General features: G+C 38.6%; 327 protein-coding genes, 10 tRNA genes, 10 pseudogenes and 1 riboswitch (1 of these 348 only partly in view). Of the genes and pseudogenes, 216 read left to right on the top strand and 131 right to left on the bottom strand.

From position 1 onward, the window contains the following. On the bottom strand, window positions 1–500 hold a 500-nt coding region (locus tag HII17_RS14780), incomplete at its 3' end, for an acyloxyacyl hydrolase (protein ID WP_169076111.1). A 153-nt stretch (window positions 501–653) separates the two neighbouring features. Between HII17_RS14780 and ylqF the strand changes: the two genes are divergently transcribed. Then, the gene (ylqF, locus tag HII17_RS14775; RefSeq protein ID WP_169076110.1) at window positions 654–1,601 is read left to right on the top strand and encodes a ribosome biogenesis GTPase YlqF; all 948 of its coding nucleotides are present in this window, start codon (window positions 654–656) and stop codon (window positions 1,599–1,601) included. A gap of 2 nt (window positions 1,602–1,603) precedes the next feature. After that, a complete protein-coding gene (locus tag HII17_RS14770) occupies window positions 1,604–2,029 on the top strand; it encodes an HIT domain-containing protein (protein ID WP_169076109.1) in 426 nt (141 codons plus the stop codon). On the opposite strand, the gene megL is transcribed toward HII17_RS14770, so the two are convergent. Continuing rightward, on the bottom strand, window positions 2,026–3,231 hold the full coding sequence (megL, locus tag HII17_RS14765) for a methionine gamma-lyase (RefSeq protein ID WP_169076108.1): 1,206 nt from the start codon (window positions 3,229–3,231) through the stop codon (window positions 2,026–2,028). The two genes, HII17_RS14770 and megL, sit on opposite strands and share 4 nt — an antisense overlap. Before the next feature lie 254 nt (window positions 3,232–3,485). On the opposite strand from megL, the gene HII17_RS14760 reads away from it, so the two are divergent. After that, a complete protein-coding gene (locus HII17_RS14760) occupies window positions 3,486–4,997 on the top strand; it encodes a sigma 54-interacting transcriptional regulator (RefSeq protein ID WP_169076107.1) in 1,512 nt (503 codons plus the stop codon). Window positions 4,998–5,008: 11 nt separating this feature from the next. On the opposite strand, the gene HII17_RS14755 is transcribed toward HII17_RS14760, so the two are convergent. The 4 genes from HII17_RS14755 to HII17_RS14740 all read right to left on the bottom strand — a co-directional run bounded on the left by HII17_RS14755 (window position 5,009) and on the right by HII17_RS14740 (window position 7,932). Next, window positions 5,009–5,806 carry a response regulator gene (locus tag HII17_RS14755; protein WP_169076106.1) on the bottom strand — a complete coding sequence of 266 codons (798 nt, stop codon included), beginning with the start codon at window positions 5,804–5,806 and terminating at the stop codon, window positions 5,009–5,011. 16 nt (window positions 5,807–5,822) lie between these two features. Then, window positions 5,823–6,152, bottom strand: coding sequence for a stress response translation initiation inhibitor YciH (gene yciH, locus HII17_RS14750; protein WP_169076105.1), 330 nt, complete (start codon window positions 6,150–6,152; stop codon window positions 5,823–5,825). Window positions 6,153–6,259: 107 nt separating this feature from the next. Next, window positions 6,260–7,183 (bottom strand): electron transfer flavoprotein subunit alpha/FixB family protein, encoded by a 924-nt coding sequence (locus tag HII17_RS14745; protein WP_169076104.1) that lies wholly within the window; start codon window positions 7,181–7,183, stop codon window positions 6,260–6,262. Continuing rightward, window positions 7,180–7,932 (bottom strand): electron transfer flavoprotein subunit beta/FixA family protein, encoded by a 753-nt coding sequence (locus tag HII17_RS14740; RefSeq protein WP_169076144.1) that lies wholly within the window; start codon window positions 7,930–7,932, stop codon window positions 7,180–7,182. Before HII17_RS14740 ends, HII17_RS14745 begins: the two co-directional genes overlap by 4 nt. A gap of 296 nt (window positions 7,933–8,228) precedes the next feature. Here HII17_RS14740 and HII17_RS14735 point away from each other — a divergent pair, with 296 nt between their 5' ends. Beyond that, a complete protein-coding gene (locus HII17_RS14735; protein ID WP_169076103.1) occupies window positions 8,229–9,878 on the top strand; it encodes an electron transfer flavoprotein-ubiquinone oxidoreductase in 1,650 nt (549 codons plus the stop codon). A gap of 84 nt (window positions 9,879–9,962) precedes the next feature. On the opposite strand, the gene HII17_RS14730 is transcribed toward HII17_RS14735, so the two are convergent. The 3 genes from HII17_RS14730 to HII17_RS14720 all read right to left on the bottom strand — a co-directional run bounded on the left by HII17_RS14730 (window position 9,963) and on the right by HII17_RS14720 (window position 13,833). Next, the gene (locus HII17_RS14730) at window positions 9,963–11,153 is read right to left on the bottom strand and encodes a serine hydrolase domain-containing protein (protein WP_169076102.1); all 1,191 of its coding nucleotides are present in this window, start codon (window positions 11,151–11,153) and stop codon (window positions 9,963–9,965) included. Between the two features lie 116 nt (window positions 11,154–11,269). Continuing rightward, window positions 11,270–11,860, bottom strand: coding sequence for an AAA family ATPase (locus HII17_RS14725; protein ID WP_169076101.1), 591 nt, complete (start codon window positions 11,858–11,860; stop codon window positions 11,270–11,272). Window positions 11,861–11,982: 122 nt separating this feature from the next. Continuing rightward, a complete protein-coding gene (locus tag HII17_RS14720; RefSeq protein ID WP_169076100.1) occupies window positions 11,983–13,833 on the bottom strand; it encodes a DUF885 domain-containing protein in 1,851 nt (616 codons plus the stop codon). Between the two features lie 163 nt (window positions 13,834–13,996). Between HII17_RS14720 and HII17_RS14715 the strand changes: the two genes are divergently transcribed. Next, window positions 13,997–14,446: a GNAT family N-acetyltransferase gene (locus HII17_RS14715; RefSeq protein WP_235938835.1), complete on the top strand. Its 450-nt coding sequence runs from the start codon at window positions 13,997–13,999 to the stop codon at window positions 14,444–14,446. Between the two features lie 56 nt (window positions 14,447–14,502). On the opposite strand, the gene HII17_RS14710 is transcribed toward HII17_RS14715, so the two are convergent. Continuing rightward, window positions 14,503–15,843, bottom strand: coding sequence for a M28 family peptidase (locus HII17_RS14710; protein ID WP_169076098.1), 1,341 nt, complete (start codon window positions 15,841–15,843; stop codon window positions 14,503–14,505). Window positions 15,844–16,043: 200 nt separating this feature from the next. Between HII17_RS14710 and HII17_RS14705 the strand changes: the two genes are divergently transcribed. Then, on the top strand, window positions 16,044–17,174 hold the full coding sequence (locus tag HII17_RS14705; RefSeq protein WP_169076097.1) for a pyridoxal-phosphate-dependent aminotransferase family protein: 1,131 nt from the start codon (window positions 16,044–16,046) through the stop codon (window positions 17,172–17,174). 72 nt (window positions 17,175–17,246) lie between these two features. Here the strand turns inward: HII17_RS14705 and HII17_RS14700 are convergent, their stop codons facing one another. Continuing rightward, on the bottom strand, window positions 17,247–17,663 hold the full coding sequence (locus HII17_RS14700) for a VOC family protein (protein ID WP_169076096.1): 417 nt from the start codon (window positions 17,661–17,663) through the stop codon (window positions 17,247–17,249). 443 nt (window positions 17,664–18,106) lie between these two features. On the opposite strand from HII17_RS14700, the gene HII17_RS14695 reads away from it, so the two are divergent. From HII17_RS14695 to HII17_RS14665, 7 genes are all read left to right on the top strand, one after another. Continuing rightward, window positions 18,107–20,197, top strand: coding sequence for a TonB-dependent siderophore receptor (locus HII17_RS14695; RefSeq protein ID WP_169076143.1), 2,091 nt, complete (start codon window positions 18,107–18,109; stop codon window positions 20,195–20,197). Window positions 20,198–20,244: 47 nt separating this feature from the next. Then, window positions 20,245–21,360: a PepSY-associated TM helix domain-containing protein gene (locus HII17_RS14690; RefSeq protein WP_235938796.1), complete on the top strand. Its 1,116-nt coding sequence runs from the start codon at window positions 20,245–20,247 to the stop codon at window positions 21,358–21,360. Continuing rightward, on the top strand, window positions 21,357–21,656 hold the full coding sequence (locus HII17_RS14685; protein ID WP_328824544.1) for a hypothetical protein: 300 nt from the start codon (window positions 21,357–21,359) through the stop codon (window positions 21,654–21,656). Before HII17_RS14690 ends, HII17_RS14685 begins: the two co-directional genes overlap by 4 nt. An 11-nt stretch (window positions 21,657–21,667) precedes the next feature. Next, complete coding sequence (locus HII17_RS14680; protein ID WP_169076095.1) at window positions 21,668–23,332, top strand: PepSY-associated TM helix domain-containing protein; 1,665 nt, start codon at window positions 21,668–21,670, stop codon at window positions 23,330–23,332. Beyond that, a complete protein-coding gene (locus tag HII17_RS14675) occupies window positions 23,333–23,569 on the top strand; it encodes a hypothetical protein (RefSeq protein WP_169076094.1) in 237 nt (78 codons plus the stop codon). Between the two features lie 73 nt (window positions 23,570–23,642). Then, window positions 23,643–24,026, top strand: a complete 384-nt coding sequence (locus HII17_RS14670; protein WP_169076093.1) for a DUF6746 family protein — start codon at window positions 23,643–23,645, stop codon at window positions 24,024–24,026. A 194-nt stretch (window positions 24,027–24,220) separates the two neighbouring features. After that, complete coding sequence (locus HII17_RS14665; protein ID WP_169076092.1) at window positions 24,221–25,678, top strand: sensor domain-containing diguanylate cyclase; 1,458 nt, start codon at window positions 24,221–24,223, stop codon at window positions 25,676–25,678. 127 nt (window positions 25,679–25,805) lie between these two features. Here the strand turns inward: HII17_RS14665 and HII17_RS14660 are convergent, their stop codons facing one another. From HII17_RS14660 to HII17_RS14650, 3 genes are read right to left on the bottom strand one after another with little or no spacing between them, the layout of a single operon-like run. After that, window positions 25,806–27,020 (bottom strand): serine hydrolase domain-containing protein, encoded by a 1,215-nt coding sequence (locus tag HII17_RS14660; protein WP_169076091.1) that lies wholly within the window; start codon window positions 27,018–27,020, stop codon window positions 25,806–25,808. An 18-nt stretch (window positions 27,021–27,038) separates the two neighbouring features. Then, complete coding sequence (locus tag HII17_RS14655) at window positions 27,039–27,908, bottom strand: TolB family protein (protein ID WP_169076140.1); 870 nt, start codon at window positions 27,906–27,908, stop codon at window positions 27,039–27,041. A 2-nt stretch (window positions 27,909–27,910) separates the two neighbouring features. Further along, complete coding sequence (locus tag HII17_RS14650) at window positions 27,911–28,756, bottom strand: alpha/beta hydrolase (RefSeq protein ID WP_169076090.1); 846 nt, start codon at window positions 28,754–28,756, stop codon at window positions 27,911–27,913. A gap of 212 nt (window positions 28,757–28,968) precedes the next feature. Between HII17_RS14650 and HII17_RS14645 the strand changes: the two genes are divergently transcribed. The 4 genes from HII17_RS14645 (at window position 28,969) to HII17_RS14630 (ending at window position 34,839) form a co-directional block, all read left to right on the top strand. Further along, entirely contained in the window at window positions 28,969–31,158 is a 2,190-nt protein-coding gene (locus HII17_RS14645; RefSeq protein ID WP_169076089.1) for a winged helix-turn-helix domain-containing protein, read from the top strand. Window positions 31,159–31,351: 193 nt separating this feature from the next. Further along, window positions 31,352–32,086: a substrate-binding periplasmic protein gene (locus HII17_RS14640; protein ID WP_169076088.1), complete on the top strand. Its 735-nt coding sequence runs from the start codon at window positions 31,352–31,354 to the stop codon at window positions 32,084–32,086. 311 nt (window positions 32,087–32,397) lie between these two features. Further along, window positions 32,398–32,772 (top strand): hypothetical protein, encoded by a 375-nt coding sequence (locus tag HII17_RS14635; protein ID WP_169076087.1) that lies wholly within the window; start codon window positions 32,398–32,400, stop codon window positions 32,770–32,772. 87 nt (window positions 32,773–32,859) lie between these two features. Further along, entirely contained in the window at window positions 32,860–34,839 is a 1,980-nt protein-coding gene (locus HII17_RS14630; protein ID WP_169076086.1) for a TonB-dependent receptor plug domain-containing protein, read from the top strand. Window positions 34,840–35,276: 437 nt separating this feature from the next. On the opposite strand, the gene HII17_RS14625 is transcribed toward HII17_RS14630, so the two are convergent. From HII17_RS14625 to HII17_RS14615, 3 genes are all read right to left on the bottom strand, one after another. Then, complete coding sequence (locus HII17_RS14625) at window positions 35,277–36,434, bottom strand: helix-turn-helix domain-containing protein (protein WP_169076085.1); 1,158 nt, start codon at window positions 36,432–36,434, stop codon at window positions 35,277–35,279. A 156-nt stretch (window positions 36,435–36,590) separates the two neighbouring features. Further along, complete coding sequence (locus tag HII17_RS14620) at window positions 36,591–37,292, bottom strand: DUF4386 domain-containing protein (protein ID WP_169076084.1); 702 nt, start codon at window positions 37,290–37,292, stop codon at window positions 36,591–36,593. Between the two features lie 204 nt (window positions 37,293–37,496). Continuing rightward, window positions 37,497–38,390, bottom strand: a complete 894-nt coding sequence (locus HII17_RS14615) for a DUF2306 domain-containing protein (RefSeq protein ID WP_169076083.1) — start codon at window positions 38,388–38,390, stop codon at window positions 37,497–37,499. A gap of 432 nt (window positions 38,391–38,822) precedes the next feature. On the opposite strand from HII17_RS14615, the gene HII17_RS14610 reads away from it, so the two are divergent. Together HII17_RS14610 and HII17_RS14605 are read left to right on the top strand one after the other, a co-directional pair. Further along, window positions 38,823–39,851, top strand: a complete 1,029-nt coding sequence (locus HII17_RS14610) for a helix-turn-helix domain-containing protein (RefSeq protein WP_169076082.1) — start codon at window positions 38,823–38,825, stop codon at window positions 39,849–39,851. Window positions 39,852–39,956: 105 nt separating this feature from the next. Next, a complete protein-coding gene (locus HII17_RS14605; protein WP_169076081.1) occupies window positions 39,957–41,069 on the top strand; it encodes a nuclear transport factor 2 family protein in 1,113 nt (370 codons plus the stop codon). 166 nt (window positions 41,070–41,235) lie between these two features. On the opposite strand, the pseudogene HII17_RS19125 reads toward HII17_RS14605, so the two are convergent. The 4 genes and pseudogenes from HII17_RS19125 to HII17_RS14585 form a co-directional block, all read right to left on the bottom strand. After that, a pseudogene (locus tag HII17_RS19125) lies at window positions 41,236–41,459 on the bottom strand (endonuclease III); the annotation flags it as partial. 37 nt (window positions 41,460–41,496) lie between these two features. Continuing rightward, entirely contained in the window at window positions 41,497–42,726 is a 1,230-nt protein-coding gene (locus HII17_RS14595) for a Vgb family protein (protein ID WP_169076079.1), read from the bottom strand. A 223-nt stretch (window positions 42,727–42,949) separates the two neighbouring features. Further along, window positions 42,950–43,186 (bottom strand): annotated as a pseudogene (locus HII17_RS14590) (endonuclease III); the annotation flags it as partial. Between the two features lie 71 nt (window positions 43,187–43,257). After that, window positions 43,258–44,157 (bottom strand): AraC family transcriptional regulator, encoded by a 900-nt coding sequence (locus HII17_RS14585; RefSeq protein ID WP_169076078.1) that lies wholly within the window; start codon window positions 44,155–44,157, stop codon window positions 43,258–43,260. 179 nt (window positions 44,158–44,336) lie between these two features. On the opposite strand from HII17_RS14585, the gene HII17_RS14580 reads away from it, so the two are divergent. The 3 genes from HII17_RS14580 to HII17_RS14570 are packed head-to-tail and all read left to right on the top strand — an operon-like array spanning window position 44,337 to window position 46,818. After that, window positions 44,337–45,287 (top strand): SDR family oxidoreductase, encoded by a 951-nt coding sequence (locus tag HII17_RS14580; protein WP_169076077.1) that lies wholly within the window; start codon window positions 44,337–44,339, stop codon window positions 45,285–45,287. 29 nt (window positions 45,288–45,316) lie between these two features. Further along, window positions 45,317–46,039: a fibrobacter succinogenes major paralogous domain-containing protein gene (locus HII17_RS14575; RefSeq protein ID WP_169076076.1), complete on the top strand. Its 723-nt coding sequence runs from the start codon at window positions 45,317–45,319 to the stop codon at window positions 46,037–46,039. A gap of 8 nt (window positions 46,040–46,047) precedes the next feature. Then, window positions 46,048–46,818, top strand: a complete 771-nt coding sequence (locus HII17_RS14570; RefSeq protein WP_235938793.1) for an alpha/beta fold hydrolase — start codon at window positions 46,048–46,050, stop codon at window positions 46,816–46,818. 18 nt (window positions 46,819–46,836) lie between these two features. On the opposite strand, the pseudogene HII17_RS19120 reads toward HII17_RS14570, so the two are convergent. Continuing rightward, window positions 46,837–47,082 (bottom strand): annotated as a pseudogene (locus tag HII17_RS19120) (endonuclease III); the annotation flags it as partial. A gap of 209 nt (window positions 47,083–47,291) precedes the next feature. On the opposite strand from HII17_RS19120, the gene HII17_RS14560 reads away from it, so the two are divergent. From HII17_RS14560 to HII17_RS14550, 3 genes are all read left to right on the top strand, one after another. Next, window positions 47,292–47,972, top strand: coding sequence for a response regulator transcription factor (locus tag HII17_RS14560; protein ID WP_169076074.1), 681 nt, complete (start codon window positions 47,292–47,294; stop codon window positions 47,970–47,972). Continuing rightward, window positions 47,969–49,351, top strand: a complete 1,383-nt coding sequence (locus HII17_RS14555) for a histidine kinase dimerization/phospho-acceptor domain-containing protein (protein WP_169076073.1) — start codon at window positions 47,969–47,971, stop codon at window positions 49,349–49,351. Before HII17_RS14560 ends, HII17_RS14555 begins: the two co-directional genes overlap by 4 nt. A 174-nt stretch (window positions 49,352–49,525) precedes the next feature. Then, entirely contained in the window at window positions 49,526–52,705 is a 3,180-nt protein-coding gene (locus HII17_RS14550; RefSeq protein ID WP_169076072.1) for an Lcl domain-containing protein, read from the top strand. A gap of 89 nt (window positions 52,706–52,794) precedes the next feature. Here the strand turns inward: HII17_RS14550 and HII17_RS14545 are convergent. Beyond that, a pseudogene (locus HII17_RS14545) lies at window positions 52,795–53,043 on the bottom strand (endonuclease III); the annotation flags it as partial. A 67-nt stretch (window positions 53,044–53,110) separates the two neighbouring features. Further along, a complete protein-coding gene (locus HII17_RS14540; RefSeq protein ID WP_169076071.1) occupies window positions 53,111–54,193 on the bottom strand; it encodes a threonine aldolase family protein in 1,083 nt (360 codons plus the stop codon). Window positions 54,194–54,319: 126 nt separating this feature from the next. Here HII17_RS14540 and HII17_RS14535 point away from each other — a divergent pair, with 126 nt between their 5' ends. Both HII17_RS14535 and HII17_RS14530 read left to right on the top strand, forming a co-directional pair. Continuing rightward, window positions 54,320–54,799 (top strand): helix-turn-helix domain-containing protein, encoded by a 480-nt coding sequence (locus HII17_RS14535; RefSeq protein ID WP_169076070.1) that lies wholly within the window; start codon window positions 54,320–54,322, stop codon window positions 54,797–54,799. Continuing rightward, on the top strand, window positions 54,799–56,118 hold the full coding sequence (locus tag HII17_RS14530; protein ID WP_169076069.1) for a S41 family peptidase: 1,320 nt from the start codon (window positions 54,799–54,801) through the stop codon (window positions 56,116–56,118). Before HII17_RS14535 ends, HII17_RS14530 begins: the two co-directional genes overlap by 1 nt. 27 nt (window positions 56,119–56,145) lie before the next feature. On the opposite strand, the pseudogene HII17_RS14525 reads toward HII17_RS14530, so the two are convergent. The 13 genes and pseudogenes from HII17_RS14525 to HII17_RS14465 form a co-directional block, all read right to left on the bottom strand. Continuing rightward, window positions 56,146–56,393: pseudogene (locus tag HII17_RS14525) on the bottom strand (endonuclease III); the annotation flags it as partial. Window positions 56,394–56,492: 99 nt separating this feature from the next. Continuing rightward, window positions 56,493–57,578, bottom strand: coding sequence for an alpha/beta hydrolase (locus tag HII17_RS14520; protein WP_169076068.1), 1,086 nt, complete (start codon window positions 57,576–57,578; stop codon window positions 56,493–56,495). Between the two features lie 137 nt (window positions 57,579–57,715). Further along, window positions 57,716–57,964 (bottom strand): annotated as a pseudogene (locus HII17_RS14515) (endonuclease III); the annotation flags it as partial. A 143-nt stretch (window positions 57,965–58,107) separates the two neighbouring features. After that, window positions 58,108–59,376, bottom strand: coding sequence for a serine hydrolase domain-containing protein (locus HII17_RS14510; RefSeq protein ID WP_169076067.1), 1,269 nt, complete (start codon window positions 59,374–59,376; stop codon window positions 58,108–58,110). 84 nt (window positions 59,377–59,460) lie between these two features. Beyond that, on the bottom strand, window positions 59,461–60,375 hold the full coding sequence (locus tag HII17_RS14505) for a helix-turn-helix domain-containing protein (protein ID WP_169076066.1): 915 nt from the start codon (window positions 60,373–60,375) through the stop codon (window positions 59,461–59,463). A gap of 338 nt (window positions 60,376–60,713) precedes the next feature. Continuing rightward, window positions 60,714–61,346, bottom strand: a complete 633-nt coding sequence (nth, locus tag HII17_RS14500) for an endonuclease III (RefSeq protein ID WP_169076065.1) — start codon at window positions 61,344–61,346, stop codon at window positions 60,714–60,716. A gap of 20 nt (window positions 61,347–61,366) precedes the next feature. After that, on the bottom strand, window positions 61,367–62,071 hold the full coding sequence (locus tag HII17_RS14495) for an electron transport complex subunit E (RefSeq protein WP_169076064.1): 705 nt from the start codon (window positions 62,069–62,071) through the stop codon (window positions 61,367–61,369). Next, window positions 62,068–62,700, bottom strand: coding sequence for an electron transport complex subunit RsxG (gene rsxG, locus HII17_RS14490; protein ID WP_169076063.1), 633 nt, complete (start codon window positions 62,698–62,700; stop codon window positions 62,068–62,070). The genes HII17_RS14495 and rsxG overlap by 4 nt, the downstream gene beginning before the upstream one ends. Beyond that, the gene (gene rsxD / locus HII17_RS14485) at window positions 62,700–63,761 is read right to left on the bottom strand and encodes an electron transport complex subunit RsxD (protein WP_169076062.1); all 1,062 of its coding nucleotides are present in this window, start codon (window positions 63,759–63,761) and stop codon (window positions 62,700–62,702) included. The genes rsxG and rsxD overlap by 1 nt, the downstream gene beginning before the upstream one ends. Before the next feature lie 4 nt (window positions 63,762–63,765). Then, entirely contained in the window at window positions 63,766–66,183 is a 2,418-nt protein-coding gene (gene rsxC, locus HII17_RS14480) for an electron transport complex subunit RsxC (protein ID WP_169076061.1), read from the bottom strand. A 9-nt stretch (window positions 66,184–66,192) separates the two neighbouring features. Further along, the gene (gene rsxB, locus HII17_RS14475) at window positions 66,193–66,747 is read right to left on the bottom strand and encodes an electron transport complex subunit RsxB (RefSeq protein WP_169076060.1); all 555 of its coding nucleotides are present in this window, start codon (window positions 66,745–66,747) and stop codon (window positions 66,193–66,195) included. Further along, window positions 66,747–67,328 (bottom strand): electron transport complex subunit RsxA, encoded by a 582-nt coding sequence (rsxA, locus tag HII17_RS14470; protein ID WP_169076059.1) that lies wholly within the window; start codon window positions 67,326–67,328, stop codon window positions 66,747–66,749. The genes rsxB and rsxA overlap by 1 nt, the downstream gene beginning before the upstream one ends. A gap of 184 nt (window positions 67,329–67,512) precedes the next feature. Next, entirely contained in the window at window positions 67,513–69,387 is a 1,875-nt protein-coding gene (locus HII17_RS14465; protein ID WP_169076058.1) for an EAL domain-containing protein, read from the bottom strand. Between the two features lie 464 nt (window positions 69,388–69,851). Between HII17_RS14465 and rimP the strand changes: the two genes are divergently transcribed. The 6 genes from rimP to rpsO all read left to right on the top strand — a co-directional run bounded on the left by rimP (window position 69,852) and on the right by rpsO (window position 76,342). After that, a complete protein-coding gene (gene rimP / locus HII17_RS14460) occupies window positions 69,852–70,307 on the top strand; it encodes a ribosome maturation factor RimP (protein WP_169076057.1) in 456 nt (151 codons plus the stop codon). Window positions 70,308–70,335: 28 nt separating this feature from the next. Beyond that, entirely contained in the window at window positions 70,336–71,832 is a 1,497-nt protein-coding gene (gene nusA / locus HII17_RS14455; RefSeq protein WP_169076056.1) for a transcription termination factor NusA, read from the top strand. Window positions 71,833–71,853: 21 nt separating this feature from the next. Next, window positions 71,854–74,523, top strand: coding sequence for a translation initiation factor IF-2 (infB, locus tag HII17_RS14450; protein WP_169076055.1), 2,670 nt, complete (start codon window positions 71,854–71,856; stop codon window positions 74,521–74,523). A gap of 82 nt (window positions 74,524–74,605) precedes the next feature. Next, the gene (gene rbfA, locus HII17_RS14445) at window positions 74,606–75,010 is read left to right on the top strand and encodes a 30S ribosome-binding factor RbfA (protein WP_169076054.1); all 405 of its coding nucleotides are present in this window, start codon (window positions 74,606–74,608) and stop codon (window positions 75,008–75,010) included. 3 nt (window positions 75,011–75,013) lie between these two features. Then, window positions 75,014–75,958: a tRNA pseudouridine(55) synthase TruB gene (truB, locus tag HII17_RS14440; RefSeq protein ID WP_169076053.1), complete on the top strand. Its 945-nt coding sequence runs from the start codon at window positions 75,014–75,016 to the stop codon at window positions 75,956–75,958. Between the two features lie 114 nt (window positions 75,959–76,072). Then, window positions 76,073–76,342 carry a 30S ribosomal protein S15 gene (rpsO, locus tag HII17_RS14435; RefSeq protein ID WP_169076052.1) on the top strand — a complete coding sequence of 90 codons (270 nt, stop codon included), beginning with the start codon at window positions 76,073–76,075 and terminating at the stop codon, window positions 76,340–76,342. 58 nt (window positions 76,343–76,400) lie between these two features. Here rpsO and HII17_RS14430 read toward each other — a convergent pair whose 3' ends face one another. Then, on the bottom strand, window positions 76,401–77,249 hold the full coding sequence (locus tag HII17_RS14430; RefSeq protein WP_169076051.1) for a type 2 periplasmic-binding domain-containing protein: 849 nt from the start codon (window positions 77,247–77,249) through the stop codon (window positions 76,401–76,403). A gap of 239 nt (window positions 77,250–77,488) precedes the next feature. Here HII17_RS14430 and pnp point away from each other — a divergent pair, with 239 nt between their 5' ends. The 3 genes from pnp to HII17_RS14415 all read left to right on the top strand — a co-directional run bounded on the left by pnp (window position 77,489) and on the right by HII17_RS14415 (window position 82,072). After that, window positions 77,489–79,624, top strand: coding sequence for a polyribonucleotide nucleotidyltransferase (pnp, locus tag HII17_RS14425; RefSeq protein ID WP_169076050.1), 2,136 nt, complete (start codon window positions 77,489–77,491; stop codon window positions 79,622–79,624). 100 nt (window positions 79,625–79,724) lie between these two features. Continuing rightward, window positions 79,725–80,600, top strand: coding sequence for a lipoprotein NlpI (gene nlpI, locus HII17_RS14420; RefSeq protein WP_169076049.1), 876 nt, complete (start codon window positions 79,725–79,727; stop codon window positions 80,598–80,600). A gap of 14 nt (window positions 80,601–80,614) precedes the next feature. Beyond that, complete coding sequence (locus HII17_RS14415) at window positions 80,615–82,072, top strand: tetratricopeptide repeat protein (protein ID WP_169076048.1); 1,458 nt, start codon at window positions 80,615–80,617, stop codon at window positions 82,070–82,072. A 12-nt stretch (window positions 82,073–82,084) separates the two neighbouring features. On the opposite strand, the gene HII17_RS14410 is transcribed toward HII17_RS14415, so the two are convergent. Next, complete coding sequence (locus tag HII17_RS14410) at window positions 82,085–82,303, bottom strand: hypothetical protein (RefSeq protein WP_169076047.1); 219 nt, start codon at window positions 82,301–82,303, stop codon at window positions 82,085–82,087. Between the two features lie 143 nt (window positions 82,304–82,446). Between HII17_RS14410 and HII17_RS14405 the strand changes: the two genes are divergently transcribed. Next, complete coding sequence (locus HII17_RS14405) at window positions 82,447–84,096, top strand: SufS family cysteine desulfurase (RefSeq protein WP_169076046.1); 1,650 nt, start codon at window positions 82,447–82,449, stop codon at window positions 84,094–84,096. Here HII17_RS14405 and tcdA read toward each other — a convergent pair. Together tcdA and HII17_RS14395 are read right to left on the bottom strand one after the other, a co-directional pair. Further along, window positions 84,093–84,884 (bottom strand): tRNA cyclic N6-threonylcarbamoyladenosine(37) synthase TcdA, encoded by a 792-nt coding sequence (tcdA, locus tag HII17_RS14400; protein ID WP_169076045.1) that lies wholly within the window; start codon window positions 84,882–84,884, stop codon window positions 84,093–84,095. The genes HII17_RS14405 and tcdA overlap by 4 nt on opposite strands. A 93-nt stretch (window positions 84,885–84,977) precedes the next feature. Then, the gene (locus HII17_RS14395) at window positions 84,978–85,241 is read right to left on the bottom strand and encodes a hypothetical protein (RefSeq protein ID WP_169076044.1); all 264 of its coding nucleotides are present in this window, start codon (window positions 85,239–85,241) and stop codon (window positions 84,978–84,980) included. A 103-nt stretch (window positions 85,242–85,344) separates the two neighbouring features. Between HII17_RS14395 and HII17_RS14390 the strand changes: the two genes are divergently transcribed. Further along, complete coding sequence (locus tag HII17_RS14390; RefSeq protein WP_169076043.1) at window positions 85,345–86,331, top strand: GlxA family transcriptional regulator; 987 nt, start codon at window positions 85,345–85,347, stop codon at window positions 86,329–86,331. A gap of 291 nt (window positions 86,332–86,622) precedes the next feature. Here the strand turns inward: HII17_RS14390 and HII17_RS14385 are convergent, their stop codons facing one another. Further along, a complete protein-coding gene (locus HII17_RS14385; protein ID WP_169076042.1) occupies window positions 86,623–87,909 on the bottom strand; it encodes a citrate synthase in 1,287 nt (428 codons plus the stop codon). Window positions 87,910–88,282: 373 nt separating this feature from the next. Here HII17_RS14385 and sdhC point away from each other — a divergent pair, with 373 nt between their 5' ends. From sdhC to HII17_RS19395, 8 genes and pseudogenes are all read left to right on the top strand, one after another. Further along, window positions 88,283–88,657, top strand: a complete 375-nt coding sequence (sdhC, locus tag HII17_RS14380; RefSeq protein WP_169076041.1) for a succinate dehydrogenase, cytochrome b556 subunit — start codon at window positions 88,283–88,285, stop codon at window positions 88,655–88,657. Beyond that, entirely contained in the window at window positions 88,651–88,998 is a 348-nt protein-coding gene (gene sdhD / locus HII17_RS14375) for a succinate dehydrogenase, hydrophobic membrane anchor protein (RefSeq protein WP_169076040.1), read from the top strand. Before sdhC ends, sdhD begins: the two co-directional genes overlap by 7 nt. Next, window positions 88,999–90,771, top strand: coding sequence for a succinate dehydrogenase flavoprotein subunit (gene sdhA, locus HII17_RS14370; RefSeq protein ID WP_169076039.1), 1,773 nt, complete (start codon window positions 88,999–89,001; stop codon window positions 90,769–90,771). A gap of 11 nt (window positions 90,772–90,782) precedes the next feature. Continuing rightward, window positions 90,783–91,493, top strand: a complete 711-nt coding sequence (locus tag HII17_RS14365) for a succinate dehydrogenase iron-sulfur subunit (RefSeq protein ID WP_169076038.1) — start codon at window positions 90,783–90,785, stop codon at window positions 91,491–91,493. A 77-nt stretch (window positions 91,494–91,570) separates the two neighbouring features. Next, a complete protein-coding gene (locus tag HII17_RS14360) occupies window positions 91,571–94,378 on the top strand; it encodes a 2-oxoglutarate dehydrogenase E1 component (protein WP_169076037.1) in 2,808 nt (935 codons plus the stop codon). A 24-nt stretch (window positions 94,379–94,402) separates the two neighbouring features. Beyond that, window positions 94,403–95,881 (top strand): 2-oxoglutarate dehydrogenase complex dihydrolipoyllysine-residue succinyltransferase, encoded by a 1,479-nt coding sequence (gene odhB, locus HII17_RS14355; protein ID WP_169076036.1) that lies wholly within the window; start codon window positions 94,403–94,405, stop codon window positions 95,879–95,881. A 101-nt stretch (window positions 95,882–95,982) separates the two neighbouring features. Then, a pseudogene (locus HII17_RS19400) lies at window positions 95,983–96,145 on the top strand (2-oxo acid dehydrogenase subunit E2); the annotation flags it as partial. A gap of 101 nt (window positions 96,146–96,246) precedes the next feature. Beyond that, window positions 96,247–96,409, top strand: a pseudogene (locus HII17_RS19395) (2-oxo acid dehydrogenase subunit E2); the annotation flags it as partial. An 11-nt stretch (window positions 96,410–96,420) separates the two neighbouring features. Here the strand turns inward: HII17_RS19395 and HII17_RS19230 are convergent. Then, a complete protein-coding gene (locus tag HII17_RS19230; RefSeq protein WP_268969166.1) occupies window positions 96,421–96,546 on the bottom strand; it encodes a hypothetical protein in 126 nt (41 codons plus the stop codon). 18 nt (window positions 96,547–96,564) lie between these two features. On the opposite strand from HII17_RS19230, the gene HII17_RS14340 reads away from it, so the two are divergent. The 7 genes from HII17_RS14340 (at window position 96,565) to HII17_RS14310 (ending at window position 103,860) form a co-directional block, all read left to right on the top strand. Further along, window positions 96,565–96,804, top strand: coding sequence for a FeoA family protein (locus HII17_RS14340; RefSeq protein WP_169076035.1), 240 nt, complete (start codon window positions 96,565–96,567; stop codon window positions 96,802–96,804). Beyond that, window positions 96,801–98,984: a ferrous iron transport protein B gene (gene feoB / locus HII17_RS14335; RefSeq protein WP_169076034.1), complete on the top strand. Its 2,184-nt coding sequence runs from the start codon at window positions 96,801–96,803 to the stop codon at window positions 98,982–98,984. Before HII17_RS14340 ends, feoB begins: the two co-directional genes overlap by 4 nt. A 289-nt stretch (window positions 98,985–99,273) precedes the next feature. Next, window positions 99,274–100,440, top strand: a complete 1,167-nt coding sequence (gene sucC, locus HII17_RS14330) for an ADP-forming succinate--CoA ligase subunit beta (protein ID WP_169076033.1) — start codon at window positions 99,274–99,276, stop codon at window positions 100,438–100,440. Continuing rightward, window positions 100,440–101,312, top strand: a complete 873-nt coding sequence (gene sucD, locus HII17_RS14325; RefSeq protein ID WP_169076032.1) for a succinate--CoA ligase subunit alpha — start codon at window positions 100,440–100,442, stop codon at window positions 101,310–101,312. Before sucC ends, sucD begins: the two co-directional genes overlap by 1 nt. Before the next feature lie 150 nt (window positions 101,313–101,462). Then, a complete protein-coding gene (locus HII17_RS14320) occupies window positions 101,463–102,284 on the top strand; it encodes a MerR family transcriptional regulator (RefSeq protein WP_169076031.1) in 822 nt (273 codons plus the stop codon). 214 nt (window positions 102,285–102,498) lie between these two features. Next, entirely contained in the window at window positions 102,499–103,290 is a 792-nt protein-coding gene (locus tag HII17_RS14315; RefSeq protein ID WP_169076030.1) for a hypothetical protein, read from the top strand. Between the two features lie 36 nt (window positions 103,291–103,326). Beyond that, window positions 103,327–103,860, top strand: a complete 534-nt coding sequence (locus tag HII17_RS14310; RefSeq protein WP_169076029.1) for a hypothetical protein — start codon at window positions 103,327–103,329, stop codon at window positions 103,858–103,860. Between the two features lie 164 nt (window positions 103,861–104,024). Here the strand turns inward: HII17_RS14310 and HII17_RS14305 are convergent, their stop codons facing one another. Beyond that, window positions 104,025–104,966, bottom strand: a complete 942-nt coding sequence (locus HII17_RS14305; RefSeq protein ID WP_169076028.1) for a hypothetical protein — start codon at window positions 104,964–104,966, stop codon at window positions 104,025–104,027. Window positions 104,967–105,604: 638 nt separating this feature from the next. Between HII17_RS14305 and HII17_RS14300 the strand changes: the two genes are divergently transcribed. Next, window positions 105,605–106,363, top strand: coding sequence for a hypothetical protein (locus tag HII17_RS14300; protein WP_169076027.1), 759 nt, complete (start codon window positions 105,605–105,607; stop codon window positions 106,361–106,363). A gap of 330 nt (window positions 106,364–106,693) precedes the next feature. Here HII17_RS14300 and HII17_RS14295 read toward each other — a convergent pair whose 3' ends face one another. Continuing rightward, window positions 106,694–106,894 carry a DUF4250 domain-containing protein gene (locus tag HII17_RS14295; protein ID WP_169076026.1) on the bottom strand — a complete coding sequence of 67 codons (201 nt, stop codon included), beginning with the start codon at window positions 106,892–106,894 and terminating at the stop codon, window positions 106,694–106,696. Between the two features lie 256 nt (window positions 106,895–107,150). On the opposite strand from HII17_RS14295, the gene HII17_RS14290 reads away from it, so the two are divergent. From HII17_RS14290 to HII17_RS14270, 5 genes are all read left to right on the top strand, one after another. Beyond that, window positions 107,151–107,930, top strand: coding sequence for a substrate-binding periplasmic protein (locus tag HII17_RS14290; protein WP_169076025.1), 780 nt, complete (start codon window positions 107,151–107,153; stop codon window positions 107,928–107,930). Between the two features lie 94 nt (window positions 107,931–108,024). Next, window positions 108,025–108,255 carry a glutaredoxin family protein gene (locus HII17_RS14285; RefSeq protein WP_169076024.1) on the top strand — a complete coding sequence of 77 codons (231 nt, stop codon included), beginning with the start codon at window positions 108,025–108,027 and terminating at the stop codon, window positions 108,253–108,255. Window position 108,256: 1 nt separating this feature from the next. After that, entirely contained in the window at window positions 108,257–109,291 is a 1,035-nt protein-coding gene (locus HII17_RS14280; RefSeq protein ID WP_169076023.1) for a serine hydrolase domain-containing protein, read from the top strand. A 300-nt stretch (window positions 109,292–109,591) separates the two neighbouring features. Beyond that, entirely contained in the window at window positions 109,592–110,386 is a 795-nt protein-coding gene (locus HII17_RS14275) for a substrate-binding periplasmic protein (protein ID WP_169076022.1), read from the top strand. A 208-nt stretch (window positions 110,387–110,594) separates the two neighbouring features. Then, on the top strand, window positions 110,595–110,783 hold the full coding sequence (locus HII17_RS14270; protein ID WP_169076021.1) for a hypothetical protein: 189 nt from the start codon (window positions 110,595–110,597) through the stop codon (window positions 110,781–110,783). 204 nt (window positions 110,784–110,987) lie between these two features. Here HII17_RS14270 and HII17_RS14265 read toward each other — a convergent pair whose 3' ends face one another. Next, on the bottom strand, window positions 110,988–111,785 hold the full coding sequence (locus HII17_RS14265; protein WP_169076139.1) for a hypothetical protein: 798 nt from the start codon (window positions 111,783–111,785) through the stop codon (window positions 110,988–110,990). A 94-nt stretch (window positions 111,786–111,879) separates the two neighbouring features. Next, on the bottom strand, window positions 111,880–112,614 hold the full coding sequence (locus HII17_RS14260; RefSeq protein ID WP_169076020.1) for a sulfite exporter TauE/SafE family protein: 735 nt from the start codon (window positions 112,612–112,614) through the stop codon (window positions 111,880–111,882). 325 nt (window positions 112,615–112,939) lie between these two features. Between HII17_RS14260 and HII17_RS14255 the strand changes: the two genes are divergently transcribed. Beyond that, complete coding sequence (locus HII17_RS14255) at window positions 112,940–113,122, top strand: hypothetical protein (RefSeq protein WP_169076019.1); 183 nt, start codon at window positions 112,940–112,942, stop codon at window positions 113,120–113,122. A gap of 18 nt (window positions 113,123–113,140) precedes the next feature. On the opposite strand, the gene HII17_RS14250 is transcribed toward HII17_RS14255, so the two are convergent. Next, entirely contained in the window at window positions 113,141–113,599 is a 459-nt protein-coding gene (locus HII17_RS14250) for a hypothetical protein (protein WP_169076018.1), read from the bottom strand. A gap of 144 nt (window positions 113,600–113,743) precedes the next feature. Here HII17_RS14250 and HII17_RS14245 point away from each other — a divergent pair, with 144 nt between their 5' ends. Continuing rightward, window positions 113,744–114,985 carry a DUF1800 domain-containing protein gene (locus tag HII17_RS14245; RefSeq protein ID WP_169076017.1) on the top strand — a complete coding sequence of 414 codons (1,242 nt, stop codon included), beginning with the start codon at window positions 113,744–113,746 and terminating at the stop codon, window positions 114,983–114,985. A 10-nt stretch (window positions 114,986–114,995) separates the two neighbouring features. Beyond that, the gene (locus HII17_RS14240) at window positions 114,996–116,129 is read left to right on the top strand and encodes a DUF1501 domain-containing protein (protein ID WP_169076016.1); all 1,134 of its coding nucleotides are present in this window, start codon (window positions 114,996–114,998) and stop codon (window positions 116,127–116,129) included. Window positions 116,130–116,168: 39 nt separating this feature from the next. Here the strand turns inward: HII17_RS14240 and HII17_RS14235 are convergent, their stop codons facing one another. Further along, window positions 116,169–116,720: a helix-turn-helix domain-containing protein gene (locus HII17_RS14235; RefSeq protein WP_169076015.1), complete on the bottom strand. Its 552-nt coding sequence runs from the start codon at window positions 116,718–116,720 to the stop codon at window positions 116,169–116,171. Window positions 116,721–116,914: 194 nt separating this feature from the next. Between HII17_RS14235 and HII17_RS14230 the strand changes: the two genes are divergently transcribed. Next, window positions 116,915–117,487 (top strand): hypothetical protein, encoded by a 573-nt coding sequence (locus HII17_RS14230; protein WP_169076014.1) that lies wholly within the window; start codon window positions 116,915–116,917, stop codon window positions 117,485–117,487. 176 nt (window positions 117,488–117,663) lie between these two features. Beyond that, window positions 117,664–118,398, top strand: coding sequence for a substrate-binding periplasmic protein (locus tag HII17_RS14225; RefSeq protein WP_169076013.1), 735 nt, complete (start codon window positions 117,664–117,666; stop codon window positions 118,396–118,398). Window positions 118,399–118,429: 31 nt separating this feature from the next. On the opposite strand, the gene HII17_RS14220 is transcribed toward HII17_RS14225, so the two are convergent. Both HII17_RS14220 and HII17_RS14215 read right to left on the bottom strand, forming a co-directional pair. Next, entirely contained in the window at window positions 118,430–118,738 is a 309-nt protein-coding gene (locus tag HII17_RS14220; protein WP_169076012.1) for a DUF6172 family protein, read from the bottom strand. A 157-nt stretch (window positions 118,739–118,895) separates the two neighbouring features. Further along, window positions 118,896–119,636 (bottom strand): substrate-binding periplasmic protein, encoded by a 741-nt coding sequence (locus tag HII17_RS14215; RefSeq protein WP_169076011.1) that lies wholly within the window; start codon window positions 119,634–119,636, stop codon window positions 118,896–118,898. Window positions 119,637–119,832: 196 nt separating this feature from the next. Here HII17_RS14215 and HII17_RS14210 point away from each other — a divergent pair, with 196 nt between their 5' ends. From HII17_RS14210 to HII17_RS14200, 3 genes are all read left to right on the top strand, one after another. Next, window positions 119,833–120,543 carry a hypothetical protein gene (locus HII17_RS14210; RefSeq protein ID WP_169076010.1) on the top strand — a complete coding sequence of 237 codons (711 nt, stop codon included), beginning with the start codon at window positions 119,833–119,835 and terminating at the stop codon, window positions 120,541–120,543. A gap of 62 nt (window positions 120,544–120,605) precedes the next feature. Further along, complete coding sequence (locus tag HII17_RS14205) at window positions 120,606–120,860, top strand: DUF2999 family protein (protein WP_169076138.1); 255 nt, start codon at window positions 120,606–120,608, stop codon at window positions 120,858–120,860. A 45-nt stretch (window positions 120,861–120,905) separates the two neighbouring features. After that, window positions 120,906–121,295, top strand: a complete 390-nt coding sequence (locus HII17_RS14200) for a hypothetical protein (RefSeq protein ID WP_169076009.1) — start codon at window positions 120,906–120,908, stop codon at window positions 121,293–121,295. Window positions 121,296–121,619: 324 nt separating this feature from the next. On the opposite strand, the gene HII17_RS14195 is transcribed toward HII17_RS14200, so the two are convergent. Next, on the bottom strand, window positions 121,620–122,189 hold the full coding sequence (locus HII17_RS14195) for an SOS response-associated peptidase (RefSeq protein WP_169076008.1): 570 nt from the start codon (window positions 122,187–122,189) through the stop codon (window positions 121,620–121,622). A 282-nt stretch (window positions 122,190–122,471) separates the two neighbouring features. Between HII17_RS14195 and HII17_RS14190 the strand changes: the two genes are divergently transcribed. Beyond that, entirely contained in the window at window positions 122,472–123,776 is a 1,305-nt protein-coding gene (locus HII17_RS14190; protein ID WP_169076007.1) for an inosine/guanosine kinase, read from the top strand. A 76-nt stretch (window positions 123,777–123,852) separates the two neighbouring features. Here the strand turns inward: HII17_RS14190 and HII17_RS14185 are convergent, their stop codons facing one another. From HII17_RS14185 to HII17_RS14170, 4 genes are all read right to left on the bottom strand, one after another. Then, the gene (locus tag HII17_RS14185) at window positions 123,853–125,157 is read right to left on the bottom strand and encodes a dipeptidase (protein WP_169076006.1); all 1,305 of its coding nucleotides are present in this window, start codon (window positions 125,155–125,157) and stop codon (window positions 123,853–123,855) included. A 98-nt stretch (window positions 125,158–125,255) separates the two neighbouring features. After that, on the bottom strand, window positions 125,256–125,735 hold the full coding sequence (locus tag HII17_RS14180; RefSeq protein ID WP_169076005.1) for a VF530 family protein: 480 nt from the start codon (window positions 125,733–125,735) through the stop codon (window positions 125,256–125,258). A 39-nt stretch (window positions 125,736–125,774) separates the two neighbouring features. After that, a complete protein-coding gene (locus HII17_RS14175) occupies window positions 125,775–126,365 on the bottom strand; it encodes a zf-TFIIB domain-containing protein (protein ID WP_169076004.1) in 591 nt (196 codons plus the stop codon). A 75-nt stretch (window positions 126,366–126,440) separates the two neighbouring features. Further along, entirely contained in the window at window positions 126,441–126,920 is a 480-nt protein-coding gene (locus tag HII17_RS14170) for an aminoacyl-tRNA deacylase (protein ID WP_169076003.1), read from the bottom strand. Between the two features lie 215 nt (window positions 126,921–127,135). On the opposite strand from HII17_RS14170, the gene HII17_RS18965 reads away from it, so the two are divergent. Next, window positions 127,136–128,995, top strand: a complete 1,860-nt coding sequence (locus HII17_RS18965) for an ATP-binding protein (RefSeq protein WP_211185363.1) — start codon at window positions 127,136–127,138, stop codon at window positions 128,993–128,995. Between the two features lie 3 nt (window positions 128,996–128,998). On the opposite strand, the gene HII17_RS14160 is transcribed toward HII17_RS18965, so the two are convergent. From HII17_RS14160 to HII17_RS14150, 3 genes are read right to left on the bottom strand one after another with little or no spacing between them, the layout of a single operon-like run. Continuing rightward, the gene (locus tag HII17_RS14160; RefSeq protein WP_169076002.1) at window positions 128,999–129,658 is read right to left on the bottom strand and encodes an NAD(P)H-binding protein; all 660 of its coding nucleotides are present in this window, start codon (window positions 129,656–129,658) and stop codon (window positions 128,999–129,001) included. Then, a complete protein-coding gene (locus tag HII17_RS14155) occupies window positions 129,651–130,064 on the bottom strand; it encodes a hypothetical protein (RefSeq protein WP_169076001.1) in 414 nt (137 codons plus the stop codon). Before HII17_RS14155 ends, HII17_RS14160 begins: the two co-directional genes overlap by 8 nt. Then, window positions 130,054–130,800 carry a type 2 periplasmic-binding domain-containing protein gene (locus HII17_RS14150; protein WP_169076000.1) on the bottom strand — a complete coding sequence of 249 codons (747 nt, stop codon included), beginning with the start codon at window positions 130,798–130,800 and terminating at the stop codon, window positions 130,054–130,056. Before HII17_RS14150 ends, HII17_RS14155 begins: the two co-directional genes overlap by 11 nt. A gap of 83 nt (window positions 130,801–130,883) precedes the next feature. On the opposite strand from HII17_RS14150, the gene HII17_RS14145 reads away from it, so the two are divergent. Both HII17_RS14145 and glnS read left to right on the top strand, forming a co-directional pair. Continuing rightward, window positions 130,884–131,351 carry a VOC family protein gene (locus HII17_RS14145; protein WP_169075999.1) on the top strand — a complete coding sequence of 156 codons (468 nt, stop codon included), beginning with the start codon at window positions 130,884–130,886 and terminating at the stop codon, window positions 131,349–131,351. A gap of 269 nt (window positions 131,352–131,620) precedes the next feature. Further along, the gene (gene glnS, locus HII17_RS14140) at window positions 131,621–133,285 is read left to right on the top strand and encodes a glutamine--tRNA ligase (protein WP_169075998.1); all 1,665 of its coding nucleotides are present in this window, start codon (window positions 131,621–131,623) and stop codon (window positions 133,283–133,285) included. 76 nt (window positions 133,286–133,361) lie between these two features. Here glnS and fur read toward each other — a convergent pair whose 3' ends face one another. Further along, complete coding sequence (fur, locus tag HII17_RS14135; protein ID WP_169075997.1) at window positions 133,362–133,805, bottom strand: ferric iron uptake transcriptional regulator; 444 nt, start codon at window positions 133,803–133,805, stop codon at window positions 133,362–133,364. 153 nt (window positions 133,806–133,958) lie between these two features. Here fur and HII17_RS14130 point away from each other — a divergent pair, with 153 nt between their 5' ends. Continuing rightward, the gene (locus tag HII17_RS14130; protein ID WP_169075996.1) at window positions 133,959–134,426 is read left to right on the top strand and encodes a DUF4442 domain-containing protein; all 468 of its coding nucleotides are present in this window, start codon (window positions 133,959–133,961) and stop codon (window positions 134,424–134,426) included. Between the two features lie 3 nt (window positions 134,427–134,429). Here the strand turns inward: HII17_RS14130 and HII17_RS14125 are convergent, their stop codons facing one another. The 5 genes from HII17_RS14125 to HII17_RS14105 all read right to left on the bottom strand — a co-directional run bounded on the left by HII17_RS14125 (window position 134,430) and on the right by HII17_RS14105 (window position 137,198). Beyond that, window positions 134,430–135,128, bottom strand: a complete 699-nt coding sequence (locus tag HII17_RS14125; RefSeq protein ID WP_169075995.1) for a DNA alkylation repair protein — start codon at window positions 135,126–135,128, stop codon at window positions 134,430–134,432. Window positions 135,129–135,317: 189 nt separating this feature from the next. Further along, window positions 135,318–135,845 (bottom strand): flavodoxin FldA, encoded by a 528-nt coding sequence (fldA, locus tag HII17_RS14120; protein WP_169075994.1) that lies wholly within the window; start codon window positions 135,843–135,845, stop codon window positions 135,318–135,320. 27 nt (window positions 135,846–135,872) lie between these two features. Next, window positions 135,873–136,154: a LexA regulated protein gene (gene ybfE / locus HII17_RS14115; RefSeq protein WP_169075993.1), complete on the bottom strand. Its 282-nt coding sequence runs from the start codon at window positions 136,152–136,154 to the stop codon at window positions 135,873–135,875. 1 nt (window position 136,155) lies between these two features. Beyond that, window positions 136,156–136,377: a DUF2788 domain-containing protein gene (locus HII17_RS14110; RefSeq protein WP_169075992.1), complete on the bottom strand. Its 222-nt coding sequence runs from the start codon at window positions 136,375–136,377 to the stop codon at window positions 136,156–136,158. Window positions 136,378–136,433: 56 nt separating this feature from the next. After that, a complete protein-coding gene (locus tag HII17_RS14105; protein WP_169075991.1) occupies window positions 136,434–137,198 on the bottom strand; it encodes an alpha/beta fold hydrolase in 765 nt (254 codons plus the stop codon). 159 nt (window positions 137,199–137,357) lie between these two features. Here HII17_RS14105 and seqA point away from each other — a divergent pair, with 159 nt between their 5' ends. The 9 genes from seqA to HII17_RS14060 all read left to right on the top strand — a co-directional run bounded on the left by seqA (window position 137,358) and on the right by HII17_RS14060 (window position 147,727). Beyond that, window positions 137,358–137,885: a replication initiation negative regulator SeqA gene (seqA, locus tag HII17_RS14100; RefSeq protein WP_169075990.1), complete on the top strand. Its 528-nt coding sequence runs from the start codon at window positions 137,358–137,360 to the stop codon at window positions 137,883–137,885. A gap of 31 nt (window positions 137,886–137,916) precedes the next feature. Continuing rightward, on the top strand, window positions 137,917–139,563 hold the full coding sequence (pgm, locus tag HII17_RS14095; RefSeq protein WP_169075989.1) for a phosphoglucomutase (alpha-D-glucose-1,6-bisphosphate-dependent): 1,647 nt from the start codon (window positions 137,917–137,919) through the stop codon (window positions 139,561–139,563). Between the two features lie 3 nt (window positions 139,564–139,566). Continuing rightward, a complete protein-coding gene (locus tag HII17_RS14090; protein WP_169075988.1) occupies window positions 139,567–139,890 on the top strand; it encodes a hypothetical protein in 324 nt (107 codons plus the stop codon). 167 nt (window positions 139,891–140,057) lie between these two features. Continuing rightward, on the top strand, window positions 140,058–141,113 hold the full coding sequence (gene astE / locus HII17_RS14085; RefSeq protein ID WP_169075987.1) for a succinylglutamate desuccinylase: 1,056 nt from the start codon (window positions 140,058–140,060) through the stop codon (window positions 141,111–141,113). Window positions 141,114–141,394: 281 nt separating this feature from the next. Next, a complete protein-coding gene (locus HII17_RS14080; RefSeq protein WP_169075986.1) occupies window positions 141,395–142,576 on the top strand; it encodes a thiamine pyrophosphate-dependent dehydrogenase E1 component subunit alpha in 1,182 nt (393 codons plus the stop codon). Window positions 142,577–142,578: 2 nt separating this feature from the next. Continuing rightward, the gene (locus HII17_RS14075) at window positions 142,579–143,556 is read left to right on the top strand and encodes an alpha-ketoacid dehydrogenase subunit beta (RefSeq protein ID WP_169075985.1); all 978 of its coding nucleotides are present in this window, start codon (window positions 142,579–142,581) and stop codon (window positions 143,554–143,556) included. A 9-nt stretch (window positions 143,557–143,565) separates the two neighbouring features. Then, entirely contained in the window at window positions 143,566–145,140 is a 1,575-nt protein-coding gene (locus HII17_RS14070; RefSeq protein ID WP_169075984.1) for a dihydrolipoyllysine-residue acetyltransferase, read from the top strand. Window positions 145,141–145,501: 361 nt separating this feature from the next. Beyond that, complete coding sequence (locus HII17_RS14065) at window positions 145,502–147,328, top strand: protein kinase domain-containing protein (protein ID WP_169075983.1); 1,827 nt, start codon at window positions 145,502–145,504, stop codon at window positions 147,326–147,328. A gap of 21 nt (window positions 147,329–147,349) precedes the next feature. Continuing rightward, a complete protein-coding gene (locus HII17_RS14060; protein ID WP_169075982.1) occupies window positions 147,350–147,727 on the top strand; it encodes a VOC family protein in 378 nt (125 codons plus the stop codon). Window positions 147,728–147,760: 33 nt separating this feature from the next. Here the strand turns inward: HII17_RS14060 and HII17_RS14055 are convergent, their stop codons facing one another. Continuing rightward, window positions 147,761–148,807: an anti-phage deoxyguanosine triphosphatase gene (locus tag HII17_RS14055; protein WP_169075981.1), complete on the bottom strand. Its 1,047-nt coding sequence runs from the start codon at window positions 148,805–148,807 to the stop codon at window positions 147,761–147,763. A 65-nt stretch (window positions 148,808–148,872) separates the two neighbouring features. On the opposite strand from HII17_RS14055, the gene HII17_RS14050 reads away from it, so the two are divergent. The 34 genes from HII17_RS14050 to HII17_RS13885 all read left to right on the top strand — a co-directional run bounded on the left by HII17_RS14050 (window position 148,873) and on the right by HII17_RS13885 (window position 180,856). Continuing rightward, the gene (locus HII17_RS14050) at window positions 148,873–150,144 is read left to right on the top strand and encodes a site-specific integrase (protein ID WP_169075980.1); all 1,272 of its coding nucleotides are present in this window, start codon (window positions 148,873–148,875) and stop codon (window positions 150,142–150,144) included. Next, entirely contained in the window at window positions 150,137–152,431 is a 2,295-nt protein-coding gene (locus HII17_RS14045; RefSeq protein WP_169075979.1) for a hypothetical protein, read from the top strand. Before HII17_RS14050 ends, HII17_RS14045 begins: the two co-directional genes overlap by 8 nt. Then, window positions 152,432–155,137 (top strand): hypothetical protein, encoded by a 2,706-nt coding sequence (locus tag HII17_RS14040; RefSeq protein ID WP_169075978.1) that lies wholly within the window; start codon window positions 152,432–152,434, stop codon window positions 155,135–155,137. Continuing rightward, window positions 155,137–155,658, top strand: a complete 522-nt coding sequence (locus HII17_RS14035; RefSeq protein ID WP_169075977.1) for a hypothetical protein — start codon at window positions 155,137–155,139, stop codon at window positions 155,656–155,658. The genes HII17_RS14040 and HII17_RS14035 overlap by 1 nt, the downstream gene beginning before the upstream one ends. Before the next feature lie 106 nt (window positions 155,659–155,764). After that, on the top strand, window positions 155,765–157,243 hold the full coding sequence (dgt, locus tag HII17_RS14030; protein ID WP_169075976.1) for a dGTPase: 1,479 nt from the start codon (window positions 155,765–155,767) through the stop codon (window positions 157,241–157,243). Between the two features lie 205 nt (window positions 157,244–157,448). Further along, the gene (locus tag HII17_RS14025) at window positions 157,449–157,811 is read left to right on the top strand and encodes a hypothetical protein (protein WP_169075975.1); all 363 of its coding nucleotides are present in this window, start codon (window positions 157,449–157,451) and stop codon (window positions 157,809–157,811) included. Between the two features lie 208 nt (window positions 157,812–158,019). Further along, window positions 158,020–159,057 carry a hypothetical protein gene (locus tag HII17_RS14020; RefSeq protein ID WP_169075974.1) on the top strand — a complete coding sequence of 346 codons (1,038 nt, stop codon included), beginning with the start codon at window positions 158,020–158,022 and terminating at the stop codon, window positions 159,055–159,057. Continuing rightward, the gene (locus tag HII17_RS14015) at window positions 159,054–159,371 is read left to right on the top strand and encodes a hypothetical protein (protein WP_169075973.1); all 318 of its coding nucleotides are present in this window, start codon (window positions 159,054–159,056) and stop codon (window positions 159,369–159,371) included. The genes HII17_RS14020 and HII17_RS14015 overlap by 4 nt, the downstream gene beginning before the upstream one ends. 12 nt (window positions 159,372–159,383) lie before the next feature. Further along, entirely contained in the window at window positions 159,384–159,731 is a 348-nt protein-coding gene (locus HII17_RS14010; RefSeq protein ID WP_169075629.1) for a hypothetical protein, read from the top strand. A 157-nt stretch (window positions 159,732–159,888) separates the two neighbouring features. Next, window positions 159,889–160,269 carry a hypothetical protein gene (locus HII17_RS14005; protein WP_169075972.1) on the top strand — a complete coding sequence of 127 codons (381 nt, stop codon included), beginning with the start codon at window positions 159,889–159,891 and terminating at the stop codon, window positions 160,267–160,269. Window positions 160,270–160,376: 107 nt separating this feature from the next. Continuing rightward, complete coding sequence (locus HII17_RS14000) at window positions 160,377–160,874, top strand: DUF411 domain-containing protein (protein WP_169075971.1); 498 nt, start codon at window positions 160,377–160,379, stop codon at window positions 160,872–160,874. Then, window positions 160,874–162,301, top strand: coding sequence for a TolC family protein (locus tag HII17_RS13995; protein ID WP_169075970.1), 1,428 nt, complete (start codon window positions 160,874–160,876; stop codon window positions 162,299–162,301). Before HII17_RS14000 ends, HII17_RS13995 begins: the two co-directional genes overlap by 1 nt. After that, a complete protein-coding gene (locus HII17_RS13990) occupies window positions 162,301–164,058 on the top strand; it encodes an efflux RND transporter periplasmic adaptor subunit (RefSeq protein WP_169075969.1) in 1,758 nt (585 codons plus the stop codon). Before HII17_RS13995 ends, HII17_RS13990 begins: the two co-directional genes overlap by 1 nt. 14 nt (window positions 164,059–164,072) lie before the next feature. Continuing rightward, a complete protein-coding gene (locus tag HII17_RS13985) occupies window positions 164,073–167,237 on the top strand; it encodes an efflux RND transporter permease subunit (RefSeq protein WP_169075968.1) in 3,165 nt (1,054 codons plus the stop codon). Then, window positions 167,230–167,937 (top strand): PepSY domain-containing protein, encoded by a 708-nt coding sequence (locus HII17_RS13980; protein WP_169075967.1) that lies wholly within the window; start codon window positions 167,230–167,232, stop codon window positions 167,935–167,937. Before HII17_RS13985 ends, HII17_RS13980 begins: the two co-directional genes overlap by 8 nt. Then, window positions 167,937–169,769, top strand: a complete 1,833-nt coding sequence (locus tag HII17_RS13975; protein WP_169075966.1) for a 2Fe-2S iron-sulfur cluster-binding protein — start codon at window positions 167,937–167,939, stop codon at window positions 169,767–169,769. The genes HII17_RS13980 and HII17_RS13975 overlap by 1 nt, the downstream gene beginning before the upstream one ends. Window positions 169,770–169,793: 24 nt before the next feature. Beyond that, window positions 169,794–170,141: a copper resistance CopC family protein gene (locus HII17_RS13970; protein ID WP_169075965.1), complete on the top strand. Its 348-nt coding sequence runs from the start codon at window positions 169,794–169,796 to the stop codon at window positions 170,139–170,141. A gap of 18 nt (window positions 170,142–170,159) precedes the next feature. Further along, window positions 170,160–171,056, top strand: a complete 897-nt coding sequence (locus tag HII17_RS13965; RefSeq protein WP_169075964.1) for a copper resistance D family protein — start codon at window positions 170,160–170,162, stop codon at window positions 171,054–171,056. A 15-nt stretch (window positions 171,057–171,071) separates the two neighbouring features. Continuing rightward, entirely contained in the window at window positions 171,072–171,542 is a 471-nt protein-coding gene (locus HII17_RS13960) for a YybH family protein (protein WP_169075963.1), read from the top strand. Between the two features lie 29 nt (window positions 171,543–171,571). After that, entirely contained in the window at window positions 171,572–172,045 is a 474-nt protein-coding gene (locus tag HII17_RS13955) for a YybH family protein (protein ID WP_169075962.1), read from the top strand. A 105-nt stretch (window positions 172,046–172,150) separates the two neighbouring features. Next, window positions 172,151–172,573, top strand: a complete 423-nt coding sequence (locus HII17_RS13950; protein ID WP_169075961.1) for a hypothetical protein — start codon at window positions 172,151–172,153, stop codon at window positions 172,571–172,573. A 112-nt stretch (window positions 172,574–172,685) separates the two neighbouring features. Then, window positions 172,686–173,891, top strand: a complete 1,206-nt coding sequence (locus tag HII17_RS13945) for a porin (RefSeq protein ID WP_235938785.1) — start codon at window positions 172,686–172,688, stop codon at window positions 173,889–173,891. Between the two features lie 13 nt (window positions 173,892–173,904). Next, window positions 173,905–174,432 (top strand): c-type cytochrome, encoded by a 528-nt coding sequence (locus HII17_RS13940; RefSeq protein ID WP_169075960.1) that lies wholly within the window; start codon window positions 173,905–173,907, stop codon window positions 174,430–174,432. 82 nt (window positions 174,433–174,514) lie between these two features. Then, window positions 174,515–174,928 carry a MerR family transcriptional regulator gene (locus tag HII17_RS13935; protein ID WP_169075959.1) on the top strand — a complete coding sequence of 138 codons (414 nt, stop codon included), beginning with the start codon at window positions 174,515–174,517 and terminating at the stop codon, window positions 174,926–174,928. Window positions 174,929–175,029: 101 nt separating this feature from the next. After that, window positions 175,030–177,273: a heavy metal translocating P-type ATPase gene (locus HII17_RS13930; protein WP_169076135.1), complete on the top strand. Its 2,244-nt coding sequence runs from the start codon at window positions 175,030–175,032 to the stop codon at window positions 177,271–177,273. A gap of 11 nt (window positions 177,274–177,284) precedes the next feature. Further along, window positions 177,285–177,638 (top strand): cupredoxin domain-containing protein, encoded by a 354-nt coding sequence (locus tag HII17_RS13925; protein ID WP_169075958.1) that lies wholly within the window; start codon window positions 177,285–177,287, stop codon window positions 177,636–177,638. Between the two features lie 8 nt (window positions 177,639–177,646). Next, window positions 177,647–178,000 (top strand): P-II family nitrogen regulator, encoded by a 354-nt coding sequence (locus HII17_RS13920; protein ID WP_169075957.1) that lies wholly within the window; start codon window positions 177,647–177,649, stop codon window positions 177,998–178,000. After that, entirely contained in the window at window positions 177,990–178,325 is a 336-nt protein-coding gene (locus tag HII17_RS13915; RefSeq protein ID WP_169075956.1) for a DUF2933 domain-containing protein, read from the top strand. Before HII17_RS13920 ends, HII17_RS13915 begins: the two co-directional genes overlap by 11 nt. After that, entirely contained in the window at window positions 178,318–178,983 is a 666-nt protein-coding gene (locus tag HII17_RS13910; protein WP_169075955.1) for a methyltransferase family protein, read from the top strand. The genes HII17_RS13915 and HII17_RS13910 overlap by 8 nt, the downstream gene beginning before the upstream one ends. Then, window positions 178,967–179,389 (top strand): hypothetical protein, encoded by a 423-nt coding sequence (locus HII17_RS13905; RefSeq protein WP_169075954.1) that lies wholly within the window; start codon window positions 178,967–178,969, stop codon window positions 179,387–179,389. Before HII17_RS13910 ends, HII17_RS13905 begins: the two co-directional genes overlap by 17 nt. 10 nt (window positions 179,390–179,399) lie before the next feature. Continuing rightward, entirely contained in the window at window positions 179,400–179,771 is a 372-nt protein-coding gene (locus tag HII17_RS13900) for a cation transporter (protein ID WP_169075953.1), read from the top strand. Window positions 179,772–179,815: 44 nt separating this feature from the next. After that, entirely contained in the window at window positions 179,816–180,169 is a 354-nt protein-coding gene (locus tag HII17_RS13895) for a hypothetical protein (protein ID WP_235938782.1), read from the top strand. Between the two features lie 36 nt (window positions 180,170–180,205). After that, a complete protein-coding gene (locus HII17_RS13890; RefSeq protein WP_116001616.1) occupies window positions 180,206–180,463 on the top strand; it encodes a DUF5676 family membrane protein in 258 nt (85 codons plus the stop codon). A gap of 18 nt (window positions 180,464–180,481) precedes the next feature. Next, the gene (locus tag HII17_RS13885) at window positions 180,482–180,856 is read left to right on the top strand and encodes a hypothetical protein (protein WP_116001614.1); all 375 of its coding nucleotides are present in this window, start codon (window positions 180,482–180,484) and stop codon (window positions 180,854–180,856) included. Between the two features lie 105 nt (window positions 180,857–180,961). Here the strand turns inward: HII17_RS13885 and HII17_RS13880 are convergent, their stop codons facing one another. The 7 genes from HII17_RS13880 to HII17_RS13850 all read right to left on the bottom strand — a co-directional run bounded on the left by HII17_RS13880 (window position 180,962) and on the right by HII17_RS13850 (window position 189,140). Then, entirely contained in the window at window positions 180,962–184,072 is a 3,111-nt protein-coding gene (locus tag HII17_RS13880) for an efflux RND transporter permease subunit (RefSeq protein ID WP_116001613.1), read from the bottom strand. 54 nt (window positions 184,073–184,126) lie between these two features. After that, window positions 184,127–185,041 carry an efflux RND transporter periplasmic adaptor subunit gene (locus HII17_RS13875; protein ID WP_116001611.1) on the bottom strand — a complete coding sequence of 305 codons (915 nt, stop codon included), beginning with the start codon at window positions 185,039–185,041 and terminating at the stop codon, window positions 184,127–184,129. Between the two features lie 2 nt (window positions 185,042–185,043). Next, the gene (locus HII17_RS13870; protein WP_211185362.1) at window positions 185,044–186,372 is read right to left on the bottom strand and encodes a TolC family protein; all 1,329 of its coding nucleotides are present in this window, start codon (window positions 186,370–186,372) and stop codon (window positions 185,044–185,046) included. Window positions 186,373–186,442: 70 nt separating this feature from the next. Beyond that, window positions 186,443–186,805, bottom strand: a complete 363-nt coding sequence (locus HII17_RS13865; protein ID WP_116001610.1) for a hypothetical protein — start codon at window positions 186,803–186,805, stop codon at window positions 186,443–186,445. Between the two features lie 45 nt (window positions 186,806–186,850). Then, the gene (locus HII17_RS13860; RefSeq protein WP_116001609.1) at window positions 186,851–187,750 is read right to left on the bottom strand and encodes a cation diffusion facilitator family transporter; all 900 of its coding nucleotides are present in this window, start codon (window positions 187,748–187,750) and stop codon (window positions 186,851–186,853) included. After that, entirely contained in the window at window positions 187,743–188,471 is a 729-nt protein-coding gene (locus HII17_RS13855) for a transglutaminase-like domain-containing protein (RefSeq protein ID WP_169075952.1), read from the bottom strand. Before HII17_RS13855 ends, HII17_RS13860 begins: the two co-directional genes overlap by 8 nt. A gap of 12 nt (window positions 188,472–188,483) precedes the next feature. Continuing rightward, the gene (locus HII17_RS13850) at window positions 188,484–189,140 is read right to left on the bottom strand and encodes a cation transporter (protein WP_116001606.1); all 657 of its coding nucleotides are present in this window, start codon (window positions 189,138–189,140) and stop codon (window positions 188,484–188,486) included. An 82-nt stretch (window positions 189,141–189,222) separates the two neighbouring features. Here HII17_RS13850 and cadR point away from each other — a divergent pair, with 82 nt between their 5' ends. The 7 genes and pseudogenes from cadR to HII17_RS13815 all read left to right on the top strand — a co-directional run bounded on the left by cadR (window position 189,223) and on the right by HII17_RS13815 (window position 195,625). Further along, window positions 189,223–189,612 carry a Cd(II)/Pb(II)-responsive transcriptional regulator gene (gene cadR, locus HII17_RS13845; protein WP_116001604.1) on the top strand — a complete coding sequence of 130 codons (390 nt, stop codon included), beginning with the start codon at window positions 189,223–189,225 and terminating at the stop codon, window positions 189,610–189,612. 129 nt (window positions 189,613–189,741) lie between these two features. After that, complete coding sequence (locus HII17_RS13840) at window positions 189,742–190,311, top strand: recombinase family protein (protein WP_116001602.1); 570 nt, start codon at window positions 189,742–189,744, stop codon at window positions 190,309–190,311. An 18-nt stretch (window positions 190,312–190,329) separates the two neighbouring features. Next, the gene (locus HII17_RS13835; protein ID WP_116001600.1) at window positions 190,330–192,090 is read left to right on the top strand and encodes a KAP family P-loop NTPase fold protein; all 1,761 of its coding nucleotides are present in this window, start codon (window positions 190,330–190,332) and stop codon (window positions 192,088–192,090) included. Window position 192,091: 1 nt separating this feature from the next. Continuing rightward, on the top strand, window positions 192,092–192,979 hold the full coding sequence (locus HII17_RS13830) for a hypothetical protein (protein ID WP_116001598.1): 888 nt from the start codon (window positions 192,092–192,094) through the stop codon (window positions 192,977–192,979). Continuing rightward, on the top strand, window positions 192,972–194,306 hold the full coding sequence (gene qatC / locus HII17_RS13825) for a Qat anti-phage system QueC-like protein QatC (protein WP_116002480.1): 1,335 nt from the start codon (window positions 192,972–192,974) through the stop codon (window positions 194,304–194,306). The genes HII17_RS13830 and qatC overlap by 8 nt, the downstream gene beginning before the upstream one ends. After that, window positions 194,303–195,034, top strand: coding sequence for a Qat anti-phage system TatD family nuclease QatD (qatD, locus tag HII17_RS13820; RefSeq protein WP_116001596.1), 732 nt, complete (start codon window positions 194,303–194,305; stop codon window positions 195,032–195,034). Before qatC ends, qatD begins: the two co-directional genes overlap by 4 nt. Window positions 195,035–195,085: 51 nt before the next feature. Next, window positions 195,086–195,625 (top strand): annotated as a pseudogene (locus HII17_RS13815) (manganese efflux pump MntP). Between the two features lie 22 nt (window positions 195,626–195,647). On the opposite strand, the gene HII17_RS13810 reads toward HII17_RS13815, so the two are convergent. The 5 genes and pseudogenes from HII17_RS13810 to HII17_RS13795 form a co-directional block, all read right to left on the bottom strand. Next, window positions 195,648–195,866 carry a GDCCVxC domain-containing (seleno)protein gene (locus tag HII17_RS13810; protein WP_008109710.1) on the bottom strand — a complete coding sequence of 73 codons (219 nt, stop codon included), beginning with the start codon at window positions 195,864–195,866 and terminating at the stop codon, window positions 195,648–195,650. Further along, window positions 195,854–196,243: an organomercurial transporter MerC gene (gene merC, locus HII17_RS13805; RefSeq protein WP_008109712.1), complete on the bottom strand. Its 390-nt coding sequence runs from the start codon at window positions 196,241–196,243 to the stop codon at window positions 195,854–195,856. The genes HII17_RS13810 and merC overlap by 13 nt, the downstream gene beginning before the upstream one ends. 61 nt (window positions 196,244–196,304) lie before the next feature. Next, entirely contained in the window at window positions 196,305–196,682 is a 378-nt protein-coding gene (locus HII17_RS13800; protein WP_169075951.1) for a MerR family transcriptional regulator, read from the bottom strand. A gap of 153 nt (window positions 196,683–196,835) precedes the next feature. Next, window positions 196,836–196,970, bottom strand: coding sequence for a hypothetical protein (locus HII17_RS19225; protein ID WP_268969164.1), 135 nt, complete (start codon window positions 196,968–196,970; stop codon window positions 196,836–196,838). A 729-nt stretch (window positions 196,971–197,699) separates the two neighbouring features. Next, window positions 197,700–198,029, bottom strand: a pseudogene (locus HII17_RS13795) (HD domain-containing protein); the annotation flags it as partial. A gap of 127 nt (window positions 198,030–198,156) precedes the next feature. Here HII17_RS13795 and HII17_RS13790 point away from each other — a divergent pair. Beyond that, a complete protein-coding gene (locus HII17_RS13790; RefSeq protein ID WP_169075950.1) occupies window positions 198,157–198,894 on the top strand; it encodes a substrate-binding periplasmic protein in 738 nt (245 codons plus the stop codon). A gap of 12 nt (window positions 198,895–198,906) precedes the next feature. Here HII17_RS13790 and cmoB read toward each other — a convergent pair whose 3' ends face one another. Together cmoB and cmoA are read right to left on the bottom strand one after the other, a co-directional pair. Beyond that, on the bottom strand, window positions 198,907–199,872 hold the full coding sequence (gene cmoB / locus HII17_RS13785; RefSeq protein ID WP_169075949.1) for a tRNA 5-methoxyuridine(34)/uridine 5-oxyacetic acid(34) synthase CmoB: 966 nt from the start codon (window positions 199,870–199,872) through the stop codon (window positions 198,907–198,909). Beyond that, complete coding sequence (cmoA, locus tag HII17_RS13780; protein WP_169075948.1) at window positions 199,869–200,603, bottom strand: carboxy-S-adenosyl-L-methionine synthase CmoA; 735 nt, start codon at window positions 200,601–200,603, stop codon at window positions 199,869–199,871. Before cmoA ends, cmoB begins: the two co-directional genes overlap by 4 nt. A gap of 116 nt (window positions 200,604–200,719) precedes the next feature. Here cmoA and HII17_RS13775 point away from each other — a divergent pair, with 116 nt between their 5' ends. The 21 genes from HII17_RS13775 (at window position 200,720) to HII17_RS13675 (ending at window position 220,198) form a co-directional block, all read left to right on the top strand. After that, the gene (locus HII17_RS13775) at window positions 200,720–203,563 is read left to right on the top strand and encodes a transporter substrate-binding domain-containing protein (RefSeq protein ID WP_169075947.1); all 2,844 of its coding nucleotides are present in this window, start codon (window positions 200,720–200,722) and stop codon (window positions 203,561–203,563) included. A 125-nt stretch (window positions 203,564–203,688) separates the two neighbouring features. After that, the gene (gene aspS, locus HII17_RS13770) at window positions 203,689–205,455 is read left to right on the top strand and encodes an aspartate--tRNA ligase (protein WP_169075946.1); all 1,767 of its coding nucleotides are present in this window, start codon (window positions 203,689–203,691) and stop codon (window positions 205,453–205,455) included. A gap of 42 nt (window positions 205,456–205,497) precedes the next feature. Continuing rightward, a complete protein-coding gene (ruvC, locus tag HII17_RS13765; protein WP_169075945.1) occupies window positions 205,498–206,028 on the top strand; it encodes a crossover junction endodeoxyribonuclease RuvC in 531 nt (176 codons plus the stop codon). Window positions 206,029–206,092: 64 nt separating this feature from the next. Then, complete coding sequence (gene ruvA, locus HII17_RS13760; protein ID WP_169075944.1) at window positions 206,093–206,713, top strand: Holliday junction branch migration protein RuvA; 621 nt, start codon at window positions 206,093–206,095, stop codon at window positions 206,711–206,713. A 21-nt stretch (window positions 206,714–206,734) separates the two neighbouring features. Next, the gene (ruvB, locus tag HII17_RS13755) at window positions 206,735–207,739 is read left to right on the top strand and encodes a Holliday junction branch migration DNA helicase RuvB (protein ID WP_169075943.1); all 1,005 of its coding nucleotides are present in this window, start codon (window positions 206,735–206,737) and stop codon (window positions 207,737–207,739) included. Window positions 207,740–208,318: 579 nt separating this feature from the next. After that, on the top strand, window positions 208,319–208,729 hold the full coding sequence (gene ybgC / locus HII17_RS13750; protein ID WP_169075942.1) for a tol-pal system-associated acyl-CoA thioesterase: 411 nt from the start codon (window positions 208,319–208,321) through the stop codon (window positions 208,727–208,729). Further along, window positions 208,719–209,396: a protein TolQ gene (tolQ, locus tag HII17_RS13745; RefSeq protein ID WP_169075941.1), complete on the top strand. Its 678-nt coding sequence runs from the start codon at window positions 208,719–208,721 to the stop codon at window positions 209,394–209,396. Before ybgC ends, tolQ begins: the two co-directional genes overlap by 11 nt. A gap of 14 nt (window positions 209,397–209,410) precedes the next feature. Then, window positions 209,411–209,833, top strand: a complete 423-nt coding sequence (tolR, locus tag HII17_RS13740) for a protein TolR (RefSeq protein ID WP_169075940.1) — start codon at window positions 209,411–209,413, stop codon at window positions 209,831–209,833. Between the two features lie 3 nt (window positions 209,834–209,836). Further along, the gene (tolA, locus tag HII17_RS13735; RefSeq protein ID WP_169075939.1) at window positions 209,837–210,730 is read left to right on the top strand and encodes a cell envelope integrity protein TolA; all 894 of its coding nucleotides are present in this window, start codon (window positions 209,837–209,839) and stop codon (window positions 210,728–210,730) included. An 85-nt stretch (window positions 210,731–210,815) separates the two neighbouring features. Further along, a complete protein-coding gene (gene tolB, locus HII17_RS13730; RefSeq protein ID WP_235938780.1) occupies window positions 210,816–212,141 on the top strand; it encodes a Tol-Pal system beta propeller repeat protein TolB in 1,326 nt (441 codons plus the stop codon). Window positions 212,142–212,192: 51 nt separating this feature from the next. Further along, a complete protein-coding gene (pal, locus tag HII17_RS13725; RefSeq protein WP_169075937.1) occupies window positions 212,193–212,744 on the top strand; it encodes a peptidoglycan-associated lipoprotein Pal in 552 nt (183 codons plus the stop codon). A gap of 23 nt (window positions 212,745–212,767) precedes the next feature. Beyond that, on the top strand, window positions 212,768–213,544 hold the full coding sequence (ybgF, locus tag HII17_RS13720) for a tol-pal system protein YbgF (protein ID WP_169075936.1): 777 nt from the start codon (window positions 212,768–212,770) through the stop codon (window positions 213,542–213,544). Window positions 213,545–213,689: 145 nt separating this feature from the next. Beyond that, window positions 213,690–213,765 (top strand) — tRNA-Lys (locus HII17_RS13715). 52 nt (window positions 213,766–213,817) lie between these two features. After that, window positions 213,818–213,893, top strand: a tRNA-Lys gene (locus HII17_RS13710). A 47-nt stretch (window positions 213,894–213,940) separates the two neighbouring features. After that, window positions 213,941–214,016 (top strand) — tRNA-Lys (locus tag HII17_RS13705). 196 nt (window positions 214,017–214,212) lie between these two features. Next, on the top strand, window positions 214,213–215,253 hold the full coding sequence (nadA, locus tag HII17_RS13700) for a quinolinate synthase NadA (RefSeq protein ID WP_169075935.1): 1,041 nt from the start codon (window positions 214,213–214,215) through the stop codon (window positions 215,251–215,253). Between the two features lie 116 nt (window positions 215,254–215,369). After that, window positions 215,370–215,457, top strand: a tRNA-Ser gene (locus HII17_RS13695). Between the two features lie 95 nt (window positions 215,458–215,552). Continuing rightward, window positions 215,553–217,481: a site-specific integrase gene (locus tag HII17_RS13690; protein ID WP_169075934.1), complete on the top strand. Its 1,929-nt coding sequence runs from the start codon at window positions 215,553–215,555 to the stop codon at window positions 217,479–217,481. A gap of 11 nt (window positions 217,482–217,492) precedes the next feature. Further along, window positions 217,493–218,233, top strand: a complete 741-nt coding sequence (locus HII17_RS13685) for a hypothetical protein (protein ID WP_169075933.1) — start codon at window positions 217,493–217,495, stop codon at window positions 218,231–218,233. A 538-nt stretch (window positions 218,234–218,771) separates the two neighbouring features. Next, the gene (locus HII17_RS13680) at window positions 218,772–219,656 is read left to right on the top strand and encodes a hypothetical protein (RefSeq protein ID WP_169075932.1); all 885 of its coding nucleotides are present in this window, start codon (window positions 218,772–218,774) and stop codon (window positions 219,654–219,656) included. Next, window positions 219,650–220,198 (top strand): hypothetical protein, encoded by a 549-nt coding sequence (locus HII17_RS13675; protein WP_169075931.1) that lies wholly within the window; start codon window positions 219,650–219,652, stop codon window positions 220,196–220,198. The genes HII17_RS13680 and HII17_RS13675 overlap by 7 nt, the downstream gene beginning before the upstream one ends. A gap of 3 nt (window positions 220,199–220,201) precedes the next feature. Here the strand turns inward: HII17_RS13675 and HII17_RS13670 are convergent, their stop codons facing one another. Together HII17_RS13670 and HII17_RS13665 are read right to left on the bottom strand one after the other, a co-directional pair. Continuing rightward, the gene (locus HII17_RS13670) at window positions 220,202–220,759 is read right to left on the bottom strand and encodes a hypothetical protein (protein ID WP_169075930.1); all 558 of its coding nucleotides are present in this window, start codon (window positions 220,757–220,759) and stop codon (window positions 220,202–220,204) included. Beyond that, entirely contained in the window at window positions 220,752–221,816 is a 1,065-nt protein-coding gene (locus HII17_RS13665) for a hypothetical protein (RefSeq protein ID WP_169075929.1), read from the bottom strand. Before HII17_RS13665 ends, HII17_RS13670 begins: the two co-directional genes overlap by 8 nt. A gap of 451 nt (window positions 221,817–222,267) precedes the next feature. Between HII17_RS13665 and HII17_RS13660 the strand changes: the two genes are divergently transcribed. Then, a complete protein-coding gene (locus tag HII17_RS13660) occupies window positions 222,268–222,654 on the top strand; it encodes a hypothetical protein (RefSeq protein ID WP_169075928.1) in 387 nt (128 codons plus the stop codon). 79 nt (window positions 222,655–222,733) lie between these two features. Here the strand turns inward: HII17_RS13660 and HII17_RS13655 are convergent, their stop codons facing one another. The 7 genes from HII17_RS13655 to HII17_RS13625 all read right to left on the bottom strand — a co-directional run bounded on the left by HII17_RS13655 (window position 222,734) and on the right by HII17_RS13625 (window position 233,380). Further along, on the bottom strand, window positions 222,734–223,480 hold the full coding sequence (locus tag HII17_RS13655) for an SDR family NAD(P)-dependent oxidoreductase (protein WP_169075927.1): 747 nt from the start codon (window positions 223,478–223,480) through the stop codon (window positions 222,734–222,736). Window positions 223,481–223,552: 72 nt separating this feature from the next. Continuing rightward, a complete protein-coding gene (locus tag HII17_RS13650) occupies window positions 223,553–226,465 on the bottom strand; it encodes a TonB-dependent receptor (protein WP_169075926.1) in 2,913 nt (970 codons plus the stop codon). A gap of 572 nt (window positions 226,466–227,037) precedes the next feature. Continuing rightward, entirely contained in the window at window positions 227,038–227,760 is a 723-nt protein-coding gene (locus HII17_RS13645; protein ID WP_169075925.1) for a FadR/GntR family transcriptional regulator, read from the bottom strand. Between the two features lie 327 nt (window positions 227,761–228,087). After that, complete coding sequence (locus tag HII17_RS13640) at window positions 228,088–229,131, bottom strand: polysaccharide lyase family 7 protein (RefSeq protein WP_169075924.1); 1,044 nt, start codon at window positions 229,129–229,131, stop codon at window positions 228,088–228,090. A 93-nt stretch (window positions 229,132–229,224) separates the two neighbouring features. Next, on the bottom strand, window positions 229,225–231,237 hold the full coding sequence (locus HII17_RS13635; RefSeq protein ID WP_169075923.1) for a VCBS domain-containing protein: 2,013 nt from the start codon (window positions 231,235–231,237) through the stop codon (window positions 229,225–229,227). Between the two features lie 173 nt (window positions 231,238–231,410). Beyond that, the gene (locus tag HII17_RS13630; protein WP_169075922.1) at window positions 231,411–231,956 is read right to left on the bottom strand and encodes a hypothetical protein; all 546 of its coding nucleotides are present in this window, start codon (window positions 231,954–231,956) and stop codon (window positions 231,411–231,413) included. A 14-nt stretch (window positions 231,957–231,970) separates the two neighbouring features. Next, window positions 231,971–233,380 carry a polysaccharide lyase family 7 protein gene (locus tag HII17_RS13625; RefSeq protein ID WP_169075921.1) on the bottom strand — a complete coding sequence of 470 codons (1,410 nt, stop codon included), beginning with the start codon at window positions 233,378–233,380 and terminating at the stop codon, window positions 231,971–231,973. Window positions 233,381–233,771: 391 nt separating this feature from the next. Here HII17_RS13625 and HII17_RS13620 point away from each other — a divergent pair, with 391 nt between their 5' ends. The 11 genes from HII17_RS13620 to HII17_RS13570 all read left to right on the top strand — a co-directional run bounded on the left by HII17_RS13620 (window position 233,772) and on the right by HII17_RS13570 (window position 252,278). After that, entirely contained in the window at window positions 233,772–236,876 is a 3,105-nt protein-coding gene (locus HII17_RS13620) for a TonB-dependent receptor (protein ID WP_169075920.1), read from the top strand. 178 nt (window positions 236,877–237,054) lie between these two features. Next, complete coding sequence (locus tag HII17_RS13615; RefSeq protein WP_169075919.1) at window positions 237,055–237,936, top strand: NAD(P)-dependent oxidoreductase; 882 nt, start codon at window positions 237,055–237,057, stop codon at window positions 237,934–237,936. 67 nt (window positions 237,937–238,003) lie between these two features. Then, on the top strand, window positions 238,004–240,250 hold the full coding sequence (locus HII17_RS13610; protein WP_169075918.1) for a polysaccharide lyase 6 family protein: 2,247 nt from the start codon (window positions 238,004–238,006) through the stop codon (window positions 240,248–240,250). A gap of 3 nt (window positions 240,251–240,253) precedes the next feature. After that, window positions 240,254–242,470 carry a heparinase II/III domain-containing protein gene (locus HII17_RS13605; protein ID WP_169075917.1) on the top strand — a complete coding sequence of 739 codons (2,217 nt, stop codon included), beginning with the start codon at window positions 240,254–240,256 and terminating at the stop codon, window positions 242,468–242,470. A gap of 14 nt (window positions 242,471–242,484) precedes the next feature. Further along, window positions 242,485–242,826: a cupin domain-containing protein gene (locus HII17_RS13600; protein ID WP_211185361.1), complete on the top strand. Its 342-nt coding sequence runs from the start codon at window positions 242,485–242,487 to the stop codon at window positions 242,824–242,826. A 3-nt stretch (window positions 242,827–242,829) separates the two neighbouring features. After that, window positions 242,830–244,131, top strand: coding sequence for an MFS transporter (locus tag HII17_RS13595; RefSeq protein WP_169075916.1), 1,302 nt, complete (start codon window positions 242,830–242,832; stop codon window positions 244,129–244,131). A gap of 35 nt (window positions 244,132–244,166) precedes the next feature. Next, entirely contained in the window at window positions 244,167–245,093 is a 927-nt protein-coding gene (locus tag HII17_RS13590) for a sugar kinase (RefSeq protein WP_169075915.1), read from the top strand. A gap of 22 nt (window positions 245,094–245,115) precedes the next feature. After that, entirely contained in the window at window positions 245,116–245,733 is a 618-nt protein-coding gene (gene eda / locus HII17_RS13585) for a bifunctional 4-hydroxy-2-oxoglutarate aldolase/2-dehydro-3-deoxy-phosphogluconate aldolase (protein ID WP_169075914.1), read from the top strand. 9 nt (window positions 245,734–245,742) lie between these two features. Continuing rightward, window positions 245,743–246,810, top strand: coding sequence for a class II fructose-bisphosphate aldolase (fbaA, locus tag HII17_RS13580; protein ID WP_169075913.1), 1,068 nt, complete (start codon window positions 245,743–245,745; stop codon window positions 246,808–246,810). A gap of 355 nt (window positions 246,811–247,165) precedes the next feature. After that, window positions 247,166–249,676: a bifunctional diguanylate cyclase/phosphodiesterase gene (locus HII17_RS13575; RefSeq protein ID WP_169075912.1), complete on the top strand. Its 2,511-nt coding sequence runs from the start codon at window positions 247,166–247,168 to the stop codon at window positions 249,674–249,676. A gap of 55 nt (window positions 249,677–249,731) precedes the next feature. Next, the gene (locus HII17_RS13570) at window positions 249,732–252,278 is read left to right on the top strand and encodes a TonB-dependent receptor (protein WP_169075911.1); all 2,547 of its coding nucleotides are present in this window, start codon (window positions 249,732–249,734) and stop codon (window positions 252,276–252,278) included. Between the two features lie 261 nt (window positions 252,279–252,539). Here HII17_RS13570 and HII17_RS13565 read toward each other — a convergent pair whose 3' ends face one another. From HII17_RS13565 to HII17_RS13555, 3 genes are all read right to left on the bottom strand, one after another. Further along, window positions 252,540–253,427, bottom strand: coding sequence for a dienelactone hydrolase family protein (locus HII17_RS13565; RefSeq protein WP_169075910.1), 888 nt, complete (start codon window positions 253,425–253,427; stop codon window positions 252,540–252,542). A gap of 247 nt (window positions 253,428–253,674) precedes the next feature. After that, window positions 253,675–254,520, bottom strand: a complete 846-nt coding sequence (locus HII17_RS13560; RefSeq protein WP_169075909.1) for an alpha/beta fold hydrolase — start codon at window positions 254,518–254,520, stop codon at window positions 253,675–253,677. 47 nt (window positions 254,521–254,567) lie between these two features. Continuing rightward, window positions 254,568–255,524, bottom strand: coding sequence for a response regulator transcription factor (locus HII17_RS13555; RefSeq protein ID WP_169075908.1), 957 nt, complete (start codon window positions 255,522–255,524; stop codon window positions 254,568–254,570). Between the two features lie 90 nt (window positions 255,525–255,614). On the opposite strand from HII17_RS13555, the gene HII17_RS13550 reads away from it, so the two are divergent. Both HII17_RS13550 and HII17_RS13545 read left to right on the top strand, forming a co-directional pair. Beyond that, on the top strand, window positions 255,615–257,234 hold the full coding sequence (locus HII17_RS13550; RefSeq protein ID WP_169075907.1) for an FAD-dependent oxidoreductase: 1,620 nt from the start codon (window positions 255,615–255,617) through the stop codon (window positions 257,232–257,234). 12 nt (window positions 257,235–257,246) lie between these two features. After that, complete coding sequence (locus HII17_RS13545; protein ID WP_169075906.1) at window positions 257,247–258,980, top strand: thiamine pyrophosphate-binding protein; 1,734 nt, start codon at window positions 257,247–257,249, stop codon at window positions 258,978–258,980. Window positions 258,981–259,089: 109 nt separating this feature from the next. Here HII17_RS13545 and HII17_RS13540 read toward each other — a convergent pair whose 3' ends face one another. Together HII17_RS13540 and HII17_RS13535 are read right to left on the bottom strand one after the other, a co-directional pair. Beyond that, entirely contained in the window at window positions 259,090–260,124 is a 1,035-nt protein-coding gene (locus HII17_RS13540; RefSeq protein ID WP_169075905.1) for a M14 family metallopeptidase, read from the bottom strand. Next, window positions 260,124–261,590 carry a hypothetical protein gene (locus HII17_RS13535; RefSeq protein WP_169075904.1) on the bottom strand — a complete coding sequence of 489 codons (1,467 nt, stop codon included), beginning with the start codon at window positions 261,588–261,590 and terminating at the stop codon, window positions 260,124–260,126. Before HII17_RS13535 ends, HII17_RS13540 begins: the two co-directional genes overlap by 1 nt. Before the next feature lie 278 nt (window positions 261,591–261,868). Here HII17_RS13535 and HII17_RS13530 point away from each other — a divergent pair, with 278 nt between their 5' ends. After that, entirely contained in the window at window positions 261,869–262,591 is a 723-nt protein-coding gene (locus HII17_RS13530; RefSeq protein ID WP_169075903.1) for a class I SAM-dependent methyltransferase, read from the top strand. Between the two features lie 93 nt (window positions 262,592–262,684). On the opposite strand, the gene HII17_RS13525 is transcribed toward HII17_RS13530, so the two are convergent. Both HII17_RS13525 and HII17_RS13520 read right to left on the bottom strand, forming a co-directional pair. Next, the gene (locus tag HII17_RS13525) at window positions 262,685–263,218 is read right to left on the bottom strand and encodes a hypothetical protein (RefSeq protein WP_169075902.1); all 534 of its coding nucleotides are present in this window, start codon (window positions 263,216–263,218) and stop codon (window positions 262,685–262,687) included. A gap of 17 nt (window positions 263,219–263,235) precedes the next feature. Then, window positions 263,236–267,102 (bottom strand): ExeM/NucH family extracellular endonuclease, encoded by a 3,867-nt coding sequence (locus tag HII17_RS13520; RefSeq protein ID WP_169075901.1) that lies wholly within the window; start codon window positions 267,100–267,102, stop codon window positions 263,236–263,238. Window positions 267,103–267,640: 538 nt separating this feature from the next. On the opposite strand from HII17_RS13520, the gene HII17_RS13515 reads away from it, so the two are divergent. From HII17_RS13515 to HII17_RS13505, 3 genes are all read left to right on the top strand, one after another. Next, on the top strand, window positions 267,641–270,745 hold the full coding sequence (locus HII17_RS13515) for an efflux RND transporter permease subunit (RefSeq protein ID WP_169075900.1): 3,105 nt from the start codon (window positions 267,641–267,643) through the stop codon (window positions 270,743–270,745). Window positions 270,746–270,754: 9 nt separating this feature from the next. Continuing rightward, window positions 270,755–271,819, top strand: coding sequence for an efflux RND transporter periplasmic adaptor subunit (locus tag HII17_RS13510; protein ID WP_169075899.1), 1,065 nt, complete (start codon window positions 270,755–270,757; stop codon window positions 271,817–271,819). 81 nt (window positions 271,820–271,900) lie between these two features. After that, complete coding sequence (locus tag HII17_RS13505) at window positions 271,901–272,596, top strand: SIR2 family NAD-dependent protein deacylase (protein WP_169075898.1); 696 nt, start codon at window positions 271,901–271,903, stop codon at window positions 272,594–272,596. A 32-nt stretch (window positions 272,597–272,628) separates the two neighbouring features. Here the strand turns inward: HII17_RS13505 and HII17_RS13500 are convergent, their stop codons facing one another. The 4 genes from HII17_RS13500 to HII17_RS13485 all read right to left on the bottom strand — a co-directional run bounded on the left by HII17_RS13500 (window position 272,629) and on the right by HII17_RS13485 (window position 275,699). Then, window positions 272,629–273,063 carry a GNAT family N-acetyltransferase gene (locus tag HII17_RS13500; RefSeq protein WP_169075897.1) on the bottom strand — a complete coding sequence of 145 codons (435 nt, stop codon included), beginning with the start codon at window positions 273,061–273,063 and terminating at the stop codon, window positions 272,629–272,631. 9 nt (window positions 273,064–273,072) lie between these two features. Next, window positions 273,073–273,375 carry a putative signal transducing protein gene (locus HII17_RS13495; protein ID WP_211185360.1) on the bottom strand — a complete coding sequence of 101 codons (303 nt, stop codon included), beginning with the start codon at window positions 273,373–273,375 and terminating at the stop codon, window positions 273,073–273,075. A 102-nt stretch (window positions 273,376–273,477) separates the two neighbouring features. Continuing rightward, window positions 273,478–273,975 carry an acetolactate synthase small subunit gene (gene ilvN, locus HII17_RS13490; protein WP_169075896.1) on the bottom strand — a complete coding sequence of 166 codons (498 nt, stop codon included), beginning with the start codon at window positions 273,973–273,975 and terminating at the stop codon, window positions 273,478–273,480. Continuing rightward, complete coding sequence (locus HII17_RS13485; RefSeq protein WP_169075895.1) at window positions 273,975–275,699, bottom strand: acetolactate synthase 3 large subunit; 1,725 nt, start codon at window positions 275,697–275,699, stop codon at window positions 273,975–273,977. The genes ilvN and HII17_RS13485 overlap by 1 nt, the downstream gene beginning before the upstream one ends. A gap of 556 nt (window positions 275,700–276,255) precedes the next feature. Here HII17_RS13485 and HII17_RS13480 point away from each other — a divergent pair. The 3 genes from HII17_RS13480 to HII17_RS13470 all read left to right on the top strand — a co-directional run bounded on the left by HII17_RS13480 (window position 276,256) and on the right by HII17_RS13470 (window position 279,824). Then, a complete protein-coding gene (locus HII17_RS13480; protein ID WP_169075894.1) occupies window positions 276,256–276,819 on the top strand; it encodes a DUF4136 domain-containing protein in 564 nt (187 codons plus the stop codon). A gap of 142 nt (window positions 276,820–276,961) precedes the next feature. Further along, window positions 276,962–278,500 carry a response regulator gene (locus HII17_RS13475; RefSeq protein WP_169075893.1) on the top strand — a complete coding sequence of 513 codons (1,539 nt, stop codon included), beginning with the start codon at window positions 276,962–276,964 and terminating at the stop codon, window positions 278,498–278,500. A gap of 7 nt (window positions 278,501–278,507) precedes the next feature. After that, a complete protein-coding gene (locus HII17_RS13470; protein WP_169075892.1) occupies window positions 278,508–279,824 on the top strand; it encodes a sensor histidine kinase in 1,317 nt (438 codons plus the stop codon). Window positions 279,825–279,834: 10 nt separating this feature from the next. Here HII17_RS13470 and HII17_RS13465 read toward each other — a convergent pair whose 3' ends face one another. Together HII17_RS13465 and HII17_RS13460 are read right to left on the bottom strand one after the other, a co-directional pair. Next, window positions 279,835–281,922, bottom strand: coding sequence for an amidohydrolase family protein (locus tag HII17_RS13465; RefSeq protein WP_169075891.1), 2,088 nt, complete (start codon window positions 281,920–281,922; stop codon window positions 279,835–279,837). A gap of 189 nt (window positions 281,923–282,111) precedes the next feature. Beyond that, window positions 282,112–282,777: a GAF domain-containing protein gene (locus tag HII17_RS13460; protein WP_169075890.1), complete on the bottom strand. Its 666-nt coding sequence runs from the start codon at window positions 282,775–282,777 to the stop codon at window positions 282,112–282,114. Window positions 282,778–283,083: 306 nt separating this feature from the next. Here HII17_RS13460 and HII17_RS13455 point away from each other — a divergent pair, with 306 nt between their 5' ends. From HII17_RS13455 to HII17_RS13365, 19 genes are all read left to right on the top strand, one after another. After that, complete coding sequence (locus HII17_RS13455) at window positions 283,084–283,257, top strand: hypothetical protein (protein ID WP_169075889.1); 174 nt, start codon at window positions 283,084–283,086, stop codon at window positions 283,255–283,257. A gap of 170 nt (window positions 283,258–283,427) precedes the next feature. Further along, complete coding sequence (locus HII17_RS13450) at window positions 283,428–283,769, top strand: hypothetical protein (protein WP_169075888.1); 342 nt, start codon at window positions 283,428–283,430, stop codon at window positions 283,767–283,769. Window positions 283,770–284,258: 489 nt separating this feature from the next. Then, a complete protein-coding gene (locus HII17_RS13445) occupies window positions 284,259–285,482 on the top strand; it encodes a tyrosine-type recombinase/integrase (RefSeq protein ID WP_169075887.1) in 1,224 nt (407 codons plus the stop codon). Then, entirely contained in the window at window positions 285,469–286,284 is an 816-nt protein-coding gene (locus HII17_RS13440; protein WP_169075886.1) for a hypothetical protein, read from the top strand. The genes HII17_RS13445 and HII17_RS13440 overlap by 14 nt, the downstream gene beginning before the upstream one ends. Window positions 286,285–286,398: 114 nt before the next feature. Next, window positions 286,399–286,599, top strand: coding sequence for a helix-turn-helix transcriptional regulator (locus HII17_RS13435; protein ID WP_169075885.1), 201 nt, complete (start codon window positions 286,399–286,401; stop codon window positions 286,597–286,599). Next, complete coding sequence (locus tag HII17_RS13430) at window positions 286,599–286,931, top strand: hypothetical protein (RefSeq protein ID WP_169075884.1); 333 nt, start codon at window positions 286,599–286,601, stop codon at window positions 286,929–286,931. Before HII17_RS13435 ends, HII17_RS13430 begins: the two co-directional genes overlap by 1 nt. Next, entirely contained in the window at window positions 286,912–288,942 is a 2,031-nt protein-coding gene (locus HII17_RS13425) for a replication endonuclease (protein ID WP_169075883.1), read from the top strand. Before HII17_RS13430 ends, HII17_RS13425 begins: the two co-directional genes overlap by 20 nt. Before the next feature lie 358 nt (window positions 288,943–289,300). Beyond that, entirely contained in the window at window positions 289,301–290,407 is a 1,107-nt protein-coding gene (locus tag HII17_RS13420; protein WP_169075882.1) for a DNA cytosine methyltransferase, read from the top strand. Beyond that, window positions 290,404–291,330: a hypothetical protein gene (locus HII17_RS13415; protein WP_169075881.1), complete on the top strand. Its 927-nt coding sequence runs from the start codon at window positions 290,404–290,406 to the stop codon at window positions 291,328–291,330. Before HII17_RS13420 ends, HII17_RS13415 begins: the two co-directional genes overlap by 4 nt. A 422-nt stretch (window positions 291,331–291,752) precedes the next feature. Then, on the top strand, window positions 291,753–292,187 hold the full coding sequence (locus HII17_RS13410; protein WP_169075880.1) for a hypothetical protein: 435 nt from the start codon (window positions 291,753–291,755) through the stop codon (window positions 292,185–292,187). 574 nt (window positions 292,188–292,761) lie between these two features. Continuing rightward, window positions 292,762–293,103, top strand: coding sequence for a hypothetical protein (locus HII17_RS13405; RefSeq protein WP_169075879.1), 342 nt, complete (start codon window positions 292,762–292,764; stop codon window positions 293,101–293,103). 112 nt (window positions 293,104–293,215) lie between these two features. Beyond that, entirely contained in the window at window positions 293,216–293,494 is a 279-nt protein-coding gene (locus HII17_RS13400) for a hypothetical protein (RefSeq protein ID WP_169075878.1), read from the top strand. A gap of 126 nt (window positions 293,495–293,620) precedes the next feature. Further along, on the top strand, window positions 293,621–293,893 hold the full coding sequence (locus tag HII17_RS13395) for a DUF3144 domain-containing protein (protein WP_268969159.1): 273 nt from the start codon (window positions 293,621–293,623) through the stop codon (window positions 293,891–293,893). A gap of 114 nt (window positions 293,894–294,007) precedes the next feature. After that, window positions 294,008–294,370, top strand: coding sequence for a hypothetical protein (locus HII17_RS13390; RefSeq protein ID WP_169075876.1), 363 nt, complete (start codon window positions 294,008–294,010; stop codon window positions 294,368–294,370). A gap of 119 nt (window positions 294,371–294,489) precedes the next feature. Then, on the top strand, window positions 294,490–294,864 hold the full coding sequence (locus HII17_RS13385; protein WP_169075875.1) for a hypothetical protein: 375 nt from the start codon (window positions 294,490–294,492) through the stop codon (window positions 294,862–294,864). A gap of 109 nt (window positions 294,865–294,973) precedes the next feature. Next, the gene (locus HII17_RS13380; RefSeq protein WP_169075874.1) at window positions 294,974–295,408 is read left to right on the top strand and encodes a hypothetical protein; all 435 of its coding nucleotides are present in this window, start codon (window positions 294,974–294,976) and stop codon (window positions 295,406–295,408) included. A 90-nt stretch (window positions 295,409–295,498) separates the two neighbouring features. Then, on the top strand, window positions 295,499–295,894 hold the full coding sequence (locus HII17_RS13375) for a hypothetical protein (RefSeq protein ID WP_169075873.1): 396 nt from the start codon (window positions 295,499–295,501) through the stop codon (window positions 295,892–295,894). 113 nt (window positions 295,895–296,007) lie between these two features. Beyond that, window positions 296,008–296,388 carry a hypothetical protein gene (locus HII17_RS13370; RefSeq protein ID WP_169075872.1) on the top strand — a complete coding sequence of 127 codons (381 nt, stop codon included), beginning with the start codon at window positions 296,008–296,010 and terminating at the stop codon, window positions 296,386–296,388. 114 nt (window positions 296,389–296,502) lie between these two features. Continuing rightward, the gene (locus tag HII17_RS13365; protein ID WP_169075871.1) at window positions 296,503–296,745 is read left to right on the top strand and encodes an outer membrane protein assembly factor BamD; all 243 of its coding nucleotides are present in this window, start codon (window positions 296,503–296,505) and stop codon (window positions 296,743–296,745) included. A gap of 666 nt (window positions 296,746–297,411) precedes the next feature. Here the strand turns inward: HII17_RS13365 and yfbR are convergent. Both yfbR and HII17_RS13355 read right to left on the bottom strand, forming a co-directional pair. Beyond that, the gene (gene yfbR / locus HII17_RS13360; protein ID WP_169075870.1) at window positions 297,412–298,011 is read right to left on the bottom strand and encodes a 5'-deoxynucleotidase; all 600 of its coding nucleotides are present in this window, start codon (window positions 298,009–298,011) and stop codon (window positions 297,412–297,414) included. 18 nt (window positions 298,012–298,029) lie between these two features. Beyond that, window positions 298,030–299,244, bottom strand: coding sequence for a pyridoxal phosphate-dependent aminotransferase (locus tag HII17_RS13355; RefSeq protein WP_169075869.1), 1,215 nt, complete (start codon window positions 299,242–299,244; stop codon window positions 298,030–298,032). 158 nt (window positions 299,245–299,402) lie between these two features. Between HII17_RS13355 and HII17_RS13350 the strand changes: the two genes are divergently transcribed. Both HII17_RS13350 and HII17_RS13345 read left to right on the top strand, forming a co-directional pair. Further along, the gene (locus tag HII17_RS13350; protein WP_169075868.1) at window positions 299,403–299,993 is read left to right on the top strand and encodes a C40 family peptidase; all 591 of its coding nucleotides are present in this window, start codon (window positions 299,403–299,405) and stop codon (window positions 299,991–299,993) included. Window positions 299,994–300,075: 82 nt separating this feature from the next. Beyond that, the gene (locus HII17_RS13345; RefSeq protein ID WP_169075867.1) at window positions 300,076–301,398 is read left to right on the top strand and encodes a hypothetical protein; all 1,323 of its coding nucleotides are present in this window, start codon (window positions 300,076–300,078) and stop codon (window positions 301,396–301,398) included. An 81-nt stretch (window positions 301,399–301,479) separates the two neighbouring features. On the opposite strand, the gene HII17_RS13340 is transcribed toward HII17_RS13345, so the two are convergent. From HII17_RS13340 to HII17_RS13330, 3 genes are all read right to left on the bottom strand, one after another. After that, window positions 301,480–303,189: a proline--tRNA ligase gene (locus tag HII17_RS13340; RefSeq protein WP_169075866.1), complete on the bottom strand. Its 1,710-nt coding sequence runs from the start codon at window positions 303,187–303,189 to the stop codon at window positions 301,480–301,482. A 116-nt stretch (window positions 303,190–303,305) separates the two neighbouring features. After that, window positions 303,306–304,370: a Kelch repeat-containing protein gene (locus HII17_RS13335; RefSeq protein ID WP_235938778.1), complete on the bottom strand. Its 1,065-nt coding sequence runs from the start codon at window positions 304,368–304,370 to the stop codon at window positions 303,306–303,308. 6 nt (window positions 304,371–304,376) lie between these two features. Continuing rightward, window positions 304,377–305,360, bottom strand: a complete 984-nt coding sequence (locus HII17_RS13330; protein WP_169075865.1) for an ion channel — start codon at window positions 305,358–305,360, stop codon at window positions 304,377–304,379. A gap of 50 nt (window positions 305,361–305,410) precedes the next feature. Between HII17_RS13330 and HII17_RS13325 the strand changes: the two genes are divergently transcribed. Then, window positions 305,411–305,893 carry a GNAT family N-acetyltransferase gene (locus tag HII17_RS13325; protein WP_169075864.1) on the top strand — a complete coding sequence of 161 codons (483 nt, stop codon included), beginning with the start codon at window positions 305,411–305,413 and terminating at the stop codon, window positions 305,891–305,893. A 3-nt stretch (window positions 305,894–305,896) separates the two neighbouring features. Here HII17_RS13325 and HII17_RS13320 read toward each other — a convergent pair whose 3' ends face one another. Further along, complete coding sequence (locus tag HII17_RS13320; protein ID WP_169075863.1) at window positions 305,897–306,268, bottom strand: RNA-binding S4 domain-containing protein; 372 nt, start codon at window positions 306,266–306,268, stop codon at window positions 305,897–305,899. A 187-nt stretch (window positions 306,269–306,455) separates the two neighbouring features. Beyond that, window positions 306,456–306,551, top strand: a riboswitch (cyclic di-GMP riboswitch). 74 nt (window positions 306,552–306,625) lie between these two features. Here HII17_RS13320 and HII17_RS13315 point away from each other — a divergent pair. Then, window positions 306,626–306,973 carry a DUF3718 domain-containing protein gene (locus tag HII17_RS13315; RefSeq protein ID WP_169075862.1) on the top strand — a complete coding sequence of 116 codons (348 nt, stop codon included), beginning with the start codon at window positions 306,626–306,628 and terminating at the stop codon, window positions 306,971–306,973. A gap of 190 nt (window positions 306,974–307,163) precedes the next feature. After that, entirely contained in the window at window positions 307,164–308,993 is a 1,830-nt protein-coding gene (locus HII17_RS13310; RefSeq protein WP_169075861.1) for a tetratricopeptide repeat protein, read from the top strand. Between the two features lie 425 nt (window positions 308,994–309,418). Here the strand turns inward: HII17_RS13310 and HII17_RS13305 are convergent. From HII17_RS13305 to HII17_RS13290, 4 genes are all read right to left on the bottom strand, one after another. After that, window positions 309,419–309,494 (bottom strand) — tRNA-Val (locus HII17_RS13305). A gap of 29 nt (window positions 309,495–309,523) precedes the next feature. Further along, window positions 309,524–309,599: transfer RNA gene (locus HII17_RS13300), tRNA-Val, on the bottom strand. A 36-nt stretch (window positions 309,600–309,635) separates the two neighbouring features. Next, window positions 309,636–309,711, bottom strand: a tRNA-Val gene (locus HII17_RS13295). Between the two features lie 39 nt (window positions 309,712–309,750). Then, a tRNA-Val gene (locus HII17_RS13290) sits at window positions 309,751–309,826 on the bottom strand. A 260-nt stretch (window positions 309,827–310,086) separates the two neighbouring features. Between HII17_RS13290 and gltX the strand changes: the two genes are divergently transcribed. The 4 genes from gltX to HII17_RS13270 all read left to right on the top strand — a co-directional run bounded on the left by gltX (window position 310,087) and on the right by HII17_RS13270 (window position 315,611). Next, window positions 310,087–311,499, top strand: a complete 1,413-nt coding sequence (gltX, locus tag HII17_RS13285; protein ID WP_169075860.1) for a glutamate--tRNA ligase — start codon at window positions 310,087–310,089, stop codon at window positions 311,497–311,499. Between the two features lie 142 nt (window positions 311,500–311,641). Next, window positions 311,642–312,988: a DEAD/DEAH box helicase gene (locus HII17_RS13280; protein WP_169075859.1), complete on the top strand. Its 1,347-nt coding sequence runs from the start codon at window positions 311,642–311,644 to the stop codon at window positions 312,986–312,988. Between the two features lie 112 nt (window positions 312,989–313,100). Next, window positions 313,101–314,948 (top strand): hybrid sensor histidine kinase/response regulator, encoded by a 1,848-nt coding sequence (locus HII17_RS13275; protein WP_169075858.1) that lies wholly within the window; start codon window positions 313,101–313,103, stop codon window positions 314,946–314,948. A gap of 42 nt (window positions 314,949–314,990) precedes the next feature. Then, window positions 314,991–315,611 (top strand): hypothetical protein, encoded by a 621-nt coding sequence (locus HII17_RS13270; RefSeq protein WP_169075857.1) that lies wholly within the window; start codon window positions 314,991–314,993, stop codon window positions 315,609–315,611. On the opposite strand, the gene HII17_RS13265 is transcribed toward HII17_RS13270, so the two are convergent. Further along, complete coding sequence (locus tag HII17_RS13265) at window positions 315,594–316,007, bottom strand: VOC family protein (protein WP_169075856.1); 414 nt, start codon at window positions 316,005–316,007, stop codon at window positions 315,594–315,596. The two genes, HII17_RS13270 and HII17_RS13265, sit on opposite strands and share 18 nt — an antisense overlap. Before the next feature lie 69 nt (window positions 316,008–316,076). On the opposite strand from HII17_RS13265, the gene HII17_RS13260 reads away from it, so the two are divergent. Beyond that, on the top strand, window positions 316,077–316,325 hold the full coding sequence (locus HII17_RS13260) for a hypothetical protein (protein ID WP_169075855.1): 249 nt from the start codon (window positions 316,077–316,079) through the stop codon (window positions 316,323–316,325). A 14-nt stretch (window positions 316,326–316,339) separates the two neighbouring features. On the opposite strand, the gene HII17_RS13255 is transcribed toward HII17_RS13260, so the two are convergent. The 7 genes from HII17_RS13255 to HII17_RS13225 form a co-directional block, all read right to left on the bottom strand. Then, complete coding sequence (locus tag HII17_RS13255) at window positions 316,340–316,717, bottom strand: hypothetical protein (protein ID WP_169075854.1); 378 nt, start codon at window positions 316,715–316,717, stop codon at window positions 316,340–316,342. 114 nt (window positions 316,718–316,831) lie between these two features. Beyond that, a complete protein-coding gene (locus HII17_RS13250) occupies window positions 316,832–317,671 on the bottom strand; it encodes a 23S rRNA (adenine(2030)-N(6))-methyltransferase RlmJ (protein WP_169075853.1) in 840 nt (279 codons plus the stop codon). Between the two features lie 104 nt (window positions 317,672–317,775). Next, window positions 317,776–318,291 carry an RNA methyltransferase gene (locus HII17_RS13245; protein ID WP_169075852.1) on the bottom strand — a complete coding sequence of 172 codons (516 nt, stop codon included), beginning with the start codon at window positions 318,289–318,291 and terminating at the stop codon, window positions 317,776–317,778. An 11-nt stretch (window positions 318,292–318,302) separates the two neighbouring features. After that, window positions 318,303–318,875, bottom strand: coding sequence for a tRNA-(ms[2]io[6]A)-hydroxylase (miaE, locus tag HII17_RS13240; protein WP_169075851.1), 573 nt, complete (start codon window positions 318,873–318,875; stop codon window positions 318,303–318,305). A gap of 55 nt (window positions 318,876–318,930) precedes the next feature. After that, on the bottom strand, window positions 318,931–319,491 hold the full coding sequence (locus tag HII17_RS13235) for a sulfotransferase (RefSeq protein WP_169076131.1): 561 nt from the start codon (window positions 319,489–319,491) through the stop codon (window positions 318,931–318,933). Between the two features lie 55 nt (window positions 319,492–319,546). Next, window positions 319,547–320,107, bottom strand: a complete 561-nt coding sequence (locus HII17_RS19335) for a prepilin-type N-terminal cleavage/methylation domain-containing protein (RefSeq protein ID WP_169075850.1) — start codon at window positions 320,105–320,107, stop codon at window positions 319,547–319,549. 54 nt (window positions 320,108–320,161) lie between these two features. Further along, on the bottom strand, window positions 320,162–320,623 hold the full coding sequence (locus HII17_RS13225) for a methyltransferase family protein (RefSeq protein WP_169075849.1): 462 nt from the start codon (window positions 320,621–320,623) through the stop codon (window positions 320,162–320,164). A gap of 135 nt (window positions 320,624–320,758) precedes the next feature. Here HII17_RS13225 and HII17_RS13220 point away from each other — a divergent pair, with 135 nt between their 5' ends. Beyond that, window positions 320,759–322,384 (top strand): M28 family metallopeptidase, encoded by a 1,626-nt coding sequence (locus tag HII17_RS13220; RefSeq protein WP_169076130.1) that lies wholly within the window; start codon window positions 320,759–320,761, stop codon window positions 322,382–322,384. 121 nt (window positions 322,385–322,505) lie between these two features. After that, complete coding sequence (locus tag HII17_RS13215; protein WP_169075848.1) at window positions 322,506–322,928, top strand: BLUF domain-containing protein; 423 nt, start codon at window positions 322,506–322,508, stop codon at window positions 322,926–322,928. 62 nt (window positions 322,929–322,990) lie between these two features. On the opposite strand, the gene HII17_RS13210 is transcribed toward HII17_RS13215, so the two are convergent. Then, a complete protein-coding gene (locus HII17_RS13210; protein WP_169075847.1) occupies window positions 322,991–324,577 on the bottom strand; it encodes an ABC-F family ATPase in 1,587 nt (528 codons plus the stop codon). A gap of 304 nt (window positions 324,578–324,881) precedes the next feature. On the opposite strand from HII17_RS13210, the gene HII17_RS13205 reads away from it, so the two are divergent. Together HII17_RS13205 and HII17_RS13200 are read left to right on the top strand one after the other, a co-directional pair. Further along, complete coding sequence (locus HII17_RS13205) at window positions 324,882–325,220, top strand: P-II family nitrogen regulator (RefSeq protein ID WP_169075846.1); 339 nt, start codon at window positions 324,882–324,884, stop codon at window positions 325,218–325,220. Between the two features lie 15 nt (window positions 325,221–325,235). Continuing rightward, window positions 325,236–326,528 carry an ammonium transporter gene (locus HII17_RS13200; protein WP_169075845.1) on the top strand — a complete coding sequence of 431 codons (1,293 nt, stop codon included), beginning with the start codon at window positions 325,236–325,238 and terminating at the stop codon, window positions 326,526–326,528. A 53-nt stretch (window positions 326,529–326,581) separates the two neighbouring features. Here the strand turns inward: HII17_RS13200 and HII17_RS13195 are convergent, their stop codons facing one another. Further along, the gene (locus HII17_RS13195; protein WP_169075844.1) at window positions 326,582–328,876 is read right to left on the bottom strand and encodes a YgiQ family radical SAM protein; all 2,295 of its coding nucleotides are present in this window, start codon (window positions 328,874–328,876) and stop codon (window positions 326,582–326,584) included. A gap of 262 nt (window positions 328,877–329,138) precedes the next feature. Here HII17_RS13195 and HII17_RS13190 point away from each other — a divergent pair, with 262 nt between their 5' ends. From HII17_RS13190 to HII17_RS13170, 5 genes are all read left to right on the top strand, one after another. Continuing rightward, entirely contained in the window at window positions 329,139–330,350 is a 1,212-nt protein-coding gene (locus tag HII17_RS13190; RefSeq protein WP_169075843.1) for an EAL and HDOD domain-containing protein, read from the top strand. A 113-nt stretch (window positions 330,351–330,463) separates the two neighbouring features. Continuing rightward, on the top strand, window positions 330,464–332,947 hold the full coding sequence (locus tag HII17_RS13185; protein ID WP_169075842.1) for a S9 family peptidase: 2,484 nt from the start codon (window positions 330,464–330,466) through the stop codon (window positions 332,945–332,947). Between the two features lie 142 nt (window positions 332,948–333,089). After that, window positions 333,090–333,857, top strand: a complete 768-nt coding sequence (locus HII17_RS13180; protein ID WP_169075841.1) for a substrate-binding periplasmic protein — start codon at window positions 333,090–333,092, stop codon at window positions 333,855–333,857. Window positions 333,858–333,955: 98 nt separating this feature from the next. Continuing rightward, window positions 333,956–334,306 (top strand): CidA/LrgA family protein, encoded by a 351-nt coding sequence (locus tag HII17_RS19220; protein ID WP_268969157.1) that lies wholly within the window; start codon window positions 333,956–333,958, stop codon window positions 334,304–334,306. Further along, window positions 334,299–335,018: an LrgB family protein gene (locus HII17_RS13170; RefSeq protein ID WP_169075839.1), complete on the top strand. Its 720-nt coding sequence runs from the start codon at window positions 334,299–334,301 to the stop codon at window positions 335,016–335,018. Before HII17_RS19220 ends, HII17_RS13170 begins: the two co-directional genes overlap by 8 nt. Here HII17_RS13170 and rrtA read toward each other — a convergent pair whose 3' ends face one another. Beyond that, window positions 335,019–335,606 carry a rhombosortase gene (gene rrtA, locus HII17_RS13165; protein ID WP_169075838.1) on the bottom strand — a complete coding sequence of 196 codons (588 nt, stop codon included), beginning with the start codon at window positions 335,604–335,606 and terminating at the stop codon, window positions 335,019–335,021. A gap of 71 nt (window positions 335,607–335,677) precedes the next feature. Between rrtA and HII17_RS13160 the strand changes: the two genes are divergently transcribed. Both HII17_RS13160 and ggt read left to right on the top strand, forming a co-directional pair. Further along, window positions 335,678–336,256, top strand: coding sequence for a tRNA-uridine aminocarboxypropyltransferase (locus HII17_RS13160; RefSeq protein ID WP_169075837.1), 579 nt, complete (start codon window positions 335,678–335,680; stop codon window positions 336,254–336,256). A 21-nt stretch (window positions 336,257–336,277) separates the two neighbouring features. Further along, entirely contained in the window at window positions 336,278–338,053 is a 1,776-nt protein-coding gene (gene ggt / locus HII17_RS13155; protein WP_169075836.1) for a gamma-glutamyltransferase, read from the top strand. Between the two features lie 73 nt (window positions 338,054–338,126). Here ggt and HII17_RS13150 read toward each other — a convergent pair whose 3' ends face one another. Then, complete coding sequence (locus HII17_RS13150; protein WP_235938774.1) at window positions 338,127–338,579, bottom strand: hypothetical protein; 453 nt, start codon at window positions 338,577–338,579, stop codon at window positions 338,127–338,129. Between the two features lie 99 nt (window positions 338,580–338,678). Further along, entirely contained in the window at window positions 338,679–339,647 is a 969-nt protein-coding gene (gene cysK / locus HII17_RS13145; RefSeq protein WP_169075835.1) for a cysteine synthase A, read from the bottom strand. A 161-nt stretch (window positions 339,648–339,808) separates the two neighbouring features. On the opposite strand from cysK, the gene HII17_RS13140 reads away from it, so the two are divergent. The 5 genes from HII17_RS13140 to HII17_RS13120 are packed head-to-tail and all read left to right on the top strand — an operon-like array spanning window position 339,809 to window position 344,029. Next, on the top strand, window positions 339,809–340,654 hold the full coding sequence (locus HII17_RS13140) for an AAA family ATPase (RefSeq protein WP_169076128.1): 846 nt from the start codon (window positions 339,809–339,811) through the stop codon (window positions 340,652–340,654). A gap of 3 nt (window positions 340,655–340,657) precedes the next feature. Then, window positions 340,658–341,830, top strand: a complete 1,173-nt coding sequence (locus HII17_RS13135; protein WP_169075834.1) for a vWA domain-containing protein — start codon at window positions 340,658–340,660, stop codon at window positions 341,828–341,830. Window positions 341,831–341,852: 22 nt separating this feature from the next. Next, window positions 341,853–343,022: an RDD family protein gene (locus HII17_RS13130; protein ID WP_169075833.1), complete on the top strand. Its 1,170-nt coding sequence runs from the start codon at window positions 341,853–341,855 to the stop codon at window positions 343,020–343,022. A gap of 23 nt (window positions 343,023–343,045) precedes the next feature. Next, the gene (locus HII17_RS13125) at window positions 343,046–343,570 is read left to right on the top strand and encodes a hypothetical protein (RefSeq protein WP_169075832.1); all 525 of its coding nucleotides are present in this window, start codon (window positions 343,046–343,048) and stop codon (window positions 343,568–343,570) included. A 15-nt stretch (window positions 343,571–343,585) separates the two neighbouring features. After that, entirely contained in the window at window positions 343,586–344,029 is a 444-nt protein-coding gene (locus HII17_RS13120; RefSeq protein WP_169075831.1) for a c-type cytochrome biogenesis protein CcmI/CycH, read from the top strand. A gap of 29 nt (window positions 344,030–344,058) precedes the next feature. Here the strand turns inward: HII17_RS13120 and HII17_RS13115 are convergent, their stop codons facing one another. The 3 genes from HII17_RS13115 to HII17_RS13105 form a co-directional block, all read right to left on the bottom strand. Continuing rightward, on the bottom strand, window positions 344,059–344,781 hold the full coding sequence (locus HII17_RS13115) for a substrate-binding periplasmic protein (protein ID WP_169075830.1): 723 nt from the start codon (window positions 344,779–344,781) through the stop codon (window positions 344,059–344,061). Window positions 344,782–344,843: 62 nt separating this feature from the next. After that, window positions 344,844–347,159, bottom strand: coding sequence for a DUF5916 domain-containing protein (locus HII17_RS13110; RefSeq protein WP_169075829.1), 2,316 nt, complete (start codon window positions 347,157–347,159; stop codon window positions 344,844–344,846). Window positions 347,160–347,266: 107 nt separating this feature from the next. After that, window positions 347,267–349,627, bottom strand: a complete 2,361-nt coding sequence (locus HII17_RS13105; protein ID WP_169075828.1) for a carbohydrate binding family 9 domain-containing protein — start codon at window positions 349,625–349,627, stop codon at window positions 347,267–347,269. A gap of 241 nt (window positions 349,628–349,868) precedes the next feature. Between HII17_RS13105 and HII17_RS13100 the strand changes: the two genes are divergently transcribed. Together HII17_RS13100 and HII17_RS13095 are read left to right on the top strand one after the other, a co-directional pair. Next, window positions 349,869–350,585, top strand: a complete 717-nt coding sequence (locus HII17_RS13100; RefSeq protein ID WP_169075827.1) for a DUF599 domain-containing protein — start codon at window positions 349,869–349,871, stop codon at window positions 350,583–350,585. Window position 350,586: 1 nt separating this feature from the next. Further along, window positions 350,587–351,075 carry a DUF2919 family protein gene (locus HII17_RS13095; RefSeq protein WP_169075826.1) on the top strand — a complete coding sequence of 163 codons (489 nt, stop codon included), beginning with the start codon at window positions 350,587–350,589 and terminating at the stop codon, window positions 351,073–351,075. An 8-nt stretch (window positions 351,076–351,083) separates the two neighbouring features. On the opposite strand, the gene HII17_RS13090 is transcribed toward HII17_RS13095, so the two are convergent. After that, complete coding sequence (locus HII17_RS13090) at window positions 351,084–351,953, bottom strand: MBL fold metallo-hydrolase (protein WP_169075825.1); 870 nt, start codon at window positions 351,951–351,953, stop codon at window positions 351,084–351,086. A 192-nt stretch (window positions 351,954–352,145) separates the two neighbouring features. After that, window positions 352,146–352,610, bottom strand: coding sequence for a ribonuclease HI (rnhA, locus tag HII17_RS13085; RefSeq protein WP_169075824.1), 465 nt, complete (start codon window positions 352,608–352,610; stop codon window positions 352,146–352,148). 140 nt (window positions 352,611–352,750) lie between these two features. Here rnhA and dnaQ point away from each other — a divergent pair, with 140 nt between their 5' ends. The 4 genes from dnaQ (at window position 352,751) to HII17_RS13065 (ending at window position 355,187) form a co-directional block, all read left to right on the top strand. Continuing rightward, window positions 352,751–353,476 (top strand): DNA polymerase III subunit epsilon, encoded by a 726-nt coding sequence (gene dnaQ / locus HII17_RS13080; RefSeq protein WP_328824539.1) that lies wholly within the window; start codon window positions 352,751–352,753, stop codon window positions 353,474–353,476. Further along, window positions 353,464–354,849: a TIGR03503 family protein gene (locus HII17_RS13075; protein WP_169075823.1), complete on the top strand. Its 1,386-nt coding sequence runs from the start codon at window positions 353,464–353,466 to the stop codon at window positions 354,847–354,849. The genes dnaQ and HII17_RS13075 overlap by 13 nt, the downstream gene beginning before the upstream one ends. A gap of 146 nt (window positions 354,850–354,995) precedes the next feature. Next, window positions 354,996–355,072 (top strand) — tRNA-Asp (locus HII17_RS13070). Window positions 355,073–355,110: 38 nt separating this feature from the next. Next, window positions 355,111–355,187 (top strand) — tRNA-Asp (locus HII17_RS13065). A gap of 426 nt (window positions 355,188–355,613) precedes the next feature. Here the strand turns inward: HII17_RS13065 and HII17_RS13060 are convergent. Further along, a protein-coding gene (locus HII17_RS13060) for an acyltransferase (RefSeq protein WP_169075822.1) crosses the window boundary here: on the bottom strand, window positions 355,614–356,118 show its 3' portion. Its footprint extends 440 nt past the window's final position; only the last 505 of its 945 coding nucleotides appear in the window; its start codon lies off the right edge, out of view; the stop codon is at window positions 355,614–355,616.

The following is a 356,118-nucleotide window of genomic DNA, read 5'->3' as shown; positions in this document are numbered from 1 at the left end:
GCAATACTATACTCCAATGACACGATATTAGTGCCGTCGTTATCCGAGTTAGTCGCTGCATTTGAATAATGAGATAATGAGAGCGCAAGCGCGTGGTTGTTAAGCGGCTGAAAACCGACTGTGAATTTATTTTCAAATATCCAGTTATCACCTAAATCTCTATTTCCCCAACGCGTTTGATTTATATAAGCGAGACCAACTCCAAACCGGACAAACCAGTGTATGCTCTGATTTTTTTTCTGATAGAGCAGCATGGGTACAATTGAGCCTGCTTTTATATCCGGCCCATAAAAGTTTTGCCAAGTTGAATATGAAATATCAACCTGCAAACTTAAGCTGTTTGCGTCTAGCAAATTCAAATCCACTGTTGGCTTTACTATTACTCCTAACCGACGAGTGTTTGATTTGTCTTTGGAAGTCGACTCACCAAGTGAATAATATACTGAGTTTGCATGAGCTTGGCTAATTGCGATAAAAGTTAATAAGGCAAGTGTTCTCATTTTTGTTTGGTTAAATACTAGTTTGCTGTTATTTAGAATAGTACATAGATAACGAAAGTATATAGTCAATACCAATACTTAATACTATGTATAAAATAAGCTTTTTCCACTAATCGATGTTAAAATCGATTTTATTTTTATATTGAAATCTATATGGCTATAAACTGGTTTCCTGGGCATATGCACAAAGCCCAAAAAGAGATAAAAGAAATTCTGCCTACGATAGATGTAGTAATTGAAGTATGTGACGCACGATTACCGTTTAGCAGTGAAAACCCTATGATTACTGAAATTAGAGGGGATAAACCATTAATAAAGATCTTAAACAAGTCAGACCTTGCTGACGCGCAATTAACTAAGGTTTGGTTAGAATATTTAGATGCCCAACACAATGTAAAGGCTATCGCATTAACAACAGAATCACCAAGTATTGCGAAACAAATACCGACCTTAATTAAGAAACTTGTCCCTCATAAAGATCAAGAGGGCAAGCAGATTAATGCTGTGATTATGGGGATACCTAACGTAGGAAAGTCAACATTACTGAATACGCTAGTTGGAAAAGCTAAAGCTAAAGTAGGTAATGAGCCTGCTGTAACAAAAGGGCAGCAGCGTATCCGCTTGGAAGATGGCTTATACCTTTATGATACGCCAGGTATGTTGTGGCCTAAAATCGTTAATGAAAATAGTGGTTATCGATTAGCTGTCACAAGTGCAGTTAAAGATACCGCCTTTGATCATGATGAAATTGCTTGTTTTGCTGCAGAGTACTTATTAGAAGCATATCCAGATCGCCTTAAAGAGCGTTATAAGCTAGAAGAACTTCCTGTAACTGAAGTAGAGCTAATAGAAGCTATAGGGCGAAAACGTGGTTGTGTAAAAAGCGGTGGTTACGTAGATTTTCATAAAGCTTCCGCTATATTAATTAACGAAATTAGAGATAAGACACTGGGTCCGTTAACTTTCGAGTCACCAAATATGGTAGAGAAGGAAGTGGTTTATTTCGACGAGTTAGAAGCAAAAAAAATAGCTGAGCGTGAAGCTAAAAAAGAAGCACGTGGCCGTGGACGTAAAAATAAGCCAAAAAAGAAGAAGAGGTAGTCATGGAACAATTTCAATTAAATGAGTTATTAGTTAAAGATTGCATTGAGTTAGTCGATTTACCCCTGAGCAAGCTTTTGTTAATGAATGATGCTCAGTACCCTTGGTTTGTATTGGTGCCACGAGTAAATGATATCCAAGACATTTACCAAATGGACTGGGAGCAACAGCAACAATTTTTAAATGAATCAAGTATGCTAAGTGAAGTACTTATGGAAGCTTTTCGTGGCGATAAAATGAATGTTGCAGCACTTGGTAATGTATGCCCACAATTACACATACATCATATCGTTCGTTTTAAAGATGATGTTGCTTGGCCCAAGCCTATTTGGGGACTTCATTCGATGAAGGCATATACAGCACAAGAAATTCAAACAATAAAAGAAAAAGTATTGCCGAGTATATCGGCAATACTAGCAAACAGCTAAGCTACTTTAGACGTTAACTGTTTGATTTGGTTTAATGATTGCTCAAGGTCATGAATAAGATCTTGGGCATTTTCTAAGCCTACTGAAATTCTAATTAACGTATCACTTATACCAGCTTCATGTCTTTCTTCTTTGCTATATGGAGAGTGTGTCATAGAAGCAGGATGTTGAATCAATGATTCAGCATCACCTAAGCTCACAGCGATAGAGAAAAGCTGCATTCGATTAATGAATGATTCTCCTTCTGATAAGTCCCCTTTAATTTCAAACGCAATAACACCACCAGCGCCTTTCATTTGAGTGCCAAGGAATTTATTGCCTTGATGGCTTTTAAGCCCAGGGTAATAAACTTGCTGGATCATAGGGTGATCTTCTAGATACTCAGCGATTTGCTGTGCATTGGTGCAATGGCGTTCAATTCGAATTGGAAGCGTTTTTAATCCTCGCATAATTAGCCAAGCGTCATGAGGGCTAATAGTTGCACCAATATCTTTTAATACCGTTAGTTTTATATGGCTGATCATCTCTTTAGAGCCACATATGATTCCGGCAACTACATCACCGTGACCATTCAAATATTTAGTTGCACTATGAATTACAATATCAAAGCCAAACTCTATTGGTCGCTGCAATACAGGCGTTAAAAAAGTATTATCGACAATTGAAATTAGGCTATGTTTATTAGCAATGGCTCCAATGGCTTTTAGGTCCAATACAACTAAGTTTGGATTGATAGGTGACTCTAAGAAAATAACCTTTGTATTAGGTTTAATCGCTGCTTCTATCTCACTTACTATTGTCATATCGACAAAGCTCACTTCAATTCCCCATTTAGTTAGTTGGTGAGCCATCAAAGCATAAGAGCAACCATAAACAGCTTTAGAAGCAATTAAATGATCACCGCACTCAAGGTTTGCAAGAAGAGCTCCAGATACGGCTCCCATGCCTGTAGCTGTTGCTGCTGCATCTTCCATGCCCTCCATTGCTGCAACTCTCATCTCTAATTGTCTTGTTGTTGGATTGCCTAAACGGCTATAAATAAAGCCATCTTCTTCACCGGCAAAGCGATTAGCGCCCTGTTCTGCATTTTCAAAGATGAAAGTAGATGTTTGATATAAAGGGGTAGAAAGTGAACCAAACTGTTCATCATTGATACGACCAGCGTGGATAGCTTGGGTCTCTATATTTTTACTTGAAGTCATTGTTTTCTCGGCTGCTTTTATAATTTTATTTGTTTGAGATAGATAAATTAAATAGCAATTTGCTTACCAAAATTAAAATGCATATAAATCAAAGGTTTAAATTTTTATCATTATGGTTTGTAATAAATTAATTACACGTCTTTTCTCAATAAATATATAAATGTTCTCTTATGTAATATACAGCTTGTATTTATTGGCTCCACCTAGGATAATTTTATGTAATATATTTGTTACAGTGTAATAGGTAGGTGACAGTGCGAGTTGAAATAACATCTAAAGATCGAATTGGTATTAGTCAAGAGATACTAAGTACAATAAGCCAGTTAGGTTTAAATGTTAAAGCAATGGAAGTTGGGAGTGGTTTAACTTCTTTGCATATTAGTCAATGTAAGCTCTCTTTTAATCAAATAAGAGTGCAACTTTTAAAGGTAGTAGGGGTTATTGATTGCTTTCCGATAGAGTTGTTGCCGACCGAATCAAGAGAACAACATTTACAAGCATTACTAAAAAGAATTCCAGATCCGATTTTTGATATAGACACAGAAGGAAAAGTTATTTCTTGTAATTATCAAAGTCACATATATACCAACAAACATATTGAAAGTTTATTTAGCATCCCACTTGAGACGGTCAAACACCGTAAAGCTTCAGCCGTAGAAGTGTCTTTTGAAGATAAAGTCTATCATGCTGAAATCACGCCGCTCTGGGCAGAAGGAGGATTTAATGGCGCAGTAATCATTCTTAAGTCTCTTAATCGAATAGGACACCAAATCGCGATGTTTCAAAGTGGTAATGAAGCAAGTGATCTAAACAATATAATTGGTAAGTCGAAGGCAATTGAAACGTTAAAGCAACAAGTAAAGAAGTTTTCTTCATTGGATTTACCATTACTCATTAATGGGGAGACAGGAACAGGTAAAGAGTTGGTTGCAAGGGCTATTCATCAACAAAGCGAGAGAAATGAAGGGCCATTTCTTGCAATTAATTGCGCTTCTTTACCTGAGCAGTTGTTAGAAAGTGAGTTGTTTGGTTATGTTGCAGGGGCTTTTACCGGAGCAAACGAGCAAGGTAAGCCGGGATTATTTGAACTTGCTAATGGTGGTACCGTATTTCTAGATGAAGTGGCGGAAATGTCGGTTTATTTACAGGCCAAGTTATTACGTTTTTTACAGGATTATAGCTTTAGAAGATTAGGCGGTACTAAAGAATATATCGCTAACATCCGAATTATTTCAGCCAGCCATCAGCCTTTTGAAGTGTTAGTCACAGAAGGGCGCTTTAGAGAAGATTTATACTACCGATTAAATGTGCTTAACCTTTCTTTACCACCATTAAGAGAGAGAAAAGACGATATTGGTTTACTAAGTGAGTATTTTATTGCCAAGGCAGCAGAACAAGTCAATATGCAAAAGCCGTCGATTTCAGTCGAGGCATTAGCACATTTAGCAAGTTACAATTGGCCAGGAAATATTAGGCAACTTCAAAGTGTGATGTTTAGGTTAGTTGCCTTAAGTAATAGCCATCAATTACAGCTAGAAGAAGTTGAAACAATTTTAAAAGAGTTTAATACCGGAAGTTATAGCGAAGAAAACTCATTAACTATGTACGATGTTAAAAGCTGGCAAGAAGCACAAGAAATATTCGAGAGAAGTTTATTAGCCCAGCTCTATCCCAGTTTTCCAAGCACTCGTAAATTGGCGCAACGACTTCGTGTTTCCCATAACAAAATAGCTATGAAGTTGCGCCAATATGGTATTGGACATTAATGTTTTTCCAATTAATGCTCCAATAATTGGAATAGTAGCTTCTTAACAAAGTTAGGTTCAAAAGGCTTATCACAAAGTGCGTTCACGCCGTCTTGTTCAATGTTAGCAAGGTGGGCTTCGCTGCTCTCACTGGTAACCATTAACACAGGAATATGTGATTGCTGGCTTTGTTCGCGAATATATCTTGTTAATTCGCGCCCATCTACCTCTGGCATATTGTAGTCAGTAACCACTAAATCGAACATATCAGATTCAAGCTTTTCAATGGCTTGTTGTCCATCTTCAGCTTCGGTTACTTTTAATAAGCCAAGATTGTTTAATACTCGTCGAATATGGTTTCTTGCAAGTTTACTGTCATCAACAAGCAAGACTCGAATCTCATGAACATCGAAATGATCGAGTTCCATTTCATCTGGTGACAATAAATCAATAGTCGTGTTAATTGCCGCACCTAAATTTTCCGGTGTAAATGGTTTAGGTAATAAGGCAACTACGCCTGATTGTTTGAATTCTTCTAGACTTTCTTTTTTTCGCTCACTAGACACCAACATAAAAGCTATTTCAGCTAACCGCTCATTACTTTTTATATGCTTGAGGAGCTCTAGTGCAGTGCCGTCATCGAAATACATTGCACTAGCAATTAAATCGGGCGGGTGTCGTTCTATTCGCTCTATAGTCTCTTTGATATTATCGGCGGTAGATACCTGAGTAATACCTTCTTTTTGCAACTTGCCTAGAATTATTTTTTTTTGCGTATCTGAGGGCTCGACTAAGAGTATCGATAGATCGCTCGGGGTAATATGTGCCATAACTGCGCCTTATATGTTAACCACCAATGAATTTGACTTTGAAGCCTTCGCTTTCTAATACGTTTTTAATGGCGTCTCGTTTATCTCCTTGAATTTCAATAGTTTCAGCAACAACGCTACCGCCACAACCACAAGTTTTCTTTAATTTACTAGCAAGTTTTTTAAGTTCATTAGCGTTAAGGCCTAGACCGGAAATAACCATTACACCTTTACCTTTTCGACCTTTTGTTTCTCTTCTCACTTTGGCAAAACCATCGCTAGGTGTGACAATTTCTTTTTTCTCTTCAGAGATACGGCCTTTGTCAGTTGAATAAACTAAGGAGGATAATTGATCTTGCCAAGACATGTTAGATAACCATTATTGAAATTAAGTAAATTATAGTTAAGTTTTAGGCATAAAAAAACCAGCTAATTGGAATCAAGTAGCTGGTTTTCGTAAAGAAAAGAAAACTATTATAGCTTGCTTTCTAATTCCGGTAATGCGTCAAATAAATCTGCAACTAAACCGTAATCAGCAACTTGGAAAATAGGTGCTTCAGGGTCTTTGTTAATAGCAACGATTACTTTTGAGTCTTTCATACCAGCTAAATGTTGAATTGCGCCAGAAATACCTACAGCAATGTATAGATCTGGAGCGACTATTTTACCAGTTTGGCCAACTTGCATGTCGTTTGGTACAAAGCCAGCATCAACAGCTGCACGTGATGCACCAATAGCAGCACCTAACTTATCAGCAATACCTTCTAATAGTTTGAAGTTATCACCGTTTTGCATTCCTCGACCGCCAGAAATAACTACTGGAGCAGCACCTAAGTCAGGACGTTCTGATTCCGTTAACTCATCTGATACATGGCTAGAAATACCTGCATCTGTTGCTGTGCCAATAGCAACTACTTCTGCAGCGCCATCTGTCGCAACAGCGTCAAAACCCGTTGCACGAACAGTGATAACTTTTTTAGCATCTAAACTCTGTACGGTTGCAATCGCATTACCTGCATAGATAGGACGAACAAAAGTGTCAGCACTTTCTACAGCAATAATATCTGAAATTTGTGCAACATCTAAAAGAGCAGCAACGCGAGGCATAAAGTTCTTACCTGTTGTCAATGCTGTAGCAATTACCGTATCGTAGTCAGCAGCCAATTCAGTGACTAATAATGAAACGTTTTCTGCCAATTGGTGTTCGTAAGCAGCATTATCTGCTACTAACACTTTAGCAACACTATTAACTTTCGCCGCTTCTTCTGCAACAGCACCACAGTTATGGCCTGCAACTAAAAGGTGAATGTCTCCACCAATAGCTTGCGCAGCAGCAACCGTTTTTAATGTTTCAGCTTTTAAACTACTATTGTCGTGTTCTGCGTAAACTAAAATCATGAGATCACCTTCGCTTCATTTTTTAATTTTTCAACTAACTCATCAATGCTTTCAACAACAACACCTGCACTGCGCTCAGCAGGAGGAGTAACTTTGAGTACATTGGCGCGAGGGCTTAAATCAATACCAAAATCAGCAGCAGATTTAACATCTAAAGGCTTACGCTTAGCCTTCATGATGTCCGGTAATTTAGCGTAACGTGGCTCGTTTAAACGAAGGTCGGTTGTTACGATTGCTGGAAGATTTAACGCGACAGTTTGTAAACCGCCGTCAACTTCACGCGTTACGTTAACTTTATCGCCATCAACTTTTACTTCAGAAGCAAATGTGCCTTGTGGCATACCAGTTAATGCCGCTAACATTTGACCTGTTTGGTTGTTATCTGAATCGATAGATTGCTTACCTAAGATAACTAATTGAGGTGCTTCTTCTTCAACTAACTTTTGTAAAAGCTTAGCGATGTTTAATGAATCTAATGATTCTTCTGTTTCAATGTGAACAGCGCGGTCTGCACCTAATGCTAGCGCAGTTCGAATTTGCTCTTGGCATTTTTTATCACCAATTGAAACTACAACAACTTCAGTTGCTGTACCTGCTTCTTTTAAACGAACTGCTTCTTCTACTGCAATTTCACAGAATGGGTTGATTGCCATTTTTACGTTGGCTAAATCAACGTCTGAGTTATCAGGTTTAACACGTACTTTGACGTTATAGTCAATCACGCGTTTGATGGGTACTAATACTTTCATCATCGCCTCTGCTTGTTTATTGTAATGATTGTTTTTTAATTAACTAATGTGTAAACACATTAATGACATAATTTGAGTAATGGCTCGAAAGACTACTTTTACTTTACGCTAACGTCAATGACATCATAGTCAAACATTGAGTCATATTGAGCAAAATCAATAGCAACTTAGTAAATTGTTATTTACAGGATAGTATTTGTTGCCAAAATATCTATAATGAGTCGATAATATCAAACACATGTTTGAATTTCAAACGGGCGTTTGAAATTCTTTGAGAGTAATTTAAAGGGGGAATTATGGAACGCGAATCGATGGAGTTTGACGTAGTCATCGTTGGAGCCGGTCCATCTGGTCTATCTGCAGCTTGTAAGTTAATGCAACAGGCACAAGAAAAAGATCAGGAGTTGATGGTATGTGTTGTAGAAAAAGGCTCTGAAGTTGGTGCTCATATTTTGTCAGGTGCAGTCCTTGAGCCACGCTCAATGAACGAATTATTCCCTGATTGGAAAGAAAAAGGCGCACCACTGACGACTGAAGTTAAAGGTGACGACATTTATTTATTAAATGGTGAAGATAGTGCAATCAAATTGCCTGGCTTTAGCGTACCTAAGACAATGCATAACGACGGCAACTATATTGTTAGTATGGGTAACGTGTGCCGCTGGCTAGCTGAGCGTGCAGAAGAGCTAGGCGTTGAAATTTTCCCAGGTTTTGCTGCGCAAGAAGTTATTTACAATGAAAATGGCAGTGTTGGCGGAATTATTACTGGTGACATGGGGTTAGATGCAGAAGGTAATGAGAAAGACTCGTTTATGCCAGGTATGGAGCTTCGTGCTAAATACACTGTATTTGCTGAAGGTTGTCGAGGTCATTTAGGTAAAGAGCTTATTAGCCACTTTAAACTAGATGAAGGTAAATCTCCGCAACATTACGGAATTGGTTTTAAAGAAATTTGGGATATTGATCCTGAAAAACATCAAGAAGGTTTAGTGGTTCACACTGCTGGTTGGCCTTTAGATAGTGACACTAATGGTGGTGGCTATTTATACCATGCCGAAAATAATCAAGTATTTGTAGGTCTTATCGTCGATTTAAGTTACGAAAACCCTCATTTGAGTCCGTTTGAAGAATTTCAACGTTATAAGCATCACCCAAAAATTAAACAATATCTAGATGGTGGTAAACGCGTATCTTATGGTGCTCGTGCTATGGCTAAAGGTGGATTTAATTCTTTACCTAAGCAAACTATGCCTGGAGCGTTATTAGTGGGTTGTGATGCTGGTACGATTAACTATGCAAAAATCAAAGGTAATCATACGGCCATGAAGTCAGGCATGCTTGCTGCTGAAGCAATTTTCGATGCGTTGTCGTCAGGTTGTGAAGGTGGTAAGGAGCTTGGGAGTTATGAAACTAAGTATAAAGCGTCTTGGTTATATGATGAGCTTTATAACACGCGTAATTTCGGCCCTGCAATGCATAAATTTGGAACATTCTGGGGTGGTGCATATAACACAGTCGATCAAAACTTCTTTGGTGGTAAATTACCATTTAATTTCAAAGATGACTCGCTTGATCATGCGCAACTTAAATTAGCAAGTGAAGCACCAGTGATTCAATACGCTAAACCAGATGGCGTATTAAGCTTTGATCGCTTATCTTCAGTATTTTTATCGAATACTAACCATGAGGAAGAGCAACCGTGTCATCTAAAATTAGCTGATGCAACGATTCCTATGACGGTTAACTTGGAAAAATATGCTGAACCTGCGCAGCGTTATTGCCCGGCCGGTGTTTATGAAATTCAGGAAACTGAAGAAGGTGAACAGTTTGTGATTAACTCCCAAAACTGTATTCACTGTAAGACGTGTGATATTAAAGATCCAAGTCAGAATATTACTTGGGTAGCGCCGGAAGGTACTGGTGGTCCCAATTACCCTAACATGTAGTTATTGTTAGAACGTATTTAAAAAGCCACTTCAATTGAAGTGGCTTTTTATTTTATGTAATTGAATACGCTTAAGTATTAATTATCATTGCGATGCTACAACTGAACGGAAGAACGCAATAGTTTCTTGCTTTGAATTTCTTTCGTCTTGAAACTTTTTATCTGCGCTGTTTTTTACGATAACAGTATTGGCCGCTTGGTTTACATAAATATACTGCCCGTAGACTCCAACTAAGAAGAACTCACCTTGTTGAGCTTCTGGCGGCAACCAAATTTGGTAGCCGTAACCTAGTTTTTCAGGTCCTGAATGCAAATAGTCTGCACTTGGTGTCGTTGCTGCATTAATCCATTGCTCGGACACTAGTTGCTGCCCCTGCCAATTGCCCTTGTTTAATAATAGCAGACCAAATCGAGCATAATCTCTTGTCGTTACGTTTAAGCCACCTAAAGCAAATGCAACGCCATGAGAGTCAGTAATCCAATTGGCATTGCTCTCCATACCTAATTTGTTCCATATTTCATGTTGGAGAAGTTCTACCAATGACTTACCGGATACACGGCGAATAATCATACCGATAACATGGGTATCCATACTGACATAATGAAATTTTTGTCCGGGTGTAGATTCACTCTGCAACTCAGAGGCCATTTCATCAAGTGACCCTCCGATAGCTAAAACACGTCCCATTTTATTAATGTCAGAATTAAAGTCAGCGTAATCTTCATCCCACTTAACGCCGGAAGACATTTGTAAAACATGTTTTATTTTGACATCGGCATAGCCAGATCCTTTCATTTCGGGTAGATAAAATGATACTGGCTGTTCAATATCAATTTTCCCTGCATCTACTTGCATACCAAATAGGATTGACACAAATGACTTTGCCATTGACCAAGAAATTCGTTTATCTACTTCGGTAGTGCCTAAAAAATAATTTTCATAAGTAATTTTGTCGTCTTTTAGCACTAATAGCGCAGTGGTTGCTCTGCGTGATAGAAATTTATTAACGGCTATTGATTCACCTTTATACAGAAATGTAGATGGTAATGGCTTAGCCAATCGATCAAATGAATAAGTTTTCTTAGTTTTAGTTAAAGGCTTACTGAAAAATGCCTTATCCATATTAGAGAAATTATTAACAATTGAAGCTTCATCAAATAGAAAGATAACGCTGTACAAACGAGTTATTTTATCGACATTTAGGGTAATTATGACGGTAAAAATAATTAACGTGATAAGTAAATAGGGTTTAGTTTTATGTGAAAATAACCGCATTAGGTGCTCTGTAATTTAACTTTATTATTGGCAACCAAGTTAGCTAGTTATGTAACTATAATCAATTGTTTACTAAATTTTTTGATGTTATGAGGTTGGCTTTGCTTAAAGGACAATTACTTATATTGTCCGATAACATTTTCTACCGTCATGATGCCAAACATTACTTTTCGAATAAATGATTCTGAACTGCTTACTAAGTTAAAGTTAGGGTGCTTAGACCATACTTGCTGTAATTTATTATCTAACTCGATAGCCGCATGCTCAGACTCGGTTCTTATGGGGTTGTTACTGCGTATGCTTTCCCCAGATTTAGCTGCCGTTTCAAAAAAGATCACAGCATCATAACGTGCAAACTCTTCTTCTAGACTAGTATTCATTGTCTCGAAAAAATCTTCATCACTGCTTGGCCAATACGTTAATCCATCCAATGTGCCTCTATCGCAGAGAATGACACAGTCAGGGTAGGTTGCGCGTTGAATATCTTCTAAATTCTTTTGTAAGTTAAAAATAGCCGTTTGCTGTGCTTTTAATACTTCATCATTAGCTGCGCGTTCAATACCACCACTAAATATCATGGTTGCTGACTCTGGAACGATTGCAAGTTTGCCCGCAAATTCTCGACGAATTAAGTCTATGGCTGTAGTTTTACCGCCACCAGGACCACCTGTAAGTACAATACGTTTTTTAATATTTAAGTTATTCATGTTTCTAAATTTTTAATTTTAACTTTAATAGTTTAGCTAAATAATGCGTTTATATACATAATAAAAAAGGCCTCTTATGAGGCCTTTGTGTTAGATCGTGTTTAGGTTATCTAATTTTATTATTAGCTATTTTTGGCAATATATTCGTTAACCATTTTTTCTAGCAAGTTTAGTGGTACAGGGCCTTGGCTAAGAACAACATCGTGGAATTGACGTATATCGAACTTGTCACCTAACTTTTGCTTAGCCATTTCACGTAATTCAACGATTTTTAGCATGCCAATTTTGTATGCTGTTGCTTGTGAAGGCATTACTACATGACGCTCAACCATTTTCACTGCATCAGACTTAGCATTTGGTGTATTTGTTACGTAGTACTCAATACCTTGGTCACGTGTCCACTTCTTCGTGTGTATACCTGTATCAACCACTAAGCGACATGCACGCCAAAGTTCCATTGCTAAACGACCAAAGTCTGAATAGGGGTCTTGGTAGAAGCCGATTTCTTTAGGGATCATTTCTGAATATAAGCCCCAGCCTTCAGTATAAGCTGTGTAACGACCAAATTTACGGAATTTAGGAATGCCTTCAAGTTCTTGCTTAAGTGCAATTTGCATATGATGACCTGGAATACCTTCATGGTAAGCTAACGCTTCCATTTGGTAAGTTGGCATTGCTTCCATATCGTAAAGGTTCGCGTAGTAAACACCTGGGCGAGAGCCATCTGGTGTTGGTTGTTGATAGAAGGCTTTACCTGCTGATTTTTCACGGAATGCTTCCACCGCTTTTACAATCATATCTGCTTTAGGCTTAGTAATGAAAAGCTCATCTAAACGAGTCTTCATCGTATCGATCATTGCAGTCGCTTCAGTTAAGTAGCGAGCACGACCTTCTTCATCTCCATTGTAGTAAAATTGCTTATCGTTTCGCATAAATTCGAAGAATGCAGCTAAGTCACCTTCAAAGTTTACTTTCTTCATGATTTCACGCATTTCATTATGAATACGTGCTACTTCACTTAAACCTATTTCATGGATTTGTTCTGAAGTTAAATCAGTAGTAGTGGTACGGTTTAATGCATTATTGAAGAAAGCTTCGCCTTCTGGGAACTTCCACGCACCGTCGCGAGTGTCGGCTTTAGTTTCAAGCTCTGCTAAATATGTAATTAACCCTTCGTATGCTGGTTTTAATTGCTCGTTTAGGGCTTTTTCTACATTCGCCACTAACGATGCTTTTTTCTCATCAGATAATTCTAATTTGGCAACTTTCTTGCGAAAGTCTGCCATGATAGGGCTGTCTTCACCTTCAGCAAACGGCGCGCCGGTAATGATGTTTTTTGAATCACGCAGTACGTGTTCAAATACAAATTTCGGAGCAATAATGCCTTTTTCTTCACGAATCTTTAAGCCATCAATTAATTGGTTAATTAAAGTATTAGCGCCATTAACACGTGAAATATAATCTTGTGCTTCTTTTTCGTCAGCAATGCTGTGCTGATTGATTAAAAATGCCGGTACTTGCGAGTGTAAACCGAACATTTGGTTTACTGGGTAGCTATGGTGGCGCCATTTAAAATCATCAATTTCTTGTTGTAAATTTTGCTCTAATAAAGCGTAACTAACCGCTGTTTGCTTATCTAATTTGCTTACATCTAATGCCTGAATACGTTTTAGATCAGCTTTAGTAATCTCTAGTTCTTTTAAGGCATTTTCTTCAGAAATATCATTCCACTTATCGTAATCTTTTTTGATGCCTAAGTAGGTTTGCATCATAGGGCTGCGATCAATACCTTCATCAAAGATTTGATCAAATAAGATATTGGCTTTTTCTGATTCTGACTGAGCTGTTACTTCTGCTTTTGCTACCGGAGCTTCGTTGCTTGCAGTGTTGTTATTAGTTGCAGAATCGTTACCACAACCAGATAGAATTACGCCTGACATGGCTAATGCTAATAATGATTTTTTAAATTGCATGTTATTTCCTTCAAATTTTAACCTTACGAGTTTGCCTGTATTTCGCTATATATTGCAATGCTCTGTCGATAAAAAGTCGATTAGATAAGATAAATGGTTGTAACAAAAATTGAAATACGCGATATTGTGCCGAAATTTGTAGCAGATGGCTTTTCTATTGTCTATGCAAACTGACAAATCAAAAATTCACTTTAAAAAAGCCAGTTACAGTGATGTTGGGTTTCTGACCTACCTAAGAAAAGTAACAATGGACGAGCATTTATTTAAAGCAGGAATAAAAATGTCGGATGAACAGCACACCTCTCGTGTATTTGAATTCTTCGAAGAATCATTTTTAATACAAGTAAATGGCCATACGGTTGGGGTGATTAAGTTGGGCATCGAAAATGCGGCGCTTCACATTCGGCAGTTTCAAATTCTTCCAAATTACCAAAACCATGGCATAGGAAAGAGTGTTCTCGAAGTTTGTAAGAAAAAAGCTAGGGAAAAAGGTATCTCGTTAACCTTGAATGTATTGTTGGAAAATCCTGCAAAAGATCTCTATTTGAAGAATGGTTTTGAAATTGAAACTACCGATAAACTGCAGCACTTTATGCGTTGTAGTTTATTATAATCTGGTGACAAACTGGCATAGCTGACATTTAAACAGTGCTAGCTATGCCTTATAGATTAATAAATCTTACCGTCAGGTGTTACTTTGCTGGTGTCCACACGGGTAGGTGTTGCTTTACCTGAGACAATCGGCTTTGTTGCTCGTGCAATAGTCTCTAACACTTGTTTTAATGAAGATAACTTTATAGTGCCAAATTCATCCGATACAGAATGGTAATGCTCATCTTGTTTCAATTGAACAGTACTAAAGCTATGAGCAGGTACACCTAAGCGAGCAAGTGTTGCATTATCTGAACGATAAAATAGTTGCTCTTCTGGGTAAGGGTCTTTTTCGATAGGCAATGTTTTACCTCTTAACGCTTTATTCATAATAGTCGCTAAATTTGAACGCTCTATACCTGTCATCCAAAGTCGACCTTCACCAAATTTAGACTCTTTACCAATCATTTCTAAATTAATCATGGCGATCACGTTTTCTGATGGTAAATGACTAGAAAAATACTTAGAACCGTAACCGCCAACTTCTTCTGCGGTAAATGCTGCGAATATTAGCGTGCGAGCATTATTGTTTTGGCGGGTATAATACTGAGCTAGGTTCAATATGCCAGTAACACCAGAGGCGTTGTCGTCAGCGCCATTGTATATAACGTCTTGGTCAAGGGTTTGCTCTTTAGTTAACTTAGTACCTAAGTGGTCATAATGTGCAGAAAAGAGCACCACTTCATGTGGGAGTGTCTTGCCCGGTAACACACCAATTACATTGGTGAGTTTCTTATTGGTAACTGTTGAACCTGACTCAATGTCGAATTTAAATATTTGTGAACTGTTGTTCAGCACTAAAACAAGTGTGCCCGTATTGCTATCATCTAACTTAGTTAATCCACGCTCAAAAAACTTTTTATAACGGTTAAAAAGCTTTTCATGCTTGTGATGAACAACAACCAAGTGTTCACCACCGGCTAAATTTATTTTTGCTAATGCAGCGCTAAGGTCGTCATTTTCACCAATGACATGTTTGTTTACTTCACTTTCTTTATCCCAAATGAAGTTTCTTGCGGTAGTAGCTACGGCAATTTTTTCATCAGGAATATCTACACCGTTAAGCGAAAGCTTTGAAAGCATTGGCGTTATTGAGAAAATGGAAAAATTTTGTTTGTAACTTGTTTTAAAAGTTTTAAGACCTACTTGCTTAAAGCGGCTGGCAATGTAACCGGCAGCTTTATCTATCTCTGGTGTAAACACCTTACGTCCTTTTAATTGATCGCTTGCAAGAAACTCCATGTCTTGCGTAATGGATTGCAATGGCATTGTGGCTGCGGTAGCTGTATTCGTTGTCGCAATGTGCACGTAAAATGCGGACACTACAGAAAATAGAATAGGTAACGTTATATTTTTCATTATTTTTCTTAGCTCAAATAACTGCTTAGCTTGATAGCACTTATTATGCCAGTAACTTAACCATGAGCAAATCGTCAATATTACATAATCGATATAAATAAATTATATGAATGTTATGTATATTTTTGATTGATTTAGGTGATGAGTAGCCAGCATGGTAAAGTGCCTTCAATCGAAATTGCTTTTTTAGAGATATTGGTATGAGTTTTTCTTCTTTTATTCCTCCTCAGCGCACGCTTATGGGACCAGGCCCTTCTGATGTAAGTGCTCGAGTATTATCTGCTTTATCAAGACCAACTATCGGTCACCTTGATCCAAGCTTTGTGGCGATGATGGATGAGGTGAAATTATTACTGCAATACGCTTTTCAAACACAAAATCCTTATACCATTGCTTTATCAGCTCCGGGCTCAGCGGGCATGGAAGCATGTTTTGTAAACTTAGTAACACCTGAAGATACGGTTGTTGTTTGTCGCAACGGTGTATTTGGCGCGCGCATGATTGAAAATGTCCAGCGAATTGGCGCTAAGTTAGTTACTGTTGAGTCTGACTGGGGAAGAGCGGTAGAGCCACAAAAACTTGAAGATGCACTTAAACAACACCCTGAAGCATCAATTGTTGCTTTTGTTCACGCTGAAACATCTACTGGTGCAAGTTCAGATGCTAAAACTTTGTGTGACATAGCGCGCCAATATGACTGTTTAACCATTGTCGATGCCGTGACGTCATTGGGAGGTAGTGAACTTAAGGTGGATGAATGGGGTATTGACGCTATTTATTCAGGTAGCCAAAAGTGTTTATCATGTGTGCCAGGTATATCACCGGTTAGCTTTAGCGAACGTGCAATTGAAAAATTAAAAGCGCGAAATGTGCCGGTGCAAAGTTGGTTTTTAGATCAGTCACTAGTAATGGGCTATTGGTCAGGGGAAGGTAAGCGAGCTTACCACCATACAGCTCCGGTAAACTCTTTGTATGCTATGCATGAATCATTATTAATGCTTAAAGAAGAAGGCTTGGAAAATAGCTGGCAACGTCATAAAAACATGCATCAATTATTGGCGGATGGTTTAGCTGATTTGGACATTGAGTTTATCGTGCCTAAATCTGAACGATTAGCTCAACTTAATACCATTAAAATTCCTCATGGGTTAGATGATGCTCAAGTACGAGGATACTTACTTAACGAGTTTAATTTAGAAATAGGTGCAGGGTTAGGTCAGTTTGCTGGTAATGCTTGGCGAATTGGCTTGATGGGATTCGCGGCTCGAAAAGAAAATGTTGCATTGTGTTTAGCCGCATTAACCGAAGCAATTAATAAATTTCGTAAATAACAGTTCGATTGTTTATAACAAAAAGGAAGCAGACGCTTCCTTTTTTATTGCTAACGTTACTAATATTCAGTATTACCAAGAGCCAGTATTTTCCATGCTTGCCCAAGGCTCTTTCGGATCTAAGTAGCCATCTTGTAACAACTCTATCGAAATACCATCTGGCGAACGAACAAAAGCCATATGACCATCACGAGGAGGGCGGTTAATCACCACGCCAGCATCCATTAATCTTTGACAAATGTCGTAGATATTTTCTACGCGCATAGCGATATGACCGAAATTTCTGCCATCAGAATAGGCCTCTTTCTCGTCCCAGTTCCAAGTAAGCTCAATTTCGTGTTCGCTTTGTGGGGCTTTTAAAAAAATAAGTGAAAACCGACCTTTTTCAAAGTCTCGTCGAGAGGTTTGTTCTAACCCTAATAAATCGCAGTAAAAATGTAATGATGCATCGACATCAAGCACTCGAACCATAGTGTGTAGTAGTTTCATAACTAGACCTAATCCTGATGAATATTTTAGTGGCGACATTATACATAAACTTCCGCTAATAATCGCAGCTGAACACACTTATAAAAGAGAAAAGACTTTTACTTCAAATTGCTAATTAAATAAATTTTAAATCGCTATTTACAATGATAATGCAAATCATTATCATTTGCGTGTTTGTTGTTTGGTTAGTTCATCCAGTGGTTAAAATGCGCGCATTTTAATTGTTGGATAAATACGTCAGAACTGCTTGGATGAAAGCCTTTGGTGCTTCAAAGATGCGCGCAGTGAGCATTGGTTCATTGACAACTCAACAATACAAACAAAGCACAAACGTGAGGGCACACGATTAATAATTAAAAAATATTGGTTAACACGGTTAATCAAACGCACCTATATAAGGGAAAAAAGTGAGTAAATTATCGTATTCGTCTTTGGTATTAGCGATGCTAAGTACCTTAAGTGTTTATGCAGATGACGCCAAATTATCAGACCTTGAAGTTATTGAAGTTAAAGGTACATATCTTGAAGGGTATAACGCACATAGTGCCAGTGGTGCGTCTCGCTTAGAGTTAGACATCAAAGATATTCCTCAATCTGTGTCGGTTATTACTGAAAGTCAGATGAAAGACTTTAAACTTAATGACATTGATTCTGTGCTTGATACAGCAACAGGTATTAATGTCGAACGAATTGAAACTGACCGTACTTACTACACTGCACGCGGTTTCGATGTAACGAATTTCCAAGTGGATGGCGTAGGCCTGCCATTAAGTTCGGGTAACAATCATGCTGATGAAGATACTGCTATTTACGACCGTATTGAAGTTATTCGTGGTGCTAATGGTTTAATGACAGGTGTTGGCAACCCATCGGCGACGGTGAACTTTATTCGTAAACGACCAACAGTAGAAAATTCATTCACATTTTCTGGCACGGTAGGTAGTTGGAGCGATAAACGCTTAGCATTCGATGCTAGCTACAATTTTACTGAAAATACCGCTGCGCGAGCTGTGATTGTTGCTCAAGATTCTGAGTCTTATTTAGATAGGTATGAGCCGCAAAAGAATATTTACTATATATTTTTGCAACATAAACTCACTGGCGCTACAGATGTGTCTTTGAGCTATGCGGTTAATGACAGCGAAGCGACAGGTAATAACTGGGGCGCTAACCCGTTATTTTATACAGATGGCTCTGCGACCGATTATGATGAATCAACTAATACTTCGGCAGATTGGTCTTACTGGGATATCACCAAAGAAAACGCGGTGTTTGAAATTAGTCATGTGTTTGATAATGGCTGGAACTTGCGTGGCACATACTCACGTAAAGAGACTAACGAAGATACTGAACTATTTTATGTTTATGGTACGCCAGATAAAACAACTGAGTTAGGCTTATTAGGTTACGCAAGCGAGTACGACAACGATGACAAACATGATTTAGTAGATGTCTACTTAACGGGTGAGTTTGAATTGTTTGGTCGTGAGCATGAGTTTGTTGTTGGTGCTAACCATTCATCTATGGAAGGTAAAGAGCAATCGCTTTATGACTTCTCTACGGGAGCCGGATTTCCAATAATGCTTCCACTTCCTCAGTGGAACGGCAGCACACCTCGACCAGTATTTGCCGATGGTGAAACTGGTTCTGATTTGGAGCGTGATCAAAATGCTATTTATTTCACTTCAAGATTAAATGTAACTGATGATTTACATGTAACAGTGGGTGGCCGTCAAAACGACTGGGAAGTTAAAGGTGATTCTTATGGTGTAGCTCAAGATGCAAGTGATGATGAGTTTATTCCATATGTTGGTGGTGTTTATCAAATCAATGAAGACACTGTGGCATATGCAGGTTATACAGAGACTTTTATTTCGCAAACCGAACTAGACGTTAATGATAGTGTGCTAGACCCCATTACCGGCAAAAGCCAAGAAGTCGGTATTAAGACCTCAATGTTTGGGAATAACTCTTTAGTATCGGTAACGTATTTTGAAGTTAAGCAGGAAAACTTAGCAAAAGCGATAGCGAATATGGCGCCAGATGAGCAGCGTTACGAAGCTGTTGATGGCGTTGAAAGCGCTGGTTTTGAAATAGACATTGCGGGTGAGATTTTGCCTGGTCTCCAAACCAGTATTGGCTTTACAAGCTTCGATGTTGATGTTGACAGTGATATCGATGCTAATGTTGCTGACTATACGCCAGAAATGCTTGTTAAGTTTGCTGCAACCTACAACGTACCGCAAATTGAAGGGCTGACTTTGGGTATGAATATACGTTGGCAAGATGATATTTCTCGCATGCAAGGTATTGTTGGAGAAGGATTTGAAAATGCTGGCGAAGAAATTATCACTAAGCAAGATGCCTATGCCGTTGTCGGTTTAATGGCTCGTTATCAAGTTACCGAACAGATTTCACTTAGTGTTAATGCTAACAATATAACCGATGAAAAATATTTAACTAGCTTATATTGGGCACAAGGGTTTTATGCCGCTCCAGCTAATTATTCGGCTACTTTTGTTTGGTCACTGTAATTATTTAGTCATCAACACCCATATTTAAGCACTGCATTAGCAGTGCTATGCAGTTTATTAAGAATAGTTTAATGCGTAAAACATTGTTTAAATGGCACTCGTTCAGTGCCGTAATTGCGTTAATTCCATTAATGGTAATTGCCGTTACTGGCAGTATTTTAGTCTATAAAGTAGAACTAGATACGTGGCTAATGCCTGAACAAATGCAAGTTGCTGTTGAGGGGCGTCAGTCACGTATCGATTTAAATGAATTAATCGCCAGCATAGAAACTAAGTATCCCGAATTTTTAATGGGAAGTTGGGAGCTCTTTTATGCTTCTGAGGATGCAAGCCTTTCTAGGGCTGATACTGCATATCTCATAAGTAAAGAAAATGGCAATTGGTACAAAATCTATATTGATCAATATTCTGGACAATTATTATCACAGCCTGTACCCGTAGAGCATGATTTTACGGATTGGCTCTTATCAGTACATTATACTTTTCTGCTTGATTTTACGGGTACTATACTGGGGTCTATTTTTGCAATTATTCTGCTTTTTCTAGCGATAAGCGGCATTGTTTTATATCGAGGGTTTTGGAAAAGATTTTTTACCCTGCGCTTGGGGGCGGCGAAGCGTATATTCTATTCAGATGTACACAAACTGATTGGCATAGTGTCGTCACCAATTCTTCTTATTCTTGCAATTACTGGTGGCTATTACAATATTGCTGCAGTTGTGCACGAGGTTGAAGAACATGTAGAGCCACACCCTAAACTATCTAAAGCACTTTATAGCCCGAATATTGACTTTCAAAAGCTACTTAATGAAACAAGCAACGATCTAAAAGGCTATCGAGCAACATATTTTACCTTCCCATTTGAGCCTGACTTACACATTACTTTCTTTGGTGAAGTGCCAACTGCCAATCCGCTTACTAGCGAATATGCGAGTATGTTGATCTACGACCGTGAGTCTGGCGCGTTAATGTCAACTTATGATATACGCAGTGCCTCCAACTTAAATGTAGTTATTGATACATTTAGAAAGCTGCATTTCGGTTACTTTGGCGGGGTAATTACGAAGTTTATTTGGTGTGTACTAGGACTAACACCGCTCTGGTTGGCGTTAACTGGCTTTTATTTTTATTGGTTTAGGAACCGAAGGAGATTAGGGTTGTGACAGAACTTAAGGAAACAACTCGAAAAAGTGTATTTACCTCTATCAAGAGCCGAAATATTGCCGGTGTATTAATGGCATTTATTACTTGTGTCATTCTCATTCCTGGTATGACGACTTATTTACCTTTCAATATGGCAGATCAAATAGCTGTGCCAATATTGTTGTTTCCATTTATTTGGACAGGTCTTTGTTTATATAGCTATATGGCCGAAAAAGCTTGGCGTCCTTGGGGTGTCATGCTGTTACTGAGCTTAAGTCATGGCGTACTTTCTTACATCGCACTAAGTGGCTCATAAAGGATTAAACCATGAAAAGTAAATCAATTAAGAAGCTATATACACTGCATAGCTGGGTCGGAGTGATAACAGGTATTCTACTGTTTGTTATTGCATTTACGGGAGCGGTATCCGTTTTCGGACGTCCTGAAATTAAGCTGTGGGCAAACCCAGAAATTAGAGCGTTAGCGCCAATAGACACTATAAAAATAGAGCAGCTAATAGAAGAATATTCACATAAAGTGCCAGAGCATTACAAAGAAGAAATATTAGTATTTCTTCCTGCTGTTCGCTCTTCAACCAAGCTCTTTATCATGTTTGAATCTCATCACGGAGAGCTGGTTGATGAGGCCCAAGTTAGCGAAGGTGAAAAACCTAAGCATAATCCACCCGTTGCCGCTGTTTATGAGTTTGATCCTGTAACCTATGAACTGACCGACGAGAAGAGGGGGTTAGTTGAAGAGCTGTTTGCTGACAGCAAGTATGATATGTCAGAGTTTATTGTCGGTTTTCATGCAGACCTTCACATGGGAAGACCAATTGGATTATTAACGACCGGCGTTTTAGGGCTAACCATGATGCTTTCTATTGTGACGGGGATTTTTATTCATAGGAAAATACTAGCACAAATGTTTACATTTAGGCCGCGAAAAAGCTACTCATTGATGCTAAACGATGGCCATAAAGCGATTGGTGTATGGGGATTACTGTTTAACTCGGTCATTGCATTTACCGGTGCATTCTTAGGGTTGGCTATTGTCGTGCTTGTGCCCGCAGCTGCGTTCGTTAGTTTTGGTGGTGATCAAGAAAAGCTCATTGAAACCTTTACTGCAGTGCCAGACCCCATTATTCAAAACGTCCAGCAGCCTACAGCTGTTGCGCAGTCGTTTGATCATATCCTAACACTAGAAGATGGCTTGGAAGTTAACACCTTAACGATTAAAGGTTATGGCGATGCAACTGCCATGATGTATTTTGGCGCTTCTGGCGGCAAAAAGATGGGATATCAAACGATTATTTATAATGGTAAAGGTGAGTTTTTAAAAAAAAATACTACCTATCAAAGGCTTGATGGCTACGCTGGCATTATCTTAGATGTTATGTTTCCACTCCATTTTGGTAATTTTGGTGGCATTTTTGTGAAAATTATTTGGACTGTACTTGGTATTGGAACAGCACTACTTCCACTAACTGGTTTGATGTTATGGTTGGAACGCGGTGTAAATGCAGCGAATCCAAAATACAGCCTGGACACATATCAACGCTTTAATCGTTTAATTGTCGGTGGTTGTGGTGGGATCGTCATTGCAACGTTTCTATTATTCCCTTCACAAATGTTTTTTAAATATTTATACCCAGTAGAAAATATTGGGCGAGCACTTTGGTGGCCATTTTTCGGCAGTTGGTTGTTAGTGTTGTTCGTGGCCAGTATCGCTCCATGTGAAAAGAAGGTTGCGAAACAGTTAGCTAATATAACGGCCTTCATTCTACTGAGTATTTTCCCTATCGACGTTGTCGTTACAGGGCTAAACCTCTTTACCCAATGGAGTCATGGCCAGTTAGTGAGCTTAGGCATTGACGTAACTTGCTTTACCTTAGGTGTATACCTTCTGACTGCTATTAAAAAATTTGACGGTGTTAAAAATGATGTTGAAACACACGATGTCATTGTAAAAACAGCGCAAGAGGGGGCGTAAATGTTAACTTTTCTTGCTACGACGTTATCGTTGATTGGGGTATTTTTACTGCAAGACAATGGTTTGTTGACCCGTCACAAAACAAAGCAGGTAGTGGCAAGCGTAATACTAATTTTCAGCGCCATACTCTTTGGCAGTGAATATGGTGTACTGCGCGGGATATTTATATTCATAGGTATCATTAGCTTGCTTGGTACCTTATTTACGTTACTACGCTATAAGCTAGATAAAGCATAGTGTCTTAATCAATCTAAAAGCGATTAGTACCCAAGTATATGGGCTAATCACCGAGCAATAAATAGGAAATAAAATGAAAATAATAACTACTGTATTCACGTCTTTAACGTTAGTTGTTTCAACTGCACAGGCTGATGAAAAATACAGCCACTTTCCGTCGCTAGAATCGCCAAACACGCCGGTGGCACTGTGTAACTTGTTGAAGTTTAAAGAAAAACTTCAAACAATTGTGAGTAAAAAAACATTAACACCAGAAGATATGGTCAAGGTACATGAACTTACTTATACACTAGAGAATGCCGTTATTCGATTGCGGACAGATTTGGCAACCATTGCAGTTGATTTAGAAAAAGTACATTTAGCTTCGGAGCATTTAGACAAAGAAACAATTAAGGCTTCTGGTGAAAAATACTTAACAGCGACCAATCTCTTATTAGCATCGCCAAAATGTGGATAATACTTCTTCTCTAAAACATATTGGTCGCTTTAAAAGTTTAGCTGTAACATCACTTTTTAGTAATGTTTGATTGAAAGCCAACCTTTTGGAATGACCTGTTAAAATTGATTTAACTTAAATAAAACCGTATTAACCTTAATAATTTGTTTTCAAAGACTATAATGTAAGCGGTATGTCGATTTTAAGGTTAATTATTGAGTTTGGTTAAACAGATATTTGTGCCTATTGAATTAAGTAAGAACTCTTTACTTTTTCAATTAGGTGTTGCCTTGTTATATGTGATTTCTGCATTTATAGGGCAAGCTTTTGCTATTCCTCCTGGCAATATTACCCCTGTTTGGTTGCCATCAGGGTTAATGTTCGCGTTGACCCTTAAATATGGTGCCCGAACTTGGCTGGGTATATTTGTTGGCGCATTTTTCGGCAATGTATGGGCTTATTTTTCACTTGAGTCAATACAGTCCGCCTTCTATTCAATACTTGCAGGGTTACTTAACGGTGTAGGCGACGTACTCGCCATAGTACTGTTCGTTGTGATCATCAAGCGCTTTATAGTTAAGCAATCTCCATTTACTGCAATCAATCATTTTTTCACATTTTTTATTTTGGGTTGCGTTTTAGGCCCTTTAATTAGTGCAATATTTGGAGTAACTGGCTTAACGGTTTTTGGATTCCTTGAATCAAAAAATTATCTGGTAGCACTTTTAAACTGGTGGGTTGGTGATGGGGTTGGTGTATTACTTTTAGCGCCATTTCTATCTGCTTTTTTGTTTAAACCTAGCACAGCTCCAAAATATTTTATTATTGGCACCTTGATATGTAGCCTAGTTTTCCTCCTTTTATCTGCCGTCGCTTTTGAGTTAGTTAATGTTAACCTCATATTCTATAAGGCGTTAGTTTTAGCATTGCCCATAGCATTTGCTGTAGCACTATACTGCGGCAGCAGAGCGGTTTACATTGTACAGCTTTGTGTAGTAACCGTTGCTATATTGGCAACTTACGCTGGAAAGGGAGCATTTGTTCAACATCATTACTTTTCTCCGTTACTAGAGTTGCAGGCTTTTATCGGGGTTTTCTCATTAGTTGTTTTTTCTATTTCATTACTAATTGAGCAAAAGAGGGCGCTTTTTGTAGAACTTGCAGAGAAAAAATCAGAACTAGAAAGTTTGTATCGTCATGACGCGCTTACCGGGCTATGGAATCGTTATCGCATTGAGGAATATTTGCAGTTGGAATTGAGTCGCATTGAGCGTAGTAATGAAGCGTTAACGGTTTATATGATTGATGTGGATGACTTTAAAACAATTAACGATACATATGGTCATATAGTAGGAGATAGAATACTTGTTGAGCTAAGCCAGGTGTTGATTGAAAACACTAGGGCAGGAGATTTAGTTGGACGCTGGGGCGGTGAGGAATTTGTAATCATTGCCGCGCAAAAATCTGACAATAAGCCTCAAGAATTAGCTGAAAAACTAGTGATGCTGGTTGGCAAACATGACTTTAAATTAACTAAACCGGTAACAATAAGCATTGGCTTTACTTCCTATGAATCTGCAGATTCTTCAATTTCTATTATAGAGCGGGCAGATAAGGCGCTTTATGCTGCGAAAAGGCGCGGTAAAAATTGTATGGTATATAAAGGATCTTAGCTATTTAATCTGGCTAGATTCTCCAATGCGAGGAAATTATGTTCCTCGCACTGACTTCACTATAGTTGTTAACTGAGTAGCCTTATTGCATTAACAAAAGTGATTGAGATATTCCATGCCCAAACTCTTAACTTGTGAAAGCAGGCAGAATGACTTTCTCAACTTGAGTCATGATATTGTATTCTCGTTCATGTCCTGTAAATACAATGGTTAGCCCAAGATCTTTAATTGTGACTATGTATTGTCCACCGCCACCCCAAGCAAAGTTGGTATCGTAACTTTTATCTCCGATGATTATGTCCGTTTGGTAGAAATAATAACCATAATAATAGCTATTCGGGATCCAATCTTCGGTAGGTTGAGTTATGGCACTGGTTGCTTTTGCTAAATAGTCTATAGAAATTAGCTGTTCGCCTTGCCATTGCCCTTTATTGAGAACCAAACGACCCCACTTAAGCATGTCGCGAGAAGTCATTCTTGCTCTAGAGCCTGCTTGAGGTAATCCACTCACTGCATTTGTCCATTGGTAATTAGTAATCCCCATTTTGTCGAGCAGCTCATTCTTTATGAAATCCTCTGCACTACCTGGTACCACAGCATCAATTACTTGCATCACCATTGTTGGATTATAGTTACCATAATTATAAGTTTGAGTCGCTGACGTTATTGGTGCGCTTAGTTCTAATAATGACTGGACTAGCGCCTGGCCTTTCGTTTTATTCGATGGTTCTTGTAACGCTTTTCTCTGCTCATCATTGAGACTAAGCCCACCATGCATGGTCAACGCTTTGTGAAGTGTTATTTTTTCTGCGCCATCAACAAATTTAGACGGATCTAAATCTTTTAGAAAACTAACTAACGGCTTGTCTAAGTCAGCCATAGTTAGGTAACCCATTTGAATAGCGCGACCAACTACTATACTTGTTAAACCTTTAGTAGCTGACGCTTGGCCATGATGTAAGTTTATTCGGCCGCGTAAGAAATAGGATTCAAAAATTAATTTGCCATTGCGAGCAATTAACATACTGTCGTAATTACCATGCTTTTGTTCCGCCATTTCACGTGCCAACTGTAAAACTTTAGCTTTATCACCGCCATTGGTTACTAAATTGCCTACAGGTATACCATCATTTCTTTTTGCTGGCGTTGTATCAACAAAGGCTTTTTCCAGAAGAGGTAGATCCCAAAATGATAGTTTGGCTTCGGCGGCTGAAGCTTCTGCGGTCTGGCCACGTTTACCAATACTTTTATCTGGGGAAATAGCGGTATTGGCTGTCGCACTATTTAATGTAACCAATAAAGCGATAGTCATTACGCTTTTTACTTTTATATCAATTTTCATATTTCTTTTTCCACTAGTTTACGATTTTGGTCGAAGTGCATCGATAATTTTTGCATCGACCCAATAAATATCAGTGTTGCCTTTATCATCAATTTGTCTATTGAAGAGAATGTATTTTCCATCTGGTGAGACGCTAGCAAAGTAGTCGGCGTTAGGTGAATTTATCGAGTCGCCCATATTGATTGCCGCGCCCCATGAACCATCGTTTTGTCGAAATCGAATATATAAATCTGTGCCACCGAAGCCACCTTCGCGTTCGCTGTCCCAAATTAAGTAGCTTTCGTCAGGCGCGATAAAAGGGTGAGCTGTCCATTCACCCACATTGACTTCTGAATCCATCTTTATGGGTGATTCACGTTTACCGTTGCTAAGTGTCGATATCCTAATGACGTCACCACTTTTGTAATCGTCAAATACAAATGTGCCCCTAGCTGAAGCAGATAAGCGCATGATGCCCCAATCTTTTCTATCAAACATAGCGCCAAGGCTCTTGCGTTCAGACCACCCTTTACCTTTGCGATCTCTATAGCCTTCAGCCATATACATACGTGAACCATCATTTGAGAATCCTATTTCTCCAATACGTGGAAATTTGGAGAATACCTTCCATTTGTTATTTTCTTGTCGAAAACCTATCACGGTGCGACGAGGATATTCCTTATCCTTTCTTGTGAAGTAAAACTCTTTCATGCCAGGGGCAAATACACCTTCACCATCCCAGCCTTCTTTGGAGATTATATTCGGTGCAAATGGCTCTGCGACTAAACCTGGAAGGCTTTGCCCCATGTATGGTCCTTCAAGGTTTGGAAATTGCTCATAGCTATAGCTATTGCCACTCATTGTTAATCCTGCAAATAGCAGGGCGATCGATTGATAAGTGAGTCTCATCATTAATCCTTTTGCTTAATTAAATTTGATAACCAAGTGATGCTTTTAACACCGGTTAATGGAAATGCTGTTGAGTGATTACCGTCAATAACCATTTGACTGATTGACAGGCTGTCATCGTTTCGTGAATTCAACATACGAATAAGTTCATTAGCGTGTTTGGCTAGATCAGTTTCTAATGAACCGTAAGAAACAAATAGGTTGGCATTTAGTTTTTTTCTGGTCTTGGCAGCAAGCGAAGAAAACTCAGAAACCTCGCCACTAATTTCTGGACTACCGATTATGTAGTTTTTAAAGGTGTCGGGTTTATACAGCAATACAAAAGCCCCAAATTGTCCGCCTAATGAATAGCCAAAATAAGTACGGTTGTCTGGTTGTGTGCGATAGTTTTTCTCAACATAGGTAATCACATCTTTACGAATGAACGTGGTGTGCTGTTTTGCTTGTCCTAATTGATACTTTGCTTGGATGTCTGGTCTATTAGATTCTCTTATTGTGTAATCTCGGTTTCTACTAACATACTCACCGACCTTTTTAAGTTCGTCGCTTATATTTTTTTGCCACGATATGCCTATCAAAATAACGTCTTTCAATTGATATGAAGTTGCGGCTGATAGTATTTCGATTGACCACGCGGCATCGGTAAAGTAAATAACTGGGTATGTCACCTTCTTTTTTTTTGAATAATCTTTCGGCAGTTTGATGTATAGCTCATATTGCGCACCTGTTTCACTGTTCTTAATTGGCACAACTTGAGTGTCTGGCATTTCATATTGATTTAGCTCTTTGGCACATAACCTTGAAAAAATTAGTGACAGTAAAATAAAAAAGATGATTAGGTTTTTCATACTTTTCCTCTGGGCAATAAATAGGAAATAACCGTGTTTAATGAGTAGTTAACCTAAACAAGGGGAGAGTAAGAATCTTGAATTTCCCCTGACTTTTACCTGACTTTTTTATGATTATTTAAAATATCATTACTTATCAATGGTTTGCCTATTTGTATTGCATTGGTTTCAGGTTTATCCTATTGGCGCTATTCTTATAAATCAGGGGACGTATGGCACAGCAATATTGGATTGGTGGTTTTTATATTGATTTATCACGTAATCAAATCACTCAAAATAATGAGTCAAAAAAGCTCGCCCCAAAAGCGTTGTCACTTCTCACTTATCTAGCTCAGCATCAAGGAAGTGTGGTTAGCCAAGATGAACTTTTGGCGAAAGTTTGGCAAGGTTCAGTGGTTTCTCCCAATACATTGCAACGAAGCATTGCTCAACTAAGAAAAGCACTAGGTGATGACGGGAAGGTTCAGGTTTATATTAAAACTCATGCCAAAAAAGGTTATAGCTTAGAGTGTGATGTTCGTTGGAACCAAGAGGTAATAGCGCAAGAAGAAAAGGCACCTGAAACTACTGCAATAGAGAACGCTAAGTTTGAAACAGATGCCGCTTTCAACAACGCAAATAATTCAGTAGCTCATTCAACAAATCAATCTAAAGCCCAATCATCAACATTAAGTGCTCAATTTCGTTTGCTAATTTTAGCCATCGTAATCACATTTTGTGTGTTTATCGTTTTACAATTTCCCACATCAGGACAAACACCTAGTCTGAAAATAGGAGAAATACGAGCACTCACCGCTACCGATAATAAGGAGCTTGCTGGCATTTATTCGCCCGATGGAAAATACATTGTTTTTCACCGCTATTCGAATGAATTTTGTAGTAATAATATATGGGCGAAAGATATTGAGACTCAGCAAGAATTTCAATTGACGCAGAACTTAAATTCTTATGGCGCCCACAGCTTTTCGAAAGACGGTAAGTCATTAGCGTTTGTCCAGTCCGAAACATGTACTGCGCCAGTTACGCAAAAAAAATGCTATTACTTAATGAACTTAGACTTTGAAAAAGCACTTATAGCACCTCAAAAACCAACGGTATTATTGGAATGTAAAAACTCGGAAATAAGAAAACCACAATGGCTGACCAACAATACTATCGCGTTATTGCAAAAAACCACCGATCGTTGGAAGTTGATCAGCTACTCAATAACCGATAATGAAAGTGAAACGCTTTATCAACTTGAGGATGGTGATCTTGTAGACTTCGACTACTCTGCTAAACATGATTTTTTTGCGCTTTTTAGTACGCAAAGTGATGGCAGTTATTATATCAACATACTAAAGCCAGACGGAAAACTCGTATCTAGTAATCAAATAATTTATCCGCCGGAAATAGCACCATTTAAGTATGTATATCCCAATTTTTCACCGTTTGAAAACCAACTTATATTTAGTACTGGGCGTCAGTTGTTTACTTTGTCTTATGACGGACAAGTAAAAAATATTAGCTTACCTATTGATGAAGCAATGAGCTCGCCCGTGTTTCACCCAGATAACAAAAGATTGCTAGCGATTAAGGGGCAATACGATAGTGATGTTATATCTTTGTCATTAAAAACCATAAAAAAGGCAAGTGTAAAGAATGATGACCACTTTGTTATAGCGCGCTCGACATCAGGAGAGGACAACGGAATATTCAAACCAAATAGTGAGAAGATTGCTTTTAAGTCAGACCGCTCCGGTATAGATCAGCTATGGTTAACGGATGGCAGCACACCTCAGCAATTATCCCATTTTCCAATTGATACTTTCTTATATGAAGTGCACTGGTCTTTAGATGGTGAAAGCTTGTTAGCTAATGTTGATAAAGCGTTAGTACAGGTTTTTTTAGATGGCACTCGTAAGACATATGACTTTGAACATCAAATAGACACATTATTCGATTGGGATAGCGAGAAGGAAACGGCATTATCATTAGTAAGAATTAAAGGCGCAATAAAATTTGTGGAATTAAACCTCGCCGATGCAACAATGCGTATTTTGAACGATAAGCAAGTTAACTGGGCACAAAATACCAAAGATGGCGCAATTGTTTTTACCGATCATATGGATAGGTTTTGGCAATCCGGCTCGGTTGAAGATCAACTGATAGAAGAGTTAAAAGCGCAAGGTAGTGATAAGCGTTTTGTTATTCACAACAGCGACGTTGATGGCGACGAGATATATGGTATCAATGAAGACTTTCAGTTGTGGTCATATTCGTTACATGATGAAAGATTTAACGTTATTGGCGATGTACCTAAAAACCTTGATTACTTAACTGATGTAAATGGTACTGAAGTATTAATGACGCTAAGAATGATTGCCAGAAAAGAAGTGGTTGAACTATTGCTTGATGAATAAAGTAGTCGCGGATTTATTATTAGCTAGCAGTTAGCAAATATCAGACTACCAAATCAGAACATTAGGGGTGGGCTAATGACTACCGGGAAAATGGATTAAATAGATTGACTTTGGTGGGTATAAAGTGATGGTATGATGCAAGCGTATATAAAGTAAAGGAGCTGCTTTTCTTTGAAGTTTAAGAGGTACTAAATTGAAAATTGCGATTATATTACTTGCTTTGTGTTCATTTTCATTAGCTGCTGAACAGTTGCAGTTTGTTGCTGAAGACCTTCCTCCTTATCATTTTAAAGATAAGCATGGTCAAACTAAAGGGGCGTTAGTAGACATAGTTAACGCTGTGGCTAAACTAGCTCAAGTTGACTACACCATAGAGCTTTATCCATTTGCACGTGCTTTTCGACTATTAAAAGCTAAACCTAATGTTTTGATGTTTTCACTACTAAAAAGTCCAAGTAGGGAGCCAAACTTTATTTGGTTAGGTAAAATTTTTCACAATAGTGCCTACTTGGTTTCATCAACAGAAAGTACATATCAACTAGCCAATTTATCGGACGCTAAACAATATTCTGTTGGTACCATTCGAGGCTACTTTAGCGAAGGATATCTAAGAAAATCAGGCTTTAACGAAGGAGAAAATTTATCATTAAGCGTAAAATATCAAGATTTATGGCAAATGTTATTTAATGGTCGCATAGACTTTGTTTTAACCAATACGCTTTCTTTAAATAACGAACTAAACAAACTTGGATACAAAACAGGTGACGTTAAACAAGTGCTTGAACTGATAGATTTTCCAAGTGAGCTGCACCTAGCAGCAAACTTATCACTGACTCCTACAACGGCCAAAGCTTTGGAACAAGCATTAAAAACGGTTATCGCTAGTGGAGAATATCAAAGAATATTAACTCAATGGGGATTGCGCTAACCGCTAATTCAATGAAAGTTTTGGCGATAGTGGCATTTGACTAACGATTGATTTATGCCTTCATTTTGTACTTTTAACAGACCTACTTGCTTTAGCTCTCTTAAATCTACAGCAAATTTAATGCGGAATAAGATGTGGCTGAGGTGAGTTCCATTGTTATATTCGGGCAGCTAAATCGATAGAAGATAAATTTGTAGTGCTAACAAATTTGACAGAATAGTAGTTGGTATTATCTGAATTCCTATTTATCTTTCTCTTCATTTGTACTTGAAAAAATCATACAATAACGGCGATTTCGATAAGACTTAACTATGCAAAGACCACTTTCTAAATTGCTGCTTATGATAACTATGCTAATTGCCTTTGTCGGGCAAACTATGGCGTATCATTTTATGGCTTCATATGACAGCAGCTTAGAACAGCATATTGAAATACCGCAGAAAACCATTATTAACGATAATAGTAGCGCTAACCCGTCAGAAAGTATTGATGATTGTTGTGAAGTTGAGTGCTGTGAAAGCGATTGTATTTGCCCTGCGAATGCATGTGCTTCAATCGCGTATTTAGATAGTCGTCTTCTTTTGTCTGATATTATGGTTCTAAGCGAGCCTTTATTGTCTTTAGCAACAAAAGATACGTATTTTATTGCCTCCCCTTTTTATCGGCCACCAATTTTTACCTCTTAAGGCACTTCTGCCTACATTTTAAACTTATTTAATTTTTCTTGTTAATTGTGAAAATATCGCAATTTTTAGCATTGATTGAGGTAAAAAATGCTTGGTAAATATTCTAAAACAGCGCTTGCGGTGCTGTTGGCACCTTCAATTTCTTACGCCAGTGAAGGGGAACATCACGACGACCATCATGAACATGATGAAAATAAGATTGAAAAAATCCAAGTGACAGCATCGCGTCTTGGCCGTATTGTCACTGAGTCAGCAACGCGAACTGAGATTATCAACGGGGAAGAAATTCAAGAGAAAGCGTTAATGCGACCAGGCAATATATCTATGCTAGTTGCTGAAACAGGCGGAGTCCGTGTACAAAATACCTCTCCAGCATTAGGCGGTGCTAACATTCGGTTGCAAAGTTTATATGGCCGCTATACACAATTGCTCAGTGATGGTTTACCGCTTTATGGTGGTCAAACTACCTCTATTGGCTTATTACAAATACCGCCAACTGATCTTGCCAATGTTGAAATTATCAAGGGCTCGGCATCGTCATTATACGGTGGCTCTGCGCTAGGCGGTGTGATTAATTTAATTTCTCGTACACCATCAGATGAACTTGAAGGTGAAGTGCTTTTAAATGCTACTTCAAAAAATGGCCAAGACATCACTTCTTATTTGGCTTCGCCGATAAATGACGCAATCAGTGCATCAGTCACTGCTGGGGTACATAATCAAGAACAACAAGACCTAGATGATGATGGCTGGCTAGACATGGCTGAATACCAACGAGCAACCATTCGTCCACGATTATATTGGGAAAGCGAAAGCGGCGCTAATTTGTATTTAACCTTTGGAGCGATGTTCGAGGAACGAGAAGGTGGCACGGAAGAGGGCGAAACCTTACCTGACGGAAACCCGTTCATACAAAGTCAGGATTCTAAAAGAGTAGATACTGGCTTTATCTTTGATCAACAATTGGGTGATGTGATTAACCTCAATGTTCGTGGTTCTGCTATGCGCCAAGCGCATGATCATATTTACGGTTTGGTAGAAGAAAATGATACGCATGACAGTTATTTACTTGAATCGAGTGTGTCAGGTTACAGCGATGATACCGCTTGGCTTGTTGGGGTAGCTTATCAATCAGACCGATTCGACTCGGAAAGTTATTCAGCATTTAATTATCATTATCAAGTACCAGGTTTATTTTCCCAAGTCGACTATGAAGCCAGTGACGAAATTTCAATGTCAATTAGTGCTCGTACAGATTGGCATAGTGAATATGGTACGCAATTTAGCCCACGTATCTCGGTGTTATTCAAGCCCGAAAGTTGGATTGTCCGGGGCTCCTACGGGCAAGGTTTTTATGCCCCAACCCCGTTCATTGAAGATATAGAAGATGTTGGTCTATCACGTTTAGCACCACTTGATAACCTAAAAGAAGAGCAGGCAACTACGGCATCTATCGATATTAGTTATGTCGTTGATAGTATAGAAGCGAGTGTGACCCTATTTGCATCAGATGTTGATAATGTTACTGAGCTTGAAGTAATTAACCCGCTAGACACGCAGTCAGATAAACAAGTGCGCATCGTAAATGCATCTGATCAAAGTGAAATTAGAGGCGCTGAATTGCTGCTGCGTTATCGCTGGCGCGATATAAAGTTAACCGGCAGTTATTTATTTACAGATGCCACTAAGCAGGGTGACGCAGGTTTTGGACGAGAGCCACTTGCATTGACGCCTAAGCATTCTGCAGGAGCGGTGATAATGTGGGAAGAACATGGAAGTCATTTAGTAGGGTTTGAAGCCTATTACACAGGAACACAACACTTAGAGGGCAACCCATATCGAGAAAGAAGTGAAGCATATTGGCATTTGGGGTTACTTGGCCAAATTACCGTGGGTAGAGTGAGTTATTTCGTAAATGCAGAAAACTTACTTAATGTACGTCAAACCAAAGAAGAGTCTTTGCTGTTACCAATGCAAGACCCAAGTGGACGTTGGACGACAGATATTTGGTCTCGTAATGACGGCTTTACTGTTAATGCGGGCATTCGAATTCAATTTGGACACTAGAGAGTTTTAGTACAACAGGGGAGTATAATGGGAGGCGACACAATGTCGTCTCTCAAAATCCGAATAGAGCTATTGAGTTTTTTGTTGTTCTGCTCTTAACTAAATGGTATTGAGTTAGTTTTCTATATATTAAATTCTTTCAGTTAAGCCATTTCCTGATGAGCAGTTTGATGTGTTTCATGCTGGCAAGTTAATACCTTCAACCCACAGAGATAGTTTTGCAGTTTGGAGCTAAAGAAACTCAAGTAATCAGTTTTATGGCGTCTGTATTTAAACTATTGAGTAGCTACTCTTGATTTTTCACGCCAGTGGAATATTTTGCTTCGTTTTAAAAGCAAAATAGAAATAAGCGATAAGCCTCTGGAGCTTAAGCAATATATAATGACAGAACTGGTTTGATACGCTATACCTCAGCAATCCTACATGTTGGCTTTTATTCAATGGGGATTTCTTTCGAGCAATGACTTCCTATACGCTGATGGCGTATGCCCTACAAGCTTCTTGAAGGTAGTATTGAAGGTAGTCTTGGAATTAAAACCAACATCAAAGGCAATATTAGTGATTAGCTTGTCGCTACTTTGCAAAGCTACCTTTGCTTCTTCTATTCGAAAGCAATTAACAAATTGAAAAAATTTGGTGCCCATAAATTGCGAGAGTGTTTCTGAAATATGATTTTCACTTTCAGAGATAGATTCAGATAGTTTGTTCAACGACAAATTATCTTGCAAAAACAGCTTATCTACTTTCATAGCATGTTCAAGTTTTGATGCGATAAATTGCATTTTCTCAACGCTAAGTAATGCAGATCTAGTCTGAGTTTTATTCGGTTGAATATCATGAGGCAACCCCTTTTCAGAATCAGTAAGCATTTTCTGGTTGAGTGCCTTTTGAACAAAAATCGCTAGCGCAATTACTTCTAAAATAGGCAACAATATACCAGAGCCAAACCAACGCCAGCCTAGAGCACTAAGTGAAAACTCTACCGCATACATTAACCATACAGCTCCCCAAATTAATAGCACGGGTCTAAACCACTCTAATGATCGTTGTTCTATTTCAGAAAAGCGCTCCATAAGTTGCTGACGGTGCCCATTATGAAGTTTTAATGAGGCAACTAGGTATAGCAGTGTGTAAAAAATAAAAACAATGGTGGTGAACAAGCAGGTAAATACGGCAATTTTCCAAAGTTCTGGGTCCCTCGTTGAGGGCATTGCTAAAGCAACTTTTTCGGCAGGGCTGATCATTAAAATAAAAGGCAGCATACCAAGAATTACAATTACAGGCCCTGACAGAGCCAAAATTATCATACGCTTATTGGTGCCTTTATCAGGTGACATAGAAGCATGCGCGTAAAAATAAAGAGCCGCGCCCAGTAAAACCCTAAACGGTATGTGGACACCAACTAAACTAGGTGCATAAACAAATGCGCCTGAATATACATACAACTCCCCAGCCGAGTGTATCAGCAATAGTAACAATAGGCCTTTTAGGCATGCGCTTTGTCTATCGTTTGGCCTTTTAAACACCTCTAGCAATGCAAGTAATGTTATTCCCATAATGCAGGAATAGAGAACTGTAGGTAAAATGTGGACCATGAAACTACCAAACGAAACTTTATAACTTTGAGATTATAAAACTATATTCTAGCTGAATCCACATGTCATCAAACGGCTACTTTAGTGGTCTTCTAGCACAATGGTGAAGTTACTGCGTATCGAGATAAGTTCGTCATTTTCTGGTTTGCTCTCTTACTATGGGGTTACGGAGATACCTTTAAACATAAGCCATAGACCAATAGATAATTCAAATAGTGCGCCGGGCGCCATCGCATAAGCCAACTCTGAAGGCGCATTGTGCACAGCAATATTAATAAAGCCATAAGCGACCATTGTTGCGTATGTAATCATACCCCATACGGACAAAGCTCGTGGAATATAACGAGAAATGTAGAAAAGATAACAATAGGCGATGCCGCCAATTCCCATAATAAACAGCAAAATGTCATAGCTAACGCCATACAAATTAGCAAAAAATCTCGCTAATCCTTGCAATTGAGTTGGCTCAAACGCTTGTAGGTATTCGGCGCCAGTTAAAAACAGTAATACCGTCAATATAAACATAATGGCAACACAGCCTAAAAGTGCTTCACCAAACCTAAAGATTAGTCCGAACAGGGCAAGATTTTTATTCACCGGTTTTAATAGGACGTATAACGCCCAAGAAAGTACCATCACTAAGACAAACATTAGAAATTCGATAGCAATAGCAACCCTAAAGGTACCTTCTTGACCCATAAAGTTTTCAGCAGCATTTGCGTTTTTTAACAATGTCCCAAGGTCAAAAATCATCGTTGGAAACGTCGCGATAATAATAATTAGCGCGTAAGTTACCCCAGCAATTTTTGTATAGTTATTTTTAATGCTTGGCTTTGCAATAGTTGAGGTTTTGGCCATTCCGTTTTTCTTTTAGTTATTCAAGAACTGTCGGTAATTTGCCTTGTTTCACAACAGTTGTCGTTCAAATGGGCCTATTCGTACGTAAATTTTTAGATGTTTTGCAGTTTTCTCAAGCGTCAACATAAAGGCCAATGTGTAATGGTTTACAAAACGTGAACCATCACACATTGGTTTATTAGTTGTACGTTTACAGAATGTTAGCTATAAACTTATAGGCTCGCCTGACACGATGTTTAATAGAAAAGGTGTATAGCCGACCATACCCAGAATCATCAGTATGGTGATAACAAATAACAAGCCACTGGTTATGTATTTAACGCTGTTCACGCGTTTTTCATTCGCGTAAAAATATAGCTGCAATACGATTAACGGTAAAACATAACAGCCGAATGTCCACATATAAAAGAACGGGTCGCCAAAAGCAGGGTTCATGCCCAGCATGTTTCCTGTTACGAGATAGCTAAATGTACCAAGCCTCAAAGTGTATTGAGCATTTGAAACAAAAAATAAGCGCATCGCCCATTTTCTATGGGTAGCAATTTCTCTTTTAATTGCTAGGCGCACGGTTAAATATGCAAAGCTTAATATTAAAAAACCATTAATCGTTGTACCAATTTCAGAAAGACCGATTGGTTCAGGGTTTCTTATCCACACTAAATAAAAACCAGACAAGGCCAGGCAGAAAACTGTTGTGAGATAGGCATAACCATTAAATTTATGAAATTTTGGGAAGTTATTTCGAATTTTGGGAATTAGTTGCAATGCCCCACCAAAAGCCACAATACCGGCGCCAATTGCGTGGGCAGCAAATACAATATTACCTGAAGAGTCTCCTTCGCGGTATGGTGTAACACCAAAGCGCTCGAACACAACATTCCAATATTCCATGTTATCGTTTATCACTGAGACTCCGTAAAATCCCATAATGTAATAAAAGAAAAACCACTGACCTATCAAGGTGGTTACAAACCAAAACGTCGTCGTGTATTTTAATGACTTATTTGCTAATGACTTATTTGTTAGTGATTGCTTAGCAAAGTCGGAATTTTCTCTTTCTAAATCAAATCCAAAATCAGCATTGTGTGTATTGCCCATTTTACTGTCCTATTTTCTATTCCAATGCTGAGCATTATGAAAAAATGATTGATCGAGTTCGCTCAAATGGGCCCATGCGAACGTATTTTTTTGAATAATTGAAATAAATTGGCTTTTTGCGCATTGTCGCTGTGAAGCTTTTTCCTTTTTAACACGCTTTAAACCCATTGCAATTGTCATCACGGAGCGACTAGTAGAATTGGCCAGCTGCAAGATAAGAATAGTAGGTGTCAAACAAGAGGGGAGAAATGTCTGCTTGTTTTTAGCAGAAAGGAGTACCCCCTTATTTCTGCTATGGTCAATGGCACTCGCAGAACTTTAAGTTGTGTACATAGATTAATGATTAATTTGTAAATGCTTTGGCAAATAGACTTTTCTTTTTGCCCAAAGTAGACTGTTTTTATTGGATGATTAGGAATTATAAACGGTAAAATGAATAGTCAGATACTTTTTTTCTTTAGTGCGTTGGGTGCTTTCAACGGACTACTGCTGACAACCTACTTACTTTTTTCCAAACCCGCAACTATTCAGCGTCGTTTACTAGCGATGTTAATGTTGGCAATTAGTTTACGCGTTACCAAATCAATTTGGTTTTACTTTGACCCAGATATAGGTAAACAGTTCTTGCAGTTGGGGCTGTCAGCATGTTTCTTGATTGGTCCATTTCTTTATCTATATATTGTTAGCCAAGTGTCCACATTAGAAAAATTAAGGTTTAACTGGAAGTTACATCTAGGTTTATTGCTCAGTTTGGTTATTGGAATTGGAATTTTGTACCCTTACCAATCGAATGTTGCACTGTGGGGATGGGTATATAAAGTGATTAATATCACTTGGGGTATATATATAATAGTGGCGGCGATTCAATTATTTCCAAAAGCAGCTGCCTGGCGCAGGGAAAACACTAGGTGGTCAAAAGAGCAATTACTGTGCATTAACGTATTTGCAGGTACAACGATTATTTGGCTTGCTTATTTTACTGCATCATATACTTCTTATATCGTAGGTGCTCTGTCATTTTCGCTTATATTGTACGTGTCACTTTCACTTTGGTTTATTTCGCCTAAAAGTCTCAAACTGTCTGAACAGGCATATGGAAATAAAAAAATTAACCAGGAAGTGGCAGTGCAACTCGAAAAACGTTTGAATGAGCTAATGAACAACGAACAGCTATACAAAAATGCCAATTTAACCTTACCGACTTTGGCTAAAAAACTTCAAGTGTCAGTTCCCCAGTTATCGCAATTGTTAAACGATAATTTGAATAAGTCGTTTGCTTTATTTGTTAATGAATTGAGGATCCAAGAAGCGAAAAGGCTATTAGTTGAAAACTCCCACATGACCATGGAATTGATCTCTGAGGCTTCTGGTTATAATTCCCAATCTACTTTTTATTCATCATTTAAACATTTTGAAAATATAACACCAGCACAATATCGCAAACGGCATAGTGCCTTATAAGTACTCTGAAATTATAATTTCGTATTACGGATTTATTCTATCCTAGTGTTTTATAATGTGTTTTTCCTTAATTTATTGGAATGTAAATTGACGGAGAAAAAGCAAATGAAACACTTACTTTTATTTTTTATCATGCTAGTAAGCCTAGTAGCGAATGGGCAAACCCAGAGTCCATACTACCTCGAAATAACACAAACATTGCAAAACTATATCCACGGAACATCGTACAATGATCCTGATTTGATTAAGCGAGCGTTTGCTGAAGACGCTCAGTTATTGCTCAGTAAAAAAAACCAAGAAATGTGGCTTGTCAGTCCTGCTGAATATGCCTCCTGGTTTAAAAAGAGCGGTAAAAATAACGGCAGGGTAGGTGAGGTTCTGTCTATTGATGTCGAAGGGGATATTGCTACAGCCAAGGTTGAAATTTTAATACCTGAAAAGTCGATGCGTTATATTGACATGTTTTTATTAAAAAACTTATCAGGTAATTGGAAAGTAGTGAGTAAAGCAGCGACAAGCCAATTGGCACAACGAAATGGAAAAAGAATATTATTTATTGTTTCCAATGCGCATTTTCACGGCAATTCAACACTGCCTACAGGTGTTAGTTTTTCCGAAATTGTGAAAGCTTACGATACATTTAAAAACGCAGGTTACACGGTCGACTTTGTTAGCCCCAAAGGTGGCGCTATTCCTCTGGCATACATAAATACATCGGAAAAAATACATAAGCGCTACCTTTATGATTCGGACTTTATGCACGCGATTAAACATACTAAGAAACCCAATCAAATTGATCCTGCTAATTACTTAGCCGTTCATTATGTTGGCGGTGGCAATGCTATGTATGGTGTTGCTGATAATATAGAGATACAAAATATAACGATGACTATTTACGAAGAGCACAGTGGTATAGTGTCGTCTGTTTGTCACGGAACAGCAGGTATTGTTAATTTAAAAACGAAAGATGGGGATTATTTGGTCTCAGGGAAGCGTATTTCAGGTTACCCAGACTCATATGAAAACCAGTCACGCGCTTACTTCAAGGAATTTCCTTTTTTAATTCAGAAAACAATCGAAAAAAGAGGTGGTCAATTTCTCTATTCTGATAGAAATACAGCTCATGTAGAAGTTGATGGACGTATAGTTACTGGACAAAATCACCTGTCATCTTCGCTTGTGGCAAAAAAAATGATTGAGGTTTTACAAAATAAATAGGTTTTTTCCTTGGCATATTCAGTTTGAGTGAGTAATCGTAATTAAAATGCCGAAGCGCATTCTACGACAACACTGACTTATGCCAAGGTAACTACTTTTTTGAAAACCCTAGCCAATTATCGTGGCTTAGAAAATACTTTTTTAACTACTCAGTCTTACCCTTAAACTAACACATTTCTTCAGTAAAACAGCTACCACACTTAAGTTTTCTCGCGGTGCAGGTATAGCGCTCGTGCAAGATTAGCCTGTGGTGAACATCAACTTTAAATTCTTTCGGTACTACTTTTAATAACTTGTTTTCCACTTCAACCGCGTTTTACCCATGGCAAATTTAGTACGGTTGGATACGCGGTCGATATGGGTATCGACAGCGATTATCGGCCGATCGAAATATAATTAAACTAGATGCCGACAAGCTACATTTGAGCTATTTAGACCAAGTTATTTCAGCTAATTGATTTGTCGCCGTTTGGTGAATAATTAAGCCTTTATTGCCCATTCTCATATGCCTAATTAGTCCAGCATAAACCCCTTCTTTACTGGGAATTTGCCAGCTCTGCATTGTTTCTGTGGTGAGATCAAACCTGACCAAGGTTTCTGGTCTTTTTGCCGATTCATTAAACCAAATAGCACCATCAGCATATTCAATTGCATAAGGGTGGCTATCGCTGCCGCTTGGGTTATCCCATTCTGTTATTTTGCCAGTTGTTGGGTTGTATCGACCTAATTTACCCATGCCAGAATTAACATAATAGACCATGTCATCAGGTGTTATAGCAAGGCGTCTAGTGTGAGTATTTTCACCCGGCAATTTTATCTCTGTTAATGCCATTGTATTTTTATCGACTTTAACTAAACAATTAGAGCCGTTACAAGAAACCCAAGGTGTTCCAGTAGAATCAACCTTTATACCGTATGGTTTAGATTTTTTGGTTGGTAATGATACTAATCGAATATCACCACTTTTAGGGTCTAATTTACCTATCATATTACTGTGTTGCAGCGTAAACCAAAATATTCCTTTATGGTCGAAGACCCCTGTGTGAGGGTCGCGTGCATTTTCATCCGGCATGTTAAATACTTGGAATTTTTTGGTATCGAGATCCAAATATCCTACCGTGCCATTTTTATTTCCTAAGAACCATGGCGTAAGGTTTTCATCTAATGTGACACTGTGCGGGTAGGTACCAGCTGGCAGCGTATATTCCTTCATTTCTCCACTGATGGGGTCAAGGCGTCCGAGAATATTTCCCCATTGTCCTACCCACCATATAATGCCGTCTTTGCCTTGCACAGGATCACGTGCGCGTTGACCCAGAGTTGGTACTTGCCAGTAGTTAAACTGAAGTTTGAAATCACCGTCGACAACTTGAGAGGCTCGCTTGTTATTAACAGGGTATTTATTGGCTAGAAATTCACCCAATTCAGCTGAGAGCTGAGAGTTAGTATTATTTACCATATAGGAAACAAGCTTTTCCCAATGGGCTTTACTGTAACCAGAGCTGCGCTTGAGGTTGCTTACTCTATGACAAGTTGAGCAAAGTTGCTCTGTAATTTGCTCTTGTTCACTGCTAACAGCTGGCGTTGGTGAGATTGCGACGATTAGTGATAACGCAGCTGGTATAATGTTAATTATGGACAGTTGTTGTTGTTTCATAAGTTCACGTTAATTTGATGGCGTTATAAATGGATTATCAAAAAATATAACTGATTTGATATCGAGAATCAGTCAATTAAATGCTTAATACGCATTTTCCACTTTAAACATATCCCCCTTGAAATGGTCAAGTTATATTTTTAGTGCAGGTATAAGCTTACTTTAAAGTAACATTAAGGGGGTTGGGGCTTTGTATTTATGCACAGTAAGGGACAAATATTTATTACTCAGTCTTCTCTTTAAACTCACACAGGTCTTCAATTAAACAAGCACTACACTTCGGCTTGCGGGCATTACAAACGTAGCGACCATGAAGAATAAGCCAGTGGTGAACATCGACTTTAAATTCTTTTGGGACCACTTTTAAAAGCTTCTGTTCAACTTCTACTACGTTTTTACCCATGGCGAATTTAGTGCGGTTGGATACGTGTTCGATGTGGGTATTGACAGCTATAGTTGGTCAGCCAAAAGATAATAAAGGTAGATGTCAACTGAGCAGTGTGAAATTAGAAAATAATATAGCTAATTGATTTACGATAATGCCGACCTTTCAATTCGTTCTTTTGATTTCGCCCACTGCTTGGGTGATAAGCCATACATTCTTTTAAATTCACGACTGAACTGAGATGAACTTATATAGCCAACATCCATTGCTGCGACATTTACATTAGCGCCTCCGGCAATATTCATTGCAGCGTGATTAAGTCGCATCGACTTTACAAATTGAATGGGAGACATATTAGTGGCTTGTTTAAATTTACGGTGAAACACAGCACGGCTCATGCCTACTTCGTCAGCTAAGTCGTCAATAGTGATTGTTTCGGTTAAATGAGATGATAAAAATTTAATAGAGCGAGCTATTTCATTGCCAATACCAAACGCACGCGTAAACGAGTTACCCGCTTCTCCTGTTAAAATTGCATAATAAAGTTCGCGTAAGCGACTTTTTCCAAGAATGGCTAAGTCCATTGAATGCTCTTCTAGTAATAACAATCGATAAAGTGCATCGGTAAAACTTTCGTCCCAAATTGCGGTTGTCACACCTTGTGGACTTGCCGCACTTGTAATTTTTTGAGAAGAGCCTCTGTTGCTTTCCATTTCTAATGCCACCTCTGTCATCAATCTTGAATCAAGAGAAATATATGCGCCTAGTAGCGGGTTTTCTAGTGAGGTTTCAGGTGTACCAGTTTCAATCGGCATCGACATGGTACAGCATATATATTTGCTGTTGTCGTAACGGTGTTTGTTACCTCCCCATATCGCTTCTTTACCACCTCGAACTATTGCCGTTATGGATGGCTGATAAACTGCGGGGGCACATTGAATTGGTTCGGTTATTTTAAATAATTGCAAACCCTGTATGCGCGTTTCTATCATACCGTTTGTTGTTATTTTCTTGTCAATGATGTGTTCTATGAGCTTTTTATTCATAAACATAACTTATTATCTAACTTGACCATTTTAGCTAAAGTTAACGCTAATAACGGTATGTATCAACTCGGTGATACAAATAGGCATGTTTTAGCGAGTATTCCGCCTATTTAAGTTGTCGGTGTGAGTTTATAGTGCATCTATTATAAACATTCTTGTTAAACCAATAGGGGTAGCCCATGACCCATGAAAATCAATTTGGCCGAAACGGCTGGACGCCTGATCAGTTAAGTTCTTTAAAAGGTAAAACTTACTTAATTACTGGCGCTAATACAGGAGCAGGATTTCAAGCTTCACGCATATTGTTATCTAAAGGTGCGCAGGTGGTGATGTTAAACCGTAACCCTGCTAAATCAAAAGCTGCAATCTCTGAGTTAAAGAAGGAGTTTGGTAGTGAAACGATGGTTAGCTTTATAACTATGGATTTAGCCGAGCTTGCCTCAGTTCGAAAAGCGGCATTAGAAATTTTAGACAAAGTACCGCAAATCGATGTACTCATTTGTAACGGTGCTATTGCACAAATAGCCCAACAGCAACTAACCGTAGACGGTTTTGAAAGTCAGCTAGGCGTAAATCACTACGGCCACTTTTTATTGTCTGGTTTATTGTTTGAAAGACTAGAAGAGTCAAAAGGTCGTATTGTTGTAGTGTCTAGCGAAGGTCATAAAATGGGGCTTAAAAGCATGCAGTTTGATGATATGAACTGGGATAAAAACTATCATCCTAATAAGGTTTATAGCCAAAGTAAGCTAGCGCAAATGATGTTTGCCTATAAGCTACAAGACAAGATCAAACAACATAGTAAAACGGTCGAGGTTTACGTTTGTCACCCAGGGGCATCTAATACGTCACTAATTCGTGAAAGTGCCAATATGGCAACGCGACTGTCTTGGTCAATTATGGTGAAGTTAGGGCTGGTACAATCGGCTGAAAAAGGCGCATATCCAGAAGTGATGTGTGCAACGGCTAATGACCTTGAACAAAGAGCTTATTACGGCCCAACGGGACTATTAAACTTTGGTGGCCCTGTAGGCGAGTGCAAACTTGAACCATTTGTTTTAGACGATGAGGTGTTAACTAAGTTGTGGACGCTGTCTGAAAAAGCAACATCGCATAATTGGCCTATTTAGATCATTGAACTTATTAGAAGGCAAAGGTTATGAAAACACTAATTTATATGATCGGAATAAGTATGATAATGACAACATCACTAGTTCGTAGCTCAACAGAGGAGCTAAATAGCTCGCTTGAAACTCAATTAAAAGATAAATCGTCAGACGGTAAAGTGCTAGATAGTGAAGGGAATGAATATCGCACCGTAATCATAGGCAATCAAACTTGGTTAGCGGAAAACTTAAGAGTAACTAAGTTTCAAGACGGCTCAAAAGTTAGCACTGGTTTTATACCCGATGACGATGAAAGTCTGCTTACTAAATATGGCCGCCTTTATAATTGGAAAGATGTTAGCGATAAACGCAACCTTTGCCCTGACGGCTGGCGGGTAGCCTCTGACGAAGATTGGCAAGAGTTAGAAAAATCCATTGGTATTGAGGAGTTGGAGCTAAATACGCTAGGCTGGCGAGGTAAAGACGACACTGCTATTACATTAAAAGCACATCAGCCAGATACGTTATTTAAGCAATTTGACCAGTCAATGGTCAATAAATACAATTTCTCAGCAACACCAGCTGGAGTAAAACTAGGAAATTGGTACATCACACAAGGAATGTATACCGAATTTTGGACCAGTACAAACGCTAGTGAAAAAGAGGCGCTTGCTAGAACGCTCGCTTATTCTTGGTGGAACTCACATAAAGGAGAAATACGCCGAGCGACATTAAATAAGTCTTATATGTTTTCGGTTCGATGTGTAAAAGATTAGGAAAGTGTATGACCGCCAAGAATGTAATTGTCCAAGTTGTGAGCACCACAATTTCAATAAAAATAGTGCTACTGACACTTTTATTAGTGACAGGTTGTGCTAACTCGGGGGTAAAATCCTCGCCATATCAAAAAGATAAAGAACTCGTTGTGCTTGCTCATGGATTAGGCCGAAGTGACTGGGCCATGTGGCGGCTAGAGCAAAGATTAGAAGGCGCAAACTATCGTGTGTGCACACTAGATTATGCAACCATAGGTGAAAGTATTGACAGAGTTTTAACTGAAACTAGCAAACAAATAGATGCATGTTTGCAAAATGCCAGCAAAGCACATTTTGTTGGACACTCTCTTGGAGGGTTGGTTATTAGAGCTTATTTGCAACAAAACAAAGACATCTTAACGAAACAAAATGTCGGTGAAATCGTATTGATGGGAACTCCCAACAAAGGCAGTGAGCTAGCCGATTATTTAAGTGATTCGTGGTTAATGAAAATAGGTGGAGAAATAAGCAGTGCACTTGTTACTGGTGAAAACAGTTTGGGCCATAATCTAGAAGAACTAGATGTTAATTTAGGTATTATTGCAGGGACCAAACCCTCTAACCTAACCAGGGAATATTTCATCGGACCAAATGACGGGTTGGTCTCTGTAGAGTCTACAAAGTTAAAAAGTATGAGTGACTTTATAAAGATAGAAGTTACTCACACTCAGATGCGATATAACTTGGAAGTCGCAGAACAAACTATTCACTTTTTAAAACATGGTGAATTTAAACATTAGTATATGTTTGTGTAATGCTTACTCTGTCTTATCTTTAAACTCACACAAATCTTCAATTAAACAAGCACTACACTTCGGCTTGTGGGCAGTACAAACGTAGCGACCATGAAGAATAAGCCAATGGTGAACATAGACTTTAAATTCTTTCGGTACTACTTTAAATAACTTGTTTTCCACTTCAACCACATTATTACCCATGGCGAATTTAGTGCGGTTGGATACGCGTTCGATGTGGGTATCGACAGCTATAGTGGCCAGCTGAAAGATAATTAAGGTAGATGGCGAGGTTGATAGTTCAGATATTCCAAATAATAATCACTGTACCTAGTTGCACTATTTAAAAATTGTTGATACACCTTCATCTTCTCCTCATGTTGGCTTGTATATATTTGAAGGTATGTGAGGAAATTTTTAAAGTTAAATACTAGTTGAAAAATTTTATCACTAATCCTTTATCGTTGAAGAGCAGTAAGATGAAATTACTATTGGTTGAAGATTCCGAAGCGCTGTCTAGGGCTGTTATTAAAGCGTTGAAAGCGTCAGGGTTTGCGGTAGACGCAACTGACAATGGCTCTGAAGGTTTATGGATGGCGTTAGAGAATGATTATGACGTTATTATTCTTGATATTATGCTACCTGGGTTAGATGGTCGAGAAGTGCTTAAAAAATTGAGGGAAGCTAACAATGAATCGCCAGTATTATTTTTGACAGCGAAAGACTCTATTGAAGATAGAGTCGCTGGTTTGCGATTAGGCGCTGATGATTATCTAGTTAAATCATTTGCTATCGAAGAACTTATTGCGAGAGTTGAAGCGCTTGCCAGACGAAAGTACCAAGCCCGATCTCCAAAATTAACGGTTGGTGATTTGATCTTAGACCGTTCAGCTAAAACCGTAACGCGTGGAGCGCAAAATGTGTCATTGTCCCCTCAGCTGTTTTCTTTGTTAGAGTACCTTATGTTGCATGAGGGAAGTGTTATTTCTCGTCCCCAGATAGAAGAGCATATTTATGATGAGCAAATATCTCCTATGAGCAATGTGGTTGATACTGCAATATGCGCTTTAAGAAAAGCGATTAATACATCAAAAAGCAACGCTGCACTTATTCATACTCGTAGAGGCATGGGTTACGTAATTAGTGCAATAAAACCATGAATAGTATCCGCTCTCAGCTTTTAATTTGGCTGATCCCTAGCTTTATTATCATCGCGTTTTTAGCAGGGACAACATTGTACTTCTCTGAAAAGCGCAGGCTTAATGATAGCCTTGATAATGAACTCAATAAGCTCGCTCGCGCGGTTCAGCTAGCCAATAAAATGCCAATGCCTCCTCGAAGATTTGGTGGAGTGATGAGGGAGTCAAGCAATATTGCCGAAAACACTGAACGTCTTCTTAACGATGGAGATTTTGTGTTTTATTTGCAAGCTTGGGATGAAACAGGAGCTACATTAAGTAAGTCTGAAAATCTTGGGGAGCATCAGTTTAGCTACTTAAAAGAACCGCATCAGCAAAGACACTACAATAGTCAGTTAACCTCCGGTGAAGATATTCGCATGCATTCTTTTACAATGAGGACTGGGCCCATAAGCGATAAAATAACCGTTTCAGTTGCAATAACTAAAACAGAAGTTAATCAACAATTAGCTATTCTCACTTATAAATTGATAATAGGTGGCGTGTTTTTTTGCTTTTTACTATCATTCGTGCTCGTTTTTACCATCAGAAAAACATTAACGCCGATACAATATTTGTCTGAAAAAGTAGCGGAAGTAGAGGCAGGTACGTTGCATAATAGGTTGGATATTGAAGGTGTGCCCACTGAAATCAATCCTTTAATCAGTAGGCTCAACCAATTGCTTGCAAGGTTAGAAAAAAGTTTTGAAAGAGAGCGCCAATTCAATAATGACTTGGCGCATGAATTACGAACCCCATTAGCAGCAATTCGCACAACCAGTGAAGTAGCAATGAAATGGCCAGAGCAATCATCTGTTGATGATTATCGATACATTGCTGAATCTTCTGCACAACTACAAAATACGATAGATAGCATACTATCTTTAGCTCGAATAGAGAACTCTGGCTCTGAAATACTCATCGAAAGGGTGAATGTCTCTACCATTATTGAAGAATGTATTGCTTTACAATCAACGCTTGTAAAAGAGCGAGGGATAATAATTGCTTTATCTTTGAATGAACAACATGTAATAGAGAGTAATCCTCACCTTTTGCGTATCATCATTTCAAACCTGATAAGTAATGCTGTTGAGTATGCACCTAAAAATAGTGAAGTCGTTTTGACTGGTAAAGAACGTCATTCACTTTTCACGACTACTAATCTTGCTCCTAATCTAGGCAAAAGTGACCTTTCGACTATGTTTGATCGTTTATGGAGAAAGGATAGTTCGCGAACGGGTACTAATCATGTTGGTTTGGGTCTTTCAATAGCGCATTCGGCTGCAACAGCAATATCGTTAAAGTTAACGGTAGAGCTAGATGATAAGCAAATGTTAATAATGAGTTTGACTGACGAATAAAACGAACAGTGGAGCTGTTTTATACTTCCATTAAAAGCCTATTAAATCATTTATTTTTGCATAACGATTCTCCATTTTAATATTAATTTACTATCCTCATCTTCCGCTCATCTTTCTTTAATTATTATCTCGATGTTAATGGCTAAATATTAAAAATATTGGATCAGTATTGTTATGAAAATAAGAGATAAAAAGACGTTTCTCGCGTTTTGTATTGCATCACCCTTACTTTTGCTGTCAGCCTGCGGTGGTGGAAGCGGCAGCAACAGCGTGAGTGAGGATGCTCAAGATAATACACCCGCAAAAACTACACCTACCGTTAATTTGTCGGTAAGCCCTGAAAGCATCTCTGTTGGTGAGAAGACCTTAATTGAATGGGAAACTAGCTCCGCAACAAGTTGTTCGGCTTCTGGTGCTTGGAGTGGTGACAAATCATTAGCAGGTAGTGAGGAAAGTGTGATATTTGAGGCTGCTGGAGCTTATGAATTTAAACTCACTTGCACTGGAGATGGAGGAACCACTGAGGCTGGAATTCAAGCAACAGTAACCGAAGATGATGCAGAGATTTCAGAAAAGTTTAATACGGGCATGGCTTTTCTCAATGATACTGGAATAACTTTTGGCTCAACTGAATCAAATAACGGCACTAACTGTAATACAACTATCACAGGCACCAATGGCTCGCTATTGGAACAAGATTGCGGTCAAGGAAGGAGCGCTACGATTAATTCCGATAGTGATGGTGATGGTGGTTTTGACCTTACCCGTATTAATGCCGATGGCAGTGTTTATAGTGGCAATGGAAACTACGCGTCTGAGCCCTGGGCATGTGTTCGTGATGATAGAACAGGCTTGCTATGGGAAGTAAAAACCAGAGATGGTGGCATCCACGACGCGAGTAATTTTTATCGTTGGGGGGGCTTAACGGCAAAAGACAGGGATAATGAAGATAGAGATGGTGATTACTATGATGACTGGAACAATCTGATTATCGCAACCAATGAGGAGAGCTTCTGCGGTTATAGCGACTGGAGGGTGCCTGATAATGCTCAATTTATGTCTTTAGTCAATTTTGGTAATGGCTTCGGTCCTAACTCATATAAAATTGATCAGGCCTACTTTCCCAATGCAACCGGTGACTTTTACTGGACTGCTTCTCCTTATCGGGGAGCGCATAGTGAATTTTATGCTTGGGCATTTCAATTAGCCTTTGGCAACAATAAAAATGTTCAGCGTTATCAGCCGTCGGCGCTGCGCTTAGTTAGGGTTATGGATCCTTTTGTTGATAGCGTAAAGCAAACACCTGATGAACGTTACAAAGTGCATAACGACGGTACAGTGACAGACTTAGCAACAGACCTTATGTGGGCACAATGTGTGGTCGGCGTTAGTGGTGTTAACTGTGATAATGGTGCTGCAGAGGCCATGGAGTGGGCATTCGCATTAGAGCATGCTCAAACTAGCGAGTTGGCCGGTTATAGTGATTGGCGTCTGCCCAATATTAAAGAATTATACTCATTAGTGGATTTCAACCGTGTTGAGCCAGCTATTAATCTGAGTGTTTTCCCTTCGACAACCGTAGATTACACTTGGAGTTCGTCTCCGATGATAGATTTTGCTCAGGATTCTTGGTTTGTAAACTTTAAAGCTGGCTTGAATTGGTTTAAAGGGCGTAGTTCTGAAATGTTGGTAAGGCTTGTGCGTAGCGGCTCTAGCGACAATGAATTAGCAAATATTGATCTTCAAGATAGTGCAGCGATTGTGATGGATGATGGCTTAGGCTCAATTGAGGGGGATACTTCTCCGGTTGATGTACATGCTCAAGTATTAATTGAAGAGCAAGGTTATACCGGCGACCCAACAACAGGACGTGAATTGCCTAACATTAATGATGATAAAGCTCAGCTTGGTAAAGCTTTATTCTATTCCAAACGCTTAAGTGGCGAGTACGACACCGCTTGTGCTTCATGTCATCACCCGACTTTAGGTGGCGGGGATAATTTGTCTTGGCCTGTAGGTTACGATGCTGTAGATGTATTCCATAACTTTTCTTCTAACACTTTGGGTTCTGGTCGTTATTTTAATGGTAGTGATTCAAATGAGCTAGCAGGGTACCCCGTGATTGGTCGTAATGCGCCAACGATATTTAACATTGGGCTAATGGATCGAGGTTTGTTTTGGGATTCGCGTATTGAAAGCGCAAGTAATAGCCTGGGTACAAGAGGTACCAATGCCGGTATTATTACTCCAGACTCTCCTAACTTTAACACCGTAGACAGTAATATTCCTGAAGGGGCTTCACTGGCCAATGCTCAGTCTCGTTTTCCAACGGTAAATCACAATGAAATGCGGGGTGATGAGCCATTAACAGGTGATGACAACCAAACTTATCGTGCAATGTTGGCAGCTCGCTTTGAAGGAGATGCAGAATGGGAAGCACTCTTTGAAACTGCCTATGGTGATTCGAGTATTAGTTTTGATCGCATTGCCGAAGCACTAGCCGCATTTGAAGAGTCTATGGTGTTTACCAATAACCGTTGGAAAGAATACGTTGCTGCTATAAACGGAGTTTCAGGTACAAACATTGATGTAATGACGCAAGATGAAAAAATTGGTGCGGTGCTGTTTATGACCGCAGGTGATGAGGGGGGCGCTGCATGCAGCCAATGCCACTCTGGTGATGCGTTTACCGATGAGAAATTTCATGCCATTGGGCTAGGGCAAGTAGGCCCTGGCAACGGCGACAGTTCAAGTTTCCCACCGGTGAATAACTCTGACTTTGGTCGTGCCAATATCTCGGGAGACGTGGGAGATACCTATCACTTTCGTACTTCACCATTATTGAATATCACAGAAACAGGACCTTACATGCATAATGGTAGTCTATCTACTTTACGACAGGTAATGGATGTTTATGGAAATCCGGGTGGAGCGATGAATGACTTACTTGGAATAAGCACCATTCTTAACGGCAATGCTACCTTCAATGAAATGGGTAATGCAGATTATTGTGAACTAACCTCAATTATCGATATTATGGATAAAACGGGCGAGACATGTGAGCAGGTTTATAACAATATGAATCCTGATGCATTTGATAATACGCGTATCTTGTTTCGACAAACGTTTGATGAAACCGTATCAAATTCACCTGCACCTGAAATTGATATTAACACCGAGCAATCGGAGAAAGTGATTGAGTTTATGAGGGCGCTAACAGATCCATGTGTAATAGACAGAGAATGTCTACAACCTTGGATTTTTGATTTGAGCAACTGGACAACTCATCCAGACTATAACGATAATCCTAATTGGATACTCATTGGTGAAGATAAAAACGGTAATATGCTCTGAACGAACAAGGTTTAACTGAATAAGAATATTTGAGCGTTAGGGAATTTATAACTTTCTAACGCTCTGTTTAATCCGCTTAAAAATAAACTTTACTCTACTTTGTCCTTAAACTCACACAAGTCTTCAATAATACAAGAACCACATTTAGGTTTACGCGCTGTACAGGTATAACGCCCATGAAGTATTAGCCAATGGTGAACATCAACTTTAAATTCAGCAGGTACTACTTTTAATAACTTGTTTTCCACTTCCAATACGTTTTTACCCATAGCGAATTTAGTGCGGTTGGATACGCGGTCGATATGGGTATCGACCGCTATAGTTGGCCAACCAAAAGATAATCAAAGTAGACGTCAATAAAAATCAGGTAAGGGCAAAAGCTACCTTTTTCATAGTTTGTGGCAATTAACTTATCATGTTATTTATCACTTCAATCAGCTCCTGATCTTGCCAGTCATCTAACGCGTCTCCTATTTGAATTTCAATACGAGAGTTATTGTCGTCTGTTTTAATAATTCTATCGAATAACCAAATCTTGTCACGTTTAGCGAGGGCAAGTGCTTTACGTTCTAATGCATCAGCCTCAATAGCTAGTTCAATTAAGAAACCATTACACTGCACTGGATTAGGAATAGCTTGAGGGCCGAACTTATGCTTAATTAAGTTGCTTAATTTGAGTGCTCGTTGATGAAATTCTGGAATTCTAGGTAAATAATTTTCTATTCCCCATAAAGCGGTCAATATATAAGGAAAAGCAGTAAACAGCTCTCCTCCTAATCGACTTCTCCAAGGCTCTAATTGCTCAATGAAGTCTGAATTTCCTGAAATGATTCCTCCTGCCGCTGCGCCGAGTGTTTTATATAAAGATATGTATACAGAATCTCCAAGTGCTGCAACTTCATCATATGGCCTATCATAATGGCACGCTGATTCAAAAAGTCTGGCTCCATCAATATGCAGTGGAATGTTATTTTCAATTGAGAATTGTTTTAAATAGATGAGCGATTCCCATGTTGGTAGTTTAAACCCAGCTCGCCTGGTCGGTAACTCTACGCATATAGTAGAGAGGTCTTTAGGTAGGTTTTCTATATCTTTGGGGTCAATCGCTTTATCAGGGTGTCCGAACATAACGGCGTCTAACCCTAACAGCTCTTTATAAGCAAATTTTTCGTCAACTTCCATATGAGATTGAGGGTGAATTGCCACTTTCTTGAAGCTAGAAAGTGAAGACCAATGCAGTAAAGCACTATGTTGGCCTATAGTGCCTTTGGGGACAAAAAGTGCACGTTCTTTACCTAGAATAGTTGCTATTTTTTGTTCAAGTAGCTCTATAGTTGGCCCTGTGCCAAATAGATCAATATTTAGATCAAGCCCTGAACTCTGCTCCATTCTTTCAATCCACTGCTTATGACTAAGCGGCTTGTGCCGAGTTAAGAACTTATTGCATTTAGACATCAATGGATGACCTAGTAAAACTCCTTTGTACATTCCGTTTCCTATTCCTATATGTGTAAGTTAGCGCCTAATTATTGGGCTATTTGTTATTACTTTATATTGACATAATACAATAAGTGCAATAAATTGCGCAATATGTTGCGCATGTTTGGATGGTTTATGAGTTTAAAAGTGATAGAAACTACTCGAAGAGGATTTACTCCTAAGTTAGCTTTGGATTTTGCCTCTTTAATTGAGAAGCAAGCAAAGCCAGTATATGAAAGGATGGGATTGATAATTCCCGTGATTACTTCATCAACCGTCATCGTTCTAGTCGAGCATGAAAGTGCGTCTCTACTAGATATTGCAAGAACTCTCGACATCCCTCATCAGTTAGCATCACAACGAGTCAAAGCGCTTTTAAAACGAAATGTGATTTGCGCATATAAAGACACGTCCGACAAGAGAAAGACAAACTACCAGTTAACTGAATTTGGAATAGAACAGAGCAATATCCTCATGGACTATTTAGACAAAGCCGACTTTGTCTTTGAAGAGCTAAATAATGAGTTAGGGTTAGACTTGAAGAGTCTCCTAACCTTATTAAATAAGAGCTTTGAAACAAAGACATTAGAACAAAGGGTATTTAGGGATAAATAATGATGAATAAATCGGTTTTATTGTTGTTTGTTAGCGCGCTGTTTAGTCAAGCCTTTGCAGCGGATAACAAGCAAGCTCTGTTGAAAGCGGCTGATGTAATTGAGTCTCAATTTTATTCAGTAAAAGTAGCTCAAAGCTTATCTAACTATGTGCGAGAAAAGGAGTTTTTGAAAAAATATTCTGAGCTTAGCGATAAGCAAGAGTTCGCAGAAAAGATATCACAAGAGCTTCGAACTTTGTCAGGAGACAACCATATAGGCATTGTTTATTCTGAGAGCGATGTAAAACGATATAAATTACGTGAACAAGCTCAGTCGAATAAGCAAGCGGAACAAGAAAACGCTAAAAATTATCAGCGAAAACTCGCAGAATCTAAAGCTGCAAATTTTGGTATTCAGCAAGTCAGAATGCTCGAAGGAAATATCGGGTATATAGAGTTTAGTTATTTTGATGGTTTTGTTGATGAAAGTACTCCTGTCTATGATGCTGCGATGAATTTTCTTGAAAATTCGGAAGTGGTGATCATTGATCTTAGAAGGAACGGTGGAGGCAATAGTCGCATTTTACCTCTAGTTCTAGGGTATTTTTTGGGGCCAGAGCATATTCATTTCGCTGATAAAATAGAACGTTGGAAAAATAAACATACTAAGTTGTTAACAGCAAGCTCTGAAAATGGAGCAAAGCATTTTGACAAGCCACTGTATATTCTGACAAGTGGTACTACTTTTAGTCTGGCAGAACATTTTACTTACCATTTGAAAGCGTTTTCTCGTGCAACCATTGTTGGTGAAAGAACTTACGGTGGTGGAAAAGCCTTTGACCCAGTAGTGTTAAATGATGAGTTTTATTTAAGACTTCCAAGAATTGAAATGAATAACGCAATTACCGGAAAAATGTTTGAAGAAGGTATAGGTATTTCTCCAGACATCGATATAAGTTCAGAACTCGCATTTGATGTTGCCTATTTAGACGCTTTAAAAACGTTAAAAAATCAAAACTCTAACGAAGAGAGTAAAAGCTATTATAACTGGCTATTAAGGGTTTTAGCTGCGAGAGTTAATAGAAGTACTTTGCAGTTCGACTTACCAAGTTTGGCCAGCAATCATAAGTTTGGTGAATTTGTTTTTGAAGCGAAAGCTGGAGAGTTATGGATGTCTTTTCGCGGTTTACCTAAAGTTAAGTTGATTAATTTAGGAAACGGTTATTTTTATGACGATAGATCGATTCAAAGGCAGTTCTTATTCAAAGAGCATAATGGGCAATTAGAATTGCATATATTCAGGCATGGACATCAACCAAAAATCATCGCCGAAAAATAGCAATGTGAGCGCTAGGAGAAATACCTATTAACCAGTTTTATCCTTAAACTCACACAGATCTTCAATAATACAAGAACCGCATTTAGGCTTACGAGCGGTGCAGGTGTAGCGACCATGTAAAATGAGCCAGTGGTGACATCCACTTTAAATTCTTTCGGCACAACCTTTAATAGCTTGTTTTCAACTTCAACTACGTTTTTACCCATGGCAAATTTAGTGCGGTTGGATACGCGGTCTATGTGCGTGTCTACAGCGATTGTAGGCCAGCCAAAAGATAATTAAAGTAGATTGAAAAAGAAGGGCTAATTGACGCTTTTGAAGCACCAGATTAGCGCTAACAATAAACTTAATAGATCCCAAGTTGATTGACTTGACTATTCAACAGTTAAACTTTGTCTATCAATAATAAAGTCAAATGACATTTCGGGTAAGGCTTTGCCGTCTAACGTTGCCGACCAAGCACCATGACCTTCGCCTTCTAAAGTAATAAGTTTATTGTATATTCCCAAGGAGTCATATATTTCTTGTAACTCCAAAGCCTCTTCATAAGGCGTAACGGGGTCATACTGATCGCCATGTGCCATAAATAGTTCGGGGTCGTTACTATCATATTGATATAACCCATAAACTGCTTCGAATACATCTAACTTTAAATTTGAACCCCAAAAATAAACCATGCTTTGTACGTTATAGGTCTCTTCTAAGTTTGTCGTTGAAAGCGTGGGATCGTCGGCAAGAGAAATTTCATCTCTAAAATCCTCTTGGTTTGAAATACCTAATGCAATTGTTGTAATGGCACCTGCTGAGGCTCCACCAACAGTAATAAAATCCGTGTTGATACCATAGGTTTCTGAGTTAGCTACAACCCAACGAAGAGCTGCTTTTGAGTCTCTTTGTGCCATGTACATAGCAATGCTTTGTTCGAACTGTTTTACCGTTTCTGCACCTTGTAGAGCATGCTCTATCCACTCTTGTGGGGCAATTCCATTATAAAAGGTAAATAACTCTTCTCGAGACATGTCTTCTATCGTAATTAATTCCTCTGTTGTTCTATAATCCACGGAAATAAAAACCCAACCTCTTGAAGCATAGTAGCTAGCCATATCGACAATTTCGGGCTTAGTCTTTGTACCACCAGTAAACCCTCCGCCATGAATAAACATAAAAACGGGTCTATTAGTCGAATCATTGCTAGGGTAATAAACATCTAATTTAAGAGGGGTTGCAATAGGTGTTGTGCTTGAGATATTGTGGCTAAGTCCTTCCGCATATATAATATCCTCATCCACAAACGTCAAATAAGTTGATTGTGACTTAACTATTGGCGTAACTTCAATTGGTTCAGGGTCAGGTAAAGAAGGTGGAGAATTATCAGACTTGCTGCTTCCGCCCCCACATCCTGTTAATAGAAAAAATAGAGTAAATAATACAAATAACTCGCTTGTGTTATATAACTTCATTTAAACCTCAAATCAAAGATAACAGCTATAACTATTATCATATATAACGTTTATCTAGCAATTTGGTTGACATGAAGATGTAAATTATTTTGATATTTTTACGAAGGTTAATGTGCCTTATGCGATATAAAATTGAACTAGTCTGTCTTATCCTTAAACTCACACAAGTCTTCAATAATACAAGCACCACACTTGGGTTTTCTTGCGGTACAAACGTAGCGACCATGAAGAATTAGCCAATGGTGAACATCAACTTTAAATTCTTTCGGGACAACTTTTAAAAGTTTTTGTTCTACTTCTACCACGTTTTTACCCATAGCGAATTTAGTGCGGTTGGATACGCGGTCTATGTGCGTGTCCACCGCTATTGTAGGCCAGCCAAAAGATAATTAAGGTAGATGTAGCGGCTGTTCTAATAAATTTGGCTAATGCAGGTAATTGAAAACCTTCACTACTACCCTTAGTTCTTCGTTATGTATTTCATTTTCCGAATTTGTATAACAGCTTGTTTGATAAACCCGTTAAGTAATCATTGTCTTTGATGGTTTTGTTTTTCTATTTCATCAATGAACAGCCTTGCTATCTCATAACTGACACTAGCAAAGTCGGAGAATACGTCGGTTCTGATATTAGCATTAACCGATAATGACAATTGATACTCAGGAATTATCATCAAAAAGCTTTGTGCTCCAGCGGAGACTCCACCATGATGAATAAAGGTTAATGGTGGATAACCTTCGCCTAGGTTTAGAGCATTGATACGCCAGCCAATACCATATTTTTGAGGATTAACTTCGCCATTGTTCGTTTTTTGTGGAGTCCAAAACATGGTACGAGTTTGTTCAGAAATGAAATCATTATTCATAAACCCTTGCCCTAGTTTTACTAAATCTTTTGAAGTGGATACCCAGCCACCTCCAGCTAAGCGGTGACTCAAGTCGATGTCATACCAAGGCTTTAATCGTGTTAGTTGGGTTTTGTCTTGCCAGTAAAACGCAGCCAGTTTATCACTAGTTTGGTTTGGCGTTTCCGTGAAAGTTGCGTTCATAGCAAGCTGGTCAAATACCGCTTGCTGCATATAAGCTTGATAAGACATTTTTGCTTTGCTTTGCATTAATGTGCTGAGTAGCACTGTGCCTAAACTTGAATAACTAAATTTTTCGCCCGGAGCAAATAGCATGTCACTTTCGTCAAACAATGCGATAGCATCAAGAGGGTCTGGAAAGTGTGTTTGAGCGCTTATCGTTTCTAACATGCCTAGCTTTTCGGTGTTATCACCGTAATGCGGAATACCTGCCATATGGGACGCAAGCTGTCTGGCGGTTATATTTGTCCAATTCGGATTAGGAACGACATCAAAGTAGTCTGATAGAGGGCTATCTAAATTAAGTTTGCCACTATCAACCAGTCGCGCAAGACCTGTTGCTGTCATTGCTTTTGACGTGCTACCAATTCTTAGTTGGGTGTCAGTAGTCATCTTTATTTTATTTCTAATGTCCGCCCAACCAACACTACCTGACCAAAGTAGCTTGCCGTTTCGGGCAACCGCTGCGGTATAGCCCGGTGCTGCAACGTTTTGTTGTTGTATCGTTAGTGCTGTTAAAGCCTGATTAGCGGTTTGATTGAAACGGTCGTCTAATACTTCATTTGATGTGGGTTGTTCACTTGGCCAAGCAATGTAGTTAAAGCCTATCATCGGTAACATGCCACGATAAGCTAATCCCTGATATGCGGGCCAACTTATATATAACAGCGGAAGTAATATAAAACTGAATATAATGAATAGTGTTTTTTTCATAACAACTCCTTGAATTAATTAAGGAGTTATTAGATGTGTTTTTTACGATTACGTCTTATTAAAAATAAAAAATGCTGATCATTTTTAAAACTGATCACGATATTTTTTGGGTGTTTGCCCAGTTTTCACTTTAAAAGCACGATTAAATGGTGCAATTGAACCGTAGCCTGCTTCCAGCGCTAAAGTGAGTATCGGCAGGTGCTTTTTGGAGCCATCTTGAAGTTGTTTACACACCCAAGGGATACGGTAGGTATTTAAATAGTGTGAGAAATTACTAAAGCCAAGTTGCTGATTAATCAATTGGCGAAGTTGATGTGGCGGCATATCTAACATTTCTGACAGCCTGCCAATGGTCAGCGCTTGTTGTAATAAAATACCGTCATCCATTAACTTTTGTAACTGAGTGAGTTGCGCAGATTCTATCGTTTCCTTAGTTCTATTTTGTGCTAGGGGAGGATCCAAAGTACTCTCTATGTCTATAGCGGAGGGTTGGGGAGCTTTTGCTGATATCATCTTTGATAAAATGGTAAATACTAATAAAAAAACAATAAAAGCGTTTACTAAACCAAATGTCGAAGTATCTCGAATGTTTTGATATAAGAATTCAAATGAAACGAGTCCTACCATATAGAAGCAACAAAATGCGGTTATTAACAGTCGAGTATTACGACGACGATTGTCTAGATCATCCATATACTCAGATAAACAGAGATAAATAGTCCAAACCAACAACACAATACCAACAGCATGATTAACGTCATGCAATATACTGCGACCATTCAAAATAAAGAATACGTAAACTAGGGTGATTAGCCATATTGCAAGTGGCATTAATAGCCACTTGGGTTGTTCTATTAATTTAAAATTTTTCTCTAATTTGTCTAAAGTGAACCACAGAGCAGCTAATGGGGTTAAATCGGTGGTTAATAATAAAATATTGCGGAAACTGCCGTAATGGTGATTTTCAATGGGGGCCGTTAAGAGAATATATGATATCAAACAGATGATTAGCCCAATTTGAGACAATGGCAGAGAAGGATATTTTTTTACTAAATAAAAGATGGCCAACCCAAGTTGTCCAACAGCACAAAACCTGAAGAATAATTCAATTATTTGAATAGTTGAAAGTGTTATTTGCAATTTTTATTGTCGTTTTAAAGTTAAGGGCTTATTTGTATCTTGCCTGAGTAAAATTAAGAGTTAAAGCGTATTAGATACATAAATAACATCTACCGACAGGGCTAACAAACATCAGTTAATGTTTGTCACTACAGTTTGATTCCGTGCAATATTAAAGGGACATAATACTTGATAGGAACTTTATTGATAAGATAAGGCTATTCAGTCTTATCTTTATACTCACACAAATCTTCAATAATACAGGCACCGCACTTCGGTTTACGTGCGGTACATACATAACGGCCGTGTAGAATTAACCAGTGGTGCACATCGACTTTAAACTCTTTTGGGACAACTTTTAAAAGTTTTTGTTCTACTTCTACCACGTTTTTACCCATAGCGAATTTAGTGCGGTTGGATACGCGGTCAATGTGGGTATCTACGGCAATAGTAGGCCAGCCGAAAGCGGTATTAAGTACTACGTTTGCTGTTTTTCTACCTACACCTGGAAGTGCTTCTAGCGCTTCGCGACTTTCAGGTACTTTGCCACCATGCAAATCGACTAGCATTTGGCAGGTCTTCATGGTGTTTTCAGCTTTAGTGTTAAATAGACCAATAGTTTTTATATAATCTTTTAGCTTATCTAAACCCAAATCTAAAATAGCTTGCGGAGTATTTGCTGCAGCAAATAGTGGGCCTGTTGCTTTATTTACACCGACATCGGTTGCTTGTGCTGAAAGCAATACCGCAATGAGTAATTCAAACGGATTGGAAAAGTTTAACTCCGTTGTCGGGTTTGGGTTATCATCACGCAGGCGCGTTAATATTTCTAAGCGTTTTTCTTTATTCATTTTACTATTATTCTAATTATTTATGACTCAAAGTTAACACGCACACGTTCGATGCTTTGTTCTTCTACTTGGGGTTGATGCTTTGCCGCACGGTCATCAATGGCATTTTTTACTGCGATCAGTAATCCCATAGCAATAAAAGCGCCTGGCGGTAGTATGGCAAGTAAAAATTGACTATCTAATGTTAATACTTCTATACGAAGCGTTTTAGCCCATTCACCTAATAATAAATGGGCGCCGTCAAATAAAGTGCCTTGTCCTAAAACTTCACGCATTGCACCAAGCACGACTAATACTGCAGCAAAACCTATACCCATCATGAGTCCATCGAAAGATGCCTGCTTAATTGGGTTTTTTGAGGCGTAAGCTTCGGCGCGACCAATAATGGCGCAATTGGTTACAATAAGAGGCAGGAAGATACCGAGTGATTGATAAATTCCGTAAGTGTATGCATTCATCAACAATTGTACACAGGTTACAAATGCCGCGATAATTAGTACAAAAATAGGGATACGAATTTCTTTTGGTACCCACTGTCTGATTGCTGACACGGTTGCATTTGAACATACTAATACTAGCAATGTTGCTAAACCAAGTCCTAAAGCGTTTGCCACTGTAGAAGTAACTGCAAGGAGAGGGCAAAGTCCTAATAGTTGTACAAGACCTGGGTTGTTTTTCCACAATCCTTGCCAAGCGAGTTCTTTGTATTCTTCATTTAGCTTCATTCGTCGGCACCACAAATATTGGTTTGTTCAAATAGCGTTGTTTTGTGCTTATTGAAGTATGCGGCTGTGTTTTTAACTGCCTTGACTACAGCTCGAGGAGTGATAGTCGCGCCAGTAAATTGATCAAACATACCGCCATCTTTTTTTACCGCCCAGCGATTACTCAGTAGTTGCTCTAGCGTTTTACCAGAAAAGTCTTTGATCCAATCTGATTTTCTTAGTTCAATTTTATCACCTAATCCAGGTGTCTCTTTGTGTTTAAGAGTGCGAACACCGCTAATAGAACCGTCAACATTAACCGCAACAATTAAGTGGATTTTACCATTGTACCCATCTGGCGCAATGGTAGTAATCGCTGCTGCAATAGGCTGTTCGTTTTTGGTCGCTAGATAGGCTATTTGCTCTTCATTAGCGCCTAATAAAGGATCGTTGACGCTAATGCAGTGTGCTGACATGTCATTGTCGTGAGCATCATCAGGGACAATTGCATGTAGGGTTGATAAAAGCTCTTGCTGTTCTTGTTGCTTAATGCGGCCTTTAGTGAGCTCATAAGTCAAACCAACTACTGCTGTACATGCTATCGCAAATAACGCGAGTATCTTGGCATTCTTTTCTATTGCGATTCTCATTATTTCATCTCAACATTATGGCCGAATGTGCGAGGTCTGGTGTAGACATCAATTAATGGCGCAGCCATATTGCAAAGTAAAACAGCAAAGGCAACAGCATCTGGGTAACCGCCAAAGTTGCGAATTACAAAAACAAGTAAACCAGCTAAAGCACCAAATACCAAACGTCCTTTTACGCTAGTCGCGCCTGATACCGGATCCGTCAGGATGAAAAATGCCCCTAACATTGTTGCGCCCGACATCCAATAAAACATAGTTGAAGGGTTTAAATCTGGGCTAATAAGGTGGGCAATCAACGAACACACAAAAAGGCTTGCAAGAAAACTAAACGGTGCAGCCCAGTGAATAGCACCTTTAGCCAATAAGAATAGTCCACCAATTAAAAAGCCTAAATTGATCCATTCCCAACCTAAAGCAAAGTAGTTACCAAAAACAGGAGAAGAGATTGACTCTGTAACTGTCAGTCCGGTGGTTATTGACGTTTTTAAGGTATCTAGTGGCGTTGCCATGGTGTAGCCGTCAATGTGCGTACGCAATTGTTCGGCCGAGTATCCTAAGCTAGTACTGTCTGTGAAAATCATCCATAAGGTATCAGCAAACGTATATTCAATACTGACTAGTTGCAAAGGCGGTAGCCACGTAGTCATTTCAACCGGAAATGAAATAAGTAACATGACATAAGCAGCCATTGCTGGATTAAAAGGGTTATGTCCTAATCCACCGTATAATTGTTTGACAATGACAATGGCAAAGATTGCACCTATAACAGTAACCCACCATGGGGCAATGGCAGGCATACAAATACCAAGCAGTATCGCTGTTAATATTGCACTACCGTCAAACAATTCTGTTTTTATTGGCTTATTTCTTAAAGAAAGCACTAAAAATTCGCTAAGTAAGGCGGTTACAACGGCAAGAGAAATATGAATGATATTGCCCCATCCAAAAAAATACCACTGAGCAATAATGCCAGGAATAGTGGCGAGAATAACCAAGCGCATCAATGCGGAGGTTTGACTTTGAATATGATTGTGAGGAGAGCTTGCTATCCAGAATGCCATAAGGTTAATTAGACTCTTGTTGTTTCTTTGCTTTAGCTTTCGCTACCGCTGCAGCTATACGCGCTTTTTTCGCTACTGCTTTGTTGTCTTCTTTAGGCAGCTCTTCTTCGTTTGAACTCGCCATGTCTGCTATTGGTTGTGCTTGTTGTTTCTTCGCTTTCGCCTTAGCGATAGCGTTAGCTATACGTTGTTTTTTGTCATCTGGTTCTACAATTATCTCTGTTGTTGTTTCTATAGTTGTTTCTTCAGATTGTAACTCTTCTACCATTGATTCTTTTTCTACGGCAACTTGGGTAACATTCCTTGCAGTCTTTTTAGCCTTTGCTTTTGCAACAGCTGCCGCAACTTTAGCTTTTTTATCGACTTCAGGTTTAGAGCTAGGTTGCTGTTCGTCGTCGCCAACTTCTTTCTGTTGCTTCTTAGCCTTTGCTTTTGCAACAGCTGCTGCGACGTTAGCTTTTTTATCAACTTCAGGTATCGGAGTCGGTTGTTGTTCTTCGGCGCCAATTTCTTTCTGTAACTTCTTCGCTTTCGCTTTGGCAACTGCCGCTGAGACTTTAGCTGATTTTTTTGAATCGTCAGCCTTATTAGTCTCAGAAGTTTCAACGTCTCTTTTTGTGGAATTTGCCTTTTTTGCCTTAGCCTTAGCTATAGCCGCGGCGACCTTGGCGGACTTTCCTGCATCTGTCGATTTTTTTTCGGCTTCAACTTGTTCATCTGGATGAACGCTATTTTCTTCAGGCGATACCGGTTCATTCTGCTGTGCTTTTGCCTTCTTTGCCTTCGCTCTTGCTATAGCTGCGGCTACTTGCGACTTTTGAGTATCTTTTTCTGGTGCAGCTTCTCGAGGGTCTTCAATTACGTCTTTACCTTGAGCTTTCTTAGCTTTAACGCGAGCTAAAGCAGCTGCTACGGCTGATTTAGCCGTGGAGCCTTCACCACTTTTTTCTTCCATTGCTGCACGCCTTGCTTCAGAGGCTTTTCGTTGTTTTTCGATTCGCTCTTTCTTTTCTCTTTCTAAACGAGCTTTTCTCGCTTCAAAACGTGCTTTGGCTTTTTCTGCTTTTAAGTCGAGTAGTTCCTGTTGGCGAATTTCCGCTTTTGCAACACGATAATACTGCACTAAAGGAATATGGCTTGGGCATACAAAAGCACAAGCGCCACAGTCTATACAGTCGAATAAGTTAAGTTCTTTTAGTTTTGCATGATCTTTTGCTTTCGCAGACCACTGCATTTCTTGAGGAAGTAAACGGCTTGGACAAACATCGGCACATTGACCACAGCGTATGCATTCAACTTCTTTATTCTCTAGCGCTAATTCTTTTTCACTAGGTACCAAAACACAGTTGGTTGTTTTTACAATAGGGACATGATCAGATGGAAGTGTAAAGCCCATCATCGGGCCACCCATGATAATCGCTTTTTTGTCCGCTGCCTGAAGGCTTTTACTGAGTGCTACTAAATCTTTGACTGGTGTGCCTATTGCAGCCCAAATATTTTGAGGCTTTTCTAGCCCTTGTCCAGATACCGTAACCACTCGTTTAATTAAAGGCGTGTCATGAATAACGGCTTCAGCAATGGCAAAGCAAGTAGCGACATTTTGCATTACTATACCTTGATGGATTGGTAGGCTGCCGCTAGTAATTTCTTTACCAGTAAGCGCTCTAATTAACTGTTTTTCACCACCGGTAGGGTATTTGGTTGGTAACACACAAATATGTATATCGTTGTATGACTCAGTCGCCTTTTTGAGTGAGGCTATAGCGTCTGGTTTGTTATCTTCGATGCCAATTAATACCATTCTAGGAATTAATAGATGCTTAAGGATATTTACCCCTTGAACAATAGTCGCGCTATGTTCACGCATTAACAAATCATCAGCTGTAATATAGGGCTCGCATTCCGCAGCATTTATGATCAGAAAGTCGATGTTTGGTTTACTGTCAACTTTGATATGTGTAGGAAAGCCAGCACCGCCCATACCGCTAATGCCAGCTTCAGCAATTTTGTGAACTATTTCATTGCGCGCTAAGGTTTTGTAATCGGCGCAAATGTTGCGTTCTCGCCAAGTATCTTTATGGTCTGGCTTTAAAAAAATACAAAGTTCACTTAACCCTGAAGGGTGCGCAATAACTTGCAGTGCAATTTTTTCTATTGTCCCGCTAGTTGGCGCATGCACAGGGACCGCCATCGGTGAACTAGGAGCTGTTAGTGCCTCTCCTTTTAGCACTTGGTCGCCAATATTTACACAGATATCACCTGCAACACCGATATGCTGTTGAATAGGAATAATCAGCATTTCAGGCAAATGTAGTGAGCGAATGGGCTTATTTGTCGTTAAGAATTTTTGCTCAGGTGGGTGAATACCACCATGAAACTTCCAGAACTGATTATTTTCGATACGATTAATAATTGATTGCACGTTATTTACCTAATCAAGTTCTACAACAGGAATTGAGTTTAAGTCCCACTGCCAGTTTTTTGTTGTTTGTTCAATGGGGCGCATTTCAATACAGTCAACGGGGCATGGGGCCACACATAAGTCGCAACCAGTGCATTCGTCAGCTATTATCGTATGCATCTGTTTTCCGGCACCAATAATTGCGTCAACAGGGCAGGCGGCAATACACTTTGTACAACCAATACAATCTTCTTCGATAATAAATGCTACTTTAGGGCGATTATCTTGTTCGTGCGTAGCATCTAATGGCTCTGGTTCAACCCCCATAAGATCGGCAATTTTTTTGATAGTATCTTCGCCGCCGGGGGCACACTTGTTGATTGACTCGCCGTTGGCGACAGCTTCAGCGTAAGGCTTACAACCTGGGTACCCACACTGCCCACATTGCGTCTGAGGAAGAAGAGCGTCTAACTGTTCAACTAACGGGTCGCCTTCTACTTTAAATTTTACTGACGCAAAGCCTAATAATGCGCCAAAAGCAGCAGCAATTAGACCTAATACAAGAATAGCAATTAATGTAGTCATTAAAGTTTCACCAAACCGGTAAAACCCATAAAGGCGAGAGACATTAATCCTGCAGTAATCATTGCAATTGCAGAGCCTTTAAATGGCCCTGGTACATCGGCGTCTGCTAATTTTTCACGCATGGCAGAAAACATGATTAGTACTAAAGAGAAACCAGCGGCAGCGCCAAAGCCATAAACTATTGACTCAAAGAAGTTATGCTGCTCATAAATGTTAAGTAACGCTACACCAAGTACTGCACAATTTGTTGTGATTAGCGGTAAAAATATACCAAGTAAGCGATAGAGATTCGCACTTGTTTTATGGACGACCATTTCAGTAAATTGCACAACAACTGCAATAACAAGAATAAATGCCATGGTCATTAAATATTCAAGACCTAATGGCGCGAGAATATAAGTATTAACTAGGTAGCTTAACATTGAGGCAAGCGTCATCACGAACGTTGTCGCAAAAGACATACCGATGGCCGTTTCTGTTTTCGAAGATACCCCCATAAAGGGGCATAAGCCGAGAAACTGTACTAAGACAAAATTGTTTACTAATACTGTGCCGATAAGCAGCAGCAAATATTCAGTCATAAAACGAGTAAAATTTAGATAAATTCGTCATATTATCCTCGTTTATAATGAAATTAACAACTTATGGATAGTAAGGTTTTACACTTTTTTTGGAAAAACTCATCAATAGTCATTAAATTAAGCCAGAGTAGTAAAAAGCCCGCATAATAGCGGGCTTTTTTTGAATTATTTAATTATGGGCAACTTAAATGGGCTTGGGTTTGCCAATGTAAAAGCCTTGGCATCCATCGATAAACAACCTTTCCAAGGTATGTTTTTCTTCTTGGCTTTCGACACTTTCAGCTAATACGTTAATACTTAACCGGTGAGCAAGGTCGACCATAAGTCGTAAAAAATACTGATTGTTTTTATCGTCATCAATATCACGAGTATATGTGCTGTCCATTTTGATAAAGTCAGGTTTTAAATCACGGAAGAATTTAAATGACGTTAAACCAACGCCAAATCGCTCAACAGTAATACGAGACCCTGCTCTGTGCACCATATCGATAAAGCGCTTGCTGGTTTTTATGTTTTGCTGAAGACCATACTCAGAAATTTCAAATATTATGCGTGGCGCAACATTGGGCTCTCTAAGCAACTTGCGTTCTAGCCAAATTAAAAAATGTTCATCAGATATTGTTCGGGCACTAATATTAATACCAAAGCTTTGCTCTAATAAGTTTTTAGATACAATTTCATTAATTGCCGTTTCTATAATTAATTTATCAACAGCGGCAATCTTATCGAGTTTTTCAGCCATTGCGATAAAGGATGCCGTTGGCAGCATTTCATCGCTCGAATTTAAAAATCGAGCTAGAATTTCATTGTATACTTTACTATTTCTAGCCGTCGGTTGGATTGGCTGAATTAACAGGCTAATTCGTTGATTTTCAATAACGTTATCTATTTCCTGGCGCCAGTTTTGATTACCTTGATTAAAGTCGTTGTTTTTCAGTGCGTCTGCATCTTTTTGCACATACCAAGCATTAGTATGTTGGGTTTGCGCAATACTTATACCTGTGTCAGCTAAAGCTAACAGCTCCCCAAGCGGTTTTGTTTGGTCAAAATAAACCATGCCGGTGTATGCAACAGAGTCTAAGTCAGCACCATTTTGATATTCATTAAAGCGGTTAGTTAAATCGTTGCTGAAGTTTTCTGCTTCTTTTAACGTGACGTTTGGTAATATTGTTGCGAAATCCGAGCTATTGAGCCTAAAAAGTCTGCCTGATTGATATGAAGAAACGGCACCATGAATAAGGTCTGCGACATTTTTGATATAACTATCGCCTTCTTTATAGCCGTGAATTTGATTAACTGTTTGTAACTCACTACACCGTGTTATAACAAGGACGCCGAATTTAACTGAGCTAGTTTTTTCCATGATCGATTCATAAAATTGTACAAATCGATTTCGATTATCAAGATGAGTTAAATGGTCCGTATAGGCTTCTTTTTCTAATACAGAGGAACTCGCAACTTGACCTTCAATTAATTGCTTAATTTCCTTAATACCTTCTTTTAATTCTGGTATTTCGATAATGTCTTCTTTTCCGTTTGTCTCGTCTTGAGCAACAAGTTCTAAATCTTTTTTAATTTGACTGCTTACTAGCGACATAAAGCGGGCATTATTTTTAACGCTCATAGATGTTGCAATTACTATTAACGCAATAATGACGGCTGAAATAGTTAAGATAAGCTTCAAGACAAAGAATGAGTCATCGCTAACGTCTAGTTGAAATTCAATCGTTAGATTTTCAGACTTTAAAGATATTTTTTTAGCTGCAGGTTGGGTAGTAGGGAATACAAAGCCAAGTTTAGGGTTGGTGTAGCTATAAACGCGCTCACCATCAAAAGTATTAATAGATAGTTTTGTATACTTGGCATTTTTTCTAAGTGTATTTGCTAGCTCCTTATGATTACCAAGCTGTTTAGCAATAGCACTTAGCGCTTGCTGGTGTTGTGCTTGCTTTTCTGAAGTTAGGCCAGATAAAAAAACAACGGACAGCATTGTTATAACAATGATAAAAACAATGCCTAATACGGTATTTCTCGCCAACAATTGAGAGAATGTATACATGTTTTAAACCGTTTCCCAAATAAGTAAAAAAATGTTCGCTTTTTTATTTATAACATGAAAGCTGATGCAATTCTAACCTATTGTAAACAATAATAAACTTTTACCCTAAAATGTGTGAAAATGTAAAAATGTTTGACAGTTTGTCTACTAACTTCGTATAAAACCAATCAAGCGCGTAGTTAATTCCTTGATTATCGTTATTTACTTGAGTTTAAGCTTGCTTATCTTATGGGCTGGCTATATAATTCGGCCCATCTAATGAAGCGGCTTGACTGCACTGAGAAATAAGCAGGTTTGTTTATTTTAGTCATGTGGCTTTTTCATCAAATTTATTTGATGAATACAAAGGGCTCAGTGAATAAAAGCCCCTTGTGTTGGGGCTTTTTTGTTTGTCGAAATTAAGACAAACACAGCAAATATTCGCTGGGCTATATGCCCTTTTTTTATATCTGGAGAATCTGAGATTGGCAAAATTTGAACAAAAACTAACTGAAATGTTACGACCTTCTGTGGAGCAGGTTGGCAAAGAATTACTAGGCATCGAATTTTTAAGTGCTGGTAAGCATTCAGTTTTACGTTTGTTTATTGATCATGAAAACGGCATTAACGTTGATGATTGCGCAGAAGTAAGCCGACAAGTTAGCGCTATTTTGGATGTAGAAGATCCAATCAGTACCGAATATAACTTAGAAGTTTCTTCTCCAGGTTTAGACCGACCTTTGTTCGATTTGGCTCATTTTGAAGCCGTAATTGGTGAAGTAGTCGAAGTTAAGCTAGGTGTGCCATTAAATGGTCGTCGTAAGTTTAAAGGCCAACTTGATGCTATCGAAGGTGAGGCTTTGATCGTAACGGTTGACGGAGAAACTTTTGAATTGCCGCATGGCAATATCGACAAAGCAAACCTAGTACCACAGTTTTAATTATTGAATAAGTAGAAGGCTATAGAACATGAGTAAGGAAGTTTTACTGGTCGTAGATGCCGTTTCAAATGAAAAGGCGGTGCCACGTGAGAGCATTTTCCAAGCGATGGAAACAGCACTAGAGACTGCCACGAAAAAGAAATATGAAGGTGATATCGAAGTACGTGTTTCAATCGATCGCAAAACTGGCGAATTCGATACGTTCCGCCGTTGGTTAATTATTGATGACAATGAACAGGAAATGGAAAATCCATTTGCTGAAATTAGCTTAGCTGCTGCTCAATATGACGATCCAGAATTAAATACTGGTGATTATGTAGAAGAGCAAATTGAATCGGTTAAGTTTGATCGCATTACAACACAAACAGCTAAACAAGTAATTGTACAGAAAGTACGTGAAGCTGAGCGTGCTTTAGTTGTTGATGCATACCAAGAACAAGTTGGTGAACTTATTACCGGCGTTGTTAAAAAAGCAAATCGCGACAGTGTTATTCTTGATTTAGGTAATAACGCAGAAGCTATTGTTTATCGTGATGATATGTTGCCACGAGAAGTTTTCCGTCCGGGTGACCGTATTCGTGGTTTACTATATGCAATTAAACCAGAAGCACGAGGCGCACAATTATTTGTAAGCCGTACAAAGCCTGAGATGCTAATTGAACTTTTCCGCGTAGAAGTGCCAGAAATTGGCGAAGAAATGTTGGAAATCAAGGGTGCAGCTCGCGATCCTGGTTCTCGTGCAAAAATCGCGGTTAAATCAAACGATAAGAGAATTGACCCAGTTGGAGCTTGTGTTGGTATGCGTGGTTCACGTGTGCAAGCAGTATCAGGTGAACTTGGCGGAGAGCGTGTTGATATCGTACTTTTCGATGATAACCCTGCACAATTTGTTATTAATGCAATGGCTCCTGCAGAAGTTGCATCAATTATTGTTGATGAAGATAAAGGCACAATGGATATTGCGGTTGAAGAAGGCAACTTAGCAATGGCTATTGGCCGTAATGGTCAAAATATACGTTTAGCAAGCCAGTTAACAGGCTGGGAGCTTAATGTAATGACTGTTGATGACATGAATGAGAAGCACCAAGCTGAAAATGACAAGGTACTTAATTTATTCACTGAGAAACTTGATATCGATGAAGATTTTGCAACTATTTTGGTTGATGAAGGGTTCGGTTCATTAGAAGAAATTGCCTACGTACCAGTTAATGAGTTACTTGAAATTGACGGTATGAACGAAGAAATAGTTAACGAGCTACGCGAGAGAGCTAAAGCGGCGTTAACGACACAAGCACTAGCAAGTGAAGAGTCATTAGAAGGCGCTGAGCCAGCTGAAGATTTATTGGCACTTGAAGGATTAGAGCGTCACTTGGCGTTTGTGTTAGCAAGTAAAGGTGTTTCAACTTTAGAAAATCTAGCTGAGCAAGGCGTAGATGATTTAATTGAAATAGAAGAATTAGATGAAACCAAAGCAGGTGAGCTGATTATGGCTGCTCGTAACATCTGTTGGTTTAACGAAGAATAAGACGCCGGGAGATAAATATAGATGGCAGATGTAACGATTGAAGAACTCGCCAATGAAGTCGGCACTCCGGTAGACCGCCTTATTAGTCAATTTGCAGAGACTGGTGTAACAAAAAATGCAGCAGATATAGTAACAGAGCAAGAAAAAGAATCTTTGCTTTCTTACTTAAGAAAGCAGCATGGTGATGATTCTGAAGCTAAGCCAAGTAAAATGACGCTAAGCCGCAAGAAGAAAACCACCTTATCTGTAGGTAGTGGTTCAAAAGCTAAGCAAGTTCAAGTAGAAGTACGTAAAAAGCGTACTTATGTTAAACGCAGCGAATTAGAAGAGCAGCAGTTAGCAGAAGCGCAAGAAAAAGCTGAAGAAGAAGCGCGTCTACAAGCTGAAGCGGATGCTAAAGCAGCAGAAGAAGCAGCGGCAAAAGCTAAAGCAGAAGCAGAAGCTAAAGCAAAAGCAGATGCAGAAGCTAAAGCGAAGGCTAAAGCAGAAGCGGATGCTAAAGCAAAAGAAGCGGCAAAAGCAAAAGCGGAAGAAATTGAAGCGGCAAAAGCTGCAATGACGCCTGAGGAAAAAGCTGAAGCTGATGAAGCAGAGCGAATTCGCTTAATTGCAGAGAAAGAAGCTGCTGAGAAAGCGGAAGCAGAAGCGAAAGCCGCAGCGGAAGCTGCGAAAAAACTTGCTGAAGAAAATGAAGCTCGCTGGAAAAAAGAAGAAGAAGAGCGTAAGAAACATGAAAACGATGTTGTTCACGTAACTTCTTCTGTTTATGCGCAGGAAGCTGAAGACAAAGTAGATGCTCAAGATGAAGGTGTTGGGCGTCGCCGTAAGAAGAAAAAGGCTGTCCAAGATAAACCAGTAAGAACAGGTAAAGGTAAGAAGAAAACGTTATCTGCACCACAAAGCTTGAAACATGGCTTCCAAAAGCCTGTTGAAATTAAGAATAAAGAAGTTCGTATTGGTGAAACAATTTCAGTAGCAGAATTAGCAAATAAAATGTCTGTTAAAGGTGCTGAAGTAGTAAAAGTTATGTTCAAAATGGGAGCAATGGCAACCATTAACCAAGTAATCGATCAGGAAACGGCTGCTTTAGTAGCTGAAGAGATGGGTCGTGAGGTTGTGCTAGTTAAAGAAAATGCACTTGAAGAAGCTGTACTGTCTGATCGTGGTGACGCAGGTGATGCAATTACTCGTGCGCCAGTTGTTACTATTATGGGTCACGTTGACCATGGTAAGACATCTTTACTTGATTATATCCGTGAAGCAAAAGTAGCTGCAGGTGAAGCAGGTGGTATTACACAGCATATCGGTGCATATCACGTAGAAACTGGCCATGGCATGGTAACGTTCCTAGATACCCCTGGTCACGCGGCGTTTACGTCTATGCGTTCTCGTGGTGCTAAAGCGACAGATATCGTCATTATTGTTGTTGCAGCAGACGATGGTGTGATGCCGCAAACAATTGAAGCCATTCAACATGCTAAAGCAGCTGATGCGCCAATTATCATTGCTGTTAACAAAATGGATAAAGAAACTGCTGATCCAGATCGCGTAAAAACTGAGCTATCTCAGCACGATGTAATCCCAGAAGATTGGGGTGGTGATGTTCAGTTCGTTCACGTATCAGCTAAGACTGGTTTAGGTATCGATGACTTATTAGATTCAGTGCTACTTCAATCAGAAGTATTAGAGCTAACCGCTGTTGTTGATAAAATGGCAAGCGGTGTTGTTGTTGAATCTAAACTTGATAAAGGCCGTGGCCCAGTAGCGACAGTGCTTGTTCAAGAGGGTACGTTAAACCAAGGTGATATCGTACTTTGTGGTCTTGAATATGGTCGTGTTCGAGCAATGCGTGATGAATTGGGTCGTCAGATTCAATCTGCAGGTCCTTCAATTCCAGTAGAGATTTTAGGTCTTTCTGGTGTTCCTCAATCAGGTGATGAAGCCACAGTTGTTAAAGATGAAAAGAAAGCACGTGAAGTAGCACTATATCGTCAAGGTAAATTCCGAGATGTTAAACTTGCGCGTCAACAGAAAGCTAAACTTGAAAATATGTTCTCTGACATGGCTGAAGGTGATATTTCTGAAGTTAACGTGGTACTTAAGTCTGACGTACAAGGCTCATTAGAAGCAATTTCAGATTCTTTAGTTAAACTATCAACAGAAGAAGTTAAGGTGAAAATCATCGGCTCTGGTGTTGGTGGTATTACTGAGACTGATGCTTCATTGGCTGCAGCTTCAAATGCGATTGTTGTTGGTTTTAACGTTCGTGCTGATGCAGCTGCGCGTAAAGTGATTGAAACTGAAGGTGTAGATTTACGTTATTACAGCGTAATTTATGCGCTTATTGATGAAGTTAAACAAGCGATGAGTGGTTTACTTGCTCCTGAGTTTAAGCAAGAAATCATTGGTCTTGCTGAAGTACGTGACGTGTTCAAGTCTCCAAAAATTGGTGCTATTGCAGGTTGTATGGTTACTGAAGGTAACATCAAGCGTAGCGCGCCAATTCGTGTACTTCGTGAAAACGTTGTAATTTACGAAGGTGAACTTGAATCACTACGCCGCTTTAAAGATGACGTACAAGAAGTTCGTAACGGCACTGAGTGTGGTATTGGTGTTAAGAACTATAATGACGTTAAAGTGGGTGACCAAATCGAAGTATTTGAAACCGTTGAGGTGAAGAGAACGCTTTAAGTTCTTTTTGCTAAGTTATTATTAAATGGGGGCTTAGCCCCCGTTTTTATCTCAGCAATTGCTGAATGTCATAGGAGTTTCTATGAGCAGAGATTTTTCTCGAACAGACCGAGTAGGTCAGCAAATCCAAAAAGAAGTAGCCACTATTATACAGCGCGAAGTTAAAGATCCTCGCTTAGGTATGGTTACGGTTAACGCTGTAGAAGTTACACGAGATCTAGCTTATGCCAAAGTCTTCGTTACCTTCTTTACCCTTGAAGGTCAAAGTGAACAAGAGTCCGTTGTTATTTTAAATGAAGCGGCTGGTTTTATTCGAAGTGTCTTAGCCAAACGTATCAAGGCGCGCATCATGCCTGAATTGCGTTTTGTTTATGACAAATCGCTCGTCGAGGGCGTTAGAATGACAAACTTAGTTAATCAAGCTGTTGCGGAAGATGAACGCAAAGCGGGTGACAATAGTACTGATGAAGGCCATAAGGACAGTTAGTCGATGGCTAGAAGAAGGAAAGGCCGTCCAATCAACGGCATTGTATTACTTGATAAACCGTTAGAGATCTCATCTAACCAAGCTTTACAGCAAGTTAAACGAATTTATTTCGCTCAAAAAGCAGGTCATACTGGGGCATTAGATCCTTTAGCCACCGGAATGTTGCCAATTTGCTTAGGTGAGGGCACGAAGTTTTCACAGTTTTTATTGGATACAGATAAAACTTACATTGTGACGGCAAAGTTAGGCGTTAGAACAACTACCAGTGATGCAGATGGCGATGTGGTAAGTGAAAAGCCTGTAGAGATTTCAAGTGACCAGTTATTGGCAGCGGTAGATAAGTTTCGAGGCAAGTCACAGCAGATACCCTCAATGTATTCTGCATTAAAGTATCAAGGTCAGCCATTATATAAATACGCGCGAGAAGGTATTGAAGTACCTAGAGAGGCTCGTGATATTGAAGTATTTCGCTTAGATGTTTTGCGTTTCGAAGGTGACGAAGTTGATATGGAACTTCATGTATCCAAAGGTACGTATATTCGCACAATTGTCGATGACTTAGGTGAATTACTTGGTTGTGGTGCTCATGTCTCAATGCTTCGAAGAGTTAGCGTGGGAAGTTATCCAAGAGATAAGATGTTAACAATCGAGCAACTTGAAGCCTTATTACAAAAAGCAAAGTCTGAAGAGATACAACCATCTACGTATTTGGACGAAATTTTGCTGCCAATGGAAACCGCGTTGGAAGGTATGCCTAAAGTAGAAGTAGATAATAGTTCAGTAATATATTTACGTCATGGCAATCCGGTACAGGTAGCAAATGCACCATTGTCAGGACTCGTTCAGGTGTTTAGCGAAGAATCTGAGTTTCTTGGTGTTGGCCAAATTAATGATGATGGACTAGTTGCGCCTAAGCGTATAATCGTAGAACATCAAGAGCAAATGTAAGATTACTTGCATTGAGTGTGTAGGCTGTATAGAATACGCGCTCTTTTGAACGTCTTGCTGATTTAGTGTTCGGCTTGACGCGATTTTTAACACTAAACTTAAAAGGTAATTATTATGTCTTTATCTGCAGAGCAAAAAGCAGCAATCGTTGCTGAATATGCAACAAAAGAAGGTGACACTGGTTCTCCAGAGGTTCAAGTAGCTTTATTAACTACTCAAATCAACCACTTACAAGGTCACTTTAAAGCGCACATCCATGATCACCACTCTCGTCGTGGTTTATTACGCATGGTTAGTTCACGTCGTAAGCTTTTAGATTACTTAAAGCGTAAAGACGTTGCACGTTACACTGCATTAATCGGTAAATTAGGCTTACGTCGTTAATCCTAGTTTTTCTAAGAAAAAAGGCGCCTAGGCGCCTTTTTTTGTGCATGAATATTAATTATTGAGCAGTTAAATCTACCCATAGTTCTTTACGTGCTAACGGCGTTTCTTTTGACAAGAATGGATTTCGCAACTTGATCACATGCCGTTTTTCATTTTTTACTCTACTAACTACGTCGCCATAAAATTCATTAAAGAGGCTTTCTAAAGAGCCATCTTTGAACGATAATTCCAAGCCTTTCGATATAGCCTGTGCGAGCTTATAGTTACCATTTCTCACATAAAAGTAATATGCGGTGGGGTAGTGGATTAATGCATGCTTATCGATGGTGATGTTCAGGTGTTCGTGTTCTTTATAATCCCATATCACCTCTAATACTGAACGTGGAAAGTAATCAAACCGGTCTTTATGCAACATATAGTAAAGCCCTTCAGCATCACTTCCTGTAATAACCAAGAGATTATTGCTTTGCAATATACGGGTGTCAGACCACGTATGAAATAGGCCAGCACTAACGGTATTTAATTTTTCTACATCAGTAATGTTTTCAAATAATGATTGATTATCTTTATTAACTAGCGGTATTCGCCAACCATTTAATCCTTTAAGTAATGGAAAACGTATCGGCATATATTTGCTTTCACGCTCTAATGTTGAGCCGCCAAACATTACATCCATACCTTTGTTGCTAGCCATAAGATCAAAGGCACGGCCTTTAGGCATATCTAATCCATATGCCTTTACATGATAATTTTCTGAATTGTATTTATTAGATAAAGCGTGACGTAACACTGAAACGAAATAATCATCGCGTTCGTGACCAGGGTATACCACATCAATTGCATAGACATTGTTGAACACACTAAAAGCAAACCACAAGGTAATAAAACTTTTTGCTAACTTCATTCGTTTCATAAGCGATTTTTTCGTAACAGACGCATTATTTATACGATCATCGATGATTTAATACAAATATCTCGACTTTAAAAATTAGATTGTCGTAATAAATTGTGACATTGGCGTTTTAATTTGCATTCGCCCTAGTAAATACCATTCTTGCCGCTATAATTAGCGGGCAAATTAAACGAAAGAAAACAGAGCTAACTTAAATAGGTAAGTTAGTGTCTTAAATAAGGAAAATATAAATGTTTACTCCGGTAACTAAAACATTTGAATACGGCCAACATACCGTAACGTTAGAAACGGGTGTTATAGCTCGTCAAGCTTCAGCTGCTGTAATGGCATCTATGGATGATACCAGCGTATTGGTAACAGTTGTTGCAAAGAAAGAAGCAGTTGAAGGTCAAGACTTTTTCCCTTTAACGGTTAACTATCAAGAGAAAACATATGCAGCAGGTAAAATACCTGGTGGTTTCTTCAAACGTGAAGGTCGTCCTTCTGAAGAAGAAACATTAACGGCTCGATTAATTGACCGTCCAATTCGTCCATTATTTCCGGAAGGATTTACAAACGAAGTTCAAGTTATTATTACTGTAGTTTCTGCTAATCCAGAAATTGCACCAGATATTATTTCTTTACTTGGTACATCAGCTGCTCTAGCAATTGCTGGCGTTCCTTTTAGTGGCCCAATTGGCGCAGCTCGTGTTGGCTACGCTGAAGATAAATATGTACTTAACCCATTACAGTCAGAATTAGAAACAAGTCAACTTGATTTAGTTGTTGCAGGTACTGACTCTGCAGTATTAATGGTTGAATCTGAAGCTGAAGTACTTTCAGAAGAAGTCATGTTAGGCGCTGTTGTATACGGTCACGAACAGTCTCAAACTGCAATCAATGCGATTAAAGAATTTGCTGCTGAAGTAAATACACCATCGTGGAACTGGGAAGCACCAGTTAAAAATGCAGAATTGATTGCTAAAATCGCTGAGCTTTCTGAAAGCCAAGTAAATGATGCTTACCAAATTACTGAAAAAGCAGCGCGTTATGAACGTGTCGGCGAAATCCGTAATGAAGTAGTAGAAAAGTTACTAGCCGAAGATGCTGAATTAAACGTTCAAGAAGCAAAAGATTTGTTCCACGATCTTGAAAAAACTGTAGTACGTGGCCGTATTACTCAAGGTCACCCTCGTATTGATGGTCGTGATCCAGAAATGGTTCGTGCACTTGACGTAATGACAGGTGTATTGCCGCGCACGCACGGTAGCGCAGTATTTACTCGTGGTGAGACTCAAGCGTTAGTAACTGCGACTTTAGGTACGCAGCGTGATTCTCAGCGTGTTGAAACTATTTTGGGTGAGAAGACTGACAGCTTCATGCTTCACTATAACTTCCCTCCATACTCAGTAGGTGAGACTGGCTTTATTGGTTCTCCAAAGCGTCGTGAAATTGGTCATGGTCGTTTAGCGAAGCGCGGTGTTTTAGCTGTTATGCCTACAGCTGAAGAGTTCCCGTATGCTGTACGTGTTGTATCGGAAATTACAGAATCTAACGGTTCATCTTCGATGGCTTCAGTTTGTGGTACGTCATTAGCATTGATGGATGCAGGTGTTCCAATTAAAGCATCTGTTGCTGGTATTGCTATGGGTCTTGTTAAGGAAGGTGACAGCCATGTTGTTCTTTCTGATATCTTAGGTGATGAAGATCACTTAGGTGATATGGACTTTAAAGTAGCAGGTACTTCTGAAGGTATTACTGCACTGCAAATGGATATCAAGATTGAAGGTATCACTCAAGATATTATGCAAACTGCATTGAACCAAGCTAAAGCGGCTCGTATTCATATCCTAAGTGTTATGGATGAAGCAATTAGCACGGCACGTGATGATATTTCTGACTTTGCTCCTCGTATTCATACGATGAAGATCAACTCTGATAAGATCCGTGACGTTATTGGTAAAGGTGGCGCAACAATCCGTCAACTTACAGAAGAAACAGGCACAACTATCGAAATTGAAGATGATGGTACTGTTAAAATTGCTGCAACAGATGGTAAGCAAGCTGAAGATGCAATCAATCGCATTAAAGCACTAACGGCTGAAATCGAAGTTGGCACAATTTACCAAGGTAAAGTTGTACGTATCGTAGATTTTGGTGCATTTGTTAACGTATTACCTGGAAAAGATGGCTTAGTTCACATTTCACAAATATCAGAAGAGCGTGTAAACGCTGTTACTGATGTTCTAAGTGAAGGCCAGGAAGTAACGGTTAAAGTACTAGAAGTAGATCGTCAAGGTCGTGTTCGTTTAAGTATGAAAGAAGCGGTAGAAAAAGCTGAATCAGCTGAAACTGCTCCTTCAGAAAGTGAAGAATCTCAAGATTAATCACTTATTTAAACAATAAAAAGGGAGCTATCAAGCTCCCTTTTTTATATACTCGAAAAAGTAAATCAATCTCTTTAGACAAGCGTAGGAACTTTCCTAAGTGACAAAATTATCAAGTATTTTCCTTGCTGCCTGTTTTTTGATCATTCAAGGCTGCGCAACAACTCAACCGAATAATTCAGCTTTAGGTAACCTAGTAATAGCTGAACCTATGCCTATTAGCTATAAAAGTGAAGTGGCTTTGGCAAGATTAACAGAAGTTATTCAACGCGCTGAAATTAACGATATGCAGAAAGCACAACTTTATTACGATAGAGGGGTAATATATGACAGCGTTGGGTTGAGAAACCTAGCTAGACTGGACTTTAATCGAGCACTGCGTTTGAAACCTGACTTAGTTGATGCATACAACTTCCTAGGGATTCATTTCACGCAAATGCAAGAATTTAATCAGGCTTATGATCAATTTGATTCAGCTATAGACTTAAACCCTGCACATGAATATGCATTTTTAAACCGTGGGATTGCCTTATATTATGGCGGCAGACCACAATTAGCGGCTGATGACTTTGAAGTGTTTTTAGCGAAACAAAACAATGATCCTTATCGAATATTATGGCTGTATTTGGCGGAGCAGCAAGTTGACAATAAAGTCGCAATAGAAAAATTGAAAGAACGCTCTAGTTTTGTGAGTGAGCAAGTATGGGCCAAACAAGTCATCCAGCTTTATTTAGGTGAAGTTTCTCAAAGCCAGTTTATTCAACAATTAACGGCAAATGTACATTCAAATAAAGCACTAACAGATAGGTTATGTGAAGCATACTTTTACTTAGGTAAATATGCGCAATATAAAGGTGAGGAAAAAGTAGCAATTAACTTTTTTAAACTTGCATTAAGCACTAATGTATATGAGTTTGTTGAGCATCGTTATGCCAAGTTAGAGTTAGATTTGATCCGCCAAAACAATAGCTACTAAATACGACGAGCTATATGCTAGTAAGAGCACTTATATTATTGAGCTTGATGATTACGCTGTCATCAAGCTCATTTTTATTTTCGGGCTACTTCCAATCTCAAATCAAAACTAATCAAGTTTCGGAGGCTACGCTAGCATACGCTTTAGCCTACCAACTTCCAGCAGCTGAGTTATATCAATTCGAACAAAGTGAAAGAGGCAGCCTTGCATGGCTAGCTATAGCTCATCGATTGGTAGAACAGGGAAACCATGATGTTTCTTTTTCATTAGGAGAATATTATCTAACCTCGGGTAAAAAAGAGTTAGGCATTGAGTTGCTTAAACAAGCCGCGAAAAGCAAGCACTTATTGGCAACACAGTATTTAGCAAATTATTACTATGAAAATGGACAATATAAAGAGGCGAATTTTTTAATCGATGATGTGCTAATAGCTAAGAGTCAACCATTAGCGATTCTCAAAATAAAATCGCTAATGGCAATCGGTGAATTAAGTGAACTTAATCGCTTTGTACCCAAATTAAATCATCATGAAAAAAGTCGAAAATTTCTTGAGTTGTTAGATAAGTACAATGTTCTTCAAACAAGTCCCCAAAACACTAAGATTACTAGCTGCCCTTTAAGTATAACGTTGGTTGCTGGCACTTTTGAGGGGTTACAACACTTTGAAACATTAGCTAAACAATATAAACAGGGAGTGCTAAATGACTACCTTTGTATTGAGCGAATAAGGTATTTGCCAAGTTATAGTGAGAGCTGCAGCCGCACAAGTAATGCCAATCAGCCAATTAGCTGTGATGAATCTTTTTGGCAGCAATATGCGAGTGAAATAAAAAGCACATACCTCGGCGTAATGCTTCCCAAAGGTGGAGCAAATGTGAATTACGGTATTCTATATATCGACCGATACGACGACATTAATGTATTTAATCATGAAGTGACACACCTATTGGGTTTTGTTGATGAATACGAATTATCGTCACAACATAAAGTGTGCAATGAAGAAGCATTCGATATTGGTTATAACATTGCCGTAATTGAGCAGCACTTAACAGAACAGCACGAATATTCATATTCAGTGCCGATAAGCAAAGTAAAGCAGTTGCCTTGGTTTCATATGCTCGACGCTTCGCTAGTCTTAGGAAAGCAACAGCTAGTTTTAAATCAGGCTTATGCTAAATCCGGGGTCGGTATATTTTTAGCTGAAACTTGCCAACAAAATACTAAGCATATGGCAATTAAACCGCTAAATAAGCGGACACTGTTGAGAAACCATGACGTAAAACTTCCAACAGAGTACATAGAAATGTTAGAGGCGGTACCTAAAATGTATAGCATGCCATCTTTTCATTTTAATATTTCACTTGAGTACTTACGGCTAAATGATCTCGACAACGCAAATTATTGGCTAAACAAAACTCAGATGCACTATTCAGCCGAAAAAATTGAAAAAATTCTTACTCGAGGTTATTAGAGATTTTGCCGGCTAGTTTCGGTTGATCAGGTCTATTTGCGGAACGTCAAAATAAGTTAAATTTGATGTTTTATTTGGTTTTAAAATGGCTGGTTTGTTTGATTCTAATAAAGAGTCTCTTACTTTTGCCGTTGGCCACATAGCTTGATTTAATTGATGTTTATCATTTCCAATTAGAGGCTTCCGATACACTTTATGATTAGCTTCTTTAAACCAAGAGAATAATGACATAATTACAACCTTATTTAGTGTCTATTAGGTATAGACCATTGACTAGAAAATTAACAGTGAATTAACTAAATAATTCCTCAATTAGCCGCTGATACTAAGGTATAATTGTGCAAGTTTTATTGCTGATTTGTGTCAATTAATTGATGAGTGATTTTTGTCCACAACGTTTTAAAAAAATTTTTCCGTTACTGTGTTTATCCGAGAGTGAGGGTAAACCTCTTATTTATTTCGATAATGCAGCTACCACTCAAAAACCACAAAATGTTATAGATGCGACGTCAAATTATTATTTGAACTGCAATGCCAATGTCCATCGTTCTTCTCATCAACTTAGTCGCTCGGCTACCGCACTTTTTGAAAAGTCACGAGTTGACGCTCAACGTTTTATTAATGCTAGTAGTGAGCAAGAAATTGTCTGGACCAAAGGCACCACAGAGGCTATTAATATTGTTGCTCAATGCTATGGCAGTGTCTTTTTATCGAAAGATGATGAAATTTTATTAAGTCACAGTGAGCATCACGCCAATATAGTGCCATGGCAAGAAGTAGCAAAACGAACTGGCGCAAAAATTAGGGTGTTACCATTAACAAGCGATGGCAAAATCGATACCGATAATTTATCAACATATATCTCACCTAAAACCGCTATTGTTGCCTGTACATTAATTTCTAATACTGTCGGTAAAGTTAATGATATTAACGGTATTGTCAAAGCCGCTCGAAATGTAGGCGCTAAAATTCTTGTTGATGCGGCTCAAGCTGTCGCTCATATTAAGATTGATGTGCAATCGTTAGATTGTGACTTTCTTGTCTATTCTGGACATAAAATGTTTGGCCCAACGGGCATCGGTGTGCTATTTGGCAAACGAGAATTACTAATGAAAATGCCGCCATACCAGTTTGGCGGAGAGATGATAAAAAACGTAAGTTTTTCTGGTACGACCTACGGCGAACTGCCATTTAAATTTGAATCGGGTACACCTAATATCTCAGCTGTATTGGGGCTTTCTGCTGCGATTAAATTTGTTGAAGAATACAGGGAACAGTTTGTCCAATATGAACGAGCATTAACTGAGTATTGTTTTAAACAATTAAACCAAATACCCAATTTAACGCTTTTGTTTACAGACATACCCGATATTCCTGTTTTTTCTTTTATTATTGATGAACACCATAATCAGGACATTGCGAGTTTTCTTGATACCAATAATATTGCGGTTAGAGCAGGGCATCATTGTGCTATGCCGTTAATGGAGTACTTATCACTTGATGGCTGTATTCGTGTTTCATTAGCGCCATATAATACCCGCGCTGAAGTAGACTCCCTCATTAATGTTTTAAACCAGTATTTAACACAAGAATTGAGAACAACTGTTGACGAAACTAGTGCGCTCGAAGATATCAATCATCGTTTTGAAAAAGCTAAAGGCTGGGATGGCCGTCACCGTGAAATAATGATGCTTGGTAAATCCCTATCGAGAATGCCCAAAAGTTTAAGAGGTGAAGACAATTTAATTCAAGGTTGCGAAAGTGATGTTTGGTTGCAAGGTCAAGTCGATGGCGTTAACCATTGGCACTTTCAGACAGATAGTGATGCCAAAGTGATCAGGGGATTACTTGTTATCATATTATCTGCGTTTGAAAATAAGTCGTCTGAGCAAATACTTGATTTCGATATTGAAGGCTATTTTGAACAATTAGGACTGATACAACATTTAAGTCCTTCACGCGGCAGCGGTGTTCGCTCTATTGTTGCACGCATAATACAAATCGTAGCCGAAAGTGAAAGCTAGTGAGCCGATAATTTTTTCTTAATCAGCTTATCAATCGTTTTTCCTACTGCAAAAAAAGCAAAACTTGCTGTTACGTGAGTGGCAGCGCCAAACCCTCCGCTGCAATCTAAGCGCATTGCGCCTTCTTGTGTTTGTTTAGCGTGGCAAACATTACCATCAGCGTCAGGATAGACTAATTGCTGTGTCGAAAATACCGCGTCTATACTGAATTTTCGTTTAGTATTTCGTGGGAAGTTATATTCTCGCCTCAGCTGATTTCTTACTTTTGCCAATAAAGGATCTTGATATGTTTGGCTTAAATCGCAGATTGAAATTTGTGTCGGATCGGTTTGTCCACCAGCACCACCTACAGTGATAATGGGTATTTTATTGCGTTTACAATGAGCAATAATTGCCGATTTAATAGGTACGGAATCTATCGCATCAATAACATAGTCAAATTCTTTGCTGATTAACTCTCTAACATTGTCCAACGTGACGAAGTCTTCAACTTCTTCAACCTGACAGTCCGGGTTGATTTGTTGAATACGTTTCGCCATTTCTTCGACTTTGCTTTCACCAACTGTGTCTGACTTAGCATGAATTTGACGGTTTATATTGGTCACACATATATCATCAAGATCGATTAATGTAATTTTGCCTACACCACTGCGCGCTAATGCTTCGGCTACCCATGAACCAACACCACCAATACCTATTACGCATATCGCTGCTTCTTGAATAATGGCTGCACCTTGCACGCCGTATAATCGAGCAATACCACCAAATCTTAATTGATAATCAGACATAAATTTTAAATGCTAGAAAACAAGGGCGCGCATTATACCAGTAATTTTAATGCCTTGCCTATCGTCGAATACTCCGAAGATAGAGAATACTTGTTAGGCATTATGAAGCCAACAAGCGCTAATCTTGCACTGTGAACGATCTAATTTCTCGTGTTTACGTAGGTAGTCGCGCCATGAAATTAATTTCTGATCGTAATAAATAGAAAACCAAGACATTAACAAAAACATAATTGGCACTGCAGTTAAGGTCATTGTCATTGATAGTTCAAAATAAATAGGAACCATTATGATACTGATCATTATCATTAGGGTTAACAATTGCTGAAAAACAGTAAGTAGACTTAATAAATTTTTCATATATCACCTCCTTTTTGGCATTGAAGCTATGATATTGGTTGATTAAAAGAAAATGAGGTGGCATATTAGCCATCATAAGTGGCAAAAGTGACAGGTGGCTATTGTGAAAGTGGCAGTTTTAGCAACTAACGGGTGTATGGTGTCAGCCGTATACGGCATTTTGGACGTAATATTTGCAGCGAACTATTGTGTGGATAGACGTTACGGTGAAGGTGCAAATAAAAAAATAGATTGTCAGATTGTAACGATAGATAACAAGCCTGTCGTTGGTTATAACGGCGTACAAATTATGCCAACCCAACTTCTAGATCCTGATAATACGCCCGATGTAATCATAGTCTCTGCAACTGTTGAGGTTGTAGTTGACTGTTGTGGCGAAGATATAGAGCTAGAACAGAAAGACGAAATTAAGCAGTGGTTGGTAAGTTGCAAGAATCAAGGGACGCTAATTTCGAGCTTCTGTACAGGTAGCTTCTTATTAGCATCTTCAGGTCTTTTGGCAGGTAAAGTCGCTACGACTCATTGGCGTAGCGCTGATTTATTCAGACGCGTATTTCCATACATTCGACTAAATTCAGACCAATTACTTGTTGATAATGGTGATGTAATTTGTTCGGGTGGATCAATGGCATATATAGATATGGTGCTTTATTTAATTGAGCGCTACATCAGTAAGGAAGTAGCATCAGATTCTGCAAAATTGATTGTTTTTGATCCGGTAAGAGAGAAGCAATCACCTTATGTCACATTTAAAGCGCAGAAAGGACACGACGACCAAGCAATATTGAAAGCTCAAGAATGGTTAGAAGGGCATTTTGATCAGGAGATTTCAATCGATACTCTTGCTGACCAAGTGGGCTTAGGTTCACGCACGTTTAAACGTCGCTTTAAACTAGCTACAGGAGAAACTCCTATTAGTTACTTGCAGCGTATTCGCATCGAAATGGCAAAGCAGCGACTGGAAAACACAACAGATAATATTAATAAAATTATTTGGTCGGTTGGTTATGAAGATATTTCTAGTTTTAGGCAACTGTTTAAGCGTTTCACAGGGTTAACACCAAAGGACTATCGACAAAAATTTGCTTAAGTCTGATAGTATAAAGTATACAAAGCGCATATTTATTCATATTGAATGCTTAAGTTTTGTGCGCTAATTATCATTGTCGCCATTTTCTATATATTACGTACCTAACGCTATTTATTTATGAATTGTTAAAGATAACTATAATAAATAATCCGACTGGCAATATCGTGTATTTATTGTTCGATAAATGCACAGGAAAGTGTTTTAGGTTAACTTAAATTTGGTTAATTGTTTTACTTAGAGCATAAAAAAAGCAGCCTAAAAGGCTGCTTTTTGGGTTATAGGTAATCGAAATTATCTATTTTTTAATGGTGTGAATTCGCGATTGATTTCACCAGTATATTTTTGACGTGGGCGACCGATTTTTTGGCCTGGTTGAGATAACATTTCATCCCAATGAGAAATCCAGCCAACAGTGCGTGACATAGCAAAAATTACCGTGAACATGCTTGTTGGAATACCTATCGCTTTTAAGATGATACCTGAGTAGAAGTCTACGTTAGGGTATAGCTTTTTCTCGATAAAGTATGGGTCTTCCAAAGCAACTTTTTCTAACGCCATAGCAACGTCTAATAGTGGATCGTTAACACCAAGCTCTTCTAGAACTTCATGACAAGTTTCACGCATTACTGTTGCACGAGGGTCAAAGTTTTTATAAACACGATGACCAAAACCCATTAGACGGAACGGATCGTTCTTATCTTTAGCTTTCTTAACAAACTCATCAACGCGAGATACATCGCCAATTTCTTCAAGCATTGTTAAACAAGCTTCATTTGCGCCGCCATGAGCAGGGCCCCAAAGTGAAGCTACGCCAGCAGCGATACAAGCGTATGGGTTTGCACCAGAAGAACCAGCTAAACGTACTGTAGATGTTGAAGCGTTTTGCTCATGATCAGCATGTAAAGTAAAGATACGGTCCATTGCTTTAGCAAGTGTTGGGCTAACGTTATATTCTTCTGCAGGTACAGAGAACATCATATGTAAGAAGTTTTCTGCATAATTTAAGTCATTTCGTGGGTAAACGAAAGGTTGACCCATGCTGTATTTATAAGCCATCGCTGAAATAGTTGGCATTTTAGCCACTAAACGATGTGCACAACGCATGCGCTGTGCAGGGTCTGTAATGTCTAAATCGTCATGATAGAACGATGACATAGCACCAACAATACCACAAAGCATCGCCATAGGATGGGCATCTGCTCTGAAGCCTTGGAAGAAGTTAGCCATCTTCTCATGAACCATCGTATGGTTAGTAATGATGTTTTCAAATTCATCATACTCTGCTTTAGTTGGCGCAGTACCATTTAATAATATGTAGCAAACTTCAAGGTAGTTAGCTTCTTTCGCTAAACTATCAATCGGGTAACCACGGTGTTGTAAAACACCTTTTCCGCCATCGATAAAAGTAATAGCAGATTCACATGAAGCAGTTGCTAGGAAGCCTGGGTCATAGGTGAAGTAGCCAGATGCACCTAAGGTGCGGATATCAATTACGTCGTTGCCTGCAGAACCTTTTAAAATAGGTAATTCAGCAACTTCTTTACCATCAATACTGAGAGAGGCTTTAGAATCAGCCATATGTTTTATCCCCTATATTTTTTAGATACTGACTAAAAAATGACTAGTTAGTCAGTTTTTCTGAATATAAAACTGCGGGTATTCTACTTCAAAGTAACCCTATAAAGTCAATTCAAATGTGCGTTTGAATTGACTAAAGTCTAATAAATTTGATCTATTCGTATAAAAAATAGCCGCAACTCTTTAAAATCGAACGAAAATTGTAATTCCTGAAGTTCAAATATATAATCAATCTGATCTTCGTTTGTTTAACGTTGCATTCGTATGTAATGTTTTTATAAGTGTAGTTCATTTGGGGGGTTGCTCATCATAAATATTTCATGAGTAACAATAAAAAAAGTTGAAGGCTCTAAGAGCTCTTTAGGCATCAATCGTGAAAAAAGAACGTCCTGTAAACCTAGACCTGACTACAATAAAGATGCACCCAGCAGCAAATGCTTCTATTTTGCACCGTATTTCTGGTGTAATAATGATATTTGCTATCGGCATTCTATTGTGGACTCTATCGTTATCCTTATCTTCCGCTGAAGGATTCGCTCAAGTTAAAGCTATGCTTGATGGTGTTTTCTTTAAATTTATCATTTGGGGTATTTCTGTCGCTATTATCTATCACTTGTTAGGTGGCATTCGTCACTTATTGATGGACTTAGGCCATTTTGAAGAAAAAGCATCGGGTAATGCCAGTGCTAAGTTCATCATTGTGTTGTGGATAGTACTTTCTGCTGTAGTGGGAGTTTGGTTATGGTAAATAACGCAGCAACTGTAGGCCGTAGTGGTGTACATGATTTTATTTTATTAAGAGCTAGCGCATTAGTTTTAGCCGCATTTGTGCTATTTCTCGCTGGCTTTTTTGCTTTCACACCTGAAGTTACATTTGACGTGTGGAAAGGTTTGTTCGCTAACCTTTGCATGAAAGTGTTTGCTTTAGTTTCTTTATTTGCATTGTTAATCCATGCGTGGATCGGTATCTGGCAAGTATTGTCAGATTACGTTAAGAAAGCTTTCTTACGTGGTACTTTGCAATTTTTCTTCTCAGTAACCTTGCTATCATATTTCGTAGCAGGCTTCCTTATTGTGTGGGGTGTGTAAGTGAGCGTTTCAGTTCGTGAATTTGACGCCATAGTTATTGGCGCAGGCGGTGCAGGTATGCGTGCCGCACTAGCAATCTCAGAGTCAGGCCAAAGTTGTGCCCTGATTTCAAAAGTATTTCCTACTCGTTCTCATACAGTATCGGCACAAGGTGGCATTACAGTTGCACTTGGTAACGCCCATGAAGATCACTGGGAACAGCATATGTATGACACGGTTAAAGGTTCTGACTTTATCGGTGACCAAGACGCTATCGAATACATGTGTAAAACAGGTCCTGAAGCGATTATTGAGTTAGAGAACATGGGATTACCATTTTCTCGTACCGAAGAAGGTAAAATTTACCAACGCCCATTCGGTGGTCAATCTAAAAACTTCGGTGGTGAACAAGCGGCTCGTACTGCTGCTGCGGCTGACCGTACTGGTCACGCACTACTTCATTGTTTGTACCAACAAAATGTTAAAAACAAAACTAACGTTTTCTCTGAGTGGTATGCATTAGATATTGTCAAGAACAATGACGGTAACGTTGTTGGTTGTACTGCAATTGATATTGAATCAGGCGAAGTTTGCTACTTTAAAGCCCGTGCTACGGTATTAGCTACTGGTGGTGCTGGTCGTATTTACGCGTCAACAACCAATGCACATATTAATACCGGTGACGGTGTTGGTATGTCGTTACGTGCTGGCGTTCAAATGCAAGATATGGAAATGTGGCAGTTCCATCCAACAGGTATCGCCGGTGCAGGTGTGCTTGTTACTGAAGGTTGTCGTGGTGAAGGTGGTTACCTATTAAATAAAGATGGTGAACGCTTCATGGAACGTTACGCACCAAACGCTAAAGATTTAGCTGGTCGTGACGTTGTTGCTCGTTCAATGATGACAGAGATTCGAGAAGGTCGTGGTTGTGACCACCCTCAATATGGACCTCATATCAAATTGAAGTTAGATCATTTAGGTCGTGAAACGCTTATGCAGCGTTTACCAGGTGTTTGTGATTTATCTGAAACATTTGCTCACGTACATCCTGCAAATGAGCCAATTCCAGTAATACCTACCTGTCACTACCAAATGGGTGGTGTACCTTGTAACGTTAATGGTCAAGCAATTAGCTACAACCCAGAAACGGGTGAAGACAAAATTATCGAAGGTTTATTTGCTGTTGGTGAAATTGCTAACGTATCAGTACATGGCGCTAACCGCTTAGGTGGTAACTCGTTACTTGATTTAGTGGTATTTGGCCGAGCAGCTGGTAACTTCTTAGGTGAGTACCTAGCAGGTACTGAAAACGGTAAAGAAGCATCTGATTCTGACCTAGACGCTGCACTTTCTCGTTACAACCGTTGGGAATCTTCAACATCTGGTGAAGATCCAGTTCAAATTCGTAAAGATCTACAGCAGTGTATGCAACTAAACTTCTCGGTATTCCGTGAAGGCGAAGCGATGGCTGAAGGTATGAAAGAGTTAACGGATATTCGTGAACGTCTTAAAAATGCGCATTTAGCTGATAAGTCACGTGAATTCAACACTGACCGAATCGAGTGTCTTGAATTAGACAACCTAATGGAAACTGCATTCAGTACAGCTAAAGCAGCTAACTACCGTACCGAATCACGTGGTGCTCATTCTCGTGAAGATTTCCTAGACCGTGATGATGCAAACTGGTTATGTCACACTATTTACTCTCCTGAGACCGAAGAAATGTCGAAGCGTGATGTAAATATGGAGCCTGTTCACCGCGAAGCTTTCCCTCCGAAAGCACGTACATACTAAGGAGCATTAAAATGATTCAGAAGTTTTCGATTTATCGTTATAACCCAGATGTTGATAATGCACCTTATATGAAGGATTATGAGCTGGAAGTTCGAGAAGGCTCAGATATGATGGTACTTGATGCGTTAATCTTACTTAAAGAGCAAGATTCTACGTTATCTTTCCGTCGTTCATGTCGTGAAGGTGTTTGTGGTTCAGACGGTTTGAACATGAACGGTAAGAATGGTTTGGCATGTATAACACCTTTGTCTGCTGTTAAAGCAAGCAAAATTGTTTTGCGTCCATTACCAGGTTTACCAGTGGTACGTGACTTAATTATTGATATGACTCAGTTCTACAATCAATATGAAAAAATTAAACCGTACTTAATTAACGATGGCAAAGAACAGCCAGCACGTGAACATTTACAATCTATTGAAGAGCGAGAGCACTTAGATGGTTTATATGAATGTATTTTATGTGCATGTTGTTCAACGTCATGTCCATCATTTTGGTGGAACCCAGATAAATTCATCGGCCCAGCGGGCTTGTTACACGCTTATCGTTTCTTAATCGATAGTCGTGATACAGCAACCGACGAGCGTTTAGATGATTTGCAAGATGCTTACAGCGTATTCCGTTGTCATGGCATCATGAACTGTGTTGACGTTTGTCCAAAAGGATTAAACCCAACAAAAGCAATTGGCCATATTAAGTCAATGCTTTTACAAAGAGCCGTTTAATCGTTTAGGGTGGGGCAACAGTCCCACCCTGATTAAACTTTATTATTGGTGGCTTTTACCTTGTAAAGGAACAGCTAATGCCCGAAGGTGTAATGAAGGCTTGGTTAGAGTCTTCCCATTTGAGTGGTGCTAACACTGCTTATATTGAAGAACTGTACGAACACTATTTAGAAAACTCGCAGTCAGTTTCAGATGAATGGCGCGCAGTTTTTGATTCTCTCCCCAAAATTGAAGGTGCTGATGTTGAATATAAACATTCAGCTATTCGTGAAGAATTCAGAGAGCTAGCAAAACAACCCGCTCGCAACGTTATTGTTTCTGGTGGCTCTGATGCAAAACAAGTTAAAGTTTTGCAGCTTATCAATGCTTATCGATTCCGTGGTCATCAAAATGCAAATATTGACCCGTTAGGTTTATGGCAGCGCGATAAAGTACGAGACCTTCAACTTTCTCATCATGATTTATCTGAAAACGATTTTGATAAAGAATTCAATGTAGGTTCGTTTGCTTGTGGTCAAGAGACTATGAAGCTAGGTGACTTATATAAAGCGTTAAGAAAGACATACTGTGGATCTATTGGTGCAGAATATATGCACATGACATCGACAGAAGAAAAACGCTGGATTCAAAGTCGTCTCGAATCTGTGCAATCACAAGGTCAATACTCGACTGAACAGAAAGAAGAAATTCTTAAAGGTTTAATTGCAGCAGATGGCCTAGAGAAATATTTGGGAGCTAAATTCCCAGGTGCTAAGCGCTTCTCACTTGAAGGTGGTGATGCACTTGTACCTATGTTAAAAGAACTTATTACCCGCGCGGGTACTCACGGCACTAAAGAAGTTGTCGTTGGTATGGCTCACCGCGGTCGTTTAAATGTTCTTGTTAACGTTATGGGTAAGAACCCAGCCAAATTATTCGACGAATTTGCAGGCAAAACAGATGAAGCTCTAGGTTCGGGTGACGTAAAGTATCACCAAGGCTATTCATCAGATTTTGTAACGCCAGGTGGTAATGTTCACTTGGCATTAGCATTTAACCCGTCACATTTAGAAATTGTTAACCCTGTTGTTATGGGGTCAGTTCGTGCACGTTTAGACAGACGTGATTGTGACGAGGGTGACTTAGTATTACCAATAACTATTCATGGTGATTCAGCGATCGCTGGACAAGGTGTCGTACAAGAAACTTTTAATATGTCGCAAGCGCGTGCATTTAAAGTTGGCGGTAGTATTCGAATTGTGGTGAATAACCAGGTTGGTTTCACAACGTCGGACCCTAGTGATACTCGTAGTGGTGAATACTGTACTGATATCGCTAAAATGGTAAATGCGCCTATCCTGCACGTAAATTCAGATGACCCTGAAGCGGTTATTTTAGCGACGCAAGTGGCATTAGACTTCCGTAATAAGTTTAAGCGTGATGTTGTTATAGATCTTGTATGTTATCGCCGTCACGGTCATAACGAAGCGGATGAGCCAAATGCGACTCAGCCACTTATGTATCAAGTGATCAAAAAGCACCCAACACCACGTCAGCTTTATGCAGATAGATTAAATGCTGAAAACTCTATTGCTAAAGCCAAATCTGACGACTTAGCGGCATACTACCGAAAGTTATTAGACGAAGGTCAATGTACTGTAGAACAGTGGCGTCCAATGACCGAGCATTCAGTAGATTGGAGCCCGTTCCTAGGTCACGATTGGGATGACGAATATGACCATGAAATTTCAGTAAGTAAGCTGAAAGAGCTGGCATCTTCAATTTCATCATACCCAGAAGATCACCCGGTACATTCTCGTGTTAAGAAAGTGTACGACGATCGTAAAAAAATGGCTGCGGGTGAGAAGTTATTAGATTGGGGTTTTGCTGAAAGTTTAGCTTATGCCGCAATCGTAGATGGTGGTAATCGTGTACGTATTACTGGGCAAGACGCTGGTCGAGGTACATTCTTCCATCGCCATGCCGTACTACACAATCAAACAGATGCTAGCCATTATCTACCACTTAAAAATGTACGTGAAGGCCAAGGTGCTTTCGATGTGCATGACTCAGTATTGTCTGAAGTTTCAGTATTAGCATTTGAATATGGATACACAACTGCTGAACCAAATGGTTTAACTATTTGGGAAGCACAATTTGGTGATTTCGCTAACTGTGCGCAAGTTGTTTTTGACCAGTTTATTTCATCAGGTGAGCAGAAGTGGGGCCGTTTATGTGGCTTAACTATGTTGTTACCACATGGTTATGAAGGTCAAGGTCCAGAGCATTCATCTGCACGTTTAGAACGTTACTTACAATTATGTGCTGATCACAATATGCAAGTATGTGTGCCGTCAACACCTGCGCAAGTATTTAATATGCTACGTCGCCAGGTTGTTCGTCCTATGCGTCGCCCATTGATTGTAATGTCACCTAAATCATTACTACGCCACCCATTGGCTGTTTCCTCATTAGAAGAGCTTTCAAATGGTGCTTATCATAATGTGATTGGTGAAACTGATGAAGACATCAAGCCAGAAAATGTTGAACGTGTTGTATTCTGTAGCGGTAAGGTTTACTACGAGCTACTGGAACAACGTCGTAAGAATGAGCAAAATAATGTTGCAATCATTCGTGTTGAACAATTATACCCATTCCCAGAAACTGAATTACGCGCTGAATTAGAACAATATCAGCATGTAAAACAATTCGTCTGGTGTCAGGAAGAGCCACAAAACCAAGGTGCTTGGTATTGCTCGCAGCACCATTTCCGTGCGTGTATTCCTGAAGGTAATTATTTGACGTATGCCGGTCGCAAAGCATCAGCTGCACCAGCGGTAGGTTATATGTCCGTCCATGTAAAAGAACAACAAGCGCTAGTCCATGACGCGCTAAATGTTGAATAGACTAGTTTTGTAAGGAATAAATGAATGACAACCGAAATTAAGGTTCCTGTATTACCAGAATCAGTTGCTGATGCAACGGTAGCAACATGGCATGTACAAGTAGGCGATACTGTAGCTCGCGACCAAGTGCTTGTTGATATTGAAACAGATAAAGTAGTACTTGAAGTACCTGCTACTTCTGATGGTGTAATTACTGAAATTAGCCAAGAAGAAGGCGCAACAGTATTAGGCGAGCAAGTTATTGCTATTCTATCTGAAGGTGAAGCTGCAGCAGCTCCTAAAGCTGACGCGGCTCCTGCTGCTGCACCAGCAGCAAGTGGCAAAGTAATTGATATTATTGTCCCTGTTTTACCTGAATCTGTAGCAGATGCAACAGTAGCTACTTGGCATGTGGCTGAAGGCGACGCGGTATCGCGCGATCAGCAACTTGTTGATATTGAAACAGACAAAGTAGTGCTTGAAGTTGTAGCGCAAGAAGATGGTGTTATCGGTAAGATTATCCACGCTGAAGGCGAAACTGTATTAGGTGAACAAAAAATTGGTGAATTAAGTGCCGGTGCAACAGCATCAGCGGCACCTGCAGCTCCAGCGGCAGAAGAAGCATCTTCTGGTGACGGTGTTGCATCTCCATCAGTGCGTCGTTTAATGACTGAAAAAGGTTTATCTGAGTCAGACGTTAAGGGCACTGGGAAAGGCGGTCGCATTACTAAAGAAGATGTTGAAGCCGCGGCTAACAAACCAGCAGCAGCTCCTGCACCTGCAGCGGCAGCTGCAAGCGCTGCTGCATCGTCTGCATTAGGTGAGCGTAGCCAAAAACGTGTACCTATGACTCGTTTACGTAAAACAATTGCTAATCGTTTACTTGAAGCGAAAAACTCTACGGCGATGTTAACAACGTTTAACGAAGTTAACATGAAACCAATCATGGATTTACGTAAGCAATATAAAGACGTATTTGAGAAAACTCATGATACTCGCCTAGGCTTTATGTCGTTCTATGTTAAAGCGGTAACAGAAGCGTTAAAACGTTTCCCAGCTGTAAATGCGTCAATCGATGGTGATGATATCGTTTATCACAACTTCTTCGATATCTCGATTGCAGTTTCTACGCCTCGAGGTTTAGTAACACCTGTACTTCGTGATTCAGACCAGCTTTCAATGGCAGGTATCGAGCAAGGTATTCGTGAGTTAGCGATTAAAGGCCGTGACGGCAAGTTAACTATGGATGATATGCAAGGCGGTAACTTCACTATCACTAATGGTGGTGTATTTGGTTCATTGCTTTCAACACCAATCATTAACCTTCCACAAACCGCTATCTTAGGAATGCATAAGATTCAAGATCGTCCAATGGCGGTTGATGGTAAAGTTGAAATTTTACCTATGATGTATCTAGCATTGTCTTATGATCACCGTTTGATCGATGGTAAAGAATCAGTAGGTTTCTTAGTAACAATTAAAGAGTTACTAGAAGATCCAACTCGTTTATTACTAGATATTTAGTTAGACATCTAAAACTAGAAAAATAATAAAATAAAAGCCTCGCTAAATTAGCGGGGCTTTTATTTTGTTTAAGTAAAAATTCCAAGAATGCATTTGATTGGGCTGTCGACGGTAAAGTTGAAATTTTATCTATGATGTATCTAGTATTGTCTTATGATCACCGTTGCTCTTTATTAAAAAACGGACGGTAAAGAATCTGTTGGTTTCTTAGTAACAATTAAAGAGTTACTAGAAGATCCAACTCGTTTATTACTAGATATTTAGTTAGACATCTAAAACTAGAAAAATAATAAATGAAAAGCCTCGCTAAATTAGCGGGGCTTTTATTTTATTTAAGTAAAAATTCCAAGAACGCATTTGATTGGGCTGTCGACGGTAAAGTTGAAATTTTATCTATGATGTATCTAGCATTGTCCTACGACCAACGTTGCTCTTTATTAAAAAACGGACGGTAAAGAATCTGTAGGTTTCTTAGTAACAATTAAAGAGTTACTAGAAGATCCAACTCGTTTATTATTAGACATCTAAGCTAGTCTAAATTAATGATAATAGAAGCCGCTATCTAGCGGCTTTTTTATTGTTGTTATTTGTAAATAATTCTCAATATCATTGTTAATTTGATGTACATCATCACTTTTAATGCCTAAAGCGGTTAGTCTGTTCATTCTCGAATGCTTATGAATATGACTGACAATATGACACTGACCAGTGGGCATACTAAGCAGCGCTATAAAGTGATTGCATTGCCATTTGAACACGAAAAAGAAATACGGTTAATCGAGCAAGACATTTTTGTCGGTTGTGAGCTTAAACTTATCTCAATATTTCCATTTAAGGGGCCTGTAGCAATAGCTGTGCATGGTTCTGCTTATAGCTTGCCATATGAATTAGCTGCTGAAATTCAAGTGGAGCATATTGCATGACTTTATCCACAAATATTGCCATGGTTGGTTTTGCTAATAGTGGTAAAACAACCTTATTTAACAAACTAACTAATAGTCAGCAGAAAACAGGTAATTTTGCAGGTATTACGGTCGCTGCGAAAACAGGCAAGGTTGACCTCGGCAATAAACAATATGACCTAACCGATTTGCCAGGAGTTCCTGCGCTAACAAGTGCAGTTGAATATGGCAAAGATATACGTATTACCATAGATTATTTAGCGCAGACTAAAATAGGCTGTCTAATTAATGTAATTGATGCAACACAAATGCGTCGACAGCTATATTTAACCAGTCAATTGCTTGCGCTTGGCTTACCTATGGTAGTGGTTATTTCCAAAGATGATCGAAAAGAAGCGGCGTCGTTAAATCTTGAAAAACTGAGTAAAGAATTAAAGTGTCCCGTTATTAGTGGTAATTGCAGCAAAATGACTATTTTGTCATTGATTGAGAAAACACTAGCAAGTGGTGATAAGTCGGTAGCCACATTGTTTAACACGCCTATAGGTAAGCTAGTAGACATAACCTCTAATGCAGAGTTACTTAATTTAGAAAAACAAGAATGTATTGATGTATGTAACTGCAAAACTGACAGTGGCGTATTGCAAACAATCAAAAAAGCACGTTATTCAGCAATAGATCAATTGTTGGTGGATATCCAATTTTCAGAAAATCAAACAGCATCCCTTACTCAGCAAATCGACAAATACCTATTATCAATTAAGTTTGGTATTCCCGTATTCTTATTAATGATGTACCTACTTTTTATGTTTGCCATTAATGTAGGTAGTGCATTTATAGACTTCTTCGATGTAATGGCTGGAACGCTATTTGTTGAATATCCAATGTATTGGTTAGCCTCTGCTGGATTACCTGACTGGTTAACCACTATTGTCGAAGGTATAGGAATGGGCCTTCAAACCGTAATGACCTTTATACCTGTTGTTACCTGTTTGTTTATTGGGTTGTCTTTGCTTGAAGCAAGTGGCTATTTATCGCGAGCGGCATTTGTTGTTGAAGCGTTAATGCAGAAAATTGGTCTACCAGGAAAAGCATTTGTGCCACTTATTGTAGGCTTTGGTTGCACAGTGCCAGCAGTAATGGGCGCTCGAATTTTAGATAGTGAACGTGAACGCATTACCACGATTATGATGTCACCATTTATGTCTTGTGGAGCAAGGTTACCTGTATATGCATTGTTTGCGGCCGCGTTCTTTCCTAGTTCGGGACAAAATATTGTATTTTCTCTTTATTTAATTGGTATTGCTGCTGCTATATTTACCGGCTTTTTGCTACGAGCAACAATTCTCCAAGGCAACGCAAAATATACCGTGATGGAGTTACCACTTTATGATTGGCCTGGGATTATCGTATTAGCCAGAAAAGTAACGCAACGTGTTAAATCTTTTGTTACTGGTGCTGGAAAAATAATTGTTGTCGTTGTTTGTCTCCTTAATTTCTTTAACTCTTTTGGTATAGACGGTGAATTTGGCCATCAAGACAGTGAAACGTCGATACTTACGCAAGGAGCACAAGTTATCACACCATTACTTTCACCAATGGGCATCCAAGAAGATAACTGGCAAGCTGGTGTCGGCATTATTACCGGAATTTTTGCCAAAGAAGCATTAGTAGCTACATTTAATAGTTTATATTCGACAACTGGCGGAGAAGCATCAAGTGAACCTTCAATTATTGATGCCTGGAATATAGGTATAGGCTCAATTGCTGAAAACCTATTAGGCATAGCACCTGAAGATCCACTTGGTGTTAAAATAGGAGATGTGTCTGACTTATCTATCGCGGCACAAGAACAAGAAGTAGCGATATCAACATATATTGCTATGCAACAGGCGTTTGATGGACGACTTGGCGCATTTTCTTATCTATTATTTATTCTACTTTATACACCGTGTGCAGCAGCAATGGGTGCCATTAAAAACGAAACGAATACGCGCTGGGCATTGTTTGCCGCGCTATGGAGCTTTGGATTAGCATATATTGTTGCAACAGTGGTTTATCAGTTAGGTAATTTACACCTTACGCCTTTATATTCGAGTGTATCGTTAGCTATTATTGCTGCAATTTTATGCTTAATTTACCTATTGCTGAAAAAACAAGGTGGGAAAATATTAACGATACCTATTCAAGTAGTTTCTTAACGCTACTCGACTAAAGTCGTAGCTAATTTAATTGTGATGTATTTGTAAAGTGATATTGGTATTACCTATTGAAATATATGGCTTTTTATTACTTTTTAATTTCAAGTTGAGAAAATTGGAATAAGTAGCATACTTATTCGTAATGAATCTCCCGGAAAGGGGTTTCACCGCATAGGTTTTATCTATATAATCTGTGCACAATTATAATCGTTTAGTGTAATTGCTCAAATTGGTAAGGCCAAGAGAGCTGCTATGCTAAATCCATTCAAATAGTAAGTGGAAAATCACCATGAATTTGCATGAGTATCAAGCGAAACAATTATTCGCTGAATATGGTTTACCAGTTTCTGAAGGTTTCGCATGCGATACACCTCAAGAAGCTGCTGAAGCTGCTGACAAAATTGGCGGCGATATGTGGGTTGTTAAAGCTCAGGTTCACGCAGGTGGCCGTGGTAAAGCTGGCGGTGTTAAGCTAGTTAAAACCAAAGAAGAGATCAAAGAATTCGCACAACACTGGTTAGGTAAGAACTTAGTTACTTATCAAACAGATGCGAATGGTCAGCCAGTAGCTAAGATTTTAGTTGAAAGCTGTACTGATATCGCTAACGAACTATATTTAGGTGCGGTAGTTGACCGTGGTTCTCGTCGCGTTGTTTTCATGGCATCAACTGAAGGCGGTGTAGACATCGAAACAGTTGCTGAAGAAACTCCACACTTAATTCACAAAGCAGCTATCGACCCATTAGTAGGTCCTCAAGCATACCAAGCTCGTGAATTAGGTTTCAAACTTGACTTAAACCCAACTCAAATGAAGCAGTTCGTTAAGATCTTCATGGGCTTAGGCAACATGTTTACTGATCACGATTTTGATTTACTAGAAATCAACCCGCTAGTAATCACTGAAGAAGGTAACCTTCACTGTTTAGACGGCAAAATTGGTGTTGATTCAAACGCTTTATACCGTCAACCAAAAATCCGTACCTTCCACGATCCATCTCAAGAAGATGAGCGTGAAGCACATGCTGCACAATGGGAATTAAACTACGTAGCATTAGACGGCAACGTTGGTTGTATGGTTAACGGTGCTGGCCTAGCAATGGGTACAATGGACATCGTTAACTTACACGGCGGCAAGCCAGCTAACTTCTTAGATGTTGGTGGCGGCGCTACTAAAGAACGTGTTGCAGAAGCATTCAAAATTATTCTTTCTGACGACAACGTATCTGCAGTATTAGTTAACATTTTCGGTGGTATCGTTCGTTGTGACATGATCGCTGAAGGTATTATCGGTGCTGTTAAAGAAGTAGGCGTAAACGTGCCAGTAGTTGTACGTTTAGAAGGTACTAACGCTGAAGCTGGTCGTGAAGTATTAGCTAACTCTGACGTTGATATCATTGCTGCTGAATCACTAAAAGACGCTGCTGAGAAAGTAGTAGCTGCTGCGGAGGGCAAATAATGTCTGTATTAATTAACAAAGATACTAAAGTTATCTGTCAAGGTTTCACTGGTGGTCAAGGTACTTTCCACTCAGAGCAAGCTATCGCATACGGTACGCAAATGGTTGGTGGTGTATCACCAGGCAAAGGCGGCCAAGAGCACTTAGGTCTTCCAGTATTCAACACAGTTCGTGAAGCAGTAGAAGCAACTGGCGCAACAGCTACAGTTATCTACGTTCCAGCTCCTTTCTGTAAAGATGCAATCTTAGAAGCAATCGATGCTGGTATCGAATTAATCGTAACGATTACTGAAGGTATTCCAACGTTAGACATGCTTGACGTTAAAGTTAAGCTTGAAGAAACTGGCGTTCGTATGATTGGTCCTAACTGTCCTGGTGTTATTACTCCGGGCGAATCTAAGATCGGTATCATGCCAGGTCACATCCACAAGCCAGGTAAAGTAGGTATTGTATCTCGTTCAGGTACATTGACTTATGAAGCCGTTAAGCAAACAACTGATGCTGGTTTCGGTCAGTCTTCATGTGTTGGTATCGGTGGTGACCCAATCCCAGGTACTAACTTTATCGACGTTTTAGAAATGTTCCAAAACGACCCACAAACTGAAGCAATCGTAATGATTGGTGAAATTGGTGGTACTGCAGAAGAAGAAGCTGCTGAGTACATTAAAGCTAACGTAACTAAGCCTGTAGTTTCTTACATTGCAGGTGTTACAGCCCCTGCTGGTAAGCGTATGGGCCATGCTGGTGCTATTATCGCTGGTGGTAAAGGTACTGCCGATGATAAATTTGCAGCGTTAGAAGCGGCTGGTGTTAAAACCGTTCGTTCTTTAGCTGATATCGGTGTAGCGCTTAAAGAGAAAACTGGTTGGTAATCAACCTTTCTTTTTGAAAGTTATTTGAAAAACCCGCCTTATGGCGGGTTTTTTGTTTTCATTACTTTTTATAAACTATTGACTCTGACCTTAGAGGATAGCTCATCATCAACGTGTTGACTTGAGTTAGATAAAGAAAAGGGTAAATCTTTGAACAGTTGTAAATCATATAGCGTCAGTCAGGTGAGTAAACTTGCGGGCGTAAGTGTAAAAACGTTGCATCACTATGACGAGAAAGGATTATTAGTGCCTTTTCGTCAGCAAGCAAATGGTTACAGGGTATATACACAAAATCACTTGGTGAGGTTGCAACAAATCATCATTTATCGCGAACTTGATTTTAGTATTGAAGCGATAAAATCGCTTGTGCAATCAAGCGATGATCAATTACTGGATACATTAAGCCACCAAAAATCTTTGCTTATTCAACGTCAACAAACCTTATCGAAAATGATTAATAGCTTAGAGGTCACGATGGACAGCATAAAAGGTAAAGAAAACTACGATATTTTGTTTGAAGATATTCCTAAAGAAAAAACGGAGCGCTGGGGTAGCTTATCTCAGGAAAGATACAGTAAAGAAGAGTCTGAAAAACAAATGTCAGTGTTGGCAAAGCTTTCTGAACAACAAATGCGAGAATTTAAAGAAGAGAGTGACAAAGTGACATTAGCATTTGCTGAAACGATAGGGATGCCATTTGATTGCACAATAGTGCAACAGCTTACCGATGAACATTATCAAATGACCAATAACTTTAATAAGTTGGTAGCGAGGGAGAATGGTTATAAAGATATTCCTGATCTTGGCTATGAAGAATATGTAGGAATGGCGAATAGTGTCGACCTTACAGAAGTTAATGAACTCTGCGAGCATTTTGGTGAAGGGTATTCTGAGCACGCTAGACAGGCGATGATTTATTATGCTGAACAGCGTTTAATGGATGATAAAATCAAACTAAAAGGACCAGAGTAACTAGTTTAAATGTTGGTGGTAAAGATACTACTGACGATAAACTCAAAGTTCTTGGAGCGGCTGGTGTTAAACCGAAGCGCTTAAAAAGAAAGCAGGTTGGAAATAAACCTTTCTTTTGATTATAAGTTGTTGATAATTTTATGCTAATCCTTTAGATTTATGCTGCAATGTTAAATGTTATTTAACGTTTTTTTTACAAAACTAAGGGAATAAAATGTTTAAGAACTATCATGGACTAGGCAAGTTAATGTTTGTCTTTGCTTTCATTACGACGTTAGCCGCATGTGGAAGCACTCCGAATAACTACTTACCTCAAGCTGCCACGAACGAAATCAATTCAACAGATATATATGTTGTATTACCGCAAAAAGAAATCGTAGCTGAAATTGATCGATCATCAGTAGCAGCTGCTGGAGGCGGTGGTTTATTGTTAGCGCTTATTGATGTCGCTGTAGAAAATAGTCGCGCATCAACAGCCGAAGAGCTTATTCAGCCAATTAAAGATTCACTTATTGAAACGAGTTTTAATAAGTTGTTTCTCGATGCATTAAATGAGGAATTTGATGCTGTGAACTGGATGAAAATACGCGACGTTAAATTAATCTCTGATATTACGGAAACTACTGTTGAAGATCATTACAAAGGCACAGATGCTCAAACAGTAACTTTTATTAATACCAACTATTCATTGTCGCCAGACTTTTCAAGCTTAAAAGCATACGCAAACTTATCTATGCTCCCTAAGAGTGAAGAACTAAAAAAATACTCTGAAAAAGCAACTAGCAAAAAAGCGAAGCAGTATGCTTGGCATAACGACAACAATATCTATAGAGACAGTGTAATTGTAAGTAGCAAGCTTAATAGTACAACTACAGATAAAGAAGAAAACGCTAAAGTTCTAGCAAATAATGCGGACGAATTAAAAGCAGAGTTTTCAAACGTAGCAAGGAAGTTGGCTAAGCAAGTAGTGTCTAGCATGAACACTACTGAAGTAGCGCCTAATTAAGTTAGGTAAGGCAGAGTATAACTCTGCCTTTTTCTTATGAAACAACTAATCATAATATTTCTTATATTCTTTTTTACGGGGTGCTCTGTTAATACCGTAAAACTTCCCACGTCGTATAATCATCACTTTACTGGAAAACAAAAAGCTAAGCGGATAAGCGCTATTAACCAATGCGGCTTTATTCTAAATAGCTATTTGGATGCAAGAGAATCTAAATCATTAGGATTTGTAGCGCTCACTATTGTTGAAAGTGATGTGGAGGCATGGTTGTTGTCTGCTTTAGAAAAAAATAACATTAAAGCGCAAAATAACATGGCCAACGCTCACATCGATGTGACTTTAGTCAAGGCTTACATTCACTCTATGCAAACGTCTATGGCAGCCAATGTCGTGATTAAGGTCGCTTTTGTTAATGGCAAAGATAAGCAAAAACCAAAGTACTATAGAGGCCATGAAGTTTCAGTTAACTGGGCGTCTGGTGAAGGGGAGATAGCAGAAGCGCTTAATAAAGCAATGGGGAATGCAATTGCTAAATTTAGAGAAGAGTCTAAAGAGGTGTACTGTACTTAGTATTGCGAGAAGTTTGGTTTAAAACACTTCGTTTAATAGCTGATATCTGTATAACGCTTAAAGAGAAAACTGGTTGGTAATCGACTAGTCATTCCGTACTAGATACGGAATCTCTAAAGTATTTGAAAAACCCGCCTAAAGGCGGGTTTTTTGTTGGTCTACTCTTATTCTACTGCTTGTTTAATATTTATAGCTTTTCTCTTTAAAGTTAAGTATTTTGCTGCTCCTTCACTTTTTCTTGATTCATGGAGTAACCATTCATTTCTATCCCATATGGACCAATCCACTAGCTCAAGCTTTGAAGCAAGTTCAATAAATGACTTTTTAGTATCCTCGTTGGGCTCAAAAGGTTCGACGTAATTGTTGATAAAGTCGAAAATACAGCAAATAGCGCCATCTGCGATAGTGGTGTTTGGGAATCTAGGTGCCGTATTAGATAGAGAGCTTCTTGAACTCAGGCTAGATGGTCCTTTGTAGCTAAGAATGTACTCTATCAATTCTTTATCCTTATTCTCACTGGAGAGCTCTTTTGATTCTAGTTCCTTGTGGTCCTCTAACCACGATTTTGAACCTGTGAAAAACTGAATGGGTAAGCAATCATCGCTGTTACCAAAACTTCGGTAAAGATGAAGATTTAATCGCTCTAAAAATTCATCACACCTTTCGATATTTTTTGGAATTTTCAGAGTTTTTCTATGTTTGAAGATACAGAGAATATCTTTTGCCGCTCTAATCCACGAGACGTTATCATTTATTGGCGCAAAAACTCTGCTGTTTTTATCTTCTAGTTCAGTTGTTAACTCATTTTTGACGCAATCGACATAGTCAATTATCTGAGAAACAACTATTTCTTCATTTGCGATTTCATTCTCTTTCTCTTTTTGAATTGTCGAATGGATTCGAGCCAGCAGAGCCCCTAAAGGGATAGAAAGCAAAATTATTGAAAACTGTAGCTTACTAAGCTCTGCAAACTTAACTATGCCATTTACACTTGGATCTAGTTCATATTCTGTCATCAAAGGAATAAATAATAACATACCAATAAAGACAGGTGCTGCAACAACACACCAAAAGAGTTTTTGTTTATGAAGGGCTCTATCATCCATATATAAATCCTTGCGCTTTTAGCAATTTATTGAAATCTTAACAAATAAATAAATTGGCCTCCTCTTTTAATTATATGATTAACCTGTAGTTTTAAATTATCGAGGGTGCTCGACGGCACCCAAGGGGACGCTAGCGCCGTCGTCCCCTTGGAACCCCATGGCGCTGCTGCAAAATGTTTTTCTTTCTGATAAATAAATTCGTCGAGCTAACGTTCAGATAGCACTTCCATGTGCTAACTGAACTTTGCTGGCTTTCCGTGCCAGCAATAGCTGAAATTTATTTCTCGTCCAGACATTTTGCCAAGCAGATTAATGCTTCGTTTTAACATCGTGATGAATCTCGTTGTATTTATGGTGATTACTATGAAAAAGAAACGATCCTTGAATTCAACACCATTCCCATTGTATCGGTATCCTCATAAACGCCCAAATTTCACTTGAGTCAATATGCTAAGCAGGGCATCTCATGGTGATGGATAAGTTAATTTTCTCTCAATCTCTCCAACAATATGTTGAATTTTTTTTATGGATTCACACTATAAAATAATTTTATTTCGGGCGATTAAGGCAGTAATATCGATGAAAAGTCGTTTTATGTTTTGAGAATGGCGATGGATTAATTGATAAAGGGATATTAAATGAAAAACGTTATCATCTTCCTACTTGCGATGGTTGTAATATATTTGATATACGAAAACTACCTGACGAATGAAATAGATAATACGGTTTCTGATAGCAAGCTTAATGCTGGATTAAAAGTAATCGTTCAGAAAGAAAAATCACAAAAACCAGAACCGTTGGCAATTAAAAATCGCTCATTTCGAGAGAATAGTAACTTCGCACCTGAACTAAAAGGTACTTCAAGTAATCAGTCAGTCAATTTACTTCCTAAAATTAATAGTAAATTGTGTTTAGATGATAATGGTAATGCTGAACAGGATGGTTGCGAAATTAATCTCGCTTTGAATATTGAGTCGGCAATAATAGACCAGCATTCTGGCTCTGTATCTTCCTCTGACGCGCTATCAATTTTAGAGAGTAGTAATTTTTCCAATGTACTAAATAATTTGGCAAGTAGAAAGGTCGAACATCGCTCGTTTGAAAATGAAATTTTGTTTAACAGTGAATTAAATGGATATTTAAATAATCATGATGAGAGTATTCAAAGTGACGGTATTTTTTGTGGAGATACTATTTGCGCAGCGGAATTCTCATTTGAAGATATCGAACACATGAATGATTTGAGTATGAAGCTATTACAATCCCCTGAAAAAGGACATGTCTTTTTAAATTTTAATATCTCCGCTGATAGGCAAGGTAATAAAATAGCAAGAGTACTATTTTTGCAAAATAATTCTGGTGGTGTTGTATTAAAAGAAAAGGGTCATGGGGAATGAACAGAGCCTAGAATTCAACACCTATCCCTTCTAAGCATCGAAAGTGAAATTTAGAAAGCGATTTGGTGACGCGAGATAGGGCATCGAGCGCTTGCATTAAGGCAGGAAGCCATATAAGAAGGTATCGGCATAGTCGCCTAAATTTTATTTGAGGCAATATGCTGTGCAGGGCAATGAGGGGATTCCAAAGGGGAAACAACTGTCTTTTCCCCTTTGGGTGTAGCGGCCACCGCCGCAATGTGAATAGAGAATTTAATTAATCTAATTAATCTAGAAAGTATTTACCTAGAAAAATACTCAAAGGTTCAACTGTTGATGGTCAAAATTAGACTATTTAATATCTGGCCTAAACTGATTCAAGTCTTCTTCATAATGAAAACCTATCTCAGCCAATCTACTTTCAAGTTGCCGTTCGTTAACATCCATCATTGCCGCCAAACTGTGTAAGCTTCTGCATTCATGGCGTAATTTATCATTAGCAATGCCCAGTAAGATATTGGCGTCCATGTTCATGCATTTTGTCAAATCCATTACACACCTCATTAATCAATTAATTACTCATTTAAGTGTAGCCAACAAGGAACATCGCTGCCAAAGGTATCGCTGCAGACTAACTTATGTGGACATATGTCCTAATGTTGACTAGTTTGAAAGTATGTCCTGCTTAGTTTTTATTTCTGAAAGAGAAATTGTTATCTAGTTTCGGTATAATTTGAATACAGTTATAAACGTTTGAGTAAAAAACAGTAATCGTGTAGCCAGCACAAATTAAGTTAAGGTCTCGTGGATGGTAAGAATTGTTGTAATGCTCAGCTTGCTTTTAGTGCCTTTTTCACTCTTTAGTAAAGAGTTTGTTATTGGGCTTAACGAGCGAGACATTTATCGTCACAAGGATGAAGAAGGTAATTGGGCTGGGAAAGACATAAAGCTAATTGAAGCTGTTTTTCGTCGTACGCCATATCAATATAGAATTGTTTCTATGCCTTGGGCTAGAGTGATAAAAGACCTTAAAAAAGGTGATATTGATATGACTGTGGCGGCAACTGCCTTGCCTGAAAGAAAAGAGTTTGCGTACTTTACCAAAAACAACTTTCGTTATAGCCACCATATGCTGTTTGTGAACAAAGCCAAATTAAACTTATTTGAGTCGGTAAAGCAGTTGTCCGATTTAGCTGAAGTTGATGTGGTCATTGCGGCTTTACGCGGTGCTATTTTTTACGAGTCTTATCCGGTTTTATTACAGAATAAACAGTTTGCGAGAAGAATTACTTATATCAGTGAAGAACAAAATATGTCTTCTTTTGTGCTTAAAGGAAGAGCTGATGGCTATATTGATTCTGAGTTAGAAGGTAAATATTATTTGTTGTCTCAACCTGAGTACAATAAGAAAATCATCCCGCTTTTTCGTATTACATCCGACGAGGATGCAGGCAGCAAACTTATGTTCTCTAAAAAAAGGGTATCAACTGAACAAGTTAAGGTTTTTGATAATGCATTAAAAGCGTTGCATAAAAGCGGTGAATATGAAGAAATATCAAGGCTTTTTGATATCGACAAAAACGAATAAACTTCATTTTCTATAAATACGTATCAAACCTTTTATTAACTTAACTACTTTAAGGGAAATATTCTTCCCTAAATAATTTTTCTATAGGCCATTAATGAAACGCGTAGTTTTATATATTTCAGATAAATGCCCGCATTGCAAAGAGGCGCAAAAGTACTTGGATGACAATGGTATTAAATACCGTTTAACCAATGCGAAAATGCAGCGAGGTAGGAAAGAACTAGACGCCATAGGTGCGCGCTCTGTACCCGTACTTAAAATTGGTAATGAAGTTATGATTGGCTGGAACTTAAAAAACTTTAAAAAGATTTATGGGGCAACATAGCGTGAATTTACTAAGTAAAATCACGCTATTTCTATTTGTTATACTTAGCGCTGGCTGTGGTGGCGGAAGCGATGGCAATAGCAAATCTACTAATGAACCACCAGTTACCAATACACCTACATCTATTCAGCAAATATTAGATGAAGCGATTACAAACGGCGTTGATGGTATTTTTGTTTATATAGACCAACCGGGAAAAGTGAATCAAAGTTTTACTGCTGGTATTCAGGATAGAAACATACAATTGCCAGCTAATGCGGAATCTTTATTCAAGATAGCTAGTATCAGCAAATTGTTTATTGCTGTTACGGCAGTTAAATTGTCTTTTTCAGAACAATTGTCATTAAATGATAGCTTAGCTTATTGGTTACCTGAATTAGCAAACAGAATTGAAAATTCTTCAGTAATTACCGTCAAACATTTAATTCAGCACCGAAGTGGTATTGCTGATTTTGATAGCCAAGTAGGTTTTAGTTGGCAAGATGCTCATGTCGATATTGATCAAACATTGGCATTCGCTCTCGATAAACCAGCAGATTTTACACCTAACTCGGATTACGAGTACTCTAATACGAATTATTTATTGTTGGCTAAAATATTAGATAGGGCACTAGGTTACAGCCATCAAATTTATATTTCAGAGCAGATACTGACACCACTGGTTATGGCTGATACTTATGCGCAATTGAGCGATATTGATAAATCATTACTAGCAAAAGGTTACTGGCAAAATAAAGAGCGCTCTATGCAGGATTACGTTATTCCTGGCGGCTCTATGATTTCAACGGTAAAAGATACTGCAACCTTTATTCGAGCGTTAAATACTGGGGATTTGTTAAGTGTCGATGAGCGCAGTATATATTCATCGGTATATTGGTTTAATCATTCTGGTTGGTTACCGGGATATCAAAGTGTTGCGAATTATTCTTCTGAAATTGATGCAGTAGTGATCCAGTTTATTAATACTACCGGTGGAAATTCAGAACCTGTTGCCGATTCAACTTACAAGAATATTCTTAATTATTTGAGTAGGTAGAACAAAAGTAAATTTGCTGAGTTCAATAGTTTAAAACATAACGTTAAAAGGAATATAAAGTTAATAAATAACACGAATTAAGTCGACATTAATTAAGTATTAGGCAATAGCGCTTCAAGTGCACAGTGCTTATATTCTAACTCCCTAATATTTTTTCTTGAAGAATCCAACTTAAAGAGGAAGGAGCGCCGTGTTGGCTGTTACACTTCCTCTCGCTATTATTTTATTGAACGTGAAATTGGTGCTATTAGTAATTAATGACTAAGTTTAGAGTAACCTAATAACAAAATATGGATGTTCATGTTAACCAGCGTAAAGCTACGTCGCTTTCAATTAACCTTCTTTCTATTTCTAACATTATTGGTTAATTCTAGTTTTGCAAAAACTGAAACATTTAATGTGGGGATAGATCAGTTTCCACCATGGACATTTTTCGAAGATAAGCAATTACAAGGAATTGATATTGAAATTATCAATTCCTTGGCGGATAAACTAGCCTTGCAGTTGAACTATGTTTCTTGTTCTTTCAAACGCTGTTTAGCAATGCTTAAATCAGGAGAGGTAGACTTAGTTCCAGGATTGTTTAAAACACCTGAACGAGAAATGTATGCAACCTTTTTAGAGCCTGCATATTTAACTGACCCTCCTAAAGTATTTTATGTTAATGCGAGCAAATTATATACGATTAACCAATATAGCGACCTATCAAATTTAGTCATTGGCATTAGAGAAGGCGTAAGCTATTTCGAACAATTCGATAATGATAACCAACTAACTAAAGTTGAAGCATCTCATGAAAGTCGCTTAATTAAACTTCTTATTAAAAATCGAATAGATGCGTTTATAAGCACAGAACCCTTAGTTAATTATGTACTATCAAAAACCAGGCCTAATGAAAAAATTGTCAAAGTATCTTATAGCCATCACTACAATAACGTTACCTATCTAGCGCTCTCTAAGAAGTCAAAATACGTTACAAAGATGAAAGAATTTCAAAATGTCATTAAACGTTCATTAGAAAATGGTCAATATAATCAGATCGTCCGAGAATACTATGAAAAGTACTCGGCAAAAGACTTTGTAATTAAAGAATGAAAATTTAGGCTATTTTCAATGAAGCATTCAACCTAAACAATAATTTATTGGCATTGCAAATAGCGAATATTTTCTGCATTTTGCAAAACGTATTCGTAGAACTAAAGTGCATATTTGTAAATTTCAATAAATTCAAAAGAGTAGCTCGCCTCTGTGATTGGTAAGTATTTTGCTACACCTATAGTGATTGTTCTGTAGGAGAAGTAACATGAAAAAAACTTATTGTTTTTTCAATAAAGAGTTTGGACAGCACCCACACTCTATAAATGGCGACAAAGATAATTCGGTTCAACCAGTCGCAATTCAAACGATGTTATTATCACAAGATACGGTGATTAATCATGTCATCGAAGCTCTTGAAAACGATAACAAATCGTATGTATTAGGATATAATTAATAACCGTAAAGGAGTTGGAGTGTATAGGCTCTTCTGGCAACCGGTAGTATCATCAATTTCATATGCTGATACTATTGATTTGCTTGTATATACCTCTATGAGAGTATGCTTTTTGAGCATTCAGTAGACGGCTACAGTATGGTTAACTATTGAAAAGTATTTATGTGTTTGTCGCAACCAATCAGAGCCGCGAGAAAGAAACTCTTAAGCATTGTCCAATAAAGGCAGTTTTTGTTTTTTCCGCTTATCGTCTAATTCTTTATACGCTTTTTTAAACAAACCGCGTAAATGTGACTTTAAGTGAAGTGTAACATGTTTAACTGGAGTGCCTTTGAGCACACAATACAGTGCCAAACAATACACCATTTCATTTTCTGGAAGTGCCACTTCGCGATTAGCATAGCGGTTATAACAACTGCCACAGCCGCCTTTGAATTGATAGGCGGTATTCGCAAACATCACACCAAACCCCATAAAACTTGCTAATAGGTCGATAGCCTGTGAAGTAAATTGCTCTCCACCTGGCGGCAATATGCCTCTTTGAGTTATCAAAATAGCAGCAAATGCTTGTGCATATGAGGCCACTAGATCTTGTGGCTGATTGATTTGGTTTGGGTTAAAACTAACGTATATGGTGCTGCTAGCGCCTTGGCTAAAATCATTGCTAAATACTTCAGCCTTGTCACCACGTATTGCATTGTTAAATTGAAGCTTAGGGATTTTCTGCATTTGAGGGTTTTGTTGATATGTCATTGGTGACACTAACTTTATCGGCCAGTTTTTTAGTCCAGCATAGTGTAGGGTTTTGTCGAATACCGACTGTGCCATTTCCTCGATACTAGATACTTTACCTGGGTAGAAATCACTAGTTGGTAAAATCAATTGAGTGTTTTGATTGAATTCTTCAAGTTCAAAGTGCTCCAACGCCCATTGATAGGTATCTAAAATCCAAAGGGTAGTTGACTCGTCAAGACAAGGTTGTTGTTTGAATAGGGATAACAGCATGTATCGGTTTATTAGTGTGAACTGCAGAGTTTTGTGATGGGTAAAATAGCACTTTATCTTGTGAACGGAAAATAAATTTACGTTCAGTTAGCTAATTAGGCCAATAATCCAGTGCTCTGATAATCGTAATTACAGCTGTAATTGCACTTAACGCGAGTATCCAACGTCTTGCAAGGTGTGCCTTTACAATTCCTTGTGCTTTAGTTGAAATGAATAGACCTAAAACTACGCCAGGTATGGCAACTACGACGACAATCAAGGTATCAGTTGTTATTTGTCCAATGGCAGCAAAAGTCACAATAGCGACGAAATTTAAAAACAAGAAAAATGCAGTTAAATTGGCGACAATGTTTTTTATTGCCCCATTTTGGTAAAGCAGTGCTATTGGCGGACCACCAACAGCCGTAAGTGCCCCCATAAAACCAGAACTAAAACCTGCAATAAGATTAGTTTTTTTGTTGACCTTAGGTTTAAAACCCAACAATGAAATTATGACTGCGCATAAGATTAACAAACCAAAAAATAATTCAAATTGATCTTTTGTTGTCACTTTTAATACTAGCCCAGCCAATACTACACCGATAAACCCGCCTTTCATTGCCCAAGCGATCTGATCAAATTGCAAATGACTTTTGTCTCTAACCATCATTAATATTGTCAGCACAGTAGATATTAAGATGAGAGGTGCAGGTACTAAGCTAGGGTTTATTAAGAATAATAATGGCGCGCAAAACATACCAACGCCATAACCAATAAGCCCTTGAAGCAAGCTTCCTAGGAATACAACGACATTGATCAACAAAATAATGGTAAAGGTTAATTCCACGGTTTATGTTCTTTTTGGTCTGTATATTGAAAGTTTAAAAGTGCAGGCATGTTAATTTACGCTTAACTATAGTCGCTTTGCCGATACTCTCTAAATGCATGGTAATGATAACCCGGCGCAAAGGTAAAACACAGCAGTAGACAATGCAACCTAGGCATAACAATCAGACAAGCTAAACGCCGTTGATTGAATTTTGACGTCATAATCATCAATAAAATTTGCAGAATAACAAGACGTTAAACTCTAGCAATGGCTGTCTATTTATTGGCCAGTTATTTGCTACATAAAAAGGGTAAATGTCGCCAGCACACATTAAGGTAGTCTTATGAAAACTTCAAAGCAAAGCACTCATTGTCAGCCAAATTCGCTGCACAGCGATGATATAGATTTCTACTCCCATCAAGTAATCGCTACGCAAGCGATGTTGTTATCTTTAGAATCGACTTGTGATTTACATTCTCTTCCTGATGAAGAAGAAAGTGATTCTTATATCTTAGGGTACAATTGAAAATGGTATGAGAAGCAATTAACTGGTTTTTGTTGCTTCTAATTTTTTACTCATTAATTGTAAAAGCATCGAGTTTAGTGAAATTAGTTTCGCTTGTAGGGCTTTTCGTTCAGCTTCTGCTTTTTCTGTTTTAATATTCATCAAAGCATTTACTTGTCGTTGAGTTTCTTTAATTTGTTTTTGAATATCTTCAATAATTTCATCTAATGGATCTTTTTTTGTTAATTCATTATGCAGATGTTCAACATCGTCTACTTGCAATGACTCCGATAGCGTTTGCACCACATCTTTTTGTTCGTGAGCTAATTTATCTCTAGCTTGAGTAGATATGTTAATTACCGTATTTGGTTGGCTATTAAAGTAGGAAAATTGCTTATGTACTTGCGTATTGCTTTGCTCGGAGAGAACCGACGTATCAGTATAACTTTGTAAAATATTTATCCGGTTAAGGAAATAGCTAACATTGTCTATTGCCATATTTCATCGGAGCTATGAGTTGCGGGCGACACTATTTTATCGACAAATTTAAGCAAAACTTTAGTTTTTATTGAGTTTCTGTTGTCAACCAATCCAATTGTCGCCCGTTGTACTTTATTAACGTTGTTAAAAGGAGTATTTGTCATGGCATCTGATACAACACTGACACCTGCAGAAAGGGCGCATTTCCTAAGACGAACTTGTTTTAGTGCGTCCGATGATTTAATGCTAGAAACAGAGGCATTGACCAGCAAAGCACTATTAATTGATTGGCTTTTAGCTAAACCTATAGGAAATTATACCTACCCAGATTGGTACCAGTCTCCTCCCAACCTTCAGGATTTGTCCCAAGATGAAAGGAAAACAGTTCGGCGTGACATGTCTAAAGAATTGTTGGCTTGGTGGCAAGCATTACTAATACAAAGTGATACGCCATTTTACGAGCAATTGTCAGTGTTTTGGCATAATCACTTCGTATCTTCTATTCAAAAAGTAAAGCTACCCAATGTCATGCTCAAGCAGAACGACTTATTTCGTCAGCAAGGATTAGGTAACTTTAAGTCTTTGCTTGCAAGTATCTTAAAAGACCCAGCAATGTTGATTTATTTAGATAATGCGAGCAGTAAAAAAGACTCACCAAATGAAAACTTAGCCCGCGAGTTACTCGAGCTTTTTACGCTAGGCGAGGGTAATTACACCGAATTTGATATTAAAGAATTAGCACGCGCTTTAACGGGAGCAAGCGTGAAACGCCGTACAGGGGAGTATATATTTAAGAAAAGGTGGCACGATGATGGTGACAAAACCATTTTTGGTGAAACAGCCAGTTTTTCTGTCGAGAACCTAGCTGAACTCATTGTTAAACAACCGAGTTGTGCCACTTTTATTGTGACTAAGTTCTGGTTGCATTTTGTTGATAGCAACCCCATTGAATCTGAAGTCGACATCATTGCTCAAACGTTTGTCGACTCTGGCTTTGAAATAAAAGCATTATTAGAAGCGCTTTTTCTTAGTGATTTTTTCTGGCAAAGCCAAGGGCAACAAGTTAAATCTCCTGTACAGTTGATCGTAGGTACCTATCGACAATTTAACCTTGCCAGTTTAACGGATAGACAGTGGCGTTCGTTAACCAAAAACATGGGGCAACTCTTGTTCGTTCCACCTAATGTTAAAGGTTGGCCAGGTGGAAAAGCTTGGTATGCATCTGCCGCTATTTTCTATCGAGAAAGTTTTATTGATCAATTTGTGCGCTGGCATCAAAGTTCAGGCCTACAAACTTCTACAACACAGCTGCTAGCTGCACAAAGTGTAGCCTCGTTAGATGAAATTTCTAATTCATCAGAATTAATGCTAGCTATGGCAGACCCTGCCTATCAAGTAATATAAGGAGCTCCTCATGGAACGTCGCAGTTTTCTAAAGGCCTCAGCCGCTCTACCTTTGGTAGCCTTTGCTCCACTTAATTGGGCAAATAGCACGAATCAATTAAGCACAAACACCTTAATCATGGTGCAACTTGGCGGAGGTAACGACGGATTAAACACCTTCATCCCAATTACTGAAGAAGCATATTTTAATGCTCGGCCCAATATTGCTATTTCAAAAGACGTCGCATTAGATTTAAGTGCGCAGTTAGCAATGCACCCAGCGATGTCTTCTTTACTGCCAGCTTGGCAACAAGGCGACATGGCTATAGTACACGGATTGGGCTACACCCAACCAAATCGCTCTCACTTTAGGTCAATTGAAATATGGCAAACTGCATCAGAGGCTGATGAGTATTTGTCTGCTGGCTGGTTAAGTGAGGTTGTTCAGCAAAGTGAAGAGCCGTTGGCAGCTATAACAGTCAGTGGTAGTCCTATGGCAACTTTTGGCGCGGGTAATCAATTTAATTTAGCTGGCCAAACAAATTTAGATCAGTTTTCGCCTGTTTATGTACCAAACGGCTCGTCAGATAATGAATTGTTAAATTTCATTATTGGTAATAGGCAGCAATTTAATAACTCGGTTGAGCAGCTATCGTCATTGCTCGAACAGCAAGTTGAATTTGCAGTCGAGTTTCCAAATTCAGAGTTTGGTCAACAGTGCTTTACGTTAGCCAAACTTATGGCACTAGGTTTTGTACCACCAGTTTGGCATCTTGGGTTAGGAAGTTTCGATACACATAGTAATCAAATAACATCCCATCAAAATTTACTTGATGATATGGCGACCTCGTTAGCAGCGTTGCGTGAAGCACTGATTGAAGTAGGGCAATGGCAACGTACCTGTATTGCCAGCTATTGTGAATTTGGCCGACGTGTAGCTGAAAATGCCAGCTTAGGCACAGATCACGGTACTGCTGCCAGCCACTTTGTGCTTGGTGGAAACGTTAGCGGAGGAGAGTTTGGTGAAATGCCTAGTTTAATTGACTTAGACAACGGCGATTTAAAATACACGACTGATTTTAGAGACTACTATAAGTCATTACTTAGTTTATCTGATTTTAACGTACCCGCATCGCTAGCAGCGTTTGAGTATCTTGGTTTTTAAGCTTAGGTTTAATTGTTTACAGTGTATAAACTCGCAGCCTTAGTCTACCTTCTTTTTTGTACGTATATTCGTTAAAAAGTGAAATAGTGGCTTAGGTTGCGTAGCTTCCAATTTTGACCAAATGTCATATTTATCGCCCAGTCTTATAGATATTGAACAATTGTATGCACCTAAGATGAGCGTAATACAGGCAAGCCCCATCAATTGATCAAAGGTAATAGATAATAAGGTTGCTCCATAGCTGATATAAAAGCCCGTTAACGAAATTAGTCCGGTAAAAAAGGCGAGTATTGCAAAAAATACCTCTATACGCTCAAATTCTTTTCTTGTCGCAGAAAACCAACCACTGCCGATATATAGTCTTAACCAAAACGGGTAATCTTTGTATTCAGTGATGTTATCTATTGAATAAAGTTCTTGTTCAAGTCGGTCAACGTCCTTATTAAAGAAGCCAGCTAGAGAACGTAAAGACGCAAAGCTGATTCGATGGCCTGCTTCTGCACGTTGAATAGTACGTAAACTTAATTTAGTGCTTTCAGCTAGTTGCTCTTGTGACAAATGTGACTGCTTTCTTAATTGCTTTATTATCATAGTGAACCCCGTTTTATATTTATGCAGAAGATACAATAAATTTGATATGGCGGTGACGAATATATGCCGCCATGTTTACGTCAATGGCAATAAATTACATTTGTCAGGTGGAATTTGCATAAATACCTAAAGTGATATTAAATGAATCGCAAATTTATACCACTAACTGATTATCATTGACTTAAGGATTGAGAATGAAAAACTTTCTTTACGCATTAGGCTTATTGTTGCTAAGTACCTCAGCGCTAGCCGAGCAGGCGTTATCAAAAGTACTCATTGAAAAATACATGCAGACAGTGACAGGCATTGAGCCAATTATTGACGCTAATCCTCAGCTTGAGCAAGCAATGGATAATGTTATTAAATTAGGTAAAGATAAAGCAATAGCAAAAGTTAAGTCTTTTGCAGTATATCCTCAAATAGCGCAAAAAATTGAATCGGCTGGTTTTGGCGACTTCGAAGAATTTTTTGATATAGGGATACGAATTATGGGCGGACTGTTCAAATCGCAACTAAGTCAAATGCCAAATGGTATGACGTTTGATGACTATATTGCTCAAATGGAAGGGCAAGTAGCGATGATGAAGCAACAGGGCTTGCCAGAAAATATGGTCGCACCGATGGAGAAACAATACAAAGAGCAGTTAGATAATATGCGCTTTATGCAAAAAGCAGCGGAAAGTGTATCAGCTCAAGATGCAAAGTTTGTTAACGACAACATTGAATGGATAACTCAAATTATGGGTAGTGAAGAAGATAACTTATAGGCCTCTTATTGTATTGGTTGATTAAAAAAGCCGCTTTATAGCGGCTTTTTTAATAGAGATGTGCTTCAATGTAGAAATTCAGGGGTTTGAACGCTGATCAATTAAATTTTTGTGAGCACTTAGTTTGAATATTAGTATAAGCTTAAAGTCAGTGCATGATTAAAGTTAGGCTGTAGATGAAGTATCTTTGCTGTTCGTTGTTGCTACTAGTTTCCAATGTCGCGCTTTCTCAAAAAAGTGACTTGACCACTGACTATGAATTTTCTTCAATTGAATTACTAATTGAACAAGAAGTTGGTCGAATTGTATTACCTCAAATATATCAAAACCTTGGTATCAATATAGCTGTTAGTCCGTTACCTGCCGATAGAGCGCAATATGTCGCTAATTCAGGTTTAAAAGGTGGTGAAATAATGCGTATTTGGTCTTATGGTAAAGAAAACTCAAGTCTGCTTAGAGTTGCCACTCCTTACTATAAACTGGAAACCATGGCCTTTATCTTACGAGGAAGTGGCGTTGAAATTAACAAGAAAGAAGACCTAGAAAAATATCGTATTGCTAAGGTTAGGGGGGTAAAACATACGAACAATATCACTAAGTGGTTGCCTAATGTTTACAATACAACAAGCACTCAAAACATGATGAATTTATTGTTAAAAGGCAAAGTTGATGTAGCGTTAACTAATACGTTGGACGGAGTAACTGTTATTAAACGATTGGGGTTCAGCAATATTGTTCCTATCGAAAAATCTTTAGCAACAGAGCCACTTTATCATTACATTCATAAAAAGCACCGCCACCTTGTACCGTTAGTTGATAATGAAATTAAACGATTAAAGCAAAGTGGAAAATTAGAAATAATGATAAAGAACGCAGAGAAAAAGGTTATTGAACAATATGATCAAGCCTAATAACCTCTACGTTTAAATATTGCTCGAATAACTATTCAGACTTCTCGTCACTCTCAAGGTTCGTTTTTCTAACTTCAGGTTTAGCTAAAATTTCTAAATAGAAGCTTTTTAGTTCTCGTGTTTCAGCATCACTAATTAATTTGTTAATTTCAGACACGTGAATAACATCAGCGAACGCTTCAGTGTCGCCAAAACGACAATCAAAATCCCAATAGTCAGCCCCATCAGGTAATTGCTTATTACGCTCTCTTTTTAGGTACTTTTTAACCTCATGCTTAATAGCATCTACTAGTCGAGGTGTTTTGATTTTTTCATGGGTTAATGAAAATGTTTTTCTCATGGGGAGCCTTGTATGGTTAATCGAGCATAATGCCAAATTTTATTGATGTGAAGTTTACCACATCTTTTACTGGTATTAAGTTGCTTTAACCCCTGCATTGGCTTTTGCTATATTCGTCATTATGGAACATTGCTTATAAGCGCTTCAATTTTGTTGTCTAGTTAGGCAAACCGTATTTTTTCTTAAGTGCTAAATATGCGTTAGTTTTACTATATTCTGCGTAACTTTGATTGAACTGGCTCACAAATGCTTTATTTTTAAACGCCATACGGTATGGGCTAGGTGGAAAAATATAATGGACCTTTATCTGATCAGGGCTATGTTTATCAAGATAATCCTTAAAAAAGAAATTAAAAATATTTATATCCAATACTATAGTGTCGGTTCTACCTTTAAGTAACATTTCAACTTGAACTTTCTGCCTAGCAACTTGTGTGTACATGGAGCTTTCATTCGCTGATTTGGCAAAGGTTTCACCTAAGATCTTGTGGGCGTTTTGGAAGGCTGTAATCGAATAATTCGCTAGATCTTCTACCGTTTCAATGCATAAGTTCCTACTCGCCAGTGAAATCGCAACATTCTGATAGGTTATATACACATCGCTAAGTAAGGCTCTATCAGTAATAATAACGGGATTAGCGGTCAATAATGCGTCTATTCCTTCACTTTTTAGCATTTTTTCTGAGCGCCCAAACGGTACAAAAATATAATTTGGTCGTTTATCCATTTTTGCTAATAGAGTACGAACCAATTCCAGCTCATAGCCTTTTTGTTGATCTTCAAGTACATATGGAGGCTTGGAAAGTCCAACTATTACATCAAGCTTTTCAGCGGCTTGTGCAGAGGTAGAAATAATGACAAATAAGTAACTTATTATTCGCTTTATAAACAAAGGCAATCAACTTCTAAAAAATACGCAACTCCATTAATTGTAACTTAGTGAATAATTTTTGCCTGAAAATATACTTATATGGTGCATGAACATACTTTCAAAGCTTGATTGAATAAATTTGTGCCGCTTTGATCTGGGCTAATACTTAAGAACAAAGACAAGGTTAAAATTTCCCGTAATAAAAGCTAGAAGGACTTTTACCTTGCACAACGATATCAAAACGCAATCGATAAAGAGAAGAGTGGTTAGCTATGGCTTACTGTTTATCGCAACTTTTTTAATATTTGCAATAGCTGAAGGGATAAGAACACTACTAGATAGCTATGACCTGAACGCGATGTTTATTTCATTTTGTGCAGGTTTTATTCTTTTTGTACCTTTAGTAAGTTTGGTATTACATCCCATTATCCTTGTCGATCCTGAAAATAATAAATTGCGTTGTAAAAGCACCTTAATGGCAAATATTGGTTTAGTTTTTGTTGTTCAAGTACTTTTCTTCTTAATATGGATGACTGACGCTATTGCGCTTTATAGTATGTATGTCGACAACTCTTCCTTTCTGGCCAAAGCCTTTAACGTATCCAGTGAAAGTAATAGTGACTTAAGTGTCGAGTTTTTTTGGTTTAATCTATTATTAGCTTGGCTATTTGCTTTGTTATCAATTTCAATTGGCTTGTTACCATGCTTGATAGCGAGGATTAAAAACAGAGGTACTGTCGGTAATTTTGTTGCCAGTATTGGGTATGCTAAAGCCAATAAGCTGTTGTTTTCTTGTTATTCATTGATCATTGCTTTGTCGGTAGTTATCCCACTCCTTTATGCAAAATACCTATTTTTGTTAGCGTTTCCAATCGCGCTTTCTTTATTGATTGTTGCCATTGGTCGAGGGTATCTTAACAGCCAACGCGATTAATACTTTTACCATTTGTTAAAGGCTATATAATGCACTTAATATTAATTAGTGCAGTATTGTTTATGAACCCAATTCTTCAATTGCTTAAAGCAGAAAATATTTCTGATCAAAAAATCACCTCAATTTTTAAAGAGTTAACCCAAAGCCCGTTAACAGCGATGGCAACAATAGGTGGTTTAGGTATTGAGCCTGAAAAGTTGCAACCAGTAATGATGCAAGTAATGACTAATCCTAACTTAATAAAAGAGGCTGTTAAGGAGCTAGGCTTAGATTTATCTGCGGTAGAAAAGGCGAAAGAGCAACTAAAAAACAACTAGTGCCTATAATTTACTTATAATGACAATAAAAATTGGAGCCTGCTGATGCTACCTCATGGTTACGTAAAGCTAAATTGGTTTGACAATTTGCTGGAAGTTCACGTCCATGGCCCGTTTAATCTTGAAGGGGTTAATATGGCGCACGAACAAATAAAGCAATCGGTAAGAGAGCAAGGGTTTGATGTTTGGTATCGTGTAGATTATTTAGATAATGAAACTTTAGGTAGCCCTGAAGTGATGAGCGTAATAGGGAAGAATTATAAATGGTGTGGCCCATATAATAATTGTCAGCAATTAACGGTGTGCTGCAGCTCAACCATACAAGTAGGTATGATGCGCAAGCTTTCAGAGCAAATAGGATTGCCGATCAATTTATTTACTGATGTTGCTCAAACAAAAGATTTTATTAGCGAAAAAGGGTGGGGTAACCATTAAAGTTTGGGTATAAAAAAGGCAGCAAATAACTGCTGCCATAAACGTGAGTCAAACGTTTAAACTTTTACTTACTCTTCATCAGATGTTTCTTTTGATTCCTCAGCTTGTTCTTGTTCTACTTTTTTCTCTTCTTCGTGAGCTTGACCGCCACAATTGCCACAACATCCCATGGGTGATTCCTCGTATATAAAAACTAAGGAAATAGTACTTGATTAGATTACTCAGGTATTGATCCGGATCAATACTTGATTAAACTACTCAAGTATTTGTTGGATTAGTTAAAATTATTGTTTCTAGGAATTGTTATTGGGATAGTTTTAGGGACTATTGGGTTACTTTTTCAATTGCTATATTGGAATTTTCTGTCGCCATCATTAGCGGACTAAGCTGTTCAGGGGAAGCGTTGAACCAAAACGCTATTTCTGATGGTTTGATTAATACAGGCATTCGGTTGTGAATTTCAGCACAATCTTTATTAGGCGTTGTAGTTAACGTTATGACTTGAGGTGATGTCGGATTAAAGAGCACACCAGCCATAAAGAAAGGTTGGTGTTCTTTATGAGTAAATGAATATTTGACTTTACTCCTACCTTGCTTTTTCCATTCATACCAGCCGGTACAAGGTATCAAACACCTACTTCCAATAAATGCCGATTTAAATGTTGGCTTTTCTGCTACGGTTTCTGATTTTGCATTGATAAGTAATTGCTTAGACCAAGAAGGTTGAATACCCCAACTCGCATCTAGTTGGGTATATTTATCAGGCCGAATGATCGTCGCGACATTTTCCGAAGGGCATAAATTGGTATTCGTTTGCGTGTGAAAATCAATGCCAAGCATTTCGCTAACGATTAAGCATAACGTATCATCTATTACATTTAGTCGACCACACATATTAAGTTCTATTAGCCTGTTTCATTCTATTTTAGTTTGATTCTTGTAAATATAAAATTAATTAAAACAATATGATAGAAATTCATATTGTGATCTGTTTTTTAAAGAGCCGCCAAGGTAACAAGATCTTTTATTCGTGTATTAAATTTGGATTTTTAAATTTGTCGCGCTACTAATTCGCTATTTACTGGGTAAGTGTTAATAGTAGCGATTATAAGTATGTTTAATTTGTTGTGAGTTAAGTTATAATCCGCAAGATTTTTAATTAATACCTATCGCTTCATGAAGTTTCCCGGCCGACGTCAACATAAACATTATTTCCCTGTAGATAATAAGAACCCTTTAACCAATCAAATTAATCGCTCATCTCGTTTATTGAGAAATTATATTGTTGGTATTGATCAGGTACTTGTGGATATTGAAGCTAAAATTGATCAAGCGTTTCTAGATGAATTTGATTTACAAAGAGGAATGTCGCAGGTCATTTCCGATGAGGTGACTGAAAAGTTATATCAACGCTTAAAAGATGAAAACCTAATAGACTACGAATTTGCTGGCGGTACTATTGGTAATACGATGCATAACTACTCAGTGTTGGCTGATGATCGCTCTGTATTGCTGGGGGTTATGTCAAAAAATATCCATGTAGGTGATTACGCTTATCGCTTTATTAGTAACACCTCTTCTCGTGTTGATTTAAATTATTTACAACCGGTTGATGGTCCCATAGGCCGTTGCTTTACTTTAATTGATGATAGTGGTGAGCGTACCTTTGGTATCAATGCTGGTTTAATTAATCGACTACATCCAGACTCTATTGATGAGTCGTTGATTGCTCAAGCATCAGCGCTAGTTATTAGTTCTTACCTAATGCGAACTGAACCAGGCGATACGATGACCGAGGCTGCTATCAAAGCGGTTAAATGTGCAAATGCTGCAGGTGTACCGGTTGTCCTGACATTAGGGACAAAACATTTAATAGAAAAAGAACCTGAGTTTTGGCGACAATTTGTTAAAGAGCACGTTAATATTCTTACCATGAATGAAGAAGAAGCATTGGCCATTACAGATTACTCAGATCCATTGCAGGCGGCTGATAAATGTTTAGATTGGGTTGATATGGTTATTTGTACAGCTGGTGCTGAAGGGCTTTACATGGCTGGCTATGTCGATGAGCAATATAAACGTGAAACTGAATATGCACTATTGCCAGGCTTTATTGCTGACTTTAATCAGTATGAATATTCACGTCCTATGTTACTTAAAGATTGTGAACAACCACTACGCATATACACACACATTGCACCTTATATGGGGGGGCCAGATAGTATAAAAAATACTAATGGTGCCGGCGATGCGGCTCTAGCAGCGGTGTTGCATGATTTAAGTGCCAATGTTTACCATAAGCGCAATGTTGGTAAATCAAGCAAGCATGTTCAGCCGGCGTTGAGTTATTCGTCACTTTCGCAAATGAGTAAGTATGCGAATAGGGCAAGTTATGAAGTATTGGTTCAGCACTCACCACGATTATCTCGCGGTTTACCTGAGCGTGAAGATAGCTTAGAACAGGCTTATTGGGCTATTTAATCACTTAAAGATACTGTAAAAATTGAGATTGACTACTTAGCTAAAGTAGCCAATCTCTTATAGTCACTATTAAAAGTTAACTTTTTTGCTGGATAGATTGTGCAATGTTTTGTACTTCGTCTAATACGCGTAGCAAGTTACCACTCCACATTTTTTCAATATCCGTTTCTGTGTAACCACGTTTAACTAACTCAAGGGTGACATTAAAAGTTTCAGATGCGTCATTCCATCCTTTAACACCGCCACCGCCATCAAAGTCAGAGCTAATGCCTACGTGCTCAATACCGATAAGTTTCACCATATAATCAATGTGATCGACAAGGTCGCTTACCGATACTTGTTCAATAGTATCACCGATACGTTTAACTTCTGGTTCTGCAAGTGCCGCGACTTCCATAAATTTAGCCCAGTAAGCTTCAGCTTGCGTTGGTGTAAGTTTTTTTCGTTCATCGCGACTTAGCACCTTATAGCCTTTTTCTTTGGCTATCTTTTTGTAGATAGTCATTTTTGCATCAGCAAATGCTTTGGATTTTTCTCCGTCAATGTATGAACGAAACGCGACAGCCTGCACCACCCCACCATTTTCCTTCAATGCTAACAGTTCTTCGTCATCAAGGTTTCTGCTGTGATCATACATAGCGCGGCTTGCTGAATGCGATGCAATGACAGGGGCTTTAGATAATGCCATCATTTCAAGGTTTGCTGCTTTCGAAGGGTGGGAAATATCGATCATTATTCCCCATTTATTCATTTCTTTAACAGCTTCTCGGCCTAAATCACTTAAGCCGTTATGTAGCCACTTTTTATCTTTATCGCCGGTGTTAGAGTCGCTGAGTTGGCTATGACCATTATGTGCTAATGACATATAGCGTGCACCCAAGTCATAAAACTTTTTCACGTTGCTAATATCTGTACCGATAGGATAGCCATTCTCCACGCCAATCATCGCGACTTTCTTTCCGCTCTCTACAATGCGGCGCACATCATCAGAAGTAAGAGCTAATTCAATTTTATCTGGCGCAATTTCAGTGGTTAATCGGTGAATAGCATCAAACTTTGCCATTGCTTGCTTGTGGGCCGTTGCATAGCCTTGTGCATTCAGTGCACCTTGTCCGGTATAGACAATTAGCCAAGAGACATCTAATCCACCTTCGTCCATTTTGGGAAGGTTGACCTGACTTTTTAAGCGCATTGTGTAGTTCTTTTCCTCAGAAAAGTTGGCAACACTGAAGTCATGATGCGTATCGAGCACGATTACTCGCTCGTGAATGGCTTTTGCTTTATCTATTGTTGATTGTTCGATTTTAACGCCAGCATACGCTGTAGACAGTGCACTACTTACTGCAATAGCTAATAGTGAAGATTTAAGTAAAAATTTCATAAAGGTAAATGGTTTTTATTTTATTTATTTAGTTATAAACCTACCATAAGCGCATTAAAAATTTGAATGCTTTTATTTAAGAATTGCTAATCGTCAAATTACTTAGGTGATTTAGCATAGGGATCGACCGGTCCAGAAGATACTGAAGGTCTATCATTGTGGCGCTTTTCTCCACCGCTTGACTGATTACGATAGTTACCAAAACTTTTAGGCTTGTTTTTATCTCCAGCGCGATCTTTAGGAATTGGTGCTTGCCCAGGTTTTAATATTTTTGGCTCTTTCGGCTTGTGGTGTGAAGGAATAATCCTATCTCTTGGTGGAATTTCAAACTGATCTTCTGGCGCTTTCGGTAAGTTCTTATATTCATATAAATAAAAACGCTCGATTTTTTCTCGCGCCCATTCAGTCTTTTTAAAAAATTTAATACTCGATTCCATGCTTGGGTTGTTTTTAAAACAATTTATACGAGTATATTCCGCCAGTATTTCCCATCCATATTGGTTAATTAGCTGTTCTAATAACGCTTCAAGTTTTAATCCGTGTAATGGGTTGTTGAGATAATCGGGTTGTTCAGTCATATATTTTTGCTCTTACTGTAATTGGCAAACATTATAGCCTTAAAAGCCTCTAAATAAGATGCGCTTTAATTTAAATTTATGAAGCACTTTTTCCATTAGCTCTAAATCAGAGACCCGATCGTCTAAAGCATCTATCGCCATTCCGTGTTTTTCAATTTTTCTGTCTTGTGCTTTATCTAAGCCGCCGCTGGCGATAAAGTTTCTAATTTGTTGAAGTTCATCTCTATCTAACCAAATGCCACAATGAATGCAGCTATCAATTTGGATACCTGATATAGCTTTATAGTTCTGGCGTGACATCACTTTATTGCAGCTTGCACAAGGTAAATAGCTTTCAGCACCCACATGAGCCGGTTTTTGGTATTGTGGACTACTGTTCTCGTCTCTAAATACATCTAACGAAGTTGTTAAGCTCGCGAACTCTTCAGGCTCAAGCCATAAACCTTCACACGCTGGGCACTGATCTAAGTCGTAACCGCGATAATGGTGAATTTCCATTGATATTTGACATCGAGGACATGTCTTATCTTGTTCTGGTCGTTGATGAGACATAGTGCCGCCACATAGTGGGCACTGCCTGACATTGCCATTAATTTGATGCTGGCAGCCGCCGCAAATAGAAATAGCCACGAGTAATACATCCTTTAATTACTTAAGTGGCTAATATTCTAACATTTGTTCACGAGCAGTTTCGAGTAATAAAGCTTAATGAAAGACCTCATGGCTAAAAGTAAGGTGCATACAACGGTCGACTAATTTTGCAAAGTGCTTGTGTGGAATCTTAAGTAAGTGCTCGTGATCTCCTGCTTCTATGTAGACATAGTCAAGTAAATCGAGCTTTTCATCGCAAACACTGGTCATATTGAATGCTTCTGCAATAGCTGGGATTGCGCCGTGTTCGCAGTCTTCGAATAATTGATAGACTTCATGTTCTTTTAACAGGCGATAACTACCCATCAATTGTTCATTTAACGTCGAAATGCTTACTTTCCTACTAGCAGGTAAAATAGCCATGACTTTTCGATCTTCGTGGTTTTGTAAAATGACCGCTTTAGCCAATTGGTGCAAAGGAATATTGGCATTGATAGCGCTGCCAATTGAACTATTCGAATGGTGATGCTTAATGGTTTGATATTGAATTTTACGGTTATCAAGATAACTTAACAACCTTGTAGAAATACTCATAGCCACCTCCACAATGTATTTAACTACAATGAAAAGTATAGTCTTGATTAATGCTTTCAATAATAAATAGATCGATCAACTTTATTCAATTTTGGCAATTTTTTGTGACATAAATAATAAGCGTTTTAAAATAGAATGTTGAAGTTTATTAAAAAACTGGTGAATTTTTAAAACGTTATTATGCTTATTAATATAAGTACATGATTGAAATTGACATGGCAGTTAATAATAAATTTATACATTGGTTAACCCAAAGTGGTGGCGGTATACGAGTCCCACTACTTATTACCTTTAGCGTATTGTGGTTGTTCTCTTTTGCTGTACTGTTTTTTATTAGTTACAACAATGCAAATGAACTAGTTCAACAAAGTATTAGTGAAAAGTTTGAAGAGGTATTTTTATTTTACGACGAGAAAATTGCCGAACAAGCCAAAATCCAAGAGTTAGCATTATTTCATTTGTCTCAAAACGAAGCGATTTTAAGCGCATTACAAGCATCAGACAGAAGCAAATTAATAACATTATCTAAACCAATTTTTAAAGAACTTAATAAAACAAATTTTATTACACATTTTTATTTTATCGCCGTTGATAAAACAGTCATTTATCGTGCCCATGCACCTCAGCGTATGGGAGATATCATTACTAGAGAGACGCTTAAACGAGCTAGTGAAAATAACTATGTCGCATCTGGTATGGAGTTTGGTGTACTGGGCACCTTTACATTACGTTCAGTAAAGCCCGTATTTATTAATGCTAAGTTAATTGGCTATATAGAGCTCGGCATGGAAATAGGTCATGTCATCCGACAAACAGAACACCAATTTAATATCGATATTGTTGAGCTAATTGATATTAATCTCGTTAATAACAATGTTAAAGAGGCGATCTATAAACTAACTGGTCGAGTGTCTGATGAAGCATTAGTCAGTGATTATTTGACCATTCATGCCAGAAACAAAGAATTAGACACGTTTAGGCGCACCAACTTAAATGAAGTGGTAAAAAGCATATTAGTTAGTGGGCTTAAATTTGAATTCGATAACGGTTATGCATTTATGTACCAGCCTATTATTGATTTTGTTGGTAATAATATCGGTAAATTTATTGTTTTTACGGATGTCTCACTGGCTTTGGAAAAAAGAAATAATAGCCTACAGCAGGCCATTGCTTTTCTTTTGCTTATGTTTGTAGTTGGTTTTTTGATATTCAATTTCGTATTGGTTGTTATTGATAATCAGATTAAGAACTACCAAAAGGATTTGTTTGGTCAACGAAGTAATTTAAAAGCAACGATTAAGCAGCTCAAAAGCACACAGGCGCAATTAATTGAAAAGGAAAAGTTCGCTGCACTAGGCAACTTAGTAGCAGGGGTTGCACATGAAGTTAATACGCCAATTGGCATGGGAGTTACTGCGTCAACATTTTTACAGGATAGAATAACTGAGTTGAAATTAGCTTTTGAAAGAGAAGAGTTGACCGCTAAACAGTTAGAAAAATTTGTAAAAGAAGGGCAGGAAACCTCACAGATCATATTTTCAAATTTAGCTAGAGCTGCTGACTTGGTTAGTAGCTTTAAGCAAGTAGCCGTTGATCAATCAAGTGATCAACATAGAAAATTTAATGTAGTTAAATTAATAGATGAAGTTATTTTGTCTTTGCGACCTCATCTAAAGAAAACGAATCATCAAATTCATGTGAATTGTGACAAAAACTTATCAATTGATAGTATCCCAGGTGCATTAAGCCAAATTATTATTAATTTAATTATGAATTCTATTATTCATGGTTTTGAGCAAACCAATGAAGGAGAAGTCACTATAGATATTACCGTAAAAGATAACCATTTTTATTTAAATTACAAAGATAATGGTAAAGGTATTCCAGAAGAATTTATCTCCAGAGTGTTCGAACCTTTTGTAACGACTAAACGAGGCGAAGGAGGAACAGGATTAGGAATGCACTTGGTTTATAATTTAGTTACTCAAGCGTTAGATGGTGACGTTCGTTTATATAGCCAAGTCGATAATGGTGTTTCTTTAGATATCACTTTTCCCATACAAAACACTGGTTAATTGTTATGTTTGTTTTTGAATATTAAATATCTGGTCTAATCTATAAAACTTGATGCCAGAGGTTGGCTTTTTAAAAGTACCTAACATTTTCTCTGCTACTGTTTTTGCCTTTATAGGACGATATTTTTTTAGGCCAGGCAATAAGCATATTAACGGTAATATTTGACTAGATAACCATTCACCTAAGCGAAAATCTACACGTTTTGCTAATAACAATGACGGTTGGAGTATGGTTATTGATTCAAATGGTAATTTGCATATAGCTTCTTCCAACTCTCCTTTCATTGCTAAATAGGGGCTATTAGAGTCGGCATTAGCGCCTGCTGATGAAACTAACTGGTAATGATTGACTTTATTTTTTGCTGCTAACGTTGCAGCGAGTAACTGATATTCAAGATCTACAATACGCTGCTTGGTAATGCTTCCTGCTTGCTTTTTGGTAGTGCCTAAGCAGGAAAAAAATACATCACCACTAATGTGATTGCGGTATTGTTCGAGTTGCTGAAAATCAACCAAGATTTCTTTAAGTTTTTCATGCTTAAGTTTTAATGGACTGCGGGTAAGGGCAATGATTCTGCTAATGGTATCATCTGCTAATAATAATTTTAATAAACAACTACCTACCGCACCGGTAGCCCCAATAATTATAGCTGTACTACCCAATTCGCTTCGCTTCTTTATCTAACCAAACTTTAGCGTCTTGGCTGTTGTTGAAAAATTTGATGTTTTGTTCTTGCCTAGCAGGTAAGTTTTTTATATCGATGGCTTTAAACATATCGCCACTATAAACAACAGCTTTGGCAATCAAGGGCTTTTTATTAAGCCATTGGTTGTATGCATTTGCTAGTTTGAGTGCTTGCGGTGTTGCACCTGTTGCTTTTAATTCATCGACTAAAATAGTAAATGGTTCTGGCGACAATGATGCAATTACTTTTTTCATTTCTTGCACCCAATTGGAGACACCTTGCTCATTAAATGCGCCATTTAATTGCGTATAAATATGGTTTTCCTTAACTTCGATGGAATAACTTCCGTGCCCAGTCTCTATAGATAATTGTTCATAAGTCATAATTGAATTGCATACGTAGAGGAACTTGATTGTCTTGCATCACCTTACTATAAAAACCTTTGCTAACACCATATGAAATAGCGTTATTTACAATAGCTAGGGCATTTAAACTTGATTCATTGTTTTTAGCAAATGCTACATGCAGGCTGCGACGCTCTGATTGATTTGGATCGAATTGTAAAGCTGCACTAATAGATGAGAGTTCATTGGCTAATATATATTCACCGTAACTTTGAGCGACAATGAATCGGTCAACTTTTTGTTTATGCAATAATGTAAGTCCTTTTTGTGCGGTAGTGACATTAAGTAATTTATCAGGAGACAAATAAGAAAGGATTCGATCATGTTGGCCTAAACGGACGGCAGCGATAACACTTTGCGCACCTGCATTTTCTTTATGAAAAAAGCAACCATAAACTTCATAGCCTAAAGGTTTGGAAAGGCTAGCCCATTGGTCTCTTCCTGCGAAGTTGGCGGCCAAAAATAGTCCATGGCTTTGTCCTGATTTTACAGTGTCCTTTGCCCTTGCCCAAGGCATAGAGCGTGCTTCAAGTTTGTAACCTTGTTGCTTAAGGCTAATAGATAAAAATTCCCAGTTTGCTCGGTAAATTGCATAATTATTATCATGCATTTCTTGGTGGTCTGGACCAACAGCCAACACGATAGTATCTGCCCACACATCATGACTAATCAGTGTGCAAAGCAAAAAAAGTAATGAGAATATACGCATATGCATTAACTAATTACCTTAGCAAAAATAACAACGACTTACTCTTATAGACTACACTAAAATCAGGATTCTCACAAAAAGGTGACATCATGAAAGTAAGTGCAATACCAGAAGGTTTTCATTCAATAACGCCTTATCTGGTCGCAAAAAATGCTAAACAAGCATTAGTCTTTTATCAGCAAGCATTTGATGCAACATTAGTTTTAGTGCTTAGCACCCCAGATGACGGCATTGCGCACGCAGAGATGAAAATAGGAGACTCACATTTTATGTTGACGGATGAATATCCTGATATGGGTTTTTTGAGTCCAGAGTCATTAGGAGGGGCAGGTGTTAGCTTGATGATTTACACCGAAGATGTCGACAAAGTATTTGCTCAGGCTAAAGCTGTTGGCGCAAAAGAGCTTAGGCCAGTTGTTGATCAATTCTACGGTGATAGGGCTGGTACATTGCAAGATCCATTTGGTCATGTATGGACAATTGCAACTCATATTGAAGACTTATCTGAGCAAGAAATTAATGAGCGAATGCACGACTATTTTTCGGAAAACGGTTGATTGTACTTTTGTTGTAGGTGCTTTGAATATAACAGCTTGAAACTTGTGATAGATAGACGTTGTAGCATTTGCAAAGAAAATCGTGCGACGAAGCAGGAATGTAAATTTGGTAAGCCTTGTGCAAAAATTCGACGTATTACGCGTACCTGAAAAGTAGTGCAATAGATTTCTTGAAAAATAAGCAGTTTACGGCTATTTAAACGTAAATCCTGTTGTTATAATGCCGACTAATTATCTATTTTATTTTCTTTGTTTAGAGGTCTTATTGGATGTCGGAAGCTGAAAACCGTCCAACTAACTTTATTCGTCAAATTATTGATGCCGATTTGGAAAATGGTAAGCATGACAACGTGCAAACTCGTTTTCCACCAGAACCTAATGGTTTTTTACATATAGGTCATGCTAAGTCTATTTGTTTAAATTTTGGAATTGCACAGGACTACAAAGGCTTGTGTAATCTAAGGTTTGACGATACAAACCCTGAAAAAGAAGATATTGATTACGTTAATTCAATTCAAAAAGACGTAACTTGGTTAGGTTTTGATTGGTCGGGTGATGTTCGTTATTCGTCTAATTATTTTGAACAATTACATGGCTACGCGATTGAGTTAATTGAAAAAGGCCTAGCTTACGTAGACTTCTTATCGCCAGATGAAATTCGTGAGTACCGCGGTACATTGCAAAAGCCGGGTAAGAATAGCCCATATCGAGATACATCTCCTGAAGAAAACCTTGTTCATTTTGAAAAAATGAGAAAAGGTGAATATAAGGAAGGGGAATGTTGCTTGAGAGCAAAAGTTGATATGGCATCTAGTTTTATGTGTATGCGTGACCCGGTAATTTACCGAGTGAAGTTTGCGCATCATCATCAAACTGGAGATAAATGGTGCATCTATCCGATGTATGATTTTACTCACTGTATCTCTGATGCTATTGAAGGAATTACGCATTCACTTTGTACTTTAGAGTTTCAAGATAACCGCCGTATCTACGATTGGATTATCGAAAACATATCTATTGAATGTACACCTCGTCAGTATGAATTCTCTCGCTTGAATCTTGAATATACAGTAATGAGCAAGCGTAAATTAAACGCACTTGTAGAGGAGAACTTAGTTAATGGTTGGGACGATCCTCGTATGCCAACTATTGCCGGTTTCCGTCGCCGTGGTTATACGCCAGCATCAATTCGAGAATTCTGTCAGCGCATTGGCGTAACTAAAATGGACAATACCATAGAAATGGGGGTTCTCGAGTCTGCAATTCGTGACGATTTAAATGAATCTGCACCACGCGCAATGGCAGTATTAGATCCTATTAAATTAGTGATTGAAAATTATGACGATGGCAAAGTTGAAGAACTGAATGTTAAAAATCATCCAAATGATGAATCTCAAGGTTCGCGTATTGTGCCATTTAGCGGTGAGCTATACATTGAAGCTGAAGATTTTCGAGAAGAAGCAAATAAGAAATATAAACGCTTAGTTATTGGTAAAGCAGTACGATTACGTGGTGCTTATGTTGTTACTGCAACTCGCTGTGATAAAGATGCTGACGGCAATATTACTACCGTGTATTGTACTTACGATCCAAATACCTTAGGTAAAAACCCTGAAGATGGCACTAAGCCAAAAGGTGTTATTCATTGGGTAAGTGCAGAGCAGTCGGTAGATGCCGAAATTAGATTGTATGACAGGTTATTTACTGTGCCTAATCCAGCGGCAGAGCCAGATTTTCATAGCGTAATTAACCCTGATTCGTTGGTTGTTATTAATACGGCTAAAGTAGAACCATATTTAGTTAACGCTAAACCTGAAGTGGCTTTTCAGTTTGAACGACAAGGCTATTTCTGTTTAGATAATAAACCGTCAGATAAATTAGTATTTAACCGTACCGTTGGTTTACGTGATACTTGGGCGAAAATTTCGGGCTAACCGCTTAGGAATAATTAACAAGAAAAAGCCAGCTAGAAGCTGGCTTTTTTGTTTCTAGGTAGAAACAACATTAAAATTAAAGATTAGACTTACGGTAATCTTCACAAGCAACTTCATCTTCGCATTCACCGTATAAGTACAAACTATGGTTAGTAAGCTTAATTTTATGATGTTTAGCTATATCAAGTTGTCTTTGTTCAATAGTGTCGTCTTCAAACTCCACTACCTTGCCACATTTCAAGCAAACTAAATGATCGTGATGGCTTTTGTGCGAAAGCTCAAACACAGACTTACCACCTTCAAAATGATGTCGAGTAACAATGCCTGCGTCATCGAATTGGTTTAGAACACGATAAACGGTCGCAAGGCCAATTTCTTCTTGCTGTTCTAGCAAAATCTTATAAACATCTTCGGCACTGATATGTTGATTTTCAGGTTGTTGTAAAATGCTTAAAATCTTTACGCGTGGAAGCGTGATTTTCAGACCTGCACGTTTCAATTCTTCGTTTTGTTCTGACATACAACTTTTTATCTTTAGTTAAGTTGTCAAAAATTATAGAAGTTTATTTGTCGAGATAAAAGCCTTAGTTAATTACTCGGGTAATTTTCTTTGCTTTTTACGCATAATACTTGCGATAATTAACTGGTACGATGAGTTTTTGACGGAAAATCGATGAATTTAATGTTTTCAAAAGCGTGGCTATTCAAACTTTTAATTAATATTTGGCCTCCTTTATTCTTTTACCGAATAAAATTAAAAAAAATCAGCGCAGACTTTCGCGAAGCAAGTGTCGAAATGAAATTGAGTGCTTGGAATCGAAATGGCGTTGGAACTATATTTGGCGGTTCATTATTTGCGATGACTGATCCGTTTTATATGATGATGCTGATGGCTCGACTCCGAGACGAATATATTATTTGGGATAAATGTGCCGACATTGACTTTATCAAGCCTGGTAAGGGTAAAGTTACGGCTGAGTTTATTATCACTGATCAGTTACTCAATGACATTGAAGAAAATACGGCGAGTGGTGAAAAGTTTCTACCGCAAGTCACTACTTATATAAAGGATGAAAGTGGTGATGTAGTTGCCGCGGTTAATCGAACCTTATATATTCGTCGTAAGAAAAAGTATCGTTGATGGCTATTTTATTACTAGCTTTTGTTTGACGTAATCGCTGGTTAGATGCTTTGCAACGTCAAACGGGTCACATTTTCCATCTTTTTCATTAAAATCTATAGGGCCTACTTTATTGGCAATTTTTAATGCGTGTTGATTCAATGCTTTGGTTCGTTTGCCAATGCCCATAATGGCGCCAGCCATCGACATTTTTACCCACGTGCTTTGCGTTAATATTTCATTATCGATACGAGTTAAACATTGCTCAAAAAATTCATCACTGTATTTTTTCGATTTGCTTTTAGAAAATTCGTAAATCAATCCGTAAGCACTGCGCTTCCTTGACTCATTTTCACTGTCTAGCCACTTGTTAGCAAGTTCAAAAGCAAATGGCGCTTTAGGCAGGGTAGCGTCACAAGAAGAAAATATATGAGTCAACATACCAATATTGATATCTTCAACCTGAGCCTCGACTTGCGCTTCAGTCATTGCTTTAGGTTCATCAATAAGTAGCCCGATAACTTTGGCGTCGTAACAGTCTGTTTGCCAGAGAGCTTGAGCAAGTTGGTGATCTCGCCCAATTTTTTTAGCAAGTTTTCTTAACACCGTTAAGCCAATGCCATATGAGCTTAGCCCTCCGGTGCTGCCCATTGCTTGCCAGTGTTTTATGCCTCTATCATTTTGATTGGATTCAAGTAATGTGAATACGTCGCTAATGTTCATAATCGTCGATTAGTTGTTTAATACTCGTGTAATAATAGCAGTTAAAAGACTCAATTTAACGTGTGTGAATAATCTCGATAAACCTCGTTGATTCTTGCCAATTTAATTTTATGCGCCATTGAATAAATTCTGGGCAAAAAAAAGCCCTGTTAATTAACAAGGCTTTTAAGAGTCAGCTTAGATTTAAAATTAGTCTTCTAATTCAGCTAAACACATTTCGTCATAGATTTGGTTGACCCATTTATCTACGCGCTCTTCTGTTAATTCTGGTTGACGATCTTCATCGATACATAGGCCGATAAAGTTATTATCATCGACAAGCGCTTTAGATGCTTCAAACTCATAACCTTCAACAGGCCATTGACCAACTAAAATAGCGCCTTTAGATTCTGCAATTTCTTTTAATGGCAGCATGGCGTCACAAAAGTACTCTGCATAATCTTCTTGATCACCTAAACCGAAAATTGCGACTAACTTATCGTTAAAATCAACTTCTTCTAGTTCTGGTAAAAAATCATCCCAATCACATTGGTTCTCACCGTAATACCATGTAGGGATACCTAGTATAATTAAATCAAATTCAGCGATATCTTCTTTCGTGCTTTTAGCAATATCTTTCACTTCCACCATTTTCTTACCCAGTTTCTTCTGGATCATCTTACTAACAGCTTCTGTGTTACCTGTATCACTACCGAAAAATAAACCTACAATTGCCATTTAAATTTAACCTTTCAATCTCTTAATCTATAATTCTTCATCTGCTAAAGCTTTTACTAGTAGCGCTTCGATAAGTTCACTACGGCTTACGCCTTCATCTTTTGCTTTAGCATCTAATGCTTCGAACAAGCTTGTATGAATCTTAAATTCAACGCGCTTTAGTCCTTTTGTTTTGTCTCTTTTAACTTGATTGCGTTTATTGATTTTGATTTGAACGCTACGAGGGTGAGGGTTAGTTTTTGGCCTCCCCGGGCGTTTCTCATCATTAAACAAATCTATCGTTGTTAAATCTGCTGCTTCTTTTGCCATACTATCCGATACCTTGGCTTTCCCAAATGATCTGGATCACACCTTTAGCAATGAAGCCTGCGCACCCTAAGAACAATACAAAGTACACTACGTATTGTCCCATTTTGGGAACATCATTTTTTTTCATGACATCGTTGATCGATAAGCCTATGAAAATAAAAATAAAAGCAAAGAACAAGTTAAGACCAATTGTCTCAATAAGTTCAAAATGTTCTGCTAGCATAAAATCACCCAAAAAAATCTGGCGGCACTATATCATAAGAGCTAGAGCCAATCGACTTATCTTGCTAAAAAATCTTTAACAATTTTATTAAAAGCGACTGTTTTCTCTGCATGTAGCCAATGGCCAGCACCGGCAATTACTTTTGCACTGCTATTGGGGAAGTGGTTGACAATAATATCGCGGTGTTCACTCGTTATATAATTGGAGCTTCCACCTTTAATAAAAAGCACTTGGCCGTCAAATCTCTTGTTTTTATCAAAGGCTTGCATAATTTGTGTATAGCAGTTTGCAATAAAGTTCACATTACATTTGAAACTCAGTTTTCCTTGTTCAGTTTTTAAATTGCGCAACAAGAACTGCCTAACACCTATTTCATCTACATAATGGCTTAATTGTTCATCGGCAGCCTTTCGGCTACTTATACTAGCCAAATCTAAACTCAGCAGACCTTCGATAATTTTTTGATGGTGTGCGGGGTATAAGACCGGTGCAATATCGGCGACAATTAGGCGGTTCACTTTTTCTGGGTGGTTTAAGGCTATTTGCATGGCAATCTTGCCGCCCATTGAATGACCTAAGAAATCTGCTTGTTTTATATTCAGATGATCGAGTAACGAAATTACATCTGCAGCCAATTCATCGTAGGTCATACTCTCTTCGTGAAATGAACTGCCATGGTTTCTGACGTCGACACTTATCACCTGATAGTTATCAGATAATGGCTTAGCAACCATTCCTAAGTTATCTAAACTGCCAAACAACCCATGTATAAGCACTACAGGTTTTCCATTTCCTCGAATTTGATGATGTAAAAGTGTCATTTTTCCTCCAGTTTAGAAGAACGAATTTTCCTTAACTTATGGGTAGGATGCAAGTGAAATGAATTTGAAAATATTGCAAACTTTCTTTTTTTTGCGCTAGAGAGATCTAATTGAGATGCGTATAATCGCTTGGCTCAAAATAGAATTTTTGGATTGTGAATGAAAAATATCGAAATAGACGAAGAGCTATATCAATTTATTGCTAGTAATACTCAGTTTATTGGTGAAAGTGCTTCCTCAATTTTAAGACGCCTACTGGCATTTGATGCTCGACAAGAAGAAGCACCAAAAGTTTCGAATACTGAGGAAAAGAAGGTAGAGAAGCCTGTTAAGCAAGCTCAACCTGCTAAAGGCTCGGTGTTTGATCATATAAATAAAGAAGAACTTGCAGGACAGCGTGGTGCCGTTGGTCGTTTTCTCTTAATTTTGCAAGCCTTGTATCGTGTGCATCAACAAGATTTCGAAGTGGTGTGCAGTATTCGTGGCCGTGATCGCTTGTACTTTGCAAATAATGAAAATGCTTTAGCAGAAAGTGGTAGTAGCACAAAGCCTAGACAAATTCCTGAGAGCCCATATTGGGTTATAACTAATTCAAATACTACGCGTAAGAAAATGATGTTAACGGAAGTTTCTTTAGCATTAGGTTATGCAGAGCATCAAGCAGAAAAAATTCGCGAACTTTTATAACTATTTTTGTAAGAATAATTAAGGAATTTAAATGACCGTTCATGAGCGTGCAGGGCAGAAGTCATTACCTGAAGACAGGATAAACATTGCAAAAGTGGTCAGCGATTACTTTTTCACACAACCTGATGTAAATATAGCCGCACAAAAAGTAAGTTTCGGTACTTCTGGTCACCGGGGAAGTGCGCTCAAAGCAAGTTTCAATGAATATCATATATTAGCAATTGTTCAGGCGGTTGCAGAATACCGCAAAGCCCAAGGCTTTGATGGACCTTTATATTTAGGAAAAGATACCCACGCACTTTCAGAACCTGCATTTAATACAGCGATTAGTGTGTTAATTGCGAATAGTGTACCTGTCGTTATTCAGCAAGACTTGGGATATACCCCGACTCCTGTTATTTCAAGATTAATTATTGACCACAACAAGTCTCAAGATACAGTTGCTGATGGATTAATTATTACCCCGTCGCATAACCCGCCACAAGACGGAGGGATTAAATACAATCCTCCCCATGGTGGTCCAGCAGAAGGTGACATTACTAAGCTGATTGAGCAGCGCGCTAATGAGATATTAAGGAATGATTTAGAAGAAGTACTTGATTTACCGTTATCAGAAGCAGTGGCCTCTGAATTACTTACAAAGCGAGACTTTATCACTGAGTATGTTGAACAGCTATCGCAAGTAATTGATATGGAAGCGATTGCAAAAGCAGGTGTGAAAATTGGTGTCGACCCTCTTGGTGGCTCAGGAATTGATTACTGGCCAGCAATTGCAAAGCGCTACAGTATTAATATTGATGTCGTTAATCATGAAGTTGACCCTAGCTTTTCGTTTATGCCGTTAGATAAAGATGGCAAGATCCGCATGGATTGCTCGTCAGCTTATGCAATGGCTGGCTTAATCGAATTAAAAGATAAGTTTGATATTGCCGTCGGAAATGACCCTGATTTCGATAGGCACGGTATCGTGACTAAATCCGGCGGTTTGATGAATCCAAATCATTACCTTGCCGTATCTATTCATTACTTAATGACCCATCGAGAATGGCCTGAAACGGCACAAATCGGTAAAACGTTAGTATCGAGCTCGCTTATTGATCGAGTGGCCAATGATCTAAATAAACCGCTAGCAGAAGTACCGGTCGGATTTAAATGGTTTGTAGATGGCCTACAAGATGCAACATTCGCTTTTGGCGGGGAAGAAAGTGCTGGCGCTTCATTTATCGCCAAAGATGGTAGTTGTTGGACGACAGATAAAGACGGCTTCATTATGGCACTATTAGCTGCTGAAATTTTAGCTGTAACAGGAAAAGATCCTTATCAACATTATGTCGAACTTGCAGATAGGCTTGGTCAGCCATGTTATGGTCGTGTTGAAGCGGTAGCTAATGCCAAGCAAAAGCAAGTATTAGCGAGCTTAACGCCTGAAATGGTTACTGCTGAATCTTTAGCCGGTGAAGCTATTACTAAAAAACTGAGTCATGCACCAGGTAACAATGCTGCGATTGGTGGCTTAAAAGTAGAAACCGACAATGGTTGGTTTGCAGCACGTCCATCTGGAACTGAAGAGATTTACAAAATATATGCAGAAAGTTTTGTTAATGAAGAGCACTTACAAAGCATCATTAGTGAAGCACAAGCAATTGTGAGTGATGTTTTTGCTAAAGCAGGTTTGTAGTCGATGACGCCTAAGCTAGAGACTTTTGCCGAAATAGTTGCTCAAGCTAACGACCAGTTTATGGACAAGCATAAACTGGTTAATACGCTGATAGGGATAATGGATAAGGCATTGCGACAGCAGGGAATGGCTGCTGATGCAATTACCATTGATGCGGTAGAGCTAAATAAAAAAATCGTTTTTTTATTGCGAGATTTAGACGATACGTCTGTTGAAGTTGCCTTAGGCAATAAAGCTGGCGATATTCACGATACAACCCAATACCAATTAGCTGATTTAGATATTTCCATGGTGATAAATATCATGGAAGAGAGTTTGATTAGTTAATTGTGTTTTGCCTACTTTCAATATATTTATACAAAAATGGCGCTGTGTAACGAATAGTTGCAAGTGCCAATGTAGTTATTTCAAGCTAGAAGTTTATTGCGAATCACTTTATCCCTACAATTAGGCGAGTGAAAGATTAGCTAACCATCAAAATAAAAGACATTACTGTGAACTTAATACAAAAACTGCAACAAACTGGCGACTTCTTATCGCTAACTAGAGCTAATGAGTGGTCACTGCCTCAAGCGCCTTTTTCTTTTAATGTGACTCATCAAGCTACCAATACGCAATCGCTAGTCTCGGTATTAGATACAGGGGTTATAGTATTTGAACCGGTCGATAGAAAAACGAGCAAGGATATTATTCTTTCTAATGCCGTTCATGGTAATGAAACCGCACCAATAGAAATCTGCGCCGATATTGTCAGTCAACTTATTAAGGGTGAGCTTTATTTAGCAGAACGAGTGCTGTTTTTATTTGGTAACCCAGCCGCGATGAATATAGGCGAACGTTTTGTTGAGGAAAACTTAAATCGTTTATTTTCTGGTGCTCACAGTGAAGGCGGCGTGCACAACAAGGAGCGTACAAGAGCTAAAGCATTAGAAGATGCTGTCGCGAACTTTTTTGAGCAAGGTGGTACCGCGCAGGAACGAGAGCGATTCCATTATGACTTACATACTGCGATTCGTGGCGCTAAATACGATAAGTTTGCTGTATATCCTTTTAGGCATGGTAAACCTTGGAAAAAATCTCAGCTTGCATTCCTTAAAGCTTGCGATGTGAATACTATTTTACTTTCACATTCGCCTACCACAACGTTTAGTTATTATTCATCAAATAACTTTGGTGCTGATGCGTTTACTGTCGAGTTGGGTAAAGTGATGCCATTTGGAGAAAATGACATGACGAAATTTATCAAGGTTCGCCAAACATTAATCAATTTTGTATCAGGCCAAGCGTTAGATATCACCGCCTACCAGGAAGAAGATTTTAATATATTTGAAATCGATCAAACCATAAATAAACACACTGAAAATTTTACGTTAAACTTCGCTGACGATGTTGAAAACTTTACTGATTACCCAATTGGCTATGTTTTAGCGACAGATGGTGACATAGAACATAAAGTGCGCACTCAAGGTGAAGCCATCATATTTCCAAACGCAAATGTAGCGCTAGGGCAACGAGCATTACTAACAGTAAAACCAACAAGTATTGAATAAAATAAATACAATTTACGCTAAATAGAAAGCCCCTCCGTAAAGGGGCTTTTTTGTACAAGTTCTTCTCTTCTGTAAACATATTTTGGCAGTTAACGACGTTATACAAACTAGGCCTCGTGTGCTTGCTTGAATCTCCCTTTACGTAAAGGTAAAGTCTTTGCGCAATACAACAAGCAAAATAAAACCCATAATTTGTCTATAAGCTTAACTATACTTATAGCCATAAATTTTGGAGCCAAGAGCAACGAGCAATGATTCGTTTGCCAGACTAAGAGAACGTTATGAACACTGATATATATAAAGAAGGGCAGGTAGTACACTCGCCGACTTTTATTGACGGTCATTCTGTAGATATTCCAATTCTTAAAGTGCTTAAGCAAGACGGCAGTGTGTACGAAGGTGCGCAACTTCCTGAACTTGAAAAAGAGCACGCACAAAAAGTTTATCGCTCATTTGTTTTTCATCGAGTATTAGATGAACGAATGATTGCAGCGCAACGTCAAGGCCGCATTAGCTTTTATATGACAGCACTAGGTGAAGAAGCGACCACTGTAGGTGGCGCGGCAGCACTCGCTGACCAAGACATGATCATGGCGCAATATCGTGAGCAAGGCTGTTTAATTTATCGTGGTTTCAGTTTAGAAGACTTCATGAATCAAATGTTCTCGAATGAGAAAGATTTAGGTAAAGGTCGTCAAATGCCAATCCATTATGGTTCAAATGAATTGAACTATATGACGATTTCTTCTCCTCTTGGTACACAAATTCCTCAAGCAGCTGGCTATGCATATGGCCAAAAACTTCAAGGTAAAGATGCCATTACTATGTGTTACTTTGGTGAAGGCGCTGCATCTGAAGGTGACTTTCATGCTGGTTTAAATATGGCTGCTGTTCATAAAGCACCGGTGATCTTTTTCTGTCGAAATAATGGTTATGCGATATCGACTCCTTCAGATGAACAATATGTAGGTAATGGTATCGCTTCTCGTGGTGTTGGTTATGGCATTAAAACACTTCGTATCGATGGTAATGATATCTTAGCGGTTATGAATGCGGTACAAACTGCGCGTAAATATGCATTAGAGCAATCAGAGCCAGTTATTATCGAGGCTATGTCATATCGTTTAGGTGCTCACTCTACCTCTGATGATCCTTCGGGATATCGTACAAAAGAAGAAGAAGCAAAATGGGAAGAGCACGATCCAGTTTCTCGCTATAAGGCATGGCTACTTACGCAAAACTGGTGGGATGAAGAACAAGATAAAGCCTTATACGAACAATATCGAGAGCAGGTATTAGCGGCTGTAAAAGTTGCAGAGAAAATAGCTAAACCGCCAGTAGAAGACTTAGTAACCGACGTATATGACGAAGTACCTACACATCTTCAAAAACAACTGGATGAATTAAAAGAGCATATCAATAAGTACCCAGATGCTTATCCATTTACGGCGGGGAGGTTTTAATCATGGCTCAAATGAATTTATTGCAAGCAATTAACAATGCACTTGATATTGCTATGGCAGAAGATGATTCTACGCTTTGTTTTGGTGAAGACGTAGGTCACTTTGGTGGCGTATTTAGAGCAACATCAGGCTTACAAGAAAAATACGGTAAAGCGCGCTGTTTTAATACGCCGTTAGTTGAACAAGGTATTATGGGCTTTGCTAATGGTCTAGCGGCTCAAGGTAGCCGTCCAATTGCGGAAATCCAGTTTGCTGACTACATTTTTCCTGCGTTTGACCAAATAGTGAATGAAACAGCGAAATTCCGCTATCGTAGTGGTAATCAGTTTGATGTTGGTCGTTTAACAATTCGTACACCATATGGCGGTGGTATTGCTGGTGGCTTGTATCACAGTCAGTCTCCTGAGGCTTATTTTGCTCATACGCCAGGCTTAAAGGTTGTTGTACCTCGTAACCCTTATCAAGCGAAAGGGTTGTTATTGGCGTCGATTCGTGACGATAACCCTGTGATTTTCTTTGAACCTAAGCGTCTTTACCGTGCGTCAATTGGTGAAGTGCCAGAAGACGACTATCAATTGCCAATTGGTAAAGCTGAAGTGGTCACTCAAGGTAATGATATTTCATTATTGGCTTGGGGCGCACAAATGGAAATGATAGAGAAAGCGGCTGAAATGGCAGCAGCTGATGGTATCTCATGTGAAATTATCGATCTGAGAAGTATTTTACCTTGGGATGTTGAGACAATTGCTAATTCAGTGATGAAAACAGGTCGACTGTTAATTAGTCATGAAGCGCCACTTACCTCTGGCTTTGCTGGTGAAATTGCTGCAACTATTCAAAACGAATGTTTCTTACACTTAGAATCACCAATAGCACGTGTATGTGGTGCCGATACGCCATATCCATTGTCTTTAGAACGTGAGCATATGGCTGATCACTTAAAAATATATGAAGCAATTAAACGTAGCGTTAATTACTAAGGACCGATTATGAGTATTGATTTTATTTTACCTGATATCGGTGAAGGTATCGTTGAGTGTGAGATTGTCGAGTGGTTGGTTGCTGAAGGCGATATTATTGAAGAAGATCAGCCGGTTTGTGACGTAATGACTGATAAAGCACTCGTTCAAATACCTGCAATGCACGCAGGTGTGGTAGATAAGCTTTATTATGCAAAAGGTGACATTGCTAAAGTACATGCACCATTATTTGCAATGACGCCTAGCGGTGAGGCGGTAGTACCAGAAAATGCAGCTGTTGAACCTGTATCTACAGACGCTGTGACTTCAGGTTCTCAATCAACTAGCTTGATTACAGAAGACTTTATTTTACCTGATATTGGGGAAGGTATCGTTGAATGTGAAATTGTCGAATGGTTAGTCGCTGAAGGTGATGTAATTGAAGAGGATCAGCCTGTAGCTGATGTAATGACTGACAAAGCGCTTGTGCAAATACCAGCAATGCATTCAGGCAAAGTAGTAAAACTACATTACGGCAAGGGTGAAATTGCCAAGGTTCATGCGCCTTTATTTGCTATCGAGCGCGCGGGTGATGCTAATACTCAAGCGGCTTCGGCACGTAAAGCATCTGAAGCGCCAGTTGCGCAATCCCAGACTAAGCACAAAACGGTTGCCCCAACAAATGTTGAGCGTAAGTTAGCTGAAGGCGGTAAAGCGCTAGCAAGTCCCGCTGTTCGTCGTATTGCTAGAGAGTTGAATGTTAATATTCATCAAGTGCCTGGTTCTGGTAAGAAAGGTCGGGTATATAAAGAAGACGTCATTGCATTTAACGAAGGTGGGGCACAGTCAGCGGTGTCTAATACATCAGCAACTTCGCAAATTTCAAGCACTGCTGTTGGCGGTACACGCGTTGAGCCAATTCGTGGTGTTAAAGCAGCAATGGCAAAAGCCATGGTAAATTCAGTTTCGACTATTCCTCACTTTACCTATTGTGAAGAAATTGACATGACTGACTTAATTGCACTTCGTTTACAGCTAAAAGAAAAATATGCTTCAGACGAAATTAAATTAACGATGATGCCTTTCTTTATGAAAGCCATGTCATTAGCGCTAAAAGAGTTCCCTGTGGTTAACTCTCAGCCAAATGATGATTGCAGTGAGTTAACCTATTTCGACGATCATAATATCGGAATGGCAGTTGACTCTAAAGTTGGCCTACTAGTTCCAAATGTTAAGCAAGTACAAACCAAATCAATTTTGGATTTGGCAGTTGATATTACTCGTTTGACTAAAGATGCTCGTTCTGGACGAGTTGCACCGGAAGATTTGAAAGGTGGGACAATATCTATTTCAAATATTGGTGCGCTTGGCGGTACTGTAGCTACGCCAATAATTAACAAACCTGAAGTTGCAATCGTAGCGTTAGGTAAGGTACAAACCTTGCCACGTTTCAATGACAAAGGTGAAGTGGAAGCTCGTTCTATTATGCAGGTAAGCTGGTCTGGCGATCACCGCATTATTGATGGTGGCACTATTGCTCGATTTAGTAACTTGTGGAAATCATATTTAGAAGAGCCAACGAATATGTTGGTATCTATGAGTTAATTGCTTTCGCGTTAAAATTATTATAAAAAAGCTCGCAGGTTGCGGGCTTTTTTTTTGCGTAAATTTATGTCTGATTTGAAAAAAAAAGCCCAACAAAATGTAGGGCTGAATATGTCGGGAACGAAATAAACTAATGTTTATTTATCCTGAGAGAAAAATCATTGTATAAATGAAGAGCTAAAATCGGTTGGGGAGTTGCTCTACATTCAACAAGGACTATGCTAATTGACCTTTATTACAGTGCTATGACATCTGAACAATTTCTTTAAAGTTTACATAAGAAAATAATGATGACAAATTTGTCGCCTCACATTTATTTCAGGTTACAATCAGCTTAATTAAAAGTATTGGCAAAGCGTTCGTGTCGGAAAAAAAACTACAACATTTTTATATCGCAGAAGAACAATCGATTTATCTGTTAAGTCACAAGGATGCAACTAAATTAAAGCAATGGGTTGAATTGTGTCAGCAACAATTAAGCTTGCTTGGTTATGAGCGTATAGCATTAATTGGTAAGGGCGCGTACGGCTTCGTGTTTTCTGGTGACGATAACTTAGGTAACCAGTTCGTTTTCAAGTTTTCTAGAATTACGCTACCACAGCACGTTCAAGATAGGCTTGAAGAAGAAGCTGAAATTCAAGAACAGCTTTGCCATAAACAAATACCTAAAGTCTATGAATACCGTAAGATTAAAAGACAATCGATACTGCAAATGAATCGAGCTCCTGGTATCGATTTAGAGCAATACTCCCATTTACATGGTCCTTTACCACCCGAGCTTATCGTAAAATTTGCTATTCAGCTTATTAAACTTTTAAAGTATTTAAGAGACCCTAGCGTACATGCCAATGGTAAACCTTTTGTTCATGGTGACATTAAACCTTCCAACCTTGTATTTGATGAATCTACTGGCCAGTTGCAGTTAATTGATTGGGGCTCTGCAGTACTCGCTCAAATAGATGCCAAAGGGCAAACCACGTCGAATAATGTCATGGATTTAATGAGCAGTGATTTGCAAAATACCAATGCCCGACTTGGCGATGTTTATTTTATTGGTCCAGAGCAAATTAGTGGTGGTTTATCTTGTCCACGCTTTGATGAGCAAGGTACTGCAGCAACTCTATATGCGCTAGCTTCAGGTCAGTCGTGTCGATACGGTAAAGGTGTTATTCCTGCCAATAGTTTAGGCTTGCCAAAAGTGCTAGCTCAAGTGTTAGATGGCATGTTAAGTGATGAACAGACTGTTCGTGAAAAGGCAGGCGATTACTTTATTAATAACCTAACACTTTTTAACCAAATGGTTCTTGCTGACAAGCCAGCGACTAAAGTGGTTCCGCCGCAGATACCGGTTTGGGTAAAAAGTACCGATGATATTATCGATACGGTTGTCTATGGCTCTCGAAAATCATTCTTACGTGAGCAAAGTACTGATGACGACTTGTCGGCAGTCGATGACGTACAGTTAGAAAAGTATTATAAAAACTACCTTATGGGCATGGGTGATGCAGAAAAGGCATTTGTTGCAGCGGTTAGTCGATTAAGTAACTTTCCTGTGGTAGGGGGCTTAGCGGTTCGTTGGGAAAAAGACGGCGTTTATATCGATTCCAATTTAACTCTGTTTGATCCGACACTTAAAAGCTCTTTTCATAGTGCTGTCAATAATATGATCCATTTAGCACAAGGCATTTTTCGCGTAGGTATGTTCAAAAGCTGCTTGTTTAATGCACGTAACACCTTGCATATTGAACGACTATCTCAATCAGAACCTTTTATTGCGGCAGAAGGCCAGTTTATTCCTTTCGATATTAGTGGTGTACCTGATTTAGATGATGTAACAAAGCTACATTCTTATTTTGAGGACGGCAAAGATCCAGATGAGTACCTTCATTTACCTGACATTGTTATGGAAGAGCTTGCCAAGCTAAATTTAATTCATCATACCGGCTGTATTATTTTTGAAGTATTGCCAACCCACTTGAAAATTCATAGCTACTTGATGTTACTTAACCATGAAAAGGAAGCAGAATTTAAGCAGTGTTTACAAAATATTATCTCGTTGCTGCCAACCATTAAAGGTCTGGGTATTTCTGGTTTCATGAAATTGCCTTATAAAGACACCCGCTTTTTTGAACATATCAATTGTTTACCTGAGCGTTATTACCCGAAGAATCCTAAACTACAACAATAAGACTATAAAAGGAGAGTTACGATGGAAAATGCTCAGTTAGGTGAAATTGCTTGGCTTGATTTAACTGTCGAAAATGCTGGAGAAATTCGAGATTTCTATCAAAGCGTTATTGGTTGGTCTTCACAAGAAGTGTCGATGGGAGACTACGCTGACTATTCTATGATTGCTAAATCTACAGATTCGGCTGCAGGTGGTATTTGCCATGCAAGAGGGGGGAATGCAGACCTTCCTCCAATGTGGTTGCCTTACTTTCTTGTTGACGATGCTAAAGGGGCAGCAGAACAAGTGAAAGCGTTAGGAGGAGAGCTCATAACGCCGGTAAAGTCGATGGGAAGTGATAAATTCGTTGTTATAAAAGACCCCGCGGGAGCAGCGTGTGCGTTATATCAAAAAGGTTAAATCATTAATCTAATTACACAATAATTTTTTCCGCTAGTTATTGGCGTCGTAACTGTCGCCATGGCTGATAGGCAAAAATAGTGTTTGATAGAGTTTAGTGGCGTATCCATCTGTCATACCTGACACATAATCAGCTATAACTCGTTGATGGTTTTCCCCTTTATCTGCTGCTTGTCGCCAACGCTTGGCAGTGCTTGTTGGCAACAATCGTTCTGGATCTGAAGATAATGCTTCAAACAACTCCATAACGACTTGTTGTCCTCGGTACTCTAATCTTTGAATTGCGGGTAGTTTAATTACAAACTTGAAAACGAAATCTTTAAAAATTTGTAATACCGATGCAGGCTCTGCAGGTAATTTCGCGTTATATTTTAATAGTGGCTCTTCAAAAGAATATGAGTTGCTTTCAACAGGTAGCAGTTCAATAGCGGTTATTAAGTAATTGACTAAACCTCCAATTGCATCTTTTTGTTTATGATGTTGCTCTGAAAAAAGGTTTTCAGTTAACGTTGTACTGTATTCACTTAGCCATTTATCACCAATATGATTTAGTGGTTTGATTACATATTCATCAAAATCATTTCGGTTTACGACACCAGTTACAATGGCATCTTCAAGATCGTGTATGCCATAAGCAATATCGTCCGCAAGCTCCATAATGGAACAATCTAAAGATTTGTATAGTGTTTTGCTATGTGTATTATCTCTGCGGCCTATGGCTTGGAAATTATCTCTATCATTATTTGATAAAGGCGACAATATCCAATCTAGGATGTTTTGATCGTCAGCGTACAAACCTTTAGGAGGGTGCCACTCACTTGCTTTTAATTGTCGGTAGTGGATAGGAGCACAGTTAGGCACCTTGTGGATCAAATTTTCGATTAATTGTGGGTATTTTATTAGTCCAAGTAGTGTTCTTCGAGCGAGGTTCATGCCATAGCCTTCGCTAAATGGCTCTAGTCGAGCAACTATTCGAAGTGTTTGTCCATTCCCCTCAAAGCCACCATGCTTTCTCATCATATAATGTAGTGCTACTTCACCACCGTGACCAAAGGAAAACGAACACCCACTAATTAACATGAAAGTGTATCTATTGTTTAAGAGTTAACTTAAGATGATATCAGGTAGAGTGTGAGCAATAAATAATGTATTACTTTAAAAGTGAAAAATATAAAACAATGATGATGTGTGACCACAATGGTACCCCACTGTTGTTGCCAAATTTATATTTACATTCACTTCATAAAAATAAAACAGCATACAAGCTTACTTGGAATGATAACTCTGGAAAGCGACGTATTAAAGGTGCTGAGCTTACTAGGGTAACGTTGTCTGATCGTAAAATTAAAGATTGTTTTTATGAGCTAAGAAAATTTCTTGATTGGTTAGAAGTCTATTCAAAAAACACATCTTCAATTTCATTATCAACTCATCATAATTTGCCTGAAGATATTCTTAACTATTACATAAATGAGGTTTTGATATTAAAACGAAATACCAGCGAGAAAATGGTTGAGAAGGCAGTGTCGGGACTAAAGTATTATTACAACTATCTGGCCTATAATGGCTTTACCAATATAAAAGAGATACGTGTAAAAAACGATAACAAAGCTATAGCAAGGGATAATACAAACAGAAGAAATGTTATTCAGTATTTATCGCCACGTATGCGAGCTGAACTCTACGCTAATGCTAATAGTCTGAGAGTAGAATGTATTTTACGAGCTGGTGGTGAATGTGGTCTTCGTACAAAAGAAAATATGGGATTGCTAGTAAATGACTTTAAAGTTGGCTCTAAGTCATATGTTGGTATGAAGTCATTTTTTAGGGAAATAGATCACGAATCAAAGCTCAAGAAAAGTGAAGTTCAAAAAAGGCAAGAATTTAAATACTGGCTTCAAGGAAAGTATTCTAAGAGCAGACGAGGCGGAATTGGCGGCATTTCAAGATGGATTTATATTCCACGTGATCTCATGTTGCGCTTCAAGCTATATTACGAAACTGAAAGGCCAGAATGCTCAGACGAAAGTTTATTTTTGACAGATCCTCAAAGTCGAGTTGTACATGGAGTAAGGGAAAACCAAGGCACTAGAGATTTTGCAGTAACACGAGATTTAGTGATTGAAAAGCAACAGCAAAAGCTATTACCAGACTACCTTCACTTATTGGAAGATAAACATAGTTATCATATTCTTCGGCATTCTTATGGCACGGATAAGTTTCATGACGCAGTTGAAGATGAAGGTCTTGAGCTTGAAAATGTAACGCACTTATCTCGACCATATTTGTTAGTTGCCGAACTATTAGGGCATGAAACAAAAGGAAAAGATGCTCCTAAAACAACACAGAAATATATTAGATCGGTAAAAGCAAAACTTGATCAAGATGCCTCATTTATGAGGTGCTGTGATGGATAAAATAAACTTAAGCTTGTTAGCGCAACAAGGTGAAATGTTAGCGGAGTTTTATCGCAATAAAAAGGTTAAGGTTGTGGATTTTGAACCATTTAGCGTTGATAGGTTTGTAGTACCTGACTCTGATGGTTCAACTCCACAATTAATATGCATAGAAGATCAGAGTTCGCACGAAAAACGATTGATATTCGCGGCATTGTACACCGCTAATTATGTAACCCATGTTCTCAACGACGGTACAGGCAGTAACCGCCAAACATTATCTTATATCGTTCCTAAGTTTATGAACTTTTTAAATGCTCTGACAATAGAACAAAGCAACCGTGTAAATATTTTCAAATCTTTTGAAACCTATAGGGTTGAAACTGATGATGTTAAAACTCAAAGCACAGGAATGGTTGAATTAATAAGACTTATTAATAAAGCACTGAACCATATTCCTTTTGGAAATGAGCTACTAACAACAGCGGATTATAAATACTTAGATTTATTGTCCAAAAATAAACCTTCAGTAAATGATGATCAAGAGCAAACGACATTGACCGATTACTTTGGTTTTCATTCATGGCTAAGACGTGATGATGTTGGCGTTGGCGCACAGTTATATAACCGGGCGGCTTCACCAAAGCTATTGATGAAATCATTTCAAATTACAATAAGCTGCGCATTAACTGAAATTATTAAGGCAAAGCACGCGCTAATTGATTTATTCATTGAGAAAAAAGTTAAGCCTGATTATTTTCCCAAAAAGTTAATTCGACCTAATCCTGTAAATTATGAAGGTGGCAGAAAATGTAAGCAATTTCGAACGGATGAGGCGGCATTTAAATCAGCCATTTTACAATCAAGCAAAGCGTTTTTTAAACGGCTGAACATACTTTTTGTTGATGGAGAAAGCAATAGTGCCACTCACACTGCTGTGCAGTCATTGGTATTTTCTCAATGTGTAGAAGAGGCGCATCAATATGCGATAGATACTTTTTGGCAAACAGGAGAAATAGCAACGCAAACAACAAAGGTTTCGAATAAGCGCGTTACAGTATTTCGCCAAGCTAGTGAAGGTTCATTTTTATTTACGCCTGAGTTTATTCATAAGTTAGTGCAGTATGCGAATTCGCAATGTAAAAAGGTGCCAATTTCTAAAGGAGAGAATTATTTATTTGCCTTGTTGATGTCATATCAGACTGTGCCATTTAGTGATTTATTTAGACTCAAGCTAGATGATTTAAGGTTTTCAAAGCGACAAACGGGTGAAATAACTCAGATCGAATCAAATTACTTTAAGTCTCGCGCTAATAGTTACCACGATATTGAAACATTAACGGGGTCTTCTTTGATCGGTAAAGCGATTGTTTCGTTTTTAAATGATCGTACGGATAACTTTAAATCGAATGAAAACTTAATTGAAAATGACGGTTCATTGCAATCAAAAATGGGGGCAACAACAAACGTTTCATTGTTTTTTAAATTCATTGGCAAATCTCTCGTTAGAAATGAGATTGATGTGCAACTAGCAAAAGAAAAGTCCTCATCTGTATTTATCGAAAGCATTATTGCTATATGTGATAAAGGTATTCGGAAAGAAGCTTATGAAAGAAAAGGTTCAAATTGGCAGTTAAATTGTCAAACACCAACAGTGACGAGAATTTTTAGCTCGCAAGCAGTAAAAAACTCAAGGGTGCATTCAGAGTCAGATGATTTTGATCCAACTCGGATCACCAATTATAAGTCTCACATTAATGAAACTGAGCGAAAAAACTACCTAACTAAAGAGAACCAAGTTTGGTTAGACAACTGTGGCCGTATTACACGGACGGTAATGAACGATATGGGGTTAAATGTATTGCGACCTAGCAGTAGCCAAGTTTTCGAGTTTAATTCAACACTGGAAGCGGCTTTAAAAACGATTAAACATAGGGCTGATACCACGTTAGCACTATTGAAAGTTGTTACGATAAAAGATGACGGAAAAGTTAATGAGCTAGGTTTTTCATTATCAAATAATAGCAGTGAAGAAAGTTTGCCTGACACTATTGATTTAGTTGAGTCACCAGATACAGTGCTTAAATTGTTGCATTATTTAGCTGAACTAGAACGTTGTCATCAAAAAATATTTGAACGAGCGCCAGATTATTTATTTTTTGAAGCACTGCCAACAGCAGAATGGATAGAAACCGTTTTTGCTAATAGATTATTTGATAGGAAAGTCTTTACTGAAGGCCAAGAGCTTTATCATAAATATAAGAAAGAATTACCTCCTATTTTTACTGCATATTCAGGGAGTTATTAGATGATAAATTTAGATAAATCAGTTAACCATATCGATAATAACCGAGCTAAATTTTTACTTTATTGTAATGACATGTTGCGATTAATTGATCCCGATAAAAATGCTAGTTTCGACTGTGACCAGTGGGTAATTCCATTTACCACTTCAAATAAAAGCAAAAATGAAAAGCTAGTTGCCACCTTGAATTTTTCTGATTTCAACACTGAAACGTTAAAATTTCAACAAAGCTTAAGAATTGAATTCCAAGTTGGTGAATTCATAAATCTGAGTATTGTTGAATTTGCTAAATGGCTTTTTTTACAGCAAAGGCACGATAATACGTTGGATTATCGAAGTGTTTGGTATTTAGGGATGTTAAAAATGCTTTTTGCCTACTTGCGAGAACAAAACGCTGACTCTCTTGAACAATCAACACTAGAAGGTTTCTTTAGCCTTTGTCTTACTCATGATTTTGTTTCAGGTAATTTTATAAAAAGACTATCTTCACCTGCTTATGGCTCTCGATTTAGAACGTTCAATGTAGCGAATATTGCCAGAACGTTACGTCTACACAGTGTTGATAGTGTAGTTACTAATATTCATGAAGATGATTTAAACAAAGCTTTTAATTTTGCTTGCTTAGCACAAATGAATATGACATTGGCAGACTATAAAAAAGGCGGAACATTTGACTTTTTAACGCTAGATGTAGGTAAGCACTATATCGATTACTGCGCAAACTTTTTTGAGCAAAACATCGTTTTTGCGACAGCACTTCGTTGCTCTCTTATGAGCTTAGGAATGGATACTGATGAAGTGGGGAATAGAGACGAATGGAAGTTACTGTTTAATGAAAATTCAGATGGCAGCTTGAAAGAGCTATTTTATCAGTTATTCATTAAAAACTATAACGAACTTGTTGTTAAGTACCATGCTTTCAATATCGAGAAACTTAATAAAGTTATATCATCGTTAAAGCTAGACAGCTCTCGCTTTGATGCTTACGAATTTGTTAGATCACTGTTATACGCTCGATATTATGATGACCAGCTTAAAAAGAGAGAGCACATACTTTCTGAATACGCCGCTAGCTTAAATGGTGACAATGCTGGCTTTTGCATTAACTTCACATTACAAGAATTCGATAATTGCTGTGATAAATTATTAACTAAGGAGCTAATTGATATCGATAAAGCGAAAAATATCTTGTCTCAATATTCTCAGCGATTTAGTACTAATACGCGGGTGAGCATAGGGAGTTACTTTAATGACGTTGAAGCTGCGGGGACAACCGCTTTTGTTGCTTACACAGGTTGGAGAGCGAGTGAATATGGCTTTCCAAATTCGGCGTTAAAATCAGCAGTTAACAAAGATATTTTAGATGCAGTTTACTCTCCATTTCGCTTTTACATTAAATGGTTATCACCTAAGACAAATGGTGATACCTTGCTCGAAAGGGAAATAACCTTATCTTCTACTATTCTTGTCAAACAATTGTCTACATTGAATCAGTTTAAAAATAATGGCTTTGCATTAACTTCAACAGTATTAGGTAATAATACCCAAATTGAGCGCCAAATCTCTAATATGGTGACAAGGCATTGGCAGAGCTTTCCAAAGAACTATACAACGTTTACAGAGCTAGATGAGTTGCAATTACTGACAGCTAAAGACTCTGAATGTGATTTGCTTGAACAGAAAAATAAGCAAAAGCTGGCAAAAAAATACGACTTAGAAAGTAGAGCCGTAAAAGAGCTTATCGAATTAAGGGATAAGCTTAGAAAAGATAACCAAGTACTAGCCTTAGTTGCTCGTAAGTATTTAGTTGATGGTAAAACCCTGAGTTTTGCTGAAACTATTCGACGCTATGTAAATCAAGAAATTGATCTAGCGAGTAAAGAAATATTAGTGCAACGATTATCAACCGAAACATTAGCATATATTAAAGCTAACCCTGACGGCATGGGTAAATCAGATGTTAAAGCCATTATTGATGAGCTTACCGCAGGTATATTTAAAGCTACACCTCACGCATTACGCCATATCTGGGCTGAAGCTGTATTAAGACGTTATAAAGGAGACGTAGGTAAGTTTATTAGAGCGAACTTTAAGCACATTGATGAACGCTTTTTTATGGCATACCTAAAGGGAAAAGAAGCCAGAGCTATTATGCAAGTCGCTAAAAGAACGACCATAAATCATATTGTTCGCTTTCGAATTAAGAGCCTCAGTGATGACGAAAGGCATTACGCTGGTCAGTTTGATCGCTTTGTTAATAAAGCTGCTGTTATTACTAAAGTTCATTCTCAAGCTGACTATGAAAAATTAGCGAACAAAATAGTCAGCGATAGAGTTGTCGATATTAAAGTTAATGCATGGAATACATGTGTGCTACGTAAAGGAACCTATGCTAACGCTATGTGTTCTGAAAATGGCATGCCTCAAAGACACAAAGCTGCGCCTAAACTTTGTTTAGGCTGCATTAATGGAGATATTGAAGAAGGTAATTTCAGTGGTATTGTTGTTTATATCAAGCCAGATATTGAAGCGTGCAGAAACCCGAATTTACCTATGTTTATCAAGAGGCTGCACCTTGTGACGGTTCGCTTGGCATTGAAGCGCATACAAGAGTTGAGTAAAAGCTCCGATGACTCCAGATACCCCAAATTCATTGAATACGTAAAGGAAACCATTGAAATGGTAACTAGGCTTGAAGAGGTTTCATAATGTCTAACGATTATTACGACAACTTTCTAGCAGGTGAAGACCTCAACACTGAACAAGAAGATAATAAAGTTGACAAAGGGCTAGAGTGGATAAATTTACATCTGACAGCCAAAGAGGCGTATCAAGCAATTAACGACCTTAAAAAAGTTAAGTTACGCTACATAAGTGGTCACTCAAGCGAGAAAAGCTATAAAACTAAATCACCTTGGACGATTTCTAAAGCTGAAGTTGCTAGGAGAGTTGGTAAAAGCTCTCAACCATTGTTCAATAGTAATACTTTTTCTAAAGGGTTACTAGGCTATTTTAATGAAACCAATAAAGCTTTGCTTAATGCCAAAACTAAAAAATTAACTAAAGCTAACAAAGGCATGCAGCACAAAACCAAAGAAGAGTTAAAAGAAAGCACTATAAAGCTAACTAAAGAAAATAAGCTATTACTTCAGAATACTTGTGAAGAATTGTATGAAAAGTTATTGAGTGAATTGCCACTCGATGTAAAACGAAAGTTAGGTTTAAATTAACAATTTTAACCTCAAATATATAGATAGAGTCCAAGCATTTTTAATGCTTGGGGGATTAGCGGCTATTGAATTTAACGATAAGTAACATCAGGAAAAGTAAAAAAGCATGGATTACAACAGCAAACTAAAACATGAGCGCTTTCGATCATCAACAGCGCCAAAAGATACATTAGATGAAGAAATGGAATCAGACCGAGGGCGTTCAATTAATTCTGCTGCGGTAAGAAGGCTTCAACAAAAAACTCAAGTATTTCCTCTGGAGTCAAATTCAGCCGTTAGAAGTCGCCTAACACATTCATTAGAAGTTCAGCAAGTTGGAAGATATATCGCTAAGCTTGTATTAAAAAAGATAACTCAAAATGACAAGTTAAAAGAACTAGGTTTAGAAGACAAACAAGACGGTTTTACAAGTGCTATTGAGATCGCGTGCCTGCTCCATGATGTTGGTAATCCACCGTTTGGGCACTTTGGTGAGGAAGCTATTAATATGTGGTCTGAAAAGTCACTATTAAATATTTTTACTCAAAAATTTGGCGAAGTTATTAAGGAAAACTATTTAGTCAAAGATCTACTTTGTTTTGAGGGTAATGCCCAAGCGATCCGTCTCCTCCATAGCTTGCAGGATTTAAACCTTACATACTCACAAGTGGCGTGTTTAATAAAGTATACCAGACCTGCTTATGAACCAAAGCCAAATGATGCTACGGATTCGTTTAAATATAGAAAGAAAAAACCGGGCTATTATTTCTCCGAGGAAGAGTATGTTCATACACTTCAAAACAGCTTGAATATAGCGTCAGGAAATCGATTTCCTTTAACCTATATAATGGAAGCGGCAGATGACATATCTTATTGTATTGCGGATCTTGATGATGCATTAGATAAAGACATTCTAAATGTAGAGCAGCTTCACGATGCCATCAAGGAAATTTGGGAGTCTTATTTAGACGATGAAAGAATTGATAACGCAGTCATTAAAAAGCGTTATTTGCCAAATCTCGCTGACAATGCTTATGAGAGGTGTCAGTTAGAAAATCATAATAAAAATCATAAATATATCCTTACGTTAAGAACTAACTTAGTAAACGATTTGGCAAACTATGCATCAGATCGATATATTGATAACCATGATGAGGTATTCAATGGGACACTTGATGCGTCGCTGCTAGATGGCAATGATGAATTCAATTTAGCTACTGAAGTTCTGAAAAATGTCGCAGCTAAATATGTATTCTCTGCTAAAGAAGTGGAACGATTAGAGTTGCAAGGCCATGCAATAATATCAGGTTTGCTTGATATCTATACACCACTGCTCAATTTGGATTATGAGGATTTTAAAACACTCTCTCAAAATGAATTTTTAAAATCAAGTCCCATCGAAACTAGGTTATACCATGACTTATCAAATAAGCATAAGCGTTGTTATTGCGAATGTGTACAGAGCGTATTTGAAAAAGAAGAGGTATCTGATGCGGATAAAATATTAGAGCTATACTACAGATCGCGGTTATTGATCGATTACGTAAGTGGCATGACAGATCGATATGCGTTCGAAGAATATAAAAGTTTAAAAGCGATAGATTAATATTGCTAATAATAACAGTGGTATTTGCTTTTTTAATCATTACTGCGACAATAACCGCTGCTTTAATGCGGCGGCTTTTCAGAGAAGCCCGTTCCCACGAAAACAGGACGAAATGGATTTACTCTGAACTAAAAAGATTAAGTATTCATATAAAAACTGAGTGACATAGGTGCGTGGCCTAGCGTTGCCGTTTTTTGGTGTATTGATGTCTTTTAATAAAGAAGACCTGCTAGTAAATATAAAAAGGCAGGCAAAACGATTATCTAAATTATTAACTATTCCTCTTGGACAGGCCCAAGAAGGGGTATCTATTTGTCTTTACGGCTGTGACAGTTACAGCGATTTACTAGTAAAAATAAAAGCTGAATCTTTTGACAACCCATTGGTAGCACTGTCTGCTCTCTCACCAAACTCGGAAATATTTTTAGTAAAAATATTAGCTAGTCACCTAGATGGCATCATTGGAAATTTTGCAAAAAAATTTCCCGGCTCCAATATAAATGAAGAAATGGTCGTATCCCTATTTGGGCTTAGCTTTTCAGAGTTCAAACTCAAAATATCTACCTAAAGTTGCACAAATACGTAAGTTGTCATTTTGTTTTTTGGCGATATTATAAGATGAAGGCTGAACGGACAGCCTACGCCTACACATGTTTTTCGCCTTGAAAAACGTGAACAGTGAAGCGGAGCATCCGTAAAAATTTGGTTACTTGAACAATAAATAAAGCAATGTGTTGGTAGGCCATTGTTTATTTGAAAGTTGTTTGGAGAACTAAATGATCTCACTTTATCAATTAAAGAATAAGCTTAACAAACAAGCAAAAGAGTTTGCTGATTTACTAGAGTTTCCTGATCTTTACGCCCAAGGTTTGTGGGCTAGAGGTGTTTATAACAGACCTCACTTTTCTGATGCCCATAATTGTCTCTCTGAGGTATTTGAACAGAAAAAGCTGGACTCAATTCTAAAGCACGATTCCCTGAAATACTTAATGATCAACGAATATGATGATCAAGAAATCATTGAGTCGCTTCATAAAGAAATTGAGTCAATGGCAAACCGTATCGAAAGCCTGATGCTGGTAGATATCGAAATATTAGAGTTAGTTTCAGTGATATACCAAGTTTTAGGGTTACCTGAAGATGCTAAGTTTATTGTTAATACAGGCCCGGATTTTAGGTTAGAGTGGCGACCTTATTTTGATGCCTTTGAAGACCCGCTGATAGTCCAATACGCGGATTTAAAGTTACACGGTTGCTATTACAGGCTCATCGCTTCAAAGTTTCCGTTTGAAAAGCTTTCCTTGGATAACATCAAAAAATACATGTACATCAATCATGTAAACCATGATGGTGAGTTCGAAGGCTGTATTTCTGAAGGAAATACATTTTCTAAGCATGAGCACTGGCTGGTGTTGACACTTGAATTATTCAGTAGCGGCAATGTAAATAAGGCTCAGTTCAATCCAACAACCTTCAAAATCGAAGGTATGCGCTATTTGGTATATGGCTTCCCATTGATTCCTTCCTTTGTATCTGATTGGCACAAACCTGATTTATGTCTACGAGTCAAAAATCTAGATGGCGATCAGAAGTTCATTGTTCGTATTGATCAGCAAGCTCTTGTTTTCCATGCACGCCGTGTCGATACCAATTTTTTTAACACCATCGATTATGAAAAATATATTTCGTTGTATCAGTCTAGCGTTCTGTCACATTTTGATGCTGACAACAATTTACTAAAAGTTAATGGAGTTAAGTACCTTAGTTTTTTCCGCCCGTTTTGCCTAGAAGATAAGAAGGAAGCACAAGCATGAAACCAAGAGTAAAACTAACTAACGCAACACTCATCTCAATTAAATCTGACTCAGAAGATAAGGTTAAACAGGCGCTTTACGCTACTTTTGCTGAGGATAGTAAGAACGGTAAAAAAGGTGAGGCTTTGTTCACTACGAAAGTCATGGAAGTAATCGGTCTTGAATATAGAACCTTTGGTGCTGACTTTTATACCTTAGATGCTGAACCTAAAGACTTTGAAGTAAACGTATTTGAGTTCAATTTAATGCATGAGTGTATGTATTCTCCTGATGATTTATTAGAGTTGCGAGATATGCTCCCAGCTAGTTGTTAGTAGGGGAATACGTTGGAAAGAACATATTTAGAGGATGCCTGCATAGTATCTGTTTACGACTACCAAGAATTTGAAAAACTATTTATCGGCGATTTTCTATCTGGCGTTGTTATTGACGACGAAACATTCAGATTTCGGCCATTTGAGCAAATCGTGACTTCAAAGATTGTTAGCAAATCTGCTGATGGGGATAAGTTAGAAATAAACACACATAGTGGGAGTTGCTATGTGATTGATGCTGACCATAAGTTAATTGATATTTCGTTTGTTGAACTGGTTGTTATGAGAGCAGGAGCTTATTCAGCACATCGAGTTTTAGAAATGAGGGAACAACTTAAGTTTCGAAATAAAAGTCATTGAATAACGAAGATAAGAAGACTGACGAGATTATTATGTGTCACTTATACCGTTGAAAAATTTGACGATAATCAAATATTCATAAATGTTTATACAGCATCAATTGACTTAGTCAAAAATTTGCATTAGTGTTAGAGCCGTATATTTGTAAGAGAATTTTATGTCTAAAGCATTTTCAAAAGTCTTAGTAATGACGCTTATGCTGGTTGCCTTTGTAGGGCAAGCATTTGCGTATTCTGCTATGTCTTGTGAAATGTCATCAGGTTCTCACGAATCACACATGAACATGGATCATTCCAAAATGAGTCATCATGAAGGAATGAATCATGGGGATATGAATAAAAGCAGTAATGGTCAATCAGAAGATTGTTGTGATGTTGAATGTGCTTGTCCTGCAAATGCTTGTTCATCTACTACAGTCCTAAATTCCAGTGTTAACTCGACAGATATTCATTTTTTGAGCGAATCTGTAGCTGTTCTACAATTTAATCAACCTCACTCAATTTCGACTTCCCTTTATCGTCCACCAATTTTTGCCTAATACAGGATTAGTGCGTCCAAATTTCGCACACATGTAATCAATTTTTCTGTTAGTCAATATAGCGTCATAGCGCTATAGATATTTTCCAGCAATGTCTGGGGGCAAAAATGATCAATAAGTATTTAAAAATAGCAGTTGTAATGCTGCTTTCACCTGCGTTTGCAAACGCAGGTGAACATAAACATGCAGACAATCACGACGTAACACCTTTGGAGTTAATCGTTTATAAAACCCCTACTTGTGGGTGTTGTAAAAAATGGATAACTCATATTGAAGACAAAGGGATCGTTGCACATTCCAAAGATTTCCGAAACATCAGCAATATCAAAACTAAGTATGGGATCAAACCTAATTACCGTTCATGTCATACAGCGGTTAGTCGAAATGGCTTTGCCTTTGAAGGACATGTCCCCGCTAAATTTATTCAGCAGTTCTTGACAGAAGAACATCCAAATGCCATTGGGCTTTCAGTTCCAGCAATGCCAGTTGGCTCTCCCGGTATGGAAGTCGGTGACCGCTTTATGCCATACAACGTGTTAATTCTATTTAAAGATGGAACGAGTAAAGTCTATGCAAAAGTTAAGACATACGAGGAGCAATTCTAATGAAATTGAACGCTTCAAACCTTACTTCACTTTCAACTGCACTAATACTCGGCTTATCTGTATTCTCAGCTCAAGCTGAGAAAGTAGTGTCGCTTGAACAAGCTATCACCTTAGCTCAGCAAAATGATCCTTGGCTTCATGGTAGCCGATTGAAACAAAGTGCAGTTGAAAATAGAAGTATTGCTTCAGGTACTTTGCCTGATCCGAAAGTATCGCTAGGGATAATGAATTTACCAACAGATACTTGGGATTTAGATCAGGAAGGAATGACTCAGCTAAAGGTTGGCGTCTCTCAAATGTTTCCGAGAGGCGACAGTCTAAAGATCAAGCAAGACCAGTTACAAATTGAGTCCACGAAATTTCCACTGCTACGAGAGGATCGTAAAGCTAAGTTGAAAAGCCAAGTGTCACAACTTTGGTTAGATGCTTACTTAGCCCAGAAAACTATTAAATTGATTGAAGATAATTGGTCTCTCTTTGAGCAGATGGCGGAAGTGGCTAAAGCTAGCTATTCAAACGTTGTTGGTAAAACTAGACAGCAAGATGTTATTCGTGCTCAATTGGAAATAGTGCAGTTAGATGACAGATTAACTTCGCAAAAGCAGAAACTAGAAACGACAATCGCTCGCCTTAATGAGTGGCTTCATATTTACGATGCTGACCGATTGAATGAATCATTCAACTTTGACGCGCAACCACTAGAGTTTAGCGTCTCAAAAGAATTGCCTTCGATTCAATTGAATAATCCAACAGTCCTAAAAGCATCTAATTACTCAAGAAATCTATTGGCTCAGGCTCTTGCTAATCATCCAGCCATACTTGCAATTGATGTAAAACGCAAATCTTCAGAAAAAGGTGTTGAATTAGCTAAACAGCAATATGAGCCGCAATGGGGTGTTAATGCGAGCTATGCCTATCGTGACAATATGCCTTCTGGTGATAGCCGAGCTGATTTATTTTCTGTTGGGGTAACGTTTGATTTACCGTTGTTTACCGAGAACAGACAAGATAAGCAAGTTGCAGCTTCTATTGCAGATTCAGAGGCTGTTAAAACCGAGAAACTATTGCTGACAAAGCAAATGATCAGTGCGGTGGAAAAGGAGCTTAGACAGCTTAAGCGTTTATCTGATAGACAATCTATCTATCAAGAACAACTCCTTAAACAAACTCATGACCAAGCGGAAGCGTCTTTGACGGCTTACACCAATGATGATGGCGATTTTGCCGAAGTTGTTCGAGCAAGAATTGCCGAATTAAATACCAGAATATCAGCTTTAAGAATTGATGTTGATGCACTTAAAACAGTTACTCGCATCAACTATTTCTTTGCGCATTCTCAATCTAAATCAAATGCTGAACATAAGCCATTGCACACTTCGCACAAAACTAATCAGCACTTATCCAATAAGCAATTTGGAGAAAAATAATGTCAACGAATACGAAAACAATTATTGCCGTCATTATTGGGGCAGCACTAGGTGCAGGAGCATTGAGCTTATATCAAGGTGCAGGCTCAAACAGTGATACTGATGAAGCTACATCAGCAGAGAAACAACCGCTGTATTGGGTTGCACCGATGGATTCTAATTACCGCCGGGACAAGCCCGGTAAGTCGCCTATGGGGATGGATTTAATTCCTGTGTATGAGGAAGGATCATCTGGTGATGACTTTGGCCCCGGAGCAGTAAAAATTGCGCCTCATGTAGTGAATAACCTTGGGGTTCGCACTGCACCTGTTGAACTGAAAAATATGCATACTGAAATCTCAACGGTAGGTTACGTTCAATATGATGAAGATAAGCTAATTCATATCCACCCACGGGTTGATGGCTGGATTGAAAAACTTTACATCAAAGCAGCAGGTAACCCTGTAGAGAAAGGGCAGCCTCTTTATACACTATATTCTCCTCAGTTAGTTAACGCGCAAGAAGAACTGTTAATAGCGTTAAAGCGCGATAATAGTTCCTTAATTTCAGCAGCCAAAGATCGCCTTAAAGCGTTACAGCTTTCTTCAGATTTCATTCAAAAGTTAGAAAAGACAAGAAAGGTTCAGCAAACAATTACCTTTTATTCACCACAAGCAGGTGTCGTCGATGGTTTGAAGGTTAGAGAAGGTTTTTATGTAAAGCCGGGAAACACCTTATTAAGCATTGGCCAGCTAGATCAAGTTTGGGTTGAAGCAGAAGTGTTTGAACGTGACGCAGCCTTAATTAAAAAAGGACTTCCTGTATCAATGACACTGGATTATTTACCCGGTGAGGACTGGGCTGGTGTCGTTGATTATGTTTATCCAACATTGAACAGTAAAACACGCACACTCCGAGTGAGATTGAAATTTGATAACACAGACTATCAATTAAAACCAAATATGTTTGCACAAGTCTCTATTCACGCTAATCAAGCTGATAGCACCATCCTCGTGCCTAAAGAAGCCGTTATTAGAACAGGTAAACAGGACAGAGTAGTACTTGCGTTAGGTGATGGGCAATTTAAATCTATTGAAGTGACTATTGGCCGGGTTGATATCGACAGCATCGAAATATTAGACGGCTTAAATGAAGATGACGTTGTGGTGACATCTGCCCAATTCTTGATTGATTCTGAATCAAGTAAAAGCTCTGACTTTAAACGAATGACTCATGATGAAGTGCCTAACTCTGTTTGGATGCAAGGGGATGTTAATAGTGTTATGGCAGGGCACCGCATGGTTAATATTTCACATGGCCCTGCTGAAGCTTGGGATTGGCCTGAAATGGTTATGGATTTTACTGTGGCTGAAAAAGTCGATATTGACTCATTAAAGTCAGGTCAATCTCTGCACTTTGAAGTGAGTAAAACCGAAGGCGGTGGATATGAAATTACTGGAATTCATATCATGAGTGAGTCTGGTGATATGAGTGAAGAAGTATCTTTTGCAACAGTATCAGGTCTAATTAATTCTATTAATGTTGATACGCGTGTTCTAAATATTAGCCGAGGTCCAATAGATAAATGGGATAGACCTGCTGCGACGATGGATTTTATCGTCGCGGACAATATAGAAATAGTTGATTTCACTGTTGGTGATAACGTCATTTTCACCTTTGAGGTAAGAGATGACTTAGTTATCACTGACATTTCTCTTGAATCAGATGAACAACACGGCAAGGAAAATAAAGCTGCTGTTGATCATTCTAATCATTAAGTGGGAGAAAAATAATGATTGAATCAATTATTAGATGGTCTATCGGCAATCGTTTCTTTGTTTTGTTGATTACCTTAATTATCGCGTTTGGTGGTTTGTATTCATTACAAAAAACGCCAGTAGATGCACTCCCCGATCTTTCTGATGTGCAGGTGATAATTAAGACGAGCTATCCGGGACAGGCACCACAAGTAGTGCAAGATCAAGTGACGTTTCCCCTTACTACAGCCATGTTGTCAGTACCGGGAGCGCAAACTGTTCGTGGTTACTCATTTTTTGGTGATTCCTACGTCTATATCATTTTTGATGATGATACTGATTTGTATTGGGCTAGAAGCAGAGTACTTGAATACTTAAGCCAAGTAGCATCAAGCCTGCCTGATTCGGCAAAACCACAATTAGGACCTGATGCGACAGGAGTGGGTTGGGTATACATCTACGCTTTAACAGATAAGTCAGGAAACCATGATCTAAGCCAATTAAGAAGTATTCAAGACTGGTTTTTAAAGTATGAATTGCAAACTGTTCCGGGCGTGTCTGAGGTTTCCGCCGTTGGCGGTATGGTTAAGCAATATCAGGTACAAGTCGATCCCGACAAGCTCAGAGCTTATAACGTGCCGTTAAGTCATATCCAAATGGCACTTAAACGAGGCAATAAAGAAACTGGCGCATCCGTTGTGGAAATGGCGGAAGCTGAATATATGGTTACTGCTACGGGATATATTCAATCAGTTGGAGACATAGAGAAAATTCCACTTGGTATTAACGAACAAGGCACGCCATTGCGTATTGGTGATGTTGCTACCGTAAATTTAGGGCCTCAAATGCGCCGTGGTATCGCAGAGCTTAATGGTGAAGGCGAAGTTGTTGGTGGTGTTGTCGTTATGCGCTTTGGTGAAAACGCCCAACAAACCATAAACGGTGTAAAAGAAAAACTTGGATCGCTTAAATCTTCTCTACCAGAGGGGGTGGAGATTGTTCCTGTCTATGACAGATCGAAGTTAATAGATCGTGCTGTTGATAATCTTTGGAGCAAGTTGCTAGAGGAGCTTGCAGTCGTTGCTATTGTCTGTGTGGCTTTCCTATTTCATCTTCGCTCATCTATTGTGGCAGTTGTTACTCTACCACTAGGCATTTTGGTGTCGTTCATCATCATGTATATGCAAGGCATCAACGCCAATATTATGTCTTTAGGCGGTATTGCGATTGCGATTGGTGCGATGACTGATGGTGCAATAGTGATGATTGAAAATATGCATAAGCATATGGAGAAAACACCACTTACAGATGAAAACCGCTGGCAAATCGTAGCCAAGGCTGCGAGTGAAGTAGGCCCTGCATTATTTTTTAGCTTACTGATTATTACAGTCTCATTCTTACCTGTATTTATCTTGGAAGCGCAAGAAGGAAGAATGTTCTCTCCGCTCGCTTATACAAAAACCTATGCAATGGCGGCATCAGCAGGCTTGGCGATCACATTGGTGCCTGTATTGATGGGCTACTTTATTCGAGGCAAAGTTGTTTCTGAAAAGAAAAACCCGTTAAACCGATTATTGATTGCTATCTACTTGCCTGTTTTAAAACAAGTTATGAAGTTTCCAAAATCGACAATAGTAGCAGCAGTATTAGTGACTATCATTGGTTTTTGGCCTGTAGATAAAATTGGTAGTGAATTCATTCCGCCATTGGATGAAGGCGATCTCATGTATATGCCTACTACCTATCCCGGTATTTCAATTGGTAAAGCAAGGGAGTTATTGCAGCAAACAGACAAGCTTATTCGCACTGTGCCAGAAGTTGAAACAGTGTTTGGTAAAGTAGGAAGAGCTGAAACTGCAACCGATCCTGCACCTTTAACCATGATTGAAACCTTTATTCAGTTGAAGCCACAAGAAGAGTGGCGTGAGGGAGTTACAACAGAATCGTTAAAAGCTGAGTTTGATAAGTTGGTTAAGTTTCCGGGCTTAACCAATGCTTGGGTTATGCCAATCAAGACTCGAATCGACATGTTAGCTACAGGTATAAAAACACCAGTAGGCATTAAAGTTGCCGGACCAGAGCTTGATGTAATTCAGGAAATCGGCCAACAAATAGAGCAAGTTTTACCCGAAGTTGCAGGCACAGCGTCAGTTTATTCTGAGCGCGTAGCAGGTGGACGATATATTAAGGTTGATATTTCACGAGATAAGGCAAGTCGCTTTGGGTTAAACATCGAAGATGTTCAACAAGTGGTTTCTACAGCTATTGGTGGTATGAACGTTACCCAAACGGTAGAAGGTCAAGAGCGTTACCCTGTTAACTTACGTTATCCGCAGGATTATCGTGATTCTCCAGAGCAGCTTGCAAGGTTGCCAGTTGTAACACCAAATGGACAACGCATTGCACTAGGTGATGTCGCAGATATCCGAGTAGAAAATGGTCCGCCGGGGATTAAGAGTGAAAATGCTCGATTAAATGGCTGGACGTTTATCGACATAGACGGTGTTGACGTAGGTACTTATGTTGAAAGTGCAAAAATACACTTGGCTAATAAACTAAAACTACCAGCAGGTTATTCAATTACTTGGGCTGGGCAATACGAATATATGGAAAGAGCAAAAGAAAAGCTCACCTATGTACTGCCATTAACACTCGCCATTATTGTTATTTTACTTTACCTAAATTTTAGAGCGTTTAGTGAAGTGGCGATCATTATCGTTACCTTGCCGATGGCAATGATTGGTGGCTTATGGTTGATGTATCTGGAAGGGTTTAATTTCTCAGTTGCCGTTGGTGTGGGCTTTATTGCGCTGGCTGGTGTTGCGGTTGAGATTGGCGTGATCATGCTGGTTTACCTCAATCAAGCACTTGCTGAGCTTAAAGAAAAAGCCGAAGAGCGAGCTGAACTTATATCAGATGACGCTTACCAAGAGGCATTATTACACGGTGCTGGCTTACGTGTTCGTCCAGTAATGATGACAGTTGCCACAATCATTATCGGCTTAATGCCTATTTTATATGGTACAGGTACAGGCTCTGAAGTAATGAGTCGTATTGCTGCACCAATGGTAGGAGGCATGACAAGTGCTGTACTGCTCACTCTTATTGTACTTCCTGCGATTTACTCAATCGTTAAAAAGCCTGAAGTAAATGCCTTTAACAAAGGGCTTTCTAACTTGGAGCAAGATAATAATGCTTAGTAGAGTTAGAAAATACCACAAATGGCTAATGGCTTTTGTCGGAATACAATTTCTGTTTTGGTCTATTACTGGTGTGTATATGGTGACTATGGATATTCACTATATACACGGCGAAACCTTGGCTAAGAGTGAGGAAGCCAAAATAGATTTAGCTAGTGTGGATTACTCCATTGCAAAGCTTGCTGCTGATTACTCTGAAGCTAGCCAAGTCACGCTTACCCAAAGCATGGGCGACCCTTTGTATTCTTTTATTAATGGAGAACAGGGGAAAGTAGCAATTGACGCTAAAACTGGGGCTGTTCGTCCGCCCGTTGATGAAGTCAAAGCTAAAGAAATCGCGCAATACCATTACGCAATGAATCATGAAATCAACGGCATAAGGCTGATTCAATCAGTCACAGATATGCCTGCTGAGTTATCTCCAAGACACTTACCCGTTTGGAGAGTAACGTTTGACCAATTCGCCACACCGACATTTTATATAAGTCAACAAACAGGCGCACTTGTTGCCAAGCGTCATGATTACTGGCGTTTGTTCGATTGGATGTGGCGTTTTCACATTATGGATTACGATGATGGAGAAAACGTATCTAACTGGTTTTTGTTCTTAGTTGCAACTCTAGGTCTAATGGGCGCAATTACAGGCGCTGTATTGACTTATTATCGAGTGCTTTCTCCAAATAAAAAGGGAGTCATTTGATGCGACTATTTAAGTTGAATACATCGGTACACAAATGGCTTTCTTTATTTGTTGGTTTGCAACTGCTTATTTGGTTGGGAACGGGCCTTTACTTCAATTTGATGGATCATAATAAAGCCAGTGGTAATGAGCTTAGAGTTCACTCTCATCATGAAGGTAACATTACAGACTTTAGATTTATCCCTATTAAAGACATTACTAGTGAAGCACCTCAAGAAGTAAAACTTATATGGATTTTACATCAGCCTTACTATCACTTTGTGTTCAATAAGGGACAGCATAGCTACCAAGAACGCCACTCAAAGCTATTTGATGCTGTAACAGGAAAGCCATTTAATCTGTCGGATGAACAAGTACTAACTTTGGCAAAAAACTCCTACTCAGGTGAGGGGAAGTTAACTACTCCAGTGTTATCTCAGCCTCCATTTTCTGACCACGTGAGGCAGCAAAATCCTATGTGGCAAGTTGTCGTTGAGGATGAGAATAATACAACTATTTATTTAGATAGTATTACAGGGCAAGTGCTTCGCCATGCCAATGATGATTTCAGATTGAAAGATCTGATGATGAAGCTTCACTTTATGGACTATGGCAACTCTGGAGGGTTTAACCATTGGTTGATCATTGCATTTGCTTTTTCAACGCTATTCCTTTCAGTTACTGGCGTAACTTGGCTGATACAGCAATATCAAAACGGTTTTCTAAAGCCTGTTTGGAGTAGCAACAAGCAAAAAGTGGCTGTGACTTTTTCTAATGAAAATACAATTACTGACATCTCAGCAGTTGGCAGCTCAACGGTATTAGCAGGACTAGAGAGTTCACATGTTTATCTTACGTCAAGTTGTGGTGGAGGCGGTACATGTGGCAAATGCATGTTCTTAAGTTCAACTCAATTACCTATCACACTTTCTGAGCAGGAACATTTATCAGATGAGCAGCTAAAGGAAGGTTATCGGTTAGGGTGTCAGCATCGGTTCTCTGAAATTAGCTCGATTGAAGTTAATACGGATCGCAATATTGAAAATCATGAGCTGGTTGTTGTTGCGACTAACTTCATTACTCCTTTTATCAAGGAAGTGAAATTTAAAGTGAAATCAGGAAAACGATTGGTATTTAAAGCTGGTGCATATATGCAATTTGAAGTGCCAGCAGGGATTAATAGTTTACGCCCAGATGATATGCCAGAGAACTATGAAAAATACTGGGAAAGTTACTCTCATGGAAGGTTTTCTCATGACGGTGTAACTCGTCACTACTCATTAGTTAATTTTGACGAGGAATCAGATGAGATAACGTTTAATATCCGCTGGCAGACTGCTAAGGATGGTTTTAGGGCAGGTATAGGTTCAAGTTACTTAGGTTCACTACAAGTGGGTGAAACTATAGCGGCAAAAGGTCCTTTTTCAGACTTTTACGCTACTTCAAATAATAAGGTTCGTCGCATCTTTATTGGTGCTGGTTCAGGACTTGCCCCACTGAGGTCCATTATTTTTGAACAGTTGAAAAAGCACCATTTTCAAGGTGATATGACACTCATCTATGGTGCTCGAACTGAAGATGATTTGCTGTATCACAACGAGTTGAACTTGTTGAGTGAGCAGCATAAAAATTTTTCTTATATTCCTACACTTTCTAACCCTTCAGAACAATGGGAAGGACACTCAGGCTATGTGCAGCATGTGCTATTGACTCATTTGGTTAAAGGAATAGAAGCCTTTTCAACAGAGTTTTATTTATGTGGTCCTGAAGCAATGATGAATGAGCTAGAAAGGATAATTACTGATGTTGGTATACCCAGCAATCAAATTTTCAAAGACAAATTTAGTCGTTAATTCATAAATTAAACAGAGGTAAATATGAAAACATTAATTAAATTTTTAACCGTAATCAGCGTTGTTTTTAGTAGTGCGGTTTTCGCGCATGTGCATCTTGAAAAAAGCGTGCCTGCTGATAATGCAATGCTAATGAAGACTCCAGAAGAGTTAAGGTTGGCATTTAGTAAAGAGGTTCGTGTAGTCAAAATTACATTGAAAAACAAAAAAGGTGAAAAGGTTAAGTTTGGCTTTAAACCTACTAAAGAAGCCCACACTGAATTTACATGGAAACTACCGAAGCTAACACCTGCGAACTATATAGTTGATGTGACTTTCTTAGGTAAAGATGGGCATAAAATGAAAGATAGCTTTGGCTTTATGGTTCACTAGTCTAATGGAGTGATTGCTATGGAAATGTATATCTGGAATACAGTCATTGTACTGTCAAAAATTGTATTTTACGTCGGCTTTGCCTGTATTGCTGGTTATACATTTTTCAGGCAAATTTTTGAGCACAACGAGTCTCATAACAATTCGGTAGTAGCGAACCTAAAATGGATAAGGGCTTCGATAATCGTCGCTTTGATTGCAAATGCCATTTGGTTCTTCGCTAGTACTGGTGCGATGGCAGAAGAAGGCATTCAAGGTGCTTTTGACCCTGATATCTTAGACATAATGTGGGACTCTTCTATCGGCGATGGAACTTTACTTAGAGGTATAGGATTAGCTCTAGCGATATTCGCGATAACGTCACACATTAAATTCAAATCTGTTGCGCTGAGCAACAGCATAAAAATAAGCATTTTAGGGCTTAGCCTTATAGTACTTTCCTACACCTTTACTTTGTTCGGTCATGTATCTGAACTAGGAGTGCTCGAAAAAGTATTGCTGATGCTCCATGTGCTTGTTATGGCTTGGTGGTTCGGAGCGTTGTTTCCGCTTAAACAAGCTTGCCATGAACAGGACTATGAGCAGCTCTACTCATTGATGGACAAGTTTGGAAGGCAAGCAAGTATCGCGGTGAGCCTATTATTGGTTGCTGGCCTTTGGTTAGCTTTTCAATTAGTCGGAACATTTGCGGCACTGTTTAGTTCAAGTTACGGGCAAACATTGTTGCTTAAATTAGCTCTTGTCGTTTCGATATTAGGCATCGCAGCTAAGCATAAATTAAAACTCGTCCCACAACTTAAAAATAACGATGTCAGAGAAGCACTATCTAAATCTATCTCGATAGAAATGGTAGTAGCTTTTGCCATTTTATCTGTAACGGCTGGGCTTACTAGTGTTGTTGGCCCTGCAAATTAAAACCTATAAGAGAGAATGAAAATGAAAACAATAAATATATTACTCGTTTTATTAATGACGTTTAGTTTCGCAGCAAACGCTCATGGTGATAAGAACAAAGACAAAGGTTTGTTTAAAGGTATAAATACCCCTGCCGCAAAAGTTGTTTTGGCATTTCATCAAGCACTAGAAACGGGTAATAAGGATCTAGCAAGAGCACAGTTGGCTGATGATGTGACCATCTACGAGGGAGGTCGTGTTGAAAGAAGTGCTGATGAATACGCCCATCACCATATGCTGTCGGATATGAAATATCTCGCTTCTATGAAGAGCAAAACACTAGAACACCAAGTAACGGTACTTGGAAACACCGCTATATCTGCCTCACGTAGCCACACTCAAGGTACATACAAAGGCAAAGAGCGTGATTATCAAGGCATGGAAACAATGGTTCTCGAAAAGCAAAACGGTGAATGGAAAATCAAGCACATTCATTGGTCACACTAATTTATTGGTCAAACAACGGAGAACAACAAATGACTAAATATATAGTAATTAGCATTCTGAGTATGCTGGCATTTTTTTCAAATGCGCATGATGAAAGCCACATGAATGACGAAAAGCAAATTACTCACATCATTCATCAAATTAAATATGGTTGGGAAAATGGCGATGGTAAGCCTTTTCTCAAGCACTTTCTTGATTTTAAAGGAGCAAGGTATTTTGAATCGGGCGGTCAAAATGTTGGGCTTAACGATTTGATTGAACACCATGTTGAACCAGAAAAAGACGCGTTGGTTTTCTTGAACTTGGATTTTTCCAATATCCAAATTCATATTGAAGATGGTTTTGCTTGGGCAACTGCCGATACAGAAGTCAAAGGCGAAGTGAAAAAATCAGGAAAAACCTTCGATAAAGCAGGTTTCCAAACGTTTCTATTTAAGAAAGTAGATGGTGATTGGAAAGTGCTTCATACGCATTCTTCTAGCAGAAATCGAGTAAAGAAATAGTTAAGTAGGTCAGTGGAAAAATAGCTATCAGTACAAATATTGACCTGTGTCATGGAAATATTTTCATAAGCTGTTAGTGTTAATAATGCTATAGAAGGAATTAAAATGTTTAGACTTTTCAAGTGGTTTAAAATAGTGGTGATTACCGTGTTGCTTACGCAGCATGGCTTTGCTACTGCTAAACCAATGAATTGTGAAGAACATCATAGGGACTCTTCCGATTCGCATATTATGCAACCAAGCAAAAATATGCATCATCAAACAATGGATAGCAATAGTCACCATCACGCTGAAAATTCACAAGATGCTAAGCACAATCATGCTGATGAGGAGTGTGAAAAATGTAAAGCTGGTGATTGTCTTTGCTGCGAAGGTGGCTTTTGTGCAAGCTTTCATTTAAATGCCTATCTTGTGCAAGAGGAAGAAGAAAGTAGCAGCAATATTAACTTAGACTTAATTATTCAACGGATACCCCCGCCAGCCTCTGGCATCCATCTCTTACCTTATCGTCCCCCAATTATTGGCTAATCACGGGATCAGTGCGTCTTTTTTTCGCCAGTCCCATCAAAAATAGAACGATTTATTCATTGGTTTAAATAACCAACTGTTTTGAACAATTAGCACAATATTTTTGGGAGGCATGATGAACATGCTCAAATTATTGCCATTTGCAATAGCTACCGCTGTTGCGAGTGGGCACCTCTTAGCGAATGAACAACAAAATAATAGTCGCTTCGCGTTAGCGGGGTATGGAGACGTAAAGTACGAAGACAGTGAATTGATGGATACAAGTGCATTCAGTGCGCGATTTGTTCCTATATTTCTATTCAGTCTCAGTGACCAAATGCATATAGAAGCTGAAACTGAAATCTCAGTTGATGAAAACGGGGAAACTGAAATCGAGCTTGAATACGCTGATATTCATTATTTCCTTTCTGATACAACGACTTTTACCGCAGGTAAATTTCTACTCCCATTCGGCCAGTATGGACCGAATCTACATCCTAGCTGGATTAATCGCTCAGCGTTCTCTCCCGGTATTTATGGCGGGTTAGGCGGTCATGGTGGCTATCAACCCATGCAAGGTTTACTGCCTGTGATGAGTGATATTGGTGTTGGCATTCAACACATTATTCCTTTGGGTAAAAATCAGAAGATTTTCTTTGATGTATATATGACCAATGGTCTTGCTACCGAGGCTCCGCATGACGATGAAGAAGATGCCCATGATGAAGAACCTGTGCAGGATGAACACGAAGAAGTGGTTGTCGATGAACATGCGGAAGAGGAAGACGAGCATGAAGAAGTTGATGATCACGCTTTGGAACTTCCTGAACTAGCGTTTGAAGCAACGAGTGCGGATAACAACTCTGACAAAGCATTTGGGGGGCGTATTGCGTATGCCTTTCTTCCGGGCATTGAGGTTGGCGCTTCCTATTACACTGCAAAATATGATGATGATGAAAAGCTAGGATTTACAGCAACGGGCTTTGATATCAACTGGATGGGTAACCATTACATCGTCAGAGGGGAATACATCAAAACAGAAACCGATGCCTTCGAGGAAGATGAACATGAAGAAAACAAAGTGATCACATTTGATCGCAATGGCTGGTATCTCCAAGCAACCTTTATGGCAGGAAAAATGTTCAATGTATTGCAGGGAACAGATTTCGTCGTTGAATATGCTGAGACCAATAAAATTAACGAAGCAGAGCGTTGGGCTTATGGCATTAATTACTGGTTAGACAGCCGAGCTGTCATTAAGGCGACATATGAAGATACCACCGTTCACGATGGTGAAGATGACAAGCGCTTCGCTATTCAATACAGCTATGGCTTTTAAGGGGGATACTTAGATGAGATCAATTATACAAATATTACTGGTTGCCAGCCTATCTCTTTTGTCTGCTTTTAGCTCTTATGCAGCAGAGAAAATTTCCGGTGCAGAAGTGATCAATAACAACTGTGCGAGATGCCATAACGCTCGTGCTGTTCATGAGTTTTCTATTCCTGAATGGAAAGTCATTATGCCGCATATGCGAGAAAAGGCACATTTAACAGGAAAAGAAACGCAAGCTGTTCTTGAATTTTTGGAGCTAACTAGCCAAAGGGCACCTTTGGCAAAAAAAGTAGCGTCAGAAAAGATGATAGCGCCTGATGGAAAGCAATTGTTTGTTCAATTTGGTTGCCAAGGCTGCCATTCATTGAAAGGTGATGGTGGCACTGTTGGCCCAGCGTTAGATGAAACGATTAAAAACAAAGGGATCGGCTTCTTTATTAAGAAGCTCCAAAACCCTCAGTTTAATAACTCATCTTCACCTATGCCTAAAATGCCGCTAAACGAGCAACAGATAAAAGCAATAGCTCAGTACATTAAATCATGAGGAAACGCTTGACCTGTGTCTTAGACACAGGTCTAAGCTGTAGGTGAGAGTACAAACTTAGGTGAAAAACTAAGGAGTAAACATGAAAGTAACAGAGCTGGCAAAAAGCCTTGGAACGACTGCTGATACGGTGCGCTATTACACGCGATTGGAACTGTTAAAACCTGCCAAGTCAGTGAATGGCTACAAGTCATACTCAAATAAAGAAGTATCGAGACTTAAATTCATTTTAAGTGCCAGAAACCTTGGTTTTTCCGTTGCAGATATCAAGCAAATTCTTAATGAATCTGAAGATGGTAAAAGTGCATGTCCATTAGTCAGAAGTCTTATTAAAGAGCGGCTTGAAGAGACAGAAAAACAGTTTCAAGCAATGTTGGCACTTCGAGGAAAAATGTCTTCAGCTCTTTCTCAATGGGAAGAAATGGAAGACAAAGCACCGACTGCAAACATGGTTTGTCATCTCATCGAAAATTTTGAACAAATAAAAAAGGCATAGGAGGAAAAATGGTGACTACTAATACAAATATTGAAACCGAATCAGGCTGTTGCTGTCAGTCAAAAGCTCAATCCTCTTCGTGTAAAAGTAAGGAGAATACGTTGGAGAAAGTATCACATAACCAACAGCTCATCATTGAAGGAGCTGGGTGTGCTAGCTGTGTAGGCAAAATTGAAGGGGCGTTAAAGGCAACTTTTGGTGTAGTCAGTGCGGAAATGAATTTTGCTGATAGGACTGTAATAGTTTCTGGGACAGCAAAAACAGAAGAATTGATCAAAGCTGTTGAGTCTGTGGGGTATAACGCGAAGCCAATTGATGATAGCTCTGCAACAGATGCGCTTGACGAGAAAGAAGCGGCTGATTGGGCATATTATAAAAAGCTAATGCGCGATACATTTATTGCCCTTTCACTCGGTGTTCCTTTGATGATCTACAGTATTGTAGTTGGAGAAATGACGGTTGAAACCAACCTTGAACGCATGTCTTGGCTGCTTGTAGGCATTTTAACTTTTGGTGTTATGTATTTTTCAGGTAAGCATTTTTATGTTGGCGCTTGGAAAAGCTTTAAAAATCACTCCGCTAATATGGACACTCTAATAGCTTTAGGAACAGGTACAGCTTGGGTGTATTCGATGGTTGTCGTGTTTGCACCTGACGCCGTTCCATTGATGGCACGGCATGTTTATTTTGAAGCTACCGCCATGATCATCGGCTTAATTGATCTAGGTCTAGCATTAGAAATAAAAGCCAGAGGAAAAACCTCTGAAGCCATCAAGCGCCTTATCGGCTTGCAGGCTAAAACTGCAACAGTAGTTCGTGATAACAAAGAGGTTCAGATTGGTATTGAGCAGGTTTTGCTGAATGATGTTGTGAAAGTTAAGCCCGGTGAAAAAATCCCCGTCGATGGTGTGGTATTGGAAGGACACACGTCTATTGACGAGTCCATGCTTACGGGCGAACCCATGCCTGTTGAAAAAGCCGAAGAAGATGAGGTTGTTGCTGGTACTTTGAACAAATCAGGCATGATTTTGTTTAAAGCGACACGCGTCGGCAAAGACACCGCACTTGCGCAAATCATCAATATGGTCAAACGAGCGCAAAATTCAAAACCGCCGATTGGGCGCTTGGCCGATGTTATTTCAGCTTATTTCGTTCCTGTTGTCATGATCATCTCTGTGTTAAGTGCGCTAGCATGGCTTAACTTTGGACCTGAGCCTGCAATTGCTTTTGCCATCGTTTCAGCAACTACCGTACTCATTATTGCCTGTCCGTGTGCTTTGGGCTTGGCAACGCCTATGTCTGTTATGGTCGGAGTAGGAAAAGCAGCAGAAGCAGGAGTGCTAATTCGAAACGGTGAAGCACTGCAAACCGCCTCTAAAATCACTGCCATGATTTTAGATAAAACGGGCACTATTACTGAAGGGGCACCTAAGGTAACCGATATTGTTTTAGCAAAAGCTACTGACGAAAAAGACGTACTACAGCTTGCAGCAAGTTTAGAAAGCGGCTCAGAGCACCCTTTAGCGCAAGCGATTGTTGAAAGTGCGCTAGAAAAAAACATCGACTTGCTAAAGATTGAAGCCTTTAACGCCATTACGGGTTTTGGTGTAGAAGCAAGTTGCAACAACAAAGCCCTGCTTTTCGGTAACGATAAGTTAATGAAGTTAAAAGGCATTGACCTCACTGGCTTTGTTGAACAAGCGCAGTCTTTAGCCAAAGAAGCCAAAACACCTATGTACTTTGCTGTAGATGGTGAACTTGCAGCAATCATTGCTGTTGCAGATCCTATTAAGTCAGACTCAATCTCTGCTATCAAACGGCTTCAGGCTAATGGTATACGCGTCATCATGTTAACGGGTGATAACAAGGAAACCGCTGCCGCTGTTGCCAAAAAAGCGGGTATTAGTGAGTTTCTTGCTGAAGTGCTGCCAGAAGATAAAGCCAACAAGGTGAAAGAGCTACAAGAAGGCGGCGAAATTGTTGGTATGACAGGAGATGGCATCAACGATGCTCCTGCGCTAGCGTTAGCCGATGTTGGCTTCGCCATAGGTACAGGGACTGATGTAGCTATCGAAAGTGCTGACATTACTCTAATGCGTGGCTCACTTCATGGCCTTGCTGATGCCATAGCGGTAAGCAAAGCTACTTTACGAAATATAAAACAAAACTTGTTTGGCGCGTTTGTCTATAACGTAGCCGGGATTCCTTTTGCTGCGGGGATTCTATATCCCTTCTTTGGCATTCTGCTTAGCCCTGTAATTGCAGGTGCTGCAATGGCGTTTTCGTCATTGACTGTAGTGTCAAATGCAAATCGACTTCGCTTGTTTAAAGCAAAAGAGCATTAAGGAGAAGCACGATGATGGTAATTAACTTATTAGGCTTAGTGTTAATCGCACTGATTGTTTGGTGGTTTTGGCTATACAAACCCAATAAAACAATTGTTCAAGATAATGAAGTACTCATTGAAGTGAAAGATGGTGTGTATTCACCATCCTCAATCCAAGTGTCTGCTAGTCAACCTGTCACCCTGAAGTTCATGCGCAAAGATCAATCACCCTGTGCTGAAACAATGCTTATTCCATCATTGGAGATAAGCGAGCAGCTTAAATTAAATGAAATTACTCAAATTACCTTATTGAACTTATCACCGGGAGAGCATGAGTTTCATTGTCAGATGCAAATGTATCGCGGTGTCTTAAAGGTTGTTTAGGAGGGTTTATGAACATGAAAAAAGTGACAGCCATTTTCGATGAAATGGTATTAGCGCGAGTAGAAGAGGCACTACTTTCACATGGCTATAAAGGCTTTACTATCCATAAAGCGATGGGAAGAGGTGCATATGCTGATACTTATAACAGAAATCACTTATCAGAACATATAGTGATAACCATTTACGTCGCCTTCGACGATGCAGAACATGTTGCTGAAGTTTTGCTTGATGCAGCGCATACCAACGTTGAAGGAGAAGGATTAGTTAGCGTCTCTCCTGTGGATAATCTCTACTGGATAAATTCTAAGTCTGAAGCATCTGCGGAAGATTTACGGTCAATAGGAGGCCAACATGAAAAATGAGCATCCTAAATTTTGGTCAACACCCACAGGTTGGGCTGCATTGGTGCTTATTGCCGCAGCCACCTATTTTTTAATCTTTGAACATGGACAACATGTTCTGCAATTTCTTCCCTATTTAATTTTGCTGTTATGTCCTTTGATGCACGTATTTATGCACGGCAGTCATGGCAAACATGGTCACGATCATTCACATGCGCCTGATGATAAAAAGGAAGAGAGCTTTCAAGAACTCACGGATAAAAATGCAGCCTATCGCGATGGCTACATACAAGGCTTAGAAGAAGGGCGTAAGGAATCACATAAAAAGGAGAAAAGTGATGAATGAGACATATGATTATGGCTTATGGTCAATGGTGATACTGAACTCTGCAATTTTTATCTTTTTTGCCTTTAGTTTTGTCAAACCAAAAACATCGACTGATTGGCGAAGTTTAGGAGCGTTCTCCGCCTTTATTGTCGCCCTATTTACTGAAATGTATGGCTTTCCTTTAACTATCTATTTTCTATCGGGGTGGCTGACGGAGACCTATCCAGAAGTAAACTTCTTTGCGCATGAAAATGGACACTTATTGCATACTTTCTTTGGTTTTGAAGGTGATGCCCATTGGGACCCATTTCATATAGCGAGTATGGTGTTTATTGTCGCTGGCTTCTTTATGTTGTCTTCAGCATGGAACGTATTGCATCACGCGCAAAAACACCATCAATTGGCTACTACAGGATGGTATGCGAGGTGTCGTCACCCACAGTACGTAGCTTTCATTCTAATCATGTTTGGCTTTTTATTGCAGTGGCCGACCATCCCAACACTTGCGATGTTTCCAATCTTAGTCGTTGTTTACGTCAAGCTAGCGAAACGCGAAGAGACACAAGCTATTGCCGAGTTTGGTTCGGAGTACCACAGATATATGGAATCGACACCAAGTTGGATTCCAAATTTTAATAAGAACATAGAAGGTAAAAATCATGAAAACGTTAGGTAAATCAATTTTATTTGTCAGCTCACTATTGGCGGCCACTAGCTCATTTGCCCAAAACAATGAGCATAAACATGAAGGTGCGAACAAAGCTGATATGCATCAAGGCATGGCAATGTCGCATGAAAACATGGGAAAAATGCATTCAAAAATGATGGAAATGAAAAAGGAAGTCCATGCCATTAAAGCTGAAAAAGATCCTGAAAAGCAAAAGCAGATGATGGCTGAACATCACCGCTCAATGATGAAGATGATGAAATCCATGCACAAAAACATGGAAGCAATGCCAATGCATAAGCAAATCAAGATGGCTGAACATCATCTGGAAATGATGGAAAACATGATGCCACAAATGAAATACAAAATGGCAGAAATGAAAGACAAAAAACAACAACACTCGCACTCACATTAGGAGAAAAATTATGAGCGATTTAGATCATAGAGTTGGCGTTAGAGAGCAGAATTTAGTTGTTCGCAATTTAAGGCTAAGTAATGTCACAGAAGAAAACTGTGACGAGTTAGTAAAAGAAATTGATCAGCTTTTTGGTATAGATGAAGTCAGTTACAACATCAAAGAAGGTGAAATACACCTCGCATATGATGCGGCAAATATAAACCTTGATGGGATTGAGGAAGTTATTCGCAAACATGGTGCCGATGTTCATGATGATTGGTGGACACACACGAAAGAAAGTTACTACAAATTTGTTGATCAGAATGTTAAAGACAATGCTGCACATAAGCCGTGGAGTTGTCACAAAGTTCCTCCGGGTGCAAGCCGGAAAAATAAGTAAGCTTACGAAGAGCTTGCTCTGTTAATAAGTTAGATGAGGAAAAAATGATGAAAACATCCAATATGAAAATTCTTTTGCTTGTTGTATTCGGTATCTTTTTGGCAGGTTGTTCGAATACTGCGTTTTATCACAAAAATATGATGAGGGGCCAAGTGGTTGAGCAGTCTACTGATCGAACTCTGATTTGTATTGGTGCCAAACATGGAGCAGAGGTTGGACAAAAATACAGTGTTATTAGATTCCATGAGGAAATTGCGCCGGGTGAAGGTGATGATCCGTACACCATTGAAAAAGTGGGAACGGTACAAATTACTAAAATTGTGAATGATCACTTCGCGACGGTAAAACTAATATCTGGTGACATCGCGGCGAAAGATATGGTGGAACTTGAAGAGTAATGAAGTGGTGGCGAAAGCCACCACAGGAGAATAACGATGAAACTTAATGAAAAAGCTTTTGCGTTGGCTTGTGCTGCCGCCTTTGCCATTGTTTGGGTTGTGTGTTCAGCTCTGGTTATGGTGATGCCAGATATGATGTCCAGTATGACTGGAAACATGTTACATACGGATTGGAAAAGTATGGGCTGGCATATGTCCTTTATAGGGGTATTTATTGGTGGTGTTTTATGGGCGTTATTGATGGGGATCACTGGCTGGCTGATCGCTAAAATCTATAATATGCAATCAAGTTAGCAGAGAAGGTTAATTTTAGTGGAATTATCTCAAGGTCATTATTTGAAGCAATGGTTGGGCAGTACACTAATTATCGAGTTAATTGGTGAATTAACCGTTACTGGAATAAACCAATATTTGGAAGAGATTACCGATGAGCTATCTTCGGTTAACCAGCCTGTTAATTTTATTTTGGATCTATCTTGTTTTAAAGGTGTAGTTGTTAGTCGTTGCTGTAACGTAGAACCAATATCAATGCAAATACGCTCTACTGGAGTGACTTCAGCGAGAAAAGCTATTGTTGGAAATAAGTCAAAAGTTGTTCAAATAGACATAACTGAGTTTCCGGAATGCTCTATTAATAATACGGAACACTTTAGTGACTTGAGTAGCGCGTTAAAGTGGATTCAATGATGTCTACTATTCGCCTGATTTTAAAAATTGCTGTAAATTGAGTAAAACAGGACAATTAAATTAAAAGGCTTCTCTAAAAAATTACGAGAAGCCTTCAAATTAAAGTTAAGATTTGTATTTACTAAAAACAATTCGATAAAGAACAGGCAATACAACTAAAGTTAGTAAAGTTGAGGAAATAATTCCCCCAATCACCACCGTTGCCAATGGCCTCTGAACTTCAGCTCCAGTTCCAACATTTAACGCCATTGGAATGAATCCTAAACTTGCAACCAAAGCGGTCATTAGTACAGGGCGTAGCCTTATAGTTGCGCCTTCGATAATTGAGTTAATTAATTCTCCCGTTTCAAATAATCGCTGTTTAATGAATGACAGCATGACCAGTCCATTTAATACAGCGATACCTGAAAGGGCAATGAACCCAACAGCAGCAGAGATTGAAAGAGGCATGTCTCTTAACCACAAAGCCAATACACCGCCTGTAAGTGCTAAAGGCACACCACTAAATATGATCAGCGCATCTTTTATTGAACTAAACGCTATGACTAGCAGTGTCAAAATGACAAATAATGTGGCAGGAACTACAATGGATAACCTTTGAGTTGCACTCTCAAGTTGCTCAAATGTTCCGCCGTACTCAAGCCAATAACCAGCAGGCAATTCAACATTTTTTTGAATTTTTTGCTGTGCCTCTTGTACGAATGAGCCTAGATCTCGGTTTCTAACATTTGCTGTAACTACAATTCGTCGCTTACCATTTTCTCGGCTTATTTGACTTGGAACCGTCGTATAATTTAACTCTGCAACTTCGCTTACAGGTACGAACTCACCACTACCTGTTGCGATTGGCAAATTACCTAGCTGATCAAGGTTGGCTCTCAACAGCTCTGGATATCTAACTACAATTTCAAATCGACGATCACCTTCGAATATTAACCCTGCGCCTTCACCTGACACGACTGTTTTTAACCAAGATTGTAAGTCGCTTGCATTTAACCCGTATAGCGCTAGTGCTTCAGGCTTGGGGTTAACGGTAAATATAGGCACGTCATCAACTTGTTCAAGCCGCGCATCAGCAACACCTGAAATGGTATTGAGTGTAGTCAAAATTTCTTGTGCAGAGCTGACAAGTTGGGATAGATCATCACCGTAGAGCTTAATCCCCAAATCAGCTCTTACTCCGCTAATTAATTCGTTAAATCGCATCTGAATTGGTTGAGTAAACTCATAATTATTGCCGGGAATGGAACTGAGATCTTTTTCCAGTCTTTCAACAAAATCCGCTTTTGTTAAATTGGGGTTGGGCCATTGCTCTCTAGGCTTTAATATCAGAAAAGTATCAGTCACATTTGGCGGCATCGCGTCTGTCGCCACTTCTGCTGTGCCCGTTTTTGAAAACACCGTAACAACTTCATCATATTTCACAATTTGTTGTTCAAGTATCTTCTGCATTTCTACAGCTTGGTCAATACCCGTGCCCGGAATACGCATCGCGTGCAGTGCAATGTCACCTTCATTAAGTTGAGGAACAAATTCAGATCCTAATTTACTACCAAGTAATATGCTAAATGTCACAAGTAAAGCAGCGCCGCAAACAACTAGCCAACGTAGTTTTAAAGCCCACTTCAAAACCGGACGATATACTGACTTAGCACCGACAATTATCGGACTTTCTTTTTCGCTGATTTTGCCTTTCAAGAATAAAGCAACCGCAGCGGGGACGAGTGTGAAGGTAAATACCATTGCAGACAATAGAGCGATGATCACCGTTGCGGCCATCGGATGAAACATTTTGCCCTCTACACCCGTCAAGGTAAACAAAGGCACATAGACAATCGTTATGATCAATACGCCAAAAACACTAGGTCGTATTACCTCATTGGTAGCAGAATAAACAATGTCTAGCCGTTCTTTCAGAGAAATGACTGAACCATTTCGTTTTTGGCTTTCTGCTAAGCGCCGAATGCAGTTCTCAACGATGATTACCGCTCCATCGACAATTAATCCAAAATCCAAAGCTCCCAAACTCATTAAATTCGCAGAGACCTTGCTTTGAACCATGCCCGTGATTGTTGCCAACATTGCCAAAGGAATGACTGCGGCAGTAATTAGAGCGGCTCTTATATTACCTAGTAATAGGAACAATACGAAGATAACTAACAACGCGCCTTCAATGAGATTTTTCTGTACGGTGCTAATTGCTTTGTCAACCAGAGTTGTCCTGTCATATAAGGGAACTATTGACACTCCTTGAGGTAAGCTATTTTGAATTTCACTAAGCTTGTCGCCAACAGCCAAAGCCACTGAGCGTGAATTTTCTCCTACCAGCATCATTGCTGTTCCAATCACACTTTCCTTGCCTTTCAGTGATGCGGCACCAGTCCTAAGCTCTTTTCCGATCGCAACCTCGGAGACATCTTTAACTTTTACAAGTGTGCCGTCGTCGCTTTTAATAATGACGTTTTGGATGTCTTGAATAGATTGCAACTGAGCTTGTGAACGAACAAGAATTTGCTGTCCGCTTCTTTCGATGAATCCAGCCCCTTGATTTGCATTATTTCGCATTATTGCATTTGATAGCGCTTCACTGGTAACACCGAAGTGCAACATCTTTAACGGATCAGGATTGATATGGTATTGCTTTTTATAGCCACCAATTGCATTGATTTCCGTAATCCCTTTAACCAATGCAAGTTGTGGTTTCACTACCCAGTCATGGATCTCCCTTAACGCCATCGCATCATAGGGTAGGCCACTATTCTGCTTTGCACTTTCGTCGGCAGTTAAACTGTACATGTATATTTCGCCGAGGCCCGTAGCAATTGGCCCCATTTCTGGTTCAATGCCAAACGGTAGTTGCTCCTTAATTGCGCTAAGTCGCTCATTGATTAGGTTTCTGGCAAAATACAAATCTGTGCCTTCTTCAAATACAACAGTCACTTGCGACAGGCCATATCGAGAAAGTGAACGGGTATAATCCAGCTTAGGTAAACCCGCCAAGCCTGTTTCGACGATAAACGTGATCCGTTGCTCTGTTTCCAACGGTGAATAACCTTGAGCTTGCGTGTTTATTTGTACCTGTACATTGGTTATATCTGGCACAGCATCAATAGGTAGCTTCTGATAGTTCCACATTCCTAAAGCGATGATAAACAACGCCATTAGCAACATAGTGCCACGTCTACGGATAGATAATTCTAGTATCCAAGCGATCATATTTTCACCTCGATAATACTGAAGCCAATATGAAGTGGATAAAAAGGTCGGAGTTTAGTGTTCATGCCCAGCCTCCGATTTTTTTAGATCAGCAACTAGCAGATAACTGTTCTTTACAACCACACTTTCGCCGACGTTCAAACCGTCGATGATAGCAATATTGATAGCGTCTGAAGCGCCAGTTTTTACGGCGCTAGGGTGGTATTCATTGCCTTCTTTAATAAAAACAACATCATTACCTTCAAACTCTTGAATGGCTTCTTTTGGCACAACAACTGGAGCAGAGTGTTGACTGGTCGTAACCGCACCTTTAATTACAGTGCCAAGCGGCCAGTTATTCGTTTTGTTACCTAACTTTACAAATGCCAACGAATAAGGCTTGTTGTTTAGTGATGGTGTTAAATAGCTAATTTGCGCACTTTGATTAAATTCAGTGCTTTGGATTAGCACCTGCTGGTTAGTGTTAATTTTACTAAGCTGAGTAGGAAATACAGATAGCTGTGCCCAAATCACGTCAAAGTTGGCTATTGTCAGCAAGTTTTCACCATTTGTAAGTTCGCCAATATTTGCCTGCCTAGCGACTATACGTCCAGACATTGGTGCTTTTATCGAATATTGATTTAAGCTTTCATTGGATTCAATGACGACCAACGTTTCACCTTTTTTAACCTCTTCTCCGAGATTAACTTTTACTTCCTTAATAACACCATCGAATCTCGCGTTAACATGTGCAAGTGATGCTGGATCGGCAACGATTTTTCCATATACAACTTCTTCGTTACGAATAACACCGCTAGTTGCTGCTACTGTTTCAATGCCATTTTGTTTAGCCATTTCAGCAGACATGGACACAAATTCATCTTCGTGTTCTTCACTGGCTGAAGTCGTGATGGAGGTGAAACCAATTACAGCAACAAGCACTAATTTGAAAAGGCTGATTGGTGAATTTAATATTTTTTTCTTTTTCATGATTAATTCTCAATAAAGCTTGAAAGTTGGCTTTCTGTATTGCCGGAAGAAATTAATGGAATGCCTGATAAGGACTCGATGGAGGCGCTTTGTTTGTGAACCTCACTTGCGGCAAAAATAAGCGCGTATTGCATATCAATAAGCTCTTTTTGAACTGAAACAAGCTCCAAATAACTAAATCGCCCGTCCGAATAGGCTTTTTGAACTAATGACAAAGCACTTTCTTGTGGTGGAATTATATTGGTTTGTAAGGTTTCAACTGTAAGGCGAGCCTCTTCTTGAGCCGCATATAATGTCGCCAATTGGCTGTAAATTGCTCGCTCACTGGCTTTCCTTTGCTGCTCAACTTCATCAAGTTTTGCTTTTTGAGATTGATAATTGCCTCTGTTTCTATCACTCGTAAATAGAGGGACGCTAATTCCTGCAACTAACGCAGTATCATTGCTACCTTCAAGTCTTTTTACACCTGCGCTCCACGTTATATTAGCGCGACTTTGCGTGTTGATTGACTGTAATTGAGCTTGCTGAATTCTCGATTGCTCTGCATAAGCTAATATATGAGGACTTTGAGAAAGTTGAGCCATGATGTAATCGAGCGATATTGTTTTGGGAAATGCAAATAAATCGCCTGATACACGAGAGAATTGCGGTGATTGCTCTCCCCACAGAATAGCTAACTTACGAATACTGGCCTCTAATTGCTTGGCAATGGTTAGTGTCTTTAATCTAGCTGTTGCCAGAGCAGCTTCAGCTCGTTTTTGCTCTGATGACGGTGCTGAACCAACACGAACTTTTTTGGAGACAGTTTGATAGGTTTCTCGTGCTAGCTTTTCTGCATTTTCATTGACAAGCATGACTTGTTGTAAGGTCAAAGCATCGATATAGCGAACTGCTACTTCACCCAAAATATCGAGTGTTTGTATTCTTTTTTCAACAGCTATAGCTTGCTGTTGGGCATTAACATAAAACTTTCTGCTATTTACCTTATCTCCCAATTCCACCACGGAAGATATTGATAAGGTTAATTCAGCGTCGTTGAATCCAGATACATCGCCTGTACCTGCAAAGTTTTCCAATTCAACACTGATGTTATATTCAGGTTTTAATCCTGCGGTAGCTAACTCGCCGTCTAAGCGCTTTTGTTTGTATTCAAAAGCTGTTAGCTGAGGGTTGTTTGCAAGTGTTCGTTGTATCGCGTCTGATAATGAAACTGAATCAACGGATAAGTCATTTGCAACTACGTTATTGGTTGTCACTAAAAATGACAACATAAGCAACCGTTTTACTTTCTTCCAAGCAAGCACGGCAGCCTTAAAATAAGACATATTCATATTTTGTCCTGTTTATTTTTTTGAAACGAGCGTTGGCTTTACCGCCTAACGCGCCAATTAAATAAAAGGACTAACTTTTGGGAGGTCGAAGTAATCTGGAAGGGGGAGCTTCAATGACTACTTTTAAATAATCAAATAGCTGACTTGATTTGAAATCTATGTTTCCACTGATGTAAATATGCGTAGCAAACTGAACATGCGAGCCATTGCAGTGTCCGCAATGATGACAGTCAGCAGGGTTGTGTTGGTCATTATCTGCTGATGAATGTGCTAATTGTTCAGAAGAAATATGGTCATCTAAAGCATGAACATGCTCGGTTTTTATATGCTCGGAATCAACAATATGAACATCCGCAACTTTTGCCACAGCAGAAAATGACTGAAGTAATATCAGCACTATCATGATGTATGCAGGAAATTGTTTAATATTCATTTCGTTTCAACTATCTCTTAGTTATGTCAATGTTAACACTATCGATTAGCTTGCGTCACGACATGGCTCGTTCATAAACTCAATCTCAATTGTTGTATGAGCAAAATCAAACTCTTTAAGCTCATGCTGTAACTCTAGTTTGTACGATTTCAGTTCTTCGTTAGATATTTCAGTGTTTAAAACAATATGAGCGGTCAAAACGTTGTTTTCACCATCAAGTGACCAGATGTGCAAGTGATGTACTTCACCCACAATGGCTTTAGACACTATTTTCGATTTAATACTTTTAATAAGCTCAATATCTGGTGTCGCTTGCAAGAACAGCATAAGTGTCGATTTTAATGTTCTTACAACGTTAAATAAAATAAAAAGAGTAAAACAAATCGATAAAATAGGGTCGAGTATAGGCCACTCAACAAACATCAATACAATTGATACGATAAAAATAGCTATCCAGCCTAAAACGTCTTCAAGTAAGTGCCAGTTTAAAACTCGTTCATTTAGGGTCTTTCCATGACTTAGCTTATAGGCAGCGTAACCGTTAACAACCATGCCAAAAATAGCTAATAAGAGCATTCCTTCGACTTGAGGCATTTCGGGGTTAGCCAATCTTGGTATAGCTTCAATTAGTATAAAAATAGAACCAACAGTTAATACCAAGCCGTTAATCAATGCGCCAAGTAAAGAAAAGCGTTTGTAACCATATGAAAACTGGCTAGAGGCAGGTTTGTTACTAAGCTTATTTAATCCCCATGCGGTGCCTATGGAAATGCTATCTCCTAAATCATGGATTGCATCTGCCATGATTGCCGTACTATTGGTTAACCAACCTCCGATAAATTCGATGATGGTAAACGTGAGGTTGAGAAAAAAAGCCCAGCCAATACGCCTCGAAGCGTCCTCATCATTGTGAGAGTGATTATGACCGTGAGAGTGGCTATGCATGTTGAGCCTCAGCGTTTACATTTTTTCCTCTAAGCCTTTGTACATTCCAATTAATGATATGGCGGATAAAGATTTGGTACGCCCAACGTTTTATACCCGTTAGATTGGTTCCCTGCTCAGCATAGAATGCATCGGGTGAATCATATAGGCCAAAGTCGTCATGTATGCCTTCTTTTTGGATATAAGTATCTTTCCCTGCCCAGTTAGTCTCTGGGTTACTTATGCAGGTAGTAGCGATGCCATAACCACAAAAACTATCTTTAGCTTGACTGAATTTGGATTGAATTGAACTTAGATAAGCTTCGTCGAGAATAAAGCCTTCTAAATTGATCCACTCACCATTAAAGAAAACTTCAACCCAGCTATGGATAATGTATTTAGGGGCAAGCCAAAATACATAAGAGGGAATAGCGCCTTTCTGAAGCTGTTGGTCAATCGTGAAGCCATGAAATCGGCACTGAATACCAAGCGCCCGTAATAGAGCCATTAACAAGTTTCCCTTTGTATTGCACTGTCCATAGCCATCAGCTAAAACTTCACTTGCTGCTATATCATCGCTGCGGTTGTAACCGAACTGAATTTCATCTTTAACAAAGGTGTAAGCAGCTCCAATCTTGTTGTACTCATCCAAAGCTTGCCAATTTCGCTCCGCTATTAACGATTGGATGCAGTGATCATCAAAATCTATTATTTGTGTTTTCTCTAAATAATTAGCACTCATTATTAATCTCCTTTAAGAACATGATTTTGATTTACTTCCACTACAGCTATTGTTTTCGCTTGTTAACTCTGCGTTGCTCAGCTCTTTCTTCGCATCAGTAATAATCAGGTAAGCCCCTCTTAAAATTAGGGTTGCAATCACACTACCTATCACAATGTCAGGCCAGCGTGAATCAATTAGCATCACCAAAACACCAGCAGCAATTACGCCCATGTTTGCGATCACATCGTTGGCTGAAAATATCCAGCTTGCACGCATATGCACTTCACCATTGTTATGCTTTCTGATTAAAACTAAACAAATAACGTTTGCTACTAATGCAATAAAACCAAAGCCGATCATGAACCAAGAGTGAGGCTCACCTGCTCCGATTATTCTTCTTACTATGTCAAAGATTATCAGTAGTCCAAGTGTAAGCTGAAAGTAACCGCTGATAAGGGCTGCATTGGCTTTATGCTTTAAAGATCGACTTACTGCATACAGAGCAATACCATAGACAATTGCATCAGCCAGCATATCCATTGAATCTGCTATCAAAGCCGTTGAATTTGCATATAGGCCCACAGTAATCTCAACGCAGAACATAACCGCATTAATACCGAGCAACCAATACAGCACATATTTTTGTTTCGCATCTTTTAGTTCGACTTCGCAACCACAACCACTCATTACACGGCCTTAGTTATTTGTTTAATAATTCAACTATAAAGTCTATAGTGACTATAGAGTCAAGCTTTAGGACTAAAGTTTTATGAAAATAGGTGAACTTTCAAAAACGACAGGGTGTTCGATACAAACAATTCGGTATTACGAGAAAGAAGGGTTGCTTTCAACTCCTGAACGTACTGAAGGGAATTACAGGTTATACGGTGAACGGGCTTTAAAAGAGTTAGAGTTTATAAAGCATTGCCGAAGTTTGGATATCCCTCTAACAGATGTTAAACGCCTTATAGAACTGAAAAATAAGCCAGAAGAAAGCTGTGCAAGTGTTAATAAGCTCATTGCTCAACAATTGGCCTTAGTTAACAATCGAATGAGAGAACTCAAAGCACTAAAAGCTGAGCTTCAACAAATGGCAAGTTCGTGTACAACTGAAAACACCGTTGAAGCGTGCGGAATAATTAAGTCACTTGATAGTTAGAATTGTCATTTATTTCACTTTTTATGTGAACGAATTTTGGTATTAAGTTTCGTTCATGTACGAATTTCATTTGGTCGACTTTCGTTCACTTGTTTGGTAAGGTGTACGAAAGGTACAGGTTTCGTACATATGAAAGTTGGTTTTGCAAGAGTCTCAACTAAAGAACAAGATTTGAATGTTCAACTGTCCAAGTTGGACGCTTACGGCTGTGAAAAAATATTCCAAGGGAAACAGTCTGGTGCTTCAGTTAGAAATGAAGAAAAGCTAAAGGAACTCATCGATTTTATCAGGGAAGGTGATGAAGTTATTGTTACTCGCCTCGACCGTTTGGGACGGTCGTTAAAATCTATTCTTGAGGCAATTGAAAGCATCCATAAGAAAGGTGCTTGTCTAAATATTATCGACGGTTCTCTTAATACTAAAAATGATAACCCGTTTGCTACCGCCATGATCAACCTATGTGGGGTATTCGCTCAACTTGAGCGGGATCTTATAAAAGCTAGAACGGCAGAAGGTCGTGAAGAAGCGAAAGCTAAAGGCAAGCATATGGGCAGATTGCCTGCACTGTCAGACAAGCAAGCGAAAGAATTATATAAAGATAAATTAAATGGTGAGTCAATCTCAGCATTAGCAAAAAAATATTCTGTTAGCCGACCTACGGTTCACCGTACTTTAGAAAGAATGGAACAAAAGAAATAATAAATAAAAGGAGATGTTATGTGGTCTGATAAAGAATCAAAAATTGATTTCTTAAATTTTAATGAAACGGCTGAGTCGATTAAAGATCTTATAACTGAAAAGGAATTAATGCCTATTAGCATTGGTGTCTTTGGGGATTGGGGCGCAGGAAAATCTACCATTCTTGAACTTACCAAAGCATCTTTGGAAACTGATGAACAAGAATATATCCAAGTGCATTTTGATGCATGGACTTTCCAAGGATACGATGATGCGAAAGCTGCGCTATTAGAAACAATCGCATCGACTTTAGTTAAAAAAGCAGCAGACGATAAAAACCTAAGTGCAAAAGCAAAAGAGTTTGCTGGACGAATAGATAAGATCAGACTAATGGGGCTATTAATGGATGGTGGTGCAGCATTAGCGGGTATACCAACTATGGGTGGTATACAGAAGTTTATGGGATTATTCAGTGGAGGTGATGATGGTGAACTGGATGTTGCTGATGTAAAGGATGCTGTGGACGGTGCTAAAGATGTTGCTAAGAAAAACAAAGGTCTAATCAAAGATAAGAAATCGTTCTCCCCCCCTAAAGAAATTAAAGAATTCCGAAAGGCATATTCAGATCTGCTAAAGGAGTTTGATAAACCACTTATTGTCTATGTCGATAATTTAGATCGCTGTTCTCCATTTAATGCCATTTCAACACTTGAGGCGATCAGATTATTTCTGTTTTTACCAAATACCGCATTTGTTATTGCCGCCGATGAAGACATGATCCGCTTGGCAGTACCTGAATATCACAAAGGTGCATCTCAACGACATCAAACTGATTATTTAGACAAGCTTATTCAAATTCCTGTGCATGTGCCAAGACCCGGAGTTCTTGAAATAAGGGCATATTTAATGATGCTCACCGCCCAAGATCACGGCGTTACCGATGCTCAGTTAGAAGCGATAAGGTGTGCCCTTGAAGAGTCATTAAGGCTGTCGTGGAAACAGCCACAAATTACCGTTGATGAGCTACTTCAAGATCACGCTATCGAAAAGCATTCAGAACTCAGAAGTAAATTTGTAGTTGCTGAACAGTTAGCTCCACTATTAGCCGAATCCACAAACATTAACGGCAACCCTCGCATTGTTAAGCGATTACTTAATCAAGTTAAGATGAGAAAGAAAACCGCTCACCGTCGAGGAATGCAGCTAGATGAAAAAACCATCACTAAGCTGGTGATTTTTGAGAGGTGCTTAGGTACTCAGGCTACCAACAAGCTTTATGAATTAATTGATAAGGAAAACGGATATCCAAAAGTATTAGCAGATCTCGAAAATTCAGAAGTCGAATTTGACGAAATTAAGTTACCTGAAGAGTGGAAACTCGACCTAGCTTTTATTGATAAATGGTCAAAATTACCTCCAATGTTTACTGAGATGGATTTGACTCCGGCGGCGTACCTGAGTCGAGAAAGCATTCCAATGGGCGCTGTTAATGCGGTAATGTCGGGAGCTGCTCAAAAACTCGTAGAAGAATTAATGAAGCAAAAGGTAAGGGTTAGTGGCGTTAACTCTACTGCGATTACCACAACTCCGAAGGAAGAATACATGTCAGTCATGGATGGTTTGATTGAAAACTTTAAGTTGATTGGTGATTGGACTGAAAGACCAACAGGCATCTATGGAGCCGTTCTACTTGCCAAGCAGGATGATAAATGTTGCTTAAGTCTTCTTACATTTTTAAAAAGCTTGCCTCGCCAAAGATGGCTTAATCCAATTTTAAAAGAACTAGAGGGAACTAAGTAATATGGGTACGTCCGCTTCGTCAACAGGACCAAATAACAAAAGTCCACTCATTCCATCTTGGGCAGAGCAAGGAGATACCGTCACAATAGAACCTGCATCAGGTACTGATGGGGATGATCAAACTGGCTCTGACAATAATCAAGCAGATGATCAAAATGACAATAGTAACGATATAGACAATGACAAGGTTCAACAAGAAATCGGTGGTTCACCTACAGCAACGCCGCCTCCAAATAGGTTTGCCAGTGCCAGAAGAGCATTTGGTAAATATGCTCAAACAGGTGGCTCAACCTCAGATCTTAGGCGTTCATTAAAAAGTTATTCTAGAAAAGGCTCTGGCGGAGGTAAAAGCACCAGTCGGAGACTAGCAAGTGGCATAACTGCTGGTTCTGGATTGCTTGGTGTCATGCGTGGCGACACCGTAACGATTAATAATCAAAGCTTATCCTTAGGTGATTTAACGGGGTTATCGACTGACCAAGCAATTGACAAAATTGCTAGTCATTTAGCACCTGATAATGCCGATTCGGATGCTGTTAGAGTTGCATTAGACTATGCGTTAGAAGAAGCATTACCCGATACTGAAGAATTTGACCCAAACAGTTTTACTGACGAAGTTATTCAAGAAGCCATAGGCTGTTATTTAACAGATCTTATTTTTCAGGATGTGGTTGAAGGCATGGGCAGAGCTTGGTTCCATGTTGAGCCTGCAAGCAAGCATCATCAAATGGAAGTTGAATTAAGGGAATTAATAAAAGTGATCACACAAGAGCAGTTAGACAAAGTAACTAATGGCAACCCCAGTACTATTAGCAAAGAAAATATTACTAAAATTCAAGCAGATGCTATTGCCATGACGGTTGATGAATGGGAGAGCTTTGATGACTAATTTTTATTTTAACCATGACCCAGCTAACTTGCCTGATTTTTCTGATGATTGTCATCCTGTCCAGATGTTCCATACGCATCAAAATGACATCACTAAACACAGCTTAGTGTCAAAACAATTACTACAAACAGTTCGTGATTTAGGATTGAATGTAGATGCTGATGCAATAGATCTGATAACAATTGCAACCGCCGTTACCGCCGCTGATACATTTGAATTGAGGGATAATGCAGAAAATGCATGGGCTAGAAAAATGCATTTGCATGTTCCTGTTACAGATGAGGATATGTGGAATACTGTTGAACCTGAACTTAGCTCATTGCTTAACTTTCTTACAGGCGATAAATGGCAATTTACGTTTGAAAAAACAACTATGCCGATGCCTGCTCCTAAAAAAAGTGAGCAAGCAAAAGCAAAGGCAAAATCACTAATAGGACTCAACTCAGTCTGCCTTTTTTCTGGAGGTCTTGATAGCGCAGTTGGTGCAATTGATATTTTAAACGGAAAGTCAGACTTAAAACCGCTTTTGGTTAGTCACGCTTATCGTGGTGATGGCGCTAAACAGGAAGATATTAAGCAATTATTATCCCCGCCATTCGGCGAATTGTCCTATTCAATGTCTCCTCATATTATTAAGCATTTAGAAGGTAAAACTGACATAAGCATGAGGGGAAGAAGCTTCAACTTCCTAGCTATGGCGGTACTTGGTATATCAGCCTTAAGAAATGCTAATTGCGATAGCAGTATTGAAACTATTGTCGTCCCAGAGAATGGCTATATTTCTATAAATCCACCGCTTACCAGAAGACGGATTGGTAGCCATAGTACCAGAACTACACACCCGAATTTTCTAAGCAGATTTGAATCTTTGCTAAAAGATACCGGGTTCCACGTCAAATTTGTTAACCCTTATCAATTCAAAACTAAAGGTGAAATGTTAGCGGAATGTGTTGATCAAGACGCAATTAGAAAAGCCGTTCCCCTGAGTGTTTCATGTAGTCATTGGCACAGAGAGCATAAACAGTGTGGGCATTGTGTGCCTTGCCTTATTCGAAGAGCGTCAGTTTTTCATGCTGGTTTTACACAAGATGCGCCATACAAAACAAAGCGGTTGAAAGGGCTTATCAAAGAAAAAGATACTCGTGATGATCTGCAAGCGGTTCAAACGGCCATTATTAGATTGAAACAGACTGATAATTATCGTTCTTGGTTACGAATGTCGGGGCCGATACCGCAAGCTAAACATATAAGAGAAAAATTAGAATCAACTATTAAGCGAGGATTAGCAGAGGTTGAATTATTTCTCCAAGCGGACAAATCGTCATGATGGATCTTCATTGCCATGTTGATTTATATCCAGATCATCAAGAGGTATTGAACGACATAAAAAGCAGTAATTATTACGTGCTATCAGTAACTACGGTGCCTTCAGCATTTGAAGGTACTGTCCAGTTAACAAGTGGTATAAAACACTGTAAAACGGCTTTGGGGCTGCACCCTCAACTTGCTCATCTAAGAAAAAATGAATTAGCACTATTCGATAAGCTAGTTGATAGAACTAGATATATTGGAGAAATTGGACTCGATGGCTCGAAAGGTTACGCTGATTACTTTGATGATCAATTAGAGGTTTTCACGCATATTCTAAAAAAATGTGAAGGCTTTGATGACAAAATACTAACCATCCATAGCCTTAACGCGGTTGGTGAAGTGCTTGAACAACTTAAGTTACATCCCAATGCTGGTACTTCTATTCTTCATTGGTTTTTAGGTACTAAGAAGCAAGTTATAGAAGCCGTCGAGCTAGGCTGTTTCTTTTCTATTGGGCCAGCCATGCTAACTTCAGCCAGAGCTAAAAAAGTAATATCGTGGATACCTCAGGATAGAGTTCTACTCGAAACTGATGGACCTTTCGCCAAAGTGGCGGGGAATATTCTGTTTCCTTCAAGTGTTGGCACTGTTACTGAATATCTGGCTGAAATTTGGTGTAAAAATAAGGCTTCGATAATTGAAAAATTGTCAGTAAATCTTAGGTGTTTAACATCAGTCAAGTAACTCATTATACGTCACGTAATCTTATAACAATTTTATTCAGGTTTAATCGGTTTGTTTGAAGTATTTGTGTTAGCTATAGCACTCAGTATGGACGCGTTTGCAGTATCCATAGGTTTAGGTTCTAAAAAAGTAGTAAATGCTGAAAAGCTTTTTTTAAAAGCCGCTGCTTACTTTGGTTTTTTCCAAGGCTTCATGCCTATTTTAGGCTATTTCAGCGGTAAAGGATTATCATCTTGGATTGAAGATTATGCACCTTGGATAGCTTTTATTTTGCTATTATTTATCGGTGGCTAAATGATTTATGAGTCCCAATCTGAAGGAATTGAAGAAGATATTGCTAATGTTACTCATCGTGTGCTATTTGTTCTTGCTATTGCCACCAGTATTGATGCAATGGCGGCAGGTTATGCAATCACATTGCTTGAGGTAGATATAGCCGTAGCTTGCTTGATAATAGGCGTCACGACGTTTGCCTTTAGCTGGATTGGTGTGAATATCGGCGAAAGAAGTGGCGTATGGCTGGAATCTAAAGCTGAACTATTTGGTGGTTTAGTGTTAATCGCAATCGCATTTAAGATATTACTTGGTTGACACAGAACCACCGAATACTAGGCTACTTACCTGAGCAACATGCATTGCCTTCTTGAATAGGAGGACACTTAACTGTTCCATAAGAGCAATAAACGCAACAATCACCTTTTAACGGTTTAAGTAGTGCTTTACAGCTTTCGCACTCGTAATACCATTGGCAAGCGTTTGTAGGCATGGTTTCAACTTTGCTAAATCCACATTCAGGGCAAGTGATTTTAGATTCTAGTTCTATACCTTGCATACTGGTTCCTTAATGGGCTTAACAATATCTAAAATAGACATTACGACCATCCAAATGATCCCAAAGTAAAATAAGTAAGTGCTCCAGTCGTATTGCCATAAAGGATAAAGGGTCAGCAATACTGCAATTGGGCCAATGACACTTAAAACGCCTCTCAATGAATCTCGATGTTGATACCAATTATAGAAATTAACTAACAACGCTAGTGAAGCAAATAATGGCAATAAGGTGTTCACCGCTATCCCTTCAAAATGTGAAAGAAAACCTAACCCAAGAGCAGATGCCAATGAGCCGAGCGCAGGAAAACATGCTGTGCAGCTAAGGGCGGCTAGCCAAACGCCACCAGAACCTACTTTATCTAGAATTTTATTGATCATAACTATCTACCTCAATTTTTTAAGGTAGTATAAACTCCGTACATAAGTACGGGGTCAATAGCTATTTAAGTGAATTTATTACCGGGCAGGATTGAGGGTCTTGATTGGCCTTGCAAGAATCTGTCATATCTTGAATTACTTTCTCTAATCGCTGTAAATCAGCAATTTTATTACGAATGAGATTAAGTTTTTGCAACCCCATCGACTCAATATCAGCGCAACTGTCACTTAGTGACATAAGCGATTCAATTTCTTTCAGCGTAAAGCCTAATGCTTTAGCATTCAGAATAAATTTGAGTTGACTGGTAAGGGCATCGCCATACATTCTGTAACCAGACTCTGGTTTTAAAGGTTGCTCTATCAGACCTTGGCGCTCATAGAAACGGATTGTTTCAATGCTAATGTTAAGTTCTTTAGCAAGTTTACCTATGGTTTTCATTTACATACTCTTCAATCAACAAGTGCCATTATAGTAATATTCAAAATTGACCTTAAAGTAGAAGAAATAATTCTCTCAATTATTACGTTATCTATTGGATGTTATCGGTCACGGTTTTGTAATTGCTAACCGTGACGATTAATATTCAGTATACTAACGTACTTCATCAGTACGGTGCGCAGCACGTAATAGGCTTATTATGTCCTCTGTGTCAATGTTCTCATCCACTAATGCTTGTTGCAGAAGTACACTAACTTCAGGAGATGGAGACATGTTTTCGAGCTTCATATTTGCTAAAGCTTGCTTGAGCGTGTGTGGATTTTTTATTTTCACTAATTATGGCCTTAAGCTTGCGTATTCAAAAAAACTCCAAAACTAGAATTGAAATCTACTATAGGTTTTGTTTGCCGCCAAATAATAACCTTTCAACGGTTACTATTTTGTACTCCTATCAAAAGTAACCTCTCATAGGTTACTTTTTCAAAAACTCAATCGTAATCACCACTTCTTAGCATTTGAACTGGAGAGTCTATGACCCTCACTCTATACTATAACTACTCAGGGCGAACTATAGAGGTTTACGATGAATAAGAATCTTGCATTCAAGTACCCAAAACTTAGTGACGTTCTCGACTCATTAGAATCCGATACTACAAGCTTTGACTATGCCGTTTCGAAAGATAACGAGTCCGATGATAAAATATATACATTTGAGACTCATCCTTTTTATTCGCAGGTTGGTGATCTAGGAGATCTTGAGATCCCCGATTCAGATATTTACTAGTTTTATGTCATCAATCCCTATATTTCGTTCGAATAGAACTTACTTAATTAGCGAGTTTCACTCAGGATAAATCGGTTGGTTTTTTAGACTCATATTGGCGAGATTGTTTACTTAATACTTGACTCAATCAATGTGTATGCAATAATATGTATCTATAAACTTGAGCTACATTATTGTTTTTAGTGGGTTTGAGTTTCCTTTATTAAATTTTAGGTACGTTTTGGGTGTTTTCTTCCAAAGGGAGGATGGCCTATATCATGTGCTAAACAAAGTGCTTCTATTAGAGTGTCTTCTTCTGGAAATAGTTTCTCTGCCAGCTCAGGGTATTTTGAGCGCAGTTGTGCTGTTATTCCTGAACCTATTTGCGCTGCTTCAAGTGAATGTGTTAATCGTGTTCGGTAAAAATCACTTTGACCTGAGCTAATGACTTGGGTCTTAGATTGTAGCCGCCTAAACGCCGCGGAGTGCAAAATTCGTGCGCGGTCACGTTGGAAGGGACTTCGATGATCATGCTGACGTTTACTCAATTTTGTCAACCTTCTTTCTAACCACGCAGTGTTCATATTATTCCTTATCAATATTTTTACTTTTAGCTAAAATATTAGCTATGCTAAATAATAGATTTACTCATTTATGTGCGATAATGCAACTTAATGGTTTATTTTCAAGAGGATTGATGTGCGAGGCACTGTGAGTTTTAGAATTTTAGTCTGTATTATATTAACGCTTTCTTTTAAAAGCTTTGCATTGGCGGAAAGTGAAACTATACATATTATCGCTGGCTTAGCTAAACCACCATTTATTGTGGAAGAAGGTAAGTCGGGAATGCAGATGGATATTATTCAAGCTGCTTTATCATCAGAAAATATTTTGGTTAATTTTAGCCATATGCCATTTGGACGTTTGATTACAGGCTTTCAGCAGTGGAATATTGATGGTATTAGTACTTTGCCACCAAATTATAAGTACCCTGGCTTATATACATCAAAACCCTACATTACATACGAAAATGTCGCTATAACGCTTCAAGATAATGATATCAAGTTAGACAGTGTTACTGATTTACAAGGGAGAAGCGTCGTAGCTTTTCAAAACGCTAAGAAGTTTATAACCGGTGATTATAAGCTAATGGTGCCTAATATTATTGATTATCGAGAATTGCCGGAGCAAAACAAACAAGTACAAATGCTTTTCACAGGTCGCACAGAAGTTATTGTATTGGATGTTAATATTTTCAAATATGCGGTGAGAACAAGTGAAGACCCTGCGTATAAGAAAAAATATAAAGTCCATCACATATTTGATTTGAGGCACTATGCAGCGGGCTTTAAAAGTAAGGGATTGAAAGAGAAGTTTGACCGCGGTATTCAGTTAATTAAAGATAACGGTACTTATCAAAATATCTTAGATAAGTACCTGAACAAATAAATTGAAGTTGTTTTATTTTGTTGCGATAAATATAGCACGCTTAGGTGCCGGATAACCTTCAATGGTTTTGGTTGGATCATTAGGGTCAAGGAAGTCACTAAGCGATTCGGTATCAATCCACTCAGTTTTTCGCTGCTCTTCAATGGCGGTTGTGTCGGTATTAACCATTTTTACATTGTTAAATCCGCACCTTTCAAGCCATGCACACATAGCTTTGCCACTTGGTAAAAACCAAACGTTTCGCATTTTCGCATAGCGCTCGCCTGGCACTAAAACCGTATTTTCATCTCCATCTACAATTAGTGTTTCGAGCACTAGCTCACCGCCTTTAACCAATTGTGATTTCAATTGGTATAAAAAGTCGATTGGGGATCGGCGATGGTATAACACTCCCATAGCAAAAACAGTGTCAAAAGCATTTAACTCTGGTAGTTGTTCTACGCCTAAGGGCAGCAAATGTACATTGTTGTTCTGAATAAAATGTTGAATTGCATTGAATTGCATGACAAACAATTGCGTTGGATCGATGCCAACAACAAAATCTGCACCAGCACCTTTCATACGCCATAAATGATAGCCGCTGCCACAACCTATATCTAATACGTAACGTCCTTTTAAGTCGCTTATGTGAGGTACAAGTCGATCCCACTTAAAATCAGAACGCCATTCAGTATCAATATGCAGGCCGTGTACGTGATAAGGCCCTTTACGCCATGGTTTTAATTTCTTTAACATATGTTCCAAGCGTTTCAATTCGCCAGGAGCAATCTCATCAGAACGACCCACACTTACACATGTTTCTATATCAACGTCGTTAGTATTGGTAACAGGGAGTTGCGCTAAAACTTTTTGCCATTGAGCATACTCGCCATGAAGGTGGTGCTTTTGCCATTGTGTTAATTGAGCTGGCAGTGTGTCTAACCAATGACTTAAACGGTTTCCAGCTATCGCTTGATAAAAGGTATTGTATTGATTCATTTAAAGGCCACTAATGAGGTAAAGTTAAAACACTGAAACCAAGGCGTTACGTTTACAAACCCAGTATCTCTAAGTCGTAATTTATGGCACTCAAATGAATCTGGTTTCATGACATTTTCAAGTGCGGTGCGTTTTTGCGCGATTTCTAACTCGCTATAACCGTTCGCTCGCTTAAAATCGTGGTGTAAGTCGATTAACAGCTCATTACAAAACTCAGATTTATGGGCTATTTTTTCTGATAACACTAATATTCCACCCGGCAATAGACCTTGATATATTTTTTTTATTAGCACTTGGCGTTTTTCTTTTTCAATAAATTGAAGCGTAAAATTAAGAACAACCATCGAGGCATTTTGTATATCGATTGACTCGATATTATCTTGGATAATTTCAACAGGGGTATTGCCTTTAAATGCGGCTAAGTGCATTTTACATCGCTCAACCATAGCTGCTGAGTTATCAATACCAAAAATTTTAACGTCATCTGCACTGATAGCACGTCTCATAGCCAGTGTTGCAGCGCCTAGAGAGCACCCTAAGTCGTATACGTTTGAATTAGGGTGTACATATTTTTGACTTAGTTTTCCAATTGTATCAATGATAGTGTTATAGCCAGGCACAGATCGTGAAATCATATCTGGAAAAACTTCGACTACTTGTGCATCAAAGCTAAAATCTTTCACTAGATTATGAGGGTTAGAATAGATTAAGTCAGTATCAGATTGTTTCATGAAATGCATGAATGTTAGGTAAAATTGCTACTATTTTAACTGAACAGATTGATCTTGATAAGATAATATTGCAATGTTGTTTGTTGTACTGCGTCGAAAGTATAGGTAAAAGAGGCTTGATATTAATTAGACAATTAGTGGTTTGTTTGTTTTCTTTGTTTTTTTTAATAGGAACAAGTCACGCAAATAGCCAACAAGACGTTGCCCATTTTGATTTAACCAAACAAAAAACCTATACCATTGCGTTTAGCGAACACTCTTACCCTCAGCAATTTGTCAATGAACAAGGTTTGCCTGATGGCATTATGAAAGATTTCTGGTTGTTATGGGCCAAAAAGCAAAATGTACAAATTGCGTTTGTCCCAATGCAGTGGGAAGAGACAATGCATAGTGTCATTAATGGAAAATCAGATTTTCACGCAGGTCTTACACATATTAAGAAAAGAGATGAGTTTTTTGAGTTTTCATCACAAATCTTTCCACAATACAGTTTTATTTATCTTAATAAAAGCTTACCTCAGTTTGCAGACATACAAGGGTTAACGCCTTATAAAGTTGGTGTAGTAAAAGGCTCTAGTCATATAAACACTGTACTCGAAGCTAATAATAAAATTAAGCTGGAAGTCTTTGAAAGTCGTACAGCAATGTATGATGCCGCATTAAACCAAGAAATTTTAGGCTTTGCAGAACTTGAAGAGTTAAGCGATGAATATACAAGGCTGGCAGATTTAAATGCGCTATTCCCTAAATACCGAAGGGTAAATTATCACATTGGGGACTACTCGGCAGGAGTTAGTAAAGGTCGTAATTCGCTTATAGCTTTTATTAATCAAGGCATTGAACAAATAACGATTGACGAGAGAAATGCCATTGAGTCTAAGTGGTTAAATTTGAAAAAATCTGATAACGCGTTAAATTTGGCCTTTACGGTCGGGTTGCCACCCTATATGGATTACTCAATTACTGGCCAGCCCCAAGGACTTTACATAGATATTTGGCGATTGTGGTCAAAATATAGCGGACTAAAAGTGAAATTCTATGGCGATACTATGGCTCGAGGCATTGAACAAGTTAAACAAGGAAACTTAGATGCGCATCTCGCCTATCCCGCTACGGCTGAATTAGATGGAGAGCTTTCTAGTTCTGCAAAAGTTTACGCTTTACATTCTCAATTTTTTATTTCGTCAAGACTTCCCAATATTCGCCACATTGACCAGTTGTCAGGAAAAACCGTAGGTTTATTTAGAACATCACCCTACATAGAACAGTTACAGTCATCATACCCAGACCTCAACCTTAAGTATTTTACTTCACATCTCGACATGATAAATGCAGCAGAAAAAGGCGAAGTAGATGCGGTTGTTACCGAAGTAGAAAATATGAAGGTAAAGCTGGTAAATACCCACATGCAATCATTGTTTTACTTATTAGATAGCCCGGTGTTCGATATCGATATGTTCTCTCTTGTTGCGACTAAAAATAAAGATTTAGCAAACTTTATTCAACAAGGTTTTGATCAAATACCATTGGAAGAACTTAAAGCTGTTGAAGAATTATGGCTTTCCAATAAAGTTAATGCATATTTTGAAGGCCTAGCAAGCAACTTATCGCTAAACTCTGTTCAGCGAAAATGGGTAAGGGAACAACCAGTATTAACTGTAGGTGTTACATCTGACTGGGCGCCACTTGAATTCGTCGATGAGAAAGGACAAGTGCAAGGTATTAATCGCGATATCATTGAGTTTGTTGCTGACAGCGCCGGTCTAGATATAAAATACCAAGTTTATGAAAACTGGGCGAATTTGATCAATTCATTTCGTCGAGGTGACCTTGATTTAATGCTAGGTGTGTCAACTAACCAAGGAAGAGAAGAGTGGTTTGACTTTACCGACGTGTATTGGAAAATGCCATGGAGCATTGTTCATCAACGTTCAACAGGCATAATTAAAAATATCGACTATTTTTATGGTAAAAACTTAGCAATGGTTAAGGGCTATCAACTAATAGAATGGTTTCGTACTAATCACCCTATGATTAACTTATCGATAGTTGACAGTGTTGAGGAGGGAGTATTAGCGGTACAACATGGTTTGGTTGAAGGCTTTGTTGAAGCGTTACCTGTTGCCTCTAAGTTAACGACTAATGAGCACATTGTGCCTCTTTCTGTATCTGTTCTATCAGAAATACCCACTGAAAATAATCGCATTGCTGTCCGTAAAGGAAACCACGTATTAAAGTCGATTGTAAACGAGGGGCTGAACTTAATTACTGAACGAAAACGTCAAGAAATATTCGAACGATGGTTTAATGTGAATATTCAAACAGGTCTTGATCAGCGATTTGTTACTAAAGTCGCGGCTCAGTTTGGTGCTGTTATTTTATTGATTATCGTTGTTGTTGTTTTCTGGAACCGTAAATTAAGACAAGAAGTTTCAAGACGTAAAGCACTCGAGATTAAAATGAAGCATATGGCAACTCATGACGAGTTAACCGGATTAGCTAACCGAGTACTAATGAAATCACAAATCGATTCAGCTATCGCTTTTCATCAACGTCAACAAGTTAAGCTGGCTATTTTATTTATTGATCTTGATGGTTTTAAAACGGTAAACGATTTATTTGGCCATGATATAGGTGATCACGTATTAACGGAAGTAGCGAGTCGATTGCAGCAGTGCGTTCGAAAGTCAGATACTGTGTGTCGATTTGGTGGCGATGAATTTGTGTTGTTATTAACAGGTATTAATAATAAACAAGAAGCGACATTTATTGCAGAAAAAATAGTAAGCATGGTTTCTCAACCATACCAAGTAGATGATAGAGTCGCCAAACTTGGCTGTAGCATTGGTATTTCAATCTACCCTGAAGATGGTGACAATGAGAAAGATTTACTGAAAATGGCTGACAACTTAATGTATCGCGTAAAGTCGTCCGGCAAAAATAACTATATGCACCGTTAATTTTACTATAAAAACTTTGGTATCTAGCCACACATAAGGTGACTTTGACTGGCTTTTATATATAATATCGCCAGTTTTATGTTTCCCCGCTTTAAAGCGGGTTTTTCATGTCAGGATAACTCTAGATGCGTAGTCTTTATTGTGGTGAGGTTAATGAATCTCACATTGGTCAGGAAATCACTTTATGTGGTTGGGTAAATCGTCGTCGTGACTTAGGTGCGGTGATCTTCTTAGATTTAAGAGATCGTGAAGGAATTGTACAGGTTGTATACGATCCAGATTTACCTGAGGTGCTAGAAAAAGCGAATACTTTACGTAATGAGTTTTGTGTTCAAGTAAAAGGTAAGGTTAGAGCACGCCCTAAAGGACAAGTGAATAAAGACATGGCAACAGGGGCTATTGAAGTATTAGGTTTAGAGCTTAATATTTTAAATAAAGCTGCTCCGCTTCCATTAGATTCAAATCAGGAAAACTCAGAAGAGCAACGTTTAAAGTATCGTTATTTAGACCTGCGTCGCCCTGAAATGACTGAACGTATGCGTTTTCGTGCAAAAGTAACTTCTGCAGTTCGTGAGTCTTTAGAGTCGCAAGACTTTATGGATATTGAGACACCAATTTTAACGGCGGCAACGCCAGAAGGTGCTCGTGATTACTTAGTACCAAGTCGTACCCATAAAGGTAAATTTTTCGCACTGCCTCAATCGCCCCAGTTATTTAAGCAATTGCTAATGATGTCTGGTATGGAGCGATACTATCAAATCGTAAAATGTTTCCGTGATGAAGATTTACGAGCAGATCGTCAACCAGAATTTACTCAAATTGATATCGAAACGTCATTTATGACGGCCGATCAAGTAATGGAAGTGACGGAAAAGATGATCCGTGATCTATTCCTTAAGTTACTGAATGTTGATTTGGGTGATTTTCCTCGTATGCCTTATAGCGAAGCTATGACTCGCTTTGGCTCTGACAAGCCTGATTTACGTAACCCACTAGAAATTACTGACGTTGCCGATATCTTAAAAGATGTAGAGTTTAAAGTATTCTCAGGCCCTGCTAACGATGAAAAGGGTCGTGTTGCTGTTATTTGCGTCCCAGAAGGTGCGGCTAAGTTCTCTCGCAAGAACATTGATGATTTAACAAAATTTGTTGGCATTTATGGCGCCAAAGGTATGCCATGGATGAAAGTAAACGACAAAGCTGCTGGTATGGAAGGCATTCAATCACCAATTCTTAAATTCTTAAATGAAGATGCGGTTAATGCTTTACTTGAAAGAACAGGGGCTGAAAGTGGCGATATTATCTTTTTTGGCTCTGATACCTATAACGTTGTAACTGAATCGTTAGGTGCACTTCGCTTAAAACTAGGTGAGGATTTAGGTATTGTCAGCGACGAATGGAAACCGCTTTGGGTTGTAGATTTCCCAATGTTTGAAGAAATTGATGGTCACATGCACGCGTTACATCACCCGTTTACTGCGCCTACAGATATGTCACCAGAAGAGTTAGAAGCTAACCCAATTGGTGCACTATCTAACGCATACGATATGGTGTTAAATGGTTGTGAATTAGGTGGTGGTTCAGTTCGTATACACGACCAAGCAATGCAAGCCGCGGTATTTAGAATTCTAGGTATTAGTGACGAGGAAGCTCAAGAGAAGTTTGGTTTCTTATTAGAAGCGCTTCAATATGGTGCTCCACCTCATGCTGGCCTAGCGTTTGGTTTGGATAGACTGGTTATGTTGATGACAGGGGCAAGTTCAATTCGTGACGTAATGGCATTCCCGAAAACGACTACAGCGGCCTGTCCACTCACCAATGCACCAGGACAAGCAAACCCGTCGCAACTAGAAGAGTTGAATATAGCAACGCTGACAGCGTCAGAAGAGTAAAAAAAAGCGCGCTAATAAGCGCGCTTTTTTATGAGGAATATTTTGTCGATTATATTAGGCATTGATCCCGGTTCGCGCTATACAGGTTACGGCGTAATCGAACAACAGGGCAGAAAGTTTAACTATCTTGGTAGTGGTTGCATTAAGGCTATTGCCGCTGGCGAAGACTTAGGTGCGCGGCTACAGACAATATTTGCAGGTGTTTCAGAGTTAATCATTCAATTTAAACCAGACATGTTTGCAATAGAACAAGTCTTTATGGCGACTAATCCTGACTCTGCACTGAAACTAGGTCAAGCACGAGGTGCTGCGATAGTAGCGGCGACGAATTCAGGTATGACAATTGCCGAGTATTCAGCTAGGCAAATTAAACAGTCGGTGGTTGGAACAGGCGCCGCAGATAAGACGCAGGTTCAACATATGGTTAAATCTATTTTAAAGCTTCCTGGCACACCTCAGGCTGACGCTGCCGATGCTTTAGCTGTTGCGCTGTGTCATGCACATAGCCATGATTCGTTAACTAAATTGGCTGGACAAGCAAGCAAAACCGTACGTGGTCGCTTAAGAAAGTAAATTTCTATTTACTGTATAAATATCTAGTGTTAAGCTTTTCAAAAATAATTAGTGGAACATTTTTGTGATCGGACGATTACGTGGCACGTTAGTTGAGAAGCTGCCTCCAGAAGTATTAATTGAATGTAATGGTGTAGGTTATGAAGTACATGTACCTATGACTACACTATATGCACTCCCTGAAGTTAATGAAGAAACCATAATATATACGCATTTTGTTGTCCGTGAAGACGCACAATTACTTTATGGTTTTGCTAATAAAGTTGATCGTAAGCTTTTTAGGTTATTGATTAAAGCAAGCGGTGTTGGGCCTAAATTGGCTATTGCTATTTTATCAGGAATGTCTGCAGAGCAGTTTGTTAGTTGTGTTGCTCACGATGATGCGTCAACAATTGTTAAAATACCAGGCATTGGAAAAAAGACTGCTGAGCGTTTGCTTATTGAAATGCGCGATCGCATAAAAGATTGGCAAAGTGAAAGTTTAACGCCTGCAACCGATGCTGCTCCATTAGATTTAAGTATAGAGAGTACACTGATAGTATCTGATGCAAAGGGTGATGCATTAAATGCTTTAGTATCTCTTGGCTATACGCAAGCGCAGGCAGACAAAGCCATTAAAGCAATATATAGCAAAGATAAATCGAGTGAAGAATTGATAAAGCTTGCCTTAAAAGCCATGCTTTAAATTATCGTTAAAGAGAATGTAATGATAGAAGCCGATAGATTAATACAACCAGTAGCAACAGTAGAAGACGAAGGGGTCGATCGTGCTATTCGCCCCAAAATGTTAGGCGACTATACTGGTCAAGATCATGTCAAAGCACAAATGGAAATCTTTATTCCTGCTGCTAAAAAGCGAAATGAACCTCTCGATCATTTGTTAATTTTCGGTCCTCCAGGCCTAGGTAAAACAACGCTAGCTAATATCGTTGCTAATGAAATGGGTGTAAACATTAGAACCACTTCTGGACCTGTTTTAGAAAAGGCAGGGGATTTAGCTGCATTATTAACTAATCTGGAAGAAAACGACGTGTTATTTATAGATGAAATTCATCGTTTAAGTCCTATGGTAGAAGAAGTCTTATATCCTGCAATGGAAGACTATCAACTAGACATTATGATTGGCGAAGGTCCTGCTGCACGTTCAATCAAGTTAGATTTGCCGCCCTTTACATTGATTGGTGCGACAACTCGAGCCGGCGCTTTAACGTCTCCGCTTCGAGATCGCTTTGGTATCGTTCAGCGGCTAGAGTTTTATTCAAGTAAAGATTTAACCGATATTGTGTTACGTTCGGCACACTTTTTAAATTTAACCATAGATCAAGAGGGGGCGTTTGAAGTTGCACGCCGCTCTAGAGGTACGCCACGAATTGCTAACCGCTTATTACGTAGGGTAAGAGACTATGCCGACGTAAAAACTGAAGGAGTAGTAAACCAAGATACAGCAGCGAAAGCTCTTGATATGTTAGAGGTAGACAATGAAGGTTTTGATATTATGGATAGAAAGTTACTCGAAGCCATAATAGAAAAATTTATGGGCGGCCCTGTAGGTTTAGATAATTTAGCTGCCGCTATAGGTGAAGAGCGTGAAACAATTGAAGATGTCTTAGAGCCATTTTTAATTCAACAAGGCTTTTTACAACGTACACCACGTGGACGTATTGTTACAGAGCGAACCTATCGTCATTTTGGTTTAGTTAAACCACAGTAAGACTATATTCACGTCTTAAACTTCAATCAGGTTAGGCTAGCCTGACCTGATTTTTTCAAATCGCCTAATCTACTTTTCTTTAGATAAAAAAAAGCCCGCATCAAGGATGCGGGCCAACTTATTAAAAAGTTGATAGAAGGAAGTTAAAAATTCCAGGAAACATGTCAGAGAGAAGAGATGGTTATCAACCACCTGTTCAAAGTATCTGTGCTGTGTGAGATGACTCACTGCGCTAGCTCAGAAAACAAGTGTATTTTATGCAAGTATCACTTTTGTGACAAACTAATTAAATTTTGCTTTTGCATTAGAAAAACTAATGCGAAATTATGGTGTTGTATATTTCGTGATCTTGTTTATGCATAGCTATGCTGGTGATTGTCTGTGTTTGCGAATAAATATTCACTAAAATTGAATGTGTTTACTTTCCTTAAATTTAATAACACAAATTACATTTGGAATTACATTTGATTAAATTTTTACAAATTTCTAGCGAAATATTCTTGTCTAGCCCTTGTGAGCCGTAGCTAGAGTGATTACTATAAGCGTCATAATAATAAAGCAACCTTGTAAAATCATTTGATGACGCCACCGTCCTATAAATTTCCAATCCGTGTGTACTATGAAGATACTGATGCTGGCGGTATTGTTTATTATGCGAATTACCTGAAGTTTTTTGAGCGAGCTCGTACAGAGTGGTTAAGAGAATTAGGTATAGATCAATCAAAGTTTCTCGAACAATCTGTAGGATTTGTTGTCAGACGAGTTGAAATGGAAAATTTTGCGTCGGCACGTCTTGATGATTTAATTACGGTGAACAGCCAAGTTATTCAATTAAAAAAAGCTAGCATTATTTTCCATCAGTCAATAACCGACCAGAACTTTAAGGAATTGTGTCGAGTTGAAGTTAAAGTCGCGTGCGTCAATTTCGAAAAAAATAAACCGTGTGCTATTCCAGAATTTATATTAGGAGCGTTAAAAAGTGTCAGCTGAGTTATCAATTTTTGATTTATTTTTACAGGCAAGTTTACTCGTTAAATCGGTAATGCTGATTTTATTAGCATTTTCTGTAGCCTGTTGGACGATGATATTTCAACGCAAGAAAGTGCTTGATCAAGCAGCGCTGCAGTTAAAGACATTCGAAGACCGATTTTGGAGTGGGGCAGATCTGACTAAGTTGTACAACGAAATTTCTTCTAGACAACAAATTCATGGTATTGAAAGCTTATTCGTTGCAGGTTTTAAAGAGTTTGCTCGTTTAAGAAAAAGTAATATTCAATCTCCGCAAGCAATTGTCGATGGTACTCACCGAGCAATGCGTGTTGCCTTGTCTCGAGAAGTTGATAGCTTGGAAACACACTTGCCATTTATGGCAACGGTTGGCTCAATAAGTCCTTATATAGGTTTGTTTGGTACGGTCTGGGGGATCATGAACTCATTTATCGCACTTGGTGCTGTTCAACAAGCAACACTTGCAATGGTGGCTCCAGGTATCGCTGAGGCACTTGTGGCGACGGCGATGGGATTATTTGCAGCAATTCCAGCAGTAATGGCGTTTAACCGCTTTAGTCATAAAGTGGAAAAGCTAGAGAATAGTTATGGTAACTTTATGGAAGAGTTCTCTTCAATATTGCATCGCCAAACAGCCGTTGAACACTAAGGGCTGAACCTATTATGTATAACCGTGTAAGAAGAAGAAAAGTAGCCGAGATAAACGTCGTACCTTATATCGATGTTATGTTGGTATTGCTTATCATTTTTATGGTAACAGCACCGCTTATTACACAAGGCGTTAAAGTTGACTTGCCTAAGGCGGACTCTGAACCCTTAGATAAAGACAGTAAAACGCCTTTAGTCGCTTCGGTAGATGCAGAGGGTAATTATTATATTGCCGAAGGCGCGGGTAAAAATAAGCGAGTATCAGCAGAAGAGTTGGCTATCGAAGTTGCCGCTCAGTTACAGCTAGACCCTAAGAAGCCAGTAGTGGTTAATGGTGATGGCGCAGTATCGTATGATGCAGTAATTCAATTAATGGTCTTACTGCAAAAAGCGGGTGTACCTTCGGTTGGCTTGATGACCGATATGCCGGAGAAATAGTAGGTGCTGAGTAAATTAACTTCTCCTATCGGACTAAGTATTAGCTTGCATACAGTGTTAGGTATTGTGTTGTTTTTTGGCAACTTCACTTCTCACCCTCCTAAACCTACGCCTATGCAAGTTAATTTGAACCCTATTCAGGCAGTAGTGGTAGATAAATCGATAATTGAAAATCATGCTAAGAAATTGCGTGAAGAAGAAGCTCGTAAAAAAGCTGCGGAGAGAAAACGTTTAAAAGCTATAGAAGACAAAGCTGCGGCCGCCAAACGCAGAAAGCAAAAAGAAGAAGCAAGAATTAAAAAGCTTGAGAATCAACGAAAGCAAAGAGAAAAAGAAAAACGTATAGCCGATGAAAAAGCGAGAAAAGCTAAGCAAAAAGCAATTGCGCTAGAAAAAGAGCGTAAGCGGAAAGAAGCTGAGCGTAAGAAAAAGGCAGAAAAAGCAGCTGCAGAAGCTAAGAAAAAGCGAGAGCGCGAAGCTGCCGAAAAGAAACGTAAAGAAGCTGAACGCAAACGTAAAGCCAAAGAAGCTAAAGAAAGGGCTCAGCAAGAAAAAATGCTAGCCGAGCAAATGGCACAAGAAATGGCCGCAAGACAAAAAGCGCGAAGTCATCAAATGCAAACCGAAATTAGCCGATATACCGCGTTGATTACTCAGACTATCCAACGTTTTTTGATCACAGATCGAAGCACAATGGAAGGAAAGTCTTGTAAATTAACGATAACTCTTGCACCATCAGGTTTTGTTACCAATGTTCAAACAGGGCAAGGTAGTGCGGTTGTATGTAATGCAGCTAAAAACGCAGTCTATAAAGCAGGCACTTTACCCGTATCAAAAGATCCTGAAGTATTTAGACAAATGCAAAAAATTAGTTTAACCGTAATTCCAGAATTCTAATCAGATATTAATAATTATGATCAGTAAAATTAAAACCTTTTTCCGAATAAACAACAAACCTGTTTCATTAGCTAAGAAGTTGCTAATGACAACGTTATTGTTATTAGCTTCTACTAAATCTTTTGCCACACTAGAAATTGTCATTACCGAAGGCGTGGATAGTGCAAGACCAATTGCAGTATTACCGTTTCAATATAATGGCAGTAGTGCAATGCCAGAAAATATTGCCCAGGTTATTAGCGACGACTTATTAAGAAGTGGTAAGTTTAGCCCTATTGAATCTAGCCGTTTTCCACAACAGCCACAAAACGATAAACAAGTAGATTATACAGCTTGGGCCGCAGAAGGAGTAGAGGCTATTGTGGTAGGGAGCGTTACGGAAACTAGTATTGGACGGTACCAAATAACATATCAGTTAATTGACGTAATACGAGGTCAAATTACTGGTGGTCAATCACAAATGTTAAGTGGCGGTAGACTTATCGCTGACTCAGCACATTTGCTATTAGATAGCGGTGCACAAATCGGTGCTAACCAATTTCGTCGTTTTGCTCATCAAATCAGTAATGCTGTTTATGAAAAGCTAACGGGCGATAAAGGTGCTTTTTTAACCAAAATTGCTTATGTTATTGTTCGAGATCAAGGGAGCTTCCCTTACCAGCTTGTCTTTGCTGATTATGACGGTCACAATGAACAAACTATTTTAAAGTCAAAAGAGCCTTTAATGTCGCCAAGCTGGCACCCTAGTGGTGAACAGTTAGCGTATGTAACGTTTGAAAATAGACAAGCGCAAATTTATATCATCGATATTTATACAGGTAAGAGAACGTTAGTTAGCTCATATAAAGGGATTAATGGCGCGCCACGGTTCTCTCCTGATGGTAAAAAACTTGCAATGGTGCTGTCCAAAGACGGTAATCCAGAGCTATATACGATTGATATTGCAACAAAGCAGCTAAGAAGAGTTACTCGCCATAGAGCGATAGATACTGAGCCAAGTTGGAGCCCAGATGGTAATTCATTGATTTTTAGTTCAGAACGGGGTGGAAAACCTCAGCTTTATCGCGTAAATTTAGTCGATGGTAAAGTTAGAAGGCTAACTTTTGATGGTGAAATGAATTTGGGAGGGAATTTAACTCCTGATGGTCGCCAATTGATAATGGTTAACCGAACACGTGGTCAATATCATTTAGCTAAACAAGAATTAGATACTGGACTATTCCAAGTATTAACAAAAACAAGGTTAGATGAATCGCCAAGTGTTTCACCAAATGGTGGCATGATAATTTATAGTACTATGCATAATAACCGACAGGTGTTGAGCCTAGTATCAGTGGACGGTCGATTTAAAGCAAGATTGCCTGCGCTTGATGGGCAAGTTAAGTCTCCTGCTTGGTCACCGTTTTTATAATAATTAACAGAACATAAATATTTCTATTTACATGAATAAGGAAAAATAAAAATGCGCTTGAATAAAGTTATGAAGAGTTTAGCAGTGGCATTACCATTATTTGTATTAGGTGCTTGTAGCTCAAGTTCAGATACTGATGGCCAATCTCAAGTTGATACAAATGCTGCTGCTGAGGCTGCTGCACAACAAGAAGCAGAAAGAAATGCACAAGCGTTAGCTGCAAAGCGTGAAGCAGAAATTATCGAACAACAAAAACAAGCTGAGATGGACAAGCTACGTTCAGAGCACATTGTATATTTCGACTTTGACGTTTCTACATTATCAGGCCAGTTCTCGGCGATGTTAGATGCACATGCAAAATTCTTAAACGAAAACTCAAGCGTTAAAGTACTAATTGAAGGCCACGCTGATGAGCGTGGTACGCCAGAGTACAACATCGCATTAGGTGAGCGTCGTGCTAAAGCTGTAGTTACTTACTTAGAAAACATGGGTGTTTCACCTTCTCAATTAAGTGTTGTGAGCTACGGTGAAGAAAAGCCTATGGTAAAAGATCGCACAGAAGCAGCGTTCGCTAAAAACCGTCGTGCAGTTTTAGTTTACTAATTCAATCAGTAAATAGGACGGTAATGAAACTCAATAAAGTTTTATTCGGGTTAGGTGTCTCGGCCGGTGCATTTGTTGCACTGGCTCAGCAGCCTGCCCCAGTATTAGATGTAAGCAGTAACTCTTCTGGTGGTGCAATTGATAAATTGACGACGCTTGAACGACAGCTTAACGCACGCAATCGTGCACAAGTGAACATTCAACGTCAGTTAGACGAGTTACAAATGGAAGTGAATGAACTTCGAGGCGTAACAGAACTTCATAGTCATCAGTTAACGCAAGTGCTTGAGCGTCAACGAGAATTATATCAGGAAATTGAACGTCGAGTTTCAGAAGCGTTAAAAACACCTAATCAAGTGCCTACAACGCTTGCTGCTCCGCAGACTGGAAGTGCTAATCCTAATGTTAATTACAGTACGAATCTTTCTGAAAACGAAGCTTATGATCGTGCGGTTAATATGGTATTGAGGGATAAGCAATACGATAAAGCAATTCCTGAGTTTCAAGCATTTAATCAGAATTTCCCTAATTCTTCATATGCGCCTAACGCGCATTATTGGTTAGGCCAACTTTTATTTAATAAAGGTGAATTAGCGCAAGCTGCTGCTGAGTTTTCAGTGGTAGTTGATAAATTCACAACCTCAAATAAGCGTGCAGATGCTATGCTTAAGCTTGGTATGGTTGCACAAAAGCAAGACCAAAAAGCGAAAGCGTTGTCGCTTTATCAGCAATTGATTGAACAATACCCAGATTCAACAGCTGCTCAACTTGCACAGCCAAGGTTACAAAGTCTGCAATAATTTGTCGATAACTTGTTCACTCTGTTGTGTTTTTGCGCAAACAGTCAAGAATTCGAAAAAAACTTCAAAATTGTTGTTGCACTGAAAAAAATTATAAGTATCATATGCGGCGCGTTGAACGAGAGGGAAACGCAAAAACAAATGTCGGTCGTTAGCTCAGTTGGTAGAGCAGTTGGCTTTTAACCAATTTGTCGAAGGTTCAAATCCTTCACGACCGACCACTTTCTTACCAAGGAGAGTGACGTTAAGTGTTTGTTATTACAATTTAGATATCGGTCGTTAGCTCAGTTGGTAGAGCAGTTGGCTTTTAACCAATTTGTCGAAGGTTCAAATCCTTCACGACCGACCACTTTCTTCTTAAGAAAGTGAATTAAATTGTTAAAATTTATTCTGTATCGGTCGTTAGCTCAGTTGGTAGAGCAGTTGGCTTTTAACCAATTTGTCGAAGGTTCAAATCCTTCACGACCGACCACTTTTCTAAGTGTTCAAAATTTCTTTATTCTCCCAGTTAAACCTTATTCAACTATTAATTTTTTACTATTATTCCGCAGGTTTATTGTTCTTATACTTTCTCGCTATGATAATGAGAATAGCGTTAGTACACTTTTATTTGTGTATGGCGTATAATTGCCGCCGTTTTTAATACCAAAAGATGATTAGAGTTAGTAATGTCGCAAGCGAATTTAGCCGTTGATATAGATTTTCAATTTCCCGCAAAACCACAACCTTTAAGTGTTGCTGAAAAAGCACAATATAAGGAAAGCATCAAAAAGCTGCTAAAGGAAAAAAACGCTGTATTGATCGCGCATTATTATACCGACCCTGAAATTCAAGCGTTAGCTGAAGAAACGGGCGGGTGTGTAGCAGACTCTTTGGAAATGGCTCGTTTTGGTAATCAACACGAAGCTGATACGCTTATCATCGCAGGTGTCAAATTTATGGGCGAGACAGCAAAGGTACTTACGCCTGAAAAGACTGTTGTTATGCCGACTCTTGAAGCTACATGTTCATTAGATTTAGGCTGTCCAATTGAACAGTTTGATGCGTTTTGCAATGAACATCCTGATCGCACTGTAGTGGTGTATGCAAATACCTCTACTGCTGTTAAAGCGCGAGCAGATTGGATAGTAACTTCATCCTGTGCACTTGAAATCGTCGAGCACCTAGAAGAGCAGGGTGAAAAAATCTTGTGGGGGCCAGATCGTCATTTAGGAAATTACATTCAAAAGCAGACTGGTGCCGACATGTTAATGTGGCAGGGTGCTTGTATCGTCCATGACGAGTTTAAAACGAAAGCACTAGTGGATATGAAAGCTTTACATGCCGATGCAGCTGTATTGGTTCATCCTGAGTCTCCTGCTGAAATTATTGACTTAGCCGATGCTGTTGGCTCCACAAGTCAACTTATCAAAGCGGCACAAGAGCTACCTAATAAAAAATTTATCGTCGCAACAGATCGCGGTATTTTTTATAAGATGCAGCAACTATGTCCTGAAAAAGAATTTTTCGAAGCGCCAACGGCTGGAGAAGGCGCGACATGTAGAAGTTGTGCACATTGCCCTTGGATGGCAATGAATGGTTTACAAGCAATCGAAGAAGCACTTGTAAATCCTAAAGGTAAAGAAGTGTTTGTGGATATGAATTTACGCAAAGGTGCCCTTCGTTCAACTAATCGTATGCTAGAGTTTTCAGCATCGCTAAAACGATAATTTTAAGTATGTTTGTTTAAACTCTATACAAATAATTAGTTTACGATAATAAAGCCTTGCTAAAACAAGGCTTTTTTTCTAACATAGCGCAGCTTTTTTTAAGCAAATCTATATAAGGTGACGTGTCCGAGTGGCTGAAGGAGCACGCCTGGAAAGTGTGTAAAGGGCAACCTTTCGAGAGTTCGAATCTCTCCGTCACCGCCATAAATTCAAATAATCTTTTAAAAACATATAGTTAAAACTGTGTTTTTTTGAGGTTTTTTAGGTCTGTCACATAACTTAGTCACATAAGGTAAGTTATGAACAGACTGAGTCACTATCTATACAAATATCCTCACTCGAAAAATTTTTATTTTAGAGTTCGCATTCCAAATCAAATAATCAAACATTTTTCTCTTGAAAATCAGTTTTTTATTGGTAGTCTCAATACGTCTGATTTAAATGTAGCTCAACGGTTAGCACTCTTAATTAAACCGTTGTTATTTAGGGAGAGCATTATGTGGGACTATTCAGAAGCTATGGATATGGTGCGTGAAATAAGAGAAGCGCAAGCGAAGGAAGATATGCAGGGCGATAAGTGGGATTTTCGCAATTACCTAAAAGAGCGGTTTAAGCAGTATTTATCTTGGGGTAAACAAGCTATTGCTGCTGAAATGTCTGTAACTGAGTCCTTAGACGAGTTACCTCAGATTACCCCCCAAGATATATCAACATTCCAAGAGTATTTACAAAGTAACATTACACCACAAGGCTTTGATGGCAATACTGAGTTACTGGCTCAAAAAGGCTATTTATTATCGTTTTTAGATGATTACGCAGCCTTCACTCGAACAAATGAATTTAGGCGTGCTAAACAGCCTTCTGACAGTCAATTATCCTTAACTCAGGCAACAGCAGCGGAAAAATTATTTTCTGAATTTGGCTACGGGGAAAGTTATGTAAAAGCCTTTCCTCTTGAAGTTTATACAGACGAACCAGACGGTGAAGCGCTTGCTCGGTTTGTCGCTCGTCATTTGAGTTTAGAGTTCAGCTTTAAGCAATCCTTGGCTAAACAGCTTAAAGAATACAAACAAAGCTTTGATTGTTTTAGTGAAGAAGCATTTGAGCGTGAGTCCTTGTCGCCGACTCAAATGCAATCGTTTAGCGAAATGTTTGAAACGCTGAAAGAAACGCTTTCCACCATTAAAGACTTTAAAGCAGAGCAAGCTGCCAAAAAAGAAGCCGAAGAAGCCGTCCAATTATCAGAAATGGCTAAGTTGTTTATGGTGGAAAAAGCTAAGTCCACACAGGCTGATACGGTAAGACAATATGAAATAGCATTTGAATATCTCTATTCTTTGATTGGTGAAGACTGCAATATTCTTAATTTTGATAGAGAACAGGCAGTTGAGATTAAAGAGAGTTTGCTTTCCAAATACGCCAATGGTGAAAAAGGTAGAAAGCAAGAAACTATTGCCGTAGCTACGCTAAACAAATATTTATCAAATTATGGTGCATTTTTTAATTGGTGTTACCAACATAAAAAAATTAATAAAGGTAATCAGTTCATGAAACTAAGCATTAAAGAAACGGATAAAAACACAGCTTCAAGGCGTTCTTACACACAAAGTGAAATCAATAAAATAATGGCTTATGAGCCACTTAAAAAATCAGAAGCAAAAACAATCCGTGATGACATTTATTGGTTTCCTAAGGTAGCGCTGTACACCGGAATGCGACTTAATGAGATAGCTGCTTTAACAGTTGACGACTTTCAAATAGAAAAGGGCATTCATTTTATTAATTTAACTGACAAAAAGCTAAAAACAGAGTCTTCTCGAAGAGTTGTACCTGTGCATTCAAAGCTAATTGAACTGGGTTTAATCAAGTTTGTAGAGGAAAAGAGAAATAAAGGTGAAGAAATAGTTTTCTCTCAAATAAGGGTAGGGAAGACTGAGAAAAAACGAGATGGTTGGGCTGAACCTATTTCTCGTTGGTTTAACAGAACAGCTCTTCGAAATATGGGAGTCGATAAAGATCAAGAAGCACAACAAGGGATAATGATCGACTTCCACTGTTTTAGAACTACGTTTATATCTCGCTTGAAGTTTAAAGGCTGTGACGGGTATATGGTTAAACAAGTAGTCGGTCATATGAAATCGGACAACGTAACATTTGAGCGCTATGGTAAAAATACCTCTACACATATGGAAGCATTGAAAGAGTTAGTTGAACAGGTTGATTATTAAAAAGGAATTTTATGGATCTGTTATTTAGAATACTCGAAAAAATATTTAATCCAATAAGTGATAAATATAAAGATATTGCAAACGGTGTTTTACTGGCTTTAATGTCGTTAGCTTGGTGGTTTTTAGTTTTAATTACCGTTGAAAGAATAGAGCAATATTCTCCTGAACTGCTAGTTAGAGTATTTAGTTTGATTGGCGTTTCTATTGGTGTTTACGTTGCTATATGGAAATTGGTAAATGATCAACAATGGAGAAGATCTGAGGCATATCTTGAACAAGCAAAAGAATTGTTTGAAAAAGCTTTCAACGCATTAAAGTTAGACCCAGAAACAAACTATCCAGTTAACGATAGGTATGCTTGGTTATCCTCTTCTCGTTTATTGTTAGCAGCTTTGGATTTAGGAAAGAAAATTGAAGATAGAAGCCATAAAGAAACTTTTGAAGAATATATGGAATTTTGGAGAGTTCAATTTGCAGATTTATTAAAACTTGATCAACGTGATATCTTAGAAAACGATTATTTTTATCAAGAAGGTGCTCTAATTGCTTATACACCTGAAGATCGTGCTCCTATTCCAGAGAGAGCGATAGCTGTACTATATCGATTTTTACAATGGCCAGAAGGAAGAGAAGACAGGTTGTCATATGAAGATAATTTTAGTGATGAAGAGTTAAAGCGAATTGAAGTTTTTGGAGCAAGTAGCATTTATCATTATTGCAGAGAGCGTAGGCGAGCTATCCGTGGAGACTAATTCGGTTTGCTTTGAAAGCTAATATTTTTTCTTTTATACCAGCAAACCGAACCCCTACCCAAAACTAACGGGTATAGGACGAAGCTGGTTAAAATCAATCACAATATTTCACATTAATATTGCCTTCTTTTATACCGTGGCTACTGGATTGTGTATTTCAATCTTTTCGCAAAGTGGACTTATCCAGCTAAAAATACATTGCTGGCTCTCGCACCTTCCACTTAACAGATTTAAACAAATTCACTTAACTTTACTTAGCCCTGCATTTTTTTACTTGGTGCTGGTTGGTTTACCCGTATTCCCAAGAAGTTTACTTTAAATAAAGCGCTTATTTGTTGTACTGTTCGTCACAGGTGGGCTTTAACGAAATCCCTTGTAAAGCCTTAGCTGATTGAACTCCAAAACATCTGACCAAAGAACAATCAGGAAGAAATGATTAACAAAGATTAATAACAACAATAATTAGATATGTAGCAAGACACAATTCTTACCAACGTAAAAACGTTACTCATTTATTGTTGTATCATTAAAAAATTTCTTGTCAAATTTTTGCTGTGCAAAAACCAGAAGTAAACCTGAAAACTTGTTTTTATATGGTTTGCCTATCTGGAAGTTAATTAGTTTTGGGGTAGTTTGTGACTTATTACCAAAATTAATTAACACCAGATATTTACAATTTTCATTTTTATGTTTTATTGAAATTAGAACAAACGAGAATGGAATGAAAAATTGGACTGTAATCGCAGAGCCTGTTCGGGACGAACATTCGGGTATCTGCTCTTATTTGAATTATTTAACGGCGAAAAATCATAAAAATCACCGTGGTATAACTCGCATAATACCTATTCACAATAGTGTTGAACGATACATAAATAATTGTATCTCAGAAGTAACACAACGAAATCTTGAACGAGCAAAATCAAAAAAGGGTGGCAGAAATATAACGAGTTACGCCCAAAGTTTCGTATTTACTTTACCACCAGATATTAAGCTTAGTGATATGCAGTGGTATCAAGTATCTAAGCATATTTTTAGCGACCTATCCGATTATTTACTGGTAGACAAAGAATTGCTATTAAAAAGTTGCTTTATCAATTTACACGACCAAAAGAACCAGCATATTAATTTAGTTGTTAATAAAGTGATTAATGGCGAAGTTAAGCGTGAGATACAAAGAAAGGGAGCATTAAAGCTATTAAAAAAAAGCTTTAATGCTGCGGTGCTTAAATATAGCAACATTAACTGTCTGAAATATGTTCCTGAAACGCAGCGAACAAAGCGATATAGCCAGTTTTATTTTAATGAAAATAAGGCTGAAATAAATGAAAAAAGTAGGGCTGTTATAGAGATTGTTTCCGGCGGAGCCGAAAACAATTTTCCTAATAAAACCATAAAGAAAAGAGCAAGGAGGCTCCAATGTTAAAACTACAATTACATATACAAAATCAACTCATAAGAGAGATAGAACAAACAATTATCAATGAACAGTGTCATTGGTTATCAGATAAATACGAAGCTCCAACAAGAGCTGTATGGGCGGTTGATCATAAACTTTTGCTAACTAATAGCCATTTACCTGTTGAGTTAATTAATGAACTTGGTTTTTTGCTACAATATTACGGTAAAGAATTGATTGAACATATAAAAAATCAATGCCCTCCGCTTCCATTAGCTGCTGCAATATCTAAATTTGTTTTTGAGAAAGAAAAAGCTAAATTTCAAGTGCTACAACTCAGGCTTAACCCCAGTAAAGAACCCAAGGATTTAACGAAATTTAAACTCCGTGATTACTTGATTTTAGGGTATTCATTCTATGACGCTCTATTTTTTGTTTATACGCATAATTATGAATTAGATATGGGATATGTTTGGGGGATAGTGTGCCCTGTTTTTGAATTACCAAATAGTCGCAGTAAAAAAATATATGTTAGCGGTAGAAGGGGGAGAATATTAAGGCCAAATTGATACTTATTTTCTCTTGGCCTTAAATGCTTCTTTTAAAGCTACTAAATCATTTTTTAATTCAATTGTGTAATTAACATTTTTTATAACTACCAGATAGATAGCAGAACTTTGTACAAATACTAATCCATACAATATGTATGTACTGATAAACTTAATTATTGGCATTGAAGCGAAATGCGCTAACTCACTGTTTAAAAATGTTGATTTCAAAAACACTCCAATGAGTAGGGCACCTAATACGATTGCAGACAGAGTTAACGCCAATAAAAGTAGAGATAATTCTTTGTACTTATCTTCAAACTCACTAATTAGTGATTTAATGTTTAAATTCTTATCTGGCACTTCCTGTCTAATTAATTCTTTTAGCGTATTGCCCTCTGATTTAGTTTTAGGGTAAGCATAAGCTATCCACAGCCCTAATACTGTGAAAATCATTAGTGAAGTATTTTGCAATAACGTGATCAAATCCTTTTGATTTTCATAACTTACTTTTTCAAAAGTTAAAAACACAATTACTGCGTTGATAACTGCCAGTATTATAGTGAACGCCTTTTTATTCATTTACTGCAACCTTTGGCTGTTGCTTTGTTCTGATAAAAGGTGCTAACAGTCTTCCTCTTTGCTCATTTAAATATGTAAAAATAGTCGAGTGGTTAAAATGAGATTGTTCTTCCTCACCAGGAATTTCTATGACAGATTTTACTACAAACTCGTCTAACCAATAGGTTTGGCTCCCAGTACCTTCTTTTCTAAATCCAAGGTTAGATTTTTTGTTCTTATTTGTACCGTAATCTTGGTGGTATTTTTCCATCATTGCTTTTAGTTGCTTGCCAGTTGGTTTAGCGTCAACAACTATGTTAATTGATCTTGTACTACCTGACTTGGCTTTTGACACATAAGGGAGGTTTTTAAAGTAGCGAGTCCAGTCCTCGTCTTGTTCAGAATGTGTAATAATTTCTTCTTTCTTAACAAAATGAGTAATATCACGGGCTATCAGATCAAGATCCGCATTTTCCGTTATTTTAGTGTATCTTCTACTATCAACACGAAGCCATAATTTACCGTATGGACCATCCCAGTATACTGTTTCGTATTCTTCACCTGCTTTATTCGTTCTTGTTTCTATCGTAGGCGAATTAATATCACTTCTGAATTGGATATAGTCTTTAATGTATTTATTTAAAACGTCAGAGTCGGTAATGCTTTCGTGAAACTTGATAGAAGCAAATACACCTGCTGATGGTATGAACCAATAATAAGCAGGTCTTCCCCAAATGACTTCTTCCTCTGCTTGCTCGTCTGCGTTTATAAGCCTATTGTCATTTGGAGATTCATTAGCTCTTAAACCGTATACATTGCCGTCATTAGCGTTAAGACTTTTCCATAAAGTAATTAAATAGTCACCAGTATCGTCATTCTTAGAAATGTCTTTCAAATAAACTGTTTTTCTTCGTTTACTCTTATATGGTGCAGTTTCAGACAATAGATCTCGCTCATTAAACCAGTCTGTTAGAGAGTTTAATATTTCTTCGATTTCTAATGGTTCGTGGTAGTCAGCACCAATTTGATAAAAGCCTAAATTTGTGTGCTTAAAAAAAGTAACAATTCCTTCGCTCATAATCCCTTCATACAATTACAACTTACTGAGACACATACAAATATACTAATCAATACGAATAATGTCTATCAGATACTTAGTCACATAGCTCTGTCACATAATTTTTAAGGATGGTAGGATAATTAATACATTCAAAAAGTTATGTGACTTTGTGTTTTGTGGCGGAAGATCTCTCCGTCACCGCCATTCTTTAACTAGCCCTTTAATTCTTTAGGGGTCTTTAATATCAGAACGTGTAGCCAATCTAGTAATAAGTTTGGTTAGTACGAAAAAGGTGGTAAAACACCCCCTCAACGACTAGTCCATACAAACATCTTAAGTACAAACCATATAGTGCATTTACTTTGTAAATTCAGGTCCTTAAATATAATTTGGTGTAGTTGTGTGAGCTAGTAATGCTTCAGAAGGTTGGATAAACTGAAATCTGTAAGTAAGTCAGAGAAACTAGTTAATGGTCGAACATGGTGAGTATAAAGTAACAGTAGAAAAGGACATTATAAATGTCACCTTTATTGGTATGTTTAATGAGGTGGCTTCTGCTAATGTATGCTCAATTGTTGAAGATATAATTAATGAAATGAACGGTGCCCGTTTTTGTATGCTTTTTAACATGCTTGAGTATGAGGGAAGTACTCCCGAAGCGCATACAGTTGGAGATAAACACTTTGAGTGGTTAGAAAAGCAGAATTGCCATGGAAGAGCGATAGTTGTGTCTCAAAAAGCATTGATTTATATCGCTAGAAGTGAACAAGCTTCTTTACGTAATTCAAACATTGAGAATAAAATGTTTGAGGCGGTGCAAGACGCTAGAACTTGGTTATTGTCCCTTATGACATAGACTACGGGCTTAATCATTATAAATTCAACGTGTATTTTAAAGAATTCATATTTTATTAGGTTTTGTGTTTCTTAGACCATTACGAAAATAAAAGGCCGCCATTGATATCTATACAATTGCCAGTCATATAGGAAGCGTCTTCACTTACTAAAAAGGTCACAAGTTTAGCTACTTCTGCAGGTTGCCCCTCGCGCTTAATACAAGTAGCGCCAGCTACATTTTTACGTACAGCGTCTTGAGTGAAATTGTTATGAAAGTCGGTATCGATCATACCCGGACACACACTATTGACCCTTATATCTGGTCCTAGTTCTTTTGCTAAACCTCGAGTGAATGTCATTACTGCGCCTTTAGCTGTTGCATAGGCTACTGCCCCTGGGCCACCACCGTCACGTCCTGCTTGAGAAGCGAAAGTAACTATAGTGCTTCCTGACTTCATATGTGGAATGCAGGCTTTAGTGGTCATAAATAACGATTTAAGGTTAACATTAAGAACATTGTCCCAATGCTCATCTGACATCTCAGAAATTTGTACTCGTCCAATCAAGCCACCAGATACGTGAATGAGTGAATCGAGTTGGCCAAATTCATCTATAACGGTGTTTACGACGTTATCGACGTTTTCTTGTCGGGTTAAGTCTGCTTTTATTGCTATAGCTTTTTGACCCAGTTCACTAATCTCTTCAACTAATTGATTGGCAGAGTTACTGCTTGAAAGGTAAGTAACAACAACAGTTGCACCTTGTTTGGCGATATCTAGCGCACAAGCTTTACCGATATCTCTACCGCCACCAGTTATAAGTACAACTTTTCCTTTTAAAGACATAGCTCCTCCGATAATTTTGAGTTAATTTGGCATAAAAAAAAGCCCAAGGTTAATTGCCTTGGGCTTTTATTGCTAGAACCTGTAGCTTGCGCCGAAGGTTATGCGACGGTCTGGTAAGCCGACAAAACATAGTAGCGCGTCTTCAGCTACACAGTATTGATCAATGCTTTCCTCCGTAAGGTTTACAGCTTCTATGCCGATATTGAATTTATCATTAATATCGTAGCTGATACTTGCATTTAATTGACCTCTGTCGTCTGTTACAACAGGGAAACTAAGCGTACTACTACCACTGCTGTTAGCACCACCCGCGTAATCTTGTGTGCGGAATGCTTCACGCCATGTATAGCGCATACGAGCAGATAAGCCATATTTCTCATAGTACAATGTGAAGTTATAGGCATTTTCTGAGAAGTCTAACAAGCCTCGGTCAATACAAAGTTCGCCAAGTACTGTTTCACCGCGTCCAGATGTACAGTCTTCAACTGAACCACCTGAGAAGTCTTGCATAGTATAGTTAGCGATAACACCAAAGCCTGATGCCCATCCTAGCTCATCTTCAAAATCAGCAAGACTGTATTGGAAAGCAAATTCAAAGCCATCAACTTCTGTGGTATCAGGGTCATTACCTGGCATTGTTTGGTCAACACACATACCTGTAATGCTTGGATCACCTAACTGGTTAGCTTCAGCGATTGGGTTCCAAAAACCACCGTCTTCACATACTGGACCTACTTGGTCACGCGCTAAACCACCGGTTGTTGTATCTGATGCATAAAGCTGTGCACCTTCAAAATCAGTACCGAAAATATTGGTACGCTCTTTTTTGAAGTAGCCAACACTAGCAATCGCAGATGGTGCAAAATACCACTCTACAGATAGATCAAATGAATCAACTTCTTCTGGTTCAAGACCTGGATTACCAAGCGATACCGCGGCATTTTCACTAGTATCTAGAGAATAGCCAACGCCTAATTGATCAAAGTCTGGACGTCGAATGTCAGTACCATAACCAACACGCACTAATACGTCATCAGCAGCGTCAATTACTAAGTTTAATCGCGGTAATAGAAAATCATAACTACCACCAGTTGAACCTTTTATACCGTCTTGGAAACCAGTAGAAGTGATGTCTGTTTCAATGTAACGAACACCAATGTTACCGCGTATAAAGTCACCATATTCGAAGTTTGCTTGTGCATAAATTGCGGTAGTTTCTTCTTCTACTTTACGATAGCCTTGGTCGTTTTCAGCTATTTCGCGAATACTTGCGTCAGGGTTCTTAGCAATTGTTGCTGCTTTTAATGTTTCCCATACACCAAGTGCATCAGTGAATGACTTATCAGGGTCGACTAGTAAGAAGTTTCTAATGAATAAACTCCTGTCATCGCCATCACCATAGTTTGAAGGACCTTTAACAAGTAAGTCAGCGAAGTCAGCGCCAGATGCACTATCTGACATTCTACTGAAACCACCTATTTTACCGCTCACATCTCTAAATTCGTGAGACGATTCAGAGTAACGTAATCCCCAATCAACCGAAGTAATAACCGGAACGTCATCTAAGAAGTAGCTGAAATCTACACGTACAGCTTCTTCTGAGTTTTCATTGGTATCACGCCCATAATCTACTTGGTCAAGTACTACATTATTTGGATCTAGTAGTTGATCTGGAGTTGGTGCATAAGGGCCATCGAAGTCGATACCAAATGCGAGCGAACCACCAGATAGGTCGTACTTATAGGGTACACAGTTATCGTTACTAGAAGCATCTAATGGGCAGTTAGGATTAATAAAGTTAACGGTGGTATTTAGTGTCGGGCTACTTGAGTCAGATTGTGATGAAGAAAATTCAGCACTAACAAAAAGTTTATCACCTTGCCATTCACCACCTAAAACAAATACTGAAGTATCTGTAACACGAGAACCTGTTTCAGTAGTAAAACGTAGATTAGGATCGTCATCATCACCATTGATAATATCAGGGTGTAATACACCGACAAGTGCAGCGTTATAAATAGGTAGGCCGAAACCATAGTCTACTTGTTCAGTTTGTGAAGGGATGCTTGTGTCGTAATTTTTTAACGCACTAACACCTGATGCTTGAAGTCGGTATTGGTCACGGCTTCGTTCTTGATCGTTAATAATAATGTCTGCATGAAACTTCATATTTTCCGTTGGCGCCCACTCAAAAGTGGTTGCTAGGTTAAGCGTTTCATAATCATCATTCTCTTGCTCTTGTACTAAGAATTGGATCCCTTGATGGCCAGCGTCTGCGATGTTGTCGCGGTCAGCACGAGGGCGGAATGAAACCGCTTCTTGTTCAGTGTAACTACCACTCATAACGAAACCGACTTTACCGTACTCAGTATCCCAGTTATCACCAAATGCACCAGAAAATCGCGGTTTAATGTCTTCAGTACTTAAACTACTGTCTTCACCTTGAACGCGAATTGATGCTAATGTTTCTGATAACTGAAGAGGGCGGATAGTTCGTAAATTTACAGTACCACCAACAGAACCTTCAATTGTCTTTGCATCAGGTGCTTTTGTAACTTCTACACCAGCGATAATTGATGCATTAACATCTTCAAAGCTAATGCCGTTACGGCCTGAACCTGCACCTACTGTTGAAACACCATTGATTTCGACTCGGTTAGCATTTGAACCACGTATTTGAACGCCCGTACCAATACCAGCAGTTCGAGTAATTTGTACACCAGTAACATTCTCAAGTACTTCAGCTAAATTTTGGTCTGGTAGTTTACCAATATCAATAGCGTTTATAACTTCAACCAGGTTACTTGCAGATTGTTTTTCGGCTAGTGCAGTTGCGAGCGATGCACGAATACCTTTTACTTCAATAATTTCGATGTTTTCGTCATCAACAGCAGCTTCAGCTTCTTGAGCTTGCGCTACAAAAGCCAAGTTTAGCGTTGTTGCCGATAGAATTGCCAAAGTAATTTTGGACAAATTGTTTTTCATTTTTTCTCCCCTTAATTCCGCCATAAATGGTCACTGTTATATTATTGGTATGACCAAAACGGGTGGTTTGTTTTATATAGTGATTAAATTGTAAAACCGTTAACACTAAAACTATTTATAGAGCAAATAGTGACCAATTACAAATCATTTTTTACCAAATCTTTATTATTGGTATTACAAGGTTGGTTGACCTGACCGGTTGGATATAGAGGTTTTTATATAAAGCTTTGTTATTTATGGTAAATATTTATATTAAGTAAGAAGGGTGAAATTCAAATATTTGTACAATAAAAGGACTGAATAGTAGATGTTCCAATTAAAAATACGCTTTAAATAAACATTTAGTAAACATTTCATGTACAAATTTTGATTGATTACGTAACTCAAAATGTTTTGTGGCTGACCAATTTGAATTGGTAGATATTATGTCGCTTACATATCTTGTAGAGGAGAATTTTAACGTAGTTTTAAATATGGGAGAGTTAGAAGTCGTATATTAAAAGTTGCTATAGTATAGAGTAAAGTGAAAGCAACCTAGGCAGTTACTTTCCTTTAGACAATTAAAGTGGTTTTTATCGTTTGATTGAATACAAATCGCGCTTTTCACTACTTCTTTTTTTGATTTCCTCAAGCGCTCTAGCTTCTTCCGCATCAAATAACGTGTTAATTAGGCGATCAAAGTGTTCGTGCATAGCGGTCCGTGCTTTATTCGCATTTCCTAGCTTTAAAGCATTGTAGATTGCACGGTGTTCAGCAATTGTTTTCTTATTATCCTTACTACATACACTGTCATAATCTTTTATAACCTCAATAGACGAAGCTCTTAAGTCCCATAAACTATAAACTAAATTTTTCATGGCTTCGTTACGGGTAGCATTGGCAATAATACGGTGAAATGTTTTATCAGCCGCTTCTATACTTTTACCTTCTTCCATATCGACCAATGTTTGGCCTAATTCTTGAAGTTCTTGCTCGGTAATAAAGGCTGCTGCAAGCGCAGCTACTTCACCTTCTACTAGTGCTCTAGCTTGGGTAACTTCGAAGGCATTAATTTTTTGCAATGATTGAGCTGAATTAGATGATGCGAGTACATACACACCAGAGCTAGTTTTAACCTCTACTCTGCCTCGTACTTCTAGCGCTATTATTGCTTCGCGAATAGTCGGGCGGCTGACGTTAAATCTGCTAGCAAGCTCTCTTTCTGGTGGTAACCTGCTACCAGCAGGATAATCTCCAGAATTAATGGATGCTTCTATTAACTCAACAATTCCCCAGAAGAGCCTTTTCGATGCCATTATCTACCCCAACTAATCAGTGTTTATATTTAAATGCTCTATTGGTTGTGCATATTTAGCACTATACCAATACGTTATATTTAATACTCACATAATAAAGGGTTATATTCAATATGTAAAACCAATAACTTGAAATTTTATCGCAATCTGGTTAGGCCAAATGAATGTTTCTTATATTTTGGGGAGGAAATAACTGAGGTTTTTTTAAATGATTAGTAATCAACTGTTTAGTTGAGTAATTTGTGGTAACTCATTGAAAAATTGAATTGAAAAAGTCCGCTTTGGTTTTACCAAAACCGACTTTTTAGTTTGATAATTTTTTAATAACTAATTATTGCTAGGTCGACTTAGCCTTAACTTTGAAAATGTTACACTTGTATAGTCACCATTAGCTTTATCTATTGCCCAGTTACCAGTCCCAGAACAACCAGCGTACCATATACCATTGGCATCTTTGGTAGAGCATTGGTTATAGGCACCTGCTTTAAAATAATGCCAATCACCACTGTATCCTGCTGGGTTGTCTTTTACATCAACGTTTCCATAAGCATCGACATTATTTGATAGATCTATCTGGTATTTTACAGTGTCTTTGTTATCGGCAATAAAGGTTAAATACATAATATTGTTTACGACATCTATGGTGTAGCTAAACTCTTCACCTAGTGCGATACCTGTTTCTTTTGGATCATCTGAGTTTTCCCAAGTGTTCCCCCATACAGGGTAGGCGATGTCTGTTCTGTTAGGATCTTCTTTAGCCAAGTTACGCTCATAGTTCCAGAAAACTGAACCAGTGTTATGATTTGGCCATTTTTTATAGTAAATTTTGATTGGTTCATTGCCATATCCAAAGCCATTTCCTTCAGCAATTAACTCTTTATCTTTTCCAGCGTGAATTTGACCTACAACAACAGAATAAGCGGGCTTTTTTGCGTGTTTTGCATTTTTAGCAACATGGTTTACTGTTAATGTAGCGTCTAATCTTCCACCTATTTGATCAAAAAGTTTAGCGTCAGGGTGGGATGATAATGCAAAGTTATTTCCATAGGATTTTGTACCTATTGAAGTGTCTATTCCGCGAATCATTTGCCTTAACTCACTTCGTGTATTGGACGAAGTTTGTGTAGTAACTGCTTTATTTGGCGAAGTGAAAACTAAATTCCCTTGGTTATCCAAGTAGAAAAAGTCAGGGTGCTGATATGTTTGTAATTCTTTGGTATTAATGTCATCAGCTTTACCATTACCATCAGCATCTAGCGGTACGGTAATTTTCCAATATGATAAGTCAAATTTATCTGCTGGGGTATTAGCGGTATTAGCACATGCGCTAATTAACATGATGAGAGGGATACATGTGACGACTTTATACATAAAGCTCTCCTAATAAATAAGAAAATAGCGCTTTACTAATAGAGAGATTAGTCTAGCGCTATTTTTATCTTAAAGTTAATTTTAACTTTTCAGTTATCTTGCTTTTACTGCGACTACAGTTTCCGCAGTACTCGAATTGTAGGGCGATGCAGCATTATCAGTATCTAGTGAATCACCTTCACTATAACCTTCAAAGTCATCTTCAAAAACGATTGTTGTACCAGCGGTATCTGAATATAGTTTTACATCGTCAACAAAATAGGCAGCATTAGGTAGTGTTGAACTATTGTCACCTAATTTGAATATAGCGTAGCGTACGCCAGTCATTACATCACTTAGCGATTGAGACGCTGATGAAAATGCTTCTGTAGTAACGCTGGTACCGTTAATAGTTAATGTGACCAATGGTGCTACTGAGGCCGAAGCCGCCGTTGCATCCCACGTCATTTCAACTTCTGTCCACGTATCTGGTACAAACGGTATAGTGACGTCAATATCATCTTTGTTACGAATTACAAATTTGTCTGCTTGAATACGCAAATCAATAATCGCATTGCTAGTGCTAGTAGATTCTCCGTAAAGGCCGATATATGCATCTTTTGCTACACCATCGGCAGTCTCTGCCTTGTCTTCTTTGAAGAAAGCAACCGTTAATTTGCCTTGTGCAATTGCTGCATCTGTTTTGTATCGTAATTCGCCCGCATCATCAGTCATGTTATCAGTGATTTGTGCTACTTTATTGTCAGGGTTTGCTGGTTGCTCACCGCTTCCGACAACTAGTTCAACCACCGCTTCTGCAGTACTTGAATTGTATGGCGATGCACCGTTATCGGTATCTAATGAGTCACCTTCACTATAACCTTCAAAGTCATCTTCAAACGCAATTGTGGTACCGGCAATATCAGAATATAGCTTTATATCATCTACATAATAAGCAGCATCAGGAATTGTGGAGCTGTTATCACCTAACTTGAATATTGCATAACGAACTCCACCCATTACATCACTGAGTGATGAAGACGCTGACGAGAAGGCATCCGTTGTAACACTAGTTCCATTTATCGTTATGGTTACAAGCGGTGCAACAGTAGCAGAAGCTGCAGATGCATCCCAAGTCATTTCTACATCTGTCCAAACTCCAGGAATAAAAGGAACTGATACAGGTATATCGTCTTGATCGCGAATGACGAACTTATCCGCTTGAATTCGCAGATCGACAATAGCATTACTTGTGCTTGTTGATTCACCAAACAAGCCGATGTATGCATCTTTTGCAACACCATCTGCTGTTTCTGCTTTATCTTCTTTTAAGAAAGATACAGTCAATTTACCCTGTGCAACCGCAGAGTCTAGTTTATACCGAAGCTCTCCAGCATCATCGGTCATGCTATCTGTAATTTTAGCAGCTAATGTTGGTTCGCCACCACCAGTAGTTGGTGCGCCAAATATTGTTATTACTAGCTCTGCTGTAGTGCCATCAACTGATGCAATTGCGACAGTATCTGTAACTGAGTCTGTTTCATCAACAAGTGAAGATATCGTAGCGTTAGAAGTGTCTAGGGTATATGTCCATGCGCCACTTGCTTCTATAGAAAACACACCGAATGTCGTTGCAACGCCAGTTTGCACTTCAGCCATGTCTTCACCAGGATCATCATCGTTTATAACGATAACACCCGTTAAGTCTTCGCTAACATTATTAGCAACGCTAGCAGTTAAACCACTGAATGTTGCTGGTACATCTACACCGACAACTGACGATGTGCCTGAAGACTTTATGCGTTCTTCATAGTCATCATTATCAGTATATGAAACGGAAACAGTGATGCTTTCACCAACTTCTGCGTCTGTTAGCGTAAATGTACTTGATGTTGCACCTACAATTGTTTCACTACCTGCCATCCAGCTATAGCTTATCGCTGACGCATCTACTCCGTTAGCATCCGTTACTGTCGCAGTTAACGTTTCCCCAACTAACGGTGTACCAGAAAGTGCAAGCTGACCAAAAGAGTTACCGTTTTTGTCCGGTAAAGTATCTGAATTACAACCAGCTATAGCTAATGCTATTGCTGTCATTGCAATTGTTTTATTCGTTAATGTTCTCATTATTATAATCCTGTCGCTTTAGGTAAAACAATCTGAATGATGATTGGTTTGCTTCATAGTATTTAATTGTATAACCACTTTGTCAACCATGAGTTGTGAATTATTAAAATCATTGGTAAAGATTTCCACAGGTTGTCTCATGTGTAGAAGCTTTTTTTGGTAATCTAGTTACTCTAGGTGTTATTTGTTAGCTGTATACTATCTAGACTTTCTCGTGCCACAGCTAACCATTTGTTTTTGTACTTTTTGTTTGTTGTTTTAAAAGATATAAACGTTAACCGACCTTCTATTGGAAGGGCATAAGTTAAATTGTATTGGTACTTTCCAATACCTTTAACTTCATATTCGTAAACTGCAATTTTTGTCCCTAAACGTGTATATACTTTGTCTTTCTTCCAGCTAGCTTTGTCGCTTGCTTTACGCAACATGTTAGATATGGATTTGTGAATTTTATTCATACTGCTTTTATTGGCAGGAGTGGGGTACTGTGTAAATGTAAATGACACGCTGTTTTCGTTGTCTTCGAATGCATATGTCGGCGGTGTTTGTTGCTTTCCATAACGTTTTTTTATTGAGCTATCGGACAATTGGTTTAACTTTGATGAAAGCTCAATTGCTATCGAGTCATTGAAAAAGCTGTATTGATTGGTTTCATTTGCAAACGCAAATGAAAAGAAAGTGGCGCTAAGTAATATGGCTAAATTAAGAAGTGATTTCATCGTTAGTCTCTAGTTTAATTATTAGATTCATCATAGCCTTCGTGGCTATTTTTTATCTCGTAGAAAGTGGCTTGAACATAGTCGTGAGCATCGCCAGAATTATTTTGGTTATAAACGCCGGCTTTAAAGTACATATATTGACCGCCTTGATCATAACCACTAGCCGACATATCAATCGATTGGCTAAATTCACTGCCGTCAGCTTTGTATATGGTTACTGTTAATTCGTTAGCTTCAACTTCAATTGAGTAGCGGAATTTTTCATTCAGTGGAATACCATTTAATGGATTGCTAGCGCTATTAGAACGGCTACCTATAAGTTCAAAATAAATATCATCTCCACCTAAAATTTCATGAGCAAAATAAAGGCTGCCATTGATATTGTTTGGGAGTTTTCGGTAATAAAGCCTCACAGGTTCATCATCATTAGCATGGATTTGCCCTATAATAACTCGACCAATTTGATAGTCTTCCCCTGTTTTTGTAACCTGATTGACGCTAAGTTCTGCATGCAGCTGTCCGTTGATTCCACCAGCATTATTTTTGTCTATTTGTGGGGCACTAGAAAACACCCAGTTGTTATTGTTCACCCCTTGCGTGCTATAGCTGGTATTGCCTCTTCTTAGCATTTCTCTTAATTCTGAACGCACATATTCAGTGTTTGTTGATGTTTTATAACCTGAAACGGATGTACTAAATCTGATACCACCATCTTCTGATAGACCAAAAAACCTAGCATCGAAATATCCAGCCGCTAAGTTATCTTCTTTAATGCTGTCAGACTTACCATTATTATCTTCGTCTGTAGGAACACTTAGATACCAATCGATCAATTCAACATTATGTTCAACGTCTTCGGCACATCCAAAGATTTCGATTTCATTAATTTTACTGGGTTGTGATAGATCGTCGCCGTTGAATTCTATTTGTAAGTATAGTGCCGTTGATGCACTAAGCTCGGTAAGATCAATCAAATCTGGAATTAACGTGTTCTTACCACTTTGCTCTTGATTTACAATTAGTTGCCAATTGTCTTTATCTTTTGAAGCCGAAACATTAAGCAGATGTGATACATCCAAATTTTCCCAAGTGACTACCATCTCTTTAATTAGGGAAGGTGCTGCAAGTTCAACAATAACAATAGAGTTTAGTGTAGGAGTCTGCCAACTTTCGATATTTGTTTTATCAGTATCGAATAGGCTAGGTAAAGCGAGCTGGTTTGACGCTTGATATATATTTGAAATAGCCAAAGGGTAGGTAACACTACAGCTAATATCTTCAATTTTTGGTGAGGCTGTAGGTGGATTTACAATTTCGTTTTGTTGCTCCTGGGGTTGCGAATTATTTGATGAACCACCGCCACAACCGAATAAACATAGCGATATTGCTAATGCTTCCAGCGCTTTTACTCCACTTTTTTTCATAATTACCTTAATTGAATGTATGTAACGTTAAGTGTCACAAAAAAACATTATCGAGATCTTTACACCAATAAAAGTAGTATGGTCAACCAATAAATCACTATTGGTTTTAAAATCATGAATGGAAATTCGATATGATCATTTAATTTTATCTATAGGCTTAGAGACTATATCTCCCCTGTAACACCCATAAAACCTACGTTGCTCTTACATTACAACTAACTTTGCTAGTACGTTTCAATTAATTGAATTATGTTTTGTAATAATTCATTGGTAATAATGATGTTTAAAAAAATATTGTTATTGTTATACCAAAATGGTTGACAATGTGGTTTGATGTTGCTTGAATAAGGTCAAATCGAAATATAAAAAATATAACTAATCGGATATAACAATGGCGACTACCAACAAGTTAAACAAAGTAAGCTGGGCGCTACGCCGCGGGGGCAGCTATCGCAAACATCTAATGTGTGCGTCGACACTTCTTACGTTAATGGCTTTTCCTGCGACAGCAGAACAAGAAGCTGAACAGAATGCTACGCCTGACGAAGTCGAAGTTATCGAAGTCAGAGGTGCTATACAAAGAACTATGACCCGTTCTTTGAGTGAGAAAAAACACAATACTGCAATTGTTGATGCCGTAGCTGCTGCAGACTTTGGTGAATTGCCAGGTCTTTCATTATCCGATGTTATTGAAAATATTTCTGGCGCTTCAGGCCATCGCTTAAAAGGTAGCCAAAATGAAATATCTATACGTGGTTTAGGTTCTTATTGGGGTTATTCAACCTTTAACGGTCGTACGATTACCAATGCTGGTCCAGGTCGAGCTGTAAACTTCAAAAAGTTCCCATCAGAGTTAGTTGATAAAGTTGTAATTTATAAATCGCAACAAGCTGACTTAGTTGAAGGTGGCACTTCTGGCACCATAGACGTGAATTCACTACGTGCAGTTGAATATGGCGAAGCGCAAACTACAGTGCAAGCGACTGGAGTTTACAATACATATTATGATGATGTAGATGGCGATGTTTCTCCTTGGGGCAGTAAGTTTGTCGTGTCAACAGTTCAGCAATGGGAAACTGAAGATTTCGGCGATATGGGTTTTACGCTAGGCTTCAACCATACGGATTCAGCAAACCCTGAAGAGAATTACGGCGGTAGCTCGCAAATGGGGGTTTGTGCTTTGCGCGCTGCCGACGGAACAAATTTAATTGGCGGTAGTAATTGTGCAACTGGTCAACAAGGTGTAAGTGCTGGCCGAGTAGGTCGTTCACCTGAGATTGGTATTGATAGTAATTTAGAAGATTTTGATCCGAATAGTATTTTCTACGTGCCAAATGATGCTTATTGGCGTACCGGCGAAGATGAAGATATTCGCACAGGTGCGGTATTTACTTTTCAATGGGTACCTAATGACAAATTAAATATCAACGCTGATATTGAGTATTCAGATTTAGAGTATACCGAAAAGCGTATGGAATTAGCGCTAGATACTCGTCGTGATGACTTAGCGGATCATATTATTTCAGACGATCATACGTTGCTTTATGCCACCGGAGAGGCTAGACCAACTCTTCAAGGTGAAAATCGCAGTCAGGTAGACGAGTATCGAGGTGGTGGCCTTGAAATTGAATATGAAGCTACAGATCGTTTAACGCTTGGATTAGATATATCCTACTCAGAATCTTATCGTTATCGACTACGTCAGCGCACTAAATTCCGCTCTACAGAACGTTATAACTACTCACTTGATTTTCGTGATCGCAATGTACCTACGTTAACCTGGTTAGACAGCAACCGATTAGGCCCAGGTGAGGAAGGTTTCTCATCTTGGGAAGCGTTTGATGCAAGTTATATGGGCAACTTTGTACATAATGATCATGCATACGTTGAATACCGTCGTACACATGAAGAGCGTGAAGATAAGATTTGGGCGCTAGATTTTAGTGGAGAGTATCAATTAGATAATGATTATTTTTCTAGTATTAAAGCTGGCGTTCGCTACTCTCAAGAAGACTTAGTTGACTATGTTAACAATGACGTATCGCTGGTAATTGCAACAGGTGAGCAACGAAATGGTGCTAGTGATAATGAAGATAACAGCTGGGATGATTTAAACCCAGATGCAAACTTGGCTTTAATCAACGGCATTATCGATAATTGTCAAAATGATCACAGCAATAACATCCAATTTACCGAAGAGCCAGGCGAGGGTGGTGATGCAACTCGCTACGCAACATACGATCATAAGTGTTTTATTGGTCAAGTATTAGGGCAGTTGCCTGGAGCTACCGGGACTGGGTTTTATGATATTGGTGAACGAGAAGATGGTCGAGATGGTGGTGACCGTGATGTAGAAGAAACCATCACAGCGGCTTATATAATGGGTAATATCGATACCGAAATAGCGGGGACGCCTGTATTTGGTAATGTCGGTGTTCGCGTTGTTAAGACAGAAACGCACTCAGATGGTTGGGGCGACAAAGTTTATATCACTTCCCGTGAAACAGATGATGGAGATATTGTTTGGGACTCAGTTGTCAATCCTACAGGTGAAATTGAGCGTGTAACGCTTGATTCTGAATACACCGAAGTACTCCCAAGTTTAAACCTTACTTTTATGGTGACAGACGAGTTTTATGTGCGAACGGCGGCTTATCGCTCTATGTCGCGTTTTCAAATGAACGCAATGTCTGCAGGTGTAAGTTATCAAACTTGTGAAGATGAAGACGATACTATTTGTGATCCAGGCAGCAATACTGATTATTCCGAAGTCATCCGAAGTGGTGAAGCCAATGGTAACCATTTAGACCCGTATATTGCAGATAATTACGACTTATCTTTCGAATATTACCCATCTGAAGATGCTGCTGTTAGTTTAGCGCTTTATTACAAGTCGTTTACTGGTGGCTATGAAACTGTTACTGAACAGCGCGATATTACGGTAAATCTAGACGGTGTCGATAGCACCTATCCAAATGTTAGTCATATTGTTAAACAAACCTCTGATGATCAGTCAGTAATTAAAGGTTTTGAACTAACAGCACAAAAACACTTTGTTGAATTACCTGAGCCATTTAATGGTTTGGGCGCTAAGTTTGCTTGGAACCATGCCGATTCCGATTTTGTAACTGCCGAACCAGCAAGTCCTGGCATAGTAGCAGATGCTAATCTTTTCGGCTTTTCAGAAGATGTAGCGTCGGCGTCTGTGTATTGGGAAGGTGAAAAAACTACTGTTCGTTTACTTTGGAAATACCGCTCAAAGTATTTACAACCTAATAGTTTACCTTTCCCTGACCGTTCACACCGTTACGTCCAAGATGCGACTTATATGAATATGTCAGCTAAATACAAAATTAATTCTAATGTCAGCTTGTTCCTCAAAGGTCTTAATTTGACTAATGAGCCACAGGTTATGACTCGTGGCAATGACACAACCATTGCAGATTATTCACGTTCAGGAACGAAGTGGGAGTTTGGTGTAAAAGCAAAATTCTAAGAACTTAACGTATTCTATAGGTGGTTTTTCAACTACTTATGAAAGAGATCGTGGCACTTCAATATTGTTAGTTAATTGAAGTGCTTTCAACTAAAAACAAAAATTTAGTGCACTTAATAAGAGATGACTCGCAATTCAAACTTGAACCTGCACTAGCGCAAATATTTAGGAGTTAATTATGTCGAAACCAACTATTGGTTTTATCGGTCTTGGCCTGATGGGCGGCAACATGGTCGAGAACTTACAAAAACGTGGTTACCATGTAAACGTAATGGATTTAAGTCAAGAAGCGGTTGATCGTGTTTTAGCACGAGGCAACGCGACTCAGTTTACCTCGGGAAAAGAGCTTGCTTTGGCTAGTGATATTGTTCAATTTTGTTTAACGACATCAGCCGTTGTAGAGAAAATTGTTTATGGTGACGACGGTGTGCTAGCCGGTATGAAGGAAGGCTCTGTTTTAGTCGACTTTGGGACATCCATTCCTGCATCTACTCGTAAAATTGGCGCTGATTTAGCGGAAAAAGGCGTAGGTATGGTTGATGCTCCTCTTGGTCGCACACCTGCACATGCTAAAGACGGCTTGTTAAATATTATGGCGGCAGGTGACATCGATACTTTCAATAAAGTAAAACCAGTTTTAGAAGAGCAAGGTGAAAATGTATTTCACCTAGGTGCACTTGGCGCGGGCCATACAACTAAGTTGGTTAATAACTTTATGGGTATGACAACCGTTTGTGCTATGTCTCAAGCATTTGCTGTAGCAGATTTAGCAGGAGTCGACCGTCAACAATTATTCGATATTATGTCTACAGGTCCTTCTAATTCACCATTTATGCAATTTTGTAAAAATTATGCGGTAGATGGCGTAAGTGATTTAGGTTTTTCAATTGCTAATGCCAATAAAGATCTAGGCTATTTCCTTCAGATGGTAGAAGACTTAGGCACACAATCAAAAATAGCCGAAGGCTCTTCAGCTAACCTTCAAGCAGCATTTGACGCTGGATTAGGTAATGGCAATGTACCTGAAATTTTTGATTATTTTCTTAAATTAGAAAAATAGTTAGTAGACAGGGCTTTCCATTACACGGAGTTGGGAAAGCCTTTATTTTTGTTCTAGTGAGAAAGCAATGTTGATAATTAAGCAATGTAAAACGGTTTTATTTACTTTATTAGGTTTGTGTTTTGTCGTCTCGGCAAATGCCAAAGAGTATATCGTTGATAGTGAACAAGCGTTTAATGAGACCGTAAAAAAATTAGTTGCCGGCGATACCATTAAGTTAGCTAATGGTACTTATCAAGATTTCGAAATTCTCTTTATTGGTAAAGGAACAAAAGAAAAACCGATAACACTTACTGCTGAGACTAAAGGAAAAGTAGTGTTATCTGGACAATCTAATCTGCGATTGGCTGGTGAATATTTGGTCGCCTCGGGTTTCGTATTTAAAAATGGCTATACACCAAGTAGCGCAGTTATTGAGTTTCGTCGTAATAAAAAGCAGTTAGCCTTTCATTCACGTGTAAGTGAAATGGTTATTGATAATTACAATAACCCAGATAAGCGAGAGTCAGATTATTGGGTGGCTATGTATGGGCAGTATAATCGTTTTGACCACAATCATTTAGTAGGCAAACGAAATAAAGGGGTTACCCTAGCGGTTCGTTTAAATACCGAGCAAAGTCAACAGAACCATCACAAAATAGATCATAACTATTTTGGCTATAGACCAACATTTGGCTCTAATGGCGGTGAAACACTTAGAATTGGTACTAGCCATTATTCGTTAAGTAACTCATATACTTTAGTAGAGAATAACTACTTCGAGCATACAAATGGTGAAGTAGAAATTGTTTCCGTTAAGTCGGGCAGTAATACGCTACGTGGCAATGTGTTTTATGAAGCCCGTGGCACGCTTACAATGCGACACGGCAATGGCAATATAATTGAAGAAAACATCTTTATTGGTAATGGCGTAGAGCATACTGGTGGCATTCGAGTAATTAATAAAGATCAAGTAATCCGTAATAACTACTTGGAAGGGCTTACAGGATATCGCTTTGGTAGTGGCTTTACCGTGATGAATGGTGTACCCAATTCACCTATAAATCGCTACCACCAAGTAGAAAACGCAAAAATTGAGAACAATAGTTTTATCAATGTTCGTCACATTCAGTTGGCTGCTGGCAGTGATGCTGAGCGTAGCGCTGTACCTATTAATAGTACGATGAAAAATAACTTGTTCTTCAATAAAAGTAGCCAGCCATTTACTTTGTTTGATGATGTAAGTGGCATTAAATTTGAAAATAACACATCGAATACTAAGGCTTTGTCTGAACTTGAGAATGGTATTAATTCGCAAGAAGTATCCCTCGTCAGGTTAAGCAATGGACTGCTTTACCCTGCAACTAACTTGCCTGTTGGCGCAAAGCGTGACTTAAAGGTGCTGGCCAAAGAAGATACCGGTGTAAGTTGGTATGAAAAAACATCTGCTAATACAGCGTTTAACTCTGGCGACATACACAGTGTTAAAGCTGGTGCCAATGAATTTCTTACTGCAATTGCACAGGCAAAGTCTGGTGATGTGCTCGAATTGTTACCAGGAAATTACGATATTCCTAAATTAGTTATCATCAATAAGGTATTAACTATTAAGGCCAAAGAAATAGGCAATGCCAAGATTACGTTTGAACGTTCAGCACTATTTGAAATACGTGACGGTGGTAGTTTAATGCTTGATGGTATAGCAATCTCAGGCGAGAACAGCCCTGATTATTCTGGCAATAGTGTCGTGCGCACGCAGAAATGGGGCATGGTAGATAATTACCGATTTATTATGCGTAATTCGAGCGTTGAAGATTTAGATATCAATCACTCGTTTCATTTTTTTGAGACAGGCAAAGTAGCTTTTGCTGATGAAATAGCATTAACAAACAATACATTTAAGAATATCACAGGCGATATTATGCGCTTAGATACTGAGCTTGAAGACTTAGGTATCTATAACGCTGAATATGTCAACGTTAAAGGTAATTCATTTACGGACGTTCAGGGTAGCTTAATCAAGCTATACCGTGGTGGCTCAGATGAGAGTACTTTTGGTCCACACCTGTTAATGATCAATAACCAGTTAAGCAATGTTGGACAAGGTAAACGTAATAAAACTAAGGCTAGCATTTATTTACATGGCGTACAGGTAACAAATATTTCTGATAACGTTGTTGAAAAGTCAGCACCAATTACAGTAGAGCACACGGTAGGCGAACCCGTAACAGCGATCACTAATAATACTTTTAACGCTACAGCAAGCCCTAAGGTCACTGAATTACGAGTGAAAGGGCCACATACAGCTGTAATTGAAAATAATAAGGTTAACTAGTCTATGTGTCGCTATAGCATTTTTCGAAGAAGTATCGATGGATTCTTTTTTACGTTGTTTGCAATCGTTTCTACATTGACGCACGCCGCTCACCCAAACTTAGTAAGTAGCATTGACGATGTTAATAAAATGCGTGCAGCAATCAATGAATCTGGATATTTTTCTAACGCCTACATTGCTCTAAAGGCCAAAGTAGACAAACAGATTAAACAGCCTATTACCGTACCTGTGCCTAAAGATGGTGGTGGCGGTTATACCCATGAACGTCATAAAAAAAATTATCAATTAATGTACAACGCAGGGATGATTTATCAGTTATCTCAAGATAAGCAATACGCTCAATTTGTTCGCGATATGCTGCTTGAGTACGCTAAATTATACCCAAGTTTAGGCTTGCACCCGAAACGCAAGGTAAAATCGCAAAATCCAGGTAAGCTTTTTTGGCAAAGCCTTAATGAAGCGGTTTGGTTGGTTTATACCATTCAAGCGTATGATCTAATTCATGACTCGTTAAATGCAAACGAAATAAAAGAGATAGAGCAAAATCTATTAAAGCCTGTTGCTATCTTCCTCTCTGAAGGTCAACCCTCTACATTTAACAAAGTACATAACCATGGTACTTGGGCTACAGCTGGCGTTGGTATGGCAGGCTTTGTTATGAATGAGCCTGAATGGGTTGAAAAAGCACTATACGACTTAGATAAGTCAGGTAAAGGTGGTTTCCTTAAACAATTAGAGCAATTGTTTTCACCACAAGGTTATTACAACGAAGGGCCTTATTATCAACGTTATGCTTTAATGCCTTTTGTTACGTTTGCAAAAGCGATAGAAAATAATCAACCTGAGCGCAAGATATTTGAATACCGTGATGGCATCGTTTTAAAAGCGATTACCACCACCATTGAACTTAGTTATAACGGACTATTTTTCCCAATTAATGATGCCATTAAATCGAAAGGTATTGATACCATTGAACTTGTTAACGGCGTTACGGTAGCTTACGGTTTAACAAGAGATAGTGGTTTATTAGATATAGCTAACCAGCAAAAGCAAATCATTTTGACGGGTGATGGTCTAAAAGTGGCGAAAGCGCTAGATGCTGGTTTAGCTACTCCTTATCAGTATCAATCGGTTGCGTTTGGTGACGGAGCAGACGGTAATGAAGGCGCACTCGTGGTAATGCGCCAAAATATTAAGAGCGATAAGGTTCAACAAGCGTTACTTTTTAAACCTGCGGCACAAGGACTAGGTCATGGTCACTTTGATAAGTTGACTTGGCAGTTTTACGACAGAGGAAATGAAATTGTTTCAGATTACGGCGCTGCTCGCTTTTTAAATGTTGAAGCGAAATTTGGTGGCCGTTATTTACCTGAAAACAACTCTTATGCAAAGCAAACAATTGCACATAATACTGTCGTTGTTGATGAGCGAAGCCATTTTGATGCTGATGTCAAAGTTGGTAATAAAAACCATCCAGAATTGTTATTTTTTACTACTAATGATCACGGAAGTATAACAAGTGCAAAAATCGATACTGCTTATCAAGGTGTGACACTCAAAAGAACTTTGGCTTTGGTTAACTTACCTGAATTAGAGAAACCACTGGCGTTTGATATATTTTTAGTGAAAAGTGACAAGGCTCATCAAATTGATCTGCCATTGCATTATAAAGGGCAGCTAATTGATACTAGCTTTAAACGGGACGCCTTTACTAAGACACTGAAGCCTTTAGGTGCTAAAAATGGTTATCAACATTTATGGCTCACGGCACAATCTAAGCCCAACGCTGGTCTCGCACAGATAACTTGGCTTAACAACAACGGTAGCTTCTATACTCAATCTTCGATAGTCGACAATGACACGGACGTCTTGTTTACTCGACTAGGTGCTAACGACCCAAATTTTAATTTACGAAATGAATCTGCATTTATCTATCGTAAGAAGGGCGTTAAAAAACATACATTCGTTAGTGTGTTAGAGCCACATGGCCAATATAACCCTGCTAAAGAATTTACCTTATCAGCACAATCAGAACTAAGCTCCATCAATTACTCTCAAAGTAATGGTGTAGAGTTTGTCGAAATATCACTAAATAACGGAAGTCGTTATTTGTTCGCTATTACCAATGATTTAAGTGGTAAAGCAAAATTTAGCTATAACAATGTTGATTATCAAATTGATGATCGATTTAAAATTATTCAATTGAAAAACCAGCAGTAAGACGAGGAATTATCATGAGCGAAAGTGCCCACTTTACCTTTGGCAACGAAGCCGAAATAGAAGATTTAGGTGGCGGTTTAAAACGTCAAATGCTGGGTTATAACCACGAACTGATGGCTGTAAAGATTTGGTTTGACGAAGGCATCACTGCTTATACTCATTCTCACCGGCACTCACAAGTGACTTATGTTGTTGAAGGAGAATTTCACTTTATGATTGACGGAGTTACCAAGATCTTAAAGCCAGGTGATAGTTGTTATATTCCACCGCATGCAGAGCACGGTGCAACATCTCCAACAGGTGGTATTTTAATTGATACCTTTAGTCCGGCACGTGAAGATTTCTTAGAGGAATAAGCTATGCAAGTTAAAGGTTTACGTTGGTGGGTAATTGCGTTGATAGCACTTGCTACCATCATTAATTATATTGATCGTTCAGCACTCAGTGTTTTATGGCCAGATATTCAAGAAGAGCTATTCCCGAATGAAACTCCGTTAGAGCGTAAGCAAATCTATGCGACTATTTCTGTGGTTTTTGTATTTGCTTATGCTTTTGGTCAAGCCATATTCGGTAAGATTTTTGACTGGGTAGGTACGCGAATTGGTTTCGTACTATCTATTGGCGTGTGGTCACTTGCAACAGCTGCGCATGCATTTGCTCAAGGACTACTAAGTTTCAGTATTTTTCGCGCTATTTTGGGTGTTGCAGAAGCCGGTAATTGGCCGGGTGCAGCTAAAGGTAACGCAGAATGGTTTCCAACAAAGGAAAGGGCGTTAGCACAGGGGATATTTAACTCTGGTGCAGCTATCGGTGGCATTGTTGCTATCCCTTTAATCGCATTTTTAACTATTTATTTCAGCTGGCAAATGGTGTTTGTTGTAATTGGTTTGGTCGGTTTACTTTGGTTAATTCCTTGGTTAGTACTAGTAAAGTCGCCGCCTGGCTCACATCCTTGGATCACTGAAGAAGAAAAATCATACATTTTGACGGGTCAAAAACGTAATGACTCGGACGACCCAACGAAAGAGGCAGAAGAGTACAATCCTTCTACAGCTGAACTTCTATCTCGTAAACAAAGTTGGGGAGTGATCATTGCCTCTGCTGCAATCGATCCAATTTGGTGGTTATTTGTTTTCTGGATACCAATTTACTTAAACGAAGTATACGCAATGGATGTTCAATCTATTGGTATATATGGTTGGGTGCCTTATGTAGGTGCTATGTTTGGCGCATGGTTTGGTGGTTTACTAGCACAAAATAGAATTAAAGCAGGTTGGGATACGAACAAAACACGGAAATTTGTGATTACCTTAGGCTGTTTAATTATGTTGCCGTCATTGCTTGCAATGTCTAATCCCGGAGCACCAGTTAATGCGGTACTAATTATGGCGGTTATTCTATTTGGTTTCCAAACTGCTATCGGCAATGTGCAAACGCTTCCAAGTGATTTACTAGGTAAAAAGTCGGTAGGTACGTTAGCGGGTTTTGCTGGTATGGCAGCGAAACTTGGTGCAGTAGGACTTACAACGTTAGTACCTTGGCTAACAGCTGATGGTAATTATTACCCAGCATTTGTGATCGGTGCATCTTTAGCAATTATCGCTATGGTTGCTGTTTGGGTGTTGATCCCAAAGGTCGAACCATTAAAAAAACCTCAGTAAGTTTTGAATAAAAGTAGGAATTAGAGGTTTTAATAATGAAAAACATTTATCTGTTTGGTGAGTGCATGATTGAGTTGATGTCGGCTTCAAAAGAAGCTAACACTTTGAAGCAGTCATTCGCCGGCGATGTTTTTAATACTGCGGTCTATTTAAAGCGTTTGTTTAACGATACGAATGTGAATATGGTGACCGCTGTGGGTAAAGACAGTTTTAGCGAAGATATGATTTCGCTTTTCAATGCTGAAAATTTAAGTTCAACGCAAGTCTTTCGTTCTGAGAATAAAATTCCAGGTTTATACGCGATTGAGTTAGATGAACAAGGCGAACGTAGTTTTACCTACTGGCGTAATGACTCCGCTGCTCGCAGTGTGATGAAGTTTATCGGTGATAGCAATATTGCCGAGATATGCCAAGGAGATGTATTCTTTTTTAGCGGTATTTCACTTGGTGTAGTTTTGCCAGAAGATCGAGAGAAGTTCTGGCATTTCATAGCGCAAATAAAAGCTGCTGGAGTGAAGATTGCGTTCGATTTGAATTACCGCCCAAGGTTATGGTCAAGTAAAGACGAGGCTCAGCAGCAGTTTTTAAAAGCTTTTGAGTCTGCAGATATTATATTGCCTGGTGTGGATGATTTCGCCGCTATTTTCGAACTTGATGATGTAAGCAGTGTCATAGAGTTTTTTAGTCAGTACCAGTATCAAGAGCTAGTGATTAAAAATGGTGAAAAAAATGTTTACTGCCTATCAGTAAATGGTCTAGAAGTAGTTGATGTAACGCCTGTAAAAAATGTTGTTGATACGACTTCTGCCGGAGATTCTTTTAACGGTGGTTATTTAGGCGCGCGTTTAGCAGGGCACTCCATTACCCAATCAGTAGAGTTGGCCAATCAAGTGGCTGGATTCGTAATTCAACATAAAGGTGCGATTGTAGATAAAGCTACTTTTTCATCACGTTTTAATTAGTTAAATTTTAAAGGCTTATACAATGACTTCCTTTTCATCTTTGATGGGAAACCAAACCCTATTGCCAATTATTCAAGCTGATAGTCCAGAGCAAGGAGTAGCGATTGCTAAAGCTATGTCTGACGCTGGCTTAAAATTGGTTGAAGTTGTACTTCGAACTGAAGCGTCATTAGCGGCGTTAACAGCAATAAAATCAGCATTGCCTGAATTAATTGTAGGTGCAGGCACTGTAACGAATGAAACTATTTTAAAGCAAGCAATCGACGCTGGTGCTGATTTTATAATTACACCAGCGGTGTCTGAAAAACTGTTAACCCATCTTGCTGACTGCGGGTTACCTGTTTTACCTGGCGTATCAAATACTGGTGAAATTTTGATGGCGTGCGAGTTTGGCTATAAAGAACTTAAGCTGTTTCCAGCTGCTTTATCTGGTGGCCATAAGTTTTTAGCTGCGGTTTCTTCTATTTTTCAAGGGGTAAAGTTTTGTCCTACCGGTGGTGTAACTGCGGAAAACAAAGTAGATTATTTAACCCTTAATAATGTATTTGCCGTTGGTGGTACTTGGGTAGCCAAGAAAGACTGGGTGGATACAAGTAACTGGCAGGCAATTACTGATGCTTGCATTGCTGGTAATCTATAGGACGGAAAAATGAATTTTATGTCGGGAGTTGTAACTGGAGCTGAAGTGCAAGACTTATTTGCTCACGCAAAATCTGAACAATATGCTTTACCTGCAGTAAATGTCGTGGGTACATCATCGATCAATGCTTGTTTAGAGGCTGCTGCTAATGTGAATTCTCCAATTATTATTCAGTTGTCTCATGGTGGCGCTAGTTTTTTTTCAGGCAAGGGGCTTAAGCTAGAAGGGCACGAGTCAGCAATTCAAGGTGCAATTGCTGCTGCAAAATACGTACACCAAATGGCTGAAATTTATGGTGTCACCGTGATGTTACATACTGACCATGCAGGTCGTGACTTATTACCTTGGGTAGATGGCTTAATTTCGGCATCGGAAAGCTATTTTAAGGAAGCAGGTAAGCCGCTATTTAGTTCACATATGATTGATTTATCGGCCGAACCGCTAGCTGATAATATAGCCACTTGTGCTAAGTATTTAGCGCGTATGAAACCGCTAGATATGACCTTAGAAATTGAACTTGGTTGCACAGGAGGTGAAGAAGATGGCGTTGACAATAGCCATTTAGATAATTCGGCACTTTATACCCAACCAAAAGATGTCGCTTATGCCTATGAACAACTTATCGAAATCAGTGAGCAATTCACCATAGCAGCTTCGTTTGGTAACGTGCATGGCGTTTATAAGCCTGGGAATGTGGTGTTAACACCAGAAATTCTTAAAAACTCGCAAGCGTTCGTCGCAAAGCAGTTTAACTTAACTGATAAGCCACTTCATTTCGTTTTTCATGGAGGCTCAGGCTCTGAGCTGAATGATATTCGAGAAGCGATAAGTTACGGCGTCATTAAAATGAACATTGATACTGATACACAGTGGGCAACATTTGATGGTGTTAAACAATATTACGAATCACATAAGGACTACTTGCAGTCACAAATTGGTAACCCAGATGGTGAAGAAAAGCCAAATAAAAAGTTTTATGACCCTAGAGTTTGGCTAAGAAATGGTGAAACTAGCATGGTCGCTAGACTTGAGCAGTGCTTTGAAGATTTAAATTGTATAAACAGGAAATCAGAATAAAGCATTCTAACTCGTAATGATAATAGTGCTGATAAGAACATGTAACCGCTATTATATCTTTGATAAATTTCATTTTAATCTAAGACCAAATAAACGAGTTAATTTGATTTTATCTACCATATCTTAGCTTACCACCTCATTTGCCTCTTTTAGAATGGCAGTAGTACTTAACGCTATTGTCATTTTATTAATTAAATTTTGCTATCTTCCTAATTTCCTATAAATTTAGTAGTAATATCTTCTCTTATACACTTATAAAGTCAGAATTAGGAACTGTTTTAAATGTGCTGGGATGTAACGTTAGAGTAATACCTGAGTAAATTGATAAAGTTTTAACTTAAATAGTATTTATTAAATGAAAATAGCACATGATGTAAAGCTGTTACGTCTTATTAAAATCATTCCTCCTATGTTGGTAACAGCATTTGCATGCTTAGCTATTTTTATTGTTATTAGTAATAATCAAGAAAAGCTAGAGCGCGATATTCTGGCTCTCCAACAAGACTTTATCTCCTCTCGTAAGGATATGGTTCAAGCGCAAGTTAAACAGTTGGTTGAACAAATTAATTACGAAAAAAGCAGCACAGAGTCCATCTTAAAAAACGACATTAAACAACACATCTACCAAGCTCACGCCATTGCTACTTCAATTTACGAAAACAACAAAAGTAAAACAGAAATTGAAGTAACTAAACTTATTACTGATGCATTAAGAAATATCCGATTCAATAATGGTAGAGGTTACTTTTTTATATATAAAACCAATGGCTTAAGCGTTATGCACCCCATTGTTCCTTCAATGGAAGGAACTTCAAAAATTGATTTGCAAGATATACGAGGAAATTTCATTGTAAAAGATATGGGGGAACTGGCTAAGGAACATGGTGAAACGTTTTACAATTGGTGGTTCGTTAAACCCGATAACCAGGAAAAAGAATTTAGAAAAATAGGATTCGGCAAACATTTTGTGCCATATGATTGGTTTATTGGTACGGGCGAGTATTTAATTGATGTTGAAAACGACATTAAAAATCAGTTAATTCAGCGAATATCGAATATTCGATATGGTGAAAATGGTTATGTATTTCTATATGACCACCAAGGAAATACTTTGTCTCACGTTGTTGAAAGCGTATTGGGATCTAACGTTTTCAATCATCCCGATCCAAATATCAATAAAATAGGTCATAAGGTAATAGAAGCAGGGAAGAAAGGCGAAGCATTTCTTAGCTACTTAAGCCCTGTAATGCCTGCGACCGGTAAGCCAGCTGAAAAAATTAGCTTTGTTCAAGGTATTCCTGAGTGGAATTGGGTACTGGGTACAGGATTCTATGAAAGTGAAACTAAGAGTTACTTAAATAAAAGAAAATTAGAAATTGAAGCACAAAATAAAAAACAACTTATTGAATTACTTAGCCTTAGTTTTGTTGTTACGTTATTTTTTATCATTCTTTCTTTTTTCTTAACAAGGTACCTTTCAAAACGATTTACAGATTATGAAGAAAAAATAAATAGAGACTTTGATGAGTTAAATTCGGTAAAACTAGAGTCTCAATATCAAGCATTACATGATTCACTAACTCAGCTGCCCAATAGAGCATTATTGGATGAACATATTCAGCAAGGCATTGAACTATCCAAGAGAAACAAAAAGATGCTCGCGGTAATGTTTGTAGATCTTGATGATTTTAAGAAAATTAATGATTTACATGGGCACTCGGTTGGCGATAGCTTACTTATATTGCTTGGGAAGATGTTCAACGAAATTATCGAGGGAGGTGATAGTGTTGCCCGATTCGGTGGTGATGAGTTCATATTCTGTTTTCCTGAAATTTCACATTTATCGATAGCAGAACAAAAAGTCGAACAAATTCTGTCGCTTTTCTCAAACGAATTTGATATCGACGGCAAGGCTATTTATTCAAGTTGTAGTATTGGTGTAGCAATGTTTCCTAAAGATGGTGAAAATTCTGAAGAATTAGTGAGTAAAGCTGATACGGCGTTGTATAAGTCAAAGTCGTTACAAAAAGGACAATCGCTGTTTTTTAATCACAGTATAGAGAAGCAAGTAAAACGAGATTTTTTAATCGAAACAGAGCTACGAACAGCGTTAGTTAATGAAGAGCTAAGTGTCTTATATCAACCACAAATTAGTGTTGAAACAGGTGATATTATTGGCGTAGAAGCGCTAGTAAGGTGGCAAAATGATTCTTTGGGTTTCGTCTCACCAGCAGAGTTTATTCCAATCGCAGAAAACACAGGAACTATACACGAGCTAGGTGCTTTTGTAATTGAAAAAACATTGAAGGAAATTAAAGAGTTTAACCTTTGCAACGCATTCTCATTAAATCTATCTATTAATATTTCTCCTAAGCAGCTCTTAGATCCCAAATTTACCGAAAGTGTTGTAAGTATTTGTCGAGAAGTAGCGTTTGACCCACAATTTGTCACACTCGAAATTACAGAAAACGTCTTAATTACCGATTTGTCACTTGTACAGCCGGTATTAAGTAAACTTAGAAGCAGTGGTTTTAAACTTTCATTAGATGACTTTGGTACAGGTTACTCCTCACTAAGCTATTTAAGTAATCTCCCTATGAATGAAATAAAAATTGATCGTTCATTTATAGATAAATTTTTGACCAACAGTCAAAGTGAATCATTGGTTAAAACAATTATCGCGATTGGCCGATTCTGTAATTTGACAGTTGTAGCAGAAGGCGTTGAAACAAAAGCACAATATGAACGCTTGGTTTTGTACCATTGTGACTTAATACAAGGTTACTATTTTGATAAGCCGTTAACTTACAAATCGTTAGTGGAAAGATATCAATCAAGCAATATAGATATGAATTGGACTGGGTAAACTTTAAAATCGTATGCTATAAATTTAGGTGTGGGGAAATAAAATGAATTACTGCATGCCAAAATTTACACTATGTTCGTCTATTGTTGTTTTTAGTATATCGTCAGTTAACTTGGCTATTGCTCAAGATAACCCTTCCAAAATTGAAATAATCGAAGTAACTGCGCAAAAGCGCCATCAATCTATAAACGAGATACCGATGGCAATATCAGCGTTTAATAGTGGTCAACTTGAAGAGTTAGGTATTGAAGACTCCACTGATTTGGCAACTATTGTTCCAGGCTTTAATTATAGTGATACCGCCTTTGGTCCACCTGTTTATACGCTACGCGGCGTCGGCTTTAATGAGTCGAGTGCACAGGCTACATCTACTGTTGGTATATATGTAGATGAAATCACCATTCCGTTTCCTATTATGACAAAAGCCGCAAATTTGGATTTAGAACGAGTTGAGATACTCAAAGGACCACAAGGCACTTTATTCGGCCGTAACTCTACGGCAGGCGCTGTTAATTATATTGCAGCCAAACCAAGTGAAGATTTTGAAGCTGGTATTAAGGCGAGTTTAGGCAACTTTGAGACAATTAGTGGCGAAGCGTTTGTCACAGGGGCGTTGTCAGACGATGTAAATGGACGGCTTGCTATTAAATTTATTAATTCAAATGAAGGTTGGCAAGAAAGTGTTTCAAGAGACGATGAATTAGGGCAGAAAGATAAATTTGCATTGAGAGCTAGTTTTGATTTTGATGTAAGCAATAAAACTAGTGCACTGTTAAGTATTAACTACCATCGAGATCGATCTGAAACGTTAGCCCCGCAAGCTATTGAGTATGTAGCTGCTAAAGCTGGTGGTGCGTTAAATGCGTCATTCCCAGTCTTTGGACCAATACTAGATGATACCGTTAACCCACAGCTATTTCCTGGAAACGGAAATGATATTACTAAAGCAGACTGGACTGCAGATAGAACACCAAGCTTAGCGCATGATATGCAGTCTATTTCACTGAATGTGACACACGATTATTCAGAGACATTAACATTTGTCTCGTTAACAGCATTTCATAAATTCGAAGATGATGGCTCAGAATATGAACGAGGTGGCACAGCTGGTGTTACAGCAGGTTATATAAGGGGATTGACTGGCGGCCCTCTAGATACGCTCTTGGGCGGTTCGTTAAAAGATTATTATGAAGGCCATTTACATGGTGATTATGCAACGATACCTGATGATGAGTTCGTTCCTTCTGATTATGTATTTCAGCATGGCGAGATAAAATCTTTTTCACAAGAGTTGAGATTAACTAAAACGCTTCCGGAATCCGTATGGATAGCAGGGCTTTATTACAGTAAAAGTAATGTTGACTACCATACAACCCAAGACTGGGGACTAGCGACTAATGTCAATATACTGCCAACCTCTGGTTTTGGTTTTAACAAACTGAGAAACGCTATTGAACAAGACACCAATACCGTGGCCGTTTTTGCTAGCGCTGATTGGTACCTTAGTGACAAATTAACACTGACGACAGGTATTCGTTACTCAGAAGACGAAGCAAATTATGATGGCTGTACCGAAGATATAGGAGGGCCAGGGTTAGCATTATTTAATCAGTTCTTCTTTGGCGGTAATGACTCTGGCGGCGAAGTAAATGGCTGTGTTACCGTATTAGACTTTGCCGGTGAAAACCAGCGACTAGGAAAAATTAAAGATACTTTAGATGAGGATTCATTGTCATGGCGGTTAGCGTCACATTATCAATGGTCCCCTTCAACGTCAGTTTATGCATCATATAGCAGAGGCTACAAAGCCGGTAGTTATCCTTCATTAGCCGCAATCGAAGAAAACCAATTGGATCCGGTAGTGCAAGAGCGTCTAGATGCTTATGAAATAGGTATTAAGTCATTACTAAATGATGGTAAAGCCCAACTAAATGTTAGTGCTTTTTATTATGACTACAAAGACAAGCAGTTATTAACTAAGAAAACGATACCTGTGTTTAGAACCGCATTTACACTAGGTAATATAGATGACTCTTACGTCAAAGGCATTGAACTGGACCTACAATGGCTTCCATTAGAAGGTTTAACGCTCAATGCATCTGCGAGCTTTATCGATTCTGAAGTGAAAAGTGGTGATGGGTTTAATCAGTTAGGGCAATCACTTGACTTGTCTGGTTCGCCTTTGCCTTTTACTTCTGACTTTCAAGCGAACTTATTAGCCAAATACGAATGGCATTTGTCTGACGACTTTACCGCATTTACTGCGATAGATGGTGCATATACCAGTGAATATAATGCTGATTTTAAAGCCAATGTAGAGATGACAACCTTAGTCGCTGACTTTATAGGTAGCCCTGTAGAAGTATTCATCCCGCCGCAGCCTTATCAATACGACAAGCGATTTACACAAGACGGTTATTTTATTGCCAATGCGCGATTCGGTATTGAAAGCATAAAAAATAATTGGAAACTTTTCTTTTGGGTACGTAATTTGAACGACGAGTATTTTGTTTCAACTATGGTAAAAAACAACGAAATGATTGCGGCCTATCCAGGGATGACTCGTACGTACGGAGTTACGTTGGAGAAAAGTTTTTATTAATTAGCTAACCTTGATATAAGAACAAAGGCAAAAAGAAGGATATTTTGAGTCAAATTAATGTTCAAAGGTACACGTAAGCAACTTATCTTTAATACTTATTGTATTGCCTAATGGATAAAAGCAACACTTCCTTTAAATCAAAGGAGTGTTGCTTGTAAACTTCAAATTAGGGGGGGTATAGCGGAATACACCCACAAGCCTTATTGCCTTATTTTCATGTATTTAAAGGTCAATAGAATATTTAAATTCGATATTCAATGGCTAACTTAGCTTTTCATTAAAAAATGATAATGTTCTTTGCCATGCAAGCTCTGCGCTCTCTTTGTCGAAACGGCCTGTAGAGTCATTATGAAAGCCATGCTTGGCATTCTTGTACATGTGCATTTGATATTCTACGCCTGCAGCTTTTAAGTCTTGTTCATATTCAGGCCAAGACTTATTGACTCTTGCATCTAGTTCACCAAGTTGGATCATTAAAGGTGCCTTTATATTAGCTCTAAGCGTTTTAGCAGCAGGTGTTCCATAAAAAGGTACACCTGCAGACAATAGCTTACTGTCTACAGCCGCTAAATAGTTCACCATATAACCGCCAAAACAAAAGCCAACCGCACCTAATTTTCCATTACTTAAGGGATGGGACTTCAAATAATTGGCCGCCGCGACAAAATCATGTTGAATCTTGCTTCTATCTAACGTGCGCTGTAGTGCTCTACCTTCATCATCATTCCCCGGATAACCGCCAAGTGGATAAAGGGCATCTGGCGCAAAAGCAACAAAGCCTGCTTTTGCTAATCTTCTAGCGACGTCTTTTACGTAAGGATTTAAGCCACGATTTTCATGTATAACTAACACCACTGGGTAGCTTGCTTTTTCGGTAGTGGGTTTTACTAGATAACCTTGTCCTTCACCATGACCATCGGGTGAGCTGAACTTTTCGTATGACGCTAAAATGTCAGAATCATTGAATGATACTTGCTCTGCTAATGCATAATTGGGAAGTAGCGCTGAAGTTAGTACCGTCATTGAATAACCAAGTGCGACTAAGCCACCGAGTTTAGCCATAAAGGTACGACGGTCCATTCCACCATGCGCATATTCGTCATACCAATCAAATGCTTCTTGTGGAATGTGGTTATTAGTATCTGGCATTTCTTCCTCTCGCTATTTTAATATTTGAAATTAAAGTGGAAACATAGAAAACAGTATGGTATTTCGACTTCACCTTTATCTTGACTACAGAATAGTCGAATTTAATCATTAGAAACAATTAGTTTGCATCTTCTATGAATCAAATTTAAATACAATGCAGTGATTGCGGCTTTATTTAAACATTGCAGAGTTATAGCTCGCAACATTGAGAAAAGCCAAAATCAATTTAACAGCATTCGAAGCATATTTATTTGTTTTTAAGAAGCGTAAGCCCATTATCGATTAGTGCAGCGCACTTTTGAGGTGATTCTAATGGAAATAAATGGCCAAAATTAAGATCTTCTTGAAATATGGTATTGGTAGCTATTTGTTGCCATTTCTCCCAGCTTTTATTTGAAAAGTAAGCAGAAGGTTTTCCTCTAATGGCTACTACGGGAAGAGTGTTTTTTGCAAATTGTTTATATATATTGGGAGCTGAAGCGTAGTTACGTGCTTCCCATATTTTGGGGAATTTAAGCGTATTAAGTTGCTCAAGCTCTTGATACAAACTGTGTTTCGCTAATACCGCTAAATTTTCATCTGAAATACGTTTAAATACTCTTCTTTGTCGACAGTCATTATAAAACTCTTGTTCCGAACGCCACTGCGCAGGCTTTTTAACAGTATATTTAATTGGTTGAATTCGCTTGGCTAATTGAAACGGGATTAGTGGCAACAGCTTTGACACAACGGGCGATGACATTGCCGGTTCGATTAATACTAGTTTGCAAAACAAATCAGGTCGTTTGATAGCAGCTAAAAGAGTGGTTGTTGCTCCCATAGAATGGCCAATGCCGATAACGGGGTGCTTAATATACGAATCCAAATAGCGAATTAAGTCATCTGCATAAATTGACCAATTCAGCTTCTTTGGAGGATGTTGGTTTGGCCAAGTTGCTCTGTTGTGCAAACTGCTTACCGTATAATTTTCAGCGAGTAAATTTATAAAGCTACGATAAACCTTTGTCGGGAAACCATTGGCCCCGTAAAAATGCACGTGTTCTCCATGCCTGCTAAATTTATCGAAATGTATACCTTCAATGAGGTGCGTCATTGTCTTCCTTGCTACTTAAACTAACATTAAAATACGACCGAAAAACCTTATTGAACATATTCTTTATTTAAGTCGACTAGTTCACTACGAGTATGAATACCTAGCTTTAAATATATTCGATATAAGTGATTCGATACTGTTGAAGGGGAGAGTGATAATTCTCGCGCAATATGTTTAAAAGTACGGCCTTGACAAATACCTTCAATAACTTGTCGTTCTCGCGCGGTTAATTCATCAAATTTGTTCTTAACATGGGCTGTAATCTTGTATAGCTCGCCATATTTTTTTACATCGAATTTAAGTTTACCTTCGATAAAACTCTCACCTTTATCAATAAAATCAATAGGAAACTGTTGAGCAGTTAAATTGGCAGAGTGGCTTTCGAGTAAGTCTAAAAACTGCAAGGTTACCGCATGGTAAATTCCTTGAGCATCGCACAGCGCGCTGATGTCTTGCCTTTCTTGGCCATTTGACAAGCCTTTTATTTCGATAAGTTGGCGGTGTGATGCGCAATTAAGTAGATGGTATAACAGCCTGTTTTGTATTTCTTTTTCTTCTGAGGTGAACTTGTGGTCTCTGTCGAATCTATATAAAGACAACACGGTAAAAATGCCACTGCGCTCATCTAAATGAATAGAGCTTAAAATACGTTCAATGCCAAAAGGCCTAAAGCATTTATGATACAAAGTAGAATTAAAAAACTGTTCATCTTCAAAGACGTCCCGCATACGTATTGCGCTGCCTCTGTTTTCTTCTAGCACTTCTACTATTGGGTTAATATCAGAATAGTTAATTAACTTGCTAAAAATGTCTGGTGGAATATCTAAGGCCGTTTGCGTATGAAACGTTCTTGTCGATATGTGGCCAGTTCCCCAAATTGCACCGTCAAAATTAATGGTGTAACGCAATAAATCGAGTGCCCAATTAGCAAATTCATTAAGCGGGATCAGTGGTGCTTTTCGGTAAAGCTGGCTGATAAATTCGTCGGGCGATAATGTGTTCATATTTAGATATTAGGTAATTTTTACTATTGTTTTACTAGCGGTAAAAATAACAAGATAACAGTATGCGGTAAGATATCGAAGAACAATAACATGAATGAAAACTCATTAAAATGTGATACGGCAATAGCTGGCGGTGGCGTTGCAGGCCTAGCTTGTGCATTAGAGCTGTTAAAAAAAGGCCAGCAAGTAACCATTGTTGATAGAGATACACCAGAGCGATTAGGCGGCTTGGCCCGCTGGGCATTCGGTGGTATGGCTCTTTGTTCAACTGCGCAGCAAAAGCGTATGAAGATTCCTGATAATCCAACGCGACTATTAGAAGATTGGCAAAGCTTTGCAGAATTTTCTTCAAATGATAAGTGGCCAGAACTCTGGGCCAAGGAGTATGCCGAGAAAAACCATGAGCAGGTTTACCTTTGGTTAGCTAGTTTAGGACTGAAGTTTTTACCGGCAGTTAATTGGGTTGAGCGCGGTTTGTATAAGCCAGGCAATTCATTACCAAGATATCATGTACTTTGGGGAACGGGTTGGGAGTTGGTAGAAGTAATTATTGCTCACCTAAAACCTTATATTGAAAGTGGCCAATTAACTATTTTGCATCAACATAAAGTTATCGCGCCAATTTACCAAGATGACAAAGTTGTAGGCTTAACTGCAACAAATGAACTTGAAGTTAACTCAACAGAATTTGCTATAAGTGCTACTAATGTAGTGATCGCCTGTGGCGGTATTAATGGTAGTGCCGAACAAGTTAAAAAGCATTGTGTTGAAGGTGAAACTATGGTGCCAGAACAATTTTTAAATGGTGCTAATCCTATTTCCGACGGCACGCTTCATAATGCGGTGGCTTCTATCGGTGCTGATATAACTAGACAAGACCATATGTGGAATTACGCTGCTGGTGTCCCTCATCCCCAAGCAGAATTTGATGGCCATGGTTTAAGCTTAATTCCTTGTAAATCGGCATTGTGGTTAAATCATACCGGCACTCGTATCGGCCCGCAGCCACTTATAACAGGTTTCGATACCAATGATTTATGTCAGCAAGTGACTAAGCAAGAAAAGCCGTGGACTTGGCAAGTGCTTAACTACGATATAGCGGCAAAAGAATTGGCAGTTTCGGGGTCATTACATAATCCATCGATAAAGAATAAAAAGCTATTTAGCTTTTTAAAAGAAATTCTTTTTGGTAACCATCGTCTCGTTAATCAAATGCTTGAAGAGAGCGAAGATTTCGTTTGTGCTGACTCCATAGAAGCATTGACAGAGAAAATGAATGCGTTGACAGGAGAAGCGTATATCGATGTTGCTCACCTCAAACAGCAGGTAGCGAGCTATGATAAAAAATTACTGTCTGGTGAAGCACTAGAGAATGACGATCAGGTTAGGCGAATTCGTCATGCTCGCCAATGGCGCCCTGATAAATTACGAACATGTAAACCAGCGCCTATAGCCCATGGAAAAACGAAGTTAATTGCCATTAAATTGCAATTGATTACGCGAAAAAGTTTGGGTGGTATTAAAACCAACTTACAAAGCCAAGTACTTGATGAATATGACAAACCAATTTTAGGCCTTTATAGCATAGGTGAAGCGGCTGGTTTCGGTGGTGGTGGTGCAAGCGGCAAGCGCTCATTAGAAGGCACATTTTTATCCGGCTGTATTTTAACAGCGAGAAACGCAGCAAACAAAATTACAAAAATTAACTAGAACGAGAATAACATGAAAAAAACAGCAGCATGGTTAGTACGGTATGCCTTAGAGCAATTAAACGTAAAATTTACTTTTGGTATCCCTGGTGTACATAACACTGAAATTTATGATGAATTAGAACAATCTAACAATATTACGCCAGTATTGGTAACCCATGAAGGTTATGGTGCTTTTATGGCAGATGCAGTTAGTCGAAGTAGCGATAGTATTGGTACCTTGGTTATCGTTCCTGCCGCTGGAGCAACTCATTCAGCAAGTGGTATTGGTGAAGCATACTTAGATGGGATTCCGATGCTGGTTATTAGTGGTGGTGTAAGGACCGATTCTGAATTTGAATACCAACTTCACGATATGGACCAACACAAAATGCTTGAGCCCATTACTAAAAAGTGCTTTAAAGTGCTTAGTCATGAAGAGGTAGTTCCTACGTTATTTGAAGCATTTAAGGTTGCCAATGAAGGCGAACCAGGTCCTGTTTTTGTCGAAATTCCAGTAAACCTTCAATTAGATAAAGGTGAAGTGAGCGAATTGCCTAGCTTTAGGCCAATAACTACCAATGTTAGTGATATTGATGAGCAGTTAAGTCAAGCGGCTAATTTGTTAGCACAAGCAAAGAACCCAGGCATCTTTGTTGGCTGGGGGGGAGTAGAAGCAACTAAATATACTGAAGAAATTGCAGACCTTATTGGTTCTCCTGTGTCTACGACATTACAAGGTGTCAGCGCGTTCTCTGCTAAACACCCACTGCACACAGGTATGAGTTTTGGGCCTGCAGCAGTACCTGCCGCAACTAATGCATTTAAAGATTGTGATTGCTTATTAGCAATAGGTACTCGTTTTGCTGAAATAGCCACAGGTAGTTTCGGCGTAACTGTGCCAGAAAATTTAATTCATATCGATATCAATAAAAAAGTCTTCAATGCGAATTATCCAGCAAAAGTCACTATTGAAGGTGATGCTACGCAAGTATTATCGAAACTAGTGACTGTGCTTAAACAACAAGTGACTTCGCAGAAAGATGCTAGTGCGATGAAAGCGGCGATAGCAAGCGATAAAAAGTCGTATAACGACGAATGGCTGGCACATGATAGTAAAGACAGAGTTAACCCTGCCTCATTTTTTAATGAACTCAGAGCAGCAATTGATGATGACGCTTACGTGATCACCGATGATGGTAATCATACCTTCTTAACGGCAGAGCTAATGCCATGTTATAGAGCTAAGCACTTTTTTAGCCCAACTGACTTTAATTGCATGGGCTATGCGATTCCGGCTTTAGTAGGTGCTAAATTAGCAAATCCTGAAAATCAGGTGGTAGGTATTATTGGTGATGGTGCATTTTTAATGAGTCAAACTGAATTGTTTACTGCTGCTAATCTGAATTTAGGAGCAGTATTTACTGTATTTAATGACGGTGAGTTGGCTCAAATTTCTCAGGCTCAAAATGTACCTTATAATAAAAAAACCTGCACAGTACTGCCAAACCTTCGCTTACAGGCATTATCAGAAGCGGCCGGTTGTAGATATATTCGTTTAGAAAATAATGCTGAAATTTCCGAGAAAATTGCTGAAGCATTGGCGATCGCTAGTGAAAATATACCGGTAGTACTGGATGTAAATATTGATTACTCTAAAAAGACAAGATTTACTCAAGGCATTATCGGTACTAATTTAAAGCGCATGAAAACACCAACTAAAGTTAGGATGGTGTCAAGGGCACTTTGGCGTAGGGTAACTGCTTAGAATATTTTGAGCCAATTTACTTAACAAAACCGACAGAAAAGGTTAGCTCGTCAGCTAACCTTTTTTATTGAGTTTGCAATCAAGCAATCGTGAGTAAACGTATCAAATTTTAAATTGCTTGGTGTTTGGCGATGTAAAACAAACAGTCATTTAATGCAATGTCGGTACGACTTGTTGCCATAAAAATTCGTAAATCTGCATCGCCTACTAATTTACCATCTTGTACTGCAAAGTAATCACTAATCTTGCCGTGTAATTGTGGCTCTTCCAATTCAAGGTTACTTAGACCATTGGCGTCTACCCAGCCAATATGCATACCGTTAATATTATTTATAAAGTTAACTTCTTCTATATCGGCTCTAAGCGTTACACTTGCATAGCTTGCTGCTTCATTGGCAAAGGCTAAACTAGTATTGCCAACAACACGAACTCGCATTGGGTGGTAAATAACTTCTACTTGGAAGGCAAGTTCTTCATTGCTTTTATCTTCACAATTTAAGTACCTCACAATGCCTTTATAAGTTAAATGGTGTGAAGAATCTTTAGTAGCGCCACCACACTCAATAGTAACGACGGGACAACCAAAGTCTTGTTCCATTAAAGCACCAAGGCGTATATGAGAAATAATCATTGATTGGCAAAATAAGCCGGTTAACGATAAATGCTGATGACTTTGATGGCAGCTCACGCCAAAGGCAGGACTGTCGCCAGAGGTGTTATGCAAATCGACGATAGCTTCAGGTTCAACCTGTCTAATACTGCTGGCTAGCATTTGAGCACGCAAATAATACTGCGATAAGCTATTAGAGCCGAAGCAACGATTAATATCCATACCGTCAGTTAGGTATCGTTGCGTAAATTCGGGCTTGTATTGCGCCGCTTCTATTGAGCCTAAGACAATTCTCACATTTACCGACAGTTCGCTAAAAGCACTTTCTTTTATCAATTTATGAATCGCGTAAAAGCCTGAAGGTTCGTTGCCATGGAGTAATGTCGTGATTACGCGCCAAGGTAAGTCATCAGACTGAACAAAATCAATGACAGTTGATGCCGATAACGAGTGTAACCATGCTACCGGCGTGTCTGGAATATCTTCGGCGGTTAAGTTTTTAAAATATTCTAATTTGGTGTAATTAATAGTCATTATTGCTCCCACTTGGCAACAGGGGTATCTAACCGACTTTGGCTATAATATTGTTTAACGAGATGTTGGCAGGCGATAAGGTTGCTGTACTTGCTTTCTAACTTATCTAATTGACTTCTTTGCCAATGCGCGCCGTTTTGTTTAGTGCTTAATCGTTGCTCGATAACTTGTAAATAAGTATCGCGCTCACTTTTACTTATTCCTAATGCGGCTAATCCTTTATCTGCGACAGGTAGTAAACTACTGATCACCTCAGTGATCGCAATTTCATTAGGTTGGTATTTATTCTTGTGCGGCCATAAAATTTTGGCATCTAAGCCAAACTGAGCAGCACGATAGAAATTATATTCAGCAAATCTAAAAGGTATTTGGCTAATAAGACGTTCTATATCGTCGGATAAACCATTAGCTAATCCAATGGCAAATGCGGCGTTGGCGACCATGTCAATAGCTGTCGGGCCGGCTGGAATGGCTCTAAATTCTATTCGGATATGCCCGTTACCTTTATTGCAATATACTGGACGGTGCCAAGGCCATAATGTACCCATATGCACAGATAATTCATGCAAATCAGGCAGTCCCACCTCGCTTTCTTCAGTCGCCATTGATGGGAGTATGGTTGGGTAAAGCGCTACTGCTTCTGCAAACAATTCCCATGGGTCATTTCTTACCCACCCAAAACCAAAGTTTACGCGCGTAGGTTCTTGCCAATTAACTTTGTTTCGTAACCGAATGTCGAGCGATTGTTTAAATAAAGCAACTCTTGTTTCATGCCATAAGCGCTTACCTAAAAAAATTGGTGAATTGGCACCAATTGCTGCTACTAATGGTGACGTGAGTTGAGCGGCATTAAACACGTTCGCAAAGCGAGTAGGCGGTATCATCATATGCACTTGAAAAGACGTATTTGCACCTTCAGCACATATATCGTTAAAAGATATTGATAACTGTTCATCACCTTTAATATTTATTTCAAATGCTTCGCCTCGTTCCTGGTACAAATGTTTAGCTAAGTTATGATAACGCGCGATATTTGTCATATGTTCAATATGCAAATGCTGTTGTTTAAGTGTTGGCAAAATACCTATGGCAATGGGGTAGATGTCATTTTCTAAACTCACTTTATGTAAGTACTCGGTTTTATCTATCATTTCTTTGTGAAGTTGAGCGAAGGGTTGCTCCTGTTGAAGAAATGCTGATAAGTTTAACTCGAGGTTATATTTGTTAAGCTCTGGCTGAAATTGCGAATCATTTAACTTATCAAGTAATAGTTGGTTAGAAAAACTGACATTGCCGTCAATATCGGTAAGGTACATCTCTAGTTCTGCACCAATTTTGAGTGGCGTCAGGCCAAAGGTAGGACGTCGGATGAGTTCTTTTAAGGTTTCTAATTGGCAGTATAAGCGCTGTTGAAATTCGCTATATTCTTGCGCTGTAAACGACCATTTTTTAACTGCCGTACCCATATTAAGCTCACGTCCTTAATAATTGAACTTAATATCAATGTGTCATGAATCCGAATTGCTTGATTTGATTGAGGTCAAAGTTTAACCATAAATTAACTGCCTATATTTTAACGTTATTCTTTAGGGATTAATGAAAGTGTTTAGTGATTACCGGGACATCGAAGCATATCGTTATTGGGTCAAATACTATTTGCGTTACATAATTTGCAACAACTTTCATCAGACCAAGATGGTAATTTTGTCTACTATTTATTTGGTAAATTAAAATAAGAAAAGGGATGAATATGTTGCATCGAAAAGTACTCGTCGCATTAGCTAGTGTCACAATAGCGATGAATGCGTTTGCAGGTATGCCTAAGCGTTTAAGTTCAGATCTTGAACGAGATAAGGCGAGTAAAGGGCCTGAAATCGTCGAGTTGGCTGAAATATCGACAGGTATGAAAGTATTAGATTTATTAGGTGGCGCTGGTTATTACAGCGAAATTATCGCGGCTAAAGTAGGTAAGTCAGGCAAAGTTCTCCTGCATAACAATAAGGCTTATATGCCATATGTAGAAAAGGGATTAAATGAACGTTTTGCTAATAATAGACTGAGCACCGTTAAACGTTTTGATCGCGAACTTGAAGAGTTAGCGCTTAAGCCTAAAAGTTTAGATGCGATTTTTTTCGTTTTAGGTTATCACGATATTTATCATACTGCCGATGGCTGGAAGGTTGATAGAAGTCATTTGCTCGACCAAATAGCAACTGGTTTAAAAAGCGGTGGAAAGTTAGTAGTAATTGACCATGCCGCAAAAGCAGGTTCTGGTATCGAATCATCACAAGATTTACATAGAATTGATAAAGAATATGTTGTGGATGAACTTTCACAACTTGGTTTTAAAGTAGTGCATGATAGTAACGTGCTACATAACCCTAAGGATGATCATACGATATCGCCATTTAAGCCGGAAATGAGAAGAAAGACCGATAGGTTTGTATTAGTGTTTATAAAAGAGTAGTTTTTCAATTTTACATACTAATTAAAAAGGCTGTTCATTTTGAACAGCCTTTGCTTTTAAATTTATAGCGTATTGCTCATCGCTATCGCAGCGCTATTTTAGTTTTCTTGCCCCCAATAGCAGTATAGGCATCAAAATAAGTAACCAACTTGATGGCTCTGGTACAGACGTTGCTGCCTCGACACTGTTGGTTGTGCTGGTATCAACAATAAGTAAACCAGATGACCCAAAAAATGACGAATCAGCTAAATAGAAGTCACTTTTGCCAGGGGCCTGTGCAATTAACTCAAATTTTGCCAAGAGAAAATCACCACCTGGAAATGGTGTAAAACCAAAGAATGACATTGCTAAATGGTCACTTAATGCTGAAACAAGTAAGCCTAATCCAAACCCACTGTCATCCAGTGGTAAGTCACTTTGTAACGATAATGGATCGTAAGTAAATAGGCTGTCATCGAAATTAAAATCAAAGTCGAATAAATCGAATTCTTCAAAGCTAGTGGCAATTAGGCTCACCGTTACAGCTGAACCTACTTCAACGTCAGCTTCATCGACTGTCATAGTGATTAAGCCTGCATTGGCATTAAAGCCAATCATAAAAATGAGTATTGTTAATATTTTTTTCATTGTTTTATCTTAGTGCGCTACTTAGGCGCACATCCCTTGTTTGTGCATATTGTTCTTAACACTCGAACATCTAACATATTGATGATGCCGTCGCTGTTTAAGTCGAAAGACATATCAATTTCTTTATGGTGCTGAATGGCCAAAATAAGCGCTCTCATGTCAAATACATCGACATCATCATCACCATCCATATCACCACGTAATGCCATATCTAAACTAATCACGATAGGATCGTGATCTGATGTACGATAAACATTATTTGCATAGAAATTAGATAGTTGATATTCCGATTTGTATTCCATGTTGTAGTCAAGAGCATTAGGTTCGTCAGCGTTAATATGCCAGTCGGTGATAGCTTTCACTTTTTTACGCATAGATGGTGAAGCGAAAGCGTGATCTAAACTGCCTGACTCTCCTTGGTAAATATAAGAATGCGTGTGGTTGCCATGTAGTTCTTGCATTATGTGAGAAAGGCCAGCAGCTTTTATCGCTGATATTGGGTCTTCCATGCCGTATGCATTCATATCACCTAACAGGATATAATCACTTTCTGTAATACCAGTTGGACTAGAACTTAACCAGTTGAATAGCGCGTTTACAGCATTGACTCTAGTCGCATTCCAACAACCTTGACCATCGTTAAGGTCGACATCAGCACCTGTAGCACTTCCGCAGCTTCCTTTTGAACGCAGGTGAGTTACCACTAAAGTGAATTTATCGTTGTTAGCTAAATCATTAAATGTTTGAACTACCGGCGGACGGTTGCCGTAATGAAATGGCTCTGCCGTGGTAAAGCTTGCGGTACCTACTTCGGCGACTCTATCCGAACGATAAATAATACCTGACGTTATTTTGTCCGTACCAATTTGTTCGGCATTTAGGTTTACAAATGCCCATTGGCCGTCAGAAGTATTGTCATTTAAACCGCTAACTAGATCAGAGATGGCACTGAATTCTCCAAATCCATCATTTTCTAGTTCCATTAGACCAACTACATCAGCATCCATCGCTAACAAAGCGGTAATCAGCTTGTCACGTTGACGAACGAATTCTTCGAAAGAGTCAGCACCTCGAGAGGTCGGGAAACCTGCACCTTTGCCATCACCATTGAAGAAGTTTAAAACATTAAAACTAGCGACTTTTAAATCTCCAGCTTCATCTAGCTGAGGAGTCTCTGTACGAGGGTTTGAATCAACAAAACTCGGTGATACTGTCGGGTGTAAACGATACTTGCTAAAAGAGTAATTTATTACACCTTGTAGGTTTGATACTGTGCTGCCTACACGTAAACTGTTTTGTGCGCTTAACTCTGGGGCAGGATAAGGTACAGAATCAGCATTTTGTATCGTACTGCCATCATCGATTAGTAGCTTCTTAAGCGCATTTTCAGTTTTCACTTGGTTAGCTGCTTCACCAGGTGTCGCAACCTGAGTTGGATTGTATAAACGCTCTGTTGCAACGGTAAACTCACCATACCTACTTAAACTATAATTGTCGGTAACAGTTAATGTTTGATTAATGTTAACTAACATCCCCTCAACTGACTCTAAAGCATCTTCAGAAGCAAGTGGGAAAGATAATTCAGTTGGTGTAACACTGTCTGTACCACAAACTAGAATGTCTTCATTGGCACTTAATTGTGTATTGCCGTAATGCTCTTTTATCGTACCTAGCACGCGAACAACATCACCTACGCTTGGCGTAACAGTGTTTTTATCATTATAAATAAACACACCTTCAGAGGTTGTTTCATTAGCGTCTTGATCTACTAACTCTTCTTGTAAGTAAAAACCTTGTAAATTAGGAAATACCCCCGTGACAATCGCCTCTATAACGCGATTTTCGCCAGCCAAAGGTGAACTTGCAGCATCACCTTGGACAGCACTAATTAGTGTAGCGTCGTCAAAACATTGGCCAAGTTGACTAATTGGCTCTTCAGGCTCTACGTCTGATGTAGTATGTGAACCTAGACTTTCTGTAGCGTTATTTCCTAAGCCTTGCCATTCAATTGATGGTTCAAAAGCATCATCAATTTCAATATCGCCTATGCTTACAGAAGGTTTTCTAACTAACGTATTATCTTTGGTTTTCGATGTGTCAGAACCCCACTGTGAACCAGGGTCTTCTCCAACTCGGCCAAAAGAGTCGATGATTTCGCCATTCTTATATAACACATAAGCATCATCGCCATTGTGCGAAAGTGAACCACTCGTCTGTGTTGCCTGATCTAAAATATCTTGTGACGCACTAGGATTAGCGATAACAAAAGTACCTTTCGGTGCAATTGTGCCCGTAAGCATTATGTCGGTTCCAGACGATGAACCATTGCTATAGCGAGTTAATATATAATTAGCCCCAGATAAATCAACACTGCCAGAACTAGGGTTATAAATCTCAATAGCTTTATTGTAACTACTTCCCTCGATATATTCTGAAATGAATACCTCTGGAGAGTCGATAGTATGACTTCCTAAATTAGAAAAATCGTTATTACTGGTTCCTGACCACTGTTGAGCAGGATCAAATGCATCAGCAGCATTACTGTCGCCAACTAGAATAGATGCTTTTCGAATTAGGGTGTTATCTTTCGTTTTAGTGGCGTCTGAACCCCATTGAGAACCAGGATCTTCGCCGACACGACCGAATGAATCAACGGTTACACCGTCTTTCAATAGCACATAGGCATCGTCGCCATTATGAGAAAGGGAGCCTGTTATTTGTGAAGCGTTATCTAGAACATCTTGAACAGCTTGAGGGTTAGCAATGACAAAAGTGCCATTGGCAGAAATAACACCTTCTAGAGCAATGTTAGTACCAGATGTTGAGCCATTACTATAACGCACCAGTACGTAGTTTAAATCTGCTAAGTTAATAGCATCACTGCTTGGGTTATAAAGCTCTATAGCTTTGTTGTAACTGCTGCCTTCAATATACTCAGAAATAAATACTGAGCCAGCTGACGGAGTGGGCTCTGGGTTTGGATCTGGTTCTGGTTCTGGATCTGGATCTGGCGTAGGCGGTTCTGTATTAGCGCAGGTATCAGCCGAAAATAATAAATCGACCCATTCTGGGTGGTCGATGAACGGGTTTCTATTGCCTTGAAACTCATAAATTCGATTGTTGCGACTAATTTCAACTTCATCTATAGGGTCATTTTTATGCCATTCAATTAAACGACATAGGGTTCCTAACTTTGCTTCACCGACTGACGTCACTCTATCTACTAGTTCAAGATCGGGTGTTATATCTTGTCCTTCGTAGCGTGTATCCATATAAAATAGCATTCTCGCAACGTCACCTTTTACCTGGTTTCTAGGTTCAAAAGAGTCGCTGTCAACGCGGTTTTCAGGTGCCTCACTTAATGGGGAGTCACTATTATCAAAATCTAAGTTTCCTCTTGAGGAGTTCACCGAAATATCTGTCGGTCTTAAATGATGAATATCCGAATATGCTTCTGTTGAAGAAGACGGGAAACCATGGCTTTTTGCCCAAACATGTTCCCTGTTCCAATTGTCGGGATTTGAGCTTTGAGAGCCACTGCCATTTGAAAACTTTGCAATAGAAGTGCCTTTGTATAGCAATAAGACATTTTCTGAATTGTTTGGATCTTCATCTGTTTCAGTTAATGCTGTCCATGCTTCAGAATAGGTTAGGTTTTTGTGGTTGTTTTTAATGGCTAACATCAAGCGTTCTTTAATTTCAGCTTGCGAATAGCTATTGGTTATTGCCGAAAATACTTCAGCGTAATAGCTGCTGTCGTCAAAACTGGCAGCATCAGCAATCGTACTTAATTCTGGGCAGTTAAAACATGCATCCGTTATTGTTTCTGCTTCAGTTATTCCCGCAAAAACAGATAGTGTGAGTAGCGCGTACCTGAATTTCATTTTTTTACCTTTATGGTTTTTATGATTTTTTAATAGTTGCGTTAGTATCATTTCACGAAAATGTTACAAAAAATTAACATTTTCGTGACGTAACATAACCAAGTGGTCAAAAAATGTCTAATCAATAATGATTAATTAAGGTATGTATTGCATGAATGTTAGGTTTTAGTCGTCTAATATTTTTCTGTTAGTTGACTATATGGTTGAAAAGTTACGTAAATATTAAGGTACTTAAATTACAAATATCTAATCATTAATTGCAATAGAAATTAATGCCTATTCTTTATGCATAAATCGATAATTTAATGGCTATTCAACACGAAGAGATATCGTATTTCTAAAGATATTGCTGGATATTTCGACAACTATGTCAAAGTGTGTCCAGTATTTTCAAAGCATGTCCGTAAAGTTACTTATCGTATTTTACCCGTCGCTCAACTGAATGCGACTGGCGATATATAACATTGTTGTTACGTTTGAGTCATACATAAACACTGCACGTTAAGAAGTAGTCACGTGACAGAGTAGGGAGACTTTAATGAAACTCACTTCAACCGCGCTACGAAGCCCAGCCGCTGTATCGGTAGCCGTTGCACTTATTTTACTCGTTGGCTTAATTAGCTTAGTTAAGTTACCGATTCAACTGTTCCCAGACATTGAACGCCCACGTATTGCGATTCAAACGTTTTGGCGAGCTGCTTCTCCACAAGAAATAGAGTCAGAGATAATCGAACCTCAAGAGCGAGTATTGCGAGGTATACCAGGGCTCCATTCGATGAATGCCTTCGCTAACCGCGGGGCTGCATTTATTAATCTAGAGTTTGGTGTTGAAACTGACATGGATCAGACGCTCATCGAAGTGATTAGCCGAATGACGCGTGTTCAAAGCCAGCCAAGAGATGCCTTACCACCAAGGGTAATGCTCGGTGGATTTGGTGGTAATACTCCCGCATTGACTTGGTTTTTCTTGCAAGCACTTCCTGGGAATGATCAACCTGTAGAAAGTTTTATTGAATTTGCTGATGACGTTATTAAACCCAGAATTGAATCAGTGCCAGGTGTTGCCGCGGTACAAACATTTTCAGATCAAAATAGAGAAGAGTTACAAATACGCTTTGACCCGATTAAGGTTGCAGAGTTCGGTATACAAATCCCACAGCTTATTTCTCTAGTTAACGCTAGCAATGATATATCAGGCGGTTTCGTAGATGTAGGTCGTCGCCAATATACCTTGAGATTTAACGGCAAATATAAGGTCGATGAACTATCAGATCTAATTTTAGAGTCGAGAAATGGCAGCAATATACGATTAGGTGATGTCGCAAAGGTTGAAATTCAGCGACCTGATCGCGCTCAAATGGCAATCCAAAATGGTAACCCCGCGTTTTCAATGCGAATAGACAGAGCTAATGGCGCGAATGTGTTAGAAACATTAAATCGCGTAAAAACAGAAGTCGAGTTAATTAATCAAGACTTGTTAGCTGAAAGACAACTAACAATGGTTCAGTCATTTGATGCATCGGTTTTCATTTATCGCGCTATAAACTTAGTACGTAATAACTTGTTTGCTGGCGTAGTCTTGTCATTGTCTATTTTGTGGCTATTCATCAGAAGAATGCGCGCGACATTAATCATAGCTACAGCAATCCCTATTAGTTTGTTTACTACCTTTATCGTGTTGCACCTAACAGGACGAAGCTTAAATGTAATTTCATTAGCCGGGTTAGCGTTTGCTGTTGGCATGGTGCTGGATGCGGCGATAGTTGTACTTGAAAATATATTAAGGCTACGCGATCAAGGAAAAGGCACCCATGAAGCTTCTGAAGTTGGTGCTCAACAAGTTTGGGGGGCATTGTTAGCATCAACAGCCACTACGGTAGCGATTTTCCTTCCTGTGTTTTTCTTAAAAGATATAGAAGGTCAATTGTTTGGTGATCTAGCGTTGACCATTGCGATTGCTGTATCGGTATCATTGTTAGTCGCGGCAGTCTTGTTACCTGTCTTAGCCAAGTACTTTTTGACACATGAAAAAATTGAAGATCCTAACCAAAAACTCTGGCATAAAACGACAGAGCAAGTAATGAAAGTTACAAGCAGTGGCAAGAAACGCTTGGCCGTGGCGACTGTATTGCTTTCACTACCCCTAGTCATATCTTATTTGGCTATGCCTAAACTAGACTATCTTCCACCGGTAAAAAGAGATGCCGTAGATGCTAACCTTCAATATCCTCCAGGCGCTAATATAGCAACAACTGAACGAGAAGTTGTTGCTAAAATAGTCGAGCGCTTAAAGCCATACATGGATGGAGATAAAGAGCCAGCATTAAAGAACTACTACATATTTAGTGGGCCATTTGGTGGCAACATTGGCGTTCGCGCCAAAGATCAATCGCGTGTCGATGAACTTTTAGACATAGTACGTAACGAAGTTTTAGTTGATTTGCCCGATACTCGAGCATTTGCCTTCCAAGGCAACTTGTTCGGTGGCTTTGGTGGCGGTAGACAAGTTCAAATGCAGTTGCAGTCTAAAGATACTCGAGCATTACAAGAAGCAGCTAAGCAAGGTTTGTTATTAGTTCAAGGTGCTATTGAAGGAGTTAGCGTACAGGCAAATCCAGGCGTTGAAATGGCAGAGCCAGAACTTCGTTTAACACCTGATGATCGCATGATATTAGAACAAGGTTGGGATCGCCGACATTTAGGTAACGTTGTTCGAACATTGGGTGACGGGTTATATGTTGGTGAGTATTTTAACGGTACGAAACGCATCAATATGATTTTGCGAGCTGATGGTTGGGACGATCCTGATAACTTAGGTGATGTACCGGTAGTAACGGGTAATGGCAATATTACTCAGTTATCTGAATTAGTTCGCATAGATCGCACGGTAGGACCAACTCGTTTAACGCGAATCGATGGCAATCGTACGATTACTTTAAATATTAATCCACCACAAGGTTGGTCACTTGAAGAAACTATTGACGCTTTAAAATCGAAAGTAGAGCCTGAATTAAAGCAATACATGCCTGCTGATGGCAATATTTTCTATGGTGGCAGTGCTGATCAGCTTGAAAAAGCGATTGGCGTAATGAGTGAGAATTTTGCCTTTGCACTAGTCATTTTATTTTTGCTAATGGCTGCGTTATTCCGTTCTGTAAAAGACAGTATGTTGGTGGTCATTACCATTCCATTAGCAACAGTTGGCGGAATTCTAGCATTACAAATCCTCAACCTTTTTGTATTCCAACCGCTTGATTTACTGACCATGATTGGTTTCGTAATTTTACTGGGCTTAGTGGTTAATAATGCCATTTTGTTAGTACATCAAACCCGTCAAGCACAACTTACCGGCTTAAGCAGAGATGAATCTGTTAAACAAGCTTTGTTACTTAGATTACGTCCAATATTCATGAGTACAGCAACGAGCTTTTTTGGCATGTTGCCGTTACTGCTTATGCCTGGCACCGGTAGTGTTATATACCGCGGTCTAGCTTCAGTGATTGTTGGAGGTTTAGCAGTAAGTACAATTTTTACCATTGTATTGTTGCCATGTTTACTACGGTTTACACGAAAAGATTTTTATCAAAAGACAATTAAAAATGAGCAACTAGCAACGCCAGTTAAAGCTCAACACAATATTTAGGAACGGATTATGAAAAAGTCATTGTTAGCTATTATCACTGCAGTTTCTATTACTTCAACCTCTGTTTACGCTCAACAAGATGCGCCAGCTCAGCTTGTCAGTGTAGATTATGCAAAAACTGAACAAGTTAGCCCGACGATGTGGTTGCCGGGTAATGTTATTAGTCGACGAAACTCTCCGCTATCGGCAGAACAAACGGGTCAGCTTCTATGGATAGAAGAAGTTGGCGCGACAGTAGAAAAAGGACAACTGCTCGCTCGCTTAGACAACCGACATTTAAAACTGAGGTTGGCCCAGCAAAAAGCAGAGTTAAAGCAACATAAAGCTAATGTTGTTTACCTTGAAAAGCAAAAAGGTCGTATGTCTAAACTTAATAAAATGAATAACACTGCATTAAGCGAGTTAGAACGTATTGAAAAAGACTTAGCTATCGCAGTAAACGAAGTCGATGCGTTAAAGCTGTCATTAGAACAAACCTTATTAGCGATTGAAAAGTCAGAAATCACTGCACCATTTGCAGGTAGTATTAGCCAGCGTTTTGTTAGCGAAGGCGAATTGATCACTAGCGGCAGACCTGTTATTCAACTTGTTGATACTCATCACTTGGACGTGAAAATATCTGCACCATTGTCGATTGCTAAGCACTTACAAGCGAATAAAAATGTCTTAGTTAAATGGCAAGGCAATTTACTTGAATTACCTGTTAGAACATGGAGCCAAGCAGGCGATCAGGCATCGAGAACTTTCGATGTTAGATTAGTTGCTGATGGCTCGAATATGATGGCGGGTACAGCGGTAACAGTATCGCTACCTAAAAGTGCAACGGCGCAAGCGACTTTAGTACCAAGAGACGCGTTAGTTTTACGTGAGCAAGAAACGTTTATCATGACCATAGGCCAAGATGATATTGCTAATAAAGTCAACGTCTTGGTAGGACAGGGCATAGGTAAATGGGTGTCGGTATCAGGTAAAATTAGTGCTGGCGATGAAGTTATAATACGTGGTGGTGAGCGACTTCAAGTTGGACAAAAAATACGCCGAGACGACCAAGTTACAGAAGTCGCTAAGCGCTAATGTGAATAAAATGCTTTAGACATACTTGGCGTTGAATGTTTTACTTAACCAGAAAGGTATAACGTCAAGTTTGTGAAGGGTATGAAAAAGTTAGTTGTTTTGTCTGGTGCTGGCATGAGTGCTGAAAGTGGCCTAAAAACTTTCCGAGATGAAGACGGTCTATGGGAAGGTCACGATGTAATGGAAGTTGCGAGTGTTGAAGGGTGGCAGAAAAACCCGAGATTGGTGTTAGATTTTTATAATCAGCGACGCAGGCAGTTATTAACTACCGTGCCTAATGATGGACATAAAATACTGGCACAATTGGAAGACAACTTTGATGTATCTATTGTTACGCAAAATGTTGATGACTTACATGAACGAGCAGGCAGTAGTAAAGTCATTCATTTACATGGTGAGCTACTAAAATCAAAGAGTAGTGCAGATGAATCATTAATTTACCAATGCTTGGAAGATATAAACTGGGGCGATAAATGCGAGCTGGGTAGTCAAATAAGGCCCTTTATCGTATGGTTTGGTGAGATGGTGCCAATGCTTGACGCGGCAGTTCCATTGGTTGAAGAAGCTGATGTCATTATTATTGTTGGTACCTCTATGCAGGTTTACCCAGCAGCCAGTCTGGCAGGTTTTGCTAAGCCAGAAGCTGATATTTACTATATTGACCCTAAACCTGCAGTAAATAGTGCGGTAAATCATTTAATAAACTTAGCAGTAATTGCTGACAAGGCCTCTACTGGCTTGTCGAATCTACTACCTAAGTTATTAAAAGTTAAGTAGCGGCGCTCATTAGTTGCTAATCGAACTAACCACTACGTTAGTGAGCGGCGAAATACAGCTAACTCTGGTTGTTTACTTTGATAAGCCTTGAAACGTGAATCTAAGGTATTTATCAATTCATTGCATTTTGCTTCAACAAAATGTGACTTAAGGTACAAGTGCTTTAGCTTTACATGACTAAAGCAAACCAGTTGAACCACTTGTCGAGGTAGTTGATTGGCTGCAAAGTTAATTAGCTTAGTTGCAATATTTTGGCGTAGATAGTTTTTATCAACGACTACACCGTGAAGTAGCGCTTGTGTTGAATTTGACTCAATTAAGCTGACAATTGCACATGCAATCACTTGCTGATTATCCATAACTACAAATAAATGGTCATAGCCTTTTAACCCTGCAGAATACCCTTGTGCCTTGTAGAATGCTTTTACTTGCTTTTTATCGTGTGTTTTTACGTAGTTAAATTGCATAAATGTCTATCAATTTGCCACTTCATCACAATTCCAACAGACTTCAAATGCAGCACCATTCGCTTCTTTACATTTGGGACAAAACCAGTCAGGCGCATTTTCTTTATTTGTCACTGACTTTATAATCATTAATGCTTTTGCTTCATCTTTATCATTTATCAGCCATACTTCTTGCCACGTATCGAAAGCTGAAAGTTCACCAGCGCCGCCACTGGCAAATTCATTTTTAATTAATACATCGATACGTTCAGACTCGAGAATGTTCTTTATGTTGGTAACTAGCACTGGGTTTTCATGACTAAAAATTAGCATTATCGGTTTTTACTCAAACGTTCAATAACTTAAATTATGCGATAGATAAGAAAAAGGAGCAATTCATGCTCCTTTAATTACAACGGGTTTTAGTAAAAAGTACTATATACGAAGTGCTTTCTCGCCTCGTGCTATTCCAACGCAACCTGAACGTACGGCTTCAATGATTTCAGTTTCATTAGACATAGCATCGATAAACGCATTGAGCTTATCGGCATCGCCAGTTACCTGAACGGTGTAGACTTGTTTGCCTATATCGATAATCGAGCCTCTAAAAATGTCAGTGATACGTTTTACTTCTGTACGAGACTTATCATTCATTGCTAATAGTTTAATGAGTAATAATTCTCTTTCTACATGTTTTCGCTCGGTTAAGTCGGTAATTTTAATGACATCAATGAGTTTATTTACTTGTTTGATGATTTGTTCAAGTACGCGGTCATCACCAACAGTTGCAATAGTAATCCGAGATAGGCTTGGATCTTCGGTAGGTGCAACTGTTAGGCTTTCAATATTAAACGCTCGTTGAGAGAAAAGGCCGACGATGCGCGATAAACTTCCTGGCTCATTTTCTAATAAAATAGCTAAAATACGGCGCATTATGCTTTTACTCCTTTTCTTGTCCACATTTCGTCAACTGCACCATGGCGCACTTGCATTGGATAAACATGCTCGGTTTCATCTACTAATACATCAACAAAAACTAATCGTTTTTTGATAGAAAAAGCTTCGGTTAGTTTGTCTTGTAACTCATCTGCATGATTAATTTGAATACCAACATGCCCATAAGACTCAGCAAGCTTTACAAAATCTGGCAGAGACTCCATATACGATGATGAATGACGGCCATCGTAAATCATATCTTGCCATTGTCTTACCATACCTAATGAGCGGTTATTAAGAGAAACAATAACAACAGGTAGATTGTATTGGAGGCAAGTAGATAGCTCCTGAATATTCATTTGTATTGAACCATCGCCAGTTATGCAGATAACGTGACTATCTGGAAACGCTATTTTAGCGCCCATGGCTGCTGGCAAACCAAATCCCATGGTTCCTAAACCACCTGAATTTATCCACTGTCTAGGTTTAGCAAACGGATAGTATTGCGCTGCAAACATCTGATGCTGCCCAACATCTGAACACACATAAGCTTCGCCATTGGTGATCTCATACATAGCTTCAACTACTTGCTGTGGTTTTATTTTGTCACCATCAGCTTCATAACTAATACTTTTCAGACTTCTCCATTGATCAATTTGTTGCCACCAGTTATCAAGTGCTTCTTTATTCGGTGTAAAGTCGATTGCATCTAATTCATCCATTAATTGTTGAATGACTTTATCTACCAAGCCTACGACTGGGATATGGGCATTGATTGTTTTAGAAATTGACGTTGGGTCAATATCGACGTGAATAATCGTGGCATTAGGGCAGAATTTTTTAACATTATTGGTAACGCGATCATCAAATCGAGCACCTAATGCTAGGATTACGTCGGCATTAGCCATCGACCGATTCGCTTCTAAACTACCGTGCATCCCTAACATGCCAATAAAGTTTGGATGTGTTCCGGAAATACCTCCTAACCCCATTAAGGTATTAGTTATCGGCGCATTCAAGCGTTCAACTAGCTCTGTTAATTGTTCTGAAGCGTCCGCTAGGACAATGCCGCCACCGGTGTAAACTACTAACCTTTCAGCTTGAACAATCGTTTTGACTGCCTTTTTAATCTGCTTTGGATGTCCCTTTACTGTTGGGTTGTACGAGCGCATTTTTACGTCAGTTTCAATATGAAATTCACCTTTATTTTGCGGAATAAGCATATCTTTTGGTAGTTCAACTACAACAGGGCCAGGTCTACCCGTATTAGCAATATAAAATGCTTTTGCAATGATATTTGGAATGTCTTCTAATTTTCTACAGTTAAAGCTGTGTTTTACAATAGGGCGAGAACAGCCAACTATATCGGTTTCTTGAAAAGCATCATCACCAATCATATTGGTGGCTACTTGCCCCGAAAGCACGACCATTGGAATAGAATCCATGTATGCAGTGGCTATGCCGGTAACACAGTTTGTAGCGCCAGGGCCTGAAGTAGCAAGAACAACACCTACCTCGCCAGTCGCTCGAGTATAGCCATCAGCCATGTGAGTAGCTGCTTGTTCATGACGGACTAAAATATGCTCGATTTCATTTTGATTAAAAATCGCGTCATAGATATCAAGCACTGAACCGCCGGGATAGCCAAAGATGTACTTCACCTTTAACGCAGATAAGGCTTTTACTACCATTTCCGCGCCGGTATATAGTTCCTTTGTCATAATTATTGCCCTTAAAAACTTATAAAAATAAAAAACCCCCGGTCTTTGCAGAGCGAGGGTTATTGGTGAACTTTTACTTACTTTTTAATCAACACAATCAACCTCGCAATGATTTGACAATCACCACGACCACGAGCACTAGGTTGAGTTTTAAAAGTGTGTTCATTAATTTGTTTCTTAAATAAAGTATATGCTCCATTTTTAAGGGCTTTACTTGCGCTTGTCAACCAAAAATTACAATATTTGCCAAATAAAAAATATTAGGCTGCTTGATACTGTTGACATTTATAAGAAATTTGAAGTTTCACTTATTTAACATTATCGCTATTTAAGAGTATTTGTTAATGCAATGTATACCTGCGAGGGAGTTTTATTTATCATTCTGCGTTTTCTTTATAAAATAAGTAACTGATTTTTCATATATAATAAAAACTCTGTTAGATTTTATATTTATTAACATTTTTGTAAATTTCTACATTTTTTAACAGACATTTTTTTCAAAACGAATTAATCTAAATGTTAATAAACAACGTATTACTTTTTGAAGGTAAGTGCTATGAAACTTGTTAAACAGTTATCGCTTTTTGCGATTTTTACTCTGGTTGTTGGTTGTGCAACAACACATAAAGCTAAAGTTAATTTTGATAAAAATGAACAAGTTAATACAAGTAGCTATAAAACGTTTGCTTGGCTTAAAGAATCTAAGATTTTAGCAGCTCCAGCTGATTTGAACCCTGTTATGAAAGTTAGAGTGGATAAAGCTATAGAAAACGCTTTTGCGGCGAAAGGGTATAAGTTAGTAAATTCTCCAGTAGAAGCCGACTTTGCTATTTCGTATACCGTAGGTAGTCGCGATAAGATTAAAGTGGACAGTTTTCCCGCGACATACCGAGCTGGATTTGGCTGGGGGCGTAGCTATTACGGTGGTTTAGCTGTAGGCAATGAAACTCACGTTCGAAGCTACTCTGAAGGCAAGCTAGCCATTGACGTTTTTGACGTTAAGACTAAGCAGCCTACATGGCATGGTTGGGGCGTTAAACGAATTACCTCTGCAGATAAAAATGATCCAGCTACGACGATTAAAACAATTGTTGATCAGGTTGTTGCTCAGTTTAACTGATCAGGTAACGGTTTAAAAAATAAAAAAGGTGTACTTTTACGTGCACCTTTTTTATCTACTACCTTAATTTTAATGTATTTTTACGCAAAATATGCAAGTGTATATTACACTGAAAGTAATTTCTTAACGGTATTTGGAATCAATGAATAAGTTTATTTTTAAGGAAGAAACAGAAGAGTCTTCAGTTAAGCAAAAGCATGTCCCCAAATTTTGGCGCATTTTGATTATTGATGACGATGAAGCTGTGCATCAAGTTACTCGTTTAGTGTTGGCTGATACGCGCATAGAGGGAAGAAAGTTAGACCTTGTATCTGTATACTCCTCTGAAGAAGCACGTGAACTTCTTCAGAAAGATGCTACGTTTGCTATGGCGTTCGTGGATGTAGTTATGGAAACTGATCATGCAGGCCTAGAGTTGGTTCATTGGATTCGAAATGAACTGAAAAACCAAGCGATAAGGCTAGTATTGCGAACAGGGCAAGCGGGAACTGCACCGGAAGCTACTGTAATCAAAGAATACGACATTAACGACTACAAAGAAAAAACTGATTTTACTTCCGGTAAAATGGTCACTACCGTCTATGCAGGTATCCGAGCCTATCGTGACATTATGACGATTCAGCGCAGCTTGGATGCCTTTAAGAAACTGATCACTGCTACTCATGACTTACTTCAAATTAATCATATTCGCTCATTTGGCTCTGCGGCATTAAACCATTTGTTATCGTTAATGAATGTAGAAAGCTCGGCGCTTTATATAGCGCGGAATCAAGTAGACTTTGATCATGAAACTACCAATATGATCATTGCTTGCACTGGTAAATATGTCTCTGAATCTGACAGCTTAGATAATTCGGATATATCCAGAGAAGTTAAGAAATTAATTACGGAAACATTTGAGCGAAAAACCCATCACTCAGATGAAACCTGTTTTATTGGTTATTACGAAACGGCAAGCAATTCGGCTAGTGTTCTTTATATAGAGTTTGAAAACGATGTAGAACATTTTAGAGCTAATTTAGCTGAGTTATATGCCACCAATGTCGCGTTAATTTTAGAAGGGTTAACAAAGCAGCACGAGATAGAAAGAACGCAAAAAGAATTACTTTATATTGTCGGCGAAGCTATTGAAGCTAAGAGCAAGGAAACAGGGGCCCATGTTCAGCGCGTTGCATTAATTTGTGAGCTATTCGGTAAGAAGCTTGGTTTAAGTGAACAATATATTGATGCATTAAAACTTGCTGCACCATTGCATGATATTGGGAAAATAGCGATCCCTGAACGAATTTTAAATAAACCGGGCAAACTTGATGAAGAAGAGTGGGAAGTGATGAAGACCCACGCTGAAGTAGGTAGTGAGTTATTAGCAAAATCTACAGCTAGCATCTCTAAGTTGGGTTCTCGTTTAGCACATTACCATCATGAAAACTGGGACGGCACTGGCTATCCTGATGGGTTAGCTGGTGAAGAAATACCGCTAGAAGCCCGAATCATGGCAATTGCAGACGTGTTTGATGCACTAGGCTCTAAACGATGTTATAAGGAAAAATGGCAAGAGCAGGACATTAAAGACTTTATCAGCGCTCAACGTGGTATTAAATTCGAACCTAGATTAGTGGATGTTTTATTTGAACATTATAGTGAATTTACTGAAATAAGAGCGCAATACCCAGACGAGTAGAGCGGCCATGCAAGCGATTATCCAAGATATTATTAGAGGTATATCTAATAGTTACGGTGAAGACTTTTTTGAATGCGTAACCCTTTGCTTAGATAAAGTTATTCAATCAAATTATACGTTTATCGCTAGGCTTAACCTTGAACGCAATGTGTCAAATACCATCTGCTTAGTTGGCAATGGTAAGGTGTTAGATAACTTTGAATATGCACTAAAAGATACGCCATGCGCTAATGTAGCAGACGACTCTGTTTGTATTTACCCTGACCATGTAACCGACAGCTTTCCAGATGACCAACTTCTCATTGATATGGGGATAGAAGGCTACTTAGGCACACCTTTATATAACTCACAAGGTAAGGTGATGGGGTTAGTGGTCGCTTTATATGAAAACCCAATTACCGATCAAGAATTAACCCTTTCCCTATTTGAACTATTCTCGGGCCGAATCGCAGGTGAAATTGAGCGATTTGACCATGAAAACAACCTTATAGCATTGAATAAAAGCTTGGATGAAAAAGTAGCAGATCGCACGATTAAATTAGCAGAAACCATTGAGCAGCTAAAAGGCGCCCATGAACAATTAATTGAATCTGAAAAAATGGCTGCCCTAGGTGGATTAGTCTCGGGAGTAGCTCATGAAGTGAATACTCCTCTTGGTGTCGCAATTACAGCACAAAGCTTATTACAAGAAAAATACCTAGCCTTTAAAACAAAACTTGAAGGTGGCGGCATATCACATAAGGATATGAACTGCTTTATGGAGCAGCTTTCACAGTCTTTACCATTAATAGAAAACAACTTATTTCGCGCAAAAGAGTTAATTGAAGATTTCAAACGAACAGCGAAAGAGCAGGCTGATATTCAAGAAGAAAATATTGAATTAAACCATTACTTTCAGCGTGTCGTTTCAACGCTAACCCCTATTTTAAAACGTAAAAAAGCACAGGTTAAATTACATTGTCCCAATGTGCATGTAACTAGTTACCCTGGGTACCATGCACAGGTTTTGACTAATTTAATCACCAATAGTGTTCAGCATGGTTTTGATATTGCAAACGAGAATCGAATTGAAATAACAGTAGAGCAAGTGCAAGAAAATACTTTTAAAGTTACCTATCGAGACAATGGTAAAGGCATACCCACTAACATGACCCATAAAGTTGTAGAACCATTTTATACTACGGATAGGATCAGTGGTTCTACAGGTTTAGGACTATCTATCTGTCACAATCTGGCGACTAATGCGTTAAACGGTAGTTTTGCAGTACACACAAGTGAGCAAGGAACCCACATTGTGTATACATTTAGTGCTATTCATTTGTAGGGCCGTTGTATTAATTACTTGCCATCACTACCGGGCTTGGGGTGAAAGGTTTAATGCCAAACTCTGGGTAAATCTCACTAGGGAAATAAATCACACCATCTTTTGAAACCATTGAAACTGTCTTAATTGCCCGAAGATCTGCAATTGGGTTGCCTGGCACTAAAAAGAAGTCTGCGAGTTTACCAACCTCTATGCTACCAAGTTTTTCGCCATAGCCTAAGTACTGGGCCATGTCGTAAGAACCTCTACGTAAAGCCTCTGCGTTCGACATGCCTATTTTCGTAAATAGCTCTAACTCTCTATGGAGTTCAAATGCGCCGCCTAAATCGGTACCAGGCACAAGAAAAATGCCTTTCTTATGCATTAACGCGAGCGTTTCGATGATTTTATCAAACGCCTTCTTGTAAGCTTTATCTTCTGCTTCATCGGCAACGTTAAGCAACGCGACTTTAGCTTGTCGTTGCACGCCAACTGGCATATTGTCGATATAGTCTTTAGTGCCAATACGAGTTTCACCATTTCGAGCTGTTAAACCAAACTCGTGTATAACCATGGTAGGGTCGACAGCGATGTTTTTCTCGGCCATCGTATTTAAGGTGTGTTGAACTTTTTCATCGTTTAGGTCTAAATCAACAAAGCGTTTCATCCCAGTAATACGATAAAGGGTGCGTGTATCTTCTTCTCTGTTGAGTACCCAACTCAACATACCTTGATTGATATGAGTGATCTCGTTATATCCCGCAGCGATCATTTCATCAACTGTCGAGAAAGCGGGAATATGCCCGGTGATTCGCATGCCGTGTTCTTGAGCAGCTTTTGCCATAGCAGGAACCCAATCACCATTAACCGAACTATATATTTTTATTTGGAAGTAGCCGCCTTTTTCACCGTACATATTAACCAAGTCAACTGCTTCTTGTTCAGTTGATGCTAATTCGCCCGTAGCATTTGAAAACTCGCTCTTGCCTTCGATAAAACCACTTTTCGTGATGCGAGGGCCGATAATTTGTTTGTGTTCAATTTTGTCAACTAACGCATCGAGTATTTCTATTTCATTACCCATATCTCTGACAGACGTTACACCAGCGATAACGTTTAGTAGCGCATCGTTATCACTCATGTGACCATGCATTTCATAAAGGCCAGGAATTAATGTGCCGCCATTACCGTCAATTAATACTTCGCCCCTTACTGGCGATTTAACTAGTGGTTCAATCGCTATAATCATGTTTTCTTTGATTAAAACAGACTGAGCAGCGGTAAGTTGCATGCTTACTGGGTCAAATATTTTGACATTATTGATACGGACAGGTTTGTTATATTGATGTGTAGCTTTTTTCGCAATCTTTTCAAAACGGCTCGCGTTTAAATTCGCTGCTAAATTACTTAAGGTTTTATTATTCTCTTCTAAGCCTTCACGAATGATAACTGCGCGTGGTGATAAATAACCAAGCATTTGCTGACTTTCATCAAGCGCAATATAACTAGGGTCAAGTTCAATACCGTTAATAGCATAAATAGTCGCTGCAATAGCTTTTCCGTTAACATCTTTGAGTACTACACTATCGACTTGGGCGATTGAAACCTCTCCGGAAGGTAAGGTAGCTAGAGGTTTTCCTTGGTTTTTCAATAATGCATTTGCATAGAGATAAAGCGCGTAAGGGCTAGCGTTTTGGGCTATGTATAAAGCATTATCATCAAATGGCTTATAGCCGCTTTCTGAAGAACTTTTCCAATGGGCGGTATTGTCTTTAAGGTAAAATTGTTCATCGACCTCATTACCGAAAACTGTTTTACCGGTAATTCGCCAATCTATAGGAAGCCCAATATTAGATAACTGCAAGGTTTCTTTGCTGCTTGCTCCTCGACCATTATTACTAAATGAATAATCGATATTAATGTTGCTACCATTATGATTTACGACTAATCCGCCGACATCGGTACCACCAAAAATTAATCTAAAATTTTCCTGACTGGATTCTTGTTTTTTAACTGAGGGTTCTTGTTTTTTTTCTGGTTGAGAACACCCCGTAACAGCCACTAAGGTGATGACGCAAAAAATTGAAAAAATAGCTTTTATTGGCCTTGGATAGCTCATAAGTTTGCCTTTGTTATTATAGCTTTAAGAATATGAAGAATAGACACTATAAAAGCGCTATGCAATTGGCTAGGAAAACAAAATTCCCTTGGGCGGCAGTCAATGACTAAAGCAGCTCAGTATTAGCGTTCTGAGAGGGTAAACACCAAGCTACTTTATTTAACTATTGAATTTATATTGATAGTACTATCAAGCAGTAGGATTATAGGCGTCAGGATTAAAGTGGCTATAACCCATATAAGTAATATAAGGGTGATCTTCGAGAAAAATTTCTATCGCTTTTTTGACTTTAGTACGAATAAAGTCGATTTTCTCATCAAAAAAGTTTTCACGATAATCTTCACAATCAAAAATACCGATGACGTCGCCTTCAGGGTCGAATATTGGGCAGCACAGTTCAGATTTAACTTTGGCATCACAGCGATAGTATGGACCGTCATGCTTAGTGACATCTGGAATATAATAATGCTGTTTTTCCATGATGACTCGGGTGTTTATCGATTTATCTAGATATTCAGGTGCAATTGGAAATTCTGCCTTTGACATTTCACCGTTATACACATATTTCACTAATTTATTACCGTGAGACAAGTAGATACCAAACCACATTACATCGGTTTTTAAATGTATCCAACGGACCAGTCGGTTAAGTCGGGTGACTAAATCAAGCAGGTTCTCATACTGCTCTGGTGAGTCAGCATATTGCCGCAAGTCATATTCATCACCAGCTTCTTTTAAAATAGGGCAGGTACCATCTTCATTCAGCTTAGGCTGAACATATGACAATAAATGCTCATGATTATCCAGCGAGTTAACTGGCTCATATAGCACTGACAAAATATCAAATAAACGCATAAATCTTAGTGTCCGAAATTGTGTTTCTATATAGCAGTAATAGCTACTGCTACTCCATAAATGGCTGGCTGATATTAACTTAATTTTTAACAATTGTGTTATAGCATTTGGCTCTAATACAAATAAAGTAGTTATGTAACAATTGTTTAATGTATTGGTTCGCGTTTAGTTACTTTGCATAAATTTGACGCTTATTCGACAAATTGAACTGGGCAGTATGATTTTACAATAATATCGACTTACAAATCTCTGTTTGTTCATTTTGTAAGTTTTGTTTAAGTTGTCTGTTTAAACAAGGAGTTACGTATGCAAAGTGATATCGATGAATTAAAGAAGGAAGTCCAAGCAAAATTTGCGTATTGGCACAATTTAAAAAGTAAAAAATTAAAAGCACTGTTAATCATATTATTTATTGGGTTAGTCAGCTTAAAAATATTTACCACAGTATTAACTTTTGATTGGCTTACTGGGTTAGTGTGACTGGTGTAGAATTTCTTTACTTTATGAAACATTTAAAATGTATGCATGTTAAAAACAATTACTAGCTGGCAATAATAAGCATATGATTGCAGTTAAAGTAGGCTTATAATACAGCTAAAATGGTGCAAAGGCTTTGACACCAAAGACTAACCTTAAGGAAGAATTGGGGCATGGGCAATTTAAATGACAGTGAAGAAGGTTTATCAGCATCAAGTGGTAACCTGTTTGTCATTCAACACTCAATTATGAAAAGTGTCGTTAAATTCGTTTCTACTAATCAATCACCTGAAAAGTATGTAACCGAACTTGTAAATAATACAAGAATGCCAGGCAGTTATGCTATTTTGTATAACACCTATTGTAATCAACCTAACGATGCAAAAGATCGTATTATGCATGCGTTGAGAACTAGTGCTTGCCCTAATGATTTCTATGAGGTGGATACTCAAATAGCAATAAACATGATCAAAAGAGAGTCGATGAGAATTCCAGTTATATATGATGCGGAATAATCATATATTTTCTATAAACTAAAAGGGGAATGCTCTGCTAAAGCTCCCCTTCTAGATACGTAAATGTACCAGCCCTAAAAAGTTCGAAACAAACCCTTTAAACAATGCTCATGATGTTATAGCGCAAGAATACACATTTATAATTCTTTATATGATAACTGTTTATTTATACAGCTTTGTGGTCGTTAACAAAAATGCAGGATACAAGGCAAATTGCCCCCTTTCCACAACGGAGAAAGGAGGCAAAATAAAATTAAGCTAGAGAATTTATAGGCTTAGTGCATAATAAGTATTAATAATTTTGTAGAAAGGAGGCAAAATGCACTGTTTAAACAAGGCAATTTGCCTTCTAATAAGCTGTTTTATTTATAGTTGTTTCAATGCTTTTTAATAAACACGACCCACCCTTAAAGCCCTTATTTTAATTGACTTTTAACCTTTATCTTGTTTTAAATAGCTCACCACTCTTTTAAATATCATGACTACACTATGTCTACATGCAAAATAACCAAGTCTTTTGTAGACAAGGTTGAACTGCCCGAATCAGGACAAGCTTTTTACCGTGATAATCTGCTAAAAGGTTTTGCTGTTCGCGTCACTGTAGGAGGCAGTAAAGCGTTTGTATTAGAAAAGCGCATTAACCGAAAGCTCAAACGAATAACACTTGGTCGCTATCCAGAGATCACCGTAGAAACTGCACGAAAAGAAGCTCAGAAATACTTAGGCGAAATTGCAACGGGTATTGATCCCATAGCGAAAAGGCAGCAAGCCGAAGCGGAGCAAATGACGTTATGGCAAGTGTGGCAGGATTACCGTCGGGTGAAGTCTAACTTAAAAGAAAAGACCTATGTGCAGTACGAGATGTATCTAAACGGTAAGTTAGCGGATTGGAAGAATAAACGGCTAGTTGATATCTCTAAAGATATGGTGGCAAAGCGCCATGCACAATTATTATCGAGCCATAGTCCTTCATATGCGAATACTGCTATGCGAGTTTTAAGTGCTATCTATAAGTTTGCTAAAGGGCAATATGAAGATAATAGCGGTAACAGCCTGTTTCCACATAACCCTGTAGAGCGATTAGGACAACTTAATGCTTGGGCTAGGGAGCCAAGACGGCAAAACGTCATTAAACCACATCAACTGCAAGCGTGGTACGAAGCGCTGCAAGATATGAAATTCAATACAGGCGCAGAGTCGCATCATGTTGCGGCAGATTACCTTTTATTTTTATTACTGACAGGGTTACGGAAAAATGAAGCGGCTACCTTAACCTGGGACAATGTTGATTTGGAAGAAGGCTCTATTCATATACCCGACACCAAAAACAAGGAACCGTTAACGCTACCATTATCTGATGTACTGATTTCAATATTGAATTATCGATTACGCTTTAGAACGAATGACTATGTATTTTCATCAAGGAAAGCAAAATTCCTCGCATACCCCGAAAAAGCACTAAGATACCTAACAGAATCATCAGGCATTAAATTCACCTTTCATGACTTACGAAGGACATTTATAACCGTCGCTGAATCGTTAGATATATCAGCGTATGCTATCAAGCGACTTGTTAACCATAAAAACGGCTCAGATGTGACCGAAGGATATATTATTGCTAACCATGACCGGCTACGTGCACCAATGCAACGTATAACCGACTTTTTCAAAGAGCAATGCAACATTAATTTGGATGATTATGTATCAAGATAAAATAAAGCAAGAAGCTAAAGAAGCAATAAGCATAGAAAATGTGCGAGCACGACATAGCAATATTTTTGAAAGGTCTGATCTTTTACCAATGAGTTTCGAGCCAGATGAAGACGTATGTGATGCTACTCATATTGCACGAGATATTTTGATAAAGCGATCAGATAAGCAAATAATTGAGCTATCAAAAGCAGTTACTTCTATGCTGAGGATCGGTGAAAACCTTCTACAAAGTTTATCGATGAAGCTACTTGATACATCAAGTACGAGAAAGTCAGTGGTATTATCGGAAGGAAGGTCACTCTATTTATTATTGGATTATTTTGACCTAAATGAACTACAGATAAAAAGCATCCAATGGGGTGAGCTATTCGCCACATTAACGTTAATGCAATCAGCAGAAATCCTCCATGCACCTTCAGAAATTGATAATTACGAGGAACCACTAAAGGCGTATTTCAAACAAACGGTACAAAGTAATATTGCACAGTTAAAAGAAGAAGTTATTGATAGTGTTGCACGTGCCGAATGTCTATTTGATAAAAATAATAACAATGCAAAATTAGGAAGTGCGGGAGGCAATGCTAAAGCAAAGCATATGGAGCCTTTGAAAGTTGAAGTTATTAAGCGTTATTTGAAAAACTATACTGAATTCTCCGCCAGAAAAGCAGGCATGATAATTGAGGCTGAACTCGAAACTGAGAAAAGTGAATTATTACTTTTATCTGAGGCAGAAGAAAAAAATCATCAATTTAGCAAGTGGATTGGCGACTTTAAAAATGGAAAGTGGAAAATGCCAATATAGTTACGAATATACCGCTACCCCCTAGCGGTATACCTGTACCCCCTAGCGTCATTCAAACCAATTAATACATGATCAAAACTTTACTCGTTCCTTTTAAACAACGAGTAAATATTGATGAAAATTAAACTATTAAACACAAAAGAAACTGCTGAAATTTTATGTGTCAGCGAAGCCTTCCTTGAACGAGACAGGTGGGCTGGCGCGAGAATTCCCTTTATCAAAGTGGGAGCAAGAGCTATTCGATATCGGTTGCAAGATATCGAGAAGTACCTTGAAGATAACTTATGTTATTCAACGAGTGAAGGAGTGGCGTAATGGATATGAACTTTGACCACCAACTCATTGATGAAGGTAATAAAATCCTTTCAGGAAAGTTAACTAATAATAATTACGCACATTTAAGGATATTCAATGATGGATTGCAGTTGGATTTATGTGTAGAGCCATGTGCTAAGTTTGGAAAATTACTACCATCGAAACCGTTAGGACAAATAATTAAGTTGGGCTCTATTCGAGACTTGAAAGCAAAAGGTTTAATTGTTGGAGAACCTTACTTTCGACAAGGCGTCGAATACAAGCGCTTTACTATTAGTGAACTAGGTCAATCAGTGTTTGAGAATTACAAAAATGAATGCTCAAACGGATAGCTTACAGCTAAAACTTAATAAACTGGCTCCTGTGTTTAAAGACAACCCGTTTTTAGCACAGGAGGTTCATAAATGTCCTGCTGACAGGGCTGATGTCGAATTTATGTTTTGGGAGCTTAATAAAGTTCCCGACTCTATTAAACAGCTCGTATTAAGTAATGCTTTTAAACTGAAGGCTAGACGAGAAAGGAATCTATATGTTCTCAATACGATAAAAAAGATTGTCAGCTTACTTCCTGAAAAGCTTCGCCACTCCATGACGGTCGATGACAATGAAATCAGAACAATTTCGAGTGATTGTGCAGATCGGTGTAGACGAATAGCACTCTATCACAACAAAAAAACACTTGATTTGAGTAAAAGCACTAATACTTCCAATAATTTGGGATATATAACCGATCAAATTGAATTGGTTTTGAAAAGTAGCATTCCAAATTTGGCTCAATTTTCGGATGTCCTATTTGAACTCAAAAAAACGATAGAAAATTCCGCTAACGAACCGACAAAACGAGTCGAGTTTGAAATCCAAATTCAATCGCTTTTTCGAAAGCTAAAACCATTTATTCAAAACACTGACCCAAATTCAAAAGCAATCCAGCGAATTCTGTCGAAAATTGAAAACACATTTCCAAATTTGGGCGATTCACCCAATAAAAGAAATGCCCGTAACGATCCGTTCCGTAACGTAACGAAGCGCTTTGAACCGTTAACGCAAATTTGCGAGTCAAATTCAGTCGAAATTTACCGAATACTCTCGGATTATTGCCAAACGTTTCGAATTAAGGCGCCAATTGTTTCGGAAAAAGGCGTAACGGAGTTGGGCGCAATAAAGCGAATGATTGACAAAAATTGGTGGAATCGACGATTACGGAAAATTTTTAACCAAGCGTATGAGCAAGCCGCAATAGAATTGAATCTTGTTCATAAAAACAACCAAATTTATGCCAGCGATTTGACTGTTACCAAAAGAAAACAGCAACGTTTGCGTAACGAACAAATGCTCAGCTCTATGTATGTGATTAATGATATCGGTCAGCAATTTTCATTAAAGGAATTATCTGATTTAAATGTATCAAATCCAGCCGTCAGGAAAGCAGAATTAATGGTACGAATGCGAGGTTTTGAAGAACTATCAAAAACACATGGTCATCAGGGCATATTTATTACCATAACGTGTCCTTCAAAATATCACGCGGCATATGCCAAATCAGGGCAGCGCAACACTAAATATCAAAGCTTAACTCCTTACATGGGGAATCAATACTTATGTACGTTATGGTCAAGAATAAGAGCGCATTGGAATAGAAAAGATATTAAGCCTTATGGCTTTAGAGTGGCAGAGCCTCAGCATGATGGTACGCCCCATTGGCATATCCTGTTGTTTGTTGAGCCTCAACATATTAATGAGGTAAAGCAAACAATCAGCCATTACTCACTAGAAGAAGATGGTGATGAAAAAGGTGCTTTAGAAAATCGTTGTGACTTTAAAATGATAGACCCTAAAAAAGGGAGTGCCACAGGTTATATTGCCAAGTATGTTTCAAAGAATATTGATGGTGAAGGACTAGACAAAGGCGTTTATGGTGAAGATCCAATCACCGCAGCACAACGTGTTGATGCGTGGGCGTCTTGTTGGTGTATACGTCAGTTTCAGCAAATTGGTGGTGCGAGTGTTTCTGTATGGCGTGAGCTAAGACGATTAAAGCAGTCACTTGGACTAGATGAAATTATTGAAAAAGCCAGAAAAGCCGCAGATGAAAGTAAATGGCACGAATATATTAATGCAATGGGTGGGGTATTTTCTAAGCGAAAAGACCAGCCGATTAAGCTTGCCTATGATGCTTCATTTGATAGTGAAACGGGTGAATGCAAACTAGGCTTTTATGATGGAAACATTATTCAAACTATTAAGGGACTAATGTTTAAAGGTCATCGAATATTAACTCGATTCTTCAGTTGGCGTTTAGAAAGAGCAAACGTAGTTTGTGATAACTTGGAGTTCTGTAAATAACTGTACTATGTGACTCTTTCAGCCTAAAAAGAATGTACTGTTGATTATCATTACAAACATTAATAAGACATTAGCTCTTTTATTCTCTAATACAGCTGAAGCAAACTAAAAGAAATGTTCGCATCTGATTTAGTGAGTGACCTATAGGCATTTTTTCTATACGTATATTGTCACTAATGACGAAGTCTATGAAAGACTGTAACGGATAAATATTTACTAAAAAACTTAAAATGGATACTTAATAATCTATCTTCTGAAAAATTCAGATATATATTCAACGACTTTACTTTTTAAGTATTTATTGTGGTATAAATCTCCCTGAAAAAATTATTTCGCTATTAACTATTCAGAGGTTTCTTTGAGCAAAATTACGACTGTTGATTTGTTTTGCGGAGCAGGTGGCTTTACAGAAGGCTTTAAAAAGGCTGGTGGGTTTGAAACTGTTTTAGCTGTTGACTTCGATAAGCAAGCAATTGACACATTTAAACATAATCATCCAAATACTCCTGCAATTTGTTCTGATGTAAGCGATATTGAAGAAAATCAACTATTAGCATTGACTGATAATACTAATATTCAAGTTGTAATTGGTGGTCCACCATGTCAAGGATTTAGCCTCGCAGGTAGAAGGCTTGTTGATGATCCTAAAAACCTTTTGTTTAAAGAATATGTACGTATTGTTGATATACTGAAACCTGATATCTTCGTATTCGAAAATGTTGTTGGTTTAGTATCAATGCAAGGAGGACTAGTTCTTGAAGCAATCTGCTCAGAGTTTTCTCGAATTGGATATGAAATATCCCACGGTATACTGAATTCAGCTGATTATGGGGTTCCTCAAGCTAGGCCAAGGTTTATATTAATAGGATCTCGTCATAAACAAAGAATTGGTTTGCCACTACCTACTCATGACTCACTAAATTCAAAAAGCATGGAGTTATTTAAAGGCATTTTGAAGCCTCATATAACAGTTGGGGAAGCCTTGTCTAATTTACCTAAAATAGGACAAGGTGAAGGTGAAGAAGAAGCAAAGAATCAACTTTTTAAAAATGATTTTCAAGAATTAATTAGAGGCGATAGAAAGCCAGGTTATCTTTTTAATCAAAGAGCCACTCGTCATAGTGAAAAAATTGTAGAAAGATACTCCCATATGCCTCAAGGAGGCGATATTAGATCATTGCCTGAGCACCTAAGAACGAAAAAGAACAATGTTTTTCGGTTAAACGAAACAACTCCATCGAGAACTATAACTTGTAATTTTAGGACTGACATTATACATCCTTGGGAACCAAGAGGGCTTACGACTCGAGAAGCTGCAAGACTACAAAGTTTCGATGATGATTATCAATTTTTTGGAAATTTGACTAGAAAAGCTAAGTATCTTACACAAGATGATCAGGTAGGAAATGCTGTTCCACCTTTATTAGCAAAAGCTATAGCAAATCATATTAAGGACTACTTATGAGTAAAAATTTGGCTTCAAGTGGACATAAAATAGGTCAATTAATCGGTGATTGGTTTGAGGAAGAATTAGCAACATATTTATTAAGCAGAGTTGCTAAAGACTTAAATTTGTACCTTGATCATAGGTTTAAAAATAGAAAATGCAGACAAGGGAAAATAATATGGAAAGCTTTAGATGGTTCCGAAGTAGATTATGATTTTGTTTTGGAGTTAGGTGGTACTGATGATGAAAAAGGTATCCCTTTAGCCTTTTTTGAAACATTTTGGAGAAGAAGAGCTGGACACTCTAGAGATAAAGCTAGAGATGATTCGGGGAAATTGCTCCCTATGGGAGAGACTTATCCGACTGCTAGGATTCTTGGGATTCTTGCTGCTGGCGATTTCACAGCTCCCGCTCAAGAATTTATTAAGGGGAGAGGAATTGACTTGTTTTACATACCTAAGACATTTATATACGCATCATGGGCTAAAGCAGGTATACCTATGGAACATGGCGAAAAAGCATCAGAGGAAGAAAAATCTAAAATCGCAGAGTTTGCTGTAAGCAAAATAAATAAAGCATCTAAAAAAGTAATATTTGATAACCTGATTTCTACAATAGGGCAATCAGTATTTAACTCTTATATTGATAAAATTAAGGCTGGAATCGCTGCTATTCCTATTGAATATAAGATTACGAGTATATTTGTAGGTAAAACAGTGGCATTTACTGAGTTTCAAGATGTTGTTGATTACATAAAAAATTCGGCGGTATATAAGGATAAAGATATCGCAGAGCAATTATATCGTTATGAAGCTGTGTTTAGTGATGGAAAAATATTCGAAAGATTAGATCTGACGACAGATGAAGCTCTACTTTTACATAGCTCTGTAGGCAAAGTTTCAGATTTTTTTGATAAATATCATAAGATTGTGAAAGCATAAATGTATTCAGAATTTAAACTGTTACAGGGTCGATATTTCTAATTGACAATATGGTTTATTAAATTCTTATAATATTTGACTACTTTTTCCAGCAGAAGCTATATACCAACTTATACTAATTGTTATTGAAGTTAACTTATCCGTCACGTTTCGCTATTCAATATCAATTTTTAACGCTCCTTTCTGACACTGTACAGATGATAGGGAGTAACTTACATGTGGAAACTAACCATTAATAGACCTTGTGTTTTAACCACCTAGCTAGCTACAACAATCAAACATCCTACAAAATAGTTTGAGATAATATGACTACACCGTGTCTACATGATTAATTAATCATACATCTAACTTGTTGTTTTAATATAAAATTTAAAAAAATTAAGACCTAATAAGCTGTTATGTGGCTTTGAAGGAATCAAGCATTGGAAATCAAATTAGGTTATGGAGTTGACTCAATTCTGTTTGGTCATACAGAACAACAAGTAATTGCCTTACTAGGTAACCCTGATAAAACGTTCTTTACCGATGAAGAAAATAAACGACTACAGTTCAACGAGCTTCTAGTCGAGTTATCCTTTGAAATTGAAAATGATCATCGCCTTAGCTGGATCGAAGTTCACAATAAAAACGTGACAATATTGGGGCACCAACTTATTGGTAAGTCTATGCCTGAAGTTTTATCAATTTTACGCATGGAATTAGATACAGAACCGACAATTGATGACTATGGCTCTTTTGTATCTGTAACTTTTGAAAAAGAATGGCTAGAACTTCAATTCAGTTTTAATAAACTAACAAATATTAATTTTGGCGTGTTGTATGGTGAAAATGAAGAGCCGAAGTGGCCAGCCACATAACAAGCTGTTTAAGGTAAGGACGTCTAAAGCATGGCTGGCGTTCGTTCCTCACGATTGTAGCCATGCATTATCCGCCCCTTAACAGGGCGTTAGGTAACTATTCAAGCTCATGAGAAAATCTGAAATTCGTGAAATAGGTAACAGAGTTAGTATGAAAAGCAGAAAATTGCTAAGTCTAGCTGTGATTTTTTCTGTGTTACTAATTGTCTCGTCAATCATTGTATTTAAGCTTGAACTACTGTCAGAGTCAGCCAATAGCAATTTGATGATTTTCCTTATCATTGGCATGGCTTTACCGCCATTTTTAGTATCTAGGAAGCTGAAAAAACTAACAAAGGACTTAGATATAGTTTGCACAAATTGCATGAGTGACATAGATAAAAATGCTCTGAATGAAATCAACGAGAATAGTATATGTCCAAACTGCGGTGAAGAAATATTCAGCGATTAAGTTACCTAACAAGCAATTAAAGGAAGGGACGTCTAATGCTTGGCTGACGCTCGTTCCTCGCAAATTATAGCCAAGCATTATCCGCCCCTTAATGTGGGCGTTATGTGCTTCAAGGAATTAGCGATGGCTTCACCGGAAGAAGAATTAATCGAGCAATTAAATAATCACAAAATTCTAGCTCTTGATTGTGCCGATGGGAAATTAGATTTTTGGCAATTCGTAAAATTATACGATAACTTCTATCACAGCTATGCTTTAGATGGTCATGAAGCTAATGGTGTTAATCATAAATTGCTTCAAAAACACTCTAGAGAAATTGAGTTTCATAAAGCTATTTATGATCAAGTGCTTTCAATAGTATGCTCAGATTCAGATGCTAATAATTTGGCATATATTAAAGCAGGTCGCATTAGCTCTACAGAAGCACAAAAAATAGTAAAACAGCTATGTGAATCAAGCACATAACAAGCTGTTCAAGCGGGACTGCTAAAGTTTGGCTCGGTTTCGCTTCGCTACACATTTTAGCCAAACATTAATCAGCCCCTTAACAGGGCGTTATGTGTTTCTGGAGTTGTGAGTGTCTAAAAAGTTAGATGTAATATCAAAAACTGACTTGGAAGAGATGCATACTGGCACTTTGATGAGTCGAAGAAATGCTTTATTAAAATGTGAAGAGTCGTTTGAATTATCAGATCAACATCAAACGGCTAAGCATAATGGAATTGAGTTTAAAAATACTCCGCAGTGGAAGAAAGCATATCAAGATATAAAGTCCGTTCTTTCTACTCGTGAAAATATTCCAAGTAAGCAAGAACGCAAGGCTTTACGTCAGGCAAAAGCAAAGCAGTCAAGATAAGTGTAAAAAACACATAACAAGCTGTTCAAGCGGGACTCCTAACAGTTGGCTTGGGTTCCACTTCGTTCCACATTTTAAGCCAACTATTATCCGCCCCTTAACAGGGCGTTATGAGTTTTTAAAAGTATGGATATTGACGATGATTTGGAAGATAAATTCTACGAAATTGTAGAGGAGTTTATGCAGAGTGCAATTGCTAAGGAAAGCGAAATATCAATTCCTCAGGTTAACTCATCATTTATGTACACTATGGCATGTTACGCCGCTAGATATTATGCGATTAAGTCGGAAAAAGAACCTGTGGATTTAGAGTCTTTTATTAAGGAACACACTGAGTTCTTTGAATCATCTATTCGTTCAAGTATCGACTATTACACTACGGATGATGAAAACACATAACAAGAATTTAAAGCGGGACTGCTAACAGTTTGCTCGGTTTCGCTTCGCGTCACAATTTTAGCAAACTATTATCAGCCCCTTAAATGGGCGTTATAAATACCTAAAGGATTGAGTTTGGACGTAACATTCTTCGCAGCAATTAGTGATTGCGATTACAGTAGCTTTGAAGAAATATCTGAGTCCTCAATTTTGGGTGGAGGTTTCTTTACCAAGAACCAAATAAGCGACTTATTAGGCTGCTTTAATTGCACCAGTTCTGCTCTAAGTGATTGTCTTTGGTTATTACCGTTAAATTTCACTGAAGCAATCACAACAATTGACGATGAAGTATTGAAAGATGTTGCTGTAAACTGGTCTGACGAAGTTTCTTGGGAGAATACGGATGTTAATTCTATGGATCTAGCAGGTCATTTATTAGAGTTAAAATACGCATATTTACAACATTCAGATAAAAGAATTTTTGTGCTATTTGAGTAAGTATTTATAACAAGCTGTTTAAGTGCGGGACTGCTAAAGTTTGGCTCAGTTTCGCTTCGCTACACATTTTAGCCAAACATTATCAGCCCCTTAACAGGGCGTTATATGCAAGGATAGCTATGAGTACTTGGCGAAGAGTCGCGATTGATTTATTTCCTGTAATTAAACAAGACATTGAAGAGTCAGGCGGTCCGGGTGAGGCTTGGTGCTATATTGAATATCGGTTATTAGATGCGCTTAAGAGTGGCGATAATGAATACATTAAGCACGTAAAGCAATACTTCTCATGGTGCATAAGCACAAAATATGAAGATACTCCACATCAAGCTGTGCTTTGTGGTTTTCTCGAAGATATAGGGCGCAACAAACAATATTGGCCATATTTACCTAAACTATTAACCAAACAACAGTTTGAGTTTTACAAACCTTCTTTAGGTTATGCTATGTCTGAAAAGTTCATAAAAGAAATGGAAGCTGCTTTTTATAATAGATGAATATGCATATAACAAGTCACTCAAAAGGACAAATAACAGTTGGTTTTTGCTCCTTCGTCGCTTATTTTAACCAACTATTATTTGCCTCTTAGTAAGGCGTTAGGTTTACATGTATTTTTCCAAGACTGAATTAGCAATCATACAAATTGAGCGAGCCATAGATCTTTTTATAGATGAACGTGACTTTGTTAGCACTCTAACACTAGCTGGAGCTGCCGAGGAAATGCTAGGAAATATACTTCATGCCAATGGAATGGAAAATATACTGGCTGAACTTCATCCGTGGTTTCAGGAAAAATATGATTCTGATGCTTCATTCGGGCAATTTGCTCGAAAAGCTAATGAAATTAGAAATGAACTTAAGCATGGGCATTCTTTCCCTGATTTAGAACATAAAGTCGAAGTATCTGAACCTTTAGCTGCACAGATGTTAATGCGGGCATTGGTAAATTATAAAAACTTTGATTTAGAACCAACAGTAAAAATGTGGAAATTTGTATCTTGGTTGAAAGAACGAGAAGAAGAAATTTTCTCGAATTGGTAAACCTAACAAAGCTTGGCTTGGTTCGCTGCGCTCACTAGTTTAGCCAAGCATTATTAGCCCGTTATTTGGGCGTTATATACCTAGGTAAACATGGAAGTAGACTACACAAAATATTCTTTATCTGAGCTAAGGGATTGCAGAGAAAATATTGACGAAAATGCTTACCCTGAGCGGGTCAAAATAATCGAAGAGCAAATTGCTATTCGTATAAAAAATGGTGATATTAAAATATCACCTAAAAAAATGACCAAAAAAGAATCGGAAGCTTTTCAATGGGCATGGGGTAATCTATTTCTTTCATTAGTTTTTGCATTCTTGGCAATCTCAGGAATAGTAAAAGGCTCTATTGGTAATGCTGCAAAAATGGGAAATTATAATATCTCCGAAGATCCTATTGGTTTTTGGGTTGTGATATTGATTTTAGCTCTCCTTTCAGGGCATAGACTTTATAAATCAATAAAGGGTTTTGGTGGTAAAGGTATATAACAAGCCAATTAAGTGCGGGACTGCTAAAGCTTGGCTCGGTTCCGCTTCGCTACACAAGTTTAGCCAAGCATTTATCAGCCCCTTATTGGGGCGTTATATTCTCGGAGAGTACGGTGCATTCAAAAGGATTTTATATTTGCGGAACAATTGTAACTTTGCTTTCTTTTTTAATTATCTTCTTTGAACAAATTCCCTACATAAAATATCAAGATGAATATATATCTGTAAGCTATGTTAAAAACACTCACAACGACACTTTAGAGCTTGAAAAGAAAGCATATGAATTAGCAATTGAAAAACAAGACTTGGATGTTTTGAAAGCAATTTATTATCAACGCCTATCAGCAGAGCAAGAATCAAATGAGTTATCAATTAAAGGTTTAGATGTTGCAAAATCAATAGCTCAACTAATTATCATTGTTATGGTTAGTTTTATGGCGACTGCCTTTGCAAAGCACAAAGAATATAACAAGCTGCTAAATCAGGACAAATAACAGTTGGCTGTTTGCTCCTTCGTCGCTTATTTTAGCCAACAACAATTTGCCCATTATTGTGGGCGTTATGTGTATAAGTAAATAGAGTGTTGAACTCAGGGAAGAAGTATTATTATGATAAAAAGTAAAATAATTTTGTTAGTTTTTATTTTATTAATGACAGGTTGCGCTTCTAGTACAAGTCTTAAAAAGCAAGCGGAAAATAACGTTAAAGCGGCTGAATATTATAAATCTATAGGTCAGCCTCAGGTAGCAGAAGAAGAGTATAAAGAAGCCAATAAAAACAGAGACTCAGCAAGCCAATTATCTTCTATTTTAGTAGACTTATTTAACCTATTTACTGGGAAAGGTAAGTAGTAAATACACATAACAAGCAATTTAACAGGGACAAAAAATCGCGGGCTGATTTTGCTTCGCAAAAATTTTAACCCACAATTTTTAGCCCCTGAATGGGCCGTTATGTGAATAGTTTCATCACATAGTATTTAATAATTTTCATATGTTAGCTGTTATCTCTACGTAGTTTTAACAACCACGAAGACTTACTTTTCTCCGCATCGTAAAATATTGCCATTGTGAAAAAAAACATCAGTAGCAGTATCGCATGGGCTGCTAAGTTAACTCCGAAGTAAATTATACTTCCAAAATAAATAGCAAAAGAAAAACTCCACATACTAGCTAAAATTGTCATTATGTAAAATCGACTGACAGGGTCAGGAATATGTCTAAGTGGGTTTTTCTTTGAATCAAAAATATATTTGTAGTATTCATATAGTCGAAATGAAAAATTGTTCATAACATGCTCACTTTCTCAAATATTTCTCATAATAGAATACGGTTGAAGTTCGTATTTAGATCTTAATCTTTTAACATATTTAGGTACTATGCCTTTAATATTCACATAATAAGCTGTTTAACAAGGACAATAGTCTTTCACCGTTTTAGTGGACACCTTCTCAAAATGTTAAAATTGAATGCCTTTAGCTACTTCATCAAGCAAAGTGTATTGGGGGCACGTTAAAGTTAGTGATCGTCACTTGCTAGTTTGTCAACGCTAACAAAACAATGCTCTTCAAATGTGTCGAGGAAAAAAGCCACTTCAGGTAATTGTTCGCGGTATTCATCTAGCATGCCGTTAAGTCGAGTTTTTACATGGCAAAACTCTTTATTGCCAAAATCTAGCTCATCGCTGGCTTTTAAGTAGGCTGAAATTAAATCCGCTGCTTTCACAATCTTTTTGTATTCTACTTCCACTTGAGATTGCACTAATAGCGGTTTGAATTCATCTCGTAATGCTTCAGGCAAGCTATGTAAACATTCTAATTCGGCTAATTCTTCAAGCTTCTTAAATTCTGTAGTTAATGCCGCGTTATGATATTTTGTGACGTGATTAATGTCTTGTAACTTGGTTTCAGACACTTCGTGATAAAGTGCGATTGTCGCAGCGCGCTCTGGGCTGATGTTACCGTCAAAATATTTGTTTCGAATCACCGCTAGTAAATGAGCAATTACCGCCACTTGGTGTGAGTGTTCAGCAATATTTTCTGACTTAATTGAATGCATTAGCGCCCAGCGCTTTATTAGGGGCATCCGTAATATCCATGCTAAAAAGGTACTTTTCATCTTTTGCTCCTTAAAGCATTATTGACGGTATGAATGAAAGAAGTGGCCTAAGCGTTCAATTGCAGGCTCTAACTCGTCAACATGCGGTAAAAATACTAAACGGAAATAGTTGTGCTCTTTAATGTTAAAGGCTCTACCATGTACCAACAGAATTTTTTCTTGTTTTAGCAAGTCTAAAATCATTTTCTCGTCGTCAGTGATATTAAACTTCTTCATATCTACTTTGACGAATAGGTATAAAGCGCCCATGGCTGGTTTACATGACAAACCATCAATTTCATTTATCATTTTGTGGGCAAGATTTCGCTGTTTTAATAGCCTGCCGTCGCCATTAATCAATTCATTTATGCTTTGGTAACCACCTAACGCCGTTTGAATGGCGTGCTGACATGGAACATTTGCACATAAGCGCATAGATGAGAGCATATTAAGCCCTTCAATATAATCTTCTGCTGCTAATTTAGGGCCAGTAATTACCATCCATCCTGCTCTAAAACCAGCAATACGGTAGTTCTTTGAAAGGCCCCCCATGGTCATAATCAATACGTCTTCAGCGAGTCGCGCTGTTGGCGTATGAATTGCGCCGTCGTATAAAATTTTGTCATAAATTTCATCGCTAAATACAATCAAACCATGTTTACGTGCTAATTCTAGAATACCGTTGAGTACTTCTTCGGAGTAAACCGCACCTGTCGGGTTATTAGGGTTAATTAAAACAATGGCACGCGTTTTCTTGGTTATTTTCTTTTCCATATCTTCAAGATCAGGAAACCAATTGTCTTCTTCATTACAACGATAATGAACTGGTTTGCCACCTGATAGCGATACAGCCGCAGTCCACAAAGGGTAGTCAGGCGCTGGGATTAATACTTCGTCATGATCTTCCAGTAATGCCTGCATTGCCATCACAATAAGTTCACTTACACCATTGCCGATAAATATGTCATCAACACTGACACCTAAAATACCTTGCTGCTGAAAATATTGCATTACAGCAACTCGAGCAGAGTAAATGCCTTTAGAGTCGCTATAACCTTGAGCTGTTGGAAGATTGTGAATAACGTCTTTTAAAATGTCGTCAGGCGCTTCAAAACCAAATGGCGCTGGGTTTCCAATGTTTAATTTCAGAATTTTATGACCTTCATCTTCAAGCCTACGGGCTTCGGCGGCGATTTGTCCTCTGATCTCATAACAAACATTATTGAGTTTTGAGGATTTGGTCACAGTCTTCATTGTTTTTTGCCGCCTTTTTGGTAATTAATGTCAATTAGAATAAAAATTCTAATGTACCAGTATTTCAGGCTATTGAAACAGTTACTTGCAATTATTTTGTTCAAAAATAAACAATTTAGAATATTCTTAAACTATAGAAGTAAATATTAGAGGTCTTTATGCCGTTACCGTTATTTTGGCTTGGCGCAGCAGCCGTTTCTGCTTTAGCTGTTAAAGAGTTAGCTGATGATCGTAAAAAACAGCAAAAAAATAGAGATCGTTCGTACCGACCAACATCGCTTAGTGAGCTGGACAAGCATGAATCTCCTGTTGGCATTTATCCTTCTGAAATATTTAATACCGAGCAAAAAGTAAAACCTACTGTAGGCAGTATTGTATGCTGTGGAATAGGGGGCATACTTGATCATACTGGGATTTGGGTTGGTGACGATACAATTATCGAACTTGACGGTAATGGCTTGATTAAACCAATTTCACCTAGTCGCTTTACCAAAGAGCGTTCAGGCAACAAAATATTTGTTGCTTGCGACTCAAAGGCGAATCCGCTGAGTTCAGAATTAGCGGCGCAAAGAGCGATTGAACAAATTTACCAATACCTTGATTATCATTTAATTGAAAATAACTGCCATCAGTTTATTTGGCACTGTATTGCGCCTAATGATACTGGCCTAACAACGTTTAAGCAGCTTAATCAACGTTTAGCTAAGTTACATAATAAGAAAGTATATTGGGATTTATGCGATGTATAGTGGAAAAGCACTGTACTCTGATTTAACTAGGCGTTATAAATAAACTTCCTAATTACGAAATAGCTACTAAGTATATTTGTCTTTGAAATCGCTGTTAAAACTTCTTTCACTGTTACTTGCAACTTTTATCGTTGCAGTTTTTATTCTTGTTTATATGCTAGTAGACGGCCAGCCGTTGACTATTCAGCAACACCAAGTTTCTCCTGCTCATGCCGATAATAGTAAGCGACTCGCTAAACGACTGTATCGAACGTTGCAACAACCTAATCAACAATCAAAAATTGTACTAACGCAAAATGAAATTGATGGTCTTGGCGCGATTATGCACAGAGCTCTACCTCAAGCGACACTTGATGTCACTTTGTCTGAACATGGTACTGTTTTACTGGCAAGCATCGAATTACCAAAGCCTTTAAGTGGTCAATTTATTAATATTACTGCTACCTTGTTACCGTCAAATAGCGGTATTGAATTGTCGAAAGTTAAGGTTGGCGAGATAGTGCTTAGCGGCGAAACTAGTTTAGGTATTGTACGTTTTCTCGTTGATAAGTATGTTGGAAATGGCGCTACAGACAAACTTCTTTCAACGATTACTTCGGTGTCTATGTCACCGTCACAGTTGGTAGTATCTCTTAATATAGATAGTAGTTTGTTAGATAAAGATAATGACGGCTCATTATTTAACAAGCTACGTGACGAATTGGCACTATTTGGCGATAAGAAACTGATTAAATATTATTACAGTGAACTACTTAGTTTTGCAGGTAGAGCGCCAAACAATATGCCGCTACATCACTTTATTCGTCATCTATTTCATCGGACAATAGTTGACAATCAAACTCGTCAACCAACCTCTTATGTGGAACAAAACAAAGCACTCTTAGTCGCCTTGACGTTATATTTTGGTCATGACCGACTAACTATGTTGGTAGGTGACATTGAGCCATTGAATAGGCAGCAAAAACGGTTGCAATATATACATAGGCGTAATGTTCGGTTGGCTGGACGAAATGACTTGCAGCAGCACTTTATTTATTCAATAGCGTTGCAGTTGCTTAGTAATGTTCAAGCGAGTGATGCCCTTGGGGAGTTTAAGGAGTTGCTAGATACTAATAAAGGTGGCAGTGGCTTTAGTTTTGCAGATTTAATGGCTGATAGAGCCGGTACTCGTTTGGCAATGATTGCTACTTATTCTGAACAGCAAGCTAAAGACATTCAAATATTACTTGCGTCTATTGACGATAAAACGTTACTACCAACGATTGAAAATTTGGCGGAAGGTATAAATGAATCTGAGTTTAATCGTCAATTTGAGGGTGTAGGCTCTAAAAGCTATCAACAAATGTTAGGTTTGATTGATGATAGGTTAAAAACATTGCCACTGTATCAGTTTAATTGGCGTTAATACTTGCCAAGCAATAGCCATGATAGAAAGTAAAAAGCCAGCGATATTTACGCTGGCTTTTTAATAGATAAAGTCACTTGATTAGCTAAATAGACTCATCACATCATCAATGGCTAACATTGATTTTTCACCGGTAATACGGTTTTTAACTTCAATTTCTTTATTGTCCAAGTTACGTTCGCCAATGATTAGCAATAAAGGTGTACCCATTAACTCGTGATCTGCAAACATAACACCAGGGCGCTCTTTACGGTCGTCAAATAACACTTCAATGCCGGCTTGTTGTAATTGGCTATACATCATATCAGCAGTTTCTTTTACACGGGCTGACTTGTGCATATTCATGGGTACAATTGCTGCTTGGAACGGTGCAATCGCTTTTGGCCATTTAATCCCGTACTTGTCGTGATTTTGCTCAATAGCCGCTGCAACAATTCGTGATACACCAATACCGTAGCAACCCATAGTGAGCGTTTCGTGCTTACCACTTTCCATCAATACACCGCAGTTCATTGCATCAGCATACTTGCGACCTAGTTGGAAAATGTGACCCACTTCGATACCACGTTTAATTACTATGTTACCTTTACCACAAGGACTAGGGTCGCCTTCAACAACGTTTCGAATATCTTCTACTGTGTAGTTTTGTGCATCGCGATCCCAGTTGGCACCAATAAAATGGTAACCGTCTTCGTTTGCACCACAAACAAAATCAGCTAAATGAGCAGCGCTGCGATCAGCAATTACTGGGATAGTCATATTTACTGGGCCAATAGAGCCAGCATTACAGCCTACAGCAGCTAAAATTTGTTCGTCTGTTGCAAAGGTTAACGGTGCTGCAATTTGCGGTAAGTTTTCTGCCTTAACTTCGTTTAACTCATGATCACCACGAAGCACTAACGCAATAACTGGCGCTTGTTCACCTTCTTCGGCATTACCTAAAACTAATAACGTTTTAACGGTTGAGGTTGCTGGTACTTTTAAAAGCTCTGCAACGGCGGCAATAGTTTTTGCATTAGGAGTTTCAACCTTGGTTAGTGCTGCATTGGCTGCTGGTCGTTCACCTTGAGGTGCTAATGCTTCAGCTTTTTCAACATTTGCTGCAAATTCACTGCCGTCACTAAAAGCAATATCATCTTCACCACTGTCGGCAAGGACATGGAATTCATGCGAACCTTCGCCACCGATAGAGCCGTTGTCTGCGATAACAGGGCGGAACTCTAAGCCTAAGCGTTCGAATATACGACAATATGCGTCGAACATAACTTGGTATGTTTCTTTTAGGCATTCATCACTTGTGTGGAATGAGTAGGCGTCTTTCATTAAGAATTCACGGCCACGCATTACGCCAAAACGAGGGCGAATTTCGTCTCGGAATTTTGTTTGAATCTGGAATAAATTTAGTGGTAACTGCTTATAGCTAGCGATTTCATTGCTAACTAACTTAGTGATCACTTCTTCATGCGTTGGTCCAAGTACAAACGGACGGTTATGACGATCGCTTAAACGTAATAGTTCTGGGCCATAATCTTCCCAACGACCAGACTCTTCCCATAAATCAGCAGGCTGAACCATTGGCATTAAGGTTTCAATTGCACCAGCACGCTCCATTTCTTCTCGAACAATTTGTTCTACTTTGCGTAATACCTTTAACCCTGTCGGTAGCCAAGTATATAGACCAGACGCTACGTTACGCACTAAACCTGCTCTTAACATTAATTGGTGGCTAATAACCTCAGCACTAGCTGGGGTTTCTTTTAAGGTAGAAACTAAATATTGACTGGTACGCATTGAAAATTATCCGAAAAGCGTGAGTGAAAAAAATTGGCGTTATTCTAGCAGGGCGACAAGGGAAAAAAAATGCCAATAAGGTGATTTATCGGCATTTATAAAGAAAGAGTTCACAACTAGGGGGTAATCGTTGTTTGAGCTATGACTTTGTCCGTCACTTCTTGCGCTTTTAACATGCCCCCTACGGTGTATAACGTATTATTCAATTCAATTAAAGAGCGATGATCCATAGTCGCTGTAGCGCTTGTTAAAAGTTGCCATTTATTTGAGTTAAAATCGAACTTCCATATTTTGCTATCTGGCTCACTTGGAGCGCCATTATAGCCAATGCCGCTGTAATTATAGGGATTGTCACTGCCGCCGATGAAATATGCTGAATTAGCGCTATATACACCGGTGGCGGCCATGCGGTATCTGGCGACACCTGTTGGGTGCGCTACTTTATGCCAATTGATTTTATTTGGCTGCTTTAAGCTAATACTACCCAAGTAACACGCAGGTTCAGCTGCATAGCTTCGTCGCTTATCTAGGTGGACATCAACTCGTACGCCATCACAAATAAGCATTTTGTTGTTAACAATCGCACCTGCCTGCCCAAATACTGGTTTACCTGGAAATGGGCTCGCTTGTTGCCAAGTATTAGTTTTTGTGTCGTAGATTTGGACTAAATTAACATTGCCATCGTTATGCCAGCCACTAACCAAATAGATGAAACGATCTTGATAAGTCAGTGCAATGCTATCGTCAACCGGCACTGGCATTGGAGCGAGTAATGTATATTTTTGGGTCTTTACATTGAAAGAATATACATCTGGTACAGACACTTCACTGTGATCTTTGGCGACGGTGTAACCACCAAAAATATAGGCGTTATCTTTAATTGAGGTCGCAACCGATGCTAATCGACCAGTTAAACCATTAATTGGTTGGTGAATTGGCACATTATTAATGCCTTGCCAACTCTTGTCACCAACTCTAAGCATAAAGGCTTTATTTGATACGCTTTTATGGTCTTTACCTTTAAGTAAGCCGTTAAAACTTAACAAGTAGTTGCGATTTTCACTATTGACTATGGTAATTGCATTGTTAGTTATTGGCTCTGGTAGCGAGGGCAGTGAAATAGGGGGATTGGCTAAGCAAGTAAATGAAGCAGCCATTGCCACTAATAAATAGGGTTTCATGTTTTATTATCGTGTCATTTTTTTAACGAACACTACCACGAATAACGCTATGGTAAAACTGCCGGTAAACGCCTCAAATGCCGCAATTGCCCTTGAAATACCTATCGGTGTAAAGTCGCCGTAACCTAAAGTGGTAAAGGTGACGACGGAATAATATAAACATGAAAAAAATAAACTTATGTTGTCTTTGAAGCTGGCATCGCTACTAATAACTTGCACTTGGCCTTGATAATTAAGCCCGGTAAATGAATACAGAACAGCGCAACAAATTATCATGCAAATAGATATACCAACAATTCGAAGCGGCGCTTCACCATAACCACAAAATAAATCGACAATTTTAGAGGTGATTCGTTTTGCACTGTATTTAGGTAACTGCATTCGGCGCATGGTTAACTCTTTTTGAATAAAAGCACCTGCAAGCGTAAATATACCTTCGTGTTCAGCATGTTTACGTAGATCTCGGTATATTTCTTCTGCTTGCTCAAAGTAATCTATTGCCTGCTCTCGTTGTTTATTTTTCTGTGCTTTAAACCCTTCAAGTTCTTGCTTTAGCTTTCTGCCAATTTTTATGTTTTCTATTTTGCTGTCTGCCCATCGGGCGCCCAGCAAATTGGTATGTTTTAATGTCGCGCAGTTTAAACTGGCAAACCTTAGGTCGGCTTTCATAACGCTAGCGTGACTTAAGTTGATATTAAATAAATGCGCGCCATTTAAATTAGCTTTGTATAAGTCAGCGAATGAAAAATCATAGCCTTGTTTTTGGTGGTGGTTGACTAAATCAATATTGGCAAGATCGGCTCGTTTTAAGCAGATCCCTCGTAGTAAGCCTCCTGATTTTGCATAGGCCTCTAGCTTCGTTTTGACATCACTCCCTGTTTTATCAATTGTCTTGTCATGCCAATAACATAGGCCATTGCCAGCATCTACTTCGTTACACTGGCATCCCGATCTATCAGTATATTGACATAAGTGGTTATTTTCGCTCATGGTTTAAGTATAGTTGTCACAAATGAATTTGCGAAAATAGGAAATAGCTAATGTCGGTTGAAATTATTGAGGTCGATTATCATGACGAACAACAAGTACAAGATTTAATTGTGCTACTTGATTCTTATGCAAAAGATCCCATGGGTGGTGGCGAACCATTATCAAATGAAATAAAGAAAAATTTACCTGATGCATTAAAAGCGAGAAGTTTTGTATTTAGTTTTATTGCTTATGTAGATGGAAAACCCGCTGCACTGGCAAACTGTATAGAAAGCTTCTCTACATTTGCCTGTAAGCCCATCATTAATATTCATGATATGGCTGTGAGTAGAGATTTTCGAGGCAAAGGTTTGAGTCAAAAGTTGTTAGCTAAGGTTGAAGAAACGGCCATTGAAAAGGGTTGTGCAAAAATAACATTAGAAGTCCTTACTGGTAATTTGGTTGCACTAAATGCTTACAAAAAATTTGGTTTTTCTGGGTACGAACTTGACCCTGAAGCAGGGAAAGCAGAATTTTGGGAGAAAAAGCTTTAATAATTAAAATGAAATAGCGCGTCGCTTGCCTTTATCCTTGTTGGTATCTTTAGCCGTTTGAGGTTTAGGTTTATTTTTCTTCTTATTTTGAGTTGATTTTTTCTTGCTAGGCGAGGGCGCACTTTTTACTGGTGGTTGTTCGGTATAATCTTTTTCGACAAATTTAACTTCAATTATATTGTCACCAAATTGAATATAATCGCCATCATATACTTTTTTACGTTTTTGAAACTCTACTTCGTTATTTAATAAAACATAACCCTCACTAATGACAATCTTAGCTTCCCCACCACCAGAGACTAAATCAGCAATTTTGAGCAGTTTATATAGCTCTATTGGTTGTTGGTCTATTTCAACTAAATATACGTCAGTCATTAAATAAGCATAAAAAACAAAAATAATTTAAAAAATTTTATCATGAAATGAAAATAACTGCATGCCCAATAAAAATAACGGGTTGAGTAATATTTGAACGCTAATGTGAATACAGTGTTTACATAAACGTAACATAGTTACCAAAAAATATGCTTGTGTATCAATATGTAAAATGTATAATGCGCCCCGCAAGAAACGGCAAGGTACCTGAAAAGGTATTACGCAAAGCAACCGGTCTAAGGGTTTATAACTTAATATAAACTACGATAGCGGGGCTACCTAATGCAGCAGGAACCTTATGCGCGTTTCACAATTAACGTATTTTAATTTGAATGGTTTATAAGGGTTTTAACTAATATGAAAAAATATCTTCTTGTTCCTGCAGTCGCTTTAATTTCAACTTTCTCAGTAGCTCCTACAGCTAACGCTTCTAACTTAGCAGCAAGCTTATGTGAGTATGTTTCTGCAGACGACAAAAAGCGTTTACGTTCTTTCCTTAAAAGCAACAATTTAAAAATTCGTAAAGTTTTCGATGGCGTGCAATGTAATGGCCAAAACTTATTAGAATTTGCTTCTTCTAAAAATGCAGTTAAAACTGGTTCTTTGATGATTAACAAATTACCTAAATCTAAAGTTGAATCAACTATTGCATCACTTACTTCAACAGAATTAGTTGCGGTAGCAAACAAGCGCGTTAATGGCTAATTAGCTGTAAACCAAATTCGAAGAAAGCGAGCACTAGGCTCGCTTTTTTTATGCGTATTTTTTTGTTTAATTAACCTAACTCACCATCTATAGCTTTTACGATAAAGAGTTAATCTATATCAATAGCTAGCTTTTCAATAATTGATATTTTTGTGTTTGTATTCATATCAACAATAGCAAATTTTTAGTTATGGTAAATATTCAACAAGCCTTAAACCTCGGGTTGCAAGCGTTAAATCAAGGAAATTTGTCGTTAGCAGAACAAAATTTTAATACTGTGCTTAATGTTATTCCAGATGAACCTAATACGTTATTTTTGTATGGTGCATTACGACAAAGGCAAGGGCGTTTAAGTGATGCAAAAACACTAATGCAAAAGTGTTTGAATAAGCATCCCAATAAAGCTGATGTACTAAATACATTGGGCAATTTAATGGGGAAAATGTCACAGCCTTTGAATGCCGTTGAATATTACCTCAAAGCCATAGAAACAAAGAATGACTTTGGTCTTGCCTATTTAAATTTAGGTTTGACTTATAGCGGACTTAAGGAAAATGAAAAAGCTGCTATTGCGTTACAAAAAGCAAGTCAATTGCTACCCAGTAGTGCCGCAGCTTGGTCTGCGCTTGGCAGCGCATATAAAGAGTTAGCGCTATTTAACGATTCATTAGCCGCTTACGATAAGGCTTTAGCCATTGATCCAAATAGAGTCGTCACGTTAAACAATAAAGGCACATTGTTACGAGTATTACAGCGGCCAGAAGAAGCAAAAAATTGTTATAAACAAGCATTGCTAGTTGCTAAAGACGTACCTGAATTACATTTCAATATGGCTTGTGCCTCGTATGACGCTGGGCACTATGAAGATACAGATACTTGTCTTCATCAAACCATTGCGCTTGATCCTGGTTATGTCGAAGCGCATGAAACGTTGAATAAAATGTATTGGGAACATGGGAGAACCGATGAATTCACCCAATCATTTCATAAAGCTATTTTGGAAAAACCAGATAGCCCAGAATTGAGAGTAGCACTCGCTAATCAGTTAAAACTGGCGAATAGAACAGAAGAATCTTTATCTGTGCTTTCACAAGCATTGTCAGATTTAGGGGCAATACCCCAAATATCACATGCACTGGGGCTATTGCTTGGCCAAACAGGAAACCCTGAACTAGCTGTCGAGCATTTGAGTAATGCCGTAATAAAGTCACCAGATAGTGAACGCTTTCGTATTGATGCGGCGAACTTTCTAATACGAACGTACCAATATCAAGAGGCAATGACACATTTGGATGTCGTTCAGCAAATTAATCCGTATGAACAGGAAATGTGGGCATTTAAAGGACTATGTTGGCGGTTTACAGGGGATGAAAGAGAGTCTTGGCTTAATAATTATGATTTGTTTGTGCAAGCGAAGAAACTAGAAACACCTATCGGTTATGACAACTTTGAACATTTTATTCATGACTTAAAGAATGCATTAATTTCTATGCATAACACGGTAAAAACACCGCTTGATCAAAGCGTTCGTCACGGCACTCAAACACCGGGTAGGCTGCTGTATCAACCTGTTAAAGAAATTGTTGCCTATAGGCAAGTACTTGAAAAGCGTATTAGGGAATACTTAGCAAGTCTACCTGACGATCCAACTCATCCATTTCTTAGTCGTAAAGCACAAAACTTTAGGTTCTCAGGGAGTTGGTCCGTTCGATTAAAGAGTGAAGGATTCCATGTAAACCATGTTCATCCTGACGGTTGGTTCTCTGGGCCAACTTATATCGAAGTGCCTAAGGAAATTCGAGCCGATGACCCTAATAAAGCTGGCTGGGTTACGTTTGGCGAGACAGGTATGAACTTAGGCGAGGATAGAGAGAAAATTGCCGTTTCTGTTTGTCCACAAGAGGGGTTATGCGCATTTTTCCCATCTTATGTTTGGCATGGAACCAATCCGTTTACTAGTGACGAGCACAGAATGACGACTCCATGTGATGTATTGCCAGTCATACCATTTAATCGTTAAGACTGCTGAAAACTAAAGATTAGCGCTATAAGTTAAAAATCCTTTAGTTTGTCCTTACTTAACTAGAAATAAATATTTGAAATAAGTGGTGATTGATATTGTGCCTGAACCAGTGACTTGGCGTGGGGTGTAAAGAGTAGAAGATGCTCTCCCAACTGAGCTAATCGTCCAATTTGAATGTATGTTTAAGTAGATGACGTGGTGATTGATATTGTGCCTGAACCAGTGACTTGGCGTGGGGTGTAAAGAGTAGAAGATGCTTTCCCAACTGAGCTAATCGTTCAATTTGAATGCTTGTTTAAGTAGATGAAGTGGTGATTGATATTGTACCTGAACCAGTGACTTGGCGTGGGGTGTAAAAAGTAGAAGATGCTTTCCTAACTTAACTAATCGTTCAATTTGAATGCTTGTTTAAGTAGATGAAGTGGTGGACGATACTGGGCTTGAACCAGTGACCCCCGCCTTGTAAGGGCGGTGCTCTCCCAACTGAGCTAATCGTCCAATTTGAATGTATGTTTAAGTAGATGACGTGGTGGACGATACTGGGCTTGAACCAGTGACCCCCGCCTTGTAAGGGCGGTGCTCTCCCAACTGAGCTAATCGTCCGCATCAACGAAAACAACAGATATAACTTAAAGAAAGTGGTGGACGATACTGGGCTTGAACCAGTGACCCCCGCCTTGTAAGGGCGGTGCTCTCCCAACTGAGCTAATCGTCCGAATTATACCTGACAGAAAAATACACTTCTAAACAGAAGTGGTGGACGATACTGGGCTTGAACCAGTGACCCCCGCCTTGTAAGGGCGGTGCTCTCCCAACTGAGCTAATCGTCCGTCTCTGTGGTGGCGTATTATAGGTTTCTTTGAATTACTGTCAACACAAAAAATACGATTTTTAGCAAAATATAGTGCTTTCGAGTTTAAGTGAAGACTTTTTCAACAATATGTTGGTTTTGCGCACTTTTCTTTAAGACAATCGAACAAATGTTTAAGACAAAAGCTGTAATCGCCCACATACCCTGATAAAATAGCGCGCAATTTTTTGAAGACAAATTTAGCGCATATCGCTCAATAATAGTTTTGGTGAACATTTTATGACTTTAACAACTCGCTTTGCTCCAAGCCCAACTGGTTACTTACATGTTGGTGGTGCACGTACTGCTTTATATAGCTGGTTATATGCTAAGAAGAATGGCGGCGACTTTATCTTACGTATTGAAGATACTGATTTAGAGCGCTCTACGCAAGAATCTGTTGATGCCATTATGGATGGTATGAACTGGTTAAACCTTGAATGGACTCAAGGACCATTTTACCAAACTAAGCGTTTTGATCGTTATAAAGAGGTTATTGCGCAGCTTATTGAGTCGGGAAATGCATATCGTTGTTACTGTACTCCAGAAGAAGTAGAAACAATGCGTGAAGAAGCGCGAGCTAAAGGTGAAAAAGAAAAGTATAACGGCATGTGGCGTGAGCGCACAGATTGGCCTGAAGATAAGCCATTCGTTATTCGCTTTAAAAACCCTCTAGACGGCGATGTCGTAATCAGTGACCAAGTTAAAGGCGAAATCGTTATTTCAAACCAAGAACTTGATGATTTAATTATCGCCCGTTCTGATGGCTCTCCGACATACAACTTAACGGTAGTGGTTGATGATTGGGACATGGGCGTAACACACGTTGTTCGTGGCGATGACCATGTTAACAATACGCCTCGTCAAATTAACATTTTAAAAGCACTTGGTGCGCCATTGCCTGAATATGCACATATTCCGATGATTTTAGGTGATGATGGTAAACGTTTGTCCAAGCGCCATGGTGCGGTAAGTGTCATGCAATATCGTGATGATGGTTATTTACCAGAAGCGTTATTAAACTACTTAGTGCGTCTAGGTTGGTCACATGGTGATCAAGAAATCTTCTCAAGAGATGAAATGATCGAATTGTTCGACTTAACAGGTTGTAACCGTGCGCCTTCAGCATTTAATACGGACAAGCTAATTTGGGTAAATCAACATTATATGAAGACGTTAGCGCCAGAGTATGTTGCTGAACACTTAGCTTGGCATATGCAAGATCAAGGTATTGATACTGAAACTGGACCTGCATTAGCTGACATTGTAAAAGTACAAGCTGATCGAGTTAAAACGTTAAAAGAAATGGCATCAATTTCTAGCTACTTTTATCAAGACTTCACTGAATTTGATGAAAAAGCGGCGAAAAAGCATTTGCGACCTGTTGCACAGCAACCATTAGAAGTTGTTAAGGCTAAATTAACAGCATTGGAAAACTGGGTTGCTGAAGATATTCATAGTGCAATTAATGCCACTGCAGAAGAGTTAGAGCTAGGCATGGGTAAAGTGGGTATGCCACTTCGTGTAGCAGCGACTGGTGCAGGTAATTCACCATCTTTAGATGTAACACTTGAACTTTTACCAAGAGAAAAAGTGATTGCACGTATCGATATGGCCTTGGCGGTAATTGCAGAGCGCATAGCAAATAGCTAAGAACATTACATCATCACTATAAAGCCAGCGTTTTAAACGCTGGTTTTTTATTTTCAATAATGCTTATTACGCCGAGCTTTAAATAACGGTTATAATTAGCGCAGTACATAGTAGATTTCAGAATCTTAATGAGGAACTTAGCTTGAACTTTAAAAATTTTGGTTTAGATAAACGCTTAAATGAAACGATTGAACATAAGGGTTTTACTGAACCAACAGAAATTCAGGCAAAAGCAATACCTGTTGCTATGGCTGGGCATGATCTTATCGCTTCGTCAAAAACAGGGTCGGGTAAAACGTTGGCGTTTATTTTACCTGCAATTCAGCGATTAAGTACTCAACGAGCACTATCTAAAAAAGATCCTCGCGTGCTAATTTTAGCGCCGACACGAGAGCTTGCTAAACAGGTTTATGGTCAACTCAGGTTATTTACCGCTAATACTCAGTTTAAAGCGGTGCTTATTTTAGGCGGTGAAAACTTTAATGATCAGGTGAAAACCTTAGCGAAAGACCCTCATTTTATTGTCGCTACACCAGGGCGTTTAGCAGACCATTTAGATCAAGGACACTTTTACCTGCAAGGATTAGAGTTACTTATCTTAGATGAAGCTGATCGCATGCTAGATTTAGGCTTTGCTGATCAGTTAGCCAAGATTAATAGTGCTGCGGATCATCGTAAACGCCAAACGTTATTATTCTCGGCTACGTTAGATCATGCGCAAGTAAATGAATTCGCTAGCGACTTATTAAAATCTCCTAAACGTATTGCAATTGAACATGGGCATAGTGAGCATAAAGATATCTCTAAGCGTTTCTACTTAGTAGATAACTTAACGCACAAAGAGCAGTTACTTGAGCACTTTATTGGCAAAGAAACTATTCAGCAAATGATTATTTTTACCGCCACTCGCAGTGATACGGAACGGCTAGCTACGAAATTGACTGAGCAAGGACTGTCAGCAATAGCATTGTCGGGAGAGCTCAACCAAAGTCAACGTAATCAAATAATGGATAGCTTTTCAAAAGGGCGAGAAAAGATATTAATTACCACTGATTTGGCTTCACGTGGTTTAGATTTGATAAATGTATCTCATGTCATTAATTTTGATATGCCAAAACATACCGAAGAATTTGTTCATCGTATTGGTCGTACAGGCCGAGCGGGAAACAAAGGAGAAGCAATTTCATTTGTCGGTCCTAAAGATTGGTTAAGTTTTAAAAATGTTGAAGGTTTTTTACAGCAGCAAATTTCGTTTGATGAAGTAGAGGGGTTAACGGCCAAATTTAAAGGTTTGAAACCGAAAAAGACTAAACCACCACAAAAAGCTAAGGTAAAAAATGTGCCAAAGGCGCAAGACACAAAAGCCAAAGCTAAGCGTATTAACAAGAAGACTATGTTTACTCTGCAAGACGCTGGTGACATGCCAATTGTGCGTAAAGGACCAAAACTTTCTGCAGAAGAAATCGATAAACAAGACGAAGAAAATTAACACTCTTTAAAAAATACGACTCTTTCTTTTCTGAGTTAAAGTTAGCGTAATTGTACTGATATTCTATAGTATCAATTAGGGCTAACAGAATGGTCTTATCAGAGATAGTTAAATGGTGAGTCGTAATATCCCCACAAGCTTATTAGAGAGCATATCAGGGCTGATCTGTACAGCCAATGCAAGTGGGTTCTTCGAATACTTAAATCCTTACTGGCAGGAGGCTCTTGGTTGGAGTCTAGAAGAACTCCGTGCTAAGCCATTTATTGAGTTTATTCACCACGAAGATAGAGAATCAGCTATTCTAGCAACAACGTTGTTATTTGGCAGCAGCGAAGCTCTAGAACCTTATTCTTGTCGTATGATCACTAAAAGTGGCTATTACCTTAATTTAGAATGGCAGTGGCAAAGTATAAATCATGAAATAGTAGCAGCAGTGCGAGAAGTTAGCTCTATGAGTGAAAAATACAAAGAGCAAAACTTGCTTTCTCAGATTGTAAGGAACGCCTCATCAGGGGTTGTTATTACAGACAAAAATAAACAGGTGATGTGGGTTAATGGTGCTTTTACTGAAATTTCTGGCTATTCATTGCCTGAAGTGAAAGGGAAGACCTTAGGTCAGTTTCTGCAAGGAAAACATACAGATGAAAAAGCGATAAATGAAATTAAAAATAGCCTAGAAAAAGGACTGCCAATAAATATTGAAATATTGAATTACCATAAAAATGGTAAACCATATTGGAATAACCTTATTGTCTCTCCCATAAAGAATAATGGTGTAATTGAACGATTTGTCGGTATACAGCATGATATTACTGAGCGTGTTGAACAAGCCAATATGATGGCAAAAGTACAGCATATGGACTCAATTGGTGAACTTGCTGCTGGTATTTCTCATGACTTCAATAACATTCTTGCAATTATTGATGGCAATAGAGAGTTGTTATCGTTAAATGTAAGAGATGACCAGCGAGCATATCTCGAGAACATTGCAAGTGCAGTAGAGCGAGCTAAAAATCTAACGAAGAAAATACTTAAAACCTCTAAGAAATCGGGAATTAAATCGGTAAATATCTGTATTAAAGATTGCATGCTGGAACTCAAAAAACTCACCGATCAAATTGTCCCGAAAAATATAAGCCTGACGTGGGAAGTAGAAACCGCACCTATTGTATCTATTGATGTTGATGACTTTGAAGATGCCGTAATCAATATGATTGCTAATGCTCAAAATGCGATTAATCATCATGGACAGATATTGATTAAGACTGAAATATGTGAAAACTTTGAGAAAGAGTCAATCGACTACCTATTTAGAGAACCTCCAATAGCTGAACAGTATTTAAAGGTATCAATCAAAGATACAGGCTCAGGTATCGACCATGTCATGTTAGCTAAAATATTTGAGCCTTTTTATACAAGCCGCCCTAATGAACAAGGAACCGGCTTAGGCTTAGCAATGGTTGCTGGTTTTGTTACACGCCAAAACCTAGGTTTAACGGTGAAAAGTGAAAGAGGCATCGGAAGTGAGTTTACGCTGTGGCTGCCGATTTGTGAAGAGAGTGTCGCTAGAACTAAAGGAGTAGAAGCGGCTATATTAAACGTGCCTAAATGCAAACGACTAGTTGTTATGATTGATGACGAAGAGTCTATTACCGAAATCTATGGCGAATTGCTTGTAAATTTAGGTTATAACGTCGAATGTTTTAGCGATCCTAGCGAGGCATGTGCTTGGCTAGATAAATATATTGATAAAGTTGATATCATTGTCTCTGATGAAGTAATGCCAGGCCCTATTCAAGGGAGAGATATTTTAGAAAAATATGGAGATAAGCTTCCTGTACTTATTGCTAGCGGGTTTATTGAAGGAGCACACTATTTTCCAGACGATTTCAAATACTTGAAAAAGCCGTACACTCTTTCGATGTTATCTGATTCAATAGGGGAATTACTAAATAAATAGTTTTCCCATCAATATGGGCGGAAAAGAAATGGTGAGAAGTAAGTGAATTATTTAATTGCTAGTGATATTTTTGGTCAAACATCTGAATTGAATGATTTTATTGAACAATTAGCGTTACCTTTTCCGGTTAAAGTTGTAAATCCTTATCAATCGATAGATCCTTTAATAGCAATTCCTGAATTCACGGGTGAAAGTCAGGCATACCAATACTTTACTGAGCATGTTGGGTTAGATCGTTATACAGATTTAGTAAAAAATTCAATTGATGCTATAGATGGGCCTGTGACACTTATCGGGTTTAGTGTCGGTGCGTCAGCTATTTGGCGACTTAGCCAAATCTATGGCGCTGATAAAGTCGTAGGTGCTCTAGGTTTTTATAGCTCTCAAATTAGGCACTATTTGTCTATAGTCTCGAATTTTCCCTTTCATTTGATCTTTCCTAACCACGAAGCAAGTTTTGATGTGCAGCAAGTAATGAACTTGTTAAGTAAAAACAATAACGTAACGTGCGGTCAATTACCTTATTTACATGGGTTTATGAATAAACGGTCAGCTAACTTTAACAAAAAAGGCTATGACCAGACATTAGCGAAATTAAAACAATTACTCGTTGGCAAAACTATTGAACAAAACGCTTTTAGTAGACTATGCTCCTGGGCCTAGAGGTTGGCCATAGCTAAATTCGACGAAGTTTCCATCAGGATCTTTTATGCCACAATAGTAACCAACGGGAAAAGGTTCTTGCTTACAGGGCCAAACCAAAATTCCCTCGCGAGCTGCTATTTTTGCAATATCATCAACTGCTTTTTTACTTTCTAAGGCAAAACCTAAGTGGGAAAAATCATTTTCTGCTTGTTGTTTATTAGGACCATTAGGAAGAATGACTATGATAAACTCCTGCTCTTTACCCGTTTCGGCTAACCAAACAATACGTTTTCCATCTGCACCATGAGGCCGCCGGTCACGAATTAAGCTGAGGTTTGCGTATCGAGTGTAAAAATCGAGGCAAGCTTCCAAATCGGCAACATGTAAGGCAATATGAGTTAAGGAAACACGCATAAAGTAACTCCTGTACTTGCAATCGTTCTACTTATTATAGGAAGAATCTTAGGAAATTAAGGGAATATTATGACATTTCAATTTGAGATCATTGAGCGTGATTGGTACAAAAGGCGCAGCCCAAAAGAAGCTATTATTAAACCTGTGTCAGTAACAATACCTGATTATACGTCTACGCATAATCATATGTGTAAAATGCATGTAGTGTATAGCGACAAGAGCGAAAAGTCGCTGATTGGCCGAGTGATTTATAACAAGTTGAATGACCGCTGGACGGTTGATGGAATGGAGTTAGCGGTAAATGTTGTCGAAGCGTGATCATATATGATGAATCAAATCTTGGTTGTTCGTTTTATTAACCACCATGCAGATACGAAAGCCAAGGTTACACACATAGTATTAAATGCCGCATTACTTATATTTAATTGATCATAAAACAATAGAGCAATGCCGTTAGGCCACCAATAACCGGCACCACCAACCTGAGATGGCGTCACTATAATCGCGATAGAGAAAATTCTTAGAGAAAATTTGAGCCAATAGTTCTCTATAGCAGTTGTTAGCGCATAACTTACTGCAAAACTTCCGACAACCAGAAAAACTAATCCAGGAATAAAGATAACCATTAAGCCACTTGGGTCTGATGCCATGGCATATGGAGTCAATAGTAGATTAAGGCTAATAAGTGATAAAAACTGTTTTTTGCGCATAAGTTGAATTAATTATTGAACTGGGCAAAGAATAATCAATAAAATTCGAATATGGCGTAACAAGTTGTAAGTTTATTTGTCTGTGCTGCTATCTACGCTTGTTTGTTTAAATTTTTATTCAGCGACGAGTTGCGTCACAATCGACTGAGTACTGCTGTTGCCTATATGCTGCTTTAACACAGGCATTGATTCTTCTAATAGTGATTTTAGTTTCCATGGCGGGTTAATGATAAATAAGCCGGTGCCAGTCATACCGTATTTTTCGGCATCTGGGTTTAGGCAAAATTCTACTTGTAAAATATTCCTTATTTTACTATCAATAAAGTCTTCAGCCATCTTATCTATATAGCTGCGCGTTACTACGGGATACCACAAAATATAGGTACCAGTGGCAAATTTCTTTACTCCGTTAATTATAGTCTCGACTGCATGTTGATAATCGGACTTAATTTCATAGGGAGGATCGATTAATACAACACCTCGTCGAGATGGCGGAGGTAATTGCCTAAGTAAGCCTTTGTAACCGTCTTTGTTTTGTATATTGGCTTGTCGCCACTGACTGCAGAATTGACTGAGTAAATCGAAATCAGTTTTATGCAGCTCAAATAGTTGCGCAGTATCTTGTTTACGCATTGATTGTTTGGCAATTGCAGGTGAGCCAGGGTAGATAGTTAGCTTTTGTTCTTCTTGAAGCTCATTAATTAGCGACACATAGTCTGCTAGCAACTGCGGCAAATTTTTGATTTTTATTAACTTATCTATGCCTTCTTTATATTCGCCAGTTTTTTGGGCGTATTGTCCTAACAATTGATACATGCCAGCACCTGAGTGGCTATCTATATAACTAAACGCTTTATCTTTTTCAGTCATATAACCAATTACATAATGCAAAACGCTATGTTTTAAAACATCCGCAAAGTTTCCTGCATGAAAGGCGTGTCTATAACTTAACAAACGTAAGTGCTCCTATTAAATTGGGTGATTGATAACTACTCTGAGGATTAACTTGTGGGTGTTGAAACAAAGAACACCAATAATACTGTCGATTATAGTCAGTTTTAATTGCTTATGATATCAGTATGTTTACGGGTTTTATTGTTGGTATCCCTGCTATTTATGATCAATGAATCAGAAGCCTCAATACAAGCCAATTTAGCTTGCCTGTCATAAAGTACAATGTTGACTGATGCAGCTAAATTTAGGCAGCTTAAAGTGGGAATATAGACCACTTCATCTGCGCTATTTATTACTTGCTGGCTGATGCTGCCATCTTCAGGGCCAAATATATAGAAGGCATTTTCAGGGTGGCTGAATTCAGGTAACGGTGTTGCACCTTCGATTAAATCTACACAAATTACTTTACAACCTGGCGGAACAACGTCATGTAGGTTTTCGCAAGCTATTGGTTTTAATGTGCTGTGCACGTTATGGGTGTCAGTATTAAATTTTGCGGCTCTTGTATAGCGTGTACCTGAATAGTAAACACCAGCAGCATTGAAGCAACCGGCTGCACGAAGCACAGAGCCAACATTTGTTGGCCCTTTAGGGTTTGTTAAACCGATATACGAAGACATTTAAATACTTATTAGTGCAGGGCTGCGCGAAATGGTAATTTTTTGCATATTTCAGCTTCAGCAACCAAAATTTCTTCTAAGCGATTATCTACGGTGCCTTTGTCGAAGTATTCATAAGCTAATTCGACAAATAAGTTTTTATGCTTCTCTTCAGACTTTGCAATAGCAACGTAAAAGTCTTTATCTTTTCCTTCAGGTAGCGCTTGTGCCACTAATGAAAAACGCTCGTGGCCACGTGCTTCAATCACGCCTGCAACCAGAAGGCGGTCCATTAAAAACTCGTCGCGACCATGGCGGAAGACTTTCCGAATATTTTTAATGTAGTCATCTTTTTTGTCATCTGCTAACAAAACACCACGAGCCGTTAATAGCTTAAGTACTTGTTTAAAATGAATTAGCTCTTCTAAAGCAAGATCTGTCATTGCTTTTACTAGCTTTACGCGATCTTGGTAATGTGACAGCATAGACATCGCCATTCCTGATGCCTTTTTCTCTGCCGCGGCATGATCCTGTAAAAACGCATCAAAATCGGCAAGTACCGCTTCAGTCCATTCAAATGGGGTATGATATTTTAGATCGAACATATAAAAACTCGGTCACTGCAAAAAATTGCCGCGATTTTACCAGCCAAATGCGCAGTTACAAAGCATTATCTATACGACCGTTACGTGTAGATTCAATTTTAAGCGGGTGTTTAATTTTGTTCCATGCGGTAACCTTGCCACCTTTATTAATCACTTCAAAGTTTTTATCGTGATCTTCGGGTAAATTTAAAAAGGCCAAAAGTTTTTGATAACTGCCAGACTCACCAATATTAATCGACAATAGGTCTGATTTTCGCTGTTTAAAATGATTTAATATTGCTCGTTGGTGACGTTGATAACAGTCAATTAAAAAGTCATCGCTAGCAATGTTTTCCTGTGTAAGTGGCTTGAATACTTCATTAAAGCATCTTTTTATGTGCGGATTAAAGCCTCCATCATTTCGCTGAAGGTTGACATACATTCGCTCAAGCAATTGTCTAATAGATGGCAGCCAGTCATCGGTTTTCCGAGTTAGATTGATAAATTTACTATTAGGGTATTGCTGATCAAGTTTTATAAAGTCACAAAAAATTGGCGTGTCTGCAATGACTTGTGCCTTTTTAAAACACTCTTTGGTGTATGCGGTATGTGCAGTCTTAAAACCAAGCTCTAACATCGCCACACAGATACTTGTTGTCGCAGTACGGGGGAGGCCAATGATCCATATTTTATTAGCAATCACTGGTGTCTATACCAACAATCGAGGGATTAACATTAGCAGGGCTTGCCGAATCATTTTGATTCATATAATAAATGTAACAACGGTCGTTATTAAGGTTATTGCCATTAGGAAAGATAACAAAGCCTCTTCCTTGGCCTAGCGATGAATAACCTCGAGAATTAAACCAGCCTTGGCCTCTTTGTCTTACACACCATTTTAAATTGGCATCGTTACAATTATTAGAGTTTACTTGAGCGGTTTCATCAAAATTTAGTAAATGGGCAAAGGTAACGTTCCAACGGCCGTCAGGGAGTCGACCTCGCATTCTAATTTGTTGGCCACTGTCTAAGGTATATCTATTTTCGCTACCATTAAACTCATTTGGAGCAATGAGTACCTGAGCATTTATAAGTTCTAAAGATGATTCAATAGCCCCTTTCATTGCTTTTAAGTTAGCAATCTGGGCATCAGTTTTTAGGTTGATAAATTTGGGTAAAGCAACTGCCGATATTACGCCAAGGATGACAATAACGACAACTAATTCAATTAAGGTAAAACCTTTAAACTTCATGATTAAACCATTTGTAGGCTAGTAGCACGGATTGTAAACAGAATACTAATGAAATTAAAGCCATCGCCTTACACTTCGACAGTACATTTCATAGTCTTCACCAAACAGTGTCGCCAGCATATGTTCTTCAGGTTTAATTTGAAAAGCATTCATATAAAGTACGAATATGAAGGCTAGGCCAAAAGCCAATATATGACTTAGATAAATCGCATATGCAATCAATAATAACAAGAAACCTAGATACATTGGGTTACGTGTAACCTTGTAAATGCCTGTATTTACAAGAGAAGATGATTTTTCAGGTGTTCTTGGGTCGACAGTCGTTTGTGCTTTTCTAAAGGCAATAACTCCTGCAATCGCCACGATAATTCCTAAGATTAAGACTACAGTGGCGAAGCTAGCTGCGTAAGGAATTGACACAGCAAGTGAAAAAAAGGTCTTAGAAGATAACCACATTGCTAATGCAAAAATGGCAACTAAAACAACGGGTGGAATTTTTAATTGTAAAAAAGACATAAGGTGTATTTCTCGCTTCAATTGTTAGTTATCTTCAATCAAATTGTGTGTATGCGTCAATCGCAAAATTACTGGTCAGTTTCGTTATGAGGTTTTATACTGCCGGTTCCCATTTTTTCAAAAATTATAATAGTGATGAAAAAAGCAAACTCTTTGGTAATCGCAGGCGTTACTGCGATCATGGCTGCAACATCTAGTGTGGCAGCGGCGAATTCATTTGATTCAAGTTACAACAGTATAAATGGCGAGCAATTGGCTGAACACGTCAAAGTGATGGCGTCTGACAAGTTCGGTGGTCGAGCGCCGTCTAGCGAAGGTGAAAAGCTAACGCTTGAATATCTTACGAAACAATTTAAAGCGATTGGTTTCCAGCCAGGAAACGGCGATAGTTTTCTGCAGCAAGTGCCTTTAGTTTCAATTGAAGCATCATCTGACATGGTTTTGTCAATTGGTGGTAAAGATTATCAATATAAAAAAGACATGGTAATGGGCAGTAGCCGTATTACTAAAATGTCTAAATTGAAAGATTCAGATTTGGTTTTTGTTGGATACGGTATTAACGCACCTGAATATAATTGGAATGATTATGAAGGTGTTGACGTAAAGGGTAAAACAGTTGTTATTTTAGTTAATGACCCTGGCTATGCGACGAAAAACCCAGAGCTGTTTACTGGTAATGCCATGACTTATTACGGTCGTTGGACATATAAATATGAAGAGGCAAGCCGTCAAGGCGCAGAAGGCGCTATTATTATTCACGAAACGGCTCCAGCTTCTTACGGTTGGAATGTTGTTAAAAACTCTTGGTCTGGCCCACAATTTGGTTTCCAACGCGAAGATAACAACATGGGACGTGTCGCGGTAGAAGGTTGGGTAACTACTGAAGTAGCTAATGAGTTGTTTAGTAAAGCAGGTTTAGACTTTGCTAAAGCGAAAGAGCAAGCAGCAAAAGGTGGTTATAGCGTAGCGATGGGTGATTTAAAGGCATCGGTTACAGTAAACAACACGATCAAAAAATCTATTTCAAATAATTTTATTGCTACTTTACCAGGCACTAAAAAAGCAGATGAGCATATTATTTACAGTGCTCACTGGGATCATTTAGGTACAGATGCGAGTCTAGAAGGCGATAAGGTTTATAATGGCGCAGTAGATAATGCGACAGGTACTGCAGCGTTAATTGAGGTAGCTGAAGCTTTCTCTAAGCTGACTAATAAACCAGAGCGTTCAATTACTTTCCTAGCAGTAACCGCTGAAGAACAAGGTTTATTGGGTTCTAAATTTTATGCAGCTAATCCTGTTATTCCTGCAAATAAGTCGGTCGCAAATATTAATATGGATGCGTTAGGAGTAAACGGTAAAAGTAAAGACGTTGCCGTTTACGGCCTAGGTCAATCTGAGCTTGATAATTACTTAACTAAAGCAATTACTAAGCAAAACCGTGAAATCTCAGGTGATCCACGCCCAGCAGCAGGTATTTATTACCGCTCGGATCATTTTGCTTTTGCAAACATTGGTATTCCAGCGCTATACGCAAAAAGTGGCGCTACTCCTGCAGATGAAGCTACTGCAGAATTGAGAAAAGTATTAGATCCTAAGTTGAAGAAGTGTTACCACAATCTTTGTGACGAATATTCAACGGAATGGGATTTGTCTGGTGCTGTTCAAGATATGCAAGCGTTCTTTGAAGTAGGTTATGATGTTTCTAAGTCAGGTATTTGGCCTAAGTGGAGCGAAACGTCTGAGTTTAAACGACAGTAATTCATTAGCTTAATGAAATACAAAGCGTCCAATAGGGCGCTTTTTTTATGCATGATTAATTTTAGTGATCTAAAAGCTAAATAACTCCGTATTCAAAGTAGGTCCTAAAGGTAAAACATCTATGCAGCTCGTAAGACTTGTCTATGTTAGTCGAAAACCACAACATATCGCCGAAGAAGCGATAACTAATATTTTGTCGTTTGCACGTTCTTATAATATTAAAAACAACATAACCGGAATACTTTGTTTTAACAGGAAGTATTTTTTGCAATGTTTAGAGGGCAATCGATTGACTGTTAATCAAACCTTTCAACGAATATTGAGAGATAGCCGTCATGAAGGCGTGCTTATGTTGGATTATCGAGAAATTGAACGAAGAGAGTTTGCCCAGTGGAACATGGGCTATGTACCCGATTCAACGCGTACTCATGATATACATTTGAAGTATTCAAGTGGAACTGAGTTTGAACCGTATGAATTATCAGGACAGAGTGCTCATTTGTTGATGTTAGAACTGAAAAATGTATTGCCTATGAGTGAGTAGACAAGCAATGCATTAAGCTGTGTATATTGCTTGGTCTACTCTCTAATGTACCTTTGATGAGGCTAAGCCTTAGTGGCTAGATACTCGTCATAGGTACCTGCAAAATCAACGTAACCATCTTCTTTTAACTCTATGATTCGTGTTGCAAGGCTTGATACAAATTCACGGTCATGAGAAACAAAGACTAAGGAGCCCTCAAACTTTTCTAACGCCATATTAAGTGACTCAATAGACTCCATATCTAAGTGGTTAGTTGGTTCATCCATAACCAATATATTTGGCTTTTGCATCATTAACTTACCAAATAGCATGCGGCCTTGTTCTCCACCAGAAAGCACCTTGACTGACTTCTTAATATCATCGGCAGAAAACAGCATTCTACCTAAAAATCCACGAATAGTTTGCTCGTCGTCGCCTTCACTACGCCATTGACTCATCCAGTCAAAAAGATTCATATCATTTTCAAATTCATGAGCATGATCTTGTGCATAATAACCAATATTATTATTTTCAGACCACTTAACTTCACCTGAATCAAGTGCGAGTTCACCCATTAATGTACGTAAAAACGTGGTTTTACCTATACCGTTTTCACCAATAACCGCAATGCGTTCACCCACTTCAGCCATTAAACTGATATTTTTAAGTACAGGTGTGTCGTCAAAGCCTTTATTTAGGTTTTCAATTTCTAATACGTTTCTAAAAAGCTTTTTTTCTTGTTCAAAACGAATAAAAGGATTAACACGGCTAGAAGCTTTTACTTCTTCTAATTGAATTTTATCAATTTGTTTTGCGCGCGACGTTGCTTGTTTTGCTTTTGAAGCATTTGCAGAGAATCGAGCAACAAATCCCTGTAATTCAGCAATTTGCGCTTTTTTCTTGGCATTGTCTGCCATCAAACGAGCGCGAGCTTGCGTAGCAGCGAGCATGTATTCATCATAATTACCAGGATATACGCGTAATTCACCGTAATCTAAATCCGCCATATGCGTACATACTGAGTTTAAGAAATGACGGTCATGCGAAATAATGATCATGGTCGATTCACGTTCATTTAACGTATCTTCTAACCATTTAATGGTGTGGATGTCCAAGTTGTTGGTTGGCTCATCGAGTAATAAAATATCTGGATCAGAAAAAAGCGCTTGTGCTAATAATACACGTAGTTTCCAACCTGGAGCGACTTCGCTCATTTTTCCGTAGTGTTGCTCAACAGGAATACCAACACCGATGAGTAATTCACCAGCACGACTTTCTGCACTATAGCCATCCATTTCAGCATACTGTGATTCCAAATCACCAACACGCATTCCGTCTTCTTCACTCATTTCAGCTAAAGCATAGATGCGATCTCGCTCTTCTTTTACTGCCCATAATTCAGTATGCCCCATGATTACTGTGTCAATAACAGAGTACTCTTCAAAAGCAAACTGATCTTGGCGCAACTTACCAATACGATCATTTTGATCTAGATTGATATTGCCGCCAGTCGGTTCTAAATCACTTCCTAGTATTTTCATGAACGTCGACTTACCACAACCATTGGCACCGATTAAGCCATAACGATGGCCGTTACCAAACTTTTGTGAAATGTTTTCAAACAATGGCTTAGCGCCAAATTGTTGCGTAATGTTATTTGCGATAAGCATAAGGACAGTTACTCGGGATTCTTTCAGTAAAAATAATGCGCGCGATTATACATAGCATTGAAACATAAGTCAGCCGTACTTTGTTTTGAACTGGTACTTTATTGGTGCATGGAGTTTCTAGTTGGCGATCAAAAGTAGTGCGTATATTAGGTTGGGTTGCACTATAAAGGTGCTAATAATGCTTTGTAATAGGGTGGCTTAATTTAACTTGTTGATATTTATGTGTATTAAAACAGGCCTGAATTGTGCAAAGAGTATCGTTTAGTTTTATTGAAAACGACTTTGATGCACTAAAGGTAACCAAATGAAGTTAATAACAGCAATTATAAAACCATTTAAATTAGAAGATGTTCGAGAGACATTAAGTGAAGGCGGTATTGATGGCCTAACAATCTCTGAAGTAAAAGGCTTCGGTCGCCAGAAAGGGCATACTGAGTTGTACCGTGGTGCTGAATACAGTGTGGATTTTCTTCCGAAAGTAAAAATTGAAATTTGTGTTAACGATGATTTGGTAGAGAGAACAGTTGCTGCGATAGCTGACACTGCTCGAACCGGAAAGATTGGTGACGGGAAAATATTTGTTACTAATGTTGAAGAGTGTATCCGTATCCGTACCGGTGAAACCGGCACATCAGCAATCTAAGGCGGTACTTGTAAGATGTTTAAGTTTTTAATTTTTATTCTATTAGGCCTTTTTTCAAGCGCAAGTATCGCGGCAGAAGCTAAACTTAATGGTGCGAATACCGCTTGGATACTTACCTCAACCGCATTAGTTCTATTGATGACCTTACCTGGTTTAGCGCTATTTTATGGCGGTTTAGTGCGCCGCAAGAATATTCTTTCTATCTTAATGCAATGTTTTGCAATAGCTGGTATTTCTTCAATTTTATGGCTTGTTTTGGGGTATAGCTTAGCTTTTGGTGAAGGAAACGCTTGGATTGGCGACTTTAGTAAAGTGCTAATGGTGGGGGTAGGTAAAGATACGCTTGCTGGCGACATCCCTGAAAGCTTGTTTATGCTGTTCCAAATGACATTTGCGATAATAACGCCTGCGTTAATTATAGGTGGCTTTGCTGAGCGCATGAAGTTTTCTGGGGTACTAATATTCTCGGCACTTTGGCTAATATTAGTTTATTCACCTATTACTCATTGGGTATGGGGCGGAGGCTGGCTCGGTCAAATGGGTTTATATGACTACGCCGGTGGTACCGTTGTGCATATTACAGCAGGGGTAGCGGCTTTGGTAGCGGCTATGGTGTTGGGCCCTCGTAGAGGTTTTCCAAAAACACCTATGTTGCCACATAATATGACTATGACAGTAACTGGAGCAGGACTACTATGGGTTGGTTGGTTCGGTTTCAATGGCGGTAGCGCATTAGCTGCTGGTGGTGATGCTGCTATGGCAATGTTAGTCACTCATATTTCTGCAGCAACAGGGGCGTTAACTTGGGCTGCAATTGAATGGAAAAAATTTGGTAAGGCAAGTGTATTAGGAGCTGTAACCGGTATGGTAGCAGGGCTTGGTACCATCACACCAGCCTCTGGTTTCGTTGGTCCAGGTGGCGCTTTAGTTATAGGTTTGCTAGCGGGTATTATTTGTTTTTATGCGACCGTTTATATCAAGCAAAAGCTTAAGATTGATGATTCTTTAGATGTATTCCCAGTTCATGGTGTAGGCGGTATTTTAGGAACCTTGCTCGCTGGTGTGTTTTCTTCAACTCAATTAGGAGCGTTTAGTGGTTTCGGTTTTGCTGATGGTATTGAAACAATGGCGCAACAAGTCAGTGTGCAGTTAACAGGTATATTTGCGACGATTATTTACACGGCTATCGTGTCGTATATCTTGTTAAAAGTTGTTGCAATGTTAACTAATGGTATTCGCGTCTCAGAAGAACAAGAAACTACAGGCTTGGATTTGGTTGAACATGATGAGTCTGGTTACAATCTATAGATAGCAATTTAGTTTTAATAGCAAAAGCCGTGGTATTCACGGCTTTTTTATTGCTAGTTCTTTTTATTTGTGTGCTTTTTACTGCGGTCTTGTTGATTAAATTGGTTATCGCTAAAGCGCGTTAAACCCTGCTTACTCTTTTTGTTACTTGAGCGCTTAGCATGGGCATTATTCGATCGTTTAATGCCTTCACCTTTTTTAAAGCCTTTCGCATTGTTCTTACCTTTTCCTGCTTTTTTATGATGTTGGTAAGTACCTTCACCTTTTCCTTCTGGTGGCACTAGACATCCTGGCTTGGTGCCTATTAACTTTCTAGCAAGTCCTAATTTTGTTAATGCTTCACGAATAAGTGGCCAGTTATTCGGATCGTGGTATCGCAAAATCGCTTTATGAAGCCTGCGCTGTCTGCCACCTTTAGGAACGACGACACTATCACTATTTTTCTTCACGTTTTTAAGTGAATTAATCTCTGTGTGATAAAGCGTGGTTGCGTTTGCAAGTGGCGATGGGTAAAAGTTTTGTACCTGATCTAACTTAAAATCATTTTCTTTTAGCCATAATGCTAAATTCACCATGTCCATATCACTGGTTCCAGGATGAGCAGAAATGAAATATGGAATTAAATACTGCTTTTTGCCAGCCGCTTTTGAATACTTATCAAAGAGTTCTTTAAATTTGTAATAGCTGCCCATTCCTGGCTTCATCATGTTGTTAAGGGGGCCATTTTCTGTGTGTTCAGGGGCTATTTTTAAATAGCCACCCACATGATGCTCAGCTAACTCTTTAACGTATGCGGGGTCTTCTACAGCAAGGTCATAACGAACACCTGAAGCAATTAATACTTTTTTGATACCTTTTATATTTCGTGCTTTACGGTATAGCTCTATCGTTGGCGTATGATCGGTATCTAAATGCCCACATATCGTTGGCCATACACAGCTAGGTTTTCGACAAGTGGCTTCAGCTTTCGGGCTTTTACAATTCAGTTTATACATATTTGCCGTTGGCCCACCAAGATCAGAGATTACCCCAGTAAACCCAGGTACTTTCTCTTTTATATCTTCAATTTCTTGTAAAATAGACTCTTGTGAGCGCGATTGTATAATTCGTCCTTCATGTTCGGTAATAGAACAGAAAGTACAACCACCAAAACATCCACGCATAATATTAATCGATGTTTTGATCATGTCATAGGCTGGGATTTTTGCTTTACCGTATATAGGGTGAGGTACTCTTTGATATGGCAGCCCGAAAACACCGTCCATTTCCTGTTCGGATAACGGGTAAGCCGGCGGATTTAACCAGATAATGCGATCACCATGTTTTTGTACTAATGGCTTTGCACTGCCAGGGTTGACTTCTTGATGAAAGATGCGCGAGGCATGGGCGTAAAGTACTTTGTTATCTTTTACTTGTTCAAAAGTGGGTAAATTAATGTATGTTGTTTGCCAAGGCTTGTCTTTCTTCTTCCATGACTTGTTTTGATAATCAGCAATTTGAATTGGTTGTGCTGATTTAGTTATATCAGTATCTGGAGTGACTACTTGTACATTGGACTCTTCAGTACTACAACTCTCTGACGCTGTTGTATCCATATAAGGATCTGGAATTGGATCGATTTTTCCAGGTTTATCAATAGAGCGAGAATCGATACCTTTCCAACCCGGAAGCGCATGTTTTGCTAAAAAGGCAGTGCCTCTAACGTCGGTAATAGTTTTTATATCTTCACCGTTTGCGATTCGATGTGACAATTCTACTAACGGTCGTTCGGCGTTACCGTATACGAGTATATCGGCTTTCGCGTCAAATAATACCGAGCGACGTACCTTTTCCGACCAATAATCAAAATGGGCAATACGTCGTAGACTTGCCTCTATACCCCCAATAACAACAGGTACTCCTTTATACGCTTCTTTGCAGCGTTGCGAATACACCATCACTGCTCGATCTGGCCGTTTACCACCTTCGTTATTTGGCGTATATGCGTCATCGTGGCGTATACGTCGTTCTGCGGTATAACGATTAATCATAGAATCCATATTGCCAGCGGTAACACCAAAATATAAATTTGGCTTGCCAAGTCGCATAAAGGCATCTTTAGAATGCCAATCTGGCTGAGCAATAATACCTACACGAAACCCTTGCGCTTCAAGCATTCTGCCGATAACTGCCATGCCAAAACTAGGATGGTCAACATAGGCATCGCCAGTTACTAGAATAATGTCACAGCTATCCCAACCTAGCTCATCCATTTCTTCTCGAGACATAGGGAAAAAAGGCGCTGTTCCGTAACATTCAGCCCAATACTTGGGATAGTCAAAAAGGCTAGTTTTAGGTACTGGGATCATGCATTAGGCCTATAATTAAAACGCAAAAAAAGCGGGCGCGCGATTATAGCAAATTAAATAGCATGTGTTTAGAGGGGTAATTATTCAGTAAGAGGGTTATATATGGTAAGTCGTTGTCAATTTGAGAAAATTTAATCGATTTGTCTATGTAAATTGTTCGATAATTGCGTTTGAACGCGATTTGAACGTTTTCTATTGCGGAATAATCAGGTATCTTTAACTAATAATTAACAAATAAATAAACTGATCTATAAATCCCCCTATGTATAGTACATATATTGCTAGACAAGCTATTTTAGACAAAGACTCTAATACGTTAGGATATGAATTATTATTCAGAAATAGTCCTGAAAATAAGTTTCCTCAAATCGATCCTGATGTTGCTAGCTCAAAGTTAATTATTCAAAACCATATTCATGGTGATATTGAAGCGATTACTATGGGTAAAAAAGCTTTTATTAATTTTACCGAGCAATGCTTAGTTGATAAGTTTCCCTTGTTATTTGATCCCAGTTCAATTGTGATTGAGTTAGTCGGCCATACTTCAACAACTGAGCGTTTAACTAAAATTTTGCGTTTTTACCAACAGCGAGGTTATAGGTTAGCGTTAACCGAATATGATACGGATCCTCAATGGGACGTTTTATTTCCTTACCTTGCTTATATCAAAGTAGACATTGATTGTATTAACCCTAAACGTATGTTTGCGGTTACTGAGCGATTAAAGCCCTTTAAAATTGACTTAATTGCAGAGAAAGTCGAGACTAACCTTCAGCTAATTTCACTTGTAGAAGTCGGCTTTAATTTTTATCAAGGTTATTTTTACCATCAGCCGGAAATTATTGAAGGACAAACCCTAGCACCGATTAAAACTCAAATGCTTAACTTAATGAGCGAAGCATTTAAGTCACCGTTGAATTACGATGCTATTGCAGAAATTATAAGCCACGATGTTCAGCTAAGTGTTGGCCTGTTGAAAATGGTTAATAACGTAGCGACAGGAACTCGTGTTGAAATCACCTCATTAAAGCAAGCTGCGGCTTACTTGGGGGAAGAGAAATTAAGACAATTCGTATCTGTACTTGCTTTATCAAAACTAAGCAGTGATAAAACTGATGAAGCCGCTAAGCAAGCGTTAATTACTGCTAAATTAATGGATGATTTAGCAACGCAAGGAGTCTTTAAAGAAATTAAAGATTATGCATTTATTACAGGCTTATTAAGCGCTATAGATGTGCTTTTAGGTCAGGCTATGGATGATATAGTAAAACATATGCCACTTGCTCACCAAATAGAATTAGCGTTACTAGGAAAAGATGGTTTGCTTGGTGAACTCTTGCTATTAACTAGCAGTTACATTGTTGGTAACAATGAACAAATCAATACATTAATTGACACTTACATGCTTGACCCTCAATTTATTCAAGAAAAGTTTGTTGAAGCAAGTCAATGGTGTAAAGACTTAACCAGTTAAATTTCATTTCCATCTTATCTTTTGGTTGCTTAGTCGCATAAGCAACCAATGCTGATTTTGAATCGGTAAACTCTCCTTAATTTAATCTTAATAAGTGCTAGGGAACCTTCTTAATGAAGAAACTTATAATTAGCTCTATAGTGACGTTTGCGTTAACTTCTTGTACCACCACTTCGACAAAAAATAGTGAGAATGTGCAGAAAAATGTGGCGAGTCAAACACCACATCAAGTGTTGACTGTACAGACGAAAACTAGTGATTTGGCGAAAGATCAACAATCGATAACATTGAATAAAGTCATGTCTGATCCTGACTGGATTGGAAGAGCTCCTGAATCTTGGTATTGGGGAGATGATAGCAATTCGATTTTCTTTAATCAGAAGCGAATTGGTAGCCCGGTTAATGACCTATTTCAAATTGATTTAGATAAAGAAAAGGAAATCACTAAAGTTAATCTAGGCCATTTACATACCGTTTCGGATAGATATGCGAAAAGAAACGCTCAAGGCACTCATGAAGTATACGCATATAAGGGTAATATCTTTTTAAAGTCTTTGGCCAGCAACCAGGTTATACAGCTTACTTATACGTCTGCAATTGAAACATCGCCAATGTTTCTAACTAATGGAGATGTTGCTTACCGTATTAAAAATAAATTTTACCGTCATGTACTCACTAGCAATCAAATAGTGGAATTGGCAAGTTTAAAGCTTTCATCAAATCCTGATGTTAAAACAACAGAGCAAAGCTACATCGCTAAAGAGCAAAGCGAATTAATCGAATATATTGCCAAACAACAACGCAATAGAAAACTTAAGTCGGATCAGACCGAACAATTGAAGGCACAGAACTCCACGATAACAAAAACAGAGTTTTATTTGGGCAAAGGTTATCGCGTTGTGCACGCTAGCTTATCACCTGTTGGCGATAAAATGATTGTTAGTATCACAAATAGCGAAACATCAAGAAAAAACAGCGATATTATGCCAAATTATATTGCTGAAGACGGTCATGTAAAAGCTGAAAAAGTAAGAGCCCGTGTTGCTGATAATCATCAATATAGCGAAGAGTTATTGTTACTAGACTTAAGAACAGGGCAGAAGTTTCCGCTGTCTTTTGAACAATTAACTGGTCACGATGAAGATGTTTTAGCCAAAGTAAAACAAGAAAATCACCAGCGTAAGGGGTTGTCTTATCAAGCTAAAACCAAACCAAGAAATATTCATGTTATTCGAAACTGGCAACCAATAAAGTGGCAAGCAGACGGGCGTCAAGTAGCAGTCATGCTTGAAGCGTGGGATAACAAAGATCGTTGGATAGCGAGTATAAATTTATTAGAAAACAAACTAGAGACACAGCACAGGCTTCATGATCAGGCATGGGTCAACTGGGCATTTAATGAATTTGGTTGGTTAGGTAATAGTGGCAAGTTGTATTACTTATCTGAAGAGTCTGGCTATTCACACTTGTATACAAAAACGTTGAAAGGCAAAGCCAAGCAATTAACTGTTGGCAACTATGAAGTAAGTGACCTTACGATTAGTAAAAATGAACAAACAATCTATTTTAAAGCTAATAAAAAGCACCCTGGAATTTATGAAGTTTATTCGATAGGAATAGATGGAAATGGCTTTAAACGCCTAACCAATTTAGATGGCATGATTGATTATGCGCTTAGTCCTGATGAGTCAAAACTTTTATTAGCTCATTCAACAGTAACTATGCCGACTGAGCTTTTTGTAAAATCTTTAGAAGGTGAGGTACCAGCTCATCAGATTACTCACACGGTATCCGAGGAGTTTAAGGCCATGCCTTGGGCAGTGCCAAGCGTCGTCGCTATTCCTTCAAGTTATCAAGAGCAACCAATATACGCCAGAGTTTACCTACCTAAAGATTATGATAAGAAAAAAGAAAAGCTACGTGCAGTAATGTTTAGCCATGGTGCAGGTTACTTACAAAATGCACATTTAGGTTGGTCTCTTTATTTTAGAGAATTTATGTTCCATTCAATGTTGGTGCAACAAGGCTATGTTGTTATTGATATGGATTATCGAGCTTCTAAAGGCTATGGCCGTGACTGGCGTACAGCAATTTATCGCCACATGGGCAAACCTGAGGTGCAAGATATGCTTGATGGTGTGAGTTGGCTTGTTGAAAATGCTAATGTTGATCCCAATCGCGTAGGGACATACGGTGGATCATATGGTGGCTTTTTAACATTAATGGCGCTATTTACTGAGCCAAATGTGTTCCAATCGGGTGCGGCACTGCGTCTTGTCTCTGATTGGGCGTATTACAACCACGGTTACACTTCAAACATTCTAAATACACCGAAAGATGATGCAATAGCATATGAAAGAAGCTCACCAATTTACTTTGCAGAAGGTTTAACTAAGCCTTTGTTAATGAATGCACCCATGATTGATAGCAATGTGTTTTTTCAAGATACGGTTCGATTGGTACAACGACTGATTGAACTTGAAAAAGAAAACTTCGAAACAGCAATTTATCCTGTGGAGCCACATGGCTTTATTCAGCCAAGCTCTTGGTTAGATGAGTATAGAAGAATATATAGATTATTCGAAAAAACGCTTTAACCTATTAATTAAACTTTTTGAAACGCGCCTAAATATTTGGCGCGTTTCTTTTTTTAACGAAAATTTTCTTCTACATTTATATAAATAGCTTTTAGAAAATCCGATAGTAATGAGCAAATTTTCAAGGACGTTTTTTCATTTTATGCGCAATGCGATGCTCTCATGCTTTGTAGTTTTATTTTCAGTAAAAGGACTGGCTGCGACAGGGAAAACATTAACCGTTGGTTTTGGCGCTCATAATAGTCCGCCGTACGCACTTATAAAAGGGGAAGTAAATACTGGGGGGGTTATTGCCGATATTATTGGTGAAATATCTGATTCATTAGATATCAATTCTCGGTTTGTTTTTGTACCACGAAAGCGCATAGAAAAGTATTTGCTCGATGGGACTATCGATTTTTATCTTATATCTAACCCAAAATGGATATCGCATAATGCGTTGATTTGGACAATTCCAATTTTTAAAGAAAAAAATGTCATTGTGGTTAAAAAGGAAAGTAAAGACTATGAAACATTAGAAGATTTACATCAAAAGACTGTTGGTACCATTCGAGGTTTTGTCTATCCAAGCCTAACGGAAGCATTTGATACTCAGTATATTTCTCGTACTGATGTTCGATCATTAAAATTAAACTTTGAACGATTATCTAAGGGCTGGATTGATGGTTTTATTGATTCAGATATTCTGATTGATTATGTATTTAAGGAGCATAATTATGATGACGACTTTAAAGTTGCGAGCTATCTGGTTAGCGAGCATTTAATATATGGAGTGTTGTCACCTAAGTCAGACATTTCAATCGAAGAGATTAATAATGCGTTAGATAAGCTAATTACAGAAGGTGTAATTTCTGCAATATTAAGTAAATACCGAATTAATGAATCAGGCATTGCCAAGAAAAAGAAATAGTATTGATATTAATTTGGATGATAGCGTATATGACGTCATGACATTTTGATGTAATAGCCTTACTATTAACCTATCCAATTGATTCCGAATTCGCTGTTTTGTCACATTTTTATAGCATTTTTTCCATTTCAATATGTTTAGCATTTGGTTACGTTACCTATGCTGTTATTCCTATTCTCCCAGCTAGCTTATATGGCATGTTTTACTTTGCAACAGGCTTGCATATGGGACTTTTAAACGCTGATAAAGTTTCTTCAACGATTGATTGGATAATTAAGCATATGGGCGTCTGCTTTGTGCCAGCTGGCGTAGGTATCATGAATTACTTTGATTTAATCAAAAGTAATGGTTGGCAATTATTGCTATTTACTATTGTTTCTAGCGTTCTACTTTTAATCATTGTTGGCAGTTTTTATCAATACCTACTAAGAGGCAAACCAAATGAATAATGCCTTGGTCGTAGAGTTTATTGTCTATTGCATATTAACAATATTGATCTATCAGGGGTTCGCTCGGATTCAGCAGTGGTCAAAGCTTATATGGTTAAACCCGATGCTGCTCACCATGCTTGTTATTATTCCACTATTATTAACTTTCGGTATTGGTTTTGACCAATATTATCAGCATACGCAAATTTTCAGTTATTTACTTGAACCCGCTATTGTTGCGTTAGGTTACCCGCTTTATCAGCAAATACAGGTGATAAAAAGTCAAATTAAACAAGTGATGTTAGTGCTGTGTAGTTCAATAATGCTAATGCTAGTCGCAAACTTTGTTCTAGCAATGTGGCTATTTAATCAAAGCGATATAGCTGTTTCGTTGTCGTTAAAATCGGTTACTACTCCAATTGGTTTAGCGTTAACGGAACAACTAAATGGCGTAGCAGCAATAACTGCCGTTGGAATAATTGTTGCTGGACTTGTTGGTGGCGTATTTGGCCCTAAATTATTAACCTTATGTGGAATTACATGTAAAAAATCCCAAGGGCTAGCCGTTGGTTGTGCGAGCCATGCATTAGGAACGGCGAGTATTTCACACTTAAGTTTTCAACATGGTGCGTTTTCGTCACTGGCTTTGATTTTATCTGCATTGATCACTGCAGTATTTAGCCCGCTAATCATTCCGGTAATATTGAATACAGTTTTTGCTATTGGCGGCTAATTACTTTTGATACTTCATCAATATCTTTACCAATACAAAATATAACGTTCCTGCAATCGCGCCATAAAGATGTGCGTCAATTGCTACACTGGCATTAATTAATTCTGCAATTTCTGGGCTTGGCCCTTTAATTTGTTCATAAATAACTTTAAGCCATATGCCCATAAACAAAAAGAACCCAGTTTTTTCATTATTGGCGATATCTTTGAGTGCTCCCCAAACAAAAAGGCTGTGCAGTACACCTGATAGGCCAACATAATGTTCTAGATCAGAAAGCATAAGCAAAGCGATACTAATAAAAGTCATGCAAAATAAGACTAATAGGCAAAATGTTCTAGGAGTGTAAAACTGCCTATGTAGCAAGGTAAGCATTGCTAAGCCCGCTAAATTAAGTAATAAGTGATAATTATTAGTATGAAAAACGTGGCCAGTAAAAAGGCGCCAAACTTCGCCACTAAAGATAGCTGATTTATGGTAATCAAATGACGCTGAGTAGTCTGAAAGGCAGTAACAAATAATGGCCGTTAATGCGATTAAACTTGAAGGAATTATGCTTGAGTATTTATTGAATAATAAGTTTGAAAGCAATGTATACAGCCTTGTATTTAGAAATATTGGTATTAGTATTAGCCCCTGTAGTGTAATTACAAGATTTATATATGGCTAGACCCTATTGTCAGCAATGTCAGCGACCAATGCCAGTGTGTATTTGTCATTTAGTGTTCGCCTGCGACAACAATGTTGAGTTAATCGTGCTTCAACATAAAAAAGAAGTTAATCACCCTAAAGGTAGCGTTAAGCTATTAACGTTATCTCTTTTGAATAGCCAAACCTTTGTTGGTGAAAATTTTGATGAACATGTTGAATTTCAACAGTTTATTAATAGTACTAAGAAACGACTGATTTTACTTTTTCCTGGTGAACAAGCGACCGAAATTGCCGCTATAAATGTAGCTACCAATGAAGATTATGCTTTGGTTGTGCTCGATGGTACATGGAAGAAAGCTTATAAGATGTTTCAATTATCACGCTGTTTGCATCTTTTACCCCAGCTAAAGTTACCGGAAGGGTTAATCGGTCAATATTTAATTCGTTCAACAAAAAAAAATAATGCATTATCGACATTAGAGGCGAGTTGTTATGCACTGCAAATACTAGAAACGAATAGAGAAAAATATAGTGGATTGTTAAAAAGCTTTGGGCAGTTTAATCAAATTCAGTTATCGTTTAGAAAATAAAAACATTAGGTCATTTATTTAATGAAAAATAGACATTTTCGTCGGGCTATACTCGCGCTTGCTGTGTGTTGTATTTCAAGTACCACACTCGCGTTTTATAGCAACCCCATTAGCAAAGTGCAGCGTGAAACAAGAGAGCCAGAAGCTGCTACAGGCCACACTGCTAAACAAGTTGTTGTTGGCAACGAATATATGGTGGCAGCGGCAAATCCTTATGCCAGTAAAGCGGGGTTTAATATACTAGCTAAAGGCGGCAGCGCTGTAGACGCAGCAATAGCTGTGCAATTAGTATTAACGTTAGTTGAACCGCAGTCCTCTGGCATTGGTGGCGGAGCATTTATCTTACATTGGGATAGTGAAGGTCAAAAGCTTGAAACTATAGATGGCAGAGAAACCGCTCCTAAAAATGCCTCTAGCGATATGTTTTTAGATAAAGCGGGTAAGCCTGTACGTTGGATAGATGCCGTAGTAGGTGGCCGTTCAGTAGGAGTTCCAGGTGTACTTAAAGGGCTTAAATCTGCGCATGACAAGTATGGCAAGTTACCTTGGAAATCACTATTTGATGAAGCGATAACCTTGGCAGACCAAGGTTTTGTTGTTTCTCCTCGGTTGGAGAAATTAGTGGCAATGCAGTTTAACCCTGGCATTACTAAACTAAGTGAAATTTCAAATTATTTTTTCCCTAATGGCTCCCCAATAAAAGCCGGACAAGTATTGGTTAATCAAAAGCTAGCAAAAACCTATAGGTTAATTGCGGAAAAAGGTGTTGAACCTTTTTACCAAGGGGAAATCGCACAAGATATTGTTAATGCAGTACAAAATGCTGAAATAGAGCCCGGTGTTTTATCACTTGAAGACATGAAAGGTTATAAGCCTAAATGGCGAGAACCTGTTTGCGGAAGTTACCATAGCTTTAAAGTTTGTGGCATGGCACCTCCTAGTTCAGGCGGTATTGCGGTTATCCAAATATTAAAGCAATTAGAAGCGTTTAATTTATCTAAACTACCAATTAATGGTGAAGAAGCTGTACATTTATTTACTCAAAGCTCTAGGCTCGCCTTTGCTGATCGAGATAAATATGTGGCAGATCAGGATTTTGTCACTGTGCCTACCAATCAATTGCTTGATGAAAACTATTTGAGCAAGCGCTCAGAGTTGATAAAACGAGCTAAAGATATGGGTAAAGCAGCTGCTGGAGAACCGGTAGTAGCGCTAAATTATGCTGAAAACGATAGTTTTGAATTGCCATCAACTAGCCATATTTCTATAGTAGATGGTGATGGAAATGCTATCTCAATGACAACAAGTGTTGAAATGGCGTTTGGTTCAGCGGTTATGGTAAATGGCTTTATTTTAAATAATCAATTAACGGATTTTTCGTTATCTCCTAGCCGAAATGGTATAGCTGTAGCGAACCGAGTAGAGCCTTTTAAACGTCCTCGTAGTTCGATGGCACCAATGATGGTGTTTAATAAAGATGATAGCTTAAAGCTAGTCGTAGGTTCTCCTGGTGGAAGTCGAATCATTAACTATGTCGCACAAACAGTAATTGGTGTACTTGATTGGCAACTTAATCCGCAACAGGCCATTAATATGGCTAAAGTGACTAATCGAAATAAAGTGACCACATTAGAGAAGGGGACTCCTTTAGCTAAACTAAAGCCTGCTTTAGAAGCAAAAGGACATAAAGTGATGATTCGTGATTTAAATAGCGGAATACAGGCTATAGAGGTTAAAGGTAAAAGATTACTTGGTGGTGCAGATCCTAGGCGAGAAGGCAAAGTTTTTGCCAAATAACGTTAGTTTCGATTATCAAATAAAAAAAAGCGGCTTAGCCGCTTTTTTTATAACCAATATTCGTTACTTAAACTTAAAACGGATCTTTAAGAATCTTATCGATAACCCAGTTGCCATCAACTTGCTTAAGGCTTACACGTTTCACATCTTTAATTCTGTCTTCTTGATAATAGCCGTCAAAATATAAAATGATATCGGCATCATCTTTAAACTGTTCACGTACTTTAACACCGCTATCATCCGGTTTAATTTCAACCTTGTCGTATTGCATATTAAATAAATGGCGACCGACTGCTGTTGGAGATTTGTAGTGCAATAAAATTCTAGCAAGCTTAGGCGAGCAAACGGATGCTGCTTTTTTTACATCTTTTTGATTATAAAGCGCATCGAAAAATGCTACAGCGACAAGCTCGGGGTTGGCGATTTCAGTAATTTCTTCTTCACCGGTACACCCAGTGAGCAAAAAGGAGATAGCAATAACTATGCTGGTAAATAATTTCATAACGTTTGTAATTATAATATCCATGTTTAGCTCTATTTTAAGCATAACTACAATTAACTTGCACTAAAAAAGGCGCCTAAAGCGCCTTTTTTAAAAGATAACAAGATTTTGCTCAATAATTGATTATTGCACAAGCTCTTTATCTGAGAAGCTATCTGTAAATAGTGGACTAGATAAATAGCGCTCAGCTGAACTTGGAAGGATCACTACAATATTCTTGTCTGCGTTTTCTGGCTTTTCAGCTAGTCGGTTAGCTGCAACAACTGCTGCACCAGATGAAATACCAGCAAGAATACCTTCTTCTTTCATTAGGCGGTGTGCCATTTCCATCGCATCTTCATTAGAAACTTGCTCTACTGCATCAACAAGCTCTAAATCTAAGTTACCAGGGATAAAGCCTGCACCGATACCTTGAATCTTGTGTGGACCTGGTGTTAAATCTTTACCTGCTTTCGCTTGAGTAATAACAGGAGAATCAACTGGTTCAACGGCAACGGTAGTAATTGCTTTGCCTTCTTTGAGCTTGATGTAACGGCTTACACCGGTAATAGTACCGCCAGTACCCACACCAGCAACGAATATATCAATATTCCCGTCAGTATCATTCCAAATTTCTGGACCAGTCGTTTCTTCATGAATTTTAGGGTTTGCTGGGTTATCAAATTGACCTAATAATACATAGCGTTCTGGATTAGAGTCGCGGATTTCTTGTGCTTTTTCTATTGCACCTTTCATCCCCTTAGCACCTTCGGTTAGCTCTAGTTTTGCACCTAAGGCTGCTAATAACTTACGACGTTCTAAACTCATCGTATTAGGCATGGTTAACGTAATTGCATAGCCGCGTGCAGCTGCAACAAATGCTAGTGCAATACCTGTATTGCCACTGGTAGGTTCGATGATTTCTTTACCTTCACCAAGTAAACCTTTTTCTTCTGCATCCCAAACCATGCTAGCGCCAATACGGCATTTAACACTAAAGCTTGGGTTTCTTGCTTCAATTTTAGCAAATACATTACCGCCGGTTACTCGATTTAGCTTAACCAGTGGTGTACGACCGATACTGGTAGAATTGTCTTGAAATATAGTTGTCATGGTCGAATCCTGTAAAATATTGTGTAAAACAATATGGAATTGTTGAAATTACTCCATTAGAGTAGCTAGTTATTGCAAAAAAAGAAGTGATTTTTCGTTATATCTTATATGCAAAAATGGAATAACGAATGTCTATTTTAGTTCAAACAGTTGGATTTTATATGTCTCAATTTACAGGTACTTCCGAGTACATCGCGTCAAAAGAACTACAGTTAGCCGTAAATGCGGCAATTGCTTTGGAACGCCCATTATTAATTAAAGGTGAACCCGGAACGGGTAAAACTATGTTGGCAGAACAGCTAGCAGCAAGTTTAGGAACACAACTTATACCTTGGCATATTAAGTCCACTACTAAGGCACAGCAGGGCCTTTACGAATATGATGCCGTATCAAGACTTCGTGATAGCCAATTAGGTGATGAAAAAGTAAAAGACATTAGTAACTACATCATCAAAGGTAAATTGTGGCAGGCATTTACCAGTGACCAGCGTCCAATTCTGCTCATAGATGAAATTGATAAAGCTGATATCGAGTTTCCAAATGATTTATTGTTAGAACTCGATAAAATGGAATTTTTCGTATACGAAACACAAGAGCGAGTCGTAGCGACCGAGCGTCCAATTGTAATTATTACCTCAAATAATGAAAAAGAACTTCCTGATGCGTTTTTACGTCGTTGTTTTTTCCATTACATAAACTTCCCTGACGAACAGGAAATGCAGGCCATTGTTGATGTTCACTTTCCAGACATCAAAAAACAGTTATTAGATCAGGCGTTAGCCTCGTTTTTTGAATTGCGTGAAATTCCAGGTTTGAAAAAGAAACCGTCGACATCAGAACTTATTGATTGGTTGAAGTTGTTATTAGCGGAAGATATTTCACCTGAAATTTTAAAGGAATCTCAGCAATCTAAAGCGATTCCTCCACTTCATGGCGCGTTATTAAAAAATGAGCAAGATGTGCACTTGTTTGAAAAGCTTGCCTTTATGAACCGCGCAGGACGCTAAACAATGCTGATTGGTTTTTTTATGAAGGTACGCGAATATCGCGTGCCTTGTACTATCCGAGAACTGCTTGATTTAATACGTGTGCTAGAGCGCAACGTGGTTTTCGCCAGCATTGACGACTTTTATGCCGTGAGCCGTGCGGTGCTAGTTAAAGATGAAAGTTACTTTGATCGTTTTGACCGTGCTTTTGCTGATTATTTTAAGGGAGTGGAATCACTTGATATCGACCTTTCAGAAATTCCTGAGGATTGGTTAAGAAAGCAACTAGAGAAAACGTTAAGCGAGGAAGAAAAACAAGCAATTGAAGCCATGGGCGGGTTGGATAAGCTTATGGAAACCTTAGCAGAACGAATGAAGGAGCAAGAAAAACGTCATCAAGGTGGTAATAAGTGGATTGGTACTGGAGGCACTTCTCCTTTTGGCGCATACGGTTATAACCCTGAAGGTATCCGAATTGGCCAGAATGAATCGCGTCACCGCCGTGCGGTAAAAGTTTGGGACAAAAGGCAGTTTAAAAATCTAGATAACCAAGTAGAAATAGGTACCCGAAATATAAAAATAGCGTTAAGAAAGTTAAGGCAGTTTGCTCGAACGGGGGCAAGCGATGAACTCGCGTTAGATGATACGATTTCTGCAACCGCTAAAAATGCTGGCTATCTTGATATTAAAATGAAGCCTGAGCGTCATAATGCAGTAAAAGTGTTAATGTTTTTTGATGTAGGTGGCTCGATGGATGACCACATCAAAGTGTGTGAACAGTTGTTTTCAGCAGTGCATACCGAATTTAAACATTTAGAGTTCTTTTATTTTCATAATTGTTTGTATGAACAAGTGTGGCACGACAATCAACGTCGCTATGATGAAGGCATGGATGTATTAGATGTGCTGCATAAGTTTAGTCGTGATTACAAAGTGATTTTTGTTGGTGATGCGACGATGGGACCATATGAAATAACCTATCCGGGAGGCAGTGTTGAGCACTGGAACCAAGAACCAGGTAGTGTATGGCTAGAAAGAGTTACTGATCATTTTGATAAAGTGATTTGGCTAAACCCTCAACCGGAACAAACTTGGCACTATTATCCATCAATTCAAATAATGCATCAGTTAATGGAAAAGAAAATGTTTCCAATGACAATTTCAGGATTAACTCAAGGAATCAAGGCATTATTATAATGCCAAAATAAAGGAATGTTTGATGACTGAAAACCAATTACAAGAAGCTAATAATAAGCCAGAAGAACAAGCGCTTATAGGTGAGACGCAAGCACTAGACCGCCAAGAAACGCGTCAAATATTAACGCCATTTGCTTTTGAAATTGATAAAACTTTGTTCGGTTTACCGTTAGCAAAACCTTGGAAGCGAGGGGTGGCATTATTAGTCGATTTGATGCTGATAGCTATGCTAAGTAGTGCACCAGGTGAATTATTAGCGGTAGTTATTGCGGTTACTGCCTATCGCTTGGGTAGCAAAAAGCGTGCTGAACAAATGGGGAAAGTGAAAGGGCAAAAACGTCGCGCTATTATGCGTGGTATTGGGGCTTTTATTTTACTTGTTATGTTACTTGATACCTTACCATCGCTATTTGGCCAACTTGACTCAGTGACCAAATCGCCAGAAACCCCTAGCAACAGCATAAACAGTGATGAACTTGATTTAAAAACGACGCTGAAAATAGCGAGTTTAGTGACACAAGCTACTACTATTGCGCAAAGAAGCCAATGTGAGAATGTCGACTGTTGGCGGGCAGGTTTATCGGACATCGTCAGTGATGTTGCATGGCTCGCTCATGAGAAAGGTTTAGATGAAATTGATACTACATTTGCAGATTTAGTAGAGGAAACTAATTTAACAACTGCCGAGCAGAAGCAACTTGTAGAAGGTTTAAAGTCCGATTTTAACAAAGAGGTCGCTAGTTTAGAAACTAACAAAATAAGCGATAAAGAAGTGCAACAAGAAGACCAAGATCTCGAAAGCACAAATGCCTCCAGCTTAGAATCAGTAATTAGCAAAGAAGGTAATAATATAGCGAGCGAAGAAGAAAAGGATAGCAAGCCAATATATTCGATTATGGAGTTAGTAAAGGGAATTATTGAAGACCTTGGCTTAGGTTTTGGTTGGGCTGCATTTTATTTCACTGTGTTTACTGCGTTATGGCAAGGTCAAACCCCTGGCAAAAGACTATTGGGTATTAAAGTGATTCAACTTGATGGTACGCCGCTTTCAATTTGGGATAGCTTTGGTCGATACGGTGGTTATGGCGCAGGTATCGCTACCGGGCTACTTGGTTTTATTCAAATCTTTTGGGATGCTAATCGCCAAGCGATACATGATCAAATCTCTGCGACGGTAGTTATCGATAAATGAAACTGAAAAATGAGAACAAATAAATGAAAAAATACCTTTGGATATTACTAAGCTGTTTAACACTTACAAGCAATGCTTTTGCAGATGAAAAAAAACTAGTTAAAGAATTGGCGGTTTTTCAAGACTATTTAGGTACTTGGACGTCGGTTTTTAAAGTACAAGATGGTAAACCTTCAGTAGTTGATGTATCAAAGTGGGAAAGGGCGCTTAATGGGACAACAGTGCGAACGTTACATTCAATTAATGACGGTGAGTATGGTGGTGAGTCGCTTATTTTCTTCGATAAAACAAAAGATAAAATCGTATTTTACTATTTCACTACGGCTGGTTTTTATACCCAAGGTTGGATGGAAATGGTGGATAATACTACTTTTGTCGCCTATGAAGATGTCAACGGTAATAAAGACGGTATCACCCAAGTAAAATCAACCAGTAAGTTGCTAGGCAATAAAATGGAAGTGTCGACCAGTTATTTTAAAAATGGCTTGTGGACAACGCCGGAAAGTCGCATTTATACGCGAAGCGATAAAGAAGTTAAGTTCAAATAAAGACGGGGAATGTTTATGAAAAATGTAGTCTTTATTTGCTTGCTGTCTATCCCATTGTTTTGTTTGGCAGCCGAAGAAAGTAACGCTGATTATCGTGCAGTAAAGGTTGCGGTCGATATAGATAAATCGCTGTTACCATCGGATGCAGAAAATTGGATTTTATACGTGTATGCATCTAAACCGGGAGCACGTTTACCGTTGGCTAATTTTAAAGGCAAGCTGTCCCAGTTGCCACTTAATGTAACGTTAAACGAAAGTATGTACCTGCTGCCGCACCTGACCTTAAAACAAGCTGAAGACATTGTAATTATCGCTAAGACGACAAAAAGTGATAACCCACATCAAAAAAGTAGTGAAGATTTAATCGGTTACTCTAATGGTTTGAGTTTTAAAGATAACGCAAAGCTTTCAACGTCGGTAACGATTGATCAAAGAGATAAAAATAAGCCGGCTAAATAAAAGATTTGGCTATCTAGGCATAAAACACTTCATTGTTTGCCTATGTAATGCTCGATTACCTTTTGGTCTAATTTGTCAGCTCTAAATTGATTTAATTGCTGATTAAACTCGTTTCTTAATTGCTCATCATTAAACCCTACATGAGCAGAAACTTCCGAAATTAGCATGTGTTGATCAATTTGAGTGATATTTATGTTGGGGTGATTTTGCTTTAAGTAATAATAAAAAATGTAATAGTCTAATACTACAAGATCTGTGCGTTGGTGAATCAGCATTGATGGGAACTGCGACATATCATGTAATTCTCGGTAGCTTGCGTTGGACACTGCAGCTGTGTAACTCTCACCGAAATATCCTGTCGCACCTTGAAAGGAAATAACAGAATACTTAGATAAATCAGCAAGGCTGGATAATTCAATCTGTTGTTTAGATAAACTAAATATAGTTGGCTTGTAGGTAATAAACGGTTCAGAAAAAAATAAAGACTGACTGTCACTCTCATAAAATGTTGGTAAAAAAACATCAGCCTTGGCGTCAGATACTAATTGCTTAGCTCGATGAAGTGGAACGTATATGACGTCGCTTGTATACCCCATTGCAGATAAAACTTGCCTAACAATGTCTAAATCTATTCCCGAGTCATTGTTCGCAATCATATGCGGAGGTCCGTCATCCGTAGCTATCGTTAATTTTTTTGCACTGGTTGCAAAACATAAGCTAGCCAGCGCCAAAAGCATTATTCCTTTAATCATTTAATAGCTGGTTTCCTGAACCAAAGTTTTATTTACTAATTAGTGTAGTAACTTTTCAACGATTATCGCCATGCATAACTGACTTTACTAAAGAAAGTTCGCTCTTCTTGCTTGAGTTTACCAATGTAGTCGTCTTCATAGCTTGAATCTGAGTAACCAACAAAAAATACCGTTTGCGGGTTTAATTGATATGAATAAATAAGCTGAGTAGAAAGGCTACGCTCATCTTCTGTAAAGAAACTGTTCGGGTTGTTATCAGGGTTGTACTCAATATCTTGATAAACGATACTAAGCTTTATCGAGCTTGCGACGTTGAAATAATATCTGAAGCGAAAATCAGTTAAATGTGCGGTATAGACGTTTTTGTTATCAGCTTCCAACTCGTTATAGGTTTGATAAATATCGAGTTCAATATGCCTATTAGGATACCAAGTAAAATTGCCTGTAACGTCAATAACGTCACCTAAGCGATTATTGTCATAATCTATTTTGTCGCCAATGGTTGCTTCTAGCGACCAGAACGTTTTATTGGTTGGCCTAAATGCACCATAAAAAACTAGTTGTTGTTCGTTAAACCTATCAGTATTTCCATCTATTTTTAACGTATTGTCATTTAAACGTAAGCCTACTTTGTCTGCATCGATTAAGCTAATTTCGAATTTTGAAAGTAATGGGCCATCTGTTTTAAAAAACACTTCGTTTTCTTTATTGATCAACTCGCCATTTTCATTGTGCTGAATCGATAACTCGGCACCGAAGCTCATTTCAGACCAAAAGGCATTGGTATCTTCTTGGTATAACTTTCTAGCAACTCTTATTTCATCATCAACATAATCAATTCGATTAACAAAGCCTAAATCTGCACGAAATTCATCGCCAAACCATTCTCTAGCTAATTCAAACTCCCAATCTTCTGATTCGTGGCTAAGCTCTATTTGATAGGCAAGATCTGAAAAACTTTTCTCTTTTTTACTTCTCAACACTTGCTCATTATTGCTGCAGTTAATGGAGCAGAAATCGTTAAATAACATTTCTGGGTATTTTGTATCGCTGTTAAGTAATTGAAAAGCAAAGTGTGTCGTTGAATTTATCCGATAACGCCCATCTACGCCATAAACATAATTATGATAGTCGTCTGCTTTTCTTAAGGTTGATACTAAGCCTATCGTTGTATCGCTGTTGAAATCATATAAGTAACGTAAAACACCAGAATGACTTTCGGTGTTTAAAGCAGCGATTTTAGCGCTTAAATTTCCTGAAAGTATAAAATTAGTTTCGGTATCGTGACTAACAAAACCACCAAAACTGTGGTCACCTTCGGCACTGGTAAATTTAACACCGTAGTCAGGATCTGCAATGTTGCGAGTATATACTAGGTCCGCTAAGGTATCGAAATAGTCGGCATTTTCAAGAAAAAACGCTCGTTTCTCATCATAAAAAAGTGAGAATTTCTTGTTAACGTTAAGTTGACCTTCATCAGATTCTACAGTTGAAAAATCAGGGTTCAATGTTGCGTACAATGTGGTTTTTGGCGTAATTCCCCAGCGTACATCTAGGCTAGCATCTATATCTGTGTCATCTTGCCAGTCGGCTGTATTGTCGTATATATCTCGTTGTTCGTTATGATTCACAACTAAAGAAGGAGTAATTTGAATGTTATTACTTGCTGTTGCTTTTTCAAACCCTGTCGCCATAGGGTATTGGCATAACCAGCAAACATTGTCTCTATCTAATGCTATGCTAGAGATACGTAGTCGTTTGTCACGAGGGAAAATGCGAACTAATTCAAATGGCCATTGTTTAGTGGTTTTTGACTGATCAAAATTTAGAATATGATAGGGGATTGCTAACTCAACTTGATAACCAAACTCCGTTAGCTTTCCATGGGAATACCAAATACCATCCCACAATTCATTTGCTTCGCCTGTTACTTCGTTGAAAGTCTGGTCGTTTTGTACGCCATAAGGGTTCACAAAAAAACTATAGGTAACACGACGGTTATTGAGCGGATCTAATTGAATACCGATAACATCGTCAAGCCATTTAGTATCGCGCTTGCCAATAGATGCAATAATTTTATTGGGCTCTGGATCATAAGCGATAAACGCTATTGACAGATATTTTCCGTTATCAATTATTCGAGCTTCTGTTTTTACTGGGCTAGGAGTATTGTCATAAGGACTTGTAACAGTATCTATCTGTATTACTTTAGCATCCTGCCAAATTGGTTCGTCTAATTCACCATCAATGACTACGGGTAAATCTACATATGGAATTGCAATGGTTTGCTTAGCTTGCTCATCAGTGTTTTGAGCAAAACAGAAAATTGGAGTAAGGAAAATGCTAAATAGTAATCCTTTACTGCTGTTGGCGAACATCTAAACCAGCCTATTATTATTTTTTCACTTGCTGATTGTGACAAATTCTCAATAAATAGACAAACAAAAAAGGCCTGTAAAACAGGCCTTTGACTAGCATAACTTACTTATCTAATCCAGGCGTAACTAAATTTCATAAACACACTTCGTAAATCTTGCTTTAAGTCGCTGAAATCTCCTTCGCCGTCCTGGTGCTCAGAATAGCCGAGATAAAAAACCGTTTGCGGGTTTATTTTGTATGCATAAAGCAACTGTGCTGATAAATCTTTACTTCGTGGTGTTATGTCATCTGGATCACTTAACGGGTAATTTTGCTGATTTCTTGACGTATTGTTATATATGAATGTTAAACGTAAAAAACTTTGCACGTTAAATTGATATGTAGCTCTAAAGTCAGTTAATCGAGCGATAAACACGTTTTTTGATTCTGCGTCTAACTCTCTGTACGTGTGACGAAGTTTTAATTCTAAATGTTGATTCACATTCCAGTTTATAGTTGGTCTAAATTCTTTTTTCTTACCTAATCGATTGTTGGATAAGTCGACTTTATCGCCCCAATTTAAACGTGTATTGATGTAGAAGCCCGATGTAGGTTTAGTTTCGGCGAAAAATCCATACTCGTTTTCAGTGAACAGAGTCGTATTGCCATCAATCGCCAGGCTACTTTGGTCAACTCTGTTTCCAACTAAATCACGATTGCTATACCAAAAACGCGCATGAGTACCATGCTGAGCATTTAATTGAAAATTAATATCAAATTCTTTTTCGAGCATTTCACCATCGTCGTTATGGCTAATATCCCAATCAGAATAAATTTTAACTTGAGTCCACCAGTCGCCAGGCTCAGCGTACCATTTACGATCGCCACCAAGGACTAAGCGATTAAAGTCTGCACGTGCAATAAAGCCTAAGTCACCACGAAATCCTGCGTTTTGTTTATCGTAGGTGACTTTATAGTGCCAATTGCTATCGTTATGGTAGTAGCCAAAGCGAAACGCGTTACCGCTAAAGTTATCTTTGTCTTGAGTACGAAGTACCTGCTCGTTGATGTCACAGCCAGATAGGTCGCAAGGTTCTACGTTTCCTTGTTGACAATCGTCAACTTCATCAGCGTTACAAAATTGTTCAAATAAGTCGTCTGGGTATTCAGTATTTGAATATAAACTTTGGAATTTCACCACGTCATATTGTGTTGCGCGATAACGAGCATCGATTCCATGCACCATATTCTGATAATCGTCAGATGTCCGCAATGTACTAATCCAACCTAAAGTTAAATCTTTGCTATAGCTATTGCGATACCTAAATGCGGCAGCTTCTGATTTATCGTCAATTTCAGCAATGCTTGAACCACGGTTGCCAGGAATAAGAAAGTTTGTTGTTTCATCGTTAGTAACAAACAAGCCAATAGAATGGTTGTCTTTCCTAGCGGTTAACTTTGCGCCGACCTCAGGAGCATTAATGTTGCGGGTATAAACAAGGTTATAATTAGAGTCAAAGTAATCAGCGTTATCTAAAAAGAACGGGCGCTTTTCTTCATTAAATAAAGCAAAGTTATTATTAATGTTTAATTGCGCTCTATCCGATTCAACCGTTGAGAAGTCAGGGTTGATAGTTGCATTTAGTAAAATGTCTGGGGTTATGCCCCAACGAATATCTAAACTCGGTTCAGTGGTTTCATCGTCTTGCCATGTGCCATAATCATCACGCTCTTCGGATTTTCCTAATACTAATGATGGCGTAACTGTTAAGTTTTGGCCTTGTTTAGCACCAGTAAAACCACTAGCTTTTACCAATTGACAGAGTTCGCAGCTATTCCCTCTGTCTAAGGAAGTGTTTGAAATTCGTAAACGTTCAGTTCTTGGGTAAAATCGAACCAGTTCAATTCCCCAATCTTGTTGACACAAATCTTCGTTAAAGTTCAACATGCGAAGCGGCAAGGCCATTTCAACAATGTAGCCAAAGTCGGTAATTTGACCGGCACTATCCCAAATGCCGTCCCAAGAGTCGCTTTCTTTTTTGGTTATTTCACTCTCAACTCCGTCAATTTGTACGCCGAGAGGATTAACCATAAAGCGATATGCTGTACGTTGGTCATTATAAGTATCTATTTTGATACCAACGATGTCGTCTCCCCAGCTGCGATCGCGATCTTTAAGGAAAGCTCTGATTTCTTCCGGATTAGGATCGTGAGCAATAAACCCTAAATAAAAGGTACCGCCATCTTCCATTAACAGTGCTTCTGTTTTTACTGGACTAGGTGTATTGTCATACGGGCGAGTAACAATATTTATATTTACTCGTTTTGCAGTTTTCCATTGTGGCTCATTTAGCTGCCCATCAATAGATATTTCACCAGCTATTCGTGGGATATCGATAGCAGAATTGTCGGAAGCTAGTGCAAAAAACGATGCCATAAGTGCAAATGCGACTATGACAACTTGCATCGTTTTCTTTTTCAATTGCATATTGAATTCCAGAATAATGTTAGTGTTACAGAAAATTACAAAACACCATAGCTATATAACAATTTCTGTCAAAGTTTATTCGACCAAGTGCAGTGTAGTTAAGATAAAGTGAAATATGTAAAATTTAATGTAAAAAAAGTGTTATTTTTTGGAATGTTGGCAAAGTTTTAGGATAGATTATTTACGACTATTCAAATACATTAAAGTAACGGGATAAATATAAGGAATCGGAAACTTGGTTATGCCCTTTAGTTGGTTAGATATTATAGCAATTGCCGTATTTTTGGCGTGTTGGTCAGGCTATACCATGTTTGCTCGCAAAAAAGCTAAAACGACAAACTGTATTGCTCGCTGTTTGCATCAACATAGAATTCATTGGATGTATGAGCTGATCACTAGAGACATTCGCGTGACAGAAGCGGCTCTTTTGGCAAACTTAGAACGAAATATCGCATTCTTTGCATCCACTTCGTTACTAGTAATAGCTGGTATTTTGACTTTATTTGCTCAAATAGAAAAGCTTGAAAGTGTTATTAGTTCGCTGCCTTATGCTGATATGTCCACACACCTCGGTATTCAATTAAAACTAGCAGTGGTAACTTTTATATTCGTATTGGCGTTTTTTCACTTTACTTGGTCTATGCGTCAATATGGCTTCTTAAATGTCATGGTAGGAGCGGCTCCGATAGATCTGGAAGGTAAAAATGAAAACTTAAAACAATATGCTAGGCAAATGGCAGTGGTGCAAGATCAGGCCGCACATTCATATAACTACGGGTTGCGTTCTTACTATTTTTCATTAGCGGTATTGTGTTGGTTTTTTCACCCTATTGTTTTTATTGTATCGAGCATATTAGTCGTATATACCTTATATCGTCGTGAGTTTATGTCTAAGGCGGTGAGAGCAATTACGGTGGGGCAAGACTTACTATGGCAAGAACGAAACGCTAAATCGTAAAATGTCCGATAAACTTAAAAACTTTACCGTAAGTGATTTTGATCGTTTCGATTGCGTAAAACTCTCAAAAACACTCTATATTGCTTTGTTATTTTTGTTACGAGGCTATTTAGTATGGTTGATGACCATAACTAACTTTAATGATAGAACAGGAATAATAGAGTTAATTTACCCTAATAGTTCGATGTTCTACCTAAATTTAGTTTCCGGTAGCTTAGGACTATTTATCTTGCTGCTAATTAGTTTGCGTCGACCAAATGCAGCAAGCTGGGTAATAAATTTGTGGCCGAGGGTTCTACAGCTAATCATAGTTGCTTTAGTTATTGATATGTTAGTGGTAAGCGTTGCTTACATTCAATGGCAACTCACTAGTTTTACTATCGTTGTTGTCCAACTTTTGTTTGCCGCAATCTGCATACTAATTTGTATAAAAAGCAAACGGCTCAAGCTAAATATTGAAGAGTTTCCTGAGCCGTTGCCAGATAAATAAGATAATGCTTAATTTAAATTTTCCACTCCGAAAATAGGGGTTTTTAGGAAGTACTGGTTATCAGATTCTGGTCCTGGTAGTTGGCCAGCTCGAATATTAAGTTGCAATGAGGGGTAAATTAAACGCGGAACGGCAAGCTTTCCGTCTCTTTGCTCCCGTTTTTCTATATAGGCTTGTTCACTTATATTGCTACATATTTGTATATTCTCTGCTTTTTGCTGAGCAACTGTGCAATAGTACGCAACTTCTCGGCCATTTGGCTGATAATCGTGACACATGTAAAGTTTTACGTTGTCATCAAGCTGATATATTTTCTGAATTGACTGGTATAGCAATGCAGCTGAACCATCTGGAAAGTCACAACGTGCAGAACCAGAGTCTGGCATAAATAACGTATCACCAATAAATGCATGGTCGCCTATCACATAAGTTACGCTATCAGGTGTATGTCCCGGTGTACTCATTACTTTAAACGTAAGCTTACCTAAATCAAAAGATTCGCCATCACGGACGAGCAAATCAAATTGGCTACCATCATCTTTAAAATCAGGAAAGTTAAAAAGCTCCTTAAAAGTTGATTGAACAGAGGTAACATCACGACCACAAACTAATTGACCACCTAGCTTTTTTTTCAAATAGCTTGCAGCAGTAACGTGGTCAGCATGGGCATGTGTCTCCATGATCCACTTAACTTCGAGTGATTGTTTCTTAACATAGCCAATGATTTCCTGAGCGAACGAAGTATCGATATGGCTAGAAAAAATATCAAAATCTAATGCTGGGTCGATAATGGCGCATTGTTTTGTTTCAGGGCAAGAAACGACATAGGTAAGCGTAAACGAAGCGGAATGGAAAAAGTGTTTGATAACTGGCTGCATGTGACTCAAATCAACGGCTTAATAACCTAAAAATATAAGATATATATTTTGGGAATAAAAAAGCAAAGGTCAACCATTAAACGCAATAAAATTATAATTGTTGTACTAATTGCTTATTTTATCTGTAATTTATTACATACACAGCCAATTGCTATTTGGATTTAGACTTCGTTTTTTATTGAAATAAGACGGTTACTGATTAAACCCTTTATCTTCAACTAAGTTTTTGCCAGATGCGGCAATTCGCGCTAAATCATCGACGCGTTCATTTTCAGGGTGTCCTGAATGTCCCTTAACCCATTGCCAATCAATTTCATGGCGCTGAACTTCTTGGTAAAGTAGTTTCCATAAATCGACGTTTTTAACCGGTTGCTTGCTAGCGGTTCGCCAATTATTTTTAATCCAGTTATGAATCCAATTAGTAATGCCTTGCCTAACGTATTGACTATCTGTGGTGATAGTGACCTTACATGGCTCATTTAACGACTCCAATGCTTTTATCGGTGCGAGTAATTCCATTCGATTATTGGTTGTTTCTGTGTAGCCCTGTGAAAGTTCTTTGTTGTGTTGCTTATATACGAGCAATGCGCCATAGCCGCCAGGGCCAGGATTACCTAAGCATGAACCATCAGTATAAATTTTTACGTGCTTTTGCATTTAATCATTGCCTTTATTAGTTGTTTCTTATGAAGCATTTGTCGACATATTACGCGAATGTGTGTAACGTTTTTCATTATCCTATGAAATTTCTTTATAATGCTAGAAAATTTAATAGCATCGTTACAAAAGGCAGTTAAGTGACCAACCCTATTAATCAAGATGAACGCCTAGTTATCTTGGATACTGAAACCACGGGTATAAACCCAAAAGAAGGCCACCGCATTGTTGAAATTGGCTGTGTTGAGATGGTTAATCGACAATTAACCGGCAGAACTTATCACGCATATATTAACCCTATGTTCCAGATGGAGCAGGAAGTTATTGATGTACATGGATTAACTAACGAGTTTTTAGCGGATAAACCATTATTTAACCAAGTTGCCGATGATTTCATAGAATTTATTCGAGGTGCAGAGTTAGTTATTCATAATGCTAAATTCGATGTCGGGTTTATGGATCATGAGTTTGAAATGGCTCGCAGAAATTTACCGTTAACAAATGATATATGTACGGTAACTGATACTTTAGATGTCTCTAAAGGAGAATTCGGCTCACCTAAAACGCTAGATTTCCTTGCTAAGCATTATCGTGTCGATAAGCTTGTCGATCGTACCTATCACGGGGCTTTGATTGATGCGCAATTACTTGCTTATGTCTACATCGAAATGACGCGTAAGCAAGCTACTTTTAATTTGAATGCAGATGATGGTTCAGGTGATAACGATGGTGGTGGAATAAAAAGGTTGTCTTCAGACCGAGAAGTCCTAAAGGTTATAAAGGCATCTGCCGATGAATTAGTTGCCCACAATAATAGATTAGCAATTGTCGAAGAAAAAGGGGGAACGCCTTTATGGCCCAAGTAGGTTGGTCATTCGCTTTATTTTCGTTAACAGTACTGTTTAATGCTTATGCGCAAGAAGTAATAGATAACACGCTGGAAAACGTGCCTGCTGAAGCAGAGCAAGTTAAAAAATCTATGCCAAGTGCAAAGATCGATTATTATGATGTTGATAACGTGACTAATCAAATCCCGTATTTTGATAATCGATTTAGAATTGATGCAGAACTTGAAGAAATTACCTTACTGTTTTATCGAAAAATGGGATCGCCTCCGATCATTCTAGTGCGTCCAGATGGCAGCAAACTTAAAATAAACCAGCTGGATAAAGAGAAAGTACAGTGGTTTGATGATCGAACGTTCGATATGGTTAAAATTAAAAAGCCTATGCCAGGTCCATGGCAGGTAATTGGCCAAGTTGAGCCTGGCAGCCATATAATGGTTATGTCAGAAGTTCGAATTGATGTTGCTCCGTTACCAGAAGTTATGCTGTCAGGTGAAACATTAAAAATTACTGGAAAACTTTTTAATGGTGAATTTGCCATTGATACGCCAACATTTAAAGACGTTGTACGCTTAGATGTCGACTTTTTTAGCACTAACAACTCTGCGTTTAATAACTTTGGAGCTGAACCGGTTCAGTTAACTTCATTTCGTGATGATGGCCGAAACCTCGATGAATATGCTAACGATGGTGTATTTACTGGCGAGTTTGAATTAACTTTTGCTCCAGGTGAATGGGTGCCTATCTATCATATAAAGTTACCGATGGCGAGCCGAGAGTTAAGGCAAAAGCCTATTATCGTTCAGCCAAATCCGATAACTTTAGAAGCAGAGCCAACGGCAGAAATTGAAGAATTCCATAAAATTCATTTTTTGATTAATAAAGATTTAGTTAATCCTGATAGCCTCATTTTTCAAGGAAAAATAACTTACCCAGATAGACAAGAGGAGCCGTTTTCAATAATGGAGGGAGCAGGGGACTCTCGTACTCATGAAGTGGGTTATACTGAACCTGGAATACATCGCGTTAAAGTGAGTGCTTTTGGTGAAACAATTCATGGTCGAGAATTTCGGTTAGTGGTACCAGAATATACCTTTAACGTTGAGCGCAAAGCTGGTGCGATGATCTCGGTTGTTAATGAAGATGGCGACATTGTTCAAGTGGCCCAAGAGGTAAATGAAGAAACGCTTGAAGCTGAGCCGGAGAAAATTAGCGTAGAAGAAGAATTGGCATTAATTAAAGAGCAAAAGTTAGCAGAGCAAGAAGCTGAACAAAAAGAAACCCTAATGTTTATTGGTATTGCTAATGGTGTTGTGTTCTTTATGGCAGCGCTCGGCTTTGGTATTTATTACTGGCGTCGCCGTAAAAAGCAAAAAACAGCGCTGCAAGAGTAGATTTTTTGGTGCAATTTCACCCGCTTTGGCGATGAAATGTGCACTTGAAAAATAATATTAAAAAAGTGGTTGACGGATAAGTATCATATCCGTAATATTCACGCCGCATTCAACGAGTTGTTGTTGATTTGCAGAGTTTTAAATGCGGAGTGGTAGTTCAGTTGGTTAGAATACCGGCCTGTCACGCCGGGGGTCGCGGGTTCGAGTCCCGTCCACTCCGCCAATACGTTGCATAAATCACATCTCTTGAGTAAATTTCGCGGAGTGGTAGTTCAGTTGGTTAGAATACCGGCCTGTCACGCCGGGGGTCGCGGGTTCGAGTCCCGTCCACTCCGCCAATATTTACTTATAATTAGATATGTCTAATACGGTTATCTTCGTATATTATTTCTTGAAACACTCAATCGCCTACCTTCTGTGGCATTTGCTATACTCCCATCGCAGTTTTTCCTAATACGCATGATATTCTGCAAAATTATTCTTGCATCAAATCAAAAGTAGTTGACCAAAGCGCCTATATTATGTCTTTTGAGTATAAGAAAGCCTTCTTAAATGTGTCCTCAGTTTTAGCGAGGTTATGTAGGAAAGGGCTTGAAAGTGCACGTTACGGTTTTTTTGGTTGTAATCGCTGCAAGGAATTACAGGTTGTGTAAGTAATGTGTTAACCAAATTATTATGCGTAAGTAGCGTGTAGGGATATTTACTTATTCAGTGAGGTTATTCACGTGACTACCAAGGTGATTTAATTTGAGAGGGGGTCTAAGTCACACTGAACCGTGCTGGTTGAGTTGAGAGTTAACCACAGATTCTTGCGCATTTTGATGATAAAGCTGCTGAATTAATGCATCTTTTGCTTGCCACTGCTCATTTAACCAAAGTTGAAAATTATCTTTAAACGCCTCATCAGCAAAATAGTCACCAATTAATGCGTCAGTAACTTCAATTTGTTCAACATGAACGACAATTTTAGTTAGGCGACCTTTAAGCATATCTTTCATAATGTGGCCGCGGTTATCTGGATAGATTAGTGTTACGTTCAATATCTTGTCAAAATGTTCACCTAAAGTCGCTAAAGTGAACGCGATGCCACCAGCCTTCGGTTTTAACAGGTAATTAAAAGGGCTTTGCTGAGTTTGGTGTTTGGTTTTGGTTATTCGTGTGCCTTCGACAAAATTAATAATTGATGTCGGGTTTGACTGAAACGATTGGCAAGAGCGTTTTGTTGTTTCAATATCTTGCCCTTTAAGGTGAGGGTGCTTTTCTATAAAC

This window comes from Thalassotalea algicola, from assembly GCF_012932965.1.
In the GTDB taxonomy this organism is placed as follows: Bacteria; Pseudomonadota; Gammaproteobacteria; order Enterobacterales; family Alteromonadaceae; genus Thalassotalea_F; species Thalassotalea_F algicola.
This window is presented reverse-complemented; position numbering and strand designations above follow the sequence as displayed.

Coding starts and splice junctions, on each gene's coding strand:
- ylqF (WP_169076110.1), top strand. CDS start 654: ATGGCTATAAACTGGTTTCCTGGGCATATGCACAAAGCCCAAAAAGAG.
- HII17_RS14770 (WP_169076109.1), top strand. CDS start 1,604: ATGGAACAATTTCAATTAAATGAGTTATTAGTTAAAGATTGCATTGAG.
- megL (WP_169076108.1), bottom strand. CDS start 3,231: ATGACTTCAAGTAAAAATATAGAGACCCAAGCTATCCACGCTGGTCGT.
- HII17_RS14755 (WP_169076106.1), bottom strand. CDS start 5,806: ATGGCACATATTACCCCGAGCGATCTATCGATACTCTTAGTCGAGCCC.
- yciH (WP_169076105.1), bottom strand. CDS start 6,152: ATGTCTTGGCAAGATCAATTATCCTCCTTAGTTTATTCAACTGACAAA.
- HII17_RS14745 (WP_169076104.1), bottom strand. CDS start 7,183: ATGATTTTAGTTTACGCAGAACACGACAATAGTAGTTTAAAAGCTGAA.
- HII17_RS14740 (WP_169076144.1), bottom strand. CDS start 7,932: ATGAAAGTATTAGTACCCATCAAACGCGTGATTGACTATAACGTCAAA.
- HII17_RS14735 (WP_169076103.1), top strand. CDS start 8,229: ATGGAACGCGAATCGATGGAGTTTGACGTAGTCATCGTTGGAGCCGGT.
- HII17_RS14730 (WP_169076102.1), bottom strand. CDS start 11,153: ATGCGGTTATTTTCACATAAAACTAAACCCTATTTACTTATCACGTTA.
- HII17_RS14725 (WP_169076101.1), bottom strand. CDS start 11,860: ATGAATAACTTAAATATTAAAAAACGTATTGTACTTACAGGTGGTCCT.
- HII17_RS14720 (WP_169076100.1), bottom strand. CDS start 13,833: ATGCAATTTAAAAAATCATTATTAGCATTAGCCATGTCAGGCGTAATT.
- HII17_RS14715 (WP_235938835.1), top strand. CDS start 13,997: ATGCAAACTGACAAATCAAAAATTCACTTTAAAAAAGCCAGTTACAGT.
- HII17_RS14710 (WP_169076098.1), bottom strand. CDS start 15,843: ATGAAAAATATAACGTTACCTATTCTATTTTCTGTAGTGTCCGCATTT.
- HII17_RS14705 (WP_169076097.1), top strand. CDS start 16,044: ATGAGTTTTTCTTCTTTTATTCCTCCTCAGCGCACGCTTATGGGACCA.
- HII17_RS14700 (WP_169076096.1), bottom strand. CDS start 17,663: ATGAAACTACTACACACTATGGTTCGAGTGCTTGATGTCGATGCATCA.
- HII17_RS14695 (WP_169076143.1), top strand. CDS start 18,107: ATGCTAAGTACCTTAAGTGTTTATGCAGATGACGCCAAATTATCAGAC.
- HII17_RS14690 (WP_235938796.1), top strand. CDS start 20,245: ATGCAGTTTATTAAGAATAGTTTAATGCGTAAAACATTGTTTAAATGG.
- HII17_RS14680 (WP_169076095.1), top strand. CDS start 21,668: ATGAAAAGTAAATCAATTAAGAAGCTATATACACTGCATAGCTGGGTC.
- HII17_RS14675 (WP_169076094.1), top strand. CDS start 23,333: ATGTTAACTTTTCTTGCTACGACGTTATCGTTGATTGGGGTATTTTTA.
- HII17_RS14670 (WP_169076093.1), top strand. CDS start 23,643: ATGAAAATAATAACTACTGTATTCACGTCTTTAACGTTAGTTGTTTCA.
- HII17_RS14660 (WP_169076091.1), bottom strand. CDS start 27,020: ATGAAAATTGATATAAAAGTAAAAAGCGTAATGACTATCGCTTTATTG.
- HII17_RS14655 (WP_169076140.1), bottom strand. CDS start 27,908: ATGAGACTCACTTATCAATCGATCGCCCTGCTATTTGCAGGATTAACA.
- HII17_RS14650 (WP_169076090.1), bottom strand. CDS start 28,756: ATGAAAAACCTAATCATCTTTTTTATTTTACTGTCACTAATTTTTTCA.
- HII17_RS14645 (WP_169076089.1), top strand. CDS start 28,969: ATGGCACAGCAATATTGGATTGGTGGTTTTTATATTGATTTATCACGT.
- HII17_RS14635 (WP_169076087.1), top strand. CDS start 32,398: ATGCAAAGACCACTTTCTAAATTGCTGCTTATGATAACTATGCTAATT.
- HII17_RS14630 (WP_169076086.1), top strand. CDS start 32,860: ATGCTTGGTAAATATTCTAAAACAGCGCTTGCGGTGCTGTTGGCACCT.
- HII17_RS14625 (WP_169076085.1), bottom strand. CDS start 36,434: ATGGTCCACATTTTACCTACAGTTCTCTATTCCTGCATTATGGGAATA.
- HII17_RS14620 (WP_169076084.1), bottom strand. CDS start 37,292: ATGGCCAAAACCTCAACTATTGCAAAGCCAAGCATTAAAAATAACTAT.
- HII17_RS14615 (WP_169076083.1), bottom strand. CDS start 38,390: ATGGGCAATACACACAATGCTGATTTTGGATTTGATTTAGAAAGAGAA.
- HII17_RS14610 (WP_169076082.1), top strand. CDS start 38,823: ATGAATAGTCAGATACTTTTTTTCTTTAGTGCGTTGGGTGCTTTCAAC.
- HII17_RS14605 (WP_169076081.1), top strand. CDS start 39,957: ATGAAACACTTACTTTTATTTTTTATCATGCTAGTAAGCCTAGTAGCG.
- HII17_RS14595 (WP_169076079.1), bottom strand. CDS start 42,726: ATGAAACAACAACAACTGTCCATAATTAACATTATACCAGCTGCGTTA.
- HII17_RS14585 (WP_169076078.1), bottom strand. CDS start 44,157: ATGAATAAAAAGCTCATAGAACACATCATTGACAAGAAAATAACAACA.
- HII17_RS14580 (WP_169076077.1), top strand. CDS start 44,337: ATGACCCATGAAAATCAATTTGGCCGAAACGGCTGGACGCCTGATCAG.
- HII17_RS14575 (WP_169076076.1), top strand. CDS start 45,317: ATGAAAACACTAATTTATATGATCGGAATAAGTATGATAATGACAACA.
- HII17_RS14570 (WP_235938793.1), top strand. CDS start 46,048: ATGACCGCCAAGAATGTAATTGTCCAAGTTGTGAGCACCACAATTTCA.
- HII17_RS14560 (WP_169076074.1), top strand. CDS start 47,292: ATGAAATTACTATTGGTTGAAGATTCCGAAGCGCTGTCTAGGGCTGTT.
- HII17_RS14555 (WP_169076073.1), top strand. CDS start 47,969: ATGAATAGTATCCGCTCTCAGCTTTTAATTTGGCTGATCCCTAGCTTT.
- HII17_RS14550 (WP_169076072.1), top strand. CDS start 49,526: ATGAAAATAAGAGATAAAAAGACGTTTCTCGCGTTTTGTATTGCATCA.
- HII17_RS14540 (WP_169076071.1), bottom strand. CDS start 54,193: ATGTACAAAGGAGTTTTACTAGGTCATCCATTGATGTCTAAATGCAAT.
- HII17_RS14535 (WP_169076070.1), top strand. CDS start 54,320: ATGAGTTTAAAAGTGATAGAAACTACTCGAAGAGGATTTACTCCTAAG.
- HII17_RS14530 (WP_169076069.1), top strand. CDS start 54,799: ATGATGAATAAATCGGTTTTATTGTTGTTTGTTAGCGCGCTGTTTAGT.
- HII17_RS14520 (WP_169076068.1), bottom strand. CDS start 57,578: ATGAAGTTATATAACACAAGCGAGTTATTTGTATTATTTACTCTATTT.
- HII17_RS14510 (WP_169076067.1), bottom strand. CDS start 59,376: ATGAAAAAAACACTATTCATTATATTCAGTTTTATATTACTTCCGCTG.
- nth (WP_169076065.1), bottom strand. CDS start 61,346: ATGAATAAAGAAAAACGCTTAGAAATATTAACGCGCCTGCGTGATGAT.
- HII17_RS14495 (WP_169076064.1), bottom strand. CDS start 62,071: ATGAAGCTAAATGAAGAATACAAAGAACTCGCTTGGCAAGGATTGTGG.
- rsxG (WP_169076063.1), bottom strand. CDS start 62,700: ATGAGAATCGCAATAGAAAAGAATGCCAAGATACTCGCGTTATTTGCG.
- rsxD (WP_169076062.1), bottom strand. CDS start 63,761: ATGGCATTCTGGATAGCAAGCTCTCCTCACAATCATATTCAAAGTCAA.
- rsxB (WP_169076060.1), bottom strand. CDS start 66,747: ATGACTACATTAATTGCTATTCTTGTATTAGGTCTAATTGCTGCTGCT.
- rsxA (WP_169076059.1), bottom strand. CDS start 67,328: ATGACTGAATATTTGCTGCTGCTTATCGGCACAGTATTAGTAAACAAT.
- HII17_RS14465 (WP_169076058.1), bottom strand. CDS start 69,387: ATGTATACATTCTCTCAATTGTTGGCGAGAAATACCGTATTAGGCATT.
- nusA (WP_169076056.1), top strand. CDS start 70,336: ATGAGTAAGGAAGTTTTACTGGTCGTAGATGCCGTTTCAAATGAAAAG.
- infB (WP_169076055.1), top strand. CDS start 71,854: ATGGCAGATGTAACGATTGAAGAACTCGCCAATGAAGTCGGCACTCCG.
- rbfA (WP_169076054.1), top strand. CDS start 74,606: ATGAGCAGAGATTTTTCTCGAACAGACCGAGTAGGTCAGCAAATCCAA.
- truB (WP_169076053.1), top strand. CDS start 75,014: ATGGCTAGAAGAAGGAAAGGCCGTCCAATCAACGGCATTGTATTACTT.
- rpsO (WP_169076052.1), top strand. CDS start 76,073: ATGTCTTTATCTGCAGAGCAAAAAGCAGCAATCGTTGCTGAATATGCA.
- HII17_RS14430 (WP_169076051.1), bottom strand. CDS start 77,249: ATGAAGTTAGCAAAAAGTTTTATTACCTTGTGGTTTGCTTTTAGTGTG.
- pnp (WP_169076050.1), top strand. CDS start 77,489: ATGTTTACTCCGGTAACTAAAACATTTGAATACGGCCAACATACCGTA.
- HII17_RS14415 (WP_169076048.1), top strand. CDS start 80,615: ATGCTAGTAAGAGCACTTATATTATTGAGCTTGATGATTACGCTGTCA.
- HII17_RS14410 (WP_169076047.1), bottom strand. CDS start 82,303: ATGTCATTATTCTCTTGGTTTAAAGAAGCTAATCATAAAGTGTATCGG.
- HII17_RS14405 (WP_169076046.1), top strand. CDS start 82,447: ATGAGTGATTTTTGTCCACAACGTTTTAAAAAAATTTTTCCGTTACTG.
- tcdA (WP_169076045.1), bottom strand. CDS start 84,884: ATGTCTGATTATCAATTAAGATTTGGTGGTATTGCTCGATTATACGGC.
- HII17_RS14395 (WP_169076044.1), bottom strand. CDS start 85,241: ATGAAAAATTTATTAAGTCTACTTACTGTTTTTCAGCAATTGTTAACC.
- HII17_RS14385 (WP_169076042.1), bottom strand. CDS start 87,909: ATGGCTGATTCTAAAGCCTCTCTCAGTATTGATGGTAAAGAAGTTGCT.
- sdhD (WP_169076040.1), top strand. CDS start 88,651: ATGGTAAATAACGCAGCAACTGTAGGCCGTAGTGGTGTACATGATTTT.
- HII17_RS14365 (WP_169076038.1), top strand. CDS start 90,783: ATGATTCAGAAGTTTTCGATTTATCGTTATAACCCAGATGTTGATAAT.
- HII17_RS14360 (WP_169076037.1), top strand. CDS start 91,571: ATGCCCGAAGGTGTAATGAAGGCTTGGTTAGAGTCTTCCCATTTGAGT.
- odhB (WP_169076036.1), top strand. CDS start 94,403: ATGACAACCGAAATTAAGGTTCCTGTATTACCAGAATCAGTTGCTGAT.
- HII17_RS19230 (WP_268969166.1), bottom strand. CDS start 96,546: ATGAACAGACTAACCGCTTTAGGCATTAAAAGTGATGATGTACATCAA.
- HII17_RS14340 (WP_169076035.1), top strand. CDS start 96,565: ATGACTGACAATATGACACTGACCAGTGGGCATACTAAGCAGCGCTAT.
- feoB (WP_169076034.1), top strand. CDS start 96,801: ATGACTTTATCCACAAATATTGCCATGGTTGGTTTTGCTAATAGTGGT.
- sucC (WP_169076033.1), top strand. CDS start 99,274: ATGAATTTGCATGAGTATCAAGCGAAACAATTATTCGCTGAATATGGT.
- sucD (WP_169076032.1), top strand. CDS start 100,440: ATGTCTGTATTAATTAACAAAGATACTAAAGTTATCTGTCAAGGTTTC.
- HII17_RS14315 (WP_169076030.1), top strand. CDS start 102,499: ATGTTTAAGAACTATCATGGACTAGGCAAGTTAATGTTTGTCTTTGCT.
- HII17_RS14310 (WP_169076029.1), top strand. CDS start 103,327: ATGAAACAACTAATCATAATATTTCTTATATTCTTTTTTACGGGGTGC.
- HII17_RS14305 (WP_169076028.1), bottom strand. CDS start 104,966: ATGGATGATAGAGCCCTTCATAAACAAAAACTCTTTTGGTGTGTTGTT.
- HII17_RS14300 (WP_169076027.1), top strand. CDS start 105,605: ATGAAAAACGTTATCATCTTCCTACTTGCGATGGTTGTAATATATTTG.
- HII17_RS14295 (WP_169076026.1), bottom strand. CDS start 106,894: ATGGATTTGACAAAATGCATGAACATGGACGCCAATATCTTACTGGGC.
- HII17_RS14290 (WP_169076025.1), top strand. CDS start 107,151: ATGGTAAGAATTGTTGTAATGCTCAGCTTGCTTTTAGTGCCTTTTTCA.
- HII17_RS14285 (WP_169076024.1), top strand. CDS start 108,025: ATGAAACGCGTAGTTTTATATATTTCAGATAAATGCCCGCATTGCAAA.
- HII17_RS14275 (WP_169076022.1), top strand. CDS start 109,592: ATGTTAACCAGCGTAAAGCTACGTCGCTTTCAATTAACCTTCTTTCTA.
- HII17_RS14270 (WP_169076021.1), top strand. CDS start 110,595: ATGAAAAAAACTTATTGTTTTTTCAATAAAGAGTTTGGACAGCACCCA.
- HII17_RS14255 (WP_169076019.1), top strand. CDS start 112,940: ATGAAAACTTCAAAGCAAAGCACTCATTGTCAGCCAAATTCGCTGCAC.
- HII17_RS14250 (WP_169076018.1), bottom strand. CDS start 113,599: ATGGCAATAGACAATGTTAGCTATTTCCTTAACCGGATAAATATTTTA.
- HII17_RS14245 (WP_169076017.1), top strand. CDS start 113,744: ATGGCATCTGATACAACACTGACACCTGCAGAAAGGGCGCATTTCCTA.
- HII17_RS14240 (WP_169076016.1), top strand. CDS start 114,996: ATGGAACGTCGCAGTTTTCTAAAGGCCTCAGCCGCTCTACCTTTGGTA.
- HII17_RS14235 (WP_169076015.1), bottom strand. CDS start 116,720: ATGATAATAAAGCAATTAAGAAAGCAGTCACATTTGTCACAAGAGCAA.
- HII17_RS14230 (WP_169076014.1), top strand. CDS start 116,915: ATGAAAAACTTTCTTTACGCATTAGGCTTATTGTTGCTAAGTACCTCA.
- HII17_RS14225 (WP_169076013.1), top strand. CDS start 117,664: ATGAAGTATCTTTGCTGTTCGTTGTTGCTACTAGTTTCCAATGTCGCG.
- HII17_RS14220 (WP_169076012.1), bottom strand. CDS start 118,738: ATGAGAAAAACATTTTCATTAACCCATGAAAAAATCAAAACACCTCGA.
- HII17_RS14205 (WP_169076138.1), top strand. CDS start 120,606: ATGAACCCAATTCTTCAATTGCTTAAAGCAGAAAATATTTCTGATCAA.
- HII17_RS14200 (WP_169076009.1), top strand. CDS start 120,906: ATGCTACCTCATGGTTACGTAAAGCTAAATTGGTTTGACAATTTGCTG.
- HII17_RS14195 (WP_169076008.1), bottom strand. CDS start 122,189: ATGTGTGGTCGACTAAATGTAATAGATGATACGTTATGCTTAATCGTT.
- HII17_RS14190 (WP_169076007.1), top strand. CDS start 122,472: ATGAAGTTTCCCGGCCGACGTCAACATAAACATTATTTCCCTGTAGAT.
- HII17_RS14185 (WP_169076006.1), bottom strand. CDS start 125,157: ATGAAATTTTTACTTAAATCTTCACTATTAGCTATTGCAGTAAGTAGT.
- HII17_RS14180 (WP_169076005.1), bottom strand. CDS start 125,735: ATGACTGAACAACCCGATTATCTCAACAACCCATTACACGGATTAAAA.
- HII17_RS14170 (WP_169076003.1), bottom strand. CDS start 126,920: ATGAGTATTTCTACAAGGTTGTTAAGTTATCTTGATAACCGTAAAATT.
- HII17_RS18965 (WP_211185363.1), top strand. CDS start 127,136: ATGGCAGTTAATAATAAATTTATACATTGGTTAACCCAAAGTGGTGGC.
- HII17_RS14155 (WP_169076001.1), bottom strand. CDS start 130,064: ATGACTTATGAACAATTATCTATAGAGACTGGGCACGGAAGTTATTCC.
- HII17_RS14150 (WP_169076000.1), bottom strand. CDS start 130,800: ATGCATATGCGTATATTCTCATTACTTTTTTTGCTTTGCACACTGATT.
- HII17_RS14145 (WP_169075999.1), top strand. CDS start 130,884: ATGAAAGTAAGTGCAATACCAGAAGGTTTTCATTCAATAACGCCTTAT.
- glnS (WP_169075998.1), top strand. CDS start 131,621: ATGTCGGAAGCTGAAAACCGTCCAACTAACTTTATTCGTCAAATTATT.
- fur (WP_169075997.1), bottom strand. CDS start 133,805: ATGTCAGAACAAAACGAAGAATTGAAACGTGCAGGTCTGAAAATCACG.
- HII17_RS14130 (WP_169075996.1), top strand. CDS start 133,959: ATGAATTTAATGTTTTCAAAAGCGTGGCTATTCAAACTTTTAATTAAT.
- HII17_RS14125 (WP_169075995.1), bottom strand. CDS start 135,128: ATGAACATTAGCGACGTATTCACATTACTTGAATCCAATCAAAATGAT.
- fldA (WP_169075994.1), bottom strand. CDS start 135,845: ATGGCAATTGTAGGTTTATTTTTCGGTAGTGATACAGGTAACACAGAA.
- ybfE (WP_169075993.1), bottom strand. CDS start 136,154: ATGGCAAAAGAAGCAGCAGATTTAACAACGATAGATTTGTTTAATGAT.
- HII17_RS14110 (WP_169075992.1), bottom strand. CDS start 136,377: ATGCTAGCAGAACATTTTGAACTTATTGAGACAATTGGTCTTAACTTG.
- HII17_RS14105 (WP_169075991.1), bottom strand. CDS start 137,198: ATGACACTTTTACATCATCAAATTCGAGGAAATGGAAAACCTGTAGTG.
- seqA (WP_169075990.1), top strand. CDS start 137,358: ATGAAAAATATCGAAATAGACGAAGAGCTATATCAATTTATTGCTAGT.
- pgm (WP_169075989.1), top strand. CDS start 137,917: ATGACCGTTCATGAGCGTGCAGGGCAGAAGTCATTACCTGAAGACAGG.
- HII17_RS14090 (WP_169075988.1), top strand. CDS start 139,567: ATGACGCCTAAGCTAGAGACTTTTGCCGAAATAGTTGCTCAAGCTAAC.
- HII17_RS14080 (WP_169075986.1), top strand. CDS start 141,395: ATGAACACTGATATATATAAAGAAGGGCAGGTAGTACACTCGCCGACT.
- HII17_RS14075 (WP_169075985.1), top strand. CDS start 142,579: ATGGCTCAAATGAATTTATTGCAAGCAATTAACAATGCACTTGATATT.
- HII17_RS14070 (WP_169075984.1), top strand. CDS start 143,566: ATGAGTATTGATTTTATTTTACCTGATATCGGTGAAGGTATCGTTGAG.
- HII17_RS14060 (WP_169075982.1), top strand. CDS start 147,350: ATGGAAAATGCTCAGTTAGGTGAAATTGCTTGGCTTGATTTAACTGTC.
- HII17_RS14055 (WP_169075981.1), bottom strand. CDS start 148,807: ATGTTAATTAGTGGGTGTTCGTTTTCCTTTGGTCACGGTGGTGAAGTA.
- HII17_RS14050 (WP_169075980.1), top strand. CDS start 148,873: ATGTATTACTTTAAAAGTGAAAAATATAAAACAATGATGATGTGTGAC.
- HII17_RS14045 (WP_169075979.1), top strand. CDS start 150,137: ATGGATAAAATAAACTTAAGCTTGTTAGCGCAACAAGGTGAAATGTTA.
- HII17_RS14040 (WP_169075978.1), top strand. CDS start 152,432: ATGATAAATTTAGATAAATCAGTTAACCATATCGATAATAACCGAGCT.
- HII17_RS14035 (WP_169075977.1), top strand. CDS start 155,137: ATGTCTAACGATTATTACGACAACTTTCTAGCAGGTGAAGACCTCAAC.
- dgt (WP_169075976.1), top strand. CDS start 155,765: ATGGATTACAACAGCAAACTAAAACATGAGCGCTTTCGATCATCAACA.
- HII17_RS14025 (WP_169075975.1), top strand. CDS start 157,449: ATGTCTTTTAATAAAGAAGACCTGCTAGTAAATATAAAAAGGCAGGCA.
- HII17_RS14020 (WP_169075974.1), top strand. CDS start 158,020: ATGATCTCACTTTATCAATTAAAGAATAAGCTTAACAAACAAGCAAAA.
- HII17_RS14015 (WP_169075973.1), top strand. CDS start 159,054: ATGAAACCAAGAGTAAAACTAACTAACGCAACACTCATCTCAATTAAA.
- HII17_RS14005 (WP_169075972.1), top strand. CDS start 159,889: ATGTCTAAAGCATTTTCAAAAGTCTTAGTAATGACGCTTATGCTGGTT.
- HII17_RS14000 (WP_169075971.1), top strand. CDS start 160,377: ATGATCAATAAGTATTTAAAAATAGCAGTTGTAATGCTGCTTTCACCT.
- HII17_RS13995 (WP_169075970.1), top strand. CDS start 160,874: ATGAAATTGAACGCTTCAAACCTTACTTCACTTTCAACTGCACTAATA.
- HII17_RS13990 (WP_169075969.1), top strand. CDS start 162,301: ATGTCAACGAATACGAAAACAATTATTGCCGTCATTATTGGGGCAGCA.
- HII17_RS13985 (WP_169075968.1), top strand. CDS start 164,073: ATGATTGAATCAATTATTAGATGGTCTATCGGCAATCGTTTCTTTGTT.
- HII17_RS13980 (WP_169075967.1), top strand. CDS start 167,230: ATGCTTAGTAGAGTTAGAAAATACCACAAATGGCTAATGGCTTTTGTC.
- HII17_RS13975 (WP_169075966.1), top strand. CDS start 167,937: ATGCGACTATTTAAGTTGAATACATCGGTACACAAATGGCTTTCTTTA.
- HII17_RS13970 (WP_169075965.1), top strand. CDS start 169,794: ATGAAAACATTAATTAAATTTTTAACCGTAATCAGCGTTGTTTTTAGT.
- HII17_RS13965 (WP_169075964.1), top strand. CDS start 170,160: ATGGAAATGTATATCTGGAATACAGTCATTGTACTGTCAAAAATTGTA.
- HII17_RS13960 (WP_169075963.1), top strand. CDS start 171,072: ATGAAAATGAAAACAATAAATATATTACTCGTTTTATTAATGACGTTT.
- HII17_RS13955 (WP_169075962.1), top strand. CDS start 171,572: ATGACTAAATATATAGTAATTAGCATTCTGAGTATGCTGGCATTTTTT.
- HII17_RS13950 (WP_169075961.1), top strand. CDS start 172,151: ATGTTTAGACTTTTCAAGTGGTTTAAAATAGTGGTGATTACCGTGTTG.
- HII17_RS13945 (WP_235938785.1), top strand. CDS start 172,686: ATGATGAACATGCTCAAATTATTGCCATTTGCAATAGCTACCGCTGTT.
- HII17_RS13940 (WP_169075960.1), top strand. CDS start 173,905: ATGAGATCAATTATACAAATATTACTGGTTGCCAGCCTATCTCTTTTG.
- HII17_RS13935 (WP_169075959.1), top strand. CDS start 174,515: ATGAAAGTAACAGAGCTGGCAAAAAGCCTTGGAACGACTGCTGATACG.
- HII17_RS13925 (WP_169075958.1), top strand. CDS start 177,285: ATGATGGTAATTAACTTATTAGGCTTAGTGTTAATCGCACTGATTGTT.
- HII17_RS13920 (WP_169075957.1), top strand. CDS start 177,647: ATGAACATGAAAAAAGTGACAGCCATTTTCGATGAAATGGTATTAGCG.
- HII17_RS13915 (WP_169075956.1), top strand. CDS start 177,990: ATGAAAAATGAGCATCCTAAATTTTGGTCAACACCCACAGGTTGGGCT.
- HII17_RS13910 (WP_169075955.1), top strand. CDS start 178,318: ATGAATGAGACATATGATTATGGCTTATGGTCAATGGTGATACTGAAC.
- HII17_RS13905 (WP_169075954.1), top strand. CDS start 178,967: ATGAAAACGTTAGGTAAATCAATTTTATTTGTCAGCTCACTATTGGCG.
- HII17_RS13900 (WP_169075953.1), top strand. CDS start 179,400: ATGAGCGATTTAGATCATAGAGTTGGCGTTAGAGAGCAGAATTTAGTT.
- HII17_RS13895 (WP_235938782.1), top strand. CDS start 179,816: ATGATGAAAACATCCAATATGAAAATTCTTTTGCTTGTTGTATTCGGT.
- HII17_RS13890 (WP_116001616.1), top strand. CDS start 180,206: ATGAAACTTAATGAAAAAGCTTTTGCGTTGGCTTGTGCTGCCGCCTTT.
- HII17_RS13880 (WP_116001613.1), bottom strand. CDS start 184,072: ATGATCGCTTGGATACTAGAATTATCTATCCGTAGACGTGGCACTATG.
- HII17_RS13875 (WP_116001611.1), bottom strand. CDS start 185,041: ATGAAAAAGAAAAAAATATTAAATTCACCAATCAGCCTTTTCAAATTA.
- HII17_RS13870 (WP_211185362.1), bottom strand. CDS start 186,372: ATGAATATGTCTTATTTTAAGGCTGCCGTGCTTGCTTGGAAGAAAGTA.
- HII17_RS13865 (WP_116001610.1), bottom strand. CDS start 186,805: ATGAATATTAAACAATTTCCTGCATACATCATGATAGTGCTGATATTA.
- HII17_RS13860 (WP_116001609.1), bottom strand. CDS start 187,750: ATGCATAGCCACTCTCACGGTCATAATCACTCTCACAATGATGAGGAC.
- HII17_RS13855 (WP_169075952.1), bottom strand. CDS start 188,471: ATGAGTGCTAATTATTTAGAGAAAACACAAATAATAGATTTTGATGAT.
- HII17_RS13850 (WP_116001606.1), bottom strand. CDS start 189,140: ATGAGTGGTTGTGGTTGCGAAGTCGAACTAAAAGATGCGAAACAAAAA.
- cadR (WP_116001604.1), top strand. CDS start 189,223: ATGAAAATAGGTGAACTTTCAAAAACGACAGGGTGTTCGATACAAACA.
- HII17_RS13840 (WP_116001602.1), top strand. CDS start 189,742: ATGAAAGTTGGTTTTGCAAGAGTCTCAACTAAAGAACAAGATTTGAAT.
- HII17_RS13835 (WP_116001600.1), top strand. CDS start 190,330: ATGTGGTCTGATAAAGAATCAAAAATTGATTTCTTAAATTTTAATGAA.
- HII17_RS13830 (WP_116001598.1), top strand. CDS start 192,092: ATGGGTACGTCCGCTTCGTCAACAGGACCAAATAACAAAAGTCCACTC.
- qatC (WP_116002480.1), top strand. CDS start 192,972: ATGACTAATTTTTATTTTAACCATGACCCAGCTAACTTGCCTGATTTT.
- qatD (WP_116001596.1), top strand. CDS start 194,303: ATGATGGATCTTCATTGCCATGTTGATTTATATCCAGATCATCAAGAG.
- HII17_RS13810 (WP_008109710.1), bottom strand. CDS start 195,866: ATGCAAGGTATAGAACTAGAATCTAAAATCACTTGCCCTGAATGTGGA.
- merC (WP_008109712.1), bottom strand. CDS start 196,243: ATGATCAATAAAATTCTAGATAAAGTAGGTTCTGGTGGCGTTTGGCTA.
- HII17_RS13800 (WP_169075951.1), bottom strand. CDS start 196,682: ATGAAAACCATAGGTAAACTTGCTAAAGAACTTAACATTAGCATTGAA.
- HII17_RS19225 (WP_268969164.1), bottom strand. CDS start 196,970: ATGAAGCTCGAAAACATGTCTCCATCTCCTGAAGTTAGTGTACTTCTG.
- cmoB (WP_169075949.1), bottom strand. CDS start 199,872: ATGAATCAATACAATACCTTTTATCAAGCGATAGCTGGAAACCGTTTA.
- cmoA (WP_169075948.1), bottom strand. CDS start 200,603: ATGAAACAATCTGATACTGACTTAATCTATTCTAACCCTCATAATCTA.
- aspS (WP_169075946.1), top strand. CDS start 203,689: ATGCGTAGTCTTTATTGTGGTGAGGTTAATGAATCTCACATTGGTCAG.
- ruvB (WP_169075943.1), top strand. CDS start 206,735: ATGATAGAAGCCGATAGATTAATACAACCAGTAGCAACAGTAGAAGAC.
- ybgC (WP_169075942.1), top strand. CDS start 208,319: ATGACGCCACCGTCCTATAAATTTCCAATCCGTGTGTACTATGAAGAT.
- tolR (WP_169075940.1), top strand. CDS start 209,411: ATGTATAACCGTGTAAGAAGAAGAAAAGTAGCCGAGATAAACGTCGTA.
- tolB (WP_235938780.1), top strand. CDS start 210,816: ATGACAACGTTATTGTTATTAGCTTCTACTAAATCTTTTGCCACACTA.
- pal (WP_169075937.1), top strand. CDS start 212,193: ATGCGCTTGAATAAAGTTATGAAGAGTTTAGCAGTGGCATTACCATTA.
- ybgF (WP_169075936.1), top strand. CDS start 212,768: ATGAAACTCAATAAAGTTTTATTCGGGTTAGGTGTCTCGGCCGGTGCA.
- nadA (WP_169075935.1), top strand. CDS start 214,213: ATGTCGCAAGCGAATTTAGCCGTTGATATAGATTTTCAATTTCCCGCA.
- HII17_RS13690 (WP_169075934.1), top strand. CDS start 215,553: ATGAACAGACTGAGTCACTATCTATACAAATATCCTCACTCGAAAAAT.
- HII17_RS13685 (WP_169075933.1), top strand. CDS start 217,493: ATGGATCTGTTATTTAGAATACTCGAAAAAATATTTAATCCAATAAGT.
- HII17_RS13675 (WP_169075931.1), top strand. CDS start 219,650: ATGTTAAAACTACAATTACATATACAAAATCAACTCATAAGAGAGATA.
- HII17_RS13670 (WP_169075930.1), bottom strand. CDS start 220,759: ATGAATAAAAAGGCGTTCACTATAATACTGGCAGTTATCAACGCAGTA.
- HII17_RS13665 (WP_169075929.1), bottom strand. CDS start 221,816: ATGAGCGAAGGAATTGTTACTTTTTTTAAGCACACAAATTTAGGCTTT.
- HII17_RS13660 (WP_169075928.1), top strand. CDS start 222,268: ATGGTCGAACATGGTGAGTATAAAGTAACAGTAGAAAAGGACATTATA.
- HII17_RS13655 (WP_169075927.1), bottom strand. CDS start 223,480: ATGTCTTTAAAAGGAAAAGTTGTACTTATAACTGGTGGCGGTAGAGAT.
- HII17_RS13650 (WP_169075926.1), bottom strand. CDS start 226,465: ATGAAAAACAATTTGTCCAAAATTACTTTGGCAATTCTATCGGCAACA.
- HII17_RS13645 (WP_169075925.1), bottom strand. CDS start 227,760: ATGGCATCGAAAAGGCTCTTCTGGGGAATTGTTGAGTTAATAGAAGCA.
- HII17_RS13640 (WP_169075924.1), bottom strand. CDS start 229,131: ATGTATAAAGTCGTCACATGTATCCCTCTCATCATGTTAATTAGCGCA.
- HII17_RS13635 (WP_169075923.1), bottom strand. CDS start 231,237: ATGAGAACATTAACGAATAAAACAATTGCAATGACAGCAATAGCATTA.
- HII17_RS13630 (WP_169075922.1), bottom strand. CDS start 231,956: ATGAAATCACTTCTTAATTTAGCCATATTACTTAGCGCCACTTTCTTT.
- HII17_RS13625 (WP_169075921.1), bottom strand. CDS start 233,380: ATGAAAAAAAGTGGAGTAAAAGCGCTGGAAGCATTAGCAATATCGCTA.
- HII17_RS13620 (WP_169075920.1), top strand. CDS start 233,772: ATGGCGACTACCAACAAGTTAAACAAAGTAAGCTGGGCGCTACGCCGC.
- HII17_RS13615 (WP_169075919.1), top strand. CDS start 237,055: ATGTCGAAACCAACTATTGGTTTTATCGGTCTTGGCCTGATGGGCGGC.
- HII17_RS13610 (WP_169075918.1), top strand. CDS start 238,004: ATGTTGATAATTAAGCAATGTAAAACGGTTTTATTTACTTTATTAGGT.
- HII17_RS13605 (WP_169075917.1), top strand. CDS start 240,254: ATGTGTCGCTATAGCATTTTTCGAAGAAGTATCGATGGATTCTTTTTT.
- HII17_RS13600 (WP_211185361.1), top strand. CDS start 242,485: ATGAGCGAAAGTGCCCACTTTACCTTTGGCAACGAAGCCGAAATAGAA.
- HII17_RS13595 (WP_169075916.1), top strand. CDS start 242,830: ATGCAAGTTAAAGGTTTACGTTGGTGGGTAATTGCGTTGATAGCACTT.
- HII17_RS13590 (WP_169075915.1), top strand. CDS start 244,167: ATGAAAAACATTTATCTGTTTGGTGAGTGCATGATTGAGTTGATGTCG.
- eda (WP_169075914.1), top strand. CDS start 245,116: ATGACTTCCTTTTCATCTTTGATGGGAAACCAAACCCTATTGCCAATT.
- fbaA (WP_169075913.1), top strand. CDS start 245,743: ATGAATTTTATGTCGGGAGTTGTAACTGGAGCTGAAGTGCAAGACTTA.
- HII17_RS13575 (WP_169075912.1), top strand. CDS start 247,166: ATGAAAATAGCACATGATGTAAAGCTGTTACGTCTTATTAAAATCATT.
- HII17_RS13570 (WP_169075911.1), top strand. CDS start 249,732: ATGCCAAAATTTACACTATGTTCGTCTATTGTTGTTTTTAGTATATCG.
- HII17_RS13565 (WP_169075910.1), bottom strand. CDS start 253,427: ATGCCAGATACTAATAACCACATTCCACAAGAAGCATTTGATTGGTAT.
- HII17_RS13560 (WP_169075909.1), bottom strand. CDS start 254,520: ATGACGCACCTCATTGAAGGTATACATTTCGATAAATTTAGCAGGCAT.
- HII17_RS13555 (WP_169075908.1), bottom strand. CDS start 255,524: ATGAACACATTATCGCCCGACGAATTTATCAGCCAGCTTTACCGAAAA.
- HII17_RS13550 (WP_169075907.1), top strand. CDS start 255,615: ATGAATGAAAACTCATTAAAATGTGATACGGCAATAGCTGGCGGTGGC.
- HII17_RS13545 (WP_169075906.1), top strand. CDS start 257,247: ATGAAAAAAACAGCAGCATGGTTAGTACGGTATGCCTTAGAGCAATTA.
- HII17_RS13540 (WP_169075905.1), bottom strand. CDS start 260,124: ATGACTATTAATTACACCAAATTAGAATATTTTAAAAACTTAACCGCC.
- HII17_RS13535 (WP_169075904.1), bottom strand. CDS start 261,590: ATGGGTACGGCAGTTAAAAAATGGTCGTTTACAGCGCAAGAATATAGC.
- HII17_RS13530 (WP_169075903.1), top strand. CDS start 261,869: ATGAATATGTTGCATCGAAAAGTACTCGTCGCATTAGCTAGTGTCACA.
- HII17_RS13525 (WP_169075902.1), bottom strand. CDS start 263,218: ATGAAAAAAATATTAACAATACTCATTTTTATGATTGGCTTTAATGCC.
- HII17_RS13520 (WP_169075901.1), bottom strand. CDS start 267,102: ATGAAATTCAGGTACGCGCTACTCACACTATCTGTTTTTGCGGGAATA.
- HII17_RS13515 (WP_169075900.1), top strand. CDS start 267,641: ATGAAACTCACTTCAACCGCGCTACGAAGCCCAGCCGCTGTATCGGTA.
- HII17_RS13510 (WP_169075899.1), top strand. CDS start 270,755: ATGAAAAAGTCATTGTTAGCTATTATCACTGCAGTTTCTATTACTTCA.
- HII17_RS13505 (WP_169075898.1), top strand. CDS start 271,901: ATGAAAAAGTTAGTTGTTTTGTCTGGTGCTGGCATGAGTGCTGAAAGT.
- HII17_RS13500 (WP_169075897.1), bottom strand. CDS start 273,063: ATGCAATTTAACTACGTAAAAACACACGATAAAAAGCAAGTAAAAGCA.
- HII17_RS13495 (WP_211185360.1), bottom strand. CDS start 273,375: ATGCTAATTTTTAGTCATGAAAACCCAGTGCTAGTTACCAACATAAAG.
- ilvN (WP_169075896.1), bottom strand. CDS start 273,975: ATGCGCCGTATTTTAGCTATTTTATTAGAAAATGAGCCAGGAAGTTTA.
- HII17_RS13485 (WP_169075895.1), bottom strand. CDS start 275,699: ATGACAAAGGAACTATATACCGGCGCGGAAATGGTAGTAAAAGCCTTA.
- HII17_RS13480 (WP_169075894.1), top strand. CDS start 276,256: ATGAAACTTGTTAAACAGTTATCGCTTTTTGCGATTTTTACTCTGGTT.
- HII17_RS13475 (WP_169075893.1), top strand. CDS start 276,962: ATGAATAAGTTTATTTTTAAGGAAGAAACAGAAGAGTCTTCAGTTAAG.
- HII17_RS13470 (WP_169075892.1), top strand. CDS start 278,508: ATGCAAGCGATTATCCAAGATATTATTAGAGGTATATCTAATAGTTAC.
- HII17_RS13465 (WP_169075891.1), bottom strand. CDS start 281,922: ATGAGCTATCCAAGGCCAATAAAAGCTATTTTTTCAATTTTTTGCGTC.
- HII17_RS13460 (WP_169075890.1), bottom strand. CDS start 282,777: ATGCGTTTATTTGATATTTTGTCAGTGCTATATGAGCCAGTTAACTCG.
- HII17_RS13455 (WP_169075889.1), top strand. CDS start 283,084: ATGCAAAGTGATATCGATGAATTAAAGAAGGAAGTCCAAGCAAAATTT.
- HII17_RS13450 (WP_169075888.1), top strand. CDS start 283,428: ATGGGCAATTTAAATGACAGTGAAGAAGGTTTATCAGCATCAAGTGGT.
- HII17_RS13445 (WP_169075887.1), top strand. CDS start 284,259: ATGTCTACATGCAAAATAACCAAGTCTTTTGTAGACAAGGTTGAACTG.
- HII17_RS13440 (WP_169075886.1), top strand. CDS start 285,469: ATGTATCAAGATAAAATAAAGCAAGAAGCTAAAGAAGCAATAAGCATA.
- HII17_RS13435 (WP_169075885.1), top strand. CDS start 286,399: ATGAAAATTAAACTATTAAACACAAAAGAAACTGCTGAAATTTTATGT.
- HII17_RS13430 (WP_169075884.1), top strand. CDS start 286,599: ATGGATATGAACTTTGACCACCAACTCATTGATGAAGGTAATAAAATC.
- HII17_RS13425 (WP_169075883.1), top strand. CDS start 286,912: ATGAATGCTCAAACGGATAGCTTACAGCTAAAACTTAATAAACTGGCT.
- HII17_RS13415 (WP_169075881.1), top strand. CDS start 290,404: ATGAGTAAAAATTTGGCTTCAAGTGGACATAAAATAGGTCAATTAATC.
- HII17_RS13405 (WP_169075879.1), top strand. CDS start 292,762: ATGGCTTCACCGGAAGAAGAATTAATCGAGCAATTAAATAATCACAAA.
- HII17_RS13395 (WP_268969159.1), top strand. CDS start 293,621: ATGGATATTGACGATGATTTGGAAGATAAATTCTACGAAATTGTAGAG.
- HII17_RS13385 (WP_169075875.1), top strand. CDS start 294,490: ATGAGTACTTGGCGAAGAGTCGCGATTGATTTATTTCCTGTAATTAAA.
- HII17_RS13380 (WP_169075874.1), top strand. CDS start 294,974: ATGTATTTTTCCAAGACTGAATTAGCAATCATACAAATTGAGCGAGCC.
- HII17_RS13375 (WP_169075873.1), top strand. CDS start 295,499: ATGGAAGTAGACTACACAAAATATTCTTTATCTGAGCTAAGGGATTGC.
- HII17_RS13365 (WP_169075871.1), top strand. CDS start 296,503: ATGATAAAAAGTAAAATAATTTTGTTAGTTTTTATTTTATTAATGACA.
- yfbR (WP_169075870.1), bottom strand. CDS start 298,011: ATGAAAAGTACCTTTTTAGCATGGATATTACGGATGCCCCTAATAAAG.
- HII17_RS13355 (WP_169075869.1), bottom strand. CDS start 299,244: ATGAAGACTGTGACCAAATCCTCAAAACTCAATAATGTTTGTTATGAG.
- HII17_RS13350 (WP_169075868.1), top strand. CDS start 299,403: ATGCCGTTACCGTTATTTTGGCTTGGCGCAGCAGCCGTTTCTGCTTTA.
- HII17_RS13340 (WP_169075866.1), bottom strand. CDS start 303,189: ATGCGTACCAGTCAATATTTAGTTTCTACCTTAAAAGAAACCCCAGCT.
- HII17_RS13335 (WP_235938778.1), bottom strand. CDS start 304,370: ATGAAACCCTATTTATTAGTGGCAATGGCTGCTTCATTTACTTGCTTA.
- HII17_RS13330 (WP_169075865.1), bottom strand. CDS start 305,360: ATGAGCGAAAATAACCACTTATGTCAATATACTGATAGATCGGGATGC.
- HII17_RS13325 (WP_169075864.1), top strand. CDS start 305,411: ATGTCGGTTGAAATTATTGAGGTCGATTATCATGACGAACAACAAGTA.
- HII17_RS13320 (WP_169075863.1), bottom strand. CDS start 306,268: ATGACTGACGTATATTTAGTTGAAATAGACCAACAACCAATAGAGCTA.
- HII17_RS13315 (WP_169075862.1), top strand. CDS start 306,626: ATGAAAAAATATCTTCTTGTTCCTGCAGTCGCTTTAATTTCAACTTTC.
- HII17_RS13310 (WP_169075861.1), top strand. CDS start 307,164: ATGGTAAATATTCAACAAGCCTTAAACCTCGGGTTGCAAGCGTTAAAT.
- gltX (WP_169075860.1), top strand. CDS start 310,087: ATGACTTTAACAACTCGCTTTGCTCCAAGCCCAACTGGTTACTTACAT.
- HII17_RS13275 (WP_169075858.1), top strand. CDS start 313,101: ATGGTGAGTCGTAATATCCCCACAAGCTTATTAGAGAGCATATCAGGG.
- HII17_RS13265 (WP_169075856.1), bottom strand. CDS start 316,007: ATGCGTGTTTCCTTAACTCATATTGCCTTACATGTTGCCGATTTGGAA.
- HII17_RS13260 (WP_169075855.1), top strand. CDS start 316,077: ATGACATTTCAATTTGAGATCATTGAGCGTGATTGGTACAAAAGGCGC.
- HII17_RS13255 (WP_169075854.1), bottom strand. CDS start 316,717: ATGCGCAAAAAACAGTTTTTATCACTTATTAGCCTTAATCTACTATTG.
- HII17_RS13245 (WP_169075852.1), bottom strand. CDS start 318,291: ATGTCTTCGTATATCGGTTTAACAAACCCTAAAGGGCCAACAAATGTT.
- miaE (WP_169075851.1), bottom strand. CDS start 318,875: ATGTTCGATCTAAAATATCATACCCCATTTGAATGGACTGAAGCGGTA.
- HII17_RS13235 (WP_169076131.1), bottom strand. CDS start 319,491: ATGTTAGAGCTTGGTTTTAAGACTGCACATACCGCATACACCAAAGAG.
- HII17_RS19335 (WP_169075850.1), bottom strand. CDS start 320,107: ATGAAGTTTAAAGGTTTTACCTTAATTGAATTAGTTGTCGTTATTGTC.
- HII17_RS13225 (WP_169075849.1), bottom strand. CDS start 320,623: ATGTCTTTTTTACAATTAAAAATTCCACCCGTTGTTTTAGTTGCCATT.
- HII17_RS13220 (WP_169076130.1), top strand. CDS start 320,759: ATGAAAAAAGCAAACTCTTTGGTAATCGCAGGCGTTACTGCGATCATG.
- HII17_RS13215 (WP_169075848.1), top strand. CDS start 322,506: ATGCAGCTCGTAAGACTTGTCTATGTTAGTCGAAAACCACAACATATC.
- HII17_RS13210 (WP_169075847.1), bottom strand. CDS start 324,577: ATGCTTATCGCAAATAACATTACGCAACAATTTGGCGCTAAGCCATTG.
- HII17_RS13205 (WP_169075846.1), top strand. CDS start 324,882: ATGAAGTTAATAACAGCAATTATAAAACCATTTAAATTAGAAGATGTT.
- HII17_RS13200 (WP_169075845.1), top strand. CDS start 325,236: ATGTTTAAGTTTTTAATTTTTATTCTATTAGGCCTTTTTTCAAGCGCA.
- HII17_RS13195 (WP_169075844.1), bottom strand. CDS start 328,876: ATGATCCCAGTACCTAAAACTAGCCTTTTTGACTATCCCAAGTATTGG.
- HII17_RS13190 (WP_169075843.1), top strand. CDS start 329,139: ATGTATAGTACATATATTGCTAGACAAGCTATTTTAGACAAAGACTCT.
- HII17_RS13185 (WP_169075842.1), top strand. CDS start 330,464: ATGAAGAAACTTATAATTAGCTCTATAGTGACGTTTGCGTTAACTTCT.
- HII17_RS13180 (WP_169075841.1), top strand. CDS start 333,090: ATGCGCAATGCGATGCTCTCATGCTTTGTAGTTTTATTTTCAGTAAAA.
- HII17_RS13170 (WP_169075839.1), top strand. CDS start 334,299: ATGAATAATGCCTTGGTCGTAGAGTTTATTGTCTATTGCATATTAACA.
- HII17_RS13160 (WP_169075837.1), top strand. CDS start 335,678: ATGGCTAGACCCTATTGTCAGCAATGTCAGCGACCAATGCCAGTGTGT.
- ggt (WP_169075836.1), top strand. CDS start 336,278: ATGAAAAATAGACATTTTCGTCGGGCTATACTCGCGCTTGCTGTGTGT.
- HII17_RS13150 (WP_235938774.1), bottom strand. CDS start 338,579: ATGGATATTATAATTACAAACGTTATGAAATTATTTACCAGCATAGTT.
- cysK (WP_169075835.1), bottom strand. CDS start 339,647: ATGACAACTATATTTCAAGACAATTCTACCAGTATCGGTCGTACACCA.
- HII17_RS13140 (WP_169076128.1), top strand. CDS start 339,809: ATGTCTCAATTTACAGGTACTTCCGAGTACATCGCGTCAAAAGAACTA.
- HII17_RS13135 (WP_169075834.1), top strand. CDS start 340,658: ATGCTGATTGGTTTTTTTATGAAGGTACGCGAATATCGCGTGCCTTGT.
- HII17_RS13130 (WP_169075833.1), top strand. CDS start 341,853: ATGACTGAAAACCAATTACAAGAAGCTAATAATAAGCCAGAAGAACAA.
- HII17_RS13125 (WP_169075832.1), top strand. CDS start 343,046: ATGAAAAAATACCTTTGGATATTACTAAGCTGTTTAACACTTACAAGC.
- HII17_RS13120 (WP_169075831.1), top strand. CDS start 343,586: ATGAAAAATGTAGTCTTTATTTGCTTGCTGTCTATCCCATTGTTTTGT.
- HII17_RS13115 (WP_169075830.1), bottom strand. CDS start 344,781: ATGATTAAAGGAATAATGCTTTTGGCGCTGGCTAGCTTATGTTTTGCA.
- HII17_RS13110 (WP_169075829.1), bottom strand. CDS start 347,159: ATGTTCGCCAACAGCAGTAAAGGATTACTATTTAGCATTTTCCTTACT.
- HII17_RS13105 (WP_169075828.1), bottom strand. CDS start 349,627: ATGCAATTGAAAAAGAAAACGATGCAAGTTGTCATAGTCGCATTTGCA.
- HII17_RS13100 (WP_169075827.1), top strand. CDS start 349,869: ATGCCCTTTAGTTGGTTAGATATTATAGCAATTGCCGTATTTTTGGCG.
- HII17_RS13095 (WP_169075826.1), top strand. CDS start 350,587: ATGTCCGATAAACTTAAAAACTTTACCGTAAGTGATTTTGATCGTTTC.
- HII17_RS13090 (WP_169075825.1), bottom strand. CDS start 351,953: ATGCAGCCAGTTATCAAACACTTTTTCCATTCCGCTTCGTTTACGCTT.
- rnhA (WP_169075824.1), bottom strand. CDS start 352,610: ATGCAAAAGCACGTAAAAATTTATACTGATGGTTCATGCTTAGGTAAT.
- HII17_RS13075 (WP_169075823.1), top strand. CDS start 353,464: ATGGCCCAAGTAGGTTGGTCATTCGCTTTATTTTCGTTAACAGTACTG.